391 protein-coding genes, 6 tRNA genes, 2 other RNA genes and 17 pseudogenes (2 of these 416 cut by a window edge) are annotated in these 461,373 nt (G+C 59.1%); 221 read left to right on the top strand and 195 right to left on the bottom strand.

Annotation, left to right across the window (positions count from 1 at the left end; translation table 11 throughout):
- The 3 genes in view from holB to ychF are tightly spaced (at most 26 nt apart) and all read right to left on the bottom strand, a layout consistent with a single transcriptional unit that may run on beyond the window.
- A protein-coding gene (gene holB, locus ACWGKN_RS17380) for a DNA polymerase III subunit delta' (protein ID WP_424254710.1) crosses the window boundary here: on the bottom strand, positions 1 to 570 show its 5' portion. 477 nt of this gene lie to the left of the window's left edge; 570 of the gene's 1,047 nt are visible here — the first part of the coding sequence; it begins with the start codon at positions 568 to 570; its stop codon lies beyond the left edge, outside the window.
- Between the two features lie 13 nt (positions 571 to 583).
- Entirely contained in the window at positions 584 to 1,600 is a 1,017-nt protein-coding gene (locus ACWGKN_RS17375) for an HD domain-containing protein (protein WP_052159850.1), read from the bottom strand.
- Positions 1,601 to 1,626: 26 nt separating this feature from the next.
- A complete protein-coding gene (ychF, locus tag ACWGKN_RS17370; RefSeq protein WP_035228672.1) occupies positions 1,627 to 2,724 on the bottom strand; it encodes a redox-regulated ATPase YchF in 1,098 nt (365 codons plus the stop codon).
- A gap of 222 nt (positions 2,725 to 2,946) precedes the next feature.
- Between ychF and ACWGKN_RS17365 the strand changes: the two genes are divergently transcribed.
- Both ACWGKN_RS17365 and mtgA read left to right on the top strand, forming a co-directional pair.
- Positions 2,947 to 4,251 carry an amidohydrolase gene (locus ACWGKN_RS17365; protein ID WP_035228671.1) on the top strand — a complete coding sequence of 435 codons (1,305 nt, stop codon included), beginning with the start codon at positions 2,947 to 2,949 and terminating at the stop codon, positions 4,249 to 4,251.
- A gap of 7 nt (positions 4,252 to 4,258) precedes the next feature.
- The gene (mtgA, locus tag ACWGKN_RS17360) at positions 4,259 to 4,975 is read left to right on the top strand and encodes a monofunctional biosynthetic peptidoglycan transglycosylase (protein ID WP_035228669.1); all 717 of its coding nucleotides are present in this window, start codon (positions 4,259 to 4,261) and stop codon (positions 4,973 to 4,975) included.
- Between the two features lie 136 nt (positions 4,976 to 5,111).
- Here the strand turns inward: mtgA and ACWGKN_RS17355 are convergent, their stop codons facing one another.
- Both ACWGKN_RS17355 and ACWGKN_RS17350 read right to left on the bottom strand, forming a co-directional pair.
- On the bottom strand, positions 5,112 to 5,612 hold the full coding sequence (locus tag ACWGKN_RS17355) for a hypothetical protein (RefSeq protein WP_424254701.1): 501 nt from the start codon (positions 5,610 to 5,612) through the stop codon (positions 5,112 to 5,114).
- An 18-nt stretch (positions 5,613 to 5,630) separates the two neighbouring features.
- Positions 5,631 to 5,819: a hypothetical protein gene (locus ACWGKN_RS17350; RefSeq protein ID WP_035228665.1), complete on the bottom strand. Its 189-nt coding sequence runs from the start codon at positions 5,817 to 5,819 to the stop codon at positions 5,631 to 5,633.
- A 44-nt stretch (positions 5,820 to 5,863) separates the two neighbouring features.
- Here ACWGKN_RS17350 and ACWGKN_RS17345 point away from each other — a divergent pair, with 44 nt between their 5' ends.
- From ACWGKN_RS17345 to ACWGKN_RS17335, 3 genes are all read left to right on the top strand, one after another.
- A complete protein-coding gene (locus ACWGKN_RS17345; protein ID WP_035228662.1) occupies positions 5,864 to 6,421 on the top strand; it encodes a glycine cleavage system protein R in 558 nt (185 codons plus the stop codon).
- Positions 6,422 to 6,482: 61 nt separating this feature from the next.
- Entirely contained in the window at positions 6,483 to 7,865 is a 1,383-nt protein-coding gene (locus tag ACWGKN_RS17340) for a PFL family protein (protein ID WP_424254698.1), read from the top strand.
- A gap of 38 nt (positions 7,866 to 7,903) precedes the next feature.
- Positions 7,904 to 9,118, top strand: a complete 1,215-nt coding sequence (locus ACWGKN_RS17335; protein ID WP_035228657.1) for an NADP-dependent isocitrate dehydrogenase — start codon at positions 7,904 to 7,906, stop codon at positions 9,116 to 9,118.
- An 86-nt stretch (positions 9,119 to 9,204) separates the two neighbouring features.
- Here the strand turns inward: ACWGKN_RS17335 and ACWGKN_RS17330 are convergent, their stop codons facing one another.
- Together ACWGKN_RS17330 and ACWGKN_RS17325 are read right to left on the bottom strand one after the other, a co-directional pair.
- On the bottom strand, positions 9,205 to 10,395 hold the full coding sequence (locus ACWGKN_RS17330) for a hypothetical protein (protein ID WP_035228655.1): 1,191 nt from the start codon (positions 10,393 to 10,395) through the stop codon (positions 9,205 to 9,207).
- Positions 10,343 to 10,645 (bottom strand): hypothetical protein, encoded by a 303-nt coding sequence (locus tag ACWGKN_RS17325; RefSeq protein ID WP_452095698.1) that lies wholly within the window; start codon positions 10,643 to 10,645, stop codon positions 10,343 to 10,345. The genes ACWGKN_RS17330 and ACWGKN_RS17325 overlap by 53 nt, the downstream gene beginning before the upstream one ends.
- 446 nt (positions 10,646 to 11,091) lie before the next feature.
- Between ACWGKN_RS17325 and ACWGKN_RS17320 the strand changes: the two genes are divergently transcribed.
- The 4 genes from ACWGKN_RS17320 (at position 11,092) to pruA (ending at position 19,052) form a co-directional block, all read left to right on the top strand.
- On the top strand, positions 11,092 to 11,742 hold the full coding sequence (locus ACWGKN_RS17320; protein ID WP_052159849.1) for a thiamine diphosphokinase: 651 nt from the start codon (positions 11,092 to 11,094) through the stop codon (positions 11,740 to 11,742).
- Positions 11,743 to 11,993: 251 nt separating this feature from the next.
- Positions 11,994 to 15,170, top strand: a complete 3,177-nt coding sequence (locus ACWGKN_RS17315) for a hypothetical protein (protein WP_452095697.1) — start codon at positions 11,994 to 11,996, stop codon at positions 15,168 to 15,170.
- 351 nt (positions 15,171 to 15,521) lie between these two features.
- The gene (locus ACWGKN_RS17310) at positions 15,522 to 16,016 is read left to right on the top strand and encodes an Lrp/AsnC family transcriptional regulator (RefSeq protein WP_052159848.1); all 495 of its coding nucleotides are present in this window, start codon (positions 15,522 to 15,524) and stop codon (positions 16,014 to 16,016) included.
- Positions 16,017 to 16,052: 36 nt separating this feature from the next.
- Positions 16,053 to 19,052, top strand: coding sequence for an L-glutamate gamma-semialdehyde dehydrogenase (gene pruA, locus ACWGKN_RS17305; RefSeq protein WP_452095696.1), 3,000 nt, complete (start codon positions 16,053 to 16,055; stop codon positions 19,050 to 19,052).
- Positions 19,053 to 19,127: 75 nt separating this feature from the next.
- Here the strand turns inward: pruA and ACWGKN_RS17300 are convergent, their stop codons facing one another.
- The 11 genes from ACWGKN_RS17300 to htpG all read right to left on the bottom strand — a co-directional run bounded on the left by ACWGKN_RS17300 (position 19,128) and on the right by htpG (position 28,244).
- Complete coding sequence (locus ACWGKN_RS17300) at positions 19,128 to 19,928, bottom strand: sulfite exporter TauE/SafE family protein (RefSeq protein WP_452095695.1); 801 nt, start codon at positions 19,926 to 19,928, stop codon at positions 19,128 to 19,130.
- A 124-nt stretch (positions 19,929 to 20,052) separates the two neighbouring features.
- Complete coding sequence (locus ACWGKN_RS17295; RefSeq protein ID WP_452095694.1) at positions 20,053 to 20,472, bottom strand: hypothetical protein; 420 nt, start codon at positions 20,470 to 20,472, stop codon at positions 20,053 to 20,055.
- Positions 20,473 to 20,736: 264 nt separating this feature from the next.
- Positions 20,737 to 21,195 (bottom strand): hydrogenase maturation protease, encoded by a 459-nt coding sequence (locus ACWGKN_RS17290; RefSeq protein WP_035228645.1) that lies wholly within the window; start codon positions 21,193 to 21,195, stop codon positions 20,737 to 20,739.
- 3 nt (positions 21,196 to 21,198) lie between these two features.
- Positions 21,199 to 21,669 (bottom strand): hypothetical protein, encoded by a 471-nt coding sequence (locus ACWGKN_RS17285; protein ID WP_452095693.1) that lies wholly within the window; start codon positions 21,667 to 21,669, stop codon positions 21,199 to 21,201.
- Positions 21,666 to 21,917, bottom strand: a complete 252-nt coding sequence (locus ACWGKN_RS17280) for a 4Fe-4S dicluster domain-containing protein (protein WP_035228641.1) — start codon at positions 21,915 to 21,917, stop codon at positions 21,666 to 21,668. The genes ACWGKN_RS17285 and ACWGKN_RS17280 overlap by 4 nt, the downstream gene beginning before the upstream one ends.
- 3 nt (positions 21,918 to 21,920) lie before the next feature.
- Positions 21,921 to 23,336, bottom strand: a complete 1,416-nt coding sequence (locus ACWGKN_RS17275) for a Ni/Fe hydrogenase subunit alpha (protein WP_035228640.1) — start codon at positions 23,334 to 23,336, stop codon at positions 21,921 to 21,923.
- A complete protein-coding gene (locus ACWGKN_RS17270; protein WP_035228637.1) occupies positions 23,336 to 24,268 on the bottom strand; it encodes an NADH-quinone oxidoreductase subunit B family protein in 933 nt (310 codons plus the stop codon). Before ACWGKN_RS17270 ends, ACWGKN_RS17275 begins: the two co-directional genes overlap by 1 nt.
- Positions 24,269 to 24,300: 32 nt before the next feature.
- The gene (locus ACWGKN_RS17265; RefSeq protein ID WP_035228636.1) at positions 24,301 to 24,795 is read right to left on the bottom strand and encodes a hypothetical protein; all 495 of its coding nucleotides are present in this window, start codon (positions 24,793 to 24,795) and stop codon (positions 24,301 to 24,303) included.
- A 356-nt stretch (positions 24,796 to 25,151) separates the two neighbouring features.
- Positions 25,152 to 25,799 (bottom strand): protein-L-isoaspartate(D-aspartate) O-methyltransferase, encoded by a 648-nt coding sequence (locus tag ACWGKN_RS17260; protein WP_424254688.1) that lies wholly within the window; start codon positions 25,797 to 25,799, stop codon positions 25,152 to 25,154.
- Complete coding sequence (locus ACWGKN_RS17255) at positions 25,796 to 26,185, bottom strand: hypothetical protein (RefSeq protein ID WP_452095692.1); 390 nt, start codon at positions 26,183 to 26,185, stop codon at positions 25,796 to 25,798. The genes ACWGKN_RS17260 and ACWGKN_RS17255 overlap by 4 nt, the downstream gene beginning before the upstream one ends.
- Positions 26,186 to 26,372: 187 nt before the next feature.
- Positions 26,373 to 28,244, bottom strand: coding sequence for a molecular chaperone HtpG (gene htpG, locus ACWGKN_RS17250; RefSeq protein ID WP_452095691.1), 1,872 nt, complete (start codon positions 28,242 to 28,244; stop codon positions 26,373 to 26,375).
- A 486-nt stretch (positions 28,245 to 28,730) separates the two neighbouring features.
- Between htpG and ACWGKN_RS17245 the strand changes: the two genes are divergently transcribed.
- The 5 genes from ACWGKN_RS17245 (at position 28,731) to hemG (ending at position 35,971) form a co-directional block, all read left to right on the top strand.
- Entirely contained in the window at positions 28,731 to 29,726 is a 996-nt protein-coding gene (locus ACWGKN_RS17245) for an ABC transporter substrate-binding protein (RefSeq protein WP_452095690.1), read from the top strand.
- A gap of 13 nt (positions 29,727 to 29,739) precedes the next feature.
- Positions 29,740 to 30,822, top strand: coding sequence for an ABC transporter ATP-binding protein (locus ACWGKN_RS17240; protein WP_035228626.1), 1,083 nt, complete (start codon positions 29,740 to 29,742; stop codon positions 30,820 to 30,822).
- An 8-nt stretch (positions 30,823 to 30,830) separates the two neighbouring features.
- Positions 30,831 to 32,510, top strand: a complete 1,680-nt coding sequence (locus ACWGKN_RS17235) for an ABC transporter permease (protein WP_452095689.1) — start codon at positions 30,831 to 30,833, stop codon at positions 32,508 to 32,510.
- A 172-nt stretch (positions 32,511 to 32,682) separates the two neighbouring features.
- Positions 32,683 to 34,407: a Na/Pi cotransporter family protein gene (locus ACWGKN_RS17230; RefSeq protein ID WP_035228699.1), complete on the top strand. Its 1,725-nt coding sequence runs from the start codon at positions 32,683 to 32,685 to the stop codon at positions 34,405 to 34,407.
- A gap of 163 nt (positions 34,408 to 34,570) precedes the next feature.
- Positions 34,571 to 35,971 carry a protoporphyrinogen oxidase gene (gene hemG, locus ACWGKN_RS17225; protein WP_452095688.1) on the top strand — a complete coding sequence of 467 codons (1,401 nt, stop codon included), beginning with the start codon at positions 34,571 to 34,573 and terminating at the stop codon, positions 35,969 to 35,971.
- A gap of 88 nt (positions 35,972 to 36,059) precedes the next feature.
- On the opposite strand, the gene dnaA is transcribed toward hemG, so the two are convergent.
- Together dnaA and ACWGKN_RS17215 are read right to left on the bottom strand one after the other, a co-directional pair.
- Positions 36,060 to 37,382 (bottom strand): chromosomal replication initiator protein DnaA, encoded by a 1,323-nt coding sequence (gene dnaA / locus ACWGKN_RS17220; RefSeq protein WP_035228620.1) that lies wholly within the window; start codon positions 37,380 to 37,382, stop codon positions 36,060 to 36,062.
- Between the two features lie 542 nt (positions 37,383 to 37,924).
- Complete coding sequence (locus ACWGKN_RS17215; RefSeq protein WP_452095687.1) at positions 37,925 to 38,662, bottom strand: double zinc ribbon domain-containing protein; 738 nt, start codon at positions 38,660 to 38,662, stop codon at positions 37,925 to 37,927.
- Between the two features lie 351 nt (positions 38,663 to 39,013).
- Here ACWGKN_RS17215 and bamA point away from each other — a divergent pair, with 351 nt between their 5' ends.
- From bamA to ACWGKN_RS17200, 3 genes are all read left to right on the top strand, one after another.
- Positions 39,014 to 41,704, top strand: a complete 2,691-nt coding sequence (bamA, locus tag ACWGKN_RS17210) for an outer membrane protein assembly factor BamA (RefSeq protein WP_035228618.1) — start codon at positions 39,014 to 39,016, stop codon at positions 41,702 to 41,704.
- 71 nt (positions 41,705 to 41,775) lie between these two features.
- On the top strand, positions 41,776 to 45,324 hold the full coding sequence (gene mfd / locus ACWGKN_RS17205; protein WP_452095686.1) for a transcription-repair coupling factor: 3,549 nt from the start codon (positions 41,776 to 41,778) through the stop codon (positions 45,322 to 45,324).
- A complete protein-coding gene (locus ACWGKN_RS17200; protein ID WP_052159846.1) occupies positions 45,311 to 45,994 on the top strand; it encodes an HAD family hydrolase in 684 nt (227 codons plus the stop codon). The genes mfd and ACWGKN_RS17200 overlap by 14 nt, the downstream gene beginning before the upstream one ends.
- A gap of 86 nt (positions 45,995 to 46,080) precedes the next feature.
- Here the strand turns inward: ACWGKN_RS17200 and ACWGKN_RS17195 are convergent, their stop codons facing one another.
- The 5 genes from ACWGKN_RS17195 to ACWGKN_RS17175 form a co-directional block, all read right to left on the bottom strand.
- Positions 46,081 to 46,689 (bottom strand): DUF2284 domain-containing protein, encoded by a 609-nt coding sequence (locus ACWGKN_RS17195; protein WP_424254675.1) that lies wholly within the window; start codon positions 46,687 to 46,689, stop codon positions 46,081 to 46,083.
- Positions 46,690 to 46,752: 63 nt separating this feature from the next.
- Positions 46,753 to 47,442: a CBS domain-containing protein gene (locus ACWGKN_RS17190; RefSeq protein ID WP_035228613.1), complete on the bottom strand. Its 690-nt coding sequence runs from the start codon at positions 47,440 to 47,442 to the stop codon at positions 46,753 to 46,755.
- Between the two features lie 50 nt (positions 47,443 to 47,492).
- Entirely contained in the window at positions 47,493 to 48,446 is a 954-nt protein-coding gene (locus tag ACWGKN_RS17185; protein ID WP_035228682.1) for a histone deacetylase family protein, read from the bottom strand.
- A 62-nt stretch (positions 48,447 to 48,508) separates the two neighbouring features.
- On the bottom strand, positions 48,509 to 49,501 hold the full coding sequence (locus tag ACWGKN_RS17180; protein WP_035228612.1) for a YhdH/YhfP family quinone oxidoreductase: 993 nt from the start codon (positions 49,499 to 49,501) through the stop codon (positions 48,509 to 48,511).
- Between the two features lie 56 nt (positions 49,502 to 49,557).
- A complete protein-coding gene (locus ACWGKN_RS17175; RefSeq protein ID WP_052159845.1) occupies positions 49,558 to 50,457 on the bottom strand; it encodes an MBL fold metallo-hydrolase in 900 nt (299 codons plus the stop codon).
- A gap of 457 nt (positions 50,458 to 50,914) precedes the next feature.
- Here ACWGKN_RS17175 and ACWGKN_RS17170 point away from each other — a divergent pair, with 457 nt between their 5' ends.
- The 8 genes from ACWGKN_RS17170 to meaB all read left to right on the top strand — a co-directional run bounded on the left by ACWGKN_RS17170 (position 50,915) and on the right by meaB (position 59,229).
- The gene (locus ACWGKN_RS17170; RefSeq protein ID WP_035228609.1) at positions 50,915 to 52,462 is read left to right on the top strand and encodes an acyl-CoA carboxylase subunit beta; all 1,548 of its coding nucleotides are present in this window, start codon (positions 50,915 to 50,917) and stop codon (positions 52,460 to 52,462) included.
- Positions 52,463 to 52,480: 18 nt separating this feature from the next.
- Positions 52,481 to 52,897, top strand: coding sequence for an OadG family protein (locus ACWGKN_RS17165; protein ID WP_452095685.1), 417 nt, complete (start codon positions 52,481 to 52,483; stop codon positions 52,895 to 52,897).
- A gap of 16 nt (positions 52,898 to 52,913) precedes the next feature.
- Positions 52,914 to 53,315, top strand: a complete 402-nt coding sequence (locus ACWGKN_RS17160; protein ID WP_452095684.1) for a biotin/lipoyl-containing protein — start codon at positions 52,914 to 52,916, stop codon at positions 53,313 to 53,315.
- Between the two features lie 15 nt (positions 53,316 to 53,330).
- Positions 53,331 to 54,491, top strand: a complete 1,161-nt coding sequence (locus tag ACWGKN_RS17155; RefSeq protein ID WP_035228603.1) for a sodium ion-translocating decarboxylase subunit beta — start codon at positions 53,331 to 53,333, stop codon at positions 54,489 to 54,491.
- Between the two features lie 323 nt (positions 54,492 to 54,814).
- Entirely contained in the window at positions 54,815 to 55,432 is a 618-nt protein-coding gene (locus tag ACWGKN_RS17150) for a TetR/AcrR family transcriptional regulator (protein WP_452095683.1), read from the top strand.
- Between the two features lie 62 nt (positions 55,433 to 55,494).
- Positions 55,495 to 55,899, top strand: a complete 405-nt coding sequence (gene mce, locus ACWGKN_RS17145; RefSeq protein ID WP_035228599.1) for a methylmalonyl-CoA epimerase — start codon at positions 55,495 to 55,497, stop codon at positions 55,897 to 55,899.
- Positions 55,900 to 55,950: 51 nt separating this feature from the next.
- Positions 55,951 to 58,092 carry a methylmalonyl-CoA mutase gene (scpA, locus tag ACWGKN_RS17140; protein WP_035228597.1) on the top strand — a complete coding sequence of 714 codons (2,142 nt, stop codon included), beginning with the start codon at positions 55,951 to 55,953 and terminating at the stop codon, positions 58,090 to 58,092.
- A 138-nt stretch (positions 58,093 to 58,230) separates the two neighbouring features.
- On the top strand, positions 58,231 to 59,229 hold the full coding sequence (gene meaB, locus ACWGKN_RS17135) for a methylmalonyl Co-A mutase-associated GTPase MeaB (RefSeq protein ID WP_424254670.1): 999 nt from the start codon (positions 58,231 to 58,233) through the stop codon (positions 59,227 to 59,229).
- A 24-nt stretch (positions 59,230 to 59,253) separates the two neighbouring features.
- On the opposite strand, the gene ACWGKN_RS17130 is transcribed toward meaB, so the two are convergent.
- The 9 genes from ACWGKN_RS17130 to ACWGKN_RS17090 all read right to left on the bottom strand — a co-directional run bounded on the left by ACWGKN_RS17130 (position 59,254) and on the right by ACWGKN_RS17090 (position 73,268).
- Positions 59,254 to 59,769 carry a gamma carbonic anhydrase family protein gene (locus ACWGKN_RS17130; RefSeq protein WP_035228595.1) on the bottom strand — a complete coding sequence of 172 codons (516 nt, stop codon included), beginning with the start codon at positions 59,767 to 59,769 and terminating at the stop codon, positions 59,254 to 59,256.
- Between the two features lie 68 nt (positions 59,770 to 59,837).
- The gene (locus tag ACWGKN_RS17125) at positions 59,838 to 61,808 is read right to left on the bottom strand and encodes a pyruvate carboxylase subunit B (RefSeq protein WP_035228593.1); all 1,971 of its coding nucleotides are present in this window, start codon (positions 61,806 to 61,808) and stop codon (positions 59,838 to 59,840) included.
- 42 nt (positions 61,809 to 61,850) lie between these two features.
- Complete coding sequence (locus ACWGKN_RS17120; RefSeq protein WP_035228591.1) at positions 61,851 to 62,060, bottom strand: hypothetical protein; 210 nt, start codon at positions 62,058 to 62,060, stop codon at positions 61,851 to 61,853.
- Positions 62,061 to 62,171: 111 nt separating this feature from the next.
- Entirely contained in the window at positions 62,172 to 62,453 is a 282-nt protein-coding gene (locus ACWGKN_RS17115; RefSeq protein ID WP_035228589.1) for an antibiotic biosynthesis monooxygenase family protein, read from the bottom strand.
- Between the two features lie 56 nt (positions 62,454 to 62,509).
- Positions 62,510 to 64,060, bottom strand: coding sequence for an acyl-CoA carboxylase subunit beta (locus tag ACWGKN_RS17110; protein WP_035228586.1), 1,551 nt, complete (start codon positions 64,058 to 64,060; stop codon positions 62,510 to 62,512).
- Positions 64,061 to 64,176: 116 nt separating this feature from the next.
- Positions 64,177 to 65,049: a succinate--CoA ligase subunit alpha gene (sucD, locus tag ACWGKN_RS17105; protein ID WP_035228583.1), complete on the bottom strand. Its 873-nt coding sequence runs from the start codon at positions 65,047 to 65,049 to the stop codon at positions 64,177 to 64,179.
- A 131-nt stretch (positions 65,050 to 65,180) separates the two neighbouring features.
- Positions 65,181 to 66,338, bottom strand: a complete 1,158-nt coding sequence (gene sucC / locus ACWGKN_RS17100) for an ADP-forming succinate--CoA ligase subunit beta (RefSeq protein WP_452095682.1) — start codon at positions 66,336 to 66,338, stop codon at positions 65,181 to 65,183.
- Positions 66,339 to 66,440: 102 nt separating this feature from the next.
- Positions 66,441 to 68,336: a propionyl-CoA synthetase gene (locus ACWGKN_RS17095; RefSeq protein WP_424254666.1), complete on the bottom strand. Its 1,896-nt coding sequence runs from the start codon at positions 68,334 to 68,336 to the stop codon at positions 66,441 to 66,443.
- Positions 68,337 to 69,017: 681 nt separating this feature from the next.
- A complete protein-coding gene (locus ACWGKN_RS17090) occupies positions 69,018 to 73,268 on the bottom strand; it encodes an acyl-CoA dehydratase activase (RefSeq protein ID WP_452095681.1) in 4,251 nt (1,416 codons plus the stop codon).
- A gap of 195 nt (positions 73,269 to 73,463) precedes the next feature.
- Here ACWGKN_RS17090 and ACWGKN_RS17085 point away from each other — a divergent pair, with 195 nt between their 5' ends.
- Together ACWGKN_RS17085 and ACWGKN_RS17080 are read left to right on the top strand one after the other, a co-directional pair.
- A complete protein-coding gene (locus ACWGKN_RS17085; RefSeq protein WP_452095680.1) occupies positions 73,464 to 74,339 on the top strand; it encodes a transposase in 876 nt (291 codons plus the stop codon).
- 44 nt (positions 74,340 to 74,383) lie between these two features.
- Positions 74,384 to 74,569 carry a hypothetical protein gene (locus ACWGKN_RS17080; protein WP_452095679.1) on the top strand — a complete coding sequence of 62 codons (186 nt, stop codon included), beginning with the start codon at positions 74,384 to 74,386 and terminating at the stop codon, positions 74,567 to 74,569.
- A 202-nt stretch (positions 74,570 to 74,771) separates the two neighbouring features.
- Here the strand turns inward: ACWGKN_RS17080 and ltrA (ACWGKN_RS17075) are convergent, their stop codons facing one another.
- The 8 genes and pseudogenes from ltrA (ACWGKN_RS17075) to ACWGKN_RS17040 all read right to left on the bottom strand — a co-directional run.
- On the bottom strand, positions 74,772 to 76,079 hold the full coding sequence (ltrA, locus tag ACWGKN_RS17075; RefSeq protein WP_452095678.1) for a group II intron reverse transcriptase/maturase: 1,308 nt from the start codon (positions 76,077 to 76,079) through the stop codon (positions 74,772 to 74,774).
- A gap of 653 nt (positions 76,080 to 76,732) precedes the next feature.
- Complete coding sequence (locus ACWGKN_RS17070) at positions 76,733 to 76,924, bottom strand: hypothetical protein (protein ID WP_035233549.1); 192 nt, start codon at positions 76,922 to 76,924, stop codon at positions 76,733 to 76,735.
- Complete coding sequence (locus ACWGKN_RS17065; RefSeq protein ID WP_035233548.1) at positions 76,921 to 77,463, bottom strand: zeta toxin family protein; 543 nt, start codon at positions 77,461 to 77,463, stop codon at positions 76,921 to 76,923. The genes ACWGKN_RS17070 and ACWGKN_RS17065 overlap by 4 nt, the downstream gene beginning before the upstream one ends.
- Positions 77,450 to 78,835, bottom strand: a pseudogene (locus ACWGKN_RS17060) (restriction endonuclease subunit S). Before ACWGKN_RS17060 ends, ACWGKN_RS17065 begins: the two are co-directional and overlap by 14 nt.
- Positions 78,832 to 80,966: pseudogene (locus ACWGKN_RS17055) on the bottom strand (type I restriction-modification system subunit M). Before ACWGKN_RS17055 ends, ACWGKN_RS17060 begins: the two co-directional pseudogenes overlap by 4 nt.
- A 114-nt stretch (positions 80,967 to 81,080) precedes the next feature.
- Positions 81,081 to 81,263: pseudogene (locus tag ACWGKN_RS17050) on the bottom strand (helix-turn-helix domain-containing protein); the annotation flags it as partial.
- Between the two features lie 160 nt (positions 81,264 to 81,423).
- Positions 81,424 to 81,948 (bottom strand): gamma-glutamylcyclotransferase family protein, encoded by a 525-nt coding sequence (locus ACWGKN_RS17045; protein ID WP_452095677.1) that lies wholly within the window; start codon positions 81,946 to 81,948, stop codon positions 81,424 to 81,426.
- Positions 81,945 to 82,361: pseudogene (locus ACWGKN_RS17040) on the bottom strand (glucosamine 6-phosphate synthetase); the annotation flags it as partial. The gene ACWGKN_RS17045 and the pseudogene ACWGKN_RS17040, both read right to left, overlap by 4 nt.
- 53 nt (positions 82,362 to 82,414) lie before the next feature.
- Between ACWGKN_RS17040 and ACWGKN_RS17035 the strand changes: the two are divergent.
- The 9 genes and pseudogenes from ACWGKN_RS17035 (at position 82,415) to ACWGKN_RS16995 (ending at position 89,157) form a co-directional block, all read left to right on the top strand.
- Positions 82,415 to 83,384 (top strand): annotated as a pseudogene (locus ACWGKN_RS17035) (ISAzo13 family transposase).
- A 137-nt stretch (positions 83,385 to 83,521) separates the two neighbouring features.
- Positions 83,522 to 84,631, top strand: coding sequence for a hypothetical protein (locus tag ACWGKN_RS17030; RefSeq protein WP_052159799.1), 1,110 nt, complete (start codon positions 83,522 to 83,524; stop codon positions 84,629 to 84,631).
- 141 nt (positions 84,632 to 84,772) lie between these two features.
- Positions 84,773 to 85,123, top strand: a complete 351-nt coding sequence (locus ACWGKN_RS17025; protein WP_035228141.1) for a hypothetical protein — start codon at positions 84,773 to 84,775, stop codon at positions 85,121 to 85,123.
- Positions 85,124 to 85,146: 23 nt separating this feature from the next.
- Complete coding sequence (locus ACWGKN_RS17020) at positions 85,147 to 85,530, top strand: hypothetical protein (RefSeq protein ID WP_424252669.1); 384 nt, start codon at positions 85,147 to 85,149, stop codon at positions 85,528 to 85,530.
- 6 nt (positions 85,531 to 85,536) lie between these two features.
- Positions 85,537 to 86,124, top strand: a complete 588-nt coding sequence (pal, locus tag ACWGKN_RS17015; protein WP_052159800.1) for a peptidoglycan-associated lipoprotein Pal — start codon at positions 85,537 to 85,539, stop codon at positions 86,122 to 86,124.
- 243 nt (positions 86,125 to 86,367) lie between these two features.
- A complete protein-coding gene (locus tag ACWGKN_RS17010) occupies positions 86,368 to 86,643 on the top strand; it encodes a ribbon-helix-helix domain-containing protein (RefSeq protein ID WP_035228144.1) in 276 nt (91 codons plus the stop codon).
- A gap of 12 nt (positions 86,644 to 86,655) precedes the next feature.
- Positions 86,656 to 87,561: a metal ABC transporter solute-binding protein, Zn/Mn family gene (locus ACWGKN_RS17005; RefSeq protein ID WP_035228146.1), complete on the top strand. Its 906-nt coding sequence runs from the start codon at positions 86,656 to 86,658 to the stop codon at positions 87,559 to 87,561.
- Positions 87,558 to 88,319, top strand: coding sequence for a metal ABC transporter ATP-binding protein (locus ACWGKN_RS17000; protein WP_035228148.1), 762 nt, complete (start codon positions 87,558 to 87,560; stop codon positions 88,317 to 88,319). The genes ACWGKN_RS17005 and ACWGKN_RS17000 overlap by 4 nt, the downstream gene beginning before the upstream one ends.
- On the top strand, positions 88,312 to 89,157 hold the full coding sequence (locus tag ACWGKN_RS16995) for a metal ABC transporter permease (RefSeq protein WP_035228152.1): 846 nt from the start codon (positions 88,312 to 88,314) through the stop codon (positions 89,155 to 89,157). The genes ACWGKN_RS17000 and ACWGKN_RS16995 overlap by 8 nt, the downstream gene beginning before the upstream one ends.
- 72 nt (positions 89,158 to 89,229) lie before the next feature.
- On the opposite strand, the gene ACWGKN_RS16990 is transcribed toward ACWGKN_RS16995, so the two are convergent.
- Genes ACWGKN_RS16990 through ACWGKN_RS16955 form a run of 8 tightly spaced genes read right to left on the bottom strand, consistent with a single transcriptional unit; the run spans position 89,230 to position 96,079 of the window.
- The gene (locus ACWGKN_RS16990) at positions 89,230 to 89,805 is read right to left on the bottom strand and encodes a hypothetical protein (RefSeq protein ID WP_424252667.1); all 576 of its coding nucleotides are present in this window, start codon (positions 89,803 to 89,805) and stop codon (positions 89,230 to 89,232) included.
- A 47-nt stretch (positions 89,806 to 89,852) separates the two neighbouring features.
- On the bottom strand, positions 89,853 to 90,743 hold the full coding sequence (gene lipA / locus ACWGKN_RS16985) for a lipoyl synthase (RefSeq protein ID WP_035228157.1): 891 nt from the start codon (positions 90,741 to 90,743) through the stop codon (positions 89,853 to 89,855).
- On the bottom strand, positions 90,743 to 91,423 hold the full coding sequence (lipB, locus tag ACWGKN_RS16980; RefSeq protein WP_035228160.1) for a lipoyl(octanoyl) transferase LipB: 681 nt from the start codon (positions 91,421 to 91,423) through the stop codon (positions 90,743 to 90,745). The genes lipA and lipB overlap by 1 nt, the downstream gene beginning before the upstream one ends.
- A 2-nt stretch (positions 91,424 to 91,425) precedes the next feature.
- A complete protein-coding gene (gene gcvPB / locus ACWGKN_RS16975) occupies positions 91,426 to 92,883 on the bottom strand; it encodes an aminomethyl-transferring glycine dehydrogenase subunit GcvPB (RefSeq protein WP_035228162.1) in 1,458 nt (485 codons plus the stop codon).
- Complete coding sequence (gcvPA, locus tag ACWGKN_RS16970; protein WP_035228164.1) at positions 92,880 to 94,214, bottom strand: aminomethyl-transferring glycine dehydrogenase subunit GcvPA; 1,335 nt, start codon at positions 94,212 to 94,214, stop codon at positions 92,880 to 92,882. Before gcvPA ends, gcvPB begins: the two co-directional genes overlap by 4 nt.
- Before the next feature lie 3 nt (positions 94,215 to 94,217).
- Positions 94,218 to 94,613 carry a glycine cleavage system protein GcvH gene (gene gcvH / locus ACWGKN_RS16965; protein ID WP_035228165.1) on the bottom strand — a complete coding sequence of 132 codons (396 nt, stop codon included), beginning with the start codon at positions 94,611 to 94,613 and terminating at the stop codon, positions 94,218 to 94,220.
- A 22-nt stretch (positions 94,614 to 94,635) separates the two neighbouring features.
- On the bottom strand, positions 94,636 to 95,910 hold the full coding sequence (locus ACWGKN_RS16960) for an aminomethyltransferase family protein (protein WP_035228167.1): 1,275 nt from the start codon (positions 95,908 to 95,910) through the stop codon (positions 94,636 to 94,638).
- Positions 95,911 to 95,953: 43 nt separating this feature from the next.
- Positions 95,954 to 96,079, bottom strand: a complete 126-nt coding sequence (locus tag ACWGKN_RS16955; RefSeq protein ID WP_452095676.1) for a hypothetical protein — start codon at positions 96,077 to 96,079, stop codon at positions 95,954 to 95,956.
- Positions 96,080 to 96,254: 175 nt separating this feature from the next.
- Between ACWGKN_RS16955 and lpdA the strand changes: the two genes are divergently transcribed.
- The 5 genes from lpdA to ACWGKN_RS16930 all read left to right on the top strand — a co-directional run bounded on the left by lpdA (position 96,255) and on the right by ACWGKN_RS16930 (position 101,556).
- Positions 96,255 to 97,667, top strand: coding sequence for a dihydrolipoyl dehydrogenase (lpdA, locus tag ACWGKN_RS16950; RefSeq protein ID WP_035228169.1), 1,413 nt, complete (start codon positions 96,255 to 96,257; stop codon positions 97,665 to 97,667).
- A 170-nt stretch (positions 97,668 to 97,837) separates the two neighbouring features.
- The gene (locus tag ACWGKN_RS16945; protein ID WP_452095675.1) at positions 97,838 to 99,106 is read left to right on the top strand and encodes a PAS domain-containing protein; all 1,269 of its coding nucleotides are present in this window, start codon (positions 97,838 to 97,840) and stop codon (positions 99,104 to 99,106) included.
- 85 nt (positions 99,107 to 99,191) lie between these two features.
- Positions 99,192 to 100,304 carry a lytic transglycosylase domain-containing protein gene (locus ACWGKN_RS16940; RefSeq protein WP_035228170.1) on the top strand — a complete coding sequence of 371 codons (1,113 nt, stop codon included), beginning with the start codon at positions 99,192 to 99,194 and terminating at the stop codon, positions 100,302 to 100,304.
- Entirely contained in the window at positions 100,301 to 100,684 is a 384-nt protein-coding gene (locus tag ACWGKN_RS16935) for a cupin domain-containing protein (protein ID WP_052159802.1), read from the top strand. The genes ACWGKN_RS16940 and ACWGKN_RS16935 overlap by 4 nt, the downstream gene beginning before the upstream one ends.
- A gap of 17 nt (positions 100,685 to 100,701) precedes the next feature.
- Positions 100,702 to 101,556 (top strand): pirin family protein, encoded by an 855-nt coding sequence (locus ACWGKN_RS16930; RefSeq protein ID WP_452095674.1) that lies wholly within the window; start codon positions 100,702 to 100,704, stop codon positions 101,554 to 101,556.
- 13 nt (positions 101,557 to 101,569) lie between these two features.
- Here the strand turns inward: ACWGKN_RS16930 and ACWGKN_RS16925 are convergent, their stop codons facing one another.
- The 3 genes from ACWGKN_RS16925 to ACWGKN_RS16915 all read right to left on the bottom strand — a co-directional run bounded on the left by ACWGKN_RS16925 (position 101,570) and on the right by ACWGKN_RS16915 (position 103,431).
- Complete coding sequence (locus ACWGKN_RS16925; protein ID WP_035228172.1) at positions 101,570 to 102,013, bottom strand: phosphate-starvation-inducible PsiE family protein; 444 nt, start codon at positions 102,011 to 102,013, stop codon at positions 101,570 to 101,572.
- Positions 102,014 to 102,077: 64 nt separating this feature from the next.
- Positions 102,078 to 103,043, bottom strand: coding sequence for a glycosyltransferase family 9 protein (locus ACWGKN_RS16920; protein ID WP_035228424.1), 966 nt, complete (start codon positions 103,041 to 103,043; stop codon positions 102,078 to 102,080).
- A complete protein-coding gene (locus tag ACWGKN_RS16915; RefSeq protein WP_035228173.1) occupies positions 103,033 to 103,431 on the bottom strand; it encodes a DUF6165 family protein in 399 nt (132 codons plus the stop codon). Before ACWGKN_RS16915 ends, ACWGKN_RS16920 begins: the two co-directional genes overlap by 11 nt.
- Positions 103,432 to 103,750: 319 nt before the next feature.
- Between ACWGKN_RS16915 and ACWGKN_RS16910 the strand changes: the two genes are divergently transcribed.
- The 5 genes from ACWGKN_RS16910 (at position 103,751) to ACWGKN_RS16890 (ending at position 107,641) form a co-directional block, all read left to right on the top strand.
- On the top strand, positions 103,751 to 103,999 hold the full coding sequence (locus ACWGKN_RS16910; RefSeq protein ID WP_035228178.1) for a GlsB/YeaQ/YmgE family stress response membrane protein: 249 nt from the start codon (positions 103,751 to 103,753) through the stop codon (positions 103,997 to 103,999).
- A 109-nt stretch (positions 104,000 to 104,108) separates the two neighbouring features.
- Entirely contained in the window at positions 104,109 to 105,248 is a 1,140-nt protein-coding gene (locus ACWGKN_RS16905) for an MlaE family ABC transporter permease (RefSeq protein WP_424252663.1), read from the top strand.
- Positions 105,249 to 105,252: 4 nt separating this feature from the next.
- Positions 105,253 to 106,002, top strand: coding sequence for an ABC transporter ATP-binding protein (locus ACWGKN_RS16900; protein WP_035228180.1), 750 nt, complete (start codon positions 105,253 to 105,255; stop codon positions 106,000 to 106,002).
- Positions 105,999 to 107,018, top strand: coding sequence for an MlaD family protein (locus ACWGKN_RS16895; RefSeq protein WP_452095673.1), 1,020 nt, complete (start codon positions 105,999 to 106,001; stop codon positions 107,016 to 107,018). Before ACWGKN_RS16900 ends, ACWGKN_RS16895 begins: the two co-directional genes overlap by 4 nt.
- Positions 107,015 to 107,641: a PqiC family protein gene (locus ACWGKN_RS16890; protein WP_452095672.1), complete on the top strand. Its 627-nt coding sequence runs from the start codon at positions 107,015 to 107,017 to the stop codon at positions 107,639 to 107,641. The genes ACWGKN_RS16895 and ACWGKN_RS16890 overlap by 4 nt, the downstream gene beginning before the upstream one ends.
- Positions 107,642 to 107,666: 25 nt before the next feature.
- Here ACWGKN_RS16890 and ACWGKN_RS16885 read toward each other — a convergent pair whose 3' ends face one another.
- Complete coding sequence (locus ACWGKN_RS16885; protein WP_452095671.1) at positions 107,667 to 108,104, bottom strand: acyl-CoA thioesterase; 438 nt, start codon at positions 108,102 to 108,104, stop codon at positions 107,667 to 107,669.
- A 492-nt stretch (positions 108,105 to 108,596) separates the two neighbouring features.
- Here ACWGKN_RS16885 and mads1 point away from each other — a divergent pair, with 492 nt between their 5' ends.
- The 7 genes and pseudogenes from mads1 (at position 108,597) to ACWGKN_RS16850 (ending at position 113,927) form a co-directional block, all read left to right on the top strand.
- Positions 108,597 to 108,788, top strand: coding sequence for a methylation-associated defense system helix-turn-helix domain-containing protein MAD1 (gene mads1 / locus ACWGKN_RS16880; RefSeq protein WP_035228186.1), 192 nt, complete (start codon positions 108,597 to 108,599; stop codon positions 108,786 to 108,788).
- Positions 108,781 to 109,572 carry a hypothetical protein gene (locus ACWGKN_RS16875; RefSeq protein ID WP_035228187.1) on the top strand — a complete coding sequence of 264 codons (792 nt, stop codon included), beginning with the start codon at positions 108,781 to 108,783 and terminating at the stop codon, positions 109,570 to 109,572. Before mads1 ends, ACWGKN_RS16875 begins: the two co-directional genes overlap by 8 nt.
- On the top strand, positions 109,559 to 110,110 hold the full coding sequence (locus ACWGKN_RS16870; RefSeq protein ID WP_035228190.1) for a BREX protein BrxB domain-containing protein: 552 nt from the start codon (positions 109,559 to 109,561) through the stop codon (positions 110,108 to 110,110). Before ACWGKN_RS16875 ends, ACWGKN_RS16870 begins: the two co-directional genes overlap by 14 nt.
- Positions 110,111 to 110,124: 14 nt before the next feature.
- Positions 110,125 to 110,919: pseudogene (locus ACWGKN_RS16865) on the top strand (BREX system P-loop protein BrxC); the annotation flags it as partial.
- A 332-nt stretch (positions 110,920 to 111,251) separates the two neighbouring features.
- A pseudogene (locus ACWGKN_RS16860) lies at positions 111,252 to 111,543 on the top strand (peptidase); the annotation flags it as partial.
- A 141-nt stretch (positions 111,544 to 111,684) separates the two neighbouring features.
- Entirely contained in the window at positions 111,685 to 112,482 is a 798-nt protein-coding gene (locus ACWGKN_RS16855) for a sodium:calcium antiporter (protein ID WP_452095670.1), read from the top strand.
- 59 nt (positions 112,483 to 112,541) lie between these two features.
- On the top strand, positions 112,542 to 113,927 hold the full coding sequence (locus ACWGKN_RS16850; RefSeq protein ID WP_452095669.1) for a malonyl-CoA decarboxylase: 1,386 nt from the start codon (positions 112,542 to 112,544) through the stop codon (positions 113,925 to 113,927).
- A 111-nt stretch (positions 113,928 to 114,038) separates the two neighbouring features.
- Here ACWGKN_RS16850 and ACWGKN_RS16845 read toward each other — a convergent pair whose 3' ends face one another.
- A complete protein-coding gene (locus tag ACWGKN_RS16845; protein WP_035228209.1) occupies positions 114,039 to 114,614 on the bottom strand; it encodes a YajG family lipoprotein in 576 nt (191 codons plus the stop codon).
- 347 nt (positions 114,615 to 114,961) lie between these two features.
- On the opposite strand from ACWGKN_RS16845, the gene ACWGKN_RS16840 reads away from it, so the two are divergent.
- From ACWGKN_RS16840 to ACWGKN_RS16795, 10 genes are all read left to right on the top strand, one after another.
- Positions 114,962 to 115,663, top strand: a complete 702-nt coding sequence (locus ACWGKN_RS16840) for a CerR family C-terminal domain-containing protein (protein WP_052159807.1) — start codon at positions 114,962 to 114,964, stop codon at positions 115,661 to 115,663.
- The gene (locus ACWGKN_RS16835) at positions 115,660 to 116,694 is read left to right on the top strand and encodes an efflux RND transporter periplasmic adaptor subunit (protein ID WP_035228211.1); all 1,035 of its coding nucleotides are present in this window, start codon (positions 115,660 to 115,662) and stop codon (positions 116,692 to 116,694) included. The genes ACWGKN_RS16840 and ACWGKN_RS16835 overlap by 4 nt, the downstream gene beginning before the upstream one ends.
- Positions 116,695 to 116,721: 27 nt before the next feature.
- Positions 116,722 to 118,695 (top strand): ATP-binding cassette domain-containing protein, encoded by a 1,974-nt coding sequence (locus ACWGKN_RS16830; RefSeq protein ID WP_452095668.1) that lies wholly within the window; start codon positions 116,722 to 116,724, stop codon positions 118,693 to 118,695.
- Positions 118,692 to 119,825 (top strand): ABC transporter permease, encoded by a 1,134-nt coding sequence (locus ACWGKN_RS16825; RefSeq protein ID WP_035228217.1) that lies wholly within the window; start codon positions 118,692 to 118,694, stop codon positions 119,823 to 119,825. Before ACWGKN_RS16830 ends, ACWGKN_RS16825 begins: the two co-directional genes overlap by 4 nt.
- Positions 119,826 to 119,828: 3 nt before the next feature.
- Positions 119,829 to 120,956, top strand: a complete 1,128-nt coding sequence (locus tag ACWGKN_RS16820) for an ABC transporter permease (RefSeq protein ID WP_452095667.1) — start codon at positions 119,829 to 119,831, stop codon at positions 120,954 to 120,956.
- Between the two features lie 25 nt (positions 120,957 to 120,981).
- The gene (locus ACWGKN_RS16815; protein WP_035228221.1) at positions 120,982 to 122,286 is read left to right on the top strand and encodes a TolC family protein; all 1,305 of its coding nucleotides are present in this window, start codon (positions 120,982 to 120,984) and stop codon (positions 122,284 to 122,286) included.
- A 150-nt stretch (positions 122,287 to 122,436) separates the two neighbouring features.
- The gene (locus ACWGKN_RS16810; protein WP_424255043.1) at positions 122,437 to 123,411 is read left to right on the top strand and encodes an undecaprenyl-diphosphate phosphatase; all 975 of its coding nucleotides are present in this window, start codon (positions 122,437 to 122,439) and stop codon (positions 123,409 to 123,411) included.
- Between the two features lie 226 nt (positions 123,412 to 123,637).
- Complete coding sequence (locus ACWGKN_RS16805; RefSeq protein ID WP_035228224.1) at positions 123,638 to 125,317, top strand: ATP-binding protein; 1,680 nt, start codon at positions 123,638 to 123,640, stop codon at positions 125,315 to 125,317.
- Positions 125,317 to 126,636, top strand: a complete 1,320-nt coding sequence (locus tag ACWGKN_RS16800) for a sigma-54-dependent transcriptional regulator (protein ID WP_035228226.1) — start codon at positions 125,317 to 125,319, stop codon at positions 126,634 to 126,636. The genes ACWGKN_RS16805 and ACWGKN_RS16800 overlap by 1 nt, the downstream gene beginning before the upstream one ends.
- A gap of 238 nt (positions 126,637 to 126,874) precedes the next feature.
- Entirely contained in the window at positions 126,875 to 128,134 is a 1,260-nt protein-coding gene (locus ACWGKN_RS16795) for a response regulator (protein WP_452095666.1), read from the top strand.
- A 133-nt stretch (positions 128,135 to 128,267) separates the two neighbouring features.
- Here ACWGKN_RS16795 and ACWGKN_RS16790 read toward each other — a convergent pair whose 3' ends face one another.
- Positions 128,268 to 128,669, bottom strand: a complete 402-nt coding sequence (locus ACWGKN_RS16790; protein WP_424255046.1) for a roadblock/LC7 domain-containing protein — start codon at positions 128,667 to 128,669, stop codon at positions 128,268 to 128,270.
- Positions 128,670 to 129,153: 484 nt separating this feature from the next.
- Between ACWGKN_RS16790 and dtd the strand changes: the two genes are divergently transcribed.
- The 5 genes from dtd to ACWGKN_RS16765 all read left to right on the top strand — a co-directional run bounded on the left by dtd (position 129,154) and on the right by ACWGKN_RS16765 (position 134,977).
- A complete protein-coding gene (gene dtd, locus ACWGKN_RS16785) occupies positions 129,154 to 129,603 on the top strand; it encodes a D-aminoacyl-tRNA deacylase (RefSeq protein ID WP_452095665.1) in 450 nt (149 codons plus the stop codon).
- A gap of 40 nt (positions 129,604 to 129,643) precedes the next feature.
- Positions 129,644 to 132,562: an insulinase family protein gene (locus ACWGKN_RS16780; RefSeq protein WP_035228234.1), complete on the top strand. Its 2,919-nt coding sequence runs from the start codon at positions 129,644 to 129,646 to the stop codon at positions 132,560 to 132,562.
- Position 132,563: 1 nt separating this feature from the next.
- Positions 132,564 to 133,193: a class I SAM-dependent methyltransferase gene (locus ACWGKN_RS16775; protein ID WP_035228237.1), complete on the top strand. Its 630-nt coding sequence runs from the start codon at positions 132,564 to 132,566 to the stop codon at positions 133,191 to 133,193.
- An 84-nt stretch (positions 133,194 to 133,277) separates the two neighbouring features.
- Positions 133,278 to 133,970, top strand: coding sequence for an iron-sulfur cluster assembly scaffold protein (locus tag ACWGKN_RS16770; RefSeq protein WP_035228240.1), 693 nt, complete (start codon positions 133,278 to 133,280; stop codon positions 133,968 to 133,970).
- A gap of 11 nt (positions 133,971 to 133,981) precedes the next feature.
- Positions 133,982 to 134,977 carry a GGGtGRT protein gene (locus tag ACWGKN_RS16765; RefSeq protein ID WP_035228242.1) on the top strand — a complete coding sequence of 332 codons (996 nt, stop codon included), beginning with the start codon at positions 133,982 to 133,984 and terminating at the stop codon, positions 134,975 to 134,977.
- A 97-nt stretch (positions 134,978 to 135,074) separates the two neighbouring features.
- Here the strand turns inward: ACWGKN_RS16765 and ACWGKN_RS16760 are convergent, their stop codons facing one another.
- Positions 135,075 to 135,797 carry an amino acid ABC transporter ATP-binding protein gene (locus ACWGKN_RS16760; RefSeq protein WP_035228245.1) on the bottom strand — a complete coding sequence of 241 codons (723 nt, stop codon included), beginning with the start codon at positions 135,795 to 135,797 and terminating at the stop codon, positions 135,075 to 135,077.
- A gap of 55 nt (positions 135,798 to 135,852) precedes the next feature.
- Positions 135,853 to 136,866 (bottom strand): amino acid ABC transporter substrate-binding protein, encoded by a 1,014-nt coding sequence (locus ACWGKN_RS16755; protein ID WP_035228248.1) that lies wholly within the window; start codon positions 136,864 to 136,866, stop codon positions 135,853 to 135,855.
- A 526-nt stretch (positions 136,867 to 137,392) separates the two neighbouring features.
- Between ACWGKN_RS16755 and ACWGKN_RS16750 the strand changes: the two genes are divergently transcribed.
- The 7 genes from ACWGKN_RS16750 to ACWGKN_RS16720 all read left to right on the top strand — a co-directional run bounded on the left by ACWGKN_RS16750 (position 137,393) and on the right by ACWGKN_RS16720 (position 146,859).
- Positions 137,393 to 138,064: a GntR family transcriptional regulator gene (locus ACWGKN_RS16750; RefSeq protein WP_052159809.1), complete on the top strand. Its 672-nt coding sequence runs from the start codon at positions 137,393 to 137,395 to the stop codon at positions 138,062 to 138,064.
- 1 nt (position 138,065) lies between these two features.
- A complete protein-coding gene (locus ACWGKN_RS16745; protein ID WP_424255050.1) occupies positions 138,066 to 139,490 on the top strand; it encodes a hypothetical protein in 1,425 nt (474 codons plus the stop codon).
- Positions 139,491 to 139,495: 5 nt separating this feature from the next.
- Positions 139,496 to 141,079, top strand: coding sequence for a KamA family radical SAM protein (locus ACWGKN_RS16740; RefSeq protein WP_452095664.1), 1,584 nt, complete (start codon positions 139,496 to 139,498; stop codon positions 141,077 to 141,079).
- The gene (locus ACWGKN_RS16735) at positions 141,048 to 142,253 is read left to right on the top strand and encodes a M20 family metallopeptidase (protein WP_452095663.1); all 1,206 of its coding nucleotides are present in this window, start codon (positions 141,048 to 141,050) and stop codon (positions 142,251 to 142,253) included. The genes ACWGKN_RS16740 and ACWGKN_RS16735 overlap by 32 nt, the downstream gene beginning before the upstream one ends.
- Before the next feature lie 308 nt (positions 142,254 to 142,561).
- The gene (locus ACWGKN_RS16730; protein WP_035228257.1) at positions 142,562 to 143,545 is read left to right on the top strand and encodes a TAXI family TRAP transporter solute-binding subunit; all 984 of its coding nucleotides are present in this window, start codon (positions 142,562 to 142,564) and stop codon (positions 143,543 to 143,545) included.
- A gap of 175 nt (positions 143,546 to 143,720) precedes the next feature.
- A complete protein-coding gene (locus ACWGKN_RS16725) occupies positions 143,721 to 146,333 on the top strand; it encodes a TRAP transporter permease (RefSeq protein ID WP_052159812.1) in 2,613 nt (870 codons plus the stop codon).
- Positions 146,334 to 146,364: 31 nt separating this feature from the next.
- Positions 146,365 to 146,859 (top strand): universal stress protein, encoded by a 495-nt coding sequence (locus ACWGKN_RS16720; protein ID WP_035228260.1) that lies wholly within the window; start codon positions 146,365 to 146,367, stop codon positions 146,857 to 146,859.
- A 107-nt stretch (positions 146,860 to 146,966) separates the two neighbouring features.
- On the opposite strand, the gene ACWGKN_RS16715 is transcribed toward ACWGKN_RS16720, so the two are convergent.
- Entirely contained in the window at positions 146,967 to 147,401 is a 435-nt protein-coding gene (locus ACWGKN_RS16715; RefSeq protein WP_035228263.1) for a PaaI family thioesterase, read from the bottom strand.
- A gap of 94 nt (positions 147,402 to 147,495) precedes the next feature.
- Complete coding sequence (locus tag ACWGKN_RS16710; protein WP_035228266.1) at positions 147,496 to 147,849, bottom strand: DUF488 domain-containing protein; 354 nt, start codon at positions 147,847 to 147,849, stop codon at positions 147,496 to 147,498.
- 309 nt (positions 147,850 to 148,158) lie between these two features.
- Here ACWGKN_RS16710 and rsmB point away from each other — a divergent pair, with 309 nt between their 5' ends.
- The 6 genes from rsmB to ACWGKN_RS16680 all read left to right on the top strand — a co-directional run bounded on the left by rsmB (position 148,159) and on the right by ACWGKN_RS16680 (position 155,870).
- Positions 148,159 to 149,535, top strand: a complete 1,377-nt coding sequence (gene rsmB, locus ACWGKN_RS16705) for a 16S rRNA (cytosine(967)-C(5))-methyltransferase RsmB (RefSeq protein ID WP_424255060.1) — start codon at positions 148,159 to 148,161, stop codon at positions 149,533 to 149,535.
- A 94-nt stretch (positions 149,536 to 149,629) separates the two neighbouring features.
- Positions 149,630 to 150,220 carry a DUF6657 family protein gene (locus ACWGKN_RS16700; protein ID WP_035228270.1) on the top strand — a complete coding sequence of 197 codons (591 nt, stop codon included), beginning with the start codon at positions 149,630 to 149,632 and terminating at the stop codon, positions 150,218 to 150,220.
- Positions 150,221 to 150,270: 50 nt separating this feature from the next.
- Positions 150,271 to 151,371, top strand: coding sequence for a M24 family metallopeptidase (locus ACWGKN_RS16695; protein ID WP_035228272.1), 1,101 nt, complete (start codon positions 150,271 to 150,273; stop codon positions 151,369 to 151,371).
- A 262-nt stretch (positions 151,372 to 151,633) separates the two neighbouring features.
- Positions 151,634 to 151,966 (top strand): hypothetical protein, encoded by a 333-nt coding sequence (locus ACWGKN_RS16690; protein ID WP_035228274.1) that lies wholly within the window; start codon positions 151,634 to 151,636, stop codon positions 151,964 to 151,966.
- 102 nt (positions 151,967 to 152,068) lie between these two features.
- A complete protein-coding gene (locus tag ACWGKN_RS16685) occupies positions 152,069 to 154,336 on the top strand; it encodes an aconitate hydratase (RefSeq protein WP_452095662.1) in 2,268 nt (755 codons plus the stop codon).
- A 229-nt stretch (positions 154,337 to 154,565) separates the two neighbouring features.
- Positions 154,566 to 155,870, top strand: coding sequence for a CBS domain-containing protein (locus ACWGKN_RS16680; protein WP_035228278.1), 1,305 nt, complete (start codon positions 154,566 to 154,568; stop codon positions 155,868 to 155,870).
- Between the two features lie 48 nt (positions 155,871 to 155,918).
- On the opposite strand, the gene lon is transcribed toward ACWGKN_RS16680, so the two are convergent.
- Positions 155,919 to 158,339, bottom strand: coding sequence for an endopeptidase La (gene lon, locus ACWGKN_RS16675; RefSeq protein ID WP_035228281.1), 2,421 nt, complete (start codon positions 158,337 to 158,339; stop codon positions 155,919 to 155,921).
- Positions 158,340 to 158,801: 462 nt separating this feature from the next.
- On the opposite strand from lon, the gene ACWGKN_RS16670 reads away from it, so the two are divergent.
- The 5 genes from ACWGKN_RS16670 (at position 158,802) to ACWGKN_RS16650 (ending at position 164,133) form a co-directional block, all read left to right on the top strand.
- The gene (locus tag ACWGKN_RS16670) at positions 158,802 to 160,004 is read left to right on the top strand and encodes a branched-chain amino acid ABC transporter substrate-binding protein (protein ID WP_452095661.1); all 1,203 of its coding nucleotides are present in this window, start codon (positions 158,802 to 158,804) and stop codon (positions 160,002 to 160,004) included.
- A gap of 73 nt (positions 160,005 to 160,077) precedes the next feature.
- A complete protein-coding gene (locus ACWGKN_RS16665; protein WP_424255070.1) occupies positions 160,078 to 161,253 on the top strand; it encodes a branched-chain amino acid ABC transporter permease in 1,176 nt (391 codons plus the stop codon).
- A gap of 13 nt (positions 161,254 to 161,266) precedes the next feature.
- On the top strand, positions 161,267 to 162,613 hold the full coding sequence (locus ACWGKN_RS16660) for a branched-chain amino acid ABC transporter permease (protein WP_424255072.1): 1,347 nt from the start codon (positions 161,267 to 161,269) through the stop codon (positions 162,611 to 162,613).
- A 15-nt stretch (positions 162,614 to 162,628) separates the two neighbouring features.
- A complete protein-coding gene (locus tag ACWGKN_RS16655) occupies positions 162,629 to 163,423 on the top strand; it encodes an ABC transporter ATP-binding protein (RefSeq protein ID WP_035228282.1) in 795 nt (264 codons plus the stop codon).
- Positions 163,420 to 164,133: an ABC transporter ATP-binding protein gene (locus ACWGKN_RS16650; protein WP_424255074.1), complete on the top strand. Its 714-nt coding sequence runs from the start codon at positions 163,420 to 163,422 to the stop codon at positions 164,131 to 164,133. The genes ACWGKN_RS16655 and ACWGKN_RS16650 overlap by 4 nt, the downstream gene beginning before the upstream one ends.
- Here ACWGKN_RS16650 and ACWGKN_RS16645 read toward each other — a convergent pair.
- Positions 164,115 to 165,818 (bottom strand): phosphoethanolamine transferase, encoded by a 1,704-nt coding sequence (locus ACWGKN_RS16645; protein ID WP_452095660.1) that lies wholly within the window; start codon positions 165,816 to 165,818, stop codon positions 164,115 to 164,117. The genes ACWGKN_RS16650 and ACWGKN_RS16645 overlap by 19 nt on opposite strands.
- A 237-nt stretch (positions 165,819 to 166,055) precedes the next feature.
- Between ACWGKN_RS16645 and acnA the strand changes: the two genes are divergently transcribed.
- Positions 166,056 to 168,803, top strand: a complete 2,748-nt coding sequence (acnA, locus tag ACWGKN_RS16640; protein ID WP_052159814.1) for an aconitate hydratase AcnA — start codon at positions 166,056 to 166,058, stop codon at positions 168,801 to 168,803.
- Between the two features lie 77 nt (positions 168,804 to 168,880).
- On the opposite strand, the gene ACWGKN_RS16635 is transcribed toward acnA, so the two are convergent.
- Together ACWGKN_RS16635 and ACWGKN_RS16630 are read right to left on the bottom strand one after the other, a co-directional pair.
- On the bottom strand, positions 168,881 to 169,132 hold the full coding sequence (locus tag ACWGKN_RS16635; protein ID WP_035228288.1) for a winged helix-turn-helix transcriptional regulator: 252 nt from the start codon (positions 169,130 to 169,132) through the stop codon (positions 168,881 to 168,883).
- Positions 169,129 to 169,548: a Fur family transcriptional regulator gene (locus ACWGKN_RS16630; protein ID WP_052159815.1), complete on the bottom strand. Its 420-nt coding sequence runs from the start codon at positions 169,546 to 169,548 to the stop codon at positions 169,129 to 169,131. The genes ACWGKN_RS16635 and ACWGKN_RS16630 overlap by 4 nt, the downstream gene beginning before the upstream one ends.
- A 218-nt stretch (positions 169,549 to 169,766) precedes the next feature.
- Here ACWGKN_RS16630 and ACWGKN_RS16625 point away from each other — a divergent pair, with 218 nt between their 5' ends.
- The 5 genes from ACWGKN_RS16625 to thpR are packed head-to-tail and all read left to right on the top strand — an operon-like array spanning position 169,767 to position 173,812.
- Entirely contained in the window at positions 169,767 to 170,654 is an 888-nt protein-coding gene (locus tag ACWGKN_RS16625; protein ID WP_452095659.1) for an ABC transporter ATP-binding protein, read from the top strand.
- Positions 170,655 to 170,697: 43 nt separating this feature from the next.
- Positions 170,698 to 171,741 carry an ABC transporter permease gene (locus tag ACWGKN_RS16620; RefSeq protein WP_035228294.1) on the top strand — a complete coding sequence of 348 codons (1,044 nt, stop codon included), beginning with the start codon at positions 170,698 to 170,700 and terminating at the stop codon, positions 171,739 to 171,741.
- A 1-nt stretch (position 171,742) separates the two neighbouring features.
- Entirely contained in the window at positions 171,743 to 172,546 is an 804-nt protein-coding gene (locus ACWGKN_RS16615) for a TatD family hydrolase (protein ID WP_452095658.1), read from the top strand.
- Positions 172,509 to 173,279, top strand: a complete 771-nt coding sequence (locus tag ACWGKN_RS16610; RefSeq protein WP_424255083.1) for a tRNA threonylcarbamoyladenosine dehydratase — start codon at positions 172,509 to 172,511, stop codon at positions 173,277 to 173,279. Before ACWGKN_RS16615 ends, ACWGKN_RS16610 begins: the two co-directional genes overlap by 38 nt.
- Positions 173,276 to 173,812 (top strand): RNA 2',3'-cyclic phosphodiesterase, encoded by a 537-nt coding sequence (thpR, locus tag ACWGKN_RS16605; protein WP_035228299.1) that lies wholly within the window; start codon positions 173,276 to 173,278, stop codon positions 173,810 to 173,812. The genes ACWGKN_RS16610 and thpR overlap by 4 nt, the downstream gene beginning before the upstream one ends.
- Positions 173,813 to 173,878: 66 nt before the next feature.
- On the opposite strand, the gene ACWGKN_RS16600 is transcribed toward thpR, so the two are convergent.
- Positions 173,879 to 174,787: a DMT family transporter gene (locus tag ACWGKN_RS16600; protein WP_035228303.1), complete on the bottom strand. Its 909-nt coding sequence runs from the start codon at positions 174,785 to 174,787 to the stop codon at positions 173,879 to 173,881.
- A gap of 55 nt (positions 174,788 to 174,842) precedes the next feature.
- The gene (locus tag ACWGKN_RS16595; RefSeq protein ID WP_424255089.1) at positions 174,843 to 175,691 is read right to left on the bottom strand and encodes an SPFH domain-containing protein; all 849 of its coding nucleotides are present in this window, start codon (positions 175,689 to 175,691) and stop codon (positions 174,843 to 174,845) included.
- Positions 175,692 to 175,880: 189 nt separating this feature from the next.
- Between ACWGKN_RS16595 and ACWGKN_RS16590 the strand changes: the two genes are divergently transcribed.
- The 6 genes from ACWGKN_RS16590 to ACWGKN_RS16565 all read left to right on the top strand — a co-directional run bounded on the left by ACWGKN_RS16590 (position 175,881) and on the right by ACWGKN_RS16565 (position 180,878).
- On the top strand, positions 175,881 to 176,384 hold the full coding sequence (locus tag ACWGKN_RS16590; protein ID WP_452095657.1) for a dihydrofolate reductase: 504 nt from the start codon (positions 175,881 to 175,883) through the stop codon (positions 176,382 to 176,384).
- Between the two features lie 209 nt (positions 176,385 to 176,593).
- Complete coding sequence (locus tag ACWGKN_RS16585; protein WP_035228310.1) at positions 176,594 to 177,334, top strand: dienelactone hydrolase family protein; 741 nt, start codon at positions 176,594 to 176,596, stop codon at positions 177,332 to 177,334.
- 199 nt (positions 177,335 to 177,533) lie between these two features.
- Entirely contained in the window at positions 177,534 to 178,964 is a 1,431-nt protein-coding gene (locus ACWGKN_RS16580; RefSeq protein ID WP_052159818.1) for an ATP-binding cassette domain-containing protein, read from the top strand.
- Positions 178,965 to 179,011: 47 nt separating this feature from the next.
- The gene (locus ACWGKN_RS16575; protein ID WP_035228313.1) at positions 179,012 to 179,236 is read left to right on the top strand and encodes a hypothetical protein; all 225 of its coding nucleotides are present in this window, start codon (positions 179,012 to 179,014) and stop codon (positions 179,234 to 179,236) included.
- A 216-nt stretch (positions 179,237 to 179,452) separates the two neighbouring features.
- Positions 179,453 to 180,427: a DMT family transporter gene (locus ACWGKN_RS16570; RefSeq protein WP_424255094.1), complete on the top strand. Its 975-nt coding sequence runs from the start codon at positions 179,453 to 179,455 to the stop codon at positions 180,425 to 180,427.
- Positions 180,428 to 180,572: 145 nt separating this feature from the next.
- Complete coding sequence (locus ACWGKN_RS16565) at positions 180,573 to 180,878, top strand: putative quinol monooxygenase (protein WP_035228318.1); 306 nt, start codon at positions 180,573 to 180,575, stop codon at positions 180,876 to 180,878.
- A gap of 307 nt (positions 180,879 to 181,185) precedes the next feature.
- Here the strand turns inward: ACWGKN_RS16565 and rnfB are convergent, their stop codons facing one another.
- From rnfB to ACWGKN_RS16530, 7 genes are all read right to left on the bottom strand, one after another.
- Positions 181,186 to 182,061 (bottom strand): RnfABCDGE type electron transport complex subunit B, encoded by an 876-nt coding sequence (gene rnfB / locus ACWGKN_RS16560; RefSeq protein WP_035228320.1) that lies wholly within the window; start codon positions 182,059 to 182,061, stop codon positions 181,186 to 181,188.
- 48 nt (positions 182,062 to 182,109) lie between these two features.
- The gene (locus tag ACWGKN_RS16555) at positions 182,110 to 183,048 is read right to left on the bottom strand and encodes an electron transport complex protein RnfA (protein ID WP_052159819.1); all 939 of its coding nucleotides are present in this window, start codon (positions 183,046 to 183,048) and stop codon (positions 182,110 to 182,112) included.
- Positions 183,045 to 183,644, bottom strand: coding sequence for an electron transport complex subunit RsxE (rsxE, locus tag ACWGKN_RS16550; protein ID WP_035228321.1), 600 nt, complete (start codon positions 183,642 to 183,644; stop codon positions 183,045 to 183,047). Before rsxE ends, ACWGKN_RS16555 begins: the two co-directional genes overlap by 4 nt.
- A 41-nt stretch (positions 183,645 to 183,685) precedes the next feature.
- On the bottom strand, positions 183,686 to 184,570 hold the full coding sequence (locus tag ACWGKN_RS16545; protein WP_035228322.1) for an FMN-binding protein: 885 nt from the start codon (positions 184,568 to 184,570) through the stop codon (positions 183,686 to 183,688).
- The gene (locus tag ACWGKN_RS16540) at positions 184,567 to 185,580 is read right to left on the bottom strand and encodes an RnfABCDGE type electron transport complex subunit D (protein ID WP_424255098.1); all 1,014 of its coding nucleotides are present in this window, start codon (positions 185,578 to 185,580) and stop codon (positions 184,567 to 184,569) included. The genes ACWGKN_RS16545 and ACWGKN_RS16540 overlap by 4 nt, the downstream gene beginning before the upstream one ends.
- A gap of 122 nt (positions 185,581 to 185,702) precedes the next feature.
- Positions 185,703 to 187,022: an electron transport complex subunit RsxC gene (gene rsxC, locus ACWGKN_RS16535; protein WP_424255100.1), complete on the bottom strand. Its 1,320-nt coding sequence runs from the start codon at positions 187,020 to 187,022 to the stop codon at positions 185,703 to 185,705.
- Between the two features lie 102 nt (positions 187,023 to 187,124).
- Positions 187,125 to 188,108, bottom strand: a complete 984-nt coding sequence (locus ACWGKN_RS16530; protein ID WP_035228327.1) for a dihydroorotate dehydrogenase-like protein — start codon at positions 188,106 to 188,108, stop codon at positions 187,125 to 187,127.
- A gap of 357 nt (positions 188,109 to 188,465) precedes the next feature.
- Between ACWGKN_RS16530 and ACWGKN_RS16525 the strand changes: the two genes are divergently transcribed.
- A complete protein-coding gene (locus ACWGKN_RS16525) occupies positions 188,466 to 189,362 on the top strand; it encodes a DMT family transporter (protein WP_035228329.1) in 897 nt (298 codons plus the stop codon).
- An 88-nt stretch (positions 189,363 to 189,450) separates the two neighbouring features.
- Complete coding sequence (locus tag ACWGKN_RS16520) at positions 189,451 to 189,810, top strand: cupin domain-containing protein (protein ID WP_424255104.1); 360 nt, start codon at positions 189,451 to 189,453, stop codon at positions 189,808 to 189,810.
- A gap of 71 nt (positions 189,811 to 189,881) precedes the next feature.
- Here ACWGKN_RS16520 and htpX read toward each other — a convergent pair whose 3' ends face one another.
- Complete coding sequence (gene htpX / locus ACWGKN_RS16515; protein ID WP_035228331.1) at positions 189,882 to 190,745, bottom strand: protease HtpX; 864 nt, start codon at positions 190,743 to 190,745, stop codon at positions 189,882 to 189,884.
- Between the two features lie 242 nt (positions 190,746 to 190,987).
- Here htpX and ACWGKN_RS16510 point away from each other — a divergent pair, with 242 nt between their 5' ends.
- The 9 genes from ACWGKN_RS16510 (at position 190,988) to nhaB (ending at position 203,737) form a co-directional block, all read left to right on the top strand.
- Positions 190,988 to 192,148, top strand: a complete 1,161-nt coding sequence (locus ACWGKN_RS16510; RefSeq protein ID WP_452095656.1) for a hypothetical protein — start codon at positions 190,988 to 190,990, stop codon at positions 192,146 to 192,148.
- A complete protein-coding gene (locus ACWGKN_RS16505) occupies positions 192,030 to 192,782 on the top strand; it encodes an ATP-binding protein (protein ID WP_452095742.1) in 753 nt (250 codons plus the stop codon). The genes ACWGKN_RS16510 and ACWGKN_RS16505 overlap by 119 nt, the downstream gene beginning before the upstream one ends.
- A 131-nt stretch (positions 192,783 to 192,913) precedes the next feature.
- On the top strand, positions 192,914 to 194,017 hold the full coding sequence (locus ACWGKN_RS16500) for a sigma 54-interacting transcriptional regulator (RefSeq protein ID WP_452095655.1): 1,104 nt from the start codon (positions 192,914 to 192,916) through the stop codon (positions 194,015 to 194,017).
- Positions 194,018 to 194,361: 344 nt separating this feature from the next.
- Positions 194,362 to 196,158, top strand: coding sequence for an L-lactate permease (locus ACWGKN_RS16495; RefSeq protein WP_452095654.1), 1,797 nt, complete (start codon positions 194,362 to 194,364; stop codon positions 196,156 to 196,158).
- Between the two features lie 74 nt (positions 196,159 to 196,232).
- Complete coding sequence (locus ACWGKN_RS16490; RefSeq protein ID WP_452095653.1) at positions 196,233 to 197,621, top strand: FAD-binding oxidoreductase; 1,389 nt, start codon at positions 196,233 to 196,235, stop codon at positions 197,619 to 197,621.
- 6 nt (positions 197,622 to 197,627) lie between these two features.
- Positions 197,628 to 198,959: a (Fe-S)-binding protein gene (locus tag ACWGKN_RS16485; RefSeq protein WP_052159821.1), complete on the top strand. Its 1,332-nt coding sequence runs from the start codon at positions 197,628 to 197,630 to the stop codon at positions 198,957 to 198,959.
- A gap of 25 nt (positions 198,960 to 198,984) precedes the next feature.
- The gene (locus ACWGKN_RS16480) at positions 198,985 to 199,626 is read left to right on the top strand and encodes a LutC/YkgG family protein (RefSeq protein ID WP_035228342.1); all 642 of its coding nucleotides are present in this window, start codon (positions 198,985 to 198,987) and stop codon (positions 199,624 to 199,626) included.
- Position 199,627: 1 nt separating this feature from the next.
- The gene (ldhH, locus tag ACWGKN_RS16475) at positions 199,628 to 201,802 is read left to right on the top strand and encodes an L-lactate dehydrogenase (quinone) large subunit LdhH (protein ID WP_452095652.1); all 2,175 of its coding nucleotides are present in this window, start codon (positions 199,628 to 199,630) and stop codon (positions 201,800 to 201,802) included.
- Between the two features lie 312 nt (positions 201,803 to 202,114).
- Entirely contained in the window at positions 202,115 to 203,737 is a 1,623-nt protein-coding gene (gene nhaB / locus ACWGKN_RS16470; RefSeq protein ID WP_035228346.1) for a sodium/proton antiporter NhaB, read from the top strand.
- Positions 203,738 to 203,807: 70 nt separating this feature from the next.
- Here the strand turns inward: nhaB and ACWGKN_RS16465 are convergent, their stop codons facing one another.
- Positions 203,808 to 205,091, bottom strand: coding sequence for a DUF401 family protein (locus ACWGKN_RS16465; RefSeq protein ID WP_424255119.1), 1,284 nt, complete (start codon positions 205,089 to 205,091; stop codon positions 203,808 to 203,810).
- A gap of 81 nt (positions 205,092 to 205,172) precedes the next feature.
- A complete protein-coding gene (locus ACWGKN_RS16460; protein WP_035228350.1) occupies positions 205,173 to 205,739 on the bottom strand; it encodes a chalcone isomerase family protein in 567 nt (188 codons plus the stop codon).
- A gap of 260 nt (positions 205,740 to 205,999) precedes the next feature.
- On the opposite strand from ACWGKN_RS16460, the gene hslO reads away from it, so the two are divergent.
- Entirely contained in the window at positions 206,000 to 206,884 is an 885-nt protein-coding gene (gene hslO, locus ACWGKN_RS16455) for an Hsp33 family molecular chaperone HslO (RefSeq protein ID WP_035228352.1), read from the top strand.
- Positions 206,885 to 206,915: 31 nt separating this feature from the next.
- Here hslO and ACWGKN_RS16450 read toward each other — a convergent pair whose 3' ends face one another.
- The 3 genes from ACWGKN_RS16450 to hisS form a co-directional block, all read right to left on the bottom strand.
- Positions 206,916 to 207,470: a CDP-alcohol phosphatidyltransferase family protein gene (locus ACWGKN_RS16450; protein ID WP_052159822.1), complete on the bottom strand. Its 555-nt coding sequence runs from the start codon at positions 207,468 to 207,470 to the stop codon at positions 206,916 to 206,918.
- 72 nt (positions 207,471 to 207,542) lie between these two features.
- Positions 207,543 to 209,327, bottom strand: a complete 1,785-nt coding sequence (aspS, locus tag ACWGKN_RS16445; protein ID WP_035228354.1) for an aspartate--tRNA ligase — start codon at positions 209,325 to 209,327, stop codon at positions 207,543 to 207,545.
- A 44-nt stretch (positions 209,328 to 209,371) separates the two neighbouring features.
- Positions 209,372 to 210,667 (bottom strand): histidine--tRNA ligase, encoded by a 1,296-nt coding sequence (gene hisS / locus ACWGKN_RS16440; RefSeq protein ID WP_452095651.1) that lies wholly within the window; start codon positions 210,665 to 210,667, stop codon positions 209,372 to 209,374.
- Between the two features lie 264 nt (positions 210,668 to 210,931).
- On the opposite strand from hisS, the gene ACWGKN_RS16435 reads away from it, so the two are divergent.
- The 11 genes from ACWGKN_RS16435 to hypB all read left to right on the top strand — a co-directional run bounded on the left by ACWGKN_RS16435 (position 210,932) and on the right by hypB (position 223,874).
- Positions 210,932 to 211,918 (top strand): NAD(P)H-dependent flavin oxidoreductase, encoded by a 987-nt coding sequence (locus ACWGKN_RS16435; RefSeq protein WP_452095650.1) that lies wholly within the window; start codon positions 210,932 to 210,934, stop codon positions 211,916 to 211,918.
- A 60-nt stretch (positions 211,919 to 211,978) separates the two neighbouring features.
- Positions 211,979 to 213,322, top strand: a complete 1,344-nt coding sequence (locus ACWGKN_RS16430; protein WP_424255125.1) for a polya polymerase — start codon at positions 211,979 to 211,981, stop codon at positions 213,320 to 213,322.
- Between the two features lie 420 nt (positions 213,323 to 213,742).
- Complete coding sequence (locus tag ACWGKN_RS16425) at positions 213,743 to 214,825, top strand: hydrogenase small subunit (RefSeq protein ID WP_035228360.1); 1,083 nt, start codon at positions 213,743 to 213,745, stop codon at positions 214,823 to 214,825.
- 118 nt (positions 214,826 to 214,943) lie between these two features.
- Positions 214,944 to 216,644, top strand: a complete 1,701-nt coding sequence (locus ACWGKN_RS16420) for a nickel-dependent hydrogenase large subunit (RefSeq protein WP_424255127.1) — start codon at positions 214,944 to 214,946, stop codon at positions 216,642 to 216,644.
- A 58-nt stretch (positions 216,645 to 216,702) separates the two neighbouring features.
- Complete coding sequence (gene cybH, locus ACWGKN_RS16415; protein WP_035228365.1) at positions 216,703 to 217,347, top strand: Ni/Fe-hydrogenase, b-type cytochrome subunit; 645 nt, start codon at positions 216,703 to 216,705, stop codon at positions 217,345 to 217,347.
- A complete protein-coding gene (gene hypF, locus ACWGKN_RS16410; RefSeq protein ID WP_452095649.1) occupies positions 217,319 to 219,688 on the top strand; it encodes a carbamoyltransferase HypF in 2,370 nt (789 codons plus the stop codon). The genes cybH and hypF overlap by 29 nt, the downstream gene beginning before the upstream one ends.
- Positions 219,675 to 219,920 carry a HypC/HybG/HupF family hydrogenase formation chaperone gene (locus ACWGKN_RS16405; protein WP_424255132.1) on the top strand — a complete coding sequence of 82 codons (246 nt, stop codon included), beginning with the start codon at positions 219,675 to 219,677 and terminating at the stop codon, positions 219,918 to 219,920. Before hypF ends, ACWGKN_RS16405 begins: the two co-directional genes overlap by 14 nt.
- 13 nt (positions 219,921 to 219,933) lie before the next feature.
- Positions 219,934 to 221,022: a hydrogenase formation protein HypD gene (gene hypD / locus ACWGKN_RS16400; RefSeq protein ID WP_035228370.1), complete on the top strand. Its 1,089-nt coding sequence runs from the start codon at positions 219,934 to 219,936 to the stop codon at positions 221,020 to 221,022.
- 93 nt (positions 221,023 to 221,115) lie between these two features.
- Complete coding sequence (gene hypE / locus ACWGKN_RS16395; RefSeq protein ID WP_452095648.1) at positions 221,116 to 222,129, top strand: hydrogenase expression/formation protein HypE; 1,014 nt, start codon at positions 221,116 to 221,118, stop codon at positions 222,127 to 222,129.
- 42 nt (positions 222,130 to 222,171) lie between these two features.
- Positions 222,172 to 222,693, top strand: coding sequence for a HyaD/HybD family hydrogenase maturation endopeptidase (locus ACWGKN_RS16390; RefSeq protein WP_424255134.1), 522 nt, complete (start codon positions 222,172 to 222,174; stop codon positions 222,691 to 222,693).
- A gap of 401 nt (positions 222,694 to 223,094) precedes the next feature.
- A complete protein-coding gene (hypB, locus tag ACWGKN_RS16385) occupies positions 223,095 to 223,874 on the top strand; it encodes a hydrogenase nickel incorporation protein HypB (RefSeq protein WP_035228373.1) in 780 nt (259 codons plus the stop codon).
- 72 nt (positions 223,875 to 223,946) lie between these two features.
- Here the strand turns inward: hypB and hemC are convergent, their stop codons facing one another.
- On the bottom strand, positions 223,947 to 224,906 hold the full coding sequence (gene hemC, locus ACWGKN_RS16380; RefSeq protein ID WP_035228376.1) for a hydroxymethylbilane synthase: 960 nt from the start codon (positions 224,904 to 224,906) through the stop codon (positions 223,947 to 223,949).
- Between the two features lie 168 nt (positions 224,907 to 225,074).
- Between hemC and ACWGKN_RS16375 the strand changes: the two genes are divergently transcribed.
- Positions 225,075 to 225,869, top strand: coding sequence for an endonuclease/exonuclease/phosphatase family protein (locus ACWGKN_RS16375; RefSeq protein ID WP_424255137.1), 795 nt, complete (start codon positions 225,075 to 225,077; stop codon positions 225,867 to 225,869).
- Positions 225,870 to 225,903: 34 nt separating this feature from the next.
- Here the strand turns inward: ACWGKN_RS16375 and pgeF are convergent, their stop codons facing one another.
- Positions 225,904 to 226,677 (bottom strand): peptidoglycan editing factor PgeF, encoded by a 774-nt coding sequence (gene pgeF / locus ACWGKN_RS16370; RefSeq protein ID WP_452095647.1) that lies wholly within the window; start codon positions 226,675 to 226,677, stop codon positions 225,904 to 225,906.
- A gap of 190 nt (positions 226,678 to 226,867) precedes the next feature.
- Entirely contained in the window at positions 226,868 to 228,322 is a 1,455-nt protein-coding gene (locus ACWGKN_RS16365; RefSeq protein ID WP_424255141.1) for a DUF3373 family protein, read from the bottom strand.
- 424 nt (positions 228,323 to 228,746) lie between these two features.
- On the opposite strand from ACWGKN_RS16365, the gene ACWGKN_RS16360 reads away from it, so the two are divergent.
- Positions 228,747 to 229,547: a sirohydrochlorin cobaltochelatase gene (locus tag ACWGKN_RS16360; protein ID WP_052159826.1), complete on the top strand. Its 801-nt coding sequence runs from the start codon at positions 228,747 to 228,749 to the stop codon at positions 229,545 to 229,547.
- Between the two features lie 2 nt (positions 229,548 to 229,549).
- Here the strand turns inward: ACWGKN_RS16360 and ACWGKN_RS16355 are convergent, their stop codons facing one another.
- Genes ACWGKN_RS16355 through ACWGKN_RS16340 form a run of 4 tightly spaced genes read right to left on the bottom strand, consistent with a single transcriptional unit; the run spans position 229,550 to position 237,069 of the window.
- Entirely contained in the window at positions 229,550 to 231,841 is a 2,292-nt protein-coding gene (locus ACWGKN_RS16355) for a serine protein kinase PrkA (protein WP_424255145.1), read from the bottom strand.
- A gap of 37 nt (positions 231,842 to 231,878) precedes the next feature.
- On the bottom strand, positions 231,879 to 233,528 hold the full coding sequence (locus tag ACWGKN_RS16350) for a SpoVR family protein (protein WP_452095646.1): 1,650 nt from the start codon (positions 233,526 to 233,528) through the stop codon (positions 231,879 to 231,881).
- A gap of 47 nt (positions 233,529 to 233,575) precedes the next feature.
- Positions 233,576 to 234,958 carry a DUF444 family protein gene (locus tag ACWGKN_RS16345; protein ID WP_452095645.1) on the bottom strand — a complete coding sequence of 461 codons (1,383 nt, stop codon included), beginning with the start codon at positions 234,956 to 234,958 and terminating at the stop codon, positions 233,576 to 233,578.
- Between the two features lie 50 nt (positions 234,959 to 235,008).
- Complete coding sequence (locus ACWGKN_RS16340) at positions 235,009 to 237,069, bottom strand: serine protein kinase PrkA (protein WP_452095741.1); 2,061 nt, start codon at positions 237,067 to 237,069, stop codon at positions 235,009 to 235,011.
- A gap of 337 nt (positions 237,070 to 237,406) precedes the next feature.
- Here ACWGKN_RS16340 and ACWGKN_RS16335 point away from each other — a divergent pair, with 337 nt between their 5' ends.
- The 6 genes from ACWGKN_RS16335 to ACWGKN_RS16310 all read left to right on the top strand — a co-directional run bounded on the left by ACWGKN_RS16335 (position 237,407) and on the right by ACWGKN_RS16310 (position 241,652).
- Positions 237,407 to 238,105 (top strand): hypothetical protein, encoded by a 699-nt coding sequence (locus ACWGKN_RS16335; RefSeq protein ID WP_452095644.1) that lies wholly within the window; start codon positions 237,407 to 237,409, stop codon positions 238,103 to 238,105.
- Between the two features lie 221 nt (positions 238,106 to 238,326).
- A complete protein-coding gene (locus ACWGKN_RS16330; protein ID WP_424255149.1) occupies positions 238,327 to 238,857 on the top strand; it encodes a very short patch repair endonuclease in 531 nt (176 codons plus the stop codon).
- 14 nt (positions 238,858 to 238,871) lie between these two features.
- Positions 238,872 to 240,071: a DNA cytosine methyltransferase gene (locus tag ACWGKN_RS16325; protein ID WP_035228389.1), complete on the top strand. Its 1,200-nt coding sequence runs from the start codon at positions 238,872 to 238,874 to the stop codon at positions 240,069 to 240,071.
- Positions 240,064 to 240,765 carry a hypothetical protein gene (locus ACWGKN_RS16320; RefSeq protein WP_035228391.1) on the top strand — a complete coding sequence of 234 codons (702 nt, stop codon included), beginning with the start codon at positions 240,064 to 240,066 and terminating at the stop codon, positions 240,763 to 240,765. The genes ACWGKN_RS16325 and ACWGKN_RS16320 overlap by 8 nt, the downstream gene beginning before the upstream one ends.
- Positions 240,766 to 240,776: 11 nt before the next feature.
- Positions 240,777 to 241,217 (top strand): flavodoxin family protein, encoded by a 441-nt coding sequence (locus tag ACWGKN_RS16315; protein WP_035228394.1) that lies wholly within the window; start codon positions 240,777 to 240,779, stop codon positions 241,215 to 241,217.
- Between the two features lie 51 nt (positions 241,218 to 241,268).
- A complete protein-coding gene (locus tag ACWGKN_RS16310; RefSeq protein WP_452095643.1) occupies positions 241,269 to 241,652 on the top strand; it encodes a RidA family protein in 384 nt (127 codons plus the stop codon).
- A 373-nt stretch (positions 241,653 to 242,025) separates the two neighbouring features.
- Here the strand turns inward: ACWGKN_RS16310 and purL are convergent, their stop codons facing one another.
- The 3 genes from purL to recD2 form a co-directional block, all read right to left on the bottom strand.
- Positions 242,026 to 245,832, bottom strand: a complete 3,807-nt coding sequence (gene purL, locus ACWGKN_RS16305; protein ID WP_452095642.1) for a phosphoribosylformylglycinamidine synthase — start codon at positions 245,830 to 245,832, stop codon at positions 242,026 to 242,028.
- A gap of 89 nt (positions 245,833 to 245,921) precedes the next feature.
- The gene (locus tag ACWGKN_RS16300) at positions 245,922 to 246,332 is read right to left on the bottom strand and encodes a hypothetical protein (protein WP_452095641.1); all 411 of its coding nucleotides are present in this window, start codon (positions 246,330 to 246,332) and stop codon (positions 245,922 to 245,924) included.
- A gap of 51 nt (positions 246,333 to 246,383) precedes the next feature.
- Positions 246,384 to 248,867 carry an SF1B family DNA helicase RecD2 gene (gene recD2, locus ACWGKN_RS16295; RefSeq protein ID WP_452095640.1) on the bottom strand — a complete coding sequence of 828 codons (2,484 nt, stop codon included), beginning with the start codon at positions 248,865 to 248,867 and terminating at the stop codon, positions 246,384 to 246,386.
- 258 nt (positions 248,868 to 249,125) lie between these two features.
- Between recD2 and ACWGKN_RS16290 the strand changes: the two genes are divergently transcribed.
- Positions 249,126 to 250,547 carry an MFS transporter gene (locus ACWGKN_RS16290; RefSeq protein WP_035228405.1) on the top strand — a complete coding sequence of 474 codons (1,422 nt, stop codon included), beginning with the start codon at positions 249,126 to 249,128 and terminating at the stop codon, positions 250,545 to 250,547.
- Here the strand turns inward: ACWGKN_RS16290 and ACWGKN_RS16285 are convergent.
- Positions 250,481 to 251,116, bottom strand: coding sequence for an LOG family protein (locus ACWGKN_RS16285; RefSeq protein WP_424254318.1), 636 nt, complete (start codon positions 251,114 to 251,116; stop codon positions 250,481 to 250,483). The genes ACWGKN_RS16290 and ACWGKN_RS16285 overlap by 67 nt on opposite strands.
- Positions 251,117 to 251,198: 82 nt before the next feature.
- Between ACWGKN_RS16285 and ACWGKN_RS16280 the strand changes: the two genes are divergently transcribed.
- Positions 251,199 to 251,777 (top strand): nitroreductase family protein, encoded by a 579-nt coding sequence (locus tag ACWGKN_RS16280; RefSeq protein ID WP_424254320.1) that lies wholly within the window; start codon positions 251,199 to 251,201, stop codon positions 251,775 to 251,777.
- A gap of 290 nt (positions 251,778 to 252,067) precedes the next feature.
- Here the strand turns inward: ACWGKN_RS16280 and ltrA (ACWGKN_RS16275) are convergent, their stop codons facing one another.
- Together ltrA (ACWGKN_RS16275) and ACWGKN_RS16270 are read right to left on the bottom strand one after the other, a co-directional pair.
- The gene (gene ltrA, locus ACWGKN_RS16275) at positions 252,068 to 253,375 is read right to left on the bottom strand and encodes a group II intron reverse transcriptase/maturase (protein WP_452095639.1); all 1,308 of its coding nucleotides are present in this window, start codon (positions 253,373 to 253,375) and stop codon (positions 252,068 to 252,070) included.
- Positions 253,376 to 253,985: 610 nt separating this feature from the next.
- Positions 253,986 to 259,148, bottom strand: a complete 5,163-nt coding sequence (locus ACWGKN_RS16270) for a RecQ family ATP-dependent DNA helicase (RefSeq protein ID WP_452095638.1) — start codon at positions 259,146 to 259,148, stop codon at positions 253,986 to 253,988.
- 611 nt (positions 259,149 to 259,759) lie between these two features.
- Here ACWGKN_RS16270 and ACWGKN_RS16265 point away from each other — a divergent pair.
- Both ACWGKN_RS16265 and ACWGKN_RS16260 read left to right on the top strand, forming a co-directional pair.
- Positions 259,760 to 260,287 (top strand): YeeE/YedE thiosulfate transporter family protein, encoded by a 528-nt coding sequence (locus ACWGKN_RS16265; RefSeq protein ID WP_424253950.1) that lies wholly within the window; start codon positions 259,760 to 259,762, stop codon positions 260,285 to 260,287.
- Positions 260,284 to 260,811: a DUF6691 family protein gene (locus tag ACWGKN_RS16260; RefSeq protein ID WP_035231656.1), complete on the top strand. Its 528-nt coding sequence runs from the start codon at positions 260,284 to 260,286 to the stop codon at positions 260,809 to 260,811. The genes ACWGKN_RS16265 and ACWGKN_RS16260 overlap by 4 nt, the downstream gene beginning before the upstream one ends.
- Positions 260,812 to 260,958: 147 nt before the next feature.
- Here the strand turns inward: ACWGKN_RS16260 and ACWGKN_RS16255 are convergent.
- The 7 genes and pseudogenes from ACWGKN_RS16255 to ACWGKN_RS16225 all read right to left on the bottom strand — a co-directional run bounded on the left by ACWGKN_RS16255 (position 260,959) and on the right by ACWGKN_RS16225 (position 268,684).
- A pseudogene (locus ACWGKN_RS16255) lies at positions 260,959 to 264,087 on the bottom strand (DUF3427 domain-containing protein).
- The gene (locus tag ACWGKN_RS16250) at positions 264,084 to 264,503 is read right to left on the bottom strand and encodes a (deoxy)nucleoside triphosphate pyrophosphohydrolase (protein ID WP_035231654.1); all 420 of its coding nucleotides are present in this window, start codon (positions 264,501 to 264,503) and stop codon (positions 264,084 to 264,086) included. The pseudogene ACWGKN_RS16255 and the gene ACWGKN_RS16250 overlap by 4 nt, the downstream one beginning before the upstream one ends.
- A 321-nt stretch (positions 264,504 to 264,824) precedes the next feature.
- Positions 264,825 to 265,076: pseudogene (locus tag ACWGKN_RS16245) on the bottom strand (winged helix-turn-helix transcriptional regulator); the annotation flags it as partial.
- Positions 265,077 to 265,127: 51 nt separating this feature from the next.
- Positions 265,128 to 266,456, bottom strand: coding sequence for a DUF6880 family protein (locus tag ACWGKN_RS16240; protein ID WP_452095637.1), 1,329 nt, complete (start codon positions 266,454 to 266,456; stop codon positions 265,128 to 265,130).
- A 120-nt stretch (positions 266,457 to 266,576) separates the two neighbouring features.
- Positions 266,577 to 267,818, bottom strand: a complete 1,242-nt coding sequence (locus ACWGKN_RS16235) for a cytoplasmic protein (protein WP_424253955.1) — start codon at positions 267,816 to 267,818, stop codon at positions 266,577 to 266,579.
- Between the two features lie 123 nt (positions 267,819 to 267,941).
- On the bottom strand, positions 267,942 to 268,298 hold the full coding sequence (locus tag ACWGKN_RS16230; RefSeq protein ID WP_452095636.1) for a hypothetical protein: 357 nt from the start codon (positions 268,296 to 268,298) through the stop codon (positions 267,942 to 267,944).
- Positions 268,299 to 268,393: 95 nt separating this feature from the next.
- Positions 268,394 to 268,684, bottom strand: a complete 291-nt coding sequence (locus tag ACWGKN_RS16225; RefSeq protein ID WP_052160178.1) for a hypothetical protein — start codon at positions 268,682 to 268,684, stop codon at positions 268,394 to 268,396.
- Between the two features lie 593 nt (positions 268,685 to 269,277).
- Here ACWGKN_RS16225 and ACWGKN_RS16220 point away from each other — a divergent pair.
- A complete protein-coding gene (locus ACWGKN_RS16220) occupies positions 269,278 to 269,556 on the top strand; it encodes a type II toxin-antitoxin system RelE/ParE family toxin (protein ID WP_424253959.1) in 279 nt (92 codons plus the stop codon).
- A 10-nt stretch (positions 269,557 to 269,566) separates the two neighbouring features.
- Positions 269,567 to 270,646, top strand: coding sequence for a helix-turn-helix domain-containing protein (locus ACWGKN_RS16215; protein WP_035231637.1), 1,080 nt, complete (start codon positions 269,567 to 269,569; stop codon positions 270,644 to 270,646).
- Between the two features lie 195 nt (positions 270,647 to 270,841).
- Here ACWGKN_RS16215 and ACWGKN_RS16210 read toward each other — a convergent pair whose 3' ends face one another.
- Genes ACWGKN_RS16210 through ACWGKN_RS16200 form a run of 3 tightly spaced genes read right to left on the bottom strand, consistent with a single transcriptional unit; the run spans position 270,842 to position 275,633 of the window.
- Positions 270,842 to 272,260 carry a sensor histidine kinase gene (locus tag ACWGKN_RS16210; protein ID WP_035231635.1) on the bottom strand — a complete coding sequence of 473 codons (1,419 nt, stop codon included), beginning with the start codon at positions 272,258 to 272,260 and terminating at the stop codon, positions 270,842 to 270,844.
- Complete coding sequence (locus ACWGKN_RS16205; protein ID WP_035231633.1) at positions 272,257 to 272,937, bottom strand: response regulator transcription factor; 681 nt, start codon at positions 272,935 to 272,937, stop codon at positions 272,257 to 272,259. Before ACWGKN_RS16205 ends, ACWGKN_RS16210 begins: the two co-directional genes overlap by 4 nt.
- Positions 272,934 to 275,633: a glycosyltransferase family 39 protein gene (locus tag ACWGKN_RS16200; RefSeq protein WP_452095635.1), complete on the bottom strand. Its 2,700-nt coding sequence runs from the start codon at positions 275,631 to 275,633 to the stop codon at positions 272,934 to 272,936. Before ACWGKN_RS16200 ends, ACWGKN_RS16205 begins: the two co-directional genes overlap by 4 nt.
- Positions 275,634 to 276,073: 440 nt before the next feature.
- On the opposite strand from ACWGKN_RS16200, the gene ACWGKN_RS16195 reads away from it, so the two are divergent.
- From ACWGKN_RS16195 to ACWGKN_RS16180, 4 genes are read left to right on the top strand one after another with little or no spacing between them, the layout of a single operon-like run.
- Positions 276,074 to 276,784: a glycosyltransferase family 2 protein gene (locus tag ACWGKN_RS16195; RefSeq protein WP_035231674.1), complete on the top strand. Its 711-nt coding sequence runs from the start codon at positions 276,074 to 276,076 to the stop codon at positions 276,782 to 276,784.
- 14 nt (positions 276,785 to 276,798) lie between these two features.
- Positions 276,799 to 277,089, top strand: a complete 291-nt coding sequence (locus tag ACWGKN_RS16190) for a lipid-A-disaccharide synthase N-terminal domain-containing protein (RefSeq protein ID WP_424253968.1) — start codon at positions 276,799 to 276,801, stop codon at positions 277,087 to 277,089.
- Complete coding sequence (locus ACWGKN_RS16185) at positions 277,071 to 278,645, top strand: ArnT family glycosyltransferase (RefSeq protein ID WP_052160176.1); 1,575 nt, start codon at positions 277,071 to 277,073, stop codon at positions 278,643 to 278,645. Before ACWGKN_RS16190 ends, ACWGKN_RS16185 begins: the two co-directional genes overlap by 19 nt.
- 45 nt (positions 278,646 to 278,690) lie before the next feature.
- A complete protein-coding gene (locus tag ACWGKN_RS16180; protein WP_452095634.1) occupies positions 278,691 to 279,161 on the top strand; it encodes a GtrA family protein in 471 nt (156 codons plus the stop codon).
- Positions 279,162 to 279,265: 104 nt separating this feature from the next.
- On the opposite strand, the gene ACWGKN_RS16175 is transcribed toward ACWGKN_RS16180, so the two are convergent.
- The 5 genes from ACWGKN_RS16175 to ACWGKN_RS16155 all read right to left on the bottom strand — a co-directional run bounded on the left by ACWGKN_RS16175 (position 279,266) and on the right by ACWGKN_RS16155 (position 288,154).
- Positions 279,266 to 281,032, bottom strand: a complete 1,767-nt coding sequence (locus ACWGKN_RS16175) for an aldehyde ferredoxin oxidoreductase family protein (protein ID WP_452095633.1) — start codon at positions 281,030 to 281,032, stop codon at positions 279,266 to 279,268.
- A 20-nt stretch (positions 281,033 to 281,052) separates the two neighbouring features.
- Complete coding sequence (gabT, locus tag ACWGKN_RS16170; protein WP_452095632.1) at positions 281,053 to 282,357, bottom strand: 4-aminobutyrate--2-oxoglutarate transaminase; 1,305 nt, start codon at positions 282,355 to 282,357, stop codon at positions 281,053 to 281,055.
- 267 nt (positions 282,358 to 282,624) lie between these two features.
- On the bottom strand, positions 282,625 to 285,666 hold the full coding sequence (locus ACWGKN_RS16165) for an NAD-glutamate dehydrogenase domain-containing protein (protein ID WP_452095631.1): 3,042 nt from the start codon (positions 285,664 to 285,666) through the stop codon (positions 282,625 to 282,627).
- Between the two features lie 448 nt (positions 285,667 to 286,114).
- On the bottom strand, positions 286,115 to 286,540 hold the full coding sequence (locus ACWGKN_RS16160; protein WP_035231623.1) for a hypothetical protein: 426 nt from the start codon (positions 286,538 to 286,540) through the stop codon (positions 286,115 to 286,117).
- A gap of 195 nt (positions 286,541 to 286,735) precedes the next feature.
- On the bottom strand, positions 286,736 to 288,154 hold the full coding sequence (locus ACWGKN_RS16155; RefSeq protein ID WP_424253977.1) for a sigma-54 interaction domain-containing protein: 1,419 nt from the start codon (positions 288,152 to 288,154) through the stop codon (positions 286,736 to 286,738).
- Positions 288,155 to 288,416: 262 nt separating this feature from the next.
- Here ACWGKN_RS16155 and ACWGKN_RS16150 point away from each other — a divergent pair, with 262 nt between their 5' ends.
- The 7 genes from ACWGKN_RS16150 (at position 288,417) to ACWGKN_RS16120 (ending at position 297,173) form a co-directional block, all read left to right on the top strand.
- The gene (locus tag ACWGKN_RS16150) at positions 288,417 to 290,537 is read left to right on the top strand and encodes a cache domain-containing protein (RefSeq protein WP_452095629.1); all 2,121 of its coding nucleotides are present in this window, start codon (positions 288,417 to 288,419) and stop codon (positions 290,535 to 290,537) included.
- A gap of 24 nt (positions 290,538 to 290,561) precedes the next feature.
- Complete coding sequence (locus ACWGKN_RS16145; protein WP_035231621.1) at positions 290,562 to 291,968, top strand: sigma-54-dependent transcriptional regulator; 1,407 nt, start codon at positions 290,562 to 290,564, stop codon at positions 291,966 to 291,968.
- Between the two features lie 308 nt (positions 291,969 to 292,276).
- Entirely contained in the window at positions 292,277 to 293,509 is a 1,233-nt protein-coding gene (locus tag ACWGKN_RS16140) for an ABC transporter substrate-binding protein (RefSeq protein WP_035231619.1), read from the top strand.
- 157 nt (positions 293,510 to 293,666) lie between these two features.
- Positions 293,667 to 294,554 carry a branched-chain amino acid ABC transporter permease gene (locus tag ACWGKN_RS16135; RefSeq protein WP_452095628.1) on the top strand — a complete coding sequence of 296 codons (888 nt, stop codon included), beginning with the start codon at positions 293,667 to 293,669 and terminating at the stop codon, positions 294,552 to 294,554.
- Positions 294,555 to 294,738: 184 nt separating this feature from the next.
- Positions 294,739 to 295,746, top strand: a complete 1,008-nt coding sequence (locus ACWGKN_RS16130) for a branched-chain amino acid ABC transporter permease (RefSeq protein WP_035231613.1) — start codon at positions 294,739 to 294,741, stop codon at positions 295,744 to 295,746.
- A gap of 4 nt (positions 295,747 to 295,750) precedes the next feature.
- Positions 295,751 to 296,482, top strand: coding sequence for an ABC transporter ATP-binding protein (locus tag ACWGKN_RS16125; RefSeq protein ID WP_035231611.1), 732 nt, complete (start codon positions 295,751 to 295,753; stop codon positions 296,480 to 296,482).
- Positions 296,463 to 297,173, top strand: coding sequence for an ABC transporter ATP-binding protein (locus tag ACWGKN_RS16120; RefSeq protein ID WP_035231609.1), 711 nt, complete (start codon positions 296,463 to 296,465; stop codon positions 297,171 to 297,173). The genes ACWGKN_RS16125 and ACWGKN_RS16120 overlap by 20 nt, the downstream gene beginning before the upstream one ends.
- 75 nt (positions 297,174 to 297,248) lie before the next feature.
- Here ACWGKN_RS16120 and ACWGKN_RS16115 read toward each other — a convergent pair whose 3' ends face one another.
- Positions 297,249 to 297,539, bottom strand: a complete 291-nt coding sequence (locus ACWGKN_RS16115; protein WP_035231606.1) for a hypothetical protein — start codon at positions 297,537 to 297,539, stop codon at positions 297,249 to 297,251.
- A 46-nt stretch (positions 297,540 to 297,585) separates the two neighbouring features.
- On the opposite strand from ACWGKN_RS16115, the gene ACWGKN_RS16110 reads away from it, so the two are divergent.
- The 3 genes from ACWGKN_RS16110 (at position 297,586) to ACWGKN_RS16100 (ending at position 300,724) form a co-directional block, all read left to right on the top strand.
- Positions 297,586 to 298,599: an XdhC family aldehyde oxidoreductase maturation factor gene (locus ACWGKN_RS16110; protein WP_452095627.1), complete on the top strand. Its 1,014-nt coding sequence runs from the start codon at positions 297,586 to 297,588 to the stop codon at positions 298,597 to 298,599.
- Positions 298,596 to 299,699 (top strand): DVU_1551 family NTP transferase, encoded by a 1,104-nt coding sequence (locus tag ACWGKN_RS16105; RefSeq protein ID WP_035231601.1) that lies wholly within the window; start codon positions 298,596 to 298,598, stop codon positions 299,697 to 299,699. The genes ACWGKN_RS16110 and ACWGKN_RS16105 overlap by 4 nt, the downstream gene beginning before the upstream one ends.
- A gap of 380 nt (positions 299,700 to 300,079) precedes the next feature.
- On the top strand, positions 300,080 to 300,724 hold the full coding sequence (locus ACWGKN_RS16100; protein ID WP_424253988.1) for a DUF4143 domain-containing protein: 645 nt from the start codon (positions 300,080 to 300,082) through the stop codon (positions 300,722 to 300,724).
- A gap of 333 nt (positions 300,725 to 301,057) precedes the next feature.
- Here the strand turns inward: ACWGKN_RS16100 and ACWGKN_RS16095 are convergent, their stop codons facing one another.
- The 5 genes and pseudogenes from ACWGKN_RS16095 to ACWGKN_RS16075 all read right to left on the bottom strand — a co-directional run.
- Positions 301,058 to 302,137: a virulence RhuM family protein gene (locus ACWGKN_RS16095; protein WP_424253990.1), complete on the bottom strand. Its 1,080-nt coding sequence runs from the start codon at positions 302,135 to 302,137 to the stop codon at positions 301,058 to 301,060.
- Positions 302,134 to 302,723, bottom strand: a pseudogene (locus ACWGKN_RS16090) (plasmid pRiA4b ORF-3 family protein). Before ACWGKN_RS16090 ends, ACWGKN_RS16095 begins: the two are co-directional and overlap by 4 nt.
- A 13-nt stretch (positions 302,724 to 302,736) precedes the next feature.
- The gene (locus tag ACWGKN_RS16085; RefSeq protein ID WP_452095626.1) at positions 302,737 to 302,952 is read right to left on the bottom strand and encodes a M48 metallopeptidase family protein; all 216 of its coding nucleotides are present in this window, start codon (positions 302,950 to 302,952) and stop codon (positions 302,737 to 302,739) included.
- The gene (locus ACWGKN_RS16080; protein ID WP_424253994.1) at positions 302,903 to 303,457 is read right to left on the bottom strand and encodes a M48 family metallopeptidase; all 555 of its coding nucleotides are present in this window, start codon (positions 303,455 to 303,457) and stop codon (positions 302,903 to 302,905) included. The genes ACWGKN_RS16085 and ACWGKN_RS16080 overlap by 50 nt, the downstream gene beginning before the upstream one ends.
- A 201-nt stretch (positions 303,458 to 303,658) precedes the next feature.
- Positions 303,659 to 304,672: pseudogene (locus ACWGKN_RS16075) on the bottom strand (IS1634 family transposase); the annotation flags it as partial.
- A 627-nt stretch (positions 304,673 to 305,299) separates the two neighbouring features.
- Here ACWGKN_RS16075 and ACWGKN_RS16070 point away from each other — a divergent pair.
- The 4 genes and pseudogenes from ACWGKN_RS16070 to ACWGKN_RS16055 form a co-directional block, all read left to right on the top strand.
- On the top strand, positions 305,300 to 306,808 hold the full coding sequence (locus ACWGKN_RS16070) for a Fic family protein (RefSeq protein WP_452095740.1): 1,509 nt from the start codon (positions 305,300 to 305,302) through the stop codon (positions 306,806 to 306,808).
- A 174-nt stretch (positions 306,809 to 306,982) separates the two neighbouring features.
- Positions 306,983 to 309,907, top strand: a complete 2,925-nt coding sequence (locus ACWGKN_RS16065) for a TOTE conflict system archaeo-eukaryotic primase domain-containing protein (protein ID WP_452095739.1) — start codon at positions 306,983 to 306,985, stop codon at positions 309,905 to 309,907.
- Positions 309,908 to 310,064: 157 nt separating this feature from the next.
- Positions 310,065 to 311,384, top strand: coding sequence for a DUF4391 domain-containing protein (locus ACWGKN_RS16060; protein ID WP_452095625.1), 1,320 nt, complete (start codon positions 310,065 to 310,067; stop codon positions 311,382 to 311,384).
- Positions 311,385 to 311,509: 125 nt separating this feature from the next.
- A pseudogene (locus tag ACWGKN_RS16055) lies at positions 311,510 to 311,872 on the top strand (site-specific DNA-methyltransferase); the annotation flags it as partial.
- Between the two features lie 8 nt (positions 311,873 to 311,880).
- On the opposite strand, the pseudogene ACWGKN_RS16050 reads toward ACWGKN_RS16055, so the two are convergent.
- The 5 genes and pseudogenes from ACWGKN_RS16050 to ACWGKN_RS16030 form a co-directional block, all read right to left on the bottom strand.
- Positions 311,881 to 312,126, bottom strand: a pseudogene (locus ACWGKN_RS16050) (IS4 family transposase); the annotation flags it as partial.
- Positions 312,127 to 312,231: 105 nt separating this feature from the next.
- Positions 312,232 to 313,872, bottom strand: coding sequence for an IS1634 family transposase (locus ACWGKN_RS16045; RefSeq protein WP_452095624.1), 1,641 nt, complete (start codon positions 313,870 to 313,872; stop codon positions 312,232 to 312,234).
- 207 nt (positions 313,873 to 314,079) lie between these two features.
- Complete coding sequence (locus ACWGKN_RS16040) at positions 314,080 to 315,255, bottom strand: Fic family protein (RefSeq protein WP_452095623.1); 1,176 nt, start codon at positions 315,253 to 315,255, stop codon at positions 314,080 to 314,082.
- 183 nt (positions 315,256 to 315,438) lie between these two features.
- Positions 315,439 to 316,650 (bottom strand): tyrosine-type recombinase/integrase, encoded by a 1,212-nt coding sequence (locus tag ACWGKN_RS16035; RefSeq protein WP_035232234.1) that lies wholly within the window; start codon positions 316,648 to 316,650, stop codon positions 315,439 to 315,441.
- 602 nt (positions 316,651 to 317,252) lie between these two features.
- Positions 317,253 to 318,068: a DUF169 domain-containing protein gene (locus ACWGKN_RS16030; protein ID WP_452095622.1), complete on the bottom strand. Its 816-nt coding sequence runs from the start codon at positions 318,066 to 318,068 to the stop codon at positions 317,253 to 317,255.
- A gap of 339 nt (positions 318,069 to 318,407) precedes the next feature.
- Here ACWGKN_RS16030 and ACWGKN_RS16025 point away from each other — a divergent pair, with 339 nt between their 5' ends.
- A complete protein-coding gene (locus ACWGKN_RS16025) occupies positions 318,408 to 319,388 on the top strand; it encodes a hypothetical protein (RefSeq protein WP_452095621.1) in 981 nt (326 codons plus the stop codon).
- Here ACWGKN_RS16025 and ACWGKN_RS16020 read toward each other — a convergent pair.
- A complete protein-coding gene (locus ACWGKN_RS16020; protein ID WP_452095620.1) occupies positions 319,367 to 320,761 on the bottom strand; it encodes an IS1634 family transposase in 1,395 nt (464 codons plus the stop codon). The genes ACWGKN_RS16025 and ACWGKN_RS16020 overlap by 22 nt on opposite strands.
- Before the next feature lie 176 nt (positions 320,762 to 320,937).
- Complete coding sequence (locus ACWGKN_RS16015; protein WP_424254120.1) at positions 320,938 to 322,746, bottom strand: IS1634 family transposase; 1,809 nt, start codon at positions 322,744 to 322,746, stop codon at positions 320,938 to 320,940.
- A 259-nt stretch (positions 322,747 to 323,005) separates the two neighbouring features.
- Here ACWGKN_RS16015 and ACWGKN_RS16010 point away from each other — a divergent pair.
- A pseudogene (locus ACWGKN_RS16010) lies at positions 323,006 to 323,503 on the top strand (transposase); the annotation flags it as partial.
- Positions 323,504 to 323,643: 140 nt separating this feature from the next.
- Here ACWGKN_RS16010 and ACWGKN_RS16005 read toward each other — a convergent pair.
- The 6 genes from ACWGKN_RS16005 to ACWGKN_RS15980 all read right to left on the bottom strand — a co-directional run bounded on the left by ACWGKN_RS16005 (position 323,644) and on the right by ACWGKN_RS15980 (position 327,946).
- The gene (locus ACWGKN_RS16005; RefSeq protein ID WP_424255798.1) at positions 323,644 to 324,309 is read right to left on the bottom strand and encodes a flavodoxin family protein; all 666 of its coding nucleotides are present in this window, start codon (positions 324,307 to 324,309) and stop codon (positions 323,644 to 323,646) included.
- A gap of 31 nt (positions 324,310 to 324,340) precedes the next feature.
- Entirely contained in the window at positions 324,341 to 325,126 is a 786-nt protein-coding gene (locus ACWGKN_RS16000) for a sulfite exporter TauE/SafE family protein (RefSeq protein WP_035234479.1), read from the bottom strand.
- 5 nt (positions 325,127 to 325,131) lie between these two features.
- Positions 325,132 to 325,398: a hypothetical protein gene (locus ACWGKN_RS15995; RefSeq protein WP_452095619.1), complete on the bottom strand. Its 267-nt coding sequence runs from the start codon at positions 325,396 to 325,398 to the stop codon at positions 325,132 to 325,134.
- Positions 325,395 to 326,525 (bottom strand): oxidoreductase, encoded by a 1,131-nt coding sequence (locus ACWGKN_RS15990; RefSeq protein ID WP_452095618.1) that lies wholly within the window; start codon positions 326,523 to 326,525, stop codon positions 325,395 to 325,397. Before ACWGKN_RS15990 ends, ACWGKN_RS15995 begins: the two co-directional genes overlap by 4 nt.
- A gap of 107 nt (positions 326,526 to 326,632) precedes the next feature.
- Complete coding sequence (locus ACWGKN_RS15985) at positions 326,633 to 326,974, bottom strand: acyloxyacyl hydrolase (RefSeq protein ID WP_452095738.1); 342 nt, start codon at positions 326,972 to 326,974, stop codon at positions 326,633 to 326,635.
- A 60-nt stretch (positions 326,975 to 327,034) separates the two neighbouring features.
- Entirely contained in the window at positions 327,035 to 327,946 is a 912-nt protein-coding gene (locus ACWGKN_RS15980) for an SDR family NAD(P)-dependent oxidoreductase (protein WP_452095617.1), read from the bottom strand.
- Between the two features lie 265 nt (positions 327,947 to 328,211).
- Between ACWGKN_RS15980 and ACWGKN_RS15975 the strand changes: the two genes are divergently transcribed.
- Entirely contained in the window at positions 328,212 to 329,384 is a 1,173-nt protein-coding gene (locus ACWGKN_RS15975; protein ID WP_452095616.1) for an ISNCY family transposase, read from the top strand.
- A 249-nt stretch (positions 329,385 to 329,633) separates the two neighbouring features.
- On the opposite strand, the gene ACWGKN_RS15970 is transcribed toward ACWGKN_RS15975, so the two are convergent.
- Genes ACWGKN_RS15970 through ACWGKN_RS15955 form a run of 4 tightly spaced genes read right to left on the bottom strand, consistent with a single transcriptional unit; the run spans position 329,634 to position 333,184 of the window.
- On the bottom strand, positions 329,634 to 330,194 hold the full coding sequence (locus ACWGKN_RS15970) for a DUF2284 domain-containing protein (RefSeq protein ID WP_452095615.1): 561 nt from the start codon (positions 330,192 to 330,194) through the stop codon (positions 329,634 to 329,636).
- A complete protein-coding gene (locus ACWGKN_RS15965; protein WP_452095614.1) occupies positions 330,194 to 331,768 on the bottom strand; it encodes a hypothetical protein in 1,575 nt (524 codons plus the stop codon). The genes ACWGKN_RS15970 and ACWGKN_RS15965 overlap by 1 nt, the downstream gene beginning before the upstream one ends.
- 6 nt (positions 331,769 to 331,774) lie before the next feature.
- Entirely contained in the window at positions 331,775 to 332,719 is a 945-nt protein-coding gene (locus tag ACWGKN_RS15960) for a radical SAM/SPASM domain-containing protein (RefSeq protein ID WP_452095613.1), read from the bottom strand.
- 21 nt (positions 332,720 to 332,740) lie between these two features.
- Positions 332,741 to 333,184, bottom strand: coding sequence for a MerR family transcriptional regulator (locus ACWGKN_RS15955; RefSeq protein ID WP_452095612.1), 444 nt, complete (start codon positions 333,182 to 333,184; stop codon positions 332,741 to 332,743).
- 336 nt (positions 333,185 to 333,520) lie between these two features.
- Here ACWGKN_RS15955 and ACWGKN_RS15950 point away from each other — a divergent pair.
- Positions 333,521 to 333,752 (top strand): annotated as a pseudogene (locus ACWGKN_RS15950) (NgoMIV family type II restriction endonuclease).
- Entirely contained in the window at positions 333,737 to 333,808 is a 72-nt protein-coding gene (locus tag ACWGKN_RS15945; protein WP_452095737.1) for an NgoMIV family type II restriction endonuclease, read from the top strand. Before ACWGKN_RS15950 ends, ACWGKN_RS15945 begins: the two are co-directional and overlap by 16 nt.
- A 20-nt stretch (positions 333,809 to 333,828) precedes the next feature.
- On the opposite strand, the gene ACWGKN_RS15940 is transcribed toward ACWGKN_RS15945, so the two are convergent.
- Positions 333,829 to 334,428, bottom strand: a complete 600-nt coding sequence (locus ACWGKN_RS15940) for a hypothetical protein (protein ID WP_452095611.1) — start codon at positions 334,426 to 334,428, stop codon at positions 333,829 to 333,831.
- Positions 334,412 to 334,864 (bottom strand): helix-turn-helix domain-containing protein, encoded by a 453-nt coding sequence (locus ACWGKN_RS15935; protein ID WP_452095610.1) that lies wholly within the window; start codon positions 334,862 to 334,864, stop codon positions 334,412 to 334,414. Before ACWGKN_RS15935 ends, ACWGKN_RS15940 begins: the two co-directional genes overlap by 17 nt.
- A 271-nt stretch (positions 334,865 to 335,135) precedes the next feature.
- Here ACWGKN_RS15935 and ACWGKN_RS15930 point away from each other — a divergent pair, with 271 nt between their 5' ends.
- Positions 335,136 to 335,993, top strand: a complete 858-nt coding sequence (locus tag ACWGKN_RS15930) for a hypothetical protein (RefSeq protein WP_452095609.1) — start codon at positions 335,136 to 335,138, stop codon at positions 335,991 to 335,993.
- A gap of 103 nt (positions 335,994 to 336,096) precedes the next feature.
- Here the strand turns inward: ACWGKN_RS15930 and ACWGKN_RS15925 are convergent, their stop codons facing one another.
- The 6 genes from ACWGKN_RS15925 to ACWGKN_RS15900 form a co-directional block, all read right to left on the bottom strand.
- Positions 336,097 to 337,113, bottom strand: coding sequence for a hypothetical protein (locus ACWGKN_RS15925; RefSeq protein WP_452095608.1), 1,017 nt, complete (start codon positions 337,111 to 337,113; stop codon positions 336,097 to 336,099).
- Positions 337,114 to 337,136: 23 nt separating this feature from the next.
- Positions 337,137 to 338,804, bottom strand: coding sequence for a site-specific integrase (locus ACWGKN_RS15920; protein ID WP_452095607.1), 1,668 nt, complete (start codon positions 338,802 to 338,804; stop codon positions 337,137 to 337,139).
- 100 nt (positions 338,805 to 338,904) lie between these two features.
- Positions 338,905 to 339,266, bottom strand: a transfer-messenger RNA (tmRNA) gene (gene ssrA / locus ACWGKN_RS15915).
- Positions 339,267 to 339,305: 39 nt separating this feature from the next.
- Complete coding sequence (gene smpB, locus ACWGKN_RS15910) at positions 339,306 to 339,767, bottom strand: SsrA-binding protein SmpB (RefSeq protein ID WP_035226800.1); 462 nt, start codon at positions 339,765 to 339,767, stop codon at positions 339,306 to 339,308.
- Between the two features lie 33 nt (positions 339,768 to 339,800).
- The gene (locus ACWGKN_RS15905) at positions 339,801 to 341,600 is read right to left on the bottom strand and encodes a GspE/PulE family protein (protein WP_035226798.1); all 1,800 of its coding nucleotides are present in this window, start codon (positions 341,598 to 341,600) and stop codon (positions 339,801 to 339,803) included.
- A 147-nt stretch (positions 341,601 to 341,747) separates the two neighbouring features.
- A complete protein-coding gene (locus ACWGKN_RS15900) occupies positions 341,748 to 343,607 on the bottom strand; it encodes a M48 family metalloprotease (RefSeq protein WP_452095606.1) in 1,860 nt (619 codons plus the stop codon).
- Positions 343,608 to 343,845: 238 nt separating this feature from the next.
- Here ACWGKN_RS15900 and ACWGKN_RS15895 point away from each other — a divergent pair.
- From ACWGKN_RS15895 to ACWGKN_RS15870, 6 genes are all read left to right on the top strand, one after another.
- A tRNA-Ile gene (locus ACWGKN_RS15895) sits at positions 343,846 to 343,922 on the top strand.
- A gap of 193 nt (positions 343,923 to 344,115) precedes the next feature.
- Positions 344,116 to 344,934, top strand: a complete 819-nt coding sequence (locus tag ACWGKN_RS15890; protein WP_035226795.1) for a Nif3-like dinuclear metal center hexameric protein — start codon at positions 344,116 to 344,118, stop codon at positions 344,932 to 344,934.
- Between the two features lie 36 nt (positions 344,935 to 344,970).
- Entirely contained in the window at positions 344,971 to 345,684 is a 714-nt protein-coding gene (locus ACWGKN_RS15885) for a zinc ribbon domain-containing protein (protein WP_452095605.1), read from the top strand.
- Positions 345,685 to 345,762: 78 nt separating this feature from the next.
- An RNA gene (gene rnpB, locus ACWGKN_RS15880) (RNase P RNA component class A) lies at positions 345,763 to 346,120 on the top strand.
- Positions 346,121 to 346,209: 89 nt separating this feature from the next.
- Positions 346,210 to 347,400 carry a 2-C-methyl-D-erythritol 4-phosphate cytidylyltransferase gene (gene ispD, locus ACWGKN_RS15875; RefSeq protein ID WP_035226789.1) on the top strand — a complete coding sequence of 397 codons (1,191 nt, stop codon included), beginning with the start codon at positions 346,210 to 346,212 and terminating at the stop codon, positions 347,398 to 347,400.
- A gap of 1 nt (position 347,401) precedes the next feature.
- Entirely contained in the window at positions 347,402 to 348,556 is a 1,155-nt protein-coding gene (locus ACWGKN_RS15870; RefSeq protein ID WP_424256169.1) for a M20/M25/M40 family metallo-hydrolase, read from the top strand.
- A 14-nt stretch (positions 348,557 to 348,570) separates the two neighbouring features.
- Here ACWGKN_RS15870 and selD read toward each other — a convergent pair whose 3' ends face one another.
- Entirely contained in the window at positions 348,571 to 349,614 is a 1,044-nt protein-coding gene (gene selD / locus ACWGKN_RS15865) for a selenide, water dikinase SelD (RefSeq protein ID WP_424256178.1), read from the bottom strand.
- Positions 349,615 to 349,894: 280 nt separating this feature from the next.
- Between selD and purF the strand changes: the two genes are divergently transcribed.
- Positions 349,895 to 351,328 (top strand): amidophosphoribosyltransferase, encoded by a 1,434-nt coding sequence (purF, locus tag ACWGKN_RS15860; protein ID WP_424256170.1) that lies wholly within the window; start codon positions 349,895 to 349,897, stop codon positions 351,326 to 351,328.
- Between the two features lie 16 nt (positions 351,329 to 351,344).
- Here purF and ACWGKN_RS15855 read toward each other — a convergent pair whose 3' ends face one another.
- Together ACWGKN_RS15855 and ACWGKN_RS15850 are read right to left on the bottom strand one after the other, a co-directional pair.
- Positions 351,345 to 352,241: a GGDEF domain-containing response regulator gene (locus tag ACWGKN_RS15855; RefSeq protein WP_035226780.1), complete on the bottom strand. Its 897-nt coding sequence runs from the start codon at positions 352,239 to 352,241 to the stop codon at positions 351,345 to 351,347.
- A 125-nt stretch (positions 352,242 to 352,366) separates the two neighbouring features.
- On the bottom strand, positions 352,367 to 353,932 hold the full coding sequence (locus ACWGKN_RS15850) for a sigma 54-interacting transcriptional regulator (RefSeq protein ID WP_452095604.1): 1,566 nt from the start codon (positions 353,930 to 353,932) through the stop codon (positions 352,367 to 352,369).
- A 670-nt stretch (positions 353,933 to 354,602) separates the two neighbouring features.
- On the opposite strand from ACWGKN_RS15850, the gene ACWGKN_RS15845 reads away from it, so the two are divergent.
- Positions 354,603 to 354,830 carry a hypothetical protein gene (locus ACWGKN_RS15845; RefSeq protein WP_452095603.1) on the top strand — a complete coding sequence of 76 codons (228 nt, stop codon included), beginning with the start codon at positions 354,603 to 354,605 and terminating at the stop codon, positions 354,828 to 354,830.
- A gap of 195 nt (positions 354,831 to 355,025) precedes the next feature.
- Here ACWGKN_RS15845 and ACWGKN_RS15840 read toward each other — a convergent pair whose 3' ends face one another.
- A complete protein-coding gene (locus tag ACWGKN_RS15840; RefSeq protein ID WP_424256173.1) occupies positions 355,026 to 357,665 on the bottom strand; it encodes an adenylate/guanylate cyclase domain-containing protein in 2,640 nt (879 codons plus the stop codon).
- Positions 357,666 to 357,877: 212 nt separating this feature from the next.
- On the opposite strand from ACWGKN_RS15840, the gene ACWGKN_RS15835 reads away from it, so the two are divergent.
- Positions 357,878 to 358,786 (top strand): hypothetical protein, encoded by a 909-nt coding sequence (locus ACWGKN_RS15835; RefSeq protein WP_452095602.1) that lies wholly within the window; start codon positions 357,878 to 357,880, stop codon positions 358,784 to 358,786.
- Between the two features lie 25 nt (positions 358,787 to 358,811).
- Here ACWGKN_RS15835 and ACWGKN_RS15830 read toward each other — a convergent pair whose 3' ends face one another.
- The 5 genes from ACWGKN_RS15830 to ACWGKN_RS15810 form a co-directional block, all read right to left on the bottom strand.
- Entirely contained in the window at positions 358,812 to 359,015 is a 204-nt protein-coding gene (locus ACWGKN_RS15830) for a hypothetical protein (RefSeq protein WP_035226773.1), read from the bottom strand.
- A 401-nt stretch (positions 359,016 to 359,416) separates the two neighbouring features.
- Positions 359,417 to 359,857, bottom strand: a complete 441-nt coding sequence (locus ACWGKN_RS15825) for a hypothetical protein (protein ID WP_452095601.1) — start codon at positions 359,855 to 359,857, stop codon at positions 359,417 to 359,419.
- Positions 359,858 to 360,141: 284 nt separating this feature from the next.
- Positions 360,142 to 360,528, bottom strand: a complete 387-nt coding sequence (locus ACWGKN_RS15820; protein WP_052159671.1) for a hypothetical protein — start codon at positions 360,526 to 360,528, stop codon at positions 360,142 to 360,144.
- Between the two features lie 35 nt (positions 360,529 to 360,563).
- Positions 360,564 to 361,250 carry a transglutaminase-like domain-containing protein gene (locus ACWGKN_RS15815; RefSeq protein WP_424256176.1) on the bottom strand — a complete coding sequence of 229 codons (687 nt, stop codon included), beginning with the start codon at positions 361,248 to 361,250 and terminating at the stop codon, positions 360,564 to 360,566.
- A gap of 107 nt (positions 361,251 to 361,357) precedes the next feature.
- Complete coding sequence (locus ACWGKN_RS15810; protein WP_452095600.1) at positions 361,358 to 361,912, bottom strand: NUDIX hydrolase; 555 nt, start codon at positions 361,910 to 361,912, stop codon at positions 361,358 to 361,360.
- Positions 361,913 to 362,570: 658 nt separating this feature from the next.
- Between ACWGKN_RS15810 and ACWGKN_RS15805 the strand changes: the two genes are divergently transcribed.
- The 6 genes from ACWGKN_RS15805 (at position 362,571) to ACWGKN_RS15780 (ending at position 371,459) form a co-directional block, all read left to right on the top strand.
- Complete coding sequence (locus ACWGKN_RS15805) at positions 362,571 to 367,010, top strand: FAD-dependent oxidoreductase (RefSeq protein WP_452095599.1); 4,440 nt, start codon at positions 362,571 to 362,573, stop codon at positions 367,008 to 367,010.
- Complete coding sequence (locus tag ACWGKN_RS15800) at positions 367,010 to 367,447, top strand: hydrogenase iron-sulfur subunit (RefSeq protein ID WP_452095598.1); 438 nt, start codon at positions 367,010 to 367,012, stop codon at positions 367,445 to 367,447. The genes ACWGKN_RS15805 and ACWGKN_RS15800 overlap by 1 nt, the downstream gene beginning before the upstream one ends.
- A 78-nt stretch (positions 367,448 to 367,525) precedes the next feature.
- The gene (locus ACWGKN_RS15795; protein ID WP_424256028.1) at positions 367,526 to 368,824 is read left to right on the top strand and encodes a (Fe-S)-binding protein; all 1,299 of its coding nucleotides are present in this window, start codon (positions 367,526 to 367,528) and stop codon (positions 368,822 to 368,824) included.
- 152 nt (positions 368,825 to 368,976) lie between these two features.
- On the top strand, positions 368,977 to 369,660 hold the full coding sequence (locus tag ACWGKN_RS15790; protein WP_035226759.1) for a methylenetetrahydrofolate reductase C-terminal domain-containing protein: 684 nt from the start codon (positions 368,977 to 368,979) through the stop codon (positions 369,658 to 369,660).
- 60 nt (positions 369,661 to 369,720) lie between these two features.
- Entirely contained in the window at positions 369,721 to 370,665 is a 945-nt protein-coding gene (locus ACWGKN_RS15785) for a methylenetetrahydrofolate reductase (protein ID WP_035226757.1), read from the top strand.
- A gap of 323 nt (positions 370,666 to 370,988) precedes the next feature.
- A complete protein-coding gene (locus tag ACWGKN_RS15780; protein WP_424256032.1) occupies positions 370,989 to 371,459 on the top strand; it encodes a hypothetical protein in 471 nt (156 codons plus the stop codon).
- 64 nt (positions 371,460 to 371,523) lie between these two features.
- Here the strand turns inward: ACWGKN_RS15780 and ACWGKN_RS15775 are convergent, their stop codons facing one another.
- The 14 genes from ACWGKN_RS15775 to ACWGKN_RS15710 form a co-directional block, all read right to left on the bottom strand.
- Positions 371,524 to 372,567: a radical SAM/SPASM domain-containing protein gene (locus tag ACWGKN_RS15775; RefSeq protein ID WP_035226750.1), complete on the bottom strand. Its 1,044-nt coding sequence runs from the start codon at positions 372,565 to 372,567 to the stop codon at positions 371,524 to 371,526.
- 4 nt (positions 372,568 to 372,571) lie between these two features.
- On the bottom strand, positions 372,572 to 374,062 hold the full coding sequence (locus ACWGKN_RS15770; protein WP_452095597.1) for a B12-binding domain-containing radical SAM protein: 1,491 nt from the start codon (positions 374,060 to 374,062) through the stop codon (positions 372,572 to 372,574).
- Entirely contained in the window at positions 374,059 to 374,865 is an 807-nt protein-coding gene (locus ACWGKN_RS15765; RefSeq protein WP_052159669.1) for a 1-acyl-sn-glycerol-3-phosphate acyltransferase, read from the bottom strand. The genes ACWGKN_RS15770 and ACWGKN_RS15765 overlap by 4 nt, the downstream gene beginning before the upstream one ends.
- A gap of 15 nt (positions 374,866 to 374,880) precedes the next feature.
- Positions 374,881 to 376,128, bottom strand: a complete 1,248-nt coding sequence (locus ACWGKN_RS15760) for a beta-ketoacyl-[acyl-carrier-protein] synthase family protein (RefSeq protein ID WP_424256039.1) — start codon at positions 376,126 to 376,128, stop codon at positions 374,881 to 374,883.
- A 19-nt stretch (positions 376,129 to 376,147) separates the two neighbouring features.
- Positions 376,148 to 376,405: an acyl carrier protein gene (locus tag ACWGKN_RS15755; protein WP_035226747.1), complete on the bottom strand. Its 258-nt coding sequence runs from the start codon at positions 376,403 to 376,405 to the stop codon at positions 376,148 to 376,150.
- A gap of 107 nt (positions 376,406 to 376,512) precedes the next feature.
- A complete protein-coding gene (locus ACWGKN_RS15750; RefSeq protein ID WP_035226746.1) occupies positions 376,513 to 377,412 on the bottom strand; it encodes a lysophospholipid acyltransferase family protein in 900 nt (299 codons plus the stop codon).
- Positions 377,409 to 378,110, bottom strand: coding sequence for a glycosyltransferase family 2 protein (locus tag ACWGKN_RS15745; protein ID WP_424256042.1), 702 nt, complete (start codon positions 378,108 to 378,110; stop codon positions 377,409 to 377,411). Before ACWGKN_RS15745 ends, ACWGKN_RS15750 begins: the two co-directional genes overlap by 4 nt.
- A gap of 1 nt (position 378,111) precedes the next feature.
- Complete coding sequence (locus ACWGKN_RS15740; RefSeq protein WP_424256044.1) at positions 378,112 to 379,821, bottom strand: DegV family protein; 1,710 nt, start codon at positions 379,819 to 379,821, stop codon at positions 378,112 to 378,114.
- Positions 379,818 to 381,176, bottom strand: coding sequence for a class I adenylate-forming enzyme family protein (locus ACWGKN_RS15735; RefSeq protein ID WP_452095596.1), 1,359 nt, complete (start codon positions 381,174 to 381,176; stop codon positions 379,818 to 379,820). Before ACWGKN_RS15735 ends, ACWGKN_RS15740 begins: the two co-directional genes overlap by 4 nt.
- 4 nt (positions 381,177 to 381,180) lie before the next feature.
- Positions 381,181 to 382,449 (bottom strand): B12-binding domain-containing radical SAM protein, encoded by a 1,269-nt coding sequence (locus ACWGKN_RS15730; RefSeq protein WP_424256048.1) that lies wholly within the window; start codon positions 382,447 to 382,449, stop codon positions 381,181 to 381,183.
- Positions 382,450 to 382,457: 8 nt separating this feature from the next.
- Entirely contained in the window at positions 382,458 to 383,129 is a 672-nt protein-coding gene (locus ACWGKN_RS15725; RefSeq protein ID WP_052159666.1) for a hypothetical protein, read from the bottom strand.
- Positions 383,126 to 383,713, bottom strand: a complete 588-nt coding sequence (locus ACWGKN_RS15720; protein ID WP_035226743.1) for an outer membrane lipoprotein carrier protein LolA — start codon at positions 383,711 to 383,713, stop codon at positions 383,126 to 383,128. The genes ACWGKN_RS15725 and ACWGKN_RS15720 overlap by 4 nt, the downstream gene beginning before the upstream one ends.
- The gene (fabG, locus tag ACWGKN_RS15715; RefSeq protein ID WP_035226741.1) at positions 383,713 to 384,450 is read right to left on the bottom strand and encodes a 3-oxoacyl-ACP reductase FabG; all 738 of its coding nucleotides are present in this window, start codon (positions 384,448 to 384,450) and stop codon (positions 383,713 to 383,715) included. The genes ACWGKN_RS15720 and fabG overlap by 1 nt, the downstream gene beginning before the upstream one ends.
- Before the next feature lie 9 nt (positions 384,451 to 384,459).
- A complete protein-coding gene (locus ACWGKN_RS15710) occupies positions 384,460 to 384,894 on the bottom strand; it encodes an ApeP family dehydratase (protein ID WP_452095595.1) in 435 nt (144 codons plus the stop codon).
- A 236-nt stretch (positions 384,895 to 385,130) separates the two neighbouring features.
- On the opposite strand from ACWGKN_RS15710, the gene ACWGKN_RS15705 reads away from it, so the two are divergent.
- The 11 genes from ACWGKN_RS15705 to ACWGKN_RS15655 all read left to right on the top strand — a co-directional run bounded on the left by ACWGKN_RS15705 (position 385,131) and on the right by ACWGKN_RS15655 (position 395,609).
- On the top strand, positions 385,131 to 385,397 hold the full coding sequence (locus tag ACWGKN_RS15705; RefSeq protein WP_035226736.1) for a phosphopantetheine-binding protein: 267 nt from the start codon (positions 385,131 to 385,133) through the stop codon (positions 385,395 to 385,397).
- Positions 385,394 to 387,550 (top strand): beta-ketoacyl synthase N-terminal-like domain-containing protein, encoded by a 2,157-nt coding sequence (locus ACWGKN_RS15700; protein ID WP_452095594.1) that lies wholly within the window; start codon positions 385,394 to 385,396, stop codon positions 387,548 to 387,550. The genes ACWGKN_RS15705 and ACWGKN_RS15700 overlap by 4 nt, the downstream gene beginning before the upstream one ends.
- Positions 387,547 to 388,893, top strand: a complete 1,347-nt coding sequence (locus tag ACWGKN_RS15695; RefSeq protein WP_035226733.1) for a lipid biosynthesis B12-binding/radical SAM protein — start codon at positions 387,547 to 387,549, stop codon at positions 388,891 to 388,893. The genes ACWGKN_RS15700 and ACWGKN_RS15695 overlap by 4 nt, the downstream gene beginning before the upstream one ends.
- 127 nt (positions 388,894 to 389,020) lie before the next feature.
- On the top strand, positions 389,021 to 389,368 hold the full coding sequence (locus tag ACWGKN_RS15690) for a 3-hydroxyacyl-ACP dehydratase FabZ family protein (RefSeq protein ID WP_424256053.1): 348 nt from the start codon (positions 389,021 to 389,023) through the stop codon (positions 389,366 to 389,368).
- Between the two features lie 13 nt (positions 389,369 to 389,381).
- The gene (locus tag ACWGKN_RS15685) at positions 389,382 to 389,648 is read left to right on the top strand and encodes an acyl carrier protein (RefSeq protein ID WP_035226726.1); all 267 of its coding nucleotides are present in this window, start codon (positions 389,382 to 389,384) and stop codon (positions 389,646 to 389,648) included.
- Position 389,649: 1 nt separating this feature from the next.
- Positions 389,650 to 390,714 carry a radical SAM protein gene (locus ACWGKN_RS15680; RefSeq protein ID WP_052159665.1) on the top strand — a complete coding sequence of 355 codons (1,065 nt, stop codon included), beginning with the start codon at positions 389,650 to 389,652 and terminating at the stop codon, positions 390,712 to 390,714.
- A gap of 17 nt (positions 390,715 to 390,731) precedes the next feature.
- On the top strand, positions 390,732 to 391,730 hold the full coding sequence (locus tag ACWGKN_RS15675; RefSeq protein ID WP_035226723.1) for a radical SAM protein: 999 nt from the start codon (positions 390,732 to 390,734) through the stop codon (positions 391,728 to 391,730).
- A 15-nt stretch (positions 391,731 to 391,745) separates the two neighbouring features.
- The gene (locus ACWGKN_RS15670) at positions 391,746 to 392,996 is read left to right on the top strand and encodes a beta-ketoacyl-[acyl-carrier-protein] synthase family protein (RefSeq protein WP_035226721.1); all 1,251 of its coding nucleotides are present in this window, start codon (positions 391,746 to 391,748) and stop codon (positions 392,994 to 392,996) included.
- 29 nt (positions 392,997 to 393,025) lie between these two features.
- Positions 393,026 to 394,291, top strand: a complete 1,266-nt coding sequence (locus ACWGKN_RS15665) for a beta-ketoacyl-[acyl-carrier-protein] synthase family protein (RefSeq protein ID WP_452095593.1) — start codon at positions 393,026 to 393,028, stop codon at positions 394,289 to 394,291.
- The gene (locus ACWGKN_RS15660; RefSeq protein ID WP_052159664.1) at positions 394,291 to 394,767 is read left to right on the top strand and encodes an acyl-CoA thioesterase; all 477 of its coding nucleotides are present in this window, start codon (positions 394,291 to 394,293) and stop codon (positions 394,765 to 394,767) included. Before ACWGKN_RS15665 ends, ACWGKN_RS15660 begins: the two co-directional genes overlap by 1 nt.
- Positions 394,746 to 395,609: a polyketide synthase dehydratase domain-containing protein gene (locus ACWGKN_RS15655; RefSeq protein WP_452095592.1), complete on the top strand. Its 864-nt coding sequence runs from the start codon at positions 394,746 to 394,748 to the stop codon at positions 395,607 to 395,609. The genes ACWGKN_RS15660 and ACWGKN_RS15655 overlap by 22 nt, the downstream gene beginning before the upstream one ends.
- A gap of 36 nt (positions 395,610 to 395,645) precedes the next feature.
- Here the strand turns inward: ACWGKN_RS15655 and ACWGKN_RS15650 are convergent, their stop codons facing one another.
- Positions 395,646 to 396,035: a hypothetical protein gene (locus ACWGKN_RS15650; RefSeq protein ID WP_035226852.1), complete on the bottom strand. Its 390-nt coding sequence runs from the start codon at positions 396,033 to 396,035 to the stop codon at positions 395,646 to 395,648.
- Between the two features lie 106 nt (positions 396,036 to 396,141).
- On the opposite strand from ACWGKN_RS15650, the gene ACWGKN_RS15645 reads away from it, so the two are divergent.
- Genes ACWGKN_RS15645 through ACWGKN_RS15635 form a run of 3 tightly spaced genes read left to right on the top strand, consistent with a single transcriptional unit; the run spans position 396,142 to position 400,755 of the window.
- Entirely contained in the window at positions 396,142 to 396,879 is a 738-nt protein-coding gene (locus tag ACWGKN_RS15645; protein WP_052159663.1) for a hypothetical protein, read from the top strand.
- The gene (locus tag ACWGKN_RS15640) at positions 396,876 to 399,944 is read left to right on the top strand and encodes a methyltransferase domain-containing protein (RefSeq protein WP_452095591.1); all 3,069 of its coding nucleotides are present in this window, start codon (positions 396,876 to 396,878) and stop codon (positions 399,942 to 399,944) included. The genes ACWGKN_RS15645 and ACWGKN_RS15640 overlap by 4 nt, the downstream gene beginning before the upstream one ends.
- A gap of 7 nt (positions 399,945 to 399,951) precedes the next feature.
- Positions 399,952 to 400,755: a polysaccharide deacetylase family protein gene (locus ACWGKN_RS15635; protein ID WP_452095590.1), complete on the top strand. Its 804-nt coding sequence runs from the start codon at positions 399,952 to 399,954 to the stop codon at positions 400,753 to 400,755.
- Here ACWGKN_RS15635 and ACWGKN_RS15630 read toward each other — a convergent pair.
- Entirely contained in the window at positions 400,747 to 401,238 is a 492-nt protein-coding gene (locus tag ACWGKN_RS15630; RefSeq protein WP_035226711.1) for an RrF2 family transcriptional regulator, read from the bottom strand. The two genes, ACWGKN_RS15635 and ACWGKN_RS15630, sit on opposite strands and share 9 nt — an antisense overlap.
- A 141-nt stretch (positions 401,239 to 401,379) precedes the next feature.
- Here ACWGKN_RS15630 and ACWGKN_RS15625 point away from each other — a divergent pair, with 141 nt between their 5' ends.
- Complete coding sequence (locus ACWGKN_RS15625) at positions 401,380 to 401,751, top strand: pyridoxamine 5'-phosphate oxidase family protein (protein ID WP_424253665.1); 372 nt, start codon at positions 401,380 to 401,382, stop codon at positions 401,749 to 401,751.
- 144 nt (positions 401,752 to 401,895) lie between these two features.
- Here the strand turns inward: ACWGKN_RS15625 and ACWGKN_RS15620 are convergent.
- Positions 401,896 to 402,803, bottom strand: a pseudogene (locus tag ACWGKN_RS15620) (LysR family transcriptional regulator).
- A 176-nt stretch (positions 402,804 to 402,979) separates the two neighbouring features.
- On the opposite strand from ACWGKN_RS15620, the gene ACWGKN_RS15615 reads away from it, so the two are divergent.
- The 10 genes and pseudogenes from ACWGKN_RS15615 to ACWGKN_RS15570 all read left to right on the top strand — a co-directional run bounded on the left by ACWGKN_RS15615 (position 402,980) and on the right by ACWGKN_RS15570 (position 413,020).
- Positions 402,980 to 404,200 carry an MFS transporter gene (locus ACWGKN_RS15615; protein ID WP_452095589.1) on the top strand — a complete coding sequence of 407 codons (1,221 nt, stop codon included), beginning with the start codon at positions 402,980 to 402,982 and terminating at the stop codon, positions 404,198 to 404,200.
- 422 nt (positions 404,201 to 404,622) lie between these two features.
- Positions 404,623 to 405,525, top strand: a complete 903-nt coding sequence (locus ACWGKN_RS15610) for a radical SAM protein (protein WP_035226703.1) — start codon at positions 404,623 to 404,625, stop codon at positions 405,523 to 405,525.
- Positions 405,526 to 405,889: 364 nt separating this feature from the next.
- Positions 405,890 to 406,360, top strand: a complete 471-nt coding sequence (locus ACWGKN_RS15605; RefSeq protein WP_452095588.1) for a hypothetical protein — start codon at positions 405,890 to 405,892, stop codon at positions 406,358 to 406,360.
- Positions 406,361 to 406,926: 566 nt separating this feature from the next.
- The gene (locus ACWGKN_RS15600) at positions 406,927 to 407,235 is read left to right on the top strand and encodes a hypothetical protein (RefSeq protein WP_452095587.1); all 309 of its coding nucleotides are present in this window, start codon (positions 406,927 to 406,929) and stop codon (positions 407,233 to 407,235) included.
- A gap of 240 nt (positions 407,236 to 407,475) precedes the next feature.
- On the top strand, positions 407,476 to 408,123 hold the full coding sequence (locus ACWGKN_RS15595) for a DUF2145 domain-containing protein (RefSeq protein WP_452095586.1): 648 nt from the start codon (positions 407,476 to 407,478) through the stop codon (positions 408,121 to 408,123).
- A gap of 54 nt (positions 408,124 to 408,177) precedes the next feature.
- On the top strand, positions 408,178 to 408,543 hold the full coding sequence (locus ACWGKN_RS15590) for a hypothetical protein (RefSeq protein ID WP_052159659.1): 366 nt from the start codon (positions 408,178 to 408,180) through the stop codon (positions 408,541 to 408,543).
- A 450-nt stretch (positions 408,544 to 408,993) separates the two neighbouring features.
- Positions 408,994 to 410,385 (top strand): dihydrolipoyl dehydrogenase family protein, encoded by a 1,392-nt coding sequence (locus ACWGKN_RS15585; RefSeq protein ID WP_452095585.1) that lies wholly within the window; start codon positions 408,994 to 408,996, stop codon positions 410,383 to 410,385.
- 47 nt (positions 410,386 to 410,432) lie between these two features.
- A pseudogene (locus tag ACWGKN_RS15580) lies at positions 410,433 to 411,171 on the top strand (type I restriction endonuclease subunit R); the annotation flags it as partial.
- 821 nt (positions 411,172 to 411,992) lie between these two features.
- Entirely contained in the window at positions 411,993 to 412,670 is a 678-nt protein-coding gene (locus ACWGKN_RS15575; RefSeq protein ID WP_035226689.1) for an alpha/beta hydrolase, read from the top strand.
- Positions 412,670 to 413,020: an SIR2 family NAD-dependent protein deacylase gene (locus tag ACWGKN_RS15570; protein WP_452095584.1), complete on the top strand. Its 351-nt coding sequence runs from the start codon at positions 412,670 to 412,672 to the stop codon at positions 413,018 to 413,020. Before ACWGKN_RS15575 ends, ACWGKN_RS15570 begins: the two co-directional genes overlap by 1 nt.
- Before the next feature lie 201 nt (positions 413,021 to 413,221).
- Here the strand turns inward: ACWGKN_RS15570 and ACWGKN_RS15565 are convergent.
- The 14 genes from ACWGKN_RS15565 to argB form a co-directional block, all read right to left on the bottom strand.
- Positions 413,222 to 413,308: transfer RNA gene (locus ACWGKN_RS15565), tRNA-Leu, on the bottom strand.
- Between the two features lie 143 nt (positions 413,309 to 413,451).
- On the bottom strand, positions 413,452 to 414,087 hold the full coding sequence (locus ACWGKN_RS15560; protein WP_452095583.1) for a transglycosylase SLT domain-containing protein: 636 nt from the start codon (positions 414,085 to 414,087) through the stop codon (positions 413,452 to 413,454).
- Positions 414,088 to 414,123: 36 nt separating this feature from the next.
- The gene (gene fsa / locus ACWGKN_RS15555; RefSeq protein ID WP_452095582.1) at positions 414,124 to 414,768 is read right to left on the bottom strand and encodes a fructose-6-phosphate aldolase; all 645 of its coding nucleotides are present in this window, start codon (positions 414,766 to 414,768) and stop codon (positions 414,124 to 414,126) included.
- A complete protein-coding gene (locus tag ACWGKN_RS15550) occupies positions 414,765 to 415,031 on the bottom strand; it encodes a YHS domain-containing protein (protein WP_052159656.1) in 267 nt (88 codons plus the stop codon). Before ACWGKN_RS15550 ends, fsa begins: the two co-directional genes overlap by 4 nt.
- Before the next feature lie 82 nt (positions 415,032 to 415,113).
- Positions 415,114 to 415,650: a 2-amino-4-hydroxy-6-hydroxymethyldihydropteridine diphosphokinase gene (gene folK, locus ACWGKN_RS15545; protein ID WP_052159655.1), complete on the bottom strand. Its 537-nt coding sequence runs from the start codon at positions 415,648 to 415,650 to the stop codon at positions 415,114 to 415,116.
- Positions 415,651 to 415,659: 9 nt separating this feature from the next.
- Positions 415,660 to 416,469 carry a 4-hydroxy-tetrahydrodipicolinate reductase gene (gene dapB, locus ACWGKN_RS15540; protein ID WP_035226679.1) on the bottom strand — a complete coding sequence of 270 codons (810 nt, stop codon included), beginning with the start codon at positions 416,467 to 416,469 and terminating at the stop codon, positions 415,660 to 415,662.
- Positions 416,470 to 416,515: 46 nt separating this feature from the next.
- On the bottom strand, positions 416,516 to 417,397 hold the full coding sequence (dapA, locus tag ACWGKN_RS15535; protein ID WP_035226676.1) for a 4-hydroxy-tetrahydrodipicolinate synthase: 882 nt from the start codon (positions 417,395 to 417,397) through the stop codon (positions 416,516 to 416,518).
- A 58-nt stretch (positions 417,398 to 417,455) separates the two neighbouring features.
- Positions 417,456 to 418,277 (bottom strand): diaminopimelate epimerase, encoded by an 822-nt coding sequence (gene dapF / locus ACWGKN_RS15530; RefSeq protein ID WP_424252720.1) that lies wholly within the window; start codon positions 418,275 to 418,277, stop codon positions 417,456 to 417,458.
- Positions 418,278 to 418,428: 151 nt separating this feature from the next.
- Positions 418,429 to 419,490, bottom strand: coding sequence for a fibronectin type III domain-containing protein (locus ACWGKN_RS15525; protein WP_424252721.1), 1,062 nt, complete (start codon positions 419,488 to 419,490; stop codon positions 418,429 to 418,431).
- A complete protein-coding gene (gene argH / locus ACWGKN_RS15520; RefSeq protein WP_035226822.1) occupies positions 419,490 to 420,875 on the bottom strand; it encodes an argininosuccinate lyase in 1,386 nt (461 codons plus the stop codon). The genes ACWGKN_RS15525 and argH overlap by 1 nt, the downstream gene beginning before the upstream one ends.
- Positions 420,876 to 420,897: 22 nt before the next feature.
- Entirely contained in the window at positions 420,898 to 422,094 is a 1,197-nt protein-coding gene (locus ACWGKN_RS15515) for an argininosuccinate synthase (RefSeq protein ID WP_035226671.1), read from the bottom strand.
- 60 nt (positions 422,095 to 422,154) lie between these two features.
- Entirely contained in the window at positions 422,155 to 423,066 is a 912-nt protein-coding gene (gene argF / locus ACWGKN_RS15510) for an ornithine carbamoyltransferase (protein ID WP_452095581.1), read from the bottom strand.
- A gap of 177 nt (positions 423,067 to 423,243) precedes the next feature.
- Positions 423,244 to 424,437, bottom strand: coding sequence for an aspartate aminotransferase family protein (locus ACWGKN_RS15505; RefSeq protein WP_035226819.1), 1,194 nt, complete (start codon positions 424,435 to 424,437; stop codon positions 423,244 to 423,246).
- 2 nt (positions 424,438 to 424,439) lie between these two features.
- Entirely contained in the window at positions 424,440 to 425,330 is an 891-nt protein-coding gene (gene argB, locus ACWGKN_RS15500; RefSeq protein WP_035226668.1) for an acetylglutamate kinase, read from the bottom strand.
- Positions 425,331 to 425,574: 244 nt separating this feature from the next.
- Between argB and lptA the strand changes: the two genes are divergently transcribed.
- The 7 genes from lptA (at position 425,575) to ACWGKN_RS15465 (ending at position 432,187) form a co-directional block, all read left to right on the top strand.
- Positions 425,575 to 426,129 (top strand): lipopolysaccharide transport periplasmic protein LptA, encoded by a 555-nt coding sequence (lptA, locus tag ACWGKN_RS15495; protein ID WP_052159654.1) that lies wholly within the window; start codon positions 425,575 to 425,577, stop codon positions 426,127 to 426,129.
- 18 nt (positions 426,130 to 426,147) lie between these two features.
- The gene (lptB, locus tag ACWGKN_RS15490; RefSeq protein ID WP_035226667.1) at positions 426,148 to 426,870 is read left to right on the top strand and encodes an LPS export ABC transporter ATP-binding protein; all 723 of its coding nucleotides are present in this window, start codon (positions 426,148 to 426,150) and stop codon (positions 426,868 to 426,870) included.
- Between the two features lie 8 nt (positions 426,871 to 426,878).
- On the top strand, positions 426,879 to 428,330 hold the full coding sequence (rpoN, locus tag ACWGKN_RS15485; protein WP_035226666.1) for an RNA polymerase factor sigma-54: 1,452 nt from the start codon (positions 426,879 to 426,881) through the stop codon (positions 428,328 to 428,330).
- Between the two features lie 151 nt (positions 428,331 to 428,481).
- Positions 428,482 to 429,348 carry a TRAP transporter TatT component family protein gene (locus ACWGKN_RS15480; protein WP_052159653.1) on the top strand — a complete coding sequence of 289 codons (867 nt, stop codon included), beginning with the start codon at positions 428,482 to 428,484 and terminating at the stop codon, positions 429,346 to 429,348.
- Positions 429,349 to 429,382: 34 nt separating this feature from the next.
- Positions 429,383 to 430,393, top strand: coding sequence for a TRAP transporter substrate-binding protein (locus ACWGKN_RS15475; RefSeq protein WP_035226665.1), 1,011 nt, complete (start codon positions 429,383 to 429,385; stop codon positions 430,391 to 430,393).
- 13 nt (positions 430,394 to 430,406) lie between these two features.
- Positions 430,407 to 430,925 (top strand): TRAP transporter small permease subunit, encoded by a 519-nt coding sequence (locus ACWGKN_RS15470; protein ID WP_052159652.1) that lies wholly within the window; start codon positions 430,407 to 430,409, stop codon positions 430,923 to 430,925.
- Positions 430,922 to 432,187: a TRAP transporter large permease gene (locus ACWGKN_RS15465; protein ID WP_035226664.1), complete on the top strand. Its 1,266-nt coding sequence runs from the start codon at positions 430,922 to 430,924 to the stop codon at positions 432,185 to 432,187. The genes ACWGKN_RS15470 and ACWGKN_RS15465 overlap by 4 nt, the downstream gene beginning before the upstream one ends.
- A 12-nt stretch (positions 432,188 to 432,199) precedes the next feature.
- On the opposite strand, the gene hpt is transcribed toward ACWGKN_RS15465, so the two are convergent.
- The 3 genes from hpt to ACWGKN_RS15450 all read right to left on the bottom strand — a co-directional run bounded on the left by hpt (position 432,200) and on the right by ACWGKN_RS15450 (position 434,539).
- On the bottom strand, positions 432,200 to 432,736 hold the full coding sequence (gene hpt, locus ACWGKN_RS15460; protein WP_035226663.1) for a hypoxanthine phosphoribosyltransferase: 537 nt from the start codon (positions 432,734 to 432,736) through the stop codon (positions 432,200 to 432,202).
- Between the two features lie 98 nt (positions 432,737 to 432,834).
- A complete protein-coding gene (locus ACWGKN_RS15455) occupies positions 432,835 to 433,575 on the bottom strand; it encodes a 16S rRNA (uracil(1498)-N(3))-methyltransferase (protein ID WP_035226662.1) in 741 nt (246 codons plus the stop codon).
- A 58-nt stretch (positions 433,576 to 433,633) separates the two neighbouring features.
- Entirely contained in the window at positions 433,634 to 434,539 is a 906-nt protein-coding gene (locus ACWGKN_RS15450; protein ID WP_452095580.1) for a 50S ribosomal protein L11 methyltransferase, read from the bottom strand.
- Positions 434,540 to 434,728: 189 nt separating this feature from the next.
- Between ACWGKN_RS15450 and ACWGKN_RS15445 the strand changes: the two genes are divergently transcribed.
- From ACWGKN_RS15445 to ACWGKN_RS15425, 5 genes are all read left to right on the top strand, one after another.
- Entirely contained in the window at positions 434,729 to 436,036 is a 1,308-nt protein-coding gene (locus ACWGKN_RS15445; protein WP_424252724.1) for a paraquat-inducible protein A, read from the top strand.
- The gene (locus ACWGKN_RS15440; RefSeq protein WP_452095579.1) at positions 436,033 to 438,822 is read left to right on the top strand and encodes an MlaD family protein; all 2,790 of its coding nucleotides are present in this window, start codon (positions 436,033 to 436,035) and stop codon (positions 438,820 to 438,822) included. Before ACWGKN_RS15445 ends, ACWGKN_RS15440 begins: the two co-directional genes overlap by 4 nt.
- Complete coding sequence (locus ACWGKN_RS15435; protein WP_452095578.1) at positions 438,740 to 439,282, top strand: type I restriction enzyme HsdR N-terminal domain-containing protein; 543 nt, start codon at positions 438,740 to 438,742, stop codon at positions 439,280 to 439,282. The genes ACWGKN_RS15440 and ACWGKN_RS15435 overlap by 83 nt, the downstream gene beginning before the upstream one ends.
- Positions 439,283 to 439,429: 147 nt before the next feature.
- On the top strand, positions 439,430 to 440,779 hold the full coding sequence (locus tag ACWGKN_RS15430) for a class II 3-deoxy-7-phosphoheptulonate synthase (RefSeq protein WP_452095577.1): 1,350 nt from the start codon (positions 439,430 to 439,432) through the stop codon (positions 440,777 to 440,779).
- 195 nt (positions 440,780 to 440,974) lie between these two features.
- Complete coding sequence (locus tag ACWGKN_RS15425) at positions 440,975 to 442,438, top strand: DegQ family serine endoprotease (RefSeq protein WP_452095576.1); 1,464 nt, start codon at positions 440,975 to 440,977, stop codon at positions 442,436 to 442,438.
- 24 nt (positions 442,439 to 442,462) lie between these two features.
- Here the strand turns inward: ACWGKN_RS15425 and ACWGKN_RS15420 are convergent, their stop codons facing one another.
- The 3 genes from ACWGKN_RS15420 to radA all read right to left on the bottom strand — a co-directional run bounded on the left by ACWGKN_RS15420 (position 442,463) and on the right by radA (position 446,018).
- The gene (locus ACWGKN_RS15420) at positions 442,463 to 443,752 is read right to left on the bottom strand and encodes a cyclic nucleotide-binding domain-containing protein (protein ID WP_052159648.1); all 1,290 of its coding nucleotides are present in this window, start codon (positions 443,750 to 443,752) and stop codon (positions 442,463 to 442,465) included.
- 241 nt (positions 443,753 to 443,993) lie between these two features.
- Positions 443,994 to 444,617, bottom strand: coding sequence for a hypothetical protein (locus tag ACWGKN_RS15415; protein ID WP_035226647.1), 624 nt, complete (start codon positions 444,615 to 444,617; stop codon positions 443,994 to 443,996).
- 42 nt (positions 444,618 to 444,659) lie between these two features.
- Entirely contained in the window at positions 444,660 to 446,018 is a 1,359-nt protein-coding gene (gene radA, locus ACWGKN_RS15410; protein ID WP_035226644.1) for a DNA repair protein RadA, read from the bottom strand.
- A gap of 157 nt (positions 446,019 to 446,175) precedes the next feature.
- On the opposite strand from radA, the gene ACWGKN_RS15405 reads away from it, so the two are divergent.
- Together ACWGKN_RS15405 and ACWGKN_RS15400 are read left to right on the top strand one after the other, a co-directional pair.
- Entirely contained in the window at positions 446,176 to 446,970 is a 795-nt protein-coding gene (locus ACWGKN_RS15405; protein WP_052159647.1) for an EI24 domain-containing protein, read from the top strand.
- Positions 446,971 to 446,979: 9 nt separating this feature from the next.
- Positions 446,980 to 447,453 (top strand): CYTH domain-containing protein, encoded by a 474-nt coding sequence (locus tag ACWGKN_RS15400; RefSeq protein ID WP_035226641.1) that lies wholly within the window; start codon positions 446,980 to 446,982, stop codon positions 447,451 to 447,453.
- Positions 447,454 to 447,472: 19 nt separating this feature from the next.
- On the opposite strand, the gene hemW is transcribed toward ACWGKN_RS15400, so the two are convergent.
- Genes hemW through rdgC form a run of 5 tightly spaced genes read right to left on the bottom strand, consistent with a single transcriptional unit; the run spans position 447,473 to position 451,982 of the window.
- On the bottom strand, positions 447,473 to 448,597 hold the full coding sequence (gene hemW, locus ACWGKN_RS15395) for a radical SAM family heme chaperone HemW (RefSeq protein ID WP_035226638.1): 1,125 nt from the start codon (positions 448,595 to 448,597) through the stop codon (positions 447,473 to 447,475).
- Between the two features lie 6 nt (positions 448,598 to 448,603).
- Positions 448,604 to 449,335, bottom strand: a complete 732-nt coding sequence (gene radC / locus ACWGKN_RS15390; RefSeq protein WP_035226637.1) for a RadC family protein — start codon at positions 449,333 to 449,335, stop codon at positions 448,604 to 448,606.
- On the bottom strand, positions 449,335 to 450,771 hold the full coding sequence (gatB, locus tag ACWGKN_RS15385; protein ID WP_452095736.1) for an Asp-tRNA(Asn)/Glu-tRNA(Gln) amidotransferase subunit GatB: 1,437 nt from the start codon (positions 450,769 to 450,771) through the stop codon (positions 449,335 to 449,337). The genes radC and gatB overlap by 1 nt, the downstream gene beginning before the upstream one ends.
- A gap of 16 nt (positions 450,772 to 450,787) precedes the next feature.
- Positions 450,788 to 451,339, bottom strand: a complete 552-nt coding sequence (locus ACWGKN_RS15380; protein WP_035226635.1) for a hypothetical protein — start codon at positions 451,337 to 451,339, stop codon at positions 450,788 to 450,790.
- Positions 451,340 to 451,379: 40 nt separating this feature from the next.
- Positions 451,380 to 451,982, bottom strand: a complete 603-nt coding sequence (gene rdgC, locus ACWGKN_RS15375; RefSeq protein WP_035226634.1) for a recombination-associated protein RdgC — start codon at positions 451,980 to 451,982, stop codon at positions 451,380 to 451,382.
- 293 nt (positions 451,983 to 452,275) lie between these two features.
- On the opposite strand from rdgC, the gene ACWGKN_RS15370 reads away from it, so the two are divergent.
- Positions 452,276 to 452,351 (top strand) — tRNA-Lys (locus tag ACWGKN_RS15370).
- A 10-nt stretch (positions 452,352 to 452,361) separates the two neighbouring features.
- Positions 452,362 to 452,439: transfer RNA gene (locus ACWGKN_RS15365), tRNA-Glu, on the top strand.
- Between the two features lie 103 nt (positions 452,440 to 452,542).
- On the opposite strand, the gene ACWGKN_RS15360 is transcribed toward ACWGKN_RS15365, so the two are convergent.
- Positions 452,543 to 452,983, bottom strand: coding sequence for a glycine zipper domain-containing protein (locus tag ACWGKN_RS15360; protein WP_035226633.1), 441 nt, complete (start codon positions 452,981 to 452,983; stop codon positions 452,543 to 452,545).
- Between the two features lie 112 nt (positions 452,984 to 453,095).
- Positions 453,096 to 454,745: an L-aspartate oxidase gene (gene nadB / locus ACWGKN_RS15355; RefSeq protein ID WP_452095575.1), complete on the bottom strand. Its 1,650-nt coding sequence runs from the start codon at positions 454,743 to 454,745 to the stop codon at positions 453,096 to 453,098.
- 223 nt (positions 454,746 to 454,968) lie between these two features.
- Here nadB and ACWGKN_RS15350 point away from each other — a divergent pair, with 223 nt between their 5' ends.
- From ACWGKN_RS15350 to ACWGKN_RS15340, 3 genes are read left to right on the top strand one after another with little or no spacing between them, the layout of a single operon-like run.
- Positions 454,969 to 455,748, top strand: coding sequence for a ParA family protein (locus ACWGKN_RS15350; protein ID WP_452095574.1), 780 nt, complete (start codon positions 454,969 to 454,971; stop codon positions 455,746 to 455,748).
- Positions 455,749 to 455,752: 4 nt separating this feature from the next.
- Positions 455,753 to 456,622, top strand: coding sequence for a ParB/RepB/Spo0J family partition protein (locus tag ACWGKN_RS15345; protein WP_452095573.1), 870 nt, complete (start codon positions 455,753 to 455,755; stop codon positions 456,620 to 456,622).
- A gap of 35 nt (positions 456,623 to 456,657) precedes the next feature.
- Positions 456,658 to 457,113 carry an SH3 domain-containing protein gene (locus ACWGKN_RS15340; RefSeq protein ID WP_452095572.1) on the top strand — a complete coding sequence of 152 codons (456 nt, stop codon included), beginning with the start codon at positions 456,658 to 456,660 and terminating at the stop codon, positions 457,111 to 457,113.
- A gap of 57 nt (positions 457,114 to 457,170) precedes the next feature.
- Here the strand turns inward: ACWGKN_RS15340 and ACWGKN_RS15335 are convergent.
- Positions 457,171 to 457,263 (bottom strand) — tRNA-Ser (locus ACWGKN_RS15335).
- A 9-nt stretch (positions 457,264 to 457,272) separates the two neighbouring features.
- Positions 457,273 to 457,358, bottom strand: a tRNA-Ser gene (locus tag ACWGKN_RS15330).
- Positions 457,359 to 457,523: 165 nt separating this feature from the next.
- On the opposite strand from ACWGKN_RS15330, the gene ACWGKN_RS15325 reads away from it, so the two are divergent.
- The 3 genes from ACWGKN_RS15325 to ACWGKN_RS15315 are packed head-to-tail and all read left to right on the top strand — an operon-like array spanning position 457,524 to position 460,304.
- Positions 457,524 to 459,077 (top strand): sigma-54 interaction domain-containing protein, encoded by a 1,554-nt coding sequence (locus tag ACWGKN_RS15325; RefSeq protein ID WP_452095571.1) that lies wholly within the window; start codon positions 457,524 to 457,526, stop codon positions 459,075 to 459,077.
- A 2-nt stretch (positions 459,078 to 459,079) separates the two neighbouring features.
- Positions 459,080 to 459,667, top strand: coding sequence for an epoxyqueuosine reductase QueH (locus ACWGKN_RS15320; protein WP_452095570.1), 588 nt, complete (start codon positions 459,080 to 459,082; stop codon positions 459,665 to 459,667).
- Positions 459,633 to 460,304, top strand: coding sequence for an XTP/dITP diphosphatase (locus tag ACWGKN_RS15315; RefSeq protein WP_452095569.1), 672 nt, complete (start codon positions 459,633 to 459,635; stop codon positions 460,302 to 460,304). The genes ACWGKN_RS15320 and ACWGKN_RS15315 overlap by 35 nt, the downstream gene beginning before the upstream one ends.
- Before the next feature lie 15 nt (positions 460,305 to 460,319).
- Here ACWGKN_RS15315 and ACWGKN_RS15310 read toward each other — a convergent pair whose 3' ends face one another.
- Positions 460,320 to 461,339, bottom strand: coding sequence for an NAD(P)H-dependent glycerol-3-phosphate dehydrogenase (locus ACWGKN_RS15310; protein ID WP_452095568.1), 1,020 nt, complete (start codon positions 461,337 to 461,339; stop codon positions 460,320 to 460,322).
- A protein-coding gene (gene gyrA, locus ACWGKN_RS15305; protein ID WP_452095567.1) for a DNA gyrase subunit A crosses the window boundary here: on the bottom strand, positions 461,329 to 461,373 show its end. Its footprint extends 2,406 nt past the window's final position; 45 of the gene's 2,451 nt are visible here — the last part of the coding sequence; its start codon lies off the right edge, out of view; its stop codon occupies positions 461,329 to 461,331. Before gyrA ends, ACWGKN_RS15310 begins: the two co-directional genes overlap by 11 nt.

The following is a 461,373-nucleotide window of genomic DNA, read 5'->3' as shown; positions in this document are numbered from 1 at the left end:
CAGTCCGGCGTCACAGCCGCGCAGCACCTCCACCGTCTGGCGCTGACTGAGGCTGTAGAACGGGACCAGCTGGCAGCGCGAGGCGAGCGTCGGCAGGATTTCCCGCGCCGAATCGGCGGTCAGGATCAGCAGGTTGTCCGGCGGCGGCTCCTCCAGGGTCTTCAGCAGGCAGTTGGCGGCCTCGGCCCGCATCCCATGCACGTCCTCGATCAGCACCACCCGCGTCTGCGATTCGTAGGGCGGGTAGCTCAGCGCCAGACCCATCTGCCGCACCTGCTCGATCTTGATCGCCCCTTTGTCCGGACTCACCACCATGAAATCGGGGTGGCTGCCGGAGCGGAACTTACGGCACGACGGACAGGCGCCGCAGGGCCTTTCTCCATCCCGGTTGCGGCAGTTGACGGCCGCCGCCATCTCCCGGGCAAAAAGCTGTTTCCCTACTCCCTCGGGTCCCCGGAACAGGAAGGCATGGGGCATCCGGTCGGAGGCGAGGGCGCGGCGGATCAATCTTTTGGCCTTTTCCTGGCCTAACAGTTCCGAAAAGACTGTGCCGGTCCCGTTTGTCACCATCGCCCCCTGCGCCTCAGGAGAATAGGGACTGCTGCCGAGCCGGGGTGTTCGTCTCTTCCGCCACTTCCTTCTCCTCAAAACCGCCGAGATACAGGAAACGTTCGAGCGAACGCTGGTATTCGGTCCACTGCATCGCTCCCCCCTCCATCTTGCGGCGCAACTGCTCGATCAGGTTCATCTTGGCATCGACATCGTCGATAAAACTGAGCAGCAGGGCCTCCACCGTCATCGGCACGATCGGCGAGCCGAACTCCTGACGGCCATGATGGCTGAGAATAAGATGCTGCACCTGGACCAGCAGATCCGGCGGGAAATCGCTGATCCTCGCCGCCGCCGCCGCCACCATCTCACTGCCGATCACCAGGTGCCCCTTGAGACGGCCGCGGTCGGTGTACTCGACCACGCCGATCTCCATCGCCAGCTCATCGACCTTGCCGATATCATGGAGCAGGGCGCCGGCGATGAGCAGCGATCGATCGATCCCCTCGTAGTGGCCGGCCAGCATGTCGGCCAGTCGGGCCATCGACAGGCAGTGCTCGAGCAGGCCCCCGGCATAGGCGTGGTGAATGCCTTTGGCCGCCGGGGCCATCTGGAACCTGTCCCATATGGCGCCCGATTTGAAAAAATGATTGAGCAGCTTGCGAAGAAAGGGATCCTTGACGGAACGCACCAGTCGCTGGAGCTCTTCGGCCATCTGCTGCGGATCTCTGGTGGTGGCGACGACGAAATCGGCCAGATCGACCTCATTGCGGTCGACCTCCTGGACCGAATCCACCTTCAACTGCGGCTTGTCGCGATAGGCCTGCACCATCCCCTTCAAGCGGATGAATTCACCGGCGCGACAGACCTTGTGACAGGCCTCGACGTTGTCCCAGACCGGGCCGCTCAACTCGCCGCTGCGATCCATCACCGTCAGGATCAGATAGTCCTTGCCGGCCTTGGTCTCAGACAGCCTGACCGATTTGACCAGAAACAGGTCATCAAAACGGTCGCCTTCCTTCAACTGCTCGACAAACGTTGTTTTAGTCATCCCCGCCTCGCCGCCGCTCCCCCGGTTCACACGTTGAAACGGAAATACATGCAATCACCGTCGGCAACCACATACTCCTTGCCTTCCACCCGCATCAGGCCCTTTTCCTTGGCCCTGGCCTCTCCCTGGCAGGCGACATAATCCGCATAGGCAATGACCTCCGCCCGGATGAACCCGTGCTCGAAATCGGAATGGATCTTGCCGGCGGCGGCCGGCGCCTTGGTCCCGACCGGGATCGTCCAGGCCTTCGTTTCCTTCTCGCCGACCGTAAAAAAAGTCTGCAGGCCGAGCAGGGCATAGCCGGCCTTGATCAGCCGATTGAGCCCGGGTTCCTCCATCTGCATCTCAAGCAGGAATTCCCGCTGTTCATCTCTGTCCAGCTGGCTCAACTCCTGTTCGATGCTCCCGGCGATCATGACCACGCTGTCACCATCGGCCCGGGCCGTCGCCTCGAGGCGGCGGACATGGTCGTTGCCGGTAAGGATGTCATCCTCGCTGACATTGGCGACGTAGAGAACGGGCTTGGTCGTCAGCAGGCAGAGCTCGCGGACCAGTTCCTCCTCCGCCTCGGACTGGAGCGGGAGCCGGCGGGCCGGCTGCCCGGAATCGAGATGGGCCATCAGCTTCTCGAGAAAGACCACCTGTTCCTTGAAGAACTTGTCGCCCGACTTGGCCTGGCTCTGACTCTTGCGCAGCCGTTTCTCCACCGTTTCGAGGTCGGCCATGATCAGTTCCATGGTGATGACCTCGCGATCGCGGTCGGCATCGATCGATCCGTCGACATGAACGACGTTGTCATCCTCGAAACAGCGAATGACATGGACGATGGCGTCGACCTGGCGGATGTGGCCGAGGAACTGATTTCCCAATCCCTCCCCCTTGCTGGCCCCCTTGACGAGGCCGGCGATATCGACGAACTCCATCTGGGTGTGCACCTTCTTCCGGGTCTTGACAATGTCGGCCAGGATATCGAGACGCTCGTCCGGTACCGGGACGATGCCGACATTCGGCTCGATCGTACAGAACGGATAATTTTCAGCGGCGATACCGGCCGCAGTCAAGGCATTGAAGATCGTCGATTTGCCCACATTGGGCAGGCCGACAATGCCACAGCGAAATCCCATAGAGAACAACTCCTTCGTGAGGGAGGGGGCAGGCCCCTTCCTCTTCATTTTCACTAGGAAACCACAAAAAGACGACAATTCGTCCCGAACACCGGACAGTGCGAATACATTCAGGTCAGCCGCAGCTTTTGCAGACATTTTTTTCGAGAACTGTGTATTATACTTGCATTGCCTGAAAATGCCCATGTTATAAAATCATCTCCACCCAGCCGGCTTCCCGACATGTCGACAACGCTGTTCACTCACTGCACGCTCTTCCCCGGGGCCTGGTCCGCGACCATCGACAATGGCTTCGTCCTCGTCAACGGAAACCGCATCGTCGAGATCGGACCGATGGAAAAGGTCCCCCCCTCCGGTACGGCCAGGGTGATCGATGTCGGTGGCCGGCTCGTCATGCCGGGCCTCGTCAACGCCCACACCCACGGCGCGATGACCCTGTTCCGGGGGATGGCCGACGACCTCGCCCTCCAGACCTGGCTGCATGACCATATCTTTCCGGCCGAGGCCAGGTGTATCTCCCCGGAGATGGTGTACTGGTCGACGAAGCTGGCCGCTGCCGAGATGATCCTCTCCGGCACGACCTGCGTCGCCGACGCCTACTTCTTCTCGGCGATGAGCGGCCAGGCCCTCAGCGACTGCGGCCTGCGGGCGGTCATCGGCCACGGCATCGTCGATTTTCCCGTCCCCAGCGTCCCGGACCCGGACAGAAACGTCGCGACCGTCGCCGCCTTCATCGCCGACTGGCAGGGCAAGGACCCCCTGATCACCCCGGCGGTGTTCGCCCACTCCCCCTATACCTGTTCCCCGGCCACCCTCATAAAATCCTGCCGGCTGGCGGAAGAGACCGGGGTCCGGTTCTTTCTCCATGTCGCCGAGAGCCGCAACGAGATCGACATGGTCATCGATCCGCAGGGCACCAGCCCGGTACGGCATCTTGCCGCCCTGGGCCTGCTCGGGGAAAACACCGTCGGCGTCCACGGCGTCTGGCTCGACGACAATGACCTCGACCTCGTCGGCCGGAGCGGCACCCACATCGTCACCTGTCCGCAGAGCAACATGAAGCTGGCCGCCGGTGTCGCCCGGGTGCCTGACATGCTCCGACACCGGATCACCGTCGGCCTCGGGACCGACGGCTGCGCCAGCAACAACAGCCTCGACATGTTCAGGGAAATGGACATGCTGGCCAAGATCCAGAAGGTTGCCGGCGGTGACGCCACGAGCCTGCCGGCCCAGACCGCCCTGCACTGCGCGACGACCGGCGGTGCGACGCTCCTCGGACTGCCGGATATCGGCAGACTCGAAGCGGGATTTCGCGCCGACCTCATCGTGGTCGATCTCAACCGGCCCCACCTCACCCCCTTCTACCATACCGATCTCCTGGTCTATGCCGCCAGCGGCGCCGATGTCGATACCGTGATGGTTGACGGCAGGATATTGATGGCAGGCCGACGCATCCTCTCCTTTGACGTCGAAGAGGCAAAGGCCAGGGTCAGAGAACTGGCCCGCAACGCCGGACCGACTCACTGACTGTACCATGGCCCGTCCCGCCTCTGTATCGAACCGCCGCCCGTCATCCTCGTGGCGGAGATGGCTCCGTCGCCTTGTCCTCGGCTTCGCCGTGCTGAGCGTCCTCACCACAATACTGCTGCGCTTTGTCCCGCCGCCGGTAACGCCGCTGATGGTCATCCGGGGATTGGAGGGGATGGCCGCCGGCAAGGGCTTCGTCATCCGCAAAAATTGGCAGCCACTGAACCGGATATCACCGGCGATGGTCCGGGCGGTCATCGCCGCCGAGGATCAAAAATTCGTGCATCATTTCGGTTTCGATGTTGATTCGATCTCGAAGGCCTACGTCAACAACCGGGATGGCGGGCGGCGGAAGGGGGGCAGTACGATAACCCAGCAGACGGCCAAGAATATCTTCCTCTGGCCGGGCGGTTCCTATCTCCGCAAGGGGATCGAGGCCTATTTCACCCTGCTGCTCGAACTGTTCTGGAACAAGGAGCGGATCATCGAGGTCTACCTCAACATCGCCGAACTGGGGCCGGGGGTCTACGGCGTCGAAAGCGCCGCCCGCATCTATTACCACACCTCCGCCAGGCGGCTGACAGCCCGGCAGGCCGCCATGCTTGCCGCGATCCTGCCGGCACCCCGCCAATGGAGCCCCGCCCGCCCGACCGGTTACCTGGTCCACAGACAGCGCTGGATCCTGCAGCAGATGCGCAATCTGGGTCCGCTCTCACTCAACTGATCCCCCTCGTGACCCGCGGCAGGCCGTCGATCTGGACGACGACAGGCACTGGGCGCTTCTCTTGGAGCGATGAAAGACCATGTACACACCGAGCCGATCCCTGGCCCCGCGATCAAGACCGTCGCCAGCCAACACCTCACTGTCGCATGGGAATATCTTCCCGCAGGCTGTGGTGGCTGACCTGCGGCTGTGGCGGATGGACCAGAATGCCGTTGTCCGGTAGAAATTCGACCACTATCCAGCCATAGCGTGAATACAGGATACCGACCATTTTTCCCTGCTGATCGAACAGACGGTACCCATCGTAGGTCATTCGCCCGTGACTGCGATCATCGTACCAGGTCATACTCTGTAGGAAAAATCTGCGCCAATCCAGCATCTGTTGATCGCTGATGTCGATTTCGGTCCAGAAATCGGACCGCAGCGAATACTCCCGGGAAAGACCGAGAATCGCCGTCGGCTCACCTTTGACGCCGTTGTAAAAATATCGGTATTCGGCCGGGAGCGGTCCGGACCTGAATACTCGATCAACGGCGGTGGACCTCGTCGCCGTGCCGTATTGTCCCTTTCCTGCGGCGCACCCGGCCGTGACCAGGAGCAGCAGAACCATCATTGTCCTCAACGACCACATCAGCATGGGCATCCTCCTTTGTCTTCATCGATTGCTGGTGTTGTTGATATCCCCGTCAAACAGGATAATCTTTTTTTGCCCTTCGTTACAGAGCGCGGCATATTTTTTCTTCATTTCCCCGCCGCTATCGGCGCATTCGATTAATATATTGATGATTGCCGCAAACAGTGCAATATTATCAGGTTCAATCCGGCCGGCGGCAGCCCCCGGCACGCGGATCAATCCACTTGGGCGCAACTTGAAAGGAGCTACACAGCATGAGCAAACAGATGATCATCTCGGTGATGTCCAAGGACCGACCGGGAATTATCGCTGAAATCACCGGGGCGATCTACGCGCTGAAGGGGGATCTCGCCGATCTCAACCAATCGATCCTCAGCGGCTACCTGACCATGATCCTCATCGCCTCGTTCGAGGAGGACATCACCCGCGAGGATGTCCTGGCCGAGATCTCCCATATCCAGTCGGGGGAAAAATTCGATGTGCTGATCAAGGAAATGGACATCCCCATCGAAATCGCCAACATTCCGCCGCCGACAGACACGTACATCCTCACCGCCCAGGGCAGGAACAGAAGCGGCCTCGTGCACAGCATCAGCCAGTTCTGCTACAGCCACGGCATCAACATCCTCGATCTGGCCACCACGCTGAGCGAGGACCAGTACACCATGGTCCTGCAACTCGATCTGCGCAATATCGCCTCGATGGACACCGTCGCCGCCGACCTCGAGATCTTTTCCCGCGACAGCGGCCTCAAACTGGTGCTCCAGCATAACGACATCTTCCGGGTGACCAACGAGATCACCCTGCACTGAAGGCGATACCATTCACACAGCGTCGAGTCGGCAGCGCCGACGACCGGGAGGACTCCACGCCATGCTACGATCAGACCAGATCTTATCCACCGTCGAGATGATCCAGAAGGAAAACCTCGATGTCCGTACCGTCACGATGGGGATCAACCTCCTCGACTGCCGCACCGGCGACGTTGCCGGCACCTGCGACCGGATCGAGGAGAGAATCAGGACCGTGGCCGGGAACTTCGTCCCGACCTGCAACGATGTCAGCAGAAAACTCGGCATCCCGGTGGTCAACAAACGGATTTCCGTCACCCCCATCGCCTTTGTCGGCGCCGGTTTCGACCGCTTCGGCTTCATTGAACTGGCCAGATGCCTCGACCGGGCCGCCGCCGCCGTCGGCGTCGACATCCTCGGCGGCTTCTCCGCCCAGGTCGAGAAGGGGATGACCGCCACCGACCGCGAATACATCGCCTCCCTGCCCGAGGCCCTGGCCCGGACCGAGAAGGTCTGCGCCTCGATCAACATCGCCACCAGCCAGAAGGGGATCAACATGGACGCCCTGGCGATGATCGGCCGGACCATCAAGGAACTGGCCGAACAGACCCGGGACCAGGGCGGGTTCGGCGCCGCCAAGTTTGTCGTCTTCTGCAATCAGCCCGGCGACAATCCCTTCATGGCCGGGGCCATCCACGGCCTGGAAGAGGCCGATGCCGTCCTCAACATCGGCGTCAGCGGCCCGGGGGTCATCGCCCGGGCCCTCGAGCGGATGATCGGTCATCATCAGGGCAAGGAACGCCTGCGCCTCGATGAGATCGCCGAAGAGATCAAGCAGACCACCTTCCGCGTCACCCGCTGCGGTGAACTGATCGGCCGTCAGGTCTCGAAGGCCCTCGGGGTCGAGTTCGGGGTCGTCGACCTGTCCCTGGCCCCCACCCCGACGATCGGCGACAGCGTCGGCGAGATCTTCAAGATTCTCGGTGTCGACGCGGTCGGCGCCCCCGGCTCCACCGCCATTCTCGCGATGCTCAACGACGCGGTCAAAAAAGGCGGGATCTTCGCCAGCAAGACCGTCGGCGGCCTGAGCGGCGCCTTCATCCCGGTGATGGAAGACGCGGTCCTCGCCGAGGCCGTGGGCGAAGGTTCACTCTGCCTCGAAAAACTCGAGTCGATGACCTGCGTCTGTTCGGTCGGCCTGGACATGATCGCAATCCCCGGTTCGGTCGATGCCGACACCATCTCCGCGATCATCGCCGACGAGATGGCCCTGGGCATGGTCAACCACAAGACGACCGCCGCCCGCATCATCCCGGTGCCGGGCAAGGAGGCCGGAGAGTATGTCAGTTTCGGCGGCCTCTTCGGCGCCAGTCCGATCATGGAGATCAGGAATGCCGGCAAATCCAGCCGGTTCATGGCCTGGGGGGGACGTATCCCGGCGCCGATCCACAGTTTCAAGAACTGAGCAACTCAAATTACCCATCTCTGCAGGGAAATACATCCATGCCACAGAAAATCACGATGACCACCCCCTTGGTCGAACTCGACGGGGATGAAATGACGCGGGTCCTCTGGCCGCTCGTCAAGGAAAAACTGATCCTCCCCTTCGTCGACCTGAAGACCGAATACTACGACCTGGGGATAGAGGAACGGGATCGGACCGACGATCAGGTCACGATCGATGCCGCCCGGGCAATCATGCAATACGGAGTCGGGGTCAAGAACGCCACCATCACCCCCAACGCCGACCGGGTCAAGGAATATGGCCTGAAGAAGCAGTGGAAATCACCCAACGGCACCATCAGGGCCATGCTCGACGGTACCGTTTTCCGCAAGCCGATCATGGTGAACAACATCCGCCCGGCAGTCCGCAGCTGGGAAAAACCCATTGTCGTCGGCCGCCATGCCTATGGCGATGTCTACAAGAATGCCGAGATCTTCGCCGAACACGGTGGCAAACTCGAGATCGTCGTCACCGCCAGAGACGGCAAGGTAACCCGGGAGACGGTGATGGACGTCGAGGGACCGGCAATCCTTCAGGGGGTCCATAACACCGTCGCCTCGATCGAAAGCTTCGCCCGGGCCTGTTTCGAGTATGCGCTCGATCAGCAGATCGACTGCTGGTTCGCCACCAAGGACACCATCTCGAAGATCTACGACCAGCGGTTCAAGGATATCTTTCAGGAGATCTTCGCCGCCGAGTACCGGGAACGGTTTACAGCCGCCGGGATCGAGTTCTTCTACACCCTGATCGACGATGTGGTGGCCCGGATGATGAAGACCCGGGGCGGCATCCTCTGGGCCTGCAAGAATTACGACGGCGACGTGATGAGCGACATGGTGGCCTCGGCCTTCGGCTCGCTGGCGATGATGTCCTCGGTGCTGGTCTCGCCGCACGGTTATTTCGAATACGAGGCGGCGCACGGCACCGTCCAACGTCATTACTACAAGCACCTGAAGGGGGAAAAGACCTCGACCAATCCGGTCGCGCTGATCTATGCCTGGACCGGCGCCCTGCGTAAACGGGCCGAACTCGACGGGCTGCCGGAGCTGATCGCCTTTGCCGGCACCCTCGAACAGACGATTATCGAATGCATCGAACAGGGCTACATGACCGGCGACCTTGCCCTGATCTGCGAGCCGAAGGCCATCAAAGTTCTCGACTCGATGGAATTTCTCGACGAACTGGCGGCACGGGTGGCGGCAAAGCTGGCGTAACCATCGCCTCGCACCATCCAAACAAAAAACCCCATCCGGAGGAACCGGATGGGGTTTTTTGTTTTTGGTCAGTCAGCCAGTGCTGATCAGAACTGGAAGCGGAGTCCCACGCCAAGACGGGTGGCGAGACTGGATACCAGTTCGTCGGCCTCAAAGCGGCCTTCCACGAACAGAGAGGTCTTCACTCTCTCGTTTTCATGGATCTTATAGCCCATATTGGCGATGAGATCGATCTCGGTCTCGTCATCAGCGGAATCGTCATCCCCGGTCCAGAGCCCGACACCGCCACCGACGAACATCTTGTCATTGAAATAGTAGTTCATCAAGGCATCGGCGATAAAGGCGCTGCCGCCATCGTCACCGTGAATACGGACGAACCCGCCGATGGCACCGATTGCGGACACCCTGTCATTGAGGAAATACTCATAGCCGATACGACCAAAGAGGTAGTCGGCCGGATCAGTCTGACGGGCATAGCCAAGATCGACAATCGGGCCGCCTTTTTTCTCGGCGACGGTAATCGTCTGTGTGCAATCGGTCGGGCTGGATTCTGCCCCGCTGGCGTCAACCACCACGACCTTGACCGTATACTGGGTCGATTCGCAGGGTACCGTGAATTCCTGAACATACGGGGCTTCCGTGTCGACCTTCTCGGCGACTACCTGGTTGGAGGCGTCAACCAACCGGAAGATCACCTGGGCGATAGCTCCTTCTGCGTCAGAAGAACCACTGGCATCAACGGTGATCGTCTCACCGCATTTCACCTCACCGCCGGAGACGGTCATACTGCACACCGGTTCCTGGTTGACAGGGGCCGGAATCGCGCCGACATTCATCAGACTAAGATTGCCGCAGGCATGGGGGACGATGAAATTGTAGCGCTGTCCATCCTTGTCGATGGCGAAACTGAAGGCGTCGAAGGAAGCCTCGCCGCCCCAGGTGACATCCTTGACCGTTTTGACCGGCCCCGTTCCCTTGCGGCGGAAGAGCATCCAGTCCATATGGTCGCCGGGCGCAATCTGAATCGTCTCAACCTTGGCGTTCGGGAACTGGGCAACAAATTCGGGGTACAGGTCGCCGTATCCCGCCTGTTCGAAACCGAGCCTGATGTCCTCCGCGTTTTTGTCGACCATCGCCCGGAATTCAGCCTCCGAGGTCAGAGGCGGACAGAAGAACGGATGGTCACCGATCCTCTTGAGCGTGACAGCGGCAAAGGCGGTCGAACTACAGGCCACCACCAGGAATAGGCCAAACAACAGCAACAGTTTTTTTCTCATCTTTTTTCTCCTTATAAACTTTTTCTCTCACCGGCTGCCATCTTCTCACATGACAGTCGAATCCCCCCGACACCTTTCGCAACCTTCGATATTCAGCAAAAAAATGCCGTAAAATCGCATACATTTCAGCGGCGACCGCCGATAATTCACATCGTCGTTCAACGACCGACCCGGAGAGATTCACCAAGGCGGCATTACGCAATATTGAAATCATTACACTATTTTTATAACAAAATAAAGTGACAATCAAGCGATTCCCTCAAAACATATTGTTTTTGAACAGTATTTTGGCTATATTTTTAATAAAGTCACACGCAAAGATGACCAATCCTGGTGCATTCAGTTCTGAACAAAAGGGTTTTTGAACACAGCGTCGACAGAAACGGTGTGCTCCGGCAAGCATCTTCGCCCCTTTTGCTCCCTCGAGAGGTCAAGGCGATGAAAATCGCTGCTGTTCCACCCTGTCTTTTCTTCCTCTTTTGTTGCCTACCACCCCCCTGGAAGTCACGCCGAAAATAACCCGGGAGTAATGACCTATGACAGTTTCAGTCTCAGCCGGGCGGTGGTCGAAAACGATGAGCGCAGAATTGATGCCGGCGGCGGCTGTCCCAAGCCCGGCGACACCCATTCAGGTCGGGATAGATCGCATCGCAGATCCCACCGCAACTGCCTGATTCGAAAAATCATGAGGTGAACATGAAGTGCACAATCTTCGCCAACGGTCTGTTTTCGACCGATGCACGCATCGAGCCCAAAACGCCGCAGCACGACTACGTCATCGCCACCGACGGCGGCGCCCTTCACTGCCATTCCCTTGGGATGACACCGGATCTGGTCGTCGGCGATATGGACTCGATACCCCGATGGCTCCTCGACCAACTGCGCCGGCAGGGAGTGGAAACCCGCACCTTCCCGGAGCGAAAAGACCACATCGACCTCGAACTGGCCATCGATCTGGCGATCGAACGCGGCATGACCGACCTGACGATCCTCGCCGCCCTCGGGCAGCGCTGGGACATGAGTATCGCTGCGGTCATGCTCCTCGCCGCCCCGCGTTTTGCCGGCCTGCGCATTGTCCTGCGGGACGGACTGACGGACCTTTTCTGTCTTCGGGGCCGACAACGACTGGACCTTGCTGCCACGTCGGGCGAGAGGTTGTCGCTGATACCTCTTGGCGGCCCGGCGCTCGGGGTGACACTGCACGGTTTGGATTACCCCCTCGACAATCACCTCATTCCCTTCGGCTCGACGTTGGGGATCAGCAATGTCGTCACCCGGCCGGAAGTGATGATCGAGGTCCAAGAGGGTCTCCTGCTCTGCATCCTGGAGAAACTCGGCCGGACCTGATCGCCCCCCTATCGCCGCTGGCCTGTCCCGTCCGCCCTCGTGGCAATTTCCGGTTCTGTTCCGGCCTGTTCGATGGACCTGTGAGCGGCGAAAGACCCCGGCCTTCAGCTGCCAGCGCCGCTCAGGGACCAGCCCAATGCGGCCACTGCGCTTCGTTGGCCATTGACAATGATCGACAACCATGCGATAAATAAAACAATATCATACTTTGACGGTCTTCGTTACCGCAGCCCTCCCGAGATGAGCAGTGCATGCCGACAAATCCGACCCGCCCTTTTTTTGACAAGGATGACTACGAGCTTCTCCGCATCGTCAAGAAAGTCCTGAGCCGCGCTCACCGACAGCAGTCCATGAGCTCGCTGATGCTCGCGAGCATGCACCCCCACGGCATCAAGGAGATGGCTGCCTCCCGGGGACTCCGCATCGCCCATGCCATCGCCCAGCTCCTCGGATCGCTCGAGACCGGCATGGCGGATGACCGGCTGGTCGCCCTGCGCTCGCTGCGCGACGAGGTCCTCCTCTCCGCAACCACCTATTTCCAGAAAAACACCGCCCGGGTATTGATGCAGATCATGAAGGAGCTGGTCCGCAATCGCGGCAAAACGCTCCGTCAGCTCAAGCTCGCCCACGACTTCCGGCTGGTCTCCACCGGCCGGCCCCGACTGGTCCGCGCCGAACTCAAACACTACCACCTGCTGGAGATGCCGGAGGAGTGGAACCAGTTCACCTTCGACGACCGGGTTCACGACGCCAACACCAAGGGGCGAAAATCGGCCACCCATCTGGTGATGGATGCCTGGATCAAAGGCATCCGCAACCTGACCGTCATCTATTACAACTACGTCGACCCGGAGGTAGCGGAAGAACTGCTCGAGGCCGGCGAGATCCTCGATGTCCACATCCGCATCGGCATCGAGATGTCGTCGCGCTTTCTCGGCAAATACGTCCGGATGACCTGGAGCCCGTACGGATTCACCGACAGCCACTCGCTGCTGCATTTCCTGCGGGAGAAACAGATCGAGATCCTGATGGAGGAGGGCCGCCAGGTTTCACGTTACCAGCAGCGGTACGTGTTCCAGGTCCTGGAGGCCTTCAACCGCCGGCATCGGCAAACCCTGTCGGAGGAACTGGCGTTCGAAATCAGGGCCCTCGACAAACAGGCGTTCATCGACTCGGTCGGCACCGGCCAGCCGTCCCTCCTCCACCTCGCCAAATTCATCCACAGCACCCTGCAGCCCCAGATCAAACAAGAAATCAAGAGGTTGGAGGAGCGGTACGGGACAGCCAGGACCGAAGAGCGGCAGGAACTGCACTCCCGCCTCGAGCAGTTTGGCACCCTGACCAGAGAAGTGTTGATCGACCGGTTTCTGCAACCGGGCCGGAACCCGGAGATTGTTGACCCGAATATCCCCCGCGACGATGCGGATGTCCCGGCCTTGCTGCACACTTCACCCCGGGAGTTGCTCGATCGTCTGTCGGCCCTCCATTCCGGCTCGCACTTCATCCTCAGCCTGAGCAACCTGTCGATCCAGGACACCCTGGAACTGCTGTACGACTGTCAGGGCAAGATCACCCATATCGAGAGCTACAATCTCAAAGACGCCTCGCACGGCATGCCCGCCGGCCCCGACATCCATGCAGCCACCGGACTGACAGGCGAGGCGGTCACGATCGTCAACCCGGAGCGCACCTACAGCCTGACCAACACGCTGCAGAAGGCCCTCAACGAGGACAACGTCATCGTCCTCAAGCGGACGATCCGCGAGATCATCTGGGATTTCGAAAATTCCCGGGTCGCCCTCGCGCGGAATCTGGAGCTGTTGCAAGAGACCGCGACTTCCGCCGAGGCGATGATGAAGAAGATGACCACCGAGCTGTTGGCGATGGACTCCCGCAAAGAGAGGCTCCTGGGCATCCTGTTCGACATCGAATCCTTCCACACCTATTATCGCAAGCGCAATCTCGGTTCCCGAATCGGCAGCAGTTCCACCGGCCAGTCGGAGCACCAGTACGGTATGGGGCTGGTGGTCCTCGACACTCTCCCCCTCCGGGCCCGTCGCGAGGCGATCCGGGAGGTTCGCCACAACCGGCGGAAGTGCCTGCCGATCACCGCCCGCATGCTCGATCATCACCACACGCGCCGCAGCACCCAGCCGATGAACCTGCTGGAACGAGTCCTCGGCTACCTCCCGGGCAGCCGATTCGCCAACCGCAGCGAATGGCGGGACTGGAGCCTCGAGGCGATCGAGCTTCACCCGGGACGGGAGGGCAACGTCGTCACCCTGGGCGGACTCCGCCACCCCGCCGATTACGCGATCAGGCTGGGGACCGGGGCGGCGGCAGAACGAATCGGCAACCCACTGAAATACCTCAACACCGGACTGAAGAATCTGTTGAAGGTGGTGATCGGCTTCATTCCGGCCTTCCTCACCTTCAGCCTGACCAAGGACTGGTGGTTGCTCGCCTATTTCGGGGCCTTTATCTGGCTCGGGATCACCTGCCTGCGCAATATCATCCAGTCGGTGCTGGGCGGCGGCGGGCTGGTCCGCTCTCCGCTGCTGCAGTGGAATGCCTTCATCAGCTGGTCGCGGATCGCCGATTCCCTGCTGTACACCGGTTTCTCCGTACCTCTCCTCGACTACCTGGTCAAGACCGTCCTGCTCGATCACTACCTGGGCGTGAACACTTCGACCAATCCAGTGCTTCTCTATTCGGCGATGGGACTGGCCAACGGCATCTACATCTCGAGCCATAATTTTTTCCGCGGCCTCCCCCGAAGCGCCGCCCTCGGCAATATGTTCCGCTCGATCCTCTCCATCCCGCTCGCCATCCTGTTCAACACCCTGATCGCCTCCATTCTCCATGCAGCATTGATCCCCGGAGTCGACGGAATCCTGCAGAAGTGGGCGGCCGTCATCTCCAAGTTCGCCTCGGACTGTGTTGCCGGGGTGATCGAAGGTCTTGCCGATCGCCAGACCAATATCCGCATCCGTCTTGCCGATTACAAGAGCAAACTGACCCACCTCTTCGGTCTTTTTGCCCACCTCGACATGCTGTTCCCGGAGGAGGACGTCCTCGACATGCTGCAGTCGCCGAAGATGTTCATCGAAACGATGAATTACGAGGCGCGGGACCTCGAGCGGGCCTTCATCGTCACCGCCCTCGACCTGATGTATTTCTGGATGTACCAGCCCAGGGCCCGCAAGGCCCTGCAGCTCATCATCGAAGACATGTCCACCGAAGAATGGTTGATCTTCTATCGTTCTCAGCTGATTCTCAAACGGTACCGGGAGATCAGCCAGATATTCGTCGATGGACTGGTCGGCAAGCACTTCTCCAAAGCGCTCGCCTTCTATCTCGAGCAGTACGGGGACTACCTCACCGGCATGACCAGAATCTCACAGGCCAAGGGCCTGGCCACGCGGTAACAGCTGCGATTCATGATCTCATTCCCATCGCCGAACATGAGAATTGGGAGACAGGCAGCGAACCCCAAACACCCTTTCCCCTCCGGACCACGCCAGAGCCCTCCCGACGGTACAGCCGAGAATCCGGGGATCCACTCGGCAGTGGCGAGCGCCCACAACATGACACAGATAGAGGCCTATCCCGCCAGTCGGCAGCATCGACCATAAGCAGGTCACTCCTCCAACTCCCCTCGATATTGCTTCACGCCATCGATTCCGCATCTCAACCGCAAGATGATTGCCCCACCGACGATCATCCTTGACTCACCTCTATATTTTGCATATTATTCTCATAACGGAGTATTAATTTATATGATAGACGATATCGACATTGAAATATTGAACATAATCCAGAATAACGGCAAAATCCCCAACGCCGAACTGGCGCGCCGTCTCGGCATGGCGCCTTCAGGAGTTCTCGAGCGGGTGAAAAAGTTGGAGAAGGACGGCGTCATTGTCGGTTACGAGGTGCGTCTCGATCCCAAGGCCGTCGGCCTGGCCCTGACCGTCTTCATGCACCTGAAGACGGCCGATGCCGTCGGCTGCACCGCGGTCGGACTGGAAGTGGCGAAGATACGCGGCATCCAGGAGGTGCACTGGATCGCCGGCGAATACAATTATCTGATCAAGGCCCGGGTCAACAGCACGGACGGCCTGACCGGACTGATGAAAAGCATCGGCGTCATACCCGGGGTGCAGGACAGCCGGACCACCCTCGTCCTCGGCACCCTCAAGGAAGAACAGACCCTGATCACGGCCTTCGCCGAGACCAAGCAGAACCAGAAAAAAACGAAGAAGGACGCCTGATCCTCCCTCTCCCATCATCTGCATGAGGTACATTCCATGGATTCCAATTCCCTCGATAAAAAGATCACTGCCCGCAGCAGGGAGTTCTTCGCCAGCATCAGCGGTGAGGCCCCCTCCATCTTCAACAAGGGTTGGTGGACCGGCAAGGTCATGGACTGGTCGATGAAGAACGAAAACTTCAAGGTCCAACTGTTCCGCTTCGTCGATGTCCTGCCCTACCTCACCACCTCCGAATCGCTGGCCCGCCATATCCGGGAATACTTTGCCGGCGACGACCAGGATGTGCCGGCGGTGATGAAATGGGGGGCGATCGGCACCGGTTTCGGCGGCAAACTCACCGGCGTCCTTGTCAACCGGACCATCCGCACCAACCTCGAAGCAATGGCCAAGCAGTTCATCATCGGCGAGAACGTCAAGGATGCGTTGAAGAACATCAAGAAGATCCGCAAGGACGGCTTCACCCTCACCGTCGATATCCTGGGCGAAGCGACCGTCAGCGAGAAGGAGGCCGTCTCCTTCATGGAGATGTACCTCGAATTGCTGGCGGCGCTGGAAAAATCCTACCGGGACTGGGTTCCGATCGGCGGCGACACCCTCGACTGGGGTTATGCGCCGCGCATCAACATCTCGGTCAAACCATCGGCCCTGTTCTCGCTGACCGATCCGATGGACTTCGAGGGCTCGGTGACCGGCATCTGCAACCGGCTCGTCCCGATCCTCCGCAAAGTCAGGGAACTGGGCGGCTTCATGCGCATCGACATGGAGCATCACCGCTTCAAGGACATCACCCTCGAGGTCTACCGCCGCCTGCGGGCCAGTCAGGAGTTCCGCGACTATCCCCACCTCGGCATCGCCCTCCAATCCTACCTGAAGGAGACCGATGCGGATCTGAAGGCCCTGCTCGCCTGGGCCCGGAGCGAGAATCTGCCGATTTCGGTGCGTCTCGTCAAGGGCGCCTACTGGGACTATGAAACGGTCATCGCCAAACAGAACGGCTGGGAGATTCCGGTCTATACGATCAAGGCCGAATCCGATGCCGCCTTCGAGCGCCACACCCGGATGATCCTCGAAAACCACGATATCTGCAGCTACGCCTGCGCCTCCCACAACATCCGCTCGATCTCGGCGGCGATGGAGATGGCCCGGGACCTGGGAGTTCCCGAGCATCAATACGAATTCCAGGTCCTGTACGGCATGGCCGAACCGGTCCGCAAAGGGCTGCTCAACGTCGCCAGACGGGTGCGGCTCTACGCCCCCTACGGCGATCTGCTGCCGGGAATGGCCTACCTGGTGCGGCGTCTGCTGGAAAATACCGCCAACGAGTCCTTCCTCCGCCAGTCCTTTGCCGAGGCGGCGGAAATCGACCGGCTGGTCGAAAATCCGCTCGAGACCCTGGTCCGCGTCGCCGGGCAGAAACCGGACAAAGCCAGGCCGGCGGTCGCCAGGGCGGATCGCTTCGTCAACGAACCAATCGCCGACTTCACCCGCCAGGAGGTTCGCGACGGCTTCGTCGCCGCCATCGCAAGCGTCCGCGGCAAACTCGGAGCCACCTACCCGCTGGTCATCGGCGGCCGCGAAGTCGTCACCGACGACCGACTGTCCTCGGTCAATCCGGCCCGGCCGCAGGAGATCATCGGCAGCGTCTGCCAGGCCTCGACCGGGGAAATTGACGTGGCCATCGCCGCCGCCAAAAATGCCGCTCCGGCATGGAAGACCCTGTCGTTTGCCGAGCGGGCCCGGTACCTCGTCAAGGCGGCGGCCATCGCCCGCCGGAAGAGCTACGAACTGAGCGCCTGGCAGATCCTCGAGGTCGGCAAGCAGTGGCACCAGGCCCAGGCCGATGTCGCCGAGGCCATCGACTTCCTCGAATACTACGCCAGGGAGGCCATCCGGATCGGCACCCCCCGACGCATGGGCCACAGCCCCGGCGAGGTCAACCTGCTGAGCTACCAGGCCAAGGGCATCGCCGCCGTCATCGCCCCCTGGAACTTCCCGCTGGCGATCAGTTGCGGCATGTCCGCGGCCGCCATCGTCACCGGCAATCCGGTACTCTACAAGCCGGCCGGCCCGTCCTCGGTGGTCGGCTTCAACCTGGTCGACATCTTCCGCGAGGCTGATCTACCCGCCGGGGTTTTCAATTATGTCCCCGGTCGCGGCTCGGTGATGGGTGACTACCTCGTCGAGCATCCCGATATCTCCCTCATCGCCTTCACCGGTTCGATGGAAGTCGGTCACCGGATCATCAACAAGGCCTCGACGGTTACGCCGGGACAGCGGCAGGTCAAGAAGGTGGTGGCGGAAATGGGCGGCAAGAACGCGATCATCATCGACGATGACGCCGATCTCGACGAGGCGATCCGACAGGTGATCAATTCGGCCTTCGCCTTCCAGGGCCAGAAGTGTTCGGCCTGCTCCCGGGCCATTGTCGTCGAGCCGATCTACGACAAATTCCGCGAGCGGCTGGTGCAGGCCGCCTCGTCGCTGACCATCGGCCCGGCCGAAGATCCGGCCAATTCGCTGGGACCGGTGGTCGACGAGAGGGCCCGGAAGTCGGTTCTCGACTATATCGACCTGGCCGGAAAGGAGGGGAAGGTGCTGCTCAGCCGCGAGGTCCCGGCGACGGGCTGCTATGTCCCATTGACCATCGTCGAGGGCATCCGGCCCGAGCACCGCATCGCCCAGGAGGAGATCTTCGGACCGGTGCTGGCCCTGATGAAGGTCAAGAACTTCGACCAGGCCATCGAGTGGGCCAACTCGACCCGCTTCAGTTTGACCGGGGCCATCTTCTCCCGCAGTCCGGAGCATCTCGACCGGGCCCGGGCCGAGTTCAACGTCGGCAATCTCTACCTCAACCGCGGCAGTACCGGCGCCCTGGTCGAGCGCCATCCGTTCGGCGGCTTCAACATGTCAGGCGTCGGCTCGAAGGCCGGCGGACCCGATTATCTCCTCCAGTTCGTCGACCCCAAACTGGTCAGCGAGAATACGATGCGGCGCGGGTTCGCCCCGATCGAGGCGACCGACGACTGGATCGACTGAGGGGTTGAGGGTTCAACTTCTTGTCGACAAGGGCCTTCGCAGGACGAAGGCCCTTGAGATTTTGGGGGGCCGGACTCAGCAGACCAGGCTGATCAGCATCCGGGTGCCGACCACGAAGAGCAGGACGGCGAAGACCCGCTTCAGCCGATCGACCGGCAGGCTGTGGGCCAGGCGGACGCCGAACGGGGCGGTAAGGACACTGGTGGCAACCAGGCCGACCAGGGCCGGCAGATAGACGTAGCCGACCGAATAGGCGGGAAGAGCGGCGGCATGCCAGCCGTTGACGACATAGCCGACGGTCCCGGCGATGGCAATCGGAAAGCCGATCGCCGCCGAGGTCCCGATCGCCCGGTGCACCGGCACATTGCACCAGGTCATGAACGGGACCGACAGGGTGCCGCCGCCGATGCCGACCAGGCTGGAAAAGGCGCCGATGACATTGCCGACTGCAAAGGTCCCGAGATTGCCGGGCAACTGACGGGAGGGCTTCGGCTTCGTGTTGAGCAGCATCTGGGTGGCGACGTAATAGAGGAAGAGGACGAAGAAGCTCTTGAGAAAGCCGGTGGACAGCCGCGCCGCCAGGCACGAGCCGAGGAACGTGCCGACAAAGATGCCGAGGACGATGCGCCGCACCAGCGGCCACTCGACGGCACCCCGCCGGTGGTGCGCCCTGAAGCTGGAAACGGAGGTGAAGATGATGCTGGCCATCGAGGTCCCCAGGGCCAGATGCATCGTCACCGCCGGATCGAGGTGCTGCAGCGAGAAACAGAAGACCAGCATCGGCACGATCACCAGCCCGCCGCCGATCCCCAGGAGACCGGCGAGCAGGCCGGCAACGGCCCCGGCGGCCAGATACATCAGCAGAATGGATTCCATGGACTCTACCCTTTGAGACGAAGATTCACGGCAAATCAGAGCAGAGAATGTACCTTATCCGGCATATCAGCGGCAAGCACTACCTCCGATTGTCGCCGAAAACCATCGACTGGCCGGCAACCGGTCACGAGATCCGGACCCAGGCCTCACGGCAGCGCTCCTTGAGATAGTCGATCGCGCCCGCCTCATCTCCGGTGACGTCGAAACAATAGCCGTCGGCACCGGCCAGACCGCCGGGGATCACCTCGCCCCTGCCCTCCGGATCGGTGATCATATCGCCGTAAAAGCATACGGACAGCCACCGGGCCTGGGGATCATCATCGATGACATCGATAATGGCGAAAAATTCGCCCTCCCGCTGGCGACTGCCCCGTGGCCGGAGCGAGTAACTGACGCCCGACCGGCCGACAAAATGAAACTTCACCCCGGCCATCGCCCGGGCATGGCGGTACAGCTCGAGAAATCCGGACTTGACCGATGAATTCCCATCCCCCCAGCTGTTGATAAATGTCTCGATCTCCTGTTCTGCTGTTGCGGTTTCCATCGTTATCGACCTCCTGTTATTTGCATATACGCATAATTATTTCTGCCAGAATACCTCTTCGTCAACCAAATGCATCTCATTTTTCGATCCGACGCCTGATTTCGGCAGTCACAACCAGGAAATTGCCTGCGGCACGGAAACGACGAGGATGGAAAGAGGATCGAGCGGCGGCGGGAGGAGGTGTTGCGGCGGCGGCTCAAATGAAAAGCGGCCCGGGGACCGGCAGCGTCCAGAATCGCAGCCGCGGTCGTTCAGCCTGTTGCGTCAGGGCAACAGCCGCAGGAGTTGATCAACGGCTCGTGGTACTGCGGCCGCCACTTCAGGACTCAGGCGTTGTCCCAGCTGATTGAAGCATTTCCCCTCAATGCCGATGAGATATATGTTAGTGGGGATTCTTTCAGGGTAGAGGCGGCGTCCGACCTCGATCGCCTCCCGAATGCCGATCCCGTGGCCGCTCACCGGCCGCGGCCCCAGCGCGGGAATGGCCTGCCAGTCGAGGACATGAACGAATCCCGGCGCCGCTCCCAGTTGCACCGCATCGATCACCACCAGCAGGTCCTCGCCGTTCATTACCTCGAGGAGATCGATCCCGCCCAGCCCCAGAAACACCAGGCGGGTACCGGCAGCCAAGGAGATAGCTTCGAGACTGGCGTGGACCGCCTGGCCCGCTCCGTCATCGGCGACAAGATCATTGCCGATGCAGACGATGAGAGCGGTCGTCACAGCTTACCGGCGGGGCCGGCTGAAGGCCACATTGAAGGTACAGGATTCACCGGTGGCAACTGTTTTCGGTCGGGCCGGACAGCCGGCCAGTTCGGCGAGAATACCGGCCATGTAGTAGTGGAACATCTGGCAGGCCTGGCCGTCGATCTCCATGTTGCGCTGCAGACAGACACTCCGGATCGGACAATGGTTGATGATGATCGCCGCCTCCGGTCCATCGAAGCGGCCGTCGATCTCCATCTGCTGGATGCGGAAGATCCGCACCAGTTCCTGCAGGGCGACCTCCGGGGTCTTCTCGGTCATGTGCACCGGCATGTTGTCGGCCATCCGCCGGCCGGCGGCCACCGCCAGAGCAGGCGTCGATTTGCCGACAAAGGTGACGATGGTATTGACGAACATATCGAGGAGAAAGGATATCTCGGTGAAGGCCATGTCATAGTCTCTGGCCTCCAGGGTAAGTTCGTTCGACATCATAGGAATTTCTCCAGGCGTTGGCTGAAATGGATATTGCGATAGAAATTCTTCACCACATGATGATTGCGGTGGGAGATCGCTCCGGACGGGCAGAGGTAATCACAGCTCATGCAGGCGATACAGTTGCCGAGATGCGCCACCGCCGATTTCCTGGTCTCCTCGTTGAACGAAAAACAGTTGGTCGGGCAGACATCCATGCACAGCTTGCAGCCCCGGCAGGCATTTTCATCAATGATCATTTCAAACATCGGTTATTTCCTCCTCAGGCGACGAATGATCCGACCCTTGTGCCGCAGTTCCACCTCCAGATCCATACGACCGATCGCATGGGTGGAACAGGCCAGACAGGGATCGTAACACCGGACCACAAACTCGAGACTGTTGAGCATCGACTCGTCACTGCCGCCGGCGAGCAGATTGTTGGCGCCTTCTTTCAGGGACCGGTTGATGGCCGCGGTATTCTGCTGCGTGGCGACGATCAGGTTGGCGGCCCGGACGATGCCCTTGGCATCGATCTCGTAATCATGGATCAGGGTCCCGCGCGGCGCCTCGATATGGGCGACGCCGCGGCCGCCCTTGAACGAGGCGGGAACCCGGGTGTCGCCGCGCAGGGCCGGGTTGTTGATCAACTCGTTGGCCTTCTCGCAGGCATAGATCAACTCGATCAGCTTGGCATACATCTGGATGACGGCGTTATGGCAGGGACGGCCGAAATTCCGGCGGAATTCCTCGAACTCGGCCTGGGCCAACGGGGTCTCCATGCCGTCGACGACATTCAACCGGGCCAGGGTTGAAACCCGGTACATGTGCTCGGCGCCGCCGTGGTCGATATAGACCTCCTTGGCATAGGAGGTGTGGACGGCCCGCTCGGCGAGCACATCGCGATACTCCCGGCTGGCAAACTCCCGGACGATCCTGCCGCCCTCATCCATGACCCGGAGATCGCCATCATAGAAATTGAGCAGGCCGCTTTTGACCGTGCCCATGTACCAGCTCGGCACGTTCAGCTTGTCCAGCAGCACCGGATTGGCATCAAAGAGATCGAAGAGCAGTTTCTTGGTCCTGCCGGCCAGTTCGCCCGACAGGATGACGGCCTCGGCGGTCAGCTCCTTCAACCGGTTGAACTGAAGGTCGCTGAGCTTGAAGGAGATGCCGCCGGCGATGGCGGTAACCGGATGGATGCCGCGGCCGCCGATAGTCTCGTTGATCTTCTGGCCGAGGCTCCGCAGACGCAGGGCTTTTTTGGTGAGTTCCGGTGCCGCCTCAACCATGCCGACGATATTCTGGGAGGCCGGGGGACCATTGAGACCGAAAACCAGGTCGGGGCCGGCAAGGACGAAGAGCGACAGGGCATGGCTGTGGATGACATGGCCCATGTACATGAATTCCCTCAGGAGCCTGGCCGCAGGAGGCGGTTCGACCCCGGCGGCGCAGTCCAGCGCCTTGGCCGCCGCCAGGTGGTGGGCAGTCGGACAGACCCCGCAGATTCGGGCGGTGATCATCGGCATGGTGTGTGCCTCCATACCGACCAGGATCCGCTCGAACCCCCTCAACTCATTGACACAGAAATAGGCCTGGTCAACCATGCCGGCATCGTCATACTCGAGCAGGATGCGGGCATGCCCCTCGATCCGGGTGACCGGGTCTATCTTGATCGTCTTCGCCATTATGCTGCCTCCACTTCTGCGATCCATTTGCGAATCAAAAACGTCGGTTTGTTGCCGATCATCTTGGTGGCCATCGCATAGGCGTAATGGGTCTTGGCCGATTGTTCGATGTGCTTGATGATCGTGTCCTTGCCGATCCTGGTCAACCGTGACATCCTGTCGGCCACCTCGGAACGGATATCCCGGTTCGGTTCGGTGAGGATCTGCATCGTCGGTCCGGCACAACCGGAACACATGATGCCGTGATTGGGACAGGGGGCGAGACAACGGTCAAGGGTGGCCGAACCAAGACAGATATAGCCCTGGCTCAGGAAACAGAGCTCGTCGTCCGGCATTCCTTCAAGGCTGTTTTTGATCTCGGCAACCTCCGTCTTAACCATCGTCCGGCGGCATGCGGCACAGACCGTGGACTTGTCCACCCGTGGGGTATGATGGTCGATGAGGGATTTCAGGCTTTCGAAGATAAAATGCGGGTGAGGCGGACAACCCGGCAGGTAGAGATCGACATCGATTACCTCGTCGATCGGGGTGACAATCTTTTCCAATCCGGTTATCTCACTGTCCGGGAGGAAATCGGTCCTGGTCGTCGGACTCTTGCGGAAGACCTGGTTCATGATCTCTTCGCGGCTGTGCGCCAGACCCGCCCCGTGCAGACCACCGTATACGGCGCAGGTGCCGAAGGCGATGATGGTCTTGCACTGCCGGCGCATCTCCATCGCCGCATGCCGGTCATGCTCGGTCCGGATCGAGCCGGTGAGGATGCCGATGTCGGCCTCGGGGTAATCCTTGACATCGGTCAGGACCGGACATTTCTGAATTTCCACCGATTCGAGGACATTCAATATTTTTTCGTGCAGATCAACCAGCGCGACATGGCATCCGCCACAATCGCACAACCACTCCGTATTCAATCGAACTTTCTCGCTGCTCATCGTATCTCCTAGTCAACGCGCGTAATGCAGCGTCATCCCTCCACCGTCAATATCTTCAGGCAGGCGTTTTCACCGGCATGCCTGATCTCCAGCGTCGCCTTCTTCCCCATGATGCTTTCGAGGGCTCCGGCAAAAAAACCGTACATCATATTGCACAGAGACCCCTTCTGGGGATGCCCGAAGCGAAAGAGGGCCTGTCTGATCATGCAGTCACGGAAAACGATGAGCATCTGGCGGTTCCCCTTGTCATCCGTCGTGATCATCTCCGCCTGTTCTTCAGGCTTGAAGGGTTCAAAGCCCCAGAGGCAGTGATTGGCCACGAGAATATTCTTGACCTCGCCGATGGCCTCGAGGAGATCATCGGTATGTCTGGCATTTTCCGAAAATTTGCGACCGAGATTCCGACCGGCCGACATAGTCATGCTGTTTGCACCACGGCCCAGTATCGGTTCGATACCAGCCGACAGCGCGGCCATGAAATTCATGGTTTCCTGCAGTGTGCGTCGCTTCTTGAGAATTTCCTCCACGTCCGCGTTCCTCCATCTGAGCGTTCAGAACCAGCTGTCGGTCACCCGCATGAAGCCTTCCGGCTTGCCCCCATGCTCCAACGGTCCTTGAGTTTGTATTATGCCAAGTTGCACAAAGAAGAATGCAATATATTGAGAATGAATGTCGAACACAAGCACTATCACGGTGATTCATACTTTATTGAGAGTTGCTCTCAAATCTCTGCGGCCCTGAAAAATCAGCATACCTGAAGGCACATCGGCATGAACACCGTGACCGTGATGAGTCGCCGAAGAATCTGCTCATGTGTGTTGCGGGAGAAAATTGATAAGCACAACATCGGAGATGGGGGCAAGCCGCAGGATTGAGGTCGCTTTCAGCGCCCCCAGCCATGCTCGCCTATGAGTTCGACAAAACGGACACTGGCCAGTTGATCGACCCGGATCTCCCCCTTCTCTTTGGTGACAAGATGCAGACTCTGGATATCCTGATCACCGACCGGTATCACCAGTCTCCCGGGATCGGCCAGTTGGTCGATCAGAGGGGGGGGCACCTCGGGGCCGCCGGCGGTGACGATGATCGCATCATAGGGAGCGAACTCCGGCCAGCCGAGGGTGCCGTCATCCATCTTGGCGACGATATTGAAATAGCGAAGGGAGTCGAAAATCTTCCTCGCCCCGGCCAACAGGGTATTGACCCGTTCGATGGTATAGACCTTGTGGCAGAGCCGGGAGAGAATCGCCGCCTGGTAGCCTGAACCGGTCCCGATCTCCAGGACTTTTTCATGCCCCTGCAGTTGCAGGACCTGGGTCATGTAGGCAACGATGTAAGGTTGCGAGATAGTCTGCCCGGCGGCGATGGGCAGGGGATGATCGCCGTAGGACCGGCCCTGCATCGCGTCGTCGACAAAGAGATGGCGCGGCACCTCCCCCATGACGGCGAGGACTCTCCGATCAGTTATCCCCCGGGCCGCGAGCTGTTCCAGTACCATTCGCTCACGGGCTGTGGCAAAACGATCGGTCACTTTTTGTCCTTTTGCCAGGAAAAATCATCCGCCCAATCGTTTTCGTCGGCGTCGTGGGCCTCATACCTGTAATCGACAACCACATTGTCCTTCAGCGTGACGATCACCTGGCCGATACTGGGACTGCCCAGATACTTGCCCACCACCGGGGTTCTTTCCATGACGGTGGAGCTCTTTTCCCTGAACAGCCACTGCTCGACCCCCTTGTCGATGACCTTTTGTTCATCGGGCTCACCAAGGTAGGTCAGCACATCATCGCCGGTTGACTGCCCCGCCTTGATCAGCAACACGTCAGAGGCAAGGTTGCGAACGGGATTGTTGTAGCATCCGCCCAAGAGCAGGACTGCTGCCAGGAAAATCAGGCAGTAACGGCAGAAAGAGGGCATAGGTCCTCCCTGTTGATTGAAATCGGAAGAGTGGGGTAACATGTCGCTCTATAGCCTGAAGATAGTCACATTTCAATGGTTATGTCGTGAACCGTCCGGCGGCTGGAATTTTAATCCTTCTATCCAGTACGCCGGCTTGATCTGATAGACAATTGAAATCGCAGGAATTTAAAACACAGAGCAATGATTACCCCTGGACCGCACGGTTAAGGATCTTATAGTTCCTCTCCACCATGATCAATGGATCGACAACCAGTCCCGCCTGAATCATCGCGTTATCATAGATCTGCCTGGCCACATCGACGGCAAACTCCTCATCCGTCTCCTGCAGGTCGGCCAGCCGTTTGATGAGGGGATTCCTGAGATTGATCTCCAGGTTCTTTTTCGAGGTCTCGAGCCCGAGACCCTTCTCGAACCGCGATGCCGCCAGGACCCGCTGCATCGACGAGGTCATATGGCTGTCGGGGTTGACGATCATCGCCGGGGCATCGACCAGCCGTTTCGAAACGATGACATCCTGCACCCCGTCGGCCAGGGTCTTCTTCAACCAGGCCAGAAGGGCTTCACTGCGCGTGCTGTCGAGCCCATCCTCCTGATCCCCGTCGGCCTTTTTCTCCTCCTCGGTCTCGGGAATGGCGAGATCGGCCCGGTCGGCGGAGACCAGCTTCTTGCCCTCGAACTCGCCGAGATGGCTGAGGACGAAGTCGTCGACCGGTTCCATCGTGTAGATGATCTCGATGTCCCTCTTCCTGAACATCTCGACATAGGGACCGGCCTCGATCGCCGCCCGGCTCGTCCCGTTGATATAGTAGATTTCCTGCTGATCCGGGTTCATCCGCAGCAGGTAGTCGGCCAGGCCAACCGGTTTGCCGGGCTCGGACTTCGACGACTCGAAGCGCAGCAGCCTGCCGAGATCGTCGCGGTGTTCGAAGCTGGAAGTGGCGCCCTCCTTGAGGAAGATCCCGAAGGTCTTCCAGAAGGTCAGATACCCGTCGGCATCCCGCTTCGCCTCCTCCTCCAGGAACTTCAGGAACCGCTTGGTGATGACCCGGCGCAGCTTGCCGACCAGGGCGTTGTCCTGCAGCGCCTGGCGGGAAATATTCAACGGCAGGTCTTCGCTGTCCACCACGCCCTTGAGGAATCGCAGCCATTCCGGCAGGATGTTTTCAGAATGCTGATCGATGAGGATCCTCTGGCAATAGAGGTTGACTCCGGACTCCATCCGGCCGAAACCAAGGACCTCAAAATTCTCCTTCGGGACAAACAGCAGGGCATTGATCGCCAGCGGCGCATCGGCCGAAAAATGCAGGCGGTACATCGGTTCGTCGATGGTGTTGCCGACGAATTTGTAGAAATCGACATACTCCTGATCGGTGATCTCCGCCTTGTTTCTCGTCCACAGGGCCTGGACGGTATTGACGATCTCATCCTCAAGCTTGATCGGGAAGGAGACAAAGGCCGAATACTGCTTGATGATCGCTTCGACCTTCCATTTCTGGGCGTAGTCATGGGCGTCTTCCTTCAATTCGACAACAATCCTGGTGCCGCGGCGCAGCCCCGGCATCTCGCTGATGGTAAAGGAGCCGGTGCCGTCGGAGGCCCATTCATGGCCCTCGCTGCCGTCCCAGGACCGACTCTGCACGAGGACCCGGCTGCCGGCCATGAAGGCGGCGTAGAAGCCGACGCCGAACTGGCCGATGAGGTTGACGTCCTTCTTCGCCGCTTCCGCCAGCTGGGACAGGAAGGTATTGGAACCCGAGTGGGCGATGGTGCCGAGGTTGGCCTCGAGCTCGTGGCGGCTCATGCCGATCCCGGTATCGGTGATCGTGAAGGTGTGGTTCTTGTCATCGAGGGTGATGTTGATCTCGAGCGGCACGTGGGCATCGAAGACATCGGTGGCGGTAATGCTCTCATGCCTGAGTTTCTCCAGGGCATCTGCCGCATTGGAGATCAATTCGCGAATAAAAACGTCCCGCTCGGTGTACAACGAGTGGATGACGATATCGAGGAGCTTCTTGATCTCTGCCTGAAATTCGTGGGTTGTAGTTTTCACTGTCATTACGATTACCTCTTACACTTTTGTCTGTACTGGACGGGAACACGCAGATCCCTTGCCATTGATTTATCTGCCAATTTTGGCGGAAATGGTAAGCATGTCCGAGTGGTTGTCAAGCCGTGGCGGCCATCTGGTCATCGTGTCCGCGATCCTTGCGGATATCGGATTCCCATTGTTGACTCCAACGCTCCTCGCCCACGACGCCTGCCAGCCGAACGGTCCCCGGCCCCTTCCGCGGCAATCTCGCCGCTGACGGCGCGCCGCCGGCGGACGGACGGCTCACCCAGATTTCACCCCCGATCACACCTGATGCACTGCGGCCCCGGAGAAAGACACACCCCGGTTCGTTATTTGCCTTATCTTGCGGCTGGCCATTGAAATTGATTCAGCGGATTTGATAGGATGAATCTGAACGGGAAAGGTGTTTCGGCCTCGACAAAAAGGTCGGGGATCTCCGGGTCAACTTTGGAAATCAAGGGGGAAAACGGCATGAAAACGGCAAAAACAATGTTTGTAGTTTTCGCGGCGCTCCTTCTGGCCGCCGGGTCGCTGGTGGTCGGCAAGGGAGAGGCAGCGGAGGACAAAGTGTCCTTTTACGCCAACATCACGGCCATCGAGCCGATCATGGAGGCTTTTTCCAAAGCGACGGGCATCAAAGGTGAATACACCCGAATCTCCACAGCCAAGTTCCTTTCCACCGTGTTCACTGAATTCGAGGCCAACAAGCTGATGGCGGATGTCATCCAGGCCCCGTTGCCGGTCCTGGAAATGCTGAAGGAAAAGGGCATCATCGCCACTTACGTTTCTCCCGAATCGGCGAAGTACCCGGCATGGGCGAACAAGAACGGCATTCAACTCTTCGGCATCGAATATGTGGGGATCATCTACAATAAGGAATTGGTCAAGCCGGAGGACGTGCCGAAGCGCTACCAGGACCTGGCCGACCCGAAGTGGAAGGACAGGATCGTCATGGCGAACCCGGCCAGCCATGCCACGACCATCTGCTGGCTGATCGGCCTGCGGGAAAACGTCTTCGCCTCCGATCAGGAGTGGCGGGAATTTCTCAAGGGTCTGGCAGCGAACCGGCCGATGTTCGTGGCGTCCTTCGGTCCGACCCCGGCCCCGATCGAGAGCGGCGAGAAACAGATCGGCATCTCGATGCCCAAGTATATCGTCACCAAGGCCCCGGCCCCCCTCGACTGGGCCCGGGTGCAGAATCAACCACTGATGGGGACCCCGCGGGCGATGGGCATCTCCTCGAAGGCCCCGCATCCGGAAGCGGCGAAAAAATTCATGGACTACTGGCTGTCCAAGGACGCCATGACCCTGCTGGCGAACGACGTCGGTGAATACGTACTCGCCCCCGGCGTCTTCCCCCCCATCGACGGCATGGACAAGGCCAAGGTCATACCCATCAGGGAACTCGCCGATGACGAGATAGCCAGGTGGGGCGAGGAATTCAAAAAGATCTTCGCGATCAGATAATCCATCCCCGGCCATGGAAATCCGCATCGCCGGCCTTCGCAAGCATTACGCCTCCGAAGGCCGGATCATCAAGGCGTTGGACGATGTCGATCTGACCATCCCGTCCAACCAGATCTTCACGTTGCTCGGCCCATCCGGCTGCGGCAAGACCACCCTCCTGCGCAGCATCGTCGGCCTGGAATCCCCGGATGCCGGAGAGATCCGGATCGGCGACGAGATTGTCTACTCGTCGGCGCGGCACATCAGCGTTCCCACTGAAAAACGGGGACTCGGCATGGTCTTCCAGACCTACGCGATCTGGCCGCACATGAACGTGTACGACAACGTCGCCTACCCGCTGCAGAACCGGAAGGTGCCGAAGGAGGAAATCCGCCGGCGGGTGGCCGAGACCCTGGCCTTCGTCCAGCTCGAAGGTTTTGAAAACCGGCCTGCCACCAAACTCTCCGGCGGCCAGCAGCAGCGGGTGGCCCTGGCCCGCGCCCTCGTGGCGCAACCCCGAGTCATTCTCTTCGACGAACCCCTGAGCAACCTCGACGCCAAGCTGCGGGAGGAAACCCGCAAGGAATTGAAGACATTCCTCTACGATCTCCAGATAACAGCCGTCTATGTCACGCACGACCGGGTCGAGGCCCTCGCCCTGTCCGACACCATCGCCGTGATGCGGGCCGGCCGGATCATCGAGATCGGTTCGCCGAAAAAGATCTACTTCGACGCCGAAAGTGAGTTCGTCGCCGACTTCATCGGCCGGGCCAACCTGGTCAAGGCGGTGGTCCGGGAACAGCTCTCCGGGACGACCATCGTCGATTCCGCCATCGGCCGGCTCGCCTGCCGGAAAGGAAATTTTTCGCCCGACTCGCACGTGACCCTCTGCCTGCGCCCGGAATTCATCTCCCTGACCCGGGGTGACCACCCCGGGACGAATGTCGTCCAGGGGACCATCGCCTCCATGGTGTTCGTCGGCGATGCCTTCGAGGGTGAGATCCGCGTCGGCGACCAGCATCTGCTGGCCCGCATCGAACCGGAGACGGATCTGGCCGTGGGCGACGAGGTCGGCTTCCAGGTGAGCCCTGATCATTGCCTTCTCGTTGCCGGGTGACAGAAACCATGACCGGCAGACACTCGGGATTGACCCTTCTGCTCATCGCCATCGTCGGTTTTCTCACCATCTGCCCGGTGATCATGCTGGTCTTCGGCAGTCTGTCGGAGGGATTGACAGCCACCGGCACGTTCACCCTGGCCAAATACATCGCCGCCTATACCGATCCGGCGCTGCTGGAAGTCATCTGGAATACGGTGATTTTCGTCGGCGGGGCGGCGTCGACCGCCACCGCCCTGGCCCTCTTCCTGGCCTACCTCAACATCCGCACCGACATCCCCTTCAAATTCATCTTCGGCATCATCTCGATTATCCCGATGATGATTCCCCACCTTCTGTTCTCGGTCAGCTGGGTCCTGCTGCTCAACCCATCCAACGGCATACTGAACCTCATCCTGAGACAGGTCTTCTCTCTTCATCATGCCCCGTTCAATATCTATTCCCTGCCCGGCATGGTCCTCGTCGAGGGCCTGCTCGATCTGCCGATCGCGTACCTGATCATCGCCCCGGCCATGGCCTCCTTCGACGCCTCGCTGGAGGAATCCTCCCGGGTCTGCGGCGCCTCCACCGGCAAGACGATCTTCCGCATCACGCTGCCGGTCCTGCGGCCGGCCATTCTCGCGGCCTTCATCCTCTGCATCATTCGCGGCCTGGCCTCCTTCGCCGTGCCTTCGGTCATCGGCATGCCGGGGCGCATCTATGTGCTGGCCACCCATCTCTACCAGATGGTCTCCACCGGATTCGCCGCCGATTACGGCAAGGCCGCCGCACTGGGAATGAGCGTCCTGCTCGCCGCGATCATCCTCATCTACCTCTACCGCTACCTCACCTCGGCCAGCGACAGGTTCGTGACGATTGCCGGCCGCGGCTACAAACCGACGATCATCAAGCTGCAACGCTCCAGGATTCCGCTCTTTCTCATCCTCGGATTTCTGTCGTTCATCCTGATCATCCTGCCGGTCGTGGTCCTCTTTTACACCTCCTTGGTGCCCTATTCGATGGTGCCCAGCATGCGGGCCTTCTCGATGATGGGACTGAAGCACTGGATCGAGGTGCTCAACGATCCGATCTCGCTGCTGTCCCTCAAAAACAGCCTGTTTCTCGGGGTCTTCGGCGCCACGATCGGCATCGTGCTGTCGATCTTCGTAGCCTACGTCATCGTCAAGGTACGGAGCCGGAGCGCCGGTGTCCTGGAATCCCTCAGTTTTCTCTCTTTCTCCTTTCCCGGCATCGTCATCGGCGTCGGATTCATGTGGTTCTTCGTCCGAACCCCGCTCTACGCCACCATCTGGGCCCTGCTCATCGGTTATATCGCCACCTATCTTCCCTATGGTATCCGCCCGTTGTCCAGCGCCTTTGTCCAGATCCACGATCATCTCGAGGAATCGTCGCTGGTTGCCGGCGCATCGTACCTGACGACGCTCAGGCGGATCGTCATCCCGCTGCTGGTACCGGGCATCGTCTCCGGCTGGGTCCTGATGGCGACCATGTTCGTCCGGGAACTGTCCCTGTCCGTGGTCCTGTCCCGACCGGGAACGGAGGTCCTGGCGGTGCAGATCCTGCGTTTCTCCGAGGACGGCCTGTGGGGCAAACTGTCGGCCCTGGGGATCATGATGATCGGGGTTTCGACCCTGCTGGTGCTCCTGGTCAACTTCATCGGCCGCAAGTTTCGTCCGGTCGACAGATGACCGCGGCCTCTGCCTCCTCAGCTCTCGACTGCCGCCTGCTGCTCAAGCCGATCGCGATGCGTGGCTCTGCAGTATCGATTCATTTCGTGCATACTCCCCTGCGGTGGTCGACGCTCCCCCGGACTACCGGCAACCGACGTTGTTCAATCATCCTTGATCCTTGGCCATGCCCATGATTGAATCCCTGGACATCTGGAAGCTCCTGGCCGGTCTTTCCATTTTCCTGTATGGGATGTACATGCTGGAGGACGCCGTCAGGGCCATGTCCGGCAAGGCCTTCCGGCAGATGATCAGATATTATACCTCCGGCCGCCTCCGCGCCATCGGCAGCGGCGCCTTCATCACCGCCATCCTCCAGTCCAGTTCGGCGGTGTCGCTGATGATCCTGGCCTTCGTCGGGGCCGGGGTGATGACGATGCAGAACGGCATCGGGGTGATGATGGGCGCCAATATCGGCACCACCCTGACCTCCTGGATCGTCGCTATTTTCGGCTTCAAGTTGGATATCGAGGTCTTCGCCCTCCCCCTGATCGCCCTCGGGGGACTGGTCTTCATCGCCTTCGGCCCGTCGTCGAAACTCTTCCAGGCCAGCCGGCTGCTGATAGGTTTCGGGTTTCTCTTCCTTGGACTGGATTTCATGAAGACCGGGATGGAAAACTTCGCCCGCCATATCGACCTCAACGCCATCGGCCATTACGGGCTCTGGGTCTTCCTGCTCATCGGCATCCTGATCACGGCCCTGATGCAGTCGAGTTCGGCGAGCATCGCCATCATCCTGACCGGGCTCAACGGCGGCCTGCTCACCCTGGAGCATTCGATGGCCATGGTCATCGGCGCCAATATCGGCACCACCGTCACCGTTCTCCTCGGTTCCATCGGTGGAATTCCATCCAAGAAGCGGGTGAGCACCAGTCATCTGATTTTCAATCTGGGTACCGGGATCCTGGCCTTTCCCCTTGTGCGCCCCCTGTCGCGACTGTTTCCCACCCTCTTCGATATCTCGAGCGACGCCGTCATGGCCCTGGCCTTCTTTCATACCCTCTTCAACGTCACCGGCGTCGTGGTCTTTTTCCCCTTCATCGGGATCCTCGCCCGTTTTCTCCTCCGCGCTTTTCCGGACCGCAAGGAGATGGTGGCCGTCTACATCAACAATACCCCGACCGAAGTCACGGACGCGGCCACGGCTTCCCTGCGCAAGGAGATCCTCCATCTGTTTGAAGAGTCCCAGTTGTACAGCCTCAGGACCTTTAAAATCGACGACAAGCTGATCTTCGACCACGCCCTGCCCCTGGAACGAAGTCCACGGCCCGTCACGCTTCCCGGTCTCTATGACAACATAAAGTTCCTGCACGGTGAAATCATAGAGTTTTATGCCAAAATGCTGCGGTCGCAGCTGGAAGAATCGGAGGTCAAGGAACTGGAACGGATGGCATACGCCTCCCGCAATATCATGAACTCCATCAAAAACATCAAGGGGATCAAAAACGATCTGGATGACTTCGAAAGTGCCGACAATGAGCACCTCAATCGCCAGTACAAGCTGTTTCGCCGCCGTCTGGTGGAACTGTACTACGACACCAATCACCTGCTGGAGAGCGACAACCCCCGTGACCAGTATCGCGATCTCCTGCGAATCGTATTCCACCTCGAACAGAAGGACAAACAGGCCATCGAGGAAGTCATGAAAAGGGCCGCCAGTGGCGAGATCGACGAATTGGAAATAGCCTCGCTGCTCATGGCCAACCGTCTGTTCAACCAGTCCTGCCGGCTCCAGGTATTCGCCCTGAAGAATCTCCTCCTCACCGAAGAGGAAATCCATGAATTCGACAAGGCCATGGATATGAAGGAAATCCTCGACGAGGAACAGCAGCGGCCGGCGCGATCGGTGGCGGCCTGATAGCGGCGGCCGGCGCGATCTCTTCCAAAAATGCCGGGATCTCCGCTTTCACCCACGGGACACGGCCCCTCGATCCGATATTCCTGCATTGCCGATATCAAGGATTCCTGGTAAAGAACAACAGCACCTTCACTGGAAAATTCACCTCTGCCTCGACCCTGCAATGACAGCACAATTCGATACCATCATCGTTGGCGGCGGGCTCTCCGGCCTGACATTCGCTCACAAACTGAAGACCCATGCCCCCGACCATCGTTTCCTGGTCCTCGAAAAATCGGGACGAACCGGCGGGGCGATCCGGACGCATCGGGATCAGGGATATATCACCGAGATCGGCCCGCATGGATTTCTCGACAACTGTCCCGAGAGCCGGACGTTGCTCACCGAGACCGGACTTGACCGGGAGTGCGTCAAGGCCCCGCTCAAGCACTTTGTGCGCTATGTCCATCTCCACGGCCAGCTCCGCTGCATCCCGCAGAGCCCGGGCAAAATACTGATGGCCCCGCTGGTTCCCTGGACGGCCAAACTGCGCGTGCTTGCCGATCTCTGGATCCGACCGCTCGCCGGGGAACCGACAGTCGCCAAGTGGGTGGACCACCGTTTCGGTCCAGCCCTCCTGCCCTTCGCCGATGCCGTTTTCACCGGCACCTATGCCGGTGACTTCAACGAACTGGCCATCGACAACGTCATGCCCGGCATCCGCCGGCTCGAGAAGGAATACGGCTCGGTCATCCGCGGCCTGATAGGCAAGATGCTGCAGGCCAGGCGGTCGGGCACCGCGAAAAAGATAACCATGCCGGCAATGACCAGTTTTCCCGACGGCATGTCCCGATTGGCGGAACGGCTGACCGAATCCCTGCAGCCAGGCACCGACCTGCTGCTCGAGTGCGGGGTCATGGCCATATCCCGCACCGAAACCGGCTGGCAGGTACAGTCGGAGAAAGGAGTCCATAGCGCTGCCAATCTGGTTTTGGCCCTGCCGGTCAATGCCTCTCTCACCCTGCTGGCCGGCATCGATGCCACCATGCCCATCGCCGCCGTCCCGGAGGCATGGATTGCCACGGTGGTCTTCGGGTTCGGCCCCAGCGCCGTTCTACCGCCCGGATTCGGCTACCTGACCCCGGAACAGGAAGGACGGTTCACCCTCGGAACGCTCTTTTCATCCAATATGTTCCCCGGCCGGGCCCCGGCCGGCCATATCGTCTGCGAAACCCTCGTCGGCGGCCGTCGCCATCCGGAACGCCTGCACCTCGACGACGCGACCATGACCAGGCTCGCCCTTGACGATGTCCGCGAGGTTCTCAATCTGCCCGGTGATCCAGTCTACAATACGGTACTCCGACCGCAAAGCGGCATCCCCCAGTTGGAACGGGGCTATGGCCAGCTTCTGACCTGGCGCGACAAGGTGGTGCAGGACCATCCGGGGCTTTCGGTCTGTGGTTTCGGCTGGGAGGGTATCGGGATCAACGATATGATCAGGAGCGCGACCGGTGCTGCCGAACAGATCCTCAGACCTTCCAGCGCCCACACCGAGGGTCCGGAGATCAAGGGCGTTTACTTTTGAATCCGGCACCGGAAGAATCCTCCCGATAAAAAAGGGGAAGACCGAAGGCACGGTCTTCCCCTGTCATCGTTTCTTTCACCCTATCGTATCAGAGTTGCTTGACCTTGTCGGACAGAAGGTTGAGCTGGGCGTTGACGGAGGTGTCACGGTTGGTCAGATTGGTAACCACCTTGATCGAATGGAGGACAGTGGAATGGTCCCGGTTGTATATCCTGCCGATATCGGCCAGGGACTCGTCGGTATATTTCCGGCTCAGATACATTGCCACCTGACGGGGAAAGGTAATGACCTTCTTCCGTGACCGGGATTGCATATCCTTGACGCTGACCTTGAACTGGCTGCCGACCAGATCGCCGATCATCGCCGAGGTCAGCACCTGTTGATGCCCGACGACACTGGTCACGACTTCCCGTACCAGGTCCAGATCGATATCCCCCTTCCGCAGAGAGGCCTTGGCCCGCAGCGCAATCAGCGCCGACTCGACCTTGCGGATATCGCCCCTGATATGCTGGGCCAGGTAATCGACATAACTCTCCTCCAGCACCAGCTGATGCTGGACAGCCTTGCGGCCGACGATGCGCAGACGGGTATCGATGTCCGGCGGCTTGATGCTCGTCACCAGCCCGGCCGACATCCGTGAGCGGAACTCATCGTCGATCCCCACCAGATCCCGCGGGGCGCTGTTGGCGGTCAGTATCACCCGCTTGCCGGACTTGACCAGGGTGTCGAGCAACTCGTTCAGTTCCTCCTGGGTCTTCTTCTTGCCGGTCAGCGAGTGGACATCCTCGACCAGCAGGATGTCGCAGTGGTCGTGATATTTGCGTTTGAACTGGTCCATCGTATTGGACTGGATGCCGCGGACCATCTCCGAGGCGAACTGCTGGGCCGTGACATACTGCAGCCGGGTCATCGGCGAATCGGCGATGATCTTGTGGGCCACGGCATGGGTCAGATGGCTCTTGCCCAACCCTGTACCACTGTTGATATAGAGGCAGGGACCGACCAGGTCTTCGCTGATTGATATCGACTGGCAGGCGGAGTGGGCGAGGATATTGCAGTCGCCGACCATGAACTCGTCGAATGTGTAACGGGGATGCAGGGCGCGGATCCGGGTGGTGTTTACCGGTACGCTGGGAAGACGCATCTGACCCTTGACGGTTGTTACCGGCAACGGCTTCGCCTCCTTTTCACAGAGCACCACCTTCCGCGACGATCCCCCGCATTCCTTGATCTTTTCTTCGATCAAGCCCAGGTAATGTTGCGAAATGTACGCATTGAAGTACCTGTCCGGGCTGGCGAGGAACAGGGTTTCAGCCTGAACCTGGACACACTCCAGCGGTTCTATCCACAGCGCATAGACATTCTCCGTCAACGCGCCCTTCAATCTCTCTTTCGTCTTCTCCCAAATCATACACTATCCTTCCTGTAACAGGTTTTCCAAGCGATTCAGAGTCATTTAAGGCAATCCTGCAGAAATGAACGATACTGTACGCTTCATCACCCAATGCCGGGGAACCACCGCTCAGCCAAAAACAAAAGGGGGACCTCACCGTGATTCCCGCCTCGCATTGGATGGCGGATGATTAACTCCATTTTCCATTTCCCGTCAAAGACGATATTGAGATATTTCTTATTAGTGCAACATCTTATTGTTAACAGCGGCAAGACCCGAACCAGCCTGAATCTCCGACCACTCCCTCTCTAAATCCTTATTCTCAGGGGCCTGGCGCCGATAGCGCTTTTCCATCGTCAAATAGACCGCTTAGTATGATTTCCCACAACTTATCAACAGTTTTACAAAAAGATTCAACTCAATATTTCTCAAAATTAGTGGACCATATTGAATTTTTCTCGATATTTCATTACAGCCATTGCGAGATGTGCGTATTTCCGACTCTTCAAGAAAATAATTTATTTTTAACCTCATATTTTTTTGAACAAAACCAGAATATACTACGCTGTAGCGACAACCATGGCCAGGGTCAGGGCATAGACCTCTTTCGCCCCCGCCAGACGAAGCGCTCGACTGCATTCCGAAACCGTCGTACCGGTGGTAAAGACATCATCCACAACACAGACCGTCTTTCCCTTCACGAATGCCATATCCGCTACCACGAAGGCGGATCGGAGATTCCTCCTCCTGGCTGCCCCGCTCAGTGCAGTCTGAGCAGGGGTATCCCGTATGCGATGGAGGAGGTTGCACCGGATATCGGGCTCGCGCCCGGGAAAAAACAGGCGGGAGAGGAGCACGGCCTGATTCAGCCCCCGTGCTTTCAGCCGTTTTGGATAGAGGGGAACGGGTACGATAATGTCAGGGTCGCGAACCCCGGCAAGAGAGGCCTGCTCGATGATATGCCTGAGACCGGGCAGTACCGACGTGTCGCCGTGGTATTTCAAACGATGCAGCAGGAGGCTTGCCGGCTGGTCATAGCGGATACAGGAACGGGCGACGCTGAATGGCGGCGGATGGATGAGACAGTCCTGGCAGCGATGACTGCGGCCCGGCTCCCCCGCCGCCATCATTTTTCCGCAGCAGGCGCAGAGCGGCGGCCGGATAAAGTCGATCCCCTGCCTGCAGTCCCGACACAGGTGTTCACGACTTTCCCAGCCGGGGTAAGCGCCGCAGAGCAGACAACGAGGGGGAAACACCAGATCGAGAAAGATCACCATCCAGGATTTCGGCAGCTGCATGGAGTTCAATACCCCCGCTGCCGCAGGGAACGGAGCTGTGAAAATTCCCTCAAAAGTTGTGCTTTCATTTTATTATTCCACGGTGTCGATCAATTGCTTGCCCTGTAGGAAATCTTCAGCTACCCACCACCATCGGCGGAGATCAATTTCGCTCATATCCATTTGCTGTCTTTGCATTTCCTGCCAAACATGGCATAATGATCACGGTTTTTTACCCTTGGTTATCATGAACAGTGCAATACCTGTTTTGTCAGACTATTTACCCACAGAACATTGATACATTCACATCCGACGATGCATATACACTCCGCCATATCCTCTGGGGCATCACAAACAGAAAGGAACTCTGCCATGGATCACACCGGAAAAACGCTGTCTCCCGTCCGTCATCTCCACATGTTCCGGCTTCTGCAGCTTTTACTTTTTGCCCTTGCAACGGTCATTTTTGCCGGTCCCGCCATCTCGGCCGAACAGAATACCGCCTTTCTGCCGCTGAAAATCAACAGTCAGCAGGATGTGGACAAACTAGCGATACAGGCCGACACCTTCCTGGAGGAGGCTCTTGTCAGCAACGGGCAGACGATGCTGTCCCGCGCCAGGGTGGAGTCGATGGCTGACTACTCCAAGGCCTGGCCGCCAGCGGTGCCGCAGATGCAGAAAATTGCGGAAACCACCGGCTTCGACAACGTCGCTGCCGGCAGTCTTACCTATGTCGGCAAACAGATAAGCATCGATATCAAGGTCTTCGATCTGTTGACCCCGAATGCGCCGCGCTATTATTTCAAGGATGGACTCACCGTTGAAACCCTGCGGGACGGCATCGCCGCCGTCATAGGCGACATCCTTCTCTACTCCGGCAAGGACCTCCGGATCGCCACCATCACCCCGCAGGGCAACAAACGTATAGATTCAGGAGCGATCCTGCGCAAGATCAAGAGCAAGGTCGGGGATATTTACAGCCCGTCGACGTTGCGGGAGGACCTGAAGTCGATCTATTCGATGGGCTATTTCAACGATGTCCAGATCGATGTCAGCGAAACCGAGAAAGGAAAAAATATCGTCTTCAAACTCGTGGAGAAACCGGTTATCGCCTCACTGGTGTATGAGGGCATCGACGAACTCAAGGAAGAGGACGTCAAGAGTGCGGCCAATATCAAGGAACACTTCATCCTCAATCCTGCGAAAATCAATACAGCCGTCGAGGCCATCCGGGAGTTGTACAAATCCAAAGGCTACTACAACACCAAGGTCAAGACCGAAACGACCTTCCCCAGTGATGAAGGCGCCGTCGTCCGGATCATCATCGACGAGGGCAGCAAGATCTATATCAAGAAGATCGATTTCGAAGGCAACACGACCTTTGACGACGATGAACTGGCCGACGAGATCGAAACCAGCGAGAAAGGCTGGTTCAGCTGGCTGACCGCATCGGGCACCCTGAAAATGGATGAAGTCAAGCAGGATGTCGGTCGCATTGTCGCCTTCTACAACAATCACGGTTTTCTCGAGGCGAGGATTTCCGAGCCCACGATCCGTCAGGAGGATGAATGGCTCTACCTCACCTTCATGGTCGAGGAGGGGCCGCGGTTCAAGGTCGGGACCATCGATATCGCCGGCGATCTGATCACCGGCAAGGACGATCTGCTCAACCTGCTCTCCATCCGTAAGGAAGAATTCCTGAGCCGCCAGGTCATGCGCGACGATATCCTCAAGATCACCGACTATTATGCCGAGAGAGGATACGCCTTCGCCACAGTCAGGCCGGATATCAAAAAATCTGCATCGGGCGGCCGGCTGGATGTCGTGTTCAAGATTGAAAAAGGCGAACTGGTCTATATCGACCGGATCTCGATCAAGGGCAACACCCGGACCCGCGACAATGTCATACGCCGCGAACTGAAGGTTTCCGAGGGCGGTATCTTCGATTCCAAGGCCTTGCGGGAAAGCACCCAGGCCCTGCAGCGGCTTGAATATTTCGAAGAGGTCAATATTACTCCGGAGCCCTCTCTCGATCCAACCCGGATGAACATCGTCATCGACGTCAAGGAAAAAAGTACCGGCACTTTCAGTATCGGTGCGGGATACAGTTCCGTCGACAACCTGATCTTCATGGGCGAGATCTCCGAGAACAACTTCCTCGGTCGGGGCGACCGGCTCTCGCTTGCCACCAACATCGGCGGCTCAAGCTCCCGTTACAATCTCGGGTATACCAACCCGCGGCTCAACGACTCCGAACTGTCCTGGGGTGCCGACCTCTTCGATACCGAACGCGAATACGACGATTACACCAAGGATTCTCAGGGAGGAGATATCCGCGTCGGCTATCCTGTCTGGGAAAAATGGCGCATGATCGGCATGTACAGTTTTACCGATACCGATCTGACCGATGTCTCCGACAATGCCTCCTATGTCATCAGAAATTCGGTCGACTTGCATGTTACCAGCGCCGTCAAGGTATCGCTCGTACGCGATTCCCGCGACAGGATCCTCAACGCCTCGAAGGGTAGTTACCACCTCCTCAGCGCTGAGTATGCCGGAGGACCATTCGCCGGCGACGCCGAGTTCACCAAACTGGAGGGCTCCACCAGCTGGTATTTTCCGCTGTTCTGGAAGACGGTGTTCCATTTCAAAGGCTCCGCAGGTCAGGTGTTTGAAAATGAGAACGACAAGCTGCCGGTTTACGAACGATTTTATCTCGGCGGTATCAATACCGTGCGAGGTTTTGATTACGGCGATATCAGTCCGATCGATCCCGTTACCGGCGAGCGAATCGGCGGCGACAAGATGTGGTACACCAACTGGGAAATTCTCTTTCCCCTTGCCGAAAGCCAGGGCGTTCAGGGGCTGGTATTTTTTGATGCCGGCCAGGTCCTCGATGACGACGAGGACTGGGCGCTCGATTCCTACCGGGAGTCGGTCGGCGTCGGTCTCAACTGGCTGTCACCGATGGGACCGTTGAAGATAGTCTGGGGTTACAACCTCGACCCGCTCGACGACGAGGATAATTCCGTCTGGGATTTCAGCGTCGGCGGCACCTTCTAGACACATTATTCAGCACGTCTTCCTCTCCTGCCGGTTGCCCCCATGGGTGCAACCGGCACTTTTTTTTACCAATGCGCAACCAACTCCACCACCTCATTCAATCCACACGGTCCATACAATGCACCGGCCTGCGCGGTTCCAGCCCCGCCCTGCTCGGGGCCCTGCTCGGCGAACGGGGCCATTGCTGCTGCATCGTCCCGGACGAGCAGCTGGTCGCACCGTTCGAACAGGACCTGCGGCTTTTTTCCGCCAACAAGGTCCTCAGCTATCCGGCCCATGAGATACCGCCGTACACCCCGCTGGCGCCCGACCAGCAGACTACCGCGCTCCGCCTCTCGACCCTGTACCAGTTGACGGACAGCCGCGCCCCGCTGCTGGTCGTCACCTCGATCGAGGCCCTGATGCGGCGCGTCATGCCCAGGGGGCTGCTCACCCGGGTGGCGGAATTGATCGCCGCCGGCGAGGACGTCGACATCGACCGGCTCATCGCCAACCTGGTCATGATGGGGTACGAGCAGGTCGCCCTGGTCCAGAGCGTCGGCGATTTTTCGCTCCGTGGCGGCATCCTCGACATCTATCCGCCGCCCTTCCCGCTCGACGATCTCCGCCTCCACGACGGTCCGCTCCGCCTCGATTTCTTCGGCGACACCGTCGAATCACTGCGGGCCTTCGATCCGCTGTCACAGCGGTCGACGATGGAGATCGCCGAGGCCATCCTGCTGCCGGTATCCGACATCCTGCTCGACTCTTCCGACCCAACGGCGGCGGCCCGGCTGAAAAGGAGCTTCCAGGCCGGCGCCGCCGGCTGGGACAGGGACTCCGCCGCGGCCCTGATCGAGCAGGCGGTCAGCGGCCGCCGCTTCGCCGGGATGCAGTTCTATCTCCCGCTCTTCTATCCGGCCGAACCTTCAGGCAGTTCGACGGTCCTCGATTTCTTCCCGCCGGGGACGACACTGCTGCTGGTCGCGCCCGAGGCGATCAACCAGACCATGGATCTGGTCGAGGAGCGCATCGCCAGCAATTTCGCCGCCGCCCGGGCCGCCGGCCGGCCGGCCCTGCCGCCCGAGAGCCTGTTCCTCGACGCCGCGGCCACCAGGAAGCAGATGGCCGGTTTCAATCAGCTCCTGTCCAGCGATTTCGAGCTCAGCGGCCCGACCGAGACGATTTCCCTGGCGACCAAGAGCCATCTCCCGCTCAAGCAGGATATCGCCCTCCAGCGGCGCGACCGCGGCATCCTGGCTCCGCTCTCGGAGAAAATCGTCGACTGGCAGCGGCAGGGCGACCAGGTCATCCTCTGCTGCCGCTCCAGCCGGCATCTGAAAAACCTGCGCGAACTGCTGGAGCGCCACCATCACCTCACCGCCGAGGTGACGCCGCCGCTCGATCTCGATCGGTTCACCACCACCGAGGGCGAGAGGACCGTCTTCCTCTGCAACCATCCCCTGGCCCAGGGGTTCTCCCTGACCGACCGCAAGCTTCACCTCCTCTCCGAGAGCGAGCTGTTCGGCGAGATGCGGCTCGGCAAAAAGCGCAAGGGCTACCAGGAAGGGGTGCCGTTGCGGTTCGCCGAGCTGAAGGACGGCGACATCATCGTCCATCGCGACCATGGGCTCGGGGTCTACCAGGGGCTGGTGACGATGCAGTTCAATGCCGTCACCAACGACTTCGTCCAGATCGAATACCGCGACGGTGACCGGCTCTACGTCCCGGTGGACCGGCTCAACCTGATCTCCCGCTACGAGGGGCTGTCCGATCAGATCCCGAAAATCGACAAACTCGGCACCCAGACCTGGAAGACGACCACCACCAAGGTCAAGGAGGAGGTCTGGAAAGTGGCCCAGGAACTGCTGGAGATTTACGCGACCAGAGAGCTCCGCGAAGGCCGGCAGTTCTCACCCCCGGCCGAACTGTTCCACGAACTGGAGGAGTCCTTCCCCTTCGATGAGACCCCGGGTCAGGACAAGGCGATCACCGAGGTCATCGACGATCTGACCTCCGACAAGCCGATGGACCGGCTCGTCTGCGGCGACGTCGGCTATGGCAAGACCGAGGTGGCGGTGCGGGCCGCCTTCAAGGTCGTCGAGGACGGGATGCAGGTGGCTATCCTGGTGCCGACGACCGTCCTCGCCGAACAACATGCCAAGACCTTCCGGGAAAGGCTGCAGGGGTTTCCGGTGCGGGTGGAATGCATCAATCGCTTCCGGACGACGAGCGAACAGCGGAAACTCGTCAAGGCGCTGGCCGAGGGCGGCATCGACATTCTGATCGGGACCCACCGGCTGTTGTCGAAGGACATCGTCTTCAAGAAACTCGGGCTGCTGATCGTCGACGAGGAGCACCGTTTCGGCGTCGCCCACAAGGAAAAGGTCAAGAAGCTGCGGGCCGAGGTCGATGTCCTCACCCTCACCGCCACCCCGATTCCCCGCACTCTGCAGATGTCCCTGCTCGGCATCCGCGATCTGTCGGTCATCTCCAGCCCGCCCGAGCACCGGCGTCCGGTCAAGACCTTCGTCGCCCAGTATGACGACCTGGTGATCAAGGAGGCGGTGACCCGGGAAATCCGGAGGAACGGCCAGGTCTTTTTCGTCCACAACCGGGTCAGATCGATCCACCAGGTGGCGGCCAACATCAAAAAACTGGTCCCCGGCGCCCGGATTGCCGTGGCCCATGGCCAGATGGCGGGCAAGGACCTGGAAGACATCATGGTCGCCTTCGTCAACCATGACATCGATGTGCTGATCTGCACGACGATCATCGAATCGGGGCTCGACATCCCGTCCGCCAACACGATCATCATCAACCGCGCCGATCAGCTCGGACTGGCCGAGATCTACCAGCTGCGGGGCCGGGTCGGCCGCTCCAGCCTGCAATCCTACGCCTTCCTGCTGGTGCCGTCCCTCGACAGCCTGACCAAGGACTCGCGGGACCGGCTCCAGGCCCTGATGGACTGTGACGAACTCGGGGGTGGCTTCCGCCTGGCGATGAGCGACCTCCAGATCAGGGGCGGCGGCAACCTGCTCGGGGTGTCGCAGAGCGGTCACATTGCCGCCATCGGCTACGACCTCTATCTCGACCTGCTGCAGAAGACCGTCGCCGATCTTAAAGCCGGCGCCAGCCATGATCTACCTGCCCGCGCCGCAGACGACGTCGATCCCGAGATCAACCTGCATATATCGGCCTATATCCCGCAGAACTACATGCCGGACATCAGCCAGCGCTATATGACCTACCGCCGGATCGCCACCCTCAGCTCCTCACCTCCCGCGATGCATGATGAACTGAGGGAAGAACTGATCGATCGCTACGGTTCCCTGCCGCAGGAACTCCTCAATCTCTTCAAGATAGTGAGTCTGAAGGCGGATCTCGCGGCCTTGCGAATAACTAAACTCGAAAGGGGAAAGGACAGCCTCGTCTATTCGTTTATGGAGGATACACCTCTGCGTCCGGAACTGCTGCTCACCTACCTCCAGAGTCAACCGAAAAAGCGCCGGATTCAGGCCAAATTGACCCCGGACGGCCGTCTCGTCGTCACCGGCCAGCCCCTCACCGGCGATGATCTCTTCGAATCGATCAGCACGACCATCGGCGACCTGAGGAGGATGAGCGATGCCGCCGTCTGAACCGCCGCAGATCAGACCCGCCTTCACCTGGGACGAGATCGACTGCGTCCTGCTGGACATGGACGGGACCCTGCTGGACAAGTACTTCGACGATTATTTCTGGGAACACTATGTCCCGGAGATCTACGCCGCAATCAACCACCTCAGCCCGGACGAGGCCCGGCAAAGACTGCTCTCCCGCTACCGAACGGTCGAGGCTACCCTGCAGTGGACCGATCTCGACTACTGGTCGGAGCAGTTGGGACTCGATATCCCCGAGCTCAAATGCCGGATTGACCACTTGATCCAGATCCATCCTCATGTCATCGATTTTCTGTCGTTTCTTGACAAAAATGGAAAGCAGATCCACCTCGTCACCAACGCCCATTCGAAAACGCTGGCCATCAAGCTGCGCAAGACCAGGATCGGCGCCTATTTTACCGGTATCATCTGTTCCGAGGTGGTGGGTGAGGCGAAGGAGCAGCCGATGTTCTGGAAAATACTGGAGGGGATAATCGGGTTTGATAAACGGCGGACACTGCTGGCCGACGATACCGCCCCGGTCCTGGCCGCGGCCAGGGAGTACGGCATCGGCTATCTGGTCCACATCGCGAGGCCCAGTTCGCGCAAACCGGTCAGTTATTCCAACGACTTCGCGTCGATTGCCTATTTCAACGAACTCATCTTCTAAGACGGTCTCCGGGGCTCGCTCCCACCGCAGGTCACCGACCACGGCGGGGCCCATCGATTCTGGAGACCGCGGAGAACCCTGGGCGCTCAGATGATGAGGACCATCCCGGCGACCCAGCTCGTCGCCTCCTCGCCCTTGACGGCCGGCCGGGTCTTGTCTGGTTCGGTAAAACCGGCCATCTCCAGCGTCTTGGCCACATTGACGCCGAATCCGGACATCGATGGCCTGGCAGCGTCCGGATTGCGGCAGGGACCGTTCTCGGAAAGGACCCGACATTCGGGATGATCAATACAGAACAGGTCTTTGCAGGAACCGCCGGCGAAGGACCTCGATCCGGCATAGCCGCGGGCGATGGCCGCCTGCTCGATGCCCGCCACGATTTCATGCAGCAATCGCATCACCTCCCGTCGCTCATCAGAGAACAGGACCGCCGAAGGGACCTCGATCCGCACCATCAGGGCCGCCCTGCTCCTGCCCTGCAGTTCCACGAACGCCGCCGGGCCGGCGACATGGGGCGGACAGCTCGGCGATTGGCCGAAGTTCGGGCACCCCGGCTCCCGACAGTACGCTGCCATCTGCTTCTCGACCACGATATCTCCGGGGGCCAGCCTCCTGACCTCGGTGGCCCCGGCGAAACGGGCTTTATTGATTATCTCTGCGATATCCTGATCAAACAACGACGACGGCAAACTCATCTCGTAATCTCACGTTCATAACATTTTCAAGGTCTACTTCCACATCCTTCCCGGTCAAACCGTTTACAGCAGCAGATGTGGATTCTTCGACACGTTGTCAAGGTACCACTGCATCGGATCGAAGAGTTGGAAATCGGCATCGAGGAGCCGTTGCTTTACTCGGGCCACGTTATTGGTGAGGAGATAGGGAAAGACCGCCTTCTTGTTGACGTCCCAGGTGCGGGAGACCAGCACGCTGCCCAGCAGGATCTTCTCCTCGGTAACGATATCGACGATTTTCTTCAACTGGCCGCGCTCTTCCCTGGCCAGGATGCAGAGCAGCGTTCCCGGCTCGCCGATGCCCATCACGTTGGCCAGAGAGGACAGGAGATCCCTCGTCGACAGGATGCCTTTCAGATAGCCGTTCTCGTCGATCACCGGGAAGGCCCCGACCCGCTTCTGCCGCATCATCAGGAGGGTATCCTGGATGGTGTAATAGACCGAGATGGTCAACGGATTTATGGTCATGATCTCCTCGGCCCGGTGTGTCATCACCCGCTCCAAGGCCCGTTCATACGCCTCCTTGCCGAGCAGCGATGACGGCAACGCCGAACGCATGTCGCGGTCGGAAACGATCCCGACGAGCAGGCCCTCCCCGTTGACCACCGGCAGATGCCTGATATTGTGCTGTGTCATCAATTGACTGACATCCGAGAGCTTCGTGTCGGGTTGCACCGTTATCAGCTTTTTCGCCATTCTTTCACATACGAACATAGACCCTCCTGCAACATTTTTTTATACACCGTTGGTTCCGGTGGATGCACTCATCGAACCCCGGTCATCATCCGGATATGGTTTTCGACGAGCAATGCCAGAACCGGATAGTTGTATCCACCCTCGAGAACAGAGATTACCCGACCGCCGGCAAATTTGTTCGCCAGGTTGAGAATGACCTCGGTAATAAAATCGTATCCCTCGGTCGACAGGTTGGTCCCGGACATCAGATCGGTGACATGGGCATCGAATCCGGCTGACAGCAGGATCACTTCCGGCTGGAATTTCTTGAAGGCCGGCACCAGGTCCTGCATGATCATCTTCTTGTACTCGTCATCCCCCCTGCCGGGCAGGATCGGCGAGTTGAGGGTGTAGCCGAGACCTTCACCAATACCGGTCTCGAACTCACGCCCGGTTCCCGGGTAGGCGAAGGAGGGATGCTCGTGGATCGAGTAGTAGAAAACCGTCGGGTCCTGCTCAAAGATATGTTGCGTACCGTTGCCGTGGTGGACGTCGAAATCGATGATCCCGATCCGCTGCACGCCCCATCTCTTCTTGAGATATTTCGCGCCGATGGCAACATTGTTGAAATAACAGAATCCCATGGCCCGATCGACTTCGGCGTGATGCCCGGGGGGACGGACGGCGCAGAAGGCGTTATCGATATCGCCCGTCATCACCGCGTCGATCGCATTGAGGACCCCGCCCACGGCCAGGAAGGCGATGTCATAGGTATCGCGGCAGATCGAATTGTCCTGGTGGTCGATGTCCGGCATCCCCATGATGCAGGCTTCTTCGAGACGCATCATGTACCGGATGTTGTGTACCATTTCGATCCAGCGCTGGTCTGCGCGCCTGACCTCGATCGGGATGAGCTTCTGCAGCAGTCCCGAAGCGGCAAGACCCTCGACGATGACCCGGAGCCGTCCGGGAGATTCAGGGTGGGTAGAGAAGGTCACATGCTGAAGGAACCTTTCGTCGTATACGAAACCTGTCTTTTTCATATCACCCGCCATAGGCACTCATCACTAGCGTGATTTTGTTCTTCCTTACCGGTATCGTGCTGTCAGCATTCTCCCAGATTGACGACGACCCGCCCCTGCTGCCTGCCCTGCAGAATCAGGCCGATCTCAACTTCCAGGTCCGACAGGGAAACGACACGCCCCATGCCGCCGAGTTTCGCCGGTTTCCAAGCATGCGCGAGGTTCTGCCAGATCTCTTTCCTCTCGGCCATCGGAAAATCCTGGGAGTCGATGCCGACCAGCGTCACCCCCCGCAGGATAAACGGAAAAACCGTGAGCTGGAGGTCGGGCGAGGCGACGTTGCCGCAACAGGTGACGATCCCCCGATGGGCGGTGGATTTGATCGCCGTAGCGAGGATGTTGCCACCGACGGTATCGATCACGCCCGCCCAGCGGGTCTTCAGCAGGGGCCGGCCGCTCTCGTCATTGACATCGGCCCTGCTGACGACGGTTTTCGCCCCCAAGTCGAGCAGATAGGCCGTGTCCTTGCCGCTGGCGGCGCAGACCTCGTAGCCGAGCCGAGCGAGGATGGAGACCGCCATACTGCCGACACCGCCGCTGGCCCCGGTCACCAGAATCTCGCCCTGGTCCGGACTGATGCCGGCGCTCAAGGCGGAGACCGACATTGCCGCCGTCAGGCCGGCGGTGCCGAGGATCATACTCTCCTTCAGGTCCAGGCCGGCCGGCAGCGGCACGATCCACTCCGCCGGCACCCGGATGTACTGGCCGAAACCGCCGGAGGTATTCATCCCGAGGTCGTAGCTGGTGACCAGCACCTCGTCGCCGGGACGGAACCGCTCGCTCCGGCTCTCCTCGATGAGGCCGGCGGCGTCGATCCCCGGGGTGTGGGGGTAATTTCGCGTCACCCCTTTGTTGCCGCTGGCGGAGAGGGCATCCTTGTAATTGAGTGACGACCACAGCACCCGGATCAGGACCTCGCCGGGCGGCAGGTCGTCCACCGTCCTCTCCCGGATGGTCCGGGAATAGCTCCCGTCCGCCTGCTCCTCCACCACCATCGCCAGAAACGTCGTTGCCATCGTATCGACTCTCCTTCAGACTGCGATCTTCTCGCCCTGTCCCAGGTACCGTTGCTTTATCCCCGGCCCTGTCCGGCAACCAGCCCCCTGTCCTGTCCCACATCCGGTTCCGGCCATGAGGCAGTGATCTGGTAGGCCGTATCGATCTTGACTGCCCGGTGGAACGGATCATGGTACAGGGTAAACCAACTGCCCCTCGCCAGGTATGCAGTCAGGTACTCCTTTTTCCGCTCGATCACCTCCAGCGGAAAATTATCGTAGGCCATGACCCACAGGGGATTGATATGGGCATGGGTGGGACAGAGATCCCCGAGATGGAGGGCCGTTTCGCCCCGCGAGGTCATCTCGACCACCTGGTGCCCTCGGGTATGGCCGCCGGTATGTCGCACGACGATGCCGGGACGGATTTCCTCGTCCCCTTCGACGAGATGCAGCCGTCCCCGGTGGCGGAGGAGGTCGAAATTCTCTTCCAGGTAGGTGGCCTTGGCGCGATCACCGGGGTGGCTCAGGTCTTGCCACTCGGTCGATTGGAAGACATGCGTCGCCCTCGGAAACGTGAGTTCGCGAGCGCCGGCGGGGTTGATCATCTCGATGCCGCCGGCATGATCGAAATCGCCGTGAGTCAGGATGACGTAATCGACGTCCTCGCGGCTGATCCCGAGCTGTCCGAGCTGGGCCGGAATATCCCGGGAAGAGGACACCTGATAGATCCGCTGCTGTTTTTCCGTCAATTTGTTGCCGAGGCCGGTATCGATGACGATCAGGGCATCCGGGGTCCTGACCAGCAAGGGGTCGTTGCGCATCTGGATGCAGTTGCCGGAATCCACCGGATAGCGCTTCTGCCAGAGGACCTTCGGTACCGCCCCGAACATGGTGCCGCCATCCAGTTTGAAATCGCCGCCGGTCAGCCAGTATATCTCGATATCACCAACCCTGAGAGGATCCATGTTCTCCATCCGGCCTTCCTTGAGTATTAAAGCAAAACCGTGCTGACGCTCAGACCCTTCTGCGGCATCCCGCCGGCCTTTCCTCTTCTGTACAGTATTCTACTGGAAAATACTCAAAAGGGAACAATACTTCGATTTTTACTCTTGACAAACCCCACATGAATAAGGTCGAGTAACATCGTTCTTTATCTACCGTCAAGTGAAGAAAGAATAATGAAGCTTCCCATAAATGAAATATATCATTGTATTTGCTATAAATATCGGCATATTGGATTGCTGTTTCATCTCACTACGGCTCAATAAGCGGAACCATCCTCGATCTATCCATACACAGAATGGTCAGGTCATGATTATCCAGATACGTATTTTCGTCAAGACAGTAACAATGTTAAAGCAGCAAAGACCCGGTTCCACCCCTGTCAGCAACCCTATTTTTTCGTCCTGTTGAAAAGAGGAAGCCAGAGACATGAGCATCGACAAACGCAAATTCCTGCAGAATAAAAAAGATAAGATCGCCCTTGGCGGCGGCCAGGCCAGAATCGACAAGCAGCAGGCCCAGGGCAAGATGACGGCCCGGGCACGACTGCTGGCCCTTTTCGACCCGGGCACCTTCGTCGAACTCGACGCCTTCGTCAAGAACCGCTGCACCAGATTCGGGATGGATAAACTCGACTTTGAAGGCGAATCGGTCGTTACCGGTTACGGCCGGATCGACGGCCGGCTGGTCTATGCCTTCTCCCAGGACTTCACTATCACCGGCGGTGCGCTCGGCGAGATGCACGCCCGCAAGGTCGTCAAGGCGATGGACGCCGCGGTCAAGGTCGGGGCCCCGATTGTCGGCCTCAACGACTCGGGCGGCGCCCGCATCCAGGAGGCGGTCGACGCCCTCTCCGGCTACGGCGACATCTTCTACCGCAACGCCATCTATTCCGGGGTCATCCCCCAGATCTCGGCCATCATGGGGCCGTGCGCCGGGGGCGCGGTCTACTCGCCGGCCCTGACCGACTTCATCTTCATGGTCAACAAGACCTCCCAGATGTTCATCACCGGCCCGCAGGTCATCAAGACGGTCACCGGCGAAAACGTCACCGCCGAGGAGCTCGGCGGGGCCATGACCCATAACAGCATCAGCGGCAATGTCCATTTCATCGCCGACAGCGATAGCGACTGCCTCAACGGCATCCGCCGTCTGGTCGGCTATCTGCCCTCCAACAACATGGAGACCGCCCCCCCGGTGGAAACAGCGACAGACGCCAACCGCCAGGTCGACGAACTCGACGCCATCATCCCCGACAGCCCCAACAAGGCCTACGATATGTACGAGGTCATCGGCCATATCGTCGATGCCGGATCAATCTTCGAATACCAACCTTATTTCGCCAAAAACCTGATTACCTGTCTGGCCAGAATCAACGGCCAGTCGGTCGGCATCATCGCCAACCAGCCCCGGATCATGGCCGGCTGTCTCGACATGAACTCCGGCGACAAGGCCTCGCGGTTCATCCGGACCTGCGATGCCTTCAACATCCCGCTGCTCACCATCGTCGATGTCCCCGGCTTTCTGCCGGGGACGACTCAGGAGTACGGCGGCATCATCCGTCACGGGGCCAAGATCCTCTATGCCTACAGCGAGGCGACCGTCGCCAAGGTCACCCTGATCACCAGAAAGGCCTACGGCGGCGCCTACGTGGCGATGTGCTCGAAATCGCTCGGCGCCGACATGGTCTTCGCCTGGCCGACCGCCGAGGTGGCGGTCATGGGCTCGGACGGCGCCGTCAACATCATCTTCAAGAACGATATCGACAAGGCCGAAGACAAGGCGGCGATGCGTCAGAAGATCCTCGAGGAGTACTCCGCCGAATTCGCGACGCCCTACAAGGCGGCCGAACGCGGCTTCGTCGACGATGTCATCGAACCGCACGCCACCAGGCAGCGGATCATTGACGCCTTCATGATGCTTGCCGGCAAGAGGGAAAAAAGACCGGCCAAAAAGCACGGCAACATACCGTTATAGGGCGAGGAGAACGCGACCATGGGAATATCCGATCTGTTAGCCCAACTTGCCAATCCTGAAACCGTCAAGACCCTGTCCTTCGCCGACAAGATGCTGGCCAGCCTGGTCGTCACGTTCCTCGGGATGGGCATAACCTTCCTTGCCCTGATCATCCTTCAGGTCGTCATCGGCCTGCTGGCCAGATTCACCGCCCAACCCAAACGACAACCGGCACCGGAACCGGCCCCGGCCGCTCTGCCGGCGGCAATGCCGGCCGTGAGCACCAGTATTTCCGCCGACGACGATGACGAACTCGTAGCCGTCATCTCGGCGGCGCTCGCCATGTACCCGGCCCGCGCGACTGGCGACATCGTCATCCGCAACATCCGAAAGATCGGCTCAGCCCCGGCATGGGGCAAGGCTGGGATTGTAGACCAGATGAACAGCAGATTCTAACCATGGGAAAACACGAATGAAGAAATTCAGAGTACGCGTCAATGGCAAGGAGTATGAAGTCGAGATTGAGGAGCTAGCAGCATCCCCCTCCAACGAACCGGCCGTAGCGACACCGCCACGCCCCACTCCTCCGGCTCAACCGGCACCGACGGCGGCGAAGACTCCTCCCCGACCGGCGACCCCCGCCGCCCCGTCAGCAGTCGGGGCGGGGACGATCTCCGCCCCCATGCCGGGAACCATCCTCGAGGTCAAGGTCCAGGCCGGAGACCGGGTCGCCAAGGGACAGATCCTGATGATCCTCGAGGCGATGAAGATGGAAAACGAGATCCTGGCCCCGCACGACTGCACCATCGCCGAGGTCCGTGCCGTCAAGGGCGCTTCGGTGAACGCCGGCGATCCCCTGGTCGTCCTCGCCTAACCAAAGGAGAACAACATGCTCGCGGCATTGGCGGAATTCATCCACAGCATGGGGATATTCAACCTCACTTTCGGTCATGTCCTGATGATCGGCATCGCCTGTCTGCTGATCTATCTGGCGATCGTCAAGGGTTTCGAACCCCTGCTGCTCATTCCCATCGCCTTCGGTGTCCTGCTCACCAACCTGCCCCTGGCGGACATGATGGCCGAGCCGATCATCGAGATCAAGGACAAGGTCATCCATACCGTCCAGCCCGGCGGTCTGATGTACTACCTGTTCCAGGGCGATCATCTGGGCATCTTTCCGCCCCTGATCTTTCTCGGGGTCGGGGCGATGACCGATTTCGGGCCGTTGATCGCCAACCCCAAGTCCCTGCTGCTCGGCGCCGCCGCCCAGCTCGGCATCTTCATCACCTTCATCGCCGCAATCGGCTCAGGCCTGTTCACCGCCCAGGAGGCCGCCTCCATCGGCATCATCGGCGGAGCCGACGGGCCGACCGCGATCTTCCTCTCCTCCCGGCTGGCGCCGCATCTCCTCGGCTCGATCGCCATCGCCGCCTATTCCTATATGGCGATGGTCCCGATCATCCAGCCGCCGATCATGCGGCTGCTGACCACGAAGGCGGAACGGGCGATCAAGATGACGCAGCTGCGCGAGGTCAGCAAGAAGGAGAGGATCCTCTTTCCGATCGTCGTCACCATCGTCGTCGCCCTGATCGTCCCGCCGGCCACCTCGCTCATCGGCATGCTGATGGTCGGCAACCTCTTCCGCGAGTGCGGCGTCGCCGGTCGCCTCGAGGATACCGCCAAAAATGCCCTGATCAACACCATCACGATCTTCCTCGGGATGTCGGTCGGCGCGACGGCCACCGCCGAAAATTTTCTCCGGGTCGAGACGCTGGCCATCCTCTTTCTCGGCGTGACCGCCTTCGCCATCGGTACGGCCGGTGGCGTGCTGCTTGCCAAGTTGATGAACAAGGTCATGGGCGGGGGCATCAACCCGCTCATCGGCTCGGCCGGAGTCTCGGCGGTGCCGATGGCCGCCCGGGTATCCCAGGTGATGGGACAGAAGGAAGATCCTTCCAACTTCCTGCTCATGCACGCGATGGGGCCCAATGTCGCCGGCGTCATCGGTTCCGCCGTCGCCGCCGGAATCATGTTATCCCTGTTCAGATAAAGAACCCTGGATGCATGCCTCCCGAGCCGGCCGACAGCGCCAGTCGCCACCTGCATGCCTGACAGCCGGCCCTGTTTGCTCTTGACAATTCTTCAAGAGTAGCATACAAGAGCAATAGTAACATTGTTCTTTTCAGTCCGTTTTCGGCAAGCCCCTGACTGAAACGATGCCGGGGCACCGCAGCACAGAAAGTAAATTTTAATTTTTTTAAATTATATCAACATGATTTTTCATGTGGAAACAAATATTGCAAGAACTGAACAATCGCCGACAGTAATCCGTTGCGACCTCATTCCTCAGCAGAGAGCGGCAGTGCAGTAACAATGTTAAACGAACTGAATCCCGATATCCAGAAACGCCTTGAAATGGCGGTTCTCGAGGTTTTCTCCAACTCCGACTTCCACAAGGCGAGCATAAGGGATATAGCCAGCCGCGCCGGTGTCAGCTTCACTACGATCTACAAACACTACGGCAGCAAGGAACGCCTGGTCTTCGCTTTCGTCGATGTCTGGATGGGAAAGCTGACCGATCGCATCGTCGATCACCTCCAGGGCATCGAGGATCTGAAGGAGAAACTGCGCAAAGTCTTCTGGCTGCAGCTCGACTACTACGAACGGCACCAGGGGCTGGGCAAGATTGTCTTCATGACCCTGCCGATGAAAACATGGATGGCCGACGAGACCTTCAACCAGCAGCGGATGATGAACCTGATGATAGGCGTCCTGCGCCAGGGCCAGAAGGAGGGTGTGCTGAACCCTGACGTGCGGGCCGGCACCCTTCTCGATTTCTTGATGGGATTCGTTCAGCGCAGTTTCTTCATGTGGATTCTGCGCGGACAGCAGGGAAGCCTGTCCGAACAGGCCAACGCCATGTTCGAGATGGTGTGGCGCGGCATGGCCAATCCCCGTCCCTCTGCCAATCAAACCAGAAATCCCGAGTAACTGAGCTTCGAACCTGCATGGCCGCAAGGCTCAGCCCCTTATCCTTCCCAATGGAGACGCAAATGAAGATTCTGAAAATCGATCATCTCGGTATCGCAGTCAACAACATGAATGAGGGCAAATCGTTCTGGTCCGACATCCTCGGTCTCACTTTCGAAGGCGCAGAAACCGTTGCCGAGCAGAAGGTGACCACCGCATTTTTCCCGGTAGGGGAAAGCGAGGTCGAACTCCTCGAATCCACTTCCCCTGACGGGCCGGTGGCAAAATTCATCGAGAAGAAGGGCACCGGGTTCCAGCATGTTGCCTTCCGGGTCGAAAACATCGAGGAGGCGCTGGCCGAACTGAAGGCCAAGGGAGTCCAGTTGATCGACCAGGCACCGAGGAAAGGCGCCGGCGGCGCCAAGATAGCCTTCCTTCATCCCAAGGCGACCGGGGGGGTTCTGGTCGAACTGTGTGAACGATCCTGATCTATTGAATCAACCTAAGAGAACAACCGCATCATAGCAGGAGGACAGAGAATGGCATCGCATCCGGAAAAAACGAGATGGGAAGAGCTCGCCAGCAAGCAGATGAAGGGCAAGAGCCCGGATTCACTGGATTGGCTGACCCCGGAAGGGATCAAGGTCAAGGCCCTCTATACGGCGGAGGACCTCGACGGCATCGAATCGGTCAACACCCTGCCCGGGTTGCCCCCTTATGTCCGCGGGCCGATGGCGACCATGTACGCCGGCCGCCCCTGGACCATCCGTCAGTACGCCGGCTTTTCCACCGCCAAGGAATCCAACGCCTTCTATCGGAAGGCCCTCGCCGCCGGCCAGAAGGGTCTGTCGGTGGCCTTCGATCTCGCCACCCACCGCGGCTACGACTCCGATCACCCCCGGGTCGCCGGTGACATCGGCAAGGCCGGGGTGGCCATCGATTCGGTCGAGGACATGAAGATCCTGTTCGACGGCATCCCGCTCGACCAGATGTCGGTATCGATGACGATGAACGGGGCGGTCATTCCGATCCTGGCCGGCTACATCGTCGCCGCCGAGGAACAGGGCGTACCCCATGAAAAGTTGACGGGCACCATCCAGAACGACATCCTCAAGGAATACCTGACCCGCAATACCTACATCTATCCGCCGGGCCCGTCGATGCGGATCATCTCCGACATCATGGCCTTCTGCTCGAAGGAGATGCCGAAATACAACACGATCAGCATCAGCGGCTACCACATGATGGAGGCCGGCGCCAACAGTGTGCTGCAGACCGCATTTACCCTGGCCGATGGGGTGGAGTACGTCAAGGCCGCCCTGAGAAGCGGACTCGACGTCGACACCTTCGCCCCGCGGTTGTCGTTCTTCTTCGGCATCGGTATGAACTTCTTCATGGACATCGCCATGCTGCGGGCGGCCAGGTTCCTTTGGCATCGCCTGATGGGCCAGTTCAAGCCGAAAAACCCGCAGTCGTCGATGCTCCGCACCCACTGCCAGACCTCGGGCTGGAGCCTGACCGAGCAGGATCCGTACAACAATGTCATCAGAACGACGCTCGAAGCGCTGTCGGCCGTGCTCGGCGGCACCCAGTCGCTGCATACCAACTCCTTCGACGAGGCCATCGGTCTGCCGACCGACTTCTCGGCCCGCATCGCCCGCAACACCCAGATCGTCATCCAGGAGGAGAGCCAGATCTGCCACGTCATCGATCCGCTCGGCGGCTCCTACTACCTCGAGTCGCTGACCCACAGCATCATCAACGAGGCCCAGAAGATCATCGACGAGATCGAGGAACTTGGCGGCATGGCCAAGGCCATCGAATCGGGGATGCCGAAGATGCGGATCGAGGAGTCGGCCGCCCGCAAGCAGGCCAGGATCGACCAGGGTCTCGATGTCATCGTCGGGGTCAACAAGTACAAGCTGCCGGATGAAAAGATCGATTTCGAGGTCCGGGAGGTTCCGGCGACGGTCCGCGACGAACAGGTCGAGAGGCTCAAACAGATCAGGGCCAGCCGCGACACGGCCGCAGTTGAAAAGGCCCTGGCCGATCTTACCAGCGCGGCCGAGGGTGACCGCAACCTCCTGGAGGCCGCATTATCGGCAGTGCGGGCCCGGGCCACCGTCGGTGAAATCTCCGACGCCATGGAAAAGGTCTTCGGTCGCTTCGTCGCTACCACCCGCTGCATCTCCGGCGCCTATGCCTCGGAATACGCCAGCGATGCTGCCATCATCGCCTCGCTGCGCGCCAGGACGGCGAAATTTCAGGAAACACAGGGACGTCGTCCACGGCTGCTGGTCACCAAGATGGGGCAGGACGGCCATGACCGCGGCTTCAAGGTCATTGCCAGCGCCTATGCCGATCTCGGTTTCGACGTCGACATCAGCCCGATGTTCCAGACCCCGGAAGAGGCGGCCAAGATGGCCATCGAAAACGACGTCCATGTTGTCGGCGCTTCGAGCCTCGCCGCCGGCCACAAGACCCTCGTCCCTGCCCTGATCGCAGAGTTGAAAAAACAGGGCGGCGACGATATTCTCGTCGTTGCCGGAGGCGTCATCCCTCCTGGTGATTATGCCTTTTTGTTCGACGCCGGCGTCAAGGCGGTCTTCGGCCCCGGCACTCCGATCACCGTTTCCGCCGACAAGACCCTCAGCCTCCTTGAAGAAAAATACCTGCGCTGAGATTCACCGCAGTCACCTCGCATCGCATCCTGCGGCCCGACGATTGACCTTCACAAGGCCGGGCCGCAGGGCGATATACGCTGGTCCTTTCGCGGCCGGATAACGACTGCCATTCGCCAACCCCTCAGAGATATCGCAGTGAAGGAAGCCCAGTACTATATCGATGGAGTCCTCAACCAGAATCGACTGGTTCTGGCGCGTACGATTACCCTGATCGAGAGCAGCCTGCCGGCACACCAGGAAATGGCCAGGGTCGTCATCGACCGGCTCCTGCCCTATACCGGCAAATCCAACCGGATCGGCATCACCGGGGTGCCCGGGGCCGGCAAGAGCACCTTCATCGAGGGCTTCGGCACCATGTTGACCGAACGCGGCCACCGGGTGGCGGTGCTGGCCATCGATCCCAGCAGCAGCCGGAGCGGCGGCAGCATCCTGGGCGACAAGACCAGGATGGAAAAACTGGCGGTGAACGACAGGGCCTTCATTCGGCCGACCCCTTCACAGGGCACCCTCGGCGGGGTCGCCCGCAAGACCCGCGAGTCCATGCTGGTCTGCGAGGCTGCGGGTTACGATGTGATCATCGTCGAGACCGTCGGGGTGGGGCAGTCGGAGACGACGGTCGCCTCGATGGTGGATTTTTTCCTGATTCTGATGATCGCCGGGGCCGGTGATGAACTGCAGGGTATAAAGAAGGGAGTGCTCGAGGTTGCCGACGCCATCGTCATCAACAAGGCAGACGGGGACAACATCCTCCGAGCGCAGATGGCCCAGAAGGACTATCAGACCGCCCTGCACCTGCTGATGCGCTTCGACCCGGTCTGGTCACCGCCGGTGCTGACCTGCAGTTCTCTGGAAATGACAGGTTTGGAAGGAATCTGGCAAACCATTGCCGACCACCGGGCCGCCCATACCGCCGCCGACCTGCTGGAAGCCAAGAGAAGAGAGCAGTCGCTCGACTGGATGGACTTTCTCCTCGATGAAGGTCTGCGGCAGTGGTTCTATGGCAATCCGGCGATACGTTCACAGTTGCCCGGCATTCGCACAGATGTGGCGGCCGGAAAACTGTCGCCGACAGCCGCCGCCGACCGATTGCTCGACTATCTGCGGAAAATCAATGGCACCGGGACGAAGGCATGAACCGTCCCGCACCCGGTGTGCAGGTTATTTCGGTTGGTACCACCCTGAATACTTGACGTAATTGTCGGCAATTCTCTCGATCTCGCCCGAAATCAGTTTCTCGCTGATGTCCTTGACCTTCCGTGCCGGCACCCCGGCATAGATACTCCCCGCAGCCACTCTCGTCCCCTGGGTGACGACCGCCCCGGCGGCGATGATGGTGTGGCTCTCCACCACGCAGTCATCCATGACGATCGCTCCCATGCCGATCAGGACATTGTCATGGACGGTGCAGCCATGGACGATGGCATTATGGCCGATCGACACCCTGTTGCCGATAGTGGTGGGGAATTTCTGATAGGTACAGTGAATGACGGCACCGTCCTGGACATTGACCCGGTTACCCATCCGGATGTAATGCACATCACCACGGATGACGGCGTTATACCAGATACTGCATTCATCCCCCATCACCACGTCACCGACAATGACCGCGGTCTCGGCGAAATAGCAGCCGGTGCCATATTGCGGAGTCTTTCCGTTCAATTCCCGGATTATCATATCATCCCCTCTTCAGTGGTTACGTGGAGCCGACTTCCATGGAGGATAGACGGCTCCACGGTTATCACCTAACCGATGACGCAGAGCGAAGCCCCCTTGGCAACGGTATCACCGCTCTTGAATGGAATCGATTTGACGACGCCATCACATTGGGCGTTCAGGGCGTTTTCCATCTTCATCGCCTCAAGCACGACTATGGTTTCCCCCTTACTCACTTTTTCTCCGATCCCCTTGAGATACCTGACGATCATCCCTGGCATCGGCGCCAGCAGGTGGGTACCGGCGGCGGCGCCGGACGGCTGGCCCGGGGACGAGACCGCTGCGGCCGGGGCGGGTGCCGGCGCGGGAGCAGCAACCGGTACCGGAGTCGGCGCCGCGGCCTGAGCCGGCGGCACTGCCACCACCGATCCGCCGACCGGGTCGACCTCGACGTTGAAATATTCACCGTCGATAAAGACATTAAAGGTCCGCAGGTTCGCTGTCTTGACCGGGCTGTCGGCCTTTTTCTCGACGAGTTCCCCGGCCAGGGCCTTCTTCACCAACGCATCCCGCTTTTTCACATCTTCGAGGGTGATCGGCCTGACGCTGGCCGGCGGCTCGCTGCGGCCGTACTTCCATTCAAGGAATTTGCGTCCGGTGACCGGGAATTGAGCATAGAGGATGACATCATCGATATCGGCCGCCAGTTCGCCGACCTCGGCCCTGGCCTTTTCCAACTCCGGCTCCAGGACCTCGGCCGGACGGCAGGTAATCGGCTCTTCACCCCGCGGGTACCCCTTCAGGGCCTTCTTCTGCAGTTCGGGGTCGATCGGGACCGCTGTCTTGCCGTACAGGCCGTAGCACAGATCCTTGACCTGGCCGGTGATCATCTTATACCGCTCATCCGGGGTGTCGTGCAGGACATTGTTGACCGTCTGTACGCCGACGATCTGGCTGGTCGGGGTGACCAGTGGGATCTGGCCCAGGTCTTTACGCACGCGCGGCAGTTCCCGATAGACCTCGTCGATCTTGTCCAGGGCATCCATTTCCCGCAGCTGGTTGACCAGGTTCGACAGCATGCCGCCCGGGGTCTGGTGCAGCAGGACGTTGATGTCGATGATGGAGACCTTCGAGTCATCGAGCAGGTGCTTGTATTTCGGCATCACCTGCTTCTCGAGGATCTCGTTGATCGCCGCGAGTTTCTTGATGTCGAAGCCGGTGTCGCGACTGGTGCCGAGCAGGGCCATGACCAGCGGTTCGACCGCGGCATGGGAGGTCCGATAGGCATAGGGCGTCATGCAGGTGTCGATGATGTCGACGCCGGCCTCGATGGCCTTGAGATGGGTCATCGGCGACATGCCGGAGGTGAAATGGCTGTGGAGATGGATCGGCGCCTTGACCGCCTCCTTCAGGGCCTTGATCAACGGATAGGCGTCATAGGGGGCCATCAGCCCGGCCATGTCCTTGACGCAGATCGAATCGGCCCCCATCTCCTCCAGGGCCTTGGCCTTGTTGACATAGTAATCGAGATTGTAGACATCACCGCCGAGACGCGGTTCGGTCAGGGTATAGCAGATGCAGCCCTGAAAATGCTTGCCGCTCTTCTTGATCTGTTTGACCACCGTCTCGAAGTTACGGTAATCGTTGAGGGCATCGAAGGTCCTGAAGATGTCCATGCCGTTTTCCGCCGCCCGCTCGACGAAGGCCAGGGCCAGGTCATCGGCATAATTACGGTAGCCTACGAGATTCTGAGCTCGCAGCAGCATCGAGAAGGGGGTCTTCTTTATATACCGCTTCAGCGTCCGCAATCTCTCCCACGGATCCTCGTTGAGGAAGCGGTGCATGGTATCGAAGGTGGCGCCGCCCCACGTCTCGATCGCCCAGAAGCCGACCTCGTCCATCAGCTCGGCGACCGGGATCATATCCTCCGTCCGGCCGCGGGTGGCAAACAGGGACTGATGGCCATCCCGCAGGGAGAGATCCATGATCCTGACAGGGTTCTTGGCCCTGGGACGATCGCTCTCATATCTCAACGCAGTCATCTGTACATTATCGCTCATCGCGCATCTCCCTTTCGCATCATAGTGCATTCGTCATGCAGACTAGCCGATCCGCCCAAAGGCCCGCATCTGGATCAGTCTGCGCATGGTCATCATATCCATCCTGCCGCTCATCGCCCAGCCACTCTCAACCGACTGTGCCGGCCGGAGCACCGGAACAGAAGACTGCGTGGCCGCCAGGGCCTCCTCCTGCTGCAGGTACGCATTTACGGCCGCCAGGGCCGCTGCCATCTTCTTCTGCCTTTTTTCCATGTCGAGTCCTCTATCCTCGGTCCGGTATCACCAGCCAGTCCGGACTCCCGCACCATCGTTTCTTTTCGGCATCACGGACGGCGGACCTACAGTTTCCGTCCTCACCTTCACTTATTCGTAGATGGCATATTCAGTCTCGGTACCCAGCAGGGCATCGATCTCGGCCTGGACAACCCGCCGTCGATCGTTGTTAACCCAGTTATTCCAATCCTCTATAGATCGCCAGGTACTGATCACCATCCATTCGTCGTTTCGATCGATTCTTCTGAGGGTCTCACCGGAGATATAACCCGGCTGGTTCAGAGTCAGCCCCCGAAGTTTCTGGAGCAGCAACGACAGTTCGATATTCTCTTTACCAGTTACCTTGCGCTTGATGAAGATCTTGACCGCCATGAATCTTCTCCCATGAAAATAGTATTGGTCGACTCCCGGATTGCCTTCTTCCCGGGCTATAATGGAATATTACCGTGTTTCTTCATCGGGTTGCTGTCCCGCTTGTTCTGCAGGAGACCAAGGGCCCTGATGATGCGCGAACGCGTCACCGAGGGCTCGATAATGTCATCGATATAGCCGCGCTGGGCCGCCACATAGGGATTGGCAACCGTATCCCGATATTCCTTTTCCTTGTCTGCCAGGAATTCGGCGGCATTTTCGGCTTTTCTCGCCTGTCTGCCGTAGAGCACCTCGACCGCCCCGCGTGCCCCCATGACCGCAATCTCGGCCGAGGGCCAGGCATAGTTGATATCGCCGCGGAGATGCTTCGAAGACATCACGCAGTAGGCCCCGCCATAGGCCTTGCGGGTAATGACGGTGATCTTCGGAACCGTCGCTTCGGCATAGGCGTAGAGGATCTTGGCGCCGTTGCGGATGACCCCGCCATATTCCTGAGCCGTTCCCGGCAGAAAACCAGGGACATCGACAAAGGTGACGATCGGAATGTTGAAGCAGTCGCAGAAGCGGACAAATCTGGCGCCTTTTACCGAAGAGTCGATATCCAGGACCCCGGAGAGATGGGCCGGCTGGTTGGCCACAATACCGACGCTGATGCCGTTATAGCGGGCAAATCCGACAAGCAGATTCGGGGCGAACAGTTCCTTGACCTCGAAAAATTCTCCGCCGTCGACGGTATGAAGAATGATCTCCTTCATATTGTAGGCGGCGTTGGGATTCTCCGGGATGATCGTATTGAGGTGCTCGGCGACACGTCCCGGCGGATCGTCGCAGGGCTGGACAGGTGTCGTCTCGAGGTTGTTCTGGGGCAGATAGGAAACCATCTTTTTGATATAGTTGATGGCATCGACACCCGAGGTGGCGGCGTAATCGGAGACACCGCTGCGCGAAGAGTGCATCGCCGCCCCGCCGAGTTCTTCAACGGTGACATCCTCATGGGTCACCGATTTGACAACCTTGGGGCCGGTCAGGAACATGTAGGAATTATTCTGCACCATGACTACGAAATCGGTCAAGGCCGGCGAATAGACTGCTCCACCGGCACAAGGACCGAAGATTGCCGAGATCTGCGGCACCACCCCCGAGGCCATGACATTGCGCAGGAAAATCTCGGTATACCCGGCCAGACTCTCGATGCCCTCCTGGATCCGGGCGCCGCCGGAGTCGTTGAGGCCGATGACCGGTGCGCCGTTTTTCATCGCAAGGTCCATGATCTTGCAGATCTTTTCAGCGAAGGTTTCGGACAGGGAGCCACCGAGAACGGTGAAATCCTGGGCAAAGACATAGACGATCCGCCCATCGATAGTACCGTGGCCGGTGACCACACCGTCACCGGGAAAAACCGTCTCGTCCATGCCGAAATCACGGCAGCGGTGCGTCTTGAACATATCGAATTCTTCAAACGTACCAGGATCGAGCAGCAGTTCGATCCGCTCCCTGGCGGTCATCTTCCCCTGGCTGTGCAATTTGTCGATCTTGTCCTGACCTCCGCCCAGGCGAGCCTGCTCCCTGAGTCGGACAAGGTGATCCAGCCGATTCTGCGTATTCATATCCTCTCCTTGGCCTAAACGATCGGAATGCTGTCTGTCATCGGATGCAGGCCGGCAAAGCAACCGGAAGGCACGCCAGGGCCTGCATCATTGCCTCATAGATGGTCGATCCGTGATCAGGAAAACGCCTCTTTGCAGAGACGGCCGAGGCTGCCGAGATCCTTGCAAACATAGAGGCCACTCTCTTCCATCGCAGTGATTTTGGCCGCGGCGGTACCCTGGCCGCCGCTGACGATGGCCCCGGCATGGCCCATCCGCCTGCCCGGCGGGGCTGTGAGTCCGGCGATGAAGCCGACCACCGGTTTCTTCATGTTCTGCTTGATCCAGGCCGAAGCCTTCTCCTCGGCATTACCGCCAATCTCGCCGACCATGACCACCGCCTCCGTTGCCGGATCGGCGTTGAAGCGCTCGAGACAATCGATGAATCCCGTGCCGTTCACCGGGTCACCACCGATGCCGATGCAGGTGGTCTGACCGAGGCCGACCTGAGTAAGCTGGTGAACGACTTCATAGGTAAGGGTTCCCGACCGGGAAACGACCCCCACCGGCCCTCCAGGTTTGTGGATCGCCCCAGGCATGATGCCGATCTTGCACTCGCCCGGTGTGATGATACCGGGACAGTTCGGTCCGATCAACCGCGATGTGGTCTGGCCGAGATAATTTTTGACCCGCAGCATGTCCAGAACGGGGATTCCTTCGGTGATGCAGACAATCAGTTCGATGCCGGCATCAGCCGCCTCGAGGATGGCTTCGGCGGCAAACGGCGGAGGCACCAGGATCATCGAAGCGTTGGCGCCGGTCTGCTGCCGTGCCGCTCTGACCGTATCGAAGACCGGGACTGAATCCATGAACTGGCCGCCCTTGCCGGGAGTCACGCCGGCGACAACCCTGGTCCCGTATTCGATGCACTGCCGGGCGTGAAACTGCCCTTCCTTGCCGGTGATACCCTGCACAAGAACACGGGTCTCTGAATTAACGAGGATACTCATCTCATGCCTCTAGTGGTAATGGAGCTCCCGCTCCCTTGAATGCAGACAATTCCGGAAACTGTACCGGGACCGGGACGCTGAACGCTGTTTTCACGGCCTCGAACATGGTAATTTGTTGGGTGGAGATCCCGTCAGGCAACTATCTCCGCCACCTTCCTGGCGGCATCGGCCAGATCGGTCGCATTGATCAGCTTCATTCCCGATTCGGCCAGGATGCGACGTCCTTCACCGACATTGGTCCCTTCCATGCGGACGACCACCGGGACGCTGAGGTTGACATGCTGCGCCGCCTGGACCACGCCCTGGGCGAGCACGTCACAACGGAGGATGCCACCGAAGATGTTGATCAGGATGCCCTTCACATTGGGATCGCCGAGGATGATGCGGAACCCGTTCTCCACCATCTCGGCGTTGGCTCCACCGCCGACATCGAGGAAGTTGGCGGGAGAGGCGCCGGCCTGCTTGATGATGTCCATCGTCGCCATCGCCAGGCCTGCACCGTTGACCATATTGCCGACGTTGCCGTCGAGCTTGATGTAGTTCAGATTGAACTTCGCCGCCTCGGCCTCGGCCGGGTCGTCCTCGAAGGGGTCGTGCATGGCGACGACATCGGGGTGGCGAAACAGGGAGTTCGAGTCGATATCCATCTTCGCATCGAGGGCCAGGATCGCATTGTCCTCGGTGATGATCAACGGATTGATCTCGACCAGCGAACAATCGTAATCGACAAACAGCCGGTACAGATTTTTCAGCACGGCCGAGGCGGTCTTCATCAGCGCCGGTTCGAGCTCGAGACCGAAGCAGACCTGGCGGAGATGAAAGCCCTGGATGCCGACGAGAGGGTTGACGGACACCTTGATGATCCTCTCCGGTGTCTTTTCGGCCACCTCCTCGATATCCATCCCGCCATCCTGACTGGCGATGATGGTGATGCTCGCGGTCTCACGGTTCGGGATGATCGAGAGGTAGAGTTCTTTTTTGATCCGGACGCCCTTCTCCACCAATACCTTCCTGACCAATCGCCCTTCCGGCCCGGTCTGTTTGGTGACCAGCTGCATGCCGATAATGGCTCCGGCGGCTGTCTCGGCCTCCTCCGCCGATTTGGCAACCTTGACGCCGCCGCCTTTACCGCGGCCGCCGGCATGGATCTGGGCCTTGATCGCGACCGGGAATCCCATGGTCCCGGCAAGCTGCACCACCTCTGCGACAGTCTCACAGACACTTCCCTCAGGGACAGGCACACTGTACTTCCGGAATAACTCTTTCGCCTGGTATTCGTGAATCTTCATAAGAATTCCTCAAACGGGCGGAAGACCTCCGCCCGGATTGTTTTCCTGAGAAGAACGACCGGGCCGGCACCCCGTCGAGGCACGGCCCGGTCGATCCCTTTCTCAGCGTTTGGGGTATCCCATCTTTGCGAGGGTTGCCGTAATTTCATCCAGGATCACCGGGTCATCAATGGTCGATGGCATGTTGTAATCCTTGCCCCCGGCGATGGCCCGCATGGTCCCGCGCAGGATCTTGCCGGATCGGGTCTTCGGCAGTCTCGCGACCTGGGTGGCGTCGCGGAAACAGGCGATCGGCCCGATGGCATCGCGGACCATTTTGACCAGTTCCTGCTTGATCTCCTCGCTGGGCCGGGAGACACCGGCCTTGACGACAAAAAGCCCGAGCGGCAATTGTCCCTTCAGATCGTCATGGGTGCCGAAGACGGCACACTCGGCGACATCGGGATGGTTGGAGATGATCTCCTCCATCGCCCCGGTGGAGAGCCGGTGGCCGGCGACGTTGATGACGTCGTCCATGCGGCCCATGACATAGACATAGCCGTCCTGGTCGATATAGCCGCCGTCGCTGGTATCATAATAGCCGGGAAACTTGGTCATGTAGGACTTGACGAACCGGTCGTCATTACGCCAGAGGGTGACGAGGTTGCCGGGGGGCAGCGGCAGCTTGATGACGATATTGCCCTCCTGGCCGGCCGGGAGTTCGATCCCTTCTTCATTGACGATGTGGACATCGTAACCGGGCAGGGCCTTGGTCGGCGACCCTTCCTTGACCGGCAACTCCTCGATACCGCGGCAGTTACCGACGATCGCCCAGCCGGTCTCGGTCTGCCACCAGTGATCGATGACGGGGACCCCGATCAGTTTTTCGGCCCAATGCAGGGTGTCGGGATCGAGACGTTCGCCGGCGAGGTAGAGGCACTCGAAACAGGAGGTATCGTATTTTTTGAAATACTCGCCGTTCGGATCTTCCTTCTTGATCGCCCGGAAGGCGGTCGGGGCGGTGAACAGGCTCTTCACCTTATGCTGGGAGATGACCCGCCAGAAGGCCCCGGCATCGGGAGTGCCGATCGGTTTACCCTCATAGAGGATGGTAGTGGAGCCCTGGATCAGCGGGGCATAGACGATATACGAGTGGCCGACGACCCAACCGACATCCGAGGCAGACCACCAGACTTCACCGGGGTTGATGTTGTAGAGGTTTTTCATCGTCCACAGCAGGGCCACGGCATGACCGCCATTGTCCCGCAGCACGCCCTTCGGCATCCCGGTCGTACCGGAGGTATAGAGAATGTAAAGCGGGTCGGTGGCATCCAGCTCGACGCAGCCGACCGGCTTGCTGGCCGCCACCAGCTCGTTCCAATCGAAATCCCGACCCTCTTTCATCTCCGATTTGATGATATCGCGCTGATAGAGGATGACCTTCTTTACCTCATGCACGGACTGTTCGATGGCGCTGTCGACCAGAGGCTTATAGGCAAGGACCTTTTTGCCCTCGATCGCCCCCGAGGCGGTAATGATGAGTTTGGGTTGAGCATGATCGATACGAATGGCAAGCTCGTGGGCGGCAAAACCGCCGAAGACGACGGAATGAATGGCTCCCAGCCTGGCGCAGGCAAGCATCGCCACAGCCGCCTCCGGGATCATCGGCATATAGATAACAACAGTATCACCTTTAGTGACCCCTTGACTCTGCAAGGCTCCGGCAAAGAGAGCGACCCGCTCCTGCAGTTCCTTATAGGTTATTTTGGCGATGGTATTGGTCACGGGGCTGTCGTAGATAATGGCGGTCTGATTGGCCCGGCCATTTTCCACGTGACGATCGACAGCATTGTAGCAGGTATTCATCTTCCCCCCGACAAACCAGCGATAGAACGGCGGGTTGGAGGAATCGATCACCTTGTCGTACTGTTTATACCAGGTTATACCTTTTGCAGCTTCGGCCCAAAACGCCTCACGGTTTTGCACACTACTCTGGAACACAGAATCAAAATTACTCATAAGCACTCCTCATCTGGTCTGAATGTTAGCTGTCTGTCCTGCTGCCTTTCCCATGTATACAGTAAAGAAATTCAATCTTCAAGGGTTTAATCAAACATTGTTACCAAGCTTTCCCATCAGCAAAAAAGATAATGTGACTATTTTCTTAACATTCAATGTGTTACACTAAATAGACCTTAATGCCAATGAATCAAGATGTTCACGCAAAAAAAGAACAATATGTCGGCCTGATAAATGCAACAATCTGTTTTCATGTGGAATATTAAAATACCATTCAACCCCTGTCGATCGCCGCGTAACATTGTTACCATTTGCATTCTATTAAACAAATTTCGAAGACGGTTATATCATGGTTGCATTCTTCAACGATGCACCATCCACCCGTCGACAAAAGAATCTTTGATACCTGTATCATATCGTATTATTTATTTTTTTCATGATCAGCCGCTATGATCGCCGATAATGTACCGATCATGTCACCCATCGCCACCAGACAAGATCAACCCAGTGATTCCAGCAATATCATGGCAGGAAGAATATTGTTCTTTACGTAAAGCAGCACGGCATAACAAAAAAGGCCGTATTCCGAGGACGAAAAAAGGGGAAATCCCGGCGGGACCAGAGAGATGAGGCAATTGTCTGTTAGTCGGGATAGTCGGGAAGGCCCGCAGGTCTCCCCAATCAATCATGCCATCGGCATTTCGACAGGGGGGCGGCAAGGTGCAACCCTCCCTCTCTCCGGGGAAACTTGAGATAGGGGATGATCACCTCGTTTTTGGAGCCGCCGGTACCGTCGTAGGTCACCGACACCACCGGCACACCGGTCAACCGCTCGATATCCTCGCGCATTGCCTGGGTGATCAGCGAGGCGCAGCACAGGGCCGGACTGGCCTGGACGAAGAGAACAATATCGGGATAGTGCTTCTTGAGGTAGTGGATTTTCAAGATATTATCCATCGATTCCCCGGTATTTTCGACGGAGATCCGGTAAGCCGCCAGAATCTTCTCCGGATTGTCGGTATACTCGAATTCCCCCTCGCCCAGGATCCGATTGAATATCCGGAAGTAGGCCTTCTCCATCTGGGTCATCGTCGCCAGCAGGGTCCGATAGGACAGGACATCGAGGTACTTTCCCTCATTGAACCACTTGCGGAAGTAGGAACCGGCGATCATCTTGGCATAATTGCTGTAAGGTGTCGTGATCACCTCGCCGCCGTTATTCTCGATGAAACGCACCAGGTCCTGGTTCATCACGCGGTTGTCACGAACATAGAGATCCCCGAAAATAGCGACCTTGGGGCGCTTCTTCGGTCTGGTCTCGATCCACTCGAAATGTGAGATGATCTCTGCCAGGGCATCCTCCTTATCCCGTTTGCCCTCGAAGGCGTCGACGAGGATCGCGATACTCTTGTTGAGGATCCGGTCGGTCTGTCCCCGTTCGATCTCGTAGGGACGGATCCGGCAGGCCACGCGGCGCAGCATGCCGCCGAACATGTAGGCGAAGTAGGCATTCATCGTCGCCTTCAAGGAGATATCGGAAAACGACAGCTGCCCGCAGAAGACCGCCGCCCTCTCCATCCCCTGCCCCTGATCCCGCAGGATCTGGCGGATGTGATGGGGATACAGCCGGATATTGCAGGCCAGGGTCGATCGGTTGAGCCAGAGGACGGTATCTGCCGGGTCGAGCCCATTGACCCCAATGCAGTCCATATAGCCCTGGGCGATGGCGTTGAGCGGAATACACTGCCCGGTATTGTGCATGAGGCTCTGACGGATCGATCGCTCGCTCTCCTCCATCAGGATGGCATTGTAGCCCTCGCGCCGCAGGGTGGCCACCAGCAGACTGCAGGTCAGCCGGTCCCAGTTGGGGAAGACCACGTTCTTCCTCGTCAGGCTGGTCTCCAGACTGGGATTGACCACGGCATAATCGACCGGCAGCGTCGCCCGCCCTGTCTGGCATTGGTGATGGTTGCGGAAGGCCCGGATCGCCGCCTCGATCCTCGTCTCATAACCGACGCTGGAGTCGTGCTCGTCCAACTGCAGGATGAGGTAGGGCTTGCCGTGGGCCTCCATGATGGCCTTGAAATACTCGACGGCGAAGGAATCCGGCGAACACTTGAAGGACGTGACGTACACCGGATACATCCCATCCCGGGCCGCAATCGCCGCCGCCGCCTCAAGGATCCTGGCCGCGTGATCCCAGTGCAGTTCCTCGAGCAGCGGTTTCAGGGCAGCCGTCTGCGCAGGATCACCCGGCAACATGTCCTGATAGAAGGCATCGACGCCGAGATTGGCGAAGATCTGGGGAATGCCGCAGTTGAGCGACGGCGAGAGGATCGTATACGGACGGCCGACAAAAACCACTCTGATCCCCTGGGTTGCGGCGATCCTCTCTCGGCAGAGCTCCCGGTATCTCTCCCGGCACTGGCGGACAAATTCACCTGCCCGGTCATAGGCCATCGATATTTCGATAAAACCTACAGGCTGCCGGCTCACCTTCTTGATCGTCCGGTAGAGCTGGATCTTGGTATGGAAGGAAGTATAGAGATATTTCACCAGCGGTGTGAGAATCCGGCCCTCGCTCGCATCCAGGGCGAGCGATATCAGCGGGGACAGAAACTGGGTGTAGTAGCAATACTGGCGGCGGGCCTCCCGGTTCTTCTCCTCAAGATAGATCGGCAGAAAGACGTGATCGGACCGTTGCAGCAACCAGGCGACATGGCCGTGCATCGAGGCGATCGGCGCGCAGAATTCGGCGCGGCTGATCGATTTGCCGGACTTCAGTCCCTCGTCATACGACTCACTCGAGACAGTGCGGATGCCGAGGAGATCAAAGAATTTCCGCCAAAACGGCAGGTCTTCGACCATGTGCACCGCCGCCGGCAGGCCGATGACGATATTTTCCCCGTCCCGGGCCTCGGCCCGGAAGGCGGTGACCCTGCAGCGTTCCCTGATCAGGTCGAAGGCCTTCGGGTCCCGCCGGACATACCTCTTGTCATCATAATCGCGGCCGCAGAGGAAGCCGTAGGCCACCTTGCTGTCACCGATCTCGGCAACGCTGATCTTGCAATGATTGGTACAAAGCTCGCAGACCTCCCCATGGACCGTGATCTCTTTTCGCCAGAGACCGAATCCGACGAACCGGCTGCATCCCTCCCGCCACTCATCGCGGAGGATCAGCGCCGTCCCCAGGGCACCGGTGAGGTGACAGAACTTCGACACCACGATCGGCCTGCCGAGCCGCTGCTCGAAGGCGGCGACCAGGGCCCTGTTCTTGGCGGTCGCCCCCTGGAACAGGACAGTGGTACCGATGTTCTTCTCGGTTGCCACCTTCAACAGATAATTTTCGCGCACCGAATGCAGGGCCGAGGCCAAAACCTCATCGACCGAATATCCCTCGCTCAGATAATGGTTGATGTCACGCTCCATGAAGACGGTACAGCGGGCGCTGGCCATCGGTGCCGCCACGTTTTCGGCGCGTCGGGAATAGTCGCCCGCCGGGCAGCCGAGCTTGAGTGCCTGCTCCTCGATGAAGGACCCGGTACCGGCGGCGCAGACGTTGTTCATCGTCGAAAAGGTCACCCGTCCTTCTTTCATGGTCGTGAACTTGGCGTCCTGTCCGCCGATCTCGATGATCGTATCGACCTCGGGATTGAGCTGCCGGGCGGCCCGGGCATGGGCGGTGATTTCATCGATCACCTTGTCGGCGCCCACGATCCTGCCGATGAATTTGCGACCGGAACCGGTGGTGCCGCATTGGAGCACCTCGAACGCCACGCCCCGGCGCCGGCCGATATCGTCGATGGCCCGGAAGATGTTCTGCACGGCAACTAGCGGCAGGCCGGCGGTGCGGGTGTAAAGTCCTGCCAGCACCTCCAGGTCCTGATCCATCAGGACGGCCTTGGTGCTCGTCGACCCGATATCGATCCCGAGGAAGATCCTCCCATTCCCCGTAAGATCGGTGTAGATATCGATTTCGACCGGCTGACACCCGCTCTCGACGAATTCATACTGCTCGCCACTGGTAAAATCCGGGTACGACGAATACCGCAGCTGCAGCGGCGGATACGCGTACTCCCGAACCTTCGGCGGGACCGCAAGAAGAAGATCACCGGCGTCCTTCAAGGCCACAGGGGCCGGGACCTCCTGCTCTCCGGCGCGAATATCCTCACCCAGGGCACAGGCGCAACCGATGGCGCCATAGACATGGCCCTGTTCGGGAATCGTCAGGGCCAGTCCGGAGAGTTCGCCGATATGCCGCGCCACTGTCGAATTACGGGATACGCCGCCGCAGAACACCACCTCGCCCTCGACGGCCCGGTTCAACCCCAGGGTATCGACGATGTTTTTTGCCAGGCCGCGGCACAGGCCATCGCTGATCTCGCCTAGCTGATACCCTTCCTGCTGGGCATGAATCAGATCGGTCTTGGCGAAGACGGCGCAACGCGTGGCAATCCGCGGGCACTCCCCGCAACTGCCCTCCGCTTTTCGGCTCAACTCCTCGATTCCGGCCAGGTTGAGCCTTCCCGCCTGCTGGTCGAGGAAGCTGCCGGTACCGGCAGCGCAGGAGGTATTGGCGGTACTGCCGAGGTAGTGTCCAGCGCGATCGAAGGTTGAAAAGCTGAATTTCTCACCGCCGACCAGCAGCAGGCCGCGCATGCCGGGGTGGAAATGACGACAGGCGGTCATGAAGGCGACCTGATTGTCATAGCGCCGCTGGGCCATCACGTATCCAGGCACCGATGCCGTCACCGCCACGTGGGAAATCGTGGAGAGGTCGATCCCGTTCAGCATCTCAAGGACCGTTCTCTTGATATCTCCCCGATGAAATCGGTACGCCGTCCCGACGATGGCAAGATCCGGCGACACGACCGCCATACCGACCGCTACCGCACCACAGTCGACTCCGAGAATTCCCGATATTCCATCCATTTATCATCCCCCGAGATGGCTTGCCGGCAATCGCCGGATTCCATGACGATCGAGGCTTTTGCAAAACTCCTTGAAAGGGAGCGAGGAAGAGTGGGCGACAGAACGAAAAAATGATGATAATATATTGAAATAATTGAGCTTCATGTGATTTTCCGGTACATTTTGTTTACCAACAAAGAAAACCGGAGAATCAGCATGAAGCTCGAAGAGAAAGTATCATGGTTGATGGGGAGATTACAACGAAGTTTGTTTCCCCAACTTGAAAAATGTTGTGTTTCTCCACTCTCCGAGCAAGAGAAACACCTGGTAAAGGTCCTTGAGGTCATTGAAATAGAGCGCCATATTCCGAAGAATCAGCAGTGGACAGGTCGACCAGCGGCAGAACGCCGAGCGATTGGCCGCAGTTTTGTGGCTAAAGCGGTGTTAGGCTATCCACATACCAGGAGTCTCATCAATGAGCTGCGTGCCCGCCCCAATCTCCGCCTCATCTGCGGTTTTACCAAACAACGGGACATCCCGTCGGAATCGACGTTCTCACGAGCTTTTGCCGATTTTGCCAGCTGTGAACTGGGCGCGGTGGTTCACGACACGCTGGTGCAGGATTATTTACAAGGAGAATTGATCGGCCATGTCAGCCGAGATTCCACAGCGATCATTGGTCGGGAAAAAGCGGCGAGGAAGGAAAAGATGGTGAAAGTCCCGCGCAAACGGGGGCGGCCGGCCAAAGGAGAGCAACGTCCACCGGCAGAAGAGAAACGGTTGGACCGCCAGGTGCGGCAGGAGCCGGCCGTAGCGCTTGCCGAATTGCCAACGGTCTGCAATCGCGGCACCAAGAGAAATGCCAAGGGCTGCCAGGAAAGCTGGAATGGTTACAAACTTCATGCCGATGTCAACGACACCATGTTACCCCTGAGTGTTTTTTTGACATCAGCCTCGGTACACGACAGCCAGGTGGCGATACCCCTGATGAAGCAGACCAGTTCCAAGGTAACCTACTGCCATGATTTGATGGATGCTGCGTATGACGCACGAGGCAGATATGGGAACAGAGTCGTGAACCGGGTCATGTAGCGATAATCGACCGAAATCCGAGGCATGGAGGAGAAGTCCTGCCGATGAGTACTCACACGGCGAAACGATACAACGAGCGTAGTTCCGTAGAGCGGTTCAATGGGAGGCTCGAAGAGGAATTCGGCGGGCGCACTGTCATGGTTCGCGGTCCCGCCAAGGTGATGATGCATTTGATGTTTGGTGTTGTCGCGCTGTTTGCCGATCAGCTTATCAGATTGACGGGGTACTGACGGCGATAAACGACAACCTTACTTTGTCGAGTAGACCGACTTCTCCACAAGGAACAACGCTTTCACCAATTGGCTTTTCAGAACGCCTCGCCGCACGCGGCTACTACGTGCATCGATGACAAACAACATTCTCTGTGTTGAAGCAAGCCCCTCACAGAACCGTGCTTGCGCTATTCACGCACACGGCTCCTCATCATCGCTTTCACCTCGATTCGAACAGATTCACCAGGATCAGCGGTCTCGGCAATGGAAACTTGTTCAGAAATTGCCTGAACTTTCCCATCGTCATGCTGCCCCGCTTCCCGCGACGGTCAAGCCACTTGAAGAGCAATAGGCGAACAGCGTGAACATATCGACCAATCCCGTGCGAATTGTCTGTGACCCCATAATACGCAATGTGTCCGCGGACCTTGGCCACAACAGTTTTCATCAGCTCGGGAACCGGACTCGTTCGGTTCGCCTTCAACCATTCTTTCAACGCCAACAACTTGGCCTTGAATTTCTTCCGAGAGGTCAGGCGTTTCATCCGGAATCGCCGGCCATTTCGCGTTCGGCTACAGTAGTGCGTCAATCCCAAAAAATCGAAGGTCTGAGCTTTCTCACCCCTCGCCCGAGCCTTGGACTCGGCCAAAGGGCCAAACTCCAAAACCTTGGTCTTCTCCGCCGCTACTTCCAAACCGAAACGCCCCAGCCGCTCCTCCAGGTCTGCCCGAAATCGTCGTGCATCGCTTTCTCTCTGAAAGCACACCACAAAATCATCAGCATACCGGATAAGTCGCGACCTGCCGGCGCACGACCGGGAAAACACCCGCGCATACCACAGATCAAGGCTGTAGTGCAGATAGACATTGGCCAGCAACGGCGAGACGACTCCTCCTTGCGGGGTGCCCTGCTCCGTCGCGGCAATCTCTCCATGCTCAAAGACCCCGGCTTTCAGAAAACGCTTCACATAACGCAACACTCGCTTGTCGCCTATCCGGTGACCGAGAAACTTCATCAGCCATTCGTGCTGGACGTTATCAAAGAACCCCTTGATATCGGCCTCCACGATATAATGAACTCTCCCGCCCTCCACTTCGACGCTCAGCGCACGCAATGCATCGTGGCAGCCGCGACCCGGCCGAAACCCGTACGAGTCGGTTATGAAGTCTGCTTCATGGATCGCTTCCGGAATCCGAACCGGACCCGCCTGCACCACCTTGTCTTCCAGGACCGGTATCCCCAACGGCCTCTGTTTGTTGCTCCCCGGTTTAGGGATATACACCCGGCATACCGGTTGCGGTATATACGACATCCTGTGCAGCCGATTAACCAACTCCCTCAGATTGCCTTCAAGATTCCTGCCGTATTCCTCCTTGGTGACTCTGTCTATGCCCGAGGCTGCATCCTTGCGCAAACCCTCGAAACATCCCCGCAGAAGCTCTTCGTTCATCAGATGAAACAAGCTGGTGAACTTGAAACATGGCTCTCGGCGGGCCTTCTCCGCTATCCGTTGCAATCTCGTTTCCACTTCAGCTCTGCGACTGGGCACAGTTCGTGTCTCCTTGACAACGGTCGCTCCGATGTGACGCCCTTCCCTCCAGCAGCGTTACCCGCCTTCAACGGTACTACGGCGCCATCCGACTCCCCGACTCCCGTTTGCCTTACTCCCTTTCTTATCGGTTGCTCGGCATACTCGCCTCCAGGCAAGAGGCGCCAGGGTCTCCCGGGTTACCGCATATTCACTCTGTCCGACATGCCATGCTCTCAGACCCCGAGGAAGCGAAATCCGGCTCGCCACTATCGCCGGCTCCATCTTGATTTCCGTGCTTGCAACCACGTCATCCTTCCCGACTCGAGCATTTCGGGGCTCAATCACTTCAACCTTACGGCTTACGGCCTGTCGTCTGGCTATCCTACGCTTAACCGCATCAGTTACCCGCTACGGTCCAAGGACTCACTACCCGGTGGTTGGCTAGACCTTCCGGAACGGGCTTCGCACCCGCTAGAATATGCGACCTTGCCCGGCCGCACTGCAGGCGGCTCCGTGGTATCCGTTTTCATATCAGCGCCCCGATACTCATTTTTTGTCCTTACCGATTTCTCCAGACAGTGGTTGGAGAATTCTCGCACCGGTGGCGCGAGTTTTTCCTGTTCACCCTGTCCGTCATCCCGGTTACGGAATCACTCGCCAGCCAAGGTATTCTGCCGCTCCTCGACGACGTGGCCATCCTTCCACACGACAACGCCAGCGCCTACCTGTTTTGCCCGCTGCCGGGCTTTCGCCGCCGCCCGTTTCATGGCGATTTCCGCCGCCGCCAAATCTGGATCGCGTTTTTTCGGTTCGTTGCCGGAAGCCATGGTTTTATCGCTCATGTGTTCACTCCTTCTTCTATGAGAATGGGCTCGCTGCCGGAATTGTCATAAAGCGCCCATTCATCGACCAGCGGTTTGTAGAGGTTTTCGAGATTGCGCAGCCCGGACGCGAAACGCCGCCGAATGACCGGCTCGGGAATGTTGTGGCCGCCTTCGCGCACGCGTTGCCGGACCCGGGCAATGGCCAGTTCCGGCGACGCCAGGCGAAGGAAGAACAGCTTGACGATGTAGCCCTCCGCTCGCCAGCCGGGGATCAGTCCGGCATAGCCCCGGCCGCTCAAGGTGGTCTCGAAGGCGAAACTCTGGCCCCGCCTGGCGTTGCTGTAAATTTCTTCCAGCATCAGCCGCCCGGCGCGAAAGGCCGCCCGTTCCGGCTCGAACGGGGCAATTCCGGCGGCGATGAGATCGGCGTTAACAAAGGTTGAACACCCGGCCTCCTTCGGCAGAAACTCTTCGGCAAAGGTGGTTTCCCCAGCGCCGTTGGGACCGGCGATGATGATGATTTTTTTCTCCGGCTTGCTGTTGTCAGTCGGTTTCATCCATGTCCCCCTCGTCATCGATCACGTCATCGGCATCGGCATCGGCGGTGTCATCTTCCAGCGCCAGCAGTTCGTCCTCGGCGACCTCCGGCACCTCGATGCCACGTACATCCACTTGGCCGGTGACCACATCGGGAATCAGCCGGGTGCGATATTCTCGCATCAGTTCGATCTCGTGCTGAGCGCGGGTGATGGCCTGGTCGATCTCTGCCGATTTTTCCTGGATGTGTTCAAGAATTTCTTGCTGCTCGTTCACAGGTGGATACGCAAACTTAAGATTGCCTATAAATGTCCAATCAGCTCGGGGCATTTTTGCCCCAAATGTTGAGCTATTAATCAGATCAATTACGCGTTTTGAACGAAGATTTTGTTCAAGGAAATCAGGCGATACATCTCCGGTCGCTCGCAAAACCAGAAACTCGCCTACACAAACTCCAGCTGTCTTTGGCCGTGTTACCTTCGCCAGATACGGGCGTAGCTTTCCGAATAAAACATCACTGGGCTGAAAACGCTTCACCTGACTATCAAAGGTGATCTCGTCATCAGGTAGTGAAATCCTGCCGGTTCAGCTTTCTACGTGTTCAAGAGCTATATACGTCTCGCCTGCCTGTTTTTCGGAAGTTTGCTCATTCAAGTTGTGGCACAAGAACTTGAGTCGGCGAACCTCCCAATGCTCCGGAATATCTCCGATCCATTCCACGCCGCTGGGCTTGAACTTGACCTTGGGATCAAGCCCTCGGGTCACGGCCTGGTTGATGACGTTCCGCTTCTGCTCCTTGAGCAGTTCGATGAGCCGCCGTTTGTTGCGGATGAACTTGCGGAACAAGCGGTCTTGCGCCTTCAGGAATCGTGCGATGGTCTGCTGCTCTTCCTGCGGAGGGCAGACCACCGGCATGCTCAGAAATTTATCGGAATAGAGCCTGAGCCGGGAAGAGCGAATGCCCGTTGACCGGAAAATGTATTCCGACCGATACCCTTCAATCCGCAGCAGGTGATCGAGATAGTAGTTATCGTAGTCCTGATTGCTTCTTGGCCGGTAAACGCCATAAGCGGGACTCACAATTCCGTCGTGGTTCGAGAAGCACAAAGCAGACATCCAGGCCCACATCGTATTGATGACCAGATCGCCTGTTTGGCAGCGCTTATGGCCGACATTCGACTCGGCCTTGAACATGGTCACGTTCTTCTGGCTGCGGGGAGTCACTCCCGTGATGTGCGACACCGAGAGCATTTCTTCGTCGCCTGTCTGGGAGCGCTCATCAATCTCTTTGAAGTAATACTTTGCCCGTTTCTCAGGCCAATGTGCGGGAATGCTCCCGACCCAGCTCACTCCCGCGTCCTTGTATTCTGGATAAGGAGCCAGCTTCATCACTCAGCCTCCCCGACAATCTGTTCCAAAAGCCCTTCGGTTTCCTGCTCCAGGGCATAGATGTCGGCCTTGATGTCATCGAGGGTGCGCATGGACGCGGGCCGGTAGAAATGGCGGGTGAAGGAGATCTCGTAGCCCACCAGCGTTTTGCCCGGATCGATCCATGCGTCCGGGGTGTAGGGCAGCACCTCGCGCCGGAAGAACGCCTCGATGCCGCCTTCTTCCAGCAGCGGCACCTGCTCGCTGTCGCGCAGGGCGGTATCCGGCTCGTATTCGACCACGCAGGTCTTGCCGCCCACCTCGGCCTCGAACAGGCCGTGGATGGGATCGGGCGTGGCCTTGCCGGGCTTGTGGACCTTCTTCAGCACCGGCGCGGCGTCCTCGCTGGTGTCGCAGAGTTCGCCTTGCAGCACTTTCTTGCGCTTGGCGGTGAGCTTGACACCGTGCTTGTCGGCATCGGCCTCGACGGCGTCCATGAAGGCGTTGAAATCCAGGTGCGGCCCGGTTCCAAGCGTCTCGGCCACGCGGCGGGCCAGGTTGGCCAGCGGCTCTTCCTTGGCCTTGGCGCAGGCCCGCTCGAACCGTTCCAGCCGGGCCGGGCTCAGGTCGACGGCGAGGCGCAGCGGACGATCCACCGTCACCTTCCAATAGCCAAATGCCTCGTTGGGGAAGATCTTGGATTTCTCGGTTTCGACCGGATTCACCACCAGGTCGCAGATGGCGCGGATATGTTCCTCGGAGAACTGGCAGTTCTTCTTGCCGAGGTTGCGGCGCAGCGGCACGTACCATTCGGTGGCGTCGATGAGCTGGACCTTGCCCCGGCGCGTATCAGACTTGCGGTTGGTCAGCACCCAGATGTAGGTGGCGATGCCGGTGTTGTAGAACGTGTTCTCCGGCAGGGCGATGATGGCCTCCAGCCAGTCGTTTTCGATGATCCAGCGGCGGATGTTGCTCTCGCCCTGACCGGCGTCGCCGGTGAAAAGCGACGAGCCGTTGTGGACTTCGGCGATGCGGCTGCCGAGGCGGGTGGTGTGCTTCATCTTGGAGAGCTTGTTGACCAGGAACATGAGCTGCCCGTCCGAGGAGCGGGTGATCATCTTGTATTCCGGGTCGCCACCGTGCTGGGTGACAAAGCGCGGGTCCTTGATATCACCTTTACCGCCCAGTCGCTCCAGGTCGGTTTTCCAGCTCTTGCCGTAAGGCGGATTGGAGAGCATGAAGTCGAACTCCTGCGACGGGAAGGCATCGCTGGAGAGCGTGGAACCGTACTTCATGTTCTCGGCCTCGGCCCCTTCGCCTTTGAGCAGCAGGTCGGCCTTGGAGATGGCGTAGGTTTCCGGCTGCACTTCCTGACCGAAAAGATGGATGGAGACATCCTTGCAGTGACTCTGGGCCAGCTCGGACAGACGTTCCTCCGCCACGGTCAGCATGCCACCGGTGCCGCAAGCCCCGTCGTAAACAAGATAGGTGCCGGATTCGATATCGTCGGCCACCGGCAGGAAGATCAGGTCGGCCATGAGCTTGACCACATCGCGGGGCGTGAAGTGCTCTCCGGCTTCTTCGTTGTTCTCCTCGTTGAAGCGACGGATCAGCTCCTCGAAAATGGTGCCCATGGAGTGGTTGTCGAGCGCCGGGAGAAGCTCGTTGCCGTCCACGTCCTGAACAGGCTTGGGGCTGAGATTGACGCGGCCGTCGAGAAACTTCTCAATCAGATGGCCGAGGATGTCGGCCTCGATCAACGTAGGGATCTGGTTGCGGAACTTGAACTTGTCGAGGATCTCCTGGACGTTGGGTGAAAAGCCGTCCAGATAAGCTTCGAAATCGGCCTTGAGCTGTTGCTGCTTGGCGCGGTTCTTCAGGTCGCGCAGGGTAAATGGCGAGACGTTATAAAAGGCCTCGCCTGCGGCCTGGCAGAGCGCGGCATGTTGTGGTTGGCGATCCCGGCCCAGTCGAGCTGCTTTTTCATGCCGAGCACCTTTTACTTGCTCGGCTCCAAGAGCGCGTCGAGACGGCGGATGACCGTCATCGGCAGGATCACATCACGGTACTTGCCGCGCACATAGACATCGCGCAACACATCGTCGGCGATACCCCAGATAAAATTCACGATGCTGTTATGGATCACATGGTTCATAGCCCGTTATTACTCCTTGCGCTTCTTGTCGGTTTGATTCGCGCCATCCGTGGCGCTCACCCTTCGGGCGTCCTTCGGACGTCCAAAATCGCTCCCGGCGATTTTGTCCGCAGGCTCGGCCGCGCCGCCAGCCTTGACCCACGCGTCCACTTCATCTTTCTTGAACTTCCAAAGACGACCCATGCGGTGGGCGGGCATACCATGTTTGTCGATCCACTTGTAAACGGTGTCGTTGCTGACCCCGAGGTACTTGCAAATCTCGGTTATTGATAACCAGCGGTCTTCCATCTCGTTCATTCTCTTGCTCCACGGGCGTTTTGGTTGTTTGCCACGTCCGCCAGAGGCGAAACGGGAGAGACTGGACGCACCTCTCCCAGGTTAAAAAACTTCATCGATAAACAAAGACTCTATGTGCTATGTCAAACGATCTTTACCGATTCGAGCCGATTATTTTCTATCACGTTCGATGCCAGACGCCGGTGTCATGCCGGGTGCCGTTTTCAACACGGGGCATCCAGTAGATCCAGGCAGGAATCGAAGTGCGCCCGCACAGCACCGCCACCATCACCCGCTGGTACATGCTGTGCCCGCCGGGCCGAAAGCCTTCCAGCCGGTCGATGGGTGGCAGATCCCGCTGCGGGTCGGTGAAGGTCACCAGTTCCCCATGGATCAGATCCCGGTCGCCGGTCGGTCGGCCGAAGCGTGGTGTGCCGATCTCCTGCTGCCTGCGGGCGTCGGCTAGTGGATCGGCGGTGCCTCTGGCCAGGATCAGCCCTTCCGGCACCTCGAGGGCCGGGAACCCGGCGTGGAGATGGTAGAGCCTGCCCCAGACCACGGCCGGTTCGATGCTGCGAGCCTGGGCGCAGAAACGTTGATGGTTCCAGTAGCCACGTTTCAGGGTGCCATAGACGAAGAGCCGGAGGTTGGTCTCGGGACTGTCTTCCGGGTTTGTGTTCAGCTTTACGGTGTCTCCAATGTTCATGCATTCACTCCTTCGGGCAATGTCCCTTTGCGCTCCTGGGGTATGAAGCGGAATTCGCTGTTTTCGATGGCCCGCACATCCTCGTGGCGGATGGTGAGCATGGTCATGGGCGGCACCTCCAGCTCGCGCCAGCCCTTCTCGTTGTCCACGGCAAAGTCGATAAAGGCGTCGTCCGAGGCGTAAAGCACCACCCGGTGCTGGCGGTGGATGCGCAGGCAAAGTGGCTTGTTGCCCTTGAGTACGGTGATGGTGCCGGGGTCGAGGCGTGAGGCCAGCACGGCGCTCATCTGGCCGCGACAGAGAGCGAGCGCCTTCTTCAGGCCCTCCTGGTCGATGGGGCCTTCGGGCGCGAAGCGGTCGGCCAGACGGAAAATCAGTTCGCTGTCCACTTCGGCGTAGCGCGGCAGCCTAAGTGTCTGTCCACATATAACTTGAACAAACACGGATTGACGGTTATGCTGTGGAGATGGATATTCACACAGAAACATCGGTACGCGAAAAGCTGGATTTACTTGCGCCTCTCTTTGACGAACAAACTCGTCGGCTTTGGGCTGCAGCCGAAGCCCAAGTACTGGGTCGTAGCGGAATCTCACTCGTTGCACGGGCGACAGGGCTGTCACGCACGACAATTCATCAAGGGCTAAAAGACCTTGTCGAGTTGCGCGAAACGAAAGACCAAAGAAGGCTCGGCAAATCACCCTGATCGAGACCAGCAGTTCGCCTACATCAATGAGCAGGCGGTTGTCTTTCAACAGCGAAAACAACCCGTCATTTCGGTGGATACGAAGAAGAAGGAATTGGTGGGCGAGTTCACGAACGGGGGCCAGGAATGGCAACCGAAGGGTGAACCGGAGCAGGTACAAGGGCATGATTTTCCTGATCCGAAACTGGGCAAGGCGAACCCTTACGGGGTGTACGATCAACATGCCGATGTCGGCTGGGTCAGTGTCGGCACGGATCACGACACTTCCGAATTTGCAGTGGAAAGCATCCGTCGCTGGTGGAACAAGATGGGGCGGCTGCGCTATCCGGACGCTGCCGAACTCTTGATTACCGCTGATGGTGGAGGGAGTAACGGCTATCGGGTTCGCCTGTGGAAGGTGGCACTGCAAAGATTCGCAAACGAGACCGGGTTACGCATTTCGGTCTGCCACTTCCCTCCGGGCACGAGCAAATGGAATAAGATCGAACATCGCATGTTCAGCCACATCAGCATGAACTGGCGGGGCAGACCATTGATCAGCCACGAAGTCATCGTCAATCTGATTGGTAGCACAACGACCCAAAGCGGGTTGACCATTAATGCCGAGTTGGACACCAACCTTTATCCAAAAGGCATTCGCATTAGTGATGAGGAACTGGAAACGGTCAACCTGACAAAAGCTTCGTTCCACGGCGAATGGAACTATACAATCGGCATAAAATGTTCAGGTTAATTTTTGACGGACCCTAAATCGTTTTCGGAGGATAGTCAAGAAACGCCGGGTCTATCCCCGCACGCCCCGCAGGCCCCCGGCCGGATCCTCGACGGAAAAGGGGTGGACTTGGGCGAAAGGCCGGGTATGATATCGTCATGATTCTTCACGAACCAGTACATCCCCAGTTCTTCAAGGAACGTCGGCTTCGACTCACCCTGCTGGCGGTCTTGGTTGCCGCCTTCGTCTTCGGGTTTGCCGACCTGATCTCCAACCGCAATTTCGAACGACTGCACATCTTCCTCTTCAACCTCTGCGGTGGCGGCTTTGTCGTCATGTACCACACCGAAAACACGGCCCAGCCCTCCCCGAGGGCTTACGGGTTCTTCGTCCTCAGTCTCCTCTACGCCGTTTTCGCCTTCTTCGAGATCTACCTGCCGGCGGCTATCATCTCGGTTATCCTGGCGTTCGTGGTCGAATCGATCCGGGTCCAGAAGTTCCCCTTCGTCCCGGTCGACCTCCTCTCCACCCGGACCCCGATCGTCGACAAATTCCACCACGCCTCGATCCTCTGCCTCTCCATCGCCCTGGTCATCGCCGCCTTCGTCGGGGTCAACAATGACGCCCTGCATTGGATCGCCAACAAGAACCTGACCCTCAACCTCTTCTTTCTCGGCTACTCCTTCCCCCTGTCGCTGTTGTCGATGTCGGTGATGTTCTCCTTTGTCGAAGAGGCCGCGGAGCCGTTACCGAGGATGCTGTTGAACTTTTTCTTCTGGTTCATCACCCTGGGCGTGGTATTGTTTTTCGTCTTCATCCTCAAGTCGATGGCGATCGCCAAATTCGCCATCGCTACCGCGCTCTTTGCCGTCGTCGCCCTGATGCTGGTCTTCTTTCTCCGTTACGGCCGGCCGGTGCAGCAGAAACACTTCCTCCTTTCCGGCATGGTTTTTCTGCTCTTCACCGGCATTACCGGTGTCCTCTACATCGTCCTGGCCCACTTTCCCGATCCCTTTGCCACCTGGGGCCGCTTGCTGCTGAACAGCCACAGCTACCTCGCCCTCTATGGCTGGAGTCTGAGCGGTATGCTCGTTTTGATCCGCTGGAACGATTTCCCGCTGCGGGTCAATTCGCTGTCGATCATCGGCATGCATTGGATCACGCTCGGGATCATGGCGCCGCTGGGGAAAACCAGCCTGATCGCCGCATTGATCACCATATCGTTCTATCTGTACTTCCTTTCCCTCTTCTTCCAGCGTGACCGATGATGGACGGATCAACGAACCGGAACGACGGCCGCCGGAGAGATGGTGACGGCGGTCAAATTCCGTCGGTTGCGTTTCTCGGTTGATCTTTCAAAATCCAGCGTATACCCTTTTATCAGATAAACACTTCTACAGGAGTACCCCATGCGAATCCTCTTTCATCAGATTCGGCGAGCCATCATCCCGACCGGGATCTGTGTCGCCCTCCTCGCCCTGACCGGCTGTTCCCGAACGATGTACGGCGCCGCCAATATCACCAGCGAACCCGAGGGGGCGGCGATCGTCAACCTCCGCGACAATTCCCAGATCGGCACGACTCCGGCCCGAGTCGTCTGGAAAGGCGAGGAAGGCACCGCCGAACAGGTCACCCTGCAGCTCCGAAAAAACGGCTTTATCGACAAGATATCGACGATCTGGATCAACCACCGGCATCGATCGGAGGCGGAGGCCAAGGCCAATGCCGTCGACATCACGGTTGAACTTGAACAGCAATGATCACCGCAAAGGATACCGACCGCATGCGAACGACCACCTCATTCCCCGTTCCCGTCCTTCTCGCCTGCCTGCTGCTCTCCCTGCTGCTGCTCGGGGGGTGCAGTTCCCGGGGGTACATCAACCTCAAGATCCACAGCGAACCGGAAGGGTCCTTCCTGGTATACAAGATCGACAAGCTGAAGACCGACCAGCCGTCCCCCTGGATCTATCTCGGCCAGACGCCCTTCGCCGGGGTCAGCCTGATTGCAGGGGATGAAATGGATTCCGGGGACCGGGTCAGTTTCAAGGTCATGCGCAACGGCTACCTCGACCAGGTCAAGGAATGGAGCGGCGAGCAGTTTCTCGACGAGTACGACGAACAGGGTGTGATCTTCTGGACACCGAGACTCATCAAATCCAATCAGTGAGCCGCCATGAACACCATTCTACGCACCATCTGCCTGGCCTTCTGTCTCATCCTCTCCGTCAGCGTGATCACTTCGTGCAAGAAAGGCACACATCCTCCGGCCACCAAACCGGAGGCCCAGGGCATCGGCACCGGCGGCCAGGCGAGCACGGAAATGGAGGGGCTGTCCGAGAACGACCTGCTCGACAATGCCGGCAAGGACGATTTCAGCCTGATGGGGAACCAGGACGACGAATACAAGAAGATGTACGGCCGGTCAACCAAGCCGCTGCTGCCGATCTATTTCGATTTTGACCAGTTCACCATCAGTGCCGAACAGGGGGAACGCCTCCAGAAGAACGCCAGGTACATGCTCGACCATCCCGAGGTGAAAGTGGTTGTCGAAGGCAACTGCGACGAACGGGGGACGAGCGAGTACAACCTCGCCCTGGGCGAAAGACGGGCACAGAGCGCCAGGGAGTATCTCGTGCAGCTGGGCGTCGATGCATCTCGCCTGAGGACCGAGAGCTACGGCGAGGAACGGCCGCTCTTCCCCACCAGGGGTGAGGCATCGTGGGCCGAGAACCGCCGGGATGATTTCGTCATCGAGGAATAGCTTTTCACCGCCGTGCCGGCAGGCAGAGATCCGTCTTGCTGCACCGTGTCGGAATTGGCCATGCCCTGATGCTCCAGAGTGCATCAGGGCATCTTTTTGTCGAGCCACTGCAACCAAGGCAGTGGTTTCAGACTGGAGGTGAAGCCGGGCAAATACCCGGTCCGACACGCCTCCCCGCTTGCTTTTTCTCCCCTCCTGTATTACTTGGTAATACCGAGATCATCCACTCCGAGGAGAACCGGTATGGGCAACACCAAAGAACGCACCTTTACCTTCAAGGCCGACGCCGACCTGGCCAATCGACTTGACAGTATCACCAACAAGTCCGAGTTCATCCGGCGGGCGCTCCTCGCCGCCCTCGATCGGGACTGCCCGCTGTGCCAGGGTACCGGGATCCTCAACGATCAACAGCGCCGGCACTGGGAACATTTTCTCACTATGCATACCCTGGAGCGATGCCACGAGTGTCATGCCGTGCATTTCGTCTGCAATGACGGTCATCGAAACGATCTGCAGTAGACAGGAGACGGCATGACAACACCGCAGCTGCGAACCGGATTTCTGGTCCTGGCCTTCCTGCTCGCCCTGACCTCGACGGCGATGACGGCCCCGCTTCAGGTCTCCGTCTCGATCCCGCCCCAGAAATGGTTGAGCGACCAGATCGGCGGCGACCATGTGATCACGACTGTCCTGGTCGCCAGGGGCCAGGATCCCCACACCTTCGAACCGACGCCGAGGCAGATTGCAGCCATCTCCCGCTCGAAGATCTATTTCACCATCGGCATGGAGTTCGAGCAGCAGATCACCCGGAGACTCGATGCCGCCGTCGCCGGCCTGACGCTGATCGATACGACGACCTCGATCGGCAGGATCACGATCGGTGAACATGGGCCGGATAGCGAGGCCGACCATGGCGACCGCCATTACGATGGGGTCGACCCCCATGTCTGGCTGTCGCCCCCAAACCTGAGCCGGATGGCGGAGATCATGGCCAAGGCGATGAGCGACGCCGATCCCGACCATGCCGCCATCTACCGGGAGAACCTGAAGCAGACCGTCGCCACGCTGCAGCAGCTCCATCACGAGCTTTCTCTGGAACTGGCGCCGTTCAGAGGCACCTCGTTCTATGTCTTTCACCCCTCCTTCGGCTATTTCGCCAAGGAATACGGGCTGCGCCAGGCAGCAGTGGAAGTATCCGGCAAATCACCGACCCCGAAGCAGCTGTCGGCCCTGATCGCCAGGGCCAGGCAGGACCGGGTGCGGATCATCTTCGTCCAGCCGCAGTTCGACAGCAGGAGCGCCGCCGCCGTGGCTCGAGCCATCGACGGGGTGGTCGAACCGCTCGACCCCCTCGCCGAGGATGTCGCCGCCAACCTCCGGACCATGGCGGCCCGGATCGCAACCGCACTCAGCCATGACAGCCAGGCCCGGCCATGAACGACGAGACCGCCGCCATCGAGATCCGGGACCTGTCCTTCGGCTACGACGATATCCAGATCCTCTGCAACGTCCGCCTCGATATCTGGCGGGGAGACTCGATCTGCATCGTCGGCCCCAACGGCGGCGGCAAGACCACGCTGATCAAGCTGATCCTCGGTCTCCTCTCCCCGGATCGCGGCACCATCCGCGTCTTCGGCCAGCGTCCGGAGGCAGCGCGCCAGCGCATCGGCTATGTGCCGCAGTACGCCAAGTATGACCCGCAGTTTCCGATCTCGGTGCTGGACGTGGTGCTGATGGGAAGGCTGGGGGGAACCCTGCGCAACAGCTACTCGCCGCAGGACCGTGACCGGGCCATGGCCGCCCTCGGTCAGACCGGGCTCACCGATCTGGCGGTGCGGCCCTTCGCCTCGATCTCCGGCGGCCAACGGCAGCGGACCCTCATCGCCCGGGCCCTGGCCTCCGGCGGCGATATCCTGATCCTCGACGAACCGACCGCCAACATCGACCATGAATCGGAACTCCAGTTCCTCGACCTGCTCAGGGGGCTCAACGAGCGGATGACCATCCTGATGGTGACCCACGAGGTCGGTTTCGCCTCGAGTTTCTTCAAGCGCATCGCCTGCGTCAACCGCCAGGTGGTGGTCCACCCCACCAGCCAATTGACCGGCAAACTGATCCAGGAGATGTACGGCGGCGATCTCCAGATGATCAGGCACGACCACCGCTGCAGCGAGGAGGGCCACCGCCATGACTGAGTTTCTGGCGGCTCTGGCCGACCCCAGCCTTCCCTTCTTCCGCTACGCCGTGCTCACCGGGATCTTCGCCTCGATCCCCTTCGGCGTGATCGGCACCTACGTCGTGGTCCGCCGGATCAGCTACATCGCCGGCGCCATCTCCCACTGCATCCTCGGCGGGGTCGGGGCCGGGCTCTACCTCCAGAACGCCCTCGGCGTCAGTTGGTTCGGCCCGCTGCACGGGGCCGTCGTCGTCGCCCTCATGGCCTCCCTGATCCTGGCGATGGTCAGCATGCACGCCAAGCAGCGTGAGGACAGCGTCATCGGCGCCCTGTGGTCGGTCGGCATGGCCGCCGGCCTGCTGTTCATCGCCAAGACCCCGGGCTACAGCGACCCGATGAGCTACCTTTTCGGCAATATCCTGCTCATCACCCGGACCGATTTTTTCTTCGTTCTCGCCCTCGACGTCCTGGTTCTCGGCATCATCGGCTTCTTCTACAACACCTTTCTCGCCATCTGCTTCGACGAGGAATACGCCCAGCTGCGCGGCATCCGGACCCATTGGCTGTACCTGCTGCTGCTCTGCCTGGTGGCGATGACCATCGTCCTGCTGGTCCGGGTCGTCGGCATCGTCATGGTCATCGCCCTGCTGACCCTGCCGGCGGCCATCGCCGGCAATTTCGCCCGCAATATCCTGCAGATGATGGTGCTGGCAACCCTGCTCTGCAGCATCTTCATCGTTGTTGGACTGGGGGCCAGCTACAGCCTCGACCTGCCGAGCGGGCCGGTGATCATCCTCCTGGCTGCGGCGGCCTACCTCCTCGCCCTCCTCGGGCTGAAGGTGACGGGAAAAAAATAAAGGGTGAAGCGGATCAGTCAGCTGAGCCCGGCTGAAAGCGGTACCGCTTCCGGAACAATGTTCGGCTTTTCTCTATTTCGGCAGACGGGGCAATGCCGTATCGATTATTCTGCGGCTGATCTCAAGTGTCCCCTGCTTGCCCGGACCGGCCGACAGCAGCAACATGTAACGATCGGTAAACACGGTCAACTGCCTGACATCCTCGTTCCAGCAAGCCTTCCCGCCGATACCCTGAACTTCGGTCATCTCCAGGCCGGCACTCTCTTTCAGGCCTGTGACATACCTTTCATATGCATCTGCCGCACCAGCATCACCATGGGATCTCACCAACAGGGAGACGGAAACCATCGCCTCTTTTACGGCCCCGTCAGTTCCCTCGGCACTGACGTAGGTACATATTGCCGATTCTCCATTTATTTTTTCCTCGGGAATCTGCAACGACCGACCGAAGATCGTCTCCATCTCGGCCTGGGTAACCAGCCCACAGGCCCTGATCCTCCCTCCTTCCGCCGCCTGTTCACCATTCCCGGAACATCCGGTCAGCACCAGAGAAAAGAAGCAGCACAGGGCAATCATCAGGGTCACAAGCAGCCATGGATGTTCAGGCAATTGTCGATATGCACAGTTATCCCGGGTGGTTGATTCCATATCGTTCACCAGTGGTTGAGTTGTGGCTTTCTGATTCGCCTTTCCCCTCAAAAAAGCGCCAGGACTCGCCGGTAGAGCGCTTCAGCCTGATACGAACTGCGAACGAAGGGGCCGGCGGCGACGCCGACGAAGCCGCAGGCCAGGGCCTCGTCCTGCAGCATGGCGAATTCTTCCGGCGGCAGGAAGCGGGTGACCGGCAGATTGGCGGGCGACGGCTGGAGATACTGGCCCATGGTGAGGATGTCGCAGCCGGCCCGGATCAGATCGCGCCAGACCTGGCGCAGTTCCACCCCCGTTTCTCCCAGGCCGAGCATCAGCCCGGATTTGCAGATCATCCGCGGCCTCGAACGCTGCACCGCCGCCAGCACCTCGAGCGAACGGGCGTAGCGGGCCTGGGGCCGGACCAGGGGATAGAGGCGGGGCACCGTCTCGACGTTGTGGTTCAGCACCTGGGGGCCGGCCGCGAGGATGGTCTCGAGGGCCCGCCGGTCTCCCTGCAGATCCGGGATCAGCACCTCGACCAGGGTTGTCGGCCGCCTCCGCCTGATCGCCCCGATGGTGGCGGCAAAGACTGAGGCCCCGCCATCGGGAAGATCGTCCCTGGTCACCGAGGTGATCACCGCATAGCGGAGGTCGAGCAGCGCCACCGCCTCGGCCACCCGCTCCGGTTCATCCGGATCGAGCGGTCCCGGCGGTTCGTGGCGGACGGCGCAGAACCGACAGCTGCGGCTGCAGCGATCGCCCAGGATCATGAAGGTGGCGGTGCCCCTGGCGTAGCACTCGAACTGGTTCGGACAGTGGGCCTCCTGGCAGACGGTATGGAGATCCCGGGTGCGCAGCAGCTGCCGGACCTGTTCGTATTCCGGCCCGGAGGGCAGCCTCCGCCTCAGCCACAACGGTTTCCCGCCCCCGGACCTGTCCTGGCTGCAGGGACTCATCAATCCGCCTCCCGCCAGGGCAGTCGGTCGCAATCGATCGATTCGACCGGCTGGCCGAACAGGTCCTGCAGATGTTGCGGCAGAGTCCTCGTCACGGCGGCGATGGCAATATCCCTGCCGCACTCCCTGGCCAGCGAGGTCATCCGCACCCCGCTCAGGCCGCAGGGATTGATCCAGGTAAAAGGCACGAGGGAAGGATCGACGTTGAGCGCCAGACCGTGGTAGGCGACACCGTGGCGGACGGCGATGCCGACGCTGCCGAGCTTGGCGCCGCCGCACCAGATCCCGCGCCCACGGCCGTCGCGCCGGGCGGTGACGCCGCAATCGGCGGCCAGGCGCAGCATCAACTCCTCAAGCATGGAAACATGTTCGGTCACCGACCGGCGCAGCCGCCGGAGATCGAGCACCGGATAGATGACCAGCTGGCCCGGACCATGGTAGGTGATGTCGCCGCCCCGCTCGATATGGATCACTTCGATCCCGCGCTCAGCGAGAAAGACCTCGGAGACCAGCAGGTGGTCACGGCGGCCGCGCCGGCCGAGGGTGAACACCGCCGGGTGCTCGGTCACCAGTACGGTATCGCCCCGCTGTCCCGCCAGCAGGTCGCCGACCAGGCGCAGCTGCAGGTCGCGGACAGTCCGATAGTCGATCAGACCCAGGCGGCAGAGCCGGATCGCCATTGCTAGCCGCGGAGGCAGGGATGGCGGGCGGCCCGGGTCTCGTCGAGCCGCCGGAGCTTGGTGCGAACCGGGGCCTGGCGCAGCAGCTCGGGGTTGTCCCGAGCCTCCTGGACCACGGCCTTCAGCGCCGCGACGAACTGGTCGAGATCATCCCGGCATTCGGTCTCGGTGGGCTCGATCATGATCGCCCCGGGCACCACCAGCGGGAAATAGATCGTCGGCGGATGATAGCCGTAATCGATCAGGCGTTTGGCGATATCGAGGGTCGTGACCCCGTCGCCGTGCTGCAGCAGATCGGAGAAGACGCACTCGTGCAGGCTCGGCTGGTCGTAGGGCAGATGCAGCGTCCCCTTGAGCCGCGCCTTGAGATAATTGGCGTTCAGCACCGCCAGCCGGCTGGCCTGGCGCAGATCCTCCGGCCCCATGCTGCGGATATAGCTCCAGGCCCGCACCAGGACGCTGAAATTGCCGTGGAAGGCATGGAGCCGGCCGATCGACTCCGGTCCGCCGGCGGCCAGACGGTAGCCGCCCTCGTCTTTGACCACCCGCGGCGCCGGCAGAAACGATTCCAGGGCCTTGACCACGCAGACCGGACCGGCCCCCGGCCCGCCGCCGCCATGGGGGGTCGAGAAGGTCTTGTGGAGGTTGAGGTGCATCACGTCGATGCCGCATTTCCGCGCATCGGCGATGCCCATGATGGCGTTCATGTTGGCGCCGTCGCCGTAGACCAGACCGCCGCCGGCGTGGACGACAGCGGCGATGGCACCGATGTTGCTCTCGAAGATGCCGAGGGTGTTGGGGTTGGTGAGCATGATGCCGGCGGTCTCGCCGTCCATCGCCGCCGCCACCGTCTCGACCGCCAGGCGGCCGTCGGCGCCGGACTTGAGCGGCACCGGGGTGAAGCCGCAGAGGGCGGCACTGGCCGGATTGGTGCCATGGGCGGTATCCGGGATCAGGATCCTGGTCCGGCGCTCACCGCGGCTTTGAAACCAGGCGGCGAAGATCAGCATCCCCGCCAGCTCCCCCTGGGCCCCGGCCGACGGCTGGAGCGAGACGGCGTCGAGGCCGGTGATCGCCGCCAGGAATTCCTGGAGCTCGAACATGATCCGCAGCACCCCCTGGCAACAGGCATCCTCGAGCATCGGGTGGACGCAGGCGATCTCCGGGGTAGCCGCCAGTCGGTCGTTGAGCTTGGGGTTGTACTTCATCGTGCAGGAACCGAGAGGATACATGCCGGAATCGACGCCGAAGTTCCACTGCGACAGCCGGGTGTAATGGCGCACCACGTCGATCTCGCTGAGGTCGGGGAAATCGGGCCCCTCACCGCAGAGATCGGCATCGACCGGCGCGCTCGGCACCTCGGCCGCCACCATGCTCATCCCCCGCCGCCCCTTGCTGCCCTTTTCCCACAGCAGGGGTTCATTGAGTATCAGGCCGCTGGCCCCGACGATCCCGTTCATGGCCGCACCTCGCTGATGACCGTGTCCAGATCCTTTTTCGTCGCCTTCTCGGTGACACAGAACAGCCAGCAGCCGGCAAGCTGCGGATAGGAGCCGCCGAGATCGATTCCGGCGACGATCCCCCGCTCCTGCAGCCGTCGCCGCACCGCGGCGAAATCGCCGCCGAAACGGAGGACGAACTCATTGAAGGTCGGACCGCTGAACACCAGTTCGGCCCCGGCCCCGACCAGTCCGGCCTTGAGATATTCGCTCAGGTCGTAGTTGAGCCGGGCCAGCTGCCGCAGGCCGCTGCCGCCGAGCGAGGCCATGTAGATCGCGGTGGTCAGGGCGCATAGCCCCTGGTTCGAGCAGATGTTCGAGGTCGCCTTCTCCCGGCGGATATGCTGCTCGCGGGTCGACAGGGTGAGGACGAAACCGCGCCGGCCCTCGAGATCGACGGTCTCGCCGACCAGCCGCCCCGGCAGGCTGCGGACAAACTCGCCGCGGCAGGCGAACATGCCGAGCGCCGCCCCGCCGAAGGACACCGGCAGGCCGAGGCTCTGGCCCTCGCCGCAGGCGATATCGGCCCCGCCCTGGCCGGGGTTGCGGTACAGCCCGTAGGCCAGCGGTTCGGTGAAGGCGGCGACCAAGAGCGCCCCGGCATCATGGACGGGCTCGGCGACCCGCTTCAGATCCTCGACCACACCGAAGAAGTTGGGGGACTGGAGCGCCACCGCCGCCAGTCCGTCGACGCCCTGCAGGAGGGAGAGGTCGGTGCGGCCGTCGGCGCCGCATGGCAGGTCGATGATCTCGTAGCCGGTCGGCCGCAGGTAGGATTTGACCACCTCGCGATAGTGGGGGTGAACGGCGGTCGACACCGCCACCCGGCGGCTGCGCTTGACGATCCTGAGTCCCATCAGCAGTCCTTCGGCCAGGGCCGAGGCGCCGTCATAGAGGGAGGCGTTGGCGACGTCGAGGCCGAGCAATCTGGCGGTCAGGGTCTGGTACTCGAAGATGCCCTGCAGGGTGCCCTGGGCCATTTCCGGTTGATAGGGGGTGTAGGAGGTGAGGAATTCCGAGCGGCCGGCCAGGGATCGCACGATTTCCGGAATATAGTGATGGTACCTGCCGGCCCCGACCAGCATGCAGTGGTCCGGACCGACCGTCATCGTCGCGGCGATGTCGCCCATCAGGTCGCCCAGCTGCCACTCGGTCATCGCCGCCGGGACTCCAATCGCTCCGTCGCAGCGGCAGCCGGCCGGAATCGAGGTGAACAGCTCGTCCAGGTCGGGACGACCGATCACCGCCAGCATTTCCCGGATCTCTTCCGGGGTATGGGGCAGATAGCGCATGGCTCAGCCCCTCAGCATCTCGAGATAGTCCTCGGCCGACATCAGCTCGTCGTACTCGCCGACATCGGTCACCCGGATCTCGACGATCCAGGCGCCGTACGGGTCCTGGTTGATCAGTTCCGGCGTATCGACCAGGGCCTCGTTGACCGCCACCACTTCCCCCCCCACCGGCATGTAGATTTCCGACACGGCCTTGACCGACTCCAGGGTGCCGAACTCGTCGCCCTTCTCGAAGATGTCGCCGATCTCCGGCATCTCGACATAGACAATATCCCCCAGCTGATCCTGGGCGTAGTCGCTGACCCCGATCCGCACCGTCTCGCCATCGACGGCTGCCCATTCGTGGTCTTCGGTGTAACGCACAGTCTCCGGAAAATCGAGTTCGCTCAGGTCCTTCATCGTCTCCGTCCTCCCATCGGTTTTACAGCATTGACGTTATGGGGTGCCGCGCCGACCGGTGAGGCCGGATATCCGTGCGGATCTCGACCCTGATCTGGCGCCGGCCGTCGGTGATACTGACCGTGGCTCCGGCAGCCAATGGCCGGTTGACCTTGATGAAACCGCAACTGAGACCGCGCGGCCGGAAGTCGGCCGGCCGGCCCTCGGCGGGTGGAGTCGCCACGCTGACGATCACCTCGCCGACCCGGTCGATCGCCATGTCGGTGGCGCAGGTCAGCACCTGGCCTATTGTATCACCTTGCCGATCGGTTACAAAGGTGTCTTTTCCGACCGTGATCTTTCGCGGATCGAAGCCGGCAAAGGGCAGGGTGTAGGCATCGCCCGGGTCGTCGCGCAGGGCCGAAGCACCGATGAACTCCTTGGTGAAGGCGGTCCCGCCGCCGTCCCACGGCAGGGTGAACAGCCAGGGATTGTTGACGAAGGGCCACGGGCCGATGTCCTGATGGGACAGGGGCAACACCGCGCCGGTGCGCAGCGAGTCGCGGGCGGCCAGACCGCAGGGCAGCAGGCCGAACTCCTCGCCGGCGGCCAGCACCGTCTGCCACAGCGGCACGATCCGGTCGGCGGCGACGAACAGCTCGAAGCCGAACTCGCCGGTGTAGCCGGTCCGCGACAGCAGCAGCGGCGTGCCGTCGTTCAGTCGTACCGGCACCGGGGTCTGCAGCTCGCCAAAGCCGCCCTTGCAGGAAAAATAGACCATGTCGGCCAGGACCGGACCGGGGTCGTGAAGCACTTTGGCGAGGATCCTGGCGGCCAGCGGCCCCTGGATGTCCATCTTGCCGAGTTGGTCGCCGCAGTCGCTGATCCTGACCCCGGAACCGCCCTGACTCTCGAGATGACCGGCCACCACCGGTCCCATCCCGGCGTTGACCACCACCATCCAGGCCGTCTCGGCCAGCCGGTAGACGATGGCGTCATCGATGACCGCGCCGGCGGCGGCGAGGAAGACCCCGTAGACGCAGCGGCCGATCGCCAGCGGCCCTTTATCCCGGCCCTGGCAGCGGTCCAGATCCTTGGTGAAGCAGCGCTGGAGCAGGTCCCTCGCCCCGTCCCCGTCCAGACCGATCACCGCCATGTGGCTGGTATCGAAGATCCCGGCCGCCTCGATGACCGCCAGGTGCTCGGCCCTGGCTCCGGCGGGATACCACAGCGGCATGTCGTACGAACCGAAACGGGCCATGTTCGCCCCTTGCCCGAGATGCCATTGATGCAGCGGCGTCATTCGCAGTTGATCCATCGTCTCACCTCGCCTGTTGTCTTCGGCGGCGACCGCGGACCGCTCAGCGGGTCAGCGGCACCTTGAGATTGACACTCCCGTTGACGACAAAGGTCCCGACCGCGGCAACGCCGTCGATCGCCGCCGCCTGCTGGTCCGGGACCGCCTCGGCGACCTTCTTGAACGGCATCCGGCCATCCTTGATGGTGATTGAGGCTTCGTCCAGGTTGAAACGGCTCTTGCATTTAATAAAAAAGCTACGCTATACTGGATATGTTGTCAATGTCACAACTAAAAATAGACAATATCATCATTTTGGGTGATATTTTATTACGGATTCCGCAACGATCGGGAGGAGACCGCCCATGCAGATCGCCATCCTCGGCGCCGGAACGGGCGGTTATGTCGCCGCCATCCGCGCCGCCCAGTCGGGCGCCAGCGTCACCCTGGTTGAAAAAGGCCCCATCGGCGGCACCTGTCTGAACTGGGGCTGCATTCCCTCGAAGATCTTCAAGCAGACTGCCGACACCCTCGGGGCAATCCGCACCGCCGGAGAATTCGCCATCGCCGCCGGTACCGCCGCCCGCTGCGACATGCCGGCCCTGGTCGCCAGAAAGGAGCGGATCATCGACATCCAGGCCGGCGGCATCCGCAACCTGCTGCAAAAGCATGGGGTCCGGGTCGTTACCGGTACCGGCCGGATCAGCGCCATGCACGAGCTGGCGGTTGCCGCCGCCACCGGAGAAGAGCTCGAGATCGCCTGGGACCGGCTGATCGTCGCGACCGGCAGCCGTCCAGCCCCGATTGCCGCCTTCCCCTTCGACTCGCGCCGGATCCTGTCGAGCGATGACATCTTTTCCCTCCAGTCCATCCCCGAGTCGCTGGCCATCGTCGGCGGCGGCGTCATCGGCTGCGAGCTGGCCTGCATCTTCGCCGGCCTCGGCAGCCGGGTGACCCTGATCGAGGCGATGGACCGGATCCTGCCCCTGCCGTCAGTGGACGAGGACTGCGGCAAACTGCTGCTGCGGGAGATGAAAAAACAGAAGATCCGGGTGCTGCCCGGCGCCACCGTCCTGTCGGCAACTCCGGTCGGCGAGCGGATCGAACTGCGCGTCGGCCCGGCCGGCGCCGACTCTTCCGCCAGGCTGCAGCCGGAATCCTGCGACAAGGTGCTGGTCAGCATCGGCCGGATACCCAACAGCGCCGGTATCGGTTTGGAGAGGATCGGGGTCGACTGCGATGCCCGGGGCTGGGTGGTCGCCGATGCGCAGCTGCGGACCAGCAACCCCGAGGTCTACGCTATCGGCGATATCCTCGGCCCGGCCCGGATCATGCTTGCCCATGTCGCCTCGACGGAAGGCGAGATCGCCGCCGCCAACTGTCTCGGCGCCGACCGGGAAATGGCATACGATATCGTTCCCGGCGCCATCTTCACCATGCCCGAGATCGCCACCGTCGGCCTGACCGAGACCGAGGCCGCCGCCCGCGGCTGCCGGTTCCGGGCCGACACCGTCCACTTCCGCACCCTCGGCAAGGCCCATGTCATCGGTGAGATCGCCGGGTTCGCCAAGATCGTCACCGACCAGCCCAGCGGCCGGATCCTCGGCGTCCAGATCACCGGTCCCCACGCCACCGACCTGATCGCCGAGGCCGTGCTGGCGATGCGCAGCGGCACCACGGTCCGGCAGCTGGCCGAAACCATCCACGCCCACCCGACCCTGGCCGAGATCATGCTGGAGACCGCCTTCAAGGCGGTGGACCGCCCCCTGCACGGCTGACGGACGACGAACGGCAACGATATCACCGGGAGATTGCGTCCAATACCAGTTGATAAAACCACCCGAAACAGGCACAATACAAAAATCCATCGCGGCCGGTTCGCCTCCGGCGGCCGATCGCGGCGGAAAATTTTCCATCACCGCCCTCCCTAGGATCAGGAGATTGAATATTGCATCTGGATATTCACACCATCATCGATCTCCTGTTCATCGGCAATTTCATCTCCGCCGCGGTCCTCATCGCCTATCAAAGCTCTCGAAGGCTGCAGACACCGTACCTCCAGTTCCTGGCCGGGAAAATCCTGCAGACCCTGGCCTGGCTGCTGCTCGGACTTCGCGGCGAGGTCAGCGACCTGCTGTCGGTGCATCTCGGCAACAGCCTGCTCCTTACCGCCTTCTCCCTCGAGGCGCTGGCCCTGGCCACCGTCAAGAAACCGAACCGTGACTGCACCATCCTCTTTCCCATCCTCGGGGCGTGCAGCATTGCCGCATTCCTGTTGTTCGCCGGACATCCCGGATCCGTGCGCATCGTCGTGGCCTCTTCGGCGACGATGCTGATCTATGGCGCGATGAACCTGTTCATCCTCCGCGACACAACGGGGTCGGTCTTGCACAAGACCATCGGCGCCAGCTATCTCCTGTTCAACTTCATCCTGTTTTTCCGAGCCGGATTTGCCTTCATCTTTCCTGATATGATTCTGATGAGCAATATGCCGATCCAGGAAATGACGTTTCTGCCGCTCTACCTCCTGATGCTGGTCGGCGGCATCGGCTTCATCCTGCTGCTGAAAGAACAGAACGATCTGCTCCTGCAGGAGAGTGAGGAAAAATACCGTACCCTGGTCGAAGGGGCGCATGAGGCCATCGCCATCATCCAGGATCAGCTGATCGTCTTCGCCAATCAGAAATCGGCCGATCTGGTCGGGATGCCCCTCACCGATCTGATCGGCAGACCATTTGTTGATTTCATCTGGCCCGACGATCTGAAAACGGTCATGGAAAACTATGAAAAACGCATGCGAGGGGGTAAGATTGCCGACAGATACGACATGAGAATAATCGGTCCGGATGACACACCGCTGTGGCTGGCGGTCTCGGCGAAATGGATCCAGTGGCAGAGCAGGCCGGCCTCACTCGATCTGATGACCGACATCACCAGACGCAAGCAGCTGGAGGAAGAACGCGAACGAATCATCGGTGATTTGCAGCGGGCGCTGTCGGAGGTCAAGACCCTGAGCGGTCTTCTCCCCATCTGCGCCTCGTGCAAGAAGATCCGTGACGACCAGGGATACTGGAACCAGATCGAAATCTATATCAAAAACCACTCGCAGGCGACCTTCACCCATGGCATCTGCCCTGAGTGCATGAAGAAGCTGTACCCGGAAGTCTATGAAAAAATGCTGCGGACGGAGGATGCCGAAGATCGCCAGGTGGCTTGATCGCTTCTTTCGATGACTCCGCCGATACCAGGCCGATGAAACCTCGCCTTTCCATCAACCAGCCGGTTCCCTGAAACCCGAGAATATGCCCAGGCCCGCATCACAACAACCTGCAGCGAACCTACCGCAGACTGCGCGAAAAAAAACACCGCGGAGTGCCGCCGCCCCAAGGAAAAAAGGCAGGAAAGGGACGCGGGGCAAAAAGAAACCGGCCATCTCCCTGCGCCGTAATGCCCTGCTGTTGAGCATCGAGATCAGCGGCCTGGCGATCGCCGGGATTGCGGCCATCATCGCTCTGCTCGGCTATTCGGCCAACCGTTTTGCCGGTACCCGGATCTTTTCCAGCCTTCTCCCCTTTGCCGGCGGCATCTTCGGCTTCATCGTCCTCACCGCCATCCTGCTCATTGGCTGGCGACGGCTGCGCCCCCGGCTGCAGGGCTGGTCGCCCCATCTCCCCGCCGCCATCGCCTTCGGCCTGGCATTCGCGGCCGGTCTGCTGACAATGCAGGACCATTTTCACCAGGCCTTCGGTTACTACCGGACCCTGGTCGGCGGCAAGGAAGAGGCTGGTCGTGTCACCCTCGCCCATCAGGTCTTTGCCGCTTACCGCCGCCTGGAGACGCCGGCCCTGGAGAAACTGATCGACCGCGCCCAGCCCTACCACCCGGCCATCGAGGAGGCGGCCAGGACCTACGCCATCGATGTCGATCTGCTGCAGGGCCTCGCCGCCACCGAATCCTCGTATCTACCGCGGCAGAGCCATGACGGCGGCCAGGGACTGTTCCAGATCACCCAGATTCCGGCCGCGGCCAGAGAAAAGGTCGACCGGCTGTTCGCCCCGGAGCTGCGGGTCCTGGACAATCCGCGCTACAACGCCCACCTCGGCGCGGCCACCCTCAGACATTATCTCACCGAGATGAAGGATGACCTGTTCCTCGGCCTGCTCGCCTATAACATCGGCCCGGCCAACGGCGGCCTGCGCTTCATCATGGAACAGTACGGGGCGACCGACTTCGTCACCATCCAGCCTTACCTGCAGCGGCTCCCGCGTGACTATCCGATCCGGGTCCTGTCCTACTCCCTCGCCTTCCGCATCCAGCAGCGGGAGGGCCGGCTCCTCGCCTATGAAGAAGGCGGCAACGCCATCCGCATCCAGGGCATCGGCATCCCCGGCATAGGTCGGGGATTGTCGCAATGAACGCCGTGATCAGGCATATCCGGCCGCAATCGGAATGCTTTATCGCCGAAGGCTGCCATATCATCGAACTGCTGCAGGCTGACGACGACCCGCAGCTGTCGATCGCCCGCGCCCGGGTCGAACCGGGCCGGACCACCCGCTGGCACCGGCTGCGGGGTACGGTCGAACGCTATGTCATCCTTGCGGGCGAAGCCCTGGTCGAAATCGGCGGCCTGCCGCCCCGACAGGTCCGCCCCGGCGATGTGATCCTGATCCCACCCGCCCGCCGCCAGCGGATCACCAACAGCGGCACGGGCGACCTGCTCTTTCTCGCCATCTGCACCCCGCCTTTTCAGCCTGAAAACTACGAGGATATCGAACGACTCATTGGACCGGAATGAAACCCGAGGAGAAAGCCATGACCATTCGCACCCTGCAGCAGATTTCTCAGAGCATCCCCACCCTGGAAGGGGCCGGCGTCCATCTCCGCCGCGCCTTCGGCTTCGGCGGCACCGCGCTGTTCGATCCCTTCCTGCTGTTCGACGACTTCCGCTCGGACCATCCCGACCAGTATCTCAAGGGCTTCCCCTGGCACCCGCATCGGGGCATCGAGACCATCACCTATGTCCTGGCGGGCGATGTCGAGCATGGCGACAGCCTCGGCAACCGGGGCATGATCTCCTCCGGCGATGTGCAGTGGATGACGGCGGGCAGCGGCATCATCCATCAGGAGATGCCGAAAGGCGATGCCGCCGGCAGTATGCACGGCTTCCAGCTGTGGTGCAACCTGCCGGCGGCCGAAAAGATGTGCGCGCCCCGCTACCGCGATGTGACGGCGGCAACGATCCCGACCGTAACGACCGCCGCCGGTGCGACCATCAAGGTCATCTGCGGCATGGTCGACGGCACCAGGGGCCCGGTCGAGGACATCACCATCGACCCGCAGTACCTCGACATCACGGTCCCGGCTGAATCCGGCCTCGAGCACCCGACCCGACCGGGCGACACGGTGGTCGCCTATGTCATCGGGGGGGAGGCCTCCTTTGCACCGGAAGAGCCGAACCGGCAGGGGAACCGCAGCATTCTCGTCTTCTCCGACGGCGACCGGATCGCTGTCCGCACCGCCGCCCAGCCGGTACGATTCCTGCTGATCTCCGGCCGCCCGCTGCGTGAACTCATCGCCTGGCGCGGCCCTATCGTGATGAATACCGAAGAGGAACTACAGACCGCCTTCCGCGAGTATCACGACGGCACCTTCCTCAAGCATCGCTGAACAGGCGCGGGAATCAGCCCCAGGGCCTCCGTTCCTCCTTCGGGCTGAAGATCACCGCCATCGTCCGGACCAGCCCGAGCGCGAAGAGGAGGATGGCGAAGCCGATCAGGGTCTCCGCCGCCATCGACGCATGGGAGTAGAGCATGACGATCAGCTCCCGGATGATGAAGATGATCGCCGGATCGATCATGCTGTGGAGCCGGATCCGCTTGACCTTCAGGTACTCGATGAAACTGCGGAAAAGCTCGATCATCACCAGAAAGGTGAGGATGTCGCTGACCGTGCGGGACATGTCGATCGTCCGGAAATAGTCCTCGAACAGCAGGTTGAGCGGATACAGGACCTTCAGCAGTCCGGCAATCAGCAGAAAGATGATGTAGATGATCAGAACGTTGATGATGGCGTCGACCGCCCGGTCGAACACCTCCAGCATCGAGGCCTTTCTCTCCATGACCATTTTTCCCTCCTCCGTTGTTTGTCGCAATAAAGCAGGGCGGCGACAGGAGAAGGTAAGGATCCGATCAGATTTTGGTTTGCCGCGATGAGGAGAGGGCAAGCAGCGGTGCCAGCCGTTGCCAGACGGTGACAACGGCCAGGTCGCGCAGGTCGGCCTGTTCAATCCAGTCGAAACGACCGTGCTGAATGCCGGAAAAGGTGGGGGGGATATGGTTGCTGAACAGGGCCAACCCCGGCCGCTGCAGGTGGACGGCAATATGGGTCGGCCCGGTGTCGTTGCCGACCACCAGCGCCGCCCGACGAAGGATCCCTGCCAGCCGAAAGATATCGAGGACACGACCGTCGTCCTCGAGCAGCACGTGGCCGCCGATGCCCCGGCAGAGCTCGACCTCACCCGGACCGGGAACGGTCGCGATCTGCCAGCCCGCCTGCCGCATTCTCTCCGCCAGCTGCCGGTAATACGGCCAGCGTTTCTCCGGGTGTTCGGCCGATCCGCCTGGAACCAGGACGGCGAAGGGGCCGGTCAGGCCCGCCCGCCCGAGGATGTCTCCGACATCCTCGGCCATCCAGGAGACGTCACAACGGAGGGTATGCTGAACCGGAACCCCGGCCATGGCCAGGCAGAGGGCGAAATGGTCGGCGGCGCAACGGTCGGCCGGCCGGCGGCAGCATACCGAGCAGCCCCTGGCTCCGCCCACCCAGGGGGTGCCGCGGAGAAACCAGCGGTAGTAGCAATCGGTGCGGCCCACCTGCTGCAGGTCGTAGACCAGTTCGAAGGCTTCCCGCCTGAGGCGGCGGCGCAGGGTCAGCATGCAGTCGAGGCGCCAGCGACCGGCCCGTGGATCAATAAAGATGCAATCCACCCAGGGGCAGCGCTCCATCAGCCGCCGGTACGGCGGGGTGGTCATCACCGTGATCTCCGCATCCGGATGATGGAGACGGATATCGTGCATCGCCCCTTCGGCCTGGACGATATCGCCCAGGGCGCTCAGCTTGACGACCAGGACCCGCCGCGGCTGCTCACTTGCCATCGGCATAGGCGGTGTAGGATTTCTCCTCGACCACCTGCGAGCCCATCAGGCTGTTGATCCGGTATTTCAGGTCGGCCCGCCGGTCGTTGGTGAAATAGACCGACCGCGCCAGTTCGATGAACCGCTCCTCGAAAACCTGCTCCCTCTCGCAATCCCTGATCGCATCCTCGATCTCCCACAGCCTCCCGTTGACCTCGCGCAGGTCCGCAACCAGTTCGGCAAGCCCATCGGGATCTCCCCCCAGGCGGTCACGGACCTCTTCCAGCAGCTTGAGCTCGCTTCTCACGTTGGCAAGCTTGGCGGCATCCGTCATCCGTTCGCTCTTGATCTGCAGGATCGTGATCTTGTCGAGGAGTTCTCCCCAGGACACGGGGATCAGCAGGGACATGTTCGTTCTCTCTTCCAGGTTTGTCGGTAATGAAAAGGTTTGGGCGGCTCCCGCCCCACCATATCGGGTTCGGCATTATCGTCAAAAGGCGGCTGAAAGTCAACCACGGCAGCATCCCTGACTGCGCCCCGGGTATCAGGACCTTGCCTCCATCAGCCGGGAAAAGAGGAGGGGAATCTTCTCCACATCCTGATTTGACTTTCCCTCCCTGATCACATAACCTCTTAAGAGAAAGAGACAAAATATCCGGGACGACCGGCTGCCGCACGAATTGCCGTCGGCAGCGGCACACGCGATTACACCTACTCGGAGGACAGTCATGGGAATTCTCTCCTGGATCGTCATGGGGCTGTTGGTCGGGATCGTCGCCAAGTTCATCATGCCGGGCGGGGACTCGGGCGGAATCATCATCACCATCCTGCTGGGCATCGGAGGCGCCTTCGTCGGCGGCTATGTCGCCTCCTTCCTCGGGATCGGCTCGTTCACCGGCTTCAATCTCGGCAGTTTTCTGATCGCCACCGGCGGCGCCATCCTCATCCTGATTCTCTATCGAGCGGTAAGAAGATGATCGTCTCGATCCGGCTCGCCCCCGCCGTTCGGGTTCCCCGTGCCTTCAGCCCCCATGCGGCCGATCGCCCCTGGCCGGGTACGTGTGACCCGAGCGGCCGGTGACCTCCATGGCAAACAAGAGGGACGCCCGGCAGTGGCGTCTGGCCACGCAACCCCTGGATGCATCGACACTGGAGATCACCTTTTCCGGCCGCTGGTGCCTCGACCAGCGGCTCCCCGCACCCGACGACCTGGCATCGACGCTGACAGCCGGCACCTCCCGTCTGACCTTCAGGACCAACCTGTCGTCCTGGGATTCGGCCTTCCTCGCCTATCTCTCCGTCCTGATCAGGCTGTGCGCCGCCAGGGGCATCCAGGCCGACCAGGACGGCCTGCCGGAAGGGGTCCGGCACCTGCTGGCGATGGCCGCCGCCGGGCCGGAGCAGAAGATCGCCGGCCGGGGCGAGGGCCGGCACAACTTCCTCCATCGGATCGGGGCGGCGGCGGTGGAATTTTTCCATGGCGCCCCGGAGATGCTGCGCTTCCTCGGCGAGGTCATCTTTTCCTTCGGCCATCTGCTGTCCGGCCGGATCCGCCTGCGGTGGCGCGACCTGTGGTGGGAGATCGAGGAGGTCGGGCCGCGGGCCCTGCTGATCGTCTCGGTCATCAGCTTTCTCGTCGGCCTGATCCTCGCCTACCTCGGGGCCGACCAACTGCGGATGGTCGGGGCCCAGATCTTCATCGCCGATCTGGTGGCGATCGGCATGGTGCGGGAGATCGGGGCGCTGATGACCGGCATCATCATCGCCGGCCGGACCGGCTCGGCCTTCGCCGCCAAGCTCGGGACGATGCAGGTCAACGAGGAGATCGACGCCTTCAGGACCCTGGGCATCTCACCGATCGACTTTCTGGTGCTGCCCCGGATCATCGCCCTGATGCTGATGGTGCCGCTGCTGACCCTCTATTCCGGCTTCGTCGGCATACTGGCCGGGCTGCTGATCTCCACCACCATCTTTGACATCGGCCTGTTCGAGTATTACAACGAAACCATCAGCGCCCTGGAGCTCAAGCATTTCGCGGTCGGCCTGGTCAAGGGCAGCGTCTACGGCGCGATGGTCGCCTATTCCGGCTGCCTGCGGGGCATGCAGTGCGGCCGCAGCGCCGAGGCGGTCGGCGAGGCGGCGACGTCGGCGGTCGTGACCAGCATCCTGCTGATCACCATCTCGGCCTCGATTCTGACCATCCTTTTCTACCAGCTGGGGATCTGACATTATGGCGACGGCGGTTCCCATCGAAGTCCGCAACCTGACCATGGCCTACGGCGAGTACGTGGTCCAGCATGACATCAACTTCACCGTCAATCGCGGCGAAATCTTCATCATCATGGGCGGCAACGGCTGCGGCAAATCGACGCTGATGCGGTCGTTGATCGGTCTGCAGCGACCGGCCAAGGGGACGGTGCTGTACGACGGCGAGGATTTCTGGCATGTCGAGGCCGCCGAGCACGAGCGCCTCAAACGCCGGCTCGGGGTCATGTTCCAGGGCGGGGCGATGTGGAGTTCGCTCACCCTGGCCGAGAACGTCGCCCTGCCGCTCGGCGAATATACCGATCTGTCTTCGCATCTGATCGACGAGATCGTCTCCTTCAAGCTCGCCCTGGTCGGGCTGGCCGGCTTCGAGGATTTCTACCCCGCCGAACTGAGCGGCGGCATGCGCAAGCGAGCCGGCCTGGCCCGGGCGCTGGCGCTCGACCCGGAGATCCTGATCATCGACGAACCCTCCTCCGGTCTCGACCCCTTGACCGCCCGCCATCTCGATCTCCTGATCCTCGAACTGCGCGAGAACTTCGGCACCACCATCGTCATCATCACCCACGAACTGGCCAGCATCCTCGGAATCGGCGACAGCTCGGTCTTTCTCGATACCCAGACCCGGACGATGATCGCCACCGGCAACCCGAGAGAGGCCCTGCAGAGCGGCGATCCCCGGGTCCGTCATTTCCTCACCAGGGGGGAAGCATGAGCAGAAAGGCCAATCCCACCCTGATCGGCACCTTCGTGCTCGGTGCCCTGATCCTGGCGATCATCGCCATTCTGCTGCTGGCCGGTGACGAGTGGTTCCGGGATCGCCAGCAGTACATCATGTATTTCGACGAGACCGGCCAGGGGCTGCAGGCGGGGGCGCCGGTGGTCTTCCTCGGCGTCAGGGTCGGCACCGTCAAGCACATCCGGATCGGGCTCGAGGAGGAACACCAGCGCTTCAAGGTGCAGGTGACGATCGAGCTCGACCTGCAGATGATCAGGACCGGCGGCGGCGAGGTCATCGCCCCCGAAGACCGCCTGACCATCGGCCAACTGGTGGAGAAGGGCATGCGGGCCCGGCTGAAGATGCAGAGCCTGCTGACCGGCCAGCTCTATATCGATCTGGCGTTCTATCCCGGCAAGCCGGCCCACTTTGTCAACAAGGCCCGGGACGGCAACGAGATCCCGACCATCCCGACCACCGTCGAGGAACTGGCGTCGATGCTGGAGGATTTCCCGATGAGCGAGTTCCTTGCCGATCTGGCGTCGATCGGGGCCTCGATCAGCAGACTCCTGTCATCGTCGGCGATGGCCAATATCCCGACCAGGCTGGAGGCCACCCTGGCACATCTGGAATCCGTGGCGGCCCGACTCGATACCAGGGGCGGACCGCTGCTGGCCGAAGCGGAAACCGCCGTGACCGACCTGCGCCGCGCGATCGATGCCGTCCAGTCGGCGATGGCCAAGGTCGGCCGGGCCGCCGATCAGGTCGGCGCCTTGACCGCCGGCGACTCCGGCATCGCCCGGGATATTGCCCGGGCCGGCACGGAACTGGCCAATGCGGCGCAGGCGATACAGCAGCTTGCCGACGACGAGTCCCCCACTGTCCAGCGCATCAACGCCTCGCTCCAGGAGATTTCCCGGGCCGCCCGGGCGCTGCGCCTGCTGGCCGAAAACCTGGAGCAGCAGCCGGAGGCCGTTCTCCGCGGCAAAAAATCCGAGGAGGAATCACCATGATGGAGATTGTCTGCCGCTGCCGGCACCGCTTACCGGCCATCCTGGTCGCCATCGCCCTGCTGCTCCCGGGATGCACCCGTTCCCGACCGGTTGCCTATTACCAGCTCACCGCCATCGACGCCGAACAGACCGTCGTCGAATCGGCAACCACCGCCGACCTCGGCATCGGTCTCGGTCCGGTGCGGTTGCCGGAGATACTGGATCGGCCGCAGATCGTCATCCGCAGCGGGGCCAACCGGATGGAGGTCATCGACGGCCGGCGCTGGATCGAACCGCCGGCCGACAACATCTCCCGGGTCCTCAGAGAAAACCTCGCCGTGCTGCTGGCGACCGAGCGGATCGTGGCCTATCCCTGGAACCGAACTGCCGCCTTTGATTACCAGATCTCGATCGAGATCCTCCGTTTCGAGGGGCAAGGGGTGCGTGAGGCGCAACTCGAGGCTGTCTGGTCGGTACGGGACCGGCAGGGGAAATCGCTTGTCCCCGACCGGCGGGACAGGTTTCAGGTGCCGTCCGCCAGCCCGGACTACGAAGGACTGGTCCGGGCCCTCAGCGAAACACTGTCGCAGTTGTGCCGGGAAATCTCCCGGGAAATCAGAAATCTGCCCGCCACCGGACAATAGCCGCAACCGGGATGTTCCCGGTTGCTCAGGGTTCAAAACCGTCGGCCGGCAGCGGGAAAACCCTCGCCACTTCGGGGGGAATGGTTCGGGGACGACCGCTGGCGGCATCGACGAACACCCATTCCGTCTCGCCCCGGGCCAGCAGGGCGTTATCGTGTTCGCGGATGAACCGGTAGCGCCGGCGGGATCGCGCCCGTCGAAAATCGACCACCCAGGTCAGCGCCACCACCTCGTCGCCGGCAAAGGCCGGAACCAGATATTCGATATTGTGGGATCGCACCACCCAGGTCGCACCAAGCGCCTGGACGATCCGGGTCCCATCGGCCGAATCGGCGTGGCGGATGGCGACATCCTGCATCCATTGGACATAGACAACATTGTTGACATGACCGTTCCGGTCCAGGACACTCTCCGGAACGATGAACCGGTTACGGAAGACGGCATTCGACAAATCCTGTTTCATTGCTCCACTTTTCCCCCAACAGTTTGACAAACGTTGCTCCAGCATCCGATTGTCCCGTTTTTATCCAGAAACTTCAAGGCCTATGATGCTCTGTTCGACTCGACAGCGGCACGGGCGGGCCTCCTCCATTTGACTGCAAGTGCTGCAGCCGGGTGACTAACGCAATTCAACGCTTTATTCAAGGTTACCATTCTGTAATTGTGACAGCCCTTCACCTACGGTACCCTCTGAACCGGGAAATATTGGAATGATCAATTCACGAGAAGCTGGAGACCTTCACCGACGCCGGACACGAAAGAATCTCGACATGGATCTCAGTCGGACAAACTCGGTTAAAAAGGCAAACATTGCCTTGACATTTCCCCCTCGGCCTCGTAGTCCTATTGATGATTTAGTCCGACCAAGCCGAATGAGAGTGGGTATAGCCCTCTCAAATTTCAACTTGTGCTTTATCAGCTTTCGAGTTGGTAACGAGCACACGGAGTGAAGACAATGGAAGACAGATGGCTATCTGTAGATGAGATCGGGGTTTATCTCGGTGTAAAGCGGGATACGGTCTACAAGTGGATCAGTGAAAAAGCCATGCCTGCCCACAAAATCGGTCGTCTCTGGAAGTTCAAGAAAGACGAAATCGACGAGTGGGTGCGTAAGGGCGGGACCGTGACCAGTGATAAGCATGACTGAAAGGCAAATTCATCTACTTCGGTTCGGGTTCGCCTTTCCGCAAGGCTCTCCCCATGTTTCGCGAACCATGATGTTGACCGAATTGACCAGCCTTCTGGAATATATGTCAACCACAGATGCCGCTAAAACAGATTATACTCGCGCAATTGTCGAAGACAACTGCCTGGCGAAACGGACAGAAAAAAATCGGCAGATATCAAAACGATTTTTGGTCGAGCTCTATTCACTTGACCCAGGCAGACTGCTTTTTCGTTCTTTGCTCTTTTTCTGGCAACGAGATCCTGCAGGTCGTCCTCTTCTGGCACTTCTCTGTGTGTATGCACGCGACGGTCTCCTCAGGTCCACCGCTAAATACATATTAAACCTTTCTCAGGGAGCATCGGTTTCTCGACACTCAATGGAGGTTTTTTTAGACGGCCTTGATCCGGGGCGATATAGCCCGGCGAAGCTTGCCTCAAACGCCAAGAATTTAAACGCGACATGGACCCAATCCGGTCACCTCGATGGGAGGGTCAGAAAAGTACGCTCCCGTGCCAATCCGACAGCCGGAAATGTTTCCTACGCTTTGCTCCTTGGCTATCTTACAGGTGTCCGGGGACAGGCACTTTTTCAAACGGAATACACCAAGTTGCTTGATTGCCCCTTCGACAAGGCCACCCAGCTTGCCGAAGAGGCCTCTCGCAAAGGGTGGATTGTGTTCAAACGTGTAGGCGACGTCATCGAGGTTCTGTTCCCGAACTTGATCAATCAAGAAGAAATGGAGTGGCTTCGTGAGCAGAGTTAAACGGCTTATACAGTCCTACAGCAAATACATTTCCGTCCCGTGGCGCGATGATGCCTCCGCTGCACAGCGCGTGATCTTCTGTGTCTACAACGAAAATGAAGAACGCTGGTTGCGGGCCAAAGTCGATGAATTTGAAATCGTCACCCGACAGGCAGGCCACGCATGGGCCATGTTCGACCTGACGGATACCTTTGCCATTTGGCTCGCCTCGCAACGGTATGCCAGAAGTTACTTCCAGAAGCCGCACCTGCTCTCCACGCTGCTGCCGAAATACCTCGCTTTCATCACCGAGGAGTTCGAGTCATTCCTCCAGAAGAACGATATCGGAGCTGATTCCGTCGTTGCGCTCCAGGGCGTCGGGACACTTTTCGGCTTTCTGAAAGTGAAAGAAGTCGTCGACAAGTTGGCCCCCATGGTCAAGGGGCGGCTGCTGGTCTTCTTCCCGGGCAGCTATGAAAACAACAACTACAGGCTGCTGGATGGCTATGACGGGTGGAATTATCTCGCTGTACCGATCACTGCGGACAAGGAATATTGAACGAGGAATTGATGATGAATAATCGTGACATTTACCAAAAAGATCCGGCCACCCGAAAACTGGTCAACGAGGGTGTGGCAAGCGTCAACGACGAGAAGACCAGCCAGGCGCTGGCGGTACTCCGTTACGAACTGGAGACCTTCGTTTGCGACGGCCAGTATGAAAAAGGGATGGCCCACATCCTCGAGACCTACTTGCAGAACATCGACCAGGCGCAGCAACCGGCTGTTTGGGTCAGTGGTTTTTACGGTTCAGGTAAATCGCATCTCGTCAAAATGCTCCGGGCGCTTTGGGTTGACACGGTTTTTGAGGATAGAGCTACTGCTCGAGGCATAGCCAGCCTGCCGCAAAGCATCCGTGACCACATCAAGGAGTTGAGTACCCAGGCCAAACGCCATGGAGGCTTGCATGCGGTATCTGGGACATTGGGCTCGAGCTCTCGTGACAAGTCGGTTCGAATGGCGCTGCTGGGATTAATTTTCCGATCCGCTGAGTTACCTGAGCAATACCCGATTGCCCGCTTCGTCATGTGGCTCAAGCACGAAGACATCTATGGCCAGGTTCGCGCCCATGTTGAGCAGAATGGTTTCAACTGGGACGAGGAGTTGGACAACTTTTATGTGGCAGAGGGCCTTCATGACGCTCTGGTTCAAGCCAAGCCCAAGCTCTTTTCATCGTCCGTATCCTGCGTCGAGACCCTGAACAATCTCTACCCTTACGTTCAGGACATTTCCAGCGATGACATGCTCAAGGCCATTCGGCAGGCGCTGACGAAGGATGGCAAATTCCCGCTGACATTGGTTGTTCTGATGCCACTGCCCGGCGTCTGCCGCCAGGAGCGCCTCCATAACGCAAAATCCCTCATTTTTCCTGGTAGATCGGCTTATCGGCCTGAGAGGTTCATGCCCACTCCATCGCATCTGCCTTCGGCCAGACCTCTGAAGACAGGTCGAAACTGATGATGGGACCGAGGACCCATATGGTCAACTATGCCTCGACAACCCTGCCTGCCGGAACGACAAGGGACCACACCAATGGAGTCCTGGGCTCAAGTATGATACTGTCTCATGATATGCGGGGAAGAGCTGTGTCTGTATCCCGTTTGCCCGGGCGACCTTTATCTGTGTGTATCCGTTCCCCGGGCGCAAAGCTCGGCATGGCATCACTGATTGCGTCTGCACAGCTTATTGAAGAAAAGCGTACGCGGCGGTCTGATTATCGTGGGAGAGATCAATCTAGGCGGCTCTATCGAGTCGATTCACAACCCAGTCACCATTGCCGAGATTGCGGTTGAGAAAGGTGCTTCGGCGCTGTTGATGCCGGTGGCCTGCCGTCGGCAGCTCTTTGATCTGTCGGATGATATGGCAACAAGGATCGACATTCAGTTTTATTCTGATGCCAGGGATGCCCTCCTGAAGGCAATGGTAGAGTGAAGCGAATGAGCATCGAGAGTTCCGTTATACAGAAACGAAAGCAGGTACACAAACTGCACAATGTGTATTACCGTTCCCCGTGAAATCGACCCACGCCCCCGGATTGCTGTCGGGGGCGGAACTCCCTCCGCAGCTCGCTCCATGAATGCAATGACCGATTACACTATCCTGATCATTGGTGTGGTATGCGCCGGAATCGGCGGGGAGATCTTCGTCCGCGGAGCAGTAGGGCTGTCCCATTGGGCGCGGATTTCTCCCGGCATTATCGGCGCAACCGTTGCCGCATTCGCCACGTCGAGCCCGGAATTGTCGGTCTCGATCCGTGCCGCCCTGTCCGGAACGCCCCAGATCGCGCTGGGAGACGCCCTGGGCAGCAATATCATGAACGTCGCCTTCATTCTCGGCCTCGCGTTGGTGATTTCCGGGATTCAAACACCCCGTAACACCGTACAACGCGATTTCCCCGTCGCCCTGCTGACCCCGGGCATCACCGGCCTTCTGTTGGTGGATGGCGAACTTTCCCGGATCGACGGTCTCCTGATGATGCTGATGTTCATCGCCTGGCTTGTCGCCACGTGTGTCGAGGCCCGCAGGCAGCTGAGCGTCGTGGAGGCGGTCCTTGGCGAACACCGCATCCTGCTGATAGTGCTGTCATCCATTGCCGGCCTGGCCATCATTCCAATCGCGGCGATCATCCACCCCATCGTCGTGCCATGGCGCGAGCTGCTCATGGCGCTGGTTTTTGGTTTCGTATCACTGGCATGTACCTATCCAACGCGTACAGGTTACATTGAACGCAGACGGGGGGGTATTGCTGTTGATACTCTATCTATTCTATCTCAAAACGATTTTTCAACTGCAGGCGAGCTGACAGGCACCCACGATACATGCTTTTTGCCGATTGCCCCTGTCATTTCCTTCATTCCCACGTTAAGATGACGAAAACGGTTCTGTCGATCTCCCCTATCACCCTGTTTCCATAGCTTACAGGAGGATCCATGCGCACTGCGGATGAACCCATCTGGGACTGGACCCTGCGACGAATTCGGAGAATCTGGCCCCTTGGTGACTCTGGCAAATTGAAAGACGTGGTCGAACCGGATCTGCCGACCGGCGATCTCGATAAACTGCGGAAAAAAATCAAGGCCTGCCTCGACGGGCGCGGCGGCGAGATGTCCGCCAGGGCCAGGGCCGCTGAACTCGGCGAGGCCTACCTGGTCCTCAATCCCCAGGGGCGCCGGCGCTTTCTCGAGCTGCTGGCCACCGACTACGATGTCGACAACGATGCCGTCGAGGCCGCGATCGAGCGGCGCCGGGCCAGCGAAGGCCCGGAACAGCTGCAGCAGGCGACCAGCGACCTGCGCCGCCAGCTGGAACCGCCGCGGACCAGACTGCTGCGCCAATTCAACGAACTCCGGGAAGGGGTCAAATTCCTCGTCGACCTGCGGGCCGAGCTGATGCCGTGGGCCCGCGAGGACCCGGCGCTCGCGGCCCTCGACCAGGACGTCTTCGGTCTCCTGGCATCGTGGTTCGACATCGGCTTTCTCAACCTGCAACAAATTACCTGGAAGACGCCGGCGGCCCTGCTCGAAAAACTGATCGAGTACGAAGCGGTCCACGCCATCCGCTCCTGGGACGACCTGAAGAACCGGCTCGGCGACGACCGGTGCTGCTACGCCTTCTTCCATCCACGGATGCCGGAGGAGCCGTTGATCTTCGTCGAGGTCGCCCTGGTCAACGGCATTTCGACCAATATCCATGACCTGCTCGACGAGCAGGCTCCGGTGATCAATCCGAGAAAGGCCGACACGGCGATCTTCTACTCGATTTCCAACTGTCAGAAGGGTCTTGCCGGAGTGAGCTTCGGCAATTTTCTGATCAAGCGGGTGGTCAGGGACCTGAGCGCCAGGATGCCGAATCTGAAGAACTTCTCGACCCTGTCGCCGATCCCCGGATTCATTCACTGGCTGCGGACCGAGGCCCGCGAATCGGGGCTCAGCGAGCGCGAGATACGGGTGCTCGATCTGCTGCAGCCGGCCGAAAACGAACCCGGCCTGCTCGATATCATCCGCGGCGGCGATTCCGCCGCGACCAACAGCAGGAATGCCCTTCAGGTCCCGCTGCTGAGGCTCTGCGCCCGCTACCTGACCTCGGCGAAAAAAGGCCGGCAGGCACTCGACCGCGTCGCCCATTTTCACCTCGCCAACGGCGCCCGGATCGAACAGATCAACTGGGCCGCCGATCTTTCCGACAAGGGCCTCCACCAATCGGCCGGGATGATGGTCAATTATCTCTACAAACTGCCGGATATCGAGAAAAACCACGAATCCTACAGTGGCAAAGGCGGGGTCGCGGTGTCATCGGCAGTCCGGAAACTGCTCTGAGCCACTGCAAAAAAAATGGTGGAGACCAGGACGGGGAATTCTCCGTATGAGCTCCACCATTGATCGAAGGCGGCAATCGCAAAGGCAAGTGGCTTCTTGCTGATTGGAGGCTCAGTTTCCGCCCCGGATAGACTCGCGGATCTGGCCGTCGCCAAGGATTCGCTGGAGCACATCCGAAAGCTGGACGTTCAGCATCTTTTCAAGATCGGCGATGCTCGGCTTGGTCGCCGTTTCCTTGCTCTCCTGGCGATTATAGTCCTTGGTGAGGACCGACCCCCGATTGTTGATCGTCAGTTTGATCCGGCTCCTGGCAACCGACTTGTACAGCAGCCCGCTCTTGGTCCGGCCGACCGTCACCAGCAGCTCCTCCACCGCAATCGTTACCACCACCGGCGTCTGGCCGCCGCGCAGGAGCCCCTGCTGGCTGAAACCGTCGGCCAGACGTTCGGCCAGCAGGACATGGGGCGCCACCTGATTGACCAGTATGGGCGGATCGTTAGAGACCGTATAGATGACGACCTGTTGCTGGGGCCGGTTATCCTTGCCCTCGACGGTGATGAGAATTCCGGGAGGATACACCCCGGCCGGTTGTTCGGCCAGTTCCGGGTTGAGGTTGGTCTTGTTCGGCCCCGTACCGGCACAGCCGGACAGGATGACAGCCATGAGCACCAGCAGCAGTTTTTTCATCGGTATTCCTCTCGCCTCGTTGTTTCAGGAACGACGCCCCTGTTCGGCACCTGCACCCTCGGAAATGACTGCTATGACCCGATCTCGTTATCGCTGTCGCCGCAGCCGAAACCGCCAAAGGGCCCGGCACCCCCCCATAAGTCGATTCAACTGTTTGTATTCACTAACATAAAATAAATCATCCCTCAAGCCTTATTTACCCTTGCCGTCATTATCGCTCCTCGATGGTCATGAATACAACTGCAAACGAGCTGACCAGCCGGACTGCCATGACAATTTTTGCTTGCAACGGTTAAACAGTTGTTTTACTCTTCTGTTTGAATCACTTGTTTAACAAGAGGAGCGCCTTGACTGGACCATCCACGACAAAAGAGAAAATCCTCGAAGCGGCCGGCGACATCTTTGGCCGCGAAGGGTTCAAGGCGACGACGATCCGCCGGATCGCCGAGGCCGCCCGGGTCAATGTCGCCGCCATCAACTACCACTTCGGCGACAAGGAAGGGCTGTACGCCGCCGTTCTCGAGCATGTCTTCCATACCGGCTTCACCCGATTTCCCTCCCATGGCGGGATCGACAGCGACATGCCGGCCGAGCGGCAGTTGTTTGTCTTCATCCGGTCCATGTTCTACCGGCTGCTGAGCAGCGAGGGATGGGGCGGCCGCCACGGCAAGGGAAGGCTGATCGCCCGCGAACTGCTCGATCCCTCCCCGGCCTTCGAGGCCGTGCTCGACCAATACATCAAGCCGCACAAGGAACTGTTGCTCACCATCCTCGTCGGTATCATCGGGAAGCATCGAGGGCCGGAGGTCCTGCTCCCCTGCGCCGTCAGCATCATCGGCCAATGCCTCTACTATGCCCTGGCCGCACCGGTTGTCAAGAGGATCACCGGCAGCGAGATCCCGATCGAGACCCAGCTCGACCGACTGTCCGATTTCGTCTGGCGTTTTTCGCTCGGAGGTATCGCCGGGATCGTCAGCGGCGGGGGTGCAGGGAGCGTCCCCGACCCGCAGCCCCACTCCACCCCCTTTTCCCCATCGAATGAGCCATGAACAAACGGATCCGCATCGTTGCCGTCGTTGTCGTCCTGGTGGTGCTCGCGACCTTCATCTACAACCGCCTCGATCACCGTGACGATTCCGCTTCCCTCAGGATTTCCGGCAATATCGAGGTGACCGAGGTCCAGATGAGCTTCAGGATCCCCGGCAGGCTGGAACAACGTCTGGTGCAGGAAGGAGATGCCGTCACCGCCGGACAGCAGGTTGCCATGCTCGAGGCGACCGACCAGCGGATCGCCGTGGCCCGGGCCGAGGCCGACCTGGCCTATGCCCGGGCGGTCCTGGCCGAACTCCTGGCCGGCAGCCGGAGCCAGGAGATCCAAACAGCCAAAGCCGAATACGACCGGGCGGTGGCGATGGAAAAATCGGCCGTCGTCCAGCTCGACCAGGCCCGCCTCGACCACGACCGCTACGCTGCCCTGTACAAAGAAGGCGGAGTCAGCCGCAAGGCCTTCGAGAACTACCGCACCCTCCACGAGACCGCGAAAAACGCCCGGGACGAGGCCCGGTCGCGGGTGGCCGCCGCCGCCGAGCAGCTCGATCTGCGGCGGGCGGGGCCGCGGCCGGAAACGATCGACCAGGCCCGCGCCAAGGTCGCCACGGCGGCGGAGACACTGAAGCAGGCCAGGCAGCAGCTCAGCTATACCGACCTGCTCGCACCGGTCGACGGCGTTGTCCTCAGCACCTCGGCCGAGGCCGGCGAATACCTCAACCCCGCCGCGCCGGTGCTGACCATCGGCGAGACCGCCCGGCCTTGGCTGCGGGCCTATATCAACGAGACCGACCTCGGCCGGGTCAAACTCAATCAGGAAGTCAAGGTGACCACCGACTCCTACCCCGACAGGGTCTACACCGGCAGGATCAGCTTCATTAACAGCGAGGCCGAATTCACCCCCAAATCGGTCCAGACCTTCGAGGAACGGGTCAAGCTGATGTATCGGATCAAGATCGACCTCGACAACCCGGAAGGCCAGCTCAAACCGGGGATGCCGGCCGATGCCCTGATAGAGTTCAGCCAACGATGAATCAGCCGCCACGAGCATGAACCGTCAATGGGACCAGAACCGGTGACACCCCAATCCCTCCCGGCGATCCAGGCCGACGGCTTGAGCAAGGTCTTCGGGCCGCTGACCGCCGTCGACGGCCTCAGCCTGCAGGTCTTTCCGGGGGAGATCTTCGGCCTGGTCGGCCCGGACGGGGCCGGCAAGTCGACGAGTCTGCGGCTGCTCGCCTCGATCATGGCCCCCTCCGCCGGCTCGGCCAGGATCGCCGGGTTCGACGTCGCCACCGAGGCCGCGCAGGTCAAGGACCAGCTCGCCTATATGAGCCAGCGCTTCGGGCTGTACCAGGATCTCACCGTCCTCGAGAATATCGACTTTTACGCCGACATGTACGGCGTAGCCAGAAGGGGCCGGCAGGAGCGCATCGGCGAACTCCTCGATTTCAGCCACATGCGGCCCTTTCTCCACCGCCGGGCCGGCGACCTGTCGGGCGGGATGAAGCAGAAGCTGCAGCTCGTCTGCGCCCTGATCCACACGCCGAAGGTGCTGCTGCTCGATGAACCGACCAACGGCGTCGACCCGGTCAGTCGCCGCGACTTCTGGCGCATCCTCCATAAGCTGCTGCAGGCCGGGGTGGCGATACTGGTCACCACCGCCTACCTCGACGAGGCCGAACGCTGCGACCGGGTCGCCCTGCTCGATCGGGGCAGGATCCTCGCCACGGGCAGTCCCGACGAGATCAGGCGACTGATGCCGGGCAGGATCCTCACCATCCGCAGCAGCCGGGCCCGCGAGGTCACCACGATCCTGGAGGGCCGCACCTCCGCCACCGCCGTCAACACCTTCGGCGATTCGGTGCACCTGGTCTGTCCCGATATCGACCGGGCCACCGAGGAGGCCCGCCGCCTCCTGGAGCTGGCCGGCGTCGACTGGGATCACATGAAAGAATCGTCCCCCTCGCTGGAGGATGTCTTCGTCAGCGTCCTCGACCGCACGGACGGCAGCGCCGCCGGACCGGAGCCGACCGCCCTCTTTGCGCCGCCGCCTGCCGCTGCCGCCGGCGACGGCAGCGTCGTCACGGTCGAGCGCCTGACCCGCCGCTTCGGCGACTTCGTCGCCGTCGACGATATCGGCTTCCAGGTCAAAAGAGGGGAAATCTTCGGCTTTCTCGGACCCAACGGGGCCGGCAAGAGCACGACCATCCGCATGCTCTGCGGGCTGCTGCGCCCCACCGCCGGCACCGGCACGGTCGCCGGGTTCGATATCCGCCGCCAGGCCGAGGAAATCAAGTTGCACATCGGCTACATGAGCCAGAAGTTTTCGCTGTACGAGGATCTCAGGGTCGAGGAGAACATCGATTTCTACGGCGGCATCTACGGCCTCGCCGGCGACCGGCTCGACCGCCGCAAGTCCTGGGCCCTGGAGATGGCCGGCCTCACCGACCACCGCCGGAGCCTGACCGCCATCCTCAGCGGTGGCTGGAAGCAGCGTCTGGCCCTGGCCTGCGCCATCCTCCACGAGCCGCCGATCATTTTCCTCGACGAGCCGACCAGCGGCGTCGACCCGCTGAGCCGCCGCCGCTTCTGGAATCTGATCTCCACCATGGCCGGCCAGGGGATCACGATCTTCGTCACCACCCACTACATGGAGGAGGCCGAATACTGCGACCGGATCGCCCTGATCTACGGCGGGAAAATGATCGCGATCGGATCGCCGCTGGAGCTGAAGACCCGGTTCATGCACGACGAGATCATCGATCTCCGCTGTCCCGACCCGCTGGGCCTGGTCGCCGCTCTGCGCGCCCTGCCCGAGGTCCGCGACGCCTCGCTGTTCGGCTCCGGCCTCCATATCGTTGCCGCCGATGCGGCCGCGGCATCCCGGGCCATCACCCGCCTTCTCGACGACCTGAACATGAAGGATACCTCCCTGACAACGATCCTGCCGAGCATGGAGGATGTCTTCATCTCGATGATCGAGGAGGTCAACCGCCGCCAGGGCCCCGGCGGACAGGGGGAACGGCCATGAATCCGCGCCGTCTGGCCGCCGTAGCCAGAAAGGAGACGCTCCACGTCCTGCGCGACTGGCGCAGCCTGTCCCTGGCGCTGGCCATCCCCCTGGTGCTGATCCTGCTCTACGGCTACGCCCTGACCCTCGATCTGCGGCTGGTGCCGACCGTGGTCTGGGATCAGTCGAAGACCCCGGCCAGCCGTGAGTTGCTCGAGCTCTTCGCCGGTTCGCCCTACTTCTCGATCCGCAGCCATCGTGACGGCTATACCGGCCTGCAGCATGACCTCGACAGCGGCGCAGCGATGATCGCCCTCGTCATCCCCGCCGATTTCGCCGCCCGGGTCGACGCCGGGCGGCCGGTGGCGATCCAGGTCATCGGCGACGGCAGCGACGCCAACACCTCCCGCCTGGCGATGACCTACGCCACCACCCTCGGCGCCATCTACGCCGGCAATGTCGCGGCGGAACAGAAGGAACTGCAGGGCCGCGGCCGGTTGCGACCGGCGGTCGTGATGGAGCAGCGGTCATGGTACAACCCCGACCTGCGCAGCCAGACCGTCCTCATCCCGGGGATCATCGCCCTGGTCATGGTCGTCGTCGCCGCCATGCTGACCAGCACCACCATCGCCCGCGAGTGGGAGAGCGGGACGATGGAGCAGCTGATCAGCACCCCGCTCACGGCCCCGGAGCTGATCTTCGGCAAGGTCGTCCCCTACTTCGCCATCGGCATGATCGACGTCGCCCTCGCCGTCTTCATCGGCCGGTGGGTCTTCGATGTCCCGATCGTCGGCAACGCCGGCCTGCTCTTCGCCCTGGCTGCCCTGTTTCTCACCGGCATCCTGTTCTTCGGCCTGCTGCTCAGTATCCTCCTCAAGTCCCAGGTGCTGGCCAACCAGATGGCGATCATCACCGGCTTCATGCCGACGCTGCTGCTCAGCGGCTTCGTCTTCGCCATCGAGAACATGCCGGTGCCGCTGCAGATCCTGACCTATATCTTCCCGGCCCGCTATTTCATCGCCATCCTGCGGGGGATCTACCTCAAGGGGATCGGTCTCGACATCCTCTGGCTCGACGCGGTGTTTCTCGGCGTTTACGCCCTGATCATGATCGTTGCCGCCAACCGCGCCTTCGCCTTCAAGCTGGAGTAAGCGATGTTCAACCGGATCCGGAGAATGCTGATCAAGGAATTCCTGCAGATGCTGCGCGACCCGCGGATGCGGGTGGTCATCTTCGGGGTGCCGGTGATCCAGATGACCGTCATGGCCTTCGCCCTGACCACCGACGTGATGAATATCCGCACCGCCGTCCTCGACATGGACAAGACCCCGGCTTCGCGCGAATTGATCAGCGAGTTCACCGGCGGCAACTATTTCCGCATCGTCCACTATGCTCTGGCGGAACGGGAACTGGCCGAGCTGCTCGACCGGAGCGAGGTGCGGGCGGTGCTGCGGGTGCCGGCGGGATTTGCCGACGACCTCGCTTCCGACCGCACCGCCAAATTCCAGTTGATCACCGACGGCACCGACAGCAACAGCACCGCCATCGCCCTCGGCTACGCCGGCATGATCGTCAGCGCCTTTAACGACCGGAAACAGACCGAGCGCCAGGACCGCAAAGGCCTCACCACCCCTCTGGTCCAACTCGACACGGTCAGCCGGGCCTGGTTCAACCCCAACCAGGAAAGCCGGTTCTACTACGTCCCGTCGCTGATCGCGGTCATGCTCTTCATCTTCAGCATCATCCTCACCAGCATCGGGATCGTCCGGGAAAAGGAGATCGGCACGATCGAACAGGTGATGGTCACGCCGATCCGCGGCCTCGAGTTCATTCTCGGCAAGACCATTCCCTACATGATCACCGGCTATATCTCGATGTCGATCATGCTCGCCGTCGCCTACGTCGTCTTCGGCGTCCGGATCCAGGGTAGCCTGCCCCTGCTGTACCTGCTGTCCGGCATCTACCTCGTCGGCAACATGGGCCTGGCGCTGATCATCAGCGGCAGTGCCGCCACCCAGCAGCAGGCCCTGCTCACCAGTTTCCTGGTCCTTATGCCGTCGGTCATGCTCAGCGGTTTCCTGTTCCCGATCCACAACATGCCCGCCCTTGTCCGCTATGCCACCATGCTCAACCCGATGCGCTGGTATCTCGAGATCCTGCGCGGCATCGTGATGAGGGATGTCGGCGTCGCCACCCTCTGGCCGAGCATCACCGCCCAGACCGTGCTGGCCGGCGCCTTTGTCGCCATCGCCGCCGCCGGATTCAAGAAGACCATCTCATGACCGGACCCTCTTCAAGGTACAGCCCATGAACCGATTCCTTGCCCTTGTTTTATCCCTCACCCTGCTGCCTGCCGCCGGCCTTGCCGTGGCGGCCCAGGGACCACTTCTCACCCTCGACGAGGCCCTCGCCATCGCTCTCCAACACAGCCCCCTGATCAGGGAGGCCGCGGCGATCCGGGACGGCGCCCGCCAAGAGGTCAGGGCGGCCCGGGCCGATCTCCTGCCCAAGGCCTCGGCCCAGTACGGCTATTCGCTGCTGGAGGACGAACCGTACCAGCGCATCGGCGGGGTCCCGATGGTGGTCGGCGATGACGATGTCCACCGCTGGGACCTGTCCCTGAGCCAGCCCCTGTTCACCGGCTTCGCCGTCACCAGCCGCCACGAGATGGCGAAGATCGGGGTTGAGATCCGGGAGTTGGAGCGGCAGCAGCAGATCGTCGCGGTGAGTCAGGACCTGCGGGTCGCCTGGTTCGAGGCCCTGCTGGCGGCCCGGCTCAGCCTGGTCGCCGACGCCAACGTCACCGCGCTGACCGCCCACCGCGATGACGCCGCCGGGTTTTTGGCCCAGGGCCTCAACGCCCGCAACGATCTGCTCAAGGCCGAGGCCTCCCTGGCCAACGCCATCCAGGAACGGGAACGGGCCAGGGCAGCGAGCGAGGTGGCCCGCAGCCGCCTGGGCTGGATCATGGGGCGCGAGATCGAACCGGGCCGGACCCTGGAGGATTTCACCGCCGTCACCACCCGGCTTCTCGAGCTGCAGCCCCTCTACGACGAGGCCCGGCGCAACAGCCCGGTACTGAAGAGCTACCGGCTGGGGCTCGACAGCCTCGACCACGCCATCACCATCGCCCAAAGCGGCTACTATCCGACCATCGCCGTCAACGGCAAGTACGAGCGGAACGGCAGCGACTTCGGGGCCGAAACCAACGATTTCGCCAACGATCACAACGCCAGCGTCACCCTGACGGCCAGATGGGATTTTTTCGAATGGGGCAAGACCGGGGCCACCGTCGCCAAACAGCGGTATTCGAAACAGGCCTTGACCGAAAGGCAGCGGGAGGCGGAGGAGCAGATCCGGTTGGCCGTGAAGCAGGCCTGGCTCGACCTGCAGGTCGCCGAAAACAGCATCGCCGCCGCCCAACAGGGGAGGAAACAGGCACAGGAGAACTGGCGGATCACCAACCTTCAGTACCTCAATCAGGTGATCACCTCGACCGAGGTCCTCGACTCGCGGACCTTGCACAGCCAGGCGGAGAGCAACTACTACCGGGCCCTGTACGGCTACCGGATCGCCATGGCCCGATTGGAGAAGGCCCTCGGTCGAAAATAGTGGTGCCACCCTCATTGCGCTGTATTGTGGCCAGGCAACATCAAACTTGCCATCGGCTGGAGGCCATGGTAGGTTCATGCCGTATTCCCGAACCACTCTCACCGGGCACCATCGCCTGATTCCGCAAGCCGACAAGGTCCTTCCCCGAGCATGACGCCGATCCGCTCTCTCCTTCTCCTGTTCATCTGCGCCGGCCTCTGGCTGGGCAGTCAGCCCCCGGCGACCGCTACCGGCGAGCCTGTCGGCCAGGCAGCAGTCGGGCCACCGGCGATGAGCGTCGGTCAGGCCGCCATCCTCGGCGTCGTCGAGGGACTGACCGAGTACCTGCCGGTCAGTTCCACCGGTCATCTTCTCCTCGCCCAACGGATCATGGGCATCGACGGCGATAGCGTGGGCAACGGCGATCAACGTTCCCAGGATGCCGTCGAGGCCTATACCATCTGCATCCAGGCCGGTGCCATCATCGCCGTCCTCGGCCTCTATTTTCGCCGGGTCCGCCAGATTTTCGCCGGGTTGGCCGGCAGGGACCCCGTCGGCCTCCGCCTCCTCGTCAACATCATCGTCGGCTTCCTGCCGGCGGCGGTCATCGGCCTGCTGTTCAACGGCACCATCAAGACCTGGCTGTTCGGCCCCTGGCCGGTGGTGACCGCCTGGCTGACGGGAGGTCTGGCGATCCTTGCCGTCCACTGGCACCGGCAATCGCAGCCGCAGACCGCCCGGAACGGGGTAGCCCTGGATGATCTGACCTGGAAAATGGCCCTGGTCATCGGCCTCGCCCAGTGCATCGCCATGTGGCCGGGGGTCAGCCGCAGCCTGATCACCATCGTCGGCGGGGTGCTGGTCGGGATGTCGCTGCCGGCGGCGGTCGAATACAGTTTTCTACTGGGCGTCCTGACCCTGGGTGGGGCGACCGCCTATGACGCGGTCAAACACGGCGAGGAAATGCTCCAGATCTTCGACCCCCTGTCCCTGACCGTCGGCCTGGTCTTCGCCTTCCTGTCCGCCGTTGCCGCAATCAAATGGATGGTCTCCTACCTCAACCGGCACGGTATGGCTATCTTCGGCTACTACCGGGTCTGCCTCGGACTGGCGGTGGCGGTTCTGCTCGCAACCGGGAAAATCTGATTTCTCTGTCCGCAAAGACAGACAAAGGGGTTTGACGGTTCCCGGGACACCCTGTTTGTCAATTGACAAAATCAGCTTGAAAACTGTATTCTTCCGTACTGGTTTTCTGGTGCAGATCCGCCTCTCGGCCCCGGGCTGGACGGTGACCTGCCCCGTCAGCGATAAACCCTCGACGAGGAATACACAGATCCGCAACGGATGTCGCAGAGGCGTTCACTTGAGGCGTATGGAAAGCAGGCAATACGACATATCTTCATTTCCGCAACCCCAAGATCCCTTAAAACACCAGGAAATCATTAATGATATCCTGAAAATATCGCTCGAGCCTTCCCAACTGAAGGACCAACTCGGGCACATCCTCGATTATCTCATCTCCCTCGGAGAATTCGAGTTCAACCGCAAGGCAGCCATATTTCTCGTCGAACCGGATTCCGAGCTCCTTCTGCTGACAGCCGCCAGGGGTTTCAGCGAGGAGCAGGGCCTGGCCTGCAGGAAGGTTCGTTTCGGGCTCTGCCACTGCGGCCAAACGGCAAGGGACGGCAAAGCCGGGTTTTTTGCCTCCCCGCCACCACTGTCCATGGCGGGGAGCACTTTCCAGTCCGCCGGAGGTCACTACTGTGTCCCGATCATCAAGGACGGGACACCATCGGGCGTGATGGTTATCTACGGCAATCACCACCATAGTCATACCCCCGCAACCGCACAGCTGCTGGAGTCCATCGCCAATATTCTCGCCACGGTCATCGAAAACCAGCGCATGGACCAGCAGTTGATCAACCTCGTCAATGACCTGCGCATCTCGATCATCAACCTGCGGGAAGAGAAAAAATTCTCCGATTCGATCATCCAGGGGCTCCATCATGGTCTCCTGGTCACCGACCTGCAGGGCCATATCATCAAGAGCAACGCCGTCGCTCAGTCGATCCTCAACCCATTCGCGGCAACGCTGGACTGCCGGCTGCTGGCTGACATTCTCGGCAGGAAAAAGGCCGCGGAGATCCTGAATGACAAGACACAGCAGGCATCGAAAACGGAGAACGAGATTACCCTGATCACCCCGACCGGTGAACAGAAGATCATCAGTTTCTCCACGGTCCCGCGTGAGGATGCCAAAGGCAGCAAAGTCGGCTATATCATCTCACTCAGTGATATCTCGGAGCTGAAATATGTCCGCAAAGAGATGGAGAAGATGAATCGCCTCTCGACCGTCGCCGAGATCGCCTCCGCGGTGGCGCACGAAGTCCGCAACCCCCTGGCCGGCATCAAGATCATGGCCCAGTCGATCGAGGAAAATGCCGAGGGCAACGAAGACCAGCTCGAATGCTCTCGCCGCATCATCCACCAGGTCAACCGCCTCAATGAGCTGCTCTCGGAGTTCTTCTCCTATGCCAGACCGGTCATTCCCAACAAGTGCCCGACCTCCCTTGCCGCCATCCTGTCCGAAACCATCCCGCTCATCAACAACAAACTGATGAAGCGGCAGATCAAGCTGATCCAGCTCCTTTCCAAGGATCTGCCGAACATCATTGTCGATCCCAACCAGTTGCAGCAGGTTTTTCTCAATCTCATACTCAACGCCATCGACGCCATCCGGGAGCAGGGCAAGATCGAGATCGCGGCCAAGGTTGTGCCGAAAAACAAGGTCTACGTTCACCGGAAATTTCATCCCAGCCTTCAGACCGATCGCCGCTATGTCATGGTAACCTTCTCCGATAACGGTATGGGCATGCCTGCCGCCACCCTCGAAAAGATCTTCGAGCCGTTTTTCACCACCAAGACGACCGGCACCGGACTCGGCCTCTCCATCGTCTACCGGACCCTGAAGGAAAACGACGCCATCATCACCGTCGACAGCATCGAAGGAAGGATGACGACCTTCACCATGTTCTTCCAGGTGGAGGAGTAATGGGCGCGGTACTGATCGTCGACGACATCGAGGACCTGCGCTATTCCCTTTCCGCTCTGGTCAGGAAGGACGGATATACCGCCTTTACCGCCCCGGACGGCGCCAGTGCCCTCGATACCGCCGCCACCTCGGTCATCGATCTCATCTTTCTCGATATCGGCCTCCCGGACACCGACGGCATCTCCCTGATCGGCAGGTTGAAGGAGATCAATCCCGATGTCGATATCGTCATGCTCACCGGCATCAACGATGCCAAGACCGCAGTCGATTGCCTCCGGGCCGGGGCCGTCGATTATATCGCCAAACCCTTCGACCTCCTCGAGTTCAGGTCGATCCTCAACCGGATCATGCAATCCCGCCTGATCGGCAGAAAGGCGCGGCTCGAAACCGCCGAGGTCGGTATCGATCGGATCCTCGGTTCCTGCGAGGCCATGCGCCGGGTCAAGGAAGCGATCCTGATGGCCTCCGAGGTCGGCGCCCCGATCCTGGTTACCGGTGAAACCGGCACCGGCAAGGAACTGGTGGCCCGGGCCATCCATGACCGCCGCAAGCGGCAGAGCGGGGTATTCGTCAAGGTCGACTGCGGCACGCTGTCAGCCAATCTGATCGAGTCCGAGCTCTTCGGTCATGACAAGGGCGCCTTCACCGATGCCCGCCAGGACAAAAAAGGCCTGGTGGAGGTCGCCAACGGCGGCACCCTGTTCCTCGACGAGATCGGCAACCTGCCGATCTCCCTGCAGCCCAAACTCCTCCGCCTGATCGAGGAATCGACCTTCAGAAGGGTCGGGGGGATCAAGGACATCCAGGTCCAGGTGCGGATCATCGCCGCGACCAATGCCGATATCGAGGAGGAGATTGACCGGGGACGCTTCCGGGAGGATCTCTACTATCGGCTCAATGTCATCCCCATACCGCTGCCGCCCTTACGGGAAAGGGGAGAAGATGTTCTGCTCCTGGCCAACTATTTCCTTCAGGCCCTGAAAAAGGAATTGAAAAAGGAGATCAACGGCTTCTCCCCCTCGGCCTGCCGGGAGCTGCTGCACTATGATTGGCCCGGCAACATCCGGGAACTCCGCAACACCATCGAGCGCGAAGCGATCTTCTGCCGCACCGGGTGGATCACCCTTCACGGGCTGGCCTCCCAGATCAGTCAACCCGGCCCGGCCCGCACTCCGGAAATCCTCACCCTGCGCGCGATGGAACGGCAATATATTGAAAAGGTGTTGAACCTCACCGGTAATAACAAATCCAAGGCGGCACGTCTCCTCGGGATCTCCCGTACAACCCTACGCGAGAAACTGGAAATGGACAGAATCTGACCACATGGTCGGATTCTGTCCATTTCGGTCCAGCAGGGCCTGTCCCCCACCAGCTGCAGTTATTCAAATACATCGTTTATCTACAAATAGTTATATAGCAAATTTTACCACTTGCTTGCTCTGGCATGTCTCTTGCTTCAACGCTATCGATCAGTAATTGGAGCTGTACCGGAGCATCGATGGCTGCCCCGTTCAGGTTATTTCCCGCGGATCACAGGCGGATACACGAGGAGAGAAAATGAAGACCGTATTGGTAGTAGACGACGAAGAGGATATGCTCTGGATGCTGCAGAGAAATCTCAACAAGGGGATGAAAGATGTCGAGATTCTCGCCGCCAAATCGGGCGAAGAAGCCCTTGCAATCCTCAGCGACAAGAGTGTCAACCTGGTCATCACCGACATCAACATGCCGGGAATGAACGGGCTTGATCTGCTGATCGAGATCAACAACCGCTACCCCCAGACCGGGGTCATCATCATGACCGCCTACCCATCGAATGCCTATAAAAACGAGGCGATGATGAGCGGCAGTCTCCGTTTTATTGAAAAACCTTTCGACATCAACGATATGAGAAATACCGTCGAGCAGGTTCTCAGGGAAGCGGAGGGCTTTCAGGGGAGGGTCGATGGAATCGAGCTGATGGACATTGTCCAATTCAACGGGCTTTCGCGGTCGACAGCAGCCCTGAAGGTGACGACCACCGACCACGAAGGCATCATCTTCTTCAAGAACGGCGAAGTCGTACATGCGATGTGCGACAATGAAAGCGGCGAGAAGGCCTTTTTTTCGATCCTCAGGTTCCAGGGGGGTTCACTGCAGAACATCAAAGGGGTGGAACCTCCCGTCGTCACGATCGAAAAGAGCCTCGAGTCCCTCCTCTTTGAAGTGGCGCTGAAGTCCGATGAAAGCGGTGGGGAGGTGGTCGCAGCACCAGCCGAATCGGCCCTCGAAGACCTGGACAGCGCCATTCTTGAGTCAACATCCGGATCGGTAGCCCCGTTTGCCGAAGAGAAACAAGTGCCGGTCCCGACGGCATCGGCAGATCCGGACATCCCCCGGAATGATACACAATCGACTGCCCCCGCAGACAAACCGGGCAGCCAACCCAACGATCAAACATCTACAGAGGATAACGACATGACCAACATCCAGAAGATCCTGGCTGAATTCACCGGTATTGAAGGCGTTCACACTGCCTGTCTCGTCGGTCGAGACGGTTTTCTGCTCGACAGCATGGCCAGGTCAGGCATCGATGCCGAAATGATCGGCGCCATCGCCTCGTCGGGATTCGGATCAGCAGAGTCGATGGGGATGCAGCTCGGCCAGGGGAATCTGAACATGACAATGCTCGAGTATGCGGAAGGGCCGGTTCTGTTCGCGCCGGTCGGCGAAGAGGCATTCCTTGTGATTGTCGCCGATAAGGACACCAATCTCGGCTGGATCAGGATTGCGATCAAAAAGAACTCGAAAAGAATCCAGGAAGCCGCTTCCCTGTAAATGGCCATGGGGCCCGGCAGGCGAACAGCCTGGCCCCTCCTGCATGCTGCCCGCGGCTCATGACCCCGGGCACCTCAATCTGCCGGCTCCCGCCTGTTCCCGGAACACCGCAGCCGACAGCAGTGGCGCCGCTTCACTCCTCGCCATAGTTTCTGCGATAGTATTCGGCGAACTGCGCAAACTGCACTTCGTATTTCCTGATCAGCATCCTCGATTTGGCCAGCCATTCGTCCTTGGTGGTCATGACAAAGATAAAGAATGGCTGTCCCGGCGTATGCCTGATGATGAAATGATAGTGGCTGGTGGTCACCAGGATGTCATCAACCTCTTCGTCATCGGCAAGCAGACGGATGGCCTTGGCGTTCGATCGGACAATCGAGGCCAGATACGCCGAGGCGGCATCGGTTTCAATATCCTCGCGACGCCGCACTGCGGCAATCGACATGCCGTCGTCGACCGTGACGACCGCGGCAGCCAGAATGCCAGGCAGCTCCTTTGACAACCTCTCGATAAGACTTTGTAGTTTTTGTATCATGGATCATCCTTTGGGAAACTGACCATATTGTCTAAAAGTTTGATACATCCAGATTTTTTAACATACCATCTCGAGTTGGCAATGTGAATAGCCATCCTTCACTTTCCTAACCCCGGTGGATACCCGTTGCCCTCCCCGACATTCCCCTCTCCAACCAGACCAAACCTGCCGGACCAATCCGTCGCTGCCGTTCTTCCCGCTGCTCCGATTCCCGGTTGACAGTGCCGGATCCTGGCAGTATATCCTGTAGTCCTGTGTTTTCTCAAATCATCAGATCTCTCCCAGCCACCTCCTCATTTTCGTTCAGGTTCGTCATTCCGATGTCCCTTTTGACCTTCCCCGCCTGCCCAGACCATTCAGCTCCGGGAATTTCCCTTGATCTCGAACAGGATACCGGTGGAAACGGTTCTGCCCGCCACCGCCGGCAGCCGCAAGCAATCTGTACCGGCAAGCCGCCGGCAGCACCGGCAGAGGATGGAGTGAGATGCGGGCGGTAGTTCAGCGGGTCAGCAGGGCCGTGGTGACGTCTGGGGAAGAGATGCTGGGCTCGATCGGCCCCGGCCTGGTCGTTTTCCTCGGTATCCATGGCACCGACGGGCCAAATGAGATAAAATGGATGGCCGATAAGATAATCGCCCTGCGGATTTTCGAAGACGAGGGTGGGAAAATGAATCGCTCCCTGCTGGATATTGGCCAGGAGATGCTTATCATTTCTCAGTTTACGCTGTATGGCGACTGCCGCAAGGGCCGACGACCGGGTTTTGCCGAAGCGGCGGCGCCGACTCTCGCCGAGCCGCTGTATCAGCGCTTTATCGCAGAAATCCGCCAGCGGGGGATCCGAGTCGCCACCGGTCGGTTCCAGGCCTTTATGGCCGTGGAACTGGTCAACGACGGCCCGGTGACCCTGCTCATCGACTCGGAGAAACAATTTTAGCCTCAATCCCGCGCAGCCGGGCTGAGCGCCGAGGATCAACATGACCTTCACACCAGGCAGCACCTATTCGGGCTTCACCCTGAAGCAACACCTCTTCATCGACGAACTCCATGCCGACGTCTACCTCTTCGACCACGAGATACTCGGCTGCCCCCTGCTGGCGATCAAGAACGACGACAGCAACAAGACCTTCTCCGTCGCCTTCAATACCGTGCCCACCGACTCGACCGGCGTCGCCCACATCCTCGAACACTCGGTGCTGATGGGATCGAAGAAGTATCCGGTCAAGGATGTCTTTGGCGAGATCCACAAGGGCGGCCTGATGACCTTCCTCAACGCGATGACCGGGGCGGACATCACCTACTACCCCTTCGCCACCCGTAACCTGAAAGAATACTTCAATATCATGGACGTCTACTGCGACGTCGTGTTCAACCCCCTGCTTCACCGCAGCACCTTCGAACAGGAGGGCTGGCATTACCACCGCGAGGCCCCCGACAGCCCGCTGCAGTTCCAGGGAGTGGTCTACAATGAGATGAAGGGCGCCTTCTCCGACCCGATCCGACTGATCTTCTTCCACATCTTTGCCGGATTGATGCCGGGGTCGACCTATGCCCACGAGTCCGGCGGCGATCCCAGGAATATTCCCGACCTGAGCTACGAGGAATTCTGCGACTTTCACCGGCGTCATTACCACCCTTCGAATGCCATGTTTTTCGTCTATGGGGACGCCCCGCTGGCCGACGAGCTCGCCTACCTCCAAGGCAACTTCCTTGCCGCCTATCCCGATAAAAGCACCATCTGCGATATCGTCGAGGGAGCTGAGGTCACCTCTCCGGTCACCATCGCCGACACCTATGCCGTCGATTCGCCGGACATCGCCGACAAGACCTTCCTTGCCGTCGGCACCTCGGTCGGTTCGGTCGCCGACCGGGAGCAGAACGCCGCCTTCCAGGTCATCGCCAACATCCTCTTCAACTCCGATGGCTCACCGCTGAAAAAGGCCATCGTCTCCAGCGGCCTGTGCAAGGATTTCGGCGGCTTCTTCCTCTCCTCGTCCTGCACCAGGACCTTCATGATCACCTACCTGGTCGGCAGCGAGGCCGAGCATCGCGACCGCTTTCTCGACCTCTACGCCACCACCCTCAAGGGCATGGTCGACGAGGGACTCGACCGGGACCTGGTGCTGTCGGAACTGAACAAGTTCGAGTTCAATTTCCGCGAGGAATCGAGCAAGGCCCAGCGGGGCCTCGACCTCATCGGCAAGGCGATGAACGCCTTCAAGTACGGACTCGATCCCTTCGACAGCCTGCAGGCGGAGGACCTCATCGCCACCATCCGGCGCAAGGCCTTGGGCGAGCGCTATTTCGAGGAGCTGATCGACCGCTACCTGCTTGACAATCCCGCCACCGTCGTCCTCACCCTCACCCCCGACCCGGAGAAGCCTGCCCGGACGCGAGCGGAGGAAGAGCGGCGGCTCCAGGACCATGCCGCCACCCTGGGTCCGGACCAGGAGGCGGAGCTCATCCGCCGCACCCGCGAGCTGATGGAGATGCAGCTGACCCCCAACGACGTCGACACCCTCGCCCTGCTGCCCCGGCTCTCTTTGGCCGACCTCACCGCCGATGTCGATTTCCATGTGGTCCGGCCGGTATCGATGTTCGGCCACGATGTCCTGGTCAGCGAGCTCGACACCAATCATATCTCCTACATCGATCTCGGCTTCGATTTCGCCTGTATCCCGCCCGAATACCTGCCCTGGCTCGATCTGTTCGGCACAATCATCACCGAGATCGGCACCAGCCGGCTCGACTACATGCAGTTCGCCAAGGAGATCGCCACCTGCACCGGCAGTTTCACCCATTCCCTGACCACCTACAGCCGGCGGGGAGAACCGGATCGGGTTCGGCCGGTGCTGTGGCTGAACCTCAAATGTCTGCCCGAGTACCTGGAGAAGGCCCTGCAGCTCGTCGCTGAGGTCCTGACCGACGTCTCCTTCGCCGACCGCACCCGGATCAGGGAGATCGTCGGCCGCGAATTCGCCTGGGCCGAGCACGCGGTACAGAGCGAAGGCTACAGTCTGGCCGCCGCCCGGGCGTCCGCCCACCTCGGCCTCGCCGGCCGTTATTTCGAAATGTTCAACGGCGCCACCGCCTACCTGGCGGTGAAGAAGCTCACCCTCGGCTATGCCGAGATGGAGGAGGCCTTCCTCGCCGCCCTGCAACAGATGGCACGCCTGCTGTTCAACCGCGGCAATCTGATCTTCGCCGTCACCGCCGACGGCAAGGAACTCGAGCGGATCGCCGACCTCGGCAGGGTCATCCCCGATGCCCTGGCCGCGGCGCCGGTCACCCGCTTTGACCTCCCTGCCTTGACGCTGCCCGACCACGAGGCCTTCATCACCTCGGCCGAGGTGGTATTCGCCGTGCAGGGCGGCAGCCTCCTCACCGACAACGGCGGCTACAATGGCCACTTCGAGGTGCTGAAGACCTTCCTCTCCCGCGATTATCTGTGGAACACCGTCCGCCAGATGGGGGGCGCCTACGGCTGCTTCATCCAGTTCAGCCAGATCACCGGCAATATCGCCCTGATCAGTTACCGCGATCCCCAGGTGCGCAAGACCTATGAGGCCTACGGCGCCATTCCCGCGGTCGTCTCCCGCCTCGATGTGCCGCCATCGACCATGGAACAGCTGGTGATCGGCACCTACGGCAGCTACAACCCGCTCCAGAGTCCGGCCTCGCTGGGGGCAACCGCCAGAAACGAATACCTGAGCGGCATCGACCCGGAATACAAGAAGCAGCGGCTGCAGGAGATCATCACCACCAGTCCGGCCGATCTACGGGCCTTTGCCCCGGCCTTTGCCGCCATGCAGTCCGCCAGCCATCGCGCCGTCATCGGCAACCGGGCTAAAATCGAGACCGACAAGGACCTCTTCACCTCCATGATGGAACTGTGATATGCACGTCAACCGCTTTGACACTGCCGCCGCCGAATGGGACCAGAAACAGCGGCGGGTGGACCTGGCCGCGGCCATCGCCGCCGGCATCGCCGCCCTGCCGCTCCACCAGGAGATGGAGGCGCTGGAGTACGGCTGCGGCACCGGCCTCGTCGGTCTCGCCCTCGCCCCCCGCCTGGGCTCGCTGATCGCCGCCGATTCCTCGCCAGGCATGCTCGCCACCCTGAGCGACAAGATTGCCGCCCAGGGGATCACCAATGTCCGGCCGCTGCTGCTCGATCTGCATTCTAAGGATTGCCCGCAGCAATTCGACCTGATCTTCTCGGCGATGACTCTCCATCACATCGACGAGGTCGAGCTCATTCTCGGCAAAATCGTTGAGGGCCTGAAACCGGGGGGCATCCTGGCCCTCGCCGATCTCGATAGCGAGGATGGTTCCTTCCATCGGGACAACCCGACCGGGGTCATGCACCACGGCTTCGACCGGGCCCAGCTGACCGCTGCCCTCCGCCGCCTCGGACTAAAGTCCATCACGGTCGACACGGTCCATACCATCATGAAAACCGACGGTCAGGGTGAAAAACAGCCGTATCCGGTCTTCCTGCTCACCGCGGTGAAGGACCGAACATGAATTTTCCAGCGGCAGTCCTCCCTTTCCCGGAGCCGTGCTGTCGCCGGCACTATCCACTTAACCCATTTTTTGAAGGAGAACGGTATGCAGTACTCTTCTGAGATACAGGAAATGTGCCGGGTGGCGCAGGGCGCCAACCACGGCCCGGCGCCTATCCCGCAGGAAGGGGCATGGACCAAGGTCAGGGAAGTCGGCGATGTCAACGGCCTGACCCACGGCATCGGCTGGTGCGCCCCGCAGCAGGGCGCCTGCAAGCTCACCCTCAATGTCAAGAACGGCATCATCGAGGAGGCCCTGGTCGAGACCATCGGCTGCACCGGCATGACCCATTCGGCGGCGATGGCCTCCGAGATCCTCCCCGGCAAGACGATCCTCGAGGCCCTCAACACCGACCTGGTCTGCGACGCGATCAACGTCGCGATGCGCGAGCTGTTCCTGCAGATCGTCTACGGCCGCAGCCAGTCGGCCTTCTCCGAGGGCGGGCTGCCGGTCGGCGCCGGCCTCGAGGATCTCGGCAAGGGTCTGCGCTCGGTCTGCGGCACGATGTACGGCACCAAGGTCAAGGGACCGCGCTACCTGGAGATGGCGGAAGGCTATGTCAAGGAGGTCGGGCTGGACGAGAACGACGAGATCATCGGCTACTCCTTCGTCAACCTCGGCCGGATGATGGACGCGATCAAGAAAGGCGTCGACCCGGCCAAGGCCATCGAAAACGCCTCCGGGACCTACGGCCGTTTCCAGGAAGCGGCAAAAACCATCGATCCGCGACACGCATAAGGAGAATCATCATGGCACTGTTCGAAAGTTACGACAGGCGGATCGGCCAGATCACCCCGGTCCTGAACAAATACGACATGCGCACCCTGGAAGAGGCACGGGACCTGTGCCTGGCCAAGGGCGTCGATGTCGCCGCCATTGTCCGCGGCATCCAGCCGATCTGCTTCGAGAACGCCTGCTGGGCCTATACCCTTGGGGCGGCCATCGCCATCAGGAAGGGCGAGACAAAGGCCGCCGCCATCGCCGCCACCTTAGGCGAGGGCCTGCAGGCCTTCTGCATCCCCGGTTCGGTCGCCGACGACCGCAAGGTCGGCCTCGGCCACGGCAACCTGGCCTCCCGGCTGCTGAAGGAAGAGACCAAGTGCTTCGCCTTCCTGGCCGGCCACGAATCGTTCGCCGCCGCCGAAGGGGCGATCGGCATCGCCCGCTCGGCCAACCGGGTGCGGCAGTCGCCGCTCAGGGTCATCCTCAACGGCCTGGGCAAGGATGCCGCCAAGATCATTTCGCGGATCAACGGCTTCACCTATGTCCAGACCCGGTTCGACTACGCCACCGGCGAACTGCATGTGGTCGCCGAGACCCCCTACTCCAGCGGTGAACGCGCGAAGGTCCGCTGCTTCGGGGCCGACGATGTCCGGGAGGGCGTGGCCATTAACCATCTCGAAGGGGTGGATGTCTCGATCACCGGCAATTCCACCAACCCGACCCGTTTCCAGCATCCGGTCGCCGGCACCTACAAGAAGGAATGCATCCAGCAGGGCAAAAACTACTTCTCGGTGGCCTCCGGCGGCGGCACCGGCCGCACCCTCCACCCCGACAACATGGGGGCCGGCCCCGCCTCCTACGGCATGACCGACACCATGGGGCGGATGCACTCCGACGCCCAGTTCGCCGGCTCGTCGTCGGTCCCGGCCCACGTCGAGATGATGGGCCTGATCGGCATGGGCAACAACCCGATGGTCGGCGCCTCGGTGTCGGTGGCGGTGGCCCTGGAGCAGGCCTCCTGAGCCCCTGACGGCATCGGCACCGGAAAAACCAAGGCGGTTCCCTGTGCAGGGAACCGCCTTTTTTGCTTGCGCAACCGGGACGGACGGAGCCGCGGCGCTACAGGATCCGGCTCAGGAACAGCCTGGTCCGCTCCGACCGGGGGCTGTCGAAGAAGGCGTTGGGCTCGTTTTCCTCGATGATCTCGCCGGCATCCATGAACAGGACCCGGTCGGCGATCGTCCGGGCGAAACCCATCTCGTGGGTGACGCAGAGCATGGTCATGCCCTCGTTGGCCAGATCGACCATGACATCGAGGACCTCCTTGATCATCTCCGGATCGAGGGCCGAGGTCGGCTCGTCGAAGAGCATGATCGACGGGTTCATGCACAGGCTGCGGGCGATCGCCACCCGCTGCTGCTGGCCGCCCGAGAGCTGGCCGGGGTATTTGGCCGCCTGATCGGCGATATGGACCCGGTCGAGATACTGCATGGCGATGGCCTCGGCCTCGCGCGGGCTTTTCTTCTGGACCCAGATCGGCGCCAGGCAGCAGTTCTCCAAGACCGTCAGATGGGGGAAGAGGTTGAACTGCTGGAAGACCATGCCGATATTGCGCCGGACCTGATCGACGCGTCTGAGGTCATCGTCGAGGGTGATGCCGTTGACGATGATGTCGCCGCGCTGGTGCTCCTCGAGGCGGTTCATGCAGCGGATCAGGGTCGATTTGCCGCAGCCCGACGGACCGCAGATGATGATCCGTTCCCCCTTGTAGACCTTGAGGTTGATGTCTCTGAGGGCATGGAAATCGCCATACCACTTGTGGACTCCCCTGAGTTCCACCATCACTTCAGTGGTACGCTGTCGGTTCAGTGCCGTCATCATCGATCCCTTCGTCCCGCTACTGCATCGGCGGCGCGTACTGGAGGCCGCCCCTGGTCCAGAGATTGTTGCGCCCGCGCTCGATCTGCAGCGGCGAATTCCTGCCGACATTGCGGTCGAAGATCTCGCCGTAGTTGCCGACCTGCCTGACGATCTGGACCGCCCAGTCATCCTTCAGCCCGAGCCCTTCGCCCTTGATCCCTTCCCTGCCGACGAATTTCTGGATCGCGGCATCGGGATTGTTCATCATCTCGTCGATTGTGGCGGAGGTGAGGCCGAGTTCTTCGGCGTTGACCATCGCAAACAGGGTCCATTTGACGATATCGAACCAGTTGTCATCGCCCTGGCGCACGGCCGGCCCCAGGGGTTCCTTCGAGATGACGGCCGGCAGGATGGCATAGGCATCCGGACGGGCCAGCTCGAGCCGTAAACCGTGCAGTTGCGACTGGTCGCTGGTGAGGGCGTCGCAGCGGCCGGTCTCGAGCCCCTTCAGCGTATCGGGCGAGGTATCGAAGATCACGGGCCTGAACTCCATTTTGTGCTGCCGGAAATAGGCGGCGAGGTTGGCTTCGCTGGTCGTGCCGGCCAGGACGCAGATCGCCGCCCCTTTGAGACCGGCGACATCCTTGGCGCCGCGCTTTTTCGCCACCAGAAATCCCTGGCCGTCATAGTAGGTGACGCCGGCGAAGTTGAGTCCCAACGAGGAGTCACGGGTCAGGGTATAGGTCGTGCCCCGCGACAGCAGGTCGATCTCACCTGACTGCAGGGCGGAAAAACATTCCCTGGAATTGAGCGGGATGTATTTGACCTTGCTGGCATCGCCCAGGGTCGCGGCGGCGACGGCACGGCAGAAATCGACGTCGAGTCCGATCCAGTTGCCTTTGTCGTCGGGATGGGAAAATCCGGGGACGCCCGTCGAGACGCCGCACTGCAGGTAGCCGCGCTGCAAGACCTCGTCCCTGGTACCGGCGTTGACGAAGCCGGCGGCAAACATAATCGTCAGGGCCACAGCCACCCGCATAATCGATTTCATGATCTTCTCCTGTTATCCACGAGCTTAGGGGCCGTTACGAAATAACCGTTACATTTTTCACCATTTCGTTACGGCCCCTTATGCCGGAAAGGTATTTCTGTGTAACGGTTATTGTTTGACGACGGCTTACTGCCATTTGCAGTGATTTCATGGCGACGCCGGCGATACGGCCGCACCTTACCCCACCTTTTCCCGTGACAGATGTCTAATCCGGTCCCGACAAAGCAGGCACCATGATTCAGCATACGTTATTCGCTCCTGGCATTTCAAGGTCCCGTTCCACGAGCCAGCGAGGTTTTTCCTCCATCATAGCCCTCAACCTGCGGGATATCCAGATGATTTCCGCAAAGGGTGGCAACATGGCCGATATGGCCATCCGGTCAATCCGAACTGGAACATCCAAAACAATCGCCGCCCATGGCATCAGAACAGAAAATTCGACTTTACAGTCCATCGTGATCGACGGTATGATACTGCTGTCTATTGTCGACAATCGACTATCGACTGCAACTGGGGACCACCGACCATGACGACCATACAAAAGACGACCTACAAGGACCAGGTCATCGGCTACGTCTATGAATGCATCCTTGACGGCCGGCACCTGCCCGGCGGTCAGATCAAGGAGGCCCTGCTGGCCAAAGAGCTCGGAATCAGCCGGGCGCCGGTGCGCGAGGCGCTGAAGGAGCTCACCGTCAACGGGATCATCGACTACCGGCCCCAGGTCGGCAGCTTCATCGCCCTCCTCCCCCCTCATCAGATCCGCGACGTCTACACCACCCGCGGGGTGCTCGAGGGCTACGCCATCATGTCCACCCGTGAGCAATTCACCACCGGCGACATCGAGAAACTGCAAGCGCTGGTCGCCCGGATGCGCCACGAGGCCGAACTGGGCAACCGGAAGATGGTGGTGCAGGTGGGCGATGACTTCCACTCCCTGCTGATCAGCAGGAACCGGAATTTGCAACTGGCGGAGTACATGGAACGTCTCCGCCTGAAACTCCATGTCCTGTTCTGCCGGTACTGGAGCGATCTCTATTCGCCGGCGGAGATCGGCAACCGCCACCAGCGGATCGTCACCAGCCTGCTATCCGGCGACCCGGCCGCAATCGAGCAGACGGTCCGCCGCCACTACAGCGAGAGCGGCGACAGGATTGCGGCAATCTCCCCCCCGAATGGTCAGTGGAATGAGGCTTGATGTGCAGCACAGGGCAATGCACCTCCAGGGCGAGGACCTGTATTACACCAATTTCAGCTACGATCCCGCCTGTTACTATTTTCTCTATATCGGCGAGCTGAAGGCCTACGGCCTCAACCAGTTCGTCCGGGAAGCACTGCAGAAGCGGGTTCCCGGCCGGGAAGTCCGGTTCGCGGCGATCATCCCCGATGTCTGCGTCCAGTACTACTATGACGACGTGATCGTCATCAACCCGCTGTGCGGCGGCGCGGCGGCGAACGTGACCGGCCCCGAGCCGGGACCGTCGACCAGCTGCCGGATGGCCATCGGCCCATTCATGACCGCGGTCTCGGCCAGCGCCACGGTCCGCAGTCTGATCGCCGCCATTCTCGAGAACCAGCCCGAACTCTACCTCAGCCTGTTCGAGAGCGTGGTCGAGATGACGCTCGATGCGATCAAGGGGGTATCGATCCTCGGCCCGGACAAGGCCATCGCCCGGCACTGGAACAGCAAGCTGGTGCAGTTCAGCGAACTGACGAAGGTCGTGCCCATGGTCGAGGGCGAGATCTGTCGGGGCCTTCCCGCCCTGCTTACCAGGACCGCGGTGCTGCGGGACAGCTGGCCGGACGGGATCTTCGTCAGCGCCGCCTATTCCGCCGCCGGCATCAACTCCGCCGTCACCCACAGCCAGGACGAGGTGCGGCGCCGCTTCACCGCCGCAGACAGCGACTACCTGATCACCCGCTACATCCCCCACGATCTCGACCCGACGGTGCTGGCGGTGGTGGCCAACGCCGACGACGTCTACATCGCCGGCATCGCCGACCAGCACATCGTCGACGGCAACCGCTTCGTCGGCTCGTCCTTTCCCTCACAGGTGACGGCGGACCAGGCCGCCCTCCTCAGGACCTACACGATCGCCGCCGGCCGGGCACTGGGGTCGGCCGGGTACCGCGGCATCTTCGGTTGCGATTACCTGATCGACCACCAGGGCGGCATCTGGTTTCTCGAGGTCAACGCCCGCAAACAGGGCACCACCTTCGAGTTCTGCTGCACCCTGGAGCAGAACCTGCCCGCCGGCGCCCCATCCCTGCTGGAACTGGAATGCCACGCCGTCCTCCATGGGCGTTTCCCGCCCGGGACCGTGGCGATGGATGACAATCGCCGTCAGCTGCACTGGGAAACCTATAACCACAAGGTGGTGGCGGCGGTTCGCACCAGCGGCTACATCCCGCAGAACACCCGGGAGCGCGAATCGTTCCGGCGGGTGGCGGGCAGGGAACTGGCGATGGACTACGTCATCGTCGAACATCTCGGCACCCCGCTCACCGTCATGCCCGGAACCTTCCTGGCGCGGGTGATCTCGGTGGCCAGGTCGCGAGACGACGTCGCCCTCGGCCTGCGCCAGGGCATGAACCTGGTCAAACAAACATTTCAGGAAGTGTGACAACAATGGATACAGACACCAACGATCGACTGACGAACAACCCACCCCTCGACGACTACACCACGGAACTCCTCGCCACCCTGGCCCAGCCCCTCGCCACCCCCCGGGAGCCGGGGGCAGCGCAGAAAAGCGCGGTCAAGGCAATGTACGCGCGGGCCCGGGAGACGAACCTGACGGCCCCGATCCTCGACCTGTTCGACCGCCTCCTCTCCCTCCACCGGGAGGGCACAGCCGCGCCGGCCGCTTTCGCCATCAGCGGCGGCGACCTGGAGGATCTCGCCGTCAAGCACCAGCAGATCGACGAGCACATGGTCTCGGTCGGCGGCCGCCTGACCCGGGCCCGGCCCATTGCCGCCAGCGCCAATCGCCGGGTCGATGCCTACCTGGCCGCCAAGGGCATCGACGCCCCGAGCGGCATCGAGGTCTGGGACCGGATCCTCGACAATAAGGCCCGGATCATGGCCGCACTGGGCATGGATGAGGCGGCTTGGAACTCCTTTCCCGGCCAGATCCGCCATGCCATCGATTCCGTCGCGGTCCTGGCCCGGCTGATCGACCTGCCGCCGGCCCAGCTGCAATCGATCGCCAAGGTGACCCAATCCTACCGGATGCGCCTGACCCCCTATTACACCAGCCTGATCCTGCCGGGAGCGATCAACGACCCGGTCATGCTGCAGTCGGTGCCGACCGGCGAGATGGTCGAGAACGCCGGGATCGAGATCCCGCCGGTAGCCGCCGACCACTCCCCGGCCCGGCTGATCGACCAGTTCTACCCCCGGGTGCTGACGATCAAGGCCACCAACATGTGCGCCATGTTCTGCACCCACTGCCTCCGTCTGGCCCACATCGGCCGCAGGGACCAGGTGTACGCCAGGGAGGCCTACACCGAGGCGCTCGACTATATCCGGGCCAACAACCGGATCCGCGACGTGCTGATCACCGGCGGCGACGCCTTCGTCCTGCCCAATTCGATGATCAAATGGCTGCTGGCCGAACTGGACGGGATCGACCATGTCCGGCTGAAACGGCTCGGCACCCGGATCCCGGTCACCGCGCCGATGCGGGTCGACGACGAACTGCTCGACATCCTGGAACAGAGCAATGACCGCAAGCCGCTTCGGGTGGTCACCCAGATCAACACCGCCCAGGAGATCACCCCGGTATCGCGCGAGGTCTTCCGCCGGCTGTCGAAACGGACCTTCGCCGTGCTCAACCAGGCCGTGCTGCTCAAGGGCATCAACGACACCCGGGTCAAGATGTGGAAACTGTGCGAGACGGTGCACGAGGCCTATGTCCGGCCCTACTACCTGTTCAACTGCAGCTACCGCAACCCGCAGTTCGCCCACTTCCGCGTCCCCCTCGAGGTCGGCCGGGACATCGTCGAGTCGATGTACGGCAACATCTCCGGCGACGCCATCCCCCGTTACATCGCCACCGCCGGCGGCAAGATCCCGCTGCACCGCTCCAACGTGGTGAGCCGGGCGGGCAACGACGTGATCCTCAGAAAACCGTGGAGCGACGAGGAGGTCAACTATCCCGACGCCGACCCCGAGGTCTATGCCAGTGAACTGTTCGCCTTCAAGCGCTAGGGCGGCGATGCGGGAGGTCATCGACACCTTCTGCCGCCGCGAGGAGGGCGGGATGTTCCGGTTGCTGCAGGAACTGGTCCTCCAGCCCAGTCCGTCCCGGTGCAAGGGGGGGGTGGACGCGGTCGGCACCCGGCTCGCCGCCAGCCTGCAGACCTCCGGGATGGTCCTGGAGACGGCGCGGCAGGCCGAGTTCGGCGATCATCTGCTGTTCCGCACCCCCGCCTGCGGCGACGGCCGGCCGGCGCTGCTTCTCTTCGGCCATATGGACACCGTGTTCCCGCTCGACAGCCCCTTCAACTGGTACAAAGACGAGGACGGCACGGTGTCCGGCCCCGGGGTGATCGACATGAAGGGCGGGCTGGTGGCCGCCGTCTACGCGATCAAGGCCCTGGCTTCGTGTGCTGTTCTGGAGGAGATTCCCCTCACCTTCCTGTGCAACTCCGACGAGGAGATCGGTTCCCCCTCCTCCACCGCCATCTTCCAGGCCGAAGCACAGCGGAGCGTCGCGGCGCTGGGCTTCGAATGCGGCGGCCTGAACGGCGAGGTCGTCACCGGCCGCAAGGGCCGGGCGGGCTACCGCCTGATCGTGACCGGCCGGGCCGGCCATGCCGCCTTCGCCGGGGCCGACAAGGCCAGCGCCATCCTCGAGCTGGCCCACAAGATCATCGCCCTGGAACAGCTCAACGACAGCCGGCGCGGCATCGTCGTCAACGTCGGCCTGATCCAGGGCGGCATCGGCCCCAACACCGTCAGCGACCATGCGACCGCCGAGATCGACACCCGCTTCCTGAGCCGGGCCGATGCGGCGGCGACGGCGGAGCGCTTAGCCGAAATCGCCTCCCTCCCCACGGTCGCCGGCATTACGGCGGAACTGCAGTACGTCGGCGGCCGGCCGCCGATGGAGCAGAACCGCCGCAATTCCGAACTTTTTCAGGGCATCCGCGCCGAGGCGGAGCGGCTCGGCCAGCCTTGCACCGAAGAACTGCGCAGCGGGGTATCCGATGCCAACACCATCGCCCAGCTCGACATCCCGGTGGTCGACGGGATGGGACCGATCGGCGAGGGCGACCACAGCGACCGGGAGTATATGATCAGGGAAAGCCTGCCGGCCCGGGTCCGACTGGCCGCCGGCAGCATCCTGAGAATCTGGGAACAGCGCCTCAGGTCCATTTGACATACCATTTTTGTGGCGGTTACTGCCGTCACGCCGCCGGCAATGGACTTGTAGCAGTCGGTCCGATGTTTTTTAAATAATCGATATCAATATATTTTATGAATTTTCCCATCGGCAGGCGCGGCGGAAAAATCTTGACGAACGGGGAAGTATTGGTGTTTGTTGAAGTCAGGCCAATAACGTACGATGCTGATTGCATTTATCATCCGGGCTTACTCCCGGCCTGATGCACGGCGGGGTACGGTGAACCTTCCCCACAATGGTGCTCCGGTATGTGGGGAGACCACTCAATTCCAAGGAGGAGAACGATGAAAAAGGTTTCAACGTTGTTAACTGCAGTCGCCTTCGGTTTCGTCATGCATTTCGGGGCGGACGTCACCCCGGCCGCCGCCGCTGATCAGAAGTTCATCACCATCGGCACCGGCGGCGTGACCGGCGTCTATTACCCCGCCGGCGGCGCCATCGCCCGCCTCGTCAACAAGGGGAGGAAGGAACACGGGCTGCGGGCCACCGTCGAGAGCACCGGGGGATCGGTGTACAACGTCAACGCCGTCGCTGCCGGCGAGCTCGACTTCGGCGTCGTCCAGTCCGATGTCCAGTATGATGCCCTCAAGGGTATTAACAAGTTCGCCGAAAGCGGCCCGAACAAAGATCTCCGCGCCGTCTTCACCCTCCATCCGGAACCGTTCACCATCGTCGCCCGTGCCGACGCCGGGATCAAGAATTTCGAGGATCTGAAGGGCAAACGGGTCAATATCGGCGATCCCGGTTCCGGCCAGCGCAGCACCATGGAGGCGGTCATGGCCAAGCTCGGCTGGAAGATGGGAGACTTCAAGCTGGCCTCCGAGCTGAAGGCCGCCGAGATGGCCGGCGCCCTGTGCGACAACAAGATCGACGCCTTCGCCTACACTGTCGGCCATCCCAACGGCTCGATCCAGGAAGCCCACACCGCCTGCGACGCTGTCCTGGTCAACGTCACCGGCCCGGCCATCGCCGAATTTGTGGCCGCCAACCCCTACTACAGCGAAGCCACGATCCCCGCCGGCATGTACCGCGGCAACGCCGCCGACACCAAGACCTTCGGCGTCAGCGCCACGATCGTCTCCTCCGCCCAGGTCCCGGCCGAGACGGTCTATCAGGTGGTCAAGGCCGTTTTCGAAAACTTCGACGAGTTCAAGCAGCTCCACCCGGCCTTCGCCAACCTCGACAAGAAACACATGGTCAAGGATGCCCTGTCGGCGCCGCTGCATGATGGAGCGGCGAAGTACTTCAAGGAAGCGGGTCTGATGTAGGCCCGACCAAAACTTGGCGGGGACGAATCGGCTGGTACCGACACTCGCCCCGCCTCTGCAGCCCGGGGCTTTTTCATCGATCGTTTCTCTTTTCTCCCGGCCGCCCGCATCGCCGCCGGTGCGCCTCGCCTGAATCGACGCGGTGAGGTGTGACGCCGATACAATCCAACAGGAAATGACTATGGCGACCGTGACTCAAGATCTCCTGACGGCAGAAAAACTGGAACAGATGGTGGCCGAGATCGACAGCGGCGGCCGCGCCCCGCACGGCAGCATTTCCAAAGGAGTGCTGTTTTTCGTCCCCCTGCTGTGGAGCCTGTTCCAGCTGTGGTATTCATCGCCGCTGCCGTTTCTCCTCGATTTCTTTGTCATCAACGATACCCAGGCCCGTTCCATCCATCTCGCCTTTGCGATGTTTCTGGCCTATACCGCCTTCCCGACCTTCAAATCGTCGCCCCGGCGGTACATTCCCGTCCAGGACTGGGTCCTGGCCCTCGTCGCCGCCTTCACCGCCGCCTACATCTACCTCAACTACGCCGGGCTCTCGACCCGGCCGGGAGCTCCGACCACCTTCGACCTGATGGTGTCCGCGGTCGGTATCATCCTGCTCCTGGAGGCGACCCGCCGCGCCCTCGGCCCGCCGTTGATGGTCATCGGCACCCTGTTCATCATCTACGCCTTCGCCGGCCCCCACATGCCCGATGTCATCGCCCACAAGGGGGCGAGCCTGATCAAGGGCATGTCCCATTACTGGCTGTCCACCGAGGGGGTCTTCGGCGTCGCCCTCGGGGTCTCGACCGGCATGGTCTTCATGTTCGTCCTCTTCGGCTCGCTGCTGGAGAAGGCCGGCGCCGGCAATTACTTCATCAAGGTCGCCTTCGCCGGCCTCGGCCATATGCGCGGCGGGCCGGCCAAGGCCGCCGTCCTGTCCTCGGCGATGACCGGGATGATCTCCGGCTCGTCGATTGCCAATGTCGTCACCACCGGCACCTTCACCATTCCGCTGATGAAGAAGGTCGGGTTCACCCCGGAGAAGGCCGGCGGCATCGAGTGCGCCTCGTCGGTCAACGGCCAGATCACCCCGCCGGTCATGGGCGCCGCCGCCTTCCTGATGGTCGAATACGTCGGCATCCCCTATCTCGATGTGATCAAGCACGCCGCCCTGCCGGCCTTCATCGCCTACGCCGCCCTGCTCTACATCGTCCACCTCGAGGCCTGCAAGATGGGCCTGCAGGGCCTGAAAAAACGGCATAAAAAGACCTTGGCCCAGTCGCTGCTGGGCGTGGTTTCCACCCTGGTGGTGACCATTTTGATAGGTATCGGCACATATTACGGTCTGGGCTGGATCAAGACCGCCACCGGGGAAGCGGCAGTGTACGTGGTCGCCGTCCTCGCCGTCCTCGCCTATCTGGCTCTCCTCTATGTCGCCTGCCGGGTGCCGGAACTCGAGATCAGCACCGATATGACCGAATTGCCCGACCTCGGACCGACCGTTCAGGCCGGCCTGTACTTCCTCCTGCCGGTGGTGGTGCTGATGTGGTGCCTGACGGTCGAGCAGCTCTCACCCTCGCTGTCGGTGTTCTGGGCCACCGTGCTGTTGCTGGTGATCGTCGTCACTCAAAGGCCGATCAAGGGGATGTTCCGTCGGATCCAGGATGAGGAGTTCACTTTCCGCCACGGCCTTGACGATCTGATCACTGGCATGGTCGCCGGCGGCCGCAACATGATCGGCATCGGAGTGGCCACCGCCGCCGCCGGCATCGTCGTCGGCACCGTCACCTTGACCGGGATCGCCCTGGTCATGACCGAGTTCGTCGAATTCATCTCGCTCGGCAACATGGCCCTGACCCTGATCTTCACCGCCCTGTTCAGCATCATCCTCGGGATGGGCCTGCCGACCACCGCCAACTACATCGTCGTCTCGACGCTGATGGCGCCGGTCATCGTCAGCCTCGGCGCCCAGAACGGGCTGCTCATCCCGCTGGTCGCCGTCCATCTGTTCGTCTTCTACTTCGGGGTACTGGCCGACGACACCCCTCCGGTCGGGCTGGCCGCCTTCGCCGCCGCCGGCATCTCCGGCGGCGACCCGATCCGCACCGGCATCCAGGGCTTCATGTACGACATCCGCACCGCCATCCTGCCCTTCGTCTTCATCTACAACACCGAACTGCTGATGATCGGCATCGGCTCGCCATTCCACTTCACCGTTGTCGTCTTCGGCGCCATGATCGCGATGCTGGCCTTCGCCTCGGCGACCCAGAACTACATGCTGACCCGCAACAAGCTGTGGGAATCCGGGCTGCTGCTGCTGGTGGCCTTCACCCTGTTTCGCCCTGGTTTTTTCTGGGACATGATCTATCCGGAACTGGAGACTCGGCCCGCTGCCGAATTGGAGCAGTTCGTCAGCGACCTGCCCTCAGGCAAGCAGCTGCGCCTGACCTTGAAGGGCGAGAAGACGAACGGTGACGAATTCACCATGGTGGTGTCGCTTGCGGCCGGGAAAAAGGCGCCGGCCGAGGAGCGACTGCTGACGATGGGCTTCGGCACCCGCAACGAGGACGGCCGGGTCTTCATCGACAATGTCGTCTTCAACAGCCCGGCGCAGAAGGCGGGGATCGACTGGGACCAGGAGATTGTCAGTATCCAGACCCTGACCGATCGGCCGCGCAAGCAGTGGATGTTCATCCCGGCACTGGCCCTGCTCGCCCTGGTCTGGGTGTCACAGAAGCGACGGGCCGGGCGTAGTGCCGGGCCACAGGTCAACGGCCCCACGCCGGCGGTCAGTTGAAATAAATGGATATGCTCACCCAGGTAACGACATGATAAAGAAAATTCTGGTCCCCATCGCCTTCTCGCGGTTCACCGAAGGGATGCTGCGGTTCGCCGCCGAAATCGCCGGCGCCTGCGGCGCCGAGCTGCAGCTCATCAACGTCATCAACGAGCGCGACCTCGAGGCGGTGCAGAAGATCACCGCCTTCGGCTACAAGGTCGACACCGAGCACTACCTCCAGACCCTCATCCAGGAACGGCGGGAGGAGATGACCCGTCTCCTGGCAAAGGTCGGGCTGAACGGCGACGAGGTGCCCTTCCATTTCGAGGTCGGCAATCCGGCCGAGAAATTACTGCAGCTGGTGGTGAAGGAAAACATCGATGCGGTGGTGATGGGGGTGAAGAACCGGGACATCAGCACCCTGTTCACCGGTTCGGTGGCCGAACGGGTATTTCATCGCTGTCCGGTCACGGTGATCAGCTATCGCGACCCGGAGATCGCCACCCACATGCGCAAGCGGATCGTGAAGCATATGGGTGCATAAATATCCGATATCACAGGTATCTCATCATCGATGGACCCAGGCGGCCAGGACCGCATGCCGGGTCACCGCGTTGAAGACGGCGGCAATCGCCGCCGCAGGATGATTGGCTAATCCGTCAGACCGGTTTCTTCGCGCGCGATCATCGTGGCCAGCATCGTCGCCACCAGTTTCTCCTTGCCCCCCTTGACCGCATGCACTTCTCCGAAGCAGACCGTCAAGGTGCGGCCCGGTTTGAGCACGCGGCCTCGGGCAACCAGTTTTTCGCCCTCGGCCGGCGAGAGGAAATTGACTTTATATTCGGCGGTCAGCACCGCGGCCGAGGCGGGCATCCGGGTCAGCGCGGCGTAACCGCAGGCGGTATCGACGATCATGGTCACCACCCCGGCATGGACGAAGCCATGCTGCTGGGTCAGATCGGATCGAAACGGCAACTCGATGGTCACGGCGCCTTTTTCGACCCTGGTGACGGATGCGCCAATCGTGGCCATCGCGGTTTGACGGGCAAAACTGTCTTTTATGCGCTTCTCGATAGTGGCTTCCATGATGGCTCCCTGGCAGACCGACAGGTTGAGGGTTGGAGGTTGCGCTGCCGCGGATTGAACGCCGGCGTAGACGAATTGATTTCGGTGTCGCCAATTACCGCGAAACCATCCCGATATATTCCAATAAAGCGACAGCGTGGTTGTATTCCAACGCCTTCGCCGCATAGGGCAGGGTGACCTTGCCGTATTTTACATGCTCCAACAACTCATCGACTGCTTCTTTGTGACCATCGAGTTCGGCGAAGTACCGTTGTTTGAATTCCGGCCACTTCTCCAGCTCATGATGATACCACTTGCGAAGCCCATGGGACGGCGCTGCCGCTTTCAGCCAGACATCAACCTGAGCATCACTCTTTGACAGGCCTCTCGGCCACAGCCGATCGACCAGGATCCGCAACCCATCCTCAGTATCCGGTTTCTGGTAGATTCGCTTGATGGCAACATTCATGGCTGAAGAACCTCGGGCAGAAGACGGTCGATCTCCCATCCTGCAGAAGTTACAAGAACCAGAGGGTAATATCATCAGCATACTCACCCCCCGGCGATTGACAAGGGGGGGGGACAGGACGGGCATCGCGGCAGACGATCGTCCCGCCATCCTCTCGCCACCTTACGGTTTGTCGGGGCTACTTTCCGTTTGCTTTTCATCCTCTTCCCAGGTAACTGTAGATTCGCACCGCCGCGGCCGTCCGACCGGCTTGCGGTGCGCAATTGATCAATTGCCCACGCCTCAACCCTCACCCGACCACCCGTAGCCGTGCCCAGAATACCGAAAACAACCCGGAGACCCCCGAAAACCGCCCGTTATGGTGCCATCGAAACCCTCTGCCGGATACAGCGGAGCCGTGCCCCGGTCAAGCCGCTGCTCGAAGGGATCGGCGCCGAATGCCGACTGACGGCGGCTGACCGTAGCCTGGCGATGAACATGGTGTACGGGGTCCTGCGCCGACGCCAGTATCTGGAATGCCTCATCGGACATCTCTGCCGCCACCCCCTGCACAAACTCGACCCCTTTGTCCTGCACGGCCTGGAGGTCGGACTGTTCCAGCTCTTGTTCCTCGACCGCATCCCGGAATCGGCGGCGGTCAACGAAACGATCAACGCGTTGAAGGCGGCCGGCCTGCCCGAACGGCTGCAGGGCTTTGTCAACGGCATCCTGCGGGAAAGCATCCGGCAGCGGGCGACCCTGCCCGGCCCCGACACCGATCCCGATTCCGGTCGGCCCTGGCTCAACCATCCGCCCTGGCTCACCGAACGCTGGCGCAAACGGTTCGGGGAGGCGGAGATGCGGCGCATCTGTGCCGGCAACAGCGCCGAGCCCCTGCTCGTGCTGAAGATCAACACGGCAGCAACAACGCGGGAGCAGTACCGGATGCGTCTCGCCGAGGCGGGCATCGCCTGCCGCGACGGCCTTTTTGCCCCGCAGGCCCTGGCCCTGCCTGGCTACCAGGGCGCCATTCCCCTCCTCCCGGGATATGGCGAGGGCCACTTCCTGGTCCAGGACGAGGCGACCCAGCTGGCCCCCCTGCTGCTCGGCCCGTTCCGCCCCAGGGGACGCTACCTCGACGCCTGCGCCGGCATCGGCGGCAAGACCTGCACGCTCGTCGAGATGGAGCCGGAACTCGGGCTCCGCACCACCGCCCTCGAACCGGAGGCGCATCGCTACCGCAGGTTGGGGGAAAATCTGGCGCGCCTGTACCCCGGCAACGGCTGCACGACACGGCAGTGCAGCCTGCAGGATTTCGCCGCCGCCGGTGCTGAATCCTTCGACGGAGTGCTGGTCGACGCCCCCTGTTCCGGCACCGGCGTCACCGGCCGGCATCCGGATATCCGCTGGAACCGGGCGGAGGCCGATCTTGGCCGCTACCAGGCCGTTCAGCTGGAGATCCTCACTCAGGCTGCCGCCCTGGTGGCCGCGGGCGGGGTGCTGGTGTATGCCACCTGCTCCCTCGAACCGGAGGAGAACGAGGAAGTCATCCACCTCTTTCTCGACCGGCACGTCGATTTCCGGCTCACCGCTCCCGAACCGCTGCTGCCGCCCGCCGCAGGCCGGTTCGTCGGGGATCGCTTCTTCTGTCCCCGGCCCGATGCCACCATCGACGGCTTTTTCGCCGCCCGCCTCATCCGCCGCTAGCCGTCATCCTTTTCCTTTGCCATCGCTGCTGTGCTGTTGTACATTTTGACGACGCTGCATTACATCACTCAATCATTTGACAGGCAGGTTTTCAATGGCAGAAATCAAGAGCACCATGGACATGGTCATGGAACGGGCGGCACGCATGACCGCCTCCTCCAGTCCCCAGACCGACAATGAAGATATGCAGAAAAAGGGGATGCGGCTGGCCGCCGAGTTCCTCAACGGCAAGGTCTCCGACCTTACCTCGACGCTCGCGGAACTGGCACCGGCCGAGCAGGCGGCAGTCCGCCAGGGCATGATCGAAACCCTCCTCCGCAATATCACCCTCCCCCGTGATGAGCAGCTCAAGACGACCAGCCTCCTCGCCCTCAAGGGCATCATCGCACTGGGCGGGAGCCAGATTGCCCCGGTCAGCGCCGAACTGCAGCAGCTGCTCGAGCAGTACAGCCAGCACAAGGAGCAGTCCATCAAACAGCTCGATGACGCCATCAGAACCCAACTCGGCCAGCAGATGGCACGCAGGGGCGGAGAGGCAACGCAGGCGGCCGCGCTCAATCCCGCCCTGCACCCGCAATATCGGGAAGAGCTGGCGCGGATGCAGAGCGATCTCAACAACCAGTACACCCAGGCCTTCGATCAGCGCAAGGAGTTGATCAGGCAGGCCATCGTCCCCCGGCGATAACGCCATCCCCGCTCGCCGGCCGGGATCAATTCCTCCACCTCCACGGTATCATGGACTATTCAAGACGGGTCGAGAAACTGCAGGCTATCCTCCGCCGCCAGAAGATGGACGCCCTGCTCGTCACCCAGCCGGAGAACCGGCGCTACCTGAGCGGCTATACCGGGAGTGATCATGGGATCGGCGAGACCTCGGGCGTCCTGCTCGTCCCGGCCCGAGGGGGGATCTTTCTGCTGACCGATTTCCGCTACCGGATCCAGGCCGAGCAGGATGTGCCGTGGGCGACCGTCCTGCTCTACCCCCGCGGCCTGCTGCTGCTCCTGCCCCGCCTGCTGGAGGATCTGGGTATCAGGAAGCTGGCCTTCGAGAGCCACTATATGCTGCACTCGACCGCGGCGATGCTGGCCCAGGCCCTGGCAAAGGTCGGCATTACCACTACCCCCCTCAAGGGGCTGGTCGAGAAGATGCGGTTGATCAAGGACGAGGCGGAAATCGACTGCATCCGCCGATCCGTCCAGCTGAACGAAGAGGTGTTCGGCGAGGTCTTTCCCTCCATCCAACCAGGCCAGACCGAGATCGAGATCGCCCTGGCCATCGAAACCACGATGCGGCGGAAGGGGGCGGAGCAGCCGAGCTTTTCGTCGATCGTCGCCTCGGCCGACCGCAGCGCCCTGCCCCATGCCGTCCCCGGCGGCCTGCCGGTCGAGAAGAACCGCCCGTTGACCATCGATATGGGCCTGGTCCTCAACGGCTACTGCTCCGATATGACCCGGACCTTCGTCCCGGGCCGGGCCGACGCCAGGTATCTGGAACTGCACCGCCTGGTGCGCCGGGCACAGCTGGCCGGGATGCAGGCGATCCGGGCCGGGGTCAAGGCCGGTGAGGTCGACCGGGCGGCCCGGGCGGTCATCGCCGGGGCCGGCTACGGCGACGCCTTCGGCCATGCCCTGGGCCACGGCGTCGGCCTCGCCGTCCACGAGGATCCCCGCCTCTCATCGCTGAACCATAAACAGCTCAGGGCCGGCATGGTGGTCACCGTCGAGCCCGGCGTCTACATTGCCGGCTGGGGCGGAATCCGGCTCGAAAACATGGTGGTCGTCCGCGAGGAAGGGTGCGAAAACCTCAACAGCGATACGACCTGGCTCGACCTTTGATCACCCCGGACACCTCGTCCTCGTTACCAAAGTTCGCTCCACGCCCTCGAGAGACACGTGCTGCCGATATGAGCGCCGCATGCCCTCTATCGGCAACTGGTGCTGACTTTTTATAGCATTTTTCGCCATGGCCGGATACGTTTGCCGACGGGGTACGGGTATCCCTTCTGCCTGCAGAGGCCGCTTCGGCCCTCCGGCGGTCAACAGCCGTCCCTGGACATATCCTTGGCTCCACCAATCAATCAAGACACCGGAACTCACGATGCGCCAACTGGTTATCGACGAATTGTCGCCGATGGAGAGAGACAATATCGACTCCTACCTCAAGCGAACCCTCAAACCGGGACCGGTAATCGGTCTCTATTGGCTTCCCCTGCCGCCCGATCTGTTGTCCCCGATCCAGCACGAGCACCGGCAATGCAGCCCTTTCCACATCGGCATCGAAGTGGAGAGGGACCAGGTCCGCTTCGAATTCCTGGTCCGCAGCACCGGCAAGCTGCACTGTCCCTGTACTGCCTACGCCACCCCCCGACAGCGACAGTTCATCATCGATTACATCGACCGGATGCTCGAAGAGGAACATATCCGGGCATGAGCCTCGCGCCTCTGTAAACCTCGCGTCTCTGTATGATTCCGTCCTTCATCGTCTCGATCTCCAGTCGAGACGGACAGTCCTCTTTGTATCAGGAGATTTCCGATGACCGCAGTTGATTCGACCGCCGATCACATAGAATCCGTGTACCGGAAAATGGAAACGGCTCTCGCCATTGTCAGGAAAAGACTGGCCCGCCCCCTGACCTTTGCCGAAAAGATCCTCTATGGCCACCTCGATGCCCCGGCTGCGGCCGAGCTCGAGGCAGGCAGCTCCTATATCAAGACCAGGCCGGACCGGGTCGCCCTTCAGGATGCAACGGCCCAGATGGCCATCCTCCAGTTCATGCTCGCCGGCAAGGACGAGGCCGCGGTACCGGTCACCGTTCACTGCGATCATCTGATCCGGGCCCACCGCGGGGCGGGTCCCGATCTCTCCCTCGCCCGGATCGAGAATCGGGAAGTCTACGATTTCCTGGCCTCGGCGTCGCAGCGCTACGGTTTCGGCTGCTGGCTGCCCGGTGCCGGTATCATTCACCAGGTTATTCTCGAACGCTACGCCTTCCCCGGCCTGATGATGCTCGGCACCGATTCCCACACCCCCAACGCCGGCGGTCTCGGCGTCTTCGCTTCCGGCGTCGGCGGCGCCGACGCGGTCGACGTGATGGTCGGCATGCCCTGGGAGGTCCTCCACCCGCGGATCGTCGGGGTGCATCTCAAAGGCCGGCTGCGCGGCTGGGCCGCCCCGAAGGACATCATCCTCCGGCTGCTGGCCCAGCTGACCTGTGCCGGCGGTACCAACCGGGTCTTCGAATATTTCGGCGATGGCGTCGAGACCATCTCCGCCACCGGCAAGAGCACGATCTGCAATATGGGGGCCGAGCTGGGGGCCACGACCTCGCTGTTCCCACTCGACCGCCGCATGAAGTTGTTTCTCGAATCCTGCGGCCGCCTGGAGGCGGCCGAGCTCGCCGAGCGACATGCCGATCTCCTCCAGGCCGATCCCGGGGTGCTGGCCGACCCGGCGAGCTGTTTCGCCGAGATCGTCGAGATCGATCTCGATACCCTCGAGCCCCATGTCGTCGGCCCCCATTCGCCCGACCGGACAGCCACCGTCAGCCGGATGGCCGCCCATATCACCGAAGGGGGCTGCCCGGAGAAAGTCTCCTACGCCATGATCGGCTCCTGCACCAACTCCTCCTACGAGGACATGGAAAAAATTGCGGCGATGGCCGGACAGCTGGCCGACCACGGGCTGCGCCTGAAGACCCCGTTGCTGATCACCCCCGGATCGGAACAGGTGCGGGCGACGATCGAACGCGACGGCCAGTTGGCGAAGCTCGAAGCGGTCGGGGCGACGGTACTCGCCAATGCCTGCGGGCCCTGCATCGGCCAGTGGAACCGGGAAGGACTGGAGAAAGGGGTCGCCAATTCGATCATCACCTCCTATAACCGCAACTTCCCGAAACGCAACGACGGCAACCCCGGGACCTGCTGTTTTATCGCCAGTCCCGAGACCTGCCTGGCCTACGCTATCCACGGCAGCTTCAGCCGTGATCCTTACTCGACCGGGATCACGGCCGCCGACGGGACCACCTTCCGGCTCAGTCCACCGGAATCCGTCAACGAGGTGCCGCAGACCGGATTCGTCCGGGATGCCGCCGGCTTTCTCGCCCCGCCCGACGACAGGGGGCAGGTCGGGATTCAGATCAGACCGGGCTCGGAGCGACTGGCATTGCTGGAACCATTCCCGCCCTGGAGCGGTGCCGATCTGCTCAACCTGCGGCTGTTGCTGAAGGCCAGGGGCAAGTGCACGACCGACCATATCTCGCCGGCCGGCCCCTGGCTCCGATTCAGGGGGCACCTCGACAATATCTCCGACAACATCTTCAATGGGGCGGTCAACGCCTTCAGCGGCGAGGCGGGCAAGGCGGTCAACGGGTTGACCGGCGAGACCCAGGCCTACAACGAGATCGCCAGGGCCTACAAGGGAGCGGGCGAAAACTGGGTCGTGGTCGGGGATACCAATTACGGCGAGGGCTCGTCACGGGAGCATGCGGCGATGAGCCCGCGCCACATGGGCGGGCTGGCGGTCATCACCCGGTCGTTCGCCCGCATCCACGAGACCAACCTGAAGAAGCAGGGCGTCCTGCCCCTGACCTTCGCCCGGCCCGAGGATTACGACCTCGTCCAGGACGGCGACCGACTCGATCTCCTCGGGCTCACCGAACTGGCCCCCGGCAGCACTGTCCGGCTGATCCTCCACCACCGCGACGGTTCGACCTCGGAAAGTATCCTCAGGCACTCCCTCAACGCCGAACAGATCACCTGGTTCAGGGCCGGTTCGGCGCTCAACTCCCTGCGACGGGTGTGAAATATCCCGTCTCCCCGGTGGATCCAGGCCGGGGAGACGGTGTTCCTGGCAACATGGAGTCGCCCCCGGACCACCTCCTCCTCGATCCGTCGGGCGCTGTGTGTTTCCCATTGTTAAATCCGCGTTGTATTCTATGATATGGGAAAGACGAAGGCAGGGGCAGAGAACGCCCCACCGCGCACGCAGCTATCGACATCCACTCCCCGGCGGGCGAACGCCATTTCACCGTATGCAAATCATAACCACCCATAAAAACACCGATTTTGACGGACTGGCCTCGGTCATCGCCGGAACCCTGCTCTACCCCAATGCGGTAGGCGTGATTCCCAAGATGGTCAACCCCAACGTCGCCCGCTTCCTGTCCACGCACAAGACCGCCTTCAACATCATCCTGCCGCATGAGGTCGAACCCGACCTGATCGACACCCTGATCGTCGTCGATACCGACCGGTGGCAGCAGCTGGACCGGATGGACAGGCTGAAGAACCGCAACGATCTCGAGATCCACCTCTGGGACCACCACCTCAACGGTGGCGATATTCACTACCACTGGTGCCGCCAGGAGGCCATCGGCGCCACCGTCACCCTGATGGTGCGGGAACTGAAAAAACGGGTCATGGACCTCTCGCCGCTCGTGTCGACGGTCATGCTGATCGGACTGTACGAGGACACCGGCCACCTCACCTACCCCTCGACCACGGCCGAGGACGCCCACGCCGCCGCCTATCTGCTGGAAAACGGGGCCGATCTCCATGTCGCCGGGTTTTTCCTCAACCCGCCCTACGAGGAAAAGCAGAAGGAGATCCTGTTCGAGCTGATGAAGGGGACCGACAAGCGCAGGCTCAACGACTGCTCGGTGGCGATCAATGTCGTCAGGCTCAACGACAAGGTGGTGGCGCTGGCCAACGTCGTCAACATGTACCGCAAGATCGTCAACGTCGATGCGGTCTTCGTCATCTTCGCCAACGAGGCCGACGCCAGCAGCTCGGTCATCGCCCGCAGCGGCGTCGACCGCATCGACGTCGGCCAGATCATGAAGTCCTTCGGCGGCGGCGGCCACTCCGGGGCCGGGTCGGCCACGGTCAAGTTCAGGGAGTATGGCCCGGAGGCGCTGAAGCAGGCGATCATCGACCGGATCGAAAGAGGGCGGAAAGAGGCGGTCAAGGTGTCGGACATCATGTCCTTCCCGGTAACGACCGTGCCCCCCGACACCACCATGCGCGAAGTCCATGCGATCATGGCCGAGCAGAAGATTCGGGGCGTACTCGTCGCCGAGAACGGACAACTGCAGGGGATCATCGTCCTCTGGGATTTCAAGCGGGTGAGGCAGGAGCGGCAGTGGGACAGCCCGGTCAAGGCCTTTATGGCCCGCGACATCACGACCATCGCCCCCGATGCCCCGCCGACCAAGGCGGCGCAGATCATGGTCACCAACAATATCGGCCACGTCCCAGTGGTCCTGGACGGCGAGGTGATCGGTATCGTCACCCGCACCGACATCCTTACCTACTACTACGACCTCCTCCCCGACTGATCCATGCCCCGGCCACGACGGGCGTGGCCGGGGTATCGGCTGTGTTGTTCAGTGGAAACAGATCCTCATGACATCCTTGAAGGTCGCGACATAATGGGGGGTGATCCCTTCCCGGATATGTTCCGGCAGCAGATCGAAGTCCTCCTTGTTCTCCTTCGGCAGCAGGACCTGGGCGATCTTGGCGCGGGTCGCGGCGATGATCTTTTCCTTGACCCCGCCGATCGGCATGACCAGGCCGCTCAGGGTCAATTCGCCGGTCATTGCGGTGCTGGCCGGCATCGTCTTGCCGACGGCGAGCGAGTAGAGGGAGCAGGCCATGGTGATGCCGGCCGAGGGGCCATCCTTCGGCGTGGCTCCGGCCGGGACATGGAGATGGATGAAGTTCTTGGCGAAAAATTCCGTCGCCGCCTTGTCGTCCTGCAGCAGTGACCGGACATAGCTGTAGGCGATCTCCGACGATTCGACCATGACCTGGCCCAGCTGGCCGGTCTGCTTGAAACCGGCCTGGCCGGTCGGCACCGGTATCGACTCGATGTGGAGGGTGGCCCCGCCCATACTGGTGTAGGCCAGCCCCGTCACCACGCCGACCCGCGGCTTCTTGTAGGCGTGATCCTCGGTGAAGACCTTCTTGCCGAGGAGCTCGGACAGGTCGTCCTTGCTGACCCGCATGGTCTTCTGCGGATCCTTGACGATCTCCTTGATCGCCTTGCGCATGATCTTCTTGATGCAGTTCTCCAACCCGCGCACCCCGGCCTCTCTGGCGTAGCTGTCGACGATGGCGGTCAGCACCGCTTTGGGGAAGACGACCTGGTCCTTGGTCAGGCCATGCAGCCTCAGCTGTTTGGGGATCAGGTGGCGCCGGGCGATCTCGACCTTTTCCGCCATGATGTAGCCGGGCAGGCGGATCACCTCCATCCGGTCGATGAGCGGGCCGGGGATGGTTTCCATCTGGTTGGCCGTACAGATGAACAGGACCTTGGACAGATCGAAGCGGACATCGAGATAGTGGTCGAGGAAGTCCTTGTTCTGCTCCGGGTCGAGGACCTCGAGCAGGGCCGAGGCCGGGTCGCCCTGGAAACTGGCGCCGATCTTGTCGACCTCGTCGAGCATGATCAGCGGGTTGGCGGTCTTGCAGGTCTTGATCGCCTGGAGGAACTTGCCCGGCATCGCGCCGATGTAGGTCCGGCGGTGGCCCTTGATTTCAGCCTCGTCCCGCATCCCGCCGAGGGAAAAGCGGTAGAACTCGCGGCCCAGACTCCTGGCGATGGACTGCCCGATCGAGGTCTTGCCGACGCCAGGGGGGCCGACGAGGAGGATGATCGATCCCGAGATGTCCCCCTTGATGATGCCGACCGAGATCAGTTCGAGGATCCGGTCCTTGACATCCTCGAGGCCATAGTGATCATTGTTGAGAATTGCCGCGGCCTTGTCGATATCGTAGTTATCCTCGGTGTAGACCCCCCAGGGCAGGACGGTGAGCCAGTCGAGATACGCCCGGCTGACGTTGAATTCGGCCGAGGACGGGCCAAGCAGGCGCAATTTCTCCAGCTCCTCCTGAATCCGGTCCCCGGCCTCATCGCTGAGCACCAGTTTCTTCAGCCGCTGCTGGAACTTGTCGATCTCGCTCTCGCTCTCGTCCTTGGCCAGCCCGAGCTCCTTCTTGATTTCCTGGAGCTGCTGCTTGAGGAAAAACTCACGCTGCTGCTTGGACAGCTGGTCTTCGATCCGCTTGGAGATCTGGGCCTTCAGCTTGGTGATCTCCAGTTCCTTTTTCAGCAGGACCAGGGCCGCCTCGATCCGCACCCGGACCTCGCGGGTCTCGAGAATTTCCTGGATCTCGGTGCCGGAGGAGGTGGTCATCGATGCCGAAAAATCGGCCAGAGCGCTGGGATCGCTGAGGTTGATCCGCTCGATCAGCAGGGACAGGCCTTCCTTGAACAGAGGATTGAGATTGACCAGCTCCTTGATGCAATCGATGATCGCCACAGCATACGCCTTGATCTCCTCGGTATTTTCGGGCTTGCCGTCGAGCCAGTACTGCACTTCGGCCCGGAATACCCCTTTGATCCGTTCCAGCTCGACGACATCGAATCGTTCCAGGGCCTGGACCAGCAGCTGCATCGGCGCCCCCGGTTTGGCCACCGATACCTGCAGGACCCTGACGACGACTCCCACCTTGAAGAAATCATCGATGGTCTGCGGCATGCGGGGCAGGGAATCCTCGGAGGGATGGGAGAGGACAAGACCGAGGTAGAGCGGCGCGCTCTTGTCCTCGATATCCATCAGGGCCTGCTGGAGGGCCTGATCCTCGATGATGATCGGTCCCATCATCTTCGGAAACATCGGCCGATCATGGAGCGGGATGATCAGCAGACGCTCAGGGAGTTTGTCCTCGGCAACGATCAGAGATTTGCCGTCATTGTCGACATCATCCATTTCAGGGGTCAATACGGTCGGTTGTTCTGCCATTTTTTCTCCTTTCGGCTTATGAGCGCCAGCAGCTGATTGCCATCATGCTGCCTGGTGCAGAAAAGGCCCCGACGTCTCGAGAAACGCGGGCATTCTCCCCTCATTATTCAACAACACCTTTATTTTTAAGTACAATTGGCAAAATTCCTTGTCAAGGGAATATTCCGCAGCTCGCCACAGGCACATGGACCACCGCCGCAATGTTCGGTGGTTACAGCCGCGTGTCAGGTTCCATTTTTTTACAATATTGTCGTAATATTTTTTATACAGTCTTGTCCAATACTGTTCTTGACCTTTTCAACCTGAATAAGGTAGCATCACTTCCGGTATGCAGCTGTGGTATCTTGGAAAACCTGTAATGCAGCACACCCTGTTTGGAAAGGCCGCGGGGAGTTTTTCCCCGCTCCCGAACCAATGGGTGAACCGAAACCGTCTGTTGATCCATTCAAAGAAGGAGGGAGTATGTTCAAACACATGTCGAAAGCTTTTTCCCTGTTCGTCGCTGCCAGTATGACCGTGGCCGCCTGTGGCATGGCCTCGGCCGCCGACTCCAAGGCGATCAAGGTCGCCACCCAGTCTCCTCTCTCCGGCGACCAGTCGGTGGTCGGTGTCGATATGAAGCGAGGGGCGGAACTGGCCCTCGAACAGCTTGGCAAGCCACTTGCCGACATGGGATTCAAGGTCGAACTCGCCCCCTTCGACGACCAGGCCAACCCCGACACCGGTGTCGCCAATGCCAAGCGCATCGTCTCCGATCCGGCCATTCTGGCGATCATGGGCCATTACAACTCCGGCGTCCAGATCCCCTCTTCCGAAGTCTACCACACCTCCGGTCTCGCCAACGTCTCCCCGGCCAACACCAACCCCAAGGTCACCACCCGCGGCTACATGGAAATCAACCGGATCGTCGGTCGTGACGACGTCCAGGGGGTGGTCGGCGCCGATTTCGCCCTCGGCCTGGGGACCAAGACGGTGTTCGTCCTCCACGACAAGACCGCCTACGGCCAGGGCATCGCCGAATTCTTCAAGAAACGGGCGGGCGAGATCGGGATGAAGGTCTTGGGCTTCGAAGGCACCGAAGAGAAGGCCAACTTCGACGCCCTGCTGTCACCGATCCTGGCCGGCAATCCCGACCTGGTCTACTTCGGCGGCATGTATTCCCAGGCCGCCGTCCTATTCAAACAGGCCCGGGAACGCGGCTATGCCGGAACCTTTATGAGCGATGACGGCTTCGATTCCTCCGATGCCTCCAAGATCGCCGGGCAGACGCTGATCGACGGCGGCGGCACCTACTACTCGACGGTCTCCGGTCCGGCGTCGGTTTATGCCGGCACCGCCAAGTTCATCACCGATTTCAAGGCCAAATACAATTCCGATCCCCAGCCGTTCGCCGCCCAGGGCTATGACAGCATGGCCATCATCCTCAAGGCCATCGAAAATGCGGCCAAGGCCGGCGGCGGCGCCACCCCGAGCCGCGAGGCAGTCGCCAAGGCCGTTCGTGAATTGAAGGATTTCCCCGGGATTACCGGCACGTTCACCTTCAACCAGATCGGCGACCCGACCGTGGCCAAATACTTCGTCCTCAAGGTCAATTCCGCCGACCCGGCGAAGTGGAGCGACAACTCCATCGTCAAGACCCTCGATATCGCTCCTCCTCAGCAATAAGGCCTCCTGAGCACGCTTTCTTCCGGTTCTTTTCCGCGGAAAAGAACCGGAAGTTCTTCACCGGGGAGTCCCTATGAACCGATTTTTACAGTCAATCAACGCCCGTGAGCTCATCCGGCCGCTGGGTCAGATGGTGGTCTTTTCGCTGGGCAGCGCCGTCGTCCTGTCGAGCCTCGTCCTGGCCCTCGCCCTGGCCCTCGATCAGACCGCGGTCGGACTCGCCCTCCAGGACAAGTACAATGTGTCCCTGTATACCTATACCCTGGTCAACCTCCCCCAGGTGGTGATCGACGGTCTGACCATCGGCTTCGTCTACGCCGCGATCGCCCTCGGCTATACCATGGTGTACGGGGTGCTGGAGTTCATCAATTTCGCCCACAGCGAAATCTTCGCCGTCGGGGCCTTCGTCGGGGTCGAGATTCTCATCGCCCTCGACAACAGCGGTCTGTTGCGGAGCGCCTCCCTCGGGATGTCCTATGTCCTGCTGACCCTGGCCATCATCTCGGGGATGGTCGCGGCCGGGGCCCTGGCCGTGACGGTCGAACGCGTCGCCTATCGCCCCCTGCGCGGGGCATCGCGGCTGGTGCCGCTGATCTCGGCCATCGGCGTCTCATTTCTGCTGCAGGATCTCATTCGCCTGGTGGAGGGGTTGACGACCGGTGACTTCAACCGGATATTCCCCTCCTTCGGCAACTTCGACCAGCGCCTCAACTTCGGCAAGCTGGCCCTCGGAGAGACGACCATCAATCTCGGCATATCGATCAAGTCGATCATCGTCATCGTCGCGGCGATGCTGATGCTGATCGGACTCAATTACCTGGTCAACGCCACCCGGATCGGCAAGGCCATCCGCGCCGTCGCCCAGGACCGGCCCACCGCCAGTCTGATGGGGATCAACGTCAACCGCATCATCTCGATCACCTTTCTGGTCGGCGGTCTGCTCGGCGGCGCCGCCGGCGTCCTGTATGCCCTGAAGTTCACCCGAATCGACCCCTTCGTCGGCTTCTTCCCCGGACTGAAGGCCTTTGCCGCCGCCGTCCTGGGCGGCATCGGCAACCTCACCGGGGCCCTGCTCGGCGGCATCGTCCTCGGCATGCTCGAGACCTTCGCCGGCTCCTACATGGGCGTTTTCACCATGGGCGCCGCCGGCTCGGAATACAAGGACATCTTCGCCTTCAGCATCCTGATCCTCGTCCTGATCTTCCGGCCCCAGGGCCTGATGGGCGAAAACGTCGGCCAGAAGGCATAGGAGGGAGCCCGCCATGAAAACGACAGGTTTCAGGCAGTTCTTCGACCGCTTCAACCACGGCCTGTGGCCCTATGCCATCATCATCGGTCACACCCTGCTCGGCACCGCCCTGGTCTACTCCACACCGCGTTCGAGCCTCGCCTTCCTCGCCCTGGTCAGTTCGTTCTTCTCCCTCTACTACTTCAAGGCGGACACCCGGTTCAAGATCATCGCCGGCGTCCTGCTGGCCCTGGTGGTCATCCCGGTGGTCGGGGTCCGCAACATCTTCTATCTCGAGGTCATCTTCCAGATCTGCGTATTCGCCGCCCTCGCCCTCGGCCTGAATATCGTCGTCGGCTTCGCCGGGCTGCTCGATCTCGGGTATGTCGCCTTTTATGCCGTCGGCGCCTACCTCTGGGCCTTCTTCGGCTCGCAGCAGTTCTACGTCCTCCACTTCGCCCCGGGAACGCAGCCGTCCAACCTGCCCTTCCTGCTGCCCGGTGACGCCTTCTATCTCTTCATGTTTCTGGCGATCATCGTCGCGGCGATCACCGGGATCCTGCTCGGCCTCCCGGTGCTGCGGCTGCGCGGCGACTACCTGGCCATCGTCACCCTCGGGTTCGGCGAGGTCATCCGCGTCCTGGCCAACAACCTCGACAAACCGCTGAACTTCACCAACGGGCCGCAGGGCATCACCCCGATCCAGCGCCCCACCATGCCCGAGCCCCTGGTCGACGGGTTCAACACCGTCTTCGGCAGCCTCATCGGCCATCGGGCCAGCACCGCCGACCTGTACAACGTGATGTTCTATTTTCTGGCCCTGGCGATGATCATCGTCATCATCTTCGTCACCAGAAGGGTCGATGACTCGAAGATCGGCCGGGCCTGGACCGCCGTCCGCGAGGACGAGACCGCCGCCATCGCCATGGGCATCCCGCTGGTGCGGATGAAGCTGGCGGCGTTTGCCATGGGGGCCTCCTTCGCCGGGGTCATGGGGGTCCTGCTCGCCGCCAGCCGCACCTTCATCAGCCCCGAGTCCTTCTCCTTCATGCAGTCGATCGGGGTGTTGACGATGGTGATCCTCGGCGGTTCGGGGAGCATCCCGGGGGCGATCCTCGGGGCCGCGACCGTGACGCTGCTGAACCTCCAGATCCTGCAGGGATTTTCGCTGTACCTGAGCGAACTGCGGCAGAGCGACGCCGTCATCCCCCTGATCAATTTCGCCTGGCGCGACCTCTCCACCCAGCTCGATCCAGCCAAATACCAGCGCCTGCTCTTCGGCCTGATCCTGATCCTGATGATGATCTTCCGCCCGGGCGGGCTGATTCCGGCCAGGCGCAGAAAACGCAGGCTGGCCGCGGAAGAGACGGTGACCGAATAAGAGGACGGGATTGCGATGGCGCTTCTAGAAACAATCGATGTGATGAAGGTGTTCGGCGGCCTGACGGCCGTCAACAAGGTCAACTTCCAACTGGAGCCGGGACGGATCGTCAGCATCATCGGCCCCAACGGCGCCGGCAAAACCACCTTCTTCAACACCTTGACCGGCATCTACAGCCCGGACGGGGGCGAGATCAACTTCAACGGCTGCTCACTGGTCGGCCTCCGCCCCGACCAGATCGCCGCCCGCGGCATCTCCAGGACCTTTCAGAATATCCGCCTGTTCGGCGAGATGTCGGTGGTCGAGAACATCCTGGTCGGCATGCACGTCCACCTGCGGCAGTCGCCGCTCGCCACCCTCCTCCACCTCAAGGGATTCAAGCAGGAAGAGGCGGAGGCGGAAAACAGGGCGGTGAAGCTGATGAACTACGTCGGCCTCAGGGGAGTGGGCAATGAACTGGCGAAGAACCTGCCCTACGGGGCGCAGCGACGGCTGGAGATCGCCCGGGCCCTGGCCGCCGACCCGCTGCTGCTGCTCCTCGATGAACCGGCGGCCGGCATGAATCCCCAGGAGACCGAGGACGTGACCCGACTGTTCCGCCGCATCCGCGACGACCGCGGCATCACCATCCTCCTGATCGAACACGACATGCGGGTGGTCATGAATATCTCCGAGCACATCTGCGTGATGGATTACGGCGAGAAGATCGCCGAGGGGACTCCGGCGGAAATCCGTGCCAACCCGCGGGTCATCGAGGCCTATCTCGGCCGCGGCGCCGTCGCCGGACAACACGAGGAAAAACTGCCATGAGCGTCCTCTCACTGCACAACGTCCACAGTCATTACGGCCATATCCATGCCCTCAAGGGGATCAGTGTCGATGTCAACGAGGGGGAGATCGTCTCCCTGATCGGCTCGAACGGGGCCGGCAAGAGTACGACGCTGCGGACCATATCCGGCATGATGCACCCCACCGCCGGCAGCATCTCCCTCTATGGCAAGGACATCTCGAGGCTGGAGCCGCATGCCGTCGTCCTCGCCGGTCTGGGCCATGTCCCGGAGGGCCGCGGCATCTTTCCCAAGCTGACCGTCAGGGAAAACCTGGAGATGGGGGCCTTCACCGTCACCGATCACCGGCTGATACAGGAACGGATGGAGTACGGCTTCACCCTGTTCCCCCGACTCAAGGAACGACTCAGTCAATACGGCGGGACCCTGTCCGGCGGCGAGCAGCAGATGCTGGCGATCGCCCGCGGGCTGATGCTCAATCCCAGCATCCTGATGCTCGACGAACCCTCGATGGGGCTGGCGCCGGTACTGGTGGAGCTGATCTTCGATATCATCAAGACCCTGAACGAGAAAGGGACAACCATTCTCCTGGTCGAGCAGAACGCCCTCATGGCCCTGTCGATCGCCCATCGCGGCTACGTGCTGCAGACCGGAGAGATCGTGGTCAGCGACACCGCCGACAACCTGAAAAAGAATTCTCTGGTGCAGAAGGCCTATCTGGGAATGGACTGAGTGACCCTCTTCACATTCTCCCGCCCTTTTCCCTCCACGGCTTCAAACGGGGGCCTGAAGACTCGCAGATCCCGCAGCTCGCCGTTGCCCGAAACCCGAAACCGCATATAGCCGCTGCGCCCCTGTGAAGCGACCCCGTTGACGTAGACCACGCCACCCTCTTCCGCCGGATTGCGGATATCATAGCCGAGCATCCGGGCGATCATTTTCCCCAGCTGGTAATGGGTGGCGGGCGGTTTCTGCCGCATTTCCCGCACATACCTGCCATCGCCGCCCCTGGCATAGAACATGATCGGCACCACCGACGACACCAGGTCAAGCCGGTCATGGCCCCAGTGCCCGTTGTCCCCCAAATTTTCGCCGTGATCCGAGGTGAAAAAGACATAGAGCGGGCCGTCCGTCCTCTGTCGCAATTCCTGCAGCAGCTGCCGATACAGGTAGTCGGCATAGAGCACGGCGTTGTCGTAGGCGTTGATAGTCGAATCCTCAAAGGAAAGTCCTTCAGTCGGAAAGCGCTGGAATGCGGGCCGGTGTTCGATGTTGGTCTGGTAGGGAAGATGGACATTGCGCTGGTGGACGACGATGAAATTTTTGCCGCCGGACGGCACCTCCCGCACCAGTTCCAGCAGGCCTTCGTCCTTTTCCCGCTCGAACAGCTCCGGTCGCGTGTCGGCGGTAATCATGACATCGATCGCGCCGAGGTTGACTCCATTGAGGCAATTGCTGTTCTGGGCGGAAAGATACCAGGTCCTGAACCCGTGTTGTTTCGCCAGCAGGAAGAGATTGGAATCCTGGCGCCGGAGCCGGTTTTCGTCGAGCGGATGGTACTGCAGGGTATAGAACATCGGCAGTGCCGCCCGGGTGGCATTGGCGGCAGAGTACCCCTTGCGGTGGACAAAGTCGGGGTCACCGGTCAATTCCTCGAGAAACGGCGTCGTCTTTCGCCCATACCCATACAGGGACATATGGTTCGGCGTCAGGCTCTCCCCCATCACCAGGACCACCGTCATCGGAGATGTCGGAATTCCGGTCTCCCGGATCTGGTACTCCGGGAATTGATGCGCGACGGTCCTCCCGAACAGACTCTCCGGCAGGAGCACGCCGAAGTAGAGGGAATAGGAGTTGAGCGTGTTGACGAGGGTTGGATTTTTGGCCGTCGGGAAAAAATTGACGATATCGTCACGGTCGGTGTCGGTCTTGATCCGGACCAGTGGAAAAACGAGAAAGGCGATCACGAAGATCACAAACCAGCGGCTCTTGAAGGGAAAGGCCCATGTCCGGCGCAGAATCTCCAGACAGAGGAGGTAGGGCAGGAGCACGACAAGCGGCACATGCAGGAAATGGATGCTGTTGGCCACCGTTGACTCGGCGACATCCAGATATTCGATCAGCATCAGCCCGATAGTGGAGGGAGTGATGTATTCATGGGTAAAAGCCAGGCTGGCGAACTGGGTCAGTTCAAGGAACGCCAGTCCGGTCAGAACCGTAGCCGACAGGCGGAAACTGGGGCAGGCACAGAGGACGATGCCAAAGGCCCAGAACATCCACAGGTACTCCCCCCTGAACCAGGTCAGCGGGTTTTCGGCGAACATGTTGTACAGCAGGCCGGGCAAAAACAAAGTCAGCGCGACAACCAGGCCGAGGAGGATCTGCACCGCGCTCTTGCGAAGAAACGTCTTCATCATTCCATTCCCGTTTCCATATCGACGATAAAGGTCATTTGCATCTTCGTTTCAACATACCACATTTTCGGGTTTTTTTCCCGCCCCCGCTGTTTTCCCTGTTGTGCGTTCAAAATTTCAGTACACTGGACTACAGGAGGAAACAACGATCACGGCTCAACCCCGCCTCCAAGTGCCATATCGTTCGATCTCCTCCCGTGCACCTGCAAACCTTCCAACCAACCTTCCGATGGAGTGGATATGCCCTACCCAGCCCTGCTCAAAGATCTCGTCATCAACGGTACATCCTATCGCTACCATGCGTTGCCGGAATTATCCGGTATTGGTTTCGGCAGCATCGACCGGCTGCCCTTCTCGATCCGGATTCTCGTCGAGAACCTGCTGCGCCGGCATGACGACGTCATCGTCCGCGACCAGGATCTGGCAGCCATCGCCAACTGGCAGACAACATACCGGCTGCCGGTCGAAATCGCCTATCACCCGGCCCGGGTGCTGATGCAGGACTTTACCGGGGTACCGGCGGTGGTCGATCTCGCGGCGATGCGCGACGCCGTCCGCGATCTCGGTGGCGACCCGCGGCGGGTCAACCCCCAGGTGCCGGTGGAACTGATCGTCGATCACAGTGTCCAGGTCGATTTCTTCGGCACCGTCGACAGCCTCGGCAACAATGTCGCCAGGGAATACGAACGCAACAGCGAGCGCTACGCCCTCTTGAAGTGGGCGCAGAAGAATTTCGCCAACTTCAAGGTGGTCCCGCCGAACTCGGGAATCTGCCACCAGGTCAACCTCGAACACCTCGGGCGGGTGGTCATCGCCGAACAGCGGCAGGACCACCGCCTGCTCTACCCGGACACCGCTGTCGGCCTCGACTCGCACACCCCGATGATCAACAGCATCGGGGTGATGGCCTGGGGGGTCGGCGGCATCGAGGCCGAGGCGGTCATGCTCGGCCAACCCTACTCGATGTCCATCCCCGAGGTGATCGGGGTCCGACTGCTCGGCAGGCCGAAGGACGGGGTTACCGCCACCGACATCGTTCTCACCCTCACCCAGCGTCTGCGACAGTACAACGTCGTGGAGAAATTTGTCGAATTCTTCGGCCCCGGCCTGGCCCACCTCACGGTTCCCGATCGGGCCACAATCGCCAACATGACCCCCGAATTCGGCGCCACCCTCGGCTATTTCCCGATCGACAACAGGACCATCGACTATCTCCGGCTCACGAATCGCGATCTCCAGGCCGATATAACCGAGGCCTACGCCCGAACCAACGGTCTTTTTTACCTGGGAGCCGACGACCAGCGGGAGTACACCGACATCCTCGACATCGACCTCACGGCGATCGCCCCCTGTCTCGCCGGTCCGGCCCGACCGCAGGACCGGGTCCCGCTCGCGGCGATGAAATCGACCTTTACCGGAATCCTCGGCTGCCGGTACGAGCGGGACGTCAAGGTCCCGGAGATTTCGACCTTCCAGCAGGAGTCGGGCTGCCATGAACCCCGGAACAGCGAATGCCTGTCGGTCAACCGCCGGGAATTCACCTGCGAGATCAACGGCGCCCCGGTACGGATCAGTGACGGCAGTGTCGTCATCGCCGCCATCACCTCCTGCACCAACACCTCCAATCCCTTCGTCCTCATCGGTGCCGGTCTCCTGGCGCGAAACGCGGTGCGACGGGGACTGAAGGTCCCCGCCTTCGTCAAGACATCCTTTGCCCCTGGGTCGAAGGTCGTGGTCAGTTACCTGGATGCCGCCGGCCTCACCCCGTATCTTCAGGCCCTCGGCTTCCATCTTGCCGCCTTCGGCTGCACGACCTGCATCGGCAACAGCGGACCCCTGCATCCGGCGATCGAGAGCCTGATTGAAGTACACGAGATGAACGTGGCGGCGGTGCTCTCCGGCAACCGCAATTTCGAGGCGCGGATCCATCAGCGGGTCAAGAGCAATTTTCTCGGTTCGCCGCTGCTGGTCGTGGCCTTTGCCGTTGCCGGCAGGATCGATATCGATCTGGAGACCGAACCCCTCGGCTGCGACCCGAACGGTCAGCCGGTCTTCCTGTCCCAAATCTGGCCTTCGACCGCCGAAATCGAGGCATTGATCGACTCCCATGTCACCAGGGAGGCCTACGACAGGGAATACCGGAACATTTTCGATGGCGATGAATTCTGGAAGATGCTGCCGGTGCGGGAAAGCACCACCTACCCATGGCAGTCCGATTCCACCTACATCCGAAGACCGCCCTACTTCGACGGCCTCTCGCCGAGCCCCTCACCACCGGTCGATATCGCCGGCGCCAGGGTGCTGGTCCGTCTCGGCGACACGGTGACCACCGACCATATCTCCCCGGCCGGGGCCATCGCCGCGCACTATCCCGCCGGCCTGCACCTCGCCGGCCAGGGGATTGCCCCGGCTCAGTTCAACTCCTACGGGTCCCGGCGCGGCAACCACGAGGTCATGATCCGGGGGACCTTCGCCAATATCCGGATCAAAAATCTGCTCGCCGGAGGAAAGGAGGGCAGCTACACCCGCAAATTCCCGGAGAATGAAATCGTCTTCATCCATGAAGCGGCAGTGCGTTACCAGGCGGAGGGGGTCCCGCTGCTTGTCCTCGCCGGCAAGGAGTACGGTACCGGTTCCTCCCGCGACTGGGCGGCCAAGGGGACCAACCTGCTCGGTGTCAGGGTCGTCATCGCCGAATCCTACGAACGGATCCATCGCAACAACCTGGTGGGGATGGGCGTCCTGCCGCTGGTCTTCAAGGGGGGCGACAACGCCGACAGCCTCGGTCTCGACGGCACCGAGATCTATTCCTTCGCCGGGTTGACGAACCTGTCACCTCGATCGACCGTCGCAATCACCGCCCGGAAGGCCGACGGCCGGGAGATCGCCTTTACGACCATCTGCCGTCTCGATACCGAGATCGATGTCCTGTATTACCGACACGGCGGCATCCTGCCCTACGTCCTCCGGGAGATGATGCGCACCTGATCGCCGTCCCGAAAAACGCGAAAGGCCCCGGACGCTCAAGCGTCCGGGGCCTTTCGCATCTCGCACCGGTGCCGGGATCACGATTTCAGGACATTGCGCCCCTGATCGGTGATGCCGTACTTGCAGCGGACCGGGCTGTCAACATAGCCCTGCTTCTTCAGTTCGGCTATCCTGGCACTGAGACTCTTGGCCTCATAGCCGGTGGCAGCCGCAATATCCTTGGTGCCGCACGGACCGCCGCATTTCTCCATGGCGGCGAGAATCTGTTTATGTTCGTCCGAGAGAGTATTGGCATTGCTGCTGCATGCACATCCGCATCCACAATTCATTCGTTGGTCTCCTTGTTCATTTCCTTGTTCATTTTTTTCTGACATTCTGGGCATATCCCAGCAAATTCAAGCCGATAGCCGGTCACTGCATACCCCTGCTGCCCATCGGCGACGACAGTCGATACCTGTTCCCTGTTCAACTCGATATTATCAACCCGATGACAGACGATACAATAGATATGATCATGATCATTGACGTCATAGTCAAAGCGTTTCTGCCGCCCACCGACCTCCAGTTTGGCGATCAGATGGAGATTCGAAAGAATTTCGAGATTGCGGTAGACGGTCGCCAGACTCAGCCGCGGAATGTTGCGACGGACCCTCTCATAGAGTTCATCGGCGCTCAGATGGCTGCCGCTTTTTTTCAACTCAGCAAGAATGATCTCCCGCTGGTTGGTCATACGTAGCTGCATCATGACCCCTTTATAGGAATAATTACTATATGTATGTAATTATCGGTTGCATGTCAAGCGGCTTTTTCATCCCGCCGGCACAGGGCCATTCCCCGACCGCCATCAACAACACTGCCGGTTTATGTCCGCTACCGGATATGGTACAGTCAATCCCATGATACAGGGACGGTGACTCAGAGACCCTGTCCTGATCGTTCGAACTCCACTCGTCCGGTGCCGGTATGCATCCCATCCTCGAGGTCCATCATCTCCGCAAGCGTTACGGTGCCGTCGAGGCCGTGCGAGATATCTCCTTCGATGTCGAGCCCGGCATCTGTTTCGGGCTCCTCGGGCCGAACGGGGCCGGAAAGACCACCACCCTCGAGATCATCGAAGACATCATCAAACCGACCAGCGGCGAGGTCCTCTTTGACGGCCGCCCCCGCACCGCGAGTTTCAGGGAAGAGGTCGGCATCCAGTTCCAGCATACCTCGCTGCTCAACTTCCTCTCGGTCGAAGAGTCCCTGAAGACCTTCGCCAGCCTCTACCACCGTCCCGCCGACCTCGAAGAGGTCATCGACCGCTGCGACCTGGCCGACCTCAGAAAGCGCCGCAACGACAGGCTGTCGGGCGGCCAGACCCAGCGGCTGATGCTGGCCCTGGCCCTGCTCAACCAACCCCGGCTGATCTTCCTCGACGAACCATCCACCGGCCTCGACCCCCAGGCCCGCCGCAACCTCTGGGATATCGTCGGTCAGCTCAAGGCCGAGGGCCGGACCCTGATCCTCACTACCCACTCGATGGAAGAGGCGGAATATCTCTGCGATGAGATCGCCATCGTCGACCAGGGACTGATCATCGCCGCCGGCTCGCCCGCCGAACTGATCCGGCAGTACGGGGGAATGAACGCGATCATCCTGCCGAAGACCGCGTCCAGCCGCCTGCCCCCGTCGTTCCCGTTCGCTGTCGAAGAACGTGACGAGGAGACCCTTGCCATTCACATCGATGAGATTCATCTGGGCCTGAACGTCCTGATGGAGATGGAGATCGACCTACGGGGGATCTCCATCCACTCGCCCAACCTCGAGGACGTCTTCCTCCATCTTACCGGCAAGAGGCTGCGTGAATGATGACGCCTCCGAACCACAACCTCCAGCAGCGCCGCACACACCAATGAACATTCACCGCATGTGGGCGATCTTTGTCGCCAGGAATGCCGAATTCTTCCGCGACCGGGCCTCGTTCGGCTGGAATTTCGCCTTCCCCTTCCTGATCATCGTCGGTTTCGGCATCATCTTCAATGGCCGGGAATTCAAGCAGTTCAAGGTCGGGGTCTTCCCCCCCGACGCCGTGCTGTCGGCAGCGGCGGCGACCTCGATGCCGGAGGCCTTCCGCCACGACCGCCATATCATCCTCGTCCCGGTCGCCGACAGAGCCGACGGCGAGACCCGGCTCAGCCGCCATCAGATCTCGCTGCTCGTCGACGCGAAGTCGCCGAGCCATGCCTACTGGCTCAACGATTCCTCCCCCGACGGCTCCCTCGCCGAACGGATCTATCTCGCCTCGTTCATGATCGGCAAGCCCGTTCCGGAAAAAGGCGTCTCCATCGGAGGACAGATCCGCTATATCGACTGGCTGATGCCCGGCATCCTGGCGATGAACATGATGTTCTCAGCGCTCTGGGGCGTCGGCTACGTCATCGTCCGTTACCGCAAGAACGGCGCGTTGAAGCGGCTGCGGGCCACCCCCCTCACCGCCCTCGAATACCTCAGCGCCCAGATGTTCTCCCGCCTCTGCCTGCTCCTCTTCACCATCAGCGTCGTCTGGCTCGGCGCTGATCTGCTGTTCCATTTCCAGGTCCACGGCTCGCTGCTGCTGTTGTTTCTGATCTTCGCCCTCGGCGGGCTCAACCTCTGCTCCATCGGCCTGATCCTGGCGGCCCGCGGGACGAGCGAGGAGTTCGCCAGCGGGGCGCTGAACTTCATCACCTGGCCGATGATGTTCCTCTCCGAGGTCTGGTTCTCGCTCGAGGGATCACCGGCCTGGGTCCACCACCTGTCGCAGTTCCTGCCCCTGACCCACCTCCTCACCGCCGCCCGCCGGGTCATGAACGAGGGCGGATCTTTTACCGAAGTCCAGTTCGAGTGCGGAGTCCTCCTCCTGGGCACCGTGGTCGCCCTGGTGATCGCCGCCGCCCTGTTCTCGTGGAATGAATGATATGGCCGATCTCCGCTGCCTTGACAGCCACCTGCACCTGCAGGATCCCCGTCTTGCCGCCATCCGCGACGACGTACTCGACCGGGCCGCGGCGGTCGGGGTCGTCCGGATGTTCTGCAATGCCACCACGGAGGCGGACTGGCCGGAGGTGCTCCGCCTCGCCTCGGCCTCACCGGCGGTTCTTCCCTTTCTCGGTATCCATCCCTGGCATGCCCATACTGCAAGCGCCGATTGGGAGAAACGGCTGGCGGCCATCCTGGAAACCACCCGCTGCGGCATCGGCGAAATCGGGCTGGACGGAAAATGTCTCGTGCCGCTGGAGCGGCAGGAGGAGATATTCGTCCGGCACCTGCAGTTGGCGATCCGGTTCGGGCGACCGCTGTCGCTCCACTGTCTCGGCTGCTGGGGCCGGCTGCTCGAATTGCTGGAACACCAGGCGAAGGTGGCCGCCCTGCCGCCGTTCATGATCCACTCGTTCAGCGGCTCGCGTGAGATCATGCACCTCCTGGTCAGGATCGGCGGCCGGATCTCCTTCTCGGCCGGGCTGGCCGACCGCCGGCGGGAGCGGTTGCGCCGGGTCTTTATCGAAACCCCACTCGACCGCATCCTCCTTGAAACCGATGCCCCCGACCAGTTGCCGCCGGCCTTGAGAACGGCGGCAACGACGCCACCGGTCAACGAACCGGCGAACATCCTTCCGCTGTACCGGGAGGCGGCCGAACTGCGGCACATAAACCTGCAAGACTTCACTCACCGGATCTGGAACAATGGAACGATTTACGCGGATTCGCTGCTTCCTCGGTGAGGAACGGTTCAGCCGGCTGCAGTCACGCTTCGTCACCGTCGTCGGCCTCGGGGCCGTCGGCGGCCACGTGGTCGAGGCCCTGGCCCGGGCCGGCATCGGCCGTCTCCGCCTGGTCGATTTCGATACCGTGCAGCCGTCCAACCTCAACCGCCAGATCCTGGCCCTGACCTCGACCATCGGCCGCCTCAAGGCCGAGGTGGGGCGGGAGCGGGTCCTCGCCATCAATCCCGACTGTCGAGTCGAGGCCCTGCCGCTCTTTGCCGACAGTCTCACCGCGGAACAGATCCTCACCCCGCCGCCGGACCTGCTGGTCGATGCCATCGACTCCCTCAACCCCAAGGCCCAGCTGCTGACCGCGGCCTACAGCCGCGGCATCCCGGTGATCTCCTCGATGGGGGCGGCCCTGCGTGCCGATCCGCTGCAGATCCGCCAGGCCGATCTGTTCGACACCCGCAAATGTCCGCTGGCCCGGCGTCTGCGCAAGAAGCTGAAGAAAAGCGGGGTCGGTCGCGGCATCCACTGCGTCTTTTCGACCGAGGATATCGATTTCGATTACCAGGAACCGGAGGATGGGGTGTATCCGGAGGCCTCGCCGTTCGACCAGCGCGGCCGCCGCCGCAGGGTGCTGGGCAGCCTGCCGACCCTGACCGGGATCTTCGGCCTGATCATCGCCAACCAGGCCATCCTCCAGCTCGCTGAAGACAATCCCAGCCCGGAGGAGGACCCCCAGTGATACGACTCTTCACCGCCATCGATATCCCGACGGCGATCCAGGACAGCCTGCACCAACTGGGTCGGGAGGTGCGCGGCGCCCGCGCGGTGCCGGCCGACCAGCTCCACCTCACCCTCACCTTCATCGGCGAGGTCGAAGACCAGCGGCTCCAACCGATCCACCAGGCCCTGGCCGCCATCGCCGCGACGCCCTTTGCGATTGTCCTGCAGGGCATCGGCTGCTTTCCGCCACGGGGACCGGCCCGGATCATCTGGGCCGGGGTCCAGGCCCAACCCCTGCTCCACCGCCTCCACTCTCTGATCGAGATCAGCCTTATCCCCTGCGGCATCGCCGGCGAAAAGCGCAGCTATTCGCCCCATATCACCATCGCCCGGATCAAGACGCCCTCCGGCTTCGACAGATCGCTCCTTCAACACCACGCCGCCTTCATGACGGAGGAAATCCCGGTGAAGGAATTCGTGCTCTATTCGAGCCGACTGACACCGCAGGGCGCCATTCATTCAATGGAAAGACGCTATCCGCTCACCGCCTGAGAGCAGGTTACGGCCACGCCGCGGCGGCGTTGTCGCCCCGGCCGGCTTGCAGAGAAACCCGGATGGTCATCGCTCGTTTCGACCATACTGCAGGACCAGCATGGCGGCGATCACGATGACGACCCCCGGCAGGACCAGCGGATCGGGAAGGCCATGGCCGAAGAACAGGTCGAGAATCACCACCATCCCCGGATAGAGATAGGAATAGGCCATGACCCGGGTCGGACCGATAAAGGGGATGGCGTACTGGGTGAGGAAAAAAGAGATGACCGTGGTAAAGAGCGCCAGATAGCAGATTCCAGCCCAGACCATGAGCGGCACCTCGGCCCAGGGAACATGTGGCAGACGGCCGACGGTGAGGAGCAGGAGCCAGAGGCTGCCGGTGACGAGGATCCAGAAGGTCAGCACCACCATCGATTCGCCCCGGTGCAACCGCCGCACCAGTGGCGTATACAGACCCATGGCCAGGCAGCCGCCGAAAAAGATGACATCGCCGCGGTTCCAGGCCATCGCCAGGAGCAACCCCGGATCACCCCTGAAGATGACCCATACCGCCCCGACCATGCCGACGGCGAGGGCGGCGAGCTGCCGTGCCGCCAGCCGCTCCCGTACCAGGAAGACGGCATAGATGCCGGCGATCGAGGGAACGAGGGTGAAGATGACGCTGGTATTGAGGGCGGTGGTGAAGCGGAGGGCGAGGAACATGCACCAGAAGAAGATCACCAGGCAGAGACTGATCAGGGCGGCGCGGCCGCACAGCGACCACGAGAACTGCAGGCCGTGCCGCAGCGCCACATACGGACCGAGCATGGCGGTGGCGACCAGAAACCGGACCAGGGTGAGAACTGCCGGATCGAGGCCGGCGGCGATCGCCGCCCCGACCGTAAACGAGGTCGAAACGAGGGCGGCGCAGATCACCATGAGGAAGTGGATGAAGACGGGAGAATTCCCGTTTCCCCCGGATTCTCCGCTCACGATCGCGTCATCCCGATCATAACGGTGATCTGTCCCCTGTCCCGGCTTCCATCCCTCAGGCCTTTTCGACCCCGACCTCCTGCCGGCCTGGCGGCTGGCCCTGACCGAACTTCAAGGTCGACATCGCCGTGGCGATCATGCCGCTGATATCGGCTAGATTGCCGGGGATGATCATCGTGTTGTTCTCCTTGGCCAGCTTGCCGAACTCGTCCAGATATTTTTTCGCCACCTCGAGACTGGCGGCATCGCGTCCCCCCGCCGAATCGATCGCCTCGGCGACCATCCTGATCCCCTGTGCCGTCGCCTCCGCCACCCGCAATATCTCCTGGGCCCGGCCCTCGGCCTCGTTGATGCGCTTGAGCTTCTCCCCCTCGGACAGGAAGATTTTTTCGGCCTTGTCACCCTCGGCCCGGTTCATGATTGCCTGTTTTTCCCCCTCCGAGCGGGCGATCTCGGCCCGTTTTTCCCTCTCGGCCTTCATCTGCTTTTCCATGGCCTCGAGAACGGTCCGCGGTGGCTGGATGTCCTTGATTTCATAACGCAGGACCTTCACCCCCCAGTTGGTCGCGGCCTCGTCGAGGGCGTCGACGACCCGGGCGTTGAGCGACTCGCGCGCCTCGAAGGTGTTGTCGAGGGTGATCTTGCCGATGGCCGAGCGCAGGCTGGTCTGGGCCAGCTGCGATACGGCGAAGTGGTAATCGTCGATACCGTAGGCCGACATCTTGGCATCGACCACCTGGAGATACAGGATACCGTCGACCTGGAGGGTGACGTTATCGGCGGTGATGCAGGACTGGGCACCGATATCGATCGGTTCCTCTTTCAGCGATCGTTTGTAGATGTCAGTTGCATGGCGATCCTCGGAACAATAGAAGTGGAAGCAGGGGGTCGCCTTGCAAGGCATCCCCAGCTCTGGGCAGGGCCACAGCCGCCGTTACCTTCCAACGACGGGGGGAGCATATCAATCGGATCGCCAATCTCCGATCCGGCTGCTCGCGGTTGTATTCACACCCGGAAAAATGTATAGTCAGATAGTAATAAATTGAAACCTATCGTAATTCAATACATTTTTCCTACCGCCCCCTGCCTCGTCATGGATATCCTCCTCATTGCCGTCATGGCCGCGAACCGGATTATCGGCAAGAACGGCATCATTCCGTGGCATATCCCGGAAGAACTCGGTTTCTTCAAGGCCACGACGATGGGACACCCGATCATCATGGGAAGAAAAACCTTCGAGTCACTGCCGGACGGCCCATTGCCGGGAAGAGAAAATATCGTTATCACCCGGAATCCAGATTTTGCCCCGCCGGGGGCAGTGGTTGTACCGACGCTCGGGCACGCCCTGGAGCACTGTGCGGGGCAATCCAGGGTGTTCATCATCGGCGGCGCCCAGGTCTTCAGGGAGGCCCTGCCGCTGGCGACCGGGATCATCCTCTCGGTCCTCGATCAGGCCGTCGACGGCGACACCTTTTTTCCGGCATTCGATCCCCAAACCTTTCAAGAGACAACGCAGGAGCGGTTCACCGGATCGCTGCCGTTCACCGTCATCACCTACCGCCGGGTCCGCCCTGATCTCCACCCGCCACCCCCCTGATGAACCCACCCATCCAGTTCGGCAACTCCAACTGGAGACCAGGATTGATTTTCCCATTGGCGACACTTATCGTTGCAGAGACAGGGAGGACCGTTGCCTGGCCCTCCAGGTCCATTTCCGGACCCGAAACCCATCACGGGACTTGACGCCCAACCACCTGAATGCGTTGGTTCGGCTCTCTACTCGATTTCAATGCAAGGAGGTCCGCCATGCGATCCTTACTCGTTCTGCTGCTCCTTTTGTGCACTGCAACCCTCAGCGCCGCTGCGACCGGCAAAAAGGTCGTCTATTCGGTCAACGGCACCAGCTATGAAGGGTACCTTGCCAGCCCCTCCGCCGCGGCGCCGCTGGTCCTGCTCATCCATGACTGGGATGGTCTGACCGATTACGAGATCAAACGGGCCGAAATGCTCGCCCAACTCGGCTACAACGCCTTCGCCGTCGATCTCTTCGGGGCCGGGATCCGACCGACGGCCATGGATGACCGGAAACGCCTGACCGGCGAGCTCTATCAAAACCGGGAAAAGATGCGCACGCTGCTCGATGCCGGACTCAATGCCGCCAGGGAGAACGGCCTCACCGGCGACAAGGTCGTCGCTGCCGGCTACTGCTTCGGCGGCGCCGCCGTCCTGGAAATGGCCCGCTCCGGGGCCGATCTGCTCGGCTTCGTCACCTTTCACGGCGGCCTGACCACTCCCGAAGGGCAGAACTACGGCAAGACCCGGGGACAGATCCTGGTCCTCCACGGCACCGCCGATGAAAGCGTCTCGATGCAGGACTTCGCCCTTCTGGCCCAGGAACTGGAAAAGAACCGGATTCGCCACGAAATGATCAGCTACAGCGGTGCGCCGCATGCCTTCACGGTCTTCGGCAGCGATCGTTACCGGGAGGATGCCGACCGCAAGTCATGGCGCCGTTTCACCGAATTCCTCGCCGACACCTTCAAATAAGGTCAGCCCGCGTTACCTGTCCGGGTGTTGCGCCGCCCTCCCCAACCCCGGGCAGGTCAATTGCGCCCGAGCCCTGCGCAATGATGGACGGGATCATCCCGCTGTGCTATCCTCTCCATGACGTGCCCCGATGCCGATCCGGCCGCTCCGTCGCCATGGTGTGCGACGGTCGCAATGAACGCCAGCCGATTTTTTTTTCATGCAGATCAAAAACCTCCGTCATCCATCGTTGCAAATTGCCGATTTCCTGACCGCCCCGGACCAATCCTGGTGCATCTATGGGGACAATGGTTCGGGGATAGATGACTTGTTCGCCATTCTCGCCGGTGATATCGTCCCGGCGGCAGAGGTCCTGATTCTGCCGGAGGACGCTGGAATCATCTCCTTCAGCATCCAGCAGGACATCTACGAGCACGAACTCCTGATCGACGACAGCGATTTTCTCGACCACCCTGACCCCGGGACGCCGGCGATCGCCTTTCTGCCGCCCGGCAGCGACCGATCTCCGCTGCTGGCGGCCCTGGCGATGACCGATTCGCTCAGCAAGGGCTACCGGCAACTCAGTTCCGGACAGAGCCGCAAGCTGATCCTCCTCCGCGAAATTCTCAACGGCGCCAGGCACCTCATCATCCAGAATCCCTATGACGGCCTCGATCAGGCCGGCTGCATCGAGCTGGACAAGGCCCTCGCCACCCTCGACCGCCATCGGGTGCAGGTGCTGGTCACGGTCAACAACCGCGAGGATATTCCTGCCTGGTGCAGCCATCTCGCCATCCTCGATCAGGGCAGGATCGTGGTGCAGGGCAGAAGGGACATGGTCATCGACCGATTCGACACGGTTCGATCAGCGGCCCGGGGGACCTTTCAGCCCGCTCTCGACCGGCTTGTCGCGGCGAGGGACCTCCCGGTCGACGCAGCCGAGGAACTGGTCAACCTGAGGGATGGCTTCGCCCGTTACGGCCAACACCTGCTCTTCGAACATCTCGACCTCCGCATCGATAGCGGCTGCCATACCCTGGTCACCGGCCCGAACGGCAGCGGCAAATCGACCCTGTTGCAACTGATCACCGGCGATAATCCCAACTGCTACGCCAACGATCTCCGCATCTTCGGGATACGGCGCGGCAGCGGCGAATCGATCTGGGAACTGAAGCGGGATATGGGCATCGTATCGCCCGACCTCCACCGCAACTACCGCGCCCCCGGTACGACGAGACAGGTCGTGCTGTCCGGCCTCTTCGATTCGATCGGGCTGTACCGAAGGCCGACCGGGGTCCAGGAACGCAGGGCGATGCAGTGGCTGGAATGGATAGGCCTGGCCGGCAAGGCCGCCCAGCCCTTCCGACGGCTCAGCTTCGCCGAGCAGCGCCTGGTCCTGATCGCCCGGGCCCTGATCAAGCTGCCGCGGCTGCTGATCCTCGATGAGCCGACGCAAGGTCTCGATGGTTATAATCGCGCCGGGTTGCTTGATTTTCTGGAGCAGATCGCCGCCAACCGGTTCAGTACGATGTTGTATGTCAGTCACCGCCAGGATGAATACCGGCCGTTTTTCCGCCAGCACCTCCGTCTCGGCTCCGTCACCGCATCAGCCTCGATGCCTTTTCCCGTTATCGGCAATCCGACGGCATGATGACATGGGGTCGATTCATTCCATCATTTCACACGTGGAGGCAATCCATGATCTTCCGCATCACCTTACCTCTTGTAGTCGCCACTCTCCTCCTCGCCGGCTGTTCCGGCGACGAAGGAAAAAAGGAGCAAGGGGCGATCGAAAAGCAGACTGAACAGACCGCCAAGGCCGCAGTGGAGGCGATCAAGACCCCCATCGACAAGGCCCGGACCGCTGCCGGCCAGCAGAACGACCAGACCCGAACGCTCAAGGAGCAGGCCGGGGAACAGTAAGCCGGTGTTCTGAGTCCACCCCCGCCAAACCGGACTGGGAACGGACCCGATACCCCCGAAGCTGGCGGTATGCGACCAAAACTGTACCTGTAATTTATTTCGGCAACTGTATCTGTTGTTTTTCTCCATGGCGGGCTAGGGTGCGTTTTCCGGTCGGACTCTCCGGCCGGCGGGACCCAGCTCGATGACTACCGAATCCGGCAGAGGGGAAACTTCATGGTCAACATCCTTTTTTACGGCACAACCGTTGTAATCTGGGGATCAACCTGGATCGCCATCAAACTGCAACTCGGAGAGGTCGACCCGATGCTCTCGGTCGGCTACCGCTTCAGTCTGGCCGCCGTGCTGTTGCTGCTCTGGTGCCGGGTCCGCCGGATTCCGATGCGGTTCTCCGCGCTCGACCATGGCTACATGGTGCTGCAGGGGATCCTGCTCTTCTCCCTCAACTACCTGCTGTTCTACCTGGCGGAGCTGCGAATCACCAGCGGCCTCGCCGCGGTCATCTTTTCGACGATCCAGCTGATGAACATGGTCAACGGGGCCATTTTCCTCAACGCCCCCCTGGACCGCAAGGTGTTCGCCGGGGGGATATTCGGCCTTGTCGGCATTTTCCTGGTCTTCAGGCCCGAGATTTCGTCGTTTTCTCTGCAGCAGGACGGGGTTATCGGCGTTCTGCTCTGCCTGCTCGCCACCTATTCCGCCTCCCTCGGCAATATCCTCTCGGCCCGCAACCAGAAAAATGGCCTGCCGATCCTCCAGACCAACGCCTTCGGGATGGGCTACGGGGCCCTCCTGATGCTTGCCGCCGCCTGGCTCAGCGGCAAACCATTTATCATTGATACAACCCCCTCGTACATCCTTTCCCTTCTCTATCTCGCCATATTCGGCTCGATAGTGGCCTTCGGCTGCTACCTGTCGCTGATCGGCACGATCGGTGCCGATCGGGCAGCCTATGCCACCCTGCTGTTCCCGCTCGTCGCCCTGGCTATCTCCACCGTCTGGGAAGGCTATCGCTGGACTGCCACGGCGATGACCGGGATACTGTTCATCATCGGCGGCAATTTCCTGCTCCTGCAGAAGCGAACCACCGTTCCAATCCTTGACTTCGCCAAACCCATCCGCTACAGATTGAGGCGATTGTTGCGAACTGCGGCTCGGAGCGAAATTTCGTCCCGGGCGAAATTGCGCTGACCGTATCCAGGGGGGTGAGCAGCATCGGGACAGGGCCGCACACCGGCGCTGTGGAACAGCGACGTAGGGCTCCTGTTTCTCCTCGACGGAGAAAGGCAAGACGTGTTTCGAAATTGAAATTCAACCCATTGAGGAGGACCCATCGATGATCACCGTCATCGCCTCGATCACCGTCAGGCAGCAGCGAAAGGACGAGTTCATTGCCATCTTCAACGCCAATGTCCCGGCGGTGCGCGCCGAGGCCGGCTGCATCGAATATTATCCGGCGATCGACATCGACACCGGGGTGGCCCGTCAGTCGCTGGACCACAATCTGATCACCATTGTTGAAAAATGGCGTGATGTCGAGGCGTGGAAGGACCATCTGGCCACACCCCACTTGCGCGCCTACCATCAGCAGGTCAAGGACCTGGTGGAGGGGGTCACCCTCAAGGTGCTCCAGGCGGTCTGACCTCGGCGCTATCGACAGCGTTTCCCTGGAACGGCTCCACGCCGTCCTCCGTATGCCGCACATGACCGCCCCTGGACGGAGCGGCGGCCGTGAGGCCTGTTCAATTTTCGGGGCGGATGGAGGGCCCCGTTTCCGGCACGGAAAGGATTTCCTGTCATCGTGTGGAGCGACCGTCTCCGACTTCCACCGGCAGCAGCCAGGCCCTCTCCTGTCCGCCGAAAACTGCTCTGGCCCCAAAATAAAAAGGCAGGTTCACGAAGAACCTGCCTTGAACATCCGACACCGAAAACCTCTGGTCGGGGTGGAATCATCCCGCCATCTTCAACCCCAGCTCAGGCTTGCGGGCAATAACTTCACACCCGTGATAGATCCGGAAGATGTCGCGTGGACACTTGGCGACGCAGGCCTCGTTGCAGCTCGGGCCATAGGCGATGCAGGCCTTGTGGTCGATCTTGATGCGGTTGTTCTCGTAGGCCACCGCTCCGGCCGGGCAGGCCTTGACGCAGAGCTTGCAGGCGATGCATCCCACCTGGCACACCGCCTTCACCTTGTTGCCCATGTCCATGGTCGAACAGGGCACAAAGACCCTGGCCTTCAATGTCTGGATCTCGATGATCTTCTTGGGGCAGGTGCGGACACAGGCACCGCAGCTGACGCATTTGTCGGGATTGACGACCGGGAAATTCTCGACCATGGTGATGGCGTCGAAGGGGCAGACCTCGGCGCATTCACCCAGGCCGATACAGGCATACTGGCAGTTGGAAGGCCCGCCGAAGCCGAGATTGGCCGCGGTACAGGAGGCGAATCCGATATACTCGTGCTTGTGACTGACCCTCCCCTCTTCCCGCGAGCAGCGGACGACGGCGATCTGATCCTCGACGGCCGTCAATTTCTTGCCCGTCAGCTCGGCCACGACCGCCGCCACCCGTTCCTTGCCCGGGAAACATAGGTTCGGCGGCACATCGGGGTTGGTGACGACGGCAATGGCGTAGCCCTCGCAACCGGGATAGCCGCAACCGCCGCACTGGGCCAGCGGCAGGGACTCCAGCACCTCTTCGATCAACGGATTGCTTTCAACGGCAAATTTGTGGGCTGCAATCGCCAGACCGATACCGAAAAACAGCCCGATGCACCCCAGAAGAACAACTCCACCAATAGCGATTTTTATCAACGCCGGATCCATATCTTTGTCACTCTGTATTCAATCCGTTAATAGTTCGGGAATCAACGATCAGAACAGCTGCAGACCGGAGAATCCCAGGAAGGCCATGGCGAACTGCCCCGCAACGATGAAGGCGATCGGCAGGCCTTTGAAAGTCGGCGGGATATTGGCCAGATCCAGCCGTTCCCGCACCGAACTCATCAGGTACAGCGCCAGCAGGAAGCCGCCCCCGGCCCCGAGGGAAAGCATGAAGGTTTCAACGATGCTGTAGTTGTTGCTGGCCATGATCAGCGGAACGGCGATGATGACGCAGTTGGCGATGACCAGTACCAGGTAGACCCCGAACGAGTTGAAGAGAATCGGGTTGACCTTGCGGAGGATGGTATCGACCGCCTGCACCGTCAGCGACACCAGGCCGATGAAGACGACAATCTGCAGAAAGTTGAGGTCGTAGGGAATGAGAATGAACTGGTAGAAGAACCAGCTCATCAGCGCCGATACCACCATGACGATGGTAAAGACGACGCCCATGCCCTTGGCGGTTGTCTTGCGCTTGGAAGTCCCGAAAAAGACACAGAGGCCGAGATACTTGGTGAATACGAAGTTGTTGACCAGCAGGGCCGAAATCAGAATCGACAGCAGGTATCCCAGGTAGGATTTCTTCACCTGGATGCTCTCGATCTCCCTGCCGTCATCGCCGCGCACCGATACGACATGGGTCTTGGCGCTGTTGAGCGACTCGCTGAAGATCAGCGACACGGTACGGCCATCCTCGGAGACATCGATTTTCCGTATCTCCAGCCTGATATCCGGATCGGATTCCTCAAAGACCGTGTATCTGGCCGGATTCTGGGCGGTTGCCTTGTCGATCGCGGCGGGATAGGTCAGGATGATTTCGTTTTCGCCGCCGAAGCGCTGCTCGCTGACGAAATCAGCGGCCTGGAGACAGGCCGGCGCCAGGATAAACATGAGGGCGGCAGCCCAGTAGGTGAGTAGTCTGTGCATCATTGTTTCTTCCCTTTCGCCTGTTTGTAGGCAAGCTCGATCCAGTTGAAAAAGGCCATCATCAGCCCGACCACGAAGAAACCGGCGCAGGGCAGGATGAAGAACAGAAGCGGCTTGAAACCGAGGACGTCATAGCCGAGGATCGCCCCTGAACCCAGCAGTTCACGGACAAAGCCGATCACCACCATGCCGACGAGAAAGCCGAGGCCCATCCCGAGACCATCCCAGAAGGAGTCGTTGGGCGATTCCTTGCAGGCGAACATCTCCAGCCGCATCGTAATGATGGCGAAGGCGACGATAAGCTTGACGAAAATTCCCATCTTGGCATAAGCGTCGGGAAGATAGGCGGCCAGGGCCAGATCGATGACCGTCACCCAGGTGGCGATCGTCAGGGTGTACGTCGGGATGCGGATCCGGGGATGAATCCTGTTCTTGAACAGTGATATGGTGACGCTGGAGAACACCTGGACGAAAAGAACCGCCACCCCCAGCATCAGGCCGTTGATCACCGTGGTCGAGATACCCACCGCCGGACACATCGACAGCGCCAGTTTGAAGATCGGGTTCTCGCTCAGGATGCCGCGAGCAATCAACTGCATGCTTGTTTTATCGTTTGCCACGAGTGCTTCCCCTCAATAGATTAAAACGCAACCTCAATCTTCCGTTCCGCAAGGGCGGCATCCAGGATATTGAGACGATAGGCGAATTTCTTGATTATCCCCTTGACCCCGGTATTCACATAACGGCTGGAAATGGTGGCGCCGGTCAGGGCATAGATATCGCGATCACCATATTTCGCCAGTATCTTCGCCGCGTCGGCCGCCTCGACATTGCCTTCCAGGGCCTGGTAATACTCATCGGGAAGCGGTTCCTTGACGACATCGAGGTCTTTCAACATCTCGAAGGTCTTGCCCTTGAACTGGTTTCTGAAATAATCCCGCTCAATTTCAGCCCCCAGCCCAGGGTCTTCTTCATGCTCGAGGATCTCGAGACCGACAATGGTGAATTTCGGATCAACGGCCAGCATCACCCCGATGAAGGTCTTGAAACCGGTGAATTTGCCGTCGAGGAGATACGCCACCCGCTTGCCGTTGTCAGTCACGACAATCGTCTGGTCGGCAAATGTGACACCCTTGCCGGTGCCGGCAATCTCCTGCACGGCCTTATCCCGCAGATCCTTTTCCAGCACGGCGGACTCTTCGATAGGTACCGGTTTGTTGTCGATGACCTTGCCCTCCATGTCGAGGGTGAGGAAGAAAAAACCCTCCTTGCCGGGCAGGAGATAGCCAATCGACTGGCTCTCCTTGTCCGTCACGATATAACGGTACACCTCGTGCAAGGCCATGTTGCCGGGTATCGGCTTGGCGGTGGAATAACCAAGCAGGGAATAACGCACCTTCTGCTCATTGACATGTTCGTTGTGCTTCTTGGCCTTGTTGGTGATGATAAACGCCGATCCCATCACCGTAGCAGCCATGATACAGGTAATGGTCAATCGCAGTACGATAGTCAGGATATCCTTCATCGGCCACCTCCCAGAGGCGGCGCAAACCGCCGCGGCTTGAACCAGCCGTCAAGAACCGGACTCATCGTGTTCATGAGCAGAATGGCATAACATATTCCCTCGGGATACCCGCCCTTGAGCCGGATCATCACCGTCAGGGCCCCGATCCCGACACCGTAGACGAGTTGCGACACCTTGTTGCTGGGACAGGTCACATAGTCGTTGGCCATGAAGAAGGCGCCAAGCAGGACACCACCCGAGAGGACCGCCAGCAGCGGATCACCGCTGAAATAGGTATCGCCGCCAAAAATCCAGGAGAGCACTGCGACCGTCGCTACCACCGAAACCGGAATATGCCAGGTGATGTACCCTCGGTACAGCAGATAGAGCCCGCCGAGGAGAATGAGCAACCCGGAGGTCTCGCCGATGCAGCCGGGGCGCCAACCAAGGAAGAACGAGGAGTAGAGGCTGGAACCGGAACCGAACATCTGGGTGAAGGCCGCCATGCCCTGTTCCTTGATGACCGCCAGCGGCGTCGCGGTCGATACCGCATTGACCCCTTCGCCGAGATAGGAGAAAACGGCCATATCCCTGAGGGGCGGCAGCCAGGCCGAGGTCATCGCCACCGGGAAGGTCGCCAGCAGGAAGGACCGGCCGAGCAGGGCGGGGTTGAAAATGTTGTAGCCGATGCCGCCCAGGACGTGCTTGCCGATGTAGATGGCCATGACGGCGCCGAGGATCGGCAGCGGCGGCGACACCCCCGGCGGGATGACGAAGGCCAGCAGCATGCCGGTAATGACGGCGCTGCCGTCCCTGACGGTGACGCGTCGACCCAGCATCTTCTGGCTGGCGGCCTCGACCGCCACGCAACTGGCGACCGACACGGCGGTGATGAGCAGGACCTGGATGCCGAAAACAAAAACCGAGAGGAGCAGCGGCGGTATCAGGCAGGCCACTACAGTCCACATGATCTTTTCAACCGATTCAGGGCTCTTCACATGCGGAGAGATGGAAACCGTCCATTCTCTCACTGTGGGAGATGACAGGTTTTCTGGTGCTTGCGGTTCGATGGCGAATCTCCTTCAGAAACGTGGTTCAAACTGGGGGTCCCGGAAATCGTGAGCGGCCCGGCGACCTCATGACCCTTTGGCTCCTAGCGCTTGGCCTTCATCTTGGCGAGGCGGACGAACTGCACGATCGGCCGTTTCGCCGGGCAGACATAGGCGCAGCTGCCGCACTCGAAACACTCGAATACGCCGAACTGGGCGGTATCCTGCGCCCGGCCGGCCTCGACGTAGATCGCGATCTCCTTCGGTTCCAGACCCATCGGACAGGCATCGAGGCACCAGCCGCAACGGATGCACTGGGAATGCGGGGTCGTGTCGATCTCGTCGGCGGCGAGAAACAGGACCGCCGAAGTCGTCTTGGTCACCGGGATATCGAGACTCGAGACGGCAAATCCCATCATCGGCCCACCCATCACGATCTTCGCCAACCCGGGTTTGAGGCCCCCGAGGTAGTTGACGATATCGGAGAGCTTCGTCCCCACCTTGACCAGCAGGTTGGCCGGACGGGCGATACCCTTGCCGGCGATGGTCACCACCTTGTCATAGAGGGGCTTGCCGAGGACGACGGCATCACGGATCGCCCGGGCGGTCGAGACGTTCTGGACCACCACACCGACCGCCGAGGGCAGGGCCATGGCCGGAACCTTGCGACCGGTGACGGCCTGGATGAGCTGCTTCTCCGATCCCTGGGGATACTTGACCTGCAAGGCCTTGACGGCCACCGAGAATTCGGCGGTGGAGCCGGCCCGGGCCGCCTCGGTCATGACCTGGATGGCGTCGGGCTTGTTGCTCTCGATCCCGATCAGGCACTGCCTGATCCCGAGGATCTTGAGGATGATCTTCGCCCCCTCGACGATGTCGGCTGCATATTCCAGCATCTGGCGATGGTCGGAGGTGATGTAGGGTTCACATTCCGCCCCGTTGAGCAGCAGGGTGTCGATCGGATTGTCCGACGGCGGACTCAGTTTGACATGGGTCGGAAAGCCGGCCCCGCCGATGCCGATGATGCCGGCATCCTTGACCATGTTCAACAGTTCCTTCGGTTCGTACGACTGCCAGTTCCGCGCCTGGTACTGTCGCGGCGCGGCCTCGTGGTTGACGGTGATGGTGATCGATGGCGCCGTGACCCGCATCGGGTGGGCCGAGGAACCCAGGTCCTTGACCTTCCCGGCCACCGGGGAGTGGAGCGGCACCCCCAGCCCCTTGGTCACCTCACCGATGATATCACCCTCGCCTACCTCGCCGCGCTTGACGACGGTCGGGGTACAGGGGGCGCCGATGTGCTGGCCGAGGATCAATTCCAGTTCGTCGGGAACCGGCATGCCTTCAATGCTGAGTCGGGAGGTCTGGGCCTTTGATTCCGGCGGATGCACACCACCTTTCGGGAATGTCAGTAAGGATGTCATAGTATGGATTAGAACAGCTGGCTAAATGTATGCGGTACAGGATACCACGTGTTTCATCATGGACCGTACCGGGTTGGCTTCCTCTGGCCTGATAAGAAGCGACTAGGCGATCCCACCATAGTACTTCATGAACTGAATGCGTTCGAATGCGGCCGGATTCTCCGCCTGCTCGTAACTCAGCTTACCCCTGAAGTCGGCGATGCAGTTGTACGACCTGGCCTCCATCCACCTGGTCAACCCGTCGAGCATGACGCCGATCTGCGCCGGACCATTTTTGTAGAGGGTTGAAACCACCTGCACCGCCGAGGCACCGACAAGAAGCTGCTTGATCAGCCCGGTGCTGTCATGGATACCGGTCGAGGCCACCAGATCCTTGTCAATCACCCCTGACAGCAGGGCAATCCAGCGCAGGGTGTCGGCACTGTCCTCGGGAGTGGTAAAGATTTCGGCCGACTTGACCCGCAATGTATCAATATCGACATCGGGGTTGAAAAAACGGTTGAACAGCACGAATCCACCGACTTTCTGCTTCCAGCTCAGCCTGGTGATCAGGTTGGCCAGGGAGGAAGAGTACTTGCTGATCTTGAGGGCGATGGGGATCGAGACCTGGGCGGCGATCTTGTCGAAGATACCGGTATAGAGGTCCTCGTGCTCCTGGCTGGTCAGCCGGGGGTTGCTCGGCAGCAGCGAGATGTTCAGCTCGAGGGCATCGGCACCGGCCTGTTCGACCGATCTGGCGAAAGAAACCCATTCATCGCCGCTGACACAGTTGATGCTGGCTATAACCGGGATATCGACTGTATTCTTGACCTCGGAGATGAGCGTGATATACTCCTGCACCGCATTTCCCCGGGTATAGGCGCGAACATAATCCACTGCCTCGGGATAGTCGGTATAATAGCTCTCCAGATTGCTTTTCAGCTCGGCCTGGATCTGTTCTTCGAAAAGTGACTTCAAGACCACGGCGGCGGCATTGTTCTCTGCCAGTTCCCTGATCTTGGCAGACGAGTGCGTCAACCCGCAACTCCCGACAATGATGGGGTTCTTCAACTGCAGCCCGAGGTAATTCACCGAAAGATCTTTCATATTCTCTCACTCGCTGTCAGGATTCCAGCAATTCCCTTTGAATTTACGCAATTTTTTCCGGCAGAAGGAACACCTGGAAAGAAGCCGAGGCCAATGTGCATACTGTTCAAACTTATTTGCGTAACAAAATCATCCTTAAAAGGCAAGAATTTTTCGTTGCCGGCCAAATTTCGCCAAAACTGCAGTGTACCCCGGAAAATTATGGCACCGCAACAGGATTTTGCCCCCTTAACCGGCGCCAGCCACCCACCGACAGCTGGCAACCGTTGTGCAAACAGTGCATAACTTCGCCATCGAACACGTTTTACCGTCCTATTTCACTCTTTGTTAAAATAGATTCCGGGATACCGTTGTGCAATGACGCCAAACCATTCATTCCTTCGCCATTCTGAAATTCTCCAGGTCCTCCTCGGGGCCTTTCTCATCAGTTTCTCGGGGGTCTGGGTCAAATTGGCCGACGTCCCGCCGACGGCCTCGGCCTTCTACCGGGTCTTCCTGGGGTTTATTTTCCTTCTTATCGCCTGCCTGTGGCGCCGCGACTTCATGAAACCGACCGCCGGCCGGCTGTCGCTGATCGCGCTGTGCGGACTGTTCTTTGCCCTCGACCTGTTCTGCTGGCACGCCAGCATCCGCTACATCGGTCCGGGACTCGCCACCATCCTCGGCAATTTCCAGGTATTCATCCTGGCGATGACCGGGATCCTGCTCTACGGTGAGCGCATCCGCCCCCGGTTTCTGCTGGCCATCCCCCTCGCCCTGTCCGGCCTCTTTCTGGTGGTCGGCATCAGCTGGAATGCCCTCTCCGCCGATTACCGGACCGGCGTCTATCTGGGTCTGGCGACGGCGGTCTGCTACAGCGGCTTTCTCCTCACCCTGCGCAAGATCCAGGCCGACGGCCGGAGCTATTCCTTTTTCTTCGCCCTGATGCTGATCTCCCTCAGCTGTTCGGTCTTTCTCGGGGCCAGGATGATCATCGCCGGCGACTCGTTCGCCATCCCCGACCTCGGAAGCCTGGTCTCCCTGATCAACCTCGGCCTGTTCAGCCAGACCATCGGCTGGGCCCTGATCGCCAACGCCATGCCGAAGATCCGGGCCTCCTTCACCGGCCTGATCCTCCTGGTCCAGCCTTCGCTGGCCTTTGTCTGGGACGTGCTGTTTTTCCGCCGCCCGACCGATCTGCTCAACTGGACCGGGGTGATCATCACCCTCACCGCCATCTACCTGGGACTGACCGGCAGCCGGGGCAAAGAGTAACCCAAATCCGTTGCCAACCTCGCATCCCACCATTATAGTGCGACGAGATCAAATCAACCGCTGCCCGGGCAGCAATACCAGACTGAGCATGATGGATACGAAAGTACTCGACTACAGGGAAGCGCCCTCACACCAATTCGATTCCGACACGGTCAGGGGGGTTACGGGAAGGGTGGTGATCGGCAAGGACGACCACGCCGACCACTTCTGCATGCGTGTATTCACCGTCGCTCCGGGCGGATTTACCCCCCGTCATTCCCACGCCTGGGAGCACGAGGTCTTCATTCACTCGGGAAAAGGTCAGGTCTTCCGCGATGGTGAGTGGCAGACCGTCACCAGCGGCACCGTGGTCTTCATCCCCGGCGGCGAGGCCCATCAGTTCATGAACGCCGGCGGCGAGGACTTCGTCTTCATCTGCCTCATTCCCTCCGGCGTTTCGGAGATCTGACAGAAGTTTTCCTCGCTTGATCGGGCTGCTCCCGCGGGAATACGATTTCGCCCGGGAGCAGCCGTTGCCCATTAACCCCGCTGCAGGGCGGCGATCCGCTCCTCGAGCGGCGGATGGCTCCGCAGCAGGCTGGCAAGCCCGCCCTCCTTGGGCCGGATGCCGAAGGCCGCCACCTGATCCGGCAGATGGGACGGTTCGTGGTGCGCCTGCAGGCGGCGCAGGGCGGCGATCATCTTTTCCCGGCCGACCAGGTAGGCGGCGCCGCTGTCAGCCCGGTATTCCCGCTTCCGGGAAAACCACATGACGATGATGCTGGCGAAAAGTCCGAAGACGATCTCGAGTACGATCGTCACCGCCATGTAGCCGAGAAAGCCCAACCCTCCGCCCTCTTCGTCCCGGCTCAGGAACGTGTTGATAACCTGGGCGGCGACCCGGGAGAGAAAGATGACGAAGGTGTTCAGCACCCCCTGGATGAGGGCCATCGTCACCATATCGCCGCCGGCCACGTGGCTCACCTCATGGGCCAGCACCGCCTCCGCCTCGTCCCGCGTCATATTCTGCAGCAGGCCGGTGCTGACGGCGACCAGGGCATCGTCCTTTCTCATCCCGGTGGCAAAGGCGTTGATGTCCGGTGAATCGTAGATGGCGACCTCGGGCATGCCGATTTCCGCCGCCTGGGCCTGACGCCGGACGGTATCGACCAGCCACTGTTCACTGGCGCTCCGCGGCTGTTCGATGACATAGGCCCCGGTCGATTTTTTGGCGATCCATTTGGACATCGCCAGCGAGATGAACGAGCCGCCCATGCCGAACAGCCCGGCCATGACCAGCAGCCCCATGGTGCTGCGCGAGTCGAGACCGAGTATCGACATGATGATACCGAGCAGCACCAGAATTGCCAGGTTTGTCGCCAGATACAGGCCAATCCGCATCATTGCATTCCTCCTTGAAGCCATCGGTTCGAGTTCTGCGAGCGCCAGCCGGAACCGGCAGAACCGCTCTTGATCACATGGAAGTATATAATAAACATCGACTTTGCCAAGACAAGCGAAACTGGAGTAAAATAGCGATAGCCAGGTCGGACGGCACTCCGCCGCCGTGAACCGGAATAGCGGCAACTCCCCTTCCTTTGCCACTCCCTTGTCAAAATGGTCTCTTACTTGCAAAACGTTTGCGCATGAACCGTCTCCCACTGACACACGCCGCAATCTGGGCGCTGATCCTCCTGATCACCCATCTCCTGCCGACCCCGGCGATCGGCGGATCTGAAAAAAAGACGGTCCTGTATCTCAATTCCTACCACCACGGCTACCAGTGGTCCGATTCGATCTTCGAGGGCATCCGGTCACGGCTCCACGAAAGTTCGTATGCCATCGATCTGCAGGTCGAATATCTCGATGCGAAGAAATACAATACGCCGCCGGTGATCGAAGGGCTGTTCGAGGTCTTCAGGAAAAAATTCACCCATGAACGCTTCGATGTCGTCATCGTCTCGGACGATGACGCCTTCAATTTCGCCCTCCGTTTTCGCGACGCCCTCTTTCCCGGCGTTCCCATCGTCTTCTGCGGCGTCAACGACCTCGATCCGCAGGCCGTCGCCAGGGGAAATCTCACCGGCGTCGTCGAGAGCTTCGACCTGATCGGCACCCTCGCTGTCGCCCTGATGCTCCACCCGGAAAAACGGCGGATGATCGTCATCGGCGATGAATCGACGACCGGCCGGGCCATCAAAAAGCAGATCGAAGGGTTCCTCGCCGGCGTCCCGGCCGAGTCCATCCCGATCGCCGTCGAACCGGCCGGATCGTATCGCTTCGATTATCAGGTCATGCGCCGGCTCAACATCCCCGACAACCTGCTGCCCCCCGGCAGCACCCTGATCAACGCCCCCAAGGCCTTCTACGAACTGCCGAAGGAGTTGTTCTGGACCATCATCACCAGCCTCCTGCTGCTGCTCGTGACCCTGATCTTCCTGGTCCTGACCATGCTCGAGCGCCGGCGGGTCGAACGGCGGATCAAGGATCAGCTGACCTTCCAGGAGACCCTGATGGATACCAACCCGCAGCTGGTCTCGTGGAAGGATCTGAATTTCCGCTATCTCGGGGCCAACCGGACCTTCGCCGCCTTCTTCGGCCTGAACCCCCAATTCGGACGCCACCCTCGCCGACCCGACCCAGATCTACCAGGTGGCGATGAACCTCTGCACCAACGCCTTCCACGCCCTGCGGGCGACCGGCGGCACCCTGGACATCCGCCTCGAAGACATCCGCCTCGACAAAGAGGAGGCCGGAGGCTTGTACCTCGAGGCCGGCGACTATCCGCAGCTGACCGTGGCCGATGACGGACCGGGTATCGCCCCGTCGATCATCGACAAGATCTTCGACCCCTTCTTCACCACCAAGGACAAAACGGAGGGCACGGGACTCGGTCTGGCCGTGGTCCATGGAGTGGTCAGGGCCCACAAGGGCGGGTTGCGGGTCGACAGCCGCGAGGGGCAGGGCACGACCTTCAGGCTCTATTTCCCGAAGGTCGACTCCAACGTTGAAGGCCGGGAGGCTGCGGTCGCCTTCAGCACCGGCAGGAGCGGAAACATCCTCTTTGTCGAGGATGATGTGGATCAGCTCCACACCACGCCGAGAATTCTCGAAAATGCCGGTTACTCGGTCACCGCCACCGGACAGCCGCAGGAGGCCATCGCGCTGGTAGCCGCAACACCGCGGCGCTTCGAACTCCTGATCACCGATTTCGACATGCCGGGCATGAACGGCATCGAGATGACCAGGCGGTTGCACAGCCTCAATCCGGGCATGGCTACGATCCTCATCTCCGGCCGGGAAGACGCGATCGGTGCGGCCCGAGCGGTCCCGGCGATCGCCCGGGTGCTGATCAAACCCTATGACACCGGTGAGTTGCTGTTCACCATCCACACCATTCTGAGCAAAGACGCGAACCATGGCCAACATACTGATCATTGACGACGACCTGGATATCTGCGAGACATTGACCAGCCTCGCGACCAGGCTGTCGCACCGCTGTCATTCCGTCCACTCCCTGGCCGCCGCCCGTCTCGCCATCCGGCAGACGCCTTTCGACATCGTCTTTCTCGATGTCCGCCTGCCGGACGGAGACCGAGCCCCTCAATACCGGCAAGGTCATCGGTACCGGTCCGCGGATGAAGGCCTGCTTCGAGCTGATGGCCCAGGCCGCCCGCTCCGATTCGACGCTGCTGATAACCGGCGAGACCGGCACCGGCAAGGAACTGTGTGCCCGAACCATCCATGAAAACAGCCGCCGCGCCGGCGGCAGGTTCGTCTTCGTCGACTGCGGCTCCCTCACCGAATCCCTCGTCGAGTCGACCCTCTTCGGCCACCGCAAAGGGGCCTTCACCGGGGCCCAGGACAGCCGCATCGGCCTGATCAAGCTGGCCGACAACGGCACTCTGTTTCTCGACGAGATCGGCGAAATGCCGCTGTCGATTCAGAAAGCCTTCCTCCGCGTCCTGCAGGAGAGGACCTTCCGGGCAGTGGGCGACACCCTGGAGCAGACCAGCAATTTTCGGCTGATTACCGCCACCAACCGCAACCTCGACGAGATGGTCGAGAACCACGAGTTCCGCAGCGACCTGCTGTTCCGCATCACCACGATGCGCCTGCCGCTGCCGCCGCTGAAGCAGCGGCCCGAAGATATCCGGGCGCTGGCCCAGTTCAAGGCGACCCAGCTCTGCCTCCAGAACGGCATGCCCGAAAAGACCCTTGACGAGGATTTCCTGCTGACCCTGGAACGCTACGGATGGCCGGGCAACGTCAGGGAACTGTTCAACATCATCGAACGATCGATCATTACCGCCGGCTCCGAGAAAAAGCTCTTCGCGATGCACCTGCCCCGCCAACTGCGCATCCAGGTGGCCAAGGAACAGATCAGGCAGATGACCGGCTCCCAGGTCCTGGCTGAAGGCAGCGAGGGGGAGTCGGACGACGAAGTCCGAATAATCGGACAGGAGATCTTCCAGGACATCTTCGATCGCCCCCTGCCCACGCTCAAGGCCTTCAAGGCCACATCCGAGAAGATCTACCTGGGCGAGCTGATCCGTCAGTGCAACGGTGATATTTCCCGCATCCTCACAATTTCCGGACTGTCCCGCTCTCATTTCTACGCCCTGCTGAAGAAAAACGATCTTTCGATCCAGACCGAGCAGCCTCGGCCAGAGTAACCATATCCCCGCAGCACCACCCTCTCACCCAAAAGTCTGTCCGTTTTTTCAGACAGGGCATCTATCTCTTATTACAGCATATTCAATCGCTTCGGCGATCAGCGCCGTACCCATTCCCGACTCGACCGGTCTCATCACCCAACCGTTGTCTTATTTTTCGTACTGCGCCTTTCCTCCGGCCGGCCAAAGAGCGTTAAAACATTTATTATATTGTTATTACATATAGTTAAAAAACTAAGGTGATCTGGCACGGAGGTTGCTCTGTCTGGAAGTGCAGTTATTTCGTTCACGAGTGTTCCGTAAGTATTTCAGGACAGCAATTCTTCACCACGGAGGAAAACATCATGCCTTGGACACAAGTAGTCGATCCACTGGGAAGCATCGGCCTCTCGGCGTTCGTCGCCGCCATCCCCATTCTGTTTCTGTTCTGGGCCCTGGCCCGGAAGCGAATGAAAGGCCACTGGGCCGCCCTCGGCGCCGTCCTGCTGGCCGCAACGGTGGCGGTCGTCGTCTACGGCATGCCGGCCAAACTGGCCTTTCTGGCAACGATGAACGGGGCCGTATTCGGGATCTTCCCGGTCTGCTGGATCATCGTCACCGCCCTGTTCATCTACAATCTTTCGGTCAAGACCGGCCAGTTCGAGATCATCAAGAATTCCCTGGCCTCGATCACCGACGACCGCCGGATGCAGGCCCTGCTGATCGCCTTCTCCTTCGGCGCCTTCCTTGAAGGGGCCGCCGGCTTCGGCACCCCGGTGGCGATCACCGCCGCCATGCTGGCCGGCCTCGGCTTCAATCCACTCTACGCCGCCGGGGTCTGCCTCGTCGCCAACACCGCCCCGGTGGCCTTTGGCGCCATCGGTATCCCGATCGTCGTTGCCGGACAGGTGTCCGGGCTTCCCGACATGGCGATCAGCCAGATGGTCGGCCGCACCCTGCCTTTCCTCAGCCTCCTGATCCCGCTGTACCTGACGATCCTGATTTCCGGTTGGAAGAAAGGGCTCGAGGTCTGGCCGGCCTGCCTGGTCTGCGGCGCCTCCTTCGCCCTGGTGCAGTACCTCTCCTCGAACTTCCTCGGACCGCTGCTGCCGGATATCCTGGCATCGATCGCCTCGATCGTCTGCGTCGTCACCTTCCTCCGCTATTGGCATCCCAAACAGAGCTGGCAGTTCCCCGAGGAAAAGGCGAGCCAGGGCCGGGAAAAACTCCGATTCACCGGCGGTCAGGTCCTGCGCGCCTGGGCCCCCTTCATCATCCTGTCGATCTTCGTCGCGGCCCGGGGTATCCCGGCGATCAAGACCACCCTGGACAATATCTTCCTGGTCAAACTGCCGATCAACGGTCTCAACGACATGGTCCTCAAGGCTGACGGCAATCCGATCCATGCCCTCTATACCCTGAACCTGCTCGGTGCCGCCGGCACCGCTATCCTGTTCGCCGCCCTGTTCTCGATCCCGGTCATGGGCGCCTCGATCGCCACCAGCATGGAAGTGGCCGCCGATACCGTCAAGAAACTGAAACTGCCGATTCTCACCATCGCCCTGATCCTCGGCTTCTCCTTCATCTTCAACTTCTCCGGCATGGTCATCACCCTCGGCAAGGCCTTCGCCGCCACCGGGGTTCTCTTCCCCTTCTTCGCCGCCTTCCTCGGCTGGCTCGGGGTCTTCATGACCGGTTCGGACACCTCGTCGAACGCCTTCTTCTCGAAGCTGCATGTGGTGACCGCCCAGCAGATCGGCGTTGATCCGGTGGTCCTTGTCGCCGCCAACTCGTCGGGCGGCGTCTGCGGCAAGATGATCTCTCCGCAGTCGATCGCCGTGGCCACCTCGGCGACGGAGCTGGTCGGCAAGGAAAGTGACATCTTCCGCTTCACCTTGAAACATTCCCTGCTGATGACCACGATTATCGGTATAATGGTGTATCTGCAGGCCTATGTGTTCACCTGGATGATCCCGGTCTACGACAAGGCCGTCACCGCGGTTCCGGCGGCGGCAACCGCGGCGGCGACGGCTCCACCATCGGGCGGGATGACCTACCTGGTCGGTACCTTCGCCCTGGCGCTGCCGCTCTCCCTGCTGTCCATAGCCACCGGCAAGCGGGTCACGGCCATCGCCGGCACGGATGCCATTCACTTCCATTGATACACTCCGGCCGGACCCTCTGCACGGAGGGTCCGGCCTCTTTCTCCTGAACGCCCCATCGCAAGGACCACGACATGAGTTCACCCCAAGCATCCGCCCTGGACGACGAATTTTCGGCGATTGTCGGCAACGACAATGTAATGACCAGTGAAATCGACCGCTACGCCTACTCCTACGACGCCGCCGTCCTCGATCCGGTGATGCCCGGGATCGTGGTCCGACCGACCACTTCGGAGGTCCTCGGCAGGGTCGTCAAGTTCTGCCACGACAACGGCCTGCCGCTGACCGTGCGCGGCGCCGGCACCAACCTCTCCGGCGGCACCATCCCCCATCCCGGCGGGGTGGTGGTCCTCACCAACGGCCTGAACCGCATCCTCGAAATCAATGAGGAGGATCTCTACGCCGTCGTCGAACCCGGCGTCGTCACCGCCGCCTTCGCCCAGGAGGTGGCCCGGCGCGGCCTGTTCTATCCCCCCGACCCCGGCAGCCAGACGGTTTCGACGCTGGGCGGCAATGTCGCCGAAAATGCCGGCGGCCTGCGCGGCCTCAAATACGGGGTGACCAAGGACTACGTGATGGGCATGGAGTTCTGGGACGTGCACGGCAACCTGATCCGCTCCGGTTCGCGCACCGTCAAGTCGGTGACCGGCTACAACCTGCACGGCCTGATGGTGGCCTCGGAGGGGACGCTGGGGGTCTTCGACAAGATCATCCTCAAGCTGATCCCGCCGCCCCAGGCCGCCCGCTCGATGATGGCGGTCTTCGATTCGATCACTAGCGCCTCGGAGACGGTGGCGGCAATCATCGCCGCCAAGATCGTGCCGGCGACGCTGGAGATGATGGACAACTTCACCATCCGCACCGTCGACAACTTCCGCAAGGCCGGTCTCCCGACCGACGCCGCCGCCCTCCTGCTGATCGAGGTTGACGGCCATCCCGGCCAGGTAGCCGACGAGGCGGCCCGGGTCGAGGAGATCTGCCGCCGCCAGGGGGCGAGAGAACTCAAGGTCGCCAATGACACGACCGAACGCAACACCATCTGGCAGGCCCGGCGCGACGCCCTCCCGGCCCTGGCCAAGCTCAAGCCGACCTGCGTCCTGGAAGACGCCACCGTGCCGCGCTCGAAGATCCCGGCAATGATCGCCGCCCTCGGCGAGATCAGCACAAAATTCAACCTGACCATCGGCACCTTCGGCCACGCCGGTGACGGCAATCTCCATCCCACCATCCTCACCGACAAGCGCGACAAGGCGGAATGGCAGCGGGTAGAACATGCCGTCGAGGAGATTTTCGACCGCGCCCTGGCCCTGGGCGGCACCCTCTCCGGCGAGCATGGCATCGGCCTGGCCAAGCGGGGCTTCCTCATCAAGGAGCTCGGCCAGGCAACCCTGGACTACACGGCGAAGCTGAAGAAGGCCGTCGATCCCAAAAATATCCTCAACCCCAAGAAGATGGAAGGGTAGAAGCATATGGCCGATATTCACCAACTCGCCGAGATGTTCAAGAAGCTCGATGACCAGCTGGTCAACTGCATGCGCTGCGGCATGTGCCAGGCGGTCTGCCCGTTGTTCCGCGAGACCGGCCGGGAAACCGACGTCACCCGCGGCAAGCTGGCCCTGCTCGAAGGCCTGGCCGCCGAAATCCTGCACGATTCCCAGGCCATCGACACCACCCTCAACCGCTGCCTGCTGTGCGGCACCTGCCAGGCCAACTGCCCGAGCGGCGTCCAGATCATCGACATCTTCCTTTCGGCCCGGGCGATCATGACCGGCTACTTCGGCCTGTCGCCGGTGAAGAAGGCGATCTTCCGCGGCATGCTGGCCAACCCCCGGCTGTTCAATTCCCTGACCTCGATCAGTTCGAAATTTCAGGGGATTTTTACCAGGAAGGTCGACGATCTGCTCGGTTCCTCCTGCGCCCGCTTCAACGCCCCGGTGGTTGCCGACCGTCATTTCAACGCCCTGGCCACCAGGCCATTCCGTAAAATCGTGCCCCGGCTCGATACCCCGGCCGGCAGCAGCGGCCTGAGGGTCGCCTTCTTCCCCGGCTGCGTCGTCGACAAGATGTTCCCGCAGATCGGCGAGGCAACCATCAAAATTCTGCAGAAAAAAGAGGTCGGGGTCTACCTTCCCGCCGGCCAGGCCTGCTGCGGCATCCCGGTGCTGACCAGCGGCGACCGCCAGACCTTCAACACCCTGGTCGAGATGAATGTCGAACGCTTCCGCGGTGCCGCCTACGATTACCTGGTCACCCCCTGTGCCTCCTGTACCTCGACGATCAAGGAGCTGTGGCCGAAGCTGTACAGCGGCAACATGGATATCGAAGACGACATCGCCGCCATCGGCGACAAGACCAGGGATATAACCGAGTTTCTCGTCGACAGCTGCGGCATCGACGAACCCGGCAAGCCGGCCACCGGTGGTGACGCCATCACCTACCACGACCCCTGCCACCTCAAGAACGCCCTCGGCATCACCCGTCAGCCCCGAACCCTGATCAGGGCCGCCGGCGGCAATTTCGTCGAGATGAACGAGGCCGGCACCTGCTGCGGCTGCGGCGGCAGCTTCAACGTCGCCCATTACGAGCTGTCGAAGAGGATCGGCAACCGCAAGGCCGACAATATCGTCGCCTCCGGGGCAAAGACGGTAGCCACCGGCTGCCCGGCCTGCATGATGCAGATGACCGACATGCTCTCCCGCCGCGACCAGGGTGTCCGGGTCCGCCATGTGGTGGAACTGTATGCCGACAGCCTGCAAGCGAAACCCCAGGGAAACGGCAAGACCGCCGCCCGGAAGAGATAATTGACTACCCAGGAGCCTTGTTGCCATGACTGAGACCGTCACCACCCGGTATGACCATCTCGCCACCCGCTTTGCCGAAAAGGCACGGGCGGTTTCCGCCATCGTCGAACCCGTCGCCGATCTCGATGCGGCCTTTGCCTACTGCGTCGATCTCTGCGGCCGCCAGGGGGCTTGCCGGATCACGGTCTCCGGCTGCGACGAATCGCTGTCGCCGCCGGCCGACAGCCTCTGCGACCACAAGCACGACAAGATCGTCGCCGCACCGGGGCTTGCGCCGGACCAGTTCGCCGCCCTCGCAGCGCGCTGCACCGACCAGGGGATGGCCTGCCTCCGTTCCGGCATGCGCGCCCACCTGGCCGGGGTGGATATCGGCTTCACCCTCGCCGAGATGGGCATTGCCGAGACCGGGACTCTGGTGATCAACTGTCCCGACGAGGACCTGCGGCTGGCCACCATGCTGAGCGAATACCACGTCTGCGTGCTGCGCCGCTCGACCATCGTCGAAGACGCCTTCGCCGCCGAGGGCCAGCTGCTCAAATACATGCGCAAAACCCCCGATTACACCGCCTTCATCACCGGGGCCAGCCGGACCGCCGATATCGAACGGGTCCTCGCCCTCGGCGTCCATGGGCCGCTTGAACTGCACATACTGCTGCTGGAGGACTGATATGCAGGACGCCAAGAACCTGAAAGAATACCGCAAGGAAATGCAGGAATCGCTCGACAACACCTTCCTGCGCCAGACCCTGGACACCTTCGCCGTGGCCTATCGGGCCGGCCGGGCCAAGGCCTTCGCCGAGATCGATGTGGGCGGCCTGGTGGCCGAGATCGCCGCCGCCAAGGACGGCGTGTTGCCCCGCCTGATGGAGTTGTACGACCAGTTCCGCAGAAACGCCGAGGCCGCAGGTGTGAAGGTCCATTTCGCCAGGGATGCCGACGAGGCCAACGCCATCATCGCCGGGATCGCTCAAGAGACCGGCTCGAAAAAAATCGTCAAGTCGAAGTCGATGACCGCCGAGGAGACGCTGCTCAACCATACCCTCGAAGACCATGGGCTCGAAGTGACCGAGACCGATCTCGGCGAGTGGATCATCCAGCTCCGCCATGAAGGACCATCGCACATGGTCATGCCGGCGATCCATCTCTCCCGCTATCAGATAGGCGACCTCTTTTCCGACGTCACCGGGGCCCACCAGGAACCGGATATCGAAAAACTGGTCAAGGTCGCAAGGCGGGAACTGCGCAGCAAGTTCGCCGAGGCCGACATGGGCGTCACCGGCGCCAATTTCGCGATTGCCGAGACCGGCACCATCGGCCTGGTCACCAATGAGGGCAACGCCCGGCTGGTCACCACCCTGCCGCGGGTCCATGTCGCCCTGCTGGGCATCGACAAACTGGTGCCGAGCCTCACTGATGCCCTCAGGATCCTCAAGGTCCTGCCGCGCAACGCCACCGGTCAGCATATCACCTCCTACGTCACCTGGATCACCGGCGCCAACGAGTGCGCCGCGGCCAGCGACCGGAAAAAGGAGATCCACTTCGTCATCCTCGACAACGGCCGGCTGGAGATGGCCAGGGACCCGCTCTTTTCCCAGGTCTTCCGCTGCGTCCGCTGCGGCGCCTGCGCCAATGTCTGCCCGGTCTACCGTCTGGTCGGCGGTCATAAGATGGGCCATATCTACATCGGCGCCATCGGCCTGATCCTCACCTATTTCTTCCACGGCCCGGACAAGGCCAAGAACCTGGTGCAGAACTGCATCAACTGCGAGGCCTGCAAGGATATCTGCGCCGGCGGCATCGACCTGCCGCGGCTGATCAAGCAGATCCACGTCCGGATCCAGGACCAGCAGGGCCATCCGCTGCCCAGTCTGCTGCTCGGTCAGGTCATGAAAAACCGCAAGCTGTTCCACACCCTGCTGCGCACCGCCAAATGGGCCCAGCGGCCGGTCGCCGGCGACGACGGCTTCATGCGCCATCTGCCGATGATGTTCTTCAAGGACCACGATTTCAAGGCCCTGCCGGCAGTGGCCGACCAGCCCTTCCGCGACCGCTTCCCGGGTCTGCAGCAGGAGACGGCACAACGGCAGGGACCGGTGTCCCGGGTGAAGGCCGCCCTGTTTTCCGGCTGTGTCCAGGATTTCGTCTATCCCGAACAGATGGAGGCCGCTTACCGGCTGTTTGCCGATTACCGGGTGGCCATGTCCTTCCCGATGGCCCAGTCCTGCTGCGGACTGCCCCTGCAGATGATGGGCGAGGCCAAGACCTCCAGGGAAGTTGCCATCCAGAATATCCGGGCCTTCGAACGCGAGAATGTCGACTACGTCGTCACCCTCTGCGCCTCCTGCGCCTCGCACCTCAAGCACAATTACCCGGTCCTGCTCGGTGACGATCCCGGGATGCAGGCCAAGGCCAGGGCCTTTGCCGCCAAGGTGATTGACTTCTCGTCGTTCGCCCACGATGTCCTCGGCCTCAAGGCCGCGGATTTCGCCGGCGACGGCAAGGCGGCGACCTTCCACGCCCCCTGCCACCTCTGCCGCGGCCTCGGGGTCCACGATGCCCCCCGCGCCCTGCTGCGCGACGCCGGTCTCGATTACCGCGAGGCCGACGAATCGGAGGTCTGCTGCGGCTTCGGCGGCACCTTCTCGGCCAAGTTCCCCGAACTGTCGGCCGAACTGCTGCGCAAGAAGCTCGACCATGTCGAGGCCACCGGGGCCGGACTGCTGCTCACCGACTGCCCCGGCTGCATCATGCAGTTGCGCGGCGGCCTGAAGAAACGCGGCTCGGACATCGTCGTCCAGCACACCGCCGAGGCCCTGGCCGCCAGGAAGAAAACGACTCTCTAAGACCGAATCACTCCCCCGGCCGCATCACGGCGTTGTCGGGGGAGACCCTCCTATCGCGAACAGTCGTGTTCCATTACGTTTCTTTACGTTTTATCTCCTGCGGACACATCTCTCAGTCCGTCCCATCCCGAGCCCAAAACGTTCCAAGTTGTCCGGAAATCGTTGAGCGTCACTGATCTCTGTGGTACATCTGCCACTACCTGCCTGAGACGCAGGGCCGTGCTCCCGGTTCAATTCCGCCATCGCACCACCGACAGCTCTTGCCATGAGCTCGATCACATTATTCCGGACATCTCGACGAAAGGACACCTCATGACAGCCACATTGCCCCAGGCCTTCGCCCGTAATTTTCTCGGTAACGCCCCGACATGGTACAAACTTGCCATCGTCGTCTTCCTCATCATCAATCCCATTCTCCTCAAAACCGTCGGTCCCTTCATCACCGGCTGGATACTCATCGGCGAATTTATCTTCACCCTGGCCATGGCCCTGAAATGCTACCCGCTGCCGGCGGGCGGTCTCCTGGCCCTGCAGGCCGTGGTTATCGGCATGACCAGTCCTGAGACGGTCTATCATGAGGCCCTGAAAAATTTCGAGGTCATCCTGCTGCTGATCTTCATGGTCGCCGGGATTTACTTCATGAAGGATTTCCTGCAGTTCACCTTCACCCGCGTCCTCGTCCGGGTACGGTCGAAGATTGCCATCTCCCTCATTTTCTCCTTTCTCGGGGCCTTTCTCTCGGCCTTCCTCGACGCCCTGACGGTAACCGCCGTGATCATTGCAGTGGCTTACGCCTTCTACAATGTCTACCATCGCTTTGCTTCGGGGATGGATCTGCTCTGCGCCCATGATCTCTGCTGCGACACCCATTTCAAGGAGATTCAGCGCCAGGAACTGCAACAATTCCGAGGATTTCTCAGAAATCTGATGATGCACGGGGCGGTGGGCACCGCCCTCGGCGGCGTCTGTACGCTGGTCGGAGAGCCCCAGAACCTGCTCATCGCCAGTGAAATGGGCTGGCAGTTCGGCACCTTTTTTGTCAAGGTGGCGCCGGTGTCGATGCCGGTCCTGGCCATCGGCCTGACGACCTGCATCCTCGTTGAGAAATTCAAGCTATTCGGTTATGGGTTCGAAATGCCGGGCAATATCCGCTCTCACCTGCTGGAAACCGAGATCCAGATGGAGGCAAAACGCGGCAAACAGGGGAAGGCCAGGCTGGTCATCCAGGCCCTGGCGGGAATCTGGCTGATCCTCGCCCTGGCCTTTCATCTGGCCGCAGTGGGCATCATCGGCCTGTCGGTCATCGTCCTGCTGACCTCCCTGAACGGCGTCGTCGAAGAGCATAACCTGGGTCAGGCCTTCCATGAAGCGCTGCCGTTCACTGCCCTGCTGGTGGTCTTTTTCGCCATCGTCGCCGTCATTCATGACCAGCACCTGTTCGCCCCGGTGATCAACTATGTCATCAGCCTCAAAGGCAATACCCAACTGGCCGCCTATTATATCGCCAACGGCGTGCTGTCGATGATCTCCGACAATGTCTTTGTCGCCACGGTCTATATCTCGGAAACCAAGACCCATATCACCCAGGTCCTCGGTCACATCCCCGATATCGGTATGACGGGAGCGGAACTGATGGACAAATTGACTGCCTCCGGCACGCTTCGTGCCGACGTTTATGCCTCCCTGCCCCGGGCTGCCGCCGACCAGGCCAGGACCGTGATGGACCAGTTCGACAAACTGGCGGTGGCGATCAACACCGGCACCAATATCCCCAGCGTCGCCACCCCGAATGGTCAGGCGGCCTTTCTCTTCCTGCTGACCTCGGCCCTGGCCCCGGTTATCCGCCTGAGCTACGGGCGGATGGTGGTGCTGGCCCTGCCCTATACCATCACCATGAGCCTGACCGGCCTGCTGGCCACCTATTTCCTGATGTAAGGGAGGATTGCGGCCAGCTTCGGCCTGGCAACTCCCGCAGGAATCACCACACCGTAAACGGTATTGCCGTTCATGCCTGCAGATACCAGAAGAGCAGGCCGCCGCTGGCGGCAAAGAGCAGACAGGGCGCAACCAGCCGCCGCCAGGCGCGGGCCAGGTCAACGCCGAAGTACTCGCAATTGAGGATAAAACAGATGTGGATCGGGGAGACCATCACCCCGGTGAAGCCGGCGAAGGAAGCCAGCACCAGATAGGCGACGGTCTTGTCCTGCAGGCCGAGGCTGGTCAGCAGGCCGAGGAGCAGCGGGAAGGTGGCGCCGACGAAGGCGACGTTGATGCCGGCAATCATCCCCACCAGAAACGGCAGGAAAAAGGCGGCGGCAAAGAGGGCCAGGGCGCCGCTGGACGTGTCGGCCATCGCCTTGACCACCGCCGCCGCCTGCATGATGTCCTTGAACATGAAGATCGCCACCACCACCAGCAGCATGCTCCTGAGACTCTTCTTGCGCAGGACCTCGACCAGAAAGGAGAGAGGCAGCCGGTTCTGCAGGACGATGGCGGCAATGGCCAGGAGCAGGGCGATGATCACTCCCCACTCGAACGATACGTCGGGCATCGTCCTGCCGATCAGGGTTTCGAGGCCCACCGCGCCGATGATCGCCACCATCAGCGGCAGGCCTTCCCACAGGACCGTCCGCACCGGTGCTGCTTGACCCGATGCCGCCGGGCCGCACCCAACGGCGGCGTCGGGAACGGAACGGAGAAAAAAGAACCAGCCCAGGCCGAGCATCGCCAGGATGCCGGGCCAGGTACAGGCGATAAAGGTCGTGATCGGGATTCCAGCCAACGACACGGTAAGGATGACGCCGGGATAGAGGGGCCAGGCCAGCTCCCAGACATGGCGGAACCAGTAGTTGATCACCGCCCGGTCCTCTTCCGACATCGGCATCCCCTCGCTCACGGTCCTGACCATCGGGGCGGAAAAGACGGCGCCGCCGGGCATCGGCAACAGACCGATCAGGGCCGGGAAAAAGATCAGCCGGAGACGGGGCGCCGTGAGATAGCCGGAGACCGCCGCCATCAGGCGGCGGGACTGGCCGGAACGCTCCTGGGCATCGGCGAGGATCAGGATCAGGCCGACGATGGCCGCCAGGAAGAGAAACTGCGGCCGGGTCGCCGCCATTGCGCTGACCTGCAGCACCCGCGCCAGGTCGAGCCCGAACAGCAGCCCCATCACCGTCCCCCCCAGCAGGATCGACAGCGCCAGACCGAGCCGGTTGCGGATACCGACCAGCATCAGGGCGAATGCCCCGAAAACCTTGAAAAACGGCAGAGCCGCGGGTAGCCAGTCCATCTGCAGTATCTCCTCCTGCGCGTCACCGGTGACAGATTCCGCCGGCGGAGCGACCTTTCACCGCATTGATTGCCCGGAGCGTTATTTCCCCGCTGCCAGCAGTTTCGCCCGCAGATCCTTGGTCACCGGCTTGTCGCCGAGCCAGATCAGCAGCATTGCATCGTTGAAGTCCTTGCCGGGGATCGCCCCCTTCTCCGTCCCGGCGATGGTCACCTTCGTCCCCTGGCTTGGGATATAGTCGAGGACGATGACATCACCCTTCCCGGCGTCGGCGAACATCGCGTTGAACTGGTCGATGCGCTGCTGCAGGGCGGCCAGCCGATCCGCCGGGGTGTTGTTCCTGAAGCCGTCGTTCCATGCCTCGACCAGTTTTGCCTTTTCCACCTTGTCGTGGAGAAAGTGCATGACCATCCGCTTGCGGGCATCGGCGGCAAGCACGTCTTTGGTCGTGGCGGCGGCCTTTTCGAGATAGAGCTGGGCGATGTAGACATCGACGAAGAATTTGGAGCGGATGCCGGCGCCGTTCAGCACCATGGCCGTTCCATCGTCGCTGGTGATCGTTTCGGGGATGGCGACCCCGGCAATTTCCAGGGCCTTGGCCGGCAGGGCGAGCATCAGGATACAGCAGGTCATCAGGACAATACGCATTGCTTTTACCTCCTCAATACAGTTGATGGGGAAATCGATTTCCCGGCCTCCACGCTTCCCGGTTCCCTCCTTATACCAATGAAGACAAGGAGATGGCAAACGTTTTACTGAGTCCCGGCAACCTTTGTGACGACGGTTCGGCCCTGCCCGGCCCGCGCTCCTGCCGCCATTTGCCCCTCCGCCTCCGATCCCGTCTGTGCTATAGTGTGATCATGACTGGATACCGGCCGCAACTTCAACCTCCGCCATCAACGACAGCCATGACCGATTATCTGCAACGGGCCATCACCGATTCCGGCCAGTTCTTCGTTTTCGCCTGCGATACCACCCAACTTGTCGCCACGGCCTGCCGCCGCCATGACGTCGGCCCGACCGCCGCCGCCGCCCTTGGCCGGGCCTTGACCGGCGCCGTGCTGCTGGCCGCCCTGCTCAAGGACGAGCAGAGCGTGAGGCTGCGATTCGAGGGCAACGGCCCGCTCGGCAAGATTATCACCGAGGCCGGACGTGCCGGGTGGGTGCGGGGATACGTGACGGCGCCGCAGGCCGAGGTCCCGCTCAGGCAGGGGAGGATCGATGTCGCTGCCGGTCTCGGTCGGGCCGGCTTCCTGACCGTGACCAAGGACATCGGCATGAACCACACATACGAGGGCACGGTCCAGCTCTTTACCAGTGAGATCGCCCAAGATATCGCCTTTTACCTGAGCGAGTCGGAGCAGGTCCCTTCCGCCGTCGGGCTCGGCGTCCACCTCGAACCGGACGGCGGTATCGCCGCTGCCGGCGGCTTCCTCGTCCAGTCGCTGCCGCCGGCCGACGAGCGGCTGATCGCCGCGATGGAGGAGAGGGTGAACGGCATATCGTCAATCACTGAACTGCTCCGCCAGGGAACCGCGCCGGAGGCCTTCGTTGCCCTGCTGTTGGCCGATATCCCCTATCATCTGACGGCCCGCACCCCTCTGATCTACGCCTGCAGCTGCAGTCGGGAAAAGATGGAACAGGCCGTGTTGTCGCTCGGCCGTGAAGAGCTGACTCAGATGGTGGGGACGAAGGAAGAAACGGAGGTGCAGTGTGAATTCTGTCGCGACACCTACCGCTTCAGCCGCCTGGACCTCCAACGGTTGCTGGCGTCTGGGTCGCAGTTGCACTGATCCCGGACCGGCTTCCCAACCTGGACGGTGGTCAGCGGCAGATCCTCTCCACCGCCGTTGCCTTCCGCTGTCGCAGCCCCCGGCGGAAGACGAGCCAGTAGTCGCCGGCCGCCACGGAACCAAGGAGCACGACCAGAACAAGAAAATAGGAGGAGAGTTCAGGCGCGACCGGCACCGCGAGCGCCAGCAGGAACTGGCCGGCGGTGGCCACCTTCCCGGCCGGCCGCGACGGCATCTCCCTGAAGGTCGACCAGTGGCGCCGGGCGGCGAGATAGAGGGCGACCAAGGCGACGACGATCTCCCGCTGGAGCAGCAGCGGCAGCCACCACCACGGGAATCTGGCCGAGAGGGCGAAGGTGGAAAAGACCGTGATGGTGAAAGCCTTGTCGGCGACGGCGTCGAAGATCCCGCCCTGCCAGGTCGTGGTCCGCCAACGCCGGGCGAGCCAGCCGTCGACAAAATCGCTGACCGCCGAGACCAGGATCAGCGGCAGCCACCAGGCCTCGCCGGCGAAGGGAAAGATCAGGGAGAAACCGAAGCGGGCGGCGGTCACCGCATTGGGGATGATGCGCTTCCAGTTCAACATACCGAGACAGACCGTTGAATGTTGTCGCCCATCACCCGCTGCATTCGAGATCCCCCCTCTTCGCCGCTGTTCCTATTCCTTCCAGTCGGGACGGAGATAGAGTTCGGTCAGCTGCTTGCGGCTGACCGGGGCCGGGGCCTCGGTCAACGGGCAGGTGGCCTTCTGGGTCTTGGGGAAGGCGATGACGCTGCGGATCGAGTCGCTGCCGGTGATGATCATCATCAGCCGGTCGAGACCGAAGGCCAGGCCGCCGTGGGGCGGCGCCCCCAGTTCCAGCGCCCGCAGCAGAAAGCCGAATTTGTCCCTGGCCTCCTCCTCGCCGATGCCGAGGACCTGCAGCACCCGGGCCTGCATCTGCCGCTGGTGGATGCGGATCGAGCCGCCGCCGATCTCGGTGCCGTTCAGCACCAGGTCGTAGGCCCGGCTGTAGACCGAGGCCGGATCGGTTTCGAGGCGCTCGACATCGGCCTCGCGCGGGGCGGTGAAGGGATGGTGGAGGGCCTGGAACCGCTTCTCCTTGTCGTCGTACTCGACCAGCGGGAAGTCGGTGACCCAGGTGAAATTGAACACATCCTTCTTCAGCAGGCCGAGGCGGCGCGCCAGCTCCAGCCGCAGCTCGGACAGGACCTGGCAGACCGCGGCCGGCCTGTCGGCGCCGAAGAAGAACAGGTCGCCCTCGACCGCGTCGAGCTCCCGGGCGATCGCCGCCCGTTCTTCGTCGGTGAAAAACTTGGCGATCGGCGACTGCCATTCGCCGCCGGCCTTCACCTTGACCCAGGCCAGGCCCTTGGCCCCGAGCTGGACGGCAAAACTGGTGAGATCGTCGAGGTCCTTGCGGGAGTAGGAGCCGCAGCCCTTGGCGTTGATCGCCCGCACCGTGCCGCCGCCGTCGGCGACCTCGCGGAAGACCTTGAAGCCGCAGGTGGCGGCGATCGCGGTCAGGTCGACGATCTCCATCGCGAAGCGGGTGTCGGGACGGTCGGTGCCGTAGCGGCTCATCGCCTCGTCGAAGGTCATCCGGGCGAAGGGCGGGGTCAGGTCGAGACCGAGGGTCTCCTTGAACAGGGCGGCGATCATCCCCTCGGTCACGGCGATCACCTGCTCCTCGTCGACGAAGGACAGCTCCATATCGATCTGGGTGAATTCCGGCTGGCGGTCGGCGCGCAGGTCCTCGTCGCGGAAGCACTTGACGATCTGGTAATAGCGGTCCATGCCGGCGATCATCAGCAGCTGTTTGAACAGCTGCGGCGACTGCGGCAGGGCATAGAACTTGCCGGCGTTGACCCGGCTCGGCACCAGGTAGTCGCGGGCCCCCTCCGGGGTGGAGCGGGTCAGCATCGGCGTCTCGATATCGAGGAAGCCATGATCGTTGAGGTAGGTGCGGATCGCCTGCACCGCCTTGTGGCGCATCACCATGTTGGCGGTCATCTCCGGTCGCCGCAGGTCGAGGTAGCGGTACTGGAGGCGAAGGTTGTCGGAGATGTCGACATCCTCGTCGAGCGGGAACGGCGGGGTCTCGCTGCTGTTGAGGATGCGCAGCGCGTTGACCATGACCTCGATCTCACCGGTGGCCAGCTTGGGGTTGGCCATATCGTCCGGCCGGGCCTCGACCTTGCCCCGCACCGCCAGGACCCATTCGCTCCGCAGCTGATGGGCCTTGGCATGGGCCTCGGGATCGGTTTCCGGGTTGAAGACGATCTGGGTCAAGCCCCAGCGGTCGCGCAAATCGATGAAGATCACGCCGCCATGATCCCGCCGCCGCAGGACCCAGCCCATGAGGACGACCTCGTCGCCGACATTGGCCTTGCGAAGGTCATTGCAGGAATGCGTCCTGATCATGTTTCCCATTGATTCCATATAGTTTCGTATCCCGTACTGGTGTTTGGCTATTGATTATTGTTTCATCGGTCGATCGAGCGATCGTCGGCGATACCGGATTGCATCGGCAGTCGCACCATGCCCGCCAGCGCCTCGGCCTCCAGCGCCACCTGCCGCTGGTCCTGGGTCTGCATGTTGCGCAGGACCCCCTGGCCGTCGCGCAGTTCGTTGTCACCGACGATCAGCACCCAATTGGCCCCGCTCTTGTCGGCCTGCTTCATCTGGCTTTTCAGGCTTCGCCCTTCCAGGTCCATGGCCACCCGCAGACCACGAGAGCGCAACGCATGGGCCAGCAGGTGGCAGGCCTGCATCGCCTCCTGACCGAGGGCAATGATAAAGAGCTGGGGCGTGTAGACTTCTATGTCTTGCCCCTCTTGCTTCTGCTGCAGCAGCAGGACCAGACGCTCCATCCCCATCGCGAAGCCGATGCCGGGGGTGTCCTTCGGGCCGCCGAGCTGTTCGATCAGGCCGTCATAGCGGCCGCCGGCGCCGACCGCCGCCTGGGCCCCGAGATCGGTGGTGATGAACTCGAACGTCGTCCGGGTGTAATAATCGAGCCCCCGCACCATGAAGCGGTTCAGTGTGTACGGAACCTGCAGCCGCTCCATGCCCTCCCGGACCGCGGCGAAATGGTCGGCACAGTCGGAGCAGAGATGATCGAGGATCGACGGCGCGGTCAGCACCTGGTGGCGACAGCCGGAATTCTTGCAGTCGAGGACGCGCAAAGGATTGGTGGCGCTCCGCCGCTTGCAGTCGTCACAGAGATGCTCCATCCGCTCGGCGAGAAAGTTCAGCAGTTCGGTCCGGAAGCCCGGACGGCACTGCGGGCAGCCGAGGGAGTTGATCTCGAGGCTGACGGTCAACCCCAGTTCCTGCAGCAGCATCGACCCCATCGCCATCAGCTCGGCATCGACCATGGGGCTGTGCGATCCCAGCACCTCGACGTCCATCTGGTGAAACTGGCGGAGACGACCCTTCTGCGGCCGTTCGTGACGGAACATCGGCCCGATCGTGAACAGGCGCTGCACCGGCCGCTGGACGTAGAGACCGTGCTCGATGTAGGCCCGGAGCAACGAGGCCGTGGCCTCGGGCCGCATCGTGATCTTCTTGTCGACAAAGGTGTACATCTCCTTTTCGACGATATCCGTCGTCTCGCCGATCGAACGGGCGAAAAGCTCCGTCGATTCAAGCACCGGCAGCCGAATCTCGGAGAAATCGAATCTGGTGAACACGCCTCGAGCAGTTGTCTCGACATGCTGCCAGAGCTCCACCTCGCCCGGCAAGATATCCTTAAAGCCATTCAAGGCCTTGAGTTTCACTCCAACACCTCCAAAAAATCGCTGCCGACAATGCGTGGCGCAAGACCATAAAAAAGAAGAAAGTTAAACGTACTTTTGCAGATTTGTCAAGCTTCTCCGGGGTTGTCCAGCGGCAAACCAGGCCCGGCGGGCTGCAGTTCCGCCTTCGTTCCGCTACCACCGCAAGACATCCAGCATACTATACTGTGCTTGACAAAAGTCGGGAAGGTGGGCATTATCCGCTTCATTCCGTCCCCCATTACTTTTCCAGGAGTCTTTTCGTACATGAAATTACCCCCCCTTACCATCGGTAAATTCACCGCCAGAATTCCTCTCATCCAAGGCGGCATGTCCGTCCGCGTGTCCACCTCCTCCCTGGCCATCCCCGTTGCCGAATGCGGCGGGATCGGCGTCATCGGCGGTTCCGGCATCCCCACCGAGGAACTGCAGGAAGATATCCGCACCGCCAAAAAGGCGACCGATGGGATCATCGCCGTCAACATCATGTACGCAATGAAAAATTTTTACGATCTGGTGATCGGTTCGATCGAGGCCGGTATCGACATGATCATCACCGGAGCCGGCTTCTCCCGCGACATCTTCAAGATCGGCAAGGCCCACAATACTCCGATCGTCATGATCGTTTCCTCCCCCACCCTGGCCAAGCTTGCTGAAAAACTCGGGGCCGCGGCGGTGATCGTCGAGGCCAAGGAGGCCGGCGGCCATCTCGGCACCGATCGCCCCCTGCGCGAGATCTTTCCTCCCATCCGCGAAGTCGTCAAAAAGATTCCCCTGATCGCCGCCGGCGGCATCACCAACGGCTACGAAATGGCGGAGATGATGGATAAATATAAAGCCGATGGAATCCAGATAGCCTCCCGCTTCGTCCTCAGCAAGGAATGCGACGTCTCGGACGCCTTCAAACAGGCCTATCTCAACGCCAAGCAAGAAGATATCGTCCTCACCAGTTCGCCGGTCGGCATGCCCGGCCGGGCAATCAATACCCCATTTGTCAGGGCGATGAATGCCGGCCAGGATTTCACCACCAAGAAGTGCCCGGAACTCTGTCTCAAACGCTGCGATCACCACTTCTGCATCAACGAGCGCTTGATGAAGGCGAAATACGGCAACATTGAAGAGGGGCTCGTCTTTGCCGGTGAAAATACCTACAAGATGAAGAGCATCCTGAGTGTCGCCGAGATATTCCGCCAGTTCACCGAACAGGCGGAGGCGGTTTACAAGGAAGGAAAGGGGTTTTGCCCCGCTGTCTGATCCACTCCAACGCCTATGGCCCCAGTCACTGACAGTCCGACCCAGCCGACCAGCAGGCCCGTGAATCTCGTCCCGCGTATTTTAACGGCGGGGGAGCATCCGATCACGCTCAAGGTGATCGACCGCGATGCCCTCCATGTCCTGAAAAAACTCAACGCATCCGGTTTTTCCGGCTATCTCGTCGGAGGCGGCGTCCGCGACCTCTACCTTGGCAAGCAGCCCAAGGATTTCGACATCAGCACCGATGCCCGACCGGGCCAGATCCGCAAGCTCTTTCCCAACAGTACCGTCATCGGCAGAAGGTTCAGGCTGGTCCAGGTCTATTTTCCGCATGGCAAGATCATCGAGGTCTCGACCCTGCGGTCGCTCGACGAACACGACCTGGAAGGGCCGGAGGCGATTCTGGCCCCCAACAATACGTTCGGGACGGTGGCCGAAGATGCGCAACGCCGTGACCTGACGATCAACGGCCTTTTTTTCGACATCCGTGACCAGACCATCATCGATTACGTCGACGGCGTCCAGGATCTGGACCGGGCGATCATCCGCATGATCGGCGATCCGGAACGTCGCATCCACCGCGATCCCGTCCGGATGATCCGGGCGATCCGCCACTCCGCCCGCAATAATTTCCGCATCGAGGAACGGACCTGGAAGGCGATCTGCGACAATTGCCAGATGCTGCAGTACTGCCCACCGTCGCGGCTCCGGGATGAACTGCTGAAGGACCTCTACAGCGGCTACACGTCGGCCTGGATTGAAACCGCCATCGATTCCGGCATTTTTCTTTCCCTCTTTCCCCTGTACAGAAAGGCCTTCTCCCGCCAACCGGAAGCTGAGTTGCATCCCCGGGTCCAACTGCTCAAACTGACCATAGTGCTCGATCGTCTCAACCAGCAATCGGGGACAAGACGAGGCAGTCGATTGCCCGATTACTTTCTCCTCGCCCTCATCCTCATTCCGTGGGCTGATTGCCGTTACGGCATCTATTCACAACAACATGCAAGCGCCGCCCTCTATCAAATCGCCAAGAAGATCCGCAACGATATCGACCAGGAAATCGGTCAACAGCTGAATCTCCGCCGTTCCCTCCGCCAGGAAGCCTCATCGCTCCTTTCCAATCTCGCCGTCCTCCTCCAATACCAAGACACCAAATTATGGCCTAAGTGGCTAAAGAACAAAAGCTATTTCCCAAAGGCCGCCCTTTTGCACTCCTGCTATATGGAAGCGATGTTCGGCGTCCCTTCGCTTGATGCCCCTTCCCTTGATGAGCGGCAGGAAGTTGCCATTGCCGAGATCCATGAAGAATCCGTCAAGCCATCCCGCCAGCGCGAGGAGTACCGGCGGGGACGACCGGCCTTCTCTTCCAAAACCAAAGGCGGCATTTTCGGATTCAAAAAATAGGCAACCTGTGCAACTTCAACTTTAATGAAATCGGCACAACTCAATCCACTCCAACATCTGCAGCAAACTCGTTCCATATTTAGCTTTAGATCCAGTACGTTACAAGACCTGCCATTATATTCGATTTCATCTTATTTATATATCATTTTTTTTTAACATCTTTTCCCCCATTTCATTTGACATTCGTTGTCAACCCTCTCTATTTTGTTTGACATTTATTACGGATTCCCTCTAGTATGCGCGTTACCCATTTGTATTACTTGGTCTTCCAGGGCAAAAAGGTCATGTTGCATGCCGGCATTTTCCGGATGAAAATGCCTGAGGTAGATTTTGTCCCATTTTTTTCCATACCGACATCTCAGTGCCGGTACACATCGCGCCTGGTGCGCAAAACTGTTGTTACAGCAATAGGAGGTTGATATGGCAGACACGGTAAACAACACTCTGGATCCGCAGCTGAATCGGCGTGGCTTCCTCAAGGGATGCACTATGGCTGCAGCCGCACTGGGATTGTCTGAAACAATGATCCCGAAACTTGTTGATGCAGCCGCCGCCGCAGAACGCCCCAGGGTTATCTGGCTGCACTTCCAGGAATGCACAGGATGCACCGAAAGCCTTCTCCGGGCATCACATCCTGACCTGGCTCATCTGATCCTCGATGTTATTTCTCTTGATTACCATGAAACCATCATGGCGGCGGCAGGCCACCAGGCAGAGGAGATATTGCAGAAGACCGTCACCGAGCATGCCGGCAAATTCATTCTGGTCGTCGAGGGAGGCATTCCGACCAAGGACGGCGGCATCTACTGCAAAGTCGGCGGCAAGACGGCGATGGACACCCTGGCCGAGATCGGCCCCAAGGCTGCCGCCATCATCGCCATCGGCACCTGCGCCACCTTCGGCGGAGTCCAGGCCGCCAGGCCGAACCCGACCGGCTCCGTCGGCGTCATGGACCTCATCAGCGGTGTTCCGGTCGTCAATATCCCGGGCTGCCCGCCGAACCCGATATCCTTCCTCGGCACCGTCCTCCATTACCTGACCTTCAAGAAACTGCCGGCGATGGACAGCCTCAACCGCCCCCTGTTCGCCTACGGTCGCAGGATTCATGATCATTGCGAGAGACGGCCGCACTTTGACGAGGGCCGATTCGTCGAGCAGTTCGGCGATGCATTCCACAAGGCCGGCTACTGCCTGTACAAGGTCGGCTGCAAGGGTCCCGAGACCTTCTCCAATTGCCCGGCCGTCCGCTTCAACGATGTCGATGTATGGCCCGTCAGCGTCGGCCATGGCTGCGTCGGATGTACCGAGCCAAATTTCTGGGATACCATGACCCCCTTCTATGACCGGCTGCCGATGGTCAAGATCCCCGGTACCGGCATCATTGCCGACGCTGATAGCGTGGGCACCAAGGTCCTCGGAGTTACCGCCGCCGCAATCGGCATCCATGCCGCCATCGGAATCGGCAAGCGCTTGATCACGGGAAAGGGAAAGGGAAACGAATGACCGGAACCTCCCGGTAGAGCCGGGACAGGTGTCGACATTTCATACAATCATACCAGGACCGGTTCTCCACCCTTGACAGCCGGCACGGTAATTCCATACTTCATTGGAGGTTTCACTTATGGCTCAGCGAATTACCATTGATCCTATCACCAGGATCGAGGGTCACTTACGGATAGACGTTGAAGTTGATGGCGGAAAAGTCACCAAGGCCTGGTCTTCCGGCCAGATGTTCCGCGGCCTGGAAACGATCCTGCAAGGTCGTGACCCCCGTGATGCGTGGCTTTTCGTCCAACGAATCTGCGGTGTCTGCACCACCGTCCACGCCCTGGCCTCGGTCCGTTCGGTAGAAAACGCACTCGGCCTCGAGATCCCGCTCAACGCCCAGCTCATCCGCAACCTCGTTCAGTCCATCCATTGCCTGCACGACCATATCGTGCATTTTTACGCCCTTTCGGCGCTGGACTGGGTCGATGTCGTCTCGGCCCTCGATGCCGATCCGGTCAAGACCGCGGCCCTGGCCGACAGTCTGTCGAATTGGCCCGGTAACAGTCCCAACCGGTTTGCCGCCGTCAAGGACAAGGTCAAGGCGCTGGTCGCCAGCGGCCAGCTCGGTCCCTTCGCCAACGCCTACTGGGGTCACGCCGCCATGGCCCTGCCCCCCGAGGCCAACCTGATGGCCGTCTCTCATTATCTCGAGGCCCTCGATTACCAGCGCAAGGCGACCCAGGCCCTCGCCATCATCGGCGGCAAGAACCCGCATGTCCAGAACCTCTCCGTCGGCGGCGTCACCACCGCCATCAATCTGGACAACGATTCGACCCTGAACATGCACCGCCTCTATCAGATCAAGAGGCTGGTCGAAGAGGTCGGCGGTTTCATCAAGAACGTCTACATGGTCGACGTGGCTGCCGTCGGCGCCCTGTACAAGGACTGGCTGCCCTACGGCGCCGGCGTCACCAACTACATGGCGGCACCGGATATGTTCCTCGACGCCAAGGCCACCATATCCGATCTTCCCGGCGGCACCATCATGGGCGGCGATCTCAAGTCGGTCAAGCCGATCGTCGGCCTCAATGACAGCTATTTCAAGGAGAACGTCCAGGAATCGATCGCCCGGGCATGGTATAACGGTGACTGGGCCAAACATCCATGGGAGGAGGACACCGATCCGAAATATACCGACTTCCAGGACGAGGGCCGTTACACCTGGCTCAAGGCGCCACGCTTCCAGGGCAAGCCGATGCAGGTCGGCCCCCTGGCCCAGATGCTCGTCGGCTACGCGCAGGGCCACGAAATGACCGTCAAATCCGTCGATTCCCTGCTGGCACTCGTCAGCACGGTCGCCGGCGTCAACGTCGGCCCCGAGGTCCTCCACTCCACCATCGGCCGTCACGCCGCCCGGGCGGTGCGGGCCGGGATGATGGCGGACCTGGCGCTGAAACACTGGGGACTGCTGGTCGATAACATCGGCAAGGGCGACCTCGAGATCTTCAATCCGCCGGTATTCCCCAAGGGCGAGCAGAAGGGCGTCGGCTACCACGAGGCGCCGCGCGGCATCCTGTCGCACTGGATCGTCATCCAGGACGGCAAGATCAAGAACTACCAGTGCGTCGTCCCCTCGACCTGGAACGCCGGTCCCCGCGATGCCGAAGGTCAGCTCGGACCGTACGAGGCCTCGCTGATGGATAATCCCATCGCCGATCCCGAACGGCCGCTCGAGGTGCTGCGCACCATCCATTCGTTCGATCCATGCATTGCCTGCGCTGTCCACATGCTGGATCCGGAAGGAAAGGAAGTGATGAAGGTCAAGGCTCTGTAATTGACGACTCGGATCCGCAATCTTTCTTCCCGGCAATTGCCGTATGGAGGTATGAACAATGTATGAAAAACACTATTGCTGGAGCATCCTGCATCGCTTGTTCCATTGGATGTTCGCCCTCTCCATCGTCGTCCTGGTGGTGACCGGGTTCTACGTCAACACCCCGTGGACCAATACCATGCTCGAGTACAGCCAGTCCTGGCCGATGGCCTGGATGCGCTACATGCACTTCGTCGCCGGCTATGTCTTCGCCGCGGCGATCATCATCAGGCTTTTCCTCTACATCTTCGGCAACCAGCAGGAACGGATAATGGATGTCCTGCCGGTCACCGGCCGCAATCTCAGAAACTTCTGGAAAACCCTGCTGCATTACAGCTATATCAAGGAAGCGCGTCACCACGATCGCCTCGGCCACAACGTCCTGGCCGGGCTGACCTATATCGTCACCGTGGTGGCCGCCATCGTGCAGATCATCAGCGGCTTCTACATGCTCTTTCCCGAGGCGACCTTCTGGGAGGGCTGGGGGGTGGCGTTTTTCGGCAATCAGCAATCGTCGCGCTATATCCATCACCTGCTGATGTGGTGGTTCATCATCTTCGCCATGATCCACGTTTATATGTGCATCTGGAACGATGTGAAACGTCCGGAAGGGGTTATCTCATCGATCTTCACAGGTGACAAGTTTACACACACCAAGGCATAAGCCGATCGGGGTCGAAATCCTCGTCCGCGGCATCGTCCAGGGCGTAGGATTTCGACCCTTCATCTACAACCTCGCCACCCGCTTCGGGATCTCGGGCACGGTCACCAACACCGGTGACGGCGTGGTCATCAGGGCCATGGCTCGAAGCGACAGGCTGGCGTTGTTTCTGGACGCCCTCGAACACCAGCCCCCGCCCCTCGCCCGCATTGTATCAATCGAACAACGACCGTTGACCGACCCCGTGGCCGACGGCTCCTTCACCATCCTCGAGAGTACCGCCGGTGCCCTCACCAACACCGCCATCCCCCCGGATATCGCCATCTGCGATGATTGCCGGCGGGAACTGCTTGACCCTGCGGACCGGCGATACCGCTACCCGTTCATCAACTGCACCAATTGCGGCCCCCGCTTCACCATCGTCGAAACGATCCCGTATGACCGCCCGAAGACCTCGATGAAGGTCTTCCCGATGTGCCCGGACTGCCTGCAGGAGTACCGTAACCCGGCGAACCGCCGCTTTCATGCCCAGCCCAATGCCTGTCCGGTCTGCGGCCCACGCCTGCTCTGGCATGGGCGGAACGGGGACAGGATCGAGTGCGCCGACCCCCTCCGGGAGGCGGCGGCCGCGCTGCATCAGGGAGAAATTGTTGCCCTTCGCGGCCTCGGCGGGTTTCATCTCGCCGTCGACGCCACCTCGCCGCAGGCGGTGGCTGTCCTGCGGCAACGCAAGGGCCGGCCGGACAAACCGCTGGCAGTGATGCTGCCGGATATCGAGATCGCCCAGGATCATTTTCAGATCAATGCCGCAGAGCGGCGGCTCCTGCTCTCATCGGAACTCCCGATCGTCCTGCTCCAACCTCGTCGCCGAAGTTGGCTCGCCGCCAACCTCGCCCCGGGGGTTGATGTCGTCGGGATCATGCTGCCCTATACGCCTCTCCATTTCCTGCTGTTTGCAGAAACACTCTGCCCTCCGGCCCTGGTGATGACCTCCGGCAACGTCAGCGGCGCCCCGATCTGTACCGCCAACCACGATGCCATCGACCGGCTGGCGGCGATCGCCGACTATTTCCTGCTGCATGACCGGGAGATCGTCACCCGGGTCGACGATTCGGTCTGTCGCGTCATCGCCGGCAGGACCCGCCTGCTTCGCCGGGCGCGAGGCTATGTCCCCGCCCCTCTGACCGTGCCGTGGCCGCTGCCGCCGATCCTCGGCTGCGGCGGCGGCCTGAAAAGCACCTTCTGCCTGGGACGGGATCGCTCCGTCATTCTCAGCCAGCATATCGGTGATCTGTTCAACCTCGAAGCGCTGACCTTCTACACCGAATCGATCCGGCATCTGCGCCAGGTCTTCGAGATATCGCCGGAGGTCGTCGCCTGCGACCTCCACCCCGACTATCTCAGCAGCCGCTACGCCGAAGAACTGGACCTCCCCCTGTACCGCATCCAGCATCATCACGCCCATGCGGTGGCGGTGATGGCCGAGCACGGGATTGCCGACCCGGTCCTGGCGATCGTCATGGACGGCACCGGCTACGGTCCCGACGGTACGATCTGGGGCGGCGAGTTCCTGCTGGCGGATCTGACCACCGCCACCCGCCTGGGCCATTTATCTCCTTTGCCGCTGCCGGGAGGCGACCGGGCTGCTGCCGAACCCTGGCGGATGGCGATCGCTGCCCTGTATCTGCTGTTCGGCGACGACCTGTCTTCCGCATCGGTGCTGCCCCCCGCTCTGGCTCAGATTCCGCACGCGCATCGGGAGGCGATTGGATCGATGGTCAAAAATTCCTTCAATTCGCCGTCGACCTCCTCCTGCGGCAGGCTCTTCGATGCCATCGCTTCGATCCTCGGTGTCAGACAGTATACGAGCTATGAAGGTCAGGCGGCGATGGAGCTCGAGGCCCTGGCCAGGACATCTGCCTCCAGCACCTGGAAGAATGAACTCATTGCGGCCCGATCGACATCACTCCCCCGATCTCTGGTGATGAACCATGAAAAAATGGAGATATGTTCGGAGGAATTTGTTAGAATGGCTGTCCACGCCTTGCATAAGGGCGAAAATCCCGGCAGGATCGCCTTGAATTTTCACTTCCAGCTTATCCGCAGTATTACCGAACTCACCCTGCGTCTTATGGATCAGACCGGCATTCGCCGCATCGTCCTGGCTGGAGGCTGCATGCAGAACAGCCTGTTACTCGAAGGGCTGCTCTATGTTTTCAAGAACAGCAAAGTAGAAGTTTACACGGGGGAGACCGTGCCGATCAACGACGGCGCCATCTCTCTCGGACAGACCATAATAGGAGGGTTACGGCATGTGTCTCGCGATTCCCATGAGAGTGACTGAGGTTCACGGGTGCCCGGAGGATTTCACCACCAGCCAGATCGCCATAGTCGATGCCGACGGTATCAGCCGGGAGGTCCGGCTTGATGTCGTCGATCACTGGCCGAGCGTCGGCGACTATGTCATCGTCCATGCCGGTTTCGCCATTCACTCGTTGATCGAGGCGGAGGCCCTGAAAAATCTCAGCCTGCTCAGGGAACTGGCGGCGCAGATGCCGGAAGAGCTGCTGTCGTGATCCGGGGTCAGAGATGAAATACTTCGATGAATACCGCGACAGCGCCATCGCCAAGGCCCTCGTCGCCGACCTGCAGAAGGTTGTCACCCGACCGATGCGGATCATGGAAGTCTGCGGCTCCCACACCATGGCGATCTTCCGCAACGGGATCAGGAGCATTCTCCCGGATGGGCTCGAACTGATCTCCGGCCCGGGCTGCCCGGTCTGCGTTACCTCGGCGTCACACATGGATGCCTTCATCGCCATGGCCGACAGGCCCGGGGTGCGGGTGGCGATATTCGGCGATCTGTTCCGGGTCCCCGGCAGCAATGGCTCATTGGCCAATGCCAGTTCGCGAGGGGCCAAGGTCGATATTGTCTATTCTCCGATGGATGCCCTGGACCTGGCCGTAAAAAATCCACAGGATCTGGTGGTATTCCTCGGAGTCGGCTTTGAAACCACGACACCGACGATCGCCGCCACGATTCTGGCCGCCAGGAACCGGAATATCTCGAATTTCGCCGTGTTTTCAACTCAAAAAACCGTTCCTGCAGCGCTTTCCGCCCTGCTCGAAGACCCGGAACTCAAGCTCAACGGTCTGCTCTGTCCCGGCCACGTCTCGGCCATCATCGGCGCCGGGGCCTATGTCCCGTTCGCGGAGAAACATCGGATCGCCTGCGTCATTGCCGGATTCGAAACCACCGATCTCCTCACCAGTCTGATACTGCTGGCGCAACAGATCGGAGCCGGCGAGGCGAAGGTCGAGAATGCCTACGGCCGGGTGGTCTCCTGGGACGGCAATGCCCGGGCGAAGCAGATGGTCGAGGAGATCTTCGAGCCCTGCGACACCCAATGGCGCGGACTCGGCCTCATCCCCGGCAGCGGCTTGAAGATCAGGGAAAAGTATCGGGATTTCGATGCCGAAGCGCGGCTCGATATCACCCTTGCGCCTGCCGGTGAACCAAAAGGCTGCATGTGCGGCAATATCCTCAAGGGCATCAACAATCCACGCCAATGCGCCTTGTTCGGGACCCGCTGCACCCCCGCGTCGCCAGTCGGTCCCTGTATGGTCTCCAGCGAAGGGACCTGTGCCGCCTTCCATAAATACGGGCTGGACATGTAATGGCAACTTTCTGTCTCCGACCGGATGACCGGCAGACATCATCCCTGCACCTCGCCGCTTTCCTGCAGACAACCAGAATGGTAACAATCCCCGATGTCCGATAAATGCATACTTCTTGATCACGGCAGCGGCGGTCTTGCAAGCCAGGAGCTTATCAGCAGCCTCATCGTCAAACACCTGGACAACCCCACCCTCCGCGGTCTGGAGGACAGTGCGGTGCTCGACCGGCCGGCCGGCAGGATCGCCTTCACCACCGACAGCTACGTCGTCGACCCGATATTTTTCCCCGGCGGCGATATCGGCATGCTGGCCGTCCACGGCACCATCAACGACCTGGCGATGCGCGGGGCCCAACCGCTGTGCCTCAGCCTCGGCCTCATCCTCGAGGAGGGAATGGCGCTCGATGATCTCGAGCGGATTGTCATCTCCATCGCCGCCTGCAGCCGCGAGAGCGGTGTCCCGGTGGTGACCGGCGACACCAAGGTCGTGCCGAGAGGCAAGGGCGACAAGATTTTCATCAATACCTCGGGGATCGGGGTCGTCGCCGACGGCATCGACATCTCCTCGAAGAACGCCCGGGAAGGCGATGTGATCCTCCTCTCCGGCACCATGGGCGACCACGGCATTACCATCATGACCCGCCGGGCCGGGATCTCGATACAGGGCCGGCTCGAGAGCGACACCATGCCCCTGCACCGCCTGGTGCAGCGCCTCCTGGACGAGCTGCCGGGCGCCGTGAGAACCCTGCGCGATCCCACTCGCGGCGGCGTCGCCACCACGCTCAACGAGATAGCCGCCAACAGCCGGCTCGGGGTCGAACTGCGGGAGGAGTCCCTGCCGGTCCGCCCCCAGGTGCGAGCCGCCTGCGAACTCCTCGGGCTGGAGCCGCTCTACCTCGCCAACGAAGGCAAACTGCTGGCCGTTGTCAGTGCCGACCAGGCCGAAACCGCCTTGAGGATCATGCGGGAAACCACCGAAGGCGCCGAGGCGGCCATCATCGGCAGGATGGTGGGCGGCAAGGCCGGCCGGGTCGTCATCAACACACCGCTCGGCGGCATGCGAATGGTGACCCCGTTGCACGGCGAGCCACTGCCACGCATCTGCTAGGCCGTAATCACCACTCAACCGTTAACGACCATGAAAACTCGCGTGAAAAAAATCGGCATCTTCGGCATCGGCAACCTGATCCTCCGCGACGAGGGCTTCGGCGTCCATACCGTTCAGTACCTCGAAAACAATTATCACTTCCCGGATACCGTCGAGATCCACGATATCGGTACCGCCGGCATTTACATGTCCCCCTTTCTCGAGGAATGCGACCCGGTCCTGATCATCGACGTGGTCGATATCGCCGGAGAACCCGGTTCATTTCACTACTACACCCTCGCCGATGTCAAGGCCGGCAATTTCCAGACCCGGATGTCGCCCCACCAGCTCGGGCTGCTCGAGATTCTCGAGATCTGCAAACTGCGAGATGCCGCACCGGAGGCGGTGGAGTTCTATACCGTCATCCCCAAGGAACTGACGGAAAGCATAGAGTTATCCGACGTTGTGGCTGGGCGGGTGGTGGAAGTCGCCGACATGATACTGGGGCGCCTGGCCGAGCTGGGTGTCGAGGTGAAGAAAAAACAGGGTCCGGCGACGGCGTATTCAGGGAACGTTACCAAATAACCGCTACATAGAGCCTTTTGCGAAACAACAGGACTGTTTAGCAGCAAATTAGACATTATATCCTGTTATTTCTGGATATTTGTTATCATTTCGAGGGATGGCGAGAAATTTCGTTGTTCCTGGCAGGAGATTTCTCCCACTGGTCGAGATGACAGCGGGGAAAGATCGCGATGACAGCGGGGAAAGATCGAGAAGCCAGCGGGGGAAGATCGAGATGACAGGATGGGCAGACAGCCGTTTTGCACAAGGCTCCATAACCAATGATTTCATTACGACCCCTAATGCCGGTTACGACGCCCCACTTTTACGGTTACATTTACACAACGGCATATGCCCTTGCGTCAGGCTGCGATCCGCTCATCCCGGCCTGATAGAGTCCAACTTTTTGATGAGGATCTACCATGTGTGATTCATGCGGATGTCCCTCTGCGGGAGACCAGATTTACAGCCACAGCCATGACGGCGAGGGCTCGGTCCATACGCACGGCACGGCGGCAGGCCGGACCGTCGACGTCCATGCCAGCCTCTTTGCCGCCAACGATGCCCTGGCCAGGATCAACCGGGACCACTTCGACGACATCGGTGCCGTCGTCCTCAACCTGATCAGCAGTCCGGGGTCCGGCAAGACCACCCTGCTCGAACACACCATCGATGCCCTCAAGGGCGAGATCAACATCGGGGTCATCGAAGGCGACATCGAGACCGAACGCGACGCCGACCGGATCCGCGCCAAGGGGGTTCCGGCCGTCCAGTTGACCACCGGCGGCGCCTGCCACCTCGATGCGGCCATGATCCACCGGGGGTTTCACCTGCTGCAGAAGGAGCAGGGCGGCGACCGGATCGACCTCCTCTTCATCGAGAATGTCGGCAATCTGGTCTGCCCGGCCACCTTCGATCTCGGCGAACATGAGCGGGTCGTGCTGGTATCGGTGCCGGAGGGACCGGACAAGCCGGCCAAGTACCCGAAGGCCTTCACCAGTTCGCATACCTTCCTGATCACCAAGACCGACCTGCTGCCGTATTTCGATTTCCCGGTCGCGGAGGCCTCGGGCGAGGCCCTCCAGCTCAATCCGCGGCTGCGGGTCATTGACCTCTGCGCCACCAAAGGGGGCGAGGGTTTCGACAACTGGCTCGACTACCTGCGTGACCTCCTCTCCCGGATGAAGGCCAGGGCCAGATAATCCTGCCCGTCCGCCCCTGCCTTCCCGCCACTTCGAATCAGTGGAGATGCAAGGCAGGGGCACTATCTCCGGCTACGGCAGGTCCACCTGCTCCGACGACGGGCCGCCCCCCTGTTCCTGCCGGATCCTGGCCAGCAGTTCCCGCCCGTCGTTGTCCAGAATTTCTTTTCCCAGTTCCAGACCGATCATTTCCGCCTCGCCGATTGCGCCCCGCCGCTGCATCATCACGATCTGTCTGCCGTCGAGGCTGACCAGACCGCCGGTGAGGACGATATCCTGCTGGTCGAGTGTCGCCAGGGCGAATACCGGGATGCTGCACCCGCCCTCCAGCGTTTTCAGGAAGGCACGCTCGGCGAGGAGGCAGTTTTCGCTGTCGCCATCGTTGAGACAGGCACGGATGAATTCCCGCTTGTCAGGCGGAAGCAGGGACGATGCCTCGATGGCGATCGACCCCTGGCCGACGGGGGGGAATATCTGGGTGACCGGGAAGATCTTGATGATCATCTTGTCGTAGTCCATCCGCTTGACCCCGGCATAGGCCAGCATCAGGGCATCACAGGCCCCTTCCCGCATCTTGCGGATGCGGGTCTGGAGGTTGCCCCGCATCTCCACCGGTTCGACATGGGGATAATAATACCGCAGCAGGGCCCGCCGTCGCACCGACGAGGTGCCGATGCGGATCTTTTTCGAGCTGTCGTCGATATCGAGCGATTGGTTGTCACTGACCAGGACATCATTGACCTGTTCCCGACGGGTAAAGGCGATCAACGCAAACCCCTCCGGCAGTTGGGACTGCATGTCCTTGGCGCTGTGCACCGCGATATCGGTGGCACCGCTGGCCAACTGCTCCTCCAGTTCCCGGGTGAAGACCCCCTTGCTGCCGATCTTGGCGATGGAGGTATCGAGGACCTTGTCCCCCATGGTCTCCATGGCCTTGATCGTGGTTTCCATCCCCACGGCGTTGAGGGCCTCGGCCACCATCTCGGTCTGCCACATCGCCAGTTTGCTCTTTCGTGATCCAATGACTATCATTCTTTCGTTCTTCCTTTGCAAAATTATCGTTGGTCCGTCGGCCTGCGTTAGGGCGGAGAGCCCGCATGGTCGACTGCATGTGCAGTTGACCACGATATCGCCGATCCGTCGACCGATTCGGCTCCCTGTTTGATTGCCAGAACCACCCCCGATCAGGTAACATGAAGCATGCGATTGCTCCTGTACAACATCCGTTACGCGACCGGCCACAAGAAGGGCTTCCACCTGCCGATCCCCTATGCCGGCTTCTTCAAGAAGACTGCCGCCAACCTGCAACGGATCATCCATTTCATCCGGCTTGTCGATCCCGACATCATCGGCCTGGTCGAGGTCGATTCCGGTTCATACCGCTCGAGCAACGCCTGCCAGGCGGAACAGATTGCCAATGAACTCGGCTACCATTTTGTCGTTGAAACCAAGTACAGCGGCAGTTCCTTTGTCCACCGGGTGCCGATCATCCGGCAACAATCCAACGCCCTCCTGAGCCGGGATCAAATCCTCGACTCCAGCTTTCATTACTTCTCCCAGGGGGTCAAGCGTCTGATCATCAAGGCCGAACTCGAACAGGTCGTGATCTTCGTCGTCCATCTCTCCCTGAAATATCGTCATCGCCAGAACCAGCTCGGACAATTGTACAGCCTCATTCACGAAACCGACAAGGAGGTCATCGTCGCCGGCGATTTCAACACCTTCTGGGGCGACAAGGAACTCAAGCTGTTCCTCGCCGCGACCGGCCTGGAAAATGCCAACGTCGTCAACGCCCCCTCCCACCCGAGCCATGCGCCGCACCGTCAGATCGATTTTGTCCTGCACTCGCACGGCATCAGGATCGACAGCTTTTTCATCCCCGATATCCAGCTGTCCGACCATGCGCCGCTGGTCTGCGACTTCTCCTGCCTGGCGAGCCCCCTTGCCGCCGCCGGTGACGACCGGGGAATCAGGCTGGTGAAACAGCTGCACTGACAGCGGGTGATGACAACCCGTTGCCGGCCGAGCGTCATTCCCCCTTTCCCAGAACCACCACCGAACAGTTCCGCCCCGTCACCCCGTCACCCTCCCGGCATGCCCGGCGATAGGAAAAATAATCCCGGCTGCAGGATGTGCACACCCCGGCAACCGAAATCGAGGCCGGCCTGAGGCCGGCGGCGATGAGCTGCTCCTGTGATATCCGCCAGAAGTCGAAATGATTCTCACCCGCCCGGTATCTCTGGAAATGCGGCGGCAACTCGTGGCGATGATTGACGAATTCGCTGCAGCAGGGGCCAAGCGAGGGGCTGATGACCGCCAGCAGATCCTCTGCCCGTGAATGATAGCGGAAGACGATCAACCCGACGGTCTTGCCCAGGATGTTCTGCACGCTGCCGCGCCAGCCGCTGTGGACCGCGCCGATCACCCGCCGGAGCGGATCGAACAGCAGCACCGCCTGGCAATCGGCATGCTGGACCATGATGCCGACCTCCTGCAGGTCGGTTACCAGGGCGTCGACGCCGTCGACCTCGAGATCGGCGGCCGGATGGCTGTCCAGGCAATGGATCCGATCACCGTGGATCTGGCGGGCGGAAACGAGCCGCGACAGGTCCAGGGCGGCCTTGATCCTGGCCCGGTTGGCCGCCACCGCGATGCTCTCATCACCCACCCCGTAACTGCCGTTGAGCGAGGCAAACGGGGCGACACCCACCCCTCCATGGCGATCGAACATCGCATAGCGGCAGCCGTCGGCATGTTCCGGGCTGAAACTCCGGTGGTGCCGCCCTGGTGCAAAATGGTGCATCGCTTCTCCGTGAACGAGGAGGGAAAGGATCGCCGGGAACGCATCTGCAGCGGGTCCAAAACTGAAAGTATAGCAGATTGAACGGAACGGCGACAAGAGCGCAGCTGAGACTGGAAAAGAAAAGGGAACACCCCCGACGGAGGCATTCCCTTTGCTGATGGTGCGGGTGCGGCCTTACAATCGCGGCGGTTTAGAAGAAGGCCTCGAAGGTCAGATAGATCTGGTCGGCGTCCTCGACCGGGTCAAGCCCCATCATCCCCAGCTTCATCAGGTCGCCGCCATTGCTCAGGTCATAGGCGGCCATGTTCCAGTCGCCCGAGCCGGAGTAATCATACTCGTAATGCTGGTAGCCCAGACGGATGAAGGTCTTGGCATACCTGGAGATCATCTCGCCCGTCGGCAGGTCGTAGAGACCGTAGATCTCGTAGACCTGACCACGGGTCGCCAGCTTCGACTGGTAGATGTCGTCATGCCCCGGCGACATCGCCAGCCAGAACTCCGAACCGTAGTTGAACTCGGCCCCGAGCTTCAGGCCGATGTTGTCCATGTCGTAGCGGACGCCGGCATAGACGCTGTAGCCGTTTTCCTCGTCGGTATTGGGCCCGGCCAGACCCGCGGCCATGGCGGCGTAGTCGTTGAACATGCCGTCGGCATCGGGGTTGGTGCGCGACCAGCCGCCGGCCAGGAAGTAATTGAAGTTGGCGACCTTGTTCTCGAACACCGCCGAGGTATGGAGGATGTCGCCGAGATTCTCCCTCTCCCCCAGGCCGGACATGTTGCCGAATTGGGAGTTGATGACCGGATCCTGGAAATTCGGGTAGTTGAAGGCGTTGAAGGCGTTGAACACCTGGACATAGGCGAACATGTCGTCCTTCTTCATGACATCCCAGCTGAAGCCGGCGAAGTCCATGTCATCGATCGAGCCGGGGGCCGAATCATCCAGCAGACCGGCCTCGAAACCGCGGCCGTAGCAGAAGCGGAGCCGGCTGTCGCCCATCGTCTCCGGTCCCCAGGTCCAGGCATAGCCAAGGGTCAGACCGTCGAAGGGCCAGTTCATGAAGGCCATCGGGGTGGCGTCGCCGTCGATCCCCGTGCGGAACTGCGTCGGAGGACCGTCGGTGGTCGGCCGGCGGCCGATCGAGAACCACATCGGCTGACCGGCAATGTTGGCCCAGTTGACATAGGCCCGGTCGACATAGAGGGCGCTGTCCTCGGCCGGGGTCCGGGCGACGTTGCCGTCGAACACCGGCCACATCGCCCCGGATTCGTCGGTGAAGGCCGACTGGTTGCCCCAGGTCTTGAACATGGCCAGGCGCCCCTTGAACTCGACGTTCTCGGTGGCGTTGACCCGCATGTTAAGGCGGAAACGGTTGGTCCAGAGCGTGTCGTTATCCAGGTCCCTGCCGAACACCGTATCGGCGGAATAATAGTCGAGGCGGCTGCGGAAATCGCCGAAGAACTTGATCCGGGCGGCGAGGTCCCAATCGGCCGAGCGTTCGTCCAGATCACCGACGGTGTCCGACAGCTTGTTGCTTACCTCTTTCTGGGAATCCAATGCCGCCTTCAGCTCGTCGAGCTGCCTGCTCAATTCTTCGACCTTTTTCTCCAGGTCTGCAGCGTTGGGACCGGCACTGGCCATAGCCATAGCTGGAACCGTGAGAAGTCCCGCCAGTGCCAACACAGAAATTTTTTTCACCATCCTCCGTCCTCCTTTTTCATGTTCTTGATGATCGCAGCATGAAAAACAGCCGAAACACACTGCCTCCCCTTTCTCGTCCGCCGGGATATCCTCGCCGGCGGTATCCGTACGCCTCTTCACGGTACAAATATTTTTACCCTGTTCATATTGTCTATCGTAGATAATTGACGATGTCAATAGCGCCTCCTATTTTAGTAAATAATTTTTTTCTAAACTGCCTTCCCTGGCCTTCGGCGTGTTCATCGATTGCAAGGATGCTCCGCTGCCGCTGGACCTTTTCGGCCATTTCCGGTAAAGAACAGAAAAGCCGACCACTTTCCGTCACTTGACCCGGAACCGCCTCGCCTCCATTGACCATGCCCCGCTCACGATGAAGATACCGCTCGTTCTCGCCGCCTTCGGCACCGTCTCAGATGAGGCGGCTGCCACTTACGACATGATCGACCGGGAGATACGCCACAGACTGGCGGACACCCCCATCTTCTGGGCCTACACTTCGCGGGTGATCAGGAACAAGGTGGCGGACGCATCCGGACGGATTCGTCATTCTCCCCTGGAACTCTTGACGGAGCTGGCGGGGCACGGGTACGGCAAGGCGGTTGTCCAACCGCTGCACCTCCTGCCCGGTCATGAATATCACCAGTTGCGGCAGCAGTGCCGGCAGTCGCCGATCCCCTGCCATGTCGCCTTTCCCCTCCTCACCGCCCCGCAGGATTATCATGATCTGGCCGATAACCTGGCGCCCCTGATCGACGAGCACACAGGCCAGGCCATCCTCCTCATCGGCCATGGCACCAATCACCCGATCTGGGTGGCCTATCACGCCATCGAAAAGATCTTCCGGCAGCGGTTCGGCCCCCGGATCTTTGTCGGGGTTATCGACAAACATCCCGACTCGACCGCTATCCCTGATGAGATCATCGCCGCAGGGTGGAACAGGGTCTGCCTGATCCCCCTGCTGCTCGTCGCCGGCATGCATTTTGAAAGGGATGTCAACGGCAGAGGCCAACACGCATGGCGCACCCGACTGGAACAGGCTGGTCTCGAAGTGACATGCGTCGCCCGGGGACTCGGTCGCCATCCGGGGATGATCGCCGCGATCGGCGCCCGGATCGGCGAAACCATGAGCCGCGTGCGCGGCGATGATGCTTCAGGTTGTCAGGCCGGCTGACCTCATTTGTCGGCGAAGGCCCCGGCCAGGTTTTTGTCGATGACATAGATGCAGATCTCCTTCGCCCCCTGCCGCGAATAGCCGTGTTTGCGGTGCAGGTTGTCCATCAGGAAATGGATGTCGTCCTGGATCTTCCGGTCATAGGTCTTGAACGACTCCTCGTTATAATCCTTGATCGCCCGCCGGAAGTTCTCGTTCTTCAGGAAGGGTTCGAGCACCTTCTCCTTCAGGTTGTGGACGTACCGCTCATGGAGATACTGGTACAGGGTCGTTCCGGTGATCGGGAGGTCGTCGCGCAGCATCTCCTGCGTCAGCGTCACCGTCGCATAGGTTTTCTGGATATTGCTGCGAAAGGCGGCGGCATCCCGGGCACCGATCAACAACCGTGATTCAAAGCGTTGGAAAAAGGCGTCGTTGATCTCGAGCCGCTCCCCGGTATAGGTGCACTTTTCCACCGAACCCGGCTCGAAGTTGACGGCAAACAGGTAATTCTGGATCTCCCGCGCAATCTGCTCCTCGTTGTAGTAATAGAGAGATTCCTTGACCTCCTGCAATACCGCGTAGTTGTACATCCGCTGCAGTGAATCGAGAAAGCCCATCGGCAGGATGTCCCGGTCCTCCTTGCAGTACTTGCGGAAGAACTTGCCCAGCATCGACATGTCGATGAGCTTGTCGTCTTTTCCGTATATCGTATAGAATTCATTAAATAATTTTATGGAATCGCGGCCTGACAGCCCCTTCCAGCCGTCCTTCTCCGATTCGGCGATGATCTTCATCCGCCGCTTGGCGGTGAAGGCCGCCACATCCTCCTCACTCAGCCAGGGAGGGATGAAGCCGGTAAAGATCTCCATCTTCAGCAACTGCAGATGGCTGTCGCAATAGAGTTCGTATTTGCCGGGATCGGGAATCCACTCCAGCATCGCCTCCGACTTGGTCCTGAGCCGGGTGGCGATGATGACCCGGGCAAAATTGTGCAGGACCCGGGGCAGGAAGCTGCCGTCGATGTGCCGGCCGAAGATTTCCCGATAAATCTCAACTTCGGTTTTCAGATCGAGAATATACGGCACATTGATGAACTCGATGCGATCGGTGAAGGCCTGCAGATCGGTGATCACCTTGCGATCCTCGGGGTTCATCAGGGCGAAGAACAGCGAGTTGACCCGCTCCTCGATATCCTCGACCTTGTGCACCCCGTCACTGATGATATTGTGCAGTTCCATCAACCGGGCCATGTTGTGGGACTTGATGTCCATCAGGGCATAGATGCCGTTGTTGGTCTTGGCAAAGCTGGAATAGAGAAACGACACCGGCCGCGAGGGGCAGAACTGGGCGTCGAGGTTGCGCTGGATCACCTCGTTGTGGTGGACGTTCTGGCGCAGCGGCGCATCGCCGGGGTTGAACACCGAGATCCCCTCGCCCAGCCGGCGGTTGATGGAAAACGGCCGGGCGTAGACGAACTCCAGGACCTTGAGCGGATCATCGTATTGTTTCAACAGGTTCTGAAATATGGAGGTACAGATCGTACAGGGCGATTCCTCGAACACCCATTCATATTTCTTCTCGGTGAACAGGTGCCACTTGAACTTGTCATTTTCGAACAGTTCGTCAAAAAAACGGCGGCGGACATCCTTGGGGATGATCAGGAAGGGATTGTCATGACTGGGGCAGGGAACATCGAAATAGGCCCCCGGATCGTTGTCGTCGGCGCATCCTTCCTTGGCGTTCGGGTGGTTTCTGTCGTTGTTGAGCCCCTTGTTTTCAAGCAGCCAGGCCAGCCGTTCCGTCAGGGAGGCCAGCGACTGGGGGGCGTTCACCGCCTGATCGCGTTTCAGTCGCCAGACCACTTCATACCGCCTGCCTTCGGGGGTATTGGCATATTCCTCGAACTTGCGCAGCAGATTGTAGAGAAAGGTCGATTTGCCGCTGCCATGGGGTCCTTCGAAGATATAGATCTTGTTCTGCTGTGCCCCGACCGACAGGCCCTCGACATGGCGCATCAGACGGTTGGCGAAGAGACGATCGGCAAAAAACGGCCGGTCCGAATTCTCGACAAAAAGTTTGCTGCAATCGTAGCTCAGATAGCGGATCGATTCCGGGTCATCGCTGTACTCGTCGACACCCTCGGCAACGAAGGTGCTGATCATGTCGGCATAGACCTGCAGCACGTTGCGGATGATCCGGGTCGGATGGGCAACGACCTCCTGCAGAAATTCGCTGAAGGACAGCATCGATCGCTTCGGCCAGCCGCTCTCGTGTTGTTTCAGGCTGTTCAAGGCCCTGGTGATATCGCGCATCAATCGACTCCTCTGCCGGATACCGTTTCTCCAACCTTCATTCCCGTTGCCCGTGGACCTCGATCGGTTCCCGGACAAGCTTCCTCCCGCTCATGGTATAACGGAAGCGCTTCCAGCTGATCTCCTGCTTCGGCCGTTCGGTCCTGGCCGCCCCCTCCTGCTCGGCCTCGGTCTTCACCGGCACCGGCTCGGAGGTGTACAGGCAGACCTTGCCGCCCCACAGAAACTCCAGCCCCATCAGCGTCGCGTCGATATATTCGCGGACCAGCGGTTTGCCCTCGAACACATGGTTGAGGATCAGGGTCCCGTCGGCATCGACGCTGACCTTGACCAGGGGCGGATGGTAGAGGGAATCGGAGACCATCTGGCGATAATCCTCGGCCCGCCGGCTCTTGACGTAGTACTGCCAGGTCATCCGTTCCTTGTTCAATCGCTTGCCGGCGACGAAGAGCCGGTGCCGGTCGACGAATTCCTGATCGATAAAGCTGTTGATGAACATCGAATCGGCCGAGTTCTCCCGGATGGAAAAGATGAACTCCTTTCCCCGACCCGTCTTCCGGTCATAGTGACGACGCCTGTACTTATCCTCTATTCTGTTATAATCAAAAGATATCTTCCCTTTCTCGGCCTTCTCTTCGAGATAGTCGAAGAGGCGCATGCCGAGGGCGTAGGGATTGAGGCCGACCCGCGGCATCGACGTGACCTTGGCGTTGACGAGCGCATATTCGACTTCATGGCCGCCGATCCGGTCGTCGCCGAGGAACAGCTTCTCGTGCCAGTAGCTGGCCCAGCCCTCGTTCATGATCTTGGTCCGGATCTGCGGCTGGAAATAGAGCGAGGTCGAGCGGATCACCTCCAGGACGGTCAGCATCCAGCGGTTGTCCTCGCGGTTGAGAAAAGGCGAGTATTCCATCAGGAACCGGAGGACATCGATCCCCTCCCGCGGCTTCTTTTCCTTCCGGCTCTTGTCGTACAGCGATTCGAATTCCGGGTGCCGGCTCTTGACCGAATCGAGAAACCGCCGTTCGGCCTCGACCGGATCATCGTGCACCATTTTGTTATACAACTCGATTTCCCGGACATAGCGGGTGATCGCCTTTTTGTTCTTCTGGAGAAAGACATCGAAATAGTAGTCGATCATCGCCTCGACCCCTGACGATGCCGTCTTCTCCAGCCCGGCCAGGACACCGAAATAGCCCACCAGGTTGTCGACGGCCCGCGAGAATTCGATGATATAGTCCACCCAGCGTCCCTTCTCCGACCGCAGTTTGGCGAACAGCCGTTTGTCGGAGAGGGCGCGGCCGGTAAAGTCGTACTCCCGGGTATGGCGAAAAAAGATATTGTTCTGAAAAAAATCGATATGGCCGATAACATGATAGAATATCATCACATTCAGCCAATCCGGGTTGTTGTCGTTGTAATAGGAGATCGGCGGCCGGGTATTGATGACGGTCTCGTAGGGGTTGTTGGGATAGAGCTCGTAGCGGCCCTGTTCCTTCAGCACCTCGACGTCCTGGACCCAGTAATCGTAGAGGGTCGGGATCATCATCTTCGGTGAGAGCTGCAGCAGATCGCGATTGGTGACGATGTACTCGAGACTCTCGTCCTGAAAGCTGAGTCCGGCATCGCGAGCCCGCTCCTTGCACCCTTCCATGATCTTCTTGGCATGCTGGCTGATCAGTTCCATATCGTCGCCATTCCAGGTGCCGCCCGACCCATGCAGTCGGTCGGCGGCTATGAGATGAGGTGTTTGATCCCCTCGATCACCCGCCCCTCGTTGCTGTCCTTCGACATCACATCCAGTCGGAGCAGGTCGTTGCGCTCGTCGAGGAGACCCGACTTGCGGACATAGCGCTCGACCTCGCTCTTGCCGGAGACCCCGTAGCCGTTCTCGGCAATGGTGATGCCGACCCGGGCGGCATAGCGCAGCATCTTCCGCAACTCCGGCAGGGTTTCCTCCCCCTTGGTGTCCCAGTCATCACCGTCGGTACCGTGGAAGACATAGATGTTGTAATCCTGCTGCAGGTTTTCCCGCTCGACCAGCTTATTGACCAACCGGTAGGCGGAGGCGACCTGGGTCCCGCCGGCCACCCGCAGATTGGCGTAGGTGTGGAAGCTGACGACCTCCCTGGCCTCGGTGTCGTGGAGGATGAACCGCGTCATCACCTGATTCTGATACTGGTAGGCCAGCCAGGAATAAATCAGCACGTGCTGGCTGACGATCAGCTCGGTCGGCTTGCCGCTCATCGACCCGGAGTAGTCGCGGACGAAGAACACCACCGCCTGCGACTCGTAATCCTTTTCCCGTGACAGGATCCGGTAGACCCGGTCGCGGGGGGCGATCATCAGGTCGAGGGGATCGACCCGCTCCTGGCCGCTGATCCGCCCCAGGCCGATATTGGTCTGGAGGATGCGCCTGAGCGTCGCCTTTTTGTCGAGGATCTGGCCGAAACCCCGGTTCTTGTCGGTGAGATCGTAGGTGTAGCGGGTGAGCGACCGTTTCTTCCCCTTGTCCTTCAGGTTCGGCAGCTTGAACTGCTCGGTCAGGATCCGGCCGAGGTCGTAGGCATTGGACTCGAGTTCGTGGGCCCCGCCCTCGCCCTGGCCGGCACCGCTGTCACCGGGACCCTGTTCCTGCCGCACCGGCTGCTCGCCGATGATTTCGCCCTCTTCGCCCTCGCCGGTCCCGCCCTCGTCCTCTCCTTCCCCCTCGCCATCCTCCTGGGCCTTGACCTGGTCGTGGATCAGCTTTTCCTCCACCGTCGACGGCACCACCACCACCTTGTCGCTGCCGTCCCGGCCCGGCTTCATCATCCGGCCGACCCGGATCTTGCGGGGGAAGCCGTCCTCCTCCCGCTGCTTGTCGCGCTCGAGCAGGGCGTCGAGGGTATTGAGCGCCGACAGCGGGATCAGGCTCGACGGCGAGCCGTCATCCATCAGCGCCAGATCGTTCCAGCCGGCGAAGCCCGGGCCGCGCGGCGCTGCGATGAGGGCATGGGCCGCAGATCCGTCGCCATTCTGCTCGGCCAGCCGCAGTTCGAACTCGATCACCCGCTGCTGCTCGGGGGTCAGTCCCCTCTGCTTCAGGTTGTCATAGAGGGCTCGCAAGGGATTCATCGTTGCACCGCTCCCGTCCGCTGTTGATCGTTGGCCCCAATTGCATCGGCTCACGTCTCATCGACCTGGGTGCAGAAGTACTCGATGGTCTTCTGGGCGCAGGTGGTGCAGTAGCCGAGCTTCTTGAACATCGTGTCGATCATCCGGTCATAGAGTTTCTGGTTCTCCTCGTTGGTCCGGTTGGCGAGCGCGCCGATCAGGCTGCCGGCCCCGGCGATATCCGATTTGAGGCGGACGTCGGTGACCGCCTTGACCAGCTCGAGGTTGTCCATGAAATCGTAATCGGGCCGCACCGAGATCTTCTGGCCGTAGATCTTGCGGATCGAGGTCCTAAACGAGTCCTTCTGCTCGCGGGTCTTCAGGCCCAGACACTCCTCGACCGAATCGATGTAGCGCTCGTCGATCTTCAGGGCCTGGAGTTCGCCGGTCTGGGGGTTCTTGTACTTCCACATCCGGTCGGCACCGAGATTCTCGGCGTCGATGCCGATGATCATGTTGACGTAGTTGATCACGTCCTTGCGGATGGCCAGCGGCTCATCCATGTAGGCGTTGAACATCTCGGTCATGATCCGCTCCCGGTACAGCCCCTTGGCGATCTTGAGGTCGTCGAGGAACTTGGCCCGGTCGCCGGCGTCGGAGACATAGTCGAGGATCACCCGCTCCAGGGCGAGGAAGATGTCGTAGGCATACATGCACTTGCCCTCGTTGGTGCCGGAGCTCTCGAGCATCAGCTGCACCGCCCGGCCGAGGTTGCGCTGGCCCAGGCCCTTCTGGCCGAAGCGCCTGGTGATGTCGTGATCCTGGTTCAACGTGTCGATGACCTCCGACAGCGTCTTCAGGCTCTTCTCCCCCGCCACCTCGCCGGCGGCGAGCTTCATCGTCTCGATCGCGGTCAGCTTCTCCGAACGCGGCAGGCGGGTCAGGACGGTCGCCACCGAGGCGGCGTAGTTGAGGTTCGGGTCCTGGTGCATGACGCTGCCGGTCAGGGTGGTCTTGGACTCGTTGCCGATGGCGTAGGCGGTCAGCTCGCTCTGCAGCTTGTAGTTGGTATTGTGCGAGACGTAGCAGATGCGGCAGCGGTCGACGATCGGCGCCTCCTCCTTCTCGGCCAGGAAGCGGTTGAATTCGGAGTTGTTGCTGGTGGCGATGATCAGGGTGTCGATCGGCCACTTGTAGCCGTCGATCTCGATCGTCCGGTTCTGGATGATGCCGAGGTAGACCTGGACCAGGTCCTTCTTGTTCTTGTAGATCTCGTCGCTGAAGTGGATGCCGCCGCCCGCCACCCGGGCCAGGGCGCCGCGCCGCAGATCGAAGCGGTAGGGGTTGTTGGTGTCGCTGATGTGGAGCAGCCGCTGGATCGACTCCTCGCCGAGCAGATCGACGGCGGACGAGGTGATCTTGTCCTTGGCCGGGTACTTGCCGGTCACCGTCCCCAGGCTCTCGGTCAGCGGCACCGGGACGATGTCGATGAAATCGAGCATATCGTCGATCCTGCCGTCGGTATGCAGCCGGATCTCGTTCCAGATATAGGCGGAGCAGGCCCCCAGCGGCCGGTAGTTGTCATACCAGGTGCGCAGCTGGCGGTCGTCGACCCGGTAGCGCCGGGCCAGGTACTGCTCCGATTCGGCCCGGGTCTCGTGGGTGTTCATCGCCAGGACCATCGGGTCCTCGTAGGTCTGCGACTCGATGACCTTGATATTGCCGTAGCCGCCCAGCTGATCGAGATTGTTGAAGCGGAAGGTATACTTGCGGTTCTGCGGCAGCGACAGGAAATTGCGGTACATCGCGCAGAGATACTCCACCAGGAAGGTCTTGCCGTTGCCCGGCTCGCCGACCAGGACAAAGGCCATCTCCTTCGACGACCCGCCTTCAGAGGCATCCTTGACAAAGGAAACGAAGGAGTTGATCTCGTCGTACATGCCGACGATGTGCTTCCTGCCCTCCCGGAATATGCGAAAATCGAAGGTCGACTTGCCGTTGACCACGACCTTGTCGATCTCCCGGCCCAGGATCATCCGGCTGACACCCTGGAAGGCGTTCTCGAAGACCCGCTCGCCCTTTTTGACCGCCGTGATGTGATTGGTCAGCGTGTTGTTCTTTGGCGTTGCCATCATGCTCCTCCCTGGAAGCGGTTGATGTGAATGAGGATCGATGCCTTTCCTTTATTATCAGCATTCCCCCGGTTGAATTCAAGGAAATGTTCATTTGCTTAATATTTCGTTGGGTTATGCGATTATGTCTCCGGGAGAGGCTGCTGAAGACGGTGATTGCCCGATTGATACTTCTTGACCGGGCTGGAATAAACAACTAATACGAATAATTAGTGCACTCGAAGCGCTCCTGAAAAATGGAAGGAGGGGGCGATCAGGGGGTAAAAAGACTTACAAGCACTACTGTGTTGCAGGAACAAGCCAAAAGGATCTTGTCATCTTTCCAGATAACATCCCAATGAATGTGTTATCTGGAACTCCATATTCACTTGTTATGCAATTAAAAGGAATATCAATGTCTCCAAAACAAAATGGCACATACTACTTAGGCCGAGTTATTAAACTTGGGGTTTTGGACCATGAGAAAGTAATGGCAGCCATTGAGATGCCGAGGCCAATTACAGCTTGGGGCTTTGATTGGACGTTTATTAAAACAAAAAGAAAAACGTTGAATAATACAGAGTATATCTATTCTAAACTGTGCAAATATTCACCAAATGCTGAGGTTACTGTTATTGATCCAGATAAAAGTGAAGAGATCAAAAAGGATGAACCAAACCTACATATGAAAGAATATCTCGAAATGAGATCAACAGATAAAATGAAAATAGAAGAGGAAAGTGGTGGAGACAGTAGTATTTCAACAAATCTCCCAGAATTAGTAAAAAGAGCATCTGAGCAAACCAAAGAAAAGCCATTCAAGCCACCAAATCGTGTCGATATCGGTGATGCCGCAATCTTAATGGCCGCGGATGGTTATGGTACCGGTTTTGTAAAGGGTCGACAAAAAGGTGAGATAGTAGTAATCAAGACATCAGAAACAATCAAGAATTTCACTTTTGCAAAAGACGCTGAACCCGATGATTTGTTCCGTAAGGCGTATGAAATTTTAAGTAAAATAAAAGATGATCGTCATATGGAACATGGTAAGAAATGAAATTTCTTGAAATCGGCAGAGTTATATTCATATCTCCAGAGTGTTTATTGCTTTTACTCGCTACAGCAATTTATTTTTATTATCCGGAATCATTTATAGACATTGGCAATCAATTTAAAAGCAACTACGAAGTTTGGAAATTCATACCAACGACCGGCTTCACCCGGACCCGGTAAACAGTTCCGGTCCAGTGAACTCCACGTTCGAGCACAAAGACATCGATGACTGATATCCTCACCAAAAAGCAACGATCTAAACTGATGTCAAAGGTTCGTAGCCGAGACACTAAGCCGGAATGGATTCTCCGATGTGGACTGCATAGACTTGGATTTAGATACCGTCTCAAGAACAGCAACTTACCAGGTAGCCCGGATCTCGTCTTTCCCAAGTTCCATGCTGCCGTGTTTGTGCACGGGTGTTATTGGCACAGGCATCCCGGCTGTAAAGCAGCTAGCACTCCGAAAAGCAATATCGATTTCTGGGATAAGAAATTCACTGAAAATGTTGAAAGAGACCGTCGAATTATAAGACAGCTCGAAAACCTTGGCTGGCGGATTTTGGTGGTATGGGAGTGCGAATTGACCAAAAAAGCGGTTGAAACCATTCAACGGGTCACTTTTTGGCTTGGCCAAGGCAATCTATGTTATAATGGTGAAGTTACACAACATGAGTTGCTATCAGTGGCTGAGAAAAAAATACGTTATCGCATATCCTCATATGATAACGATCCTGATTTTGATGAATCAAAATAGATGGGTAAGTCATTATGCAAACGGAACCATTTGCCGTTATTGATCTTTTTTCCGGAGCTGGAGGAATGAGCTACGGGTTCCATAAGCATCCCGCTTTCAAGGTAATAGCCGCAGCCGATGCTGAACTGGGAAAGCCAAGCACTGGGCAGGGAAAGCTACAGTGCAATAGCACCTATTTTAAGAATATTGGTTTGGAGCCAGCCCGATTGGATTTGACGACAGTTGTTCCTGACAAATTGCGTTCAAAACTTTCTTTGTCTGACCAACAGCATATCACTGTTCTTGCAACGTGCCCGCCATGCACCGGGTTCAGTCGAGCCAACCCTGAAAATCACCTCCGTGATGATAAGCGAAACAGTTTAGTGCGTCGATCTGCTCAGTTCGCTGTTGCCCTATCAGTGGATATTGTTGTCATGGAAAATGCTCGTGAGCTGATGCGAGGCAACTTCAAACACCACTATGAGTGGTTCCGGGAGCATCTTGAGACTCACGGATACAACGTCTTTGGCAGAACCTACATGCTATCCAGATTCGGCTTACCACAGATTCGTGAGCGGGCAATTGTGATCGCCGCCAAACAATACCTTCCGCTGCATACGTTGGATAGTCTCTGGGATGGCTGGGGTGCTGCAGATGAAGCTATGACGGTCAAAAGAACTTTTGAAATGATAACAGCGAATGCCGATGGCTTCGATCTTTACCCGGATTTCTCATCCGACATAGTGCGGCGCAGAATAGCAGCTATTCCAAAGAACGGCGGCTCATGGATGGATCTCTTGCAGCGTAGTGATGCCGACGAATTGTTAACTGATGCGATGAAGCGAATCGTCGCCCGTAAGCGTTTCGGTTCCTACCCTGACGTTTACGGTCGCATGGCCTGGGGCAAACCCGCCCCCACAATCAAACGCGAGTGCTCCCATGTTGGAAACGGACGATATGTTCACCCCGAAAATGACCGCCTATGTTCTGTGCGAGAGATGGCTGCGTTACAAGGGTTTCCAAACGATTTCGTACTCAACGGGGCTGCCGTATCGAACATGTATCGTCACATAGGCGATGCTGTCCCCCCCTTGATTTCCTACCAGCTAGCACACCTTGCCTACTGGATTCTGACCGGGAAGCAATCCGAGATCAAAGATATACTCCTACCTGGGACTAACCTAAAACCATCGGACATAATGAAAAAAGGCCAGCAGGAGCTTTTCTATGATTGATTTTGTCATCTCGGTAACTGCAGCTGAGGAGCGAAGGCTCAAAGAGTTCATCGGTGCTTTAAGAACGAGCTGTAAAGTGGAGATGAATCCGGTATCTCCTTTTAGTAACGATACATTTGAGAGCGAATTCCGGTCAAAACTCCTTACTCATCACTGTTTTATGGGTTCGCCCTTATTTCAGGAAAGCTTCGATTCCGCCTTCATCGCGGCCTGTTCGCATGCTGGTCACAAGGTTGAAGAATCGGCCGATGGACAACGGTTCTGGGATGTAATAATTGATGGAAGAAGAATCAGCTTGAAGTCGTCGAAAGCCAAAAGTCTTCGCCAAGATACGCTCCATATCAGCAAGCTTACTGAAGCTGCGTGGATTCAGGATTGCAGGACTGCGTCTAAGCGCCGTGAGCACACGCGTCGCCTCTTTAAAGAGTACTGCGAAGAAGTCGATGCCATTGTGCAGTTGCGGTATTTTGATTCCTTGCATCGCTATGAACTTGTCGAAATTCCCGTTCCCCTTTTTTCTCAAATAATGGATATCGGTCGAGAGCATTTCGCAGCTGATGGCCCAACGATTAATATTCCTATCGGGAAAAACCCGCCCGACTTCACATTGAAGCTGGATAGGTCTGACGCAAAGGTCACAATTGCAAAAATAAACAAGCAATTGTGTTTGGTGCATGGGATATGGCAACTTTAGGAGACAAGATTATGTCGAAAGTACTGGTTGTGTATTGCAGCATGTCAGGAAACACCAAAGCCGCAGCGGAGGCGATTGCGGCTGGTGCCAGGAAGGCCGGGGCTCAGGTCACGATCAAAACCGGCGCTGAGGCGCAGCCGATGGACCTGGTGGAATATGATGCCGTCGCTTTGGGTTCCTACGATGCCTTCAGCTACATGGGGGGTGAACTGAAGGGCTTTTTTGATCGGGCATACTACCCGACGCAAGGCCAGGTGACGGACAAGCCGTATGCCGCCTTTGTTACGCACGGCGGCGGCGGAAGGGCCATTCAGAGCATCGAGTCGATCGCCAAGTCCTTCAAACTCAGCAAGATCGTCGAACCTTCATCGATCAAGGGCAAGCCTGAAGGGCAGGCAATCACCGATCTGGAGAACCTCGGCGCCAAGTTAGCCGCTGCAGCCGGAAAGTAGCCAAAACAGTCAACCTGAACCGCCACAACCCTTCATCCGAGGAGCTCCACCATGAAAACCGCCATCTCCACCAGTCATGCCCCCGCCGCCATCGGCCCCTATTCCCAGGCCATCGCCTGTGGCGGCCTGGTCTTCATCTCCGGCCAGCTGCCGATCGATCCGGCCACCGGCAAGCTGATCGAGGCCCCGATCGCCGACCGGACCCGGCAGGTGCTGCGCAACATCGAGGCCATCGCCAGGGCCGCCGGCGGGGAGCTGGCGGGGATCGCCAAGACTACCATCTTCCTCACCGATCTCGCCGACTTCCAGGCCGTCAACCGCGCCTACGGCGAGTTTTTCCCGACCGCCCCGCCGGCCCGCTCGACCGTCCAGGTGGTTGCCCTGCCGCTGGGCTCGAATATCGAGATCGAGGCTGTTTTGCAGCTTCCGAGTTGATCGGGATGGGGGAAAAACCTTGTCGCTGGGGCATCTTGCAAGATGAACTGCTGCGGGTTCGGTCACTTTGGCCAAGGATGAGAGCTCCTGCCAGGAAGGACGAGATTTCTCGCTTCGCTTCGAAATGACAGGAGGGGGCGAGATCCTGGCCTTTGCCCTATCGGGAAGGCGAGATTTCTCGCTTCGCTTCGAAATGACAGGAGGGGAAGGTCGAAATGCCTTTATAAGGCGGCGGGGGTGGCATCTCGGCCTTCGCCCTACCGGGATTCACGAGGTTTCTCGCTTCGCCCGAATGGATTGTGAGAGGCTGACCCGCCCCGTTGAGCGGGTCAGCCTTGACGTTCCACCCTCCCGGTCAGGACCGGCGGGATGATCAGCCCCCGTTCACACACCAGTCATAGGCGTTGCGGAACAGCTGCATCCACGGCGTCACCTGGAGCTGGCGCATCTCCTCCGGCAGCCAGTGGGCCTGCCAGGGCAGGAAGACCCGTTCCGGATGAGGCATCAGCGCCAGATGGCGGCCGTCGGCGGAACAGAGGCCGGCGATGCCGTCCGGCGAGCCGTTGGGGTTGAAGGGGTAGACCTCGGTCGGCCGGCCGGTGTCGTCGACGTAATAAAGCGGCGCCAGCCCCTGGGCCAGGATCTGCTGCCGCACACTGTCGTCGGGGAACAGCAGCCGACCTTCGCCGTGGTCGACGTGGATGCCGAAGACCAGTCCGTCCATGCCCTTGAGCATCATCGCCGGGCTCTTGGCCACCCGCACCGTCGACCAGCGCGACTCGAACCGGCCGGAGCGGTTGTGGACGAAGCGCGGCTGGCGCTCGTCGGCCAGCCCCGGCCCCGGCACCCAGCCGAGCAGGCCGAAGAGCTGGCAGCCGTTGCAGATCCCGAGGGTGAAGGTGTCGGGGCGGTGATAGAAGGCCTGGAACATCTGCTGCAGCCGCTCGTTGAAGCGAATCGTCGCCGCCCAGCCCTTGGCCGACTCCGGCACATCGGCGTAGGAGAAGCCGCCGACGGCGGCCAGCCCCCGGAAGCCGTCGAGGGTCACCGTCCCCGCCAGCAGATCCTGCATGCAGATATCCCACGGTTCGAACCCGGCGAGGTGGAAGGCCGAGGTCATCTCGCGATCGGAATTGGAGCCCTCGTCGCGGAGGATCGCCACCTTCGGCTTGTCGCTCCGGGCCAGGATCGCCGCCGGCGCCGGTTCCGGGGTGAACGGCAGCTGGTAGCTCGGCCCCAGGCGGCCGTAGATCACCCGGTTTTCCTCGTCGGCGCAGGCCGGATCGATCTGCAGCCGCTCCAGGCGGTAGCTGGTCTCCTCCCACCACGAGCGCAGCTCCACCATCGCCTCGTCGAGGACGGTCGCGCCGTTACAGTCGATTTTGATCCGTCCGGCACTGGTCGAGGTGCCGATGATCGTCACCGCCACCCCGGTCGCCTCCAGCACCGCCCGCAACTCCTGCAGCCGCCCCGGCCGGACCTCGACCACCAGCCCCAGTTCCTCGGCGAACAGCTGCTCGAAGGTCCCGGCCGCGCCCGCCAGCGCCACCTCGAGGCCGCAGTTGCCGCTGAAGGCCATCTCCAGCAGGCAGGTGATCAGGCCGCCGTCGCTGCGGTCGTGGCCGGCAGTGATGCATTTGGTGTCGATCAGCTCCTGGACGACGGCGAAGGCGGTCCGCAGCAGCGCCGGCTCGTCGAGATCGGGGCAGTCGGCGCCGAGCTGGCGATAAACCTGGGCCAGCGCCGAGCCGCCGAGGCGGTGACGGCCGCCGCTGAGATCGATGAAGGCGATAAAGGAACCGGGATGCTTGATGTCGGGGGTGATCACCCGGGTGATGTCGGGAACGGCGGCATAGGCCGAGATCACCAGTTCGCGCGGCGACTTGACCGTGGTGCTGCCGACCCGGGTGGCCATCGACAGGCTGTCCTTGCCGCCGTCGACCGCCATCCCGACCGCGATCATCGCGTCGCGCATCGCTTTGGCGGCATCGTGGAGCGCCGCCCCCTCGCCCTCCAGTTTCGGCGCCCACATCCAGTTGGCCGAGCACTTGATCTGATCGCCATCGGCGATCCGGGCCCACACCAGGTTGGTCAGGGCCTCGCCGACCGCCATCCGCGCCCCGGCGGCCGGATCGACCAGCATCTTGATCGACTGTTCGCCGATGGCGGTGGCGATGCCGGTCAGGCCGAGGTGGCTCTGGGCCACCACCGCCACATCGGCCACCGTCAGCTGCAGCGGGCCGCAGCACTGCTGCCGGGCGATCAGCCCGGTCACCGCCCGGTCGACCTTGCTGGTCAGAAAGCGTTTCGAGCCGACCGCCAGCAGCCGCAGGACCCGGTGCAGGGCCTCGACCACCGTCAGCTCCTCAGGCAGCGCCAGCGGCTGGAGGCCGGGGTTGCGGCGCTCGTCGCGGAAGGTCTTGCGCGGGATATTGCCGAGCAGGACATCGAGTTCGATATCGACCGGGGTCGTGTCGTCCTGGGCATCATGGACGACGAAGCGCAGGTCGCCGGTCACCTCGCCCAGGACCTCGCAGGCCACCTTCTCGCGGGAACAGATCGCCTGGAAGCGCTCGATGTTCTCCGGCCGGATCAGGAAGCCGGTGCGTTCCTGGTACTCGGCGACATAGATCTCGAGCACCGACATCGTCGGGTCGCCGACCCGGATGTTGCGGATCTCGACCCGGCCGCCGGACTTTTCCACCAGCTCCTTCAGGACGTTGGCCGGGCCGCCGGCCCCCTGGTCGTGGATGACGTCGACCAGGGTCCTGTCGCCCATCTCGTTGCAGGCCCGGATCACCCGGTTCATCTTCTGCTCCATCTCGGCATCGCCGCGCTGGACCGCATCGAAGTCGAGGTCGGAGGCGTTCTCGCCCTGCAGCATGCTCGAGGCGGCGCCGCCGCCGAAGCCGACCCGGTAGGCCGGGCCGCCGACCTGGACGATCAGCATGCCTTTTTCGGCCTCGTTCTTCTCGGTCAGCCGGGCATCGATCTGGCCGACCCCGGCGGTGAACATGATCGGCTTGAGAAAGCCCCAGCGCTCGCCGCCGTCGAGCTGGAGATCGAAGGAGCGGGTGAAGCCCTGGATCAGCGGCTCGCCGAACTTGTTGCCGTAGTCGGAGGCGCCGTTCGAGGCCTCGATCTCGATCTCGAGGGCGGGGGCGAGATTGGCCGGACAGGGGTAGCGCTCCTCCCACTCCAGCGGGTAGCCGGGGATGTGGAGGTTGCCGACACAGTAGCCGGCGGTGCCGGCGACGACGAAGCCGCCCCGGCCGGTCCCCTGGACATCGCGGATCCGGCCGCCGGTGCCGGTCTCGGCGCCGGGGAAGGGAGCGACGCCGGTCGGGAAGTTGTGGGTCTCGGCGGTCAGCAGCGGGTGGTAGTGGACCGTCGACGCCGTGAAGAAGCACGGTTGGCCGGGCTGCGCCGGTAGCAGGGTGGTGATCTCGTAGCCCTCGATGACGCTGGAGTTGTCCTTGAAGGCGACCACCGAGCCCTTGGGGTTGGCGGTCAGGGTGGCGGTGACCAGATCGAACAGCGAGTCGGCCATCTCCTCGCCGTCGATGACCTGCAGCCCCTTGAAAAAACCATGGCGGGAGTGTTCCGAGTTGGCGTTGTTGAGATCCATGATCTCGACGATGGTCGGATTGCGGCCTTGTTTCTTGACGAAATACTCGTAATACAGATTGCGGTCCCACTCGTCCATCGAGATCCCCGGGATCCCCAGCAGCCCGTCCGGACCCTGGGAGGTCAAATCGACCGCGTAGACCGCCTCCGGCACGATCCCGGTCTCGAAGGTGTGCAGCGGCTCGAGGTAGCGGCACTCGGTCATCCGGTCGTGATTGGCGGCGATGAAGGCCTGGATGTCGACCTCGGTCGGCACCAGCAGCCGCCGGGAGCGCTCGACCCGGGTCACCGCGTCCAGGCCGGTGGAGCGGCAGATCGACACCATGTTCGACGACCAGGCGGTGGCGAAGTTGAGGCGGGGGCCGATCTCGACCACCCGCTCGCCGACCATGACCGGCCGCAGCGTCACGGTGGCGGCGACGAAGCCGTCGGCCAGGATCTGGCGGAGGCGGAGCAGCTCCTCCTCGGTCAGCGGTCGGGCAGCCTCGACGTTGAAGCAGTATTCCAGTTGGTCATTTACCGATTTATAGAGTTGCGTGACAATCGCGGACATTTCGCCATCCTTTTGTGTAGGGATACGGGTAATATTCATGGCAGGTGCGGCAGAGAACCACTCACCGGGCACAGCCGTGGCCGGGCCTGTTACCAGGTCCGGCTCAGGCACATATGTTCGAGCTGGGGACCGACCTTCTTCCAGTCGACGCAGGGACGGGCAAACCCTTTGGGCATGATCAGCGGACAACCGAAGGCCGAATCGTCGACATAGACATGGCCGTACGCCTTGGGGCTGACCGTCCAGGTCTTCTGGTCGGGATTGGAGTTGACCCCGAACAGCTTGACACCGTTGTGCTCCAGGTAAAGCACCGCATCGGTCAGCAGGTTGCCGAAGCGCGGATCGTTGGAGCGCATCGTGAACAGGATGAGCCTGGCGCCGCAGCTCTGGAGGCGGAGCAGCCACTTGACCGCCATCGGCACCGGCTCGCCGATCTCGGGATAGCGATGATCGACGATGGTGCCGTCAAAATCGACACAGATATACATGCATGCTCCCATTCGTCTCTCCGGGCGGACTGAATCTTTTCCCCAGATATACCATGGGATCGCTCATCCGTCCACCACCGACCCGGCCCGCAGCAGCTGATCCAGGGCCGTCTGGCGCTTGAGCGGGTCCTGCTGGCGGATGGCCATCGCCAGCGCCTTGCGGCTGCCGACGAAGACCGCGAGGCGGCGGGCGCGGGTCAGGCCGGTGTAGATCAAATTGCGGTACAGCATCTTGAAATGCTGATTCAGCACCGGGATGATCACCGCGCTGAACTCGCTGCCCTGGGATTTATGGATGGTGATGGCGTAGGCCAGATCCAGCTCGACGATATCGTCGCGCTGATAGCCGACCTCCCGGCCGTCGGGCAGGAAGCGGACGGTGCAGGTCGGATCCTCGTTGTCGATGGCGACGATCTCGCCGATATCGCCGTTGAACACCGCCAGGTCATAGTTGTTGCGGCGGTGGATCACCCGGTCGCCGACCCGGAAGATCCTTTCCCCGACCTGCAGCTCCGGCCGACCCTCGCGCGGCGGGTTGACCGCCCGCTGAATCACCGCGTTGACGTTGGCGGTCCCGAGGGTGCCGCGGACCATCGGGCAGAGGATCTGGATCTCGCCGTCGGCCCCCTGGTATTTGGGAATCCATTCGAGGTAGAGGCGGACCACGGCGTCGAGGGCGGTCAGGCCGTAATGGAGGGTCGACCAGGGGTGGACCCTGGCCAGCACCGCCTTCAGTTCGGCGACCGGCCCGGCCGCCTGCCGCACCTGGTCGAGGTCGACGTGACGGAACTTGGCCGGGATGACGAAATCCTGCTCGGCCGAGGAGGTGACGGCCTCGGCGGTGCGGAACTCGAAGGGGTTGGTGCCGGTGCTCAGACCCTCGAGCTGTGGCAGCTGCCAGTTGAAGGTGCGCTTGACCCGGTTGATGAACTCGAGCTGTTCCCGGGTGGCCTCGTCGGAATCGACAAAAAGGCAGTCGCTGCCGTCCCGCCACGCCTCCGGCCGCTTGAACGGCGAGATGATGGCCGGGATCTCGCCGCGGTTGATCTGGTGGGCGGCGCGGATGATCAGCGACTCGCCGGCCTGGCGGAAGACCTCCGTCAGGCGGAAGACGGGGATGGCCCCGGAGGCGATGACATCCCTCAGCACATTGCCGGCCCCGACCGAGGGGAGCTGGTCGGCATCGCCGATCAAGAGCAGCTGGGAACCGGCCGGCACCGCCTGCAGCAGCGCGGCGGTGAGGCTGATGTCGAGCATCGAGCACTCGTCGACGATCAGCACATCGGCTTGAAGGGGGTTGTCCTCATTGCGCTGGAAGCCGCCGTTCTGCCACTCGAGCAGGCGGTGGATGGTCCGGGCCTCGCGGCCGATGACCTCGCTCATCCGCTGCGCCGCCCGGCCGGTGGGGGCCGCCAGCAGCACCGCCAGGCGCATCGCCTCGAGCAGGAGGACGATGACCAGCGTGGTGGTGGTCTTGCCGCAGCCGGGCCCGCCGGTCAGCACCGCACAGCGCTGGCCGGCTATCTGCCGCACCGCCTGGGCCTGTTCGTCGCTCAGCGTCACTTCCTGGGTCAGGCAGTACCGGTCGACCCAGTCCTCGACCCGCTGGCGGTCGACGCCGCTGCCGCCCACCAGGGCGAGCAGCCGCGCCGCCACCGCCGCCTCGTCGTAGTAGAGCGACTTCGAATAATAGCACGCCAGCGGCTGCCCGTCGCCGGCCGCCAGGGACCGGACCCGGAGATGGTTGTCCGCCTCCATCCGCACCAGCACCGCGGCGAGGCGGTCGTCGCAGTCCATCGCCAGCAGCTGCCGGACCTCGACCGCGATCTGGCCGGCGGTGAGATAGCAGTGGCCCTGCTCCCGGGCCGCGGCCAGGACATGCTTGACCGCCGCGATCAGGCGCGGCTCGCTGTCGCGGGCCAGGCCGATGCTGAGCGCCACCTTGTCGGCCGAGAAGAAGCCGATGCCGTAGAAATCGTTGGCCAGGCGGTACGGGTCTTCCAGGACCATTTCGATCGCCCGGTCGCCGTACTTTTTGTAGATCCGTACCGAAAACAGGGTGGAAATGCCGTGCCCCTGGAGAAAGGTCATGACCTCCCGCACCATCCGGTGTTCCTGCCAGGCCGCCGCGATCATCGCCAGTTTTTTCGTGGCGATGCCATGCACCTCCCGCAGCCGGGCGATCTTGTTTTCAAAGACCTCCAGGGTCTGGTCGCCGAAATGGCGGACGATTTTTCTGGCCGTCGACGGGCCGACCCCCTTGATCAGGCCGGAACCGAGATATTTCTCCAGCGCCGCCGCCGTCGCCGGTTTCTTCTCGATCGCCTCGTCGGCCTTGAACTGCCGACCGAACTGGGGATGGACGGTCCAGGCGCCGTGGAACTCCATCGTCGCCCCGGCGAAGACCTTGGTCTGATGGACAGTGACGGTGACCTGCTCCTGCATGTGGTCGAAGGCCTGGACCCGGAGCACGGACCAGCCGTTGTCCGGGTTGTGGTAGGTGATGCGGCTGACGATGCCGCGGAGGGTTTCGGTGATCTGGGTCATGGCGGTGGATGGTTGTCGGCGGTCGGCGTGTTGTCGGCGATTCCAGCTTTACCAGATGCGGCGGTATCCCGCATCCCTCATCTCTCCCGATTGGCCATGGAGGCGGCATGGGGGCCGGCCATCGCGACCGAAAATCACCCCGCCGGCGGTCATTATGCCGATGATGGTGAAAATCGCTTTTGCTTCCCGGAACATTACGCTAGATTTCCGGCTGGTCATCCATCCCGCCGCAGCTGAATTTCGATCAAGGAAGGCGCCATGCAGCCACAGCCAGGACAAGTAAACCCCGCCCTCGAACGGTCGGCCCTGATCGTCGCCACGCTGACCTCGTTCATCGGCCCGTTCATGATCTCGTCGGTCAATGTCGCCCTGCCGGCCATCCAGGCCGATCTGGGGATGGACGCGGTCCAGCTCGGCTGGATCGCCACCGCCTATCTGCTGGCCATGGCCGTCGTCCTCGTCCCGGCCGGCAAGTTCGCCGACATCCATGGTCGCAAGAAGGTGTTTGCTACCGGACTCGCGGTCTATACCTTCGGTGCGGTGGCGGCGGCCTTCGTCGACTCCGCCGCCCTCCTCATCTTCACCCGGGTCGTGCAGGGGATCGGGGCGGCCATGTTCGTCACCACCGGCATGGCCATCCTCACCTCGATTTACCCGCCCAGCCGCCGCGGCCGTGTCCTCGGCATCTACGTCGCCGCCGTCTATGTCGGGCTGTCGGTCGGTCCGTTCGTCGGCGGGATGCTGACCCAGTATCTCGGCTGGCGCAGCATCTTCCTGATCATGCTGCCGCTGGGGCTGTTCTCGCTGGCTTTGACCTTGTTCTTCCTCAAAGGGGAGTGGCTGGGCGAGCCGGGGCAGAAGCTCGACCTCGGCGGCTGTCTGCTCTACGCCGTCGCCATCCTCGCCCTGGTCTACGGCGCCTCCCGGCTGCCGTCAATCATCGGCATCGCCCTGGCGCTCTCCGGCCTGGCGCTGCTCGTGATCTTCGTCCGCCACCAGATGGCCGCCCGCTTCCCGGTCTTCGACATGCAGCTCTTCGCCGGCAACCGGACCTTCGCCTTCTCGAGCCTGGCCGCCCTGCTCAACTATTCCACCACCTTCGCCGTCACCTTCCTGCTCAGCCTCTACCTCCAGTATATCAAGGGCATGCCGCCGCAGACGGCGGGCACCGTGCTGATGGCCCAGCCGATCATGATGGCGCTGCTGTCGCCGGTCGCCGGCCGGCTGTCGGACCGGATCGAACCGCGCCTGCTGGCCACCGCCGGCATGGTCACCACCGTCATCGGCGTGGCGCTGCTCACGACCCTCGACGGCGAGCGCAGCGTGGCGCTGATCGTCGCCAACCTGATCCTGCTCGGCATCGGCTTCGCCCTGTTCAGTTCCCCCAACATGAGCGCGATCATGGGGGCGGTGGAAAAACGCCACTACGGCCTGGCCGCCGGGGCGGTGGCGACGATGCGCCTGCTCGGCCAGATGTTCAGCATGGCGGTGGCCACCGTCGTCCTGGCCCTGATCATCGGCCGCCAGGCGATCACCCCGGCCACCTACGACCTGTTCCTGCGCAGCATCCACACCGTCTTCTCCATCTCGGCCGCCCTCTGTTTCTGCGGCGTCTACTTTTCCTGGTTCCGGGGCACCGTGCATGCAGCGGATGCATCGAACACAACTCCGGCGCCGTGAGTCGAGGCGGCGGGTGCCGGCGACCGGCCGTGGTTCATGATCAGCAGATCGAGGATCTCCGCCGGGTCGGCAGAGATGATGATCGTCTCGCGATACGGCTGTTTCATGAACCCTTCCCGCTCGGCTGTGTCGAGCATCTGCCGCAGGGGCGCATAGAAACCGTTCACGTCCAGCAGGCCGCAGGGTTTGGCATGGAACCCCAGCTGTCTGAGGGTGCAGACCTCGAAAAACTCGTCACAGGTCCCGATGCCCCCCGGCAGAACGACAAAGGCGTCGGCCAACTCGATCATCAAGGTCTTGCGTTCGTGCATGGTCGGCACGACATGCAGCCGGGTCAGCCCCGTGTGGAACTGTTCCTTGTCTTTCAAGGTCTGGACGGTGACGCCGACGATCTCTCCTCCCGCCGCAAGGACGCTGTCGGCCAGCTGGTTCATCAGCCCGGTGCAGGAACCGCCATAGATGCAGGTAAGGCCGCGTCCGGCCAACTCGCGGCCGAGGGCGGCGGCCGCTTCCATGTAGGCCGGGTGGCGGCCGGGGCTCGATCCCAGGAACACGCAGATTGCTTTCATTGAATCTTCCGTTGGTTTGTGTTGGCGAATCATCCCGGGCAATGTACCATCCATGCAGTGCCCATACAATCAGGAGGTAGAGATGCTCAAGGAACTCGTACAGTACAGTCGAAGCTATCGCCGCTTCGATCACAGCGCCCCGGTGTCGATGCGCACCCTCGAAGAACTGGTGGAACTTGCCCGGCTGTGCCCTTCGGCGGCCAACCGCCAGCCCCTGCGGTTCATCCTGAGCACCGCCCCGGCCGACAACGAGGCGATCTTTGCCTGTCTGAAATGGGCCGCCTATCTCACCGACTGGGACGGCCCGGCGCCGGCGGAGCGGCCCACCGCCTACATCGTCATGATCAATACCGCCAGGGAGTGGGAGTTCGCCCGCTTCGACCTGGGTATCATGGCCCAGACGATGCTGCTGGGCGCGGTGGAAAAGGGGCTGGGCGGGTGCATGATCGGGGCCCTGAACCGGGACAGATTGCGGGCCCATTTTTCGCTGCCGTCGGAAATGGAGGTCAGCCTTGTGCTGGCCCTGGGCAAACCGGCGGAGGAGGTGCGGATCGTGGAGGTGCCGGCAGATGGATCGATCCGATATTACCGGGATGATGCCGGGGTTCACTACGTGCCGAAGCGGAGCTTGGCCGAGCTCATTCTGGAGAAGCGTTCGTAGCTGCCGAAGGAGTGACGTTTTGAACTTGTGATGGAATCAACGCCTGCCATCATCAACACCGATCCTTCCGAGAATGAATGTCTGCCGCCCCCGTCGACTCGAGCACCTTGCTGTCGAGTAGACCGACTTCTCCACAAGGAACAACGCTTTCACCAATTGGCTTTTCAGAACGCCTCGCCGCACGCGGCTACTACGTGCCATCGATGACAAGCAGCATTCTCTGTGTTGAAGCAAGCCCCTCACAGAACCGTGCTTGCGCTATTCACGCACACGGCTCCTCATCATCGCTTTCACCTCGATTCGAACAGATTCACCAGGATCAGCGGTCTCGGCAATGGAAACTTGTTCAGAAATTGCCTGAACTTTCCCAGCGTCATGCTGCCACGCTTCCCGCGACGGTCAAGCCACTTGAAGAGCAATTGGCGAACTGCGTGAACATATCGACCAATCCCGTGCGAATTGTCTGTGACCCCATAATACGCAATGTGTCCGCGGACCTTGGCCACAACAGTTTTCATCAGCTCGGGAACCGGACTCGTTCGGTTCGCCTTCAACCATTCTTTCAACGCCAACAACTTGGCCTTGAATTTCTTCCGAGAGGTCAGGCGTTTCATCCGGAATCGCCGGCCATTTCGCGTTCGGCTGCAGTAGTGCGTCAATCCCAGAAAATCGAAGGTCTGAGCTTTCTCACCCCTCCTCCGGGCCTTGGACTCGGCCAAAGGGCCAAACTCCAAAACCTTGGTCTTCTCCGCCGCTACTTCCAAGCCGAAACGCCCCAGCCGCTCCTCCAGGTCTGCCCGAAATCGTCGTGCATCGCTTTCTCTCTGAAAGCACACCACACAATCATCGGCATACCGGATAAGTCGCGACCTGCCGGCGCACGACCGGGAAAACACCCGCGCATACCACAGATCAAGGCTGTAGTGCAGATAGACATTGGCCGGCAACGGCGAGACGACTCCTCCTTGCGGGGTGCCCTGCTCCGTCGCGGCAATCTCTCCATGCTCAAAGACCCCGGCTTTCAGAAAACGCTTCACATAACGCAACACTCGCTTGTCGCCTATCCGGTGACCGAGAAACTTCATCAGCCATTCGTGCTGGACGTTATCAAAGAACCCCTTGATATCGGCCTCCACGATATAATGAACTCTCCCGCCCTCCACTTCGACGCTCAGCGCACGCAATGCATCGTGGCAGCCGCGACCCGGCCGAAACCCGTACGAGTCGGTTATGAAGTCTGCTTCATGGATCGCTTCCGGAATCCGAACCGGACCCGCCTGCACCACCTTGTCTTCCAGGACCGGTATCCCCAACGGCCTCTGTTTGTTGCTCCCCGGTTTCGGGATGTACACCCGGCATACCGGCTGCGGTATATACGACATCCTGTGCAGCCGATTAACCAACTCCCTCAGATTGCCTTCAATATTCCTGCCGTATTCCTCCTTGGTGACTCTGTCTATGCCCGAGGCTGCATCCTTGCGCAAACCCTCGAAACATCCCCGCAGAAGCTCTTCGTTCATCAGATGAAACAAGCTGGTGAACTTGAAACATGGCTCTCGGCGGGCCTTCTCCGCTATCCGTTGCAATCTCGTTTCCACTTCAGCTCTGCGACTGGGCACAGTTCGTGTCTCCTTGACAACGGTCGCTCCGATGTGACGCCCTTCCCTCCAGCAGCGTTACCCGCCTTCAACGGTACTACGGCGCCATCCGACTCCCCGACTCCCGTTTGCCTTACTCCCTTTCTTATCGGTTGCTCGGCATACTCGCCTCCAGGCAAGAGGCGCCAGGGTCTCCCGGGTTACCACATATTCACTCTGTCCGACATGCCATGCTCTCAGACCCCGAGGAAGCGAAATCCGGCTCGCCACTATCGCCGGCTCCATGTTGATTTCCGTGCTTGCAACCACGTCATCCTTCCCGACTCGAGCATTTCGGGGCTCAATCACTTCAACCTTACGGCTTACGGCCTGTCGTCTGGCTATCCTACGCTTAACCGCATCAGTTACCCGCTACGGTCCAAGGACTCACTACCCGGTGGTTGGCTAGACCTTCCGGGACGGGCTTCGCACCCGCTAGAATATGCGACCTTGCCCGGCCGCACTGCACGAGATCTCTCCCTCCGGTCGAGATGACAGCGGGGGGTGGTCGAGGCGATAGAGCAGGAAAGGGCGAAAAGGCGGGAGGAGGTCGCAGTCGCAGCGGGGAAACTCAGCACACCAGCTCAACCACCGGGACTTCCCAACTCCGGCCGCAACAGGCTGCCTGGAACGCTTTGTCTTCAACATCATCCCGATAGCGCCTGACCAGGGCGACGATCCGGGCCTCGCGGATGCAGTCGAGCCTGTCGGCCCATTCCCCCCGGGCCTTTTTCGACAGCCGGGCGATGGCCACCCCGGCGCTGTCCAGCACCTCCAGATGGTGGCCCTGCTTGTGCAGGCTCACCACTTCCCCGGCCCTGGACTGCTGCAGGGCCAGACGCGAGGGGTGCCGTTCTTCCCTGATCCCGGCATAATCGAGGAAGAGATCCTCCATGCCGAGCAGATGATAGGTGCGCCGCGTCGTTGGTTTGGCGGTTGCCGGCGCCATCTCCCGCACCACCATGAAGTCTCCGGCCAGCGACCGGGCATGGGGATTGACCGCGGTGTCGAGCACACACAGATGGAGGGTTTCCCGGGCCCGCGACATCGACACGTAGTACAGGCGGCGTTCGTCCTCGATGGCCGCCCCGCTCCCCTTGTCCCAACTGTCGCCCAGGATGAAGACGTGGTCGAATTCCAGCCCCTTGACGGCATGGGCGGTGGCCAGGAACAGCCCATCGGCGATGGTCTTCATCCTGTCCTGTTCGGCAAACGCCTCATGGAGGTATTCCTCGACGGCCGAGGCCGGTTGCGGGGTGTCGCCGGTCTCCTCCTGCCAGTCCTGCAGCAGCCGGATCAGGTTTGCGCCCCAGATCGTGCCCTGCGGATACATGTTTTTCAGCATCGTCAGCACCGCGCCGGCGGTGACCGTCCCGGTCGGCATGGCATGCAGGCGTTCCAGGATATCCGCATGTTCGCGGATCCGGCTCAGCCGGGGAAAGGAGGCATGCCGCCCCCAGCACAGGCTGACCGGCATCCCCGCCTGGTCGCAGGCGCTCCGCACCCGGTCGAGGTCTTTCCACTCCCGGGCCAGGACCGCACAGCTGCCGAGGTCGACTGGACCGCCCCGCTGCAGACGGCGCAGTTCCTCGACCACCATCGTCGCCTGCCGGTCGGGATCGGCTGCCTTGATGACCTGGACCTTTCCCTGAGCGACCGGATCGGCATGCTGCCACTTCCCGCCCGGGGGCAGATTCTGCCGGGCCTCGTTGATCCGGATCGGGTGGCCGGTCTTCATCCGCTCGGTGTTCCGGGCGATCAGACAATTGGCGGCGGCGATGATATGGGCGGTCGAGCGGTAGTTTTCGATCAGGTAGTGGATTTCGGCCTGGTAGTCATGCTGGAATTTCCTGATGAATTCGACACTCGCCCCCCGGAAGCGATAGATGTTCTGGTCATCGTCACCGACCGCCAGGATAGCCATTTTGCGCTCGCCCTCCTCCCGACCCTTACCGGCAACCAGCGACACCAGCTCATACTGTTCGGCATCGACATCCTGGTACTCGTCGACCAATATGTGGCTGAACCGGCCGATCAGCGCCTCATCCGGCGGGATATCCTGCAGGCCGATGACCTCGGTCTCCCCCTTCAGCAGGCGGATGGCATCGGTGATGAGCCGGGAGAAATCGATGTCCTCCCGGTCGCCCGGCCTGCCTCCGGAGACCAGTGACCTGCCGGTGAGACGAAGGGCCAGCCCGTGAAAGGTCAGCAGCGTCACCCCGGCCATGTCGTTGCCGACCAGGTCGCGCAGCCGCCGGCGCAGACTCTGGACGGCGCTGCGGTTGAAGCAGAGGACCAGGATCGCCCTCGAAGCGATCCGCCTCACCCGCAGCAGAAAGGCCACCCGGTGGGCGACGACCCGGGTCTTGCCGGCTCCGGGGCCGGCCAGGATCAACATGTTCCTGTCCGCTTCGGCACAGACGATCTTCTCCTGGGCGGGATTCTTCAGGTCGTCGACAATCCGGGCGTAGGACTGGTTGCTGGTCGCCCGCTCGAGGAACTTCTCCTTCCCGGCGAAGAACCGTTTGACGAACTGTTCCTTGTCGTCGTTGAAGTAGGAAGCGACATACTGCCAGGCGCCGCTGATCCTGTCGAGGGCCAGGCGGGCGTACTCGTTCATCACGTGGATCTGGAAGGTCCGCTCGCTGTAATGGGTCTTCAGCGGCGAGAAGTCGGCCTGGGAATACCTTCGCGATCTGGCGTCCGGGTTCAGTCGAATGGTCATGGCCTGGCGGAAGACCGCCAGACCCTGCTGCAGGTCGATCACCCCCTGCTCGTGCATGAAGGTCAGGGCTCGCTCAGCCGCGGCCAGCGGATCCCGGAGTTTATCGACCAGCAGCAGATCGCCCCGCAGGGCGGCAACAAGCTGTTCGAGACTGAATTCGACGAGCAGATTCGCCCCCGGCTTCGCCTCGGGCGGCACCGCCGCGATAATCGCCTCGAGTGCCCGATGAGCGGCGAGCTGGCGGAGCTCGACCGTCTTCCGGATCGATTCCCAGTCCCGGTGCAGGTAGATCGAGAAGCGGTTGTTGCCCCTGGCGGTGAAGGAAACACTTCCCCTGGTACCGGCCAGCCCCTTGCCGTCGCGGCTCAGCCCATAAAGCAGCAGTCTCAGGGTAGTCGGCGAGCAGCCGGCATGGCCGGCGTCGATCATCACCTGGTTAACCCGGCGGAGGTCCAGTTCCACCTGGGTATCCAGTTCCAGATCGGGAGCGGTTTCCTCGAGGGTCTTCAAAAAATCGTTCTCCAGCGTGACAATCTGCTGCAGCAGCTTCTCGGAGCTGCCCTGGATCTTGTAGCGGACATAGGCGCTGAGCAGGGTGACCTTTTCCAGGATTCCCTGGGTCGCCATATCGTGCAGGGTGCGGATCACCCGCTGCGTCTCCGACTCGGTATTGCGATCGCCCTCCTGCGTGGCAAATGCCGAGCAGCCGGCCAGCTCATCGGCACTGAACGACTGGTTGACCTGATGCCTTTCCATCAGTGCCCTGAGAATCGTGAGCCAGCGATGCTGCTGCCGCGAGGAGAGGTCCAGGCCGGCGATCTTTGCCTCGGCCTCTTCAAGACTCTTCACGGTCGGCTTGCCCTGGAAAACGCTGGTCCTGTTCTCGTCGCGATACAGGTAGCCGCAGCGCTCCAGCCAGGCCAGGGCGGTGCGCACCCGGGTGTCGCCATCGAACTGATCCGGATCGGCATCGACCACATCGAGGCGCAGCAGGTCGCCGGCGGTCAGCACCACGGTGTTCTCACCACGGGCGACGTGGCGGATACCGCGGAGGAACTGGCCGATCTCCCGCTGGTTGAGCATCGACTGGCAACTCAGGCGGAACTGGCCTTCGATATCCTGTTCGTTGAAGATCAGGATGCACTCGGCGGCGTTGCGGTCCCGGCCGGCCCGGCCCGCCTCCTGCAGATAATTCTCCAGCGAGGCGGGGATGTCGGCGTGGATGACGAGCCGCACATCCTCCTTGTCGATCCCCATGCCGAAGGCATTGGTCGCACAGATGATCGGGGTGGTGCCGGCGATGAAACTGTCCTGGATGCGTTTCTTCAGCGCCGGTTCCAGACCGGCGTGGAAGGCTTCGGCTATGTACCCATGTGTCTGCAGCAGTTCGGCCAGCCGTTCGGTGTTCTTCCTCCTGGCACAATAGACGACGACGCTGCCCTGGCCGTCGTAGCGGCTGCGAAGCAGATCGAGAATCGCCTGATCCTTCTCGTAATGGGTGGCCTCCTGGACCTCGTAGTGCAGATTGATGCGCTCGTGCCCCCCGGCGAACTGCCGCATCTTCAGACCCAGTTCGCGCAGGATGATATCGATGATCTCCGATTTGACGTCTTTCTTCGCCGTGGCGGTGAAGCACTGGACCGGCGGGATGCCGACATTTTCTCGTTCGGCGAATTCGCGGATGAAGCGGATCGCGTAGAGATAGTCGGGGCGGAAGTCGTGGCCCCATTTCGACAGGCAGTGCGCCTCGTCGAAAACCCAGGCGCCGATCTCCCGTTGGCCGATGGTGGCGCGGAAGGTCGCATTACGCAGCTGTTCCGGGGAAACGAGCAGGATGCCGATATCGCCCAGGCGCACGGCTTCCAGCACTTCGGTACGCTCCGGCATGGTCAGCATGGCGGACAGAGCGGCGGCCATCCTGGTGCCGGTCAGCCGGGAGAAATTGTCGACCTGGTCCTTCATCAGCGCCTGCAATGGCGAGATGACGATCGTCAGCGTGTTGCGTCGGTGGTAGCGCATGAGGCCCGGCAGGAGATAACACAGCGACTTGCCGCCGCCCGTCGGCAGCGTGGCGAACAGGGAATGGCCGCGGGCCGCGGTGGCGACGATCTCCTCCTGCAGGCTGTTGCCGTCCTCTGTCGCCGGTTGCGCGCGGAAATCAGGGAAGCCATAGAAGTTGCGGAGATAGCTCCGCGGATCGTGATGGTTTTGGCAATACTCGCAGTCGGGCCGTTGGCAGCCGTTCTCCCGCAGCTCGTGGAGGATGCTCGGCACCAGCGGGAACTGATGGCGGACCCAGGGCGGCAGGACCGAATTGCCGCCGGCCACCGACAACCAGGCGGTGACATAGGCAAGGGGCGGCAGCGGCAGCATCCCATCGGCCAACTGCGTGACCAGGCTGTCGACCGCGGCGAGGCAGGCATGCTTGCGGGCGAACCAGGCGAAGGCGTCATGGAGATCGTCACCCTGCAGCAGCGGGATACCCATGCAGGCCAGCGCCTCGGCGGTCCCGGCCAGAGCTGCATCGGCGGCGAGAAAGCCGCGATACAGCAGGGGGACGTCGGAGTTCGCCGCATATTGCCGGACCAGGGCCTCCCACTGTTCGGCGAAGACCTTGCCGGCCAGTCGGGCGTCCTGGACCGGGTCGTTGATGCTGTCGCGGACGATCTGGTAGTTCTTGATCAGCCGGTGGTAGGGATTGGCAGGATAGGCGAGGGGTGAGAGGAACAGCGTATCGATACTCGGTTTGGCAAGGAGCCGAAGGTCAGGCGCCAGCCGGCGCAGGCGGGGTAGATCGTGGTTGAGGATATTGTGGCCAAGGATGAAACGGGCATTTTCACCGAAGGCATCGAGATCGGCGAGGGTACTGCGGTCAATCTTCCTGCCTGCCTGCACCTGGAAGGTCTTCTCCCCGCAGACGGCGCCGATGGCATAGATGATGCTCTTCTCATTGACCTCGATGTCGAGGAGAAGGGTCTGGCGAAGCAGGTCTTGGGAAGAGGCTGGCATTAACGGGCCATGCAAATCAAAAAAGTTTCATAATGTATGCAGGACTGACCGTCGCAAACACAATCATGGGGAAACGACATTGCGATGCCAGAGTTGTAAAAGGCCGAGCTGAATCGTACAATAAAGTGTCGCTTGCAACAAGCCGCGCCGCTTGCAAGATCACGGGATTGTTCGTGGGCGGAATGGAGGAGATGGTGATCAGTTGTCATAGGAAGACATTTCGACCATTCCCCTCTGTCATTTCGAGCGTATGCGAGAAATCTCGTTGTTCCCGGTAGGGTGAAGACCATGATCCCGCCCCCTCTGTCATTTCGAAGCGAAGCGAGAAATCTTGCTTTCGCTGACCGGAATCCTCCCCTCGGCCGGTTTGAGATCTCTCCCTGGCGGTCGAGATGACAGCGGGAGGAGGTCGAAGCGACAGAGCATGAAAGGGACGAAATGGCAGGACGCAGGTCGAGACGCCTCCCCCTCTGTCGAGCGAGAGCGAGAAATCTCGTTTTTTGCCACCGGAGATTTCCGCCTTGGTCGATATGACAAGGTATCCAGACGTTCGTTTTGTAAAAGGCTAGAAAGACAACGAGATTGCACCAACACATCAAGGAGGATCCATTATGAGACAATTGAGAGATGGTAACTATTGGAGTCCCTATCTCGCCGGGGCATTCGCCGGCCTTGTGCTGGTGTTGTCGGTCTTCATGACGGGGAATTATTTTGGCGCTTCTACTTCATTTGCACGGTCTGCCGGCTTGATTGAACAAATATTCAGCGCTGAACGTGTTGCCCGGATAGAATATTTTACAAAGACCACACCCAAAATCGATTGGCAGTGGATGTTTGTTATCGGCATCCTGATCGGCTCATTCATTGCGGCTAAAATTTCCGGGACCTACAAGGCACAGACTATTCCAGACATGTGGCAGGAAAAATTCGGCTCGAATGTTGCCTTGCGAGGAACTGTCGCCTTTATCGGCGGCACAGTGGCAATGTTCGGCGCCCGTCTCGCCGATGGCTGACCATCCGGTCACGGGCTGAGCGGTCTGGCTCAGCTGGCGATCAGCAGTTTCATAGCGCTGATCTGTTTTTTTATCGGCGGGATGATCAGTGCCAATCTGTTGTACCTGGGAGGTAAAAAGCGATGAGCGAGCTCGTTTATGGGATTGTCACCGGTATTCTTTTCGGATTTTTTCTGCAGCGAGGAAAAGTCTTACGATATGACAAACAAATCGGTGCGTTGCGCCTTTTGGACATGACGATTGTAAAATTTATGTTCACTGCCATCCTGGTTGGGACCGTGGGAATTTATCTTCTCACCGATCTGGGTCTTGCCAAGCTTTCAGTAAAATCCACGATCCTGGGGGCCACTATTGGCGGGGGATTGCTTTTTGGTATCGGTTGGGGACTGTTGGGGTACTGTCCCGGGACCGCCATCGGTGCCATTGGTGAAGGGCGTTGGGACGGTGTCTGGGGCGTGCTCGGCATGCTTGTCGGAGGAGCGTTGTACGCCGAGGCCTATCCTTGGATGAAACAGAGCCTGCTGATCTGGGGCGATCTTGGCAAGATTACCTTGCCGGGCGTGCTGCACGTCAATCACTGGGTTGTTATTCCCGTTTTTATTCTTGCGGGCGCCGGTTTGTTCCTCTTCTTTGAAAAAAAGAACCTTTAGACTCGTCGCAGGCCTGGTAACGCCGCTTGCCATAGTTCGTGCCCAGAGTGAACGCTGCGGAGAGATAGACGGTTGACTTCGATCCGGCGGTTTGAGGGGATCGGCTCGGGATCGTCGGGCAAAGCTCGCGTCGGAAGATTGAACCACCTACCCGCCCCGCCGATTATCCTCGAACATCTCGACTGCCATCGTGTGCCTGAGCCGCCACACCATCCTGATCGGCCGCTCGCTCTCGTAGCTCACCATATCCACCGGCCCGAGATAGGTGAACGGCACCGTGGCCCGGTTGCGTTTCTTCTGGCCTCGTGCAAAAATCAATATGGAGTAGCCACGCTCTCGGTGGTGAATCAGATTTTGCCCGTCGGCGTGATGTTGCGCGGTATTGGCCTGCGACTCCCAATGCATCAATTCCCGGCTGATGGGGTAATCGGCATACATGGTGCTCGGCGAGAACTCTTTTTCGGTCTTCTGAAAGGTGACCAGCAGCGCATAGGCCTTCACCCCGGGGAAATGCAACACCCCCACCCCAGTCTGCCCGGCGGTCTCGAGTGTCGCCTTGCCGAAGGCCGCCTGGATCTCCTTACCGCTGTACCGGGCGTGCAGTTCAAGCGCACAGGCAAAAGGCGATTCCGGTATGTGTCCGCTGATCTCGGTCGTGTCCAGGGACCAGCGCAATATTTCGTCCAGATCGGCAAGAATCGACGGATTGGCGGCAAGGCGGCGAAACGCATCAGCAAGGCTTGTGATGCCAAGATTGCGCCCTTTATCTCCCCAGATCCGATAGTAGACTGACATCACCGAGTCACCGGCGAGGGCCAGAGCTTCGTCGATTGCCCCCTGGGAAACCTTGCCGAGAACCGCGCGCAACAAAACTATCTCATGCGGGCCGTTGATGGTTATTGCGCGCAGCAGGGTCTTTTTCAGCCGCAGCAGATCCGGGTCGACGGGCTTTGGTCCCAGTTGTGCCCTTGCCTTCCACCCTGACCAGGACTCCTTTACCAGTAATACCTCCGGCTCGTAATCGTGATAGCGGATGAAATTGCCGAAGATCAATTCCTGGCCGGTCTCGCTGGTGAAGGTCTGGAGGCGGTCGGGAACCTGCACGGCCAATCGGCCGAAGTTCTCCCGAATATTCTCCAGAACATACCGGCGGGAAAGACGGTCGAGCTGAATGGAGCAACCAGCCGGGAGATGAGGAAAATCAAGCTCCACTTCTCTGTCGATGGAAAAGCGGTGCCGGGGCATCAGCGCCTTGAGCTTGGTGTCCGCCCGGTAACGCCGATGGGCCTGGCCGACCAAGTCGAGCACGGTGAGACAATCTTTGCCGGGGGCGTGACGCAGGCCGCGGCCGAGCTGCTGCAGAAAGACAGTCGGGCTCTCGGTGGGACGGAGGAACAGGACGGTGTTGATCTCGGGGACATCGACGCCTTCACTCAGTTTGTCGACGGTGAAGAGAAAGGTGAGCCTCCCGGTTTTCAGGGCTGCCAGCAGTTCCCGGCATCGATCGTCTTCGACGCCGGAGACAACGGCCCCCGAGGGTATCCCCCTTGCGGTGAATTGCTCGGCCATGAACCGGGCATGCCTGATGGTGACGCAGAAACCGATCCCTTTGACTGCGTTCAGGTCGGGTTCGTAGCGGCTCAGCGCCTCAACAAGGACATCGACGCGCTGTCCGGCCCGGGCATGATCCAGTACATAGACCTGTTCCAGGGCGGCAGTATCATACCGGCCGTTGCGCCAGAACTGCTCGCCGCTGAGGGCGATCGGATCGGCAACGCCGAAGTAGTGAAAGGGACAGAGGAGTTTTTCTGCCAGGGCTTCGGGCAGGCGGATCTCCGCCGCGAAACGGTTGCCGAAATCGGCCGCCACATTGCCGCCATCCATCCGCTCCGGGGTGGCGGTCAGACCAAGGAGGATCTGGGGGGCGAAGTGGTCAAAGATCGGCCTGTAGCTGGAGGCAGTGCCATGATGGGCCTCATCGATGACCACGTAGTCGTAGAAGCCGCTGCCCACCTGCTCCCACAGTTTCCGGCTTGCCAGCATCCCAACGGAGCAGAACAGGTGCTCCAGGCGACTGGCCTGAAACTGGCCGACCTGTAATTCGCCGAAGTTCTGGTCACGCAGCACATGGCGAAAGGTCGCCTGGGCCTGTTGAAGAATCTCCTGGCGGTGGGCGACGAACAGGAGCCGGGCCTGCCGCCCCTTGCGCTCTTAGAAGCATTTGAAGTCGAAGGCGGAAATCACGGTCTTGCCTGTACCGGTTGCGGCGATGACCAGATTGCGGCGGCGGTCGTGGCAATCGCGTTCCCGCTCCAACGCTTCGAGGATGCGCTCCTGAAACGGGTGGGGCTGCAGGTCGAAGAAGACCATCGGGCCGTGTTGCCGGGGATTGCGGGCGCGGTCGATGGCGGTGCGGAACAGCAGTGGCTGCTCTGGATCAAATGGGACAAACTCGCGACTGTTCCAGTAGGTTTCGAACTCGACCGAAAACTTGTCGAGGATATGGCCCAGATCCTGGGCGGTGACCTTGAGATTCCATTCCAACCCACTGGTCATGGCGGCATGGGACATGTTGGCCGAACCGATATAGGCGGTGGAAAATCCGCTGTTGCGGCGAAAATGGTAGGCCTTGGCGTGCAGTCTGGTCCGCTCGGTGTCGTAGGAGATGCGGACCTCGACGTTCGGCATCCGGGCCAGCCACTCCACGGCGGGGGCATCGGAGGTCCCCATATAGGACGTGGTGAGCAGGCGCACCGGGACACGACGGTCGCGCAGATCCTCAAACGCGGGCAGTAGCAACCGCAGCCCCGACCATTTGATGAAGGACACCAGGATGTCGACTCCATCAGCGGAGCGCATCTCCTCATGCAGTTCATGGGCCAGTTGCGGTTCCTGGGGCGAGCCGGTAAAGAGACTGCTCTCTGCCAGGGGAGTATGCGGCCGGGGGATAGTGGTTGTGCCGTAATTGGGGGGAGTGATTTCCAGGAGAATCGGCTTTGGCTGGGCAACGAGGCGATGTTTTTCCAGATGGCCCCGCCCGGGTTCATCGGCAACGCGACCGAGAATCCAATTGCCGAGGGCGAGGCGTTTTTCCGGGTCGGCCTCCTCGCGCAGCGCCTGTTCCAGCACCTTGGCCACAAATGCAGCATACAGGCCTGGCTGTTCTTCCAGGTCGATCTTGCCGAAAACTGTCCTTACCTCAGGATGCCTGGCGAGAGTGTCGCGGAGAAACTCATCAAGAAGGGCTTCATAGATGCCGTGAGGTAACGACTTCATGAAGCGGCAGCCCTGCATTCATCAAGATATGAGCGGATCACCGGCAGGTCGGCCTCGGCCCAATCGAGAGTGTGCAGTTTATCCGGAGGTAACCATGTAATCGCCACATGTTCATGCAGAGCCATCTCCCCTGTCTCAATAGCCGAAACGAATGGATAGAGAGTAACCGTGAACGTCGGATAATCGTGAGTTTTGGCAGGAAGACTTTCCCCAACGACAATCTGAATACCCAACTCTTCCAATATTTCACGGCGGAGACATTGTGCCGCTGATTCACCGGGATCGATCTTGCCGCCGGGAAACTCCCACTTATACGGCATCGACATAATCGCACTCCGCTGCGCGGCAAGAACGAGCCCCTCACGCTCGATAATGGCGCAGGTTACGTGAATATGCTTAATGTCTGTGGCTACCATAAGTTACCTTGACATATGAGCCATCGGTTATTGGTTGAACGGGTTTGTTTTTTTTAAATGGTGAAGCAATCAGCTCACCACCGCAAACCAGTCTCCAGCCTCAAACTACCCCGTAACACATTGAGAAACAATAGCTTCAAATAGGAAGCCAAGTCAGCCGCCAAGTTCCCGCCGGGGAAGCAACTTTTCTCTCCCGATTTCCAAGCTCCGGACGAGAATACCGGGTTTGCAGCGAAACCCGACACCAGAGGCCTTGCCACAACCCCTGGACCTGTTTCTCCGTACATCCAAGTCAATTCCGAAAACCTGAATCGACTAGACCTACCTTCCCGGCATTTCCGTGCCGCGACTCATGATCGCGATATAGCCTGCGTAGCTGAACAGGCGGTTGTGCCTCCGGGCAGTCAGTTCCTTGACGATGCCGAGCTGCTCCAGATGCCCGAGCGCCTTGTTGACCGTGGCCGGAGTGATGCCGGTCTTCTCCACCAGCCAGCCCGAGGTGGCGATGGGATGCTCCATCAGCGCCCGGTGGACCTGCAGGGTCGATGCCGCCGCCCGACCGAGACCGCTGATATTGAGGTTTTCGCAGAAATCCCTTTTGTCCTTTTTGCAGGGATCTCGAACTCATTTTTTCAGCCACCGTGCCTTTGCCCGTTCCAGAAAAGGCGGCTCAACATTCCTGGGTGCGCCGGTAACGATCTCCTCGAATCCGGCCATGAATCCCTTCTTGCGGAAGTGCCGTTGGCGCACATCGGCAACCACCGCCCGCCAGTCGTCATTAAGGCCGGCTTTGGCGTAGCATTTCCTGGCACGCTCGATGTTGTCGAGCGCCGCGTCGTAGTACTTGCTCTTGCCCGCATTGATGACCCGCATGCACTGCGCACTATATAATCTGGCCGAGACATCAGGATGATCCCGCTTCAGCTTGCCTGCCAATGGTCCGGTCGTGGAATGGCCGAGAGCCTCCAACTCCTTCGCCGTTGCCCTGCGCAGGCGTGATACGAGCCGATCCATCTCTTTTTTCTTCAACCAGAGTTCAATCTGAGAGGTCAGGTCCCCCTTCTCTGATGCCTCCATGGCTTTCTGGTGCCAGGTCTTTTTCTCGTTGACCGGTACGTAGCGCATCAACTCCTTGTATGTGAATGTGGATGGGTGTGCCTCAAATTCGGACCAGGCCGATTGGAGTGCATCTGCCGGTCGGCCGATTTTGGCCAGCAGTGCTCGCTCCATCGCGTGGAGTTCGTGGTCTTCACTCGATCGTTGGTTGCCCGATCGTGCAATCGCCAGACCTCGCTCGACCCAGGCAAGTGCCTCTTCAGGTCGCCTCCGACTTTGGTATATATCAGCTATAGCCAGGCAGTCCTTGGCAGCGAACTCAGTCTGCTCGCAAAATGCTTTATAGGCTTCGACATCGCCCTGGCCGGCGAGCAGGGTCTTCAGCGCACCGCCCCATCTGCGGCGAGTGTATCCGGGATAGCGTTGTTCGTCCAGGCTCGGAGCGGATTCGAACTTGGCACGAATTTGGCCAACGAAAGCCTCCAAACCTTTTTTATCGAGCACCTTGACGACCTGACGATCAAGGTCATGACAAAACCCATAGGGATCGACCTCCATCCAGGAGAGCAGGGACTTTGCGGTCTCATTCGGATCATGGTTGGCTGCCTTGCGGGATGTGATCCAATCAAGGAACAGACCTTCAACCAGCATGCCGAAATCACCGCCGGAATCGTCGATCTCATCGGCTTTTTCATGGCAGGCGCCGATGAACGTCTCAAAGAGAAGCGCTGCCCGCCCAGGCTCGCTTTTCATGATTTTTACAATGTCATCGGCAACATCCTGCACATTATCCACGAATGACGAGGCGGCTCCGTAAGAGATGTAGGTGCCGGGAGACAAGGCCGCTTCGATAGCCTGCTCGAACGGGTCGATCTGCTTTCTCTTTCTCGGTGTCACGGTACTGCCCTCAATATTGATGACCTCGCAAAAACCACAAGCACTGCAGGAGCAACACGATATGTCATTGTGTTACAACGCTGAATCGTCGGCCGGCAAACTTTTTCGAAGCCGACAAAATCAACGCCATGCGCCCTGACAATCCTCCCAGGCGGTCTTTGATTTCACCTCTTCGAGGAGAAACCTCACGCCCTGGTTGTCCGAAGGGTTGAGCCAGAGCATCCGATCAAAAACGTACAGGGCCTCGTCAAAGCGCCCAAGACGCCAGAGGCATAATCCATAGCCATGCATGCAGCGTAGAAACGGACGGTTGTCGATATAGCCCCACTGTAGAACGCCGGTGAAGCCTTTTCCCAGAGTAAGTTCACCGATACGCAAACCAACTTCATAGTGCCGCACTGCATCCTGTGGGTAATGATCAAAAATGAAATTGCCCAGATGCGAATGGGCATCGAGACAACGAAGATCGGCTTGACACAGATCCATCAGGATTTTTATCGCCTCTGCCCGTTCACCAGCCTCCATCAAATCGTCAGCCTGAGTGATGGGGTCGTCAAAAGGATCGTCGGGGTCCTGGCCGGGCAACACCTGCTCCATCTCAAACTCAGGGCGAGGTCCATGAGCGATGATGGGCTTGGCCCAAGGTTCGATAGGATCGTTTTCTTCACCCCAATAGTGCTCTTTGGGATCCCACACGCCGATCTCCTGCAGACCGAGAGGTACCAGATGAAGCGCTTCCGCTTCAAGACGGGTCGAATGTATCTCTCCGGAGAGATAGGGATGACCGGCATAACGCCACTGCTTCCGTGGCTTGACTGTGACAATCTCACCAGGAACCACGTCCCCAAGGCCGCTTGGACGCAAGGTAATAGCCCTTTCGCTTCCCGGCAGGCGGCACCGAACAGTCCGCTCCTTCACCGAGAGCACGATCAGATCGACCGGTTGGCTCAGGTCGAGGTCATCGGTTGTTGCCTTGTGCTGCCGCTTGCGACCGTAAGGGGCCTGTTCCTGAGCAGGGAAGGGATCGATGTTGAGCCACCTGCGATAGGCAGCGATGAGCCATGCACCTGCCGAGCCAACGGGAAATACAACCTCGGACGCCGCAACCGTATGTTCGGATCCATCTTCCCGGCGACACCGTGCCGTCAAACCGCGTCGCTCATTGCCGTCGTAGTCTATTTCCAGCACCGAAATCGGCTCACCGATGACAAAGCCATCGGCCGGCAGGTCGATGTCATCCTCAAAGACCTGCCGAAAGGCCCAGAGCTGCTCGTGGTCACCGTAGGCGTCGACAGTGATCTTCTCGATCATCTCGTCCAAGGCTTTGAGATCCTGATGTTCATTGGTGCTTCGTGAGTTCATGAAATGTTCTCCTCTCCCAACCTATCCGATCAACTCCCGCCAGCCCGGTACTACCTGAGCAAACTCCTGCTGAAATGCCGGTCGCCGGAAATTATCCTTCTTGACCTTGCGTGCGAACTTTTCTCAGCGGGCTGCATCGCCGACCACGTCGACCAGCACATGCCGCACTTTAACCATTATCTTGGCCTTACGAGTGTACTCTTTACGGTCTGCATTGCGGTCCAAATCACCCAAACCGGAAAGGTAGTATTTGAGAATTTCCTCGGGGTAGCGCTTTTCAAGCTTCTGGGCCACCTGGATTTGATAATCGCCGCCCCAGGACGACATGGGATAGCGTCCGCTGGTCAGGATAGCCAGGGCCTCATCATACTCCTTGCGATGCATGCTGATTTTCAGCCGGTTACCTTGTCCGGCATGTTTCAACTGCAGGAGAAGTTGCGGCTCGAAAAGACTCCATTCTTCGGCACTGCACAGTTCCATGAAGGCCTTGTATTTTTCGATAGAATTTTGTGTGATGCAGCCGACAGCAACTCGGCCGGGGCATCGCCTTTTTGGGGTTTCCTTGCCATCTTCACCTACCTCACATAACTCAATAGCAATACTTCCTGCTCCAAGCCAACGCCATGCCGGTCCATCAGTTCGACAATCCGACGGACCTCTTGATCTTCAATTTTCCTGAGCCGAGCCAGGATTGCACCATTGCTGCCCAGAAGAATCTCCCCCTTCCCGTATCGGGAAAAGAGGTCATCCAGATCGGCAGGCAGATAGAGTCCGGCGCGTTCGGGACAGGCGGTTTTCAATCGCAGATATTCATCGAGCCCGACCGGATCATAGTCCCCGCAGTGAATGATCCGGGCCTGGGCCATCGCCGATGAAGAAAGCCAGTTCAGGATCCTGCCGCTTGATCGCCTATCGCAATCATGCTCTCTACCAAAAAGGCCTAAGGAGCAGTTTCTCTTGACTAATAAGTGATTTAACAGAAGACTGTTTGGGTCAGTCCAGCAAGACATCCCTCCTGAATCTCGAGAAAATCAAAACTGGAGAAAAAATGCAAAACGTTTTCGCCTTTCGCGATAAAATCATCGATGAATATTCTGTTTTTTCTCGCAGTTTCAGCAAAATATCTGCACATGATATCACTGAAGAAGTCGAGAAACAATACAATGCCGGCCGTTACTGGCCGGAACCGCTGATCCAGATCAATCCCAGTTATCTCCAGAAGGGGTCTCTCCACTCATTGTGTTGTGAGAGAAAACACCACTCCCGTCCCTAAAAGATCTCAGAATGGAAACATGACCAACCAATGGCTCCATGTCTCGCGGCATGCGATGACCAACGGCAAGGTTGAAAACTTTATTAACACATCATGTTAATAAATATATTGATTTGAGCGAGAGGTATGCGTATATTCTTCAGGACAAGAAAGCTGCAGAAAATCTGTTCTGAGTCCAAGGAAAGCATGAAGCACCTGGGTGCCAAACGCGGACTGAAACTCCAACAACGGATGACTGAGTTAAGGGCAGCCGATAGTCTTGCCGACATCTCTCGTTTACCGCCAGCCAGGTGCCACGAACTGACAAACAACAGAAAAGGGCAGTTGTCCGTTGATCTGGAACACCCGTACCGCCTCATTTTCATTCCCGCCAACGAGCCAATCCCTTTACGTGATGGCAGGTTGGCAAGGGAAGAAGTCACAGAGATCGAAATCATAGAAGTTACCGACACCCATAACGAATAAGGAGGGTGCCATGTTGAAAGCACTGAAAAAATACGAATTTGAGCCTGATTACGCCACCTCCCCCGGAGCCACATTGCTGGAAGTCATGGAATCCTTGGAGATGACCCAGAAAGAGCTGGCGGTAAGAACGGGGTTGACCGAGCAAACCTTGACCCGCATCTTCAAGGGCAATCAACCAATCTCATACGAGACCGCTAATCGGTTGGAATTAGTTACCCAAGTGCCGGCTGGAATGTGGAACAATCTCGAAGCGCAGTATCGTGAGCAACTCGCCAAGCTTGAAGAAAGACAGCGACTTGATGCGGAAAAAACATGGCTCAAAACCATTCCCACAAAAGAATTGATGGAGCGGGGGTATCTGGAGGCTAATCAAGACGAGGTGAGTTTGTTGCGTAACGTTTTATCGTTTTTTGGGGTGAGCAGCGTTCATGCCTGGCATGCAATCTGGGAAACCCCAGAGGTTGCCGCCAGAAGATCAAAATGTTTTGATTCTCAACCGGGAGCGGCAGCCTCCTGGATTCGGCAGGGAGAACTTCAGGCTCACCAGATTGACTGCGCACCTTTTCATAAATCGCGATTCCAGCAAACTCTCCAGGAAATCCGCGTTCTCACGTGTGAAGGTCCTGGTGTTTTCGTACCCAGAATGAAAGAGCTGTGCGCTGCTTCGGGAGTTGCCGTGGCTCTCGTCCGTGAAATGAAAAAAGTGCCCTGGAATGGAGCAACCAAGTGGCTGACCCCAAACAAGGCTATGATCCTTCTCAACTTACGCGGCAAGGGTGAAGACAAATTCTGGTTTTCATTTTTTCATGAAGCTTGCCACGTCGTAAAGGATAAGAAAAAAGACCTCCTTATCAATGACGGGAGCGATGGTGACCCTCGTGAAAAACAGGCCGATGCGTTCGCGGCGGAGACACTGATCCCTTCTCGCTTTAACAACAAAATCAGCATTTTTCAAACCGCCCATGAGGTCATTGACCTGGCCGACGAACTCGGAATTGCTCCCGGTATCGTTGCCGGGCGATATCAGTTTCTGACCGGCAACTGGCATGTTTTTCGAAATCTGATCAGAAAACTCGAATGGAGAGAGTGACGCCTGATGCTCGGCGCATCGTAACAGCGGCGCCTTGCGATACAGTGCTTTGCAACCATATCCATTCGCAATTACTCAATATCCCAACAAACTATGAACTGTTTCAGAGCTGATATTGTTTGTGTTGCTCTGTGATGTATTTCCTGATCTATGGCTCATCGATTCGGTATGATGTAATTCTTTCCCAGGCCGCGCTCAAATTTCCTCACCCGACAGGTCAGGCAGGGTGATCGTGAACGTGGTCCAACCATCCCGACTGGCCGCCTCGATTCCCCCGCCATGCAGTTCGACGATCCGTTTGACGATGGTCAGGCCCAGGCCCGAGCCGCCATACGCCTGGGATCGGGATTTCTCTACCCGGTAAAATTGATCGAAGATCCGCGGCAGATCAGCGGCGGGGATCGTCTGACCGGTATTGGCGACAGTCAACACCATCTGCCCGTTGCTCTTCACCGTCCGGAGAACGATGCGGCCGTCGGCCGCCAGATTGTACTTGATGGCATTGTCGATCAGGTTGATCAGCAGCCGCAGCAGCTGTTCCGGGTCACCGGCAAGACTCGCCGCAGCCGTGTCGATCTCGACGCTGATCCGCCGCGCCTGCAGCATTTCCTGGTAATCCTCGACCACCTGACCGATCAGCTGATCGAGCCGGACGGGTTGACGGTGGCAGGTCTCTCCCTGCTCCAACCTCGAGATATCGAGGAGGTCGCGGACCAGTCGGCTCAGCCGGCGCATGGTGTTGAGCTGTTTTTCCAACTCCTGGCGAACCTTTTCCGGGGGGTCGCCGGCCAGCAACTCTTCATGGCCGAGCATCAGGATGGTCAGCGGACTCTTCAGTTCGTGGGCGGCATTGCCGATGAACTCTTTTTGCTGGGTGAACGAATACTGCAGGCGATCGAACATCCTGTTGAGCGAGGTCGACAGGACGTGCAGCTCATCGCGACTGTCGCCCAGCGGGATCCTCCGGTCGAGCGAATGTTCACGGATCATCCGGATATGGTGGTTGATCGTCGATATCGGCCGCAGCAGCCGTCCCGCCAGGAAATAACTGGCCAGAAAGACCAAGACGACGGCGACGCAGATACCCCAGGCAACCCTTGACCGCAACTCCTGCAGTTCAATATCGAAAAACAGCAGCGGCTTGGCGATCATCACCGTAAAGGTTCCGCTCGGCGTGTCCCGTGACACCGTCACCACCCGAAAATTGACGACATCATCGGTAACCTCGTTTAATTCGTCAAGATCTCCAGGATCTATCCACAATTGAGCCAGAGATATTTTCTGCCTGATGAAAAATTTCCCTTTATCCGATCGGCGCGGGATATCGAACAGCCGGGCCAGTGGCGAAGAAAAAAGCGCTTTGCCGTTGCTATCGATCATTTTGAACCAGTACCTGTTGATATGGTAGTCCAGTTTCTGCAGCCTCCCTCCGGTCTCGGCGGGATGGGAAAAATCCACGACGTTGAGGGCGGCACCGGCCACTTCGTACAGTTCGCGATCGATCAGTTTGTACGGTTCTTCGAGCAACTCGATGTAGACGAAGAACGCGGCAACGATCGTCGTCGACAGAGAAACCAGCGAGATCCAGAGGGTGAACTTGGTTCGGATTCTCATGTTCCTTCCTTGTCGATGAGATAGCCGACCCCCCTGACCGTCCTGATCAACGGTTCGTCCTCCGGGATGTTCAGTTTTTTCCGCAGCTTGCTCATGTGGACATCGATGAAGTTCGACATGCTGAACGGATCGAAATTGTCGCCCCAGACATGCTCGGCCAGGGTGAACCGCGATACCGCCCGGCCCCGGTTGTGCATCAGGAATTCAAGGATGGCGAACTCCTTGGCGGTGAGGATGAGGGGTGCGCCGTTTCTGGTCACCTCCCGGCTGATGGTGTTGAGGCGGAGAGTGCCGATCTCGATCATCGGACTGCCGGTTTTCCCCCTCCGGATCAAGGCCCGCACCCTGGCCAGCAGTTCGGCCAGGGAGAACGGCTTGGCCAGATAGTCGTCGGCACCGAGATTGAGCCCCTTGACCTTATCGTCGATGTCGCCCTTGGCGGTCAGCATCAGGACGGGGGTCTGGATCCCGGCGGCCCGGATCTCCGCCAGAATCTCGAAACCACTCATGCCCGGCAGCATGATGTCGAGAAGGATCAGATCGTAGGTGTCATTCCAGATTTTGTCCAACCCTTCCCTTCCGTCCCCCGCCGTTGCGACGGAGTAAAACTCACCGGTCAGCACCGAGCCGAGCTTTTCGAGCAGATAGGGTTCATCGTCGATGATCAGAATGTTCATAACCGCCTGGTGTTGGTGGCTGCTGCCGTAAAAATCGGCCTGACGGCAATGGCGGAGCGAGGGGTGGTCCCGGCGCCGTGGTCGACAGGCCCGTCGGAGCGATACCGGGTTAATAGTCGATAATAATACACGCCGACCTCCTTGCCGTGTTTTTTTACCGGGAAAGAACGAATTTTGCCGAGTTCTTTTGCCCTCCCGACAAAGAGCCGATTGTCGAGTTTCTCCTCTTCGTCGGCGATGACCAGCAGATCCCTGCCCGTCAGGGCCGCCGGCGCCTGCCAGAAGGCGTACATCAACGAGTCCAGGTTGAAGAGATGTCGTCCGGTTGTTTCCGGAGCCGATTGGGGCGACGAACCCGGTTCCGAGGGATTGAACATCTTCGCCCGGTAAAACGCCAGGCCGCTGGCGATTTGGTACTTGTCCATGCCGATGACGACGGGGGGCGCACCTCTTTTGGCCTCGACCCGCCTGACGGTCTGTTCGACCCGGTCGGCCAGATCCTCACCGCCGAACAGGAAGGCGCCGGTGTTGAACGGGATACCGGGAATACCAAGAGAGAAATAATGGAGAATCAGGCCATAGCCCAGGACCAGGCAAACAAGGGTGACCGACCATGCCCGCTGGACGACAGATCGGGTCCTGCCGTCCGCATCACTGGTCGGCAGTGACGAGGCCATCAGCGGAATGCAGGCCAGCCACAGGGGACCGGCCCAACTCAGCTTGACCTCCCTTGAAAAGCTGAAGAAGACGAAGACGGAGAGGGGCACAAACGCCATGCAGAGGGCGAACAGCCGGTGGCGACGACGGCGATCAGCCACATGGGCGGCAACACTCGATTCCAGTTTGCGGTGGGTGTAACCGACAGCCCAGACGGCAAACAGACCCGTCGGGGTCAGCAGCAGGAGTATGGAGCCTACCAGTTCCGGGGTGGAAAACATGAACTGATCGGCAAGCCGGTGTTGACTTTGAAACAGAAACGACGCCCAGGCATGGCGATAGTTCCATAAGATAACCGGCGAAAAAACCGCCAGCCCCGTCCCGGCCGCGAGATAGGGCCGGGAGCTGCCGAACCAGCGGCGGGAGCGGGGATCGCTCACCATGAACAGGATGGTCGCCGGTCCGAGGAGGATGATGGTGTATTTCGAGAGCAGGCCGAGGCCGAGCCAGACCCCGACTCCGATCCAGGAACGGTGGTCGCCATCGATCAGGACGCGATGAAGGTAGAACAACGTCCCGGCCCAGCAGGCGATCAGGGGCGCGTCGGGGGTCATGATCAGGGCCGTCCCGAAAAACAGCGGCAGAGCGGCAATCAGCACCAGGCTGTTGAGGGCGATCTTCCGGTCGAAGGCCGAAAGGGTGAGGCGGTAGCTGAACCAGGCGGTGATAATCCAGCACACCAAGGCCCCGACGCGGACGCCTGTCTCGGAATTGCCGAATAGATGAGTGCCGACCCAGATCAGCAGGGCCACCATTGGGGGATGGTCGAGATAGCCCATGGCCATGTGCTGGCTGTAGTTCCAGTAATAGGCCTCCTCCTGGGTGAGTTCGAAGGTCCCGAAGTAGAGGAGCCGGAGGATGACGGTATAGGCGACGATGAGCAGCATCGCCAAGCGCCGGTTCACCGGGCCGCAGGCCCTGTTCCTGTTGCCTGAGACCAGGAGAAACCCGGCCGTCGCGGCGCACAGACTGTAACAGGCGGCCGCCACCGACAGCAGCCATGACCAGCCGGGGAACCATGGCGCCATGGCGGCCATGATGCCGCCACGGAGGAACAGGACCGGCAGCAGGATGCACTGGTAGCGCAGCAGGGCGGCGGGCCGGAAATAGGAGAGGGGATCGTCGGTGGTGGTGGCGGTGATGATGTAGCCGAGATTGCAGGCCAGCAGAAAACTGAAGATATGGACGACCCCCAGTTCGAAGCCGTTGTACTGCAGCAGGTGAAATATGAGGAAATCGAGGATGACGACGCCGGTCGCCAGGGTGGCGAGCTCCTTTTTGCCGACCGCCTCGAGCGGCAGACCGCCGAGGGCGGCCAACTGCTTGAGATACTCGACGACGACCGCGCTGTTCATCTTGGAAATGCCCTGTGTCCTGTCGATAAAGGTGATCGGGACCTCGGCGGCGCGCAGGTCAGGACTGGTGGCCAGGATCTGCAGGGCGATCTTGAAACCGGTGACCGGTTGCCGGACGGCGAGCAGGAAATCCCGGCGGATCGAGAAAAAGCCGGCCAGAGGATCATGGATCGCGGTGAACAGACGGGCCGGCAGGGTGGCGAGGCGCGAGGCGGCCTTCCTCGTCCAGGGCCACTCCGGGGTGGAGCCGCCGGGGATGTAGCGGCTGCCGACAACCATATCCCGGCTGCCGTCGAGCAGGGGCTGGAGCAGGTCGGGGATGACCTCGGGCGGGTGGCTGAGATCGGCGTCCATCACCACCAGCAGGTCACCGGCCGCCGCCCGGGCGCCGGCGCAGACCGCGCTGGCCAGGCCGGTTTCATCGTCCCGGCAGATCAGCCGCACCGGCAAAAGTCCCTTGTAGCCGTTGATTGCCGCCCGTGTGCCGTCGGTCGAGCCGTCGTCGACAAAAACAATTTCAGTGTCATGCGCCAAAGCGGAGACAGCCGTGGTTATCCGCTCCAGTAAGGGGACGATGTTGTCCCGTTCGTTCCTGGTCGGAATGATGATTGAAATCGAATTCATGGAGTACCTCCCTGCATTGGTTACCGTATGCCTTGCGTGCTACGGATTGCAGGGTAATCGATGAAGATGAAGAAATGATGAACCGCAATGACCGGCGAAGGCCGGTTTTTCGGACGGGAAGTATGAACGCTGAAATTGACTGAAGGGGGATGAACTCAAGGGCGGATGGGTGTTGGCGCCTTCATCAAATCTTCATTTTCGGTTGATACTATATCCCGGAAACCATGTGGCACTTTGACGCATCATCGGCTGCCGGCGATTTCTGAAGGCGTATCGGATACTGGCAGGTTATGCCGAACCGGACATTGACACAGATCGACGCGTAAGGAACCGTTTGAACAATGAATACCCCCGCCGGCACTCTCTCCCGATGTGAATATCGGCAACCGTGGGCTCAACAGGTTATGGCAGTGCCAGATAGCCGGAAAGCACATCCCGGGTTGACGATTGTCATCCCTGTCCACAACGAGGAGGCCAATATCATCCCTCTGCTGGTGGAAATTCGTCAATGTCTGGACGGAAAATACGACTATGAGGTGATTGTCGTCGATGATCACTCCACCGATAACACGGAATCACTGCTGAGAAAGTCGATTGACGAGTATCCGGTCTTGAGAATCATCCGGCTGAAGAGAAGAGGCGGCCAGAGCGGCGCCGTGCTGCAGGGGGTACGGGCGGCCGGATATCCACTAATCGTAACCCTCGACGGTGATGGCCAGAACGACCCCGCTGATATCGAGGCACTTGTGGCGTGTTACCGGCAGACATCCTCCAGAACTCCCCGTTGCGTCATCATCGGCAACAGGCACCGGCGCCGTGATTCGATGTGGCGGAAATTTTCTTCGAAGATAGCGAATAGTGTCCGCGGGGGCATCTTACATGATAAAACGCCGGACAGCGGCTGCGGCATCAAGGCCTTTCCCCGTGATTTTTTCCTCGAATTTCCGGCATTCGATCATATGCACCGATTCCTCCCGGCTTTAGCCTGTCAAAGGGGAGGAACAGTTGTTTCCCTGGATGTGCATCATCGCCCTCGCAAAAGCGGGGCGTCACATTACGGATCGCTCGATCGGCTTATGGAAGGAATTATTGACCTCTTGGGGGTTGTGTGGCTGGGGCATCGAAGGATTGACAATGAGGCTGTCAAATAAAAGGACACGAGAATATGGACAAGTCAACAATCTGGCTCATTGTCGGTTTTTCCGGACAGGCCTTTTTCACCAGCAGGTTTGTCGTGCAATGGTTTGTGAGCGAGAGATTGAAAAAAAGCGTTGTCCCGACGGCATTCTGGCATTTAAGCCTGCTCGGGGGCACGATACTCCTGGCCTATGCCCTGAATCGCCGTGATCCTGTTTTTATCTTAGGGCAGCTGACCGGTATCTTTATTTATTTGCGAAATCTCCATTTTATCCGGGGCGAATCACGGCAGACCAGGACATGTGCAAGAATCTCCTGAAAACCGACCTGCGCTGGCTGCTCCTGTGGGCGGGGCTGGTGGCATCCGCCCTTCTCTCCCGCCCTCCGCTGCCCATCGATGAAACCCGCTATCTTTCAGTTGCCTGGGAGATGTGGCACAGCAATCAGTTTCTCGTCCCGCATATCAATGGAGTGCCATACAGCCATAAGCCGCCGCTTCTCTTCTGGCTGATTCATCTTGGCTGGTGGCTCTTCGGCGTCAATGAATGGTCGGCGCGACTCACGCCGCCACTGTTCGGGCTCGCCTCTCTGTTCCTGATAAGACGTATCGCGACAGTTCTGTGGCCTGCCCTTCCCGCTGTCGGGCAGACCGCTCCCCTGATCCTTCTCAGCATGGGTGTATGGAGCATCTTCTCTACACTCACCATGTTCGACACACTGATCGTTTTCTTCACTCTTGCCGCTTATCTTCTGATTCTGACCCGGGCAGAAAACGGCGGCCGCGGTACCTGGCTTCTCCTTGGTCTGGTCCTGGGGCTGGGTTTGTTGGCTAAAGGGCCGGTGATTCTCGTCTATGTCGCCCCCCCGATACTCCTCGCCCCGCTGTGGACCTTTACCGGCAACTGGTGGCGCTGGTACGGAGGTTTTGTCCTCGCTCTCTGTATCGGCGTGCTGGTCGCCCTGGCCTGGGCAATTCCGGCCGCTGTGGCAGGGGGAGAGGAGTATGGCCAGGCCATCCTGTTCCGTCAGACCGCCGGACGCATGGTGCAGTCGTTCGCCCATCGTCGGCCTGTGTACTGGTATCTCCTGCTGCTGCCTCTGGTGCTGTTTCCATGGTCGCTATGGCTGCCTTTCTGGCGGGGTTGGAAAATCCAGGGAGATAATTCGCTGCGATTCTGCCTTTCCATTCTGGTCCCGTCCTTTGTTGCCCTCTCCATCGTCAGCGGCAAACAGATCCACTATCTCCTGCCCCTGCTGCCAATAGCCGCAATCGTCCTGGGTCGGATTGCAGCCGCTTCACCTGGGCCAAAACGGTATGATCGTTGGCCCTATCTGCTGTTTTTTACGATTCTGGCCGTGGCCCTGGTGGTGCTTCCGACCCTGCCGGTTCTGGGACGGGAAGCGACCATCGTGCACTATATCCCATGGTCGGCGGCATTCGTCCCACTCCTCACCGGCTGCATCCTGGTATGGCTCGTCGGTTCGAAGCCCGATCATGGGCCTCAGATCATCGCCGCCTCGGTGCTTCTCCATCTCATTTTTTTACACCTGGTGTTGTCTCAGTCGGTCGCCACGCTGTTCAACCCGAGCGACATGATCACCGCGGTATCCCAGGTCGAGAGAGAGGGAAAACCAATCGCTGTCTATCCCAAGGATCTTGCGGATCAGTTCCACTTCGCCGCCCGTCTGACGCGACCGGTCACGGCCTTGGATACGGTTCCGGAACTGCAGGTCTGGTCGAGACGGAATCCGACCGGTTACTGCCTGGTCTTTGCCGACAGAGAATTCCTCGCTCAGTTTGGTCAGGATCAAGGAGCCCGGCCCTACAGGGATAAATGGCTCATGTTCCGTCGTCGATTGTATTCCTCGGAGTAGTCGGGATTCGCCCGGAAAATTACATCGAAATATTGAAGGCAACCCATGCCCGGCACTCATCCCGCCCTCATCCAGTTCATCCGGTACGTCATCGCCGGAGGGGTCGCCACCGCCGCCCATATCGCCCTGTTTCATCTGGTCGCCTGGAAGGTCTTCCCGTCGCTGCAGCCGAACGATTACGCCGTCCGGTTTTTTGGGCTGAAGATCCGGGAAGTCAACGATTACAGCCGCGCCCGCAACTCGATGCTCGGCAACGTCATCGCCTTTCTGTTCTCGAACATGGTCGCCTATCTGATCAACATCCTTTGGGTTTTCGAACGGGGACGGCATTCGCTGGCGGTCGAAATCCTGCTGTTCTATCTGGTATCGGGCATCAGCATGGCCATCGGCACCATGCTGATGGGGCTGCTGATCCGGCGTTTTCATCTGCTCACCACGTTTGCGTTCGGCGCCAACCTGGTATCGGCGGTGATGATCAATTACGTGATGCGGAAATATTTGATCTTTCTCGGATGATTAGGTCCCGGGACGGGACCGGCGGAGGCTGCCGCCGCCCCCGCATCGCCACGGACGGCGAGGTCGAGCGGAGGCAAGCGGCGAGAAATGAGAGGCGCGAGGCGTCAGTCCTGCGCCGGCACCCCGGCTTCGTCCCAGCCCCGCAGCCGATAGTAATCCTGCAACAGATATTCCATCTCCTCGGCGGTGAGGCTCCGGCCGTCGGGCAGTTTTTCCTTGTGCAGGCGGGGAGGCAGCCGGTCGTCGGCCGCCGTCAGGCCTTCGCGGATATTGAACCGCCGGGTCATGTCGGTGACCCGGACGGCGATCTTTTCCAGTTCCTCCCGGCCGACGATGCCGGTCACGAGCGCGATCGACTTCTCCAGCTCGGCCCACGGATAGAGATCACGGTAGAAGCGGCAGAGGACCAGGGTGTCGAAGATGTTGAGGCGGTTCTCGAACTCGATCAGCATCGCCGCCTTGTCCTCGATCTGGGCCGGCGGGATCATCCCCGACAGCTCCGGCTTGTAGAAGGTGGTCCGCAGGTGGCAGGCGCCGCGGGGCGAAGTGCCGAAGGTCAGGCCCATGCCCTTCAGCACCCGCGGTTCGTACCCGGCCGGCTCCAGGCCCTTGACATGGATGGCGAGATCGGTGAGGCCGAAGTGGTCGGAGGCGGCGATGATGCCGTCGGCGAGGATATCGCCGATGTCCTCGCGGGCGGCGATTTTCTTGATCAGCACCGCCAACTGGTCGGCGTTGCCGTAGTCGATCGCGTAGTCGATCCGCCCCTTCTCCCTGGCCTCCATCACCAGGGCGCAGAGGTTGCCGACGGTGATGGTGTCCATGCCGAGGCGGTCGGCGAGGTCGTTGAGGTAGGCCACCTCCTCCATCTCGGTGATCATGCACAGGCCGCCGAAGGAGTAGATGGTCTCGTACTCCGGCCCCTCGAGCTGCAGGTCCTTGTGTCGCCCCTTCTTCAGCCTCGCCAGCCGGCCGCAGGCCATGAAGCACTTGGCACAGGCATGGGCCTTGACCTCGTGCTCCTCATGGTACTTCTCGCCGCTCAGGTTCTCCCAGTGTTCCACCGAGCCCTGGTTCCAGTACCGGGCCGGGAAGGCCCCGGCGGTGTTCATTGCGGCGACCATCATCGTCGTGCCGAGGCGCTTGTAGGCCTTGACGCCCGGGTTTTCCATGTTGGTCCGGGAGAAATTTCCGGCGTATTCGGCCACGCCCTCCGGGTCGGCGTACCGGCGCTTGCTGTCGCCCTGGAAGACGATGGCCTTGACGAGCTTGGCGCCCATCACCGTACCGACTCCGGCCCGGCCCGCACAGCGCCACTTGTCGTTGGCGATGATGGCGTAGCGGACCAGGTTTTCCCCGGCCGGGCCGATCACCACCGCGCCTGGTTTGCGGTAGCCTTCCCGATTCGGGGCAAAGCGGGCCACCGCCGCCGCCTCGGCGGCGAAGGTCTCCATTCCCCACAGGTCGCCGGCGTCGTGGAATCCGGCGCCCTCGGGGGTGACGGTCAGGACCGTCGGCCGGTCGGCCCGGCCATGGAGGACGATGGCGTCGAAGCCGGCGGCGTCGATGGCCTCGGGGACCTTGCCGCCGGAATAGGATTCGGCATAGAACCCGGTCAAGGGCGACTTGGTGAAGACCCCGTAGCGGCTGCCGCCCCACAGCCGGCCGCCGCAGAACGGCCCGGTGGCGAAGATCAGGTGGTTGTCGGGTGCCAGCGGGTCGACCCCCGCCGGGTTGCGCTCGAGGAGCAGCCGGGTGGCCAGTCCCTTGCCGCCGAGACACTGGCGCAGGACCTGGTCGGCGACCTTCTCGATGACGAAGCTCCGGGAAGAAAGATCGATCGTCAGAATCCGATCATAGAAACCATGCATCGGCTGCTCCTCCTTATCAGTTATGAACGGACCGCGACCAGACCTTCACGGACAACGTCGATCCCCTGCTGCAGCTGCGCCTCGGTCATGACCAGCGGCATCAGGAAGCGGATGATGTTGCCGTAGGCGCCGCAGGCGAGGATGATCACACCGCGGTCAAGGCAGTATTTGACCAGGGCCTTGGTCTCGGCGGCCGCCGGCTCCTTGGTCTTCCGGTCGGTGACCAGTTCCATCGCCACCATCGGCCCGAGGCCGCGGACATCGCCGACCAGGTCGCATTCCCGCTGCATCGCAAGGAGGCTCTCCCGGAGCATCGCCCCGAGTTTCTTGCCTTTGTCCAGCAGCTGCTCCTCCTCGAAGATCTCGAAGACGGCCAGGGCCGCGGCACAGGAAAGGGGATTGCCGTTGTAGGTGCCGCCGATGCCCGAGGCGTGGACACTGTCCATGATCTCCTTCCTGCCGACCACCGCCGACAGCGGCATGCCGGCGGCCAGGCTCTTGGCCGACGTGGTGAGGTCGGCCTCGACCCCGTACTGCTCCATCGCGAACATGGTGCCGGTCCGGCCCATGCCGCTCTGCACCTCGTCGGCGATCATCAGCACATTGTTCTCCCGGCAGATCGCCTGGAGCTTCTGGAAGAACTCCTTCGGCGGGGCGATGAAGCCGCCTTCGCCCTGGACCGGCTCGAAGAGGATCGCCGCAGTCTGCTCCGCCGCCACGTGGTTGACGAAGAAATCCTTCAGTTTATCGGCGCACTCGACATCGCAGCCGGGGTATTCGCGGCCGTAGGGGCAGCGGTAGCAGTAGGCGTACGGCATCCGGTAGACCTCCGGGGCGAAGGGGCCGAGCCCCATCTTGTACGGCTTGACCTTGGAGGTCAGGGACATGCCCATCAGGGTCCGGCCGTGGAAGGCGCCCTCGAAGACGATGATCGCCGGTTTCCCGGTAGAGTAGCGGGCGATCTTGACCGCGTTCTCCACCGCCTCGACGCCGCTGTTGACCAGCATGACCGACTTCGGCCCATCCCCCGGTACCGCGGCGATCAGCTTTTCCGCCAGCCGGACCGGCCCCTCGTACGGAGTCACCATGAAGCAGGTGTGGGTGAACTTCTCCGCCTGCTCCTTGATGGCGGCCACCACCTTGGGGTGGGAGTGGCCGACGTTCATGACCGCGATGCCGCCGCCGAAATCGAGATAGTCGTTGCCTTCGACATCGGTCAGCACCGCGCCCCGGGCGTGGGCGATATAGCGGTCGGTGCCGCTGACATTGCCCTTGGCGATAACCTGGTTGCGAAGCTCGTGGAGACTGCTGTTGGTTGTACCCATTATATCATTCCTCGAGTGTGTATTGAATAATCTGTCGCCGGCAGGCCGATGGGGCCCCGGCGCGGCTATGGCGTCGGCCATGTGTTTGCAAGATATATGCCACCGACATGAGCCATAAGGGGATCCCGATTTCGTTCCGAAAGAGGGATGTCGGATCGGGCCGCGGCAGACCAGGACTGATCCGGATACGAATCAATATTCATATTATCATTTAAATTCAAGATATTGAATATGATCCATTATAGGATCAGCCGCTCATGCTACCCTTTATCCCCTGATACCGGATGGTTGAAGGAGGCCTTGATCCACATTCGAATCATGATGCAGTTTCTCCCGCCGCCGCAGGTGCCCCTCCACCGACTCCAGGAAGGCCTGGTCGCGGTCGGCATGGTAGACGAGCGATGAGGCGATCTCCCCGGCCAGGATGGCGTATTTGATCTTATCCGGCAACCGGTCGACCCGAGTCCGGAAGGGGCTACCCTCCCGCGCCAGCATCGCCGGCAGATGATCGAGGATGGCCCGGCGGTAGAGCGGCCGGTCGCCGACCTCGGGATGGGCCTGTAAATACGCGAACAACCGGGCGTAGCAGCCGTTGATCTCGGCGCTGATCTCGCCGGTGATCTCGGTGTAGAGCAGCGCCCCGCCCGCCTGGCGGTGCCGCGCCAGGATCACCCTGGCCTCCTCCTCCGCCCGTTTTTCCAGGATCGCCAGGACATCGGCGACATACTCCTCCTTGTGGTCGAGAAATTCCTCGTCGCTCAGCATGAGATTGGCGATGATCTCGTAGGATGAGGAGATGACGCCGCATTTATTGGCCGAGGCATCGCGCATGAGGATCACTCCGCCCCGCTGCAGGTTCTGCCGGGCCTCCGGGGTGATGTACGAGTTGGCCCCCTCGACGATCACCCGGCACCTGGGCCTTCCGGCGTCGTCGAACAAGCGCCGCCAGTTGCCGCCGTCCACCGTCTCCGGCCGGCCGCCGGCGGGAATGAAGAGGTCGGCCGGCACCTCGAAGATCAGGTCGTTGTACTCCTTGTAGAACTCGTCGTTGACGATCCAGGATTCGACTAGGCCCTCGGGAGTCTGCCTCACCTTTCTGAACAGCTCCTGCATGCCCTGGCGGCGGGTAGCGCCCCGGTAGAGCATGAAGCCGCCGACATGGAGGGCCGCCGGGTCGAAGGCGGCGAGATCGTCCTTGAGGAGGATCGCCCGCAGTGCCGCGTGATCGACGCCCTGCGGATCATGGACTGCCGCCGTGCCGTCGACGATGAGGGGGATGGCGACGTTGGCGCAGCGGTTCAGGAGGATATGCATGCAGTTGCCGGCCACGTCGCCGTTCGGCCCGCCGGTGAAGATCACCCGGAAGGGATCGCGGGCCATGTCGATGCCGACGGTGGCCATGCAGACCTCGGCAAAGCGGACCACGCCGGTCGAGGTGACCCCGTATTCCTTGTGGTTGATCCCCACCCGCTTGCTCGACATGATCCCGGCGCCGAGAATGTAGCCGCGGCGCACCGCCTCGCGGGCCACCAGCTCGATCATCTGGTCGTGCATGTTCTCGTCCGGACCGAGTTCGATCGGCTCATCTTCGCCGTAATAGTCGACGATGCGGGGGTCGGCGGCCCGGCCGTCACGGGTCACGAAGAGATCGAGAAAACCGGAGAGCAGCCCGTACTGCAGGAAATGGAGCTGCTGCCGCAGCCGCCCGCCATCGAGCCCCTCGTCCGCCTCCAGCACCGCCACCAGCTTCGAGCCGCCCTCGTAGATGTCCTTGTTCTTCAGGTGCTGGGTGTGAGCCAGGACGTAGGTCTCGCGGAACAGACTGTTGGCGGCGGTCACGTAGTCGTCCCGCCCCTGGGTGAGCACCGTCCGCCAGCCGCCGCGGGCGATGTCGGAAAAACCGATGTGGTAGGCGGCGCCGTAGCGGCTGGAGAAATACGTCACCCGGAACGGCCGGTCGACGGGCAGATCATTGGTGAAATCACTCCCCAGCGCCTCGAGGTAGGCCGGGTCGAGGCGGAAGGCGAGCGTCCGTTTCTCGGCGATGAAGAAGTTGGTCTTGAGCGTGTGCCTGACCATCAGCAGACCGCAGCGGAAGATGGCCCGGCGGAACTCGTCGAGAAACCGGCGGCCGGTATTGAAATCCTCGACCAGCGCCTCTGTCTCGGCCAGCACCGCGGGATAGCCATCGGCATCGGCCTCCGGGTCGAAGCGGGCATGAAAGAGCCGCACCAATTGCAGGGTGATTTCCGGATGGTTGTGGAACGCCCGCGCCACCCCTTCCAGATCGTAGCTGTCCGGGTGGGTATGGGCGAGGCTGGTGTGGCAGAAACCGATGAAGGCGCGGATCAGCGAGCCGTCCGGGCCGCCGACCATCCCGTTGGCGATCATCTGGTCGTAGGTGAGCGAGGTCATCGGCATCACCTGGGTGGTGTACATCTCCGCCCGCAGTTGCTGGAACAGCGGGCTGTCCTCGGCGACCAGCCCGCCGTCTTCGGTGGTGACGTAAAACGTCGCGAGGAAGTAGGGGTAGTCGCCGTCATGGACGGTCAGGCAGTAGGAGCGCTGGACAGTCAGGCTCAGGCGGCGGAAGGCGTCGATGATCTGCAGCAGGTACCTGCGGTCGGGCGGATTGGCGACACCGAACAGCAACCGCGATTCCGGCCTGCCGATCCCCTTGCCCTGCTCCACCGCCAGACTGATCCCGCCGAGCGACCGGCAGCGGGAGAAGAGCCGCAACAGCCGGGCGATCCGGACCGGCGGCGAGGTCCGGACGTATTTCGGATTGTTGTGCCACAGGAGCCGGAGCAGAGGGGCCACCTCATCGACCGGAAAATCCTGGTACCGGGCCCCCGCCTCCTCCTGCACCGCCAGCACCAGATCCGCAGGCACGTTATCGGCCACGGCGGCCGTCGGCAACGGGCCGGTCCCATCGGCGAAGGAAAACTCCAGCACCTCGAGCGGGTACTCGGTTCTCGGCACGTTGCCGTAGGAGGTGTGGATCTGGGCATAGGCGATCGACTTCTCCGGCAGGGACCGCAGGGCGTCATGCACGGCCCCCGGCACCCCGAGCTGGGCGATAATCAGGTTGCGGTCGTTGTCGGCCAGGATGAACCGCCGGTTGCGTTCGAGGAGATGCAGGTCGGCGGCGAGAACCGACACCGCCTCGACATCTTCGCTGTTGCAGGAAAAGAAATAGGGATGCATCCTGGTCTGCAGCCAGCCGAGGTTCGCCTCCGCCATCTCGATGCTTTTCCCCAGGATGTTCTGAATCTCGGCAATCACCCGACTGTGCGCGCTGTCTGCCATGTCGTCACCTCGCTCTGCTGCTTATTGGCTAGCTCCTTCCCCCAACACAACGGTTCAAATGCACCTCGAGCAGCTGAAAGCAAATAGCGGACCACATGGTCAGAGAAGATAATATGCAGCTATCACAGACAGATAGAGTTTTTTTGCAAGCAACCGGCCAAGACGTTGATCAGAAAACGGATCAAACCCCGGATTTCTTTATCCATGGGACCTGTTTTCGATCCATCCATAAATCGCAACAGTGTTGGATATATATGTTATGATTTGCAAAAGAAGAAATCCAGCATGATTCATTGCCGGATCTAGGCCGCGATACTGCCGGGAACCAGGGTGCGCGCCGAAAAAGGGAATTGCAGGCGGTTACGAACCACGAAGTGAGACCGGCGGCCGATATTGGGCTCGTGGGCGCCCGTCGGCGGCCGCCGGTGCTGAAGGATTGGAAGAAGACTCAGGTTTCCGGGAAGCTGATGGTGATCTTGTCGTCGTCGCCCTCATGGCGCGCCTTGATCTTCAGCTCCATACTGTTGTTGCGGAAGCCGAAAGCGAGCGCCACCTTTCCTTTATCCTTCTCGATATGGGTCATTTCCCGGATCGCCTCGACGATCTTTTTGCCGACATCGGCGCCGGGAGACGGCAGTTCGGCAGTGCGGTATTCGGCGGTCACCTTGACCTTGCCGTCCTTGGTCGAGACCAGGGCAATTTTCTCGGCGTTGTTGTTGATGCCGTGCAGGACGGCGAGCGCGATCCATTTCAGGGCCGCTTCCTGGGACTCGGGAGCCAGAGCGATATTGGACATCTCCTTCAGGGGATCGGTCGTGGCGAAGCAGTCGCAGAGCGACTGAACCTGCTGATGTATGCTGGATGTATCCTTCATAACAGTCCTCCTTCTGTTTTCTCCTCCTGCCGCGCGGTCAAACCCGGCAGGATCAAGACAATCGTTAGGTGAAAGGACCTGCAGTAATCCTGTGACGGCCGCGGCCGCCCTCCGGGCAGCGGTGGCTGTCTTGTCAGGCTTAATCATCAGGATAAACACGATTGGGGGGAGGGGCAATGTGCCGGCTATCAGCTATCAGCCAATCTGGTACTGCTTGTACTTCCGTACCACCGAGGGCTGACTGATGCCAAGCCGGCGGGCAGCCTCGCGGGTGGTCCGGCACCGCCTTCTCGCCTCCAGCAGCAGCTCCTTCTCGTACGCCTGCAGCTTGCCGGCCAGGCCTTCCCCTGTCGCCGCCGGCCTGGGGAAGGATTCAAGACCGCCCGGATCCTGTTCGTCGATGCTCGCCAGGATGAATTCGGTGATCTGATCGTCGTTGGCCATGACCACGGCATTTTCGATGATGTTGCGCAGCTCCCTGACATTGCCGGGAAAGCGGTATTCCTGCAGGGAACGCATGGCCCGCGGGCTGATGGTCCTGGCGCAGTTGTAGGTGCGGTTGGCCTCGCCGAGGCAGAAGCGGACGAGGCCGGCGATGTCCTCGCGCCTCTCCCGCAGGGGCGGCAGCTGGAGGATGAAGGAGTTCAGCCGGTAATAGAGATCCTGGCGGAAGGCCCTTGCGGCGACGAGGGTCTTCAGGTCCTTGTTGGTGGCGGCGATGGTGGCACAGTCCACCTTGATGGACCGGGTACCCCCGACCCGACGGATCTCCTTGTTATCGAGGTATTTCAGAAGCTTGGCCTGCAACGGCAGCGGCATGTCGCCGATCTCGTCGAGAAAAAGGGTGCCCCCCTGGGCCAGTTCGAAGAGGCCGATCTTGCCCTTTTCATCAGCACCGGTGAACGCCCCCTTCTGATACCCGAACAGTTCCGCCTCGAGCAGGTTCTCCGGCAGGGCGGCGCAGTTGATTTCCACCAGCGGATGGGTGTGGCGGGCGCTGTTCTTGTGAATGAGCCGGGCGAGCAGCCCCTTGCCGGTCCCCGACTCGCCCAGCACCAGGATATTGGAGGCGCCGATGTGGGAAAGTTTCAGGGCCATCTGCAGGATGCGCCGCATTGCCGCGCTCTCGGCGACGATGTCGTTGCGCTCGAGTTCGAGCAGGCTGATATCGGAAAGCTCCTGCCGGTATTTCTCCCTAACCTGCTGGCTCTTCTCGAATTCCTGACGCAGGGTGTTCAATTCGGTCATGTCCCGCTCGTTGACGACGATGAGGGCGATCCGCCCGTCTTCGGTGAGCGAAGGGGTGCCGGTCGAAAGCAGGTACTTGCCGGTCTTGGGGATGAACTGCATCACCGTCTGACGCCGGCCGGTGGCCATGACCCGCGTCGTCACCGAGTGGTCGAAGACCTTGCGCGCCACCAGGTCCTTGATGTTGTGGCCGATGACGTCCTCGGCCCGGATGCCGTTCAGAGTCTCCGAGGCCCGGTTGATATTGATCACCACGCCGTTGCCGTCGCAGACCCAGATGCCGTCGGAGGAGGAGTGAAAAATGGTTTCGAACTGACGAACCAGGTACTCGTAGGACCGTTCGTCAATCGTGTTCTTGGCAGACATGGCCATACCTCCGATTCGAAAAATTCCTGCAGGGCGGGAGCGCTTGCGGCATCTCCCCGGAGACCGCGATGAAAGTACCATATCGAGAACGGGGTAGCAATTCGCATGCCGCAAGCTGCTGGCCGCGACAAACGACCCGTCGCCTGCTGGCGTCAATATTGCATCTTCGCCGGTGCCGAAAAAGGAAGATCGACCCTTTCTTTCGCGCCAAAAGTAAGGTTTACTGGCATAAGGCCCTTTGGCCATTCCGCAACAGGTTTCCATGAAATACCCGATCAGAAAGACGCTTCTCGTCGTCGCCGGCTGCGCGATCGTTATCCTCGTCGCCACCTTCGTCAATTACCGGATCACCCAGCATGTGGTGGAGAGGACCGTCATCGCCCAGCAGGAGGAGATGGCGGGCAAGGCGGTCAATACCGTGGAAATCTGGCTCAATCAGCAGATGAAGATCCTCGAAGCCGCCGTCGTCGCCGTTTCCCGGGTGAATCTCAGCGACGACCCGCAGACCTTTCAGCTTCTCGACATGGCGATGCAGGCCGGTCATTTCACCGACGTCTATATCGGCACCCCGGACGGCAGACTCATCGACGGCGCCCGCTGGACCCCGCCCGCCCACTACGATCCTCGCGACCGGCCGTGGTACAGACGGGGGATAGAGGCCGGGGCCATGAGTTTCACCACCCCCTATGTGGATATGGTGACCAACGAACTGGTCATCGCCCTGGTGAAACCTCTGACCGTTGACGGGAAATTCATCGGGGTCATGGGGGCCGACACGGTGCTCGACACCCTGGTGGCCAACGTCCTCAACTACAAGCAGAGCGAATCGGGCTTCGCCTTCATCGTCGAGAAGAGCGGCACCATCATCGTCCACCCGGAAAAGAGCTACATCATGCGGGCCAAGTTGCAGCGGATCGAGCCGGCCCTTAACGGCAAGGTCGGTTCCTTCGAGCACGACCGGGTCGGGACGATCTCCTACCGGGGTGCAGACGGCCGGGACAACCTCCTGTCGTTCAAGCAGATTACCGGCTCCGACTGGTTCCTGTGCATCACCGTGCCCCGCGAGGAGGCCTATTCGCTGACCCGCAAGACCACCATGGTCTTTGCCATGGAGATCGTCCTGCGCGTCCTCGGCTTTCTGCTGCTGATGGTCCTGCTGGCCCTCTCCGCCGGCAGCGCCGTCATCTTTCTCTTCAGCCGGCGCTACAGCACGGCGGTGCAGCAGCATCAGGAGGAACTGCACGGCATCAGCCGCGACCTCGAATGGAACATCACCAAACGGATGGAGGTCGAGACCTATTACAAGACCCTGTTCAACGTCGCCAACGACGCGATCCTGATCAGCAACGATCTGGCCTATGTCGAATGCAACGAGAAGGCGGTGGAGATGTTCGGCCTGCCGCGGGAGGAACTGCTGAAAAAGACCATCCTCGACTGCTCACCGGAGCTGCAGCCCGACGGAGTCAAGAGCAGCGAACGCCTGGCCGAGATCCTCCGCGATTCGCGCAACGGCAAGCAGAACGTGTTCCGCTGGTCCTTCGTCCGGGCCGATGGCATGGAGTTTCCGGCCTCCGTCGGGCTGACCAGCTTCACCCTCAACGATCGCGATCTGGTGCTGTCGTCGATCCGTGACATCAGCAAGCGGGTCGACGCCGAGATGCAGCTGATGCAGGCCCAGAAGATGGCGGCGGTGGGCGAGATGCTGGCGGCCATCGCCCACCAGTGGCGCCAGCCGCTCAACACCCTCTCCACCTACATCTCCAGCCTCCAGGCCGCCCACTACAGCGGCATGCTGACCAAGGAGGTGATCGAGCGGGTGGTGTCGGGGGCGACCGACCAGATCGCCTTCATGTCGAAGACCATCGACAACTTCCGCAACTTCTTCAAGCCCTCGAAGACCAAGGGGCCGGTGGACATCCTCGAGGCGGTGATCAACGCCGTCAAGCTGATGGAGGCTCAGATGCGCCACAACCGCATCAACCTCACCGTCACCAATCGGACCGACACCAGTTCGCTGCTGGTGTTCGGCTACCAGGGCGAGTTCATCCACGTCCTGGTCAATATCCTGGCCAACGCCAAGGACGCCATCCTCGACCACGACGAGCGGCAACCGGGCGCAGCCGACCGCTTCATCGACATTGCCGTGTCGCAGACCGCCGGGGCGGCGATCATCGAGATCGCCGACAGCGGCGGCGGCATTCCGGAACATCTGCTGCCAAATATCTTCAATCCCTATTATACTACCAAAGGGACCTCCTCCGGCACCGGCCTCGGCCTCTACATGTCGAAGATGATCGTCGAGAAGGAGATGGAGGGCGATATCAAGGCTGAAAATACGCAGAACGGAGCGAAGTTCTCGATTACACTTAAGAAGATGAAATAAAACGGTCACCTTATAGTTCGAAACATGATCTCCACAGAACTGAAAAACTGCCATATCCTCCTGGTCGACGACGAGCAGTCGGAGCTTGACGCCTACAGCCTGCTGCTCACCTCCATGGGCATCAGGCACGTGGTCACCGAAAACGACAACCGACGTGTCTGCGCCCGCCTGACCACCATGCAGTCACCCATCGTCTTCCTCGACCTGAACATGCCCTACATGACCGGGCAGGACGTGCTGCGCCAGCTGAAGGTCAAGCATCCCCAGGTGCCGGTGATCATCATCACCGCCAATTCGGAGATCGAGACCGCGGTGGAGTGTCTGCGGCTCGGGGCCCACGACTATCTGGTCAAACCCATCGACCTGAAGATGTTCAGCTCGGCCCTGCGCAACGCCCTGGAAATCAGCCTGCTGCGCAACGAGGTGATGTCGCTGAAGGGCATCTCCTTCACCGCCACCGGCAGAAGGCATCCTGCCTTCGACCGGATCGTCACCCGGAACCCGGCCATGCTCTCGATCTTCCAGTATATCGAATCGATCGCCGCCAGCGGCATGCCGGCCCTGATCCTGGGTGAGACCGGCTCGGGCAAGGAATTGATCGCCAGGGCCATCCACGACATCAGCGGGGTCTCCGGCGAGTACGTGGCGGTCGATGTCTCGGGGCTCGACGACACGCTCTTTTCCGACACCCTCTTCGGCCACGTCAAGGGCGCCTATACCGGGGCGGAGGGAGCGCGCTCCGGCCTCGTCGAAAAGGCGACCGGCGGCACGATTTTCCTGGACGAGATCGGCGATCTCAGCGAGGTCTCCCAGGTCAAGCTGCTGCGGCTGCTCCAGGAGAACATCTACTATCCGCTGGGTTCCGACAGGCCCAAGCAGTGCCAGGCCCGGATCGTCACCGCCGCCAACAAGGACCTCACCATGCTGGCGGGCCAGGACGGCGAGTTCCGCATGGATCTCTACTACCGGCTCTCCACCCACCTGATCCGCCTTCCGCCCCTGCGCGAGCGGCGGGAAGACATCCCGGCCCTGGTCGATTTCCTCGCCGCCGAGGCCGCCGCCGCGATGAACAGGAAGACGCCGGCGGTCAGCGACCGGGCCATGGCCCTGCTCATGAACCACCCGTTCTGGGGCAATATCCGCGAGCTCAAGGCCTACATCGCCGATGCCGTCGCCCGCTGCGATCAGGGGCTGATCACCGAAAACCTCATCGCCGAACGATTGACCGGCCGCTCTCCCGGCGCAACCGCCGCGCCGATTGAAGCGGCGTCCCTCGCCGCCCTCTTCGGCCGCTTCCCGACCCTCGAGGAACTCACCGAGTTCGCTGTCGGCGAGGCCCTGGCCACCACCGACAACAACCAGAGCCAGGCCGCCCGGCTGCTGGGCATCTCACGGCAGGCGCTGAATAAGAGATTGAAGAAGAAGAATTAGCAATCAGCGTAATATCCCGTTTTTTCCAGACAAGCTCAATCGCCACGGTGCCGTGTCAATCAATGTTGACACAGTCAACTGTGGTTGACCTCCCGGTTGACACACCCCTTCTCCCACCCCCAAATCCCTCCCAGGCACGGATACGCTGAATGCTGACCGCTGATCGCTGGCAGCTCGTTTTGCTGCATGCTGACCGCTGACCGTTGACAGCTTCATTCCCTGGCACGCAAATTGGTAACAAAGCCTCGAGACGCCCGCCATTGCCTTGGCGCAATGGAAACTTTTCCAACATTCACCGAGAGGACCGCATGAACGTACTGAGCAGATTGACCCTCCCCGCCGTCGCCCTTTCCCTGGCGCTGGGCTCGTTCGGCCTGGCCCAGGCCAACACCGTGAAAATCGGCAACATCGAACCGATGTCCGGCCCCTCCGCGACCCTCGGCCAGCAGGGCAAGGCGGCCCGCGAGATGGCGGTCGAAGAGATCAACGCCGCCGGCGGCATCAAGTCGCTGGGCGGGATGAAGCTGGAGCTGATCTACGCCGACTCCGAGTCCAAACCCGAGAAGGGCGTGGCCGAGGCCGAACGGCTGATCAACACCGAGAAGGTCCATGTCCTCACCGGCTGCTGGAACAGCGCCGTCACCTACCCGACCACCGCGGTGGCCGAACGCTACGGCATTCCCTTCATCGTGCCGGTCTCCGTCGCCGACAAGATCACCGAGCAGGGCTTCAAGAACGTCTTCCGCATCGCCGCCAAGGACTCCTGGTGGACCCGCGATCAGTTCTCCTTCCTCAAGGACATGCAGGACGAGTTCGGCACCAAGGTAGAGAAGCTGGCCTTCGTCTATGAGAACGGCGATTGGGGCAAGGGCTTCGCCACCCAGTGGAAAAAGCTTGCCGAGGAAAACGGCTACACGGTTGTGCTCGACGAACCGTATCCCTCCACCGCCACCGACCTCAGCCCGGTCGTCCAGAAGATCCGCCGGGCCAACCCCGATGTGCTGATGCTGGTCTCAAACGCCGCCGACGCCATCCTCCTTACCAACACCATCGCCGAGTATAAGGTGAAGTTGAAGGCGATCGTCGCCTCCGGCGGCGGCCATGCCGACCCGTCCTTCATGAAGGCCGTCGGCAAGAACGCCGAAAATCTCTTCGACATCGTCGAGTGGGAGACCGATGTCAACAAGCCGGGCGCCAAGGAGGCCAACGACAAATTCAAGGCCAAGAACGGCTACAACCTGACCGGCGAAGCGGTCGACGCCTACCTCGCCATGTATGTCCTGAAGGACGCCCTGGAGCGTGCCGGCTCGCTCGAGCCCGCCAAGATCCGCGAGGCCCTGGCCGCCACCAACCTGACCGACGGCCCGGGGATGATCGTCGGCTACGACGCGGTCAAGTTCGACGCCTCCGGCCAGAACGAGAACGCCTCCCCGGTCATCGTCCAGGTCGCCGACCTCGGCCAGGGCCTCGAGCGGGTCACCATCTGGCCGAAGAACGCCCGTCGCGCCGGCTACACCCCGGTCTTCCCAGCCAACAAGTAAGGGACAGCGGCAACTGACTCCGGCAGGCGGATTCCCCACGGTTGTCCGCCTGCCGCTTTTTCGGCACTTCAGTACCTTAGAAATTCGTTTCTTGTTTTTTTGAAACGAATTTCGTGAAGGTACTTATACCCCCTTGTGGGGTGTCAGGGAGGTTACAATGCTCTACGTCATCGAGGACATGATCAACGGTATTCTCATGGGATCGATCTACGGCCTCACCGCCATGGGTCTGACCATCATCTTCGGGGTCCTCAAGGTCATCAACTTCGCCCACGGCTCGCTGCTCATGGTCGGGATGTACGCCGCCTACTGGGCCATCACCCTGACCGGCGTCCACCCCTACCTGGCGCTGGCCATCGTCATCCCGGTGATGTTCGCCTTCGGCTACGCCCTGCAGAACATTGTCATCAAACCGATCTTCATCGCCGAAAAAAATGTCCGCGAACCGATCACGGTCATCATCGTCACCACCGGGATCTGGTATATTCTCGACAACCTCACCCTCCTCGTGTTCGGCCCGCAGTACCGCTCCCTCACCGCCAACCCGCTGCAGGGGCAGATGTTCGAGCTGGGCTCGATGTTCATCTCGGCCCCTAAATTCTACGGCTTCATCATCGCCCTCGTCACCGCCGCCGCCATTCACCTTTTCATGCAGAAAACCATCATGGGCCGGGCCATCCGGGCCACCAGCATGGACCGCGAGGCGGCGAGCCTGATGGGCATCAACCAGTACCGCATCTACAACGTCGCCTTCGGCATCGGCGCCGCCACCACCGGAATCGCCGCCGTGGCCCTCATCCCGTTCAACAACGTCTTTCCGACCGTCGGCGTCCTGTTTGACATCAAGGGCTTCATCATCGTCGTGCTCGGCGGACTCGGCTCGATCAGCGGCGCCCTGCTCGGCGGCATCATCGTCGGCCTGATCGAATCGGTGGGGCCGCAGTTCATGACCGCCACCTGGACCGAGGCCATCGTCTACGGCCTGTTCCTGATTGTTCTGTTCGTCAAGCCCTCCGGACTCTTCGGGCAGAAACACGACTGGTAGCCGTTGTACAAGTATTAGAAATAACACATCATTTGCCGAAGCGGCATAAGGGGCCGTAACGAAATAGATAAATTTGTTCATTGTTACACTACCGTCGTAACGGCCCCTTACTACGCGGCGGCGGACGACTGCAACCCGGACCGAGACCGCCCCCGTCAATTTTTCCCGCGTGAGGACTCATGCAATGAAGCATCAGCATATCAACAAAATCATGCTCGCCGGCCTGCTGGTGATAGCGTTTGCGCTGCCGCTGGTGATCCGCAGCGCCACCTATCTCCACATTCTCGTCCTGCTGTTCTTTTATGCCTATCTGACCACCAGTTGGAACATCGTCGGCGGCTTCGCCGGGGTCCTGCCGCTCGGCCATGCCGCCTTCGTCGGCATCGGCGCCTATACCTCGACCATCCTCTCCCTGCAGTACGGGGTGAGCCCCTGGCTCGGCATGCTGGTGGGCGGCGTGCTCGCCACCATCGTCGGGGTGATCATCAGCCTGCCGACCCTGAAGATGCGCGGGGCCTACTTCGCCCTGGCCACCATCGCCTTCGCCGAGGGCATCCGGGTCATGGTGGAGAACATCGACTATATCGGCCCGCTGAAGCTGAACGGCCCGCGCGGCCTGCAGATCCCGCCACTCGAGACCGGCCTGGCCAGCTTCATGTTCGCGAGCAAGGAACCGTACTATTACATCATCCTGATCATGCTGCTGGCCGTCATGCTCCTCACCTACCTGATCTCCCGCGCCAAGCTCGGCTACTACCTGATGGCCGGCGGCGAGGAGCCGGAGGCGGCCATGGCCCTGGGGATCAACGTCGCCCGCGCCAAACTGATCGCCATGGCGATCAGCTCGTTTTTGACCGCGCTGGCCGGGACCTTCTACGCCCAGTTCTCCCTCTACATCCACCCCAAGTCGATCATCAGCCTCGACATGTCATTCGAGATCGCCTTCATCGCCCTGATCGGCGGCCGGGGATCGATCGTCGGGCCGCTCCTGGGAGCGCTGCTGCTCCGGCCGGTGGGCGACTTCTGCCGCATCTATTTCGGCGACACCCTGCCGGGTCTTCATCTCGTGATCTTCGGCCTGGTGCTCATCTTCGTCATGCTCTACCAGCCGCGCGGCATCCAGGAGCCGATCAGCCGGGCCTACCAGGCACTGCTGAACCGCCTGATCCCTCAACCCAGCCTTGGGAGATAACGTCATGTCCATGCTGCACGTAGAAAAAATGACCAAGCAGTTCGGCGGCCTGCGCGCCATCGACGCCCTCGACCTGACCATCGACAAGGGCCAGATCCTGGGGCTGATCGGCCCCAACGGGGCCGGCAAGTCGACCGCCTTCAACTGCATCGCCGGATCCTTTGCCCCCACCTCCGGGCAGATCACTTTCGAGGGCAAGCGGATCAACGGCTACAAGCCCTGGAACCTCTGCAAGATGGGGCTGGCCCGGACCTTCCAGATCGTCAAGCCCTTCGCCTCGAAGAACGTCCTCTACAACGTCACCGTGGCCAGCTTCGTCACCACGGGCAGCCGCAAGATCGCCGAGGACAAGGCGCTGGCGGTCCTTGAATCGCTCAACTTCGCCGACAAGAAGGATATCCTCGCCGGCAACCTGACCATCGCCGACCGCAAGCGCCTCGAGATCGCCAAGGCGCTGGCCACCGAGCCCAAACTGCTGCTCTTGGACGAGGTCATGGCCGGCCTGCGGCCCAACGAGGTCGACGAGATGGTCGAGATCTTCAAGGCGCTGCGCGACCGCGGTATCACCATCTTCGTCATCGAGCATATCATGCGGGCGATCATGGCCCTGTCGGACCGGGTGGTGGTCATCCAGTTCGGCAAGAAGATCGCCGAGGGGACCCCGCAGGAAATCGCCAACAACGAAGCGGTCATCAAGGCCTATCTGGGAGAGGATTATGTCGCTGCTGGAAATTGAGAAAATCGACGCGTCCTACGGCGACGTCCAGGTCATCTTCGAGCTGTCGCTGAAGGTCGAAAAGAAAGAGGTGGTGAGCATCATCGGCGGCAACGGCGCCGGCAAGTCGTCGCTGTTACGGGTCATTTCCGGGCTGATGAAGCCGAGTGCCGGGCGGATCACCTTCGAGGGCCGCGCCATCCACACCGAGCCGCCGGAGAACATCGTCACCCACGGCGTGGTCCACGTCCCGGAGGGGCGGCGGCTGTTCCCACTGATGTCGGTCAAGGACAACCTGCTGGTCGGCGCCTACAACTCCCGCGCCCGGGGCGAGACCGACAAGACGCTGGCCGAGGTCTACGAACTGCTGCCGCGCCTGGCCGAGCGGGAGAACCAGCTGGCGATGACACTGTCCGGCGGCGAGCAGCAGATGGTGGCCATCGGCCGGGGCCTGATGGCCAAGCCGCAACTGCTGATGCTCGACGAACCGTCGCTCGGCCTCGCCCCGATCCTCATCAGGGACATCTTCAAGACCGTCCGCCAGATCGCCGACCACGGCATCACCGTGCTGATGGTCGAGCAGGACGTCCGCCATTCGCTGTCCCTCTCCGACCGCGGCTATGTCCTCGAGCACGGCCGGGTGGTGATGGAAGGGAAAGCGGATGTGCTGATCGACGACCCCCATATCAAAAAGGCCTATCTCGGCATCTGATTCCCGCAAACACCGTGCCGCCTGCTGGCAGGCGGCACGGTTGCCGGCGCGTCACCTTCCCCTTGAGTCTGCGCATTACTCCGTAACCTCGCCCTCGGATTCTCTCGAGATGGCACTCCGCTGCCCGACCGGGCAATCGGCAACCTGTTGTTCCTGATCCCCGGTCTGCCTGATCCCCGGATAACCCTCGACCGGATTGGGACGGACCGGCTTCCCGTCGATTTCGTCGTCACTCCAGCGTTGGCCGGCATCGAAGAGGAAATCCGCCGGTTGCTCCTGCAGGTTCCGGCGATTTATGATAGTCTTGCCAAGAATGAACTTCTCATCATGATGATCCAGCAGGTTGCGGGTTGTGCCGCAAGCCATACAGTCTGACAAACCATCCTCGATCAACGCCCGACAGGAGAAGAAAATGCAGCACCTACTTGATCGCCTCGTCACCACCCTGGAACAAGGACAATCGCCGGTGCTCTGCGCCATTGTCCGCAACCTCGGATCGGCGCCCAGGACCTCGGGGACACGGATGCTGGTCCTGGCCGACGGCACCACCCTCGGCAGTGTCGGCGGCGGTGCCGTGGAAGGCGCCTGCCAGGCGAAGGCCAGAGAACTTCTGCACGGCGCGGCTGCCTTTGCCGTACTGAATTTTGAAATGAATGCCGCCTCCGCCGCCGAGGCCGGGATGATCTGCGGCGGCTCGGTATCGATCCTGCTGCAGCGGGTGGATCCCGAGACGCTGACCCTGCTGCGAACGATGCGGAGTGACTATCTCCAGGGTAAACGGCCGATGCTCCTCACCCTGCTGCCCCAGGGAGACCTGCCGCCCCGCCTGGTCCTCCTCGGTTCCGAAGGCAACGACGAGGTGCCGGCGGACCTGCGGACGGAGATTCTCCGCAAAAACCGGAGGGCACCGTTTATCGCCCTCCATCAGGGCCGGGAGGTGTTCGTCGAACCGCTGGTCCATCCGGGCCGCGTCCACCTTGCCGGCGCCGGACACGTTGCCTTGGCCACCGCCAGGATCGCCGCCTTCGTGGGATTCGAGGTGGTGGTCATGGACGATCGGCAGGAATTCGCCAACAGCGAACGCTATCCCGAGGCCAGCAGGGTGCGGGTGCTGGATTCCTTTACCGATTGCATCAAGGATCTCGGCCCGGACGATTATGTGATCATCGTCACCCGCGGCCACATCCATGACCGGGAAGTGCTGGCCCAGGCCCTGCGCACCGATGCCGGGTACATCGGCATGATCGGCAGCCGGAGAAAGCGCGCCGCCGTCTACGATTCATTGCGCCAAGACGGCTTTACCGACGCGGATCTGGCCCGGGTCCATTGCCCCATCGGTCTTGCCATCGGCGCCGACACCCCGGAGGAGCTCGCCCTCAGCATTATGGCCGAACTGGTCCAGGTCCGGGCGGGAAAGAACGGATGAATATTGCCGCAGTCATTCTTGGAGCCGGATATTCCTCGCGGATGGGGGGATTCAAGCCGTTGCTGGATCTCGGCGGACAAAGTCTGATCGGGCGCTGTGCCGGTCTCTTTCGCCGGGCAGGCATCGACGACATCGTGCTCATTACCGGCTACCGTCATGGGGAGGTCGAGGCCGAGGCGGCAAAGCTCGACCTGCCCTGCATCCACAACCCGGACTACGACAGCGGGATGTACTCCTCGGTGTGCACGGCCGCCGCCCATCTCGCTGCGGTCGATGGTTTTTTCATGCTGCCGGTCGACATCCCGCTCATCCGACCAGCCACGATCACCGCATTGTCTGCCGCCTTTACCGGCCGGGCCGTGGTCTATCCCTGTTTTGCTGGATTGCGCGGCCATCCCCCGCTCATCCCCGCGCACCTCGTTCCGGCGATTCTCGCCCATGACGGCCGGGGCGGGTTGAAGTTCCTGCTGGCACAACAGGAGCAGCTGGACATTGCGGTCTGGGATAACGGTATCCTGATGGATGCCGACACCCCGGAAGATTTTGCCGTGCTCACCCAGCGAGTGACTCGGCTGGCGATCGGTGATGCGGCCGAAGCCCTGGTCCTGGCCAGGCTCGCCATGCCTGAAACGGGGGTGGCGCACGGCCTGGCCGTGGCCCGAATTGCCGAGGTGCTGGGGCAGGCGCTCAATTGCCATGGTTACCAGCTGGACCTGGAGCTCCTGCACAACGCCGCACTTCTCCACGATATCGGCAAGGGCCGACCGCAACACGAGACCTGGGGCGCGGAACTGCTCGCTCGGCTGGGTCTTGACAAACTCGCGGAGATTGTCGCCGTGCACCGCGATGCCCGGCCGCCGGTTTCAGGACGGCTCGGGGAAAAAGAAGTGGTCTGCCTCGCCGACAAACTGATCCGTGGGACCTTGCGGGTTTCGGTACAGGAACGCTTTGCCGAAAGGCTCAAGATAAACGCGCAGGATCGGGAGGCATCCAGGGACATCCGGAGCCGCCTCGACAACGCCCTTGTTCTGCAGTCTCTGCTGGAAAAGGGTGTGGGACGAAACATCGAGGAAATCCTTGGGGCGGGGCCTGGTGGTTGATCCGGGTTGTGGACCGGGCGCCGATCACCGCTGCGGCGTCCTCCGGAGCCAACCCGGCTTCGCCCTCAATCTGCGGTTGCTCAAGGCAAAGATTCGCCAAGTCCTCGTGGACCGAAACCGCCGATTCGCCCAGGGGACGCCGCCAGGCTGTCGATCACCGGCAGTGGGGCCCTCAACCTTGACCGCCGCCAGAGCCGCCTCCGCCTGCTTCCTGGTTGTTGCCGCGTCAGCAAGAATGGGGTCGCCGATGTAACGGTACAAGCCTGCTCCCCCGTTGACAGTTTCATGTTCAGCGACAACGGCTTCCGGTAATTGCTGATGAATGTGCATGCCGCTTCGATCTGGGCGATATCTACGTTCAGCGCTTTTCCATTCAGACTTTGGAGAAAGATATCTTTGCTCTGAGGAATTGTGGCAACAATCCGCTGTGGGTCGAGCCCCCTGGCCACCGCCTCGTAAATCTCGACGCCGTCAGTCACCTGACCGACTACCAGAAATCCATCGGCCGCCGCGTGCGCAAAGGCTCAGTGGTCGATTGGCTCGCCGCGTTCGAGGATGCCGGGCTGCTGTTCAGCGTGAATATCTTTTCCAACTCGCTGACCCGGATCAGCGTCAATCCCCGCAAGGTCTACTGCATCGACCACGCCCTGGCGGCCTCGGTCAGCTCTGGCATTCTCACCAACCGCGACAGCCTGCTGGAAAATCTGGTGTTCACCGCACTGCGCCGGGTGACCCAGGAGATTTTCTACTACAAAACCAAGACAAATCGGGAGGTGGACCTTGTCGCGTTGTTACCGTCAGTGCCGAGTCAAGAACGAGCCGTAAGGCTGGTCCAGGTCTGCGCCTCGCTGGCTGATCCCCGCGTCAAGCAGAGCGAGGTCCGCTCCCTCTCCGAAGCCATGGTTGAACTGGCAGTGACGGAGGGGACCATCGTCACCTGGCGTACTGATGAAACCATCCCCGTGGGTTTTGGCTCCATCCAGGTGGTGCCGGTCTGGCGGTTTCTGCTGGAGATGGAGCCGTAAAGCTACTTGATCGGTTACTTAGGGGCCGTTACGAAATAACCGTTACATTTTTCACCATTTCGTTACGGCCCCTTATGCCGGAAAGGTATTTCTGTGTAACGGTTATTGTTTGACGACGGCTTAGCCCTACAACGCAACATGTCAATATAGACACAATATGCAGTATTCGTACTCCGAAGCGACCTACAGCATGTGGTACACATGTTCATAAGTGCCGTTGTAGGGTTAGTCGGCACTTTGATCGGTGAGGCGGGGCATGTCGTAAGTCGTGTCGTAAGTTTGTCGCAAGCCCCCCCAAAGTCACCCCTCAAGTCAGCCCCCAAGTCGGCCGGACTATTCTTCACCCGGCTTATCATCACCGACTGATTCGATCTGCTTCACCATCCGGTCGAAATCGCTTTCAAACAACCGGTCCTGCACGATGCGGTATTTTTCGTATTCGCTTTCGGCATGGGTTTTGGCCAGCTCTGCCGATACCTTTCCCGCGTCCTGCAGAATCTCCCGGTCCCAGAGTTTCAGGAATCCCGCCAACCGTTTTTCCCAGTCTTCCATGGTCATAGGGATTTTGCGCATGGCCTGAAGCTCGGCCATATCGAGATAGGCGGAGACGATGCGCTGCATCTGCGGTAATTCGAACTCGGAGAGATAGTTCTTGGCGATGGCGACATCGTATCGATGGATTTTCCCATGGGGCGCACCTTCCCAATGGGTCAGCCCCATGTTTTCCTTACGGTGATCGGCTCGGTCTACAATGACCTCCGCCGCTGTCTGGCCGTGGATGGCGTAGTGCATCTTGTTCTGCACGGCGGCGAAAAACCGTTTGGTGGCCGTGGCGGTCGGGTCGTAGTCCAACGCGGTAGCGTAGATGTCGGTGATCTTCTGGTAGAACTTGCGCCCGGAAAGTCGGATCTCCCGGATCTTTTCTAGTTGGCGCTCGAAGAACTCATCCGTCAGGTTACCACCGCGTTTGAGGCGTTCCACATCCATGGTCCAGCCCTGGATTGTGTAATCCTTGACGATCTGGTTGGCCCATTTGCGAAACTGCACCGCCCGCTCATTCTCGATCTTGAAACCGACGGCGATGATGGCCTGTAGGTTGTAGTGCTTGACCCGGTAGTTCTTGCCGTCGGCGGCAGTTGTTAAGTACTGCTTAATAACTGCCTCTTCTTCGAGCTCGTTGTCGGCGAAAATGCGCTTCAGGTGCTGATTGATGGCAGGCACCGAGACTTCGTAGAGGGTGGCCATCATCTTCTGGGTCAGCCAGATGTTTTCGTCCTCGTAGCGCATTTCCACGCTGGCTTTCGAACCGCCTCCAGCCGCGACAAAGATCAGATATTCCGCCGCTGAGGAACGAACCATGGCCGTCTCTTTCTTATGAGGTTTCTGTATCTCTTTGGCCTTATCTTTCTTCATTCAACTCCTCCCCAGCTTTGATACCTGTCCCGGGACCAGCCGAGGTATTTCATCAGCTCCCAGTTGATCGATTCGGGATCAAATCGCTCTCTGTCAAAGCTACCACCGGACCATTCCGTATGGCTTTCGTATTCCTCGTGATTCGGGTCTTTCAGCGCATTTAAAATTCAATGTAACCGGGCACGCCGCCCGCATCTTCTGGCGGGCAGCCTCGTCGACCATCAAGACAGGCCAGCTCCGAGTTCAGTTCAGGATTGAAATAGCGACTTTCGTCGAGAACAAGCTCATGCTCCCAGACGTCTCCGAAATCATACAGATAGCGGAAAGTGCGCCCTTTCTGTTTGATCAGATCCCCGAGACGATACCTGCCACATGCCAGCCCGTCTTCCTTTGATTCCGGATATTCCGTGTATTGTTTGTTCCCGATGGTGAACTCGTGAAGGTGGCTGTCGGTCCAACCCATGACAATCTGGATGGCGTCGTGCAGCCGGTCCAGCGTGATGCTGGCGGGCACTACAAAACGCCGCCAGATTGATGGTTCGATGTCAAGAAGCTGTATTTTCAGCAGATAAAATCGTTCGTTCATTTCTCATGTTCTCCTAAACCATGCTGAGTTCTAATTTGTGTTTTATCTTTTCCCAGCCAGGGATGACAGAGTCGAGGAGCTTATAAAATTCTGGGCTATGGTCATGATATTTCAGGTGACACAACTCATGCGTAACGACATAGTCAATGCATTCTTTAGGCGCTCTGATCAGGTCAGTATTAAGGGTAACTGTGCCCTTGTCTGAAAGGCTGCCCCATCTTTTTTGCATTCGCATAATGGATAGGCTGGCCAATATCCAGACCCTTGAATTTCTGCCAGCAGCGATCCATGCTTTCCACAAATTGAAGCTGTGCCTTTTCCGAATACCATTGCTTTAAAAGTTTCTCGGCAGCAGTTGGAGTCGGTTCGCTCCGGCAAGTGATATGAAAAAAGCCGCGAGATAATTTAACGGAGTTTTCCGGTCCTTCGACTAACTTCAAGCGGTATTGCTTTCCAAGATACAGGTGGGTCTCGCCGTTCACATAACAGCGATCAGGAGTCTTTGGATTAAATTGTTTAAAATAATTCAGTTGCCTGAGAATCCAACGAGCTTGCTTTCTTATTTTCTTTTCTATCAATGCGATATCTGACTGTACAGGCGCTTTGACAATAACCGTGCTGTCAGGAAGCACGGCAATTTCCATCGTTTTTCTGTCACAGTACAATAAACTGAAATCGATGGTCTTCCTCCCGTAAACAACCGAGAGTTGGTTGTAATGGATTAACGCCTCCATTATTTGTAACTCCTGTGCTTTGCCACCTGCAACACCTTCTCGATGATGTCATCCATCTGATCAAGCGACAATTCGATGCCTCTTTCCGTCTTGAGTTCATCATAGACTTGGGTTTGCGCCCGGTAAGTTGACACATCTGCTGAAACCAAGGCGTGGTGGGGCTTTTGGCGGAACATGCAAATTCGGTGTGTGTCTACAAGATCAGGCTGTCTCTGTCAGCTGAATGACCTGCGGTGGCACTTTAATCTCTAGTGATTTCAAGATGTTTATCGCATCTTGGGTCAACTCGTTGCGCATGAGCACACGGTATTTTAAATCAAAAAATTCTGTGATCCGGAGCATGTCCGGAGCCCTTTGAATATGATGCCAGGACCGGCCACATGCCGGCTCGGCGATCCTCTCGATGAGCAATGCCAGCACACAGATCTTCACATGGCTCTCAATCCGCCGGGATGCCCAGTGGTACATCGGTGTCAGCTTGATCTGGGTGCGCTTGAGCGAGCGGAAGCACCGTTCGATGACCATCAAGCCTTTATAGTCGCAGGCGGCATCTTCCAGGCTGATGGTGTCGTCATTGGTCTCGATCACCCATTTGCCGTCGTATTTGGTTGCCGCAACTATCTGCCGCTTGACCTCGGAGACGCTTGCCATGCGGCAGGCGAGGAGATACTTGCCGCAGGCTTTGGCCAACTCGGCTCGATTGTCCTCGGAGTTCATGCCCGAGTCGGCAACGAACATCGCCCGGCCGAGGTTCCAGCCTCGCAGATCGGCACGGACCCGCGCAACGGTGCTGACATCGGCGGTATTGCCGGGCAACACCCAGCTGCGCACCGGTACGCCTTCGCGGGTAACGGCCAGAGCCACCACGACCTGGGGCGCCCAGCCCCCTTCCTTGCCATGCCCGAATTTGCGCAGGGTAGCGTTGGCGTCGGTCTCGGAATCATCTTCGGCGTCGACATGGAAGGAAGCGGTCGTCGTGTCATAGAAGATCAGATCGACTTCCAGGTTGAACAGATTGGCGGTATTGAAAAACACCGTCTTCTCAACTTCATCGATGTTGGCATGGAGCAGGTCCATCGCCTCATACATATGCCTGAGTTTCAGGTTCTGGCAGGAAGGCAGGTGGACGGTGGACAGCCAGCGGTCCCAGACGCCGAGTTTCGATTCCGGATCGCACAGCCGGTTGGCGACCATGGCCAGCAGGGCGCGCTCGTACGGGACTTGGACCCCGGCGGTTTTCTCGAAAGTACTCGGCGACCGAGCCGTCCTTGTTGGTTCGTTTTGTTGTTCGTAGATACATGCTTACATGAATAGCATCTTAATCCACTCTATGCAAAGATTAATTATCAATTCGTGTGCCTACATAAAACAACCGGACCCTAACAACAAAAAAATTCAAGCAGCTGATTTTACATGATCCACGGTTTGTCCCAGGAGTAAAACCGGCCGGCTTTCTGCCTACTGGCCGCAAACCCAAGTCCGACTTGCAGGTAAGAAATTTTGCTGTGCATAAATGTCTCCTCATGTTGAGTTTCGAGACATTCAGCGAAAGTGAAAGTGGCCAAGGGAATGGCCAAGCAATCCTATCGACGAAGGTGTTGAGACTTGGGCAGTCCATCCAACAATATCGCGATTGCTTCTGTAACTGTTTCTGTCGAATCAAACTTGTTTTTAATCATTTTTTAAGATGCAAACACGTTTTTGAGTTTCACCCTCATTTTTGGTCATATCGCCACATCGCAAACAATTCTCTTGAAAATTTCCGTCATTTTAACTATTTTTTCAATTACACAACCGTTTTTAATCGTTTTAATAGAACATTAACGATTTTTGAAGGGGTGGATTACTTTGGACACGACACATATCCGGCTGGCGGGATATGCGATTCTGATCGAGAATTACGGCTTGAGTACTTTGCCGAACTGGCACACGTCCTCCGTCAGCCCGACCGGGACACTGCGATCGACTGTTCAGGATGGGCAGGTGGAATCCGTCTATCCCCAATCCTACTGGCCCGGAGATGGAACGGGAGATCATCTGGAGTTCGCCCTCAAGTACGACGGCGTCAATCTGGGCATCCTGTCGGCCCTTTTCGAAGTGGTCCCGGCAGACGAGTTAGCCACCTGGATCAGCTCGAAACCGACAGGAAAATACGCCCGCAGGATCTGGTTCCTCTATGAATTCCTGACCGGACAGAAACTCCCGCTGCCGGATCTGACCAAGGGGAATTACACGCCACTGCTAGAGGCGGATCGTTACTACGCCGTAACACCCGGCCGCCGCATGCAGCGTCAGAGGATCATCGACAATCTGCTTGGCGGGAAAGATTTCTGTCCTGTCATCCGACGTACCGAAAAACTCGCTGCCATGGAGGGAATCTCCTTGAGGAAATGGTGCGAGGAGGCCGTGACCTCCTATCCACCCGAGCTTCTCAGGCGGGCACTGACCTACCTGTATAACAAAGAGACCAAGTCCTCATTCGAAATCGAACACATCAAGCCCAGCGCCTCCCGGACGGAGAAATTCATCGGCTTGCTGGAGATGGCCGAGCACAAGGATTTCTGTGAGAAGTCTCTCCTGATCGATCTGCAGAACCGTATCGTCGATCCCCGATTCCAGGACACAGATTACAGGGACACCCAGAACTACGTAGGACAGACTATTTCCTACCAGAGGCGGCTCGTTCACTATGTCTGCCCGAGACCCGACGATCTCCCTGAACTGATGGAAGGCCTGCTCACCGTCCACCAGGCGATGAAGGAAGGCACGGTCCCCGCCATTATCCATGCCGCCACCATCTCCTATGGCTTCGTCTTCATGCATCCCTTTGAAGACGGGAACGGCCGTATCCACCGTTTTCTCATTCACAACATCTTGTTCCTACGCGGCTCGATTCCAAAAGGGCTGATGTTCCCGGTCTCCGCCGCCATGCTGAAAAATCCGGCGCTTTACGATCACTCGCTGGAGGCGTTCTCAAGCCCACTGATGCGGCTGGTTGAATACGACCTGGACGATCTTGGCCAGATGACCGTGCCGGGCGAGACCGGACGTCTGTACAGGTACATCGATATGACCGCTCAGGCGGAGGCGTTGTACGATTTCGTCAAACTCACCATCGAGCACGAACTGGTGGAAGAGCTCGATTTTCTGGTGAATTACGATAGGACCAAGCAGGCCATTCAAGAAATCGTGGACATGCCTGACCGCCTCATTGATCTTTTCATCCAGCTCTGCCTGCAAAACAATGGTCGTCTTTCGATGAGAAAGCGGGAGTCACATTTCGGGTTTCTGACCGATGACGAGTTGGCCAGCATGGAATCCTCCGTCCGGGAAGGATACGCAAGGGACTGAGCCTCACGGCGATGGCAATGGACTGAGAACCGGATCAAACTGTTACGCCATGTCTTTGTCTCGGCCTATGAGTGTTCCTGCCGGCAAGGATCGTAAAACTTGTTCTGGAAGAGTTTGAATCCCTTTGTTCAGATGGGAAACACCTGAGGTCCCAACATGAAAATTGTAGATTCTATTTCAGTTTCAGAGCTGTCTGAGAAGTGTCGAGAGTTATTGATTGAAAACAGTACGTTGAAAGAGGAAATCAGAATCCTGAAGGCACGTCTGGTTATTGCGGAGGCGCGGTGTTCGGGTGATGAAATCCCCAGGAATGAATCCGAAGTTGAAATAATCGCTCCGCAAGCTGCTGAAGTTTCGCCTCCAGGTATGAGCAAGAATGCTGACGAAGGAGAAAAAATCAGGCTGTTTATGTCGCTTTTCAAAGGACGGGACGATGTTTACGCCAGAAGATGGGAAAACAAGAAAAAAAAGACGTCTGGGTATTCTCCCTCCTGTCTGAATGAATGGAAACCCGTCTGCGTTAAGCCGAAGGGGACATGCACCGGTTGTACCCATAAGGCGTATGCTGTTCTTACTGAGAAAGTAATTGATGACCATCTGCGGGGGAAAATAGTCGCCGGGATTTACCCGATGCTTCCTGATGAGACGTGCTGGTTTTTGGCGATCGATTTTGACGATGGGGAGTGGCAAAAGGATATCTCGGAATTGCGGGAGGTGTGTGCGGAATTTGATATCCCTGTTGCCATCGAGCGCTCACGTTCCGGCAATGGAAGCCATGCGTGGGTATTCTTTAAAGGGCCGTTAGCAGCATCCCTGGCGAGAAAATTCGGCACATCCCTGCTTACCTACACCATGCAAAACAGGCATGATATCACTTTTAAATCTTACGACAGATTTTTCCCCAATCAGGACACCATGCCCAAGGGCGGTCTGGGGAATCTGATAGCGCTGCCTTTGCAAAAGGAGGCAAGAAAGGCCAAGAACAGTGAATTCATCGATCGGAGTTTCAAACCGTATCCCGATCAGTGGGTGTTTCTAAACACGATTCGAAGGCTCTCGGAAGATGACGTAATAACACTTTCGTTAAAACTGGGTCAGGGAAATGAACTCGGGGTCTTGAAAAGAGATGAAGAAGAAACGCAAAAGCCATGGGAAACGACCAAGGTCAAATTACTGAAAACGGATTTTCCCAGGCAAATAGAGATCGTAAAATCAAATATGCTGTTTATTCCGAAGGCAGGCATCTCGCAAAGGGCTCTGAACCGGTTAAAACGCCTGGCGGCATTCAAGAATCCCGAGTTCTACAAGAATCAGGCGATGCGCATGCCGACCTATAACAAACCGAGAATTATCTGTTGCGCTGATGATACTGCCGATTATCTCTGCCTGCCGAGAGGCTGCGAGCAGGATCTGAGGTCAGTTTTTGACGAACAGGGAATGGATGTCATCTTTCTGGATAAGACCAATCACGGCAAAAAGATCGACGTTACATTCAATGGCATCCTGAGAGATGAACAGCCACAGGCAGTGGACAGGTTGCTTGAGCATGATATCGGTGTTCTCTCCGGCACAACGGCTTTCGGGAAAACGGTTGCGGCAATCAAACTGATCGCCGAGAGAAAAGTCAACACCCTCATCATTGTCGATAGAGCCAGCCTGACCACGCAATGGAAGAACAAATTGACTGAATTCCTGGCGATAAATGAACCGCTGCCTGTATCGGACAGAGGCGTGAAAAAGAGAGGACGAAAAAAGGCCGGAAGCATAATCGGACAACTGGGGCAAGGCAAGAATAACCTGGGCGGAATCATTGATATTGCTTTGATGCAATCGTTGAACAGAAAGAATGAGGTGAGAGAATGCGTGAAAAATTATGGCATGATCATCGTCGACGAATGCCATCATGTCGCAGCCGTGAGCTTTGACGAGATTCTTAAAGCCGCCAAGGCCAAATATGTCTATGGCTTAACCGCAACCCCTATCAGGAAGGACGGTCATCATCTCATAATCTTCATGCAATGCGGTCCGGTGCGATATAGAGATGACGCAAAGAAACAGGCGGAAAAGAGGCCCTTCGATCATTTTGTGATACCGAGATTTACCGCACTGCGGGTCCCGCTTGACAAGGATGAAAAGGACGTTTCCATTCAGGAACATTATTCGCTCATGGTTGAAAGCGAGATGCGTAATCAGATGATTGTTGACGATGTGGTAAAAAGCCATGAGAGCGGCGGGAACTGCCTTGTCTTGACCGAAAGGACCAGCCATCTGGAATTACTCGCCGGAAAGCTACGGAAAAGAATTCCCGAGGTCATGACTCTCAGAGGAGGAAGGGGAACAAAGGAAAACGCAGAAATTTTCAAGCGCATCTCCGAAACACCTGTGGATCAGCAATTGACCTTGGTCGCTACGGGCAGGTATATCGGGGAGGGATTCGACGAACCGCGTCTCGATACCCTGTTTCTGACCATGCCGATATCGTGGAAAGGGACTCTACAGCAATATGCGGGCAGACTTCACAGACTGTTTGCAGGAAAAAGAGAGGTCCAGATCTACGACTATGTCGATATCCATGTAAGCATGCTCGAGAAGATGTACCATAAACGGCTGAACGGATACGCCTCTATCGGTTATATGGCGAAAGCAGGAGCTGTTGAGACGGACTCAATCGATGTTATCTTTGACAAGAGCAACTTTTTGCCGGTTTACGGCAATGATATTCTGGCCGCGGAAAGAGAGATCCTGATCGTAAGCCCCTTCGTTACCAAGAGGCGCACCGTGCAAATGCTGCAGCAGTTGGAGATTGCGTTACAAAATAAGGTAAAGGTAACGGTTGTAACGAGACCGACAGGAAATTTCGGAGAAAAGGAACCAACCGCCTTGCAAGGGACTCTCGATATGTTACAACATGCCGGTGTGAACGTGGTGTTTCGTTCAAACATACACCAGAAATTCGCGCTCATCGATCAAAAGGTCGTATGGTATGGGAGTATCAATCTGCTCAGTTTCGGCAGCGCGGAAGAGAGCATTATGCGGCTCGAAAGCCCTAATATCGCCAGTGAACTTTTGAAAAGTATGGAAAAACCAGGAAAGCGATAATGAAAAAAGAGGAAATTATTGATATTCTGCGTAAATATAAAAATGAACGTGCCAATTATTACGGCATCATGACAATCGGTATTTTTGGTTCATTCTAAGTTGCATTCAATGTCATTAACTTAAAGGATCGGTTTGTAGTTTAAGCAGAATTTTCTCTGTGCTCTTTTGTGGTCACAATGAATTTACCGAGATTCAGATCTTCGATATCCTTCTCAAAGATCCGGAGTTGAGCAATGAGGTTTTGGGTGCTATAGACAAAGCGATTCCATACCCCATCTTCTTCCGGCTATGCTATGAAGGGCGGATTAAAGGGGTTGCGGCATATAAGCGAATGGCGGTAGATGGTTCCGGTAAATGGCTGGTTGATGAGTATTTTGCGACCGAATGGACGGATTCCACGAATCCGGCAATGTCTCTGCCCGTGGCGCTTGACCTGAAGACCTTGTATGAGCAGATGCTCTTTATGTATATCGATCTATCGCCGCGTGAGGGGGAAGCACTAGAAACCTTGGTGGAGCGGATTAAACTGATCCGGAAATACCGCCGAGAATTACAGGCGTTGGAAGCAAAAATGAACTGCGAAAAGCAGTTTAACCGCAAAGTTGAATTAAATGCCAGATTGGAGCATATCAATCACATGGTAAAATCCGATTTAATACGTGTGGCTGTTTTTGAAGGGAAACATATTCGCAAAATCATGAATGAAGGCGAATGGTGGTTTTCTGTGGTTGATATTGTCGAAGTGCTTACCGGCAGCAATATACCAAAACGATATTGGAGCGATCTCAAGCGTAAGTTGGCTAAAGAAGGGTATTCTGAGTTGTACGATAAAATCGTACAACTGAAATTTGTCGCTGCTGATGGGAAATATTACGCCACCGATTGCGCCAACCCTGAAACCATGTTCCGTATCATCCAGTCAATTCCCTCACCGAAGGTTGAACCACTCAAACAATGGCTGGCGCGGGTAGGTTATGAACGGCTGGAGGAGATTGAGAACCCCGAGATTTCCATGGAGCGGATGCAGGCGCTGTATGAGAAAAAAGGGTATCCGAAAGAATGGATTGACAAGCGGATGCGCGGCATTGCCGTCCGGCAGGACTTGACTGACGAGTGGAAAACTCGTGGGGCCAAGACCAGCCTGGAATATGCGGTACTGACCAATGAGATCATGCAGGGGGCTTTTGATCTGAAAGTGGATGAGTACAGGCAGGTGAAAGGATTGGCACGAGAGAACCTGCGCGACCACATGACCGACATTGAGCTGATTCTGACCATGCTTGGCGAGGCAACCACCACCAAACTGCATCGTGACCGGGATTCTCAGGGGATTGAACCGCTAAAGAAGGATGCCCAGGAAGGCGGCGCGGTTGCGGGCAGCACCCGCAGGGACATTGAAAAACGATCCGGTAAACCAGTGGTGACGGGCGAGAATTTCAAGGGGTTGATCGGTAAAAGGAAGAAGAAAATAACGTAGGGCTCTCTGTCGGGTAGGCGCACATTACCTGTGACCGAATTTGCAATCAGTGGTGAACGTCCGATAGACCGGGCTCCCGTCGATGAGCCCCTACGATCATAATGTGGATACTGAAAGGAATTACCATGGATAAGCTGAAAATGCAGAGCCCCAATCTGGTGGATGCCAATATCGATAAAATCGCTGCATTGTTTCCTCACTGCATTACCGAAGATCGGGATGAAAACGGTGTGGTGCGTCGAGTGGTGGATTTTGACCAGTTGCGTCAGGAGCTTTCAGCCAGTCTGGTGGAAGGACCACAGGAGCGATATACCTTGAGTTGGCCGGGTAAAAATGAGGCGATTTTGACCGCCAATGCGCCCATTGCCAAGACCTTACGGCCCTGTGAAGAGGAGAGCATTGATTTTGAGAATACGAAGAACCTCTTTATCGAAGGTGATAACCTGGATGTGCTCAAACTTCTTCAGGAGACCTATCTGAATACAGTAATGTCCGGTTAAGGACTTGCATAGGTTTTTTGGGTTAAAGCGTTGCCTTGGCTTTCCATATCAGAGTCGTGCAATTCAGCGGTCCTCGATTCATTGTGGATTTTGTTTCGCAGCTGCCGAACTCTTTTGATGCTGACTGATTCTCCATGCTCCTCATAACAATAGATGGCGAGCAAAAGATAGGTGATCAGCCCGACAAGCATCTGGATCATCAATCCATGCGGGCTTCTTGAAATAAGATGATACACTTTGACTCATCTTCAACAGTTGAAAAAAAATAATTATACGATTTCAGATTGATAAAGGACGCATAAAAAGTGTTGGCACTACCTGGCATGGACAATCTGCGGAAAACCCACTCATATTTCACGTATGGTTTGCGGCAAGGCAACACCAACCGCCTGAAACACCTTGCCACAGGTTCCGCTACATGCCGTGCGGACAGTAAGGCTTCGACCACTTTCCTCGACAACGACCTCCTGCAAGGCCTGGAGATCCCGCTTGATATCCGCCCATTCGAACCGATGGCCCGCAGCTTCCAGGCGGCGATCCAGTTCCTTACGCAGGACAAGCGCCAGAAAACTGCAAAAGACATGGCCCCGGATTGTCTCGTCCCGTTTGTGGAAAACCGGCCTGGTGTCGAGCACCGACTTCACGTCGCGGAAGACCTGTTCCACCTGCCAGAGTTCCTTGTACTTGCGGGCCACCCGCTCGGCAGAGAGGGTCATATTGGTGCGCAACACCCATTTGCCATCAAATCGGGCTTCCGCCGCGATCTTGTCTGTATCGATTGTCATGCCACCTTTGCAGACCTTGATATATCTGGCATATCCGCGATTACCGACCAGCCCTTTGGGGTTGGTTTGAATCCGCTCCTCGAGGGCTGCGATCATGGCTTGTCTCGCGGCCGCATCTTTTCTCTGCTGCCTGGCGTTGCGGCAGACGATGTAACGCCGCCCCTCCGCCAGAACCTCTTTGACAGCCAGGGGCGAAGGAGACTTGGCATCCGTTCTCTCGGGAGAGACCTCGTGGTACCGCCCGGCTCTGGAGAGGACCTCTTCGCTCACCTCTTTCACCCGGCGCATCCTGGCGCCCAGGATATAGGGAATATCGCAGTCCGGATTCTCCAGGCTCTTGATCGTATCGGCGCTTATCATGCCCCGATCCGCTACGATACGGAAGCGCTTGATGCCGAAACGACTTTGCAGTCTTGCCACCACCGGCAGCAGGCTCGTGACATCGGCGGTGTTGCCGGGCCACAGTTCACAACAGATAGGGCGGCCATTGTCATCGAGAATCGCCCCGACCACCATCTGTTTGCGGTCAGGCCGGTGGTCTTTGCTGTGCCCGAACTGGCCGAGAGTCTCGCCGCCCTCTCCCTCAAAGTAGATCGAGGTTGTATCGAAGAAGACAAGGTCCAGGCTGGTAAACAGGTTGCGGTGTCGGGCAAACAGTCCTTCCTCGATCAGGTCTTTCGTGCAGCGGGGGCTGAAAGGTGTCGCTCCATGCTGATCAATCAAGATCTCCCCGAGAAATGCCATGGCCCGATATGCGTGATGCAGGGCGATTTCCTCGGCTCCGGCAACCGCGTAGTCACGCCGCCACTGCTCACACGACCGGTCGGATCCCGACATGAACAAGCGATGCAAGACCGTGAGGAAAATCGCCCGCTCAATATCAAATGCAAACTTCCGGTCAGCAAGCAGGTTGTTGATAATCGTCGGCAGGCCGAGTTCCAGCCAGAGTCGTGCAAAGATCGGTGCCGGGCCGATTTTTACGGCATGGGCGGTGACATCGACCTTGCCGGAGAGAACCGGCAAGGTCTTCTCCGAGAACCTGGCCAGCGAGCGGATAAGGGTCTCGACACTTTCCTTGGCCTGGAGTTGATCGAGACGACCAACGGTGGAGATGACACGCTGGCAGACTTTGCCACCGATCTTGTTGTTTTCGACAAGTTGCAGATACTGGTACCGGCCGGATTTTTTGATGCGTGCAAACATGGAGGCCTCCCTTGTTGAGGACACCCCCGGAATATCGATAAACAGCCTATGTAGTCAAGAGAATGTGAAGGTTGCGTTGGCACTACCGGTTTTACATTTCCTAACAACCTGCATTGTTAAATCAATAAGTTGCAAAAGGAATAGAGCAAAAACTATCCCTCAAGTGTTGAAGAAAAGTCTAACCGGACATTACTGGTCATGAATGAGTCAAATATGTTTTTCCGGCAACTCTGTTCCCTTCTCCATGATTCCGATATATTCCGTGTAACTGAACAGCCGATTGCGTTTTCTGGCAGTAAGCTCCTTGACGATATCAAGCCTCTCCAAATACCCCAATGCCTTGTTGACCGTAGCAGGGGCGAGCCCAGTTTTTTCCGCCAACCAGTTGGAAGTGACAAGAGGACGCTCCATCAAGGCCCGATGGATCTGAAGGATCGATGCGGCCACCCTTCCCAAAGCACGTATGCGGTCATGATCCCGATGTGACTGATCCAGAAGCAGCTGCGCGGTCTCTACTGCCTGGCTTGCGGTGGCTATCACTGCCTCGGCGAAGAAATCGAGCCAAACCTCCCAGTCACCAGTGATCCGCACACTATTGAGCAATTCATAGTAGTATTGACGATGGGTCTTGAAGTACAGACTCAGATAGAGCATCGGTTCCTGCAGTACCTTTTGTTCACACAACAGGAGGGTGATCAGGAGACGACCGAGACGCCCATTTCCGTCAAGAAACGGATGAATCGTTTCAAACTGCACATGAACCAGTGCTGCTTTCAGCAGGGCCGTAGTTGTTTCAGGCTGATCGTGCAGAAAGAGTTCGAGTTTGCCCATGCATTCCCGCACTTCATCTGGTGGAGGAGGGACAAAGGCAGCATTGCCTGGGCGGCTACCGCCAATCCAGTTCTGGGTTCGTCGAAACTCGCCCGGAGATTGGCTGCTCCCTCTTCCCTTTGCCAGCAGAACACCGTGAATTTCCCGAAGCAGGCGGAGCGACAAGGGCATACCCTCTGCCATACGGCGGAGGCCATGATCGAGAGCAGCAACATAATTGCTGACTTCCCGCACATCATCCAACGGAACGCCAGGCTCAAGATCAAGTTCATAGAGCATAAGATCCGACAGCGAGGACTGCGTTCCCTCGATCATCGAGGAAAGCACCGCCTCTTTGCGCACATACATATATAAAAATAAAGATGTGTCAGGCAGCAGGGTCGATACGCTGTCAAGCCGCCCCAGTGCCAGCAGAGCCTCATCGAACTTTTTACGCAGTTCAGGAGTCCAGTCGATGGATGGTGACGGGGGCAGTGGAGCAGGGATGAAAGCCTGAACCTTCTCACCGACCGTCGATATGGTCACATACCTTCCTTGGAGGTCTCGCCGCATGGAACCACCTGGAAATGTAAAATAAGAAAAGACGTTATTTTAAGATTATTTGGTTTATTAAAATAAAACATCCGTCAGAAAGAAAGCAAGCATTATCAAGATTGAGACCAGTGATTGGGAGGTTCATGTTGTTGCAGCTTCAAGAAAGATTTTGTCTGGCTGGAGCAATTCTATTCGAAACTATCAAGAAATATCCTCATCCCGCCTGACCTGTTCTCCTCCTTTCAAATTGTCGAGATAGTCGGCCCAGGTCTGCATCATCTTCCGTCGCTCGGGGAGATACTGGGCGTGATTGTAGGCGGCTTTGACTTTGTTGCGTTCTGCATGGGCGAGTTGTCTCTCGATTACGTCTGGCTGCCACCCTTGCTCATGGAGAATGGTTGAAGCCATCGCCCGGAAACCATGCCCCGACATCTCCTCTTTGGCGAAGCCCAGCCGCCGCAAAGCGGCCAGGACTGTATTTTCGCTCATCGGTCGGCTGCCGGGCCGCAGTGAAGGGAAGACGTACTGCCCCAGCCCGGTCAGCGGTTTGATCTCCTCCAGTATCCTGACCGCTTGATCAGCGAGGGGGACGATGTGGGTGGTCCGCATTTTCATCTTGGCGGCCGGTATCTTCCATTCACCTTTTTCCAGATCAATCTCCTTCCATTCGGCATGCCGCAGCTCTCCTGGCCGAACGAATACCAATGGCGCCAACTGCAGGGCACACCTCGTAATCAGGTTTCCGCGATACCCGTCTATCGCCCGAAGCAGTTCTCCAACTTTATCCAATTCGGTAATGGTGGCCATGCTCTTCGGTCTCGTTGGCGGCAATGCACCACGAAGGTCGTTTGAAGGATCCCTTTCAGCCCGACCTGTCGCTATCGCGTACCGAAAGACTTGACCACATATTTGCTTGACCCGGTGCGCCGTCTCCAACGCCCCTCTTTCCTCGATACGGCGAAGTACTGCCAGCAGTTCCGGCGGTTTTATATCAGCGATAGCCTTTTCCCCCAGCCAGGGGAAAACATTGTTTTCCAATCTGCTGATGATTGTACGGGCATGTCCTTCGGTCCAGGTATGCTTGAATTTCGCGTACCATTCCATAGCGATGGCTTGCAGGGAGTTCTCGGTCTGTTTCCGCAATTTCATCTTGACCATCTTCTTATGCAGACCTGGATCGATATCGTTTTGGAGCAGTCGATGTGCTTCATCGCGTTTTTCCCTCGCCTCCTTGAGACTGAGCTTGGGGTACACCCCATGTGATAGGGTTTTTCGTTTTCCCCCAAATCGGTAATCCTGCCGGAAATACTTCCCTGATTGACTGACCAACAGGTACAAGCCCTTTTCGTCGGTCAGCTTATATGCTTGATCTTTCGGCTTTGCATTACGGATGGCGGTATCTGTCAGCGACATGACGGTATCTCCTCTGTTAATCCTGCTGGAAATACTCCCCCATTGGACTGATCAACAGGTGCAAGCCCTTCTTGTCGATCAGCTTATATGTTTGATCTTTCGGCTTTGTATTGCGGATGGAGGTATCTATCAGAGGCATGACGGTATGTCATAGATTTCTCTGGACACTACAGGAAAAGAAAAACCCCGAAAGCCTTGTCAGCTCTCGGGGTTTTGGACTTTGCCAGTTCTCTCTGGACTTCATTTTGGTGGAGGGAACGCCGACCTACCGCAAAACAGTCCCAAAGCCCGCGCTCCTTGTAACTCCTTGATAATAAACGCCGAAGTCATTTCACACAAGCACTTCCCGCCAAACCGACCAGAGAAACGATTTTCTCCCCTGATTTCCCGGCACCGGACGAGGGTGACGGGTTTGCAGTAAAACCGGATACCTGGTGCTCAACCGCAACAACTTCGAATCCGATTTTCGGACGCCGGTTCGGTTCCCAAAACATCGGCGGCATCGAACAACCGTTCCCTGGTAGCCGCTTCGCGACGTTGTTTCTTCCCCATCAACATATCCTGACCCTGAGTCCGGAAGCCGAATGATCCCTTGAGGGCCATTAAGGAGCCTGGAGGGCCCTCCAAGTCTCTTTCTGCAAAAAGCTCCCCTCAACGTTGTCTTCCATCTCATCAAACATCCGCCAGGGGACGGAAAAGGAGAGCACATTCCTGTCAAGCTGTTTCTTGAGGTTCTTTCTTGCAGAAAGGTCAGTAAGGCCGATAACCGCCCGGGGACGCTCGGATCGTGCCTCCCGGTAGGGGAGGATCCCGATCTGCTGGCACCCCGCGGCAAAGGGGGCGATCACGTTCAGATTGTCCCCCCTGCCGTAATTGGCCAGCACCACCAGGGCGGAGAGTTGGTCCGGATCGGCCAGAAATACAATCACCTGGGGCTGTTCCCGGGTCGGGTCGAGATCGGTTAGGGGTTTAAAGACCACGTATTTTTCAGGCACCTCCATGATGGGCAGGCTGTCAATGAACCTTTTTAGCAGCTCCGGGGACTTCATATACCCTTCCCCGTGGCGGAATTTCTCCGAAAATTCCTTGCCTGCTGCAGATTCCACCTTTTCAGCCATATCGCGGCCTTCCTGCCAATTCTCGTTGCCCGTGGACAGGAAATGATAGAAACAGTCAATGCCGCCGGGGAAGTTGAGATACTGGTTCCCGAATCCCAGTCCGACTCCGCCGCCCCAGCAGCCGTAGGTCTTTTCATCGAAGGCCGCGGTTCTCCCTTTGGCCGCGGCCGCCAGCATCCACATGACACAGCCCCATTTGCCCTGTTTAAAGCCCATGGCCTTCTCGGGTCTATCATCACTCCAGAGGATGGCCACAGGATGGTATTTCAAGTTAAGCGATCGAGCTATCTTGCTTTCCATGCCTACACCTCCCTATTTGTTGAATTATTCGCTTTAGGCCCGCTCTTTCCAGTATGCATACCCCTACAACGCAACATGTCAATATAAATACAATATGCAGTATTCGTACTCCGAAGCGACCTACAGCATGTGGCACACATGTTCATAAGTGCCGTTGTAGGGATACTCATAGGGCCATTCTTCCTGATACCAGTTAGTGTCTGTCCATGTGGAGATAACATCGAGAATTAATTGAGAATAATCGCCTTTTTGGGGTGCCTTTTTTGGTGATTTATGGTAAGTAGAATTGTGCAACCTATCAAAATTACGCAATTAACTACTTCATGGAGTCACGAAAAGATGCGAAAAACACGCAATCAGCAGATTCCTCTTGCCGAGGTAACCACTGACCACCCCAAGGCGAAAGAGTTTGCACAGATCGGTACAATACTCGACAGCAACGATAGCATATACTCTCTGGCACGACAAGACCTTGGTGTATCCGACAACAATGTTGGGGCAAATGGGATGACGGCCGAGCAGGTTATTCGCGCTGCGATTATAAAACAGATTGGTGGTTACACATACCGGGAACTGGCGTTCCATCTGTCAGATTCCCGAGTCTATAGCCATTTTTGCAAGATTGGCATTGGTAGAGCCTTCAAGAAGTCCGCTTTACAAAAAGGGATCAAGGCCCTCTCGGAAGAGACATGGGAGCAGATCAATAAGACCGTGGTAGACTATGCCGACAATCAGGACATCGAGAAGGGGCGCAAGATACGAGTAGACTGTACGGTTGTCGAATCGAATATTCATGATCCGTATGATTCGGAACTGCTTGTTGATGCCAATCGAGTCTTGGCCAGGGTTCTGGCTACTGCAAAGGCAGAATTGCCCGGTATCGTTTTCTCCTTTACCGACCATCTGCGCCGGGCCAAACACAGAAACCTCGAAATTATGAATGCCAAAAAGGCTGAGGATAGGGAAAAGCCATACAAGGATCTCATCGAAGTCACCGAAAAGACAATTGGTTATGGAGAGAAGGGATTGAGGGCATTGAATTGTTATGTCGCCGCAAGCTTGAAAGAACAGGCGTTGATATCAGATATTACGCAACAACTGCAACATCATATGCCCCTTGTTCGCCAGGTTGTGTGTCAAACCCGGCGTAGGGTACTTGCGGGCGAGTCGGTCCCCGCCCAGGAAAAGATTGTCTCGATATTCCTTGGGTTTGCGCCCGGTAAGTTGACACATCTGCTGAAACCAAGGCGTGGTGGGGCTTTTGGCGGAACATGCAAATTCGGTGTGTGTCTACAAGATCAGGCTGTCTCTGTCAGCTGAATGACCTGCGGTGGCACTTTAATCTTTAGTGATTTCAAGATGTTTATCGCATCTTGGGTCAACTCGTTGGGCATGAGCACACGGTATTTTAAATCAAAAAATTCTGTGATCCGGAGCATGTCCGGAGCCCTTTGAATATGATGCCAGGACCGGCCACATGCCGGCTCGGCGATCCTCTCGATGAGCAATGCCAGCACACAGATCTTCACATGGCTCTCAATCCGCCGGGATGCCCAGTGGTACATCGGTGTCAGCTTGATCTGGGTGCGCTTGAGCGAGCGGAAGCACCGTTCGATGACCATCAAGCCTTTATAGCCGCAGGCGGCATCTTCCAGGCTGATGGTGTCGTCATTGGTCTCGATCACCCATTTGCCGTCGTATTTGGCTGCCGCAACTATCTGCCGCTTGACCTCGGAGACGCTTGCCATGCGGCAGGCGAGGAGATACTTGCCGCAGGCTTTGGCCAACTCGGCTCGATTGTCCTCGGAGTTCATGCCCGAGTCGGCAACGAACATCGCCCGGCCGAGGTTCCAGCCTCGCAGATCGGCACGGACCCGCGCGACGGTGCCGACATCGGCGGTATTGCCGGGCAACACCCAGCTGCGCACCGGCACGCCTTCGCGGGTAACGGCCAGAGCCACCACGACCTGGGGCGCCCAGCCCCCTTCCTTGCCATGCCCGAATTTGCGCAGGGTGGCATTGGCGTCGGCATCCGAATCATCTTCGGCGTCGACATGGAAGGAAGCGGTCGTCGTGTCATAGAAGATCAGATCGACTTCCAGGTTGAACAGATTGGCGGTATTGAAAAACACCGTCTTCTCAACTTCATCGATGTTGGCATGGAGCAGGTCCATCGCCTCATACATATGCCTGAGTTTCAGGTTCTGGCAGGAAGGCAGGTGGACGGTGGACAGCCAGCGGTCCCAGACGCCGAGTTTCGATTCCGGATCGCACAGCCGGTTGGCGACCATGGCCAGCAGGGCGCGCTCGTACGGGACTTGGACCCCGGCGGTTTTCTCAATGGCCTGCAGGGCCTTTTTCAATCCCAGTCTCTCCCAAAGTGCCTCAATGACCATTGGGCGTCCAAGAGCGAGGGTCTGCCTGATTTTCAGATCAGCCGGCAAACCGACGACTTCCGAAGAGGGCCCAGTGTTCCCGCCGGCTGGATCGGTGACGTGCAGCCCACAGACCCGGGCGATGGATCGACAGAGGCGAACCAGTTCCTGCCGGTCGAGCTGATCGACTCTCCCGAAGTTATGGATGATTTTGGCGACCGGCTTACGAGTTTCCGGATGACGCTCGTTATGGGCGAGCTGAAAGTACTCGGCGACCGAGCCGTCCTTGTTGGTACGTTTTGTAGTTCGAAGATACATGCTTACATGAATAGCATCTTAATCCACTCTATGCAAAGATTAATTATCAACTCGTATGCCTACATAAAACAACCGGACCCTAACCCATGTTTAACACCAGGAATTATTTCTCTCGCCAAAACAGCCAGATAGTCGGCAGAAAATTTCCCAGTGGCACTACATCCACGTCGTTGACCTCACACCACCATCTTCCTGACGCCAACCGGAGAGGCTGAGAGGCCCAGCGCTTCGTAGAGCTGTTGCAGTTTCGGTTCGGCGACGGTGGTCTTGCGGACATGCAGCGTTCTACCGTCCTTCTGTCTGAAGGTCGCAGTGATCCGGCGCTGTCCTGCAAAGATCCGTCGCAGGGTCGACCAGCTCTCCTGGAAGCCTTGATCCTTCAGGCGGCGACGCAGCGCCTGTACCGCCTGATAGGCCAGGACGGTGATGAACAGGTGCCCCTCCGCCCGATCCTCCCGGTGATGGTAGATCGGCCGCAGACCCAACTCCGACTTGAGGCTGCGGAAGACCGCCTCCAGATCGGTGAGCATGGTATAGGTGCGCCACAGGGTGTCCTCATCCCAGCTCAACTCGTTGGTGCGCAGGCAGTAGACCCCGGGGTGGGTCACCATCGTCCCGGCAACCGGCTGCTTTTCCCAGTTCAAGGCCACGATCTTGTCGCCGGCGGCATCCGGCGTCAGTTCGATCCGGTAATGCTGGGCGATGCCGTGGCTCTTCTCCTGCAGCCGGCCGAGTCGCTGCAGGATTTTGTCGCGACGTTTGTCGCCGCGCGGGGTTTGCAGGGCGGCGGCAAGCTTTGCCAGGCCGCGCTCGAATCGCTCGCTGAACCGCTGCGTTATCGCGGTTTCCTTGTTCTCTCGCTGGCCGGAGTGGCAGTAGAGGCGCAACTCGGTACCATCCTCGCTCAAGACCCGTTGAATCCGCACCGTATTCTTTGCAGCCGTAGTCACCGCGATCGCCTGCTCGGCGGCGAATTGCCGTTTTCTCTCGCGGCTGACCACCAGATAGCGATAGTGCTGGCCCGTCAGCCAGGCAATATTGGCCTCGGTGGCTATCCCCCGGTCCATGATTACCAGGGCCCCTGCCGGGGCCGCCAGCCCGGTCAGCATCTGTTCGAGGGTGGCGGCCTCGATGGCGTTGCCCTCGAACATCCGCGAGCGCCGAACAAACCCACTGCCATCGAGGACCAGGCCGAGGGTCACCAGCGGACAATCGGACCGTTTTTCCTTGGAATGGCCCCGTCTGGCCTTGCCGTTACCGGCCATCGCCCCCTCGAAATAGGTATTGGTCAGATCATACAGCGTTACCGTGGCCGGCAGCGAAAACAGGTCACTGATCCGGGAGAACAACCGTGCTTCGATGGCCTGGCGGTGTCGGACCAGCAGATCCGAGGTTCGATACAGCCGTATCAACGGCATCGCCTCGTAGTCGACATCGAGCAATTCCCCCAGCCCGCTCTGTCCGGTCAGCCAGGCATAGGTCGCCAGCTCGCTCCCCGGCTCGGCCATCCGGCCGATGATACTGCCGAGCGTGGCCGCCTGCTGCACCCCGTTCAAACCGACCTCCGCCAGGATCCGCGGCAACTGAAGCTCCGCCAAAGCCGCCAGCCCGGCATGCTCCACGCCGATGGAGCGGGGACGGACCAGTTCCAGGGAATCAATGTCGACCTCCTGATAATCGACGGTCTCCCGGACCTCGCCCCTCTCCTCCTTCGGGCCGCTCATGACCAGGCGGGCGGCGTAGCGCTGCGCCAGCTTCTCTACCGCAGGGGCTCCGGGGATCAGGCTCAGCTGACCGGCCAGAATCTGTTCGATTCTGGTACAGAGTTGCGGCCAGAGCTCCTTGGCAAGATCGAAATTTTTGCCCAGATTGAGCAGGGTCTGTTGCCGCACCTTGCCGCCGGTCCGTACCGAGGCGACCAGGCGGAAGGTGCTGTAGGTTTCCCCGGTCGGGCTGCTGCTGGTTTTGGTTTGTCGAATATACATGGCCACAGCATAGCCATATCCGGGGGCAAAAGTCAATCCCCTTGAATAATATTATGGCACTACAAAGTGACCCTAACAATTATCACGCAGAAATACCAATAGTTACCGGTTACGATGGAGCGGTTATAACGGCTACATGGAGCGGATGCGCTAAGCTTGGGCTAACAACAAAAAAATTCAAGCAGCTGATTTTACATGATCCACGGTTTGTCCCAGGAGTAAAACCGGCCGGCTTTCTGCCTACTGGCCGCAAACCCAAGTATTCGAAAAACATACCGATATTATACGAAAAGACCGCCGTGACACCTATTATGGTTACAAGATCTGTGTTACGGGCGGCTCTTCGAATCTGATTCTTGATTGTGTGGTTCTTGAAGGCAACCCGGCTGATTCGGAATTAACAGAGATGATGCTGGACAGGCAAGAGGCCATTTATGGTCGCTACCCCTTGAAGGCGGCGTTTGATGGTGGGTTCGCCTCTCATACAAACCTGGAAAAAGCAAAATCCAACGGTGTTAAGGATGTTTGTTTCTCCAAAGGGCGTGGTCTTGAAGAAGAGGATATGTGTCGCAGCAGGCAAGTGTATAAAGGTTTGCGGAAATTTCGAGCGGGGATTGAGTCGGGAATATCCTGGTTGAAGCGCAGCCTCGGCTTGGACGGATGCACCTGGAAAGGTTTCAGGTCTTTCAAGAGCTATGTCCGGGCCTCGATCGTTTCGGCAAATTTATTGACATTGGCCCGCAAACAATTGGCCTGAAGACGCAGGCGCACTGTCCGATCTCGACTTGTTTGGGAGAAGTGCGTCTTGAGCAGGCCATTGGGGCCGACAAATATGCGCCCGACAACAGGGAAAAACTATCGGCATAGTCGATGGTGAATTGATGCGCATATAGTAAGTCAGGGTGTGGCGACGCTTACTCGAAATTCACGATTTATGGACAGACACCAGTTAATCAATTCCTGCATCCTTTTTCGATGCTCCTCCTGCACCTTTTCCACCATAGCGAAACGCCTTTTCTCCTCCCAGGCCCTTACCAGGGTCCTGCCTGAACTAAAGGCCTGCTCGCGGTTTTTCTCAGGCACTTGGGTGTCCGGCCCGGTGGGACCCATGACGGCCCAGACAGCATCAACCGGAACCGCACCGCTAACCATGAGAAAATGATTAAGGTATTGGACAATGGGCCACTCATCTCCTCCACCGGAAGTCACCACGCATGCCCCGTATTTGCCATCAAGGGCCATGCAATGAATCAGACTGGAACAACGATCGATAAACACCTTTAATTGGCCGCTCACGTTGAAGATATAATTGGGCGTGGCCAGGATGATCCCGCCTGCCGCAATCATCTTCTCCTTTATGGACTCAAACTCGTCCTTTTGGGGGCAGCGGCCCTTTTTGTGGCATTGATCGCAACCCAGGCACGGCTTTACGGAATCGCCTCTAAGAACAATAGTCTCACATGCCGCCCCTTCACTTTCCGCACCTTTTAATACTTCTCCAAGCAGCTTTCCCGTGTTCCCTCTCTCCCCATGGGGGCTTCCGATGATGCTAAGAATTTTCATGAAATTGCCTCCTTGTGCATCTAAGGTGTTGTCATCGTAAGATCATCAATACCCCAAAAATCAGTATCAGCAGAATAAAAACAGGACCGTAAACCCTCTCCAGGGTGCTTGCCCTGACACGGCCCAACCAGATCGGCCCCCAAAAGGCCCCTGCGCCTGCTCCCAAGGAGAGAAAAAAGGCCAGGGTCCAGTCGAACTGGCCCAGCAGCAGGTGACCGGCAAGGCCGGAAACAGCGTTGAAAAAAAGGACAAAGACAGATGTCCCCACCACCATGTCCACCGGAAGGTTTAAGACATAGAGCCCGGCGATGACCGGCGGAGTCCCGCTGAGTCCAAAAAGCCCGGCCATGACGCCGGAAAGAAACCCAAGGAAAAGCCCCAGCAAGATTTTCAATCCACTCATCCGCACCTGCGCCCTGCCGGGTCGATGGGTATCCCTCATCCTTTTTCTGGCCGAAAGACACATTTGAAGAGCCATCAAAAGCATGAATACGCCAAAGGCCTTTTGAAGGAGGCTTGCAGGCACAAGGCTTGATGCATAGGCGCCGATCCAGGCACCGATCAGGCCGCCTACCCCGAAGACTATCCCTGCGCCAAGGTCCAGATTTCCCTGCCGGAAATGACTTATGCTAGCGCTTATGGTGGTGGGGATGATCGCTGCCAACGAAGTGGCCACGGCGACCTGGGGCTGCACCTGAAACACAAGACTCAAAACAGGGACAAAGTAAAACCCTCCACCTCCTCCGAACAGGCCCACCAGGCAGCCGGCAATAAAACCAAAAAACAACAATGAGATAAAGAGAGTAACACCGTCCATTTACTTTAATTCCCCATCCAAGGAAGATTATCCCCATTAAGACCGGCCCCAAAGGTCTGCCAGCACTCCGAGCACAGGGCCAAAAAAAATACCGGCAAGGTGAATACTGTGATCAGCAGCCCCACAGAATAAACAGGCATACCGAGTTCCCGGGCCATGGCTGGAAAAGCGGGGGTTATACTGGATACCCCCATAACAGCACTGAGCGTAACACCAAAGATCGGCTGAAGGTTGGGATCAAAATATATAGGCCTTTTTCTGGCCGATTTCATGCAGACTCGCCCACCCTTTTCAGGAAGGCCTCTCTGCGCTCCTTGTCCCATTGGGAGCAGAAGGCGGGTTTGCCCTTCATGGTCCTTCGCATACACAGGGAGCAGGCGGGCTCGCAGGCCACAATCGGGCCGGGCACGATCCCTTGGGCTTTTTGGGGCCAGAGGGGATCGGCCAGGAGCACGCGGGCCAGGCCTATCAGGTCTGCCGCGCCTTCCTGGAGTATCCTCTCCGCGGTCTCCGGGCTTTGTATCCGTCCTGCCGTGACAACAGGCGTACCGGAAACGGCCTTTTTGATCTCGGAGGCAAAATGTGCCATGTAGGCCTCCTCCTTTTCCCGTTGCTGGTACTCCGGCAGGACAAAGGCATCGTATGTGCCGGCCATGACCGAAAGGTAGGCAACCCGCCGGTTTTCCAGCTCCCTTGCATAAACGGCGGTCTCTTCCGGATGAAGCCCGTCGGGCAGCCATTCGTCAGCCAGGAATCGATACCCCACCGGGTAGTCTTGCCCCGCCTCTTTTAACACCGCATCCACCACTTCCAATGGGAAGCGCATCCGGTTCTGAAGCGTTCCACCATACTGATCCGTGCGATGATTGGTCCTGGGAGAGAGGAACTGAACGATCAGATAGCCGGTGCCCCCATGGATCTCCACCCCGTCAAATCCCGCCTCCCTGGCCCGACCGGCGCCTGCTGCAAAGGCCCTGACAACCTGCTCTATGTCCTTTTGCGTCATCTTTTGCGGGACCACATCGCCTGTCTTCACAGGCGAAGGCGCCAGTCTTTCCGGGGTATAGGCATACCGCCCGGTGTGATTGAGCTGAAGAAAGGCCAGGGCGCCTTCGGCCTGAATGGCCCTGGCAAGGTTTGAAAGCCCAGGGATGAAGCGGGCATCATCGATCCGCAGCATGTAAGGAGAGCCTAAGCCCGACGGATCGACTCCCGTGTGCTCCACCACGATGGCCGCAGCCCCGGAGGCGGCCATCTCCCGGTAGTGGTCCAGCAGCAAGGAACTGACCGTGCCGTCCGGGTTGGCGTATCCGAGATAAAGGGGCGTCATCATGATCCGGTTTTTAAAGACCGCCCTGTTTATCCTTAGTGGGCTGAAAAGCCTGCGTTCTCCTGCCATGGTGTTTTTCCTCCTTTCCGAGGGGCTTCTTAATCCGTTGCACTTATCCGGGCCCTGCGCCTACCCGAAAATCTACAGTCGCGTCCACAAAAATCTGGTAAGCAGACCTACTCCCAGTAACACGTCACCCCCCCAGCAAACCCCACTCCATTTATCCCGGTGTTTCTGTCTCCAAGCCCCGCATTTGAGACATGGTGGAACATACATTCAACATCGAGCGATAATTCTGTTTGGATTGCATAACGAAAACCGAGACTGGCCTGCGAATTAGGGTTCAATTTCATTTCCAACAAGGTTTTGCGAGTAATCCTTGTACAGGTCGGTGTATAAAATACCGGCCCCTGCCTCTTTTCATAATCCGGCCCCACCATGGCGCAGCGGAAGCCGACAAATAATCCAAGCGCAAATCTAGCGTGGCAGGGGACGTCAACTCCTGGTCCTCTGCAAATACCGTCAGCCCACTGCCGAGTCTGCCAGATTCCATGGCTGCGGGGGCGGTAGATAGCTTGTCACGAGTTGGCGCGCACGCGCAGACGGTTTACCAGCAAATCGTCTCGCAGAGTTTCCTCCTTGAGTGCGGTTAACTCTTCGACATCCCAGTTGGCGCTGAGATAGCGCCCCGTTGCCCAGTCTGCCTGTCCGGAGGCCAGCCAGACGATAAAGCCGGCAGCCAGTTCGGGACTATCGATGAGGTAGGCATGCCTATCCTCCGGCATGTTCAGCCCAAGCTCGGTAGCGACACCGCCGGGATGGATGGCGAAGCACTTGATGCCGTCTTGACCATGGTCCACGTTGACGAATTCACAGAGACGGTTGATCGCGTGTTTGGAGGTCTGGTAATCGGATGCCGTCGGGGCCAGCATCTGCGCCCCAATTGACGACAGCAGAATCAGATGACCGCCGCTTGATCCTTCGGTGGCCCATCTTTTTGCTGATTCAATGAGATAAGGCATGGAGAAGCGTATGACGTGATAAACCCCTCTCATATTTACTTCCCAGGTGCGCCACCAGCTCTCGGGATCAGACTCACCGATCTTCGCCCAATGAGCAAGATGGCCGGCGTTTGCATCGGCCAGGTCGATGGCACTGAATTTTTCCACGCAGTCCGAAATGGCGGCTTCGACCTGTGCGGCGCTGGTGACGTCACACGTCGAGCAGGCGCATTTTGTATCCGGGTTTGCCTGCCGGATCAGGTCTCGTGTTTTTTCAAGCGCCTGTTCTGAGCGTGCGGTTATATAGACCGCCTTTGCGCCCGCCTTGGCGAAGGCGAGAGCGGTAGATTGACCGATTCCCCGTGATCCGCCGGTGATAAAAATGACCTTGCCCGACGCGCTGTTTTTCAACGCCGAAGTTGGGTCGATCGCATCATATAGGGTATGATGTTTCGTCAGAGAAAGGTCTTGGATATCAATCGATGCCATGGGGGGCTCCTTTAAAATTGGTAATCATTCAAAGATCTACTTTATGTATCCATGGGCCCGCAGCGCGTCGTCCCTGCGGTTCCATCACGGTCAATGAAACGCTTCACTTCGTTTATTGGTTAGTGTCTGTCCATGTGGAGATAACATCGAGAATTAATTGAGAATAATCGCCTTTTTGGGGTGCCTTTTTTGGTGATTCATGGTAAGTAGAATTGTGTAACCTATCAAAATTACGCAATTAACTACTTCATGGAGTCACGAAAAGATGCGAAAAACACGCAATCAGCAGCTTCCTCTGGCCGAGGTAACCACTGACCACCCCAAGGCGAAAGAGTTTGCACAGATCGGTACAATACTCGACAGCAACGATAGCATATACTCTCTGGCACGACAAGACCTTGGTGTATCCGACAACAATGTTGGGGCAAATGGGATGACGGCTGAGCAGGTTATTCGCGCTGCGATTATAAAACAGATTGGTGGTTACACATACCGGGAACTGGCGTTCCATCTGTCAGATTCCCGAGTCTATAGCCATTTTTGCAAGATTGGCATTGGTAGAGCCTTCAAGAAGTCCGCTTTACAAAAAGGGATCAAGGCCCTCTCGGAAGAGACATGGGAGCAGATCAATAAGACCGTGGTAGACTATGCCGACAATCAGGACATCGAGAAGGGGCGCAAGATACGAGTAGACTGTACGGTTGTCGAATCAAATATTCATGATCCGTATGATTCGGAACTGCTTGTTGATGCCAATCGAGTCTTGGCCAGGGTTCTGGCTACTGCAAAGGCAGAATTGCCCGGTATCGTTTTCTCCTTTACCGACCATCTGCGCCGGGCCAAACACAGAAACCTCGAAATTATGAATGCCAAAAAGGCTGAGGATAGGGAAAAGCCATACAAGGATCTCATCGAAGTCACCGAAAAGACAATTGGTTATGGCGAGAAGGGATTGAGGGCATTGAATTGTTATGTCGCCGCAAGCTTGAAAGAACAGGCGTTGATATCAGATATTACGCAACAACTGCAACATTATATGCCCCTTGTTCGCCAGGTTGTGTGTCAAACCCGGCGTAGGGTACTTGCGGGCGAGTCGGTCCCCGCCCAGGAAAAGATTGTCTCGATATTCGAAGAACATACCGATATTATACGAAAAGACCGCCGTGACACCTATTATGGTCACAAGATCTGTGTTACGGGCGGCTCTTCGAATCTGATTCTTGATTGTGTGGTTCTTGAAGGCAACCCGGCTGATTCGGAATTAACAGAGATGATGCTGGACAGGCAAGAGGCCATTTATGGTCGCTACCCCTTGAAGGCGGCGTTTGATGGTGGGTTCGCCTCTCATACAAACCTGGAAAAAGCAAAATCCAACGGTGTTAAACATGGGCTAATGTACCACCTGATGTACCATTCGATATTTATCTCGAACCTATAAAAACAGAAAAGGCATTAAATGGTTGATTTAATAACAACAAACCACTTAATGCCTATCTATTTGGTGGAGGCGGCGGGAGTCGAACCTATAGCCTGTATACGAAATAACTATCCGTTATTATAGGCTTTAGCCTCTCTGAATCTTGTCGAATGGATCACCACATTGGCACATCTATATACTTAACTTGCTTGCTCGCTTTAAGCCAAACATTAGGTAAAGATTTGGATTGATTTTCTTCCATCTCAGTCTTTAATTAAAGACTCCTCCAATGACGGAAGTGAATTGCTGGGGAAGACCCCTCTTGTACCATTCAAGTTGAAACCCAAAACAATCGATTACAAGTTGATTAACATCAACCCCTAGCGACTCAAGGCTGAAGATTAATTTATCCGGTTTTTTACATTTTAGTCTTTCTTTTGCTGCGCATGGCTTGCAAGCACGGCAAGAACCTGATCCAACAACTAGTAATCCATTTGATTTATAATTTAGTAGCTCTTTATCGAGCAAAGATTTTAGCACAGAATTTGAAGCCCTCACTCGATTATATGGTGTAGATTCTGAGTATTGCTCAAGAGCTATTCTGTAACAAATGACTGTTAAAGTAGTGTATTTGGATGAGAAAGTTTTAAATGAAGGACTGTAAGGTGGGCATGAATACTTATATCCAAAATTTACGCAACCAGATTCACATAATGTGTAAAATTTTCCTTTATTAGTCGTTATGTTAGTTATCGGTATCTGATTCGTTAGCTTTTCGATTTCTAGGATTCTAGTTGGTGTTTTGTGGTTAATTATTTTAATATTGACCATTACTTTTTTATTTCATTATCTAAGAGAGATATATCATGATTTTTACAATACACACCGATTTCTGATAGAAAATCAATTTTGATTTTTTCAAAAACTGACGGTTTCGTGTTATCTAACTCAAAAACGTATCCTAGTCCATCATCGCCAAATTTCACTTCCCATCTAAATTTAAATGATCTTTCAGCATCTTCTAGTGCAGGGCGAAATCTTTCCGCCCACTTTCTAAATATCCGTTTTACAAAATCTTTCTGATCCTCTATAGGGATAAACGGATATTCTATTAAAACGGCGATGTTACTAGGTTCCTTTTTTTTGGTATTTGAAATGTGAAATTCTTTGATTGTAACTCGTTCAGCGCTACCCTTGACTCCTACACGCATATCTGCCAGTGTAGGCCTTGACCACTCTTGTATATCGTCGCAAAAAACCAAAAGAAATGGCAAATTATTTGCTGCTAGGTGATATATTTTGGGAGTAGTATGTGAAGCTATTGCGTGTAAAATTTCACTTCGAATTGCAAACTGTCGAGCATCTTCGGAGTTAAGAGGTTTAGCATTTTCATTGCTATAGTCAGACTCAATAAAAAAAGTTAATGTTTTTAGCAATAGAAGACAACTGACTATGCCATGATCAAATTGCTCCCATGATTTAGAGAATTTAGTGTAATATTTAGTTCTTAAATGATTGGTCCATCTGATTGCTTTTTTATTTCCCTTCTTATTTTTCTTCTTCCCTATTTTTTCGTACGGAATACAAACAGAACTTATTAATTTTAACAAAAACTTGACTAAATGGTCATGCTGGTTTTCAAAACTAAAACGTGATCTCGTAAAACCGATGTTTCCAAACTGAGACATCATTTTTTCCAGCTGATCATTAACCTTTTCTACCTTTTCGAGTGGGTATCCTAAATCATGGGTTAAGGCAACGATAGCCCACATAGCAGAAAGTTCTGCTGTAGACAATTTTAATTTATAGCTATCCTCACCTTTAATTGGTTCAAACCATTCTGGGTCAGCATGATCTATATGTTCAACACTAGCATGTGTAACAGATCGAAGTGTAAAACTCTTACCATAATCTTTTAGTAGGTTAACTCCTGTCAGCCAAACATTTAAAGGATGAATTACATGGTCACGATAATATTTATCTGCTCCGTATAGCGTGGATTCAAACTCAGTAAATTGCGCGAAATATTTGGATAATTCATTTATTCCGTAAACGTTCGCCTCTGCAACTTGAGGAACAAGCGGATTCCCCATCTTTGTTTTTACTTTTCCTTTCTGTCTACCTGTAGTTTCATAAAACGAAGCTTCACGATGATCATTAATTCTTAAAAAATAAATAGCATCTATAAGAATTAGACGCCAAAGCTTTCTCAATTCCTCTACTTTTACATCTCTGTTATTGGCATAGAAGTTATTGAGAACTGTGTAGGTATAAGGTTGAAGAAAAGCAAGGTGTGGTTCATTCTCTTGATATCCAAGTATAACTTTGAATAAGTCGGGAGAACTTTTACTTTTTTCTTCTGCGAGCTTTAAAAAAGGTGGTTTAGAGGTGTTTGGTTTTGTCATCTCAAATTAAATATATAAAAATTGTGCAGGACAAGTCTCGATACCTGTTATTCTCAACTTGAGATTTGATAGCTTTATATTCGTTTTCGATTTAGATAAAAGAACCTCAATCTTACTATCTTTAATGTCACCCAGAATGAACTCATTAAATGACTCATCTTTAAAAGCTTCACAAGGAAGAGCTTTCCCATCATAACGAATGATAAGTTTTGATTCTCCTGCATTGCAGTATTTGGGATTTTCAATGTAACCTGAAAACGGAATTCCTATTCTCAGTTTTCCACTCTTTTGAAACTTTTCTTCAATCTTCAAAATTATTTCTCTCAAAATAACTGCATCATTTTGATTTGGTATCAATAGGTTTTTATAAATTCGAGCAAACCCTTGGGCAACTATCCGCAATAAGCTGACTTTGTCTATCCCCCAGGATATAAAATCTTCAACTGAGCTTTCCAAAGTTGATAAGTTGATTCTATTCGGCACGATGTGTACCTCAACAGTAAATCCGTCTTTCTTCGCTGCAAATATCGATTTCTTAGTCAGATAGAAAGACCCTGGGTGACGTGTAATTTTATCGTGTACAGTTTCGTCCGAAGATTGGACACCAAAGATTAATTTGACGGCTTTTTTATCAAAGTTATTCCATCGCTCGAAGGATTCAGGTGTTTCAAAAAAATCAAACACAATACCTGTCGTATATATAGAGACTCTAAGGTCAAGCGACACTAAAGTTGATACGATTTCTTCGATATTAGGATGAAGAAGCGGTTCTCCGCCAGATAGAGATATATCCTTAAGCCCAAGCGCTTTTGCCTGCCTGCCAATTTCTATTATATCTTCACGAGCTATTATGTGCTTAGCTTCTCTACTAGACAAAGAAGAACAAAAAAGACAACAATTCGCACATTTTTGGATTATCTCTATTGTCAATTCAGATAATAGGCTATCCATAATTACACCTGAGGTCTAAATTTACGCTGACAGAACAGCGGACAAAATCTTACCTGTTCCGAGATCAGCGTTTGATCCTGAAGGAAGTTCCAATATATTGCTTTGGATCTTTTCAGTATCGATACTCAAGTATCTTTGTCTTGTAATGGCACTGAAATGTCTACCCTTTTCGCAGACAATCATATCAATTCCATTTGTATAGATCACTAAACGAGACAGAAGTTCGTCTGATTCAGGTAAAGCTTCAGATAGATTCTTCAATCCTTTTCTGATCATTTGAAGGCTAAGCCCTTTTATTTTCAGGGTAACTATCATTTTTAATCTGATAATATCCCTGAAACTATAATAATAGCTTTTGCCAATTCTTTGAGGATGGACCAATTCACTTCTGACCCAATACTTTAATTGGTTCTCTGTTGCTTTAGTGAGTCGAAGTGCTGTCTTTGTGGGGATGGATTTTGTCACGGCTAGCCACCATTGGATTAAAATGGACTAGATTATACCTTATATTAATCCAAACTGCATCGATTGCAAGACCTTTCGACTCAGTTTGCGCCGGAAAAACAGCAAGATCAGTCGAACCCTACCGCTAACGAGCTTACTTCGCTCGATTCTTTTCATTATGTTGGATTTGCAACTGGTTGCAATAAAGCAGCTAGAGGACGGTTTTTCCACTGAATTTGCCCAGCATGGCTCCCTCAACCAGAAAAGGGACAGTGATAATGCTAGATAGATCCAGAGGGCGATGATTGATAGCAGAAGTGCTTGCCATGTTCCGCTTCGAAAGTATAATAGACGACGATCCAAAGTGATCGAAGCCAAAATTCCAGAGCAGAGGCACTAAATCTTGTCGAACCGGAAAGGGCTTCACTTGGTGGTAGTCACTGCAGAGCCGTTACCAAGTCAAATAGCCTCCATCGCCCTTGGCACCGGAGACATTGACTGCACCTACCACATTGCCTTGCCTGAATTAATCGAAGCCGTTTCCCGAACCAAATATAAAGATGGGCCGGGGAGCTGCTCAATACCATGATGACTGGCAAGCGCCTTCGAGACAGAAGCGACCTTCCTCTAGATTTGGCCAAATAAGCTGACGGGAGGTTGGCGCTTCAAGCACTGCGATCAATTTTCTTCAGCGGCCCCAGGTCCAACTGTTCCGGCCATATCTCCAATAAGCGCCCCAGTATCAACTCAAGCCCTTTTCCAAATCTTCCAGCCATTTCGGCTTCGGCACTCCTGCCCAGTTTGGTGGCCTCCTTTTGCAGGGCTCGAACCGAAGACCATCTTGCCCAGAAATGAAACACCTGAGCCCCTGGCCCCTTCAAAGGTCCTACACGTTCCGAAAACTTTGCCATTGCACTGAGCCGCTGTGTCTGTTCTATGACCTCGTTGAGGAAGAAGAGGTGGGTACGGATTTTCATGTCATTCACTTCGGCCAATCCCAAACCGACCAGTGTCTGCCCGTCTCCAATATCCAGGAAGCTCTTCCTTTCTTCATGATCGGGAGGAAAGACGCAGTCTTTCATAATTCTATGCAAAGCTTCGACTCCTGAGGATTTAACCTTAGCGGCAATATCCCCTTCCTTCCCTTCTTGAAGCGCCCGGTCGATTATCTGACGGTAATGGTCCTGCTCCTTCTGACTGGCTTCATTTGCGTTTGAAAGGGCCAACAGGATTGTCTCATTTTTTGTCTTAGCCTTCGTCCCCATACGTTTCTCCTGAGACAGCCTGCACGAGACTGAAAAAGTTGTAATGCGCTGCATCGGTAGCTATTGCCTCAACCTGTGTATGCCCCCATGAGCTTCCAGAATTCCCCTTGTAGCTTCCACTGACTGAATTTAGAACCATTTCCACAGCCTTTAGTCGGACCTGTTCAGATTTGGCATTTTGCATCAACTGGCGCAGCTCATCGATAGCACAGAGAACCATTGCATTCAGCTGCACCTGAGCCAGCTTCAATGCTTCCAGCGAAAAGGCTTGGAGAGCAACGTTGAACTCCTGGTTGTGGTTGATCCACTGGGAAACTGTCGCAGGATTGATATGGAGAGCATCGGCAACTTCCTTCCCTGTCTTACCCATGGCCAGAAGGGGAATAGCCTTTCTTTGCTTTGCCGTTAGCTTTTGAGTGACGAGTTCGAGATTCATACGCATTAGGTTCCATTGGTTTTATTTGCCTATGAATCTGTATAGAACCTCCGTAGGAAGTCTTCAAGTAGATAATCTCCAATACCTCATGGCTTCAGGCATTTTCAACGAGATACAATACGCTCGATATCCTTTTAATTTAACAAGTCAATCGGCAATCAACATGTCTGGTCGAAAATCAAGAAAACAGAAATACCCACTTGCGCCAATGCCTGTTGTTTGTTAGAAAATGTTATCTACCAAATCAATTCCTAGGAAAAGGGAGGGACCTGTGAAAAAGTGTCCATTTTGCAAGGAAGAGATCCAAGATGAAGCTTTAAAGTGCAAACACTGTCATGAATTTCTTGATTCTAAGCCTGAACGAAAAACGGTAGAGCAAAGAGAATCAGATGGAGCTGATGTCAAAGTTGCTGCAAATCCTGTTAAAAAAGGCGAAACTTTAGCTAAACTTAAAAAGCTTATTCCTCTTCTCGGATGGGTATTTGGAGTTCTTTTTTTTATCGGTGGTGTATCTGCAATTTTCCAAGGAAATCTCTTGGGCGTATTCATATTACTGATTTCCATCATAATAATTCCGCCCATCCCAAAAATGATAGGAGAGTTTTTTGGAAGGGACATTTCTTTTCCGGAAAAAGCTATTTCTGTGATTTTGCTTTTATTCTTCGTTGGCTTTGTAACGGATGGTAATCAGAATACACATGAGGATGTGAATAAGTTTCATAGTTCAAATCAAAACAAAATAAAAAATTTGGATGATTATCAAAATGAATTGAAAAAACTTGATGAAGATTCAAAAATAATACTTAAACAGATGCAACAAGCTATTGATATGGGAGAATTCTATGCTAATAAAAATTATGGGAAAAAACTTTTACATAGAAATACAACTGCAATAGAAAATGAGGGAAAGCAACAAGCAGAAATAAATAGGCTAAAAAAAGAAGCTATTAAATCATACGAATCGGCCATTAAAATATACGATGAAATGCGAAAACTTGATCCTGGTTCATCATCATTTTATAACTTACAGATCGACAGTACTAAGAAGAGAATTTCTATAGTAGAAGAAGCCAGAATTAGATCATTGAATGATATTTCACGTGGTACTGTAAAAAGTAGAGTCTTTTGACAATATTGAAAACATTATGACTTCTTCTGCTTTCAACAGTTTATGCAACTAATTGCACTCATATTTACTAGATTGGCGTATTTGCAATACCTAGGCTAGGTCCTCAGGCGCTTTCAATGGAATGCAATACGTGTGGCAACTGGCTCCAAATCTCTTTCGACTGCCACCAAGCGGGTATCCCCTTCTTAAGCCTTTCTGTATACTCCTTCTTCTTCTGTTTGGTCAATCGCCCCAAGGTGGCTTGAGCACCCTCAAAACGGGCAAGGGCCAGGAAGAGCCCCCAAAGGGTGTCATCAGCGTAGTGCTGTTTAGGCGCCGACACGGTGAGTGGGGCAAAAGGGTTTTCTACTGAGTACAAGCTGGCAAAGGTTTCCTTTGGAAACAGCCTTATCTCTATCCTCAGTATGTCATTGTCCGGTAGAGGGATCTGCTGCTGTGGATCATAGTACTTCTTTGCATTGCTCGCTTTGATGGCCGGTATTCTGTCGTACACGGCTATTCTCTTGCCCGACTTGGTTTTTCCGCCCAAATATTCTGTCCGCCCGGATTTGGAGCGGATCACCTCGACATACTGGATCTTTGAGTAGTAGTAGTACAAGGCCCCGGCTTGCTCATGCGAAATGTCCACTGCGAAGTCGATACGTGTCACCTTGCCATGCTTCAGAAGGTGATCGAAATTATAGTGCGGATGATTCAACCAGTTAAGGTTTATGACATCCTTCAACATGCCCATGTCCACCTTGCCTGGATTGAAGTCGACCCTCAGAAAATTAGTGTCGGGAGCATAAGGTGAACATTGGATATATGCTCCCGTCAGCTTGTCTTCGACAGCCGAAGCGTAGGGAGGCGGTGACATCGGCAATCCTTGAATCCAGGAAGAGAGCTGGTAGCCGTTATAGGGCTTTGCACCTTCCTGTTTGAAGTTGCCCTTTATATGTTGTTGAACAGCCTTGGGGAGATCACAGGTCAGAGTCAGCCTGTCACAGATCAACGGATATACCTTTACATTGTATTCCGACTTGAGGAATTTGGTATGGATGGCGCCGTCTATAGCGTACTTTATGAAGGTTATCGTCATGTACTTTTTTTCTCCATTCCCCTTTCCTCCACTATCTCCCATAAACTCCCTATTAGAAAGGCTCCTTAAGCAACCCCCCAGGGGGGAACATGAACATCAAACACCAGCTGTTCTATGATAGGCTGGAGAGTATTTGGCTGATATTCCTTGCCATACAGACCCGTTGTTATTGACTCATCTTTATGCCCCACTATGGCTGCTATGAGTTCCTTCGCTATATGTTTCTGCTTCAGGTGATCCACCACCGTGTGCCTAAAACTATGGAAGGTCGTTTTGGGGTCGACCACTCCATTTCGCTTCCTGTATCTGCTGAACCACTTGCTTGCACCCTGGGAATAACCATCCCTGGATTTTTTCAGCTCTGGGAACAACCGCTTTTCTCCTTTGGCTCGTAGTGTTGCCGCATAATTTTCTATCCCAAATGCGATCAGGCGGCTGTGAACAGGTATCACTCGCTGACCTGATACTGTCTTCACCTTCTTGTCGTGCGAACTGTTGATGTCCAAAACCAAGATCCCATCCTTCTTGTAAATGTCGTCAAGGTACAGCTGGCATAACTCCTCAATCCTGGCCCCTGTAAACAACCCCAGAAGTGGTAGCCAGTAGTAATGAGGGTGCTTGAAGCCACCCTGTTGGTACTCCTTCGATAAAAATAGCTTGGTCAAATCCTCACCGGAAAAGGGCCATCGCTTTGAAATGTCTGATTCCTTCTCCTTTATCTTTACTCCGGCGAAAGGGTTGACTGAGACATGACCTTGTTTTTGAGCCCACTTGAAGAGCGAAGAAACCCGTGAAAGATATTGATTCACTTTGCTGATGGACAGCAAATGCTCGGCGGGTACCTTCATGGTCAGGATCTCAGCGATGGCCTTGTCCCTGTACAGAATTTTCTTACTCATGTTTGATGGTAGCTTCTGCAAGGTAGATTTGAAGTACCTTGACTCCTCGTATCCAACACCGGCAATCGGTCGGTCGTTTACCACCTTAACAAATAAGTCATACGCAGAGCGGAATTCAGCATGGGTTTTTTCTGTCCAATTACCCCCAGACATCATCTCATTACAATATTCCTCAACCACCTTGCTTAGGAGCGTGCCCTTTATTGACTGGATTACATCCTGGTCATTTTGAACGACTAATTTCTGCTCACTGTTAGTCGGGAAAAAACGAGCTTCACGGTTAATCTTTATCCGCTCCCGAGTAAACTGTATAATCATTTGCAATACCGCTTCACATACCCGCAAGTACTGATCATCTGATTGAAACGGTTCCTCATGCTCTTCGAAAATGGAACTGACCATTTCTTCAAGAAACTGGGGCAAGGGTATCTCCTGGCCATCAGCTTCACTGCGTCTTTCCCTCCCAAGTTTGGTCAGGGCATTTTGTAGATTGGGTAAAGTGAGTTGCTTCCACTCATTTTCAGCCCCAATGGAGTACGGCCCCCTCTTCCCCACTTTGGCTTTTTCTTCTGCAATCAATTGCAAAAGCTTGTGATCCAGAATTTTTCTGACCTTTTCCCACTCCACAATACCCAGGCCCCCAGATATACCTTGCTCTTCGAAACACACCCTCATAGCTCCACCAATATATTTAGCAAACCGAGGGTCTCGTGTTTTTAATGACCTCCTGTATTCCTGCTTGACATTACAATCTTTATCACAGACTGCTACTATAATACGAAAGTAAAAAATGTTGTGGCGTGAAAGATAGAGATACCTGTCCCCTAAACGCATAAAAGCTCCTGAAAATGGATCACATGATTGGATCACCATTTAACAAGAGCTTTCAGCCAGCACTTGATTTATGAATCATTTCAAGTGCCTATCAGTGAATTGGTGGAGGCGGCGGGAGTCGAACCCGCGTCCGCAAATGCTCCCCTCCCGTATCTACATGCTTAGTTCCGTACTTTAATTTTCGCGCCGGGAACTCAGTCGGAACATAGATTTCCTGGTGCTATCCTGTGAATCTCATCGAGTGACAGACAGGCAACCGTCACCAGACCAGCCCGTTGAGTCGGCGCTCCGTACCGGTCTTACGGGCGAAGACCGGGGGAACGGCAGAGCAGGGTATTAAGCTGCTACTGCGTAGTTATAATCGTCGGCGATTATAAGTTTTTTCCATCGGTTTTACGAGCAGACAGAAGCTCGGCATGCAACGTAGAGCTTACACATCCCCGTCGAAGCCGTTTCGCCCCCTTCTTCGGGTGTAGAGGTTGGTAACAAGAACTCCCGATTTTATTTCGGATTATGGCGCATGGCCCGCTGAACTTCACGATCGCTCTGTTTCTCCTTGAGCGCATCCCGTTTGTCGTACTGCTTCTTGCCGCGCGCAAGACCCAGTTCGACCTTGGCCTTGCCCTTCTCATTAAAATATATCTTCAAGGGGATCAAAGCAAGGCCCTTCTCCTTTAATTTTCCGATCAGCTTCCTGATTTCCCGCTTGTGGAGCAGCAGCTTCCGTACCCGCAGCGGCTCGTTGGGGTTGTGGGTGGCGAAGGTGTAAAACGATATGTGAACGTTGTACATCATGGCCTCGCCGCGATCGTTGATCTGGACATAGCCGTCCCGCATGTTCGCCTTGCCGGCCCGCAGCGATTTGACCTCCGGACCGGAGAGCACCATGCCGGCATCGTAGGTCGCCTCGATGTGGTAATCGTGATACGCCTTCTTGTTCTGGCAGACTACCTTCACAGCCATCTATTTATCCCTATCCTCTCGGTCCCCGATTGCTCACGTCTCCGCCGTAACCCGCAAGGCCTCTTCGACCGTCGTGATCCCAGCCTTTACCTTGCTCCAGGCGTCCTCGCGTAAGGTAGTCATTCCTTCGCGGATTGCAACTCGGCGCATCTCCAATGACGACTCCCCCTCTACCGTCATCTTCTTCAGCAGCGACGACATCGGGAAGATCTCGAAGATCGCACTCCGCCCCTTATAGCCGGTACCGCGGCATTCCCGGCACCCCTTGCCTCTCTTCAACTCGACCACACCGGTCTCCGATACCGGGAAGCCCATTTTCAGCAGGGCCTCGGATTTCATCTCAAAACTCTCGCTGCAGTCCGAACATATCCGTCGCACCAGCCGCTGGGCCATGCACCCGAGCAGGGTCGAGGCGATCATGAACGGCTGGAGGCCAAGATCGCGCAGACGGGTGATGGAGGAAACCGCATCGTTGGTGTGGAGCGTCGAGAAGACGAGATGACCGGTCATCGCCGCCTGAACGGCGTGCGCCGCCGTTTCCAAATCGCGGATCTCCCCGATCATGACGATATCCGGATCCTGCCGCAGGATATTGCGGAGAATGGTGGCGAAGGTGATATCGATCAAGGGCTGGACGGAGATCTGGTTAAACTCTTCGCAGACCATCTCCACCGGGTCCTCGACGGTGACGATATTGAGCTCAGGGGTTGAAACCTCCTTCAGGGTCGAATAGAGGGTGGTCGATTTGCCGCTGCCGGTCGGTCCGGTCACCAGGACGATACCATGCGGCGCCTCCATGAACGAGCGATAGACGGTCAGGTCGCGCTTTGAAAAACCGATCTGCCGGATATCCTGGAAGATCACATCGGGATCGAGAATTCGCAGGACCACCTTTTCGCCGAAGGATACCGGCACCGTCGACACCCGGATCTCCACGTCCTTCTCATGCCTCACACCGATCTTGATCCGGCCGTCCTGCGGCCGCCTCTTCTCGGCGATATCGAGACGGGCAAGAAATTTGATCCTCGAGGTGATCGCCGAATGGACCACTTTCGGCAGCCTGTAGATGGTATGCAAAGCCCCGTCGATACGGAACCGGACCACGCAGTTCGATCGTTTGGGTTCGATATGGATATCACTGGCCCGCTGCTCGAGAGCATAGTGAAAGATATGGTTGACGGCCTGCTTGATGTGCTGGTCGGAGGAGGCGATCTCCTTGGTCGAGGCGATCTTGACGTAGCGCTCGAGATTGCCGATATCGACCGAACCGCTGGCGGCGACGCCGAATTGGTCTTCGGCGGCACTGATGGATCGCTGAAAACCGAAGAATTCAGACAGGATCCGCTTGATATCCGACTTGGTGGCGATAAATGGCCGCACCGGCATCTGCACGACCTGCTCGATATCGGCCAGGACGGTCTGGCAGTCGGGATGATACACCGCAACCTCGAGGACGCCGTCCAGGATGTTGAATGGCAGGATCAGCTGCCGGATGGCGAAATTGCGCGGGATCTTCTTGGTGACGATCTCGATATCGAGATCGAGGGGGTCGAGTTTCTTGAACGGCAGCTTGCGATCGGCAGCCACCGCCCGCATGATCAATTCCTCGTCGACCGGCATCTTGCCCTCCTCCCTGACCGTGAGACCCAGAGAGACAATGATGTCGACCATATCCGGATAATTCCTGTCCACCCCGCCCTCATTGGTAAATTGCCGCAGGAGCTTCTGGCGCTGTTTACCTTTCCCCAGCAGGACAAGCTGGCGCTGATCGGACGTCAGCACCCGCCTCTGCTCAAGGATGTTGAGGAGGTCATCACTGTTCAAGAGATTCATGCATTTACCTTTTCAATCAACACATAGGGGTTGCGAATCCCCCACTATTCACTTTTGTCGGGTGTTTCGCAAGCATCTTCAGTCATATCGTCGAGTTCGGCATAATTGAATGGAACCCGCTTCCTCAGACACATCGCAATCCATTGATCAGGTTGAGCGGTTCCCTCCAGCCCGGTCGTCCGTACCAGGCCGGCGCTTGAGCGTCTCCTGATAGTTGTGACGGATAAACCGCTCGATCTGGGCCTGGTAATATTTCCGTTGTCCCGGATCGGCGATGATCGCCTGACGCTCGCTGGCAACCGCCTCCTCAACGAGATCATTGGCCCAATAGGCGGTGGCCAGGGTGTCGAAGATATACCCGCGCGGCTGGATAATCACGGCGCTGCGGGCCAGCGTCAACGCCCGTCCAGGATCCCGCAACGACGGATCGACGCTGGTCAGCAGCAGCCAGGCCAGGTTGTTCATGATCTCGGGGTTGGCCGGCTCCAGGGCCAGGGCCTGTTCGTAGGCCTCGAAGGCCTTGGCCTCCAACTGCCGGCTGACCATGAGGTCACCGAGCAGCCGTTTCCACAGGGCCTTTTCCGGCTCCTGGCGCGCCTTTTCGAGCAGCACGACCTCGGCGAAGCTCTCCTCATACTGACGGGCCAGCTGGGCCGTGGGAATCAGCTGGACCAGTCCGACCAGGGTCGCCAGAATGACAACATAGCCGATCAGGCTGTACCTGACCTTACGGTTGTGCCTCCCGATATTCTCCGGATCCTTTTCACTCTTTTCCAGACAGGCGATGCGCTCGCCGAGGCCGAAATGGTGCCAGCTCGGCTTGTCCCGGATATCACCGCTGAGGGCCGCAATCTTCTCGAAGGCCGAGATCAGGGCGTGGCTCGATCCCAGCACGGAAAAGACATGCAGATCCGCCTGGCGCTCGAAGTTACGGATGAAATATCCAAAGATATAACGAAAATAAATGATCATGACGATCAGCAGCGGGACCGCCCCGGCCAGGGTCAGGACAGTATCGGGGGATACCTGGCCTTTGGCCATCACCGAATAGAAAAATTCCCGCGACAGCAGCAGATAGATCAGCGGTTGGGCCAGGATGGCCGTTAAGACGCTGAAACCTCCGATCAGCAGGACATAGAGGAGGAGATGGCCTTTTTTGACGTGGCCGATCTCATGGGCCATGACCGCCTCGAGTTCCGCCAGGGACATGGTTTCGATGATGGCGGGGGTAAGCAGGACATACCTGAGTCCGGGAACGATGCCCATCACGCCGGCCGTCAGCGCCTGGCCTTCGAACAGCGGCCAGAGATACAACTCAGCCGAAAATTGCTGCCTGCTGCAGAAGCGGGTGAGATGCTCCTTCAACGGCCCCTCCGGGAGTTTTTCGCACCCCCAGAGGCGCCTGACGAGCGGTGGGAAAAAGAACATGACGAACAGCAGAAACACGGAAAAAAAGATGAGATCCCCCCATTGCGAGGCGAGGAGGGCATGCAGGGGCGGGGAGGGAACGAGGGCGGTGAGGTCATAGAGCAGCGACAGAACCACCCACGGCAGGACGATAGGCAGGTTGCTCTTGATATTGGAACCTATGAACACGGCGGCCGGGTAGCGACGGCCGAAGACCTTGCCGTAATTGATCCTGCCGATCCGCCACATCAGCGACAGATATGCCAGAAAGAGCGCGAGACCAAAAAAATTGACCATGGCCGGCAATCTGTTGCCGAACGAGAATACCGCCAGATAGTATTTGGCGTCACAGAGATAGAGGGTGGCGAGGAAGAAAAACAGGGCACCGATCATCAGCGTCCTCTCGGCCCTGAAATAACCGGCCGAAACGAAGGCATCCTTCCTGGCGAAGATATATCTGCATAACCGGTCATACCCCGCAAGCAGCATGACGCAGACGATCGCGGCCAGCCATCCCGGCAACAACGGAGCTTCAGCGGCGGCATCCATGCTGAAGAGGAAAATCGCCACCAGAAAGATCAATAAATTTGTATAGATCAAAGGTATCCCTGGATGAATTTTTGATTCTCACCGATGCTGCAGTGATGGATGTGAAACCCGTTCGTGCTCCTGCATTCGTTACAATAGGACCATTTTCCTTTCTTACCATCTCTTTCAGGCAATTACAGGCTTCAAAGCATACCCCCCGGCGGAGATTTTCAGCTTTCCCTCATCTTTGACCTTTTTTTATTGACTTTTGCTACTCACTTTTTTTATATAATATGTTTCTTTACCATTGGGGCGCATAGCTCAGCTGGCTAGAGCCACCGGCTCATAACCGGTCGGTCGTAGGTTCGAATCCTACTGCGCCCACCAATATTGATGAATCTGAACAGAAACGACAGGTTCCTTGAGAAACACACTCCTTGCGCGAAAATTCGGAGAGAGGAAAACACCTTCTCTCAGCGATACAATCCGGCACCGGAACATCCGGCGGCCAGGACGGACAAAAAGGTACACCCACCCGGGATGTACCTTTTTTTATTGTTCCGATTAATATTATTGTCTTATGCCGACACCGATCAGGGAAATCATTTCACGGCTTCATGAACATGCCCCATTGACGCTGGCCGAACCATGGGACAACGCAGGTCTTCTGCTCGGTGATATGGACCGCGTGGCCACCTCGATCCTGATCGGCCTTGACCCGACCGCTTCACTGGTCGAAGAGGCGATAGCCCTCGGCGCCGACACCATCATCACCCATCATCCGCTGATCTTCAAACCCCTTGCCGCGATCAATACCGCCGAGCCGACAGGCAGATTCATCGAGCTGGCCCTTTCCCACCGCATCAGCGTCATCGCCTGCCACACCAACCTCGACAGTGCCGCCAACGGCGTCAGCGACGCGCTGGCCAGGGTCATCGGCCTGAATACAGTGCACCCGCTCGTTGCCGGATCTTCCGCCGATGACCTGCATCAGGGCCTGGGAAGAATCGGCAGCTTCCCAGTGGCCGTCACCTCCGAAGACTTCCTCCGCAGGCTCGGCAAGGCTCTCCAGTTGCCGGCGCTGTTCATCGTCGGTCGACTGCCGAAAACCATAGCCACCGTCGCCCTCTGCGGTGGCAGCGGCTCGGATCTCGCCGCCATTGCCCGTGAGCGTGGCGCCGATATCTACATCACCGCCGAAATCAAACACCATACTGCGCGCTGGGCCGAAGAATACGGGTTCTGCCTGATTGAAGGGACCCATTACGGTACGGAACGCCATGCCGTCTCCCTGCTCGCCGATATTCTCCAGGCGGAGAATATGTCCCAAGATTGGAACATCATCATTCGCCAGACACTGACGGAGCACCATCCCTTCGTCTTAACACATATAGTTTGAATTTAACTGCCAAACCACACCCACAGGAGAACAGTCTTGAAAGATCATATAGACCAGCTCATCAACCTCCAGAGCATCGATCTGGAAATTGACCAGATCGAAAATGAGATGAAGACGCATCAAAGCGCCCTCGACGCCCGCATCGCCGCCCTTGCCGACAAGGAAGCCCTGATCGCCGATCTTCAGGAGCAGATCAGCGCCCGCGACAAGGAACGGCGCTCCCTTGAAGCCGAGGTTGCCGACAAGATGGCATTCGTCAGGGATCGCCAGTCGAAAATGATGCAGGTCCAGACCGGCCGTGAACAGACGGCCCTGCTGAAGGAGATCGAAGAGGGCAAAAAAAGCGCCAAGGAAGGCGAGGAGAAAATCGTCGCCCTCATGGAAGAGGTGGAGAAACTTGGTGCCCAGATCAACGAAGAGAAGAATCTGCTGAAGGGTGAAAAGGAACTCGTCGCCGAGGAAACCGAGAAGGTCCGTACCACGATCGAGACCATCAGCAAGACCAAGAAGGATAAGGATGCCCTGCGTCAGCAGCAGGCACAGGGTATCAAGGGGAGCGTCCTGAAAAAGTATACGACCCTTCGCGAACGGCGCAACGGCCTGGCTGTTGTCAATGTCCTGCAGGGCGTCTGCCAGGGGTGCTACATGAATATCCCGCCGCAGCGATACAACCAGCTGCTCAAGGGCGATCAGATGTTCGACTGCCCCACCTGCCAACGCATCATGTACCACAGGCCGGAAGAAAACTGATTGTCAGCCGCGGGCTTCACGCAATCCCCCGAAGCTTTTTTTCCTTTCATCTTTTGGGCGTTCCCACTACACTGACGCTGGAGCGGGTGCATGGTCGCTCCGGCCTCGTGCCGGAGAGGAAAGTCCGAACTCCGCAGGGCAGGATGGTTCGTAACACGAACGCCGGGCGACCGGGGGAAAGTGCCACAGAAAACAAACCGCCCGGTCGGATGACCGGGTAAGGGTGAAATGGCGAGGTAAGAGCTCACCGCCTCGATGGCGACACCGAGGGCAGGGCAAACCCCATCCGGAGCAAGACCAAATAGGGGGATGTTTGAGGGCGGCCCGTCCGATATCTCCGGGTAGGTTGCAAGAGATGCCGAGCGATCGGCATCCCAGTGAAATGATCATGGCCCTTCACCGGGTACAGAATTCGGCTTACAGCCCGCTCCGTTTTTTTTTCACGACAACGACTGACAACAACAGCATCAAGGGTGCATACCCGGTCAGCTTTTCCATCATCCGGTTCATCATCAAACGCCAATCATGCACGCGACAGCCGCCGCCATTATTCCCGCCGCGGGCAGCGGCACCCGGATGGGCCTTCATCATCCCAAGCAGTTTCATATGCTGGCCGGATCGCCGGTGCTCATCCACACGGTCAGGGCCTTTCTTGCCAACCCGGAAATCCACCGCTGCATCGTCGTCGTTCCCGAGGCCTGGATCGAAGCAACCCGTTCGCTGCTCGACCACTATGGGCTGGATCCGCGGCGACTCACCGTCTGCGCCGGCGGCAGGCGCAGACAGGATTCGGTCCGGGCCGGACTGGCCCACCTGGATGACGGGATCGATATCGTGCTCGTCCATGACGGCGCCCGGCCGTTGGTCGACCAGAATACCATCACCCGCTGTTGCCGTGCGGCACGGGAGCATGGCGCCGCCATCGCCGCCATCCCGGTCAAGGATACCCTGAAAAAGGTCGATGCCGACGGGGTCGTCCTGTCGACCGTCGATCGACAGGGTCTGTGGCAGGCCCAGACCCCCCAGGCGATGCGGCCTGCATTGCTGCAGCTGGCCTACAGCCTGGCAGGGAGCGAGGATGCGACTGACGAGGCCTCGCTGCTGGAACGGGCGGGAATCGAGGTCACCATCGTCGAAGGATCGGAAACGAACCTGAAAATCACCCGCCCGGAGGACCTCCGACTGGCGGAGATTATCATGAATTTGAATACGCCCCCGCCTCGGCTCAGGATCGGACACGGCTTCGACGCCCATCGCTTTATCGCCGGCCGCCCCCTGGTGCTCGGCGGGGTGACCATCCCCCATACGATGGGACTGGCCGGCCACTCCGACGCCGATGTCGTGACCCATGCCCTGTGCGACGCCCTGCTCGGCGCCATCGGCGGCCGGGATATCGGCCACCACTTTCCCGATTCGGATCCCAGATTTTCAGGGGTGTACTCGATCACCCTGCTGGAGCGGGTCATCGACCTCGTCCGCCTCAAGGGTCTGACCCTCGGCAATGCCGATATCACCATCGTCTGTCAGGCCCCCCGCCTCGCCGGCCACATCGCCGCCATGCAGGAACGGCTGGCACACAGTTGTGCCGTCGAGGCGGAGGCGGTCAACATCAAGGCGACCACCACCGAGAAAATGGGCTTTACCGGGCGGGAGGAGGGCATCGCCTGCCATGCCGTCGTTCTCCTGCACAATCACTCCAACCCCTCAGGATCTTGAAATGACCGCTGCCATAGAGAGAGAACGTCTGGCCTCAACCTTTACCGAACTCTGTCAGATCAGCACCCCTTCCCGCCGGGAAAGGCCGCTGGCTGACCACCTCGTCCGGTGTTTTACCGGTTTGGGGGCCGACGAGATATATTTCGACCAATCGGGCGCTCAGACCGGGTCCGACACCGGCAACCTGCTGATCCGTTTTGCCGGCAACGCCCCGGAGATCGACGGCCTGTTCTTCTCCTGCCATATGGATACCGTGGAACCGGGAGATAATGTGCAGGTGGTCAGGATCGGCGATACCTTCACCAGCGGCGGCGACACCGTCCTCGGCGGCGACGACAAGTCAGGCATTGCCGCCCTGATCGAACTGATGACGGTCCTGACCCGATCGGGAGCGCGGCATGGCATGATCGAGCTGGTATTCACCACCTGCGAAGAAATCGGCCTGCTTGGCACCAAACACCTGGAGTATTCCTGGTTGCGCAGCAGGTACGGGTATGCTTTGGATTCCACCGGGATCGACAAGATCATCATCGGGGCCCCGGCGGCCAATAAGATCAAGATCGATGTGCACGGCATCGCCGCCCACGCCGGCCTCAACCCTGAAAAAGGCATCAACGCCTTTTTCCTGGCGGCCAAGGCGATCGCCGAATTGCGGCTCGGCCGGCTCGATGAGCAGTCGACCTCCAACTTCGGCCTGATCAGGGGAGGTGTGGCCACCAATATCGTGCCGGACCTCATCACCCTCGAGGGTGAGGTCCGCAGCCATTCGGCGGACAAGCTCGTTGAATACACCCGTGAAATTGAAACGACGTTTCGCCGGACGGTCGAGAACTGGCAAAACCCCTTCGTCGAGCACCAGGGCCTTCCATCGGTGGATATCAAGGTCGAAAAGGAGTATCCAGCCATGCTCCTCGAACACACCAGTCCAGTTCTGGTGCGGGTGCGCCAGGCCGGCCGACAGATAGGCAGAGAGCTTGAATTCGTCGTGGCCGGCGGCGGCAGCGATGCCAACATCCTGTGCAGCTACGGTCTGCCGACGGCAATTGTGGCGACCGGAATGAATCGGGTGCACACCACCGACGAATGCCTGGACCTCAACGATCTGGTCAGCCTGACGGAACTGCTTCATGCCCTGGCGACCCATTCAGGGGAATAATCGCCGCCGGACCGTCAAGCCAGGTGGATCATGCCCCTGTTCCCTGCCGTGATCTCGCCGATCACGGCGCAGGGAAGTATATACCCGCGTTCCACCAACCCGCGAATAATCGCCTCCGCCGCACCCGGCGTCACGGCGATCAACAGGCCACCGGACGTCTGCGGATCGGAGAGACGCACCTCCAGATCAGCAGAGGCCTCGGTCCGATTGGCAATCCACTGGCCAAAGTGCTTGCGGTTGGAGTGGGCGCCGGCAGGCACGATCCCCATCCGGGCGAATTCCTCCGTTCGATCCAGCACCGGCACCTGCCGGCCGAACAGCCGCGCCGAGACGTCGGAGGCCTCCAGCATCTCATGGAGGTGCCCCAGCAGGCCGAAACCGGTGATGTCGGTGCAGGCATGTACCGCATCCTCCATGCCCGTCCGGGAACGGATATCATCCATCACCTCCGCCGCCAGCTTATTGAGGGTGACCATCACCTCGGTGATCCGTTCCTCGATTTCGCTTCCGGCCAGCCCTCCCTTGATGGCGGTCGACAGGATGCCGGTTCCGATCGGCTTGGTCAGGAGCAGGACATCGCCGGGACGGGCGCCGGCATTGAGCAGGACCTTGTCCGGATGCACCAGGCCGGTGACCGACAGTCCATACTTCAGTTCCGCGTCCTCGATCGAATGGCCGCCGACCAAAAGCGCCCCCGCTTCCTCGATCTTGCTCAGGCCTCCCTGGATGATCTCGCGGAAGACCGCGCGGTCCATGGTTTTGACCGGGCAGGCAAGGATGTTCATCGCCAGCAATGGTCTGCCGCCCATCGCGTAGACATCGCTCAGGGCATTGGCGGCGGTGATCTGGCCGAAGCGAAAGGGATCGTCAACGATCGGCGTGAAGAAATCGACGGTCTGGATCAAGGCGATCTCGTCGGTGAGCCGGTAGACCCCGGCATCATCGGAAGTTTCCGCCCCCACGATCAGATTCGCGTCACGCGGCAGATTGATCCCGCACAGTATCTGGCTCAGGTCCCCTGGGCCAAGCTTGGCAGCTCAGCCCGCTGCCTTGACCATTCTTGTCAGTTGTACCACGATATCCACCTTCTATCGAACCACGACGCTTCCCGTTTGTTCCGCACCACCCGGGAAACAAGCGAAAAATGCCGGTCTGATAATTTTCTTATTGAATTTCAATGCGACATATTATAAACATTTTATACTGGATTGCGAAAGGACGGCACAAAGATTGCACATTCTTTGTGCCTTTGTTGTTTATGCATTCTCGAATACACGGTGTGTCAGCACCGCCCGTCCCTCCGATTGTACATCTCAGACGTTCACTGAAGGTACCGCCATGCTACAGTATACCCCTCCCCTTGTCCATCCCATCGTCCCCGGACGGCCCACCCACGAATGCGGCATCTGCGGGATTTTCGGCCATCAGGATTCGTCCAAGCTGGCGTATTTCGGGCTGTACGCCCTGCAGCACCGGGGACAGGAAAGTGCAGGGATTGTCACCTCCGACGGCACCAGGGTCAAATGTCACAAGAACATGGGCCTGGTGCCCGAGATATTCACCGAGACCAGCCTGCAGCAACTCGAAGGCCATATGTCGATCGGCCATGTCCGCTATTCCACGACCGGCGCCTCGAACCTGACCAACGCCCAGCCGTTGATGGTGACCCACAAGGGCACCACACTGGCCGTCGCCCATAACGGCAACCTCGTCAATTCTCTGGAACTGAGGAAAAAACTGGAGGAGCAGGGGTCGATTTTCCAGACGACCATGGACAGCGAGGTGGTCCTCCATCTGATGGCCAGAACCGCCCATCTCGGCCTGGAAAAAGCCCTGTGGGAAACGTTCTCGGCCCTCAAGGGCGCCTATTCCCTGCTCCTGATGACACAGGATACGATGGTCGCCGTTCGCGACCCCGACGGTTTCCGTCCCCTCTGTCTCGGCAAATTAAATAATGGCGGTTGGATCGTTGCCTCCGAAACCTGTGCCCTGGATCTGGTCGAGGCCCAGTATGTCCGTGATGTCAAACCGGGGGAGGTGCTCATCTTCACCAACCAGGAGATTCTCTCCCTCTTCCCGTGGCCCAGACAGGACAGCCATTTCTGTATCTTCGAGCAGGTGTATTTCGCCCGGCCGGATTCCGATATCTTCGGCATCAACGTCTACGAAACGAGAAAACGCATGGGGGAGATCCTGGCCAGAGAAGCCGGAATCGATGCCGATATCGTCATGCCTTTCCCCGATTCCGGCAACTACGCCGCACTCGGCTATTCCCAGGCCTCGGGCATTCCCCTCGAAATGGGGATGATCCGCAACCACTACGTCGGCCGCACCTTCATCCAGCCAACGCAGTCGATGCGTGATTTCAATGTCCGGGTCAAACTCAATCCCGTCCGCTCCTTCCTCAAAGGCAAGCGGATCATCATCGTCGAGGACTCGATTGTCAGGGGTACTACGGGCAAGAGCAGGGTGCGGGCCTTGAAGCTGGCCGGGGTCAAGGAGATCCATATGGCGGTCAGTTGTCCCCCAATCCGACATGCCTGCTACTATGGCATCGATTTTCCCTCGCCGACGGAACTTATCGCAAACAACAGGAGCATCAAGGAAATAGCCGACCATCTCGGGCTGAATTCGCTGCATTACCTCAGTCTCGACGGCCTCGTCGAGGCGACCGGAATGAGCAGCAAGGATTTCTGCCTGGCCTGTTTCAACGGCAATTACCCCGTTGCTCCGGATCGTTCCTTTTTCAAGGATGCACTGAATAAATGCTGATCACTGCGGAGAGGAGTCACAGTCTGCAGACAACGCAGTTCTTGCCTTTTTTCTTTGCCTCATACATGGTCTGATCACCTCTCTCCCGCATCTGCCGCTCGTCAACGTCAAGCGGTAGTTCCCTGTTCCTGACACAGGGAACTACCCCGATGGAGAGGGTAGTTTTCCCGAGACTGCGCTCTATGAATTTCAACAGGATCCGCTGGATGATTTCCGTCGCCTGGTCGGCATTGGTTTGCGGGAGTATAACCGCAAATTCATCGCCGCCGATTCGAAAGCTCATATCGACGCTGCTGCGGGTGCATTCGCTAAATATTTCGGCAAGCGCCACCAGGACACCATCACCTTCCTGGTGACCATACGTATCGTTGAATTCCTTGAAATTATCAATATCGACGATCGCCAGGAAAATCTGATACCTCTGTCTGCTGGCCCGCTCCACCTCCTCGGGGAAACGTTCATCGAAGGCCCTTCGGTTCCACAGAGAGGTCAGGCTGTCAATCAACGATAACTGCTCCAGCCGTCGAACCAGGGATCGCTCGCGGAAAGCCCGTGTCAGTTTGGCCTCGAGTTCAGCCTGATCGATCGGCTTCTTGATGAAATCCAGGGCGCCCGCCTTGATCACATCCGCATACGTGGCCTTTTCGGAATAGCCAGTCGCCATAATCGCATCTGTATCTTTGTGATTTTCGACGATATATTTCAACAGTTCCAGCCCGTCCATATTCGGCATGACAATATCGGAAAATACGAGGTCGATATCGGTTGCCTTCAGTATCTGCATGGCTTCAATGCCGTCGCTCGCCCCCAGGCAATGGTACCCCAGCGAGGAAATCAGGACACTGAGTGTCATCCGCACCAAGTCATCGTCATCAACAACAAGGATGACCTCGGCCTTTTTTTTCCCATTCATCGGTGATTCTGACGTGTAGAGATTTTATCTTGCCCCCTTGAGTACTGCTCGGATAAATATGTACATATAAAACCCTCTAAAGTCCAGATCACACCATGTTTTTTGCTTGTTGCTGCGGCCCGATCTCACGAAGCCCCTTCAGCAGGGTCCGTGACCTTTTTTCTCCCCGTCCACCGATCCAGGTTGTAGCGCTTCAACTTCTTGTCCAGGCCCTGCCGCGAGATGTGCAACATCCCTGCCGCCTTTGTCTTGTTGCCACCGGCCTCCTTCAGGGCCTTTTCGATCAGACCGATCTCCACCTTCCTGACCTGGTCATCAAGGACCAATCCTGAACAATCCCCCTGCACTTCGTGCTGCTTGTGCACCTTATCACAGAAGGTGACGAGGTCCCGCGAGCAGCTGCTGGGTTGAATCACGCTGCCGTCGGGGGTAAGGGTGACAAGACGCTCCACTTCCTTCATCAGCTGCCGGACATTTCCCGGCCAGCTGTACCGTTCGAATGCATCAATGAGTTCTTCTGAAAACCCAAGCACTTTCCTCTTGAACCGTTTTTGTGTCTGCTCGAGAAAATGGAACGCGAGGGGGATGATATCCTCCCGGCGTTGCCTGAGAGGTGGGATGAGGATCTCGACCGAAAAGAGACGAAAAAAGAGGTCCTCCCGGAAGGCTCCGTTTTTTACCTCGGCGGCGAGATCTTTGTTGGTCGCACTGATCAGCCGCACATCATAATAAATGATCCTGTTGCTCCCCAGTCTGTTTCCTTCACCTTCCTGGATTGCTCTCAGGAATTTCGGCTGGATCTGTAACGGCATCTCCGCGATTTCATCAAGAAACAATGTTCCACCGTCGGCCTCCTCAAAACGACCCTTCCTCGCAACCTCAGCTCCCGAAAACGCTCCTTTCTCATGACCGAAAAACTCGCTTTCTATCAAGGTCTCCGGGATACACGCACAGTTGACCGGGACAAACGATCGCGACCGTCGCTCTCCACTTTCATGGATCATCCTGGCCACAAGTTCCTTGCCCGTCCCGTTTTCTCCCTGGATCAGGACGTGGATCGGGGCGCTGCTGACCACCCGGACAAGTTCAAGAACCTCGCGCATGGCAGGGCTCTCGGCAATCAGCATTGCACCACCGACGGACGTCCGCCCCAGTCTGTCCACCTCACAGTTCAAGTAGCCTGCAATCCTGAGGATCTCCTGGTTGAGGATGATTGATTCGATCGAAATGGAGAGATAGTGAGCGGCTTCTTCCAACTGCCGCAGGTCCTCGTCATCAAAAAGCGCGCCGCCGCTTTTATTGATCAGTTGTACCGCACCGGTCACCCCGTTTCCGCTTAAGCTTCGTATCGGACAGCAGAGCATATTACGACAGGTAAAACCTGTTTGTTCAGCCATGAAGAGGTGAAAGCCGTCATGCAGTTCGAGGTAATTATCGATATGGCTTCTACCCGAGCTGATAACACTTCCGACAATACTGCCATCCATCGGTGGTTCAATCTGCCGCTCGGTCAGACCAGTACCGAAGATTGAACAGATCTTCCTGCTTTCGATATCGAGGATGAAAATAGTACAACGCTCGACGGACATCAGCTTCGGGAGCATCCGTGTATAAAAGGTTACGAAGGCGCGATAATCATCGATGGCCCAGGAGTTGGCCACTTGAGACAATCGCTGCTGAAGTAGAGACAAATGCGTCCTGGAAGCGAGGGGCGGGTGAGAATGTTCGGGTACCATGTGTAAACTCAGTTAACGTGTACAAGGCATCAGGCGTGGCGGGACGTATCCGCAGGAAACACTTTTACAGTATTGAATCGATATGGGGTTGGAGTGAATCCATCAAAGAGCTCATCTCATCGATGGCTGCGGAACATGTGTTCCGAATTCCCTTCCCGGCACTCAATCCTTTTGTGTGTCTTTTTTGCTGGAACGACTCTACCGCATACTGCACCAGCGAGCAACGGATACTTCGTTTACACAGTTTCCTCCAGAAATGACTACTTTGTTTACATATTTCCCGACGGATGGTGTTCGGAGTTTACCATGTCACCTCTCCTCGCCGTTCCTGCATTTTGGCTATCACGATACTTATCCTCCCGTTATATCATGTATATTTTCCATGACCCATCGAAAGAAAGGGAATATTTTCTGCAGATGACGATAGAATCGGCGCACTGGCACACAATATGCTTGACCTTTGCAATTGCAGTGATGTACCAGTTCAGCGACACACTCGAGTTGGGGGGGACCAGCTCTGCACCGCGGGGTTGTCGGTTGGATCTTTATCGAGATAAACCTTTCTACTCCGACAGGTTTGTATTTGGAAAATCAAACAGCCAAATGACAGATACAAGAAAAAATCATGAAAAGAGAAATGGAGAAGTTGCAGCCTGCGTCAAAAATCAATGAGAAAAATCTGCGATTCAGGGAAATTGGGATAGGGTTCATCATGATCCCTCCCTCTCATGACATGCCCAAGGGGCGACGACTGATCACCGCCTACGCTGATCAATACAATCGATCATATGTTTTGACTGACGGAAGATACGAACTGATAACGGAACAGCACAGCTATCTGGCAATGGATTGAATCCGTAACCTCCAAAACCCCTTTGACGTTAAGTAAACAGAATCAGCCTCCAGCTTATCTGCATTGAATGACTTTCAACAGCAGGAAGGGATGTTCACTTGCCCCCCCTGGCACTATCCGAACCATTCCGGAAACGCGTTGATTTTGATTTCAATGCAGATTTTTTTTAATCGCCAACCTTGATCCGATGAGGGTTCACTGAATTCTTTGAATCGTCAGCTCTTGTTCTACTGCCATGGAAACAAGGGCATGATCAATGTCTTTCCTTGCCACTACTTCGTACACCATCATTGCCGAGCCATTGTCATCGATTTCCCGCATACCCCAGGGATGAGCCAGTACAAACGGTTTAACCAACTGGTATGTCGATTCTCCAATCAGAATCAGGTCTGATTTCTGTCGTGTCAGTTCCTGTATCCTGAAAGTCTCGTTGACCACATCACCGATCGCCGTGTATTCCATTTTGCGATCAAATCCAATATTGCCGACAATGGCCTCACCGGTGTTCAGGCTAATGCCGATCTTCAGCGGAATGCCGCACCGTTCAATCGACAACCTGCTCACTTCATGAATGGTCTTGATCATTTCGATCGCCGCGAATACGGCGTCGAGGGCCGGGTTGGAGGTGGTTAGCGGTGCCCCGAAAATAGCGAGAAAACCATCGCCGAGATATTTATCGACCATGCCCTTGTTGCGGAGAATGATACTCCCCATCTTCATATAGAAGTAATTCAAAATTTCGACGACCTCCTCGGTTGCCGAATTCTTCGACATTTCGGAATACCCTCTGATATCGATATTGAAGACCGTGATCACTTTCCTCTCGCCTATAACCATTTGTTCATGCTCATCTTTTTCCAGAATATTATTGACGATTTCCTTTGGCACATATTTTTGGAAAATAGTTCTGATGAAACGCTCTTTTTCAACCAGTCGCGACGTCTCGGTATATAATCGATTATTTTCAAGGGCGATCGCCGTCGATGAAGATACCGCCTTCACCGTCCGCAGATCATCATCACTGAATTTTCCCACTTTATTGATCAGTTGCAATACCCCGATAACCCTCCCATTACTGATCATCGGGATACAGAGGGTGCTCCGTGTTGTGACGCCTGCTCTCGCATCAATTTCAGATAGCAGATGAGGCGATGCCTGAATATCATGGTTCACCAGCACTTCGCCGGTTGTCGCAACCCATCCGCAGATACCTTGCCCAAGGTTGACCTGCAGCCCTGCGACATTTTCCCCTGTTACCCCCTTCGCCGCTTGAACGGTGAGAACGTCACGGTCAAGCAACATGATCAGGCCCGCCTCGGTCCCAATCAGCTTCACCACCATCTCGAGGATGTGATGGAGCACTCGCTTGATATCAAAGGCTGACGATGTCAATGCCACTCCTACCCGGTTCAATATCTCCAATTCATTGCTTTTCCGTTTTTCTTTTGCCAGGAGCCGGTTCTGCTCAAGAGCAATTGCAGCTACCGAGGCAGACATCGTAAAATATTTCTTATCCCGTGTCCCGAATGCGGATGCATTTTCGGCGCCGAGACAAATCGCCCCAAGAATACGACCATTGAGATGGAGACAATGGATCATGCACGACCGAAGCTCGAGCTTGGCAAACATCTGTTTCTCGAAATATCCTTGTTTGCTTTCCAACTCATCACAATCCAGTCGGCCCATCATATCTATCGCCCGTTGAAAAAGCGAAGAGGCCCTGTTCAGCTTGACAACCCGTCCTATCCCTTCAGTATTTCGATGAATATTATTTTCAAGCCGCAATTCGCCAGTGAGCGGATCCAGAAGCGCCAGCCCCAGCCATTGGGCAGGATAGAGATCAAAAAGTGATGAGGCGATGACTGAAAAGAGTTCGGTTTCATGCAGATCCGAGGTAATAACCCGCAACATGGTCAGAACCGCGTTGAGCTCCCTACTCATCTCCTGCTTCCGCGCCCGTATTTCGTTCATTCTGACATTGCAGCTCATTGTATGGAACATTACCGAGAGGAAGTTCAAAACTTCACTGTCCCAATCCTGGTTGCACCCGGCCGTCACAATTGCGACCGCATTCTGGCCGCTCCCGAGGTTGAAGGAGACTGCTGCCACACTGTTGCATCGCGGTGAAAAGACCTTGTCGAACAGAGGATCCTCTTTGCCAAACAAAAGTCCGTGTGGTTTAGCAAGTGTGCGCTCTCCGATACGGCGGGAAAGTTCCTTCAAGCCTGGAAAATCTTGTAAAAAGACCTTGCCTCTTAGATAAATGCAGGAGACCGCTTCAGCCTTATCGTGTTTTCCAGGAAAGAGCAAAACAGCCCCCCCCATTGCTCCCGTGGCGCCGATCGCCTTTTCCATCGCCATCGAAATTAACGCCTGGGGCCCGGAATCCAGGAAATCGAAACTACTGAGATCCATGATTCCTTGCATTTCCAGGGTCCGGCTGGACAGGGCGGTATGCATCTGTTCCAGCTTCCGAATCATCTCCTCTGTCAAGCGGGCGATATTGCTGAGTTCACTCTCTCCGGTCCGACAGGACAGGATGGATTCGGAATTTGACTTTCCGGTCAATTTTGCCTCTATATTCATAATGCTGTGAGCAATCTGCTTGAGAATTGCATATGCTCCCAGAGAAACTATGAGTATCCCCAACAGGCAGTACAGCAGTTCTTCGCTATCGAGGAAACCGGAGGATAACCCGAGAAAGCCAAAACCGAGGAGCGATCCCAGAAACAAAAGTGAAAAGGCCAGCGTGAGTCTGTAAAAAACGCTATTTGATTGTAGGGAAACAAACCTCTCAAACCTTTCCTTCGCTGATATTTTCTCTGCCGATCTCACAACATCCGCCTTAATTGATATATTTCCCTGCCCCTGTTGTACGGTTTTCCTTCGCTTACTCTATTCCTTCACAGCGGCATGAATCCTGCGATATACGTGCGACATCCATGCGATACATCGAGGCACCCCGGGACAGATCATATCCGTTGTTTCGTCGCGCCATTTATTTCGACGGCCTTGCGATGGCGCCGTTGAACAGATAGGATATACTCATGAAGCCAATACAGGGCAGGACAGACATACTCGATGGCAACGGACAGGACGATCCTGTGGAGGAGGTGCTCACCCTTGCCCGAATTATCAGCCCCCAGGTCGATGTCGCCCTGATCGCACGCATCAATATTGACACTACTGATATATTCAGGGGAAAATTTCCCGGTTTTCGAGTCAGCAACCCAACCTATCACAATCTGCGGCATACCCGTCTGGTCGCCCTCGCAGTTGTCAGACTTTTCCATGGCCTGTGGTGTGATGGCAGATTTTTTGCCGCCGATACGCTGATACAAGGGTTCCTCAGCGCCTGTTTTCACGATACCGGTATGCTCCTGACCGACGAAGACAGCGCCCGGACCGGCGCACGATACACCAGGGGCCATGAAGAACGTTCGATTACCTTCGTCCGGCGGTATATTCAGACCTCCGGACTGCCCCAGTCCTATGCCGACAACTGTGCGGCAATCATCCGATGTACCGAACTGAATAAAGGAGTGGACCATCTCCGGCCCTATCCGGAGGAGATCAGGCTCGCCGGCCATATTGTAGGCTCCGCCGACATTCTGGCGCAGATGGCGGATCGGTATTACCTCGAAAGACTTCCTCTCCTGTTCCATGAGCAGAAGGCCGGTTACAGCGGTTCCAAATACCATACTCCCGTCGAACTCATGCAATCAACTGCTGATTTCTATCGAACGACCATCTCCCACAGGCTGAACGTGCTCTTCTCCGATGTCTCCCCTTCCATGCGAAGCCACTTCCGTGAACACTGGCAGATCGATGAGGATCTCTACACCGAGGCCATCCTGAAAAATATCGGCTACCTCGAATCAGTCATCACCAGATGCAAGGCCGAGCAGGAATGCGTCAAGAGGTGCCTCCGACGCGTTCCCCCCGCTTACCCATGACACAGCTGACTTATCTGACCGATTCTCATTTCTGTCTCGGATCATGGCCGGTCTCAAACATTTCAAACAGATCATAGAAGAGTCTCGCCACCGCACTGAAGTGGGTTACTGACCCTGATCCGGCGTATGCCTTGGTCAGTTCCATTGCCTTCAGGAAACTCTCCTGACTGCCGGAGGCCTGTGGCGCTTTCAGTGCTTCCACCAATCGCTGCCCGATTTCGTCTTTCATACGTCTCCCATTCTCTCAATATTGGTCGTAGACAAGCTATCCCGTTGCCCCTCGCCTGCAGTATGCTCTCGATACCTCTCCGAGCCGGCGCCACAACTCCACCTGGGTTCGACGTCTCGGTCAAACAGTGTCAATATCTTAAAAACAAGCAGTTATCCATTATGCAGGTTGATCACCAGTGGCGGCACCAATTTCAGGCACCTTTTCTCGGCCCTGAACAGGTCTTCTGTAACAGGGAAAATTCCAGCGGCCATTCACATTCCATTGCCAGATTTCGAGCGCGGAAACAGCTCGACAAGAAGTATATCGCTCCGATACCGTATTTGATCCACACGACAGGGTCGTGGGTCACGTCGCAATGAATACAGCCTGCATCTCAAGACCGCGGACGCCCCCCCGATTCAGGATATCCCCCTTCCGTGAAATCCATGCCTTGCCCAACCGTCGAATCGGGCAGCGATTCCATATTGTTCCGCCTGCCGGTACAGTTCCCGAAAATGAGGCTGGAGATCGGATACATGCCGCGAACACATCCGCATTACCCTCTTGACCGAGATTATCTCCCAATGCTGACGGGCGATAAACCGGGCACCGCGAGCCCTGCCGACCTCTTCGGTTTCGGCGAAAACCAGGACTGTGGCAAGGGCACCGGCCAACATTTCCACCTCGCTGTTTCTTGCCGTCGGTCGAACTTCAAACTGGTAAAATAATGGATACTCGGTCATGTGGTTCACTTCTCGATCAACTTCACGTGCAATGTTATGAACGGAAGCCTTTGACTCAGGGATGATATTGAAACACAAAATGGGTAAAACGACAAATAACTGATATTCCCATTTCATTAACCATACATCATCCTTCCGCTACCCCCCTCCGCTCTCACCTGCGGCAATAACCATCACTGCCGCCATCCAGGTTGAATGGAGAGGATTGCCGATACAGGCCTTCATGCAATCGCCGCAGCGAACGCAGCGGCCGAGGAATTCCATTTCCGGTAGAGCTCCCGGCGGCCTGATCAGCAGCGGATCGGCCTGACGGGCCAGCAGCCGCGACGGAGAGGAACGGATCGATACGAAAGAAGATATTGACGGCCCAGGTCAATTCGTCCGATGCACGGTAATCCTGGTCACGATGAACAGGAAGAGAAAGATAGCAAGGAAGAACAGTTGGCTGACCTTCCGCCACAGGGATGGGGCGAGATCCGGGATATACCGACACATCCGGCCCTGATCGCCAGCGGACGGGTGTTGGCCCCTTGTTCCGGTGTCCGGTCCCAGCCGAAATTGGGCTTGATGACGACCCGGTCGCCCGGATTGACATATTTGCCCATGCCGCCAAGCGGCGCCAGCGCCCTGCCGACCAAAGCATGATAGTCCTCATCTCTGTTCAGGGCGAGCAGAGGCTGTGGTTGTTCAGCGGCAAGGACCTCGGTGAGAATCGTGAAGTTGGGGATCGCCAGGCTCACGCCCGCCGGCCAGCGCAAGACATCCCTGATAAACCGGCATCTGTCCATAGTCTCCGCCCTTCACTGTACTCATATCACAGGCATCATGTCTTCTTCCGCTCCATCTCCGCCTCCCGATGGAAATCGGCCGGATCGCCCTCCCAGGAAACTTCAAACATCAATGGATAGTGGCTGCGATAGGCGGCAAACATCTCATCAAAAGGCAGGTCGGCAAAGCTGCCGTAGTCATGGAGATACTCCATGTGGCGCTGGCCCACGGCATTGAATTCATGGAATACCGAATCATTTTTGCCATCGAACTCGAGCGGCCGTACCTGGAACCGCTGACACAGGGAGAGGTTGAAGGCCGGCGTCGCCTTGACCCATTTCCCCTCCAGATACAGTTCGGTATAGCCGTGATAGACGAACAGATCGGTGCCCATCACCTGCCGCAATCTGGCCGTGGACAGATGATTGCGCACGTCTGCGAAACCCAGTCTGGCCGGTATTCCCTGCTGCCGCGCCACCGCTGCCAGGACCACCGCCTTGGCGACACAGTAGCCGTATTCCCTGGTGATGACCGAGCTCGCCGTCAGGGCATCGATCGAATACTGCAGGCTGTAAGGATCATAACGAATCCCGTCACGCACCGCATAGTAAAGACGGACTGCCCTGTCGATCGGGTTGTCGTTACTGTGGGCGGCGCAGATGCGTTCAGCGAAATCGACAACCACAGGATGATCATGATCGATAAAGGCAGTGGCTGCGAGATAGGGTTCAAAATCTTCCATAGGATATTTTTCTGGTTGTCGGTTCATGTGTTCTCCAGGGTATATCTCGATATCCGGGGTGTCGGGCAGGCTGCGGGCCAAAAAACATACCGGGCGAGTCAACAGGTTCAGTCGGAAAAATAAAACATCAAGGCATTAAGCACCAGACCATGCTCTATCTTTCCCTCCCTCATCCAGGCCCTGACCTCGTTCTCGGCCATCGGAACCGTCACGATATCTTCCATCTCATCCATCGTCGGCGGCGCCACCAGTTGGGCGTCCTCGACCAGGACGGTATAACAGTAATTGCCCTGGATCGCCGGATTGGGGCAGACCCGGCCGATGATTCTGGCCTTATCGCCGGCATACCCGGTCTCTTCGAGGAGCTCTCGCCGTCCGGCGGCGACCGGATCCTCCGCCGCTTCGATCGTGCCGCCCGGAATCTCAATTTCGATCCGGTTCGAGCCATACCGGAACTGCCGGATCAACACGATTTCCCGCTCCGGGGTCACCGCCACGATATTGACCCAGTCAGGACAATCGAAGCGGTAGAACTCCTTGCGCCTGCCGCTCCTGGTGCACAGCACCGGTCCGACCTTGACCGTCATGATCGGGGTCTCGATCAACACCCTGTCCGGATAGACATCCCAACCGCCGGTTGTTTCACTCTTGATTTCGTCCACGTGATTTGCTCCTGGATCCCTTTTTCGGCCGGCAGGGACTCGGCACGAGTCTGCCCATACAGAACACCATTTTACCACACTGGCGGGGGAATCGGTCAACAATGAGCGAAAATAGTTCGCATTGATTGGAAAATCGACTTCTCGGGTCCGACGAAACCAGGCGGATCGGCGGTTGACTGGGTAGTCAAGGGAGACGAGAGGCCACCGACCATCCTCGGCGTCCCGATCTCATAACTGCATCCGAAAATTCACTTTGGTCTTTTTCTGCCCTTTGTTTCGCTCCCTGGATCGGAAGTTTCGCCAAATCTCATGAATCTCAAGACATATTGGTCTGATCAGTAGTCCATGTCAACCGAAATCTATGTCGGGTAATTGTGGGGAAGATATAAAATTGTTGATATGGACACAAATTACAGCTAGCATCATTTGTTGATATCGAAAAGCAATGGTCGGGTAGACCCTTTATCGGTGTTACCTGAAACAACAATGTATTATCACCCCATTGTAATTGCAGTAAATTTGTAGTTTGGAAAGGAGGTTACACCCGGCAGGAGCCCTATCTTCGAAAATCGGTGATGTTTCGTAGGAACTCTCTGCAGCTGAAAAACATGTAATAGGTATGCGAAAAGACTTAACCATCAGCACTTAAGGAGTCATCATGGGATTTGACGCGAACAAGAAAAGTGGATCGGTTATGGTTGTAGGAGCTGGCATCGCAGGCATGCAGGCATCGCTAGATCTGGCCGAGTCCGGCTATTACGTTTACCTTGTTGAAAAATCCGCCGCCATCGGCGGAGTTATGTCGCAACTCGATAAGACCTTCCCGACCAACGACTGCGCGATGTGAGTAATCTCACCTAAACTGGTCGAGGTCGGCCGTCACCTGAATATTGAGCTTCTCACGAATACCGAACTTCTGGGTCTCGAAGGCGAGCCCGGCAATTTCACCGCCAGAATTCACCAGGAACCCCGATATGTGGACATGTCCAAATGCACGAGCTGCGGCGAGTGCGCCAAGGTCTGTCCTGTTTCCCGTCCCAACGAATACAACGAACTGCTTGATTTCCGTAAAGCGATTTTCAAGCAATATCCACAAGCTATCCCCGGGGCCTTCGGCATAACCAAACGGGGGACCGCCCCGTGCAAGGCCACCTGTCCGGCCCATGTCAGCATCCAGGGCTTTGTCGCCCTGATGGGTGACGGTCGCTATGACGAGGCCCTGAAGCTCTTCAAGGAGGAGCACCCGTTCCCCGGGGTCTGCGGCCGGGTCTGTCATCACCCCTGCGAGGGGGAATGCACCCGCGCCCAGGTCGACCAACCCCTGGCCGTCCGCGAACTCCATCGGTTCTTAGGCGACTATGAACGGGAGAAAGGCGAGTTCTATCTGCCCAAAATCGATGCCGCCAGGCGCAACGAGAAGGTGGCCATCGTCGGCTCCGGCCCGGCCGGCGTCACCGCTGCCTATAATCTGCTCAAGGAAGGCTATCAGGTCACCATCTTCGAAAAGCAGGACGAGCCCGGCGGCATGATGCGCTACGGCATCCCCGCCTATCGTCTGCCGCGGGACATCCTGGCCGGCGAGATCAAGGTCGTCCAGGATATGGGGGCCGAACTCAAGTGCGGCGTCACCTTCGGCCGCGACATCACGCTGGACAGCCTGAAGCAGGACGGCTATTCCGCCCTGTTCCTGGCGATCGGGCTGCATAACGGCCGCAAACTCGGCATCGACAACGAAGACATCAAGGGCGTCCTGCAGGGCGTCGACTTCCTCCGCGATGCCGCCATGGGCAAAAAGGTCGAGCTCGGCCGCGAGGTCGTCGTCGTCGGCGGCGGCAACGTGGCGGTCGACGTCGCCCAGACCGCCAAACGGCTCGGGGCCGAGAACGTGACCCTGATCTGCCTCGAACGCCGCGATGAGATGCCCGCCTGGGAATATGAGATCGCCGAGGCGGTCGAAGACGAGATCAAGATCGTCAACAGCTTCGGGCCCCGGAGTTTCCATATCGAACAGGATCGGGTAGCCGGCATCGAGTTCCGCAACTGCAAACGGGTGTTCGATGAAAACGGCCGCTTCAACCCGCAGTTCGACGACAACGTCTGCGAGTCGTTCCGCTGCGATACGGTCATTGTCGCCATCGGCCAGAGCGCGAACCTCGACGGCATCCGGGATCAGGGCATCGCCATCTCCCGGCCGGGCGGCCTGGAGGCCGATTCCGTCACCCTGCAGACCCCCATCGACTGGGTCTTCGCCGGCGGCGATGCCTTCTACGGACCGAAATCGGTGGTCGATGCGGTGGCCTGCGGCAAGGAAGCGGCCATCAGCATCCATCGTTATATCAACGGCATGGATCTGCGGGAGAACCGCGAGAGGACCTGGGAGTTTGTCCGACCCGACATCGAAGGCGAGGCGATAAAGGAGCGGATGCTGATCGACTGCCTCCACCCCACGGCCCGGGCCGGCAATTTCCTCGAGGTTTCGCAGGGGTATGATGAAGAGCAGGCCCGGCAGGAGGCGATCCGTTGTCTTTCCTGCGGAGTCTGTTCCGAATGCTACCAGTGCGTCGAGGCGTGCCTGGCCAAGGCCATCGATCACAGCCAGGTTGCGGAGGACAAGGAGCTCTCGGTGGGCTCCGTCGTGCTCGCCACCGGCGCCAAACCTTACGATCCGACCCCGCTGTCCGAGATCTATCTGTATAAAAAGAACCCCAACGTCCTGACCAGCCTGGAATTCGAGCGGATGCTCAGTTCCGGCGGCCCCACCATGGGTCATCTGGTCCGCCCGTCGGATCATCAGGAACCCAAGAAGGTCGCGTGGCTCCAGTGCATCGGCTCGCGGGACAACAACAAGTGCGGCCACACCTATTGCTCCTCGGTCTGCTGCATGTACGCGATCAAGGATGCGATGATCGCCAAGGAGCACGCCGGCGGCGATCTCGATGCGGCCATCTTCTACATGGACATCCGCTCGTTCGGCAAGGATTACGAGGAGTACTACGACCGGGCCAGGAACCGGGAAGGGATCCGGTTCGTCAAGGCCAGGATCCACTCGGTGATCGAGAACCCGGAGAACCGGAACCTCATCCTCCGTTTTGCCGATGAAAACGGTCAGATCCTGGAAGAAGAGTTCGATATGCTCGTGCTCTCCGTCGGTCTCGAGGTTCCCGCGGCCACCCTTGAGCTGGCCGACCGGCTGGGCGTCCATGTCAACAAGCACAATTTCATCGACAGCCACCCCTTCTCGCCCCTGGCCACCACACGGCCGGGAATTTTCGCCTGCGGTACCTTCCAGGGACCGAAGGATATCCCCTCCTCGGTGACCGAAGCCAGCGCCGCGGCGGGTCTTGCCGGCTGCCAGATCGCCGCGGCCCGGGACACCGACACCAAGGTGCGGGTGATACCGGAGGAGATCGACATCGCCGGCCAGGAACCACGGGTCGGTGTCTTCATCTGCAACTGCGGCACCAACATCGCCGGCGTGGTCGATGTCCCCGGCCTGCAGGAGTATGCGTCGACGCTGCCGAACGTAGTCTTTACCGACAACAACCTGTTCACCTGCAGCCAGGACACCCAGGCCAAGATCAAGGACAAGATCATCGAACATCGGCTGAACCGGGTGGTCGTCGCCTCCTGCAGCCCGAAGACCCATGCCCCGATGTTCATGGAGACCCTCGAGGCCTGCGGGCTGAACCGGTACCTGTTCGAGATGGCCAATATCCGGAACCAGGACTCCTGGGTCCACGCCTACAACCATGAACTCGCCACGGACAAGGCGCAGGATCTGGTCCGGATGGCCGTATCCCGTGCCGTCCTGTTGAAGCCGCTGCATGGCAAGGTCATCCCGGTCAACAAGCGGGCCCTGGTGGTGGGCGGCGGCGTCGCCGGCATGAACGCCGCCCTCGATCTGGCGCGACAGGGATTCGAATCCACCCTGGTCGAGAAACAGGCGCAACTCGGCGGCATGGGCCGGAAGCTGCATCATACCATTGAGGGCGCCGACATCAGGGCCTATGTGGAGCAGCTGGCGACCCAGGTGACAACGGAGGGCAAGATTACCGTCCTCGCCGATGCTGAAATCGTCGGCTTCGAAGGCTTCCAGGGCAACTTCAAGACCGCGGTACGCGTCAATGGTACGGAACAGCCGCAGGAGATCCAGCACGGGGTCATCATCGTCGCCACCGGCGCCGGGGAATACACCCCGAAGGAATATCTCTACGGGGAGGACGCCCGGGTGCTCACCCAGACCCAGCTGAGCGACCGGCTGGGAGACAAAGGCGCTGCCGATCTCGAATCGGTCGTCATGATCCAGTGCGTCGGCTCCCGCAACGACGAGCGGCCAAACTGTTCGCGGATCTGCTGCCAATCGGCGGTGAAGAATGCGCTGGCGATCAAGAAAAGCAGTCCCGCCACCCAGGTGTTCATCCTCTATCGCGACATGCGGATGTATGGCCTGTTGGAGGATTATTACACCGAGGCGAGAAAGCAGGGGGTCATCTTCGTCCGGTATCAGAAAGACAACCCGCCGGCGGTCAAGGCGGTGGATGACGGCATCCTGGTCACTGTCAGAGACCATGTCCTGCAGCGGGATATCGAAATACGTTCCGATATCCTGGCACTTTCGGCCGGCGTGTTGCCGAGCGGTTCGGAAGAGGTGGGCCGAAAGTTGAAGCTCAACACCAACGCCGAGGGATATTTCCTCGAGGCGCACGTCAAGCTGCGTCCGGTGGATATGGGCAGCGACGGGGTTTTCCTGTGCGGCACCGCCCATGGCCCGAAACTGATCTCGGAGGCCATCGTCCAGGCCAACGCCGCGGCAGCACGGGCCGTCACGTTCCTCTCCAAGGATCAGATCAAACTGTCGGCTATCAAGGCCCAGGTGGACCCGGATCACTGCGTCAAGTGTCTGACCTGTGTCCGCTCCTGCCCGTTCGAGGTTCCGAGATTCAACGTGGAGCAGGGGGAGATCCAGATCGATCCGGCGCTCTGTCAGGGCTGCGGGGTCTGCGCCTGCGTCTGCCCGAGACAGACCATCAAGCTCAACAACTATGAAGACAACCAGATCACCTGTGAGATCGAAACCCTGCTGGCGGGAGGAATGTAATGGCTGATTTCGAACCGACTATCATAGCATTTTGTTGCGACTACTGAGGGTACTCCGCCGCGGACCTGGCAGGTTCGATGAGGCTGACCTACCCCACCAATATCAAGATCGTCCGTGTCCCCTGCACCGGCAAAGTCGACGTGATGTACCTGCTCAGATGTTTCCAGGAGGGAGCCGACGGGGTGTACTGCGTCGGCTGCATGGAGGGCAACTGTCATTACAACCAGGGAAATCTCCGTTGCCGGGAACGGGTCGAATACATCCATGAGCTCCTGGAGGAGATCGGCATCGAAGGCGACCGGGTCAGGATGTACAACCTGTCGTCGGGCGAAGGGCCGACGTTTGCAAAATACGCGCAGGAGATGACCGAACACATCATGTCCCTCGGACCCAATCCTTTGAAGGCTAAACCCAGGAAGGCCGCCGCCCTTGCATAAACCGGCATCTTACCTGTACCAGACCCTTTAGACGACACGTTGAAGAAGGCGGCACAAGCCTAACGAGAGGAGTCACATATGTACGATGAAGCGATAAAGATAGGCTGGAAAAAGAAAAGCAGGTTCATGGACACGGTCAAGGCGCTGCTGCCCGAAGGCGGCAACCTTGACATGTGCCTGACCTGCGGGGCCTGCACTTCCGGCTGCCCGGCCACCGGACTGGAAGGACTGGATCCCCGCAAGGTGCTGCGTATGGCAGCCCTGGGCATGGACGAGGAACTGCTGGCCTCCAACTGGCCGTGGATGTGTACCATGTGCGAGCGGTGCATCTATGTCTGCCCGATGAAAATCAATATCCCCCAGCTGGTGTTCAACCTGAGGAACAGCCGGCCGCGGGATCAGCGCCCCAAAGGCATCCTCGGCTCGTGCGACATGGCCCTGCGCAACGATACCTGCAGCGCCATGGGGGCCACCGAGGAGGACTGGCGCTTCGTGGTCGAAGACGTCGCCGAGGAGGTCCGCCAGAACCAGGCGGGTTTTGAAAATCTGCAGGCCCCGATGGACAAGGAGGGGGCCTATTTCTTCCTCAACCAGAATTCGCGGGAGCCGGTGACCGAACCGGACGAGATGATCCCGTTGTGGAAGATCCTCAACACGGTGGGAGCCGACTGGACCTATGGCTCCAAGGGATGGGCGGCGGAAAACTACTGCCTGTTCCTCGCCGACAACGAGAGCTGGAAACACATCATCGAGGTCAAGGCCAAGGCGGTCGACGACCTTGGCTGCAAGGTCTGGCTCAACACCGAATGAGGCCACGAACTCTTCGCAGTCCGGGCCGGACTGAAAAAATTCAATATCGAGCACAAATTCGAGATCGCCAGCATCATTCAGTACTACGCCAAGTGGATCCGGGAAGGCAGACTGCCGGTCAGCTCCGACTGGAACAAGGATCTGAAGGTTACCTTCACCGTCCAGGACCCCTGCCAGCTGGTTCGGAAGTCGTTCGGCGACCCGGTGGCCGATGATCTGCGCTACGTCGTCAAAAAGGTCGTCGGCGAGGAAAACTTCATCGACATGGCGCCCAACAAATCCAACAACTACTGCTGCGGCGGCGGCGGCGGTTTCCTGCAGTCGGGATTCCCCGATGCCCGCCGTGAGTACGGGCGGCTGAAGGCCGAACAGATCATGGCTACCGGCGCCCACTATGCCATCACGCCGTGTCATAACTGCCACGCCCAGATCCATGACCTGTGCGAGCATTATAAAGGCCATTGGCACACCCTGCATCTCTGGACCCTCATCTGCCTGTCGATGGGAATGCTGGGTGAAAACGAACGGGTGTACCTCGGACCGGACTTAGCAAACGTCGGTCTGTAGAACCTTGGAAATTCATTTCCAGTTGTTCACAATGAATTTCGTAAAGGTACTTATCCCCCACAAGGGGGGACTCAACTCAGTATCCCCTTGTGGGGTGCCAGCATTTGCCTGGACCGGGACGCGATCCGTCTCGGTCCGATTCGGAGGATAATATGATAGTTGCCAAAAGAAAGCCCTTTGCCGAGATCATGGCCATGCTGCAAGGGTATGACAAGGTCCTCAACGTCGGCTGCGGCACCTGCGTCTCGGTATGCCTCACTGGCGGAGAAAAAGAAGTTGCCGTGTTGAATACCGAACTCGAGATGGCGAGACGGCTTCATGACGCTCCGATCGACATCCAGGGTCACACCATCGAACGGCAGTGCGACCGCGAGTACCTGGCCGAGCTCGACACCATCATCGAAGAGGGGAAATTCGATGCCCTGCTGTCGATGGCCTGCGGGGTCGGCATTCAGTTTCTCGCCGAGAGGTATCCCAAAATTCCCACCTTTCCGGCAGTCGACACCAGCGGGCTCGCCGTCAATCAGGCCGTGGGCTGGTACGAGGAACGCTGCCGTTCCTGCAGCCAGTGCGTGCTCGGCACCACCGGCGGCATCTGCCCGATCACCATGTGCGCCAAAGGGCTGCTGAACGGACCCTGCGGCGGCACCAACAAGGGGAGCTGTGAAATCAGCGCCGACCAGCCCTGCGCCTGGTTCAGGATCCATGAACGTCTCTCGGGTCAAGGGCGGCTGGATGCCATCCGCAAGATCAACACCACCCGCGGCTGGAATGATCAAACGCCGAGAAACCTGATTCAACCCGGGTACAAGAAACCCGAAAGGATGGCGAGATAACAGGACAGATCAGCCGAATCTTTTTTCCTCTTACCCTTATCAAGAAGCAGAGGATTTTCTATGACCACAGAAACTCAGTACAATTCCGGGAGTAACTTGGAAAAGGTTCTTAAGTCCGGCCAGTTTGCCTTCACCGGTGAGCTGGGGCCGCCCAGAGGGACCGATGTCGACGAGGTGAAGGAAAAGGCGCGCTTTCTCAAAGGGAATGTCGATGCCGTCAACATTACGGACAACCAGACCGCGGTCGTGCGGATGTCCAGCTGGGCGGCCTCGCTGATTGCCATCGAAGAAGGGCTTGAACCCAATTACCAGATGGTCTGCCGGGACAGGAACCGTCTGGCCATGCAGGCGGATATTCTCGGCGGCTATGCGCTGGGCATCCGCAATATGCTCTGCCTTTCGGGAGATCACCAGCAGTTTGGCGATCATCCCGATGCCAAGGGGGTCTTCGATATCGATTCGATCCAGTTGATCGCCCTGGTCAAACAGATGCGGGATGAGGGCCGATTCCTGAGCGGCGGCGACATTCATAAACCGCCGAAGATGTTTATCGGAGCCGCCAGCAATCCCTTCGCCGACCCCTTCGAGTGGCGGGTCCACCGCCTGGCCAAGAAGGTCGAGGCAGGCGCCAACTTCATCCAGACGCAGTGCATCTACAACATGCCGAAATTCCGCGAGTTCATCCGTTTGGCCAATGAAGAGGGCCTCACCGACAGAGTCTATATCCTGGCCGGGGTCACGCCGATGAAAAGCATCGGTATGGCCAGGTATATGGCAAGCAAGGTGCCGGGGATGGACGTGCCGGAAGAGATCATCAACCGCCTGAAGGGTGTCGAGAAGAGCAAGGTCGCCCAGGAAGGCATCAACATCGCCTGCGAACAGATCGAGGAATTCAAGGCGATGAAGGGTGTCCACGGCGTGCACCTGATGGCGATCGAATGGGAGCATATGGTACCCCAGATCGCCGAGCAGGCCAAGGTGCTGCCGCGTCCCGTCTTCAGCTGACCGTTACGCGAAACCTCATGCAACGCAGGACCCGGCCGATTGGGCGCCGGGTCCTCGCTGCCTTCAACTTTTGGTCAGTGCCACGAAAAAAAGCTCCCTGCTCTTCCCGCTCACCCCTCCGACCTCCCGACCGCCCACCTCCCGCCAGCGTTTGAAGCGCCCATCGTCCAGGACTGCCTCGAAACCCTCGGTGACGACCGGCCATGAAACGGCCGTCGCCCTGTCCCGATGGCGATCCGATGCCGCATTAATTGGTTGCAGTTGCCGTTGCGCCGGGTATAAATGACTGACTCCAGGAATTTTCTCTTCAACAAGGAGGCACGATGAGCGACCGCAAGATCCAGCAGATCCTCAAAAAGATCAACTACCTCGAAGCAGAGATCGAAATCCAGAAACAGATCCTCTATTCCATCCCCTCGGCCCAGAAGGGGGAAATGGAACGCACGCTGCAGGTCATCGCCGCCCGCAAAGGCGATATCGAGAGCCTGCGCCGGCAGATCAACGATCTCGATCCGGAAGAGTTCGCCCGGATCATCGCCTTTGAGGAGGCTTCAGCCAGGTTTATGGCCATCGGCGCTGAAAATCCCTTCACCGACCTGTTTTACAGACAGGCCGACCAGGATTGCAGCCTCAGGCTGGCGAATGGCACGATCATCGATTGTCTAGTCAAGGCCCGCGACGCACAGGGAGGGTGGACTGCACTGACATTCGATGGCGAAGTGCTGCAGTTCAGCCGCGAACAGGTTGCCGAGCCGGCCGCCGCCGACAGCCCCGACCAGGCACCGCCCCACTGAAGACCGGCGTTTTCTCCGGGATGCGGCGCTGGGTTGAAGGGGAAAGACACCGGAACACTGGTCCTCAGCCGCCGTTCGCCGGATCGAGGGAATTGCACCAGCAGGTGGGGTCGGAGGCGAGATAATCGCCGGTCAGCTGGTAGGCCGCGCCGCGACAGCCGTAGCAATCACTGCTCTTGTCACAGGTCCGGCACGGGCCCTTGATGGTCTGCCGATAATTTTTGAGATTGGCGATGACCTCGCTGCCATGGACGATGTCGGCCAGTGGCCTCTGCCGGACATTGCCGAGAGGGATGGTCACCCCGACGCACGGCATAACCTGCCCCTGGGCGGTGACCAGGCAGGACACCAGATGCCGCATGCAGCGGTTGCCGACCAGGGGCGGCTGCGGTTCCCAGACGCGGCCGAACTCCTCCCGGTCGATGGCGGCCAGGCGGAAGAACAGGGCCTTGAGCTCGTCCCCCCCGACGGTCAGCCAGCTGTTGTGGCGGGCGTTGGCCTGGGGAGTGAGGATCTCGAAATAGGGTTCGATCCCCTGCCGCCGCAACCATTGCCACAATCCCGGCAGTTCGTCGATGTTCTGGCGACAGATGACGGTACTGACCGCGAGAAAACGCCCGCCCGTTGGATAGCCGGCCCGTCCGAGATGATCCAGGGCTTGGCGGATGTGAGCGAAAGCGCCCCTGGTCCCGGCCAATCGATCCTGGATTGCCGCCTGCCGCGAATTCATCTTGACGACCACCCGCACCCGTTCCTCCGCCAATACCTCGGACAACTCCCCGGTGACCCCGCTGCCGTTGGTGAACAGCTCGATCTCCAGGCCTTGCCGCCCGAGAAAGCGCAGCATCGGCACCAGCTGCGGGTAGATGGTCGGTTCGCCGCCGAGGATGATGATCTTGCGCGCCCCGAGCCCCTGGGCCTGGAGGATGACGTCCTGAATCTCGTCCTGCGACAGCTCATCGGCAGCGGCGGTCCTGCCCTCGAGATAACAATAGGCACAGCGGAAATTGCAGGCGCGGCTGAACTCGATTTCCATCGACAGCAGCCGCCCGGCGGCGACCGCCTCGCGGATCTCGTCATCGCTGAATTCCAGGTTGTACAGCTGCATGGCGTCAGTACCCCTCGAGGTCGCGGAACCGGTTCAATCGGGCCCAGCGCTCGACTTCCCGCCGGTAGCGTCCTTCCCATCCTTCCCGGCGCATGATTCGCCAGAAATGGAGCTTGAGGACCGGTTTGAACAGGAATCGCCAGATCGAGGTCCAGCCTCGTCCCTGTTTTCTCGCCGGCGCCGGCGGATTCCACCACCCGAGAACGACCTGGCGCTGGTACCAGAACTGGTACTGCAGCTGCTCGGCGCTGAGGTGCCGGGTGCGGACGTTGGCCCACAGTCCGCTGTATTTCTTGTAATCGCTGTGGTTGACGATGAGATGTTCAGCCTCCAGGTTGTCGCGCATGCCGGTCTTCGGGTACGGAGTCAGGATCTGACAGTAGGAGGCGTCGGCGCCGATGCTTTTGAAGAACTCATAGTTTTCCCGGATCGCCGCCTCGTCGTCCTCGGGAAAGCCGAAGATCAGCCCGCCGATGACCATCATCCCGTACTTGTGGCAGTTTTCTATGGCCTGACGCGAGGCGGCGACGATATCGCCTTTGCCGGCCGCGCTCAGATTCTTCTTCGAGCCGTTTTCGATCCCGAGAAAGACGGACCGGAAACCGGCCTCGGCCATCTTCGCCACCATCGGCTCGTTGCCGGCCATGGTGATGCAGTCGGCCTGGACAACGATATTGAGGCCCTTGTAGTTCCTGGCGATGATGGCGTCACAAAGCTCCATCACCCGGTCGGGGTTGAGGACCATGTTGTCGTCGGTGATGAACGCCCAGCGCGTCCGGCGCCGGTAATAGATGTCGTCGAGGTCGTCCAGCACCCGGCTGATCGGGTAGGTCCGGAAGGTGCGACCATACATGTGCTTCATGCTGCAGAAATTGCAGGAGCGGGTGCAACCCCTCGAGGTCTCGACCAGCTCGATCTTCGAGTAGAGGATGTGGTAACCCCAGGTCAGGCGGCGCTGGTCGCGGATCGGCAGATTGAGGGTGGCGAGATCGAGGTTGGGGCCGCGCGGGTTGTGGACGAAGGCGCCATTGTCCCGGTAGGACAGGCCGGGGATGTCGGCCAGGCGGTCGCGGCCGGCGAGGGCGTTGACCAGCCGCCGGCAGACCTCCTCGCCCTCGCCGCGGACAATATAGTCGATCCACCGGGCCTCCGCCGAGCCGGCGATCTCCTCGTGCATCAGCGTCGCATGGTAGCCGCCGATGACGATCTTCACCCCGGGACGGAGCTCCTTGAGCAGATGGGCGATCTTGACGCAGGTGTCGTATTGCCAGGCCATCGCCGACAGCCCGATCAGGTCCGGCTCGATCCGGTTGACCATCCTGGTGAGGTATTTCCTGATCGAACGGCGCTTGCGAATCAGGTCGATCAGGTAGACCTCATGGTCGGCATCGATATTGCCGCCGATCGAGGCGATGCCGTGGTTGGGCATATGCACCGCCGTTTCGTGGATGATGATCGGCACCACGTCCGGCATCGAGATCAGGATCACCTTCATCGTTCGGTCTCCGAAGCTGTGCCGGCGGCCATTGCCGCTGCCCCTCCGTCGCCGCCGTTGCCCGACAGGCAGCGCTCGAAATCTTCGTGGACGCGGCGGTGCAATTGGGCCAGAGGGGGGAGATGCGGGGCCGGGTCGATGCGGTCGACGATGGCGACGCTGATCCGGTTGGGCCTTCGGCTGTGAAAGAAAAACCTGCCGGGCGCAAACAGCCTTTCGGTGTTCCGCAGGCAGAGGACATAAACCGGGGCCCGGCAGTAGCGGGCGATCTTCAGGGCCCCGACGCTGAGGGGGCCGATTTCGCCGCTGCGGTTCCTGGTGCCTTCCGGAAAGATGAAAAGGTTGCCGCCGCCGGCAAGATAGGCCTCCATGGTCTCCATCTGCGCCACCATCAGCCCGGCGAACGGGCCGCTGGATGTGGCCGGGAAATAACCGGCCTTGCGGAGGACCCAGCCGAAGATCGGGATCGTGAAAAAGACCGGTTTGACGATCGTCTTGGCCCGATTGAGGAGGGCGATGAGCAGCAGCGGGTCGAGGTAGGAGAGGTGGTTGCAGACGACCACCGACGAACGGATGGCACCGATCCGTTCATCGATGAACCACTGCTGGCACGGGGCGATCCAGCGCAGCAGGAGGAAAAAGCCGCGGTAGAAGGTCCGGTTGAGACGCTGGAACAACACCTCCGGCCGGGAGGAAAACAGGGCGCCGGCGATATAGAAGGGAGAAAAGAAGAGGAGGAAGCCGAGAGTGAAGTAGAGCCAGCACAGCAGGGTGACGATGATATCGACCAGGCGGTCCGCCATGCCGGCTGCCACGGCCTATACCCCTGCCTCGCGTCCGTTTTTTACCAGCAGGCTGGTGTTGACCCCGCCGAAGGCGAAGTTCTGCACCGCGGCGATCTTGGTCTTGGTTTGAAGGACACCCGGGGTATGGCGCACCGGGGCGCACCGGGGGTCGACCTCGTCGAGGTTGAGGGTCGGGGCGACAAACCCCTCTTCCATCATGTAGAGGGTCATGATCAGCTCGATCACCCCACAGCTGCCCATGGTATGGCCGGTGTAGCTCTTCAGGCCGGAGACGAAGGGCCGGTCGCCGTAGACGGCCTCGATCGCCTGCGATTCGATGATATCGCCCATCTTGGTCGCCGTGGCGTGGGCACTGATGTAGTCGACGGCGGCCGGTTCGATGGCGGCGTCAGCCAGGGCCAGGCGCAGCGTCGCTGTGATCCCGGCGAGGTTGGGCAGAATCAGATCGCCGCCGTTGTTGTTGCAGGAGAAACCAATGATTTCCCCAAGGATGGGGGCCCCCCTTTTCTTCGCCGCCTCGAACTCCTCGAGGAGAACGGCGCCCCCCCCTTCGCCGACCACCAGGCCGTCGCGCTTCCGGTCGAAGGGGCGGGGAGTCCGCTCCGGCGTTGCGTTATAGGCCACCGAGCAGGCGAGCAGGTTATCGAAGACCGCCACCGTCGTCGTGTCGTATTCGTCGGCCCCGCCGCAGACCATCGCGTCCTGCATGCCGTACTTGATCATCTCGTAGCCGAAGCCGATGGCCTGGCTGCTCGTGGTGCAGGCGGTGGACGAGGCGATGACCCGGCCGGTGATGCCGAACATGCGGGTGATGTTCACGGCCGTGGTATGGACCATCGAGCGGAGGTAATCCACCGCCCCGATCGAGGAGAATTCCGCTTCCAGGTTCTGGAAAAAGGTCTTGTAGATCTCCCGTTGCACGGTGGGGCTGCCGTGGGTCGAGCCGAATGCCACCCCCAGGCGGCCGGAGGTGATGAATTCCTCGGAAAGGCCGGAGGCCGCCAGCACGTCACCGGCGACCTGGCAGGCGTAATAGGCCACCGGCCCCATGGTCTTGCGCTGCGACCGGGTGAATTGATAGTTGATGGGATAGTCGACCGTGCCGAAGACCCGGGAATGGATGTGGTTGGTCAGCAGGCCATCGTCGCGCAACGGCCTGACGCCGGACCGGCCATGCTGCAGACCATCGGTAATGGCCTTCTTGCCATAGCCGATCGGGGAGATGGCTGAACAGGCGGTAATGACGACGCGGCGCTTCATCGGCAGGTTCGGGGAGGGTTCATTTGCTGCGGCCCTGGTAAATCGGCTCCAGGTAATCGAGGATATCGTTGATCGTCCTGATGTCCATCGCCTTCTCCTTCTCCTCCCGGGTCAGGGAGAAACCGAAGATGCGTTCGATCTTGCCGAGCAGCTCGATGGCGTCGATGCTGTCGAAACCGTGATCGTCCCTGAGGTTGTCATCGAGTTGCGGATCCTGGAACTCGAAATCCCGGACGAGGATGTCGAGGATCTTCTCTTGCAGTACATCTCTGGTCATAACAGGTCAATATGGTAGCAAATTGCGAGGGCTTTGGAACGCCAAAGAGACGAAATAGTACTCTTATTTCGGACAAAAGGAAAAGGAAATAATCCCCGCCCCCCGCCTCACCCGGCGGGAGATTCCCGGTCGACGGGTTCATGGATGAATCTGTCGAAATGGTACCACTCGAACGGATGGGCCCGCAGGGCCTCTTCCAGCAGCGTCGCATAGCGCTGGGCGGCCTCGGCTACTGCCGTGCCGCGTTCGGCTCGGGATGCGGCGCGGACAGTGAGGGCCTCCGGTAACTCGAAACGGTAGCGGTGGTCACCGGTGCGGAAAGCGAAGAAGACGTGGATCGGTGCCCCCGAGACCATCGCGAACACAAAGGGGGCCTCGGGCACGTAGGCCCTGCGGCCGAGGAAGGTGACGGGCAGTCGGCGCTGGTCGGATCGCCAGACGACATCGCCGGTCATCGATACCATGCCGCCGGTCTGCAGCAGGCGGATGCCGTCGACGGCGGCGAAGGGCGAGGAACCGCCCCGATCGACACCGATGATGATCACTCCGGCCCGACGCAGTTCCTCCTTCTGGGTCCGTTCCACCCCCTCCTTCTCCTTGATCCCCATGTACAGCAGCAGCCGCAAGTCTCGCCTCTGCTGCATCAGCAGCCTGGCGGCCATCTCCCAGTTGCCGAGGTGGGACATCAGCAGGATGGCGCCGGTGCCGCCGATCGCCGCCGCCAGCCGCTCCTCCCCTTCGACGCTGAACTGCACCGCCCGCCCCTGGTTGGCGAGCAGCCGGTCGAGATGGATGGTGGTGAAATTCTGGTATTGCCGAAAGGTGCACCAGTGGTGATACAAGTGGCTGCTCCGCGGCAAGAGGGCGGCATAGAAGCGCCGGCTTTCCCTGGTCCGTCGGGAAAAGAGGAAATAGCCGACGGCGATGGTCCTCGCGGCGACGTTGAACACCCAGGGGCCGAGCCGGTTCGCCGCCTGGACCAGGATCCGGTAGCCGTCAATGCTCATCGCCTGCGATCCGTCCGGAACAACCGCGAACAGATCAACCGGGCAAAGGTGGCCGAATTGCGGCCGAAATCGAGCCACGGCCGGAAGTGGCTGACCCGTACGCCCTTCGGCTGGTAGACCACCTGCACCGGTACCTCGACCGTGGCGAGGCCGCGGCGGCAGGCCCGGACCAGGACCTCCACCTCGAACTGGTAGCGGCGGGCCCGAACGTCGAGATTCAGGGTTTCGGGCAGGGGATAGAGGCGAAAGCCGGACTGGGAGTCGGCCAGCAGCGGTCCGCCGGCGGCCCGGACCCAGAAATTGGAGAAGAGCCGGCCGAAGCGGCTCGTCCAGGGCACATGCTGGCCGCTCATCCCCTGACGGCGGCCGACGACGATCACCCGATCACCGCGGCCGGCGGCTGCCAGCAGGGCGGTGCCGTCGGCCGGGTTGTGCTGGCCGTCGCCGTCGATGGTCAGGGCCCAGTCGCAATTCGGGGCCGCGGCTGCAAACCCGGTAAGCAGGGCGGCACCCTTGCCGAGGTTGACCGGATGGCGGAGGACGGTGATCCCCGCCAGCGTCGCCAGCACCGCCGCCGTGCCGTCGGTCGAGCCGTCGTCGACGACAAGGACCGGCAGGCCGAGCGCCATGGCCTGGCGGACCACCTCCGCCACCCGTTCCCGGTGATTGTAGACCGGAATGACGACGGCGGCCCGCATCTCAGGGTACCGGAGCGAAGGCGAGCGACCAGGTGCCGGGCCCCATGTGGACCCCCGAGGTCAACGACAGCGGCACCAGCAGCAGATCCGCTTCGGGCAGGATGGACCGGACCCGCGGCCGGACCGTCTCCTCCACCCATCCGCGGTTGTCGGAGTACTGCAGCAGGACCAGCATGTCGCCTCGCCCCACCGCCTCATGCCGCAGACGGTCCGAGGCAAAGGCGAGCTGGGCATCGCGATTGCGGACGACTCCGACCCGGCGGACCCCTTCCCGGGTCGGGCTGATCACCGGTTTCAACTGCAGCAGCTCGCCGAACCAGCCGCCGGCCCGCGACACCCTGCCCCCGGCAACGAGATAACGCAGGGTATCGATAAAGACGTATTCCCGGCAGCTGTCGACGAGGGTGGCGGCCAGGGCTCGAACCGTATCCGCCTTCACGGTGCGGCGGGCGTGACGGGCGACGAGCAGGGCGATGACGGCGAGCCGACCGGAGGCGGCGCCGGTATCGATGATATCGAGAAGGTTTTGCCGGTCATTGTCCCGCTTCCATGCCGCCGCCGTCGCATGGTTACCGGTAAAGGCCGAGCCGACGCAGAGGTAGAGGGTGGAACCGTACTCCTCGCAGACGCCGGCGTAGAGCTCGTGCCGCTCGACCAGTGAGGCCTGGGCGGTCGTCACCTTCTCCCCCGCCCGCATCCGGGCATATATCATCCCCGGGTCGCAGAGACTCTCCGGCCGGGCGACCTCGCCTGCGACGATATAACTGTCGAGCAGAGTGATGCCGTGCCGTCTCGCCATCTCCCGCGGCAGCGAACCGGCGGCATCGGTCATGATGTGAAGGCTTCCCGACGGGACGGGGCTGTGGTTCGCCGCCTCGGTCCCCGGCCGCAGCGCCTCGTCGGACCACCCGACCACCTCGCCGAGCAGCTCCAGCCGGCGACGCAGGTCCTGCGGATCGGGGGTGTGGATATGGATCTTGACCTGATCCTCATCGGGGACCACCACCACGCTCTCGCCCAGGGCGGCCATCGCCTCCGTGTCGAGCCGGCGGCCGGCGCCGGGCCTGATGATCGTGTCGACACAGAACGACCCGGAGGCCGGCGGGTGAAAGTCGGTGCGGATCGCCAGCAGGTCGGGAAAGAGAGCGGCGAGGGGCAGCCGTGGTCCCCGGTAACCGGTCAGGGTGCGGCAGAAGCCATCGAAGAAGACGAACATCCCCAGCGCCCCGGCATCGACCACCCCGGCCGAGCGGAGATCGGCCAGGGTCGAGGCCGTCAGCACCACCGCCTGTTGCAGGGCGGAGATGATCGTCGGGCAGGTTGCCGCGGTCAGCGGTGACGTCGCCAGAGCGGCATCCAGGCCGTCGAAGACGCTGAGCATGGTTCCCGGCTGCGGTTCGGCCACCGCCTCCCAGGCCCTGGCCCGCCCCCGGGCCGCCCGGCGCGGCAGATCGTCGATCCCGGCGGCCGGCAGCAGTTCGCTGAAGAAGGCGGCGGCGATATTGCCGGAGTTGCCGGTGGCGAGGCGGCGGATCCGGCTCGCCAGGACCGCCCTGTCGCCACCGCAGGCACGCAGCGGCCCCAGGCTGATGCGCAGATTGGCGCCGGTATCGCTGTCGGCCACCGGGAAGACGTTGATGCGGTCGAGCAGGTCGGCCCGGGCGCACAGACCGGCATAGCCGGCGATGAACCCTTCGTCGAGATCGTTCATGGCGCCAGCAGGCGCAGAATCGCCGGCCGATCGTACTTGCCGTTGTCCCTCAGCGGCAGACGATCGACCAGTCTGATCGCGCGCGGCAGGGCATAAGGTTCGAGATGGCCGGCCAGTTCGCGGCGCAGCGCCTCGATCTCGACATCGCCCCCCTCGACCACGGCGACGATGCGGTGTTCGCGGCCGCCATCGTCATCCAGAGCCATGACCAGACAGTCGGTAACGCCAGGCTGCCGGCGGATCAGGGCGGCGATCTCCTCGAGATCGACCCGCTTGCCGGCGACCTTGGTGATCGAGTCGGCCCTCCCCCGGAGATGGAACCCGCCTCCATCCGCGGCCTCGACCCGGTCGCCGGTGACAAAATAACCGTCCGCCTGCAGCGGCAGATTAGGTGAGAGGTAGGGCGAACGGATGTGCAGCCGTTCCGCTTCAATCCGCCAGGCGATGGTCGGGTAGGGAGTGAACTGCTCTTCACCACGTGAGCGGCGGCGCAGGGCGATGCCGCCGGTCTCGGTGGAGCCGTAGATCTCGACGATCCCGGCGGGGTTGTGGCGGTAGAAATCGCGGTTGTCGTCGGGGTCAAGAATGCCGGCGGAAGAGAAGGCCAGCCGCAGGCTCGGACCCATCGCCGACCTGTCGCGGAGGATCCGGTAATGGGCCGGGACGCTGACCAGGATCGAGGCCTGGCGCTCCCGGACGGCATGGACGATTTCGTCGGGATAGGAGGGCATCCCCGGTGCCACGCTCGCCCCCGAAACCAGCGGCAACAGCACCGAGTAAAGCAGGCCGTAGATGTGATAGGGTGAGATCGTGGCCACGATCCGGTCCGTCGACGAGACGCCGAAATGTCGCGTCAGGAACAAGGCCTCGGCAAAGAGGTTGATCCCGGTCTTGGGCCAGATCTGCGGCACACCGGTCGACCCCCCGGTGTATAGACGAAGGATTTCCTCCCGCGGGGCGATGGCCTGGCGGTGCATTTCCGGCCCTGAGTCGCCGCGCCGGGGGCAGACGACCTCGACCCCGGGCGGCAGGTCGCGATGGACGTCGGTGATGACGACGGCAAAACCGGTGGCCTTGTGCATGGCAACCAGGGCCTGGGCGGAAAAGGCGAAGGGGAGGAGCAGGACCGGCCCGCCGGCCAGAGACGCCAGCAGGGCCGCGGCGATGACCGCCCGGTCCTCCGCCGCCAGGCACACCGCGCCGTCAGCCCGCCCGGCCAGCCTGGCCCGCAGCCAGGCCCCCATCGCGTACACCTCGGTGACGGACGCATCCCCAACAGAAAACGATCGCCCGGCGACCGGCATCTCGGTGATCAGGCGGGCCACGTCCCGCGCCAGATCGGCCATGGTACTCATCCGCTTATCCCCTCTCCTGTTGGCGGCCGAAGCTCTGCCGGGCCAGTTCCCGATTGCGCGGCCTGAAGGTATTGTCGGCCATCTCCTTTTTCACCACCTGCTGGAACAACCTGGCCATCTTCATGCTCTGGGATTCGTCACGGTAGAAGGAGTCCCAGGCGTAGGCGAGCAGTTCCTGCAGCCGCTCTGGGGTCATGTGGCGAGGCCGATAGACGACCTGGTCGGCCGAGTAGCGGTCCCAGTCGCAGGAAAGGATCCGCCCTTGGCTGTGCAGCTCCCGATAGGCCTGGGTGTGGGGGAAAGGGGTCAGCACCGTGAACTCGGCCAGATCAAGCTCGATCTCGAGCAGGAAGTCGATCAGTCGTTTGATCGAATCCTCGGTGTGGTTGTCGAGCCCCAGCAGGATCGTGCCCTCGACGCCGATGCCATGATCGTGATAGCGCCGGATCCGCTCGCGGATGTAGTCGGAGGTGTCGAAGACCGCCTGGTAGACGTACCAGGCGCCGGCCCGGGCCGCCAGATCGAGGACCTCGGGCCGGTCCTCGATGGGGTGGCAGCACCACTTCTTCTTCAGCGGGATCATCTCCCGGAACAGCTCGGTCTCCCAGGCGGTGTCCTGGGCCAGGGAATTGTCGACGATGAACAGGCGGTTGTTGTCGATCGCCGCCATCTCGGCGATCGCCTTCTCGATCGGCCGCGGCCGGAACTCCCGGCCGCCGAGGTAGGCCACGGCGCAGGGGTAGCAGTTGAACCGGCAACCGCGCGAGGCATGGACCAGATCGACCATCTGCACCCCCTTGTGGTTATACAGCGGCCGGTTGAGGATGTCGCGGCGGGCCGGGCCAACCAGGGCGATATCGGGCCGGTCGTCGAGATAGTCGTAGCACCGGCGCAGCTCGCCGCGGCGGATATCGTCCAGGACCCGCTCCATCCGCCCTTCCGCCTCGCCGAGAAACACCGCATCGGCATGGGCCATCGTCTCCTCGGCATGGAGCATGGTGGCGATACCGCCGAAAATCACCGTGATTCCCTTGGCCCGGTAGGTGTCGGCGATCTCCCAGCCGCGCTTGACCTGGACCGTCAGCATCATCGAGATGCCGACGATATCGACCGGCTCGTCGAAGTCGACGGCCTCGAGGTTCTCGTCGACAAAGTCGACGCTGACATAGTCCGGCAGGGTGGCGGCGAAGACCACCGGGCCGTGCGGCGGCAGGTGGAATTCGGTCTGGCGGGCCAGCTTGGGCCAGCGGGGATAGATCAGTTTGAACCGCATCAACGCTCTCAATCGCCGGCCGGCAGCCGCTCGGCGCTGACCAGCTGCATGGTGAGGGAATAACCGTCCGGTTCGCCGGCGGTCAGTTCCAGACGGCCCGGGATCGCCGCCGAGGCGATCGGCCGGCACGCACGGGCCTGGATGGTTCTGCTCCAGGTTCGATCGGTGTAGGCATGAATCGACCAGCACCCGTCCTGCCGCGGCAGGATGTCGGTCACGGTGTCGGCTTCGGTGAACCGGCAGATCGGGCCTCCATCCGCCAGCCGACCGGTTTCGGCTTTGCCCGGCGGCGGCCGGAAGATCAGGCGGATATCGCGCATCAGTCCGGTAGCAAAGCCGGGCCGGTCGAAGGGCGGAATGGCCCGGATCACCTCCGGGGCCGCCTCCCCTGCCGCCCGCGCCTCGAACAGGGTGAGGCCTTCGACGGTCATCAGGGCGCAGCGGATCTCGGTCTGGCTCAGCACCACCACCCCGAGCGCGGTCCCCTCGCCCTGGTCAGTGCGAAAGGCGATGGTGTGGACGAACTGCCACCGGCCGGCGGGAAAGAGTGCGGCACAGGGCGGGGTCGGTGCCGCACTGTCCGCCGCCGCCGTAATTTCCGGCGGCACGGCCCTCGGCGGCATGGCACAGGAGGTCGCCAGCAGCACGGCGGCCAGCCAGAAGACAGGGCGCGCGGTCATGGCAGGCGGAAGATGTCGGCCGGGATATCCCGGTTGACGACCGTGCCGGTGAAGGTCAGCCTGGTCCAGGCGTCCGGCCCCTCGAAGATGGTCACCGATTCCATCACCCCGGGCTCCCGCCCGAGACGGAGTTTGATGCTGCTGATCACCGTCTCCAACCCCGGGTCCCGGGGGGCGAGGATGATGGTCCGGGCATCACGGCGACTGACGGAGAACATCGGGTTGTCGGCAAAGCGTCCGTCGAGCCAGCTGCCGAGGTCGCGGAGGATGACCTGCATCGCGTCGAGCCCGCTGCCTGTATCCCGCTCGAAGCGGCCATCCCGTTCGACCGCCTTTTCCACCCTGCCGTCGTGCATGATCAGGATGGAATGCAGCGGTTCCAGGTATTCCCAGCGCAGCGATTGCGGGGCCTGGAAGGCGAAGGTGCCGCGGGAGACCAGAGGCCGGGTGAGGATCTGGAGATGTTTCTGCTGAACGAATCCGGCCTGCACCGAGCGCAGGGCCGCCGCCTCGGCACCCGGGCCGGCGGTGGCGAAGGGGAGCAGGGAGAGGCAGAGGAGGAGGGTCAACAGCGCCCGGATCATCACAACATCCCGCCATTGACCGAAATCACCTGGCCGGTGACATAGGAGGCGGCCTCGGAACAGAGGAAGGCAACGACGCCGGCCACTTCCTCCGGCCGGCCGATGCGGGCCATCGGGATCAGGGTCTTGATGTAATCCTTCGGGGCCTTGTCGATCATCCCGGTGTCGATCAGCCCCGGCGCCACCACGTTGACCCGGATCCCGAGACGGGCCACCTCCGTTGCCAGCGTCCTGCTGGCGGCGTTCAACCCGGCCTTGGCCGCGGCATAGTTCGCCTGTCCCCGGTTGGCCATCAACGCGGCGGCCGAGGAGATGGAGACGATCGAGCCCCCCCGGTTGCGCACCATCTTCTCCAGCACCGGCCGGGTCACATTGTAGAAACCATGCAGGGTGGTATCGATCACCTGCTGCCACCGCTCCGGCGACATCATCAGGAACAGGCCGTCAGCGACGATGCCGGCATTGTTGACCAGGATGTCAATGGTCTCCAGCCGGTCGCCGATCTCGTGTACCGCCCGCTCCACCTCTTCCCGATCGCGGACGTCGAACCGGCGGATCTCCCCGCCGCCGCCGGCGGCAAGCACCATCTCCAGGGTCTTCTCGGCGCCTTCCCTGTTGCCCCGGTAATTGACGACCACATACGTTCCGGAGCGGCCGAGTTCGGTGCAGACGGCGCGGCCGATGCCGCCGCTGCCGCCGGTCACGAGGGCGATCTGTTGTCTGGTTGCTGCCGGCATATCCTTTCCTCAGGGTTGGTACAATTGCAGGACGATCTCGGCGAGGAGACGACCGTCACCGTGAACGCGGCTCGACACCTCGCGAAACTTGTCGAAGGCCAGTGTGTTGTCGGCCCTGACCGTGAGCTCCAGGCCGAAGGGCAGATGGGCGGCGTAAAACACCGCCCTCTTTACCGCCACCAGCCAGCCGGTCTGGTCGGAGGCCGGGCCCTGCGTCTGAATCCTCACCCAGCCGTTGCAGATCCCGGCGGTCTGGGCGGCGAGTTCGACGGCGATGAGCGACGGGACCCCTTCCCTGTCGGCCATCGGCCAGGTCGGATCGACGGTGTTCACCGTCACCGCATGTTCGGCATCGACCTCGACGATCCCGCCGATGATCAGCATCGGCGGGCGGTGCGGGAGCAGGTCCTCGAGACCGTAGCCGGCCGGACCATTATTCGCCATCCCTACACGTCCCGTCGGTGGCTGGGCGCTATCTCTTCGACATTTCGCATAACGAAGGGTAACTTTTCTCAAAATAGGGCAAAAGAGCAAGGGAATTATTTCATCGCCGCTGGCCCTAAACTTGTTGACAAATCCCCAATGGCAGAGAACCCTTATTTCCTTCCTGTTTCATTCCGGAAACGACTGACTTCATCTGCAGCATGAACCGCCGGGAGCGGCATCGAGACAAGCTATCCATGAAAGAACTTATCGAAGAACTGAAAGAAAAAATCATCACCCTGCTCAACCTGACGGAGATAACCGCGGCGGATTTTGACGAGCATGCCCGCCTGGTGGGAGGGGATCTCGGCATCGACTCCATCGATGTCCTCGAAATGGTGGTGATGGTGGAGAAGGATTATGGCGTGGCGATCAACAACCAGGAGGTCGGCGAAAAGGTCTTCGCCTCGCTCGCCTCCCTGGCCGAATACATTCAAACACAACGGTCAGGGGCTGCCGCTTGACCGGTCCGCCGGTCTATATCGCCGCCGCCGGCATCATCAGTCCCCTCGGCCGGGGAATGCCGGCGACGGCACAGGCCCTCCGGGCCAACACGACTGCCATCGCCCCGCTGGAGGCCTTCCCCCTGCTGCAGGGCGAGCCGTTGCCGGTCGGCCAGGTCCGGGACCTGGGCGCCGACCCGGCCCTGCCGCGGACCCACCTGCTGGCCCGTGAGGCGGCGCGGATGGCCATGCGGGAGGCCAAGGAGCCGCCCGAGGCGATCATCCTCGGCTGCACCACCGGCGGCATCCTGACGACCGAACGGCTGCTGCGCGACAAGGTTGCCGACCCCCAAACCTATCGCTACCACGGGCTGGCCAGCGTCGCCGAGGATATTGCCGGGCTGACCGGCTGCCGCGGTCCGGCGCTGACGATAGCCACCGCCTGTTCGTCGAGTGCGGTGGCCATTACCCTGGCCATCGCCATGCTGCGGCGCGGCGGGCTGAAGCGGATCCTGGTGGGCGGCGTCGATTCCCTCAGCCGCCTGACCTATTTCGGCTTCCACTCGCTGCAACTGGTCGACCGCCAGGGGTGCAGGCCGCTGGATGCGACCCGCCAGGGGATGTCGGTCGCCGAAGGCGCGGCAATGCTGCTGCTGACGACGCTCAGGCCGGACCGGCCGCTCGGCGTGGTGCTCGGCGCCGGCCTGTCGTGCGATGCCTACCACCCTACCGCCCCGCACCCGCAGGGGCTGGGGGCGGTGAAGGCGATGCAGGCCGCCCTGGCCGATGCCGGATTGCCGGCGGCTGCCATCGATTACATCAATCTGCACGGTACCGGCACCCCCGACAATGACCTGGCCGAGGCCCGGGCGGTGACCGCGCTCTTTCCGCAGCCCCCGCCCCTGTCCTCGATCAAGGGCGCCACCGGCCACAGTCTGGCCGCGGCGGGAGCGATCGAGGCCGTCGCCGCCATCCTGACGCTCCGCCACGGTTTCGTCCCCGGCACCGTCGGCTGCCGGCAACCGGACCCGGCCCTGGGCCTGATGCCGCAGCTCACCCCCATCGATCGTCCTGTCCGGACCGTACTCTCCAACTCGTTCGGTTTCGGCGGCAATAACGGCAGTGTGGTCATTGGCCGGGAGGATGCCGGCGTCGCAGCTGCCGGGCCGACAGTGACGGCACCGTTGGCGGTCCACGGCTGCGCCTGCCTGACCGGCGCCGGTCCGACCCGGGAAACCATGGCCCTGCTGGCCGAGGGACGGCCCGTGGCCGGGATGATGACCGCCGAGGCCATCTCCGGCCACCTGCCGCCGCGGCTGGTGCGCCGGGCAAAGCGGCTGACCCGCCTGGCGTTGGCGCTGGCGGTGGCCGCCCATGCCGACAACGGGGGACAAGACAACCCGGCGGCGGTGTTCATGGGCACCGGCTGGGGGGCGCTGACCGAGACCTGCGATTTTCTCGACCGCCTCGAGACCTCGGCCGAACAGTTCCCCAGTCCGACCGACTTCATCAGCTCGGTCCACAACGGGGCGGCCGGTCAGGTGGCGATCCATTTCGGCGCCACCGCTGCCAATGTCACGGCCAGCGGCGGCGACTACTCCTTCGAACAGGCCCTGCTCGCCGCCGACTCCCTCCTCGAGGCCAGCGGCCAGTCCGCCCTGCTGTTGGGTGTTGACGAAGGACACGATCCGCTGTCGCCCCTTCTCGATCCTTCCGTTGCCGCCGGCAACTCGCTGGCCGACGGCGGCGGGGCGTTGTTCGTCAACCGCGATCCCGTCCAGGCCCATGCTCTGATCCGCCTGGCCTTCTATCAACAGGACGAGGGAGACGCAACTGTCGACCAGCTGGTCCAGGCCCTCGCCGGACCGGATCACGACTGCGCCGCCGTCCTGGTCGGCATCCCGGCCGCCGAGACCGCGCGGGGCCGACGGCAACTGGCATGTTTCATCGATCGCTGCGACCGGCAGCTGCCGGTCTGCGAGTATCGGCCGCTGCTCGGCCAGTTCGCTTCGGCCTCGGCCGTGGCGACGGCCCTGGCAACGATCTGTTTGGGCCGGGGCATACTGCCGGGGGCCGTGGTCGGCGGCAGCGACATCCCGCTCGGGCCGGGCAGCAGGATCGTGGTCCTCGGTACCGGCCGTTTCCTCACCGCCATCGAGTGCATCCGGCCATGAACGTCCTGCTCATCTCACCGAACACCCTGACGGTGCCGTATCCGGTCTATCCCATCGGCCTCGATTATGTCGCCGGGGCCATCGCCGCCGAACACCAGGTGCGGATCGCCGATATGCAGACCCTGAGCCGGGATGGCCTGTCCGCCCTCATCGACGACTTCGCGCCCGAGGTCATCGGCCTTTCCATCCGCAACATCGACAATACCGAAGGGGCCGACCCCCTGTCCTTCCTCGCCGAATATCGGCAACTGGTGGCCTGGCTGCGGCAGCGGTCGCCGGCGGTCATCGTCTGCGGCGGCAGCGGTTTCACCATCATGCCCGACCAGGTGCTGGCAATGCTGGAAGCGGATTACGGCATCGTCGGCGAAGGCGAACGCCTGGCCCAGCTGATCGAGGCCCTGCGTCACGACCGCAACCCCGCCGCCATCCACGGGGTCATCGCCGCCGGGGGATCGTCCGCCCTCCCTTCGCCCTGGCCGGGCGCCCAGGTCCGCCGATTCCAGCCGGATGCCGCCCATATCCGCTATTACGTGGAGCAGGGGGGGATGCTCAACCTCCAGACCAAGCGCGGCTGTTCGTTCAACTGCATCTACTGCTCCTATCCCCGTATCGAAGGCAGGGGCCACCGCCTGACGGAGCCGCAGGAGGTCGCCGCCACGGCCCTGCAACTGCAGGCGGCTGGAGCGAAGTATCTCTTTATCACCGATTCCGCCTTCAACTCGGATATCGACCATAGCATGGCCGTGGCCGCAGCCCTGCGCCATGCCGGGCTCGCCATCCCCTGGGGGGCCTTCTTTGCCCCGACCAGGCTGCCGTCAGACTATTTTGCCGCCATGGCCGCCGCCGGCTGCCGCCATGTCGAGTTCGGTACCGAATCTCTGGCCGCGGCAACGCTCAAGGCCTACCGCAAGCCCTTTCAGGTCGAAGACATCCTTGCCGCCCATCGGCTGGCCCGCTCGGCCGGTCTCCATGTCTGCCATTACCTTCTCCTCGGCGGACCGGGCGAGTCGGCGGCAACGGTGGCCGAGACCCTGGACGGGATCGAGCGGCTTGACCGGAGCGTCTTCTTTTTTTTCATCGGCATCAGGATCTATCCCGGCACCGAACTTTTCGACCTGGCCCTCGCCGAGGGCAAGCTCGACGGCAGTCGCAACATGCTTGAGCCGGTGTTCTACGATCCCGACACTATCGACCGTGCCACCATTGAATCGATGGTCGAAGATCGGGCGCGGACGCGTGCCAACTGGGTGATCGGCTCGGGAGGGAGCAGGGTCGCGGCCACCGTCCGCACCATGCATCGACGAGGATTCACCGGCCCCCTGTGGGAATACCTCGCCCGGTGACGATCACCGGTCGCCGCGCCAATGCCGCAATCGTCGCAGCCATGTCGTGTAATGCTCGACGATGACTGGACCAACAGACTGTTCTGATTTGGTTTCTCAATATTACCCGTGGACACGCAACTGTAAAATGTGGTATTCGTTACTCGCCCTAGAGAAGATCGACAAGGATGCGATAGTGGCCCGCGTCACCGTCGCCGACAACTCGCCATGGTTTGCCGGCCATTTCCCCGGCAACCCCATACTGCCCGGCATTGCCCAACTACATATGGTGGCCGGAGTTGTCGCCTTCTCAAGACAGGAGTCGCTGTACATTCACAGCCTGAACCGGGTCAAGTTCAAGAAGCTGGTACGGCCCGGCGAACCGATGCAGATCCATGTCGCGACTGCCGGCGACGACAACCGGTACAGCTTCAGGATAACCCAGGACAATCAGGACGTCTGCTCCGGCATGATGTCGCTGGCCGATAAACGATAAGCCCAGAATAACCATGAGTGCTGATATCAACCAGACCATCACCCGCATCGCCGAGATCATCATCGATGAGTTGAAACTCGAGGACGTGAGCCCTGCAACCTTCGATCCCGATCTCGACCTGGTCGACGAGGTGGGTATCGACAGCATGGATCTGGCGACCATCGCCCTGGTCATCCGCGACGAGTTCGGCATCCGGATCGACGAAGACGACTACCCCAAACTGACCACGATCCGCATCATCGCCGAATATGTCGCCGACAAACGGAGCGGCGGCGAATAATATGGCCGCCCCGACGCCCCATGGCAAGACCTGCAGCTTCGCGGAGATCACCGCCATCCCGGCGATTCGGGAGCGGTGGGAGAAGGTCCGCCGCTATTTCTTCCTGCGGGAATCGACCTATGACATGACCAACCGCTGTAACATCCGCTGCGAGGGATGCTATTATTTCACCGGGGCGAAGCAGTTCGCCGAGGAGCACCCGGATGAATCGGTGTGGCGGTCCCTGATGCAGGCGGAGCGGGAGCGGGGTATCACCTTCGCCGTCCTCGCCGGGGCCGAACCCTCGCTGGTGCCGCAGCTGTGCCGCATCTGCGCCGAGATCATCCCCTGCGGGGCGATCGCCACCAACGGCCTCAAAGCCCTGCCCCGGGATATCGACTACCGCATCCACATCTCGGTCTGGGGCAACGACCGGACCAGCAGTGAGATCAGAAAGGCCGACAACCTGCTCGTCCGGCAGATGGCCAATTACCGTGACGATCCCCGGGCCGTCTTCGTCTACACCTTCACTCCGCACAACATCGACGAGGCGAAAGAGGTGACGGCACTGCTGGCGGCCAACGGCCAGCAGATCACCTTCAACATGTTCTCGGCCCCGATCGGCTACACCGGGCCGCTGCGCCACAGTCCGGCGTCCCTCGCCAGGACCGCGGAGATGATGACCGAGTTGCTGCACGACCATCCCCGGACCGTCCTCTTCTCGGCCTACAACATCGTCGCCCATACCCATGCCCTGGGCCTGCACGACCTGTTCTCCTGCCCGTATCCCCGGCGGAACCCGTCGACCGCCATCGGCCTCGGCCGATCGTTCCGCCAGTATCGCACCGACCTGCAGTGGGATCGCGCCGCCGCCTGCTGCGTACCCGACACCGACTGCCGCGATTGCCGCCACTATGCCGCCGGTAGCGCCGTAGTGACTGCCAGGATGTTCCGCCACGCCACCGATCCGGAGACCTTTGCCGCCTGGCTGGACTATGTCGATACCTATCTCGCCGTATGGATGCACGGCTATACAAAAGGACCGAATCTCTGCGATCATCCCGTCGTCCCGCCGGCCAGCCATTAGAATCTCCCCAAACCGCCATGAAAACAGTCAGTTCTCTTCTCGATGACCACTGGTATGAACGATACAAGCGGATATCGAAGCTCAATATCCGCAGTTCCATCTACGATGTCACCGATCGCTGCAACCTGCGCTGCAAGGGCTGCTTCTTCTTCTCCTCCGGCGAGCACCAGGCCGCCGCGGAGGAAAAGGACATCACTCGCTGGCACGCCTTCGTCGAAAGCGAGATGGCGCGCGGGGTCAACCTCGCCATCCTGATCGGCGGCGAACCCACCCTCTGCCTCGACCGGATCGAGGCGTTTTACCGCCGCCTCCCGACCTTCTGCGCCACCAACGGCCAGATCAAGGTGCCGCGGGAGCGTTTCCCCGATCTGATGGTCGGCATCTCCCTGTGGGGGGACGCCGAGGACGAGAAGATCCTCCGGGGCAAGGATACCTTCCGGATCTCGAGCGCCAATTACGCCGGCGATCCGAACGCCTACTACCTCTACACCATCACCCCGAAACAGCTGGGCAAGACCGAGACGATCATCCGCAAGATCAAAGACGTCGGCCTCAAGGTCCACGTCCAGTTGCTCTCCAACGACGAAGGGGTCGACGGCTTCTCCTGGCGGCCGGAGGAACTGGCGGCCGTCCGCGAGGAGATGGACGCGATGCTCGACTGCTATCCGGAGACGATGATCTCCTCGAAATATTATCACCGGATCATCACCACCGGCGAGATGGGCGGACGGAAGTTCGGCTGGATGGAATGCCCGTCGGTCACCTCTGCCCTTGACCGGCGTGAATCCCGGCCCCGGCGGCTGACCAATTTCATCCGCTGGGCCTCCGATCTGAAGACCATGCACCGCTGCTGCACCTCGGAAACGCGGGCCTGCTCCACCTGCAAGGACGGTGCCGCCCACATGAGCTGGGTCATGGTCAACAAGCGGGCGCACATGAACTCCACCGTCGACCTCCAGAACTGGGTCGAGGTCTACGAGATGTTCGCCAAGCTGTACCGCTTCATCCCCTGGTAGAGTCGGGGGCGCGTTATGAAAGCGAAAAGGGCAGTCATCGTCGGCTACGACGCGATCTCGCCGCTCGGCAGCGATCTCGATGGGCAGTGGCGGCAGGCCGTGGCCGGCAAGAGCGGCATCGGCCCGTTGACCCGCTTCCCGCTCAAAGACGATTTCCCGGTGCGCATCGCCGGCCAGATGCCGGATATCGACCATGAACCCTACCCCTTCCTGACCGCCCGGCACCAGGCGGCGTGGCACTCGCCGGTGTTCAGGTACGGCATGCTGTCGGCGGCCCGGGCCCTGGGGCGGAGCGGCATCGAGATCACCCCGGCCATCGCTCCCCGGGTGGCGGTCACCTACAGTTCGGCCGTCGGCGGCATCGACGCCGTACTGACCGCCGACCGGCGACTGCAGGGAGAGAACCGCCTCCCCCACCCTTACGCCAATCCCAATTCCTGCATCAACATGATCGGCGGCAAGATCGCGATGCAGACCGGGGCCCGGGGACCGATCATCGCCACGATCACCGCCTGCGCCACCGGCCTGACCTCGATCCTCACCGGCGCCATGCTGCTGGCCCTGAACCGGGCCGATGTGGTCATCTGCGGGGCGGTCGACTGCGCCCTGGTCGAGCCGATCGTCGCCGGCTTCCATACCATGAACGGCGTCTTCAACCCCAGACAGGGCGAGGAGGAGCAGCCGCCGGAGAAGGCGAGCCGGCCCTTTTCCCTGGACCGGCGCGGTTTCGTCATCTCGGAGGGGGCGGGGTCGATCATCCTCGCCAGCCGGGAATTCGCTATGGCCCACGGCCTGCGGTTCGTCATCGAACTGGCCGGCTGGGGGATGACCAGCGACGCCCATCACTTCGTCGTCCCCTACGTCGACACCATCCGCCAGTGCATGGTCGACGCCCTCCAGGATGCCGGGCTGCAGCCGGCGGACATCGCCGCCGTCAACGCCCACGCCACCTCCACCCGGGTCGGCGACCAGGTCGAATACGACGCCCTCACCCAGGTCTTTGCCGGCGCCCTGCCGCCGGTCAGCGCCAACAAGTCGCAGATCGGCCATGCGATGGGGGCATCGAGCGCGATCGAGACCATCCTCGCCCTGCGGGGGATGGAGGAGGGGGTGGTGCTGCCGACCATCAATCACCGGCCGGACCCGGAGATGGCGATCGACTGCGTCGCCGAGGGGGCCAGGGCGGTGGTCCAGGAGCATGTACTGAAAAACGCCTTCGGCTTCGGCGGCTGCAACGCCTGCGCGGTGTTCAGGCGGATCGGCTGAGCGCAGGCGGAAGGATAAGGACGGAGACGATGAAGGCACCACTCAACCGCCGGGTCCAGGTTATCGGCTACGCCGCCGCCACCGCCCTTGGCAACACCTTCGGCCGGACCTGGGAGGCGGCCGCCGCCGGCCGGGCCGGGTTCCGCCGCCTGAGCCGGTGCGCGGTCGAGAGCCGCAGCAACGTGGTGGGCGAGATCCCCGACTGGGATCCGGCGGCCTTCGGCTATGTCAGCCGCAAGGAAGCCTCGCTGTGGAACGCCGGTTTCGTCTTTCTGACCATGGAGACCTGCCGCCAGGCACTGGCCGATGCCGGCCTCGAGATGGATACGGCCACCGGGCCGAGGACCGCCTGCCTGATCGGGTCCGCCCTCAACGGCACCGATTCCTTCCGCATCGCCATGGGCAACCATACCCGGCTGGGACCGCTCAAGGTCAGCCCCTACCTCCTGCCCAATCTCTGCGCCAATCTCCCGGCCGGCAAGGCCGGGATGCTGCTGGGCTTCACCGGGCCGATCTTCTCGCCCCAGGGGGCCTGCGCCTCGGGCAACCACGCCATCGCCATCGGCGCCCGGATGATCCGCGACGGCGACTGCGACTTCGCCCTGGTCGGCGGGGTCGAGACCTGCCTGGTGCCCGAGATCATCCTCGGTTTTGCCAACATGCTGGCCACGATCAATGTCGGGCCGAAGGACCGGGCGCACGAGGATCCCGCCCAGGCCTCCCGCCCGTTCAGTGTCGACCGCAAGGGCTTCGTCCTCGCCGAAGGGGCGGGAATCCTGGTGCTGGCGGCGGAGGAGGCGATCCAGGCCCATGGCCTGGCCCCCCGGGCCGAGGTGCTGGGGATCGGCTGGAACTCCGACGCCCACCATTTCACCCGCCCCAATCCGGCCACCGTCGTCCGGGCGATGCGCGATGCCATCGACGACGCCGCCCTCGCCGTCGAGGATGTCGATGCCGTCAATGCCCACGGCACCTCGACCCCGACCGGGGACGGGGTCGAGGCCGACTGCCTGCGCACGGTCTTCGGCCGAAGGTTGCCGAGGATCCCTATTTCCGCCAACAAATCCCAGGTCGGCCACTCCCTCGGGGCCTCGGCGGCGATCGAGGCCGCCCTCGCCATCGAGGCGATGCGCCGGCAGGTCGTCCTGCCGACCGTCAATCACCGGCCCGATCCGGGCCTTGCCGACCTCGATGTCGTCCCCAATGCCGCGCGTCGTTACCCCCATGAGATCGTGCTGTCCAACTCGTTCGGTTTCGGCGGCACCAACTGCTGCATCGTCTTCCGAGGTATGTGATGCGACCGAGACGCTTCATCCCCGAGCCGCTCGACAACCCGGCCTACGTCCGCGACCGCAACAGCTCGCTGGTCTGGCACCGCTGCGAGCTGCGCACCCTGTACGTCGATACCGACCGGTCCCAGGTGGTCTACCACGCCAACTATCTGCGCTATTTCGAGTTCGGCCGGACCTCGCTGATGCGCGACGCCAACTATCCGTACAAGCAGATCGAGGACAGCGGCTACGTCTACCCGATCATCAAGACCGAGCTCAACTATCATTCGCCGCTGTATTACGATGACCTGATGATGATCCACACCCGCCCGGCGATGATGGAACTGGTGAAGGTGCAGTTCGACTATCTGATCACCCGGGCCGATAACGGCGAGATCGTCTGCACCGGCTTTACCCGGCATTGCGCGGTCAACGGCAACGGCCTCCCGGTGGAGATCGATGCCCGGACCATCGCCCTGTGGCAGCAGTTCCCCCGCTGATGTCGACCTTCCTGATCCCCCTTGCCCTCCCCGTCCAACCCTGGGCCCATGACCACCGGTTCGCCGGCCGGACCATCCTGCCGGCGGTGGAGTCGATGCGGCTGCTCGCCCTCACCGCAACCGAGGCTTGCCCCACGGTCGATCCGAAGATCATGACCGATACCGCTTTCACCAGGTTTGTGGAAATCGCTCCCGACGCCGCGGTGCTCGAGATCCTGGTCAGGCTGACGGAGGTGAGTTCCGGCGTTGTCCGGGCCGGGCTGTTGTCGCGGTCGAGGGTGAAGGCGATGACGAGATTGGTCAGCCACTGCGACCTGACTTTCGCCGCCGCACCGTCTCCACCGACCGAGGTGAGGTGCCTTCCCGCTCCGCCAGCCGCCAATTCCGCCCTGGAAATATCGGTCGATCGGATCTACCGGGACCTGGTGCCCTTCGGCCCGACGTACCGGACCCTTCGCGACCGGCTGCGGTTGACGGCGGATATGGCCTGGGGCCGGGTGCGGGCCCCGGAGCTGCCGCGGATGGACGGGGTTCGGGGACCGCTCGGCAATCCCTTCCCCCTCGACGGGGCGATGCACGCCGCCTGCGTCCACGGCCAGCGGCTGGTCGATTTCATCCCCTTCCCGGTCGGGTTCGCCGCCAGGGTCATCGCCCGGCCGACCGAAGGTGGCGAGTCCTATGCCGTTCGGGTCCGACTGCGGTCACGGGCGGACAATGAACTGGTCTATGACCTGGCGATACTTGACGAGGGAGGGTGCCTGCGGGAGACGGTTACAGCCCTGCGGATGCGGGATGTGAGCGGCGGGCGGATCAGGCCGCCGGCATGGGTCAAGGCCTCCTGACACCGAACGGCACCGGTGGCGGCCGACCCGGCCGGCCTACTCCTCCGGATCGCGCCGCTGACCGGTGGCGGTCCAGGCGAGACACCGCTCCATGGTGATCCTGGTCAACCAGCGGCAGAAAATGAGGGAATAGACGGCTCCGGACAGGTACATGCCCAAAAGAAAGACCAGGTGCGAGAACCCGTAGGTCAGCGGCCCGCCCACCACCACCAGCCAGGGTTGCCGCCACTTGACCGCGAGAACGCCGAGGGCGGCGATCGCCGGCCAGCCCAGGAGAAAACTGAGGCCGATGGCCAACACCCCGAGGATCACGGCCGGCGTCGGTTTTTCCCGGAACGCGGCGAGATCCGCCCGTTCGGTGATCGCCCGGCGGACGAAATCGGTGGCGGCAACATACAGAATGATCCGTTGTGATAGTCGTTTCACGAAAACCGGTAGCGCCCGCCAGATGGCGGGATGAAAGAGTGGATGGGGATACCTGTTGTTTCGATCGGCATCATCTATTGTATCCCACCGAGGAAAGGGAAGCAACATGACAGCTCCAAACCCTGCAGTACCACCTTCCTGCTGGACATTTTTTGACAGGATCTACTGCATCACCCTCGAGAGCCGACCCGATCGACAGTTCGAGGCCAGGCGGCAATTCGCCGCCGTCGGCCTGGCGGACCTCGTCGAATTCATTGTCGTCCGCAAGAATATGGCCGATCAGGCGCAGGGGATATTTCAATCGCATATGCTCTGTCTGCAGAAAGGCCTGGCCACCGGTGCCCGTCACATTCTGGTCTTTGAGGACGATGTCTTCTTTCGCGGCTTCAACCGGCAGCGCCTGGAGGAGGCCTGCCGCTTCCTCCACGACAACGCACGGTGGCAGGCCTTCTTCCTCGGCTGCATCACCGGCGGCTCCTCGCCGACCGCCACCAGGGCGGTGCGCAGGATCAGGTACCGCTGCCTCGCCCATGCCTATGCCGTCAACCGCCCCTTCGCCGAGGGCCTGATCCGCGAGGAATGGCGCGGCATCCCCTATGACACACTGCTGTGCAGATACCGCGACGGACTGTACGCCCTGCATCCGATGTGCGCCTATCAGGGGCTGGCCGGCAGCGACAACCGTACCGTGGTCCTCGACCGGCTGCGCAACCTGTGCGGCGGCCTGTCGTTTCTGCAGAAATGCAGTGAGCTATTTCAGAACAACAAGGCGGTGATCTTCGCCGCGCACCTCCTGATCGCCATCATCGCCATCGTCCTCCTCGCCCTGCGCCACCGCCCATGAACGAACAGCGAGTCAACTTCCCCCTGCTCCTGCTTGTCCTGGCCCTGATCGGCGGCGCCGCCGCCCTCGGTCTGACGCGCCTGGATATCGAGACCGATGTGCTCAAGTCGCTGCCCACCGACGAACGGGTCATCACCGATGCCCTGGCGATCTTCGAGCACCATCCGGTCCATGATCAGGTGGCGGTGGACCTCGCCATTGACCGGGACGATGCGGATATCCTGATGCACTGCGCGGCCCTGGCGGAGGAGAGGATGCAGGCCAGCGGCCTGTTTGCGGCGATCGGCATGGGCGAGACCGGGGCGATGCTCCCGGCGCTGACCACGCATATCGTCGAAAACCTCGCCCTTCTCTTCACCGGCGAGGAACTGGAGCGGACCGTGCTGCCGCGGCTGTCGGAAGATGCGGTGCGGACCCGGCTGCAGCAGACCGTCGAAGGGATGCGGGGGCTGGAAGGCATCGGCCAGGCCGGCTTGGTGGCCGCCGACCCGCTCGGGTTGAGGGAGACGGTGCTCGCCAGGATGCTGCCGCTGGCGCCGACCCCCGGGGCCACCGTGGTGCAGGGCCGGCCACTGTCCCGCGACGGCCGGCACCTGCTCATTACCGCCAGGCCCAGGGCCACCGGCAGCGATACCGCCACCGCCAGACAACTGGCCGAGCTGTTCACCGCTATCTCGAGCGAGCTGGCCGCCGAATACGCCGCCGCCGGCATCGGCGTCACCGTCACCCCGGTCGGGGCCTATCGGGCGGCCCTCGACAACGAGGAGATTATCCGCCACGACGTCCAACTGGCCCTGGGCATGACCACCGCCGGTCTGGCCTTATTGCTGCTCTTCGCCTTCCCCCGGCCGTTGCTCGGTCTGCTCACCCTGGTACCGGCCCTGGCCGGGACGGCGATGGCCCTGCTGGTCTATTCCCTGTTTCACTCGTCGATCTCCATCCTCGTCCTCGGCTTCTCCGGGGCGTTGATTTCCATCATGGACGATCACAGCATCACCTATCTGCTGTTTCTCGATCAACCCCAGGCCGTCAGGGGCAAGCATGCGGCCCGGGAGGTGCAGGCGATCGGCGGCACCATGGCCCTGCTGACCACCGTCGGCGCCTTCATCGTCCTCAGTTTCAGCGGCTTTCCGGTCTTCGCCGAACTCGGTCAGTTCACCGCCCTGGGATTCCTCTTCGCCTATCTCTTTATCCACTTCGTCTTCCCGAAGATCTTCCCGCTCATGCCCTCCGCCGGCAACCGCATCCCGCCTCTGCGCCCCCTCGCCGAAGCGCTGTTCAGTACCGGCAAGGTCGGGGCGGCGGCCGCGGTGCTCCTCGCCGCCGTTCTGCTGTTCTTTGCCAAACCGGAATTCCGCATCAGCCTCAGCGACATGAACACCGTCAGCGACGCGACCCTTGCGGCTGATGAGCTTTTTACCGGGGTCTGGGGGAAGATCGGCGACCGGGTGTACCTGATGCACACCGCCGGATCTCCGACCGAGCTGCAGCGGCACAACGACCGGCTGCTGGCCCGGCTGGAGACCGATATCGAACAGCAGCGCCTCCAATCGACCTTTTCCCCATCGATGATTTTCCCCGGCGAGGAGCGAGGCCGACAAAATCACGCCGCCTGGCGCCGATTCTGGACCCCGGAGAAAATCGAGCAACTCGGCAGGACATTGATCCGCGAGGGCCGCGACCTGGGGTTCACCGCCGAGGCCTTCGCCCCTTTCATGGCCCGGCTCGTCGACTCCGCCCCGCCGACGACCGTCCTGCCGCCACCCCGTTACCATTCCCTGCTCGGGATAACCGCCAAGGAGTCGGGACCGTTGATCCAGTTCATCACCATCTCGCCCGGCGGCACCTATGATCCCAACCGATTTTTTCAGGATTACGGTCGGGACGGCAAGATTTTCGACGCCGCCCATTTCTCCACCCGCCTGGGCCGCGTCCTCTTTTCCACCTTTGCCGTCATGCTGCTCATCATCGCCGTGATGGTCACCCTACTGCTGTTTCTCCAGTTCCTCGACTGGCGTCTGACACTCATCACCCTGACGCCCCTGGTCTTCGCCTTCATCTGCACCCTCGGCACCCTCAACCTGATCGGCCATCCCCTCGATATCCCAGGACTCATGCTGACGGTCGTGATCTTCGGCATGGGGGTGGATTATGCCATCTACACCGTCTGCGGCTGCCAATGGTACGGGACCATCAACCACCCCTCCCATGTCCTGTTGCGCAGCGCCCTGCTGGTGGCGGCGGCCTCGACCATGATCGGCTTCGGCGTGCTCTGTTTCGCCAGCCATTCCACCCTGCGCAGCGTCGGCATCACCTCCCTCTGCGGCATCGGCTATGCCCTGATCGGGACCTTCCTGCTCCTGCCGCCGCTGCTGAAGGCGCACTTCCGGGACGATGCGGCTGCCATGCCGACCGGTCCGATCGCGGCGCGGGTACTGCACCGCTATCGATTGCTCAAGGCCTACTACCGGATGTTCGCCCGGTTCAAGCTGCGTTACGATCCGCTGTTCCAGGATCTCGCCAGGATGCTGGGGCCGGAGCCGAAGATCGGCAGGATCCTCGATATCGGCTGTGGCTATGGGCTGCCGGCCTGCTGGTGTCTCGAGGCCCTGCCCGGCTCGATGGTGACCGGAATCGATCCGGACGCGGAAAGGGTCAAGGTGGCCGGGATGGCGGTACGGGAACGAGGGACCATACTCCTGGGGGCGGCTCCTGATCTTCCAATGGTCATCGGGAGCTTCGACCTCATTCTCCTCCTCGACATCCTGCATTACCTCGACGAGGAGCAGCTCACGGCCACCCTGGTCCGCTGCCGCCGATTGCTCGATCCGGGAGGCAGGCTGGTCATCAGGTTCGTCATTCCCCCTCCCCTCAGGAAGTCGCCGGCCTGGCATTTCGAGGACTGGCGGTGCAGATGGACCGGTCTGGTCCCCCACTACCGCCACCCGGAACAACTTCGGGACCGGATGGCAGAGCACGGTTTCGTCAACGTCCGGCTCTCTCCCACGGCCGATAGTGAACTGTTCTGGATTGTCGGATATGCCAGCGAAAAAGAAGATCAATAAATCCGGAATGAGATCCCGCCTCAGTTGGGCCGAGACCTGCGGAATTGTCGCCCTGACCCTGGCCGCGCCGCTGGCCTGGTGGCAGCCTGCTTTGGCAGTGGTGCCGCTAACGGTGTTCGTCGGGCTGTGTGTCGCGGCCCCCTTTTTTCCGCAATTTCCCTTCTATACGGAGACCATCAGCAGGGGCCGTGCCGGCATTGAGGCGATTTCCCTGACATTCGACGATGGCCCGTCCCCCTCGTCGACGCCGATATTGCTTGATCTTCTGGCCAGATATCGGCTCAGGGCCACTTTCTTTGTCGTCGGCAAACAGGCCGAAGCGTATCCGGAATTGATCGCCGGGATACTTGCAGGCGGCCATAGCATCGGCAATCACTCCTACGAACACAGCAATTTTCTGATGCTGCATTCACCCGAAAGCCTGTTCAGCGACATCGAGAAGACGCAGAAAATTCTCGCCAAGGCCGGCATCCGTCCCCTCGTCTTCCGACCTCCCGTCGGGATTGTCAGTCCGGTGCTGGTGCCGGTGCTCGGCAGGATGGATTTGAAAGTGGTCAATTTCAGTTGCCGGGCCTTCGATCGCGGCAACAGGAATATTCACCATCTCGCGGCGAGGATTCTGCGCCATCTGCGACCGGGCGATATCCTGCTGCTGCACGATATTTCCCCTGCCGACCGGTCATTGTCGGCAGACTGGCGGCAGGAACTGGATGTTCTCTTCAGAAACCTGGCGGAGCAACACAGAGTCCTGCCGTTGGAGGAACTGATCGGCCATCCGGTGATGGTTCCGGTGCCGGCTCAGTCAGAATAAATCTCTCGCCCAGGCGGCGATCGTTTTCTTTTTCTCGGCGGTAAAATCCTTCTCCACCTGGTCGTGCAGCCAGCGGAGCGACCGGGTTTTCAACCGCTCTCGCATCAGATCCTCTGCCTCCTGAATGACCACCTTGATCAGACAGGGACACTTGTCGGTAAAGAGGCCGGGATCATCGACAAAGATATTTTTTTTCCGAATTTCGACGCATTGGAAAAAATAGGAGGCCCCTTCAATCGCTTCGATGATATCCCAGAACGAGATATCCTCCGCTCTTCTCGCCAATTCATACCCCCCTTTGACCCCTGCAATCGAACGCACGATCCCGGCCTTTCGCAGCCTGGCGAAGACCTTCGAGAGATAACTCTCCGTTATTTTGTTTAATTTCGCTATCTCTCTGATTCCGACCGATTTGTGTTCGGGGAGATCGACCATGTAAAAAAGCGAATGAAACGCGTATTCAACGCCGATACTCAACTGCATTCTTTATCTCCTTGGATGAATTGCAATTTCATTTAGTTACCAGTTGTCCATAAAAATCGGTTGACTTTCACCGCGTCACCGTATAAAAGATATCATAGATACATTTTATCCACAATTAAATTCCACCCACGGAGTGCAGACATGTTCACAGACAAATTTTTGGAAGTAATCGGCAAGGAAGGCGTCGTTTCCATAGTTTCATGTGCCGATGGCGAAGCCCACGTCGTCAACACCTGGAACACCTATCTCGTCAACCCGAACGATGGCAGGCTGTTGATCCCCGCCTGGGCCATGCGAAAGACAGAGAAGAAAACACTGAAAAACAATACAGTCTTACTCACTGTCGGCAGCAAAGAGGTCATTGGGCGCAATGGGCCGGGATGTGGGTTCCTTCTCGAAGGAACGGCCAGATTCATCGCCTCGGGTCCGGAATGGGATATGATGAAGGCCGGGTTTTCCTTCCTCACCCGCGTGCTCGAGGTGACCGTCACCTCGAGCAAGCAAACGCTCTGATGCGACTCAGGCCCGCTCCGACCGCTGTCGGCAATCGGCAGCTGTCAGAGCCGCATATTTACATGGAGCGGACGGCGATATCTCACGGCCCATGGCTGTCACGGGGAAGCCCCAATGCATTCCGGAATGGACCGCGATCACATCCTACTCTTTTACCCGAGGCTCCTCAATTTCCGCCACCTCCCCGACTATCTCCAGAAACGAGCGGAGCGTCGGCGACTCGTCGGCGGGACGCCAGATCACCGCCATGTCCGAGGTCGGCACCGGCTGTTTCAGCGGCCGGTAGACTACGCCTGTACGCCGCAGGCTCTTCAATGAGGCAGGAAGGATGGATACCCCTTTCCGCCGGCGATCAAACTGACGATGGTCGGGGTCGTCCGGGCCTCCTGGGCGATCTTCGGGGAAAATCCCGCCCGGGCGCAGATCCGGATGAACTGATCGTAAAATCCGGGTGCCACCTGGCGGGGAATCTGGATAAACGATTCCTCGGCGAGCGCCTCTATGGCGATTTCCTCCTGCTGGGTCAAAGGGTTGCCCTCCGGCAGCGCAACCATTAATTCCTCCCGCCAGATGACCCGCATGGCCAGCGATTCGGCATCGGCAACAGGGGAGCGAACCAGACCGACATCGATCCTGCCGGCCTTCAGCGCCACCACCTGCTCCTCGCTCGTCAGGTCCTGCAGGATGAGCGATATCCCCGGATACCGGCTGCGCATCAGGCTGAATATGGTGGGGACTTTGCCGTAGACGGCCGAGCTGACGAACCCCACCGCCAACTGGCCGATCTCGCCGCGAGCGGCACGCCGGGCTGCCCGAATTGCGTATTCGGCCTGGGTTACGGTCTTTCTGGCCTCGTCGAGAAAAACCACGCCTGCCGCAGTGAGGACCACCTGCCGCTTGGTCCGCTTCAACAGGATCACACCGATTTCCTCTTCCAGCAACCTGATCTGCTGACTCAAAGGCGGCTGCGACATGGCCAGTCGTCTGGCGGCACGGCCGAAGTGCAGTTCTTCGGCCACGGCAATAAAATATCTGAGATGTCTGATTTCCATGACCTTTAATATCTTTTGAGTATCAATAGCAGCCTGATAATATATTGGACATCTTAGTCCGGCAATATTAATCTCCTCCATACTCGGCGGAACAGGCGAGAAATCGTACCCATACCCTCGGATACCAAGGCTGCAACACTCCGAAGGGACCAGGCCTTATTGTCAGAACGAAAAACATGTTGGGAATCTCAGAAGCACGACGGCCGGCACTGGAAACGGCCGAATCGGGGACCGGGGAGAACACCGCCGGCAGCCGGCTGGGCGTCCACATCGCCTTATTCGTCACCGGTTGCGCCACCTTCGTCAATCTCTATGTCACCCAGCCCCTGCTGCCCCAGTTCCGCGAGATTTTTCACGCCTCCGAACTCATGGTGAGCCTTACGGTGAGCGCTCCCGTGCTGGCGGTGGCCCTGGCGGCACCGCTGGTCGGCCTGCTGGCCGACGCCCTGGGGAGAAAACGGGTGATCGTTGCCGCCATGCTCGGCCTTTTTCTGCCCACGCTTCTGGCGGCGACGGCGACCGATTTGCACCAGCTGATCTTCTGGCGTTTTCTCCAGGGTCTCTTCATTCCTGGCATTATCGCCGTGGCGATGGCCTATATCAGCGAAGAATCCCCGCGAGGAACTGTCGGCTCCACCATGGCGACCTACGTCACCGGCACCGTGGTCGGAGGGTTTTCCGGACGCTTTATCGCCGGCCTCTGCGCCACCCATTACGACTGGCGCCTCACCTTCATCGTCATCGGCGCCATCACCCTTGCCGGCAGCCTCGCCACGTGGTGGCTCCTGCCGCGCTCCATGAAATTCGTCCGGCAGATCGGCACGACGGCCTCCCTCGCCTCTCTCCGCCTCCACCTGAAAAACCCGCAACTCCTGGCAACCTATGCCATCGGCTTCAATGTCCTGTTCTGCCAGGTCGGCTCGTTCACCTACATCAATTTCTATCTGGCGGACAAACCCTTCCTGCTCGGCCCGGCCGCCCTCGGGGCCATCTTCACCGTGTATCTGATCGGCGCGGTCATCACCCCGGTATCGGGCGTAATCCTCGACCGTATCGGCTACCGCCGGACATTACGGATTGCTGTCGGAATGATCGTCGCCGGCATCCTTCTCACCTTGATCAGGTCGCTGCCCGTCATTATTGCCGGGCTGACCCTGGCCTCGACCGGCGTCTTCGCCTGCCAGGCCGCCGCGTCCAGCTATGTCGGCAAGGCTGCCGGCAGAGCCCGTTCCTCGGCGGCAGGACTCTATGTGGCGTTTTATTATTGCGGCGGAGGCTTCGGCTCGATCCTGCCCGGCCTGTTCTGGTCGCAAGCGGGATGGGTCGGCTGCGTCGCGTTCATCCTGTGCATGCAGGCGGTGATTCTGGTTCTCGCCGGCATATCGTGGAAAGACTGAAGTGCCGGATTTGTTCACTCTCGTGACACTGTTCCGATACAACCTATCGGGACGCCGCCCCGCAGTTGTGCAGCACCGCTTCCACTTGTAGATGACTCCCCCGTCCCCGACCTTGCGAGGCAATCCTGAAATTCGTCCATTTGCTGTACATCTCCATCTTGCAACTGTCCATTCGCTGGTCATTTTTTCCCCAGCTCCGTGTAATCATCGGCAGCAGGCGGCAAGTGGATGACCATCCAACGCTTTAATATAATACACTTTACAGATATCCAGGAGGGTGCTGCGACTGTTCGCTTCCTTTTGGCACATTTTTCGCTGTACGTCATAGTCAATCGGAAACGGAATCTGCTGTTGACGGAGCATCACGGCTCGGAGCAGGTCCGCCATCCCTGCCGATTCCCGTCTATTTCCAGGAGCTGATAATGAAATATACGATCTGCGTCACTCAGCGTTGCAACCTTCGCTGCGACTACTGCTATATCGGCAAACGCGATATTTCCCTGTCACCGGATGCGGCGCGGAAAATCGTCGATTTTGCCTACCGCAACACCCCGGCGGACGAGAAGATCACTATCGGCTTTTTTGGAGGAGAGCCTCTGCTTGAGTTCGGGCGGATCGGCAGCATTGTCGACCTGATCGAAGGGCACCCCGATTACACCCCGGAGCGGGTGGAGATGACGGTGGTGAGCAACGGCACCCTGTTTTCGGAGAAGAGCGCCCGGTACCTGCGGGACCACAACATTGCCTTCGGGGTGAGTTACGACGGACCACCGACGATTCACGACAGCTCCCGCTGCTTCGCCGACGGACGCAAATCCGGCAAGCTGGTGGAGCAAAATCTGAAGCGGGCCGTGGCGGAATTGCCGGAGACCCTGGTCAATGCCGTCTATGGCCCGCCGACATTCCATCTGCTTCCCCACGTGGTCGACTATTTTTCGGAGCTCGGACTTCGGCACATTTACCTCAGCCCGGATTTTTCGGCCCGCTGGACTCAAGCCGATGCCGACATCCTTGCCGACCTGTTTACCGAAATCGGTGCCTTTCACGAGGGTGCATTCACCCGAGGGGATCCTCATTTCATCAGCCTGATCGACGCGAAGATAGCGGTGATTCTGCGAGGCGGCTACGGACCGAACGAGCGTTGCCGAATGGGTAGGGGCGAGTATGCATTCAGCGCCGACGGATTCATCTACCCCTGTGAACGCCTGATCGGCGAGGGCGGAGGGGGTGGCCATTCGATCGGCCATATCGATACCGGCATCGCTCCGGACCGGCTTGCCTGCCACCCTGCCCGCCCGCGAAACAGCCCCCTTGGCATGCACTGAGTGCGGCATCAAGGAGTACTGCATGAATTGGTGCGGATGTTCCAACTATATGTCGTCCGGATCCTATCGGCGGCCCGGGGCCTTCGTGTGCGCTTCGGAACGAGCGGCGATCGAGGCGGCTTTTGCGGTCATCCAATCCCTTGAGGCCCGGATTTTTGGTCCGGCCCTGTTCTCGCATGGCACAGGAGAATTCGCAGCGGGTTCATTCAACGCCAGACTTCTTCAGGGGCAGGAGGGAGCGGTCTCCTGCTGAGGGGGGACCGGCACAGAAAAGAGAGTGCGGTTTTACTGACCGGCCTGCTCGCAACCCGGCATTTTGCCGGGATTGTTGAATACGGAAAAAACCAATCAGAAGGAGATCACCATGACAAGTCTATATGAATTGCCGCCGGACATCGCCCGAAAAATCCGCAACCCGAAGTGGTTGGATTTCGGCAAACCGCGAGATTTTTGGACCATGCACGTGAAACTGATAGATGAAATGATGAAGAAATATGGCCTTATTCCGGCGGAATCGGTTGATCTGCCGCTCAGGCAGGACATGGAGGCGATGGAGATGCGTGCAGCGACGGGAAATAAAGAACGGACGATCTGGCCTCGACCGTTTCCTGGCGGCATGCTGATCCCGCATTTTCATTACAAAGGGGAAGTGTATCTTGTCCCAGAAAAGGAGTGGCGTAAAATATCTCACAATATCAAAGAGATATTCGTGAAAAAGTTGTCCGATGCGAACCGGCTCAGCTTTGATCAGACCATGACTCTGTCCGAAACAATCGATTCCATCCGAGGGTTGAGGGCAGAGACGGGTTTTGCATCCACCGGACAGCAACGATGAATGCTGCACTTCGGCGAATTGAATATCCGGGCCGTGGCCCGCTCATCAGCACCTCGAGGGTGATTGATTCTTTATGGGCAGGTAGCAGTTCCTCCGAGAACCCTGCTGAGAAAGGGCGTCTCATGACCAGGGAACCGTTTGTCTGCCGGCGCCGAATCTTCTGACATCCAGCCTGAAAAGGAGGGAGATGGCGACATCTTTCCTCCTTTTCGGGTGTTTATCACTTTTTTCTATCTCTGCATAACCCTACAGCGCAACATGTCAATATAGACACAATATGCAGTATTCGTACTCCGAAGCGACCTACAGCATGTGGCACACATGTTCATAAGTGCCGTTGTAGGGCTAGTACGGCTGCAGCACATGGTGGCGCAATCATTTTGAATTACATTGAATATTGGTGATTTGCCAGCAACCAGCATGCTTTCTGAGAAATATCCTACTAACTCGACAATAAATAGCAATAAAATATGAAACAGCCGGGAAAGAATGGAATTTCAGTGGACCACCAGACAGACTGATTGAAAAAAAAGCCATATCAAGCTCAATTGATCAAGGAGAACCCCATGAAAAAAACCATCTGTGTTGGACTGTTGGCCTCCTGTATGTTTCTGGGGGTCGGATCCGCCCTTTTAGCCGGCGAAACGGAAAGTGGTAAAGCGGTTCGCCATTCCGGGGAGGCTTCATCCCAGGCATCCAGGGCAGTTGTTCATGGCGCCACCGCCAGCGGACAGGTCGTATCCGGTGCTGCGGCCGTTCCTTTAGCGGGCAGCGGTGCCGCCAGCGGTGCTGCCGGTGCCGCAAGTACGTCAAGCAGCCGAAGCACTTTCGGACAGCGCAAACACGGTTTCAGGCCAGCCATTGCCCGTGGCTGAAGAAACAATCACTGCCGGCCCGCCGCCTGATCAGGCCCTCAAGCAGGACGAGCAGGATACGTCCGCAAAACAATAACTGAACCGGGAGACGAGACGATGAAACATGGCGGACGTTTTTTCAGCGCTTTTCTTTGTGCGATATTTCTCCTGCCATCGCTGGGACTTGCCAGTCATAGCAGTGGTCAAATTTACTTTTCTCCCGAAGAGATTATCGGGTTCTCAAAAAAAGTGGAAAAGGTCATGGCTGCCAAGGGGGCGCGAGTGGCCCTGGTCGCCAGAGTAGGCCGCCCACGGGAAAAACTTCCCGAGGGCATCTCCTGGACCCATACCGGCATTGCCGTCTACTCTCTGATTACAACGGCGGATGGCCGCCAACTTCCCGGCTATGCCATGTACAACCTCTACCAGCGCAGCAAAGAGCCTGATAAGAGTGATCTGATCATGGACTATCCGGTGGATTTTTTCGGTGCTGTTGAGGTGCTGGAGGCCGGTATTGTTATCCCGACACCAGAACTGCAGAAGCGGATTCTCCAGGTGATGTCCTCGGAAACCTACAAAAAGATCCACAACCCCCACTATTCGGTCATAGCCAACCCATATACCCTCGATTATCAGAATTGCACGGAGCATACCCTGGATATCGTTTTCGCCGCCATCTACCATACTGACGATATCAAACAGATCAAGGCAAACGAAAAGGCATATTTTGAGGCCCAGCGGGTGAATGTCAACCCGATCAAGCTCGCTTTCGGCTCAATTTTTGCCGCCGATGTCACGGTCAGCGACCATCCGGGTCAGCCGGTTACCGCGACCTTTGAATCGATCAGCAGTTTCCTCCAAAAATTCGGGGCGGTAAGTGAGTCTTTCACTGTCACCCCGACAAATTAGCAGAAACCTGGCAAGGAGCCCTCAACATCCATATCACTGGAGGAGCAGAAAACTATGCGAAAATATATTTACGTGATTTTCTCGTTTGTTTTGACAGGGATATCCGTTCACTCCCATGCTGGAGAACAGGCCAGTACCCAGTCGGTGCAACACTCCGGTCAGGCCTCGGCTCATTCCGCCCAGGCTGTCTTTTCCGGCCTTATCGCCAGCGGTCAGGCCGCTTCAGCGGTTTCTGCGGTTCCGCTGGCGCTGAGCGCCAGCGCCGGCGTGGTCAGCGGGGAGGCAGCCAACGCGCTCCTGGATATCGCAAACACACCCATTGGCACACCATTGCCGATAACTGAAGAAACGTATTCGAGTGCAGGTCCCCCGCCCGATGAGGCGCTCAAGGGAGACAATAAAAGCGATACCAAGCCATAACGCCATATGTGAAGGGAGGGACGAACCTCGGATTACAAAGCCAGCCGGTGTTCGGTTTTCTGTCCAACACCTCGATCCCCATGCGCTTCATCGGATAGGAGACGCTGCCACGGCTTATGCCGGTCAACTGGACCTGCCGTTTGGTTGGAAGTGCATGGGTGCGGTCGATCATCGCTTTGCGCTCAGCAATCACACCATGGTTGACAATCACACCAACCGGCCGGATTGACAACTCGCCCGCCACGGATATACCATTCTTCAGGCCAACCGGTAAGAAACCTCATCTTGCGGATGGTAATCGAAGAAACCACCTATCTGCACTTTCCAGGAGGTTGATGACTGTTCAATGAGTTATTGGCAAAGTCCCCATTGTTCTGATGGCGATCCGTTCCTACCTGAAGCCCGACCTCAATCCTGCTCCTTCCTCTTCAGACAACTCGGAGTTACTCCATGGTTCACGACTACGACATCATCATCCTTGGTGCCGGCACCACGGCCTTTGCCGGAGCGAGAATCGCCGCGATGGCCGGTAAAAAGGTGGCGATGATCGAGAAATCCCATATCGGCGGTACCTGTGTTAATTGGGGATGCATCCCGAGCAAAACCCTCATCCACAAGGCAGAGATGTATAATGCGGCCCGCAAGGGGATGCAATGGGGGCTGAACCTGCAGGCAGGCGCCCCGGATTGCGGTACGTTGATGCCTTTGAAAAAGGCCGCGGTGGAGGCGATCCGGATGACCCTCTATCAACACGAATTGGACGTCAGCACCGGCATCACGCTCATCCGTGGCCGCGGCCGGTTTGTCAGCCCGAAGGAAATCCGGGTCGAACAACGGCTCTACCGGGCACCGCAGATTCTGATCGCCACCGGTGGACGACCACGTTCCGTCGCCCTGCCTGGTCTTGATACGGTCAACCATATCAACAGCTACAGCGCAATGCGCCTCGCCTGCTTTCCCGAGTCCATTACGATTCTCGGTGGTGGGGTTATCGCCCTGGAGATGGGGCAGATGTTCGCCCGGTTCGGCTCCAGGGTCACCATACTCGAACGCGGACCGCGCCTGCTGGCCGAATTCGACGAGCGTCTCACCGAACAATTCAAACAGATGCTGCAACGGGACGGTGTCGAAATTTTCTGTGATATAGAGGCCAAGCGGGTCGAGAAGGTGGGCGACAAAACCTGCCTGTACGCCCGGATCAACGGTGCCGAGGTGGCGTTTGTCGCCGAGCGATTGATGCTCGCCATCGGTACCGAGCCGGCGACGAAAGGGATCGGCCTGGAAGAAATTGGTGTGGCCACCAACGCCGCCGGTTTCATAACGGTCGACAACCAGCTGCGATCCAGCATTCCCGGCATCTGGGCCGCAGGCGATGTCACCGGCGCTCCCATGGTCGCCCCCAACGGGGCGCGGGAAGCGCAGATTGCCGTCAGAAATATGCTTGATCCGCGTGGAAATCATACCATCGATTACCGTTTCTCACCGATGGCGGTATTCGTCGACCCGGAGTTTGCCACGGTCGGCCTCACCCATGAACAGGCGAAAGCCCAGGGCTACCGTGCCGTCACCACCTACCTGCAGCTCGACCGGGTGCCCAAGGCCCATGTGATGGGCGAATTGCTGGGCGGCGTCCTGCTCACCGCCGAACAGGGGAGCGGCAGGATTCTCGGCGTGCAGATGCTCTGTCCGCGGGCTGCCGATATCATCCATGAAGCCACTCTTGCGGTTCGCTTCGGGCTGACCGTGGTGGATTTGATCACCACCGTCCATGTGTACCCCAGTATCAGCGACGGCCTCCGTCAGGCTGCCTTGCTCAATGCGACAACCCAGGGTCTGGTGTGACCCCCGGTCTCCAGCAGGCAGAACAGGCACTCCATAGGTGCGGTAATTACCAGACGGCGGAAATGGAGGATGTTTCTGACCCCGACCTGATCTTCGACCTGTACGACAAGCTGCGGGCGGGCGGCATCTTTCTGTGGCAGGAGGTGGAGCAGTTCTGTGCCGCCTATCTGATCAAGAGCAAGAGCAACGCCGCCATCGCCAATATCTGCAAACCGGCGGTGGACCGGTGGAAAGTGCGGTACAAGTCGGCCATCGAGGCCTATAAGGAGGCCAGGATCATCTTCGAGCGCACCGGGAAGACCGGTGACGCCGTCCTGATCGCCAACGCCGACAGCAGCTTCAAGGCCTGCCGGAAGGAGAAGGATGGGCTGGAGATCTTCAAAAAGCACCTCGGCAGCTTTGTCCGGTTGTATGAGTTCATGTCGCAGATCGTCGAGTACGACGACAGGAACCTGGAAAGGCTGTGCCTGTATGCCCGCAACCTACGGCCCATGCTGCGGGAGGAACTGCTCGACGAGGACGGCATCGACCTGCAGGGAATCGTGCTGAGCCACTACCGGCTGTCGAAGATCCACCAGCAGAGCCTGAAGCTGCAGGAGAACAGCCCTGATTACCAGCTGAACCCGGGGGATGGGCTGGGCTCGGCCAAGGCCAGGGACCGGAAGGAGGAACTGATCTCGCAGATCATCCACCGGCTCAACGAGTTGTTCATCACCGATGAGCTGACCGACAACGACCTGGTCAACTTATGCCTACACCATCCGCGACAAGGTCCGGGAGAACAGCATCTGCGGCATATGCCACGGTCAGGCCGGCAGCAAGAGCCAACGTCAACAGAACAGTTCCGGTCTTTTTCATTGCCATTCTCCTTGAGTTGAGATTCGGGCACTACGGCGACGCCATTGTGCCAGGCACCCTGTTCACATAAGGGAAGCACTGCATTCCCGCACGACAGAACCCGACCGAAGTCGGTCTCAGCATGATAAAGGGGGTCCGAATCAAATCTCTGGTGCGATGATAAAGAGCATTGTATCACAGAATCGGAGCCGAGAACAACGCCTCGATCTTCTCGATCGCATGCGCCGCAAGGCCCTTTTCAGGTGTCGTATTTCCAGTTGCAGGTGCCGATGCTGATCGATGCGCGGGTGCCCATGTCATGGACAATCAGCGGATTTGGGAGCGAGGCAATAGGGGGCATGTTTTAGGCTCTGCGATGAAATTCGCACCTGTATCGAGACCCTGCCGGATGTGCTACGCTGAGAAACCGATGCAAAACGAGACACCCGACAACCGGCGGAAAGCGGCAGGTCAGGTGCAGGCATTCCAGTAAACCGGCAACAGACTATGACCGCTCCAGACAGTCACCAGGCGGAAATCAATCGAAGAGTGAACAGTACGAGGTGGTCAGAGCTGGGGCTATTACCTTCTCTCCCTTGCAATACGGGACGATCTCCGGTCGACACCTCTCTCTGTGCCGATGTGTCGATATATGAGGATCTCAGGAGATCTGGAAAGGATGGCGGGCAGGCAAAGGACTGTGATACAATCTATGCGTATTATTGACACCCTGCTGAACAGCAAACCGATCCTACCAGACGAGAGCAACGATGACACTTTTACCGGCCATAGAGCAAGAAACGAACGCCCGTCCCGACAGCACGGTGATCTGGCTGCACGGCCTGGGGGCGGATGGCAACGACTTCGCGCCGATCGTCCCTGAACTGCGATTACCCGCTACCGCGGCCATACGGTTCATCTTTCCCCATGCGCCGGCCATACCGGTGACTATCAACGGCGGCTATGTCATGCCTGCCTGGTATGACATCATGGAGATGCAGATCGACCGCAGGATAGACAGCAAGGGCCTCATGGCATCGGCCCGGGCGATCAACGGTTTTATCGACCGGGAACTCGACCGGGGCATCGACAGCCGGCGGATCATTATTGCCGGTTTTTCCCAGGGCGGGGCGGTGGCATACCAGGCCGTTCTCAGTCACGACAAGCCGCTCGGCGGCCTGCTGGCCATGTCCACCTACCTGGCCACTGCCGATAGCCTTGAATATAAAGCTGTCAACAAGGAGATCCCGATCAAGGTCCAGCACGGCTTGCACGACCCGATCGTTCCCGAGCATCTTGGCCGTAAAGCTGTGGCCCGCCTGATCAAGGAGGGCTACCAGGTGAGCTATCAGAGTTATCCGATGGAACATTCGGTCTGCCCGGCCCAGATCGACGACATTTCCCAATGGCTGCAGAGCATTCTATCGACGGCCTGTCGATCCTTGTGATGAAGACTATCACCCCCGGCAAAAACGAAACCCACCTCGAAGAAGCGGTGGCGAAATTCAGACAGACCCGGTCCGCCGCTGCACTCACCGGCGCAGGCATCTCCGTTGCCAGCGGCATCGCCGACTTCCGCAGCCCAGGTGGAGTATGGACCGTCTTCTCGCCGGATGAATACGCCACCCTCGACGTCTTTCTCCACAGTCCGCACAAAGCCTGGAAGCTGTATCGCGAAATGGGCAGGGGACTGATCGGCAAAAAGCCAAGCAAAGGACACAGGGTACTTGCCGAACTCGAGAAAAAAGGTTTCCTCAAGGGACTGATCACCCAGAACGTGGACAATCTTCATCAATGAAATATGGAACTGGCCTTGGTCGAGCGGATTGAAGTGATCTTGTTGTGATGGTTGCCATTGTGTTCCTCTCTACTGGTAGATTTGTAGTAGATCGGAACGACATATTTGAACTACTCTCGGGGGATGGAAACACCCTGACAGGAGCAGAAATAACAAAAGCGTGACCCTAAGAACATCTTAGAATCACGCTTAGTTACTAAATGGTGCCGGAGGTCGGGATCGAACCGACACGGAGTTGCCTCCGCTGGATTTTGAGTCCAGTGCGTCTACCAGTTTCACCACTCCGGCGCTGGGAAAAACTTATACCGTACCACTTCCCCTTCAGTCAAGCAGAAAGGGGGGAGGATGTCGTCACCTCTTCGGCAAGATCGACGACTGATCCCCGTTCGACCTCGAATCGACCACAGGCCTTCAGGTCGACCGCTCCCGTATCATCCACCCGTTGCCTTGTACATCCGGTAATTGAACAGGACCTTACGCACATAATCAATGGTTTCCGGAATCCTTGGGACCCCGCCGGTCCGCTTCACCAACCCTGGGCCGGCGTTATAGGCCGCGAGGGAGAGGATCAGATTGCCGTCAAAGGTGTCGAGAAGACTTCGCAGGTAGCGCACTCCGCCATCAATATTTTCTCCCGGGTTGAAGGGATTGTCGACCCTGAGGTCCTCGGCCGTTCCCGGCATCAGCTGCATCAGGCCCTGGGCGCCTTTTCGGGAAATGGCACGGTGATTGAAACCAGACTCAGTCCGTATCACGGCCTTGATCAGGTGCGGGTCGATATTGTACATACGTCCGACCTGTTTGATATACTGATCATAGGACGAAGGAGCGGCAGACGAAAAAGCGGTATCCCCTCTGTACACCCTGAAGGTGTTGCGGGGACTTTCAATGTATTTCTGTCGAGGGGTGAAGGGCTTGCAGTTCTGCCCGGTCGGGGTATTGGTAAAATGCGTTCTCCCCCGGCCATCATCGCAGACGAACATGTCGGCCCGACCTTCAACTGCTGCAAAGAGACAGACCAGCGACCCTGCCACCACAAGCGTTGTCCAGGAACATCGTCTCTTCACACGGATCCTCTCGAGAAAAAATTGAATTTTAAACCGCTATTTCTTTCTCTTATCCCAATCCGCCAGAAATTGCTCGATTCCGCTATCGGTAAGAGGATGTTTGGCCAGTTGCGCGATAACCTTGAAGGGAATGGTGGCGACATCCGCCCCGATCAAGGCCGCATCGACGACATGCTGCGGGCTGCGGATGCTGGCCACGATCACCTCGCTCTGGTAGCCGTAATTGCTGAATACGGTCATGATATCCTGGATCAGATCCATGCCGCTGACGCCGATATCGTCCAGTCGCCCGACAAAGGGACTGACGTAGGTTGCCCCGGCCTTGGCGGCGAGCAGGGCCTGCGCCGTCGAGAAGACCAGCGTCACATTGGTCTTGATTCCTTCGGCGGCAAGCCGCCTGACCGCCTTGAGCCCCTCGGTGGTCATCGGCACCTTGACGACGATATTGTCGTTGATCGCCGCCAGTTTCCGGGCCTCGCCGACCATCCCTTCGGTATCGAGACTGACCACTTCGGCGCTGATCGGGCCATCGACGATCTGACAGATCTCGGTGATGATCGCCTCGAACGGTTTGTTTTCTTTGGCGATGAGGGATGGATTGGTGGTCACCCCATCAACCATCCCCATTTCCACACCTTGTTTTATCTCATTTATATTAGCGGTATCAATAAAGAATTTCATTTCTCTTCTCCCTGTTGGATAAAAATGTTGCAGCACTTTTCGCTGCAGAAATAGATGATCTCGCCCTTGTGCTGTAAGTGAATGGCCTGCTGGCGCGGCACAAGGGTATGGCACACAGGGTCTTCAACAAGCACATCGCTGACCTTGGCGTCGCTGTTTGGCGGTACCGCTTTCTTCTCGACATCCCGCCTGCCCTTCAGGCTCCCGACCAGCAACCGATACGCGAGAAATATCAAAATGGCAAGGATGACAAACCGAAGCACAATTTCCTCTCATTACCAGCGCACAGAGAATGTACGAATCTGAGGTTAACTAATACGCTGATATTATGGTGGTATAGACAGCTCAATCCCAGTTCTGGCGGGCGATCTCCTGCAATGAAATACTCCCCCGGGACATCTGCGCCTCAAGTTCCGCTTCCATCTCCCTGGCGGTTTTCCCATGGGCCTTGCTCCACAGCTCGGGAGCGATCTCGGCCAGTGGCCGCAGGACGAACAGCCTCTCCTGCAAGCGCGGGTGGGGCAGCACTAGTCCTGGGATATCAACCATGATATCATCATAAGAGAGCATATCCAGATCGAGGGTGCGATCCTCGTAGCCTTCGGCCCGCTCGTTCCTCGTTCTGCCGAACGCGGCTTCGATCTGCAGGAGCTTATCCAGCACCTGCAGCGGAGGGAGCGTCGTCTGCAGTTCACCGACGGCATTGGTGAACCAATTGGCGCTGGCCATCCCCACCGGTGACGAAACATAGGGGTGCGAGAGGGCGACGGTCACGATTTCCGCCACCTCGCCGATAGCCCGCCAGGCCGCGGTCAGCACCTCCTTGCCGTTGCCCAGATTCGATCCCAGACCGATGAATACCCTCTCCACCCTGTTCGCCATCGATCGGCTTCAGAAATCCTGCAACCCCAGGACATCGAACATGCTGTAGAGGCCGCATTCCTGTCCGACGACCCAGGCCGCCGCCGTTGCCGCTCCCTTGGCAAAATGGTCCCGGCTGTGGGCGCGATGCGACAGCTCGAGCCGTTCGCCCGGTCCGGCATAGAATATCGTATGCTCGCCGACGATATCCGCCGCCCTGATCGACTGGATGCCGATCTCGTGGGGTTTGCGTTCACCGATGATGCCGTTGCGCTCGAAAACCGCGACATCCTTGAGATTCCGGTTGACCCCGGCGGCCGCCATTTCCCCGAGTTTCAAGGCGGTGCCGCTCGGGGCATCCTTCTTGCGGTTATGGTGGGCCTCGATGATCTCGATATCGTAATCGTCGCCCAGGATCGCCGCCGTCTTCTTGACCAGTTTGAACAGGACATTGACGCAGATCGACATGTTCGGCGATTGGACGCAGGGGAAATTGCGGCTGAGTTCCTTCAGTTCGGCAAGGTTCTCCGGCGACAGGCCGGTCGTCCCGATCACCATGGCCCTGCCGTGTCGGGCCGCCAGGCGGACGAATTCCATCGTTGCCTTGTGAAAGGTGAAGTCGATGATCACATCGCCCTGATCGATCACCGCTTCCAACCCCTCACGAATAACAACGCCGCTCCCGGTCCCGGTGAGCAGCTCGCCGACATCCCTGCCGATATTCGCATTGCCGGCGGCCTCGAAGGCCGCGGCATACTCCAGCCGGGGATGCTCGCCGACCATATGGGCCACCCGCCGCCCCATCCTGCCGGTTGCTCCGGCGATAATCACCTTGATCATGGTGTCGTTCCTCCCGTCTTCCTGTTCCGTCGTCTCAATGCCCGACTCAGATCAACCCCAGACCGGCCATCGCTCCCCGCAGCTTGTCGATCCCGCTTGCATCCAGCGGGGCCAGCGGCAGCCGGGGCAGACCGCTGCGGATCTTGCCCAGCAATTCCATCCCCGCTTTGGCCGGCACCGGATTCGGGGCGCAGAACAGGGCCTTCATCAGGGGATACATCCGGAAATGCAGGGCATTGGCCTTGGCCAGATCGCCGGCCAGCGCCGCTTCCATCAGCTCGGCCATCCCTTTGGGATAGACATTGGAGATGACCGAGATGACGCCTTTGCCGCCCAGCAACACGGTCGGCATCGCGGTGAAATCGTCGCCGGACAGGACGATGAAGTCGTCGGGACAGAGGCGGAGGACATCGCTCACCTGTTCGATACTGCCGCAGGCCTCCTTGATGCCGATGATATTTTTGACCTCGGCCAGCCGGGCCACGGTCTCGGGCAGCATGTTGATGGCCGTCCGTCCCGGCACGTTGTACAGGAACATCGGGATGTCGACGGCCTCGGCAATGGCCTTGAAATGCTGGTAGAGGCCTTCGGCATTCGGCTTGTTGTAGTACGGCGTCACCGACAGCACGGCATCGGCGCCGCTCTCCCTGGCACTCTCCGTCAGTTCGATGGCCTCGAGGGTGTTGTTGGCCCCGGTCCCGGCAACCACCGGCACCCGCCCGGCCACCGTCTGCACGGTCAGCTCGATCACCCGCTTGTGCTCGTTGAAATCAAGGGTCGCCGATTCTCCGGTGGTTCCACATGGCACGATTCCATGGGTCCCCTGGGCGATCTGGAATTCGATCAGATCGACAAACCCCTGCTCGTCCAGTCGGCCATCGATAAACGGTGTGACTATCGCGACATATGCGCCATGGAATTTCTTCATGTTTCGTTCCTCCAAAAATTCCTGCCTTTATTATCTTCCTTGCGCGATCCCGATGCTCTCAGAGCAGGGATTCGGCGGTCAGCAGCCCTTCGTAGATCAGCCGCGCCGGTCCCTGCAGATGGACGTTGCCGATCCCGCGACCCTCCGGCAGGTCGAAGGCGACTGTCAGCCGTTCACCGCCGGAGGTAACGACCTGTACGGGCGGCCGGACCATACGCCGCAGACCGGCGATGAGCGCTGCGGCCACCGCCCCGGTGCCACAGGCCATGGTCTCGTCCTCGACTCCGCGTTCATAGGTACGGACATGGAGTCTTCCATCCGGCAGCAGGCGGGCAAAGTTGACGTTCGTCCCTGCCGGCTGAAACACTTGATGAAAACGGATCTCTCTTCCCCATTCTTTAACGGGAATGGTCTCCACGTCAATAAAAATAACTGCATGCGGGACCCCGGTGTTGATCGAGGCAACGGTCAGGTGCCGGCCGTCGACATCGATCGTGCGATCGGGCCGATGATCGACCGGGTCGGTCATCAGCACGCTGACGGTTTCGTCTTCGTCGAGGATTTCGGCCTCGATCGCCCCGGCAATGGTCTCAAAACGCATCGTTTTTCCCGCAATTCCATGCCGATAGGCAAATCTGGCGGCGCATCTGGCGCCATTGCCGCACATCTCGGCCACGGAGCCGTCGGCATTGTAGAATTGCCACTTGAAATCGGCCACATCACTGTCTTCAAGCAGGATCAGGCCGTCGGCGCCGACCGAGAATTTCCGCCGGCAGATCTTGCGGGCAAAATCAGGCTGGTCTGCAGGATCAAGCAGTGGGCGACGATGATCGATGATGACGAAGTCATTGCCGGCACCGCTCATTTTGGCGAAGGCCAACGGAAATATGCTCATTATGATGTTAAAATCGGCTGCGGCTCTCCGCTTTTCCGCAGATACAGACAAGTGAACCCTCCAGCCGGAAATATCCGATGACTTGGAGGGTTCGCCACCCAGGCACGGCCTCACCTGGCAGTATTACACAAGCGTGTTAATCCCTGGTCGTCGCCTCGGCCGATTTCGCGCTCTCATTGGCCGGGGTGCCCTGGTCGATGGCCGTTACCGCATAGTAGTAGCGTACGCCGGGTTCAGCCTTGGTATCGACGAACAGCGTAAAGGCCGGTTCGACCTCGCCGACCAGGGACATTCCCTTCGCGGCGGCGGTGCGGCGGTAGACCCTGTATCCGCCCAGGTCTTCTTCGGCCGATTTTTCCCACAGCACCTTGATCCCCATATCCGTTTCAATCGCGGAGACACCGGTCGGCGCGGCGGGAGGGGTCAGATCGGCGGCCAGGGTCGAGACCGGCCGGCTCATCCCGCCGGCAACGACTTCCTTGCCGACCAGGAGCTGCGACTGCACCTGATAGGTGTACTGCTGCTTGATCGCAACCTGGCGATCGACAAAGGACGTCCCCTCAACCACCCCGATCTTCTCGAAATCCCGGCCGCCGGTGCTGCGCAGTACCTGATACTGCAGCGGGTTGCCTACCGGGCCGCCATCGCGGAGCATGGTCACCGGCTGCCATTTCAGGACGATCTCCCTGTTGCCGACCTTGGCGGTCAGATTCTCAGGCGCCCTGGCCGGCACCTGCCAGATAAAGGTAATGATATTGGAATCGGCACTCTCGGCAAACCAGCTGGTCCGGGAGCGGACCTTGAAGAAATACTTGTATCCCGGTTTGAGTCCGGACATGGTGAAAACGGCCTTTCTCGCCTTGCCGTCCTCGGTGGTCAGGCCCGCCGGCTGCTCAACCGGGTCGACAAAGGGGATCGGACAGGTGCTGCAGTAATCCTTGAGGGGGATTTCCGCCCGGTACAGTTCGAAGGAGGAGATAGTCTCGATATCCTTTCCCCTGACGGTCTCCATCGGATAGGTCCAGGCCAGTGTCACTCCTTTCTCATCCGTTTCAAAGCCCAGATCCTTGATCGCCTGCGGGACGACCGTTTCCGGCGGCACCGGATGATTTTTGTATCCGCACCCCCCGACCACCAGCAAGGATGCACCCAGCAACAGACTTGCCCCAGCGACAACGGCCCTGTGTAATATCCTCATCACGCAATCCCCATTTGTTTTTCAGCAAGACTGACCGCCTCTTCCACCCGCCGCAGCCCGGTCCCTCCGGTAGAGATGCGGCTGTTGACCGAACCTTCGACACGCAGTACCTCAAAGACATCTTCTTCGATAAGCCTGGAGTGGTGCTGCAGCTGCTCGATCGTCAGGTCCTCCAGTTCGCACCCCTGGTCGATACAGAATGCCACCGCACGGCCCACAATACCATGCGCCTCTCGAAAAGGAACACCTTTTACCACCAGATAATCGGCGAGATCGGTGGCCGTCATGCAGCCATGTCGGGTCGCCTCGGCCATCCTCTCCGTCTTAAATCGCAGGTTGCGCAGCAGCTCGGCCATGATCGACAGCGAGGCGGCGACGGTGTCGACCGCATCGAAGACCGGTTCCTTGTCTTCCTGCAGGTCGCGGTTGTAGGTCAGCGGCAGGCCTTTGACCAGGGTGATGAGGGTCATCAGGCTGCCGACCACCCGGCCGCTTTTGCCCCGGATCAGCTCCGGAATATCCGGGTTTTTCTTCTGCGGCATGATCGACGACCCGGTGCAGAAGGCATCGGCGATGTCGACAAAGGAGAACTCCTCGGTCGACCACAGCACCAGTTCCTCGGACAGCCGCGACAGGTGCAGCTGGACCAGGGTGCAGCAGCTGACGAACTCGATGGCGAAATCGCGGTCGCCGACGGTATCCATGGAGTTGGCGGTGACCCCGTCGAAATCGAGGGCCGCCGCCACCTGCTCGCGGTCGATCGGCAGCCCGCTGCCGGCCATGGCGGCACTGCCTAACGGGGAGAGGTTCATCCGCCGGCGGCAGTCGGCCAGCCGCGTCCGGTCGCGACCGAACATCTCGTAATAGGCCAGCAGGTGGTGGGAGACGAGCACCGGCTGGGCCCGCTGCATATGGGTGTACCCCGGCATCACGTGGCCGAGATACTGGCGGGCCAGCACAACGAAGGCCTTCTGGACCCCGGTCAGCAGGTCGCCGATGATGTCGCACTGGTCGCGCAGGTACATCTTCAGGTCGAGGGCGATCTGGTCGTTGCGGCTGCGGGCGCTGTGCAGCCTGGCCCCCGCCGGGCCGATCCGTTCGACCAGGGACTTTTCGATATTCATGTGAATATCCTCGAGCTCGCGCCGGAACCGGAAGGTCCCGGCATCGATCTCCTGCTCGATCTCGGTCAGGCCGCGGAGGATGTCGGCCAGTTCCTCACCGCTGAGGATGCCGCGATCGGCCAGCATCGTCGCATGGGCCCTGCTGCCGGCGATATCGTAGCGGTAGAGCCGGCTGTCATAATGGATCGAGGCGGTGAAGGCCTCGACCGAGGCGGCGGTCGAGGCGGAAAAACGGCCGCCCCACAGTTTTGCTGAACCCATCTTGTCCTGTCCGCTCATACCGTCATCTGTTCTGGAGGGCCTGGATCCGCAGGCGCAGCCCGTTGAGGCGGATGAAACCGGTGGCATCGGCCTGGTCGTAGACGGTGTCCTCCTCGAAGGTGGCAAAACTCTCCTGGTACAGCGATTGATCGGACTTGCGGCCGACGACGGTGCAGTTGCCCTTGTACAGTTTGAGCCTGACGGTGCCGTTGACGGTTCTCTGGCAGGCGTCCATCGTCGTCTGCAGCAGCTCCCGCTCCGGCGAGAACCAGAAGCCGTTGTAGATCAACTCGGAGTAGCGGGGCACCAGGGAATCGCGGATCCGCATGACCTCGCGGTCGAGGGTGATGGTCTCCAGCGCCCGGTGGGCCTCGCGCAGGATGGTCCCGCCCGGCGTCTCGTAAACCCCGTGCGATTTCATGCCGACGAAGCGGTTCTCCACCAGATCGAGCCGGCCGATGCCGTTGGCGCCGCCCAGCTTGTTCAGGATCTGGAACAGGGGCAGAGGCTCGAGCCTCCGGCCGTCGAGGGCCACCGGATCACCGTGGCGGAACTCGACCTCGAGATAGGTCGGCTTGTCGGGGGCCTGCTCGGGGGCCACGGTCAGCTTGAACATCGCCGGGTCGGGTTCGTTCCACGGATCCTCGAGGATGCCGCCCTCGAAACTGATGTGCAGCAGGTTCTCGTCGGAGCTGTACGGTTTTTCCTTGGTCACCGGGATCGGGATGGCATGCTGCCGGGCGAATTCGACCAGCTTCTGCCGCGAATTGAGGTTCCACAGCCGCCACGGGGCGATGATCTTCAGTTTCGGCGCCAGACCGATATAGGCCAGCTCGAACCGGACCTGGTCGTTACCCTTGCCGGTGGCGCCATGGCTGACGGCATCGGCGCCCTCCTCCAGGGCGATCCGCACCTGTTCCTTGGCGATCAGCGGCCGCGCCAGCGAGGTGCCGAGGAGATACGATCCCTCGTAGATGGCATTGGAGCGGAAGGCCGGGAAGATATAGTTCTCGACGAACTCGGTCTTCAGATCGGAGACGATGACCTTCTCCGCCCCGGTCGCCAGGCCCTTGGCCCGCACCGCATCCCAGTCTTCCTCCTGACCGATGTCGGCCGAATAGGCGATGACCGAACACTGGTATTCCTCGGCCAGCCACTTGAGTATGACCGACGTGTCCAGCCCGCCGGAGTAGGCCAGAACGATCTTCTGTACATCCATATCTGTTTACCTCAATTGAAAATGGAAATGCGGACATTTCCTCAAAGTTTCACTCTCTTCTCAGGCGATGAATTTTTCGAGAATCGCCTTGTGGATATGCATCTTGTTTTCCGCCTGGTCAAAGGCCACGCACTGCGCCGACTCGAGGACCTCGTCGGTGATCTCTTCGCCGCGGTGGGCGGGAAGGCAGTGCAGGACGATGGACTCCGCCGGGGCCTTGGCCAGCAGCGCGGCGTTGACCTGATAGCTGCTGAAGACCTTGAGACGTTCGTTCTGCTCGGACTCCTGCCCCATCGAGGCCCAGACATCGACATTGACGACGTCGGCGCCGGCAACCGCCAGCTTCGGATCGCGGATCACGGCAATCTGGCCGGCGGCCTCGGCCCGGCTCCGGGCCAGGATCCCGGCATCGGGCTCATACCCTTCGGGACAGGCCAGGACCAGCTCGAAACCGAATTTGCCGGCGGCCTGAATCCAGGAATTGGCCATATTGTTACCGTCGCCGATCCAGGCGATCCTCAGGTTCCTGAGAGGACCTTTCTTCTCCTGAATCGTCATGATATCACTGAGGATCTGACAGGGATGGTGAAGGTCCGTCAGGGCGTTGATGACCGGGACGGAACTGTAGGCGGCGAGCTCATTGACGACGTCCTGGCCGAAGGTCCGCACCACCATCGCATCGACATAGCGCGACATGACCCGGGCCATGTCCTTCAACGGCTCGGAGCGAGCCAGCTGGGTGTCGCGGGCGGACAGGAAAATGACCTGCCCGCCGAGCCCGTACATTGCCGCCTCGAACGAGACCCGGGTCCGGGTCGAGGGTTTCTCGAAGATCAGGCCGATCGTGCGACCGGCCAGCTGCCGGTGGGCCATCCCTTCGCTGCGTTCACGCTTGAGCTGTACCGCCCGTTCGACAAAATACGCCAGTTCGTCTCTTGAGAATTCTTCCAGTGAAAGTAAATGCTTTGCCATAACCGACACCCAAGGTTCACGCCGGCCGACCACGGTCTCCGGCAGCCATCTCCCTGCACCTTCTCACGCTGATTTTCAAGGGAGAAAAGATGTATTTTTACATGAAAGGCAGGGCATTTGCAAAGATTTTTCCCGGAAATCCTCAGGCTGCGGCCGGTTTCGCTCCGTTTTCCGGCATCAATACTCAGCCAGGAGATCGGCCAGCGCGGCAATGAAACAATCGATCTCCTCCTCGCTGACAATCAGCGGCGGCACGAAACGCAAGGCGACATTGCCGGCGAAATTGCAGAGGAAGCCCCGCTCGAACATCTTTTTGACGATGTCGCTGCCGAGGGCCACCCCTTTCTCCGTCAGCACCAGCCCCAGAATCATGCCCAGGCCCCGTACCCCCTCCGCCAGGTCGGGAAATCGTGCCGCCAGCTGCTGCAGCTGCGTCTGAAAATACATCCCCCGCCGCCGTACTCCCGGAAGGAAGCCCTCGGCCAGAATGATCTCCAGGCTGGCCACGGCGGCCGCCGCCACCACCGGATTGCCGCCGAAGGTCGAGGCATGGGTGCCGGGGGTGAAGGCGGCGGCAATGGCGTCGGTCGTCAGCATCGCCCCGATCGGCAGACCGTTGCCGAGGGCCTTGGCGACGGTCATGATGTCGGGCTGTATGCCCATCTGGTGGTAGGCGAACAGGGTTCCGGTCCGGCCGATGCCGGTCTGCACCTCGTCAAAGATCAGCGTCAGACCGTGCCTGGTGCACAGCTCCCTGATCCCCTGCAGATACGCGGCCTCCAGCGGCCGCACTCCGCCCTCGCCCTGCAGCGGTTCGCAGAGGACGGCGCAGGTCTGGTCGCCGATCAGTTCCTCGATGGCGGCGAGATCGCCGAACGGGGCATGGACAAAACCTTCCGGCAGCGGGTCGAACCCCTTGTGGAATCTGGTCTGGCCGGTGGCGGCGACAGTGGCCAGGGTCCGGCCATGAAAGGAGCCGGCCAGCGAGATGACCTGATAGCGTCCCTCCCCGGCATGGATGCGGGCCAGCTTGATCGCCGCCTCGTTGGCCTCGGCGCCGCTGTTGGCGAGGAAGACCTTGTCGGCAAAGGAGTTGGCGACAAGGAGTTCGGCCAGCCTGGTCTGGGGCTCGGTATAGTACAGGTTGGAGACGTGGACCAGTTCGGCCGCCTGGCGGCAGATGGCCGCGGTCACCGCCGGATGGCAGTGACCGAGGGCGCAGACCGCGATCCCCGAGAGAAAATCGAGATATTCCCGCCCGTCGGCATCCCACAGACGACACCCATCCCCCTTGATCATCGCCGCCGGAAATCGTGCATACGTCGCAACAAATACCTTGTCGGCCCTGGCCTTCAACTGCTCGTTCGTGATCATCAGCAAATCTCCGTTCCCACCCCTTCCCGGGTGAACATCTCGAGCAGGATCGCATGCTCGACCCTGCCGTCTATTATGTATGTCTTGGCCACCCCGCGCGCCAGCGCCGCCTCGCAGCACCGGACCTTGGGGATCATGCCGCCGGTCAGGGTGCCGTCGGCGATCAGCGGTTCGATATCCTGGCGGGACAGTGAAGGGATGAGCATCCCCTGCTTGTCCTTGACGCCGGTCACGTCGGTCAGCAACATCAACTTCTCGGCCGCCAGTTCACCGGCAATGGCTCCGGCCACCAGGTCGGCGTTGATGTTGAAGGCCTGCCCATCCTCCCCGACTCCCACCGGGGCGATGACCGGGATGAAATCGGCCTGGGACAGGCTTTCCAGGACCTCCGGATTGATTTTGGTCACCTGGCCGACCCGGCCGAGGTCGATCAGTTCGGGCGGGGCGTCCTTGATGTCGTCGCCCTTGGCCCTGCTGCTCATCTGCAGCTTCCGGGCGCAGACCAGATCGCCGTCGCGCCCGGACAGGCCGACCGCCTTGCCGCCGCAGTGGTTGATCAGGCCGACGATCTCCTTGTTGACCTTGCCGACCAGAACCATCTCGACCACGTCCATGGTCTCGCCGTCGGTGACCCGCATCCCCTGGACATAGCTGGGCTTGATGTCGAGGCGGTCGAGGAAGCGGTTGATCTGCGGTCCGCCGCCGTGGACGATCACCGGGTTGATGCCGATCTGCTTGAGCAGGATGACGTCGAGGGCGAACTGCCGCTTCAGGTGCTCATCGACCATCGCGTGACCACCGTACTTGATGACCACCACCTTGTTCCTGAATTTCTGCATGTAGGGCAGAGATTCAATCAGGATTTTTGCCTTCTCGATACTTTCTTGCATTGCACTATCCGTGAGTGGACCAAAATTTTCTATGGGGGAACCGAAAGAGAATTTATCAACCGGAAATCATGTCATGATCGTGGTCAAGGCCCCAATTCTGCAAGCATTGTACTGAGTCGCCGCTGTTTAGTAAAGGACTGTTTCGACAGGACCGGAACAGCCTTCTTTACATTTCCAAGGGATTAAGCTACGATGGGCTCGGTAATTGCAAAGGAGATTTCCCCCTGTTCACCGGAGATTCACGATGATGCGAATGTTCACCCACATGTTCAGATCCTCCTGTCTTGCCGCTATCCTCTGCTGCCTCGCCGTCATGCCCGCGGTTGCGGCGGATGCCCCGATCCAGATCGAGGCCGACAAGATGTCCTCGACCGAAAAGACCAATACCGTGCTGTTTACCGGCAACGTCGATGCGCGTCAGGCGGATGTGCGCATCCGCGCCAACGAGATGACTGTCTTCTACACACCGGCCAAACCGAACAAGAAAGGACAGAAGACCGCCAGCCAGCAGGTGGAGAAGATCATCTGCACCGGCAATGTCGAGGTCTCGAAGAAAGAGTGGCTCGGGACCTCGAAGAAAATGATCTACCTGGCCAAGGAGCGGCAGGTCATCCTGATGGACAACGCCAAGGCCTACCAGGGGCAGAATATGGTCAGCGGCGAGAAGATTGTCTACTACATGGACGAAGGGCGTTCAGAGGTTGTCGGCGGGGCAAAGAGAACAAAAACCACGGTCGGGGATTCCGGCAAGGGCGCATCGAAACCGGGCCGGGTCAACATGACCATTATCCAGAAATAGAACGGCAACAATATCGCCATGTCCCTGCTGGAGACAAAAAATATCGTCAAGCGGTACGGCAACCGCACGGTTGTTGACGGCGTCAGCCTTCAGGTCAACACCGGGGTCGTGGTCGGATTGCTCGGACCGAACGGGGCTGGCAAGACAACCTCCTTCTACTCGATCGCCGGGTTTATCCGTCCCACCAGCGGTCATATCCTGCTCGACGGGGAAACGATCACCAATCTGCCGATACACAAACGGGCGCTGAAGGGAATATCCTACCTGGCCCAGGAGCCATCGGTATTCAAGAAGCTGACCGTCGAAGAGAATGTCCGCATCATCCTCGAGCCGCTGGGACTGAGCAAAAACGAGATCAGCAACCGGATCAACGAGTTGATGGCCGATCTCGGCATCGAGTACCTGCGCCACAACAAGGGCTATGCCCTCTCCGGCGGCGAGCGGCGGCGGGTCGAAATCATGCGGTCGCTGTCCACCCGGCCCCGCTTCATCCTCCTCGACGAGCCCTTCGCCGGGATCGACCCGCTGGCCGTCATCGAGTTGCAGAAGATCATCCACGGCCTGAAGGACAAGGGCCTCGGCATCCTGATCTCCGATCACAACGTCCGGGAGACGCTCCAGGTCTGTGATTTCGCTTACATCATGAACGCCGGGCAGATCCTGACCAGCGGCGTGGCGGAAGACATCATCGAGAGCGAGGTGGCCCGCAAGATGTACCTCGGCGAAAATTTCAGCATGTAAAGAGATCTATGGCACTGGAACTCCGACAACAGCTCAAGCTGGCCCAGAAACTGGTGATGACGCCGCAGTTGCGGCAGGCCATCCGGCTGCTGCAGTTGAACCGGCTCGAGCTCTCCAATGCCCTGCAGGCCGAACTGGAGCAGAACCCCGCCCTGGAGGAGGAACTCTCACAGATCGATACCACCGAGGCAACCCACGGCCTGTCCTCGACGCTCGAAAACCTGGAACCGGGAAGAGAGGAGGACTTCACCGAACGGGTGGCCGTCTCGGACAACCTGTCCGAGATCAACTGGGAGGATTACGCCAACAACTTCGACAGCAATTTTTCCTTCGCCCATGAAGTCCCCGCCGCCGACGCCCCGTCCCAGTTCGATTTCATCTCCGCAAAACCGGGACTTTCCGCCTACCTCCATTGGCAATTGGCCCATGCCGAACTCGATGACCACGAATGGGACATCGCCCTCTACATCATCGGCAACCTCAACCGTTATGGCTTTCTCGAGGTCGATCTCGACGAGATCATGTCCCAGACCGAATCCACCCACGATGAGGCCGAATATATCCTCGAGGTCATCCAGGATCTCGACCCGCCCGGGATCGCAGCCCGGAATGTCACCGAATCACTGCTGCTGCAGTTGGAGCGGCTCGGGATGGCCGACTCTCTCGCCGCCGAGATCGTCCGGGACCATCTCCCCCTGCTCGAAACCCGCAACTACAAGGCCCTGATGCGGGCCACCGGCCACAAGAAATCCGAGATTACCAAGGCGATCGAATACATCATCAAGCAGCTCACCCCCTACCCCGGACTGCCCTACGCCGAGGAAAACACCAACTACATCGTCCCCGATGTCTACGTCCGGAAGATCGACGGCGAGTATATCATCCGGCTCAACGACGACGACCTGCCGCAGCTGAAGCTATCGTCCCACTACCAGGAATTGCTCAACGACAAGGGGTTGCAGAAGGAGTCCCGCCACTATATCCACGATAAGCTGAAGAATGCCGAATGGTTCATCAAATCGATCCATCAGCGGCAGCGGACAATCTACAAGGTCATGGAGAGTCTGCTCAAATTCCAGTATGAATTCTTCGAGCATGGACCGGGGCACCTCAAGCCGCTGATCCTCCGCGATGTCGCCGAGGACATCGACATGCATGAATCGACGATCAGCCGGGTCACTTCAAACAAGTACGTCCATACCCCGCAGGGGATTTACGAACTGAAGTATTTCTTTTCGACCGCGATCCCGCGTAACGGCGGAGAGGCCCTGGCCTCGGAATCAATCAGGAACACCATCCTCAAGATGATCCAGGAAGAGGACAGGATAAAACCCCTGAGCGACAACGACATTGCTGAAATTCTGGCCAAACAGAACATCCAGATCGCCCGCCGCACAGTGGCTAAGTACAGGGAACAGTTAAAAATACTTCCTGTAAAGCATCGCCGCCACAATAGATAGCGGGAGGATCCGGACATCACCTCCGATACCGTCTCCCCCGCCTGTCCTGTCGTCCACCCGGCGAATTCCCCTTCCTCTCTTGCCGTTTGCCAGCTATATTCAGGCATCCGGGTGTTTTCTACCCCAGACCAACCCCCATACTGAACCCGTCATGGCACGCACATCGAAGAGCTGTTGTATCCCGGCGATCGTTCTGATCCTCCTGACCCTTGGCCTGTCCTCCTGCACCCGGGTCATCACCGGCACCATCGTCCAGCCGACGGTTGACAACCTGCAGAAGCAGACCGACCTCGAGCTGGTCTGCGAGGGGGCCCCGGCCTACCTCCTGATGATCGACAGCATGATCGCCTCCGCGCCGCAGAACCGCGCCCTGCTGCGGATCGGCGCCCAGTCCTATGGTTCCTATCTCGCCGCCCTAGGCGAGTGCGGCGCCGAGCCGAACAGGATCGGCGCCATCGCCGATAAGGCCCGCTTGTATGGAACCACTCTGATCGCTCAGGTTCTGCCCGGTATCACCCCTGACCGCAGGGTGGATCTCGATGCCGAACTTGCCGCTCTGAGCCGCTCTGACGTTGCCCCGCTGTTCTGGGGGACGATGGCGTGGCTGTCGTGGATCCAGCAGCAGCAAGGTTCGGCGGAGGCGATGGCCGATCTGGTGGTCGTCGAGAAAATCATGACCCGGCTGCTGGCCCTGGATGAAACCTTCCAGGCCGGCGCGATCCACCTCTTCTTCGCCACCCTCCAGGCGACCAAACCGGCCATGCTGGGCGGCGATCCCGAGGCCAGCCGGCATCACTTCGACCGGGCGCTGGAGCTGTCGCGGCACCGGTTCCTGCTGGTCCAGACCAGCTATGCCGAAACCCTGGCCAGGATGACCCTGGACAAAAAACTGCACGACCGGCTGCTGCACGAGGTGATCGCCTTCGACATCGCCGCGGCCCCGGACTTCGCCCTCGCCAACCAGATCGCCAAACGCAAGGCGGCGCGCCTGCTCGCCGAGGAGTATTTCGCCGAATAACGGCGTATTGAACCGCCACCCGATAGGAGACCCCATGCGTCCTGTTCTTTCCCTCTTCCTCGTAGGTCTTATCCTCCTGGTCTCGGCCGTCCGCCCGGCCGACGCCCGGCCCAGGCACCTGTTCAAGATCGGCAGTCTCGCCCCGGAGGGATCGGTCTGGATCCTCCAGTTTCAGGAATTCGCCAGGGAAGTCGAGGAGAAAACGGGGGGAGAGGTCGGGTTCCGGGTCTATGCCGGCGGCATCATGGGCGATGACCAGGCGATGTACCGCAAGATACGGATCGGGCAACTGCAGGGCGGAGGCTTCACGATGACCGGCATCGCCCAGGTGGTCCCGGACTTCCGGATCATGGCCCTGCCCTTCCTCTTCACCTCCTACCAGGAGGTCGATGCCGTCACCAGAGGTCTCCTGCCGAAGTTCAGACAGCAATTCGCCGAGCAGGGGCTGGAACTGATCGCGATGACCGAGGTCGGCTTCATCTACACCATGTCGACCATGCCGATCGTCACCATCGACAACCTGCGCCAGGCCACCTGCTGGACCCCGACCGGCGATCCGGTCTCCTCGACCTATCTTTCCCAGCTCGGCATCACCCCGGTTCAGCTGTCGATCCCCGATGTCCTGTCCTCCCTGCAGACCGGACTGGTCAACACCGTCTTCAACTCCCTCTACGGTTCGATCGTCCTCCAGTGGTTCACCAAGGCCAAATATATCAACGACCTCCCCTTCGGCTACGCTTACGGCGCCCTGCTGCTTGACCAGAAGGCCCTGGCGAAACTGCCGAAGGACCAGGCCGCCATCATCCAGACGACCGCCGACAAGTATTTTCCGCCGCTGATCGCCAAGACCCGGCAGAGCAACGAGGAATCACGGGATATCCTTGCCGAAAACGGCGTTCGGTTCACGACCTTTCCCACCGAGGTCGCCGCCCAGTTGCAGGGGTTCCGGGACCAGACCGCCAAGGCGGTGATCGGCTCCTCGTTCTCCCGGGAAATCCACGACGAAACGACCCGGCTGCTGCAGGAATTCCGGTCGGGCCGCTAAGAGGCCTGCGACCATGAACGGCGAGACCACCGCCAGGCCGGGAAAAATCCTTCGCCTGCTCAACGGCATCGAGGAGACGATCCTGTGTCTCCTCCTGCTTGCGATGATCACCCTTTCCTGCCTGCAGATCGCCCTCCGCAGCCTCTTTTCGGGAGGACTGCTGTGGGCCGATCCCCTGATCCAGCAGCTGGTGCTGTGGAGCGGCCTGCTGGGGGCGGCGATGGCCACCGCCCGGGGCAAACATATCGCCCTCGACCTCGTCACCTATCTGGTGCCGAAACGGCTCCAGCCCTGGATGTTACTGGCGACCCACCTGCTGTCGACCCTTACCGCGGCAGCCCTGGTCTACGCCTCCGGTCGGTTTGTCGCCAACGAGATCGCCTATGGCAGCCCCGGCCTGTTTGGACTGCCTTCCTGGGTCTGGAACCTGGTCTTTCCCCTGGCCTTCACGATGATCGCGCTGCGCTACGGTATCGCCCTGTATCGGGACCTCGGCACGGTCATCCGCCACTGCCGGAAGGACAGGCGATGACCGCCCTCAAACTGCTGACCCTCCTGTTGGCCCTGCTGGGGACGCCGCTGTTCATCGTCATCTCGGCCCTGGCCCTGTTGTCCTTCCACACCGCCGGCATCGACCTGTCGGCGGTGATCATCGAGATGTCCCGCCTGGCCGACACCCCGATGCTCGTCTCCCTCCCCCTCTTCATCTTCGCCGGCACCCTGCTGGCGGAGAGCCGGGCGCCGGAGCGGATCCTCCAGCTGTCACAGACCTTTCTCGGCTGGCTGCCCGGCGGTCTGGCGGTGGTGTCGCTCGCCGTCTGCGCCCTGTTCACCGCCTTTACCGGCGCCTCGGGGGTCACCATCTTCGCCCTCGGCGGCCTGCTCCTGCCGGCACTGCTGCGGGACGGGTACCAGGAACGGTTCTCGATGGGCCTGATCACCTCGTCCGGCAGCCTCGGCCTGCTCTTCCCGCCCAGCCTGCCGCTGATCCTCTACGGCGTCATCTCCGAATCGCGGATCGATCATCTGTTCGTCGCCGGCATCCTGCCCGGCCTGTTGATGCTGGTGCTGCTGACGGCCTATGCCATCACCAAAAGCCCGAGAGTCGCCGCCCGGAACCGACGCCACACGGTTCGGGAAATGGCCCTGGTGCTGCGGCAGGCGGCTTGGGAACTGCCGCTTCCGGTTATCCTGCTGGGGGGAATTTACGGCGGCTTTTTTGTCGCCGGCGAAGCGGCGGCAGTGACGGCCCTCTATGTGCTGATCGTCGAAGTCGTTATCCGTCGCGAGATATCGCCGGCACAACTGGTGACGATCATAAACAAGTCGATGGTCCTTTTCGGCGGCATCCTGATCATCCTCGCCGCCTCGATGGCCTCGACCAACTACCTGATCGACCAGGAAGTGCCGATGCGGCTGTTCGCCCCGATCCGTGAACACATCAGCAGCAAGTACACCTTCCTGCTGCTGCTCAACCTCTTTCTGCTCGTCGTCGGCACCATGCTCGATATCTTCTCGGCGCTGGTCCTGGTGGTCCCTCTCATCCTGCCGATCGCCACCGGATACGGTGTCGATCCGGTCCACCTCGGCATCATCTTCCTCACCAACCTCCAGATCGGCTACTGCACCCCGCCGATCGGGCTCAACCTCTTCATGGCCTCCTACCGCTTCGAGCGTCCGGTGATCGAGCTGTATCGGGCGACACTGCCGTTCATCGCCATCCTCCTGATCACCCTCCTGATCATCACCTACCTGCCCTGGCTGAGCCTGGCTCTCGTTCAAGTCCTCGGTTGAGGCGGCCGGCCATCAGTCGGTCTTCAACACCCCGATGTAGGGCAGATTGCGGTAGCGCTGGGCAAAGTCGAGGCCGTAACCGCAGACGAAGGCGTCGGGGATGGTGATGCCGCAGAAGTCGATGTCCACCGCGCAGGTGCGCCGCGACGGTTTGTCGAGAAAGGCGCAGACCTTCAGTGAACGGGGCCGGCGCGATTGCATCATCCGGATCACATGGCTGAAGGTATGACCGGTATCGACAATATCCTCGACCAGCAGGACATCACGATCTTCGATCGACTGCTCCAGGTCCATCGCCACCTTCAATTCGCCGCTGCTGACCGTGCCGTCGCCATAGGTCGAAACCGAGATGAAATCGACGACCAGCGGCAGCGGTATCACCCTGATCAGATCGGCCATGAAGACAAAAGAGCCCCGCAGCAGGCCGACGACCACCAGTTCCCGGTCGATCCCGGAATAGCAGGCCGTGATTTCACGCCCCAGCCGCCGCACCGTTCGTGTTATTTCGCCCTCGGTAATGAGGACCCTGTCAATTCCCGCGTCCGGCATACGCCCTCCGTCACCAGCTGATTCCCGTCCTTCTCTCCGTCGCCATTCCATGCATCCGTCGACATGCCCATCGTCCCCACCCTCCGGCGCCACCGCCCTCAGAGATTGCCGGCCAGGTACTGGACCAGGGAGACGGCGGTGAGCGTCGCAGTCTCGGCCCGCAGGATGCGGCGGCCGAGGCTGACCGTCTGCCACCCCGATTCCCGGGCGGCGGCGATCTCGGCCGGCGCCAGGCCGCCTTCCGGGCCAAGGAGGATACAGACCGTGTCGATCGTCTCCGGCCGCAGCAGGTCCCGATGGAGACGGAAGTCCTGTTCTTCCTCCCAGAAGATCAACCGCAGGGTGCCGGGACCGTTGTCCACCTCAGTGATCATCGCCATGAAATCGATCGGTTCATCGACGCGCATCAGGGTGCTGCGCCGACACTGCTTGCAGGCGGCGACGACGATCCGTTGCCAACGCTCCGCTTTATGCCGGCCGCGCTGTGCATTGATGCTCCCCTGGCAGCGGCTGCTGACAAAAGGGGTCAATCGGGTCACTCCGAGTTCGGTGCACTGCTGCACCGTCCCATCCATCTTCCCGCCCTTGAGCAGCCCCTGGCCGACCCACAGCCGCACCCGGCCGGAATCGCCCTCTTCCCGGCGACCGAGCAATCTGATGACGACACTGGGCCCGACCTCGACGATCTCCGCCGCGAACACCCCGCCCCGTCCGTCCAGAACCTCGATGCCGGTCCCCGGCTGCAGACGCAGCACCCTGGTGATATGATAGGATTCTGCCGCCGACAGGATGACCTTGTCGCCATCCCGCATCCCAGGATCGAATACAAACCGCCGCATCTCCAATCCCATCCGTTTCTACATTGCCGAGCAGCCGCCGTCCCCGCGGGCCCGAGATCTATCCCCGGCCCTTGCGCAGCAGCAGCGCCGACCATTCCGTCAGCCGCTCGACCCGGACAGGCGCAATCCCCAACCCGGCAAAACAGCGGGCGATGTTCTCCGTCTGTTCTCCCTGCAGGATTCCCGACAGCACCAGGGCACCACCGGGTTCGACCAGGCGCTCCAGCGTGCCGGCCATCTCGAGGAGGGTGTCGTGAATGATGTTGGCGACGACCAGCGTGTAGCCGCCGGCCACCTGCTCCAGCACCACCCCTGACACCTCCACGACCGCGGCAAGGTGGTTGCGGGCGACATTTTCGCCGGCGGCGGCCACCGCCAACGGGTCGTTGTCGATGGCCAGCACCCGGGCGGCACCGAACAACGCCGCTGCCATGCCGAGGATACCGGTGCCGGTGCCGACGTCGAGCACCCGGCTGCCGCCGCCCCCCTCCACCACCTCCCGGACCAGGGCCAGACACAGGCTGGTCGTGGCATGGTGGCCGGTGCCGAAGGCCATGCCGGGGTCCATCACGATGACCCGCTCGCCCGGTGCCGCCTGGTACTGCTCCCAGGTCGGAGCGACGACCAGACCGGGGACGATGGCGAAGGGGACGAAATGCTTCTTCCAGTTGCTGCCCCAGTCCTCCTCGGCATATTCGGAGACGGCCAGGGACGGCTCCTCTACCTCGAAGATCTGCGCCAATTCGGCGAGATAGTCCCCGATCTGGCGGATGACCCGGCGGCGCTGTCCCTCCTCCATATCCGCCTCGGCCAGGTAGGCAGTGAGACACTGCCTACCGTCCCGGTCGTCGACATCGATCTCGACCGCCGATTCGGTCACCCCCAGCAGGAAATCACTGATCGGATCAACCAGCACCGGATCGGTGCAGATTGACAGTTTGAGCCGCAGGTGTTGGTCCTTCATTCCTTCCTATCTGCCCTCATTCACTCCATTTTGGTCATTGACACGCGATTGTAGCTGAGACTACACTCTCTTTTCCCGTTCTTCAAGCGCTACTGCGGTTTTCATATGACAAATGGCCGCAGGACAATTACTATTGATTCCAACGAACCACCGGCCCACCCTGCTTCTCTGATCCCGGCCCGAAAATCGATGCCCACCCACACCGTTGCCTGTCCCGACTGCGACCTGCTGCTCGCCTTTTCCGCCTCCCTGGCACGCCATACGCTCCGCTGTCCCCGCTGCGGCGGCACGGTGCACCGGAGGGTCGACACCTCGGTCGACACCGCGCTGGCCTTCAGCATCACCGGCCTCCTGCTGTACCTCCCGGCAATGCTGTTTCCCCTGATGACCCTCGAAACCCTGGGAATGAGCGACAGCGGCAGCGTCCTCGACACCCTCGTCGGCTTTTACGACAACCGGTACTACTTCGTTGCCTTCATCGTCCTGGTTTCGGCGGTCGCTTTTCCCCTGATCCTGCTCTCCCTCGTCTTCACCGTGACCATGTTCGCCAGGAGCGGTCGGTATCCGGCCTTCCTCACCCGGCTGCTGCGATTGTACGTCTTCCTGGAGGAATGGGCGATGATCGAGATCTTCCTGCTCGGCATCATGATCACCACGATGAAAATGCGCCATACCGCCGAGATCCATTTCGATCCCGGCTTCTACTGTTTTCTCGCCCTGGTCCTGACCACCATGGCGATCGCCACCGTCCTCGACCGGGAGCGGCTCTGGGCCCTGCTCTCCCGCCCCGGCACCGCGCTGTCGGTCCCATCCCCGGCCGCCGACGCCGAATCCCCGGGCCGCACCGCTCTCCAGACCGGACTGGTCCTCTGCCAAGTATGCCGGCAGCTCGAGAAGCGTTCCCCGGTCGCCGGGCCGATCCACTGCCGCCGGTGCGGAGCGACGATCCACGACCGCAAGCCCGACAGCATCGCCCACACCTGGGCCCTGGTGCTGACCTCGACCCTGCTCCTCATCCCCGCCAACGTCCTGCCGATCATGCAGGTGGAGTTCCTCGGCGTCCCCGAGAACTCGACGATCCTTGACGGGATCATGTACTTCTTCAAGGATGGGTCATATCTCATCGGCCTGATCATCCTCACCGCCTCGGTCTTCGTCCCGGTGTTCAAGATCATCGGCCTGATCATCCTGCTGTTGACCGCCCAGACCAGCAATACCGGCTACCTGCGGAGCAAAACGATGCTCTATCGGTTCATCACCTTCATCGGCCGCTGGTCGATGCTGGATATCTTTGTCATCGCCCTGCTCGTGGTGCTGGTCGACTTCGGCTTCCTCACCTCGATCCACGCCGCCCCGGCCGCCACCTATTTCTGCATCGTCGTCACCTCGACGATGCTGGCCGCGAAGACCTTCGATGCCCGGCTGCTGTGGGACAACCGGCAACCGGCGGCCAACGAGGCGATCCCGCCGATCCCAACCGCCAAGGAGGCGTCATGACCACCGAGACCCCCGTCATTCGCAGGCGGAGAGGAATCCCATCGATCTGGATCATTCCCCTGGTCGCCCTCGGCATCTGCGGCTGGCTGCTGTATTCCAGCTATCGCGATGCCGGTATCCTCATCACCGTTTATTTTGACGAGGCCAACGGCATCACCCCCGGCAAGACCCAGGTCATGTCGAAGGGCATCCCGATCGGCCTGGTCCAGGAGGTCCACCCCGATATCGATCGGCAGCGGGTCCGCACCATCATCAAGATGGACAAGGAGAGCGAGCCCTATCTCGTCAAGGACACCCTGTTCTGGATCGTCCGGCCGGAGCTGTCCGCCGCCAGGATCCAGGGTCTGGGTACCATCTTTTCCGGCAGTTATATCGGCATCCAGGTCGGAGTGGACAAGAAACAGGGCCGGAATTTCACCGGACTGAATACCGCTCCGCCGGTCCCCGGCACGGCCCCCGGTCTGCACATCTCGCTCCACGCCGCCACCCTCGGTTCGATCCAGATCGGCACCGGAGTCTACTACCGCAACATCGAGATCGGCAGCGTACAGGGTTACCGTCTGCAGGACGACGACAGCGTTCTCATCAATCTCTTCATCGAGCAGGACTACAGCGAGATTGTCCGGGAACAGAGCCGGTTCTGCAACGCCAGCGGGGTCGCCATCTCCGGCAAGCTTCCCAACCTCAAGATGCAGATCGAATCCCTGGCATCGCTGCTGAAGGGCGGCATCCTGCTGCAGACCCCCGACCAGCTGAAAAACAGCCCGCCGGCCCGCAACGGCCAGGTGTTCAGACTGTACAAGGACCTGGAGGAAGCCAATTACGGCATCCCGATGACCCTGACCCTGTCCTCCGCCGTCGACATCGTCGAGGGCGACACCAAGGTGATGTACCGCGGCATCGAGGCCGGATTCGTCAAGGAGATCCGGATCAACAACGACGAACGGAAAACCGTCACCGCCCACATCCTGCTCGACCCCCGGACCGAACTGATCCTCCGCGAGAACACCACGTTCTGGCTGGTCAAACCGGAGATCACGGCCTCCGGGGTCAGCAACCTCCGGACCCTGATTTCCGGGTCACATATCACCTTCAAGCCGGGTGACGGGAAATTCTGCGATCGTTTTGAAATCCTGCCCGAACCGCCTGCCGATGAGCCGCTGCGCCCCGGGGCGTCCTTCGTTCTCACCACCGCTGAACCCGTCTCCTTTTCCCCGCAATCACCGGTCCTGTACAAGAAGATCCAGGTCGGCGAGGTCGTCGCGATCGATCTCGACCCCAGGGGCAAGGGAATCAGGACGACGATTTTTGTCTACGAACCCTACCTCCGCCTGATCAACCGGGACAGCATCTTCTGGCAGCAGAGCGGGGTGGAGGCTGACGCCAACCTGTCCGGGGTCAGGATCAGGACCGGGCCCCTGGCCGAGATGTTCACCGGCAGCATCAATTTCACCACCCCCGACGGCAAGGCTGCGGCGGCCAAGGCGGTGGAAAAAGATCATGCCTTCCGCCTTTTCGCCGACTATGCCGAGGCCATGCAGACGGTTCCCGCCCTCCAGCAGCCCGGGGTTTCGGTCCGGCTCACAACCCAGGATCCGGGATCGCTCAGCCTCGGTTCCCCCCTCCTCTTCAAGGGGATAGCCATCGGCAAGGTCATCGGTTTCGAGGTCGACGGTGATCGCCAGGATGTCTTGATCGACTGCCTGATCGACATCGATCACGCCGAGATGGTCAGGGGCAATACCCGATTCTACAACCTCAGCGGCGTCGAAATCTCGGGCGGGCTCGACGGGGTGACGATGCGGACCGGGTCGCTGCAGTCGATCGTCTCCGGCGGCATCGGCCTGCTGTCCATGCCCGGTGTCGATCCGACCCGGAAATCGACGATCTTTCCTCTTTACGGCAACCTCCAGGATGCCCTCCACGCCGGCGATGCCGTCATTCAGGTGACGTTTGACGAACCGGTCGACCGGCTGAAGGTCGGCTCCCCACTCCGCTACAAGGGCATCGACATCGGCGCGGTCTCCAATCTGACCTTTTCCGCCGATCTGCAGGCGGTGGTGGCCGATATCCGGATGGACCGGAAATTCACGCCGTTGTTCCGGACGGGGACACAGATCTGGCTCGAGGAGCCGGAGGTGTCGATCTCCGGCATCAAGAACCCCGGCGCCATCGTCTTCGGCCCCTACATCACCTTCAAGCCGGGTCGGGGAGACCTGACCCGGACCTTCATCGCCCTGGCGGCCCCGCCCCAGCCATTTTCAACCACCGGCAAAGGCCTGAACCTCGTGCTCGAGACCCGCAACCTCGGCTCGCTCGCCCCCGGTTCCCCGGTCGCCTACCGCCAGGTCCGGATCGGCAAGGTCACCGGCTTCTCCCTCTCGCCGACCTTCCAGAAGGTATATGTGGCCGTCGCGATCGAGCCCCAATTCCAACATCTCATCTATGACAACACCAAGTTCTGGAACAGCAGCGGCGCCAGTTTTTCCGCCGGCCTGTTCTCCGGCATCCACCTGGAAACCGAATCACTGGAGACAATCGTCCGGGGAGGGATCGCCCTGGCCACCCCGGAAGGGGGGGAAAAGCGGTCACCACCGGCCACCATTTCCTTCTCCATGACGCGGCGGATCCGGCATGGCTCACATGGACCCCCGACCTCTCCGGCCGTACAGCCGCCGATCAACAATCAACCGGAACCATTCGATGACCGCCCACCGATCGCACCACCTCATCTATGGCACCCTCAGCGATTACCTCACCGGCGAAGAACTGACCGACACCGATGACGAGCGGATCCGCCAGGAACTCAGCCGAATGATGGTGGAAGAAAAAAAATTTCAACGGGACGAACTGTTACCCCGGCTCAGTATCGACACCTTCTTCGCCCGCTGCTATGTCCGATCGGTGATCGACCTGACGGTCCGCCTCGAAAACCGGCAGATCATGATCATCCGCTATGGCCCGGGTTCACTGGTCAGCCGTGAACGGGCGGCGATCGCCGCCGCCCGGGTGCTCAACCCCGCCTCAGTCATCCCCCTGGCAGTTGTGACGAACGGCAGGGAGGCGGAATTGCTGGAGACTTCAACTGGCAAGATTCTTGAATATGGGTTACACTCAATCCCTGACCGAAGCACGGCCTTGGCAATGATGGCGAAAATGCCCATTCTCCCCCCGCCGGAGGAGAAAAAACGGGAGAAGGAAATGCGGATTCTCAACGCCTTCGATGTCGAGCGATGCTGTATCTGAATCCATTTCCAAGCAAACCGGGAGCATGACGGCGCGGGCTGGGGGAACCGTTCAGCCATCGGAGAATGCGCCTGACCAGGGTTTGGATTGACCATTCAAATGATATCTGCTCCCTATCAAGCAATGACAACCACAAAGAGAAACGGCATGACAACCACAGACAGAGAATGGACAAAATCAAGCTGGAAAAACTTCACCGCCTTGCAGCAACCCAAATGGCCTGACCAGAAGGAAGTCGACCGGGTTCTCGCCAATCTTTCCCAACTCCCGCCGCTCGTCTTTGCCGGCGAAATCAGGTCCCTCAAGTCTCAGTTGGCAAAGGCGGTCAAGGGCGAGGCCTTCCTGCTGCAGGGAGGCGACTGTTCCGAGGACTTTTCCAAAGTGACCGCCCCGAAGATCAGGGAAACGCTGAAGGTGCTGCTGCAGATGGCCGTCGTCCTCACCTATGCCGGTGGCAAACCGGTCATCAAGGTCGGACGGATCGCCGGCCAGTTCGCCAAACCCCGCTCGTCCGACACCGAGATGGTCGATGGCGTCGAGATCCCCTCCTACCGTGGCGACATGGTCAATCGTCCGGAACCGAGCGAGGAGGCGCGGATTCCCAACCCCAAGTATATGCTGAAGGGCTACAATATGGCGGCCTCGACCCTCAATCTGCTGAGGGCCTTCACCCGGGGAGGATTCGCGACGTTGCAGCGGGTCCATTCCTGGAACCAGGAATTCGTCATCCAGTCACCGATGGGGCGGTCCTACGAACGCATGGCCAAACAGATCGAGCAGGCCATCAAGTTCATGGAAACCATTGGAATTTCTACTGATAATCCGCAGATCAACCAGACCGAGCTCTTTACCTCGCACGAGGCCCTGCTGCTTGAATACGAGGAGGCGATGACCCGCGTCGATTCCACCTCCAACGGCTGGTATGACTGTTCCGGCCATATGCTGTGGATCGGTGAACGGACCAGGCAGGTCGACGGTGCCCACGTCGAGTTCCTGCGCGGCGTCCTCAACCCGCTTGGGATCAAGATCGGTCCGACCTATAATCTCGATGACATCAAGCGCCTGGTGGAGATCCTCAATCCCGCCAACGAACCTGGTCGAATCACCCTCATCACCCGACTGGGGGTGAAAAATGTAGAGAAGGCCCTGCCTCCCCTGCTGCGGGGCATGAAGCAGGAAGGCTTCAACATCGTATGGAGTTGCGACCCGATGCACGCCAACACCTACACGACCGAGGACGGCCATAAAACCAGAAACTTCAACGACATTCTCTCCGAGATCACCTGCTTCTTCGAGACCCACTGGTCGGAAGGAACGATCCCCGGCGGGGTCCATTTCGAGTTGACCGGGGAAAATGTGACCGAATGCACCGGCGGCGCCAGGAACATCGTCGACGACCAGCTGTTCGAGAATTATCAGACGACCTGCGACCCGCGCCTCAACGCCGAGCAGAGCCTGGAAGTCGCCTTCCAGATCGCCGATATGATCAGGAGCTGAACCGGATTTACGGGGAGGAAACCGAATCCTTCCTCCCCTCCCTGCCATTGCCCATCTTCGCCCCCTTTAGATTACAATTGCGTAATCGTTCTTGACGCCCCTGGTTTTCGATTTACTTTTTACGTGTTGAAATTTCAGGAGTCCGGGAAACGGCTGCCGGCTCTTATCCATTCTTCCATGCACAAGGAGAATACCATGCAGTCACGTACGCACCTGTCGTCCCGCACTGGGTTGCTCGCTCTGCTCTTGCTTTTTTCGATCATCGTCGCGGCCGGCCCTCGCCTCGCCCGGGCGGAAACCGCCGATGACATCGCCCTGCTCGACCGATCCTCCCGAGTCTTTGTCAATGTCGTCAAGGCCGCCCAACCGGCTGTCGTCAACATCCGGGTTGAAAAATCGGTCGAAAACAAAGGCGGCTTTCCTGGCGGCAGCGATGAAATGTTCAACAATCCGTTCTTTGAGCACTTTTTCGGGCCACAGTTCCGTGGGCCGCACCGCTTCCAGCAGCAGGGACAGGGTTCCGGTTTCATCATCAACCGGGACGGCTTTATCCTGACCAACAATCACGTCGTCGAAGGTGCCGACACCATCACCGTCCGACTTTCCGATGAACGCGAATTCAAGGCCAAGCTGGTGGGCACCGATCCTCAGACCGACGTCGCCATGATCAAGATTCAGGACAGCGGCAATCTGCCGACTCTGACCCTCGGCGATTCCGACGCCCTCGAGGTCGGGGAGTGGGTGATCGCCATCGGCAACCCCTTCGGCCTCAACCAGACGGTGACGGTCGGCGTGGTCAGCGCCAAGGGCCGCAACCGGGTCGGGATCAACGAGTACGAGAGCTTTATCCAGACAGACGCGGCGATCAATCCCGGCAACTCCGGCGGCCCCTTGCTGAACACCCATGGTGAGGTCATCGGCATCAACTCGGCCCTCTTCTCCCGTACCGGCGGCTACATGGGCATTGGCTTCGCCATCCCGATCAACATGGTCAAGGCCATCGAGGACCAGCTGCAGAAACATGGCAAGGTCACCCGTGGCTGGCTGGGCGTTGCTATCCAGGACGTCAATGAAGATCTGGCAAAATCCTTCGATCTGAAGCAGGCCAAGGGAATCCTGGTCAGTGAGGTGCAACCGGATTCGCCGGCATCCAAGGCCGATCTGAAACAGGGAGACGTCATTCTCCGCCTCAACGGGGTCGATCTCAAGGACGTCTCCGACCTGCGCAACAAGGTGGCTCTCATCACCCCGGGGACCAAGGCGGCCCTGACGATCGTCCGGGCCGGCAGCGAGAAGGTGATTGACGTCGTCATCGGCGAACAGCCGTCCGGTTTCGGCAAGGCGGGAGGCGGACTGCCATCCCGGGGCAACCTTGAACAATTCGGTCTCAATCTGCAGGACCTGACGCCGGAACTCGCCCAGCAGCTTGGATATACCGCAGAACAGAAAGGGGTGGTGATCAGCGCCGTCACCCCCGGCAGTCCGGCGGAAACAGCGGGCCTGCAGGCAGGCTACCTGATCGAGGAAGTCAACAAGGTGGGAGTTGCCAACCTCAAGGAATTGCAGATTGTCCTGAAAAAATCGACCCAACCGAAAAGGATCCTGCTGCGGGTGCGTTCCGGCGACCTCAGCCAATATGTGGTCCTGGTAGCTGAATAAATCAGGGTAGGACGTATTTTGCCCTCAACGCCCGGGGACGGCTGTCGGTGTCCGTCGTCCCTGGGCGATTCTTTGGAAGATTTTTTCGATGACGGGCAGCTTTCTGAAATCGGCACTCGATATTTTCCGAACCACCAGATCCGTCTTGGCAACGACCGTGGCGTTACGTTTCCTTATTTTTGAAAAATACGCCATTTCCCCGAAAATATCGCCTTCCCCAAGGGTTGCGAGGAGACGTCCCTTGTCATCAAATGTCTCGGCCTCGCCGCTGTCGATATAGTATATGCCGTCCGGTTCCTCGTTGACCTTGACGACAATTTCGCCTTTTTTTTTCCACTCCAGAACGAAATATCGCTCCCACTCGGTATCGACGACCAGGGCATGATAGGACTCAATATCCATGGCCCTGAGCAGCTGCTGGGAAAGGCGGAAAATACGGACACCGAGAGAATCTCTCCTGCGGCTGGCCAGTTTCATCCCCAGATTGCTGAAATCGCCAGCCGGTGTCGGGTTCTCTCTGATGTATTCAAGAATACGTTCCGTGGCGAGGTCCTTCTTCCCGGTCATCTCGGTGAAGAGTTTCTGGGCCTCGATCAGTTTCTCCCTCACACTGGGAAAATCCGGCAGGATCCCTCCCGAACAGTCGCCGCAGAAGCGGTCCATGGCGCTGTTCTTGATGCTGATGAATTCCAGCAGTTGCGTTTCATCGACATCGGCCGGGCAGCCGTTGATTCCCGGCTTGTAGACGGTGAAGACATTCAATGGGTTGGGCAGCCCCTGCAGCGTCAGTCTACCGACATTGACCAGGAACCTGGTTTCTGCACCCTGACAGTGCGCAACCTCTCTATCCATCAGGTAGGAAGTCCCGAAATAACTGCACAGGTCTTCGAGCCGACTGGCGACGGCAAAACTTGAACCGAACTTCAAAACCTTTTCCCCGAGTTTCGCCTGGATGATGTCACCAAGGTGGATACCCATCCTGGTAGCGGGAAGGTCCCCGGCATCGATGGCGCGCGCCATCCGTTCCACGGCCCGCACGACACGGTTGCACATCTCCACCCGTCCTTCGTCGGCGCGCCTGTCAAAGATCACCAGCGCACCATCGCCTGCCAGCGGTTCGATTTCAATCAGATCATCATCGATCACGATGATGTCCCGTATATCCTGATGGTAACCAATCATGAAATCCCGGATCTCTTCCGGTGTCATGGTGGATGTCCGCACCGAATACCGCACCATATCGGTAAGCAGGATCACGACCTCCTTCTTCGGGTCGTGGCCCGAAAGCAGACTGTCCTTTCGCGGATCGGTCATCGCTACCGTTCATCCATTGCCTGGTTGGGCCGAAAAGACCGTTCTTCGAACCGGTCGTTCACCCCCAGACAGAGATGTATCAACCAATCAGGCCGATGACGACAATTGCGGCCAGAACCGCCAGCAGGACGAGGGCGACACGGGTGTAGACCGCTTGATTCTCTTGATGGTTATGCGATGAATGACTCATGCCATACCTCCTACTATGTTGAATTATCTGTTGATTACACGGTCATCACAACTACTCGACCGGTGGTGGCGATTGCGGTGGCCCCTCGGCGTCATATTCAGAAATTCTCTCTCGCTCCGAGGAGCCGCCAACACGTTCGCGATAGACTGAAAGGACAAGAAGGGTGGCGAATGGTTGGGCCACCAGGATGGCAAAGGGGATCGAGGCCCCAACCGAAATGACGATCAGATAGATCAGCGAAACGACAAGCTGATCGGTCACCGGCTCCCTGGTCGCCATAGCCCAGGAATGATTCAACGCGTCGATGATGCCCATCTCTTTGTCGGTCATCAGGGGAATCATGTACATCGTGGCAAAGATGACACAAAATCCTACCATAAATCCAGGCAGGACAAGGATCATGAAACCGATCATCGTTACGATAGTTACCAGCAGGAAAAAGCCGAGAAGGGGGAGGAACAGCGACATGGTCGAAAAGAGATCACGAATCTCAGGAGTCCGCCCTTCCCGCAGGGCCCGCAGGAGTGACTGCATATAACCGGCCGTCGTCACCGGGGCCAGTATCCCGAGACTCAACAGCACCACCAGAATCTGCACCATGGTGAGGAGCAGAAGTGGACCGATAAAAGCGAGTGTACTCCGCCAGGCCGTTTCAAGATGAGTACTGAAGTTCATTGATCCGCTCCCCGGCCATTTGAGACAGGATGACCGTTCTCTTTATTCGAATATGATGTCCAGCAGTTCATGGAGGTTGGCGACACCAACGGTCTCGATCTGTCCTGACCGAGAACATCGCTCCCGGTTGCTCCGCGGCATGATGAAGCGGGTAAAGCCCAGGCGTTCCGCTTCCCGCAGACGGATATCTATCTGGCCGACCGCCCGGATTTCACCGGCCAGCCCCACCTCGCCGCAGACCACCGTGGCGGAAGACAACGGTCTCTCCCGCAGACTGGAGGCCAGGGCACAGATCACGCCAAGGTCCAGGGCCGGTTCATCGATGCGAATTCCTCCGGCGATATTGAGAAAGATATCATGGCCATACATTACCAGACCAGCTTTTTTCTCAAGCACGGCACAGAGCAGGGCAAGGCGCTGGGGATCGGCCCCGATCGCCGTTCTCCTCGCCGTACCCAGATTGGTCGGGCTGACCAGGGCCTGAACCTCGACCAAAATCGGCCGCGTCCCTTCGACACTCGGCAGGACGACCGAACCGGGCTCATCGAGGGGACGCTCGGCGAGAAAGATTTCGGATGGGTTGCTGACCTGGACCAACCCCTCCTCCTTCATTTCAAAGACACCAATCTCATTGGTCGAGCCGAAGCGATTCTTCACCGTCCGCAGGATACGGAAGGCGTGACTGCGATCGCCTTCGAACGAGAGAACCGTGTCCACCATGTGCTCGAGGACCTTCGGGCCGGCCAGAGACCCTTCCTTGGTTACATGACCAACCAGAATCACAGGGATATTCTGCCTTTTAGCCATACCGAGGAGCCGATAGGCGGTCTCCCGGACCTGGCCGACAGATCCCGGGGCGGAGCCAAGATCCGCACAGGTCATGGTCTGGATCGAATCGACCGCGAGCAGGGCTGGCCGCATCTCTTCGGCCAGAGCAATTATCTCCTCAACCTCGGTTCCCGTCGCCAGGTATTCGTCCTCCTGGATTGCCAGCAGTCGCCGCGCCCGCATCTTGATCTGGCTGGCCGACTCCTCTCCGGAGACATAGAGAACCTTGCGTCTGCAGTTCTCGGCAACTGCCGCCAGGATATGGAGGATGAGGGTCGATTTGCCGATTCCCGGCTCGCCGCCGATGAGAACGACTGATCCCGGGACAATGCCTCCGCCCAGCACCCGGTCGAGTTCGACCATGCCGGTGCCGATCCGCTCCTCATCGCTGTCGGGGGCATCAGCGAGCGGAATGGCCGCCAGGGAACCGCCGCTCCCGCCACGCGTTAGTGGCGCCGTTTCTTCGACCAGGGTCTCCCACCCACCGCAATCGGGGCACCGGCCAAGCCACTTGATGCTCTGGTAGCCACATTGCTGGCAGATATAGCGACCGGACGATTTTTTCCTTATCATTGCCGTCATGGACGAACTGTATACCAGTGCAATGCAAAAGTCATTATCTGCTCTTTACTCCACTCATAAATGCGCTATTGTGTAGAGAGTTTTCATTCTGAAGACGGTATTCCCATCCACAATCTCCTCTGTGTTGTCCAATAGCACACCGACTACAATGCCATCGCCATCAACCTCCCCTAGACGGCTTTTCTCCCCACCGGTGGGGTGGATACCGCTCTCGCGGTCCGTCTCGCTGATGTTCAAATCGAAGCGGTTGCTCGGCTACAGCGCAATCCTCTTCACTGTCACCATCGCCCTGACCTGGTTCGGCTACATGGTGACTACAGGTTATGCCGACACCTTTATCAGCGGCTATTTCAATAATCCACCGGTCGCCGAAGGTATCTGGGGATGGATCAAGCACTCCGGCTGGGTGACCGGCAAATGGTTCCTGCTCGTCATTTCCCGGATTTTCGCCTTTTATCTCTCGTTTCTTTTTTCCTATTCGCTGACGACTCCCGGCTATGTCCTGCTCAGTACCGCTACCGAAAAAGTGCAGCTGGGGGAACACTTCGATCCGGAGGCCGGTTTTTCCGTTCGTGGCGCACTGATCGACCTTGTCGAGGGGATCAAGATCGGTCTGTATGGTGTCCTGGTCACCTTCGCCGCCTTGTTTGTCAACTTCATCCCGGTGATAGGTCAGGTTGTCGTTTTCCTGCTCTACACCTATTATTCCGCCCTGATGTTCATCGACTATCCCGCCTCCAGACGACGCTGGACCCTGAGCCGCAAGATCGGCTGGATTTCCGCCAACCGAGTGGTCTCCTTCAGGCTCGGTTTCGTCCCCGCCGTGCTCAGTATGGTACCTTTTCTCAATATCTTTCTGCTGGCTTTATTCTTTCCCGTCCTCACCATTCACGCCACCTTGAATTTCACCCACAGCCAGCCGCACATCGACCAGGCACCATAAGGGCGTCATATGGGCACCGAAATCGAACGAAAATTTCTGCTGGCCAACGACACGTGGAGAGGGCTGGCCGAAGGAAAATGGTACCGTCAAGGATACATCTGTTCGGGAGCACAAAGTACGGTTCGGATACGGACCATCGGAGAAATCGGGTTTCTCACGATCAAGGGCCCGACCCGGGGTCTGGCGCGGGCCGAATACGAATACCGGATCCCCGTTTCCGATGCCAGGGAGATGCTCGCCAATCTGTGCCGCGCCCCACTGATCGAGAAGATCCGCTATACGATCGACTTCGCCGGTTCGATATGGGAGATTGACGAATTCAAAAAGGAAAACGACGGTCTTGTCATCGCCGAAATCGAACTGGAACAGCCGCAGCAGCAATTTGTCATGCCGCCATGGGTCGGCATAGAGGTCAGTGACGATCCGCGTTACCGCAACTCTTCCCTTGTCATCGACCCGTACAGCACCTGGGATAAAAAGTAACTCCCAGCTTCTCTCTCCCTCAGACCAGTTCCGCCAGGATCCGGTTGGCCACTCTGCGGCCGTAGTCGGACAGCCGGAGATGCGTCGGGGTCAGTTCGACAAGCCCACCATCCTGCAGTCTGTCCAGAAGATCACCATAATAGTCCTTCACATCGATGCCGTAACGGGCAACCAGATCGGCAAGGGGGACCCCGTCCAGCATACGCATACCGATGACGACGCTTTCCCTGAAAGAGCTCTCCCGGTCCAGCTTTTCCTCTTCGATCACCGGATCGCTGCCGTTTTCAACCATGCGGCAGTATGCAACCGGATCTTCCACCCTCTTCTGTCGGCGACCACCGATACAGCTGACCGCACCCGATCCGGCCGCATAATATTCCCCGTTCCGCCAGTAATTGATATTGTGGCGACATTCTCTGCCCGGCCGGGCATAATTCGAGATCTCATAGTGACGCAATCCGGCCGAGCGGCATAATTCCACCGTCATCTCATCCATCAACTCAATATTCTCTTCGCACGGCAGATCGAGCATCCCGCTATTTTCCAGTGCCGCAAAGGGGGTGCCATCCTCGATGGTCAATTGGTAGCAGGACAGGTGTTCAGGTCCATGGCAAACGGCTTCCTCCAGGGTCTGTCGCCAGGTTTCGGGTGTCTGTCCCGGCACGCCGTTGATGAGATCGAAGCTGAGGTTGTCGAATCCCGCCGCTCTTGCCGCCTTGACCGCCTGCCTGGCCACACCCTGCCGGTAACGACGCCCGAGCGTCCCGAGCTCTATGTCATTGAAGGACTGGATTCCCAAAGATAGCCTGTTGAAACCGGCGTGCCGCAGTCGCGTAAGACTCTGCCTGGTTACCGTCCCAGGATTGGCCTCAATCGATATCTCCGCCTCTGCCGCCAGGGTGAACCTGCCCCTGACCGCAGCCAGCAGTGCGATCAGGATCTCCGTCGGCAAGGTCGTCGGCGTGCCGCCGCCTAGAAACACTGTGTCGATCAATACCTCCTTCTGTCGCGCCAGCATCGCCAACTCCAGTTGGATGGCCCTGGCGTAACGGGGCATGATCTGTTCCATCCCGGGATAGGAGACAAAGGAGCAGTAGGGGCACTTGCTCGAACAGAAGGGGGTGTGGAGATACAGCCCAGGCATGACTCGTTATGCGATCGACGTGAGGAGAATGGCGCTCTCGTCCTTGATGTTAGACATCAGCCCATTATCGGCAAAACTGAAATAGCCGTCGCCGATGATCAAATGATCCAGCAACTGAATCTGGAGCCATGAGCAGATGATAAACAGCGTTCGGGTAAGATGGAGGTCCTGGGGAGAGGGCTTAAGTGCGCCGGAAGGGTGGTTGTGAGCGATGATCAGGGCGGCTGCGTGCAATGCCATCGCTCTCGCGATCAGCTCACGGGGGTAGACCGTGTTGACATTGATGGTCCCTTCCGCGATCACCTCCGTTTCGATGATGGCGTGCGACGAATCGAGGAATATGGCCATGAAGACCTCTTTTTTAAGGCCTCGCAGGGCATGCTGGAGATAGTCGGTAACTTCACGTGACGAGTGCAGATAGCGTTTGCCCCGCAGCCGTTCACGGAGATAGCGCCGGGCCACCGCGTGGACGAAGTGCAGGGCAATGCTGTTCTTCGGACCGACGCCCTTGACCTTCTGCAATTGCGATACCGGGGCTTCCAGCACCGCTGCCAGGCTGCCGAAGAATGCAAGCAGCGCCCGGGCCTGTTCTTTGCAATCGGAACGGGGCGTGCCGAAGGTCAACAGAAGTTCGAGAACCTCGGCATCGGTAAAGCCATCCAGCCCTTTCTCCAGGAACCGGTCCCGCAGCCTTCCCCGATGACCTCCACCCTTCTGCTGCCAACACTCCTTTTCCATTACTGTTGCTCGTCACCAAAAATCGCCTTTCGAAACAATTCATTGGCCATTGCCGGATTGGCTTTTCCCTTCATCTGTTTCATCAACTGTCCGACAAAAAATCCAATCAACTTTTCCTTGCCCTCACGCAAATCCCTGGCCTGATCAGGATGCTGCTCGACAATCTGTCGCACGACCGTCATGATTTCTCCCTCGTCGGTAACCTGCACCAGGTTTTTTTCCCGCACAATAACTTCAGGGTCCTTGCCGGTCTCGAACATGATCTGAAACACACCCTTGGCAATTTTGCCGCTGATCGTTCCCCTCTCGATCAGCAGCAGGAGTTGTGCCAGTTGTTGGGCGCTGATCCTGCACGTTCCAATGCCTTCCCCCTTTAACTCACGCATCAGTTCGGTCATGATCCAGTTTGAGATCTTTTTCGGATCCGCCTCGGACTTGACAGCCAGCTCGAAATAATCAGCCAGTTCACGCTCGCCGGTCAGAATACCCGCATCATAAGGTGGCAGACCGTACTCGGCGATGAACCTTTTTTTTCTGGCATCGGGCAGTTCCGGCAAGGTTGTGCGGATCTCCTCAATCCACTGTTCGTCGATCTCGACAGGCACAAGGTCGGGGCAGGGGAAATAACGGTAATCATGCGCATCCTCCTTGCCCCGCATCGACTCGGTTCTTCCAGTATCGGGATCCCACAGCAGTGTCTGCTGTACCACCTTGCCGCCGTCGAGCAGTAGATCCCGCTGTCGCCGGATTTCATATTCCAGCGCCGCCTGGACATTACGGAACGAGTTCATATTCTTTAATTCGGTCCGCGTTCCATATTCCTTTTGCCCAACCGGTCGCAGTGAAATATTGGCATCACAGCGGAAACTTCCTTCCTGCATGTTGCCATCGCAGATATCGAGATAACGCAGGATGGCATGAATTTTTTTCAGATAGGCCGTGGCTTCCTGCGGCGATCGCATATCCGGTTCCGACACAATTTCGAGAAGCGGAGTCCCGGTGCGGTTCAGATCGACATAGGACACCGGTTCGCGCTCATCATGGACGAGTTTGCCTGCATCCTCTTCCATATGCATCCGGGTAATCCCAATTACCTTGGTCTCGCCATTGACCTCAATTTCCACCTGACCGTGCTCGATAATCGGTTTGTCGTATTGCGAGGTCTGATATCCCTTGGGAAGGTCCGGGTAGAAATAATTCTTGCGAGCAAACTGATTCGATCGGTTGATCTTCGACTCGGTCGCCAGACCCATCCGGATGGCGAATTCCACCACTTTTCTATTGAGAACCGGCAAGACCCCCGGCATTCCCTGGCATACGGGACAGGTTTGGGTGTTCGGAGGTGCCCCGAACTCGGTGGAGCACCCACAGAAGATCTTCGACGCCGTTTTCAACTGGGCATGTATTTCAAGCCCTATGACAGTTTCAAACTCCATGTTTATCCGTTGCGTGTTATGAAACAATGTGTCGATTATCGACAACCCAGGTACGAACTTTGTCCAGTTCACTGCTCCATTCATCGCTGGTCCGCCTCTCAAGAAACTGACGGAACAAAGCATTGACCGTCTGCACCAGATCTTCGTAAAGAAATAGTCTCTCCAGGATCATACCTTCGACTTCTTCACGGTTGCCGCTTTCTTCAGATTCCGTCCCTGCGGTTTTAGGTAATCTGACATTTCGAAACTCCATGAGGCCGGCTGCCAGGGTGAAATTGTATTCATGATCGTTCTTGACGATCCTGATTCTCGCCTGTTCCAGCTTTTTCCCTACCTGCAATCCAGTTCGCGCCTCCTGCAGTTCAGCCTTCAACCCACTGCAGATCAATTTTTCGGCCGATTCACCTTCGCCGTATTCAAGGAGCATATGTTTTTCAAAGGCCACAATGATGTCCCCATACTCCGGGATCTCGACACTACCGCCTCGTTCCTCACTTCTCCACCACAGCCAGGTGAGAAATTCCTGGCCTATAAAACGTTTCTCTTCGACAAGATCGACTAAATCCAAAATACACCCCGCTTGTGACTAATATTCAACCATCAGGTGGCTATAAAAATATTGCTGGTGAAAGAGATGGAAGTTTCTCTGACAATCGACCGGTGAGAAGCTGCTCCGCGATTGTGTACGGTGTTTGTTGGCGCAGGAGAAGACCGAAACTCTCCTTGAAAAAATCTTCGAGCACCGTTTGTGCCTTTTTATTGGTCGAAAAAAAGAAGAGCGTCGAATCCGCAAGATTCCAGCAGACGTCATACACCGAAGGGAGCGGAATTGCCTTGCGCATCTGCTCGGTCCTGATGCGTTCGCGGATCTCCACCTTCATTGAGCGGCCGATCTTCGGAATCTGCTTTTCTCTTTTTACCCGCTCCTCCTCTTTTTGGGTGAGTTTCTTGAGTATGGCCGACGAGACTTTTCGCTCGTCGATCCGAAGAGAAAGGACAACGTAGTCTCCACAAAGATGCGATGAATAGTTGAATGCCGAATCAAACATATTCGCCACCGACACCCAGCCAATGGAATATTCATCATAGCTGTCATCAATATCGCGAAAGGAGAAAGAGGAAACCCTTTCAGCGACGAAATCCAAGGAGGGGGGTAATTCGCCTTCAACTCGAAAGCGGACAAAACTTGCTGTTCCTTTTAAAAAGCCCATGAGCTACCAGTCTATCCTCTATTTCTGCTGAAATTATTCTGATTGAAAGTGAATCGATGCACCAGTGACACGCTCGATTGCTGACATGCATCATATAACACCGTTGTTGAGGCGACAACGTATTAGTTCAGGAAAGACAGTAACAGAGAGGGCTCAACCACGACGATGCCAATCATCCAATACGCCTGAAAGAATCCAACTTGACTAAATCGATCGCTAATGATAGAAACAACCCAATCATAGTTTTTTTGTTGACATGTGATTAATGGCTTTGTATAAGATTGCACTTTGCAGGGTCGTTAACTCAGTCGGTAGAGTATCTGCCTTTTAAGCAGAGAGTCGCGCGTTCAAGTCGCGCACGACCCACCATTAATGACGAGTCCCCATCGTCTAGTCAGGTCCAGGACACCGGCCTTTCACGCCGGCAACACCGGTTCAAATCCGGTTGGGGACGCCAATATAAAGGCCCGTTGATTCAATGAATCAACGGGCCTTTTCTGTTTCTCCGAACTTATCAGCAATAGCTGATCCTACGGTGCTTGAATAGGATCGGCACAGGCTTACTGTAATACCCAATGGCCATAATCATCGCGACACGCCGTGGAATACGTTGTCTCCTGCCGTCCGTCGATGACTGCCTGGATCTCCGCTCTTCTGCAGGTACCGCTAGGGCCCTGGACCGCCGGTTGTGGCGTAACAGTGTACCGATTGCCGGTATCCGGATTGTGCCAGGAACTCGACCGGCCGGATACACCAGTCTCATAGACGTTGTTGAGTTGCTGACGATCATATTTGTCCATTTCATTGCCAACAATGTAGCCAAGCATCGTTCCAACGGCCATACCGATCAATGTCGCCTCAGTACTCTTCCCAATCGCTTGACCCACAACTGCCCCACCTGCCGCACCGATGCCCGCACCAGCCTGACCCTTGGTAAGTTGCCCACCACAGGATGATAGAGCAAGAATCGAAAGGAACAGGACAACAGCCATTTGTTTCATATTACGCCTCCTTGTTTTTCGTATTTTATCCGTGGAATCAACGCGGATAGCTAACTTAGACCTGACGTCTGATCACTGCACCCATATACTTTTGTACTCTCTGAAACAACTGTCAAGACGATATTTTTTTGCTTCGCACCTTGATCTCCTCCTGCCCGTCCGCATCCACCACCTTTTTAAAAATATTCCACTTTCTGCAGCTCTCTCTTTTTTCCGGATAATCGATAATATAATGGAGACCTCTCGATTCTTTTCTCTTCAAAGAAGCCATGATGATAAGCGAGGCGACAAGGGCGATATTTCTCAGCTCGATCATATTCGGTGTCACCCGATAATCCTGATAATGTTGCTCAATCTCCTGCTGTATTTCAGCAATACGTTTCTGCGCCAGCAGCAACCGTTTTTCCCTTCTCACGATTCCCACATAGTTCCACATGGTTCTTCTGATTATATCCCAGTTATGGTTGATTAGTATTTCTTCGTCCAGACTGGTAGCATTACCAGATCTCCATAGATCGATATCCGTTTTTTTGTTCACTTTAATCGTCGAGAGTTCTTTTTCACAAAAGAGGAAGGCCTTATTGGCATAAACGACTGCCTCGAGCAATGAATTGCTCGCTAGCCGGTTTGCCCCATGCAAGCCTGTACAGGCAGTTTCGCCTAAGGCCATCAATCCTTCAATCGTTGTATTGCCCCACTCGTCGGTAACTACACCACCACACTGATAATGGGCCGCCGGCACAACGGGTATGCGATCTCTGGTAATATCTATTCCATATTCTTTACATTTGGCATAAATCCCCGGAAATCTCTTTCGAAGAAAACCAGCGTCCTTGTGGGTTATATCGAGGAAGACACAGTCCTTTCCTGTTTTCTTCATCTCTTCATCTATCGCCCTTGCTACAGTATCCCTGGTAGCGAGTTCCATCCGTTCCGGATCATATTTATGCATGAACCGATTGCCCGATTCATCAACCAGTATCGCTCCCTCTCCACGAACTGCCTCAGAAATAAGAAAATTCTTCGCATCCCGATGATAAAGGCAGGTTGGATGAAACTGCACAAACTCCATATTCGCAACTTCAGCACCAGCCCTGAAAGCCATGGCGATACCATCACCAGTCGATATATCCGGATTGCTGGTATAGAGATACACTTTTCCAGCACCACCGGTGCACAGTATCGTTCTTTTAGCCTGAAATGGTACAATATCACTGCTGTCATGCTGCAGAACATATGCACCAACACAGGTCTTCACCTTCCCTGTCTTCGATTTCGGTACAATGAGCAGATCGACACAGATTGAATTCTCAATAAGTTGAATGTTTGGATTTTCTTTTGCCTTTTTCAACAGAGCTCTCTCTATCTCTCTGCCGGTGAGGTCATGGGCGTGCACCACCCTCCGCCTCGAGTGCCCACCCTCCCTCCCAAGACTTAAAGGCGAGTCTTTTTCTTGTCCCTCCCTGACAAAATCAACACCAACCTCAATGAGATTTCGGACCTGTTCGGGACCATCGCCGACAACCAACCTGACTATCCGTTCATCACATATGCCGGCTCCAGATTCCAATGTATCCTGGACATGAAGATCAAACGAATCCAGGGTAGATATGACCGCGGCTATACCTCCCTGGGCGAGATTCGTTGCCGTGTCATTACCTTCTTTTTTGGTTACAACCACCACACTACCCAATGCCGAGGCGCGCAAAGCAAAAGAAAGTCCCGCAATTCCACTTCCAATAATCAAAAAGTCACACTCCATAACCTCACCGTAGTTGAATGTTTCACGTGAAACACACAAGCGAATGACCGTTTTTTATATCTTCTTGAGAGCCTTTTAAAAACAAGTGGCATAATTACCCACCAAAATCTCATAAATCTCATCAATTGCACTCAATGCGTTTAAATTATCTGTTGTTTGAGTTCTCAAGATGGATTAATAGTAGCCTCAAGGGTGCAATCGATTGTTATTTAGGGGACACTGTATGAATGAAAAACGGAAAACCATCGCAATTGCCAATCAAAAAGGTGGAGTTGGCAAGACCACCACCGCAATAAATCTTGCTGCGGGATTGGCATTAAAGAAGAAGAAGGTCCTCCTGATAGATTCAGATCCACAGGGAAATGCATCAAGCGGATTAGGGGTTGCCGTTCCCAAAAACAAACAACACCTGTACCATGCACTAACAGCTGGGGCAAACACTGAAACAATCATTCAGCAAACTCCCTTTAAAAACCTTGATCTTATCCCCACCAATATAGATCTGGTTGCAGCGGAAATCGAACTCGTTTCAATAGAAAACCGTGAACAACAACTGGCTGGTGTCTTATCCGATCATAATTGTGATAATTATGATTATCTCATTATCGATTGTCCACCATCTCTCGGTCTTCTGACAATCAACGCCCTCACAGCTGCGGATTCAGTCCTCATTCCCATGCAATGTGAATATTTTGCGATGGAAGGACTGGCCCAGTTGGTGTCAACTATCAGATCCGTCAAAAAGTCCTTTAATCCTAATCTGTATATTGAGGGTCTTTTGTTGACCATGTTCGACAAAAGAAACAAGCTGACTCATCAGGTAGCAGACGAAATTTCGAAACATTTTTCGCATCAGTTGTTCAAGACGGTTATCCCGAGGAACGTGCGGTTAAGTGAGGCTCCGAGTCATGGGCAGACAATTTTCGCTTATGACAATCTTTCCACTGGAGCAAAATACTATACCGCACTCGCCAAAGAATTTCTTTCTCATCAAAGGAATTGAAACAGTGGCAAAACAAACCGGTTTGGGATTAGGGGCTAGTCTACTCTTTGGCAAAGATCAGGAAGAGAAGTATTTTCAATGCGATATTGAAAATATAGTTCCCAACAAAAACCAACCACGGACAGCCTTCAATGATCGTGAGTTGCAGGAGCTCTCAGAATCAATCAAGGAAAATGGGGTGATCCAGCCCCTAATCGTCACTCACTCCTCCACCAAACCTGGTTTCTTTGAACTTATCGCCGGAGAACGTCGCCTCAGAGCTTCCAAACTGGCGAAGCTCTCAACCGTTCCCGTCGTTGTTCTTGATGTTCAGGATGAACACTCCCTTCTCGAGATGGCGTTGATTGAAAATGTTCAACGAACAGACCTGAACCCCCTTGAAGAAGCAGAAGCTTATAACAAACTTATAGAAAGATTTGGCTATACCCAAGAAGAAACAGCCCGACGAGTTGGAAAAAACAGGTCGACCATCACCAACATGCTGAGGTTATTACATCTTCCTCAATTTGTCAAATCAGATATTATTGAGGGAGTTCTCTCCGAAGGACACGGAAGAGCGTTGCTAAAACTTGTTGATGATCCCCTCAAGATCAGAGAAATCCGAGATATTATCATCAACAAAAATCTTTCTGTCAGGCAGACGGAACAACTCGTTCGCCATGTATCGGTATCCTCAGCATCAAAAAACAAACAGAAAAACCTTAAGGAAAATGAAATTCCTGGTACATACTGTACGACACTGACCAATCAACTGACAAATAAACTTCACTCACGAACATCCATTGTTCAAAATGGAAACCGTGGAAAAATTGAAATAGAGTATTATTCACTTGATGACCTGGAACGTCTTGTCAACCTCATCATCAGTGAATAACTGGTTTTGTTCACGAGGATAAAGGTAAGGTAAAAATGCATTTTCTTATATTTTATATTTTCTTGTTTTTCTCAATAATTGATCCCACCAATTTAATTGCTGAAACACTATCGGTAAAATCCCAAAAACTCAATCTTCGATCAGGGCCGGGTGAAAATTACAGTGTAAAATGTGTTTACAGTAAAGGTTTCCCTCTCAAGGTTCTTGAAAAAAAAGGAGATTGGGTACAGGTCACAGATTTTGAAAATGAGGTTGGATGGGCATCAAGAGGATTACTTGTTACCACCCCTCATGCTATTGTTGATGTAAATCAAGGTAAAAATAGGCGGATCAATGTCCGCTCAGGTCCCGGCACCAAATTTAACATTGTTGGACAGGCGTATTACGGGGTGGTCTTTAGGGTTTTGGATAAAAAGGGCCCTTGGCGAAAAATAAGACATCAATCCGGTCTTTCTGGATGGATTCAACAAGACCTTCTCTGGGGTACTTGAAATATAAATGATAAAAAAAAGCCAACTGCTTATAAACAGTTGGCTTTTTTAATTCCGTGGCGGAGAGAGAGGGATTCGAACCCTCGGTGGAGTTTTACCTCCACACTCGCTTAGCAGGCGAGCACCATCGGCCAGCTCGGTCATCTCTCCATAAATGGATGGCGGAGGGAGTAGGATTCGAACCCACGGTACTTTCGTACAACGGTTTTCAAGACCGCCGCCTTAAACCACTCGGCCATCCCTCCCAGAACATGCTTTTTTACCACCTTCATGTCGTCATGTCAACTCCATGAGATAGAAATCTGCAGCAGAGTATCATACGTTTTTGTAATAATCGGTCGAAATATATTCGCCATTCTGGTAACTTTAACAAAATTTCCATTTTATTAAATTTTACTCGATATGTTGCCATGTACGACGATTCAGAAATCTCCTCAAAATTGAAAGATCTCACTACGTTATATGAAATAACGAAGGAGCTCGCCTCTTCACAGGATCTGTCCGATAGTCTGCAGAAGATAATGCATATCTTGGCTTCCATGAAATCAATGGAGAATGGAACAGTAACAATTATCAACCCTAAAACCGGAAAATTGGAAATTGAGGTCGCGCACGGGTTGTCGGAAGAGAAGAGGTTACGAGGCAAATACACCATTGGCGAGGGTATAACTGGCAGGGTTGTCGCTACCGGGCAACCGATTATCGTTCCTCAGATTTCCAAGGAACCACTTTTTCTAAATAAAACCGGAGCCAGAGCCGATGCTATCGACCAACAGCGTTCTTTTCTCTGCGTACCAATAAAACACGGAGAACAGGTGATCGGTGCCCTCAGTATCGATCGTTTTTATGAAGGTGGACTGACCCAACAAGCCAATACGGACCTTCAGTTCCTTACTGTACTCAGTGGGTTGATAGCTGAAAGTGCTGTCCGCATCCAGATAGTCAACCAGGAAAAGGAAACTCTGTATTCCGAGAATCTCAAACTAAAGAGAGAACTGTCCGAAAAAAACCGTATAAACGATATTGTAGGCAATTCCAGTAAAATGGAGGATGTTTACGAGATGATCCACCGTGTAGTAGACTCCAATGCTACGGTACTTTTGCGTGGGGAATCCGGAACAGGAAAGACTCTTGTAGCCAAAGCCCTCCATTACAATGGTAAACGAAAAGATAAACCCTTTGTTGTTGTAAACTGTTCTGCGCTTCCGGAAACCTTGCTTGAAAGTGAATTATTCGGACACGAAAAAGGAGCGTTTACAGGTGCAACCGAACGTAAAATAGGTCGGTTCGAGCAGGCTGAGGGAGGAACACTCTTCCTTGATGAGATAGGTGAAATCAGCAACGCCGTTCAGGTCAAGCTTTTACACGTTGTTCAGGAAAGGAACTTTCAGCGCCTGGGTTCCACTAAACTTATCAACTGTGATGTACGTCTTGTCGCCGCAACCAACAGGGATCTTGAGAAGGCTGTCTCAGAAAATAAGTTCCGTGAAGATCTATATTACCGACTGAACGTCTTCCCTGTTTACCTTCCACCCCTCCGTGAGAGGAGAACAGATATTCTACTCCTGGCCGAGTTTTTTCTCGAAAAATTTTCAAAAGAAAACAACAAACTCATCAAACGTATTTCAACTTCGGCAATTGATCTGCTCGTTCAATATCACTGGCCTGGTAATGTGCGCGAACTCCAAAATTGCATGGAACGAGCCGTCTTAATCTGTGATGAAGACACTATAAAGTCGATTCATCTCCCACCCTCTCTCCAGATAGCTAATCCACGAAGTAAGGGAAGTCCACTTTCACTTTCATCCGCTGTTGAAAATTTTGAAAAGGAACTCATCATCGAAGGATTAAAGAAAAACAATGGCAACCAGACCAAAACGGCACAATATCTGAGCACGAGTCTGAGAATTATTAACTACAAGATTCATCAGTACAATATCGACCCGAAAAAATACAGAATTTGAACATGACAAAACTCCTTCTTCATGTATGCTGCGCTCCCTGTGCTGTGTATCCAACCGACTTTCTCTTGACTCGTGACTATGATTTAACCCTGTTCTTCTACAACCCTAATATCCATCCATTCCGCGAATTTCAGAAAAGAAAGGAATCTGTCGAAATGTTTGCGGAAAGTCATAATTTACCAGTCCATATTGATGGCCAGTATCGTTTAACTGAATTTATTAGAGTTATAGTCTTCAGAGAAAAATCGAGGTGCTCTGTATGCCAGCAGATCCGTATCAAGGAAACAGCATTATTCGCAAGGAACAACGGCTTTGATGCCTTTTCCACAAGTCTGCTTTACAGTAGATACCAGAATCATGAGGAGATTCGACAACAGTGTATGGATATCTCTAAATCTTTGGGAATCCAGTTTGTTTATCATGATTTTCGTCAAGGATGGAAGAGAGGTATCGAATCTTCCATCGCTCAAGGGTTATACAGACAATCCTATTGCGGCTGTATTTACAGCGAACAGGAGCGGTACGACAAATGTTTGAGAAAAAAAGGAAAAGACAATGGTAAAGATGATCGTTCTGGCTACCAACAATAAGAAAAAAGTCGAGGAATTTCAAAATATACTCAAAGGCTATAACATTGAATTGAAATGCGTTTCCGATTTCGGCTGTTTGCCTGAACCGGTTGAGGATGGCGACACCTTTGACGAAAACGCTTACAAGAAAGCTCTTCACTATGCGAAAGTCCTTGGACTTCCGGCGATAGCCGATGACTCCGGACTGGTCGTCGAGGCACTCAACGGGGAACCTGGCGTCTATTCAGCCAGGTATGCTGGAGAAAAAGCGACCGATGAAGAAAATTGTCTGAAACTACTAACAAAAATGGAAGGTATTACGAATAGGAAGGCTGCTTTTCAATGTGTTCTTTCCATCGCTGTACCCTCTGGTCCCGCCCTCACATATGAGGGGAGCTGTCAAGGGATCATAACCGAAACAATGCAGGGAAGTGGGGGGTTCGGCTATGATCCGCTCTTCTTTTATCCGGAACTTGGCAAAACCTTTGCGGAAATGACAGCCAAGGAAAAAAACAATATCAGCCATCGCGGCAAGGCCCTTGCGGAATTCGCTGCCGAATTTCCCAAGGTCAGCATCTGGATCGATCGGCGACTTGCTGAGGAAAAACCTCCAAAACCCGATCACAGCCAATTTGAAGACAACGATTGGTCCATCTGAGGATGGCGATTTTTCTTATTCCACCTTCAGTTCCCTTGCCAGAAGGTCCTTCACGGCAAGGGAACATTCTTTCTCCTCATAGAGAATAGCATATACCTGCTCCAGGATCGGCATCTCGATCTCGAGTGGTCGGGTAAGATCGTAAATTGATTTTGTGGTCTTCACCCCTTCCGCCACCATCTTCATTTCGGCGAGAATATCACCAAGTTTCCGCCCTCGGCCGAGTTCCATTCCCACGGATCTGTTTCGGCTGAGATCTCCAGTACAGGTGAGCACCAGATCTCCCAGGCCGCTGAGACCAAAGAAGGTTTCTTTTTCAGCACCGAGACGGACCCCGAGCCTGGTAATCTCAGCCAGACCTCTGGTGATAAGGGCCGCTCTGGTATTCATTCCATACCCCAGGCCATCGCATATTCCAGCGGCAATGGCGATGATGTTTTTGAGTGCGGCGCTGATCTCGAGCCCTATGACATCGGTACTTGCGTATACCCTGAATGTCTCGGTGACAAAGATATTCTGCAGATATTGAGCAGTGCTTATATCCTTACAACCTATTGTTACCGCAGTAGGAATTCCCTGCGCTACCTCCTTGGCAAACGAAGGTCCCGACAGTACAGCAGTTTGAATAGTGTTTTGTCTTTGTTCCCGCCCAAGGATCTGATCCATGACCTGCGTCATGGTCATCAGGGTGCTGTTCTCAACACCCTTGATAGCCGAAACAACAATGGCACAATCCTCCAGCAACGGTGTCATGATTTCGAAAACAGCACGAAAACAATGGGATGGGACAACTGCACAGATAATTTCGGTGTTCTGGATCGCAGACTTTAAATCACTGGTGGAAATAATGTTGTCAGCGAGGACAATTCCGGGCAGATGCCTTCGATTTTCCCGGTGAGCAATAAGTTGCTGCACATGTTCCTCCCGGTGTCCCCACAGCATCACAGTTTTTGCTTTTCGGGAGAGGACTGTCGACAGAGCAGTACCCCACGAGCCGGCCCCGATAACGGCGACCCTCTCGATTTTATTCTTCATTGTCATCTTCTGTGTTTTCTGAAGCATCTTTGGC

It is taken from the genome of Desulfoprunum sp., assembly GCF_053613775.1.
The sequence above is the reverse complement of the archived record's forward strand: the minus strand, read 5'-3'. Positions and strand labels throughout refer to the sequence as shown.

What these genes read in the sequence shown, in the direction of transcription:
- ACWGKN_RS15710 (WP_452095595.1), bottom strand. Translation starts at nt 384,894, where the DNA reads ATGGCGAATAATGGTCCGGCCGGCTACGGTCTCGAGGACCTGCTCCCG.
- gcvPB (WP_035228162.1), bottom strand. Translation starts at nt 92,883, where the DNA reads ATGAACGGGATCGTCGGGGCCAGCGGCCTGATACTCAATGAACCCCTG.
- ACWGKN_RS16570 (WP_424255094.1), top strand. Translation starts at nt 179,453, where the DNA reads ATGGTCAACATCCTTTTTTACGGCACAACCGTTGTAATCTGGGGATCA.
- ACWGKN_RS16635 (WP_035228288.1), bottom strand. Translation starts at nt 169,132, where the DNA reads ATGAATTGTGGATGCGGATGTGCATGCAGCAGCAATGCCAATACTCTC.
- smpB (WP_035226800.1), bottom strand. Translation starts at nt 339,767, where the DNA reads ATGGCTGTGAAGGTAGTCTGCCAGAACAAGAAGGCGTATCACGATTAC.
- ACWGKN_RS16130 (WP_035231613.1), top strand. Translation starts at nt 294,739, where the DNA reads ATGAAGCATCAGCATATCAACAAAATCATGCTCGCCGGCCTGCTGGTG.
- ACWGKN_RS17285 (WP_452095693.1), bottom strand. Translation starts at nt 21,669, where the DNA reads ATGATGTCGAACGAACTTACCCTGGAGGCCAGAGACTATGACATGGCC.
- argF (WP_452095581.1), bottom strand. Translation starts at nt 423,066, where the DNA reads ATGGCAAAGCATTTACTTTCACTGGAAGAATTCTCAAGAGACGAACTG.
- ACWGKN_RS16555 (WP_052159819.1), bottom strand. Translation starts at nt 183,048, where the DNA reads ATGATGCACAGACTACTCACCTACTGGGCTGCCGCCCTCATGTTTATC.
- ACWGKN_RS16650 (WP_424255074.1), top strand. Translation starts at nt 163,420, where the DNA reads ATGAGCGTCCTCTCACTGCACAACGTCCACAGTCATTACGGCCATATC.
- ACWGKN_RS15525 (WP_424252721.1), bottom strand. Translation starts at nt 419,490, where the DNA reads ATGAGGATATTACACAGGGCCGTTGTCGCTGGGGCAAGTCTGTTGCTG.
- ACWGKN_RS15515 (WP_035226671.1), bottom strand. Translation starts at nt 422,094, where the DNA reads ATGGATGTACAGAAGATCGTTCTGGCCTACTCCGGCGGGCTGGACACG.
- ACWGKN_RS16320 (WP_035228391.1), top strand. Translation starts at nt 240,064, where the DNA reads ATGATTGATTTTGTCATCTCGGTAACTGCAGCTGAGGAGCGAAGGCTC.
- ACWGKN_RS16425 (WP_035228360.1), top strand. Translation starts at nt 213,743, where the DNA reads ATGGCAGACACGGTAAACAACACTCTGGATCCGCAGCTGAATCGGCGT.
- hemW (WP_035226638.1), bottom strand. Translation starts at nt 448,597, where the DNA reads ATGCCTGGGCTGTATCTCCACACCCCCTTCTGTTCGAGCAAGTGCCCC.
- ACWGKN_RS17065 (WP_035233548.1), bottom strand. Translation starts at nt 77,463, where the DNA reads ATGAAACCGACTGACAACAGCAAGCCGGAGAAAAAAATCATCATCATC.
- ACWGKN_RS15470 (WP_052159652.1), top strand. Translation starts at nt 430,407, where the DNA reads ATGAACGGCGAGACCACCGCCAGGCCGGGAAAAATCCTTCGCCTGCTC.
- folK (WP_052159655.1), bottom strand. Translation starts at nt 415,650, where the DNA reads ATGGCGAACAGGGTGGAGAGGGTATTCATCGGTCTGGGATCGAATCTG.
- ACWGKN_RS16155 (WP_424253977.1), bottom strand. Translation starts at nt 288,154, where the DNA reads ATGTCTGCCAAGAACACGATTGACGAACGGTCCTACGAGTACCTGGTT.
- ACWGKN_RS16000 (WP_035234479.1), bottom strand. Translation starts at nt 325,126, where the DNA reads ATGGACGGTGTTACTCTCTTTATCTCATTGTTGTTTTTTGGTTTTATT.
- ACWGKN_RS16755 (WP_035228248.1), bottom strand. Translation starts at nt 136,866, where the DNA reads ATGAAATCGATTATGCGGGTGGCTGTGGCCCTGACGATTATGTTTGCC.
- ACWGKN_RS15695 (WP_035226733.1), top strand. Translation starts at nt 387,547, where the DNA reads ATGAACGTCCTGCTCATCTCACCGAACACCCTGACGGTGCCGTATCCG.
- ychF (WP_035228672.1), bottom strand. Translation starts at nt 2,724, where the DNA reads ATGGGATTTCGCTGTGGCATTGTCGGCCTGCCCAATGTGGGCAAATCG.
- ACWGKN_RS17200 (WP_052159846.1), top strand. Translation starts at nt 45,311, where the DNA reads ATGCCGCCGTCTGAACCGCCGCAGATCAGACCCGCCTTCACCTGGGAC.
- ACWGKN_RS15730 (WP_424256048.1), bottom strand. Translation starts at nt 382,449, where the DNA reads ATGCGGTTCAAACTGATCTATCCCCGCTGGCCCAAGCTGGCCCGCCAG.
- ACWGKN_RS16015 (WP_424254120.1), bottom strand. Translation starts at nt 322,746, where the DNA reads ATGTATATTCGACAAACCAAAACCAGCAGCAGCCCGACCGGGGAAACC.
- ACWGKN_RS16885 (WP_452095671.1), bottom strand. Translation starts at nt 108,104, where the DNA reads ATGAAACAGGATTTGTCGAATGCCGTCTTCCGTAACCGGTTCATCGTT.
- ACWGKN_RS16005 (WP_424255798.1), bottom strand. Translation starts at nt 324,309, where the DNA reads ATGAAAATTCTTAGCATCATCGGAAGCCCCCATGGGGAGAGAGGGAAC.
- ACWGKN_RS15480 (WP_052159653.1), top strand. Translation starts at nt 428,482, where the DNA reads ATGGCACGCACATCGAAGAGCTGTTGTATCCCGGCGATCGTTCTGATC.
- ACWGKN_RS15745 (WP_424256042.1), bottom strand. Translation starts at nt 378,110, where the DNA reads ATGCGGGCCGCCGTCGTCATTCCGGTCTACAATCACCGGGAACGGGTG.
- ACWGKN_RS16580 (WP_052159818.1), top strand. Translation starts at nt 177,534, where the DNA reads ATGCAGATCAAAAACCTCCGTCATCCATCGTTGCAAATTGCCGATTTC.
- argB (WP_035226668.1), bottom strand. Translation starts at nt 425,330, where the DNA reads ATGCAAGAAAGTATCGAGAAGGCAAAAATCCTGATTGAATCTCTGCCC.
- ACWGKN_RS15675 (WP_035226723.1), top strand. Translation starts at nt 390,732, where the DNA reads ATGAAAACAGTCAGTTCTCTTCTCGATGACCACTGGTATGAACGATAC.
- ACWGKN_RS16690 (WP_035228274.1), top strand. Translation starts at nt 151,634, where the DNA reads ATGCGCCAACTGGTTATCGACGAATTGTCGCCGATGGAGAGAGACAAT.
- ACWGKN_RS17240 (WP_035228626.1), top strand. Translation starts at nt 29,740, where the DNA reads ATGGAAATCCGCATCGCCGGCCTTCGCAAGCATTACGCCTCCGAAGGC.
- ACWGKN_RS17170 (WP_035228609.1), top strand. Translation starts at nt 50,915, where the DNA reads ATGAGCATCGACAAACGCAAATTCCTGCAGAATAAAAAAGATAAGATC.
- ACWGKN_RS16020 (WP_452095620.1), bottom strand. Translation starts at nt 320,761, where the DNA reads ATGTATCTTCGAACTACAAAACGTACCAACAAGGACGGCTCGGTCGCC.
- ACWGKN_RS16115 (WP_035231606.1), bottom strand. Translation starts at nt 297,539, where the DNA reads ATGGCTTGCGGCACAACCCGCAACCTGCTGGATCATCATGATGAGAAG.
- ACWGKN_RS17115 (WP_035228589.1), bottom strand. Translation starts at nt 62,453, where the DNA reads ATGGCGGTCAAGATCTTCATCAAGCGCAAGGTAACTGGTAAAGAGAAT.
- ACWGKN_RS17125 (WP_035228593.1), bottom strand. Translation starts at nt 61,808, where the DNA reads ATGAGCGATAATGTACAGATGACTGCGTTGAGATATGAGAGCGATCGT.
- ACWGKN_RS16250 (WP_035231654.1), bottom strand. Translation starts at nt 264,503, where the DNA reads ATGGTAGCCACAGACATTAAGCATATTCACGTAACCTGCGCCATTATC.
- ACWGKN_RS15605 (WP_452095588.1), top strand. Translation starts at nt 405,890, where the DNA reads ATGACAAGTCTATATGAATTGCCGCCGGACATCGCCCGAAAAATCCGC.
- ACWGKN_RS15430 (WP_452095577.1), top strand. Translation starts at nt 439,430, where the DNA reads ATGACAACCACAGACAGAGAATGGACAAAATCAAGCTGGAAAAACTTC.
- hslO (WP_035228352.1), top strand. Translation starts at nt 206,000, where the DNA reads ATGACCGATTATCTGCAACGGGCCATCACCGATTCCGGCCAGTTCTTC.
- ACWGKN_RS16660 (WP_424255072.1), top strand. Translation starts at nt 161,267, where the DNA reads ATGAAAACGACAGGTTTCAGGCAGTTCTTCGACCGCTTCAACCACGGC.
- ACWGKN_RS15980 (WP_452095617.1), bottom strand. Translation starts at nt 327,946, where the DNA reads ATGGCATCGATTGATATCCAAGACCTTTCTCTGACGAAACATCATACC.
- ACWGKN_RS16685 (WP_452095662.1), top strand. Translation starts at nt 152,069, where the DNA reads ATGACCGCAGTTGATTCGACCGCCGATCACATAGAATCCGTGTACCGG.
- ACWGKN_RS16995 (WP_035228152.1), top strand. Translation starts at nt 88,312, where the DNA reads ATGACTGAGTTTCTGGCGGCTCTGGCCGACCCCAGCCTTCCCTTCTTC.
- ACWGKN_RS16575 (WP_035228313.1), top strand. Translation starts at nt 179,012, where the DNA reads ATGATCTTCCGCATCACCTTACCTCTTGTAGTCGCCACTCTCCTCCTC.
- ACWGKN_RS16135 (WP_452095628.1), top strand. Translation starts at nt 293,667, where the DNA reads ATGCTCTACGTCATCGAGGACATGATCAACGGTATTCTCATGGGATCG.
- ACWGKN_RS17180 (WP_035228612.1), bottom strand. Translation starts at nt 49,501, where the DNA reads ATGGCAACGACGTTTCTGGCGATGGTGGTGGAGGAGCAGGCGGACGGG.
- ACWGKN_RS17155 (WP_035228603.1), top strand. Translation starts at nt 53,331, where the DNA reads ATGCTCGCGGCATTGGCGGAATTCATCCACAGCATGGGGATATTCAAC.
- lon (WP_035228281.1), bottom strand. Translation starts at nt 158,339, where the DNA reads ATGGCAGAACAACCGACCGTATTGACCCCTGAAATGGATGATGTCGAC.
- ACWGKN_RS16710 (WP_035228266.1), bottom strand. Translation starts at nt 147,849, where the DNA reads ATGAATGTTGCCATCAAGCGAATCTACCAGAAACCGGATACTGAGGAT.
- sucD (WP_035228583.1), bottom strand. Translation starts at nt 65,049, where the DNA reads ATGAGTATCCTCGTTAATTCAGAGACCCGTGTTCTTGTGCAGGGTATC.
- hypB (WP_035228373.1), top strand. Translation starts at nt 223,095, where the DNA reads ATGTGTGATTCATGCGGATGTCCCTCTGCGGGAGACCAGATTTACAGC.
- mce (WP_035228599.1), top strand. Translation starts at nt 55,495, where the DNA reads ATGAAGATTCTGAAAATCGATCATCTCGGTATCGCAGTCAACAACATG.
- ACWGKN_RS15575 (WP_035226689.1), top strand. Translation starts at nt 411,993, where the DNA reads ATGACACTTTTACCGGCCATAGAGCAAGAAACGAACGCCCGTCCCGAC.
- ACWGKN_RS17185 (WP_035228682.1), bottom strand. Translation starts at nt 48,446, where the DNA reads ATGAAAAAGACAGGTTTCGTATACGACGAAAGGTTCCTTCAGCATGTG.
- ldhH (WP_452095652.1), top strand. Translation starts at nt 199,628, where the DNA reads ATGCAGGACGCCAAGAACCTGAAAGAATACCGCAAGGAAATGCAGGAA.
- ACWGKN_RS16180 (WP_452095634.1), top strand. Translation starts at nt 278,691, where the DNA reads ATGCCCGGCACTCATCCCGCCCTCATCCAGTTCATCCGGTACGTCATC.
- ACWGKN_RS16160 (WP_035231623.1), bottom strand. Translation starts at nt 286,540, where the DNA reads ATGAAGGATACATCCAGCATACATCAGCAGGTTCAGTCGCTCTGCGAC.
- ACWGKN_RS15740 (WP_424256044.1), bottom strand. Translation starts at nt 379,821, where the DNA reads ATGAACGATCTCGACGAAGGGTTCATCGCCGGCTATGCCGGTCTGTGC.
- hemG (WP_452095688.1), top strand. Translation starts at nt 34,571, where the DNA reads ATGACAGCACAATTCGATACCATCATCGTTGGCGGCGGGCTCTCCGGC.
- ACWGKN_RS15665 (WP_452095593.1), top strand. Translation starts at nt 393,026, where the DNA reads ATGAAGGCACCACTCAACCGCCGGGTCCAGGTTATCGGCTACGCCGCC.
- ACWGKN_RS16025 (WP_452095621.1), top strand. Translation starts at nt 318,408, where the DNA reads ATGCGAAAAACACGCAATCAGCAGATTCCTCTTGCCGAGGTAACCACT.
- acnA (WP_052159814.1), top strand. Translation starts at nt 166,056, where the DNA reads ATGCCCTACCCAGCCCTGCTCAAAGATCTCGTCATCAACGGTACATCC.
- pal (WP_052159800.1), top strand. Translation starts at nt 85,537, where the DNA reads ATGAACACCATTCTACGCACCATCTGCCTGGCCTTCTGTCTCATCCTC.
- ACWGKN_RS15405 (WP_052159647.1), top strand. Translation starts at nt 446,176, where the DNA reads ATGCCATCGCCATCAACCTCCCCTAGACGGCTTTTCTCCCCACCGGTG.
- ACWGKN_RS16655 (WP_035228282.1), top strand. Translation starts at nt 162,629, where the DNA reads ATGGCGCTTCTAGAAACAATCGATGTGATGAAGGTGTTCGGCGGCCTG.
- ACWGKN_RS15475 (WP_035226665.1), top strand. Translation starts at nt 429,383, where the DNA reads ATGCGTCCTGTTCTTTCCCTCTTCCTCGTAGGTCTTATCCTCCTGGTC.
- ACWGKN_RS15360 (WP_035226633.1), bottom strand. Translation starts at nt 452,983, where the DNA reads ATGAAACAAATGGCTGTTGTCCTGTTCCTTTCGATTCTTGCTCTATCA.
- ACWGKN_RS15315 (WP_452095569.1), top strand. Translation starts at nt 459,633, where the DNA reads ATGGTAAAGATGATCGTTCTGGCTACCAACAATAAGAAAAAAGTCGAG.
- ACWGKN_RS17010 (WP_035228144.1), top strand. Translation starts at nt 86,368, where the DNA reads ATGGGCAACACCAAAGAACGCACCTTTACCTTCAAGGCCGACGCCGAC.
- ACWGKN_RS16760 (WP_035228245.1), bottom strand. Translation starts at nt 135,797, where the DNA reads ATGGTGGAACTCAGGGGAGTCCACAAGTGGTATGGCGATTTCCATGCC.
- ispD (WP_035226789.1), top strand. Translation starts at nt 346,210, where the DNA reads ATGCACGCGACAGCCGCCGCCATTATTCCCGCCGCGGGCAGCGGCACC.
- gatB (WP_452095736.1), bottom strand. Translation starts at nt 450,771, where the DNA reads ATGGAGTTTGAAACTGTCATAGGGCTTGAAATACATGCCCAGTTGAAA.
- ACWGKN_RS15725 (WP_052159666.1), bottom strand. Translation starts at nt 383,129, where the DNA reads ATGACCGCGCGCCCTGTCTTCTGGCTGGCCGCCGTGCTGCTGGCGACC.
- ACWGKN_RS16845 (WP_035228209.1), bottom strand. Translation starts at nt 114,614, where the DNA reads ATGAAAAAACTGCTGCTGGTGCTCATGGCTGTCATCCTGTCCGGCTGT.
- dapB (WP_035226679.1), bottom strand. Translation starts at nt 416,469, where the DNA reads ATGATCAAGGTGATTATCGCCGGAGCAACCGGCAGGATGGGGCGGCGG.
- ACWGKN_RS16210 (WP_035231635.1), bottom strand. Translation starts at nt 272,260, where the DNA reads ATGAGAATCCGAACCAAGTTCACCCTCTGGATCTCGCTGGTTTCTCTG.
- ACWGKN_RS16220 (WP_424253959.1), top strand. Translation starts at nt 269,278, where the DNA reads ATGAAGCACCTGGGTGCCAAACGCGGACTGAAACTCCAACAACGGATG.
- lptB (WP_035226667.1), top strand. Translation starts at nt 426,148, where the DNA reads ATGTCCCTGCTGGAGACAAAAAATATCGTCAAGCGGTACGGCAACCGC.
- ACWGKN_RS17110 (WP_035228586.1), bottom strand. Translation starts at nt 64,060, where the DNA reads ATGAATACGCAGAATCGGCTGGATCACCTTGTCCGACTCAGGGAGCAG.
- ACWGKN_RS15765 (WP_052159669.1), bottom strand. Translation starts at nt 374,865, where the DNA reads ATGGCGGACCGCCTGGTCGATATCATCGTCACCCTGCTGTGCTGGCTC.
- ACWGKN_RS16665 (WP_424255070.1), top strand. Translation starts at nt 160,078, where the DNA reads ATGAACCGATTTTTACAGTCAATCAACGCCCGTGAGCTCATCCGGCCG.
- rsxC (WP_424255100.1), bottom strand. Translation starts at nt 187,022, where the DNA reads ATGACATCCTTACTGACATTCCCGAAAGGTGGTGTGCATCCGCCGGAA.
- ACWGKN_RS15640 (WP_452095591.1), top strand. Translation starts at nt 396,876, where the DNA reads ATGAACGAACAGCGAGTCAACTTCCCCCTGCTCCTGCTTGTCCTGGCC.
- ACWGKN_RS15685 (WP_035226726.1), top strand. Translation starts at nt 389,382, where the DNA reads ATGAGTGCTGATATCAACCAGACCATCACCCGCATCGCCGAGATCATC.
- ACWGKN_RS17320 (WP_052159849.1), top strand. Translation starts at nt 11,092, where the DNA reads ATGAAGTGCACAATCTTCGCCAACGGTCTGTTTTCGACCGATGCACGC.
- ACWGKN_RS15780 (WP_424256032.1), top strand. Translation starts at nt 370,989, where the DNA reads ATGAGCGACCGCAAGATCCAGCAGATCCTCAAAAAGATCAACTACCTC.
- ACWGKN_RS17315 (WP_452095697.1), top strand. Translation starts at nt 11,994, where the DNA reads ATGCCGACAAATCCGACCCGCCCTTTTTTTGACAAGGATGACTACGAG.
- ACWGKN_RS16715 (WP_035228263.1), bottom strand. Translation starts at nt 147,401, where the DNA reads ATGGAAGCCACTATCGAGAAGCGCATAAAAGACAGTTTTGCCCGTCAA.
- ACWGKN_RS17310 (WP_052159848.1), top strand. Translation starts at nt 15,522, where the DNA reads ATGATAGACGATATCGACATTGAAATATTGAACATAATCCAGAATAAC.
- lipA (WP_035228157.1), bottom strand. Translation starts at nt 90,743, where the DNA reads ATGAGTCCCTGCAGCCAGGACAGGTCCGGGGGCGGGAAACCGTTGTGG.
- purL (WP_452095642.1), bottom strand. Translation starts at nt 245,832, where the DNA reads ATGTCCGCGATTGTCACGCAACTCTATAAATCGGTAAATGACCAACTG.
- ACWGKN_RS16910 (WP_035228178.1), top strand. Translation starts at nt 103,751, where the DNA reads ATGGGAATTCTCTCCTGGATCGTCATGGGGCTGTTGGTCGGGATCGTC.
- ACWGKN_RS16700 (WP_035228270.1), top strand. Translation starts at nt 149,630, where the DNA reads ATGGCAGAAATCAAGAGCACCATGGACATGGTCATGGAACGGGCGGCA.
- ACWGKN_RS15705 (WP_035226736.1), top strand. Translation starts at nt 385,131, where the DNA reads ATGAAAGAACTTATCGAAGAACTGAAAGAAAAAATCATCACCCTGCTC.
- ACWGKN_RS16645 (WP_452095660.1), bottom strand. Translation starts at nt 165,818, where the DNA reads ATGATGAAGACGTTTCTTCGCAAGAGCGCGGTGCAGATCCTCCTCGGC.
- purF (WP_424256170.1), top strand. Translation starts at nt 349,895, where the DNA reads ATGCTACAGTATACCCCTCCCCTTGTCCATCCCATCGTCCCCGGACGG.
- ACWGKN_RS17195 (WP_424254675.1), bottom strand. Translation starts at nt 46,689, where the DNA reads ATGAGTTTGCCGTCGTCGTTGTTTGATCAGGATATCGCAGAGATAATC.
- hypE (WP_452095648.1), top strand. Translation starts at nt 221,116, where the DNA reads ATGTCCGATAAATGCATACTTCTTGATCACGGCAGCGGCGGTCTTGCA.
- radA (WP_035226644.1), bottom strand. Translation starts at nt 446,018, where the DNA reads ATGATAAGGAAAAAATCGTCCGGTCGCTATATCTGCCAGCAATGTGGC.
- ACWGKN_RS16110 (WP_452095627.1), top strand. Translation starts at nt 297,586, where the DNA reads ATGCAGCACCTACTTGATCGCCTCGTCACCACCCTGGAACAAGGACAA.
- ACWGKN_RS15440 (WP_452095579.1), top strand. Translation starts at nt 436,033, where the DNA reads ATGACCACCGAGACCCCCGTCATTCGCAGGCGGAGAGGAATCCCATCG.
- hpt (WP_035226663.1), bottom strand. Translation starts at nt 432,736, where the DNA reads ATGCCGGACGCGGGAATTGACAGGGTCCTCATTACCGAGGGCGAAATA.
- ACWGKN_RS16030 (WP_452095622.1), bottom strand. Translation starts at nt 318,068, where the DNA reads ATGGAAAGCAAGATAGCTCGATCGCTTAACTTGAAATACCATCCTGTG.
- ACWGKN_RS15595 (WP_452095586.1), top strand. Translation starts at nt 407,476, where the DNA reads ATGGCTGCCAAGGGGGCGCGAGTGGCCCTGGTCGCCAGAGTAGGCCGC.
- ACWGKN_RS17070 (WP_035233549.1), bottom strand. Translation starts at nt 76,924, where the DNA reads ATGAGCGATAAAACCATGGCTTCCGGCAACGAACCGAAAAAACGCGAT.
- gcvPA (WP_035228164.1), bottom strand. Translation starts at nt 94,214, where the DNA reads ATGCGCTATCTGCCCCATACCCCGGAAGAGATCCGGGAAATGCTGGCG.
- ACWGKN_RS16850 (WP_452095669.1), top strand. Translation starts at nt 112,542, where the DNA reads ATGCGCACTGCGGATGAACCCATCTGGGACTGGACCCTGCGACGAATT.
- ACWGKN_RS16040 (WP_452095623.1), bottom strand. Translation starts at nt 315,255, where the DNA reads ATGCGGCGAGACCTCCAAGGAAGGTATGTGACCATATCGACGGTCGGT.
- ACWGKN_RS15785 (WP_035226757.1), top strand. Translation starts at nt 369,721, where the DNA reads ATGACCACAGAAACTCAGTACAATTCCGGGAGTAACTTGGAAAAGGTT.
- ACWGKN_RS16420 (WP_424255127.1), top strand. Translation starts at nt 214,944, where the DNA reads ATGGCTCAGCGAATTACCATTGATCCTATCACCAGGATCGAGGGTCAC.
- ACWGKN_RS16105 (WP_035231601.1), top strand. Translation starts at nt 298,596, where the DNA reads ATGAATATTGCCGCAGTCATTCTTGGAGCCGGATATTCCTCGCGGATG.
- ACWGKN_RS16565 (WP_035228318.1), top strand. Translation starts at nt 180,573, where the DNA reads ATGATCACCGTCATCGCCTCGATCACCGTCAGGCAGCAGCGAAAGGAC.
- ACWGKN_RS16810 (WP_424255043.1), top strand. Translation starts at nt 122,437, where the DNA reads ATGACGCCGATCCGCTCTCTCCTTCTCCTGTTCATCTGCGCCGGCCTC.
- ACWGKN_RS16345 (WP_452095645.1), bottom strand. Translation starts at nt 234,958, where the DNA reads ATGAATCCCTTGCGAGCCCTCTATGACAACCTGAAGCAGAGGGGACTG.
- nadB (WP_452095575.1), bottom strand. Translation starts at nt 454,745, where the DNA reads ATGGAGTGTGACTTTTTGATTATTGGAAGTGGAATTGCGGGACTTTCT.
- ACWGKN_RS16230 (WP_452095636.1), bottom strand. Translation starts at nt 268,298, where the DNA reads ATGGAACTGTGCAGTGCCGAAGAATGGAGTCTTTTCGAGCCGCAACTT.
- ACWGKN_RS17160 (WP_452095684.1), top strand. Translation starts at nt 52,914, where the DNA reads ATGAAGAAATTCAGAGTACGCGTCAATGGCAAGGAGTATGAAGTCGAG.
- ACWGKN_RS16490 (WP_452095653.1), top strand. Translation starts at nt 196,233, where the DNA reads ATGAGTTCACCCCAAGCATCCGCCCTGGACGACGAATTTTCGGCGATT.
- ACWGKN_RS16235 (WP_424253955.1), bottom strand. Translation starts at nt 267,818, where the DNA reads ATGAACTCACGAAGCACCAATGAACATCAGGATCTCAAAGCCTTGGAC.
- ACWGKN_RS16695 (WP_035228272.1), top strand. Translation starts at nt 150,271, where the DNA reads ATGGACTATTCAAGACGGGTCGAGAAACTGCAGGCTATCCTCCGCCGC.
- ACWGKN_RS15325 (WP_452095571.1), top strand. Translation starts at nt 457,524, where the DNA reads ATGTACGACGATTCAGAAATCTCCTCAAAATTGAAAGATCTCACTACG.
- ACWGKN_RS15845 (WP_452095603.1), top strand. Translation starts at nt 354,603, where the DNA reads ATGAAAAGAGAAATGGAGAAGTTGCAGCCTGCGTCAAAAATCAATGAG.
- ACWGKN_RS16335 (WP_452095644.1), top strand. Translation starts at nt 237,407, where the DNA reads ATGAATGTGTTATCTGGAACTCCATATTCACTTGTTATGCAATTAAAA.
- ACWGKN_RS15935 (WP_452095610.1), bottom strand. Translation starts at nt 334,864, where the DNA reads ATGAATCTCGAACTCGTCACTCAAAAGCTAACGGCAAAGCAAAGAAAG.
- ACWGKN_RS16120 (WP_035231609.1), top strand. Translation starts at nt 296,463, where the DNA reads ATGTCGCTGCTGGAAATTGAGAAAATCGACGCGTCCTACGGCGACGTC.
- ACWGKN_RS15465 (WP_035226664.1), top strand. Translation starts at nt 430,922, where the DNA reads ATGACCGCCCTCAAACTGCTGACCCTCCTGTTGGCCCTGCTGGGGACG.
- ACWGKN_RS15855 (WP_035226780.1), bottom strand. Translation starts at nt 352,241, where the DNA reads ATGAATGGGAAAAAAAAGGCCGAGGTCATCCTTGTTGTTGATGACGAT.
- ACWGKN_RS16630 (WP_052159815.1), bottom strand. Translation starts at nt 169,548, where the DNA reads ATGATGCAGCTACGTATGACCAACCAGCGGGAGATCATTCTTGCTGAG.
- ACWGKN_RS16500 (WP_452095655.1), top strand. Translation starts at nt 192,914, where the DNA reads ATGTCCGCCTGCCGGACGGAGACCGAGCCCCTCAATACCGGCAAGGTC.
- ACWGKN_RS17175 (WP_052159845.1), bottom strand. Translation starts at nt 50,457, where the DNA reads ATGGAGAACATGGATCCTCTCAGGGTTGGTGATATCGAGATATACTGG.
- ACWGKN_RS17330 (WP_035228655.1), bottom strand. Translation starts at nt 10,395, where the DNA reads ATGAGAAAAAAACTGTTGCTGTTGTTTGGCCTATTCCTGGTGGTGGCC.
- ACWGKN_RS15970 (WP_452095615.1), bottom strand. Translation starts at nt 330,194, where the DNA reads ATGGTCAATATTAAAATAATTAACCACAAAACACCAACTAGAATCCTA.
- ACWGKN_RS17355 (WP_424254701.1), bottom strand. Translation starts at nt 5,612, where the DNA reads ATGCTGATGTGGTCGTTGAGGACAATGATGGTTCTGCTGCTCCTGGTC.
- ACWGKN_RS15610 (WP_035226703.1), top strand. Translation starts at nt 404,623, where the DNA reads ATGAAATATACGATCTGCGTCACTCAGCGTTGCAACCTTCGCTGCGAC.
- ACWGKN_RS16920 (WP_035228424.1), bottom strand. Translation starts at nt 103,043, where the DNA reads ATGGCAAGTGAGCAGCCGCGGCGGGTCCTGGTCGTCAAGCTGAGCGCC.
- ACWGKN_RS16625 (WP_452095659.1), top strand. Translation starts at nt 169,767, where the DNA reads ATGCATCCCATCCTCGAGGTCCATCATCTCCGCAAGCGTTACGGTGCC.
- hemC (WP_035228376.1), bottom strand. Translation starts at nt 224,906, where the DNA reads ATGATAGTCATTGGATCACGAAAGAGCAAACTGGCGATGTGGCAGACC.
- ACWGKN_RS16725 (WP_052159812.1), top strand. Translation starts at nt 143,721, where the DNA reads ATGACTATGGCGACCGTGACTCAAGATCTCCTGACGGCAGAAAAACTG.
- ACWGKN_RS17190 (WP_035228613.1), bottom strand. Translation starts at nt 47,442, where the DNA reads ATGTTCGTATGTGAAAGAATGGCGAAAAAGCTGATAACGGTGCAACCC.
- ACWGKN_RS15905 (WP_035226798.1), bottom strand. Translation starts at nt 341,600, where the DNA reads ATGAATCTCTTGAACAGTGATGACCTCCTCAACATCCTTGAGCAGAGG.
- ACWGKN_RS16355 (WP_424255145.1), bottom strand. Translation starts at nt 231,841, where the DNA reads ATGCGCGATATCACCAGGGCCTTGAACAGCCTGAAACAACACGAGAGC.
- ACWGKN_RS16590 (WP_452095657.1), top strand. Translation starts at nt 175,881, where the DNA reads ATGGATATCCTCCTCATTGCCGTCATGGCCGCGAACCGGATTATCGGC.
- rsxE (WP_035228321.1), bottom strand. Translation starts at nt 183,644, where the DNA reads ATGCAGTTGATTGCTCGCGGCATCCTGAGCGAGAACCCGATCTTCAAA.
- cybH (WP_035228365.1), top strand. Translation starts at nt 216,703, where the DNA reads ATGTATGAAAAACACTATTGCTGGAGCATCCTGCATCGCTTGTTCCAT.
- ACWGKN_RS16165 (WP_452095631.1), bottom strand. Translation starts at nt 285,666, where the DNA reads ATGGCAGACAGCGCGCACAGTCGGGTGATTGCCGAGATTCAGAACATC.
- ACWGKN_RS17215 (WP_452095687.1), bottom strand. Translation starts at nt 38,662, where the DNA reads ATGCAGCTGCCGAAATCCTGGATGGTGATCTTTCTCGATCTGGTGTTT.
- ACWGKN_RS16925 (WP_035228172.1), bottom strand. Translation starts at nt 102,013, where the DNA reads ATGGTCATGGAGAGAAAGGCCTCGATGCTGGAGGTGTTCGACCGGGCG.
- ACWGKN_RS16795 (WP_452095666.1), top strand. Translation starts at nt 126,875, where the DNA reads ATGAAGACCGTATTGGTAGTAGACGACGAAGAGGATATGCTCTGGATG.
- ACWGKN_RS15425 (WP_452095576.1), top strand. Translation starts at nt 440,975, where the DNA reads ATGCAGTCACGTACGCACCTGTCGTCCCGCACTGGGTTGCTCGCTCTG.
- ACWGKN_RS15455 (WP_035226662.1), bottom strand. Translation starts at nt 433,575, where the DNA reads ATGCGGCGGTTTGTATTCGATCCTGGGATGCGGGATGGCGACAAGGTC.
- ACWGKN_RS16935 (WP_052159802.1), top strand. Translation starts at nt 100,301, where the DNA reads ATGAACGCCGTGATCAGGCATATCCGGCCGCAATCGGAATGCTTTATC.
- pgeF (WP_452095647.1), bottom strand. Translation starts at nt 226,677, where the DNA reads ATGCACCATTTTGCACCAGGGCGGCACCACCGGAGTTTCAGCCCGGAA.
- radC (WP_035226637.1), bottom strand. Translation starts at nt 449,335, where the DNA reads ATGGAAAAGGAGTGTTGGCAGCAGAAGGGTGGAGGTCATCGGGGAAGG.
- ACWGKN_RS17080 (WP_452095679.1), top strand. Translation starts at nt 74,384, where the DNA reads ATGAGTACTCACACGGCGAAACGATACAACGAGCGTAGTTCCGTAGAG.
- ACWGKN_RS17000 (WP_035228148.1), top strand. Translation starts at nt 87,558, where the DNA reads ATGAACGACGAGACCGCCGCCATCGAGATCCGGGACCTGTCCTTCGGC.
- ACWGKN_RS16200 (WP_452095635.1), bottom strand. Translation starts at nt 275,633, where the DNA reads ATGAATTCGATTTCAATCATCATTCCGACCAGGAACGAACGGGACAAC.
- ACWGKN_RS15590 (WP_052159659.1), top strand. Translation starts at nt 408,178, where the DNA reads ATGCGAAAATATATTTACGTGATTTTCTCGTTTGTTTTGACAGGGATA.
- ACWGKN_RS15420 (WP_052159648.1), bottom strand. Translation starts at nt 443,752, where the DNA reads ATGACCGATCCGCGAAAGGACAGTCTGCTTTCGGGCCACGACCCGAAG.
- rdgC (WP_035226634.1), bottom strand. Translation starts at nt 451,982, where the DNA reads ATGGGCTTTTTAAAAGGAACAGCAAGTTTTGTCCGCTTTCGAGTTGAA.
- ACWGKN_RS15630 (WP_035226711.1), bottom strand. Translation starts at nt 401,238, where the DNA reads ATGCAGTTGAGTATCGGCGTTGAATACGCGTTTCATTCGCTTTTTTAC.
- ACWGKN_RS16150 (WP_452095629.1), top strand. Translation starts at nt 288,417, where the DNA reads ATGAAATACCCGATCAGAAAGACGCTTCTCGTCGTCGCCGGCTGCGCG.
- ACWGKN_RS16525 (WP_035228329.1), top strand. Translation starts at nt 188,466, where the DNA reads ATGACGCCAAACCATTCATTCCTTCGCCATTCTGAAATTCTCCAGGTC.
- ACWGKN_RS15835 (WP_452095602.1), top strand. Translation starts at nt 357,878, where the DNA reads ATGAAGCCAATACAGGGCAGGACAGACATACTCGATGGCAACGGACAG.
- ACWGKN_RS16815 (WP_035228221.1), top strand. Translation starts at nt 120,982, where the DNA reads ATGAACCGATTCCTTGCCCTTGTTTTATCCCTCACCCTGCTGCCTGCC.
- ACWGKN_RS16915 (WP_035228173.1), bottom strand. Translation starts at nt 103,431, where the DNA reads ATGTCCCTGCTGATCCCCGTGTCCTGGGGAGAACTCCTCGACAAGATC.
- ACWGKN_RS15920 (WP_452095607.1), bottom strand. Translation starts at nt 338,804, where the DNA reads ATGCGTTTAGGGGACAGGTATCTCTATCTTTCACGCCACAACATTTTT.
- dapA (WP_035226676.1), bottom strand. Translation starts at nt 417,397, where the DNA reads ATGAAGAAATTCCATGGCGCATATGTCGCGATAGTCACACCGTTTATC.
- mfd (WP_452095686.1), top strand. Translation starts at nt 41,776, where the DNA reads ATGCGCAACCAACTCCACCACCTCATTCAATCCACACGGTCCATACAA.
- ACWGKN_RS16895 (WP_452095673.1), top strand. Translation starts at nt 105,999, where the DNA reads ATGAGCAGAAAGGCCAATCCCACCCTGATCGGCACCTTCGTGCTCGGT.
- ACWGKN_RS16890 (WP_452095672.1), top strand. Translation starts at nt 107,015, where the DNA reads ATGATGGAGATTGTCTGCCGCTGCCGGCACCGCTTACCGGCCATCCTG.
- ACWGKN_RS15415 (WP_035226647.1), bottom strand. Translation starts at nt 444,617, where the DNA reads ATGAACTTCAGTACTCATCTTGAAACGGCCTGGCGGAGTACACTCGCT.
- ACWGKN_RS15965 (WP_452095614.1), bottom strand. Translation starts at nt 331,768, where the DNA reads ATGACAAAACCAAACACCTCTAAACCACCTTTTTTAAAGCTCGCAGAA.
- ACWGKN_RS16185 (WP_052160176.1), top strand. Translation starts at nt 277,071, where the DNA reads ATGTGCAAGAATCTCCTGAAAACCGACCTGCGCTGGCTGCTCCTGTGG.
- ACWGKN_RS15690 (WP_424256053.1), top strand. Translation starts at nt 389,021, where the DNA reads ATGTGGTATTCGTTACTCGCCCTAGAGAAGATCGACAAGGATGCGATA.
- ACWGKN_RS16280 (WP_424254320.1), top strand. Translation starts at nt 251,199, where the DNA reads ATGCTCAAGGAACTCGTACAGTACAGTCGAAGCTATCGCCGCTTCGAT.
- rnfB (WP_035228320.1), bottom strand. Translation starts at nt 182,061, where the DNA reads ATGGATCCGGCGTTGATAAAAATCGCTATTGGTGGAGTTGTTCTTCTG.
- bamA (WP_035228618.1), top strand. Translation starts at nt 39,014, where the DNA reads ATGGATCACACCGGAAAAACGCTGTCTCCCGTCCGTCATCTCCACATG.
- ACWGKN_RS16730 (WP_035228257.1), top strand. Translation starts at nt 142,562, where the DNA reads ATGAAAAAGGTTTCAACGTTGTTAACTGCAGTCGCCTTCGGTTTCGTC.
- ACWGKN_RS15960 (WP_452095613.1), bottom strand. Translation starts at nt 332,719, where the DNA reads ATGGATAGCCTATTATCTGAATTGACAATAGAGATAATCCAAAAATGT.
- ACWGKN_RS15625 (WP_424253665.1), top strand. Translation starts at nt 401,380, where the DNA reads ATGTTCACAGACAAATTTTTGGAAGTAATCGGCAAGGAAGGCGTCGTT.
- fabG (WP_035226741.1), bottom strand. Translation starts at nt 384,450, where the DNA reads ATGCCGGCAGCAACCAGACAACAGATCGCCCTCGTGACCGGCGGCAGC.
- ACWGKN_RS16360 (WP_052159826.1), top strand. Translation starts at nt 228,747, where the DNA reads ATGAAGATACCGCTCGTTCTCGCCGCCTTCGGCACCGTCTCAGATGAG.
- ACWGKN_RS16680 (WP_035228278.1), top strand. Translation starts at nt 154,566, where the DNA reads ATGCAAATCATAACCACCCATAAAAACACCGATTTTGACGGACTGGCC.
- ACWGKN_RS16375 (WP_424255137.1), top strand. Translation starts at nt 225,075, where the DNA reads ATGCGATTGCTCCTGTACAACATCCGTTACGCGACCGGCCACAAGAAG.
- rpoN (WP_035226666.1), top strand. Translation starts at nt 426,879, where the DNA reads ATGGCACTGGAACTCCGACAACAGCTCAAGCTGGCCCAGAAACTGGTG.
- ACWGKN_RS15770 (WP_452095597.1), bottom strand. Translation starts at nt 374,062, where the DNA reads ATGAAGGTGATCCTGATCTCGATGCCGGACGTGGTGCCGATCATCATC.
- ACWGKN_RS16620 (WP_035228294.1), top strand. Translation starts at nt 170,698, where the DNA reads ATGAACATTCACCGCATGTGGGCGATCTTTGTCGCCAGGAATGCCGAA.
- ACWGKN_RS15585 (WP_452095585.1), top strand. Translation starts at nt 408,994, where the DNA reads ATGGTTCACGACTACGACATCATCATCCTTGGTGCCGGCACCACGGCC.
- pruA (WP_452095696.1), top strand. Translation starts at nt 16,053, where the DNA reads ATGGATTCCAATTCCCTCGATAAAAAGATCACTGCCCGCAGCAGGGAG.
- ACWGKN_RS15720 (WP_035226743.1), bottom strand. Translation starts at nt 383,713, where the DNA reads ATGATCCGGGCGCTGTTGACCCTCCTCCTCTGCCTCTCCCTGCTCCCC.
- recD2 (WP_452095640.1), bottom strand. Translation starts at nt 248,867, where the DNA reads ATGACCCAGATCACCGAAACCCTCCGCGGCATCGTCAGCCGCATCACC.
- ACWGKN_RS16775 (WP_035228237.1), top strand. Translation starts at nt 132,564, where the DNA reads ATGCACGTCAACCGCTTTGACACTGCCGCCGCCGAATGGGACCAGAAA.
- ACWGKN_RS17335 (WP_035228657.1), top strand. Translation starts at nt 7,904, where the DNA reads ATGCCACAGAAAATCACGATGACCACCCCCTTGGTCGAACTCGACGGG.
- ACWGKN_RS15890 (WP_035226795.1), top strand. Translation starts at nt 344,116, where the DNA reads ATGCCGACACCGATCAGGGAAATCATTTCACGGCTTCATGAACATGCC.
- ACWGKN_RS16930 (WP_452095674.1), top strand. Translation starts at nt 100,702, where the DNA reads ATGACCATTCGCACCCTGCAGCAGATTTCTCAGAGCATCCCCACCCTG.
- hypD (WP_035228370.1), top strand. Translation starts at nt 219,934, where the DNA reads ATGAAATACTTCGATGAATACCGCGACAGCGCCATCGCCAAGGCCCTC.
- ACWGKN_RS16610 (WP_424255083.1), top strand. Translation starts at nt 172,509, where the DNA reads ATGGAACGATTTACGCGGATTCGCTGCTTCCTCGGTGAGGAACGGTTC.
- ACWGKN_RS16830 (WP_452095668.1), top strand. Translation starts at nt 116,722, where the DNA reads ATGGGACCAGAACCGGTGACACCCCAATCCCTCCCGGCGATCCAGGCC.
- ACWGKN_RS16435 (WP_452095650.1), top strand. Translation starts at nt 210,932, where the DNA reads ATGAAATTACCCCCCCTTACCATCGGTAAATTCACCGCCAGAATTCCT.
- ACWGKN_RS16875 (WP_035228187.1), top strand. Translation starts at nt 108,781, where the DNA reads ATGACTGAAAGGCAAATTCATCTACTTCGGTTCGGGTTCGCCTTTCCG.
- ACWGKN_RS15830 (WP_035226773.1), bottom strand. Translation starts at nt 359,015, where the DNA reads ATGAAAGACGAAATCGGGCAGCGATTGGTGGAAGCACTGAAAGCGCCA.
- ACWGKN_RS15940 (WP_452095611.1), bottom strand. Translation starts at nt 334,428, where the DNA reads ATGGGGACGAAGGCTAAGACAAAAAATGAGACAATCCTGTTGGCCCTT.
- ACWGKN_RS17365 (WP_035228671.1), top strand. Translation starts at nt 2,947, where the DNA reads ATGTCGACAACGCTGTTCACTCACTGCACGCTCTTCCCCGGGGCCTGG.
- ACWGKN_RS16085 (WP_452095626.1), bottom strand. Translation starts at nt 302,952, where the DNA reads ATGCAAAAAAGATGGGGCAGCCTTTCAGACAAGGGCACAGTTACCCTT.
- ACWGKN_RS15435 (WP_452095578.1), top strand. Translation starts at nt 438,740, where the DNA reads ATGACCGCCCACCGATCGCACCACCTCATCTATGGCACCCTCAGCGAT.
- ACWGKN_RS16260 (WP_035231656.1), top strand. Translation starts at nt 260,284, where the DNA reads ATGAGCGAGCTCGTTTATGGGATTGTCACCGGTATTCTTTTCGGATTT.
- ACWGKN_RS15445 (WP_424252724.1), top strand. Translation starts at nt 434,729, where the DNA reads ATGCCCACCCACACCGTTGCCTGTCCCGACTGCGACCTGCTGCTCGCC.
- lpdA (WP_035228169.1), top strand. Translation starts at nt 96,255, where the DNA reads ATGCAGATCGCCATCCTCGGCGCCGGAACGGGCGGTTATGTCGCCGCC.
- ACWGKN_RS16835 (WP_035228211.1), top strand. Translation starts at nt 115,660, where the DNA reads ATGAACAAACGGATCCGCATCGTTGCCGTCGTTGTCGTCCTGGTGGTG.
- ACWGKN_RS16465 (WP_424255119.1), bottom strand. Translation starts at nt 205,091, where the DNA reads ATGGACTGGCTACCCGCGGCTCTGCCGTTTTTCAAGGTTTTCGGGGCA.
- dnaA (WP_035228620.1), bottom strand. Translation starts at nt 37,382, where the DNA reads ATGATTTGGGAGAAGACGAAAGAGAGATTGAAGGGCGCGTTGACGGAG.
- ACWGKN_RS17280 (WP_035228641.1), bottom strand. Translation starts at nt 21,917, where the DNA reads ATGTTTGAAATGATCATTGATGAAAATGCCTGCCGGGGCTGCAAGCTG.
- ACWGKN_RS16800 (WP_035228226.1), top strand. Translation starts at nt 125,317, where the DNA reads ATGGGCGCGGTACTGATCGTCGACGACATCGAGGACCTGCGCTATTCC.
- ACWGKN_RS15645 (WP_052159663.1), top strand. Translation starts at nt 396,142, where the DNA reads ATGACAGCTCCAAACCCTGCAGTACCACCTTCCTGCTGGACATTTTTT.
- ACWGKN_RS16855 (WP_452095670.1), top strand. Translation starts at nt 111,685, where the DNA reads ATGAATGCAATGACCGATTACACTATCCTGATCATTGGTGTGGTATGC.
- ACWGKN_RS17275 (WP_035228640.1), bottom strand. Translation starts at nt 23,336, where the DNA reads ATGGCGAAGACGATCAAGATAGACCCGGTCACCCGGATCGAGGGGCAT.
- ACWGKN_RS16035 (WP_035232234.1), bottom strand. Translation starts at nt 316,650, where the DNA reads ATGTCGCTGACAGATACCGCCATCCGTAATGCAAAGCCGAAAGATCAA.
- ACWGKN_RS17270 (WP_035228637.1), bottom strand. Translation starts at nt 24,268, where the DNA reads ATGAGCAGCGAGAAAGTTCGATTGAATACGGAGTGGTTGTGCGATTGT.
- ACWGKN_RS16585 (WP_035228310.1), top strand. Translation starts at nt 176,594, where the DNA reads ATGCGATCCTTACTCGTTCTGCTGCTCCTTTTGTGCACTGCAACCCTC.
- ACWGKN_RS16080 (WP_424253994.1), bottom strand. Translation starts at nt 303,457, where the DNA reads ATGGAGGCGTTAATCCATTACAACCAACTCTCGGTTGTTTACGGGAGG.
- scpA (WP_035228597.1), top strand. Translation starts at nt 55,951, where the DNA reads ATGGCATCGCATCCGGAAAAAACGAGATGGGAAGAGCTCGCCAGCAAG.
- ACWGKN_RS15975 (WP_452095616.1), top strand. Translation starts at nt 328,212, where the DNA reads ATGCGAAAAACACGCAATCAGCAGCTTCCTCTGGCCGAGGTAACCACT.
- ACWGKN_RS16805 (WP_035228224.1), top strand. Translation starts at nt 123,638, where the DNA reads ATGGAAAGCAGGCAATACGACATATCTTCATTTCCGCAACCCCAAGAT.
- ACWGKN_RS17095 (WP_424254666.1), bottom strand. Translation starts at nt 68,336, where the DNA reads ATGAGTAATTTTGATTCTGTGTTCCAGAGTAGTGTGCAAAACCGTGAG.
- gcvH (WP_035228165.1), bottom strand. Translation starts at nt 94,613, where the DNA reads ATGAAGGACCTGAGCGAACTCGATTTTCCGGAGACTGTGCGTTACACC.
- ACWGKN_RS16670 (WP_452095661.1), top strand. Translation starts at nt 158,802, where the DNA reads ATGTTCAAACACATGTCGAAAGCTTTTTCCCTGTTCGTCGCTGCCAGT.
- ACWGKN_RS16300 (WP_452095641.1), bottom strand. Translation starts at nt 246,332, where the DNA reads ATGGGAGCATGCATGTATATCTGTGTCGATTTTGACGGCACCATCGTC.
- ACWGKN_RS16780 (WP_035228234.1), top strand. Translation starts at nt 129,644, where the DNA reads ATGACCTTCACACCAGGCAGCACCTATTCGGGCTTCACCCTGAAGCAA.
- ACWGKN_RS16905 (WP_424252663.1), top strand. Translation starts at nt 104,109, where the DNA reads ATGGCAAACAAGAGGGACGCCCGGCAGTGGCGTCTGGCCACGCAACCC.
- ACWGKN_RS17245 (WP_452095690.1), top strand. Translation starts at nt 28,731, where the DNA reads ATGAAAACGGCAAAAACAATGTTTGTAGTTTTCGCGGCGCTCCTTCTG.
- ACWGKN_RS17255 (WP_452095692.1), bottom strand. Translation starts at nt 26,185, where the DNA reads ATGCCCTCTTTCTGCCGTTACTGCCTGATTTTCCTGGCAGCAGTCCTG.
- ACWGKN_RS15670 (WP_035226721.1), top strand. Translation starts at nt 391,746, where the DNA reads ATGAAAGCGAAAAGGGCAGTCATCGTCGGCTACGACGCGATCTCGCCG.
- ACWGKN_RS16190 (WP_424253968.1), top strand. Translation starts at nt 276,799, where the DNA reads ATGGACAAGTCAACAATCTGGCTCATTGTCGGTTTTTCCGGACAGGCC.
- ACWGKN_RS15775 (WP_035226750.1), bottom strand. Translation starts at nt 372,567, where the DNA reads ATGCAGCTGTACAACCTGGAATTCAGCGATGACGAGATCCGCGAGGCG.
- mtgA (WP_035228669.1), top strand. Translation starts at nt 4,259, where the DNA reads ATGGCCCGTCCCGCCTCTGTATCGAACCGCCGCCCGTCATCCTCGTGG.
- ACWGKN_RS15635 (WP_452095590.1), top strand. Translation starts at nt 399,952, where the DNA reads ATGAGATCCCGCCTCAGTTGGGCCGAGACCTGCGGAATTGTCGCCCTG.
- ACWGKN_RS17090 (WP_452095681.1), bottom strand. Translation starts at nt 73,268, where the DNA reads ATGGATGGAATATCGGGAATTCTCGGAGTCGACTGTGGTGCGGTAGCG.
- ACWGKN_RS15400 (WP_035226641.1), top strand. Translation starts at nt 446,980, where the DNA reads ATGGGCACCGAAATCGAACGAAAATTTCTGCTGGCCAACGACACGTGG.
- ACWGKN_RS16310 (WP_452095643.1), top strand. Translation starts at nt 241,269, where the DNA reads ATGAAAACCGCCATCTCCACCAGTCATGCCCCCGCCGCCATCGGCCCC.
- ACWGKN_RS16140 (WP_035231619.1), top strand. Translation starts at nt 292,277, where the DNA reads ATGAACGTACTGAGCAGATTGACCCTCCCCGCCGTCGCCCTTTCCCTG.
- ACWGKN_RS15870 (WP_424256169.1), top strand. Translation starts at nt 347,402, where the DNA reads ATGACCGCTGCCATAGAGAGAGAACGTCTGGCCTCAACCTTTACCGAA.
- fsa (WP_452095582.1), bottom strand. Translation starts at nt 414,768, where the DNA reads ATGAAATTCTTTATTGATACCGCTAATATAAATGAGATAAAACAAGGT.
- ACWGKN_RS16765 (WP_035228242.1), top strand. Translation starts at nt 133,982, where the DNA reads ATGGCACTGTTCGAAAGTTACGACAGGCGGATCGGCCAGATCACCCCG.
- dtd (WP_452095665.1), top strand. Translation starts at nt 129,154, where the DNA reads ATGCGGGCGGTAGTTCAGCGGGTCAGCAGGGCCGTGGTGACGTCTGGG.
- ACWGKN_RS15990 (WP_452095618.1), bottom strand. Translation starts at nt 326,525, where the DNA reads ATGGCAGGAGAACGCAGGCTTTTCAGCCCACTAAGGATAAACAGGGCG.
- ACWGKN_RS17130 (WP_035228595.1), bottom strand. Translation starts at nt 59,769, where the DNA reads ATGATAATCCGGGAATTGAACGGAAAGACTCCGCAATATGGCACCGGC.
- ACWGKN_RS15760 (WP_424256039.1), bottom strand. Translation starts at nt 376,128, where the DNA reads ATGAAGCGCCGCGTCGTCATTACCGCCTGTTCAGCCATCTCCCCGATC.
- aspS (WP_035228354.1), bottom strand. Translation starts at nt 209,327, where the DNA reads ATGGAATCAATGGGAAACATGATCAGGACGCATTCCTGCAATGACCTT.
- ACWGKN_RS17235 (WP_452095689.1), top strand. Translation starts at nt 30,831, where the DNA reads ATGACCGGCAGACACTCGGGATTGACCCTTCTGCTCATCGCCATCGTC.
- ACWGKN_RS16365 (WP_424255141.1), bottom strand. Translation starts at nt 228,322, where the DNA reads ATGGCTATGGCCAGTGCCGGTCCCAACGCTGCAGACCTGGAGAAAAAG.
- ACWGKN_RS16615 (WP_452095658.1), top strand. Translation starts at nt 171,743, where the DNA reads ATGGCCGATCTCCGCTGCCTTGACAGCCACCTGCACCTGCAGGATCCC.
- ACWGKN_RS15600 (WP_452095587.1), top strand. Translation starts at nt 406,927, where the DNA reads ATGAAAAAAACCATCTGTGTTGGACTGTTGGCCTCCTGTATGTTTCTG.
- ACWGKN_RS16290 (WP_035228405.1), top strand. Translation starts at nt 249,126, where the DNA reads ATGCAGCCACAGCCAGGACAAGTAAACCCCGCCCTCGAACGGTCGGCC.
- ACWGKN_RS16330 (WP_424255149.1), top strand. Translation starts at nt 238,327, where the DNA reads ATGACTGATATCCTCACCAAAAAGCAACGATCTAAACTGATGTCAAAG.
- ACWGKN_RS16545 (WP_035228322.1), bottom strand. Translation starts at nt 184,570, where the DNA reads ATGAAGGATATCCTGACTATCGTACTGCGATTGACCATTACCTGTATC.
- ACWGKN_RS15995 (WP_452095619.1), bottom strand. Translation starts at nt 325,398, where the DNA reads ATGAAATCGGCCAGAAAAAGGCCTATATATTTTGATCCCAACCTTCAG.
- ACWGKN_RS15815 (WP_424256176.1), bottom strand. Translation starts at nt 361,250, where the DNA reads ATGGAAGATTTTGAACCCTATCTCGCAGCCACTGCCTTTATCGATCAT.
- gabT (WP_452095632.1), bottom strand. Translation starts at nt 282,357, where the DNA reads ATGGGTACAACCAACAGCAGTCTCCACGAGCTTCGCAACCAGGTTATC.
- ACWGKN_RS16145 (WP_035231621.1), top strand. Translation starts at nt 290,562, where the DNA reads ATGATCTCCACAGAACTGAAAAACTGCCATATCCTCCTGGTCGACGAC.
- ACWGKN_RS16340 (WP_452095741.1), bottom strand. Translation starts at nt 237,069, where the DNA reads ATGGCAACGCCAAAGAACAACACGCTGACCAATCACATCACGGCGGTC.
- ACWGKN_RS16955 (WP_452095676.1), bottom strand. Translation starts at nt 96,079, where the DNA reads ATGCCGTTCAAGAAGGTCGCCGAGGCGGTCCCGGACCAGCAGGCGGCG.
- ACWGKN_RS17295 (WP_452095694.1), bottom strand. Translation starts at nt 20,472, where the DNA reads ATGGAAACCGCAACAGCAGAACAGGAGATCGAGACATTTATCAACAGC.
- ACWGKN_RS16125 (WP_035231611.1), top strand. Translation starts at nt 295,751, where the DNA reads ATGTCCATGCTGCACGTAGAAAAAATGACCAAGCAGTTCGGCGGCCTG.
- htpX (WP_035228331.1), bottom strand. Translation starts at nt 190,745, where the DNA reads ATGATGCGGATTGGCCTGTATCTGGCGACAAACCTGGCAATTCTGGTG.
- ACWGKN_RS15820 (WP_052159671.1), bottom strand. Translation starts at nt 360,528, where the DNA reads ATGGACAGATGCCGGTTTATCAGGGATGTCTTGCGCTGGCCGGCGGGC.
- ACWGKN_RS16405 (WP_424255132.1), top strand. Translation starts at nt 219,675, where the DNA reads ATGAGAGTGACTGAGGTTCACGGGTGCCCGGAGGATTTCACCACCAGC.
- ACWGKN_RS15450 (WP_452095580.1), bottom strand. Translation starts at nt 434,539, where the DNA reads ATGAAGGACCAACACCTGCGGCTCAAACTGTCAATCTGCACCGATCCG.
- ACWGKN_RS15350 (WP_452095574.1), top strand. Translation starts at nt 454,969, where the DNA reads ATGAATGAAAAACGGAAAACCATCGCAATTGCCAATCAAAAAGGTGGA.
- ACWGKN_RS16940 (WP_035228170.1), top strand. Translation starts at nt 99,192, where the DNA reads ATGCCCAGGCCCGCATCACAACAACCTGCAGCGAACCTACCGCAGACT.
- ACWGKN_RS17230 (WP_035228699.1), top strand. Translation starts at nt 32,683, where the DNA reads ATGATTGAATCCCTGGACATCTGGAAGCTCCTGGCCGGTCTTTCCATT.
- ACWGKN_RS16790 (WP_424255046.1), bottom strand. Translation starts at nt 128,669, where the DNA reads ATGATACAAAAACTACAAAGTCTTATCGAGAGGTTGTCAAAGGAGCTG.
- ACWGKN_RS16520 (WP_424255104.1), top strand. Translation starts at nt 189,451, where the DNA reads ATGATGGATACGAAAGTACTCGACTACAGGGAAGCGCCCTCACACCAA.
- ACWGKN_RS17165 (WP_452095685.1), top strand. Translation starts at nt 52,481, where the DNA reads ATGGGAATATCCGATCTGTTAGCCCAACTTGCCAATCCTGAAACCGTC.
- lptA (WP_052159654.1), top strand. Translation starts at nt 425,575, where the DNA reads ATGATGCGAATGTTCACCCACATGTTCAGATCCTCCTGTCTTGCCGCT.
- ACWGKN_RS16205 (WP_035231633.1), bottom strand. Translation starts at nt 272,937, where the DNA reads ATGAACATTCTGATCATCGACGATGAACCCTATCTGCTCGAAAAGCTC.
- ACWGKN_RS15750 (WP_035226746.1), bottom strand. Translation starts at nt 377,412, where the DNA reads ATGAGCATTGACGGCTACCGGATCCTGGTCCAGGCGGCGAACCGGCTC.
- ACWGKN_RS15660 (WP_052159664.1), top strand. Translation starts at nt 394,291, where the DNA reads ATGCGACCGAGACGCTTCATCCCCGAGCCGCTCGACAACCCGGCCTAC.
- ACWGKN_RS16045 (WP_452095624.1), bottom strand. Translation starts at nt 313,872, where the DNA reads ATGTTTGCACGCATCAAAAAATCCGGCCGGTACCAGTATCTGCAACTT.
- ACWGKN_RS16215 (WP_035231637.1), top strand. Translation starts at nt 269,567, where the DNA reads ATGTTGAAAGCACTGAAAAAATACGAATTTGAGCCTGATTACGCCACC.
- ACWGKN_RS17045 (WP_452095677.1), bottom strand. Translation starts at nt 81,948, where the DNA reads ATGAACATTGGAGACACCGTAAAGCTGAACACAAACCCGGAAGACAGT.
- ACWGKN_RS16175 (WP_452095633.1), bottom strand. Translation starts at nt 281,032, where the DNA reads ATGCATGGTTTCTATGATCGGATTCTGACGATCGATCTTTCTTCCCGG.
- ACWGKN_RS17300 (WP_452095695.1), bottom strand. Translation starts at nt 19,928, where the DNA reads ATGGAATCCATTCTGCTGATGTATCTGGCCGCCGGGGCCGTTGCCGGC.
- ACWGKN_RS16325 (WP_035228389.1), top strand. Translation starts at nt 238,872, where the DNA reads ATGCAAACGGAACCATTTGCCGTTATTGATCTTTTTTCCGGAGCTGGA.
- ACWGKN_RS17150 (WP_452095683.1), top strand. Translation starts at nt 54,815, where the DNA reads ATGTTAAACGAACTGAATCCCGATATCCAGAAACGCCTTGAAATGGCG.
- ACWGKN_RS16820 (WP_452095667.1), top strand. Translation starts at nt 119,829, where the DNA reads ATGTTCAACCGGATCCGGAGAATGCTGATCAAGGAATTCCTGCAGATG.
- ACWGKN_RS15825 (WP_452095601.1), bottom strand. Translation starts at nt 359,857, where the DNA reads ATGAAATGGGAATATCAGTTATTTGTCGTTTTACCCATTTTGTGTTTC.
- ACWGKN_RS16270 (WP_452095638.1), bottom strand. Translation starts at nt 259,148, where the DNA reads ATGCCAGCCTCTTCCCAAGACCTGCTTCGCCAGACCCTTCTCCTCGAC.
- ACWGKN_RS16750 (WP_052159809.1), top strand. Translation starts at nt 137,393, where the DNA reads ATGACGACCATACAAAAGACGACCTACAAGGACCAGGTCATCGGCTAC.
- ACWGKN_RS15790 (WP_035226759.1), top strand. Translation starts at nt 368,977, where the DNA reads ATGATAGTTGCCAAAAGAAAGCCCTTTGCCGAGATCATGGCCATGCTG.
- ACWGKN_RS16825 (WP_035228217.1), top strand. Translation starts at nt 118,692, where the DNA reads ATGAATCCGCGCCGTCTGGCCGCCGTAGCCAGAAAGGAGACGCTCCAC.
- ACWGKN_RS15755 (WP_035226747.1), bottom strand. Translation starts at nt 376,405, where the DNA reads ATGACCAGAGATGTACTGCAAGAGAAGATCCTCGACATCCTCGTCCGG.
- ACWGKN_RS17020 (WP_424252669.1), top strand. Translation starts at nt 85,147, where the DNA reads ATGCGAACGACCACCTCATTCCCCGTTCCCGTCCTTCTCGCCTGCCTG.
- ACWGKN_RS16990 (WP_424252667.1), bottom strand. Translation starts at nt 89,805, where the DNA reads ATGGAATCAACCACCCGGGATAACTGTGCATATCGACAATTGCCTGAA.
- ACWGKN_RS17345 (WP_035228662.1), top strand. Translation starts at nt 5,864, where the DNA reads ATGAGCAAACAGATGATCATCTCGGTGATGTCCAAGGACCGACCGGGA.
- ACWGKN_RS16485 (WP_052159821.1), top strand. Translation starts at nt 197,628, where the DNA reads ATGGCCGATATTCACCAACTCGCCGAGATGTTCAAGAAGCTCGATGAC.
- ACWGKN_RS16225 (WP_052160178.1), bottom strand. Translation starts at nt 268,684, where the DNA reads ATGGCCCAGGCCCGGATCATTCACTGCGGGGACTATGATCCGGTCGGG.
- lipB (WP_035228160.1), bottom strand. Translation starts at nt 91,423, where the DNA reads ATGGCGATCCGGCTCTGCCGCCTGGGTCTGATCGACTATCGGACTGTC.
- ACWGKN_RS17375 (WP_052159850.1), bottom strand. Translation starts at nt 1,600, where the DNA reads ATGACTAAAACAACGTTTGTCGAGCAGTTGAAGGAAGGCGACCGTTTT.
- argH (WP_035226822.1), bottom strand. Translation starts at nt 420,875, where the DNA reads ATGGGTTCAGCAAAACTGTGGGGCGGCCGTTTTTCCGCCTCGACCGCC.
- mads1 (WP_035228186.1), top strand. Translation starts at nt 108,597, where the DNA reads ATGGAAGACAGATGGCTATCTGTAGATGAGATCGGGGTTTATCTCGGT.
- ACWGKN_RS16740 (WP_452095664.1), top strand. Translation starts at nt 139,496, where the DNA reads ATGGATACAGACACCAACGATCGACTGACGAACAACCCACCCCTCGAC.
- ACWGKN_RS16530 (WP_035228327.1), bottom strand. Translation starts at nt 188,108, where the DNA reads ATGAAAGATCTTTCGGTGAATTACCTCGGGCTGCAGTTGAAGAACCCC.
- ACWGKN_RS17025 (WP_035228141.1), top strand. Translation starts at nt 84,773, where the DNA reads ATGCGAATCCTCTTTCATCAGATTCGGCGAGCCATCATCCCGACCGGG.
- ACWGKN_RS16960 (WP_035228167.1), bottom strand. Translation starts at nt 95,910, where the DNA reads ATGGATCAACTGCGAATGACGCCGCTGCATCAATGGCATCTCGGGCAA.
- ACWGKN_RS16735 (WP_452095663.1), top strand. Translation starts at nt 141,048, where the DNA reads ATGCCAGTGAACTGTTCGCCTTCAAGCGCTAGGGCGGCGATGCGGGAG.
- ACWGKN_RS16450 (WP_052159822.1), bottom strand. Translation starts at nt 207,470, where the DNA reads ATGTTGAACTGGAAGCGCATCATCCCCAATGCGGTGACCGCCGCCCGC.
- ACWGKN_RS15680 (WP_052159665.1), top strand. Translation starts at nt 389,650, where the DNA reads ATGGCCGCCCCGACGCCCCATGGCAAGACCTGCAGCTTCGCGGAGATC.
- ACWGKN_RS16900 (WP_035228180.1), top strand. Translation starts at nt 105,253, where the DNA reads ATGGCGACGGCGGTTCCCATCGAAGTCCGCAACCTGACCATGGCCTAC.
- ACWGKN_RS16350 (WP_452095646.1), bottom strand. Translation starts at nt 233,528, where the DNA reads ATGGAACTGATCAGCCAGCATGCCAAGAAGATCATGGAAGGGTGCAAG.
- ACWGKN_RS17340 (WP_424254698.1), top strand. Translation starts at nt 6,483, where the DNA reads ATGCTACGATCAGACCAGATCTTATCCACCGTCGAGATGATCCAGAAG.
- ACWGKN_RS16495 (WP_452095654.1), top strand. Translation starts at nt 194,362, where the DNA reads ATGCCTTGGACACAAGTAGTCGATCCACTGGGAAGCATCGGCCTCTCG.
- ACWGKN_RS16770 (WP_035228240.1), top strand. Translation starts at nt 133,278, where the DNA reads ATGCAGTACTCTTCTGAGATACAGGAAATGTGCCGGGTGGCGCAGGGC.
- ACWGKN_RS16510 (WP_452095656.1), top strand. Translation starts at nt 190,988, where the DNA reads ATGAACCGTCTCCCACTGACACACGCCGCAATCTGGGCGCTGATCCTC.
- ACWGKN_RS15615 (WP_452095589.1), top strand. Translation starts at nt 402,980, where the DNA reads ATGTTGGGAATCTCAGAAGCACGACGGCCGGCACTGGAAACGGCCGAA.
- ACWGKN_RS15320 (WP_452095570.1), top strand. Translation starts at nt 459,080, where the DNA reads ATGACAAAACTCCTTCTTCATGTATGCTGCGCTCCCTGTGCTGTGTAT.
- ACWGKN_RS16095 (WP_424253990.1), bottom strand. Translation starts at nt 302,137, where the DNA reads ATGAAGAAAGATAAGGCCAAAGAGATACAGAAACCTCATAAGAAAGAG.
- ACWGKN_RS16460 (WP_035228350.1), bottom strand. Translation starts at nt 205,739, where the DNA reads ATGCGTATTGTCCTGATGACCTGCTGTATCCTGATGCTCGCCCTGCCG.
- sucC (WP_452095682.1), bottom strand. Translation starts at nt 66,338, where the DNA reads ATGAAGATTCACGAATACCAGGCGAAAGAGTTATTCCGGAAGTACAGT.
- ACWGKN_RS17030 (WP_052159799.1), top strand. Translation starts at nt 83,522, where the DNA reads ATGATTCTTCACGAACCAGTACATCCCCAGTTCTTCAAGGAACGTCGG.
- nhaB (WP_035228346.1), top strand. Translation starts at nt 202,115, where the DNA reads ATGACAGCCACATTGCCCCAGGCCTTCGCCCGTAATTTTCTCGGTAAC.
- ACWGKN_RS16285 (WP_424254318.1), bottom strand. Translation starts at nt 251,116, where the DNA reads ATGAAAGCAATCTGCGTGTTCCTGGGATCGAGCCCCGGCCGCCACCCG.
- ACWGKN_RS16315 (WP_035228394.1), top strand. Translation starts at nt 240,777, where the DNA reads ATGTCGAAAGTACTGGTTGTGTATTGCAGCATGTCAGGAAACACCAAA.
- ACWGKN_RS15340 (WP_452095572.1), top strand. Translation starts at nt 456,658, where the DNA reads ATGCATTTTCTTATATTTTATATTTTCTTGTTTTTCTCAATAATTGAT.
- ACWGKN_RS15735 (WP_452095596.1), bottom strand. Translation starts at nt 381,176, where the DNA reads ATGAGTACCATGGCCGATCTGGCGCGGGACGTGGCCCGCCTGATCACC.
- ACWGKN_RS15310 (WP_452095568.1), bottom strand. Translation starts at nt 461,339, where the DNA reads ATGAAGAATAAAATCGAGAGGGTCGCCGTTATCGGGGCCGGCTCGTGG.
- htpG (WP_452095691.1), bottom strand. Translation starts at nt 28,244, where the DNA reads ATGACAGTGAAAACTACAACCCACGAATTTCAGGCAGAGATCAAGAAG.
- ACWGKN_RS17085 (WP_452095680.1), top strand. Translation starts at nt 73,464, where the DNA reads ATGAAGCTCGAAGAGAAAGTATCATGGTTGATGGGGAGATTACAACGA.
- ACWGKN_RS16480 (WP_035228342.1), top strand. Translation starts at nt 198,985, where the DNA reads ATGACTGAGACCGTCACCACCCGGTATGACCATCTCGCCACCCGCTTT.
- ACWGKN_RS17005 (WP_035228146.1), top strand. Translation starts at nt 86,656, where the DNA reads ATGACAACACCGCAGCTGCGAACCGGATTTCTGGTCCTGGCCTTCCTG.
- ACWGKN_RS16595 (WP_424255089.1), bottom strand. Translation starts at nt 175,691, where the DNA reads ATGCCTTGCAAGGCGACCCCCTGCTTCCACTTCTATTGTTCCGAGGAT.
- ACWGKN_RS16720 (WP_035228260.1), top strand. Translation starts at nt 146,365, where the DNA reads ATGATAAAGAAAATTCTGGTCCCCATCGCCTTCTCGCGGTTCACCGAA.
- ACWGKN_RS15925 (WP_452095608.1), bottom strand. Translation starts at nt 337,113, where the DNA reads ATGGGAGATAGTGGAGGAAAGGGGAATGGAGAAAAAAAGTACATGACG.
- ACWGKN_RS15570 (WP_452095584.1), top strand. Translation starts at nt 412,670, where the DNA reads ATGAAGACTATCACCCCCGGCAAAAACGAAACCCACCTCGAAGAAGCG.
- ACWGKN_RS17120 (WP_035228591.1), bottom strand. Translation starts at nt 62,060, where the DNA reads ATGGAAAAAAGGCAGAAGAAGATGGCAGCGGCCCTGGCGGCCGTAAAT.